Here is a 433,237-nt window from a genome sequence, read left to right as displayed (position 1 = left end):
ATCGGGAACGGAAGAGGGACGCTGCGCGCCCCTCCGGGGAGCCGCTGCGCGGCTCGTGGTGGGTCCAGTCAGGCTGCCGTCGATCGAGTCGCTGCGCGCCTCTAAATTCTTGAATTCGCGTTCTCACCAGTAGATTTGATCGTATCTGTGACTTCGGTACCCGGGACCCGAACGAGGCTGGGGAGTTGCGGGGGGCGGCACGGAACCACGCTCTCTCGCGTCTGTCAATCATCGTCGTCATGCTCTCAATCATACAGGGCGCACCCCAAAATCGCAATACAACTCGAAAATGCGAAATACCGAAAAACTAAGCACCACAACAATATTAGATCCTCAACAAAACATCCATGTGCAGAACAACCGAAACCAGCACTACACCAATCAAACACCCAAAGTTTATGCAACACAACAACATTCAAAAACACCCAAAAACCGGTCCCCAACACACCCCGCAACAACCGAGCGAACCCCGCGACACTCCCCCACCACCGAACCCGAACACACCCCGCCGGCCCCACACCTTCCACCCCGCCGGCACCTACCGCACAGCTGATCCCCCAGCGCGACACACATTGCCCTCGATCAAGTGGAACTCCGGCGAAATGGGGAATACAACCGTGCGACTGACGAACCGGGCAGAATGAATGTGTGAATCAGGTACAACTGCAGAACCTTCCACGAAGCGCCCGCACGTTAAAGCATTTCTTTCGAATCTCAGGAGCTTTGATCGGTTTGGTGACTGTTCTCACACCTGGATGGTGGCAGTTTGCTGTCGACCATCCGATGACAGCACTCGGACAGCATCCGGCCGCGCTCGTTGCGATTCTAGGGAGTTTCGCGTGGGTGAGCTGGATTTCAGGCCGGCAGTGGCTTGCTACTTACACAAGCTGGCACCGCAAGCAGGAGAGAGTGAAGAGCGAAGTGGCGATACGCCTAGCCGACGCGCAACAGGACGCTGACAGGAGAGTCACACAGGCCGAGAGCGCGGGCTGCTCCCGGGTTAAGGAAGCTGAACGAGAGGGGAACCGGCGCGTCGACTGGGTCCAGAGCGAAGGAGAGCGTCTGGTAGCGGACGTCAAGCGTGAAGCCGACATCCGGGTCTATGAGGCTTCCGCGAATGTTGAAACCGAAGCCGCAATCAAAGCGCGGGCTGCTTTAGACCAACTATGGGTAGCAACCACCAGAATTCACGAGCTCGAAGCGAAAGAGCATGAGCTGCTGGAGCAGCTTGCAAAACCTGATGCCGATGACCAACGACTCTTCGACAAGATTCTCACCGAGCTTCCGGAAGACCATGGCCGACTTGGCTGGCTTTACATCGGGAGGTTCGCGGGAAAGTCATGGAAGCAGAGTGACATGCGCAAGATCAGTGACTTCACTGATGCCTATGCCAACCAGACTTTTCGGAACCCTGTTGTGCAGGCCACGTGGACCAACCTTTGGGACGCACTCAATGCCTTTTGGCGAAAGGCACAAGGAGAGACAACCAGCGACGACATACCGATCGGCGATGGCGATTACTTCTGCGAAATCAAACAACAGCATGAGCGCGACGAGACATCACCAACATACGACCAGACTGCCGAGGAACTCGTGAACATGAAGGATGAGATCTTCAGAGCCCGTGACCAATTCATCGCCGCCGGAATAGAAAAGAGATTTAGCCGCCAAGTGCTAATCGACGCCATCGCTCCCCCACCACCAATCGTTTGAGCACTGCCCAAAAGGGCCGAACACCACCCGCCAGTGGTGCCCGGATCGAACATGGATTTGGTGTGAACGACGGTTGAACCTGGTTCTTGCCCACATTCGAGTTGAAACTTGATGTGGTGCAGCGTTTCCTTGCTGGCGAGACGAGGATCGAACTCGCCAAAGAACTCGGTTTGTCCTCGCCGAAGGCGATCGACGTGTGGTTGCGGAAGCATCGCGACGAGGGCGAGGACGGCTTACGTTCTAAACGGAGAAGTCGAACACCGGAACCCGCCGAATCCGAGACCGGTGAGCGCAGTGAGTTGAAGCAACTGCAAGCGGAGAACAAGCGATTGCGGGCGACGCGGAGGTCGCATACCTGGGGAAACTGCGCGCCTTGAGGGCACCGGAACGACGGTGAAGGTTCGTGCCGTGGTCTACCTCAAGGCTCAACACCGCCTCGACATGCTGCTCGAAGTTTCCAGGCTTGCCTGGTCAACATTCTTCTATCACCAAACCCTCCTGAGCAATCGCGATCCACATGCCGAACTAAACGCCGCAATCACAGCGGCGTTCAGAAGCAACCACGGCCGCTATAGGTATCGCCGCATCCACCTTGTGCTGGTTCACGCAGGGTGGCAGGTAACGAATGAAACCGTGCTCACACTCATCCCTGCGCTCGGGTTGATCTGTCGCGTGCGGCAGAAGAAGAAGTGCAACTCCTACCGAACCGAGGTCGGCAAGGTCGCACCGAATGTGCTCGATCGCAACTTCTCCGCCAGCGCGCCGAATCAAAAGTGGGTCAACGACGTAACCGAATTCTGTGTCGGTAATCAGAAGCTGTATCTCTCGCCCCTGATGGACCTGTTCGACCGAGAAGATCAATCTCCTACTCGGTCCGCACGTCACCGAACCTGCAGCTGACCAACAGTCACCTGCACGCCGCGATCGCATCCCTCAGTGATGGGAGAATACCAATATTACACTCGGACAGGAGATTTCAATACTATCACCTGCCCTGACGGCGTCTGATCGCCGATCCCGTTGCGACCCCGTCGATGTCGAGGGACGGCAACTGCTTCGACAACACCGTGATCGAGAATTTCTTCGACCACCTCAAATGAGAGGTCTTCACCACGTCCGATATCTCAATATCGATGCGCTGGCTACGGCGCTGGACGAGTACATCCACTAGTACGACCACGAACGCATCTCAACAAATCTCGAGGGCCTGAGCCCGGTGCAATACTGAACCCAGACCCTCGCCGCCGAGACTCCTATTTCGCCAGTCCAACTTCCGGGGACCACTTCACACGCGGTGAGGTGCTTCTTGGCCGTGTGCTCTCTGGAACGTTGCCGAACGCTATGTGTCAAGTCAAGTGAGACAGCGACGTTCAGTTGATTTGCGATTCGGCAACAGGTTCGTTGATGAAGAATACGGTCGGCATCACGGGGTGGACACGGCCGGCGTGAAACCGTGCCGGATTCGCGACGTAGGCCTCGTTCAAGGTGATCTGCCGGGCTTCGTCGACCGCGTCAGCGGCCGGCGAAGTGCACCGACGCCGGAGTGTGCCAGGCAATTCCCGAATGACGGTGAATGTGGTTGTACTCGTTGAAGAATCCCTCCAGGAATACTCGTGCATCCTCCAGTGATGCAAACGATTTCGGGAAATCGTGCAAATACTTCAGAGTCTTGAACTGAGCTTCCGAAAATGGATTATCGTTTGAGACCCGAGGTCGTGAATGTGACCGGATGATGCCGAGGTTGCTGAGAAGTTCGGACACCAGTCCGGAAGTCATCGAGGTGCCACGGTCAGCGTGGACGGTGTGTGGGGCGATGCCGTTCCGGTCGATCGCTTCCTCGATGAATTCGGCTGCCAGTTCGGCACTTTCGTGCGCAGCCACAATCCACGACGGGTTGTACCGGGAATAGATGTCGATGAGTACGTACAGGTGAAACCACACGCCCTTGGTGGGCCCGCGGAGTTTGGTGATATCCCAGGTCCAGACCTGTGAAGGTCCGTCGGCGAGGAGCTCGGGGATCGCTTTCGGTGGATGTGTCGCTGTTCGTCGGCGTTCACGGTTTTGTCCGGCCGCGGCGGCGATGCGATACATGCTCGACACCGAACACCAGTAGTTTCCCTCGTCGAGTTCCCGGGCCCATATCTGGCATATGGCCAGGTCAGCGTTCTTGTCGCTGTTGATGACGGATAGAACCTGAGCGCGCTCGGACGCGGTGAGTGCCTGGCCGTTGTCGGGGACTGTCCTCGGTTTCTTGGGGCCCAGGACGGGTGGTTGCTGCTGCCGGTAGTGGGTGGCGCGGGCTCGTCCGATCAGGATGCAGGATCGTCTGGTGGGGATTTCGGCGGCCCTGAGGTCGCTGAAGGTGCTGTTCAGGGCGTCTTCGGTAAGGGCGGTGTGTCCGTGCTCTCGGAGATGGATTCCAAGAGCACGTGAAGTTTTCCCATGATCTCGAGCGCGGCCTCCGTCTGCGTCAATTGCTTTGCCAGACGGGCATTTTCGCGCGTCAGGCGGGCCATTTCCTTACGTGTCGCGGCGTCGTTGTCGGGATTGGTCGCAGCTTTCGGTCGAGACTTCCCGGCGGCTGTAGTTCTGGCTTGCGCCCATTCTCGGAGTTGGGATTGGTACAAACCTTCGCGGCGTAGGACTGCGGATTTTTCGCCGTGTGGGGCGCTGTTGTATTCGTCGAGGATGTTGTTGCGGTATTCGGTGGTGAATGTTCGGCGGGTCGGTTTCGGTGCGGGATCTACTGGCGGATCTGGTGTTGTCGTGGGGTTTGGGCTGGTCATCGGTGGTGCTCGTTTCATGCCCTCAGTGAGTGATCTCGGTTGCCTCCGAGTGTCTCACTAAATCCTGACAGTGAGGGGAACCCGGCAAAAGTCAGGTCAGCTGTACCGCCTTCGAGGCCGCCACCTGTGAGCCTCAGTCAGTCTGGCAACCGAAGCACAACCAGCGTGGCAGCGCATTCAGTTCGACGACTGCGGCTCTCCGGTCCGCCTGACAGTTCCCTGGGCAATAGGCTTCCGAGGACGCCAGTCAACGCCAGTGCCTCGCCAGTAACCGTCGCAGTCCGCTTCGATCTCAGATTTCAGCTCTTCCAGTTGGGCGTAGATAACTTGCTCGGCCTTGGTCAGACCCGATCCCTTCATCTGTTCCCTGAAGGCGTCGATCTTCTCCTGGATACGGCGCAGAGCAATGCCGGCGGCGCTTGTGAAGCCCCGCAGGCGCTGGTCGTCGCCGTGAGCACTCCGTTCCTGTTGAAGGGACTCCCGCACGCCGTCCAGGATGGACCGGCCCGCCTGCTGACTGGGGTTATTCACGACTGCCTCTCGTCCGATGTGGCTGTGAGGTTCCAGTCTATGAGAGACATCCCTCGTGGCTCGGGCAAAGGATAGCGGACAGCCTCGCGGGGTCACGCCAGCAAATCCTTCGTGTGCGTACACACCGTCATCCGGTGTACATCGAACCTCCGCGAGATCGAGACCAAGCTCTCCCCGTTGGCCCGAACAGTTCGGATAGAGTCCACTTCACTCTGCGTCAGGGGGCGGTTGCTGAGCTGATCGACCATTGCCTCGATCGCGTCGTCGGAGACGGTGTTGAAGTTAGTGCCCTTCGGGTATGCGAACGACGGTCCATTCCTGACGGACGGAAACCAGACCACGCCGATGTACTCATTGTGTAAGGGACCGGGGACATCACTAGAACGCGAGGCTTGTTCCTGACTTTGCGTGGACGTCCCTCTCCTGCTGCAACTTTCGACAGAGCGCGAGAGGCCCGGCCGGCACCCATATACCCGAATCGAAAACCCAGGGACATGTCATCACCGCAGTTCACAAGCCCGCAACACAACAACTCCCCTACACGAACCTGTGATCTCGCCCAGTTCCCCAACAACAACGAGTGGGAATCGTAAATGAGGAAGCGAGGAACGACGACGGCTGGTGACAGCATCAGTCTCGCTCTCACGGTCCAGCCACCTGCGGCCGGACCGCTGTCGTTCGACAGGATCAACTCGCAACTGTTCAGCTGGCACGAGCTACCTGAACAGTTGCGGATTGGTCAGCTCGAGAATCTTGAAGACCACGGAAAGCACGAGAACCACAGCGATTACCCCGAGTACCCACCGAACAGCCGGAAACAAAACCAACACCCCGACCAAAGCCGCGACTGCAGCCAAAACGACGACCGCCCAGATCGCCTGCGTCTTCCACCGCTCCGACGGCTTACGCCGGTACATCGCTGCAGCCCGTTTCGAAGCCGGTGAGATCGGGCCGTCGTTCTGGAACTCGAACAAAGCAATGTTCGTGGCGTTAGCAAATGACTGGGCTTCCTTCGTGTAGCCACCCCAGGCGAAGTGAATCCATCGATCCTTAGCCTTCTTCACATACACGTCCTTGTACACGGTCTGAAGCTGCCAGCCACTGACAGGATCGGTCTGCACAGTTCCTCTACCAACGACTCCCTTACCGTCTATGTGGAAGAGGTCGTCCGTCTTTCCTCGACGAGTGCTCACTCTCTCGAAGCCCATGTCAGTCATGTGGTGAATGACCCACTCGTACATGTCGCGTCGACTGATCGCAGGCTTCATGGCAACTCCAGATATCGAGGCGGATAACCGCCGAATGTTAGCCGATCCGCGCGGACGGTCTATTCGGGACGTTAGGCGCTGCTATCGGCATCGACGATCACCACGGTCGCAGTGGCGGTGTACGCGCTGCCTGGTCGCTGCCGTCGAATACATCGAGCACCACACGACGACCCAACCCGACATCAGCGCCTACGACCTCGCTTTCCGGACCCTTGGAAAGATCGACTGGCTACGTGCCCAAAGCCGCGACAGCATCGCCGCCTGCGCGGCGTCCTGCTGGCACACAGAAGTTGCCCCGTACTCGGATTGGACGGACACCTGTCGCGGATTCGACTCTGGCGCAAATAGGCTGAAGCCCTATATCGCGCCGAAACCCGATTCGATCACTCACACCGAAAATGACAAGCCGAAGTAACAGGTTGCCCCGGCGATCGCGGCATGGCGGCAAGAATTCAGGGTTTACCGAGACCGTAGGTGAACTCTCCCGAACTCCAGTTCATTGTCGCGTGGTACTTGTACCCGCTCATGGTGCCGTCACCGTTGTCTTCGTTGGCTGCAAAGCAGTCGAACACCGTCGTGGTTTCAGTCAGATCATCCGTGGAACCGCCCCCTACCGGGGAACACGACACCGAAATAATCGGGCCGTCCATGATCCCTTTCGTAACGTGCTCTTCGGCCATCGTCTTGACATTGCTCTCGATATTTTCCACCGCTAATGTGCGCCGCGCGCGCTCGCCGGCGTCCTTGCTTTCCTTCGCTGCCCGCTCGGCTTCAAGCCGCGTGGCTTCTTCGTCGGCAGCCAGTTGGATCGCTGCAGCTGCAGCATCCTGCTCCGCTCTCACGTTCGCGTCATGCGATAGTTTCCAGGTCGTTCCACCGCCGACAGCCAGGAGAACGACCGCTGCGATGGCGATCAGAACTTTCTTCGAGGGACGTTTACGTGGAGAACTCGCCTGGTTCGCATCAGGTTCCGGCAAGGCCAACCATTTCGACCCGTCCCAATACCGTTGACCGCCAGCTGGATCTGGATACCACCCCGCAGGTATGTGATCAGGTTGTTCAGGCATCGTCGTACTCCTTCTATTCAAAGACTATTTCCGCCTAACCCCATTGACATACGCGGCAACAAAGGCGAAAACGGTGAAATAGGTGTTACCGGCAGTCCAGACCGTAACTCGATCAGCTCCGCCGCTAAAACCCACAGATAGAGACAGTTACCGACAACTGTCCCGTTTAAAATAGCAAGCCGGGATAATCTTCTCCGCTCCGCCCGAGAGGACCACCGACTGAGATCACCGCTGAAGACAGTGTCAGCTCGCCTGCGTTGCTGCCTCCGATTTAGAAAAGCACTCGAAGTGGGAGAAGTGGTGCTCGCGTTGGAGGCCGCTTGATCAGTAACCGGTTCAAGTCAACGCCGAGAAGTCGATCAGTTCCTTGTCGGTCGAGGACAGTTCCTTGTCTACAAGGGCCTTCTCCGCGGTCGCTGATTCGATGGCTCGCGGCGCCAATCCTCGATCGAGCATGAATGCCATCAGTTTCGTGATTGTCGACTTCGCCGCCTGCAACTGACTCAACTGCCCGGACTTCGGATCGCTGAACGCCGTCAGGCGGTTGATCCGTGCGGAGAGTTTCGTCTCGACATCCGCCAATTGGTACCACAGTGATTCGTCGTAGGGGAGTCCGAGCATTTTGTGTGCATGTTCGGTGGATACTCGCAGGATCAACGTGGTGGAATCTGTGATCGGCTGATCGGGGGCGCCGCCACCTGCGGCCGCTGTAGCGGCGACCGCGGCGCCAGTCGAGGCCAAACCGCCGAGCATCGCGAGACCGCCGACCATCCCGCCAGGCCCGAATGCTGCAAGGCCACCGGTGATTGCAGCAGCTCCGAATGCCGTTGCCGGCGCAGCCATTGCGAGCCCGACCGGTCCTGCCGCCACCAAGGCGAGGCCGACTGCGGCTGTGATCACCCGGCCCCAGGGGACGCCGCCGCGGCTGTCCAGGCATTTCTGGACGTCTTCGAGGGCGGTGCTCACTGTCTTTCCGAGCTGACGAACGAATCCGAGTTCGACGGCGATGTCGGCGAGTGCGTCGCGGGGGGCGTTGCCGATTTCGAGTTCATATGGATCGATGATGTTGGTCAGCGCGAGCACTACCAACTCGCCGACCACTTCGTGTATCTCCCATCGATGCGGGATCATCGGGAGGTGACCGCTGGCCAGTTGCTGTAGTTCGACGGCGACGGGTTGTCCGGCCGCTGACGCGGCCTGCTCTATTTGAGCGACGATGTTGTCCTGGACGATGTCGAGGGCATGCCCGTAGCGTTCGGCCAGCTCGTTGTCTTTGACGTTGCGGCGGACCGCGTGTGCGTAGTGCAGCATCAACAACATCGAGGCCTGGTTGTCATTGAGACGAACCGCGATATCCGATGTGCGGATTGCTACTTCCTTCGAGGGATACAGGACGTCTGCGACTAGCATGGCGAGGGCGCGATGCCCGAGATACGCCCCGGAGGCATGGGATGCCCCATTGTCGATGACAAAATCCTGGGCGCCGGGGAAGGTGGTCGCCAGCCCCCTGCCGCCGGTGACAACGTCACGGACATCGAGGAAGTTCGACCAGTCGTCGACCCGGCCATACGGAAACTTCTTGAGAAGTCGCTCACTGCCATCGTGCACGGCCTGCACGTTCGCCGGGCTACCGATGGTGATGAACCTGCGGACATGGACATTTTCAGGAAGGTGGTCGAGTAGGTCGATCGCGATGACGCTGCCCAGGCTGTGGCCGATGAGGATGATCTCGCCGGAGGTGGGCAGATGATCGAGAATGTGCCGCAGGATCGCTCCCCTGACGGGTTCCTCCCGAACGTACTTGCGCACTTGCCGCAGCTCGAAGAGTGGTAGCGCTCCAATCGCGGCCTCCTGAAGTGGAGCGAGAACCTGCCCGGGAATAATGTTGAAACCGAAGGTGCGAACCCCACCTTCGAGACCCACCTTCCGCTGGACTTTCGCCTGACGCCGCTCGAAGCTGCGGCGACTGGCCGAGTCGTCGTGTGGCTTGTACGTCACCGGCGGCAACTTCTCACCATTGCCAGCTGTTTTGAGGAACGAGCTGTAGTGAGGTGCGATGACCGTATCCCGATTGACCGCGCCGAAACCTGCCTGTTCGAGACCACGGTCGAGACCGTCGAGCCAACTCGATTTCGGATCGCCGTCACCGATTCCGTGCAGAAAAACAATCTTCACAACCAAGTCCCTCTCGAAGGTCGAAACATGACATCGCCACCACAATTACTGCTATTCGCTACAAAAATTCGATAACGATGAGCACCTCCAAAAAATCTGGAACAGGTGCTCTGCAGTTAACTTCGCAATACCGTACCGATCAGCACCGACACCGCCGCACCCAGCGGGCAGAAACGCAACCGCAACGTCGAAAACGGTGTCGACAACTCGACTGTTCACGACAGCTTGATTCGATAGCCGTACTCAAAAAAGCCGGCCCAGATCCATTGCGGATATCTACGTATTCCACGATGCCGGAGATAACTATGTCCGCCTTGTACGAAGTGATGACTCAGCCAACGGGTTACTGCGAAGCGCCTCTACACGATCAGCAAAAACTTGGAGGAGTCCGTCGCCGCGATCTCTGAAAGCCAGCGACGGAGAGGTTATCAATTGAGGTGAATGACACGTCGTCCGCCTTCATATCTGATTGGTCGAACGTTATTCCTGGCAACGATTCGGTTGTTTCTCATACTTTTCCGCACGTCGCAGTTCAGCGGAAGATTCTTCGAGGTCGGCGTGGCTGATTGCACGACCTATCCAGAATGCAGCTAACACGCCGACGATAATCCAAACGGCGACAATTCCGACAATCCACCACATAGCTGAGAGTGTGCCACATGCCATTCGGCTTTGTTGGACCACCGTTCAGATTGGTCACCAGCACCCGGGTCACTCGGCACGCACGCGGCGCCCGCCCTCCGAGAGGAAGGTGGGCGCCGTGCGTCGTTCTGGTTTGTCAGTCGTTCTGGCGTTATCAGCTGGCCGAGAGGCTGCCTAAGATGTTGCCCAGGCTGCCGAACGGGCTGGCAGGCTCGTCCTTCAGCGCGAAGTTCGTGATGCAGCCGTTGAACTTCACGGCGTCCACGTTCGTCGTGGTGCCGATGTCGCCGCGTCCGACGCTCACACCATAGTGCTCAATGGTCGCGTCGGGGTTGCCCGCGATGATGTCGTCGAGATCGGACGGAACGTTCCGGGGCGCACCTTCGATGTTGCGGGTGCTGGTCCACTTGCCGTTCTGGATGTTGGTGTGTGTTCCGCCGGCGGAGGTATCAACGGAGTCGTTTCCGTTTGCTACCCAGTACAGCGTCGCGAAGCCGTTCTCGCCCTCGGCGTCGTTGGTGGTGCCGGTCAGACGCAACTGGAACGAAGTCTGCGACGTGGCGGCCTTCTCGGCGAAACCGATCTCGTTCTTGAGGGCGTCAGCGAGCGGGATCGAACCGGCGGAGTGGTACGACACCGAACGGTTGTCGGGCGAGGCCGCGGTGATCTTCAGGTTCAGCGAACCATCCGTATCGAAAACCTTGGTGTCCGAATAGAAAGCAAGCTGATTCTTCTCGTCGTCGAACGGAATGCCCCAGCCGTTGGGGGTTGCCTCTGTCGACAATGCCGAGCAGGTGAACCCCGCAGCGGGGGCATCGGAAGATCCGAGTGAGCCGGTGGTCGCTCCGGCAAGTGCCGGTGCGGTCAGCGCTGCTGCGCCTACGAGAGCAAAAGCGAGACCGAGACGACGCGTGAAATTGCGGGACATGTAAGTACCTTTCACCAATTACGGGGGGGAATTACGACAAAAGGTAACACATGAATTTGGTGAAAATTCTGACTCGGAAAATCCTTTGTCATTCATGTGAATGACTCATGTACCTGGATACCAAGAAAATGTACATCCCCCAAAAGCATGAATTCATTCGAACAATTACGACTGCGTATAACGGCAATCTAATGTACATAAAAATATTACGTCACACTGCACTGACCAGCGAAAAGAAAGCACACCAGGATCTGGCAGGTCGAACAAATTCGGACTCTTAGGATATCCGATCTCATCATTTAGGTCGGTACCTGTTATCGAAAGTACACGACAAAGAGATTTTTATGATCATTTTCAGCTGAAGTCGCCAGCTGTTGTGGATACGGACGTTTCCAACCCTCCCGTTTCAGGAGTTTGATGCTTCACGGAAAGCGATTTTCCTGCCAGCACTTACCGCACCCGTTGCCCGGGCACCGCAGGTCCAGAACCCTGCTCACCCCCTCTCCGTGCACCACCGCCGCACCGGACCCGCAAGATCACCGTGGTAGAGCCATACGCCGTGAGCGCTGATCTCCCACGGAAACCGGAAACCCCGTGTGTATATGGACGAGACCCCCAGATCATCCAGATCAGCCATTTCCAACAATGTGACAGTGCCCCACTGAGGATTCGCCGCTGTGCGGATGTCGTTCACATCCAGGGGGTGTTTTCGTATTTGTCACTGGTGTCTGCTTATATCTGAGAAAGCAATTCGAGCATCCACCTCAAAAATGGGTCCATTTCGGAAATGGGACAGCCGCAGGGCGGATGCGCCACACACTCGGATTAGCCAAGCAACAACCCACTGTGCGCGGATGGATTCACCACCCGACAGGCACATGACTCTGATGAAGGACCTGACTATGACCATGCCGCCGCCCGGACCCCCCCTGGGTCCTCCCCCCGGTTATGCCCCTTACCCCCCGACGCCCGAGCAGCCGGTGAAACAGAAGAACACCATCGGCTTGATCGCCGTCATCACCGCGGCGGTCGGCTTCGTCTTCGCATGCATTCCCGGTGCCCTCATCGTCGGATGGATCCTGCTCCCGATCGCCTTCGTCCTCGGCATCGTGGGGCTATGCCAATCCGGCAAGGTCAAAGGCACAAGCATTGCCGCGGTCATCGTCGCGATCGTTGGCACCCTTGTCGGTTTCATCGTCTTCTTCGCCGTGGTCACAGATGCTGTTGACGAAGCGTTCAGCGAATCAGACCTATCGGCAGCCGAACCCAATTCAACCGGCGGGTCCGTTACGAGCGGCGATAGCCAAACCGCCGCTGGCAGCCGGGAGAACCCCCTTCCCATCGGCGCGATGGTCACCAACGACGATTGGGACATCGTCCTCGGCACTCCACGCGAGGCCGGCAGTGAGGTCAGCGCCGAAAACCAGTTCAACGACTCTCCGAAGCCGGGAATGGAATTCTGGATCGTGCCGGTCACAGCGACCTACACCGGTGATGACACCGGGACCGCCTGGATCGACCTGAGGATCAAGTTCGTCGGCTCGGACAACAAGGCGTACGGCGACAGATGCGGCGTCATCCCCGATGATCTCAGTGACGTGGACGAGGTCTACCCCGGAGGCATCGCGGAGGGGAACACCTGCGTTGCTGTTCCGGCCGGAGCCGACGGGCTGTGGTCGGTATCTGCAGGGTTCACGGGTAGCCCCAGCTTCTTCACCACCAACTGACCCCGCGTTCCACAATTCTCTGTGTTCGGCCCGAAGCCACGCCAGGCTTCGGGCCGAACGCATTTGGTGTGACGCCGCGGACCCAGCCACCAAACCCGGGACCCGGCGGATCACCTCTTCGCAGTTGGTGCCGGTGAGCGGCAAGCGGCGTGTGAGAAAAACCGGAAAAGAGTCGCCGCTGACTTCCCGCTCCGAAAATAGAAGATCCGGAACAACGGGCATTGACAGCCTGAATGAGGAAATCACGCAGTGCCTACGGTAACCGACCCCTGCGCTGTCCCCCACTACTCATACACGACCGCAACCTGCCACGAACATGACGGCCGCACCCGCATGTAGGCGACTGCCGGGCCAGTCTCCGTCCTGACCCTCGACGATCCTGAATTCGACGAGGGCCCCTGTCCGAAGGTCGATCCGGATGAAAACCCGACGCCTTGCTCGTACCCGACTCGAACCTCACTTCCATTGGTCATCACCGACTTCGTGTCGATGTATCCATCGACTTCACTATCGTCGGAGCACGCCACCTCGAAGTCGATGTGCCAGGAGCTTGCGGCCGTAAAGCGAAGCTCGCCATAACCGCTTCCCTGTCCTGTCAGAGGCCCTGTTGGATAATCAGCAGCAAGAACCCGCGGCGCAGTCGGCGCGGGGGTTGAGCGCATCGAAGTTGTGGACGGGACCCCAGGTCGAGGTTGAGCGGTGACACCTAGATTGGGATCCAGCATCGGCCCGCGGTATTCGAGCATCGGTTCACTCGCGATAAGTCGGTTGTTCGACGCGATACCAAGTCCGCCCGACGAGACCGTATACGTCATATCGCCGTTCCAAGCACTGAAGGCGTACCCGTCGTTGCGGGTATCGGCCACGCTGACTGTGGCCCCGTCAGCGAGTCGTACAGCGCGATACTCGTAGCCCGACCCAGATGTCTCGCAGATCACCACGAGCGACTGCGCGGTGCGGCCAACTGCAGCCGCGTGTTCTCCCTCGCCGCACCGAGCGTGAGTTCCCACGAATCCGCTGGCGTCTATCACCGCGGAACCCAGAACCACAGGAGATTGATCGCCGCTGTCTTCCGCCATCGCTGAAGTCTTTGTCGCCACAACCTCATCGGATGCCGTGGGCGCGGCCACTGTCGAAGTTCCGGCTTCGTCCACACGCAAGTACGCAATTGTCACGGCAACCAATACAATGACAAGGACGCCAATTACTCCGCCGGCTGCGTACAGAGCCATCGGCCGACGGCGACCTGTAGTTGCCCTTCCGGCGGCTTCCAGATCCACGAAAGGCGACGGTTCGGGTGAATTCGGAAGAATCAATGGAGTAGCTCCTGATCTGGCACTAGCGGGGATATCCTGTCGTATCGGGCCCTCGTTCTGGAACTCGAACAGAGCACTTCCCTTGGCGTTAGCAAATGATTGCGCGTCCTTCGCGTAGCCACCCCAGGCGAAGTGAACCCGCCGATCCTTAACCTTCTTCAAATACACATCCTTGTGCACTGCCTGAAGTTGCCCAGCCGTTCACCGGAGCAGTCTGCACAGTTCCTCTAACAACGACTCCCTTACCGTCCATGTGAAAGAGGTCGTCCGTCTTTCCTCGACGAGTACTCACTTTCTCTCGAAGCCCATGTCAGTCATGTGGTGAATGACCCACTCGTACATCTCACGTCGACTGATCGCAGACTTCATGGCAGTTCCAGACATCGAGGCGGATAACCGCCGAATGTTAGCCGATCCGCGCGGCCGGTCCCTTCGAGAAGGTAGTGCTGCTACTGGCATCGACGATCGCCACGATCGCAGTGGCGGTGTTCGCGCTGCCTGGGTTCGAGACGATCGCATACGCCGCAACACGGTGATCAGGTAACTGACACGCGTCCAAGACAACCGACGGCCGTAAAGCCAACGACCAACGCAGCTCATTGGACGCCTCGGGAACAGTTTCGGAATCGAATGCAAAGATACGTTCGTAGTCGAACGCGGAGATGCCGGCGCGTCCTGTCCCGGCGCAGGACCGGACAGGCCTTTCATGGCAAGGAAATTCACCCGTCGCTTCGACCCTGACGGCCCACGCAACTCCGAAGCCGAAATCAGCGAATACGACCAGATCACCCGATCACCGGTCGTCGACCCGAACATCGCCGACTGGTCACCCCAGTGGACGGTCGACCCGCATATCGCCGACATGAACGCCACTGAGGCAGAGCACGCGCGCGCGACACCGCGCCCTTCCACGGGGCCTGTGATGACCGTGGTGGGCGGCAGCAAGCACGAGATCTACCACATTGCGGCATCGTGCAGCGTCCTCACTAAAGACCTCGCTCTGGCACGACGCGGAGATGTGAACGCACAGGTCGCTTCCAAGAGCTTGTCCGCCGCACGCCGAACAGGCCTCGCCTGCATCGTGTGCCTGCCTGAGGTTGCACTCTCGCGTGGCGACAACGCTCAGATGAAGTCGTGCACCGTCACCACCGATACCGGTCAACGCCGCGGGACCCTCTTGCACTGGCGCCGCGATGACCGGAACCAATGGTGGGGCCTGGTTGTCTACAACGGCACCACCGGGGAATGTGACGTAGTACCTGCGGACAGGTTACGCGAGCGCATCGCGGCACCAACACCGGGCGCGCCCCAGACGCCGTCCAAAAGCACTGCTGTGCAAGCAAACCTACACACAGGCTCAGGCTGGTCGGCCCCACACGACCTCGCAACTGCTCGTCGCTACCACCAGCGGAGCGCCACCGCCGGCAACACCGACTCGATGCGCGAACTCGCGCTCCTCCTCGCCTACCGAACAAACCCGCCCGACCTCACCGGCGCTCGCCACTGGTGGGAGCTGGCCGCCGCCGACGGCGACCCGAACGCTATGTTTCACCTCGCTCGCCTCCACGCCACTCTGCTAGATCCCCCAGACCTCGCCGGTGCGCGCTACTGGTACGAACGCGCAGCCACAAATGGTGATGTCGGTGCGATGCTCGAACTCGGCAGCCTTCTCGTCGACCAGCTCGATGAATCCGATGTCGAGGCGGCGATCCACTGGTGGGAAAAGGCGTCGGCGACCGGTGACTACCCATCCATGATCGAGCTGGGACTGCTGCTCGGATTCAGACTTGTACGCCCGGACTACGACCGGGCCCGTCTCTGGTTGACCAGAGCCGCCGAAGCTGGATACCTGTTCGCGATGGTCAATCTCGGAATCCTGCTCGCCTTCTGCGCGGAGCCACCCGATATCGACAGCGGCCGCCAGTGGTTGACACGGGCCGCCACCGCAGGGATCCCCGAAGCAATGACCCGACTCGGCTTGCTCCTCGCCTACCGCATAGACCCGCCAGATCCCGAGAGTGCCCGTCGTTGGTTCGAATTAGCCTCCAAGGCCGGCGATACCAACGCCAGAAGGTACCTCCAGGAACTCACCACCCGCTCCTGACATTTCCGGCGATCGAGCTGACGCTGGGCCCCTGTCGACGGGCAGGACGAGCATTTTCAGAGAACGCCATCGCAAAGAACGATCAACACTGCTGCTGGCGCTGTCGCATTCGCAATGCGCTACTACTTCCACCTCGAGCAATCGGTTGAGGGCGCGTATGCCACATTTGTTCCATGACATGTATTGATCCACCGGGAGAATCCGACTGGGCAAGTATCGCGTCCGTTTGCATCAAATGTATGGGGAAGCCAATCATCGATTCTGCACGCGGGGTAGCGCGAGACGCTGAATACGAGGACGAAGACAACCCGATCTTCGAATCGTGCTCGTTCTGCAATAACGAAGTTGACCCCGGCGGGGATAATGTAGCGATCGCATTCGATCGCTACATGGAACTTATACTCAATAGCCTACATTGGATCTACGCTCTTGGTTCAGAGGTAGGAAACCCGCCGACCGGGGGTGGAGACGGCCTTGAGTGGTTTTCAACCACGGAAGTAGCCGAGGAACATTGCTGGGGAGCGGTCGCCCAAGGAAACGTCGACTTGTTCCGGGCGATCGAAGGGTCACTTCCCACCGACTACTGGACGTACAAAAATTTTGGATGGGATAAAGTTGAGCTTCCATTTAGTTGGAAGAGATTCAACGATCTCGCGTTGAACCCTTCCCCGCTCTCATATGACCCTGATTCGTTGATTCTCTCACCAGTTAGGCTCATGGCGAAAATCCTCAACTACATTGCCTTCGACTACGACTCCCTTCTTAGAGTCATCAAACCTGGCACAAGAATCTGGCGTGCACGAACGCACTCGGACGAGGTCCCGTACTTCGCGGCCACTGGTGCAGAACTGGGTTCCGCACCCGCCGAGCATGCCAAAGCGAACCGCATGAGCCGCGAAGGCGAATCCATGTTCTACGGGGCCGACGAACTCGCGACAGCCTTAGTTGAGATTGGATATTCCGAGGATCGCTACGCGACAGCTGGCCAGTTCACGCCCACCCGAGACTTACTCGTCTTAGATCTGACTTCAATTGACTATGCCCCCAGCATATTTTCCCTCGCCGAACGCCGTGATTTTTACCCTATCGACTTCCTGCATCGCTTCTCTTACGATCTCAGCAAGCCGATAGGGGTAAATCCTGAGATTGGATACCTTCCGACTCAACTGGTCACCAAAAGTGTCAGGGAGTACGAGGTCGAAAAGATAGACGGCATCCGCTTCAATAGCAGTAAGCCAGGTTGCACCGCAAACTATATTCTCTTTTTCACGAACAACGACTGCAGGGATTCCGGAAACTGTGTTCTTCGTCTGGATGTAGCTTCCGTTCGCAGCGGCCTCGTTCTGACTGAACCAGATCGCAGCGTCGTGCATTAGTACGATCTTCACGCGGCCGTGATCCCAGTTTGACGTTCAGGCTGCGGAGCTGGACAACCGGGCTCAATCGATCATCACGCGCTCACAGTGTGGGCTCTGATGCGTTGGTATGTGATGCACTGGGTGCCCCATCTCGTTGACGACGCTGGGGAGGTGTCCTCCACCACTCAACTGTTCCCCAACCTGAATGAACCGCCGTCGTCCGTCGATGGGCATGATCGAGAAGGAGCCAGCACACCAGAATCCAGCAGATGATCGCAGAAAGCAGAAACACGTTCGCACCAGTCGCCCGGTGATCGCCACCGATCAAGAAGGAAAGTACCGCTACTGCACCAAAAACCCCCAAGGCGATCGCAATCATCATTCGAGTGACTTTCCGGATCCCCGGATAAGGAAGTGCGTGGGCGAGTACCCGCGCCTCGATACTGCGCTGCAACGCTTCGCGGCTATTGAAGTCGTCCGGCATAGTCATGAGCAGCTCGATGTCAGCGCGGATCGACGCCCGTTCATCTCGATTGCCGAGCCGTGTCGAGACATATCCGCCGACCGCGGTCAGTATGGGCACCGCAACACCTAGTACGAGAGTTACGACTGCTGCGTTCATGCGTCCCTCGAAGGGAGAAGTGACTCAAATTCGGGCGTTCCGTAGGTGAGCAGCGTGACACCGTCCAGGCTTTCGTCGCTGACCTTACGATCGAAGGTAACCAGCACCACCTCTTTACCTGCCCGCCGATCGTCCGTGTAGGACGCCGCAGAAGCTGTGCCCGAGTTGATGTTGAACGAGCTGGACGCCACTGGTACCGGTGGCGCAAGCCGATACACCGCGTCCGGCCCTTCGACCAGGGTGAGATGCGGCCCGGTTAGCCGGTTGGTGGTAAGCACCCTCTTTAGATCTTCGAGACTTGTGTCGCCACACAACTCGGGTGGTTCTTCGATATGCCCGATGACCTCGGGCGAGGCACCGAGATCCCCTTTCTGGATCGCGTTGCTGTTGAGGTTCTCTACCTCCCCTTTGAGCGCGTCGACCTTCTGTTCGATCGTCTCGTTGCTGGCCTCTCCGAGCGCGAGTTGTTCGATGGCCTTCTCTAGGTTGGCGAGGACAGGGGCTGCGTCACCGATGATGTCGGTGAAATCTCCGTAGTCCTCGAGGATTCCCTCGTAGACGCGCTGTTCAACGGTGTCTGCGTAGAAGTAGTTCGTGACAACGATGTCCTTGAAGGACGCGCCGATACGATCAACGCGGCCGATGCGCTGCTCGACACGCATGAGATTCCAGGGCATGTCGTAGTTGATGAGCCTGCCAGACGTTTGCAGGTTAAGGCCCTCACTCATGGAATCGGTGCCGATGAGCACGGTCAGATCACCGCCGCGGAATTGGTCCTTGATGACAGCTTTGCTGACTTCCGACCAACTCTGGTCGGTGTCGTTGTATATCTGTCCACCACGGCCGGAATAACAGCCTATTTTGGTGATTCCTGCTGCGATCAGGCGTTCGCGTACGTAGTCCATCGTGTCGGTGTACTGGGTGAATACAACCAAGCTGTCGTAGGTCAGAAGTGCCTGGTTTACGTCGGTAACCAGTCGTGTCGCCTTACTGTCCTCTCCGGTGATCTTATTCAAGTCGTTGAGGAATAACCGGAGTTCGTGGATCTCATCCTGGAGGCGGCTAGCCGATCCTTCGAGGGTTTCGGGATCGAACAGGGAGTCTTCGACGTCGATGTTGTCATCGTCAGAGAGAAGGTCGACCAGGCTCTTCCCCTGCTCGAGTACGTCGAGACGCCGTGTGAGGGATTTCTTGATCGCCTCGAACGACGAGGTGAGGCGACGACGGTAGACGGTCATGATGAATCCGAGCGCTTGGCTGGACTGGTCCGTCTTGTACGAATTGTAGTGGCGCCGAATGTATTCCTCGATCCGGTCGTACAGCTTGCGTTCATCCGGTGCGAGCTGGATGAACGCGTCGTTGACGTGCCGTGTTGGGATAACGACCTCGTCACCGATGATCCCCGCAGCCTGATATTCCCTCAAGGTAGTACGGGTGTTTCTGAACACCCTGTCTCGCATCGGGTTGTGACGGCGCAGCCATTTATCCATCCATTCGGAAGCCTCGTTCGGCATCTGTAAACGTGCTTCCAAGGACGGCGGATTCGCGTCCAATCCGGACACCGCCCATGCACCGACAAAACCGAGCGCTGTGTTGACTTGTTCTTCGAGGTGCTGGTCGCGATCGGCGTTCGGGTCCGCGAAGTAGTCGGCCAGCATCTCGCACTGGAGTTTCCAGCTGCGTGATCGAGGATCATGGCGGAACCGCTCGAAGTACTCGAGGAAGTTCGATGCCGACACCGCCCACCTCCCATTCAATCCGAGCAGAGAGATCAGGTCCCACGCTTCATGCTGATTCATCTGCATCGGGGTAGCGGATGCAAGGTACAGCGCCTGCCACATTTCTTTGTCGCGCATTTCCAGCAGCAGGCCGAGCAGCGAGTTCGGGGTGTCGCTCGGCTTCGATCCCCGACGCCGGGCGTGGTGAGCCTCGTCAACGAGTACAACGTCCCACGGTCCCGCCGCCAAGATGTCCTTCCGGCGGTCTTTCCGACGCGCGAGATGACTTGAGGCGAGCACGATCGGGAATGCCGACCACAGGTTCACCCCAGCTGGTACACGGACGGGTTCGTCATTTCGGTCGAGGAACTCACCCTTCTCGAGCCGTGGCACGTCGAGATTCATCTTCTCGTGCAGCTCTTCCTGCCACTGTCGCATCACTGACGCAGGAACGAGCAAAAGTGCCTTTCGCGCCTTTCCTGCCAAGAACAGTTCCCGTAGAACGAGACCTGCTTCGACGGTCTTACCTAACCCCACCTCGTCGGCGAACAGGTAACCACGCGGATAAGTGTCCACGACTCGGTCGATCAACCTCGCTTGGTGCGGTAGCGGCTTGACCTGAGCGGTACCTACCGCTGTGTACGGCGACGCCATTGGTTGGCCTACGAGATCGACGAGCTCGGCCCACGCCTCCTTCACATCCACCGGTTGTGCTTCCGGCGCGGACGGTTCGCCATCCTCCTCGAATTCCGAATCCGGCACTCCCGGCGGCAACGGCGGCGCAGCGGGTGCGTGCTCGATGAGGTGTTCGCGCACCGCTTGGGGTAGCGGAACGATCGCCCATCCTTCGTCCGGCTGGTCGTGCCAGTGCCGGTCGAAATCTCGAACGGATTCCTGTCCGTTCCACTCCCACACTGCGGGCATCCACGACGGGAACACGTCGAAGGTTTCGTGGTTCTCGACCCACGCTCGCACGGAGGCATTGTTCGATCCGTTGAAGGCAACCTTGTTCCCGTTCCGGTCGGTAAACACTCCATATTTCGTATGGAAGTATTTGCCAGATTCCTGATAGGACAGAAGCTTTCCATCAAGTTTTGGCACTCCCACTCGGATCTCGAGTCTGTCGTGGGCAACCATCCACGCGAGTACGCCCAGGTGCTCGTTTGCGACGATCTTCGTTCCCTCAAGCGAAGGGTCCGCGAGCATCCGAGCAGCCACGACATCACTCAGCGGCTGTCCAGACAGCACCGCTTGGACGTCATTTTCGTTCAGCTGGGCACCAACGATGAGCCGCATCCGGCCACCGTTGGCCAGGAACTGCGCGGTCCCCTGGGCTGCGAATTGCAGCTCGGCGGCCGACCAGTATCCGACCGCCCGGTCATAGGAGATCGCACGAGAGAGCATCGGTATATAGAACGTTTTCAGCGGTTGATCCCTAGGCGTGTATCGCGCCTTCAGACCAACAGCTTCGAACGAATCGGCGACATCGGGGAAATCGACCAGGGTTCCCTGGTGTTCCTGCCCGCTGCCGGAAATTTCACCCAGCAACGATTCCTGCGGTTCCGGCTTCATCGGTCAGTCGTCCCCAAACAGTGAACCTTGCACCGCTGGTGCGGCCAGGTCCTCTGTCTCCGGCAGCGTGATAGTCGGGAAGTACAGCGTGCACAAGGTATCCAACAGACCTGCTTCCGGAATGATCCAAGCTCCCTTCGCTCGTGTGCGTGGGATCGCGTTGACGAGCCCCTGCACGGTAGAGATGAAGGCCGAATCGGCTGTAAATCCGTGTCTGTCGAGGAACCGTTTGGCGGCTGGCATTCCGTCGATTTCGGCTATGTAGAGGGCGGTGTCGACGGCGTCGATCGTGAATTCGAAGCTCGCAGCTTCTGGCCGTACCCCGGGAAGTTCACTGTCCGCATCGCGGCGCAGTCGTTCGCTCGGCGCGAGCAATGTAACGCTGCCAGCCTTCTTTGTTACAACCTTGGCCCGCTCCAGGTGTTCTACATCGACACCACCAACAGCGAGCGCCAACAGCCGAGCGGTGTCATACGGAAATTCCCGGGCCCCGAAGATATCCCACGAAAGGAGCACGAAGTCTGTCATATCGTCGATGTGCGCGACCTTCCCTACCAGTCGGGAGCGACGGAGCTGGACAACCTCTTCGCGGGCCAGGTTGAGAGCATCTTCTGGGCGCAATAGCTGGTCTTTACCATCTGAATCCGGGACGGACGAATACACTGGCCAGCTCTGCGAGATCACAGACAGAGTTGGCCCATAAGTGGAAAGCAGCAAATCCACACCATCGATACCGTCATACTGGAATCGACGCGCGGCAGCCCTAGCGGCGTCGCGGATATCCTGCTCGATGTCATCGAGATAGACTTTTGTCGAACCCCCTGGGACATCGCGTTTGCGACAAACCAGCATGATCGTCGACGCCGCGGAGTTCATGTTCGCCTGGTGCAACGAATTCTCGAATTCAGTATTGACTGGCCATGAGGTTTCGATAGTGAAGCCAGCCTGCAACAAACTCATACCGAGCGTGTTCCACGCCTCAGCACGCTTGTGCGTGAACATCACTGATAGGACGCCATCGACACGAAGCACTCTGTGGGCTTCAGCGAAAATAGCGGTCATCTTGGTCTCGTAGTCCAAGTCCGCCAATTCCTTCTTCCTACGTCCCATAGTCTCGAATCGGGACGGGTTTGCGACAGCTTCATTCTCCTTGTCTGTGAGTGAATCGCGGAAGAACTCCGGAATCAGTGCCCCAAGGGTCCCCTTCTCCCAGACATAGAAATAGTCGGCCAACTCTGCGTACATGACGTTGTCGTAATAGGGCGGATCCATACAGACATGTGCGATGGACCCGTCAGCCCATGGCACGCTTGCAGCATTCCCTTGGGTCACCTGAACAACGGACCTGTTCGATACAGCGTCCGCGATCAAAGTCGACGAACCCTCAGGCTCGAACATCGCAGATAGGTCCCGATAAGATTTTAGTGCCTGACTGAGAGCCCACCCATAAATGTCGTGCGCACCTTCCATCTCCGCGAAGGACCATTTCATGGCGAAGTTGTGACTGTCGAAGACGCTACGCATCCGCTGGTAGTTGACGTTCCATGACGATAGCCGAGAATTCCAGTTAAGCGCCTTTCCTTGCATTGCGGCCAACTCGAACAGGACGGCATCACCCCGCTCCACACCGAGATCTTCGTGAACCTCGGGAATCATGTTCCGAAATTCCGCGCCGAATGTTCCATGGACGAGAAGTTGACGCGATGTAAAGAAGTCTGACCACCTAGGCATTCCGTACATCACTGGCCGCATATCATTACCATGCGGGAAATCCTCGGTCGGCAGGATTCCCTGCGCTTCCCATACCGTTCGCACCTCGGACAGTCGAGCATTTGCAGCCTGCAAAGCCTCAAGGTCTTCTTCTGTCGGCGCTCGGAAGTCTGTATCCCCGTTGGGTTTCGAAACCACTACTGCATACAGAACCTGACTCATACGGCCAGCTTGCGCTTCCGTCTTGATGTACTCACTGTCTACTACGAGGTTATCGTAGGGGCTGATACCAGTACCTCGAGTTATTGTGCCGGATGCCGCATCTGTCTTGTCTATCTCAATTCCACTGACCACCTCGAATACAGGCTCACCGAGAAGGGTTCCATCTCGTTCGGTGGTCATGCGAACAGCGACTTCTTGCCCCTTGCCCTTTCGCAGCCACTTGTCACGCATCAGAGGAATAAGCCGGCCAGTGCGAGGACAGCTAACCGCGTTCGCCCAGATATATCGAGTGACCTTCTCACCCGGCTTTGCAGGGAAAAACTCCTCCAGCTCGCGCGTGACTCGCCCAACAAGAATATCGCCCCACTTTTTCAGCGGCGCATTGAGCTCGTCTCCGTGTATCGCAGGCAACGCAACGCTCGCGTGCAGGACTGATGCCGCGACACCATTGAGATCGTTCGCCAATGTCGGAAGACCAAGACGAGCAGAAGTGAAGGGAATACTTCCACCACCGGCGGTTGGGTCTGCGACGGCTGGCAATTCGCCCCAGGTCCAGATGAGAACAGCATGAAGGAGTGCGCGATCAGACTCTTCTGGCGCGTAACGGTACGCCTGCTTGTAGGTAAAAGGATTGTGCTTCAGTCGAGTACCCGCAAGAGCGGCTGCCTCCTTCTCTGCATGCGCAGCAAGTACATCTCCTCGAATACCTACCAGGTAAAGGAGCCACTGACGGTATTGCAGCTCGGACTGAACCTGATCCGATTCAGGAAAAGCTGCGGCCAAATCATCCGACCAGGAAGGCATAAGACCACCTAAAACAACAGCTGCCGACGCAACTAGGGGACGTCTCGCCCACCAGATATGTAGATAGGACAAGGGCGGCAGGGCCGAGGACGCTGCCCGTTCACGACGAGACTCAATGCCGAGTTCTGCGACGGGGAGCCAGTCTTCAATGAGGACTCGGGGCTTGGTGTTGGTCATGTCCGGCTTTCAGTTCAGTCGTCTGCGAGGAGTGTGCGAAGTGCCTTGCGTGCGCGAGAGGCTTCGGTGCCGATGCACTTGGAATACCAGTAGTAGGTTTCCTCGACGCTCATCGCGTTGATGCCAGCGACGATCGCGCGCACTCGTGCATGTTTTGCGAGGGGCTGAGTAGTGAGGAGGATCAGTGCGAGTCGCACACCGTCCACTTCGTGGATTCGGATCGGGGTCTTGCGCGTGAATGCGAGGACGCTAGGCGAGTGCCCGGAGCTGCGGGCGGCGGCGAAGACAGCGTCAGTGATCCGGCCGGTCTGCACGGGGGTGGCGGTAACGACGTGAGCTGAAAGTGCATTGCCGGCCTCACCGTAGGTTTCCTCGAGGACGAGGCCGTAGAAGTCGTTCTTACCTGGAACGACGGTAATCCGGAAGGCACGCGTGGCACCAACTGCTGCGAGGGGGCGAATTCGTGTGGCGGTATTGGTTCGGGTGCTCATCGGGTCACCTCGGCAGTCATAGTGGTCTGCTTGATCTGAAGGTTCTTGATTACGGCGTGGATCTGGCTGATGTCGGCGGTATCAACATCGACAGGCGGTTCGAAGACGACTTCGAGGGTTATGTCACCGGCGATCTTGGCCGCGCCGGATAATGCCTTCTTGACGTTGCCGTACGCGCTCTGGAAGTCAGCTCGCTCCGCTGTGCCACCGAATCGAAGTCCACCGGTGAGATTCTTGTACTCGGCAACCAGAGTGCTCGTTACAGTGATGGAGAACTTAGGCAACATGCCCAGTGCTGCGACCGCCAGGTCGATGTCCCCAGTGCCCTTCGCCTCGTCTGCGGTGGCTTTGAGAGTCAACCGAGAGACTGTGCGAATCGTGAAGTCTGAGACCTGGTCGACAATCTTCTGAAATGCGGTGCCGCCGGGACCAGACGCGGTGAACGTCTTGCTATTGACTGTCCGGGTCGGCACCTCAACACCTGCGGCGTCGGCATCCGCGCGCTGGATGATGCGCAGCGTGTCGAGTCCCTTTTCCTTCAGTGCGCTCGGGGTCAGTGCGCGTACCCCTGGTTCCGGGTCGGTGTCGAGAACGACGAACGACTTGTAGTCACTGGCCTGCACCGCGGTGGCAAGCAGTTCAAGAACCTCAGCCTTGGACGGCTCGCCGCCGCACTCGACGTCCAGCAGAGCACGGAGCGCGGCGCCGGTCGTTGCGGTTTCGGGGAGGACTGCACGCAAATCAGTTTGTGTTGGCTTGCGGACGAGCAGTCCCCGATTCTGCGCCTCGGCCGCTGTCATGATCTCGGCATCACTACTGAATCCGATGCTCATACCTGCCATTGCGTGCGCGGTATACGCCTTGCCTGAAGACCCGTCGTAGTAAACCCAGTTCTCATTCTTTATGCCGTTGGTGATGGCCTCACGCAAGAGCACAGGGTTTCGAACAATCGGCGAAGCATGGTCCATCCAGAAGTAGTCCACGATCGCAGCAGTGGTGACGGACTCGACTTTCGGCCAAGTCTTCGACCGCAGGAACGAAGCTGTGAACGATTCCCGCCGGATCTTGCCCTCATCCTCGAGGAGCGCGATCACCGCGGACGTCGCATTCTTCGTATCCCCCTGAACCTGCGGAGGAAGCTCCCTATGCCGCAAATGGCCGTTCGACTTATCACTGGTCGGGAAGTAAATGTGCTTGTAGCAGCGGTTCACCGCGATCCGCGCTTCGAGCGACGCCTGCTTCTGATAGGCCTCGATCTTCTTCCGCACCTCGGCGCTGAACTGGCTCAGCCTGGTGGTATCCGCAGCAAGGATATCCGCAGCGATCAACGCACGAGCCCGATCCTTGAGTGCGTCAATCTGATCTTCGGCGGGGACCGCGAAGACAACACCATTGCGGTATTTGCGGGGTGAACCAACGGTTCCAGTTTTGTCGAGCATCTCGACCAACAAACTGGGTGCTGTGTCTGAATCTTTGACACTCACCGTCAGGACGCGGTAGTCGAGCACCGCAACGCGCAGGCTGGCGTGGTCAGGAATGTCGACGGCACCGGATGGGAAGTGGATCGGGTTGACTCCACCATCGTTGGAGAACGCGCGGTGGATCAGGTCATCGACGATGGCTGCGACGCGAGTGTTCGCGACATTGCGTTTCTCTGCCTCGATAATCGCATTGACGTTTGGTTCGACGTTGAAACGCCACCGTGCTCCGTCGTACGCGAGGTGCCAGAACACCTTTTCCGACTCGGTCAGTGCCTTCTCGAAGATTGTGGCATCCTCGCCGGGGCGGAGAGTGCCGACCAGCCAGTCGTTACGGCCGGCGCCTGCGTTCGATTTCATCTCCAACGAGTGTGTAAATACCGTTCGTGCGACTCGGGTCGCGTACCGCGGTTTGCCGGGGAAGATGTCGGCATCGACCGATACCGCGTGGGAGTTTCGGCCGGCGAAGTCGCCGATCGCTACGGAGGAGAACTCCCCGCGTCCGAGCCCGTCGGTGAGGTGGTTGAGTACGGGTGCATCGGCGTAGTCGATGTCGCCGACATTGATGATCGCAGTGTCGTCGCCGTCGCGATAGATCCCGGCTACCACCTCCGCGAGGAGCTTAAGCGCACCGCGAGCTCGTTGGAACTGTGGGATGTCGCCGAGTCGCTGGTCGAGGACCCGGACAAGTTCGGGGTGGAACGGGTACGACTTGGCGACCTGGTCGCCGTAGGTGACCGGCTGTTCTGGTCCGCCGGCAAGAATTTCCGTCTTTCCGAGGACTTCGTAGAACTCCCGGTATGCGTCGCCAGCGGCGCGGGCTGCTTTCTGGTCGACGGTTTTGAACAGGCGGGTCTTGAGGATCTCGCCGATTTCGGTGTCGTCGGCGGGTTTGATGACGGCAGACGGCTGGACCGCGCGGGCAAGGACGTCCGCCGTCTCAGCGACGGCACCGCTCGCGGCGGAAGCGGCGTCATCGAGAAGATCCGTCATCTCCGTGGTTTCTTTGCCGAATGCGTTGGTCGAGGCAGCCAATGTGATGATGACGGAGACTCTGTTCGTCGGGTCGGATGCGACCTCGAACAGGTTGCCGAGGAACACGGCGATGGCCTTGGCCATGCGCCGGACGTCCTCATTTCCGGACGAGGTGACCTGCCGGATGTACTTGGCGATCTCGTCGATGATGACAATCGTCGGCTCACCCCCAAATGCAGCCTTGATCGTTGCGGTCCCAGGCGCAGTTCGCTCCTGGTCGCTGGCCGCCATCGCGGTGAAGGCATCATCACCGATCTGGGCCGCCATCTCACCCCAGAGCGTGAAGGTACGGTGCCCGTTGGTGTCGACTCCGGCGACCGGATCCAACGCGTCACCGACCAGTGCTGCGATCTTCACAGGCAGGTCAGGCAACAGTGAAATATCAACAAAATCACCAAGATTGACAGGACGTGCACCCTTCGCAAGGTGATAGACGGCAGTCAGTCCATGAGTCTTTCCACCACCGAACGAAGTGGTGGGACGCAGGACACCATTCTCTCCGGCTACACCTTTCGATCCCGATACCCGACCGAACGTCTTCGTAAGGAGAGTGCGCAAACCACTGGTCGCGTAAGTCTGCGCAAAAAACGCGTCTGGGTCCCCATATACCGGGTAGTGATCTGCGTCACGGACAACCTTGTCGAGCTGAGCAGCAAAGTGATTGTCGGCAAGTCCCCCACTGACGACATCATCGCGCGGCTCACACACTGCGCGCAGCGCCACCAACCCTGCACTGTCACTACTGATTGCCATCTACTGCCCCTCGTTCATTAGCTCGGTTTGATCAAGTTTTGTGGACGTCGTCTGCCGGTAAGTGCCGTTCGGCGCTTACCGGTGTTTCGGCATAACACGTTCAGCTGTCGTCCCCGAGAAGCGGTATTTCGCGTGCGATCCGCCGGATATACTCGCGCGAGTACCCCGTCCGCCGGACAAGATCCACTTGCTTCTCACCACTTCCGAGCGCAGCTCTGATGGCCTCATGAAGGGCATCGCGTGTCGCCTGTAGTCGCTGCTCCGCGCGGCGCTGTTCGGCGAGCGCCTTAACGACCTGATCCATACGAGAAGGGTACAACTGTAGGCCAACTGCTGTTTGCATTGGATACCGACATTCCGCACTGGGACCGCCATGTGAAGTGGCAGGCATAGTTGATGCATCAGGACACGGCCTCGAACAGAGAAACAGTTCTGATAATCACGACCACCCCGCCGATACCGCAGTTAGCGCCCGACATTGGACATCACCGATACGACTCGCTCCGCCAAGCGGATCGGAGTTTCATTGCGTTCGTCGAGGAGTCGATGGGCAAGTCCCGTCCCTCCAACGAATACGTGCGTATCGGCGGACATCGGACAGCGTCGCCAATTTCCTCATAATTTTCGCGAGGAGGAAAGCTCTCGTCTTTTTCAGACACATGCGCCTTGGCCGATTCTGACTCAAGTGTCGCCCTATCTTGCCTGACATTGCGAGGAATTAGATCCGCATGCGGCGGGCAGTCCAAATGGATGAACAGGGTAGTCGATTCACCTCCTAGTTGACCTGAACATCTAAGGTCTCATAAGTCCGCATTCGCCAGGGAGGAATTTAACTTGAAAACCTATCCGCGTGGGTCCGAGTGGAGGATGTGGGACCTCCACGTCCATAGTCCCGATTCGATTGTGCAGCATTATAGGATCAGGCCGACGACCGATGGCCTAGATTCATCGATGAGTTGGAGGCTCTCCCGTCGGACATTCGCGTTCTTGGGATAAACGACTACTGGTTCCTTGACGGATACCGCAAAGTACGGGCAGCGAAGCAGGAGGGTCGACTTTCCAATATTGACGAGATTTTCCCTGTCGTCGAGGTCCGGTGTGACACGTTCAGCGGCAGTGAAGGTGCACTGAAGCGACTGAACCTTCATTTGATCCTCGACCCGTCCCAGCCGGTCGACGACCTTGAGGGGCAAATTAAATCGATACTCCGCGCGCAATACCGACTCACTCCTGACGATGCCCTTGCCGAGTGGAATGAAGTTCCTACAAGAGCGTCCATGGAACGTTTGGGACGAAGAATCGTCGAATCGACCCCTGAAGAGAAGAGGGCGGAATTCGCAAACAAGACCGACTTGGAAATCGGGTTCAACAACCTCAACGTTTCTTTTGACGGTGTGGTCCAGGGGGTTCAGGGCAACACATATCTCCGTGAACATGTGATCCTTGCGCTCGGCAAGATCGAATGGGAGAACATCAAATGGAACGCAGCTTCAATTGCACACAAGAAAACCCTCGTCAACAGCGTCCACGCGGTCTTTACTGCTGCGAAGACGAGAGAGTCGTTCGATAAGTCGTTAGCCTCCCTCAAGGCTGCTAAGGTGCGGCACACCCTGTTGGATTGCAGCGATGCCCATACATGGTCGGACTCTGACTCACCCAATCGGTTGGGCCAGTGCTTTATCTGGGTGAACGCTGACCCGACGTTTAAGGGTCTCCGACAGGCGCTTCAGGAGTATGACCAGCGAATCACAGTCACTGAACGTCCCGTCGTCTTAACTCGCCTCGCGCAGTCCCCGCGATCAGTGATCACTGATGTGACCCTCCGCCCTATCGATAGTGGGCCATCCAATCCATTGTTCTCGTCGACCACTCCACTGAATCCGGGTTTCGTAGTGGTGATCGGCAACAAGGGCCAGGGGAAATCGGCCCTACTGGACAGCATTGCTCTCGCAGCAAACAGTGACCGACAGGAGGATTTCTCGTTCCTCAATGGCCAACGATTCCGAGCAATGGCAAGTACCGCGAGCCAGTATGAAGTAGAGGTCAAGTGGGTAGACTCCTCGAACAACGTCGTCGGCCTGAACGATCCCTTTTCTCACGGCTCTCCGATCCGCGTCGACTACTTGCCTCAGTCACTTATCGAGAAAGTGTGGTCAGCAGATCCAAACAGCCAGACCAGGCAAGAGTTTGAAGCCGAGATCGAGAGAGTCGTCTTCAGGCACATTGACGACGAAACTCGCGGTGCGGTAACGAACCTCAAGCAGCTACTGCAGAGCCAAGGTGTGGAACAGCAAACTACATTACAAAAAGAACGCGCCAAAATCGTAGCAGCAGCAGAGGCGCTCTCGGCGCTGAATCGGCGCCGAGCAGAACTCGAAGCACTGGATCTTCCGGCTCGCGAAAAGTCCCTAACGGAACGTCTGACCGAAATAGAGTCGAAGCTGCAATCAATCAGGGTGGAGATCGATTCCGGCGGTACGGCGGAATCGCAGACTCAGGCAGCAGAACTCCATAGCGCACAGGACAGCTCACAGGTAGCTACAGATGCCATAGATAGCATGAGGCAACGTCAAGAAGCAATAACCAGCAAAATTGATGAGGCGAATTCTCTTCGAAAACGTTTACGCGCGCTGATCAACGATGCTCAAGCAGTTGCAGAAGATCTAGCCCAAAAGGTCGGTCTCGCCCCTGACTCATTGTTGAAATACAGCTTCGAGGAACCTGCCGTCGATGCTTGGATTAGTGAATCGCTTCGCGAGCAAGCCGGCATTGAACAGTCGCGAACCGAATCCGGTGGACTCGATAACCAACTCGTTGTTGCCTCCCGCCATCTCAAAGAACAGCAAGAATTGCTCCTATCTCTAAATGAGGAGACACTGGCGATGATGACACACCAGTCTGATCTTCGGGCGCAGGCTGAGGGCCTTCGAGGTACACCTGCGGAGCGAGAGAGCCTTCGGGGAATCGAAGCACTGCTACTAGAGCTCCGCGAGATCCCGGCCGCTATCGCGGCCGAGGAGTTGGGCTTGCGCAGCTCATCCCATGAAGTACATAAGGCACTGTCCTCCATCAAGGATCTGCAGCGTGCTGCATACGAGCCAGCAACGCACTTCGTGGAATCCAATGATCTAGCAAAGAGCGTGCAGTTAGCCTTCGATGTCGAGTTCCGAGTCCGAGAATTCGCTGACAGTTGGTCCAGCATGGTCAACCGTCAAAGGCTTGGTCAATTCCATGACATGAGTCGACAAGACCGCGACGAACAGATCATGCGCGGCGTAGATCTTGACGACGCTGAGAGTTTGCTTGCTGCCCTGGACACGATGGTGGATCAGCTGGGACGGGAAGGTGGAAAGATCGACGGCGACACGCGTTCTCTTGACATCATCATGCGAAGCGGACATTCGGCAGCGGATCTTCTGTCTACGATCTATAGCCTTGACTGGCTTAACAGCCAGTACGTCATTCGTGCATCTGGCAAGGAATTGTCAGAGCTATCACCTGGCCAGCGAGGCTTGGTTTTGCTGTTGTTCTATTTGTTGGTCGATAAGTCGGAACGTCCACTCTTGCTTGACCAGCCGGAGGAAAACCTCGACAACCAGACCGTTCGAAACGTGCTCGTTCCTGCCCTTCAAGAAGCCGTACGGCGGCGGCAAGTCATTGCCGTCACTCACAACCCGAATTTTGCTGTCGTCGGTGATGCAGACCAGATTATTGTGGCCGCATTCGAAGGCAGCTTCGGCTACCGAGCTGGATCACTGGCTGAACTAAATATCGGCCAGTCAGCGATCGATGTGCTTGAGGGCACCCGCGCAGCGTTTCTCAGTAGAAATGTTAAGTACACAGACGTTGTCGGTAAGGACGTCGTGTAGTCGGGCGCCTCTTAATTCATACGGACAGCTGCGGTCATGAGCACACGGGGTGCTAATGACCTGCGGCGAACGACGCGCCCCTCCCGTTTCTGGCACAACCTCGGGAGGGGGCGGTTGGACAGCCGTGTTCGTTAGCTCAGGTGGTGCAGTAGACAACCAAAAGACTTGCCCCGCACGCCCAGGTCGTTTCCACCAATGAACGTGTATAGACGACAGGGGTTCGAATTAAATACCGCATAAGCGACGCCTTCCTCGGCCGATTGCCAACCAGCTTCTCCACCCTTCCGGGCCAGACACTGAGCAGACGCACGAGAGCAAGGACCATCAGCGCCCAAACCAGATCACACCACCGGTACAGTTCCACTGATCCCCTGAACTAACGAACTCAACCAAGTATAGCGACCAGGTCGATGTAGCCAGCGTCACCGACCGCGCAGTGCCGCCCGGCCGAAGTGGGCCGTGGTGCCAAATTCAGCTTGGCCAGCCTTCAGTCACTCACAGTCCCAATCGGGAGTGGACGGCGTCAATTCCGTCGTCGTACGAGTTGACGTAGCGACCGGACCACCCTGATGGCGCGAGTCCACCGCCGGGGTCGTGGACCATGAACACCACGTCAGGGCGACCGCAATTGAACGCCGCGCATGTGGTGTAGTCCATTGTTATCTCCATGTTCCGATGTTCTGGTTGACATGATGGGTGGGGCGATCAGGGACGATCGCCGAATCCTTCAAGTAGTCAATGCTCAGGCGCGTAAGGCACATTGTCCGGACGGGTGGCTGGTTCGGGCTGCATTGTGGGCCCAGGATGATCCTGGCGTCAACTAATATGTCCATCCGTGCAATTCGCACAGCCAAGCTGAGCTGAGGTTGGCTGGAAGCATCATCAATGCCTATTGCGATGTCATACGGAGGGTATGTCATGGTTTACCAATGGAAATCTTAGAAGAGTACTGGTCCGGCGTGCTTCGCAGGCTTCAAGCGGAGGTAGAAACGTTCAATCGGCTGATCGATCATCAGGGAGAAAAGGGCCGGGAGAATGAGCTTTCTCTCGCTCGTGTATTGGAGCGGCTAATACCTCCAAAGTATGGAGTAGGATCGGGACTACTCATCGATTCCCATGGCAATTACTCGAAACAGATGGATATCGTCGTGTATGACGCCTCCGAAGAGCCCGCTATAATGGCTCAGACAAATCAGGTTCTATTCCCGGTTGAAAATGTTCGCTTGTGTATAGAAGTGAAGACCACAGCCGATAAGGGCGAGATCGAAGATGCGGTAGCAAAAAGGAAGAGTATCCTCAGGCTTAATTCTCGTGGTGCGCATCCATCCTTCGCATTTGTCGGATATCAGGCATCTCAGACGGCCGCAACAATCGCTAAACATTTGCAATCTGGAAGTGTAGAAGATCGATTGGATTTCGCATGCATTTTGCAACTCGGCATGTTCGCATCTAAATTGGAATTCGCGCCAGGGTCCCCGGATGAATCGAAAGACTACATCGTAGGCGTGACGCCTCTACATAATCGAGAAGGTAAGGACAGGATTTCTGGTTCATACATGGAACCCCCCGAGGATGGAGATCCAGCCGCTTCCGATATTTTGCATGACGGCAACCAGTATCCAATTGTAGATATTTCGGGAACAGATTTTGTATGTGAGCCGTCCCGTGCGCTTCTTCTGTTTTGCGAGTCAATGCTAAACTTGCTGTCCGTCCGGGGCAGCCGGTCAGTATTTTCACACTATCTGACGGATGTTGGCCGGGAGATTAAAACCTTATGAGAGGTAGTCTTCAAGTCCGAGTCGATAAAATGCATCACGAGCGCTGATGAGGGTCCAAGACGCAGCATCGCATAGCTGCTCCATCGTCGGGGATAAGGGTCCCTCGCCGAGATCTTCCGAAGCAATCGCAAAATTTCGATCCTCAGCGGCATACTGACATGCCAAGCGTCCCACATTTGCGATACTGGGCTCATTGCCGGAAATGGTATCAAAACCGTCTTCGAATCCGCATGATTTGACATGCGCCATCAGTGGGCGCATGTACTTTATATCGGCTCGAAATGGTGTTAGTGCGGCTCTTCCCAAACCTGCAGCCCATCCGGCTACTTGTTCACCCCTGGCAGTAACTCCCAGATCAACGGCTACTTCGCGCGGAAAGCATAAGGCGGACGTCTCTACCTTAATGGTCATTTCCTCCAACAGACTAAATTCTTTCTCTGCCGTCGTGAGAGTTGGCATCATTTGGAGTGCGCTTGCATCTGCAATTATGAAAGTTGTCACGCGTCAACGCCTGCGGACGAAAGTTGCTGCACGTGATTTAGTTCTTTTTCGGAAACGCTAAGAAGTTCGGAAATCTGTCGGCGCCGAAGTAACCCCTTTTTTTCGGCTCCGAATAGGTTGTTAATGAACTCGTGACCGTACTGGTCGACCCTGATGACTGGCCTAGTACGTTCCTGCCCCGGCGTGTAGCGCCCGCCTGAACTTTTCTTATCTACGGTAGCTGTGTTATCCACTAGACTATATAGGCTTCTACTGGCTAATCCGAGTCCTTCAAGCCGTATAGATGCCGCCCTCATGCTTACCCGAAAATGATTCTTGATCGTAGTTACTTGCTTGATTTCGGATACTATTACGGATCCGAATTTCAAGTTTTTGTACTCGACAAAGGCACGTTTCGGCATCAAAAGTGCCGCAGCGACACGGTTGCAAAACCTCTCGATCCCTTTTTGCGATCCGTTTGTTCCGCACACGGCATCTTCACCTAGGCATAGATGAACTAGTTCATGCGCGTAGGAAAAAAGACGTGCTGGATGAGGGTCGCGCGTATTTGCAGCAACTAGGGGCGCGTAGGAGTGATGAAGACTAAATCCCCTAGTGGCATTCTCATCTAGAGTGAGGTTAAGCGCTAGAATTCCTTTGGCTTGAAGCGCGTTGCGAAATTCTTTTGCAGTCGCAGCTTCTGTGCCTCCAGTTTGGGCACTTGTAGACCAATCAAGCCATACTTGAATGATTCCGGCAGCGATTTCTACGTCCTGAGAAGCGTTAATCTCGGGAAGTGAAATAGGATCCTCGTTACCTCTTTGTCGAATCCAAGCGTGGGTTTTTTGGACGCGTCGGGCGAGTTTGATTCCCTCAAGAGTTTGAGGGCCCGGCCGACCGTTCGACCCCGCGAAGTGTCGAAATTCCGCTGGAGTGGGTTGCTTTTTTGGTGGACCTTCCAGGAAGAAGAATGATTCAGGGCGCGACAGTGCTTTGGCTAGGTTCTTGAGTTGTTTTGTCGAAGGCTGTGAATCTTCGTACATCCACCCCCGTAGCTGCGCCTCGGTGGCTTCCACTCGGTCGGCTAGCTCACCGGCAGACACCCCAGCATCGCGGATCGCCCACTCCAGAACGGAGCCTGTGATGGGCGCGTATGCCACTGCCATCGTCTGGCTCCCTCCGTGTTGTAGTTGAGGACGAATTTCTCGAACCTATATCATCGTCCTCTGAACTGCTCTATTCGATGGCGTGATTCGGTTTGTGCGTGGAGTCCAACGGTACCGAAATAGGCAAAGTATTCGCAGTGAGTTGAGATCAGAGACATGGCTGGACTCACCGCTGGAATCGCTGTTTGTGTCGAGAGACCCTGGTGGGACGGTCCTGTGAACTCGGTTTCACCCGTTCTGGCGACTGTTCACTGAGCATCCATCTGGTCAGTGTGGTCGCGGATCATTCGACGAAGGCTGGCTCGCACCGCAATGAGATCGCCTTCGGCGACACTGGTCTGCTGTTTGTACTGGTCGCGTTCAGTGGAGACAGCCGAGTTCTCTTGGCGAAGATGTTCGTTGGCGGTGGTGAGTTCGTCGATCCGAGCTCGTAAGTGCTGCACCGATGACGTCGAAGATGTCGGCGCACGCAACCTCGGCCGGGACCTTACCTGCATTCACGCTTCCGGAGGCATCCGCCGAGTGGAGGTCAAGGGTGTTTCAAGGCCGACCCCGTCTATTCTGCTGACCAGAAATGAGGTCCGTTCTGCCCATGAGGACGAGAACTGGGAGCTCGCAGTGGTGACTCGAGCTCTGACGAATCCGACGCTCGCGGTGTATCCAGCCAGCGAAGTTCTCGAGCACGCAGAGAGCTTCGTCTATCGAGTCGACTTGTAGGTGGCGCCCACCGAAAGGGCTTTCGGCAACGGACTACCGACGCAAGCAGCTCCATTACTGCGCACAGAAGCCAGTGTCTACGAAGGCATTCGAATTATCCTCCCCGAGTTCATATTTAAGGTACCCGGCGAGACAAGTCATCAGCGCCTGACAATCGACGATGGCGGTTGGTCCTCGCGGCTTACTATGAGCGAACCAACCACCAACGATCACCTACCACGACATCTGACGACGCTCTTGCCGCGGAAAGAAGCCCAACTCAACTGCCTTGGCGAGACAGAGACCTCCCACGAAGTGCACCGCGTAGGAGGACATATGTGCGAGGCGTGCAGTAAGTCATTTCGAGGACCATGCCCTCCTACTTGGATTGCAGAACGACGTCGGATCAACGCTCGAAACGACGATCACGAGACCGGACTTTTGTATTACGTACTACGGCAGGGTATGAGGCTTGATGTCTTCGCTCGAGCCGATCTGCAATTCCGTGTACTTACGGCTCGACCCTCGACTGAGGTCGACAGGGTACCGCTGCTCGTTCGCTGCGAGTTTGGTGCCGGCTGCGTCAAGAACGTCGACACCGATGACCTTGGCAAGGACTATCAATGATGTTGCAACGGCACTTAACCGGTGCGCCAACTTCACCTCGGTCATTCGCGACGGCAACGCTGTGTGTGTCGATTCTTCCCATTGGAAGACTTCGAGAATGAGGCCTGTTGATCCATTCAGTCTGCACACCGCTTGAGCAAGGGAAGCTGGAGTTCCGGAAATCGGATGTGGTTCCGAAGTCTCGGTGCGGGACAGAGCGAGGCTGAATGCTTCGGCCGGATCGAGAGACAGGACATCGTAGAGTCGCAGCAGATAGAGCGCGACGTCGCCCACTTCGTTCCGCAACCGTGTGTGGGTGGCACTCGTGAGCTCGATAACGCCGGTGCTGGTGTCGAAGAGTGGGTCGATTTCGAGACAGAGTTCCCCGACTTCCCCACCCAACGCCATCGCCAGATTCTTTGGTGAGTGAAACTGTTCCCAGTCCCGAGCGATCGCAAAGTCACGCTGCGCTGAGATCAAATCGTCGAGAGGGTTCACGACGTGCCACTGTACTTCGGTCGGTTCTCAGCGCCGCCATTGTTGTGGTGGACGCGGTGGTCGGTTCGCCGGCCGCGACGCGGAAGCGCACGTCATTCGTAGCTTCCGAGGAGCCATTGTGCTCGTTTCGGAACGGAAACACGGCACGCTAAGCCGGCCGCAGACATCGCACACCGGCTTATCTTCCATGATCGTTGCACTCGGGCAGAGACGAACTGGGAGCGATCCAGTTCAGGCGGCCGCAGTGGCGTAGGTCCTACACGAGGTGTGTACCCCGCGGGTGGCCCCGGTGACTGAAGAACGGCCAGGGCGTTCGACTAGATTGTTCGATGCGGCCCGACGGACTTCCGCTGTGATTCGCAGCTACGGACATGCCCCCACCCGCACGACTGGATTCGTGCTGCCTTGGGGACCTGACCGTGACGTTGTTTCGTACGACCGCCGACAAGGTTGTCGGCATGCCTCACCCTGAGTTGTTGGCTGAGCAACTGCAGGACGCGGTGCGTTGTCGTACCGGTCACGGTGTGAGCGAAACGGAACTGAAGTCTTGGTGTGCTGGCCTCCCTGGGTTCGCACGCGATCTGGCCGATGCCGGTCTCGGTGGGGTCGACATGCTTGTCGAGTATCAACTCCCGTTGACGTCGCAGCGTGCTGACGTCGTACTCGCAGGGACACATCCTGATACCGGAGCACCATCGTATGTCGTGTTCGAGCTCAAAGGGTGGTCGGCGGCGCATCCCTACGAGGACAGCACTGATCTCGTGGAGACTCCCGAGCTTCCCGGTCGCCCCAGATTGCACCCTCGAACTCAAGTGCAGGGGTACTGCGATTACCTTAGCGATTTCGCGACTGTTCTCGCTGATCAGCCGGACCCGGTGGCCGGCATCGCGTACCTGCACAACGTGACCGACCCCGGAGCCGTCACCGAGCTGCGTTCATCATCGACTGGGCACACCGCCCGCCTGTTCACCGCCGCAGATCGCGACGACATGCTCTCCTTCCTCCGAACACGTCTGAACCCGAACAGCGGAACCGATGCGGGCGATGCACTTCTGCATTCCCCGACCTCGCCGTCACAGCAGCTCCTCGCCGTTGCCGCTGCTGAACTACGCGAGCGATCGCAGTTCTACCTCCTCGGCGAGCAACAATTGGCAGTGGACTTGGTACTTCATGCCGTCGAACATGCCCGTGGCCTCGACACCAAGCGAATCATCGTCGTCACCGGCGGTCCTGGCAGCGGTAAGAGTGCCATCGCCCTGTCCCTCGTCGGCGAGCTCGCCCGCCGCGGCAGCACTGTCCTCCATGCCACCGGCTCACGGTCGTTCACCCAGACCCTGCGCAAGGTGGCCGGCGCCCGCGCTCCCCGCGTGCAGAAGATGTTCAAGTATTTCAACCAATTCATGACAGCTGAACGCAACGGCCTCGACGTTCTCATCCTCGACGAGGCGCATCGGATCCGCGAAACGTCCGTCGACCGCTACACCAAAGCCGAACTGAGAACCAACCGCCCTCAGATCGATGAACTGATTTCCGCCGCAAGGGTTCCCGTATTCCTGCTCGACGAACATCAAGTGGTTCGGCCAGGCGAGATGGGCTCCCTCGAACAGATTCGGCGCTATGCCAAGACTTTGGGACTTGAGACGCAGCACGTCCATCTGGGAGAACAGTTTCGCTGCGGCGGCAGTGAAGAGTACGTGCAGTGGGTCAAACGCCTCCTGCATCTCGGCGACGAGAAACCCTGCCAGTGGACTGGCGATTCACGCTTCACTGTCCGAATCGCTGACACGCCACAAGAACTCGAGAACCTCCTCTCCCTACAACGAGAGCAGGGATACTCTGCGCGCATGACAGCCGGATACTGCTGGCCGTGGAGTAACCCGCGCAAGGACGGTGCACTCGTCCCTGACATCCACATCGAAAACTGGTCCAAACCGTGGAATAGCAAAAGCGACAGGCGAATAGGTGATGCTCCCCCAGCACCGTTGTGGGCAACCGAGAACGGTGGATTCGAACAGGTCGGATGCATCTACACAGCCCAGGGATTCGAATTCGACTGGAACGGCGTCATCATCGGCCCTGACCTCGTGTGGCGCGACGGCAAGTTCACAACTGTCCGCACGGCGAACCAGGACCCCGACCTCCGTAACTCCACGAAAATCAGCGATATGCGGTTCGACAAGCTGGTCCGCAACGTCTACAAGGTGCTGCTCACCCGCGGAATGATCGGCACAGTCATCTACTCCACCGACGAAGAGACGAGGAACGCCCTGCACAACTTGGTAAACGAAAACTACTGAACCACTACACAACTGAATAATCACACGACACATACGAGCACGGCCCGACAGGCTTCCGCTGCAGGACACGCCTCCACCCGATGCGAAACGGGATAGGCGCATGAGCGTTGACTGCATGGGTACTGGTCATATCGAAGGACTACCCGGACCACTGGGACTTCGCACAACAAGACGGATTTTGGGACACCAGACCACGAACCAAAATCGAACCAGGCGATGACATCTTCTTCTGGATGTCCGAAACCGGCCTCATCGGATGGGCCCGCGCCACATCCGCAACCTTCAAACTAAACGCCACCCATCCGCCTGCACACTGGCACGACGTCGCCACCGGCAACTACCGGTGGCGATTCACACTGCAAACACAAAGCTCAACGCCGCTGCAGACCCCCCGATGGAAAGAACTGGCCGCCGCAACGGGCATCACCGTCCCGGCGAGCAACGGACGCATCGAAGTGAAAGACCCCGCCGGGCAAACGTACCTACGCGCTCTGTTCAAGCAACTCCTCGAACCCGATCAACCGCTGCCCGGTGGTCCACGCACCTACCAGCCCGGCGACGACCTCCGCACATTCGCACAACGCGACGTCGCGCAGCGACGAGGACAAGCGCAATTCCGAGACTCCTTGATCGACGCCTACAACGGCAGCTGCGCCATCACCGGATCCACAGTGCTCACCGTCCTGGAAGCCGCACACATCGACCGCTATCACGGCGACCACACCAACCACGTCAACAACGGATTGCTCCTTCGCTCCGACCTCCACACCCTGTTCGACTTTCAACGCATCACCGTCGACGAAAATCTCCATGTCCGAGTAGCGCCAGCACTACTGGAAACCGAATACGGCAGCCATAACGGTATGCCGTTGAAACTGCCTGCAGACCCGAACCATCACCCCGATCGTGACGCACTGCGCCGCCATCGCGAAAGTTGCAGTTGGGCCGTTCCCGAACCAACCAAGAACTGAACCCCAGCCCAACGCCGGCGAGTTCGGCTGAGGCAGCGATCATTGTTTGTTGTTCTCGTCGCCCGAATCCGCTCCCCCGGAGGGACTCCCAAAAGAGCGTGGGCGTCTCCTCTGAATTCCAGGGCGTTTCGTTCCCGAAACCGCCGGGGCATGCCGTCGATGTCAGACTTCACCCGTACAGTCGTCGCAGATTGAGATCGATCCAGAAAGACTAGAGGCGCAGGGATGGGCGAAGCGCGGGCGTGGGTATTGACCTCAGCAGTCGAGGGCGAGCGGAGCTGGCACGGGAACGATGGCTACGCCGACGTACTGGGGGTCCGGTATCTGTACGACAACGACGTGGCGTACTACAAGCAAGCGTCGGTCGGCGACCTAGTCATCGTTCGGGAGTCGAAAACTGTATTCGGCGTATCCAGGATTGACACAATTGAACACGCACCGGGCGAGAAGCTCCGCCGTCGCTGCCCCGTCTGTGGAAATGCCAGCGCGGAGTTACGAAAACGAACCAACGGCTATGCCTGCGGCAATCGGCGATGCAGCGCCCGTGCAATCGAGCCTGTCGAGCGATACGAACCTGTCAAGAAGTATGTCGCGAGTTACGGAATAGGCTGGCGGGCGCTGGATGGTGCAATCTCGTATGCAGATCTCGAACCTCATCTAAGCGGCGCTTCGCAACACTCGATCCGGCCGTGTGACATCAAGGAGTTAGAGAAGCTCCTTGGCGATCTGGGTGTGTCCGTTCCGCCCGCGCCGGCCGGTGAACTCGATGTCAAAATACCTGGTGGCAGGCGCGACAGTCGAACGAAAGCCCGCAACGGTCAGAATGAATTTCGGAAGGCTCTGTTGCAGAAGTATGGATTGCACTGCGCGGTCACCGGTCCCTGCCCCGCAGAGGCTCTCCAAGCAGCACACCTACGCCCGTTCGCTGAGCACGAGACACACAGTGTCGGTGAGGGAATGCTGCTGAGGTCCGATATCCACCAGCTGTTCGACGCCGGCCTGATTGCAATCAATCCGGTAACTATGACGGTCGCAGTCGCCCCTACCCTTACCCAGTACACGGATTATATGAAGCTTGAAGGTGCAAAAGTGGGATTGAACTCGATAGACGTAGAGCTCCTCCAGCAGCACCATGCCGAAGTATCTGCTCTGTGGTGAGAGAGTTCGCCTCAGTTGGGCCTAGCGCGTTGTGACAGCATGCGAAAATTGCCTTGGGCGCAAGCCGTCGGGAGTTGCTCACTACTGGAGTCGATATGGGTGCAGATCTGGTCCCACCGCGGACTACGGGCGCACGGGTCATTGACAGGCCCTGCGCCTTGGCCAGGCGCACCAACTACGCCGCGGCAGCGGCTTCAGGGGAGGGCTCGGCCCTCTTCTTCGTCACATCTTCCAGTGTCGTCATCTTGGCGCCTCCTCGTCGAGCATTCACTCAGCTTGTCGGGCCGAAACGCCGATCTAGGGACAGTCCCGTTCGGTGAGGACCAATGATTGCATGCTTTCCGCAGCGTCGCCGACAAGATTCCCGACGTCTCGCTGACGATGTACTCGGGCACCGGTGACGGCAGTTCGACGAAATCCTCAAGCTGGCCGCACCGTAGTAGTTCCTTCACCGGCGGCGGCAGCCTCAGCTGGAGAGGACCTCATGCGGCACGAACGTTGCATCGGACCTGCAGGAGCCGGAATTCCTCACTCCGAGTTGATAGTTCACCAACCAGTTGAAGCAAGTACTTGGTCGTTCGGATCGACCCTGCGCAGCCCGAAGGTGTGCGACCGCGTCGTCAATTGAGAAAGGTGCACGGAGTAGGCATACATCGAAGGCTCGACCGACTCATTAGTTGGTGTTAGTTGGTGACAGTGTCGAGCCGCCCGACAATCCCGTCGATGAGCTCATCGATCGAGGTCAGCAAATCAACTGGCGGCAGTGCGAGGTCGAGAGCATGACGGTAGATGGTGATGTCCGCCCCGATGATGTCAACGGCACGTACCTCGGCATCACCTTTCGCGTAGATCAGATGCCCTTCACGCAGCCCGAGAGCGGTGCAGTACGCGGTTAGTTGGTACATATCGGCGTTCGGGCCAGCCTTGCCGGCGGCGACCGTCTTGTACTTGGCGTCGATCACCGTCACCGGCTGGTCATCAGAGTCGTACCAGGTCAGATCAGGTTCGATCGTGACGATGCGGCCGTGATCGAGATACCGCGTCGGGCAGGATCCGGGGCGCATTCCGGTGCCGCCGTGGCGGGCGATCGCGGCAGCGGCGGTGGTCATCAAGAAGTCCTCGAACACTTTCCACATGTCGAGGACGAATCCTCGAACGACGACGTTCCCGATGCGGTGTTCGACGGAGCGGTGCGCGGTGATCAGCTCCGCCAGCTGCATCGCCCAGTGGTAGCGATCGTTCAATCTGGTTCTGGCCGGGGACGGTTCGGCGCCGGGTGTCGGAGGTGTGACGTCGGCGAGGGTGCGGCGAAGTCTGGCCAACCTCGTCTGCAGTCGCGGCGGCACCACTGCGGAATTGAGCAGGGTGAGGGTGGCTGCGAGGAGCAGCTGGTTCTCTCCGACGTCTTCGTCGTATTCGTCGTAGCGGATCTCTATGGGCAGTGCGAGTCCGAATCGTCGTGTGATCTGATCGCCCGCGCGGAGTCGCCCGCGCAGGACTGGGCCCGAGTCTTCGACTTCGCGGTATCCGGAGATTAGTCCGCGGGCGGTGGCGTGCTCGGCGGCGACGGCGAACGCTTCGGCTAGCGCGGAGACCAGGTCGGTGTCTGTGTCGGCGAGCGCGGTGTGTTGGGACCACCAGGCCGGGTCGCGGACGTAGCCCATCATCCAGATCACCCGGCTGATCGGTGTTTTGGGTTCGACCCTCACTGTGAGGGCGCCGACGGTGATGGCCCCTATTTTTCGGGTCGTGGTCAGTGCGAACACACCGGGCGTGGTGGTGGGGGTGACCGTGACGAGTCCGGTGGCCGAAAACGCGGCGGCGCTATCGGGCGTCAACGCCATCTGTGGGCGGCACTGCGGACAGCCGGGGCAGTTGTATCCGCAGGGTGGTCGCTCGAAGAGTGTTAGGACGGCAGGTTCACTCACCGGCGGTCAGGCTCTTCTCCAGAGCAGCGAGACCGTACCGAGTGTCGAGGTCGACGGTGCGGTCCCCGAAGTGGAACTCCTCGAGCAATGGAATGATCGCGGTGTCCCACACCTGCGCCAGTCCCCCTTCGCTGTGGACCGCTGGGCGCATGAAATACGAGGGTCCGATCTGGAAGTCCGGATCGTCGATTGCAGCGTTCAGTGCTCGGTGCAGGTCTGCGACGCGCTGCGGGTACTTGCGGGCGGTGAGCCAGCGTCGCAGGATCGATTTCGTCGGTTCCTGTGCTGGGTGCAATGGGACGAATCCGAAGCGCCGGCGCATGGCGGTGTCCACGAGGGCGATCGAGCGGTCGGCCGTGTTCATCGTGCCGATGATGAGCACATTCCGGGGCAGGGTGAACGGTTCGGCGTCGTCCGAGGAATACATCAGATCGATTGCCTCGTCGCGGTATTCGAGCAGGAAGTACAACTCGCCGAAGATCTTGGCGAGGTTGCCGCGGTTGATTTCGTCGACGACCAGCACGAACAACTGATCCGGGTGCTTGCGGGCACGCTCAGTCAGGCGGCGCATGGGGCCCGGTTTGAGCTCGAAACCGATCTGGCCGTTGCCGTGTGGGGTGGGACGGAACCCTTCGAAGAAGTCCTCGTAGCTGTAGGCCGGGTGGAACTGGACGATGGTGACGTTGTCCGGTCCGGCGAGGTGGCGAGCCAACGTCTTCGCGATGTAAGTTTTCCCGGTTCCGGGTGGGCCGTAGAAGATCAGTTGCGGGCGATCACGCAGCAGATCGACGCACCGGGCGAGCCAGTCGAGATCCACGTGCAGCGAGTCCGCCAACTCCTGGTCCGGATCCACGAGAGAGAATTCGGTTGCCGGAACAAGCAACTCGTCATCGACCTCGTCGATGACGTCTATGCCGTCGACATCGTCGGCGGCGGCAGCGGTTTTCTTCGGCGTCTTGACCGGCTTCCACATCGACATCCACGGCTCCTGGTAGAAGTCGATTGGGCCGTTCTGCTCGGCTTCGAACGCCCGGTTGATCTCGTCGAGATCGACATCGACATCGTCGGACACCGAGCGCGTGAGGTATGACGCGAAGGTGTCCCGGATCAGACGGCGGTGTCGTGAGCTGACGATCGGGCGGAAGAACTTCGGGAACGCGAGGTACCGCACGGCCGCACGCTGAACCGGTTCGTTCGGGGCCGGCACGGCCGTCAGTGCATCTCGGAACGCCAACGGGTCCTTCGCGAGGATCTCCCGTTCCTCTTCGCTCAACGAATGCAGGTGCAGTCCGAAGTAGATCAGGAGCCACAGCTGCGACCACCGCCGGACACCGAACGCTGTCCCACCGTTGAAAGCGCCTACCGCAGTTGCTGATACGACGTCGACGGGGACGGCGATCGGATGCTCCATCATTTCCAAGACCTGCCGAACATGGGAGATCTTGGTTTTCCCCAGGTAGTTCGACAGCGGAAGGACATTCGTCAAAAGCAGCTCTGCGAACAGTTGGATCGCACCGTCACTGGCCCCGGTGAACTGGACCGCGAGTTTCTCGAAAAAGCTCTTGTCCGGACTTTGGTCAGGACGGTCGATGTAAATTTCTTTCAGTTCAACGAAGTTTGCGAGCGACCACACCGGATCGCCGGGAGTCAGCACCGAATCACCCCGTAAGTATCCGTCGACGATCAGTCGACGTCCCACCGCTTCGAGGTCATCCAGCCCAGCGCGACCTTTAGTCGTGTACTCGCTCATGACCGCTATCTATACCCGACCGTTCTCCAGTACTCCGCCACCGCATGCAGAAAAACCACCGAGACCTCACCCGCAATTTTCGAAACCACCGCAAGTCCGTGCTTCGATGCGCGCAACCATGCATACATCTATGCGCGTAGGACTCAGTCTGCGGATGCGGAGGTCCCTGAATCCTTGAGCGCGTGTCGGTATCCGGTATTCCTCAGCGGCTTTCGATTCTTCCCTCGCCCCTTCGTGGAGTGCGGTGCCAATGCGACTGCTTCGCTGTTCATCGTGTGTCCCCCCAATTATCGATACGCTGGCTGTACGCCTGCGCACGGGCGATACCTACGTCGTAGTCGTCGGCGTACTCCCCCGCCCCTGGCGTATACATGCCTCTGCCATGGTCGGGTCATAGGCCATGAATACGACGTCGGGTCGGCCGCCGTTGAATCGGCCGCCCTGGTGGTAATCCCAGTTGTCGGGTGCGTAGTCGTCGTTCCAGGCGAGCCGTGCGACGGCGACGAATCCGGCGTACGCGTACAGAGTCGGCAGGACGGTGTCGAAGCAGTCCAGACGATGACCTCCTAGCCGCGGGGCCTGGCGGATCATCGACTGCACAGCCTATTTCCGTCCCTACGCCGATGCCGTCACCGATACTGCTGCCGACAGGCTGAACGTCATATAGGGACAGCGCCAGCCCGTCCCATCGAGGATCGTCAGGATTCTTTTCGAGGATTCAGAATCCCTTCGACCTCCACGATCGCAGCACGCAACCTCTCGACCGAATCACGCAGGGTGCCAGAAAGCTCTGCTGGTGCTGCCGTCTGATCGATTTCGTTGCGTGCTTCGGCAAGTACTTCCGCCCATGAATCAAGAGCTAGTGCACTCACTTCCTCAGCCAGTTTGTCAGTTTGACTGTTCAGTGCTCGACGTTCTTGAACTGCTACGGCTTGTTGAGCTCGCAAACCATCGATCGCCTCGACAATCTCGACAGCCAGCGGCAGCAATTCGGAAGCTAATGCTAACCCCTTGCCGAAAGTCCCGATGTTGTCGGCCGCCTTCGCAGCGACAGCTCGCGCCTGACTCTTCTTCAATGAACCGCCCGCTTGGCTCTTTTCGAACTCGCGGAGACCCTCGATGAGCAATGGACCGAACTTGCTGACATACGGGGCTAACGCTTCAATTCGTGCCTCGGGTACCTCGTTGATGTCCACAGCGACACGTGCTGTGAGTTCTTCCAACTTCTTCCACGACGGCTCATGTCGTTGCCGCTCATCGGTTCTCACCACATCCTGGAGTAGCCGATCAAGTTCTCGCTCATGCTTCCTGAACCAATCAGTGAGCGCCGACTGCAAGTCTTTGACGACATTCGCGGAGTTGTGTTCCCCACCTGCAACCGCCAAACGGACAGCCTGGCCCAGTGTCCCCCGTAAATCGGCCCTCGCGTCATGGTCTACATCGTCGAGTGAACTCTTCCACTGCTCACGGCGAGTGGCCGCGATATCAGCCTGAACGAGCAGCGGTTCACACGCTGCAAGCTGGTCTTTCAGGTCGTTCACTGTGAGTAGGACAGCCTGCCTCCAATACCGCTGCTCGGTGGAAGCCCGGAGGGCAACCACATCACCCGACGCGACATTCTTGATCGCCTCTCCGAAGCCATCCATACCGTCCCACTCACGCGAGTCGTCCCACATATCTGCCTCGACATCTCTTGCTCCCCCAGCCATCTGAGCAAAGTCCTGCGATAAGACATGTATTGGATGCGCTGACGAAAGTTTCAGCGATTTCACCAATTCCGACGTTTTTCGTGCCGCCAGTTTTCGATATCCGTCAAGGTCGTCGTCCGGGTCGATCCCGGCTTCGTCGAATCGGGAGATGACAAACCACAGGTTCTCCGGAGTCCACCCGGTTTCCATGATCTGACGTAGAAACTCGTATTCACCGGTTGCCAATTGTGGTGTGACGGTGACGATCGCGATATCAGTTGTACTGATGGCCTCACGTGCAAGTTCGGTGTTCAGTTTGCCGCGGACGTCGTCCGCCCCGACTGCCAATCCCGGGGTATCACGTAGTAGTGCGCCGGCAAATTCAACACTGTTCACGCCAAACGTTTCATGCCGAGCGCTGATTGTCAGCCAATCCGGCACCGGCACAGCATCATCGACCAGCAGTCGCCGGATCAACGAACTTTTTCCCGTGTCGTACGAGCCGAATACCGTGATGACGGGCAGCTCTGTCGCTGCAAACTGCTCCCAGCGCTTGAGGTAGTTGTCTGCGAGTGACCCTCCTGGCAAGTTCGCCAGCCATTCTTTGACCTTCAGGATGTCGATTTCGTTCACTCACGATCTCCGTTCGTGTTGGCGCAAATTTTCAGTTCGGGCAAGCAACTGTTCGATCTCCGCATGTGATGCCGCCAACGCGGATCTCTCAGCGTCCGTTACCGTCTGCTCTGCTTCGAGAATTTCGCCGTAATCAGCCAGTGAACGTGTGCACTCATGAAGGACCGGTATCAACCCGTCCTCCGCCGCCCCGTTCAATATCAACATGACGTGGCCATCTGCCGCATGTGCGATGTCTGCATCCAATTCCCGACGCTTTGACTCCCTGTTTTTCTGAGCAACTTCACCTTTGATCATCGCGGCCGCGTCCATTGCCACACCTACTGAGGCCAGGATCGGCGCAGCCTTGGCGACCTTAGCCGCGGCATTGACAGCCCCCCAGGGCTTGAAGTTGTGGCCGAGGCCCTTGCCGATCGCATAGATGGCATCACGGTTGCCCAGTGCCTTCGCTATTTTCGCGCCCCCCTTGGCTATGTTGGCCGCGAGCTCCGCTCCATCCAGTGCCGGCGGGTGCGCGCCGTCGAGGCTGTCGTCGAGACGTAACTCTGAGACAAAATCAACAGATGCCATCTCACGGCCAATAGTCGAGGCATGAATTCGGAACCAGTCTTCAATCTCTGCCTGCGCCTTGATCCAGAATCGTTCGATATCAGAGTCGAGTTCACTGCTGGACTTCCACGAATTTATCGTGGCACCAAGTGTGTCGATCTCGTCCGGTCCTGCCGCTTGTATCTTCGCCCTGGCCGCATTCGCATGCGGAATAACGATGCGACGCGCCCGCTCCCTCACCGATGCTTCCAAGAGTTCGGAATCCTGCACGCTGTTCTTGATCGACTGCTGTACCGAAGCGCGAGCCGTTGTCTCGGATTCGAGATCGATGATCTTCTCTTCAATTCGACTACGTTCGTTCAACATTGCATTCAATGCAGTATCAAGCTGAGCGCCGGCTACCCCCGCACTCCCCAACTTGGTCGAGAACGAATCGAGCATCCGAACAAGTGGAGCAACGCCATCCCAATCACGGTGGTGGGCATAGTCTGCGCGACTGACATCCATGCGCGCGCCTACTTCTCCGAACGGGTCGCCGGAGAGCGTGTGCACATGAGTCGGATCGACCTCGATGCCACGCGAGGCCAACGCCGCAATAAGTTCCGATTCCTTACGTCGTTTCAACAGCAAGAAGTCGTCGGGTGCAGCGGTGGGATCGACGCCCAACTCGTCGGACCGATTGATCAGATAGATTATTCGGCTGTTCTTGGCGATGGTATTTCGCGTCCCTTGGACGATGTCCTGAAGCAGGGCCATATCCCCGATAAGGAGGTTGACGTGCAGCACGACAAGAATCAGCGAGGCGTCGCCGGCCGACGCAAGAGCTAGTGCGTCGTGGTCATGATTACCGCTCTGGAATCCGGGGGTATCGAGTAGTTGCACATGTCCGAGGTTGTAACGCTGAACCGAACTTGTGGTCGCGCTACCTCTCACGTGTAGATTCTCAGGCACTTTACCGCTCATCTCCACCAGAAGACGTTTGATCAAGCTCGACTTGCCGGAACTGTAGTCTCCGAGCACCACAACTGTCGGTTTTGTGACCATCTGCGCCGGCGTAGGTTTGACGAACTGAGCATCAGGCCGGGCAGCGGCTTCGATCTCCCGAATCAACTCGGCAACAGAGTCATTCGACGGTATGTGCCAGGAATGCGTCAATGCCTGACCTAGATCCGCGCGATCAGTATTCTCCTGCTCGACGAACACAGGCAGACGCGAGGCTTCCGACGGAATCTCGTCGACGTTTCCGCTGTCGTATTCGAACCAATCCTCACCTAACCAGACCTTGCGACCACACGCTGATCTTTCGACGTTAGGGGCTCCAGAACCGTTGTCCTGCAGCATGAGTACCAACCGATCAGCAAGAACACGATCTTGTGCACGCGCCATCACCGTTTGAACGCCTACCGTCACGGGCAAGGACGCCGATACTTCGCGAAGATTCACAATCAACTCTCCCGTAGCGGCCTTGCCGCTACGTAAAGACAGCGATTCCGTGAGTAATTCGGTCAAAATTGGTTCAGCCACCTGCCAGGACAGGACGCGGCCATGGACCAGCAAGTTTTGCTCAATTCGATCATAAGTTTGATGAACTGCGGCCAAAGATTCACTTATTGCCTTTGATTTGGCTACTGCGCCCTGCTTTTCAGTACTGGCTGCGATACGATCTCCGGCAAAACGGCTGACAAAGGACACCGCACCGAGACTGACGGATGCGGTTATGCCCGCCCACCCCCCAGGGTTCCAAAAATTGGCCGCAGCGGGTAGGAGTAGGGCGCCCGAAGCCGCACTGGCGACGATACCGGCAGCTTGCATCGACCGCGCAAGATTCGACGTCAGCGCACCCCCTGTGCCATCCAGGTTCGCCGAGTCGGTTGAAGTCCCGGTGATATCGGGCGCCTCATCAGCACTGGCCAGCTGCAGTTCCCGCAGGAGGAACGAAGTCTTGGACTTCCACATGCTCTCCACTGCGGCCTGAATGGCAGACATCGTGAAGACTGCCTCTTGAAAGGCTTCCTGGTCGATCTGTTTGTCGTCGTCGAAAACAGCTTCCACAAGTTTTTTGGCCCTCGTGATGGAGTCCTCACGCAGCCCCGACAGATGAAAGGTGATCAGACGATTCATCTGCCGATCCAGCGAACCTTCAGTGCTTGCTGTGAACGGCCGACCCCGCGCCTCTTCCAGAACAGAAAGCAGATCCGGGCTGTCACCGCCGAGATATCGTCTGCGTTCGTCACCGTCGACGTACCCCAACACATCCAGAAGCTGCGCGATCCGACGTTCCGCAGCATCGATCCGCGGATCGATCGACTGCCCTAGTTGATCGAGTTCCGTGGCTTTTGCGTCGAGCATCCCGCGCAACCCCTCCCGCAAGGACGTTCGCCGGAGGTCGGACCCTCCTTCAACTATCGACGCAACGAGCAACTCTTCGAGCACACCGAAGTTAGACCAACGAGACAAATACTCGGTGCCAAATTTTTTGCGATCCGACAAAAAGTTGGCTTCCGCAGGGCCCTTGAACGGGGTACTCGCACGAGCAAATAAGGCGCGTCGACTCTGGATAGCAACGACCGGCGTACTTGGAAGGTCGATCTTGGACAATTCAGTCCGGATATTGTCGACATGTTCACCGACCCCGCGAGACAACGATTGTCGTGCAGCATGACTGGCCACTTTATCCGGGTGACGCCATCGCAGATTACGCACATTCAGAACGGCCACTGCCGGCTTTCCGTATGAACGCACCCACTGAGCTACTTTCATGAACTCTGATGCCTGCTGGCTTTGGCTGTCGAAGCACAGCAAAACTACATCGGCAATTTCAACAGCTCGCCGTGCAGTTTCCTCGAGGTCAACCCGCGTCTGAGTGCGACCCCAGCCGTTGATTCCCGGCGTATCCCAGAGTCGACATCCATGCCATGCGATTTCCGTGACATCTGTGGTCCAATCGCTATCACCAGGCGATACGTAACCACCGTCAAGCCCACCGAACGCAGAAAGCAACGTACTCTTGCCCGCACCGGTTCTGCCGAAGAACGCGACATTGAACGTCGACAGAGCCTTGCGCTGCTCGGTGAGGTGATTTCGAAGGCTACTTGCGAAACCGCCGGCAACTTCAGCAAGCTCAACCGTCAGCCCTGCACCAACCGAAGCGGCCATAGCAGGATCAGACGCTGCGGCAAACTGACCGATAAGCGAGTCAGCCAATAAATCGAGACTATCCAACTCTCGCTCTCCACTACACACGGCCCGCTCGACGGCACGCTGCAACGCCAGTCCAGTCTCTTCCATATTCGCCTTTCTCAGGCCGCGCTGCTGCACCACAGAAGGCGGGGATTCGAATCGCCGGTCGATTCATGACGACGTTTTCGACGATTGTTCCAACCATCGATACTTCCACTCTAATTTCGTTGAATGACTAAAGATTACATGGCCCTATTTCCCATGAAAACCGCAACCGAGGGTTCTGATCTGCACTGGTCCCGCGCGTCACCGAAAAACAACTTTCGAAAACCCTTTCGCGTTATCGACACGAGTTCTCGACCTCGACCCAAGATCAGCCTGGGGATATACAGATTCTGTCCTGGCGTCCGAAAACCGATCGTTTGAGACGCCCTCGATCGAATGCACTGTCCCGGGCGGCCCTGCGAGTCAGTCGCCATATCATCGTCGCAGCGAATCTGAGCACCCTGGACTTCGTCACGCCGAAGCACGAGTCGTCCACGTCGGGCCAATTGCGTCCATGTCACCAGCAGTGATGGGTTGACGTGTCGCAACCAGGACTGTTTTGGAATACGGCATGCCCGTCGGTAACGGACAGGCGACTGCCGGGCGACTATCCAGGTAGACACGAGCGCGGGTACTGGCTGTCGTCACCACGGTGAGCCTGGCACTACCTCCTCGGCAGCGGAACGGCGTCCGCCTCGCCGGGTGGACCTGACGTACTGGTGGATGGGTCCGCAGATCCGGCCGTGGCTTGAGCCGATCTTCGTCGGACGAGCCAACTGGTTCTACAACTTGCCGCTAGTGCCGTCCTCGGACAAGATTCCGGCGTCACATGCCCGGATAGCGCTGACCTGGTTTCAATAGAGTGGAGGTGTAGAGGGACCATCACCGCCGCCACCTCACCAACTAGCCTCGATCTGATGCACCCGACCGACATTGTGCCTCCCGGAATTACCTGGCACGTTTTCACCGAACCATTTGACACGGCGGGAGCCGTCAGATGAGTTTAGGCACCTGTAGACGGTGGACCTGCTGATACCGAACTCTTTGACAACCTCGCTCGTCGAGGCGCCGGTACTCTTCATGGTGCGAGCCTGTGCGACGGCGGTGTCGCTGAGCGCGGCAGGTCTATCCCGCGACATCCACCCGTAGTCAGAGTCATAAGCAGTGGGCGATGATCTCCTGCGGAAACCGAAAACCCCTTGTATATGACGACACCCGCAGATCATCCTAGGTCCGGCATTTTCAGCAATCTGATAGTGCGCTATCAAGGATTCTCCACTGTGTGAACGTTGCTCACATCCAGGGGGTGTTTTCGCATTTGTCACTGATGTCTGCTTATATCTGAGAAAGCAATTCGAGCATCCACCTCAAAAATGGGTCCATTTCGGAAATGGGACAGCCGCAGGGCGGATGCGCCACACACTCGGATTAGCCAAGCAACAACCCACTGTGCGCGGATGGATTCACCACCCGACAGGCACATGACTCTGATGAAGGACCTGACTATGACCATGCCGCCGCCCGGACCCCCCCTGGGTCCTCCCCCCGGTTATGCCCCTTACCCCCCGACGCCCGAGCAGCCGGTGAAACAGAAGAACACCATCGGCTTGATCGCCGTCATCACCGCGGCGGTCGGCTTCGTCTTCGCATGCATTCCCGGTGCCCTCATCGTCGGATGGATCCTGCTCCCGATCGCCTTCGTCCTCGGCATCGTGGGGCTATGCCAATCCGGCAAGGTCAAAGGCACAAGCATTGCCGCGGTCATCGTCGCGATCGTTGGCACCCTTGTCGGTTTCATCGTCTTCTTCGCCGTGGTCACAGATGCTGTTGACGAAGCGTTCAGCGAATCAGACCTATCGGCAGCCGAACCCAATTCAACCGGCGGGTCCGTTACGAGCGGCGATAGCCAAACCGCCGCTGGCAGCCGGGAGAACCCCCTTCCCATCGGCGCGATGGTCACCAACGACGATTGGGACATCGTCCTCGGCACTCCACGCGAGGCCGGCAGTGAGGTCAGCGCCGAAAACCAGTTCAACGACTCTCCGAAGCCGGGAATGGAATTCTGGATCGTGCCGGTCACAGCGACCTACACCGGTGATGACACCGGGACCGCCTGGATCGACCTGAGGATCAAGTTCGTCGGCTCGGACAACAAGGCGTACGGCGACAGATGCGGCGTCATCCCCGATGATCTCAGTGACGTGGACGAGGTCTACCCCGGAGGCATCGCGGAGGGGAACACCTGCGTTGCTGTTCCGGCCGGAGCCGACGGGCTGTGGTCGGTATCTGCAGGGTTCACGGGTAGCCCCAGCTTCTTCACCACCAACTGACCCCGCGTTCCACAATTCTCTGTGTTCGGCCCGAAGCCACGCCAGGCTTCGGGCCGAACACATTTGGTGTGACCACTGACCTAGCCCGGAAACTTCGCGTGCGACCTGCACAGCACACACCAGCAACCGCCCGGATCATCGCCGTTACCCACCGCGCATCCCGACCTGAACCCACACCTCATGGGGAAAGAACTGCACTACTCCAATCACGTTGGCCGGTGACGATATACGCCTGATCCGCGCAGGAATGGGCATCAGTGTTGGCTCGTTGCAGACGATCGCGACATTCGCTCGACGTTCTCGACGTTGCGATGCATCCACCTGTCTGGGCGGGATCTTGCCGACAAGTTCGGCCGCAGCACGGACCATATCCACGCCAAACGCATCGCGATGCTCGCGGAGGCAGGAACACCATGGTGACCACGACATTGACCTATGACGAACGTATCGCATTCACGAATTCGGCTGGCCCAGAGGAAACTCTGGCTCAGCCGCGCCACCGTCGCACGCCTTCGGTAACGACCGATGAAGACCCGAGATACGCAAAGAGGAGATTCGAACGGTTGAAGCTAGTTGCCGGTTAATTCTTCGATATCGAACCATGATGGTTGATATCCAGCTGTCGTGCACGCGGCGAGCGCCTGAGTGTAGGAGGTCATGGCATCAGTCACATCATTGTCGGGAGCAAATCTTCTATTAGCGGCGTCAGTAAAGTGCTGCGCTTTACGATCCGCGTCTTGAATCATCTTTGTAATTGCTAGACGAATTTCTGAACTGGCTTCGTTGATGATCTTCGATCCGTCTTCGTTTTCGCCGTTCGACGCTATCATTGTTAAATCAGTTAATTGGCGAGCGAGGGTAACTGCGGTTATCGAGGAATCTTTCCCTTGGAGAAGGTCTTTGTACGTCGCATAGATACCCAGCCCCCAGCGTTCCAGGCCTCGGTCACCGATGCATACGAGCCGGTCGACGTGCGATTCGGTCGAAACTTTCGCGGGAGTTGAAGTGCTTGTACTTATTGTGCTACTCAAGCTCTCTGGTATCGCATTGGAACTCTCGGCCGAGCACCCAGTCAGCAACACACCGATACAAGCGAGGGCTACTAGATGACTGGGCTTGATCACGGCCGTCCTTAGAGAATGGTGCTCACCAACGAGCATTGGTCGATTCTGATTGCAATTTCAACTGCAATCAGACTGCACGATACCGTACATTCGTGGCTTCGCTGCCAATTTCGCTGTGCGGGAGGTCCTGACCTCTATCCGTTTATGCTTCCCCGCCGCACAAGTCGCCGTCGGCGCCAAGTGCAAGTACACAACGCTCAGGATGGATTAGCTACTTCCACCGCAGTTATCGGGCTCTGTCAAAATCAGCCCTATGCCGATTTCGACGCTCAGCGCACCGGCCCAATTGCGGTCGGTTCTCGGGTCACCGTAATTCCGACACCCGGATCACCGTTCGGCAATACCAAACCGCAGGTCGTGGTCGTGGTCGACGACTACGCCGATTCGTCATCGACAGCTCCGAACTAGGGCGGGATTGGGCGCCGGCGCTGCGGTGGACGATCGCCCTCGACGACGGCCGTCCGGTTTTCGCCGCCGAGGGTGGTCTCGAACTCGCCTGAATCACTTCGTCTCACCGAAGAAAATCACGGAATGCAAGTTCATTACTCGTTGTGTGTCAGTCAGACAAGATGCTGTTCACAAGTATCAATGTGCGGCGTCGAAAGCGTCGATGACATCGGCTTTGATCCGCCCACGTGGGGAGACGTCGAAGCCGTTATTGCCGGCCCAGTCCCGAATTGCTTTCAGTTGCTCGGCTGATCGACCGGATCCAGATGCCTTGGTCGCAGTCTGCGTTTTCGAACGGGCTTTGCCGGAAGAGGAGACCTTCTCCGCCGCCTTAATGTACGGGGCGAACGCCGCTTCGATCTTGTCGGCATTAGTCGGCCTGAGATCGATGCGGTAGTCGATGCCCTGATAGGCGAAGGTGACTTCGTGTCCCAATCCGGTGTCGATCGGTTTTCCGTCGAGATCGTCGATAAGTTGGCGAATAAATATTTCGGCCACAGGAATCCTCTTCGTTGTAATGCTGAATGAATATCTTGTTCATGTTATCTGCAGTATCTGATAATTCAGGACACTCCTGTTGTCCTCGGTCATGTCGTTACCTATTGCTTGCGCCCCTCATGTTTTCGACATGCCTGGTTGGTACGCCTGGGCGCGGGCGATACCTACGTCGTAGTCGTCGACGTACTGCCCTGCTCCTGGCGTGTACATGCCTCCGACGCGGTCGGGGTCGTAGGCCATGAATACGACGTCAGGCCGTCCGCCGTTGAATCGGCTGAACTGTTGGTAGTCCCAGCCGTCGGGTGCGTAGTCGTCGTTCCAGGCGAGCCGTGCGACGGGGACGAATCCGGCATCCGAATACAGCTTGGGGAGAACGGTGTCGAAGCAGTCCAGACGGTGACCTCCGAGGGCGGTGGCCTGGCGGAGCATCGATTGCACTGACCTCGGGTGTGCGCTGTCCTTGTGCGCGAATGCGGAGACGATTTCGTCGTCTTTGAGTGCGACGCCGGCTTTTCCGTCGTCAGTGACCAGAAGTCGCATCTGCCGGTATTCGGTTTCGCCGTAGACGTGAACCGATGCGGCGTGCGAGTTTTTTCGGGTGAGCTCGAGCATCTGCTCGCGGTAGACGCCCGCGTCGGCGGGATTCAGTTCGTAAAGCGTGGGTGCGGACAGTCCGCGCGCGGCGAAGCTTTCGCGTTCGTCGGCAGGGAGGGTGTGGTCGGTGACCGGTTGGATCTGGCGGTCACCTATTAAAAGCCGAGGGCTTGGGCTTCCTCGATCTCCGGATCCGACCAGTATTTCTCGATTTCCGCCCGCTTGGCCGCCGGCAGTTCCGGACTCCAGCCGTACTGCCTCCAAAACTTTTCGCGGCGTTCCTGCGTCATCGGTTCGTCCATCATGTTCTCCTCTCTCGTTTCTCTCGTTGTCATTGTCCGCCACGCCGGTTCGTGCGCGGCGCAGTGCCTCGGTTTGTTCGGCGCGCAACTGCTCTCCGGCGGCCAGTCGCCGCGTCAGCTCGGCTCGGCGCTCCAGATCGGGTTCGGCGGAAATCGCCGTGCGGAGTTCGTTCTGGCCGCCGGGGGTGGAGTCGTAGAGATCGCGGGTGTCGCGATGGGCGGCTTCGGCGGCCGCGACGCGCTGTCGCAGGCGGGCGTGGCTGGGATTCTCCTCAAGCGCGGCGCGGGCCGAATCGATGCGGGCGGCGGCTTTGTCGAGACGCTTGCGGATGTGCGGGGTGCAGCGTGGGCCGGGTTTGGGTTTACACATCGGCGGCTCGGTCGCTGACTGCATCGATGAGGGCAGCGAGGTCGCGGCCGAGCTGCGCGATGCGTTCGGGGTGCGGTGCGACTGGATCGGTCAGGTAGGTGTCGCGGCGCAGTTCGATCATCACCGACGACACCCGGGCATCGGTGCCGTAGTGCTGCAGTGGCACATAGGTTCCGCTGTAGGGCGTGTTCTCGGAAATCTCGCCGAGGGACGTGAAAGCGCCACGGGCAGCGCCGATCAACCATGGCGGGGTGTGCTGGGGGTCGGTGCCGATGCACAACGGTGGCCGCGGCGCGGCAGGGTCTTCGAACGCGGACGGCTTCTCCGGGTACGAGTGCAGGTCGATGACGATCGCCTGCCCGCAAGCGTTCAACCTGTTCTCGACTGCGGTGGTGACGGCGTCGGCGTAGGGACGGAAATAGGCGTCGATCAGTTCCGCCCGAGATGAGTACGGGTCGGCGCGCAGCGGCGCCCCGGAGCAGGTCCGGGTGTAGACGGCGCCGCGGCCGAACGCCTCAGCCGGGTCGCCGTCGGGGAACCGTTCCGGGTCAATGACCAGGCGTGAGAGGTGGTTGATCACTATCGTGGGCCGCAGACGGACGTGGGCCAGGGCGATAAGTGCGATCTCGTCGGTGGCGGTGTCGGTGGCCTCGTCCAACTCTTCGGCAAGTTCCTCGTCGGTGAGCATCAGGTCGGCGCGGATATCGGGCGGGATCAGGCGCGAGGAATGCGGAACATGAATGACCACGGGCGATCCCTCGTCGCCCGGCAGCACGGTGAAGGCGTGGGGCACTAATCTCTCGCACGTGTTCTCGGAGTACTCGGCCTGCCCGCAGGCAGCGACACTTTTCTCGGGAAGCGAATTGTGCAGGTGGGCATGATGTTCCGTGTCATCGAAGTTCGGGGAGTTCATTCTGTCGTTTCCTTATTCTGATCGGATGCGGTCGAGGTGCAGGGACACCGAGGTGCGGTGCGCACCCGTCGGGTGCGTTCCAGTCGGCGGGCATCGGTGGTTGCGACCATGGGCTCGGCTGCGAGGGTCCGGCCGGAGTGAGATTCAGACGATGACACCGCCGATGCAGGGCATGTCGTGAACGGCGCGACTCGAAAGCTTTCTGCGGCGGTGTCCGATTTCAGGGCCTGCACTCGTAGCAGGTTGCGATCAATCTCCCCGCTGCTCAACGCGTTCGGCCGGTGTCCGACGTGAAACAAGCCCTTGGTGTGGGGGCAGGAGAACACGGCCATCCCTTTGGTGCCGTGGTGGCGTTTGCGAACTGCCTTCGCATCACCGCGTGTGTGATAGCCGCGGTGACCGCACTTCTCGCACGAGGTCCATCGGGCAGCGGGGTTGTGGGCTCGGGGACTCATACGGCACGTCCGATCTGGAGATTGAGCCAGTCCGAGAGCCACACAATGGCGCTGCGTCCGGCGTTGTCGACGACGAGTGAGTTGTAGTTGGTATGAGCACCGGAGGCGAAAAAGTCTGCAGCGCGCAGTCCTTCGCCGACCAAGGAGGCGAGGTCCTCTGCCTCTTGCGACTGCGACAACTTCACCAACGAGTCCGACAGTTGCGGCAAATCCAGGTTCTCCGCCGCGGTGGTGATGCTCGTGGAGACCGCGTTCGTCTGCTTACCCATCAGTGCCGGCGGGGTCTTGGTGGCCTTACCGGAGAGCATGTTCATCGCCACCGACGCCAAATCCAGGCCAACCGGAACGAGACCCGTCATGGCTGCGGCTGCGCCGAGCGGATCAGGCAGCTTCCCCAGTGGAGGTAGAAGCTTTTCGACAGCAGCCCAGGCGATCTCCTGGATCTGCCCGACGATGTTCGCCAACTTGATCACGTCAACGTTTGCGAGGATCGACGCGACGAGTGCCGCGATCTGAGTAGCACCGGAGGGGTCGGGGATGACCGAAAGCACCTGCGAGACCCATGTCAGATCAACAGCTGCAGCCATCGTGATCAACGGTGAGAACTGATTATTGAGCTCACCCGCGATCTCGTGAGCACCGCGCGCGTCGAGCGCGGCGACCCTCTGCGGCAGCACAGTCAGATTCTCGAGGATGCCGGGCATGTCGAGCGAGGTGATACCGGTGGCGACATTGAGAACCTGATTGACCACCACCGTCGGTTTGAGTACCGACAGCACGCTGGTGGCCGAGGTGATCGCATCGGAGGGGGTCGATGCCAGTGGTGCGACCTGCACGCCGAGAGACTCTGCGGCCCTGGTCAGGGTCTGCACCTCCGCCGAGGTCGACGGCAAGCGCAGAGAGTCACCGCCGTCACGGCCGGTGAGCCTGTTCGCGGTGTCTGCGAGTTTCGTGGCGGTATCGAGGGCTGCAGTGAGATCGGATTGCCCCGCCCTGGTGAGGACTTCGGACGCGTTGTACTCGGCCGTACCAACCGGTGCGGCCGCGAGTTGGCCGTTCGCTTGCGGGTTCGCCGCTCCCGAGTCGAGGAGGTCCGCCAATGGCGCGAGGGTCTTCGCGATCGATGATGCGGCTACCGCTACCTGTTTGATGTCGACGGCCGGCTCGGAGAGCCGCTTCCCGAGCGTGGCAACGTTCGCCGCCAGCGCAGGCAGATCTGAGCCGGAGAAATCCGACGTCATCGCGGTGGCGAGTCGACTGTTCCCGCCGGCCACCGTGTCGGTCGCGGCGCCGCTGGGGCTCTTTGTCAGGATCGAGCCGAGCGAACCGAGTATCGGGCTCGAGCCCTTCTCGATCGAGCAATACAGGTCTCCTGGATCGCAGATCGAGGCCACGCGGCCAGAGAGCGAACCCATCCCCTGTGGGCGCGGGTCGGCGATACCGTGGCCCGAAGTGCGCGGGCCGACCGTCGCAGAGCCTTTCGTTCCGGCACCAGGATCAGCGAGCAGACCGACTGCGAGAACTTGACCAGCATCGACCGCACCCTTGCCGTTCCCGATCTCGGACGCGAGGTCACCGGCAGCGTCCGCGCCCTGCGAGTAACCGATGATGGTGAATTTGGTGCTCGGGCAAGCATTCTCAATCTTTGACAAGATCTGCTTCGATTTGGTGAGAGCGTCGGCTTTGCTGTCTGCGTAGGTGTGGCCGTTATCGAATGCGCGCGCCATGTACGGCAGCGTGTAAATCTCGGCGTCGCTGCCATGCGCGCTCTTGAGGGCATCGGCAACGGGTTTGAGCATGCCGACCGGCGCTGAAGGGTCAGCATCTTCGGTCGTTTCCCAGGTGCCGGGAATGAACAGATTGAACGTCGCTGCACACGTGGTCGGCGCCGCATGGGCAATCGCAGGAGCGGTGAGTGCGACCGAACTTGTGGCGACGCTGGCAATCACCAACAGGGTGACCGCGCGGCGAGCTTTCGGACGTGGGAGCGCCATGTGCACCTCATCTACCAAAGGGACAATGCACCTTCCGGTGTGCACCGCCGATGTCCCGTCAACCGCGCCCACCTTTCAGGTGAGCGCACACAGTGACGTATCTGACGCGCCGCATCAACCCGCCTGTGGATAACTCTCCGTTGACATTGGGTCATGACGTTAGTTGTCGATTCCCACCGATCAGGTGCAGTCGACGTGCAGGGACAGATAGACACGTCCTTGCCCGTAGGACGAGTTCCAGTCGGCCGGTGCATCAGCGGTGGCCGCGATGTCGACCTGGTCAGGGTTCGACCAGTCGATCGAGTGCAGGGCTTCGAGGAATTGGTTTGTTGTGTCGATGTCTCCGGACAGGTCCTGCTCGGTGTTCTCGACGGTAAGAACTTGGGACGGGTTAAATGCCTTGATCTTCCAGCCGTTCGGTGCCGAGATGTCCACGACGAGGTTCTCGCCTGTGCCGGTGCAGCGGGCGGTGATGTCCTCGGGTTTCGGGGTGGTGATCTCGGTGTCGGAGCGCTTTTCGCCCCAGCCGATGATGATGGAACCGAGATCGTCGGTCGAGTCGGTGACGATCGTGCCACTTCTGGAGGCGGATACACCGGTAGCGGCGCGACTGTCACCGCTTCCACACGCGGTCAACGCGGCGAGTACCCCGATGGCGGCGACAGCGAATGATCGTCGGGTTCGCTTGGCTGAGTGGTTCATTGGAGTTTTCGTCTCTCTGAAAAGGAATGTCGTCGCGGTGGTGGATCAGCTGATGCTGTCGACGAACCAACGGCCGTCGATGTCCTTGGTGGTGATCGTCTGTGGGTACTGCTCGGGGGCAATTCCGGGACGCATTTCCGCGAGAACGACGGAGTAAACACCGGACGTGACCGCAGTGATGCGCACGCAATGCGTGGTTCCTACGGGAACGGAGTCGATTCCAGCTTGAATCTTGTCCGCAAGAGGTAGCGAGGTGTCGGGGGTGGCCAGCGCTCGGACCGCGTCTGCGGAGCGGGTGATGTAGTAGGCATGTTCGAAGGCTGCGATAACGCCCGCGCCGGTCTTCTGATCGCCCTGGTCAGTGCGGCAGGCACTGGGGTCGGCAACTGGTTCGGTGGCGACTGCCGGCGGGGTGACCGCCAGGGCCGGCATCGATGTGGGAGCTACCTCGTCGCTCTGAGCGATCACCGGGTTAAAGGTGTCGGATCCGGAAAACACGCGCAGCAGGAACCAGCCGAGTAGTGCCACAACCAGCAGTAATGCTGCCGCGTATCGCAGTAGGTAGGGGCGCCGCGGCGGCGCGTCCTTCGGTGAGCGTGGTGCTTTCGGTGCCCTCGGGGGCTTCGGCGCCTTGGTGGCTTTCGGGGCCTTGGAGGTTTTCGGTGAGCCGGTTGCGGGTCGAGCGGCTTTCGGTGCCCCGGCAGGTGCGCCGCCGAGCGTATCGATCACTGCCGGATGCCTTGTGGTCTTGGTGCTCAGGATCGACTTCATGTCGGCGCACTCGCCTTTCGTCGTTGTCATTGCCAGTGGCAGGTCGGGGCGGACGGCAGGTATGCCGCCCGCCCCGACCGAGCTATGCGTTGCTGTGGGTTATGCCTGTGCGCCGCCGCCGATTGCTTCGCTGATCAGCGTGGATGCCAGACCCGGTGAGGCGTTCTGGAAATAGTCCGTCAGGGCTGAGTCGACCTGCTCGATAATCTGCTGACCGCCGGGCTGCGCTCCCACGAAGTCGCGGACCTGAGCATCGATTGCAGGAGCGGCGGCAACGGTGTCGCGGACTGTGTTAGCTGCGAACTGCCCGACCGGTCCGGAGTTCTCCCACTCGGTGAGGACGTTCTGTGTCTGCGCTGTCACAGCGGGCTGGTCGACGTCCGGGATCTCGATGTCGACGGGTTCTCCGAGTTCGCCGGCACCGTATGCGGTGGCCGCGACGAATCCACCGATTCCGCCGCCGACTGCGCCCGTGAGGAAAGCCGGAACACCTAGTGCCAGTGCACCGATACCCGCACCTGCGCCTGTACCGGCCAATCCGCCTGCCACCCAACCGATACCGGGGACGAAGACGTTACCCAAGCCCATGCCGATATTGCCGCCGATGGTGCCGCCGATCAGCGCACCGCCTGTCGCGAACGGTGCTGCGAGCGCTAGCCCACCGCTCAATGCGCCGCCGGCAGCGCCGGCGACCTGCGCTGCGGACTCGCGGCTTGCCTTGTCCACGGGAACACCGGTCGAATGCCAGAACGTCGCGACCATCGACTCGACAACGGCAGTGGTGTTGTTGGTCCGTTCGAGGTCTGCATCGGAAACCCAGTTCGGCTGCGCGATATGGAATGTGCCGAAGCGGAGGGTATCGCGCGGGGCGATGATCGGCGCGATGATCGGGGCCGGGCCGGGGAGATGGAGCTGGCTGTAATCGATCGGTGTGGCGTCGTAGTTGGTGGACTGACCTGTGTAGGTGTTGGTGTTGTAGTCGAAGTTCGCCAGCCGCTGGTAGGTGATGTTCTGGTACTGCGCGGGCGGTTCGACCCAGTAGGTCGGCGCGGGCTGCGGCGGAGCCGGCGCGGGAGTTTCAGTGGTCACACCGGACTGTCCGCCGCCCTGTGAGATACCTGCCTGTCCCCCGCCGTCGGTGATGCCGGCCTGTCCCGGTGCTGCCGTTGCGGAAGGCGCGAAGGCGATGCCGGCCACGACCGCTGCGCTAGCGACAACAGCGACAGTGACCTGACGCGCGGCACTGCGGCGGCGATGCCGAACACCCTGCTGTGCACGCCGCGATGCTAGGTTGCCCGCGGTGATGTCGATACTCATAGTGATGCCTTTCGATGAGGAAACTACTGGTGGAGGCCGATACGCACGTCGAACGGCAGTGCCGCACGACAGTGGGTCAGAGCGCGGCGTGGGCGATCAGGTCGATGACGGTCGAGGCAACGACAGTCAGGGATTCGGTGGTCGTCGAGCGAAGCTGGGAGAACGCGATCCGCTCTCCCGACGCGAACAACGGCTCGAACGGCATCCGACGAACCGAATGGACACCGACGTCGAGAAACGCATCGACGGCCTCGATCTCGACCATCGGAGCATCACCTGGCCCGTCGGTAATAACGACGATCGTGCGGGCCAGGATGTGTGATCCCGCGGTAGCAGCGAGGTCGAGCAGCATCCGGTGCGCGGCAGCGGCGGCATCCCGGCGCAATGGCACTGGAACGACGAGGACGTTCGCGTTCGAGGTCGCCCACTGCCAACTCCCGGCCAACCTGTTGTTGCCGGTATCGGCGATGAGAATCTCGCGATGCTCGGACAGGACAGTGGCCAACGACTCGACGTCGTCGTATCCCAGGGCGGCACCGTCGAATCCGTAGAAAGTGCCGGCCACGACGTCTTCACCGCCTGGCTGACGTGCCAGGAACCGCGACAGCTCGGAAGGACGGATACTTCCTGGTGCTGCGGCCTGCGCGGCAACTAGTGCGAGTACATCCTGACCGGCGCGCGGTGGAACGGAGACGCGGTCAGCGAGACTGCCCCCGACCTCTGCAACATCCGCGCAGACCGTGCTTCCCGCTCCCCGATGCTGAGCGATGACAGCGTTCAATCCGACTGCGATCGGGGTCTTGCCGACACCCCCTTTCGGGTTGGCCACTGTCACGATCGAGAACCCCGGAATCGGACCGGTGATCGCAGCGATTGCGGCGCGTTGACGCATCTCGGCGGACTCTAGTTTCGGTGCCAGTCCCAGGTTCAGAACGGCATTGAGTCGACCCCGAATACCTGTGCGCGCGGGTTCGTTTGATCCGGGCGTGATCTCGGGAGCAGCGAGTACCGACATCGCGGGACGCGTGCTTGGTGTGGAGGCGTTTGCCTGTGACCGACGGGCGCTTGTATCGGGGTTGGGACGCTGCCACGGGACTGGTGGGCGCGGCCGCTGCGCGTTGCCTTCCCGCCGCACTGCGTCGGGGGCGGAAACCGGCAGGTGGCCGGTGGGGGCCACGGACATCGTGACCGGTTCCGGTGCAACATCTACCGGACCTTCTTCCGGCTCGCCCGCTAGTTCCTCGGCTACGTCCGACTGCTGCGACGTGGCGGTGACGGACATCGTGACCGGTTCCGGTGCAGCATCGACCTGCGGAACTTCCGCCTCAGCAGCCGCTGCGACGATCGGCCCTGTCGGCAACGACCGCGAGACATTCCCGTCAGGGGTGACGGTGAGGTAATTCGTGCGTCCTGCTTCGTTCACGACGACCTCTACCGGTGCACCTGCATCAGCTGAATACTTGCGGCTGTACGCAGCAATCACAGCGTGGATCGACTGTCCCTTGTCGGCGGTCAGTTCCACCTCTTCGGCCCCTGCCCCGCGCGCGACGGCGGTCCGCTCGCCGGTGATCTCGATGGCAAGGGCGGACATCAGGCGTTCGTTCCGCTGAATGCAGCGACGCCGGAGAGTTCGTTGTCCATCTCCGAGACGATGGTGACTGCTTTGTCGAGTGCCGCCAGGGCGTCCTCTCGTGCCTTGCCTTCGGGTAGAACCTCGATGATCTGGCGGCGGGTCGCGACGGCACTTTTGATCTCGTCGAGGCGCGGCTGAGTCAACTCCTGCTCTTCGCTGAGCTTGGCGAGCCACGTCGGGACGCCGTCTTTGAGGACCTTGCGCAGTGCGGTGATGACTGGATCCCCGCCGCCCTTGGTCGGTGCGAAGGGACCACGCAGTAACTTGATGTCCTCGGTGGTGGGGGTGATCGACTGGGAGATACGACGAGCCATGGCGATAGGACCTTTCTTGTGGTGTTTCGAGGGTTCGGGGGTAAAAGCGTTCAGGGGGTCACACGGACTCGAGGACCTTGTCCGGCTCAGGTAGGAACACCACTTCGTGCGGCCCGTAGGTGATGTGGTTTTTCACCCGTCCGGTGCCGCCCACGGTGATCGTGGTTTCGGTGACATCGCCGGTGTCCTTGTTGCGGATGACGGTCACGGCGAAGACGGTTGCCTCGTGTTCGGTTCCGTCCTCGCCGGTAACGAGGATCGTCATTCCTTCGGTCACCGAGTGAGCCGGAATCGCATCGACGTCGTCGTCCACGGCTGCGGCAGGAACGGCCTGATCCGTGTGGTCTTCGCCGAGTTGCGTCGGCTCCGGGGCGTAGCCGCGTTCGCGCGCTGTCGTGGCCATCGAGCGTTCGGATTCGACGAACTGGCGCAACTCTTTCGAGTAGAACGCAATCTGCGGTTCCACCTGTGGCCGGAGCCCGTTGATGATCGCCTTCTCGGAGTCCGAAAGCTGATTCCACTTGTTCGGGTGGGGGTCGACGTTCGGCGTCCACCACATCTGCGCATCCACGGGAGAGCCGTCGTTGCCCAATGCCACACCACGACCGGGAACGGAGGTGTCGATTTCGCGGCCGACTTGGGACTCTCCCCACAGCATCATCGCTCCGTCCTGCGAAAGATTACCGAGCGAAATTCGGGTGCCGAAGTTGTCGCGTGCGTTACCGGATGCGCCGCCGAACAGTGACGCGTCGGGACGCTGCACACCAAGCAACAAGCGGATACCAGCGGATCGTGCGAGCACCGCGAGATCGGCCCATGCACCGAGCGGATCGAGTTCCTTGAGCATCTCGCGGGTCTCGTCGTCGCCTGTCTTCGCCAGTCGCTGCCACTTGCCGGAGAGGATGAAGAATTCGTCGAGCACGGTGATCAGAAGCGGAAGCTCCGAGGGCTCGATCTTCTTCACGTGCACGTAGTGATTGCGGGCCATCATCTCGCAGTGCAGCGCGCGCACCAGCATTGCCGAGCGGACAGCGTCGTAGACGATTGCAGCGCAACCGGGATACCCCTCGAGTCCGTCGAGTTCGATCATTTTCGGATCGACGCCCAGGAACGGAATTCCGCGGCGCGCAGCTTCTGTGAGCAGTGTGCGGATAACCGACGTCTTGCCGCCGCCGGTCGGGCCGACGATCAGGCAATGCGGCTTGTTCGATTTCGTGGAAATGTCCCAGAACATGGTCAGATCCGATTCCGCTGTCGCATAGGGAAGGTGGCGCAGATTCTCGTCGACCAGCTCCAGCGGATGATCCACGCGAGTCGGCAGCGGAGCACGCAACGTCATCAGAAGAAAACCTTCGGACGGGAACCATTCCGTCGCCCAGGTGCGCCCTGACTCGTGGGTTCCGGCGAGGGAGGTGAGAGCCTCGTCGATTTTGCGCTGGAACCCGTGCACGCCGCTCGACATCGACTGGCTGTAGGTGATCTTGTAGCCGGTCTCGGAACCGTTGTCGTCGTACGAGTCGACAGTGACGGCCGTGTCCTTGAGCGGCCCGCCCACGAGGACCTGTTCGAGGACCCGGTGGCGATCGGAGCGGGTGTCGGGTTTCACGTGCTTACGGGTGATGACGATCTGATCTCGGTGCGCTTGATGAGTAACCGTGTGGGTCCACTTGCCTGATCGCCGGTTTACGGAAGCACGTACTGCACTGGTGAATTCGTCCATCTCTTTCGGACGGATGATCGCTCCGCGAGGAAGTTTGATCTTGGCGCTGCGCAACGCGCTGATACCGGGCGGGAATCCGACGGTGACCTTCGCTGGAAGGTGCCGGGTGGCTTGTCGTACGTGGGCATCGAGCCGAACGCGGTGACGGTGCGAGATGAACCGCACGACGTCGAGTGCGATCAGTGCGAGGGTGGCGAGCAGGAGAAGCCAGCGGTATCCGTGAATCGCCACGGCTGCGATAGCGCCCTGACTTTCGGGTGTCTGCCCGGTCAGCTCGACAATTCGTGGAGCGTAGAACGCGAAAGCTGTTGCGATGATGATGAATGGCGCGATCGCGCTGTACTTGCCGACCGCAGGTTTCTCCGATTTGCCGGGCTGTCCTGTTGTCTTCTCGGAGCTGAAGAGGTCGATGAGGAAGTCCTTGAGGGGGTCGTGCTGACCTCTGCCCATCGACTGCTCCTTTCGCTCGATTCGAATCCCGTTACAGGTCGCGCCGGGTGTGTTGTTGGAGCACTTTCGCAGAGTCGGGAAAAGTTTCTCAAGGCGCCTGTGGATAACTTTTTTCCTAGCCTGCAGCCGACGCGCTGACGCCTGTTCCCCGCATGCTGATTGACAGCACCGAACCTCTGTCGATGACAGCTCTCGTCGATACCGATTGTGGCACTGGATAAACCCGTCGCGAACCGTGGAATCCACTACTCGACAAGGGGTGAAACGGCGGCGGAGATGATCTTGATTCGAGTGCTTCGAGGGGTATTGCGAGGCACTGAAATCAAAGCGCCGAATACACCTCTGCGCACCGTCCGCGGTCGCGAGTTTCGGGCCCGAGACGCAGCTTCGTCAGTCGCCTTTCACCCCTGCCTGAATCGGTTCTCGATCACCCCGATGGCGACTGTTCGCGCCGTGATCTTGGTCCGGCGATCAACACCCGAAAGCAACCCTCTGAACAGCAGTTACCGAAAAAAGTTGGCGCGGAGCAATTTTCATGAGTACACTGCCGTTTTCCGGCCCGGAGGGCCGGAAAACGGCAGTGACCCCCGGAGGGGGGAACGGTGAATACACCCGTTTCACACACCATTTCGGCACCCCGCAAAACTACCCCGTGAAACTACCTCACTTCACACCTGCCAACGCTGGTGCGTGAATGACAGCTTCCGCGGGCGTCTGGACCGATGAGTTCCCTCTTTTCCACACCCCCACATTTCGCTCACTCATGGCGGCGTTCCACAGTCCTTCGCGACGCGCTTCATCTCACCCGCAATTGAGTGGTCGAATCCACTTCTGCGACAAAGCCCTTCCGCAGGGCTTCGATGGCACCATGCCGGAAGGCTATCGACAGCCTCATTGCCACCACTGTCGACGCAACGCTCGGGACCCGGCGCGACCACCTACGTCCACACCCTCAACTGCTCTACCCATCAGGACTTTCATCACCACGTTGACGAAACCCCTCTCGGCAACGATGGAAGGACCCGCAACCACTCGACAGAAACCGACATACGCGAGCCGAAGAACCTTGCGTTGAGCATGACTCGTCCACCACAGCGCACGGAGTAACGCCGAACCCGATGTGCACTCATGGGAATCGAAGAAGTTATCCACAGGCGCCTTGAAGTCGAAGCACCAATTCTTCTATGTTCCCGCGCAACCACATTCGTGGGATCTGGTTTTCAACCTGTTGGAGAGTGTTCATGTTTTCTATCGCTTCCACTGTGATCGACCTGTCGGTCGCGACGGCGCACCCACCTGCCGTTGCGGATGTCGTCACTCTCGCGCAATCGACGGACGTCAACACCGGCGGGTTGCGTGCGTGGATCAAGGACAACGTGGTGTTCACGATCCTGATCGCACTCGCGTGTGTGGTCCTGGTCGGCGGACTCAAAGGCAATCTCTCGAGAGTCTTCACGGTCGGCGGCCTGGGTCTGTTCGGACTGGCGTATCTCGGGATCGCGACCTCGGAATCTGCTGCCACCGGGATCGGGAACTGGATCCTCGGCCTCGTCGGCATCAGCACCTAGACCGTTGACATCAACCCCGAGACCACTCGAACGGAGCACACGGTGATCGACAACGACGACCTGATGTACCGCGTAGACCGGCACTACCTCGGTCCGACCGGTTATCCCCTGCCTGTCCGGATCCGCTACACCGCCGGCCTCGTCGGCGCTTCCGCGTTCGTCGTGGTGTTCGTGATCGCTCGGGGAATATTGCATGTACCACTCGGCTTCAAAACTCTTCTGGTGCTCGCGCTGATCACGGTCTGGATCACTACCCGCATCGCGAAGTTCGTCACCCCCGACCGGCCGCTGCGCTCGGTGCTCAAGGCCGCTCTCAACGACCTCGCCGCTCCGCGTCCACCGAAGGCAGGCAAGACCGTGTCCGTGTCACTCCCGACACGGCTGACCAAGCGCGCATCCACGTCCGAACCCTGTGCCCATTTCGACGGTGAGGACCACCGATGACCGCCTCCGACAACGACATTGCCGCACTGTTCGACCCAAAGGTCGAGGATCCGGTTCCGGTGATTCTTCCGGGCTCGCTACCGCCGTCGTGGGCAGCTGCGCAGTCGAGTGCGCGCCGTCCTGCACAAGCGTGGTCCGAAGTCGACCCGACACCGGTTCCGGCCTACGACGACAACGGCGAGGACGACTACGACGAGGACACCGAGCCGACACCGTTCACCGATCCCGAGCAGGTCGCCGAGAAGGTCATGCGGCGTCGTGGTCGCCGCGGCCGGACAACGAAGAAGGCACGCAAGTCCGCGACCGATCGCGAGAAGGATGCCGCGAGGAAGTGGGTGGAGCGCGAACGCAGGGCCGTCCATCTGAAACTGACCGGCACTTCTGCCAACATCACCCGAACCGCGACAACGTCGACGGCGTGGTTCTGGCAGCAGCAAGGACCCTGGAATTTCCGCACCACCGGTAAGCAACGCCGCTTCATCCAGGACGAAGCGATGATCCTGACCAACCTGCAGAAAGCAGGCGTACGCAAGCTGCACCGCCGCGTGGTGCGCACCCCGTTCCCGGTGACGCAGTGGGCGATCGACCACAACGTTTGGGCCACACCCATTCCTGATGTGCCCGGCGCGCTGTCGTGGGCGGATTACCTGCGCGGTCAGCAGCACGCGATGTTGTGGTCGAACGCAACTATGAAGGGCCGCTACTGGGGCATCGAACTACCTGAGCGTTCCGGACTCGGGCGGGGTTTGGATTGGACTGCTCGAACGCTGCGGTACACGGCCGACTGGCCCTTGTTGGGCGGGGTCTGCACGTGGGTGAACCGGTGGGCCGACGACGCCTTCGAGCGCGAGCAGAAGGCGCTCGCCGATCATCTCGCTTCGTTGGAGCGGATCATGTCGGGTCGCGGCGCGAAAGCTGTTCCCGCGTCTACGACTGCGATCGATTACCTGCTGCGGCGCTCCGCGACGATCGGTCTCCCTCTGGAAGCGGGTGGAGCGATCGCGGGCGGTGGCGATTGGGAGGAGACCGACGTCGCGGCCCTCGAAGATCTCACCGACCTGTCCCTGACCCCTGGCGACGGTTACACCACAGTCTCCGGTGTGGTCGACGGCCGCACCTACACCGGTGTGGTGATCGTGTTGACGGTCGGACGCATGGCACCGTTGCCGATCCCTGAACGGATGCTGCCCTGGCAGATCATCGGCGACCCTTCTGGGGAGCCGCTGGAGTGGTCGGATCGAATCGAACTGCACGACAAGGCATCGACCATCCGCAAGATGCGCTCTCTCACCGGGAAGATCGAGAGCCAGTTCGACCACTACACCGTTGAGCACGATCAGGTGCCGCCGAAAGAGTTGGCGCAGCAGCATGCTCGCGCGCAGAACGTGATCTCCGATGTCGAGGAGGACCATTCAGGACTCTCGACGCGGACCACCGGCTGGTACCGCGTCGCCGTCGTCGGCACCAGTCCTGACGATGTTCGGCAGAAGGTCTCCGCTCTGCAAGAGATGTACTCCCCGCACATCGCGCTCGAACACGAGCACGGCCAGTACCAACTGCTACGCGAGTTCATTCCCGGCGAGCCGCAAGCGAACATCGCCCATGCTCGCCGGATGGACGTCGAAGCTGTCGCCGCCGGCATGGCCACGGTCAGCGACCGCATCGGTGACCGGCGCGGTGTCGTACTCGGTGAGACATCATCGATCTCTCCGCGACCGGTGATCTGGGATCTGTTCGCCGCCCACGAACGCAAGCACAAGTCGGGGCTGACTCCGATCGTCGCTGTACCTGGATCAGGCAAGACGTTTCTCGCCGGCATGATCGTGTATCAGGCGGTGCGCGCCGGCGCTTACGGCGTCGTTCTCGACCCGTCCGGACCTCTTGCCGCGCTGGCATCTTTGCCGGAGTTCCGCGATATCGCCCGCGTCTACGCACTCACAGGTCGGGACTCACGCGCGGGAGCGCTGAACCCGTACCGTGTGATCACCAACCCCCGGCGCGAGGACCCCGAATACGACACCGCCAACACCGAATTCGCACGCGACTCCAATCCACATGCAGCGGCGCAATCGAAGTTCGACGCCGACAAGCGCGCCGCCGAAGCAGAACGCGTCGAGGTCGCCGTATCCGTTCTGAAGATGATGCTCACCGAACGCCATCTACACCAAGAGCACACCGAACCCGTTCTGCATCTGGCGGCGAACATGGTCGGCGGCGACAGCAACCACAACCTCCGCGAAGTGCTGGCCGCAATCGAGACCATCAGTGAGAACAACCCGGATCAAGCGGTCAGGACCTGCGCCAGTGGGCTGTATCAGCAGCTCGAATTGATGTCCAGGCTCACCGAAGCACGTGTGCTCTTCCCCGAAGAAGGCACGATCGGCAGCGGCGCCGATTCCTTCGACAACGACATCCGTCTCACCATCCTGACGATGCCCGGCCTGCAGTTACCGCCCGAAGGCACACCGTCCTCGCAATGGACTCCGCAACAGCGGATGACCGCACCCCTGATGCACATGGCCGCGTGGCTGGCGAACCGTCTCGTCTACGAAAAGCCGCGCCATGTACGCAAGGTGCTTTTCCTGGATGAGAACAAATACCTCGAATCCACCGGCGCCGGCCGCACCCTGAACCTGCGCATTGCACGCGACTCACGCAAGTACCTGCTCCGCGCGCTCGTCTGCTCGCAGCTCCCGGACGACTTCCTCGGACTTGACGGCAGCGACGACAAGACCGCACTGACCTACGAAGTGTTCGTCGGCGACGTCGGAGGCGACCCCCATGCGATCGCCGGCGCCCTGAAACTGCTCAAACTCCCTGCCGGGCAAGGCTTCGAGCAGTTCCTCGCCGAAATGGGCAGCGGCGGCGAAGACACCCTCGACGAAGACACCGACACCTCGTACCAGGATCAAGCGCGCCGCTGGATGATCCGGATGGCCGACGACGTCGAGTTGGTGCGCTCGAGCTGGATCCACTACGTGCACCTCGCGCACGTCTTCGAGGCGCTGAACTCCTCGTCGTCGAAAAACGCACTCGGCGGGCCAGCATGATTACCCTCGAACGCCGCCCTACGCCCACAATTGGGGCCACCCAAGCTCAACCCAGTCGGGGACGCAGCCACCGGTTGGGCGGACATGTGGGGCGCATTCTGGCGGTTCTGGCACTAGGGCTGCTGCCGCTGATCGGTGGCGGCGGGACCGCATCGGCGGGCGGATTCGACTGCAAGGACGTCCCTACCCCCGAATACCCGAACTCAGTCATGGCGTCGGAATTCGATTCCTCAAGCAAGGACCGCACACCAAAAGAGAGCGGCACCGGCTACGAGACCTACGGGTGGGCCGGCCTGTCGTGGCACACCTACGATCTCGGCTGCGGCAACGACCTGGTCAACGCGCCGCGCGCCGTTGCAGACACGTCAACAGGCAACCTTTTCCTGGCAATCGGCAAGGGATTCGCTGCCGCCGCATTCTGGCTCGACGACCAAACCAAGACCGGTCACACCGCAGAAGCCGCCGGCATCGCTCCGGCGATGGTGCAGTTCGACAAGATCGTCTCCTCCATCGCCGACGGCATGTTCGGTGTCTACGGGATGTGGCTGGGTATCGCACTGACCGCAGTTGCGGCGATGATCCTGTGGAACGCACTCAAATCCAATGCCGCCGCTGTCACTCGCACTGTCGCTATTGCCGGAGCCGCGTTGGCGATCGGGGCGTTGTTCGTCGGAGCACCGCAAAAAGCGATCCAGGTCGCAGACGAGACCTTCGGATCGATCATCACCGACACCCAAGGGCAGATGCTCTCCGCGTCCAGCGAAAGCGCCGACCCACGAAACGTGCTGATCGACAAGATTTTCCTCGACGATTGGCGCAAGGGCTGGTTCGGGACGAACTTCAACGACAAAGAACTGCAGCTCGGTCCGAAACTGCGCGACACCTTGGCATTTTCGTACGCGGAGCAGCAGGACGTCGCCGGAGACAACGCAGCTGCGAGCGAGCTGGCAGACCTCAAGGCTGACAAATTCCGAAACGACATCGTCGACAAGCTTTCCGGGCTCAACTTGTCGTACAACCAATTCCAGGGGAAAGATTCCGGGCGCACCGGAATTGGGTTCATGGCGATGCTCAAGCTCGCCATGCCTTCCGTTCTATGGATCGGTGCGTCGGTACTCAAACTGACTGCGCTACTGGCCATTCGAATAGCGATCTTGTTCGCTCCGATCTGGGTTCCGCTGGCCGCCGTACACGGTGGCACCCTCTCGCGGGTGTGCCGGATGATCGCGACGGCATACCTGTGGGGTGTGGCCGGAGCGGTCATCATCGCCCTCTACTTGATGGCGCTGGTCAAGCTCTACGACACCGACAACGGACTCGTCGACGGTACGTGGCGGCTGTGGTTCATGATCATCTTGACCGCGGTGTGCTGGATGATCATGAAGCCGTTCAAACGGATGTCGCAGACGATCACCCAAAACAAGGTCGGCCCTCTCAACCGCAAGGCACGCGGCGTTCAGTCGATGACGAAAAAGGCATTCTTCACTGCAGCGACGGGTGGGACGGGAGCCGCTCTAGGTGGTGTCGGGGCTGCGTTCGACCGCGTCTCGCACAATGTGAAAGACCGGTACAACACCAACACCGAGAGCAGCGACAACGAGGACCCTGTCTCCGCACGTCCGGAGGGCCGCGAGCTCAATCAACGCCGGCGCCAGGAAGTCGATCAGTCCCGCGTCGAAGCACGCAAGACGATGGATCGCCAACAGCGGCTGACGAATTCGCGACGGGAATCGGACCTCGACGCCGCCAAGCGTGATCTCCAGACGAGTGAGCCCTCCGAACCCGGCAAAGACAACGCTCCGGTGAAGCCTCGGATCCAAGTGCCGGCGACCAACGGGGGCAACGTGATCGCTCGCCGGATCGTCGGATCCGAAAGCGGCTCTGCGCGCAGTTCCTCGTCGGTGAGCGAGACCTGGGACGGCGGGCCGCGCTCGAACATCGCGCCGACAAAAGTGTTCACTCCATCCTCTGCCGATGCCTCCGTCGAGAGTTCGGTGCCGAAACCCACAACTCGGTCCGTCCCGTCGACTCCGTCCCGGTCGGCGCAACGGTTGTGGGCGCCGTCGTTGACTTCCGCCGGTGCCCCCGACCACGGCCGGGGGTGACGGATGCCCACCAACACAGTCAATCCCGTACTCGCGCCGATCCGGCGATGGGTCCTTTACTCACGGACCAACCTGACGATCACGATCGTCGCCGCTTTCGCTGTGCTGTTCGTCGCCGGATCACTGTTCAGTCACTCGCCCACCGCAACCAACACCGCGTCCGCAGCGGAATTCCCAACCACGCCCACTGCCTCTGCCTCTGCCGATGCCGATGCGGCGGTCGACGGAGACCTCACACATGACCTCACCGAGGTCACCGAATCGGCGATTGCAGGCAAGTCCGCCGCTGCCGTCGCCGAGAGTCCACCGGCCACAGCGATGACATACGCACACATCTACGTCGACCGGTCGCTCTCCAACAATGAATGGAAAACCAAGCTCGGCAAGCACACCGCCGACGCGCCGAGTGTGACTGTCCTCAACGCGCGCCCGCTGGTGCCGGTGGCGATCACCGGACCCACACGCAGCGAGAGCGTGGCCGGCATCGGCGGCGGCAGTGCGGTGCAGGTCGTTGTGCCGACGCAGGCCGGCGACATGCGGATCACCCTCAAAGCCACTGATTCCGGATCGGGTTCGGTGTGGCAGGTGCAGTCACCGTTGCCGACTCTCGATCGCAGTGAGGTCGACAAACTCGGTGTTCCGTCGCTGACCAGTGCACCGACGTCCAAGAGTGCACCAACGCCCGAGATGGTCACTACCACCCCGGCACCACAATCCACGACCAGCACCGATGCCACCGCCACGTCGACGTCGATGCAGGAACCGGCAGCCTCGACAACCAGCCCGTCCACAAGCCTCGAGCGCGCGCCGATCCCGGTGCCGGGGCCTATCCCGATCCCCGATCTCGACACCCCGCTGCCGGGTGCACTGTGAGGCGCCGACCGGTGGGGCTCATCCTCATCGCCGGCACCGCTGCTGTCCTGGGACTGTCCGGGTGCGCCCATGATCCGGTCATTCCCAAGCACCGCTGCGGCACCTCGTCGAGCGAGAGCGACAAGAGCGAATCCCCGAGCGGCAACACGGAACTGAAAGCCTCCGGGCCGATCACCCAGCCCACCAAGAACGGCACAACGACATTCACCTCCGGGTTCGGACCTCGCTGGGGAACTGAACACAAGGGCGCCGACTTCGCCGGGCCCGTCGGCACCCCGATCTACGCTGCCCTCGACGGCGTCGCGGTCAAGGCCGGATCTGCCTCCGGGTTCGGGAACTGGATCGTGCTCGACTCACTCGTCGACGACAAGCCCGTGAGCACCGTCTACGGCCACATGTTCGACGACGGCGTCCTCGTCAAGGAAGGACAGCAGGTCAAAGCCGGCGACCACATCGCCAACATCGGCAACGCCGGTGGATCCACCGGCCCGCACCTGCATTTCGAATACTGGGACGGCGGCCGACTACAGGGTGGATTCGCGATCGACCCGATGACCAAACTCGGCGGAGCACCCTCCCCCGCCGACGAGGCGGGCAGTGATTCGCCCGCCATTCAGCTGGCGGCATCGTCGTCGTCGATCGCCTGCGCCGGTTTCGGCATGGCCGGTGGCGGCGACCTCAACGCCGGATCCGTTCCTCCCGAGATGGAACCATGGTTCCGCAAAGCCGGGTCACTGTGCCCACAGATCAAGCCCTCTCTGTTGGCCTCGGACGCGAAAGCAGAATCCGGGTTGGTTCGTGGCCTGACCTCCGGCAGCGGGGCGCAGGGTCTCACGCAGTTCATGCCGGAAACATTCGCCTCCTACGGCCAGGACGACGACGGCAACGGCACGATCTCGATCTGGGATGACGGGGACGCGATCATGGCTCAGGGTCGATACTTTTGCGCCATCGCAGCGCAGGTCGACAGCTGGATCGCTGACGGATCGGTGAAGGGCGACCCGAAAAGTCTCTACATCGCTTCCTACAACGCAGGCGAGGGCGCGGTGAAGAATGCCGGCGGGATGCCCAGCGGCGGCGACTACACCACCCAGACGCAACCGTACGTCGCGAAAGTTCTTGCGTACGAGGCCGAATTCGCAGCACCCGGCGGTAGCGGAGAACTGGTCGTCTCTCCTGGCTCTGCTTCCGGCGGGCAGGTCGTCGAGGCTGCACGCCAGTACCTCGGCACCCCGTATGTGTGGGGCGGCGGCAACATCAACGGCACCACTGGCGGTGGCTTCGACTGCTCCGGACTGACCAGCTACGCCATCTACACAGGCAGTGGAAACCAAGTCACGTTGCCGCGCACCTCGGAGCAGCAATGGACGGTCGGCGTCGAGATCCCGATCGCCCAAGCACAACCCGGCGACCTCGTTTTCGGATCATGGTCAGGATCCGGGCCGGGTCACGTCGGAGTCGCAATCGGAGACGGTCAGATGATTCACGCGCCCACCACCGGGGACGTCGTCAAACAAGCCCCGCTGCAGAACGATATGAAAGCCCGGAGGGTCATGTGAGTAACAAACGCGAGCTCGTCCTTCTCGTCGTAGCCGCAGCGATAATTGCAGGGTTGGTGTTCCTATTCGTCGACTTCGAGAGCGAGGACACCGGCACCGCTACACCCGCCCCCACCTCTACTACGCCGCCCACGGTCACGACAACCACAGCGACATCGTCAGCAGTCATCGATGTCCCCTCGAACCCGGACACCGACGAAACGGAAGACACTGTCCGCCAAGCACTATCCGTCGCCTTCACGTGGTATCCGGCAACCGATCGCAGCCCCACCGATGCCTACGCGCGCGCACGGAACTGGTTCACCGAGCCGCTCGCCGCCTCGCTGCTCGCTGGCGTCCACACTGAACGCGGGCCCGGCGCTCAGTGGAGTCAGTGGGCATCGGACAACGCGAAAATTGTTGCCGACGTGAGCGTCGGTTGCTCGGGCTGCCCGCCTGATACCGACACCCTCATTCACCGCGCGGCCAGCATCCACCAGACGGTAATCGTCGGCGACGAGACCACCACGGTCACACCGGATACCACCGTGTGGATCACCCTCACCAAAGGTGGTGGACAGTGGCTCATCGGCAGCATCCGGTACTGATCGGCACACCCTCGACCAGAGCACCAACAGCGCGTTCTCGTCTATCAAGAGAATTTCCGGGAAGACTTTCACTGCGAACAACGCACAGGCACAAAGTGTCTCAGAGCTACCGGTCGCCCACACCAGAATCTCACCATCGGAAGGTAATCAAATGAAGCGCACCGCTCAGACCCCCACAGCCCGCATGATCGGAAACTTTGCAGCGGCCGCCGCACTCGTCGCCGGCCTAACCGCATGCGGCGACAACAATGCCGGTACCGATATCAGCCCGCGGGCCGAAACTACCTCTGCCGCAACTCAGGTGCCGGCAATCGACGTCGACGACCCAGTCGACATTCGACGCTACAACACCGTCGAATCGATCGTCAGAATCGTCACGGCACGAGATGGCGACGAAACAACAGTGCTCGGCGCACTCACCGCCGCAGAAGCCGAGAGCGGCTGGTACGCCGGCAATCGCGGCGGCAGACCCGGGAGACAGACATCCGTCGATGTATTCGGTTGGCCATCCAACTACGCCGGCGGTGCAGAAAGCACCCAGGCAACGGAAGCGGCCGTGCACCACTTCATGGATATCGCGGCGACAGTGCCACCGGAAACCCGCAACGATCCGGTCAACTTCGCGGTCGCCGTCCAATTCGCCGATCCGCGCGGATACGACCCCAGCAGCCGAGTGTTCTCACGCGCAAGTACAAACAGAAGCACCATATCCACTGAGTACACCGCAAGCCTACAAACAGCCAAAGCCGCGCTGCGGCAGGTGCAATAGAGGATATATCGTCTGCGTGACCGCACATACGACGGCCTCAGATTATGGTGTGGAGTCAGCTGTTTACGGCTTCGCAGTCAATACGGTGTCGAGATCTGGCGAAGATTTGCGAGATGCGACGCCACTTCTACTAGGCGGGACGCGAAGCGGCCACGTCCGACGCAGCGCACCGTTCGATGCCGGTTCTGGATCGGATACCGAACCACCGCTACGCGAAGCTCACCTCAACGTGTTCCGATCAAGAGACAGCTATCGGGATGCACCAGTATGGGTTACCCCATCGACGATCATGGATAGTATGGGCGTCCAAGGAGACGACATCGTTCGAGGGTCGCACTCGGGTGGATCCCAGGATTACACGGGACTCGTTGGCTCCATGAGTTCAACACACACTTCCGATCGGATCCCGGTAAGCAATTGGTCTGCCAATCTCACAGGTCACGCACGTGATACCGGGTGTGTTCCGGGACAGTGAGATTCGAAGTTGACGGATCTCGCGGAACTGTTGTCCATCCGAGGGCGGGGGTAGTCACCGCGGCCACGGCTCGGGCCAGCGTAGTGGTTTGTCGCCGCACTGTGGACGTCGCCTTTCTGAGTCGTATCCGCTCACTGCATTGACCTTCCACTCGTGTTTGGCCTCTCGCGGTCACGCCGTGACCGCGAGAGGCCACAGGATCGCCTTCGCTGCGAGCCAGGCGGGAAAGTACTTCGTGTCGGCTCGATGTCTGCCTACCAGCACTTCGCATTCTCAAGTTTTGCGTCGGCAGACCTTTCTCCAGACGACACAGAATGCCTCAACTTCCTCGATGAGGATGGGCATTCGCTTGCGCGAATTGATCACCCGCACACCTTCCGGAGGGTGGTCCGCTTGCCATCTACTGCTGATCCTTCACCGTATGTGAGGCTCGGCTGGAACAGCCATTTTGGGGACAGCTCCAGCCCAAGGCCGCTCCATTTCGAGCTGTGCCGCCACGGAAATCAAGAGATCGTCACGGGCATACCCTGCAACGAGCTGAATAGCCAAGGGAGCATCGTCTTCCGTGAACCCGAACGGAATCGAGATTGCAGGTTGGCCGGTCGAATTGAACGGTGCGGTGAACGTCAGAACATCGACCGACTTCTGAATTCCTCCAGGTTCCGTCCATGGCCAACTCAATGTCGGCGGCGGTGTCGGAAAGACTGGACACAACAACAGATCGTAACCGCTCGCCCACCACTGCCCCATGCGCGCACGCAATCCACCTATCCACGTCAGCGAATCGGCAAGATCCAATCCGGACATTGCACGGCCGCGTGACTCCCAGAATCTCGTGACCTCGTCGAGTTCGTCGTATTCCACCTGACGCCCCACCTGGGCGCCAATCGCATCAACGGCCTGCACCACCGTCACACTGAGCGAGTCGAAGAATGCTCTCAGGTTATGCGGGTCGAACAGGGGATCCGGGTGCGCTTCGACCACATCGTGCCCCAAATTCTCCAAAAGTCTCGCAGCATCGACAACAGCGGTACGCACAGCCGGATCGACCGCATCTATCTGATCCGGTGGTGCTGTCACGAATCCGATCCGGAGACGTCCTGGATCACGATGTAGAGCGCCCATCAGCTCGCCTGCCGGCAAGACCGGCCGTCCTCGATCGCCAGGTTCACCGCCAGAGACTGCATCAACGATTCCTGCTGTATCGCGGACCGTACGTGTAAGAACGCCGGGGACGCTGTGTCCCCATCTGTCGGGCGTTCCAGGGCCGGCGCTGATCAATCCATGGCTCGGCTTCAGGCCTACCAAGTGACAGAACGCAGCCGGCATGCGCAGGGATCCACCTCCGTCACCTCCATGAGCAGCTGGAACCATTCCTGAGGCCACCGCACTCGACGCCCCACCCGACGAGCCTCCAGAGGTCAGATCCAGTCGCCACGGGTTTCTCGTGATACCGTGCGCTTTGCTCTCCGTGGTGGAAACCAAACCCAGTTCCGGCGCCGCGGACCGTCCAACGACTATAAACCCGGCATCACGAAACCTCTTGGCGATCAGGGCATCCGACGACGATGTCACCCCAAGTTCTTTCAAGATCGCCGTACCGCGATCGTGGGGATCACCTGCCGTTGCGGTCAGCCCTTTGATCAGGGTCGGGACCCCGGCAAATTGCGCATCTGAGTTTACGCCATTCGCTTCAATTCGAGCCGAATCGAATCGAGTATGGTTGAGCGCATTCAGTTCCGGATCAAGTCGCTCTATCCGTTCGATGGCGTCCTCGATCAACTCCCGAGAGGATACCTCTCCCGAACGAACCAATTCCGCCTGAGCCGTTGCATCCAGCCATTGTGTATCGATGATTACCACTCCCTATATCGACATGCAAGCGATCACAGAATCTCCGGGCACGAACTCTGCAGGGGCGCAGGCAATCCGACGCCCCTGCAGTTCTCACAGACCCGCTACTGCACCCGAAGTTTCCGGGGCGGGCGGTGCAAAGTCCGCCACTGATGCGAGCGTTCGGTGCCTCGGATCAGTCGAGGGGATCGCAGCAATCAGCGCCTTCGTGTACTCGTGGGAGGGCGAGTCGAATACCTCCTCGGCAGTTCCTAGTTCCACGATTTCTCCAGAACGCATGACGACGACACGATCGCAGATTGCGCGAACGACTGCGAGATTGTGCGAAATCAGGACATAAGTAAGGCCGCGATCGCGTTGAATTCGCGCCAGGAGTTCGAGCACTTGCGCCTGCACCGTGACATCCAGCGCGGACGTCGGCTCGTCCAGGAGAACAACTTCCGGCGCACCCGCGATCGCTCTCGCAATCGCGATCCGCTGCTTCTGGCCTCCGGAGAACTGATAGGGCAACCGATCCCCGCTGTCCTGAGGGAGTCCAACTTCTTCGAGAACTGTCTTCACTCGCTCAGAATCTGACGAACCTCCACCCGCCGCCTGAAGCGGTTCGCGAACCGAGTCTTTCACTTTCAATCGAGGGTTGAGAGAGCCGGCCGGATGCTGAAACACCATCTGCACAGCTCGACGGAACTTGCCCATTTCCCGCCTCGACATGCTGGCATATTCCGCACCCTCAAAGGACAAGTATCCCGCGCTCGGCTTCTCCAGCTGTATCAACAGCTTGGCGAGAGTGCTTTTTCCCGAACCGGATTCACCTACGATACCGAGGACCTCTCCGGCATGGACATCCAATGTGATGTCCTTCAACGCGTGAACGACACCCTTGCCTGATCGGTAGGTTCGTCGAATATTCTTGGCAGAGAATATTATGCGTCCCGAATCGGCTGTCGTCCCGCGCGACGCAGCTTCGCCTGTCGTGGACTGAACCTTTTCGATGGTCGGTACGGCACGCAGAAGTGCTTGCGTATATTCCGTTCTCGGTTCCAACAGCACATCGGTCACCGAGCCTTGTTCGACTATCTCGCCATTCAGCATCACGGCGACTCGATCTGCTGTCTGCGCGATTACGCCGATATCATGCGAGATCAACAGGATGGCAACACCGAATTCATCACGCACAGAGAGGAATAGCTCAAGAATTCCGGCCTGCACAGTCACATCGAGAGCAGTAGTCGGCTCGTCGGCCAGCAGGAGGACCGGATCGCCGGCGAGGGCTAGTGCCACAGCGGCACGCTGACGCAGCCCACCGGACAGTTGGTGGGGGTACTGCTTGGCCCGCAATTCCGGATTTGGGATCCCCACTCTTTCGAGAAGCTCCAGTACAGCGGCTTTCGATTCCGACTTCCCGATCCCTCGGTGTCGCCGAACAACCTCCGCCACCTGCGCGCCGACTCGCATGCACGGGTCCAGCGCCCCCATTGCGTCTTGAAACACCATTGCCGCATGGTTGCCACGAAGCGCAACAAGATCTTTCGGTCCAGCAGCCACGATATCGGTGCCGCACACCGAAAATCTCTCAGCTTTGACGACCGCAGATTGGTCGAGGAGACCAAGACACGCCATGGCCACAGAGCTCTTTCCACTCCCACTCTCACCGATCAAGCCGACAATTTCTCCCGGCCGTACAACCAGATCAACGCCTCTCACACTTGCCTGGTTGGTTCCGTAAGCAATCGACAGGCCCTTGATCTGAACAACTGGATCAGCTGACGATGGCTGCACATCAACACTTCTGGACCGCACTTCGATCTCGGTCAATTGATCCACGCATCCTTCAGGAAGAGACGCGTTCCGGACAGGTCAGCATCAAATCCCTTCACCTTCGAGGACCAGGAGTCGACGAAGATCGGAGCTGCGTAGGGTACCAACATGTAGGAGTTTTCAGCGATGTAGACGCTGATGTCGTCGTACATCTTCTTGCGGTCTTCGTTGCCTGTAGTTACCTGTGCCGCGTCTTCCATCATCTGCCACAGAACCGGATCGTTGACCTTCGTCCCTGCTGCACCCTTGGCGAACCACAGGTCTAAATACTGGCTAGGATCTGCATTCAGAGCACTGTTGAGCTGAAGCATGTCCGCATCCCAATTTCCGTTGCCGATGCTGCTGACGATCTGGCTGAACGGAACTGTTCGAATTTCGAGATCTACGCCGATTCCGCTGAGCTGTTGCTTGATCAACTCGGCCGTCGACACAGACTTGGGGTTGTCCGAGCGAACAACCATCTTCAGCGATACGCTTGTCTTGCCTGCATCTGCGAGCAGCTTCTTTGCGGCTTCGGGATCGTACTTGTAAAAGGGTGCATCCTGTCCCGGATCTGTTCCGAACGGGTCGGCGGGAGCAATCGCGTAGCTGAGAGTTCCGACGCCCTGCGCGGCCACCTGAATCAACTGATCACGATCGATACCAAGGTTGACTGCTTGCCGAACTTTGGGGTCCGATAGGGGGCCGGACAAAGTATCCATACCGAGCCAGTACGCACCGATGTTGTATTCCGGACCGACAGTGACGCCCTTTTTTCGCAGGCTTTCCGCATTCACCGGTGAGCGTACTTCCATCATGTCGATGGAACCTGAGCTCAATGCCTGGACACGAGTCGCCTCAGCCGGAATCAATCGGTAATCCACGCCATCGAGATACGGCTTCTGCTCATCCCAGTAGTCTTCGAAGCGCACAGTTTTGATCACTGCGCCTTCCTGGAACTCGGACAATACAAACGGTCCTGTCCCATTCTCCATCGTCTTCATCTGATCGGCTGTATGACTGGTAACCCACGCCTCACTGACGATTCCACCGCTCCACGGCTGCGCCAGAAGGCTGAGCAAGGACGCCTGAGGTTTCGCCAGTTCGATCTGCACAGTCTCCGGACCCGTTTCGGTCACCGATTTCAGGCTGTACAGCCTCTTATAGGGCGAGTTCTGCGCAAGGTCGGACACTCGATTCAAACTGAAGACCACGTCGGAAGGCTTGACCAGCTCACCATCGTGAAATTTGGCTCCATTTCGGAGTGTGAACTCGTAGATTGTCTCCGAAGTCTGCTTCCACTCGGTCGCGAGACCCGGCTGTACCTCGGTGAAATCACTGTTCATGGACAGCAATCCCTCGTAGAACTGGGAAACCATGCGCTTAGAGTCGAGGGCCTGCGCCATCATCGGATCCAACCCACTTGCAGGCTGTGTATCTTCACCCACAAGCAACGTCCCGCCACGCTTGGGAGGACCCGCATTCTCTCCGGAGTTGGATACGGAGGGGGTACCGCCGGAGCAAGCGGCCAAAACCAGCGCCAGAACTGCTGCGGAAGCCACTATCGCCGGCTTCAAGTGCCAGCTCGATCGTTTCATGGAAAGCCTTTCTTCGAGAAGGCATCTGACGGCCTTCACACATGGACGGTCGCAAGTCAGTGACCAGGGCAAAGTGGGATCACACTGCGGCGTGCTTCTTGGCGGCAAATCCCTCACCGATGAGCCCCCACGCAGAGGAGGTGATCAGTAGCGCAATGAACGGAACCAGTGGCAGCCAGGGAGACTCCACCATATAGCTCTGAGATTCGGCGATCATCTTTCCCCAACTCGGCGTGGGTGGTTGCACACCCAGTCCCAAGTAACTGAGGCCAGACTCCATGAGTATCACGATGGCAGCTGTGTTCGACAGCTGAACCATGGTCACTGTCAATACATTCGGGATCAAGTGGCGAATTGCAATTCGAACCGTCGATACGCCCGAGACCCGTGCTGACATCACGAACTCACGTTCACGAAGCTCCATACACCGCGCCCGAATCACGCGGGCAAAGTGCGGAACCGAGACAATAGACAGGACGATGATCAAAGTTGTTGTCGAAGGGGAAAATACGGCAACCGCACCCAACGCCACCACTATCGAGGGCAGCGAGACCAACAGATCGACGGCACCCATCAGCACCGAATCGAGGAACCCGCCCTTCAAGCCCGCAGCCAAGCCGATGGTGGAGCCGACGAGCATGGACAACAGGGCTGCGACGACGGATATCGACAATGAAGTGCGTGCTGCTACACACACTCGAACAAAGTAGTCTCGGCCGAGTTCGTCGGTTCCGAGCCAATGCTCTGCATTAGGTGCGAGAAATGGTATCCCGCTGACCTCCGTTGCAGTGTAGGGGCGGAGTACTCCAACCAGGACGGACATCAAGAGCATGAGGAGCAGGAGGAACACACCGATGCTGAGCCCTGGTCGAGCTCGTATGATCGACCAGAGTCGACTAAGCCTGGTTGTATTTCGCTTCGATCCACGTGTGGTGAGCAAATCCTTCTGCTGCGTAACGCCATTCTTCATCAATGTCATTTGCTCGCTCCAACCTTCGGATCAATCAACGGGTAGAGAATGTCGACGATCAAGTTCATGACGACATATACGAGGCCGAGCAGAAGAATGCAGGCTTGCGTCACTGCGTAGTCATGCTGCGTGATCGCGGTGATGGTCAATTGGCCGATTCCTGGAATCGCGAACACATTCTCCACGAGGATGGACTCTCCGATAATTCCGGCCATCTGAAGCCCGGCAATCGTCACAACGGGCGCCGCAGCATTTCGTGCTCCGTGTCGAATCGTTGCCTGCCATCGGGTGCTTCCCGTAGCCAAAGCCGTTCGCATGAAGTCATGTTCGTAGACATCTAGCATCGACGTCCGCATGAACCTGCAGATAGTAGAACCAAGCGGAAGTCCGATCGCCAACGAAGGCAGCACCAGACTTGCGAGATTCTGGGACGGATTTTCGTTGAAGGGCACAAAGCCGAGTGTCGGCCATGCCGGAAACAGGATCGAAGCGAACAACACCAATGCGACGCCGAAAGCGAAGACCGGTGTGGCCATTCCGAGAAATGTTGCACCGCGGGTGAACCAATCGAACGGGCGGCCGCGCTTCATCGCTGCAACGAGCCCGAAGGTGACGCCCCACAGTACGGAAACGAGAGTTGCGCCGACAGCTAGTTGCAGCGTGTTGGGGATCCTCGCTGAGATCAGGTCTTTCACAGGAAGACCGTTGATGAACGAATTGCCGAAATCGCCATGGAGGAAGTTGGTGATCCATCGGAAGTACTGTGAGATCAACGATCCGTCAAGCCCCAGATCTTTGGTGATCTGTGCCCGCGTCTCGGCGTCGCTGTAGGGGCCCGCCAGAGTCTCAGCGGGATTGCCTGGAATCAGATGCACGACACTGAATGCCAGGATGGACAGAGTGAAGAGAACGAGCACACCGCGAAACAGCCGCTTCACAAGGAAAGTCAGCATCGGGGGTACCCGAATAGACGAACTCGCGGCGTCGCGTGGGAAGGTCGGGGGCAGGAGCGTACCGACACTTCCGGTCGAACCCTGGATAGCGCCCATGTTCAGAACCCCTTTACTGGACGTACATTTTGTGTTGAGAAGGAAGTCTGGTGGTTGACAGAAGAAGCGCCTAGCATCGCGGATCACTGAGTGAACCGGGACCGGACCGAATTACACGGTTCGTTTTCGCGGCGCGCGAATTGTCCGACTTCTTCGCGGTGATACGCCGAGCCGACAGTAGGAGTGACACAATTCAATCAGAAGTCGGCCCGGTTACCGCAATGTCTCCGGCCTTCCCTTCCCGAATTGTGCTCGACAACAAAGCCTTAGCCAAGCGATCCATGAGGTAACCAATGCGGTCCGCTCTTTGGACCGCATTGGTTGCCCTCCCCACCCGATCGGGACATCGTGTGGTCACAAAGCGTTGAAAAGGGAGAAGAATTGACAAATTCCGATACAAACGCGAACGCATACGAACTGCCCGCGAATCTCGAGGCTACGTTGCGATCGATCGCAGATCGCCATTCGACTGAACTGCTCGAAATCAGCCACAAAATTCACGCTCGTCCCGAACTTCGATTCACAGAGACCTACGCAGCAAGCCTTCTCGTCGACGTCTTGGATCGGGAAGGATTCACGACGGAAGTCGGTGTCGCCGGCCTTCCCACAGCATTCCTCGGGAGCTTCGGTTCCGCCGACGACGGACCTACGGTTGCCATTTTCTTGGAGTACGATGCGCTGGAAGAGATCGGTCACGCCTGCGGCCACAACGTAATCGCCGCTATCGGACTGGGCGCGGCACTAACCGTGAAACAATGGATGGACGAGGAAAACCTCCGCATCGGAAAACTCGTTGTCGTCGGCAGTCCAGGTGAAGAAGGCGGTGGCGGCAAGAATTACCTGATCGACAGCGGCCGACTGGACAACATCGACGTCGCCATGATGATGCATCCCGAGGGAGAAAACCTGGCGTCAATGGCAACGCTTGGCCGGGTGTCGCTCGACTTCGAGTTCACCGGGCGCGCAGCGCATGCGGCGGTATCTCCGGAACGCGGAATCAATGCTCTCGACAGTGCTGTTCTGACCCTCAATGCAATCGGTTTACTTCGCCAACAACTACCCTCCGATGTTCGCGTTCATGCGATTGTCATCGACGGCGGAGAAGCTCCCAATATCATCCCGGAGCGCAGTGTCGTTCGCGTGAGCTTCCGAGCGCCTGATTCACAGTTTCTCGTCGAACATCTGCAACCACGCATCGAGAACTGTGCCAAGGGCGCCGCGCTCGCTACCGGCGCTACGGTCTCCATCAAACAGGAGTCTCCGACATATGCGGCGATGCAGCCCAATCCAGTTCTGGGTGCGATCGTCGAAGCGAACTTCACGCGAGTCGGACGTACGTCCAATCCGCAACGTGCCGAGGCCTTTCCAGGTTCAACTGACATGGGGAACGTCAGCCAGATCATCCCGTCGATCCATCCGTGCATCGAGTTCGTACCCGGATTGGGTATGCACACCAGAGAAGCGACGTCGGTTGCGGGCGGACCGGACGCCGACAAGGCACTCCTCGATGGAACCTTAATCCTCGCAATGACCGCTGCGCAGGTGTTCGCGACTCCGGGTGTACTGGACGCCGTCAAGGACTCGTTTGTCGAGGGCGTCAGGATTGGTATTTGAAGGGAAAGAGTGTCGAAGTCGCTACGTCCCCACTGAAAGTCGACAGCTCACCCGGCGCGATGCCTGTCGCCACCGAGGCCGGCGTGTTTCTCCCGGGCAACTCAGTCCCGGATACACAACTGAGCCACTGGCAGCGGATTCGATTCGTACTTGTGCTCGGAGCGCTCACCGCCCTCGGGCCGTTTACCGTAGCGCTGTATCTACCGGCATTACCCACGATCACCGACGAGTTCGGTGTCTCAGAGACAGCGGTGCAATTCACGCTGGCCGGAACTCTCGCGGGACTGGCGTTCGGACAACTGGTCATCGGTCCACTTTCCGATATCTACGGCCGTCGTTCACCGATCATAGCGGGGACGATTCTTCATATCGGCGCGTCCTCACTGTGCTTCTTCGCGAATACGATGGCAATGCTGGGCATACTACGGCTCTTGCAAGGATTCGGCGCAGCAGCTACCGGCGTTGTGGCTCTCGCCGTAGTTCGCGACCTTTTCCGCGGACACGCTGCAGCCGTGATGATTTCGCATCTGATGCTGGTGATCGGTCTTGCTCCGATCTTGGCGCCCAGCGCAGGCGGCTTCCTCATGACATTAGTCCCCTGGCGCGGGATGTTCATCGTACTTGCCGCGTTCGGCATCGTGGCACTAGCCCTGGGTGTGTGGGCAATGCCCGAAACCCTCCCTCGAGACCTCAGACGTCCGCCGGGAATCCGAAATGTGATGCGCACGTATTCCACATTGATTCGAGATCAAGCATTCATGCTCCTAACAGTTGCGGGTGGACTTATCCGCGTTGTGCAGTGGAGTTACATCGCCGGGTCATCCTTCATCGTCCAAATCCATTTCGGCTTGGACGGTTTGGCCTACGGCCTTGCATTCGGATCCGGTGCGGTGGCACTGTTGATCGGCTCCCAGGCAAACATCGCACTACTCACTCGTTGGACACCCGGGCAGATCAGCCTGAGCGCGCTATGTGTGACAACGCTCGGCGGAATTGTCTTACTTGCGTTGGCAATCACCGAAACCGGCGGATTCCTCGGGTTTCAGATACCTGTAATAGCGATCCTCACAGCTATCGGACTTGTCAATCCCAACGTGCCGGCCATCGCGATGACCGGTCATGGCGAATCCGCTGGAGGTGCCGCTGCATTGCTCGGATTCGGACAGTTCCTGGCAGCAGCTGCGGCGGCGCCATTGGTTGCCGTTCTCGGCAACGACAGCGTTGCCGTGGCTGCAGTGATGACGCTAGCTTCAGCAGCCGCATTCGTCTCGCTGCAAACCGCAAAACGCGCATCGCAGCGCTCGATCCGCAGAGAGTGAAGGAATCGTGCATATCCATACTCCCGAGGGCATTTCAGGTGGGCTGGCGTACTTCGATACCGGAAACCGGGGAGCCCGGGCTACTCGGGTTTACATCGGTGGGCTCGGATCAGCTAGCTCCGTGACATTCGCGGAGGTCGCGGCCCATCCTCTAATCGACGGGGATGCCAGATCGATCATGATAGATCTACTGGGGAGCGGATGGAGTGATCACCCCGAAGACTTCAGCTACACAGTTGAATCGCACGCCGATTCGATAGCGTCCACCCTCGATGCCGCTGGCGTGTCGTCGGCACACGTGATCGGCCACAGTCTCGGCGGCAGCATTTCGATAATCCTCGCATCGACACGTCCCGATCTCGTTGCGCACCTGACGTTGTGCGAACCGAATCTTGAACCCGGACTCGGCATTATTTCCGGAAAGATTCTCTCCTGGAACGAAAGTGAATTCGTCACAGGCGGGTACCAATCTCTTCTCGAATCGATGCGTCGCGATGAACAGCGCAAGATACCATTTGCGGGATCCGCGCGAACGACCGCCAGATGGTCGGCACTCGCATTACACCGTACGGCTACATCACTTGTAGCAGAACGTTATCCCGCGCTTCGAGCCCAACTCGACGCCCTCGTCATTTCGCCGGTGTACGTGATCGGAGCCGATTCGAACAACACACCAGACGACGGACTGCTCGCCACCTGTCAGGTCGCTACAGTCCCCAAAGCCGGCCATTTCATGATGAATGACAACCTCGAGGCATTCTGTGCCCTCATCGCCCCCGGCCTACTCACCGCCATCCGATAGGACAAAACACTATGACTAGAGAAATCTCGACCGACTTGGATTCAGGAACTGAAGACGCTATCCGGACGCATGTCGACAATTACACCGCAACACTTCTCGACATCAGTCATCGAATCCATGCCAAGCCTGAGTTGCGGTTCGAAGAAGAGTTCGCATCTACGTTGCTTGCCGACACGCTAGCTCACGAAGGATTTCGAGTCGAGTCCGGTGTAGGTGGACTACCCACAGCATTTCTCGCCGAATACGGCTCGGCAACAGCCGGTCCCACAATCGCCATATTCTTGGAGTACGACGCACTCGAAGAAATTGGCCACGGCTGCGGCCACAACGTCATCGCTGCCATGGGACTCGGTGCAGCAGTTGCGGTGAAGCGTTGGATGAACCTCTGCGACGACACAGTCGGCAGGCTCCTGATCGTCGGCAGTCCGGCCGAAGAGGGTGGCGGAGGTAAGAACTACCTAATCAAAAGTGGATGCCTGGAAGGTATCGACGCAGCCATGATGCTGCATCCCTCGGGCGAGAACCTCTCGAGCATGCGGACTCTCGGACGCGTTGCTCTGGACTTCGAATTCTCCGGGCGCGCCGCCCATGCTGCCGTCAGCCCGCATGAAGGCATCAACGCGCTGGATGCGGCAGTTCTGACGCTCAATGCCATCGGACTACTTCGCCAGCAACTCCCTCCCGACGTGCGTGTCCACGCGGTGATCCGGGAAGGCGGCGACGCCCCCAATATCATTCCTGAGCGCACAGCCATCCGCGCATATGTACGCGCTCCAGACACTCGCCTGCTGGTTGAGGACCTTCAACCAAGAATTGAAAACTGTGCTTATGGTGCAGCGCTCGCCTGCGGAGCAACCGTCACGATCACCAAACAAGCGCCCACTTACGCCGGGATCGTACCCAACTCGGTATTGGCACAACTGATCGAAAGGAACTTCGCGCGTGTCGGCCGGAAAACCGATCCTCCACTCACCGAGGTCTTTCCAGGGTCGACTGACATGGGAAACGTCAGCCAGATCATTCCGTCGATTCACCCCAACATCGAACTGGTTCCCGGGTTGGGTATGCACACGCATGAGGCAGCCGCCCTTGCGGCCGGGCCGGCGGGCGATGCTGCGGTAGTCGACGGCGCACTCGTAATGGCATTCACGACAGTTCAGCTTCTGTCGTCACCGGGCCTGATGGACGACGTCCGTACACAATTCACCGAAGGCATTCGCGTCGACTGACCCTCCCCTTTGTCGGGCAGACCTTGTCACCACGACAGACGTATCCATCCTGTCTGTGTCGGTCACGATAGAAGTAGGAATTCAATGACAGATGACACCCGATTCGAACACGATTTCCTTGGCGATATCACGATGCCTCGGTATGCGTACTATGGTTCGCACACGGCGCGCGCCATGGAGAACTTTCAGATCACCGGCACAGCAATCTCGACGTTCCCCACTCTGATCGTATCCCTTGCGCTGGTGAAACAGGCAGCGGCCGAATCGAATTGTGCGCTTGGGCTCCTGAAACCCGACGTCGCTGACGCGATAGTCACGGCCTGCGAGAGAATTCGTTCGGGAGAGTTTCACGACCAATTTGTTGTCGATACCATCCAGGGGGGAGCCGGCACCTCGACGAATATGAATGCCAATGAGGTCATCGCAAATCTTGCCCTCGAAAGCTTGGGTTTGCCGCGGGGTGAGTACTCCACAGTTCACCCGCTCGATCATGTGAACCTCGGTCAAAGCACCAACGACGTATATCCGACGGCCATCAAGCTGGCACTCGACGACAGTATGAGTATTCTGCGGGCGGCGATCACTTCGCTACGTGAAGGTTTCGCAGAAAAGGCCGTGGAGTTCGCGGAGATTGTCAAGATCGGTCGTACCCAACTCCAGGATGCGGTGCCGATGACACTGGGGCAGGAATTCGCGGCCATTGCAGTCACTTTGGCTGAAGACGAAGAGCGCTTGGACGAGGCTCGTCTGCTGTTGCATGAATTGAACCTCGGCGGCACTGCTATCGGCACAGCTCTCAACGCACATCCCGAATATCGGCGGGTTGTGTTGGAAGGACTCCGCCGGCTCACCGGAACTTCGACCTTGGTCAGCGCAAAGGACCTGATCGAAGCCACACAAGATGTCGGTGTCTTTGTGCAACTCTCAGGCGTGCTCAAGCGAATTGCAGTCAAGCTCTCGAAGATCTGCAATGATCTTCGACTATTGTCCTCAGGACCTCAAGCAGGATTTGGTGAGATCAATCTTCCTCCTAGGCAAGCGGGTTCATCCATCATGCCGGGCAAGGTGAACCCAGTGATTCCCGAGGTCGTCAATCAGGTTGCCTACGAAGTTGTCGGCAACGACGTCACCATCACCATGGCAGCAGAAGGTGGTCAACTGCAACTCAATGCTTTCGAGCCGATCATCGCCAAGTCTCTGTTCGAAAGCGCCAGCCATCTGACTGCGGGATGCATCGCACTCGATAGACACTGCGTGCGTGGGATTACAGCGAACAAGGATCATTTGGAAAAAATCGTGGCTGCTTCCGTCGGATTGGTCACGGCCCTCAATCCAGCGATCGGCTATGCCTCGGCCGCGTCGATCGCCAAAGAGGCACTGGCTCAAGGACGCGGCATTGCGGAGTTGGTCGCCGAGAGGAACCTTCTGCCTCCCGAAGTCTTGGCACGGTTACTCTCACCCCGCCACCTCACGGGACGCCCCTTGGGCTCAACCGCATGAAATCACCTCACCACGGGGGCTCCGGTCTGACCGGGAGTGACTGTGCAGCAACCTCTTCAGTAGCCATCAGAAGAATATATGTTTGATCACACGGAGGGCTACGGCACGATAGGAGACGCAATTTCGAACGTCGAAAGTTCTGCGAAAACCAAATTTTCAAATTGCTTGACTTCTTCCGATGTCAAGCACTCCGTCCCTTCAAACACGTGCATTCGTCGTTTCGGCCAACAACGACATTCCCAGCCCGTCTGACATTCAAAGGAGTCACATGCGGAAGCACTATGCCGATACGTCGTTCGGTCAAATTCATTACGTCGAATCAGGAACCGGCGATCCCATATTCTTGCTCCACCAGACACCACGCTCCAGCGACGAGTACCGCGATGTCATTCCATTGCTGGATAACAACTTTCGAGCAATTGCCATGGATACCTTGGGTTTTGGATCATCGGCGGTACCGACGGAACCGTGGACAATTGAACTGTTCGCCGCCGGTGTTCTCGCGCTCGCAAATAGCCTCGGGATCGAGAAGTTTCATATTGTCGGACACCACACGGGAGGAGTGATCGGAATGGAAGTTGCCGCTTCCACTCCGCAGGCCGTACTGAGCCTGACGCTTTCGGGAGTGCCCTACGTCGATGCAGCACGCCGCGAGCGAATTGCGCCACGCCCGACTATCGACGGAGTGCCAACATCAATGGACGGTTCACATTTCGCGAAGCTTTGGCGCAAGCGAGCACCCTTCTACCCTTCCGATCGCACAGACTTGCTGGATCGACTCTTCGTCGATGCAGTTAAGATCGGCGATCGCGTTGAGGAAGGACATCAAGCTGTCAACAGTTACATAATGGAAGACCGGATCGGGCTGGTCACTGCACCTACCCTGGTCCTCTGCGGCGAACTCGACGAATTTTCGCTGCCTGATGTTCCGAAACTCACCGAGCATTTGATCGATTCACGCATTTCGATAATCAAGGGAACCGGCGTTCCGTCCGTAGACCACAAACCGGAGGGCTTTGCTCACGAAGTACGCGAGTTTGTCAGTTCGGTCTGCACACGAGCCTGAACAGCCACGAAGTCGAAGCTATTCGATAAGAAGGTCCGATGGTGCGCAACTTATGTGCGCCATCGGACCTCGGGTAGGTCAACGTCACAGGCGAGGCATGACTGCTCCGGCGAAAGAGTTCATCAATTCGTAGGGCAGATCATAGGAGCCGACATGCTGCAACAGAATCTTGGATGCCCCAGCGTCCTGAACACGTTCAATACCGGCAGCTATCTCTTCGGGAGTGCCGAACAGACAGAAGCTTTGGGCGAACTTGATCGCATCCTCATCTGAGATCCACTCACCGCAGAGGTCGACAGCGAGGTCCCAATCCTCAGCATGAATAACATCTGGATACAAACCCTCGATACGAGAGGGTACATGCACATCAATACCGGCCATAGACAGTGCGCTCGATCCTCCGTGCTGTGCGATGCCGGCACAAATTGGCTTGAGCCTGCGGGAGTCGCGAGCCAGATCATCGGTCACATGACAATACGCTGAAACCGTAAGAACCACCGAATCTGCTGCCCGCCCTATCGAATCCGCTCCAGATTTCACCAACTCCGCACTTCGCGTGAGCGTTTCGGGAGAAACCCCGCTCAACAGAATTGCACCGTCCGCGATGCGGCCGGCCAGCTGGAGGTTCTTCGGGCCGCTGGCTGCCAGATAGATGGGTAACGCAGGCCCTGGATCTCGCAACTTCCCTCGAACACCATTGAACTCGTACTCCCCTCCACCCAATAGCGCACGAAGAGCCGAAAAGGCCTCCTGCAGTTCAGACTGCCGGCTCGCACGTAGACCGACCGGCTGCACCGAACTATTCCCGGTACCTACTCCAAGGGTGAGACGTCCAGGCGCCAACTCTGCCACTGTGCGTGCTGCCGAAGCAAGAACACTTGTATGCCTAGTCACGATATTGGTGACGGCAGTTCCCAATTGGATGCTCGTGGTACCCACCGCGCATGCCGCCAACGTAACGAAGGGATCTCGCCATAACAGCTGAGAGTCCGGGATCCAGACTTGATCGAATCCAAGTTCTTCTGCCTCCGCTGCAGCCTCTGCGATGTTTCGCACGGAACTGCACGGCGGCAGGCGAATTCCGATCTCGATTCCCCTCATACGACACGGAAATTCTGATTGATGGACATGTCCGTCTACCTCGCTTCGTCGAACCGAATCTCGCGCTCGGACCTACTTGTCCGAGCGCGACCCACACTGCATCAGTCTCACTGCTCCGTCCATGCCGACGGTCCACTCAGCCGACCCGCTCATGAGGTCTACCGTCCGGACCCGATCCCAACTTACGGTTCTCCGCTGATACTGATTCAGGACAGTCTCTAGGCGTTCTGCACCTCAAGGGATTATCAATGCCAGACTCGCCGGATCCGGTCCGAACCCGTCTCACACCACACGTTGTCTACGGAGTCACGACCACAGTCGTTGATCGAACAGCGGCTCGGTCCGGTCAGCAGACCTGTCTCGTCGCAAACATTTCCGATGGCACCTAAGCTCATTGAACACCCCCGGACAGGCCCGAGATGACAACGAGTCAGTCGCTTGACAATTTTCAGAACGGATGGAGTGGCAGTGGTCGAACCATCGGCTCGGGTGGTCGAATTTTCAAGTCCGCTCCCACGATATGCACGGCGAATCCTCATCGGAGTCGGGTACAAGATCATCCTCGTCGAACCACAGCAAAGGGATGCGAAGAGCCACGAGGAGAACAGCCCTTCCCTAATTCACTTGCAGGCTGGAAAAAGTCGCTGACGCCCAACGTCTGCGAGGATGGTACCGCGCAGCAGTCGCGGCTCAATTCATCCGACACACCTCTCGACGGATCTCCGGTCGGAGACGAAGTTCCGATTGTCTCCCACCCAGATCTGGCTCACGCCGCGTGACTCCGCTGGGAACCAATCGATCGAAAAGTCACTGGCAAACAATTGATCTCATGACTGACACACAGGGGCCAATAATGACCTAGGTTGGCGACCGGAGATTCTTCCACCTTCCCGCCCCGAGCAGCAGGCGGAACAGCTTGCCGGAATCAACGCCACAATCCGGAGAGCTTCAGGCCCAAGGCGCGCGGAGAAACGGAACTGCGCCGATTGACACCACCGACGTATTGCGCACGATCCTCGAATACACGGACGAATCAATCGAGAGATTACGATCCGACTCAATTCTCAACTGACATTTGCTACTTTCCTTCCCGTTCTTTCACCAACAAGTCCCAAGGAGTCCTCCATGCGCGCCGCACGGCTACACGAGTTCGGACAATCGCCGACTGTCGACGACGTCGACATCCCCGTCCGGGAGACTGGCCAATCATTGTTAAAAGTCGAGGCTGCGGCACTCGGTCACCTCGACATTTCAGTGGCGAGTGGAACTTTCGATATCAAGCCCACTCTGCCTCATATTGGAGGCACCAACGCCGCAGCAATTGTTGTCGAGTCCGACAGTATCGCGGTAGGCACACGAGTACTGGTTCGCGGCGGCGGCATCGGGTTGTTCAAAAACGGATGTTGGGCAGAATTCATCGTAGTTCCAGATACGGCACTCACGCTTGTGGACCCGCGTCTCTCGCCCTCAGTGGCTGCGACGTTCGGCCTGCCTACCTCGACCGGATACGTTGCAGTCAATGATGTCGCCCAGGTGAAACCAGGCGAACGAGTCATCGTTTCGGGCGCATCCGGATCCGTGGGCTCAATGGCAGCTCAATTCGCTCTGCTAGCTGGAGCAAGCGAAGTAATCGGCGTCATTCCTCGTGCCGATCAGATCGGACTCCTCCCTACCGGCGTTCGCCCGGTCGTCGGCCGGGGCGAAGAACTCGCTGCGACGCTAGGGCAAGAACCGATCGCCAACGTCCTTGTCGACACTCTCGGCGGAGACGTTGTCTCACAACTAATTCCACGAGTTTTTCCTGGCGGCCGCGCAGCGTTGATCGGGTACACCCTAGGCGGATCTCTGACCCTCGACCTACCCAATTGGCTCCTCAGTGATGTCAAGATCCTGCCGGTAAACATGATGCGGCAGAATGCACGCACGGCGGAGCTGATTCCGGGGATCGTGGAACGACTCGTCGCCGGGGAATTGACTCTCGCGACCCAGGAGTTCCCTCTCGAGGACATCGCCACGGCTCTACGTCTCATGCAGGACGGAATGCTCACGGGTCGGGCAGTCGTCGTTCCTTGAGCCCAATCAAGCGAGCAACGCCGAGCTCGCAACGAGTACCAACTGGCATTTCAACAGACATACACTCGGCGGTCCCTGATACGTTCGCACGCCTGTAGTGCTTCAGGGGAGCGAACGTCGAAGTTACTCGAAACGCGCGACGGACAGAGACGGGGTTACGCGCCATATCCAGTGGTGCTGTGGTACGACGGATGTCGGGCTAACTCCTCGTTCCCACACATTCAAGGCTATCTGGGTGATCCGATCCACGGCCTCTGCGCATAGCGGCACCTGTGACCGTCCTATCCGGCAATCGGACGACTGGTCTCGATTTGTCGATCACCTCAACGAATGTGATCGACAATATCGCTAGAACACCGTGTTCTTGGAAACGAAACAGCCACAAGACATCTGCCCTCGCGCAGGTCTGCGTATCAACACATCTGCCAGACCTCGCCGAGGCGACATCATTACCGCGGTGGTCACATCAGACAGTGTATCTTCGTCCCGTCGAACTGTTGAACGTTGCCGCGGACCATCTGCCCTATTTCACCCTGCCACGCTACCTCGACTTCGCTAAATCGCTACCGCTCAAAGAGAACTGAGAACAGAGTGGTGCGTCAGACTGAACAGCGAATTCGGACCGTTTGACCGGACACCTGGGATGCACGAGGCGCAGGGACCGGGCAACACGACCAGCCTAGAAATCCGTCCGACTAATTTCCGCAGCTGTTGAATGAACATATCCTCGGGCTACACAAACCTTGCCGGGATTCGAGCGAATCATCCGGCGTATGGGTGCATTTCATTGCCTGCAGCGTTCGGGTAATACCCACACCGGCAGTCCGAAGGGCACCGATAGTACGGCTGACATTGAGACGGGCAGTAGGTGCGGTAACCGACAGTGCCCCCGCGAGTGTCGACGGTCCGCTGAAGACCGGAACAGCCACGCTCATGTAGCCGAGCTTGGTCTCTTCGATCTCAACGGCTAGTTGATCTTTTCGCATCCGATCGAGTTGTTGACGCAATACAGCCACAGACATCGTCGTTCGGTTTGTCTTCGCCGTGAAACCTTGCTGCACGACTTCATCGAACACCGACTGCGGTGAGAAGGCCAAAATCATTTTGCCTGTTGCTGTGCAGTACAGCGGAAGGCGCCCTGCAACGCGGGATTGTTCGTTCAGGCCGCGGTGCCCGATTATCTTCTCGATATAGAGAACATCAATGCCGTCACCTACCGCGAAATGCACAGTTTCCTGCGTGGCGAGCAGAAGGTCCTCCATATAGGGCAACGCCACATCACGAAGAATTCGCTGACGTGGAACCAGCTGACCAAGCTCGAACAATCGAAGTCCTAAACGGTATTTCGTGCCAAATTTCTCAAGCAACCCCCACTCCACAAGTTCGTTGGCAAGTCGATACACGCTCGCCTTCGCCACTCCGCTCCGCCGAGTGAGCTCCGTCAGAGAAAGGTCAGTTTGATCACTGCTGAAGGTCTCGAGGATCATTCGAGTTTTACTCAGCACGGACGGAAAGTCACCCGGCGCGGACACCACCATCGACGTCCGCTCCACTATTGGTTTCATGGGCAAAATCGAACCGAACTGAGCAGAGCGGTGTACGGCTGTCATGATGTCTCCTAGACGAGCAGGTGTACCTACGGGCTGAGTGGAGAATCCGGCGACATACCCGATGCATCGCTACCGCGCAGCCTGGTCGACGATAAGGCGCGAAGTACCTGAGAGCACCGTTAACGGTTCACTAGGTGAACCCGCATTTGGAAATTACATCACCCCTCCACCTGGGCGCGTTTCGGAGAATCGACACCGAGGCCGCGATATCCGCCATCACCACACTCGCCATCGACGCATCCGATGCTCCCCGAACACCTACCCCACTGCCGAGATCCTTTCGGAGCGGTACGCAGAACTCGCACTTCGCATCGTCGGAACGAGTTCTATCCATACGATCGAGTCATCGGAGGAGATCTCTTCTTCGTTTCCGGAACACCAAGTTGGAGGTTGAGATTGTGAATCGCCCGAAAGGTGTCGCTGCAGCAGCTGTCGCAGTTGCGGTCGTCCTCGTCGGTTCGTACTTTGCGCTGACCAATCGAGGCCAGCAGTACGACGACGGTGCAACCAGTGGTCCGTTCAGCTCCAGGACTTGGGATATCGATCCAGACGGGACCGTTCGCGAGATCACCGACCTCGACGAGACGATCCCGCCCCGGATCGGCACCCCCGCAAGCGGCGTCGTCACCGCGTGGAATGACGACGAAGGCTGGGGAGTCATCGACTCTGCGGACACCCCGGGCGGTTGTTGGACCTTCTACAGCGCTCTACACCCCGACGAAGTCATCCATGCTCAGCCGGGCGACAGTTTCAAAATCGACGGAGGAATCCATGGTCTCGAAGTCGGCGAGCAAGTCGACTTCGAATGGGAGCCGGTCATCGATCAGGACGGATACAAATTCCGTGCGATCAAGGTCAGGCCGCAGCGGGAGATTCCCCCTTGACGCGTCGAACGAATCAGTAGGTAGCGCTCGAAGTTGCCAAGGATCGGTGACCGGTCGGCGATCGCTGGCCGGTCACCGATCGTCTATTGGTGAACTCGCGCCCTCGCGGAACTACGATCGATCCAGAGCGTGTTAGTGCGGTCAGCTAGGCCCTGAAGTGTCTTCTAAGGCCCGGTGCGCAGTGACGGCCGATCCGAGACACGCTGTACGGCGAGCGCTTTCCACCGAGTCGCCCGTAACACGATGCATGTCCGGCACTTCCGAGGTGGTTGTTTCATGCTCTGCACTTCGTTCTCCCCTGGCTGAAACTCCGCGGCGTTCTCACCTCAGGCGTGCGAGCGAAACCCCGAGGCTCGCGACGATCGACCCAGTGCCATGACCGTCCACCACGCACTGTTCGCGGACACTGCCCTGCCATCTACGGGTGTCGTACAGGTGCATACTCCAGCCATGGATGTTGATTTCGACTTTTCCTGGTCACAGTTCCTCTGGAGCGTATTTATCTTCGTGGGTGTGGACATGAGGTGATTCCGGCGTCACGGCAGGATGTTCGGACGAGAAACTTTTGCCACGAGGTCAAGTGCCGTGGGTCGAGTTTGGCGGCGGCGCACACGACTGAACGATCTTCTCGTACCGCGGGCGCGGTGCGAGCGCGCGGGGTAAGCGTCACAACGGCTTCTTGTTCGCCGGTGAGCTGCTCCTAATTGCGTTGGCCTGTCATCGATCAGGATGAGGAAGAGGGACTGAGGACCGCGGGGCTCGGGTAACAGCCAAGAATTCCGACAAACGCTGCCGCATCGGTGTAGTGCCAGATCGTGCCGGAGTCGATCACCAGGCCCTCCTGACAATTGCCTAGTTTCCCAGCGAGGTCGGCCAGGGCGTCAGATAGCTGGGTCGAACCCTCCACGGGGCGACTGGGCGGTCAGCCGCTGCGATCGCTCAGCAAGGACGACCGGACGACAAATCCGATGATGAACGAACCCACATTTAGCCAGCGAGCCATGGTCTGATTTCTCACTCGGGCATATCGCCGCTACGGACGCAATGCCCCGCCCTGGTGCAGCGCGTCAACAACACTTAGGGTCGAATGCTCTGACCAACTTCTATAGTTGTACCGCAATGGTACGATTTTCGGTACAACTATGGTACATTTATTCTGCACTAAGCTACCCCCTCCCCAAAGAGGACTGGCAACGTTCGCGAACAGAAAGCAGGTGATCTTGCATGTCGGCCATCACTGCCAGCGACGCCCGGAAATCGCTGTTCCCGCTCATCGAGCAGGTCAACGAAGACCACACCACAGTCGAAATCGTATCGAAGAAGGGCAACGCAGTACTGCTCTCCAAGGACGACTACGACTCGATGGTCGAAACTGCCTACCTGCTGTCATCGCCCGCAAACGCGATGCGCCTGATCCGAAGTTTGGAGGCGACCCGACGCGGTGAATACACCGAACGGGACCTACTCGAATGAACATAGCTTTCACCGACGAGGCGTGGGACGACTACACCCACTGGTCGGTCGCCGACCGAAAGCTACTCAAAAAGATCAACGATTTGATCAAAGACATCAAGCGACACCCTTTCACCGGGATCGGCAAGCCGGAACCGCTGAGATACAGCGACTTGAACGCCTGGTCACGTCGCATCGACCGCGAACATCGCCTCGTCTATGTGATCAAAGATGATGTGATCATCATCCAACAGGCACGGTTCCATTACTGATATCGCCGTTCACCGACACCACAAGCACACGATCACACATCGAATCGAACGCCCCGGGGATGTCTTCACCACCTGGCGCGCGAGCTGTCGACCCTAATCAGTACCTTCAGACCGTTCGCGGCCGCCAACTAGTCCGGACCTGCAAGAGTGCTGGTCACCTTCCCCGCACCTTCGGCACACCGATGTTGTTGCGCCGCTCCTTGGCCCACAGCAAGCTCAGAGGTGAAACCGCCACCACTCTCCCCAACGTGGCGTGCAACTCACGCTCATACGTTGCACCGGTATTCTCTTCCACAACGATGGCACACCACCGGTTTGCTCTCTGTCCTGACCGGACTCTTCGGCGCGCGCGGCCTGTCCGCGATCGTCATCACCTGGGCTAACTGGTGGCCCGCACTCGGATCATGGTTCGTCGACGTCCCCCGAGTAATGGCAAGGGCGCTCCTACCTTTGGCATTGGCCACCGCGTGCATCGCCGGATCCTGGACGACACTGCGACGCGCGACGCCGTGACCAACCGATCAAGCGATCAAGCGATCAAGCGATCAAGCGATCAAGCGATCAAGCGATCAAGCGGACACTGATAAATGAAAAGTACTGCAGTGCAATCTTGTTAACCTGTTAGAGCACTCTGTCCCCGTCGAGATGACACTGACCGAATCCGCAAGCAGGTCGTCCGTACGCGAGTCCTGGTCGGCATCGACCAAGGTATCCACGGCGGCGGTGAGCGCGACCAGAAGCGTCCGCACCGCGGGTCAACAGGGACCACCGGAACTCCCCGGATCCCGAGCTGGCCGTACCAGTGGCTGCCCAGCATCCACACCTTAATGATGAATTAGGCGCCGCGACGACTCACGACACTGTCTCTGGGTCACAGCCACCCGAATTTCCGTTAACGAGGTATTCGCCACTGGGCGCCGAAATCAGTAGAGCCGAAACGGAAGCTAGTCCGAGCTGGTTCGTGAGAAGGCATCACTCCGCCGATACCGTTGGTGTGCTTCGGACACTCACTGCCTGCCGCGCAATGAACTCACCATCACGATCAACATCAAAAGGTCCCTGGAATGTCGAGAATCTGTATACCGGTTTCTTTTTCGAGCGCAACCCACAGGTCGTCCCGGTCCACGAGCAGATCGATGTCTGTCACCACGTAATCGCCGGGCCGTGTAGCCGAATGGGTACGATCGCCGCCATCGGCGAATAACGCGAGACATGCGTGGGTGTGCGACATTTCGTGTCGCGCCCAATATCTCATGCCATTAAATCCGGCAGTACGAAACGCCTCCGCCCACAGTTGGGTCAGGTCGTAGTCGACGGTGGTGTTGATCTCGGACGTCATTCCGAACTCGAGGGCCTTGTTCGAGGTGACATCGGCAATCTGTAGATCACGGCCAACCGCCACCGCGGACAATGCGCGGCCGTCGATCTCAGTCCGAGGGATGTACCGGATTCCGACCCAGCATCGAGCAGTGTGATCAGTTCCGATGTCGCCGCGTAGCAGGTCCCATACGGGCCAGCGAGATCGAATCGCCCCTGCAGGGCCGCACAGGTAGTCACTGCTCCCGAACCACCATGCACCCAAACCTTCCTTATGGGTCCGATACAGTACCGTCCCAGCCGATACTGTCCGCGTAGGAAACCTTCCCCGGAGTTGATCCGGGGACGGTGGCTCACTCAAATGCTGGACAGCCCGAGGAGCGCTCACGCAGACAGCCTTTCTGCCGAGTGCCGAGCCAGCGTCACGACCAACGGATAGTCGCCGTCTATCAGGGCCGCACGTGGCGTTCGTCCGCCCAACTCTGCCTGTTCCGTCGACATCCACGATGCAATGGTCCACGGCTGCGCATCGGCCGACGCCCACGCTTTGAGGACCTCCTTAACTCCTGCGATCGGAACATGCGGAGCGGAATCGGTCAGACCGCCGGACCAGTACCCGGACGTTCCGTCGGCAGCGGGGAGACGCAGTACGCGAGAGTCCTTGACCGCCTGGCTGAGGTTTTGCTTCGACCAGGTCGTTGCGTCGAGCATCTGCTTGTGGGTGAGAATCGCACCGATATGGTTCTCCCATACCCGGCGAGCACGCAAGCTCGACAAGACGTTCTTCACACCCGCAGCGACGTACTTGGCGTCGTCGGCGTCAAGCTGCTCGGCCGCCATCCCCAGGGCGTCCAGCTGATCATCCACGACCTTTTCAACGGTGTGCTCAAATACCCACCATCCTTGGTCAACCAGGTCAAGTGAATGGGCCAAGTCAATGGGTCAATCCGTTACCCGATCGCAGCACGCTACTCGAAACACGCCTGCCGAAAATGCGCGACGAAATCCTCGTCATTTTCCAGAGCCCGAAGCACGGCCTGAAAACCGGCAGAGTTCGCCGCGTAAACACTGGCCGAAGCGCGGTGACGGAGGCGGTGGAACGCTCCAGTTTCAGTCAGATGCGTGACTCGATCGGAAGGCCCCACTTTGCTACAGCTGAGATATCCGGATCGGGCCAGTATTCCGATCAGCCTGATTTCAGACATTACATTCGGACAAACCACCGCCTATCGTTTCCTTCCAGCAGGCACTCGTGTGTTTTTGATGCCTGCCGGAATTTGCGGTGACGTTACTCCGATGCGTGCTCACCAGTGCGTATCCAGCTCTCGGTCGACAACCGGACTGAGGGGGCAAGAGCTACACACTCTCGCGTGACCACCACTGTGCTCCACCTGCACATCTGGGTGGAGGACCGTCTCGTGCACCGAATACGAGCCGACGTGGACGAGAGAGGAGCAACCAGTGACTGCAGACAGCTACGCCCACGCACGTCATGTCGTGAGCATGTCCGGTGTGGAGAAGGCATTCTCCACCGGCACCATCGCACTCGAGCGCCTCGACCTCGATATTGCGGCCGGGGAATTCATCTCGTTGCTGGGCGCGTCCGGATCCGGCAAGTCCACTGTCCTGCGACTGATCGCTGCTCTCGACACCGCAACAGCTGGCGACGTCACCGTCTTCGGCGGTGCACCTGAGCAGGCTAGGCGCAGCGGCAGACTGGCCTACGTCTTTCAGGACGCGACGCTCTTGCCGTGGGCTACCGTGCGCAGGAACGTCGCCTTACCCTTGAGCCTGGCTGGTCGCCCACGTAAGGAGATAAACGCAGCCGTCGACCGCGCCCTCGACGTAGTCGGGCTCGCGGACCGCAGCCGTGACCTGCCTCGCCACCTCTCGGGCGGTATGCGGATGCGTGTGTCGATTGCCCGTGCTCTCACCCTCGACCCGAGTTTGCTGCTCATGGATGAACCTTTCGGTGCGCTTGACGAAATCACGCGTCAGGACCTGCAGGCCGAGATCAAGAAGATATGGCAGAACACGCCGGGTCTCACTGTCGTTTTCGTGACGCACAACGTGTTCGAAGCGGCGTTCCTGTCCACTCGCATCACCGTCCTCGGCTCGCGGCCGGGCCGCGTCGTCGCCGAATTCGACAATCCGGTTGGCGCGCTTCCTGCCGACCAGGTACGCAACAATTCCGAATACACCGCGAGCGTGTCCCGTATCTCTGCAGCGCTCGAGAACAATGCCGGGCGGATAGCAATATGACCACCAATATTGGGATCACCGACTCCATCAAACCCTCGCAGTCCGCACACGCACGCCCCAGTAGACGCTCCTCGCGGCGTATCAACTGGGCTCCCATAGTGTTTCCGCTTCTGCTGGCCGCTATCGTCATTACTCTCTGGCAGGTCGTATGCACGGTTCGTGACATCCCCGAGTACCTTTTTCCCGCCCCGTCGGACGTACTGAAAGCGGCGACGGAAAATTCCGGGCTGATCCTGTCCGCGTTCGTCATCACCGGAACCGAGGCGGTGATCGCGTTCGTGGTCAGTGCAGCAGTTGGGATCCTCGGCGCATTTCTGCTGTCGAGTCACCGCATCATCGAGCTCAGCGCCTACCCGTATGCGATTCTGCTGCAAACTATCCCAAGCATCGCGACGGCACCTTTGATCATCATCTGGTTCGGAGTGACCCAGACTTCGGTGGTTATCATCGCCACGATCATGGCGTTCGTGCCCGTATTGTCGAATACGCTCATCGGTTTACGTTCGGCAGACAGACGGATGGTCGAGTTGTTCACGCTGCTCAATGCGTCGAAGTGGCAAGCCCTGGTGCGGCTTCGAATCCCCGCGTCCATGCCGTACATCGTCGGTGGCCTGCGTGTATCGAGCACTATGTCGGTCATCGGCGTCATCGTCGCCGAATACATTTCCGGAATCGGAAGCGGCCGCGCAGGTCTCGGCTTTCTGATCACTAAATCGGCGAGCCGTTTCGAAACACCGCTCCTGTTCGCCGCCGGTCTCGCGTGTGCCGCACTCGGAATCGTGTTCTTCCAAATCGTTCAATGGTTCGGCCGACTTCTCCTCTCGTCCTGGCATGAATCGGAAATGTCCTCCACCTCCTGACCAGCGCTCATATTGCCGGTCGACATCCGTAACACCCCTGCCCCGAAAGAACTCTCATGAAGCGCATTCGTCTGCTCGCTCCACTCGTTCTCGCGACAGCACTGACTCTGTCCGCGTGCTCTGATGCTGGCAGTACCGCCAGCAACTCTGGAACCGACGTCACCATCGCCTTGGACTGGCTCGCCCAACCCACCAATGCAGGTGCGTACATCGCCCTCGAAAACGGCTACTACGACGACGTCGGCCTGAACGTCACAGTGCAACCTGGTGGCACCGAGGCGTCGAGCGTCAAGATCGTCGCCGGTGGCGGAGCACAGTTCGGCCTCGAGTACGGTGGCCCGCTCCTGCAGGCGAGGGAGAAGGGAATCGACGTCGTCGCTCTCGCGCCTACCTTGCAGAAGAGTCCTGCTGTGTACGTGTATCACGCCGGAGCCGACATCAAGACGCTCGCGGACCTCAACGGGCGCACCGTTTACACCCAACCGTCCTCGGGCGACTGGGAACTCACCGTCAAGGAATTCGATCTCGACAAGGCAAGCCCGGTTCAGTTCCAGGGCAGCTACGCTCCATTCGCAGCCGATAACGATGCAGTCGCGCAGGGCTACGCAACATCGACCCCGGCCACCCTTGCAGCGCAGGGTATCGAGGTCGGAACGATTCCGAGGATCTCCGAAAATGACTACGGCAGTGTTCTTTTCACCACACGTAAGTTGATCGACGACAATCCGGAACTGGTCAAGAAATTCGTCGCTGCCACAGTCAAGGGCTGGGACTTCATCCGGGACGAGCCGCAGAAGGCCGCCGACATCCTCTCCGCCTACATCGAGGACAGTTCGATCGAGGACATCGTCGCCGAATTCGCAGCGCAAGTACCGTACATCTGGAGCGGCGACGCAGACACTCACCAATTCGGCTGGCAGACACAGAAACGCTGGGACGCGATTTACGAGCTGCAGCTGAGGCAAGGAACAGTCACCGACCGTAGTGTCCTCGACGGCGCGTGGACCACCGACTTCCTTCCCACGTCATGAGTAAACGCATCCGCCTCAACGCGGTCACCGTCAACGGCCCCACTGTCTCGCCCGGACTCTGGGCACACCCGGACGATCACGCGCACGAATTCACCGGCCTCGATTACTGGGTCCGATTGGCCCGTACCCTCGAACGTGGCCGGTTCGACGCCGTGTTCTTCGCCGACATGCTAGGCCTTTACGACGTGTACCGAGGGAACCCGGCGCCGGCGCTCACCGGGGCGATTCAGGTTCCGATCCACGACCCGACCTATCTGGTGCCGGCGATGGCCGAAGTGACCGAGCATCTCGGGTTTGCAGTCACAGTGTCGACGACGTACGAAAACCCGTACACCGTTGCCCGCACCCTCTCGACACTCGATCTTCTCACCGAGGGCCGCGTCGGATGGAACATCGTGACGTCGAATCTCGACAGCGCCGCCCGGTTGCACGGCCATTCCACCCAGGTCGACGTCGAAGATCGGTATGCCCGAGGCGAGGAGTTTCTCGACGTCGCATACGGACTGTGGGAACGCAGTTGGGGCGATCACGCGGTTGTCATCGACAAAGCCGCCGGCGTGTACACCGACCCCTCCCAGGTGCAGGGAATCGGGCACCGCGGCACATGGTTTTCAGTGCCGGGAGTGCACACCGTCGATCCGACACCCCAACGCACTCCGCTTCTCTTTCAAGCCGGAAGCTCAGAGACGGGACGACAATTCGCTGCAGCGCACGCCGAAGCGGTTTTCTTGAACACCCCGACCATGCAGGCCACCAAGTTCATCATCGACGACGTCCGGCAGCGGGCCGAAAAACTGGGCCGAGATCCCGAGTCGGTGCTGTTCTTCCCGAAGATCACACCGATCGTCGGGGCCGATACAGCTGACGCGCACAAGCGATTCCAGGACTTCCTGCGTTACTCGAGCACCGATGGAATCTTCACGCTGCTCGGAGCATGGACAGGCATCGATTTCGCCGAAGCCGGCGAGGACAAACTGTTGGGCATCGCATCCAAGTCCGACACTCGCGGTCTCGTCGAATCGCTCCGGCGCCAGAAGCCCGGTGGCGATTGGTCCAGTGACGAACTCGCCCAAGTCTTCGCGTTCGGTACCAGTGCGCTGACCATCGGCGGTCCCGAAGATGTTGCCGACGAACTCGAAGAGTTCATCGATTTCACCGGTGCCGACGGATTCAATGTGGCATCGGTCGTCCAGCCCGGAACCATCGACGACTTCGTCGACCATGTCGTTCCCGAGTTGCAGAAGCGAGGCCGAGTGCAGACCGAATACGTCGCAGGAACCTTGCGTGAGAAGGTCACCGGCCGGGGTCCAGGTCTCCCCGACAACCACCCCGGGCGCGGCACGAACGCAGGAGTGAGGACATCATGACCACACCGTTTACCCTCACCTACGTCGAGCAGGCCGGCCCGGCCGCCGACAGCGGCTTGTGGAACCATCCGGACTTCGAGCCGGAACTGTTCAAGAAGCCCAGCTATTGGAACGCACTGGCTCGGCAACTCGAAGACGCCGGATTCACGGCACTGTTTATCGCCGACATGCCTTCGGTCGGCTCGGACATTCCCGCCCAACACGAACATCAGTTGCGTCAGGGATTCGGGCCACGTATCGACCCCACCTACCTGATTCCGGGGATGTCGAGGGCAGCACGACAACTCGGATTCGTCGTTACCTCGTCGATCACGTACGACCACCCTTATCGTCTGGCCCGAAAGTTTGCGACGCTCGATCACCTCACCGGCGGCCGAGTGGGCTGGAACATGGTGACCACCAACGCCCGTCAGGCAGCGCTCAACCACGGACTCGCAGACCTACTCGAGCACGACGACCGCTACGACCGGGGCGACGAGTTCCTCGCTGTTGCCTACGCATTATGGAACGACAGCTGGGATGACGACGCTATACGCCTCGATGCGGACAGTGGGGTGTACATCGATTCCGACAAGGTGCGGCCCGTCGACCATCGAGGCCCTCGATTCGCAGTTCAGGGGATTCCCGTATTCGCGCCGTCTCCGCAACGTACACCAGTCCTGTTCCAAGCCGGATCCAGTGAGAGGGGTCGTGAGTTTGCGGCCACTCACGCCGAGGTCGTATACCTCAACGCGGTCAGCGCGGAAGAGACGTCGTTCCTGGTGTCCGACATACGCAATCGTGCCGAGAAGCACGGTCGCGACCCCCAATCCCTGCGCTTCCTCCCCCGGATCATTCCGGTGGTGGGCCCCACACGGGCAGACGCGGAACGCAAGTACGAGGACTTCGTCGATCACCACGACGAGGGCAGCGCCGCGTTCGTGCTGAAGCAGTGGGCAGGCATCGACGTAGATGCGCTGCCCAATACCGGCGAGATCAACCTCGACGACCTGCCTGTCGAGGGACAGACATCCCAGCACACGGCGGACTACCTGCGCCGGCTGAGCCGGTCCGGGCGCCGCTTCACCAAACGAGACCTGCTACGTGCCTATGCATTCGGCGGAGAGGGAAACGTACAGGTAGGAACCGGCTCCGAGATCGTCGACCAGCTCGAACGGTTCCGAGACGAGACCGGCGTCGACGGGTTCAACGTCGCATACATGCTGCGCCAGCACAGCCTGAACGATTTCGTGCAGTACGTCGTGCCCGAGTTGCGCGCACGCGGACTGCTCGAAACGCCCGACGCAGACCATTCGAGTCCAAGCACGCTGCGGGAGAAATTGACCGGCACCGGCCCCCAGTTGCCAGTCGACCATCCTGGCCGGCGTGCCCACAATCTAGCGGGGCATACAGCATGAGTGTCAACGAAATACCCGCGCTCGTCGACGCCGATTGGCTTGCGACAGCACTGCAGGAAGGGGACATCATCACAGTCGACACCACAGTGCTGAGTGTCGCCCGCAACGGCGGCGGGGTCGAATGGCTCAGTGGCCGAGACGACTTCGAACGCCAGCATATCCCGGGATCAAGATTCGCAGATGTGCTCGGCGCGTTTTCCTCCCCCGACGCCCAACTGGTGTTCACCCGCCCTGATTCCGACCGATTCCAGGCGGCTGCACGCACACTCGGAATCAGCCCGAACTTCCGAGTCGTGCTGTACGACAATGCGATCAATGCGTTCTCCGCGCGCCTGTGGTGGTTGTTCCGCTCCTTCGGCCACGACCGAGTCGCGGTGCTCGACGGTGGCCTGCAGGCGTGGAAAGTGGCCGGTCACACGCTGGAGTCAGGCCCCGCAGCACCGGTCGACGCCGGAACCTTTGTCGCAGATCCACAGGACGGGTATTTCGTCGACCGATCCGCTGTACTCGCCGTCGTGAACGGGGAACTGCCCGGAACGCTCGTGTGCGCCTTACCTCCGGAAAACCCTGAAGTCGACAGCGGATTTCGTGGCCGCCCGGGTCGCATACCAGGATCCGTCTCGGTGCCCGCTGCGGACCTGCTCGCCCCTCAGACCGGCACTCTCGCACTGACAACACAATTCGACGCAATAGCACGTCAGGATGAACTTGTGATCACCTACTGCGGAGGCGGAATTTCAGCGAGCCTGGACGCCTTCGCCCTCACATTGCTCGGGTACCGCAATGTCACTGTGTACGACGGCTCGCTCAACGAATGGGTCCTCGACGCAAACGCCCCGCTAGTCGTCGGAGCCGGGTAGATACGACCGAAACTTGAGCAGAACCAACACGAAGCATACTGCCGCAACAGCTGACAGCAGACTAGAGCAGCTATATCCGTCGACGCTGGAATGCCTCCCGATAGCGTGGCCGATACCGTCAGCACTTCGTCTCCGTGCCAATCCTAAACGCAGCGCCACAGTCGTCGTGCGGCCAGCGCACAGCATTTCTCGAGGTGTCACTGAGCTTGTTCAGACCTCACACCGCCTGTAGGCGGCCTCACAGGCAACTTGACCTGACCATCCTACGAGTCAGCGAAGCGGGTACAACCTCCTGACCCCGAACGCCAATCGCGAGATTCCAGTTCAGAGCATACGAGCACGGAACTCCTTCGGTGGATGAGTCGATGGTTTCGGTTCGCGGTGAGCTAGGTTCGCAATCTCACAATTTCTCAATCCGAGCATCAGCGCTTCCCTCGATATTGTGTATGCGTGAATTACTTTGCAGGCCGGGTGGTCGTTGTGACAGGTGCTGGTGCGGGAATCGGACGACAATTATCAATCAAATTAGCCAGGCAAGGAGCCTTACTGTCTTTACTCGATCGCGACCAAGCTTCGCTGGACGAAACCATGAAAATTATTGGAGTGCAACCTGGTTCATGCCTACTCTCAGGCATTGATGTGACAGACCGGACTGCGATGCATGCGTGCGCAGTGGAAACTTCGGAAAAGTTTGGCCGCGTGGATGCAATATTCAACAACGCGGGCATCCTGTATTCCGGAGACATTCTCGACTCGGAGTTCACGGACATCGAACATGTGATGAATGTGAACTTTTGGGGTGTAGTTAACGCATCGAAAGCGTTTCTACCCTTGATCATTCGATCCGATCACGGAAAAATAGTCAATGTGTCATCGGCATTTGGTCTTATGGCAGCTCCGGGGTACGCCGCATACAACTCGGCAAAATTCGCCGTACGAGGATTCACGGAGTCACTACGCCAGGAAATGCTAATCAGCCACCCTCAAGTTCAGGTGACCTGTGTCTTCCCCGGAGGCGTCAAGACGTCGATCGCGCGCAGCGCGCGGATGGCCGCCGCACTGGACAGGGTTTCGGTAATTGAATCGTTCGAAAAGAACATCGCTAGAACCGAACCGGACGTTGCTGCCCGCATCATCCTACGCGGGGTCGAACGAGGAAGGTCTCGCATCCTGGTGGGCAACGACGCGCGCCTAATCGACATCGTGACAAGAATCTCAAGCGCAGGCTATCAACGGATCTTGCCATCGCTTAATTCTGCCCGGTCAGAGCGAATCAGACGGGACGTTCATCCCGATAGATAGCGTCCTTGTTCCTGAAATCGAAAGTGACAGTTCAATAGAACCTTGCGTAGTGTTCTTCTGTTCGCATCCGCGGGGAGAGGAACACAGACAGTGGCTGCAAAATGGTTGTTAATCGAAATATTCGGGGACGCTGCACCGTCCATCATCGGCGTGGGAAGCACACCTCGCCGGTTCATGGCACTCGACAAAGTCCTCAAAGGCAACGGCTCATTCGACACCGCGCTAAGCGCAATTGCCGAGGTCGCGGCGTCACTCAAACAAATCGATCGGACGTCGGCTGACAGCGGACGCCGAATCATCGTGAAGCCACTCGTAACATTTGGCGGACGTCTGCATGGCGTGTATTTCTGGGCTGGCAGACCGGACGAGCAGGTACCCGAACCAGATCCGGCGGGAGCATGGACGTTCAACCTCACCGAAGGTAAAGCAAGCGGAAGTGATGATCTGCTGGACCTCTACGGTGTTCCTGCTTCCGAGCGTCACACGGAGAAAGCAATGGCCGGCGCCTTTACCAGACTTCGCACGAATCATGACGAAGGCGAAGCGCTTTCGAAGATCATTCACTCGAAACCGGGAACAATTCACCAAGCAGTGTGGACGGTTGAGCGAGATGACAAAGAGCTGAGAGCAGCTCACTTCTCGTGCCGAATGCTCCAAGAGACCGATCCGAAAGATGGACGAGCGCAGGTGATTCTGCGTGGCATTACTCAGGATATCGGCCCAGCGCAGTCTGTTGTATCTGCACCTCCTCCTGTTGTCCTCGAGTATCGGGTACTAGAGGCAGCCACCAATGAGGGCGAGCATCGCGCGATTGTCAATCTGAAGACATTGCGGCTGATCCGGTGGATTGGAGAGCCTGTTTCAGGGCTGGCTTGGGAGTCTGTAGACGATCAGATCGAGCCAGGTATGCATCCGGAAGATCTCCCGATTGCACTTGCGATGTCCGAGGGGCTGGCAAGGGGAAAGACGCACGGCACATTACGTTTCCGTCAACTTAGCGGTGAGTGGCAGTCGTACGACGTGGATGCATCGCTGATGGCGCTGGATCAGCACACAACGGCGGGTCTGGTCATGATCCGAGCCGCACTTTAATAGCGCTAGGAACGACCCAGGGCGACTCGACGATACGTTCAGGTCATCACTACGTGGATTTCCCTATGTCAAACTAATTTCCTGAGAGCACACTTCAGGCCCACTCCTCAAGTATTGCTGCGTCACTTTGGATTTCGCGGAATGCCTCTTTGGCTTTGCGCTCCGTCGGGTTCCGTCAGATGGGACTTAGTGCCCAAATATGAAGCTATGCCTTGCAAGTGGATGTAACCGATCTGTAACGTGCAATCTTGCGCGCCCCATATGGGGCCTCCGGCAGTGGGTGGTTTCAAGTGACCCCGCCAGGCAACGCCGTCGCGGTACCCGTGGTATCGCACGTTCTCTTGCCTGAAATGTCACCGGAGGAATGCCGTGTTCTGCACGTTAGAGTCTTACGAAACGACGCGTAGGGGTGCACTTCTACGCAGGCACGCCAGCCGGCCGTGTGCGCGCACGCTCGTAGCTGGCCTGCAATTCACCAACGCCGATTCCCAAAGCATCGGCCAATTTCCGAGCGCTGTCATCAGTCAACAAGACCTCACCGCGCTCAATCCGAGCAATCATGGAAGTGCTGATCCCGGTCATCTTGCCGAGCTGCGGTTGAGTGAGGCCAAGAAGGATGCGCCAATCGCCCGGAAACCGTTCCGCTTCCGGAACCACGACAAGTGCACCCATTGGGACCCCAAGCGTCTGTGCCACCAAAGCGAGCGTGTCGACCTGAGGGCTTCGATTGCCAGTCTCCCACTGCTGCACCGTTGCTCCTCCAACTCCGGCGCGTCGAGCCAGGTCTGCACGGCTAAAGCCTTTGCTCTCTCGGGCATGGCTAAGCCGCGCGGGGTCAAACCCACGCATCACTCGACGGCTCATTGGGGCGTTCCATTTCTCATTGCTAGACACCATGCCGTACCTCCTCTAAGGTCTAGTCCATGCATGACTTTAAACGATGCAATTGTTGTAATAGGTACGGTGGGTCGCCACGAAAAGTAGCTGAAACCGAGAGGTAGAACACTTCACTGAGATGAAAGTCCCCCAGCCGCTACGAACGGCCGGGGGACGAGACCAAACGGGTTGCCGCCCGTCCAGTATTTCTTCCTATGCAGAAAGGATTCTGCGATGTCTATATTAGTTGACCGTCCATGTGTCAGCGACAGATCTGGTGCACTGCCTGCGCCGTCGCTTTCAACTCTTGCGTTTCGTCGGGTCGCAGCTCAGCATGTTTCCGTTGACGGGCGTTGCGATGCTTGCGGTTTCCGGGTTTCGGAGCGTGCTCCGTTGTGCCCGGATGCTGCTGTTGCGTTGCGTGAGTTGTCTCGTCGGGACGGCAGTCGTACCCCGCGATCACTGCTGTTTAATCACGCGACGATCGATCTTCTTCGGATTGCGGGTGCTCATCATCCTGATCGGGTGGGTAGGTGCGCTCGGTGTGGGTTCGTGTTCACCGCCGAGTGTGATCTGTGCCCGACATTGCGGGCTGTTCGGCGGGAGCTGGAGGTTCGTGGTGTGGTACCGATTGTCAGCACCGAGAAGGGCAAGGGTTTATGCGCAGGTAAGGCGAAGTCGTGGGAGATGGACGACCGCAGCGCGAAGGAGTGGCGCAGCGCGATCACCTCGTGTGAAGCATGCCCACTGCTGACGCAGTGCCGGGCGGAAACAGATTCTGCGGTTGCGCGTGGTGATGGTCCGCGCCGGATGATTGCGGCTGGCAACGCGTACGACAACCTTGGTGCTCTTGTCGATCAGGATCGGTTGGAGCTGTACGAGGCGTTGACGAGAGCATCTCGCGCGCGCTCGACGTCGAGGGTGGCGGCGTGAGTTCCGTTGTTCCGCCGCCGACGGTGTTGGCGTGTGCGATTGACCCGCAGTCGTGGGATCTCGATGAGGGTTCGTACCATGCCGGGTTGGATGCTCGAGCGGAGTGTTTCCGTTGCCTGCGTTTGGCGGAGTGCCGGCGGGAGTTGTCGGCCATGGTTGATGCGGGGACGCCGCCGAGGTCGATGGTGTGGGCGGGTGTTGCGTTCAGTCATCGTGGCCGTCCACTTACATCGGATGCGGCGTTGCGTTCGTATTATCGGCGTGTCGACGGTCAGCGTGGTTCCCGGCGTGGGAGTGCCGCGTGAGCAGCATTTCTGGGTTGGTCGATCGAACGATGGCTCGCCCTGTCGACAATCCAACATGTGATCGGCCAGCCATGTTGGTGCTGCACAGCTTCGAATCGGCATGGACTGTCTACGGCGTTCTCGCGGATGTGAAAGGGCACCTACCGGTTCGAGATCGCTATCACCGAACGTGGATCCTCGTCGAAGTCGCCGGACGACTCCGCAGCCGCCAGTCCTTCGCCCGCACCAGCGCCCACCCGGGCGATTCCCGAGACATCCACGGTTTGATCGACGTCGACTCAAGAGCAGTCCTTCATGCTCGCGATCTGATCGACGCTCACGGGCCTCTGACCGTCGAGCCCTCCCCCACGGCGATCCCCGCACCATTCCTGCTCCCGTGCATCGAACACAGCGGACCTTGCGCAATCACGCCGCCCGCTTCGTTGGACGCCACCCGATAGGACACTTCGACATGGGTACAGATTTACTACTCGCCGAACTTGAAGACCGAAACCGACCTCTCCCTGAAATCATCCTCGATCTGAGTACGGGCGCACTTCCCTCCTCAGCCTCGACCGGTCTACCCTCCCAGCGATGGATGTGGATGGCAGATCTCCTCACCCACCCACACTGGGGCCTCGCATCGGTCGTCGACGGACTCGGCCACACCTGTGCGCCGGTGGCCCGGTTGTGCCGCCTGACCGCCAACGCGATCCATCCCCTCAACTTGCGTGAGCTGTGGGCCGCCGAACTGCTCCCGACCACCGAGACGCGGGCCTTGCACTCCCCCAACGACACCGGCCATTGGGAAGTATCGACCTGCGTCCTCGAACTGATCACCGACGGACTCGACCACTGCGACGGACTCGACGTCTCCGGCGTCGAAACTGTCACCGCCGCGTTCACCGCCATCATCACCGCACTAGACGCTGCTGCGGCTCGCACAATCATCACCGCCGCCACAACGCACTGGGCAAACTCCGCACCCGCCGAGATACCGAAAGCACTTGTACGCCTGGGAGTTGCATCATGACAACACAGACATACGCATCCCCGTTGGTCGAATCCATGATCAGTACCGCCGCCCGCTCCATCCTCGACGAAATCGGCATCGACTCCCCCACCGAGTCCGAATCCGCAGAAGTACGCCAGCTCGCCGAAACAATCGTCCGAGAGACCGTCGACGCGCTCGCCGGACCTCGAAGACTGTCCGGCGGCATGCGCGAGAGCCTCCTCGACGTCGCAGATCTCGTGACCACCGACCCGGAGACTGCATCAGTCGATCAGATTCACGACGTTGCGAACGCGCTACGCGGTCTTCTCGATCTCCACATCCCGGCGAGGGCGGATCGACAGTGATAGCGCTGGTTCTCGCTGGAGTACTGGGACTGGCAGGCGTTGCAGGGACTGTGCTTTCGCTGCGCACCGCGCATTCCTGACACTTCACCGCCCACGCACCCCAAACACGAACTTTGAGGCGCGCCTCGTCTTCACCGCGACGCGCCGCGCCGCGTCCCGCCGCGCCCGCAACACCGAACTCGGCACTACACCTAACGAAAGACGCCACCCACCACCAAACAACAACCGTTGAAAAACCTTGACACCCAACTCAATAACCGCAGTACCTACAGAAACGACGAAACCCCCTTGCGGGGGTCCGTAACGATTCGCCGAATCAACACAGAGCCTGGCCGGGCTCTCGTCGTCACTGACCGAAGACGAAATATCCGCTCCGCCTTCGGTACTACAGATTTTCTTCACTCACATGAAGGGACTTACCTGATGACAGGTAACACGCCTCAGGGTAACGCACGCCCTGAACCAGCGCCAATACTTTCACAACACGACCCCACCGCACCGTTCCACATCATCGACGGTCAACCCGCAGCGTCCACACCTGCGCCACCGACTGATGACGAATGGGACCGCACTGTACGTCAAGCCACCGAAAACGTCGCCCGCATAGAAACACTCAACGCAACAAGCAACCAACGCGGCAACTCCTGGGCACTCCCCGTCGCAGAAGGCCAACACGCCCGAACCCCCACCTGGACAAGCCGCCCCCACTGGCAACACCAAGTCCGCACACTCCTCAACTCCCCCAACGGCACCCAACTCTGCAAAACTCACACCGTCAGCACCGAAACCGTATTCGCTGTCGCCGTAACACACGCCCACCACGCCGACAGTAAAACCGGCCGATCAATCACCGCATCACGCAACACCATCGCCACCCGCGCCGGAGTCAGCATCAGCGCAGTCAAACGCGCCAGACGAGTCCTCACAGCCCTCGGAGTCGCCATAGAACTCGTCCGCGGCCGCTACCTCCAAAAAATTGAATCCATGGCCGCAGAAGCACACCACGGACACCGACAGTTCCGGGCAGCATCCGTCTGGGCACTCATCTCACCCCGCACCGCTGTCACAACCATCACCGCACCCTTCAAGGAGCTCCGAAAACCTTCTCGCGCAACACTTCGCACCGCCGAACACCGCGCCCGCACAGCGCCGCGAACTTCTCCACAAAACAGCGGCCGTGGCCCCCTATCCCCCTCCTGGGGATTTGTTCTTCCATCTCTTGTTTTCAAGTTCTCACCAACGCACGCGCACACGCGAGCGGGCAAGCCGAAGAACACACAAAAACCCACCCCACGACCAATCGAACTGCAACGCACCGCCGCCCAACTAATCGCCCACATCCCAGCGCTGAAAACGACCCGACACGTCGGCCAGATCTGCGACGTCCTCGACCAAGCCGGCATCGACCCCGCCCGATGGACCGGTCGCGACATCGCACGTGAACTCACCGCAGACACCCAAACTCGGGGCTGGGTATGGCCCACACAACTCACACGACCGACCTCGTTCCTGCGCTGGCGATTGGCACACATCGACTGGACCGCTCAGACCCCTGCCGAACGTGCCCGTGAAAACGATCGAACCCGTCTAGCCGAACAAGCAGAGCGCTGGCGCGAGGCACGGGAGCGGGATTCACACGTCGCCGACGCTCACGCTCGTGCCCAGATCATGAAACAACTGCGGGAACAGCTCTCGACGAGAACACCCGCATGAACACCTGCATGAGTCCCAGCCATCAGTCGGCGGCCGCAAGATCCTCGTCATCGGCAAAAATCAGCCTTCCGTCATCGAGCGCGATTGCCCACCGATGTACCGGAGCCCAATTGCGCCCCACCGACTCCGAATCGATGACCATGTTCGCGTAGTCCTCGATCACCACACCGGTATATGCCATGCCGCCGCTGCCGGGACCAGGCACCATAACCGTGACCCGAGAGCCAACAGCCATCGCGCTATTGGATTTGTCGTTCTGTTCGTTCATTCTCGGATTCTCCCCCGACCACACCTACTCGCGCGCACCATCCGTCACGAACTCGCGACGGATAGGACTGGTATTGAGGGGTGCGCGTAGTGAAGTGGTTCTGTATCTGGTCTCAGTCGGGCAGCACCGCCGAAGCCAACCTTTCCGCTTTCGAGGGGCGGCACGATCAGCCTCGACCCCGAGGTCAGTCGGAGCGCGCTGCTGCAACAGTCACGGTGACGGTGTCCGAGCAAAGGCCCTACTCGAGGACTTTCAATCCGATTCCGCGGTCGCGCAGGTCAGCACCGAGGGTGATCAGGTGCAGCACCGAGCGTCCCAGCCGGTCCAGGCGGGCGATGACCAGGGTGTCACCGCTACGCAGCCACGTCAGGACCGTCTCATGTTGTGGGCGTGAGGCTTTCGCACCGCCCGCGTGGTCGGTGTGGATGTTCTCGGTGTCGTTACCTGCTCGCACCAAAGCGTCGACTTGATGGGCTGGATTCTGATCTGCGCCCGAAACCCGGCGCAACATCTGTCGAAAACAGCCTCCTTTCAAGGTTTTCGACAGATTGCGGTGCATTCACAAGGCCACCGTTCGAGACCTCACACACACCGAGCTCGGTGACATCGCAGCACAATCTTTCGGGGACCTCTCGCCCACCAACACGGAGCTGTACCGGGCTTTCAATCTCGCCGAGGATGCAGCGCCTCGTTCATACTCTCCACCCCACGCGCATGCGCCGAAAGCTCCGCCCGAGCCGACCGCATCGTGGCACCCCGGCCACGCGAACCGGGCTCCGGCACCTCGGAGTCCTCATTCGAGCTCGATACCGCGGCGCCGTGGCCCCGTTGAGCGTTGTCGGATTCCTCTCGATCCGCCCGCATGCGGAGCAAAGATTCTGATTTCGGGGTATTTCTCATCGGAACATTGTCCCAGAACGGCCGCCGCGGCCTGCAACCTGCGAGCAGCCCCGCAGACGACCAGCCGTTTCCCCCGGTCACCGATACCCCCGCCACTCACTGGAAAATATCTACAGCCGTTGGGGTAGACATCCTCGGATAGGTGTTGTATCTTTTCTCTCGTAAGCGAAGAACGAAGCAGCAAGTGCGGGAGAGATGAACTGCCCGCAAGCAGTACCGCAGGGCAGGGTCGCGCCGAGACCGAAAAGTTGATGTTTATGTGTGGTCTCGGCAGCCCCCTTTCAGAGCGGCTCCCGGACGTCACCACGAGTCCGGAAGCTCGAAAGAGTGCAGTTGTGTAATGGAAGTTCAACCCAGACCCCCGGCGGCCTTTACGGCGCCGGGGGTCCCGTCCGTTTGACCGATAGAAAGACACTCCATTCGGGCAGAAACTCCCGCCAGCACGATCGACGCACTGCCCGGAAACTCGACGACGACTACCCTGCCCCATCTGCGACTCGCCGGGCCGATAGTGATCAGGCGATGCTCGTCCAACCGCGGTTGCGCCCAAACACCTCCGCGATCACGGCTTTGAGGCCGGAGTGTAGATCGGAATTACTCCGCCGGGGCCTGGTGACAGAAGAACGTCGAGTCAGCAAATCCCGTCACCTTAACCAGCACGTCGAGGCAGTATCGAGCCTCGAGGAGGCGACGGCGCGGACCTTCACCGTCGTTCCTGCGCCCTCCAGGCTCGCAGTTTTTCCAGATACTCCGTCGCGGATCTGACCATCATGTGATTCCCTGAGATCCCTTGGCCCGGCAACAACATTGCCCGGATGGCCCTGGCACGCAGACCGGTCCCCGGCGCCACAGGGGGGTGGGGGCGCCGGGGACCGGATGGTGGAATCACTTACACAATCTGCACTCTCGCGAGCTGCCGCACTCGTGGGGACGTCCGGCAGCCGCCTATTAGGGTCTTCCGAACCGAATACGCATCGAACAACACACTTTTCGGTCTCGGCACGGCCCTGACTGCGGTACTGCGTGCGGGCAGTTCATCTCTCCCACACTTGCTGATTCGTTCCTCGCTACGACACAAAAGATACAATACCCTCTCAAGAATGTCTACCCCCATCGCTGTAGATATTTTCCAGTGAGCGCAGAGGTATATCTGACCAGGAGAAACGTGCCGACCACACGGAAGGAGGAGATGTCCCACAACCGGCGCGGGTTGTCGCGCAGCGAAAGAACCCCGAAGTTCGATCTCTGCTGTACTTTCTCCTGCTCGCAACTCCCCTGACACGAGCGCATCCCCTACACATGGTTGGATAGATCGTTCATCGCCGCCCCCGCCGGACCCGATCGCCTGCGGTTCCCCGGTTAGGGCGCGGCGACGGACCTCAAGACTCGGCCGCGTCATGCCGCAGCCGCCGACAAACAGATGAGGACGGCCATGCCCCTGAGAGGGAAATACTCGGAAAAATACAACGACGCGCTGATCGCACTGGCCGCGGCGTCCCAGCGGCCGGCGAACGTCGTCAATCTCGCCGGGGAATACGCCATTCGCGTCGATCTCGAGTACAACCGCTACGTCGTCGCCACCAATACACCCCAGGGACTCTCCGACGAACCCGATGCCAACGGCTCGTGGCTGGTTCGGATCTTTCAATCCGGCGACGACGCACCGCACGAACTCCTCACCGAAGCCACCGATCAATGGCTCATCGACGCCTTCGATTCCGCCCTCGAACATCTCGAAGCCGACGGAAACAAAATTGAAGCGGACGTAGACTTCGGCGACATCGGGCGGTCCGAGGGGTAACCCGCATCAGCCCGGCCCGTGGAAAGGATCGTTCCTCATCTACTTCCGGGAGAAGCTGCTCGCGGCGGTGCGGTGATCATCCTCGACCCTCGGCGGATTCGCTCAACTGGGCAACCCGCGCCGCCAGAATCGAGTTTTCGGCTTCGAGTGAGAGAATCAATCGAACACCGTTGAGGTTGACGCCGGCGTCGAGCAGCGCGGTGATCCGGCCCAATGTGTCCAGATCCGCTTCGCTGTATCTGCGAGTACCCCCACCTGTCCGCACCGGCGTCAACAACCCCCGCCGCTCGTACAGTCGAAGTGTCTGCGGACCAACCCCGGAGAGCTCCGCCATCACCGAAATCCCGTACACCCCGCGCCGTGAACGTGCCCCTAGCTCCTCTGTCATGGCCACTCCTTCGAGGGTCGTCATCTGGTCACGCGCCTCCAGAGCTCATATGAAGTGAAACAATCTCGTCCCCACGATACAGATTTCCTGCATCCGAGCGGCCAGGATAATTTCTCGCCGCCCGGGAAGGGTACGAGATCCGAACTCTCACACCTCGGGCGTTCCCTCCGGCCACCGCAAGCACCGCACCAGGGCAGTACAACATGCGACACGCGCGCCAAGCCCTGCGTGGCTTGCATTTTCGTAAAGCCGGGTAGCCACAGTTGAGATCGACCCAGTGCTCGTCGCCAGGTCGATTCGGATTGCAGCCTCACGAAAACTGCCACCAGCCCGGCCGGCGCGGACTCTCGCGCACCGCCCCCCTTCCGATGTCGCCCTCACGGACTACTGTCGACGCGTTTTTCCTGGTCAGATATACCTCTGCGCACTGGAAAATATCTACAGCGATGGGGGTAGACATTCTTGAGAGGGTATTGTATCTTTTGTGTCGTAGCGAGGAACGAATCAGCAAGTGTGGGAGAGATGAACTGCCCGCACGCAGTACCGCAGTCAGGGCCGTGCCGAGACCGAAAAGTGTGTTGTTCGATGCGTATTCGGTTCGGAAGACCCTAATAGGCGGCTGCCGGACGTCCCCACGAGTGCGGCAGCTCGCGAGAGTGCAGATTGTGTAAGTGATTCCACCATCCGGTCCCCGGCGCACCCACCCCCCGTTGCGCCGGGGGCCCGCTCTTTCCCGTTCTTCGCCGTTTCACGCCTCGGGGGCCAGTCCAGTAACCGAAAGAGGACACCCCATTCAGGCAGAAACACCCGACAGCGCGATCAATGCTCTGTCCGGCAAATTCGACGACGAAGACTACCCGGCGTACAGCATGGGGCAGGCCGCCGACATTCTCGGTGTGCGGCAAGCGTTCCTGCGTAGTCTCGACGCCGCGAAACTTCTCACCCCGCAACGCTCCGACGGCGGGCACCGCCGCTACTCCCGCTACCAACTCCGCCTCGCCGCCCGCGCCCACGAACTCGTAGCCAGCGGTACCCCTCTGGAGTCGGCGTGCCGGATCATCATCCTCGAAGATCAGCTCGCCGAAGCGCGCCGTATCAACGCCGAACTTCGACACACCCAACAGCAGACGAACGGACCTGGCGCCCCGCCCGAATAACCCCGATCCCTAGCGCCGGCACCTTGCGTATGCGTACTCCGCAGTAAGGGTGACTCGCACGACGTGGGAGGATAGAGGAATCGAGATCGGGACTTCGATGTGAAACCCGGATCGATTGTGTAGGGAGTTTGTATGGCGCAGGGCATCGTGAAGTGGTTCAACGGCGAAAAGGGCTTTGGTTTCATCGCTCCCGACGACGGAACACCGGATGTGTTCGTTCACTTCTCTGAGATCTCCGGCAGCGGCTACAAGTCGCTCGAGGAGAACCAGCGTGTGGAGTTCGAGGTTGGCCAGGGCCAGAAGGGCCCCCAGGCCACCGATGTGCGCACTGTCTAGTTAAAGACCATACGAAGAGGGCTGCACCCGCAAGGGTGTGGCCCTCTTCTTACGTCGTAGTGGCCCTTCGGGCCATCAACGAGCTTCGACACAGAACAACCACACCCGGCGTGGCCCGAGAACACGACAGTCGGCCCCCAATACAAGGAAACGCTACATGACAGAGCCCACCCATCAAGTACACCCGGCCACCCCGCAAGTACCTTCACAGCGCCCCCGCCAACCGCGGGCAACACTCACCAAAGCAAAAATCCTCCACGCCGCCGCGCGAGCATTCGCCTACGACGGCTATGACGCCACCTCACTGGCCGACCTCGTTGCGGCATCGTCATCGACGAAGGGCGCAATCTATTTCCACTTCGACTCGAAAGAAGCGATAGCTCGAGAACTCGTCACGCACTGGTCGAGCACGCTTCATCATGCATACTCAGCCGTACAAGCGTCACCGCAACAGTCCGTCGCCGAGATCAACTCATTCTTCCGGGACCTTGCGGCAGCTGTCGCAGTCAGTCCGCTCGCACGTGCCGGTCTACGACTCGCCGCGGAAACCGGAATCGACGGCGCCCGAGAAGCATTCACCTATTGGATCGATATCACGAACCTGCTCGTTGATGGTGCGATCGAATCAGGAGAGCTCCCCGACAACTCCCTAACCCGTCAACTCGCGTGGAACCTGTGCGCGGGATTCCTCGGAACGGTCACCATCATCCGAGTCATCGGCGACCAGCGCGATTTCACTACCCGGATGCAGAACCTGACCGATGCGCATCTTTCGGTATGCGCTGCGAGGACGAGTTAGATACTCCGAGGCTCCCATGACTGTGTGTCAGATGCACCCCGGCCGCCTCGTGAAGGATTTCAGAGCACGAGTTCTCGACAGAACGAGCCGAGCGCGCTACACGCCGCTGCTGGCCGATCAATGTGTTCACATCAACGCGAACCTCACCCGAAACCTGGTTTCACTTATAACTGCAATCATCGACGCCAGGTCACGTACAAGAGGCCTGAAGCGATGAATGCGACATCGACCGATCGCGGCGTAGGAAAACCACGTTAACCGTGACAGATACCGCAGCCGCACAAGCCGAAGCAGTCGATACCGCGGCCCTCACGTCTGCGGTCCCGCCGGAGCTCGCGAACATCCTCACCGAGGCGATACGCATCATCGCAGCCGGCGGGACCGTCACACTCGGCTCGATCCCGGACGAGCTCACCACCACGAACGCTGCGGACATGCTCGACATCTCCCGCCCCACCCTGAGGAAACTCATCCAATCGAGGCAAATACCAGCCCACAAGGTCGGCTCCCACACCCGACTCAAGACCGACGAAGGTCTGGACTACTGACCGGCGGTCACCGCCCTGGACAGTCGTGATCTCTATCCCGCAACCGAGAATCACTGCACTCCAAGAAAATGGCAACGACGACACAACAATCACGTCTACACTTCGCAAACCGACACAGACAGTGCTACCGCTCATACAACGAAGGTGTGGGGGTAGACCACTCGTCCGTTCTCCTTCACCCACGTCTCATCGTCGCCGCCCCAGTTCTCGATCAGCAACTCCACGGTCGGAATGTCCGCGGCGAGCGGATCATCGAACGCCGCGCGAGCATTGCTGGCACAGACCGTCGATACGGCGCCGCCGCTGTAGAGAGCGTCGATGACGAACGCCGGGGTGAACCGTCCCCCGAAATCGTCGCCGCCCCGCAGAGCAGTTTCACGGCCCCGCCACCACCGGCCGAGTGCACGCGCCTTCGTGATATCAACTGGCGCTTCGACATCGAGAATCGTCAACTTCTGATAGTCCGCCTCCGCCAGCTCGGCAAGCAACCGTCGACCGAGCCCCGGCCAGCTGAATGTTCCTTCCAGTACCACGTTTTCGCCGATCCCGAGGCAACGCTCGGTAATAGCGTCGACGATGACCGTCGACTCCGTATGCACCAGCGGCGAGAGTTCGCGCGGCATCAACCGGTGGCCGTCTGCCAGCACCTGGTCGAGGAGGTCGTCGTAGAACCCCTGATCGAGTGCATCACGCAGGAGATAGTCTTTGACCCGGTCCGCGTCGACGACACGCCACCCCTGCCCGGCCAACTCCCGGCGTTCGATACTCGAACTCTTTCCCGCCGCCGGCGGCCCAGCCGTCGCGAGCGCCAAAAACTGCCGCCCCACGGCGACGTCGGTTTGCTCGGATAGGTACATCTCGACGATATTCATGCGAGTTGTGCTGCGCGATACCGCATTCCGAGCGCGGGCCGATGAGCGCGGACCGTTCTTGTCCAACGGTTGCCCTGGGATACACCATGCTTCGAGTTGAGCTGCGACCGCCTCCAATAATTCAGAGTGCATTCGCCTGCGCACGCCCCTTCGCCGTGGCCTCGAACAGAACGCGGCGATCGTCGTCAGTGAGAAGCTCTCCCGAACGTTCGATCTGATCCCACGACCCACGCACATACGATTCACCGATCGGGTCATCGGAGGCGATGTGGCCGAACGTGTAATCCCAGCTGCTGAGTTCGTTCATCATCTGTTCGTGGCTGATACGGCCGGCCGCATGTTCGAGCATCACCTCACGCGGACTCCGATCACGAGCGGCAGGATTGAGGCGCAGCTTCTTCAAAATCCGGCTCACCTCGGGCTGGGCGACACCGAGCATCACCGCGATCGTGCGTTGGGGGACGTTCTCGTCAGTTGCCTTGCCCACCGCGCGCAAAAGCTTGAGTTGCAGCAGTTCCTTCTCCGCCGGGATAGCCCGCAGGTCCCGCTCGATGCCGTAATCGATGGTCATCGCCATCTCCCTCCAACTGCAGTTATACCAAATAGTATCACCTTGGCGGGTGATATTCAGCGCCCCGCACCCCACCGACTAGCGCCTCCGCCGGTTCCGCAGCTGGCATCAGTCAGCTAGCACCGCGGAGGCAAGCCGTTCGAGCTTCCGATGGGCGGCAGGATCCGGATCTACCGCGAGATCAGCCGGAGTGTGCCCCTGCGGCAGCCGCGGGGACGGAATCAGCCACCACGAAGCCACTCCCCCACTCGGTGTCAGCCGATCAACCGGGTACTGGCACCTCAACTCGTCTGAGGGGCACCGCCGTGCCAAAGGCCTTGAACAGCTATGGCCTTGAGGTCGAAGAACTTGTCAGACAGTTCCTCGAACGCTTCGGACGCTAGAGCCCAAGGCTCTTCAGAAGCTTAAGTGCCTTCCGTTCGCTGGAAGACATGATCCACACCGACATCGAATTCACAGATTCATCGGATGTTCCTATCAAAACCGGTTTGTCGTTCAATCGACAGGTTCTGGTGCATTGATCGGTAAGACAGTCCCAGATTCGGTTTTGGTCGCCGAGCTGTCCGCACTGTGACGCACTAACACGTTCTGGGTCGATCGCGGTTCCGTAAGGGCGCGAGTTCACCAATAGACGATCAGTGACCGCTATCGGGACCCCTGCAGCTCAACTCGTTCCGGACATGGGCTGGCTTTCGGGGACGCGCCTGTCGTCGTTCGGCTTTCGGGTTCCGCTCGCTAGCTACCAGTGGTCCTGGACATACTGAGGTCATGACGAGCCGAGGAGTGGTCCGCAGTTGGGACGTGCGGGGCATGCAGGGCGTGATCGACTCCGCAGACACCCCTCCGGTGATAGCTGGACTCCATGGATATCCGTAGCGGTTCCCGGGTTCCCCGGTTTGACTGAAGGTCACTTCCCCGCACGAGTTCGAAGTCTTGCCAAATACTTCAGACGGTTGGTTTACCGCGGTAAACGTTCCGATCAAGAAGTTGAACTGGAATCGGCAGGCCAATCCTGCAGCGCCGAGCATCGAGTCGTCGTCGGAAGTTTCTGGGTGACAACGAAATCCGATACCGGGTGGGCGCAGCCGTCAGCGAGAGCACGAGTGCGCGCGAGCGCAACGGAGGCACCTCGGGTGCTGATGACACCAGACATGAGCAACTTCTCCGGCAACGTCCACGGTGGTTCGTTGCCCAGACTACTGGACCAGGTCGCCTGCGCCACACAGTACGCACGCTCATACGTAGTGACCTTGTCGGTCGATGCGGAGGTGTCCTGACGGGGGGCAGCAGAACCGCTGTGGGCCAGATAGACCTGCATATCGCAGGAAAATGAAAGATGTTCTCCGCCAGACTCTTCGAGGGCGCTTTCGCCGCGTCGAAAGCACATGCAGCGACTTGGAGGCCTGTGTCCGCAATGCTGCTGCAGCCCGGTACAGCGCTCCCGTCGTAGCCGTGCATTCCCACGGTAACTCCTGCACACGCGCATCAGCTGCTTCAGCGGACCCTCTGAGGTACTTATCTCTGATGCGCTACCAACGTCACTGACAGAGGAATTGACCGCCTTCGCGCACTGTCATTTTCTCGACCAACTCAACGGTCTCACCACACTTTCGCCCGCACTCGCCGCGAAGGTGAACGTTCGGTCTGCGTCACCGTTTACAGGTAAGTCATACTTCGGTACGCTAGGAGTATGACCGCAAAGTTTACAATCAGCCTCCCCGACGAGGACACACACGTCCTCGACGAGTACGTCCGTGATCACGGGCTCCGTGGCCGGTCAGCGGGAATCCAGGCAGCACTCCGACTTCTCGCGGCGTCCGGCCTCGAACGCGACTACGCCGCAGCGTTCACCGAAAGCGACACCGACGAGGCGTGGGACGTCACCGCGGCCGACGCCGGATGATCCGCCGGGCACACATTCACTGGGTCGATCTGGACCCTACGCAAGGTAGCGAAGCGTCCAAACGTCGCCCGGCGGTGATCGTGAGCAACGACCGAGCCAACGCCACGGCAGAAAACCTCGGCAGAGGTGTGGTCACCGTTGTTCCGCTGACCACCAACACGTCACATGTCTTCCCGTTCCAGGTACTCGTCGAGCCAGACGAATCAGGGTTAGGTCAGGCATCGAAAGCTCAAGCGGAACAAGTACGTTCGGTGTCGGTGCGCCGACTCGACGCCGAACCTGTCGGAAAGCTTGGGCTCAGAACACTGGCCGCACTCGAGGAAGCACTACGACTGCATCTCGATCTGAACTAAAAGGAAAAGGTCCGAAAAATTTTCGAGATCCTCGCCGCGGTCAGGGCGGATCCCGCCGATTCCCGCACGCTGTCCGACCAGTGCCCGCGTCCTCGGGCAGGACGGGGACGCCGTGCGCGAGGCTCTCGGCGACGTGAACCGGCGTCGCGTGCCCCTTTCCGCGAGCGTAGTCGCTGGGAGTCCGGCCGCGGTGCTCGCTGAAAGAGCGAGTGAAGCCGGCGTCGCGAATCCGACTTGCCGGCCAGTCCAGCCGATCTCACGCCCGCGCCCAAGTATGCGGCCCCGGCCTCGATCCGGACGGCGGCGCGCCACAGGACGAAGGAAAGCCCGGTTTCCTCGGTAAACCACGCGCTGCAGTGTACGAACGCCTATCCGTTCCCATCGTTGGCAAGCCACTCCCGCACACCCTGCTGATCCACATCGTCGGAAGTTCGATCCCGCGCGGTGGCGCCGCGCCAAGGAACACAGAGGATGGGAGTCTCGGTGCGATCGTCGATAGCGCCGATGGTTGCTTCGACAACGGCGGTGCCGACTCCGTCGGGCAGTCTGGCCAGCCTGTGAATGTTGATCTCTGTTCGTTCGATGCACTTCAGCAGAAATGCCGGTGATCGGCGCTGTCCATGTCCTCGGCGCGGCCGACCACCCATTTCAGATGATCGTATAGCCGAGTTCATGCGCCGCGGTGTAGATGCGGTCGGCCAACGCCGGATGACTCAACGGCGCCGAGAACTCGGGAAGAGCGGGGAATGCGTCGGCGCTGCGTTCGAACAACGCCATGCACACGGTCCCGGCGTACCGGCCCCGATAGATGATTCCGTCAAGATTGTCATGGGTACGGTGAATTGTCCTGGCCCAGTGCTGGGTTCGGCGGTGCGCTGCCGAATCGAGCGCATGGTTCCCGCCGACTCGGGTTGCCCACACTCCGGTGCCGATTCCGGACACATCGAGAAGGCGCAGTGCGCGCACGAACTGCGCGCCTGTCAGGAACGGTTCGCAGTGCCGCCGGTCGATGGTGCGGGACGCTTGGAATGCTTCGGCCAGGGCGCCACGGGGATTGCTTGCGCCGTACCAAATTCCGTACCTCGTCCGATCGGCCGGAGGGAGCGGATGGTGATCGAACCGAAGGACCGGCCCGAAGGTGCGAAGTCCGTTCCAGGCGAGGACGTGGGGGCCGGTGGTGCGGTGCACCCGCCAGACCACGTCGCCGGGTTTCCACTCGATTACCTCGTCGGGCAGAATTCCCGCATCGTGCATATCCTGAATCGACGGCGGCGCAGGAAGCATCGACGCCATCTATGCGGATTCCCACTGCGCCGAAGTAATCACGTCGGCGGCCTGACTGATGTCGTCGTCGGTTCCCGCGCACCCGGTCAGCCACGCCACGATCGACACCGGCTCTCCCTCGACGATCAAAGACTGCTGCGGCGCAGTAAGGAGCGCCTGCATGGACAACGGATGCATGTCGACCTCGAGCAGAGGAACGATCCGGTCGAGGTGCGGTACCTGACCGTTGGAGGTGAACTGGGCAGGCGGAAGTAACCGGTTTCGACCAGAGGCGAACGCCCACAGCTTGTGTTCGGTGAGGAGTTGGCGGATCCGCGCCGGCGTGACGCGGAGCCGCTCTGCGGCGTCCGGGATGGAAAAGGATTCGTGCACCAGGTTCTGCATACGAATATCACGGTCCACCCGCGCCGACGCTGCTGCCACCGGATCGCCGACAAACCCGGCATCGTCGAGAATGTGGGCGTCGTGGGCAGAAAGTACCGGCGCGGCGGCCCTGCGTTCGGAGGCGAGGCCTTCGAGGATATGCCAGAGGTGACTTCGGTCGAGGTCGGTACCGGTGACCTCTTTCAGTGCGTCTTCGAAGGGAAGGTCACCGTGCAGGAAGCGCTCTCTGGTGCTGCTGGTCGCTGCGTCCGACATCTCCATATCCTTTCGTTGATTTTCGCACGTAAATCAATGATAGCGCGCGGGGAGGTCTACGGCCACCGATCGAAAACCCTACAAGGCCCCGCACCCTGCACACGTGGAACTTTCCCCGGACCCAGCACGCTCACCCCAGTGCAGCGAGCAGCGCCGTCGGACCCTTACAACCGCGGCAGGAGTCTACGGCCGCCCCGTCTGTGACCGACGTAAGTCGCAAGACCACATCCAAGATTGCGGACCGCCCACCACGTCCGCTCCCCCACCCTCCGGACCTCCGTACTCGAGTCGTGGAAGCTCCGACCATCGAGGACACGACGTGCACGCGTACCAATTCGCGAACGGGTGCCACCTCGACATCTCCACGGCCGCGATGCTGTAGTCACATCGTGACCGGACACCCCACCCCAGAATCACCCGAACTTCGACTGACACAGGCAATATCGATTCATGAACGCACCCATCGACCACCTCGAACGCCGCCGCATCCGGCACCATCCCGAGCACCCCCGCCCCACAATCGTCCACTGCTACAACGAATACACCCGCCACCTCGACGCCGGCGCCACCACACTGATCATCGACTCCGGCCCCGACCAATGGCTCGAACTCGGACACATCCCCGACAACGTCGACATCACCATCACCGGACAAACCTGCGCCGCCGTCACCGGCGGATCCATCACCGCCGCCGGCCGATGCTTCCTCCAAGCCACCCACCACGCCCGCGTGAGCGCCTACGACTTCGCCCACGTCGAAGCCTTCGACACCACCACCATCAACGCACACGGAGAAAGCCGCATCGTCGGAACCGATTACGCCGACATCCGGGCAGACGAGCACGCCGTCGTATTCGCGCACTGCCACTGCCACGTCCACGCCGCCGGACATAGCCGCATCGCGGCCACCGACGCCACCACTGTCGCCATCAACTGCGACGCCCAAGTTCGCGCCAGCGCCGGAGTGCACATCACCGGAGATCACCAGTCGACGAATCTGACTATCGACGCCCGCCCCATCAATCGCCTCGCTGACCACCTCAACCGATGAATCCCGCCAGCCCGACTCGTCCTGCTGCGCCCGATGGCATCCACCGGTTTCGCTGTCACGCACCCGATCTCTGCCGACTTTCCATCAGTGACACCGGTGCTACGCTGTGAGCGGCGGTTCGGGTAGTGGATCAAAAACTATCTCGCGCCATTTCTCGTCCAGGGGCGCGTCTGGATCTGTTGATGCACTAGCCGAAACATCACCGGTGGGTGCTCCAGACATCAACGCGCGCAATCTTTCACGTTCGGCGAGGACCGATGAGAGCATCAAGGTCCGCGGCAAGAGTCGCGCGTGGTCGATAGACGAGCGCGGAGATTGATTGAAGCGGATGTTGGCCGCTCCCTGTGTATCAGCTGGGGTTGCTATGAACAGCTGGACTCAATTCACCCTGACATACAGGGAGGCGGCACCTGCCGGCCCGTCAGGCGCATGCCTGCGGCAGAAGTTCATTATCCGGCGATAACCGCTATTGGGAGACTGTGAAGTTGAACTTCGGTGTCTGCAGGGCCATCAGAGTGGCGAAGAATAGCGGCGCTGCATGTTCGGTGGCCAAGGCAGTCTCGACGCCGCCGAGATCCAAAATGCTGCCCTCGGGCCATCCCAGGTCTTTGAGCAGACCGCGCACCAGATTTTTGCCATCACTGTCGTCTCCACTGACGAATACGGTGGCCTGAACCAACGACTTCATCGGGTCGACCATGATCGTGAAGTTCATCGTGTTGAGGGTCTTCACCACGCGTGCGCGGGGAAAGCGTGCCTGCACCTGTTGTGCGACGCTGTCGCCGGGGTAGGCCATTGTCATCTGCGGTGTGAAGGCGGCTGAAGGGTCCAGTACGACCTTGTTGTCGAGGATGTCGGCGCCGATCGTCTCGAGCGTGGTGATTACGTCGGTGCCCGGAATGGCAGTGACCACTACGTCCGCCGACTCAACGGCGTCTCGATGGGAGACTGTCTCGGTCGCGCCAGACGGTGTCCGGGAGCCGTAAATCACGTGGTGACCAGCGGACGCCAGCTTCTCACCAAGCGCTGAACCGACTTTGCCGGTGCCAAGGACTGCGATCTTCATGGGGTTCTCTTTATCTCGTGTGACGGTCTGGGTGCATTGATCTGGGGTTTGTGACGTGTCACCAGGGCACGCTGCCGGCGTCTTCGAAGAATCCGCCAGTCGGTCCATCGTCGGGAAGGGTGGCGAGCCGGATGACTGTCGTCGCGCCCTGCGCTGGGGTGCGAATCCCGCGGAAGCCATTGAGGTCGGTAGCCACGAAGCCTGGGCAAGCGGCGTTGATCAGGATGTTGGTGTCTGCCAGCTCCTGGACATACTGCAGCATCACCGCGTTGAGGAATGTCTTTGAAGGTGCGTAGGCCACGGAGACTGGGCCCGTGGTGGTTTCGCTTGCCGGGCCCGACTGCCGTGTCAACGATCCGACGCTGCTCGACACATTGACGATTCGCGGTGCAGCGGACTGTCGCAGCAGCGGCAACATGGCATTGGTGACGCGGATGACTCCGATCACGTTGGTCTCGACAACTGTGCGAATGATGTCGAGGTCGACCGTGCTCGGCTGCTGAGGCCCACCACCTGTGATGCCGGCGTTGTTAATTAAGGCGTCGAGGTGTCCGACACGCCTGACAAGCAGATCTGCGGCTGCCGCGACGCTGCTGTCGTCGGTTACGTCCAGCGGCACGGCGAAGGCGTCGACATCCGCTTCGCGTAGTCGAGCCACGGCGTCATTCCGTCGCGTCTGGTCACGCGCGCCGACTCCGACACTCCAGCCCAGTGCCCCTAGCCCCGCCGCGATCTCGTAGCCAATACCTTTGTTCGCTCCTGTGACCAGTGCGGTCTTCTTTTCACTCATGTTCTCGATGGTGTAGCCCCACGCGCAGACCTTCAACACCGTTTCAGTCAGCGGCGATACCCCACAGGTATCGCCGGACGTGTCGCTGATATTTTGACGACATGGAAACCCGAGAGCTGCGGTACTTCGTCGCCGTAGCCGAAGAGCTGCACTTCGGTCGGGCAGCGCAGCGCTTGGGCATGGCGCAGCCTCCGCTGTCACGAGCGATAAGCCAGCTGGAACGCCGTCTGGGTGCTTCCTTGTTGCATCGCGACAGCCGATCAGTCACCCTGACGAAGGCAGGTGAGGTCCTCCTGCACGAGGGACGGGCAGCCCTCGACTCCATCGAAGCCGCCGAGTACCGCACTCGGCGCGCGGCCGTCGAACCCGCCGTCGAACCCAGTGTCATTCTTGCCACCAAGGCCGGAGCTTCCAGTGAGCTGCTCGCCAAGTTGCTAGACGCTTACGCCGCCGAGCCAGATTCGATCCGCGTCGACGTCATGCTGTGTGGCCCCGGTGAGCAGGAACGAGTCTTGCGCACCGGCCGCGCCGATGTAGCAATTCTTCATCGGCCGTTCGACGAGACGTCCGGTCTCGACATCGAGGAACTCCACACCGAAGGCCAAGTCGCGGTACTTCCGGCCGGGCACCCGCTCACCACACGCAAGCATCTACGCCTCAGTGACCTCGCCGAGGTACCGAATCTTCCACTTCCTCGCTGGCCCGGGCCCGACGGGACGTACGCGATCGGTCCAGGTCCGGAGGTCCAAAGCCACACGCAACTCCTCCAGCTGATCTCCCTAGGCCGCACCCTCATGGTGGCACCGGACTCCTGTCGGTCACAGCTGCACGACGACTTGGTCGCCGTGCCCGTCGTGGACGCGCCAGTCATCACCACCGTCATTGCCTGGCCCCCGCACAGTCGATCTCGCGCAGTCGCAGGCCTCGTTCAGACCGCACTTCGTTTGTGATCGCTAAGGACGAGCCGGGAAGACCTCGTCCGCGCACCCTCAATGCCTCGGCACCGCTTTTCGGACGCGACTGTTCGCAGAATGCATCATTGACCGCGTGCATGTCGCCCTCGAGGCGTACGGAGTCGATGGTCAATCTACCGTCGGACGTTTCACCGCGTTCGCATCGAACAACAGCAATAGGGCTGAAATCAGCAGGGGGGTAACCACTTCCCTCACTACGAAGAGCACTGCTGTTGTCTCGGGCCTCGGGCGCGACCAGTGCTGTGGCGATATCGGAGTCGAGACAGTCCGCCCGATCGACTGCTGTCGCGGCCGGTGGAGTGAATGATTCGTAGTCGTCGCGGACGCCCATCCAGACCAGTGCCACCGCGACCACACTGACGACAGCGACAAAGACCCCAGGTATGAAACGTCCACTCATACAAGGACACTATGTGGTTCTGGGGTGGCCGTTACGCATTGGAGGTGCAGTCCATTTTGTCGATGGTTAAAAATCTCAGAAAGGCTCTCAGCCGGTTCTCGGGGTGAGGTGAATAGTTCTGTTTGGGCGAAGCCTGATGACTAGGGGGTAGGAGTGTAAATATGGCTGAAAACGCCTACCCCGAAACAGCCGACAGCGGTGGTCAGCACCGTTTGATCCACGTCCTTGAGGTGGGAAAACTCGCCATGGCCTGCGAGCGAAATCAGCCCCCTCTCGGTGATGGTCTTTGATATCTAGCTAGGGTGCGCGGACTACGAGAGTGGGTCGGCCTGGGCGCGTCGACGCAGTGGAGGTGCTCCAAACAGAAACCAGGCTACTGCTCCGACGAGGGGATCACGATGACAAGCGGAAACCACCAGAATTTTGATGCGGCGCGGGCGTGCGGCGTTCGAAAGATGGAAATCAACCCAGCTATGGTCAGAAGAAAGTAGCCTCGCATCATTACGATCCACGTAGTATCAAAACTATTGGGACAGTAGCGTTTTCAGTTTCGCCGGCGCCGTCATCCAAGTGCTTGTTCCTGACGGTTCATTCGCCATGTATCGAGCATATCGCTCGGGAAAAGCTCCATTTGAAGACGTGCAACCTGCATATCCGGTTGTTCGTGCTGTTCTTTCTCGGGCTCGGACCGTTGATCTGCGTGGCTGCCGTGCTCGTCGACGCCTCCGAAGCTGCGGTGCATGTCGCGTGCGTGGGTCTGGTGACCATCGGGTGGGTGGTGTGGCAGATCGTCGCATTAGATTCCACGCTCCCCGCGCTCAAGTCCCCCTCACCCTCTTGGAGGTCGCGTCGACCGTCCTTGCAATCGGCCAGTTCCGTGCACGTGCCCGCGATCGCAGCCGGCAATAGAGTCACAGGCCGACCACGCCGAGCAGGGCTTCTCCTGGATCGACGACCGAAACAACGGCCGCGACGAACAGCAGCGCCATCGCAATGGTCATCACAGCACCGAGCGATCCGAGGGCGACGAACATCCGACGGTGGGCACCATTTGTCGAGTCCGACGATCTGTAGCGTCGGAAGGCGATGACAGTTCCGGTTGCGACTACAGCGATCACCACGGCGGTAGCGACAATCGCCGCCCAGTTGTAGTGCTCGACCTGTGTGAGCAACTCCAGCAGTGGCAGCCTGAAGTCTCCGCTCTGCACACCGTTCTCGATCAGAGACTGCGCTGTCTGCCCGTCCGCGTTGTCAGCGGAGAGCATCGGAAGCAGCGCGACTACGGGTGCGACCGTCGACTGGATGTTGAGCACAGCCACAAACACCGAAAACAATGACAGCACAGTCGTAGTGGCCGCCGCGACCACGCAACCTACGCCGGCAGTCAGAGATCGCCGCCACAGAGTCGCCGCGAGCAGACCCAGAACCGCGGTCAGCAGCACCGAGATGACGATCTTGATCGCGTGCCACTCGAACCAGTAGTCCACCATCTCCGCCAAGCCTGGAGGATAGGTGCGGACTCCGTTACCCCAGTAGTCGACCAAGCCGCGGCCGAGCAGCTCACTCATGACGGATTGATCCTGGAACTGCGGATAGCGTCCGCGTAACAACGCGGCCGGGCCCAGAACGAATGCGGCCACCAATGCCGCTCCGGCGCATGACAACGCAACGATCGACCAGCGGCTTCGGTTGGCGGACCTACTCATTGACGACTCCCTTCCGGGAGAGAGTCAATCAGCAGGTACTCGACTGCACATCAATCTGTAGTACTACATCTGCAGTACTACATCTGACGAACGAGGTACCAGTTCAGTCGGCGCCTGCGCAGAGTCAGCGACAATTGCATAGAACTCGGCCTCCACCTGATCCGTAGACCACCCTCATATTTTGGTCGTGATGTACCCCGGAAACTCCGGTGCGACTCACCGTCGCTCCTGTCGTCGCGTTGTAAACGATCCCCCTCGCTTGGACATGTTCAACCTTCCTCAGGAACCAGAACGCTCTCAGCCCCTTTCCGCGGTGTGCATATTGACCATCGACAAACAGGATGATTCCCCCTCCCCGCCACTCGCGGGCGTTCAGTAGTAACGGGGTGGGGAAACATTCGGGTCAACGACTACCGCGTCGAGTCGAGGATCCGCGAGAATGAGGTCGATCGCTTCGGCAGGCCCCGCGATCACCGCGAAGTGCGGATCGACATCGCCCGTGACACACCAAGCATGATCCGCTGGCCACATAAACGCAGGATTCTGCACCGTCTCATACCTCTCCGTCTTGACGGCGCACCCCCAGTCACCCAGATCAGTGAGTGCACCACGGAACAACCAGTAGTCACGGTTAGGGATCTTCACCATCGAAAGGTCGTCACCGGTGACGTCCCAGCCCCAACCGTCCCACAAGCAGAAGAAGCAGTCCTCGGGTGTGCTGGTGTAGGGGGTCAAGATCTCTGCGACAATCTTGAACTGGTCATTCTCGGTGAGATAGCCATCGTCCGCAAGGGTGAGAGCGGCGGCTGGACTGCTAGCGTCGTTTTCTCTTTGACCCTCGTATGTCGGATCCGGTATGAAACGCAACCTCGCATACGCCGGGAACCCGATCGGACCGCTCACGGCGAGTCGGTACCACGGCAGATCCTGCCCAACCAACCAATCGGCCGCCGATACGTCGGTACACACACTCAGGCTCATTCCCTCATTCTCGGCTGCAACGCGTCATTCGCTCAGCTACAAGCACGGCGACACGCACCCCACCGACTGGTTTCTGTTTGCTCGCGAGAGCCTGGCAACCGAATCGCTCTCAGATCGTTTCTACAGGTTTGGGTGTGCGTTTCACCGACGCATGGGTCACAGCAGTACGTGTGGCCACCGAAAACGTCGCCCGCATCGAGGCGCTGAACGCCGAAAGTGGGCAGCGAGGAAACTCCTGGGCTCTGCCCGTAGCCACTGGCAAGCACGCCCGAACCCCCATCTGGTCCGGTCGCACCCAATGGCAGCACCAAGTCCGAACCCTGCTCAACTCCCCCACCGGCACCGAACGCTGTAAGAAAAACATCATCAGCACCGAAGCAGCATTCGCTGTCGCCGTCACACATGCCTTCCTGGCAGAGGGAAAGACCGGGCGCGGCGTCACCGCCTCCCGCGAGAGGATCCCCAGCCGCGCCGGAGTCAGCGTTACTGTCGTCAAACGAGCCAGACGAGTCCTGGGCGCCCTCGGCATGGCCGTCGAACAAGAGCGAGGCCGTTACCTCACCACCCTCGATCGATGGCCGCTGAAGCGCACCACGGGCACCGGCAGTTCCGTGCAGCATCCGTGTGGGCACTGATCTCACTCCGCACCGCGGTCGCTGCCATCACTGCGCCCGTCACGAAGTCCAGAAAACCTTCTCGCGCAACACTTCGCACCGCCGCACACCGCACCCGCACAGCCTCACGAACTTCTCCACAAACCACCGGCCGTGTCCCCCTATCCCCCTCCGGGGGATTTGTTCTTCAATCTCTAGTTTTCAAGTTCTCACCAACGCACGCGCACACGCGAGCGGGCAACCCGAAGAACACACAAAAATCCACACCACGCCCAATCGAATTGCAACGCACCACCGCCCAACTGATCGCCCACATCCCGGCACTGAAAACAGTCCGGCACGTCGGACACATCTGCGACGTCCTCGACCAAGCCGGCATCGACACCGCCCGATGGACCGGCCGCGATATCGCCCGCGAACTCACCACAGACACCCAAGCCCGGGACTGGGTCTGGCCCACACAACTCACACGCCCGACTGCCTTCCTGCGCTGGAGACTGACACAGATCGACTGGTCACAGCTTTCCCCGACCGAACGTGCCCGTGAGAACGATCGAACTCGTCTCGCCGAACAAGCAGCGCGTCGGCTCGAAGCGCACGAGCGGGATTCACACGTTGCTGACGCTCACACTCGTGCCCAGATCATGCGGCAGTTGCGGGAGCAGTTCTCGGCGAGAACGCCCGCATGAGTCCGAGCTATCCATCAGTCGGCGGCCGAAAGATCTTCGTCGTCGGCAAAGACCAGTCTTCCGTCATCGAGTGCGGAAGCCCACCGATGCACCGGAGCCCAATCCCGTCCCACGGACTCCGAATCGATGACCATGTCCGCGTAATCCTGGATCACCACACCGCCACCCGGCCCAGACACATTGACCTTGACCTTCGATCCAACCGTAAACGTGTCCTCGAAGCGATGGAGGCGTGGCCGGCCTCCTCGCGGGCGGGTCGATTCGGGAGATGGCGGACTTGACCGGAATATCCACCGCCACGATCCAGAAGTGGGGTCGTGACGGTGGGTGGCCGTCAGCCGAGCAGAAGGCTGAACGCGCTTCCAGGCGTGAGGCGGTTGACGAGTATCAGGTCAGACTCGACGCCGCACATGCTGCCCTGAAATACCTCGGGCTTGATGAGGGCAACCTATAACGCCGGGTTGTAAGCCGCCAAAAGGGTCATCATTTCCTCCCACGTAACGGTTTGCCCGTAAACGCGTCCCACCATCGCCGCAAAAGTCCATGCATCATCGACAACCCGCTTTTCCAGAATGCATCTGACTACCCGGAGAGGATGCAGCTCGAGCGTATCGTTTGCCCACCGGATCGCATCACGGTCGTTGTCGAACTCTCCGTTTTCGAGGACTGCATTGGCAGGTTCGTAGCGGATCCGATAATTGGGCACAAAACAAGTCCCTTACAGAGCTCTTCCAGATTGCACCTGTTTACGACGCTACAGGCTGCTCAGGCTAGGCGACTCTTGTCGTAGATCAGGCCGCAGATAACTGCAAATAGCGTGAAAATGCACAGTGCAATGACCAGCCAAGTCTTCAGTCTGTCTGCTGGATCGGCTCGCCGGACCTCGCGCTCGACTCTCGGAATTTCGTGTCTCGACATGGCTGGATCTTTCGCTGTAATTAATGTGCCGATTTGTGGTGCCCCGCCGACGATCTGGGGAACATCATCGGCGAGGCTACTCGACCACACAACTGGCTCAGCAGTCGGTGAGAGCGAAAGAAACTTATACGGCGCTGAGTGACTTATGCCAGTCTTCTTCGGGTGACTGTTACTTGAGGATTCAATTGCATGATCGATTGATACTGCACGATCCGCCCAGAATTACTCATGCGCATCGCACGGCGCTGCTTCAAAAGTTGCTCACTATACCCCGCCCTGATCCGTCAGGTGCGGGGCGTTTTGTGCGTTCTCCGACCGTCGCGCTAGTGGTTCGGCCGTTCTTTTCGTTCATTCACGGATTCTCCCCCGACCACACCCACTCGTGCGCACCATCCGTCACACACTCACGACGGAACTACTGGTAGTGAGGGCTGCGCGTAACGAAGTGGTTCTATATCTGGTCTAAGTCGGGCAGCCCTGCGAGCAAGATCATCGACGAGTTGCCATTTCCCGGGTTACCTATATCACTGCCACTCACTGGAAAATATCTACAGTGACGGGGGTAGACATTGTCGTGGATCCGTTGTATCTTTTCTATCGTAAGCATCGTAAGCAAAGTATGAAGCAACACAGTGCGGGAGAGATGAACTGCCCGCAAGCAGTACCGCAGGGCAGGGTCGCGCCGAGACCGAAAAGTTTGCGTGTGTGGTCTCGGCAGCCCCTTTCAGAGCGGCTCCCGGACGTCACCACCAGTCCGGAAGCTCGAAAGAGTGCAGTTGTGTAAAGGAAGTTCAGTCCAGACCCCCGGCGGCCTTTGCGGCGCCGGGGGTCCCGTCCGTTGAAGAAGCAATATTCGGATTGCGCGTTCGCTTTGACGGCCAGGCGCGCATGGCCCACACGACCGAGCAGAGGCGGGCGGGCCACCCAGACTGCGCACCGCCTCCCCAGGATTGGTGCGCACGACCCGCCTGACCGGTACTGACGACCGGCCAGGCGGGTCACCTACCGGGATATTCGTTCGGTAAGGTCCAGTCTGCGTCCGACCCTCCAACGTCGATGCACGCCTCACCCGCAATGCGGTCACACGTAACCCGGGTGAGGCATTAATTCCCTTCACCCCGACTACCGCGCACGTCGCCTGAACCGTTAACCCTGATCGATGGCAGTCAGTGTTGGTCAACTACGCCGTCGACGCGCACCGGAACCGGTGACCCGCCACTATCGAGGCTTGCCCGGCGGCGAAGTTCGTCAAGAATCTGATCGGTGGACAATTGACGGAGGGACATCGCCGCCGCATCCACCGGAAGGCTTTCTTCCTCGGTCATGTACCCCGACGCAATCAGCACTTCTTGTATCGGTACATCGAACAACATCGCGACCCGTCGCAACACCTCCGGGGACGACGGAGCTCGCACCATCGACGTCCACTGGCGAACCTCAGACGGATACACGCGGAGCGCTCCGCTATGTGTCAAGTCAAGTGAGACGGTGACGTTCAGTTGATTTGCGATTCGGCAACAGGTTCGTTGATGAAGAATACGGTCGGCATCTCGGGTGGACACGGCCGGCGTGAAAACCGTGCCGGATTCGCGACGTAGGCCTCGTTCAAGGTGATCTGCCGGGCTTCGTCGACCGCGTCAGCGGCCGGCGAAGTGCACCGACGCCGGAGTGTGCCAGGCAATTCCCGAATGACGGTGAATGTGGTTGTACTCGTTGAAGAATCCCTCCAGGAATACTCGTGCATCCTCCAGTGATGCAAACGATTTCGGGAAATCGTGCAAATACTTCAGAGTCTTGAACTGAGCTTCCGAAAATGGATTATCGTTTGAGACCCGAGGTCGTGAATGTGACCGGATGATGCCGAGGTTGCTGAGAAGTTCGGACACCAGTCCGGAAGTCATCGAGGTGCCACGGTCAGCGTGGACGGTGTGTGGGGCGATGCCGTTCCGGTCGATCGCTTCCTCGATGAATTCGGCTGCCAGTTCGGCACTTTCGTGCGCAGCCACAATCCACGACGGGTTGTACCGGGAATAGATGTCGATGAGTACGTACAGGTGAAACCACACGCCCTTGGTGGGCCCGCGGAGTTTGGTGATATCCCAGGTCCAGACCTGTGAAGGTCCGTCGGCGAGGAGCTCGGGGATCGCTTTCGGTGGATGTGTCGCTGTTCGTCGGCGTTCACGGTTTTGTCCGGCCGCGGCGGCGATGCGATACATGCTCGACACCGAACACCAGTAGTTTCCCTCGTCGAGTTCCCGGGCCCATATCTGGCATATGGCCAGGTCAGCGTTCTTGTCGCTGTTGATGACGGATAGAACCTGAGCGCGCTCGGACGCGGTGAGTGCCTGGCCGTTGTCGGGGACTGTCCTCGGTTTCTTGGGGCCCAGGACGGGTGGTTGCTGCTGCCGGTAGTGGGTGGCGCGGGCTCGTCCGATCAGGATGCAGGATCGTCTGGTGGGGATTTCGGCGGCCCTGAGGTCGCTGAAGGTGCTGTTCAGGGCGTCTTCGGTAAGGGCGGTGTGTCCGTGCTCTCGGAGATGGATTCCAAGAGCACGTGAAGTTTTCCCATGATCTCGAGCGCGGCCTCCGTCTGCGTCAATTGCTTTGCCAGACGGGCATTTTCGCGCGTCAGGCGGGCCATTTCCTTACGTGTCGCGGCGTCGTTGTCGGGATTGGTCGCAGCTTTCGGTCGAGACTTCCCGGCGGCTGTAGTTCTGGCTTGCGCCCATTCTCGGAGTTGGGATTGGTACAAACCTTCGCGGCGTAGGACTGCGGATTTTTCGCCGTGTGGGGCGCTGTTGTATTCGTCGAGGATGTTGTTGCGGTATTCGGTGGTGAATGTTCGGCGGGTCGGTTTCGGTGCGGGATCTACTGGCGGATCTGGTGTTGTCGTGGGGTTTGGGCTGGTCATCGGTGGTGCTCGTTTCATGCCCTCAGTGAGTGATCTCGGTTGCCTCCGAGTGTCTCACTAAATCCTGACAGTGAGGGCTCGCGCAGCTTCCTCATTGCTCGCATATCCCCGCACATCGATCTGTTCGCGAACCCACATACTGAATCCACTCTTGCTCATACACGTAATTTTTCCATGGAATATGGGATTGTTAGCACAGCGAATCACGGGCAATATCGATACACCGCGCCGCGAGTTATCTCCACCAGCTGTGGATGAATTGGCGATAGTTCAGCGTTCAAGTGTCTGTTACCTGACGAAGACTGGCATTCGGCGCCCGGTGCCGTATATCGTTTTTTCGCTCTAACGGACTGCTGGGCCAGTCGCGTGATGAGCCGCCCCGCCGGCGTGACATCCCCCAGATCGTCGGCGGGGCACAAGGCTGGCGCACCGCTTTCCGCCTCGGTTCTCGGTACGCCCAGGACTCGCCGACCTGCTGATCACACACTGGCCGGCGAGTCCCACTCGGCCGCTCATCCCCCAGCCGGACCCTGACAGGCATCACCCCCCAGGACCGTTCGCCGCATTAACCTGCCCGCACGTCGCCTCGACATAGAACGGGACCTTAAACCCAAGCAATAAATACCGACCGAATTTTTCTTTTCGAGCACGGGCTTCATGGACCGATGCGCTTCGGTCCGGGGAACGTGTAAACCTGGTCGGACCGTCTGCGAAGTCGGCCCGACAAGGCCCCGATATCCGTTCTGCCCATTCCGAGGGATGGACAGAACGGAGTTTGCCACGAAAGCAGCCATGCCCAAAGAACGTCGAAGCAAAATCGACACCGCAATCATCGCGGTCGCCGCGTGTACCGCAGGCGGATTCATTGTCGGCGCAGGCCATGATCCTGTCACTGCGCTGGCAGTGAGCGTTTTCCTCGCAGGAGGATTTACCCTCGCAAGCTACATCATCAAAGGCGGCTAACTGCCCGCACCCCAACCATATTCGGCGGGACGCCTAACATGGTTACATTCACCGATTCCCGTTTACCTTTTCTTGCGCGACGGGGATTTTCTCGGGCGTGGAGTCCCTCGCCGACGGCCCGCCTACAACGCGCTGATCGAGCGATTCCGACAAGCCGGCAGTCGCTCGCCGGGGCGCCACAGCTACGTATCGTCCGACTCGGTGCGTACGGCTCACCGGCGCAACACGTCCACCTCCCGCGTCGGTGAGCTCTTTCCCTGCGGCGACGAATACCGTCCATACCTAGACAGGCTTGGATTTTGGTCACCCACTTGAAGAAATCTCGTCAAAACCTGCATCTGCTTCTCACCGAGTCTTACCGTGAATATGCAGAGATTCGCTATGAGGGGCGTGAATCTCGGCGCGGATAGCGGGTCGCTGCGCTGTGTGCTCAGCGCAGATGCCAACGAAACCCCCAACCTCATCGCAAGGTTGGGGGATTCGTGACCTTGAAATGAAAACCTTGAGATGAAACCACGAGGCGGCCAGATCGCAACGCCTCCAGCCCGACTGCTGCCTACACCAGACGAAGGTGAGATCCCATGCTAGCCAGCTGCTTAACCAACATGTCTCGACGCTCCGAGAGTCGCCGGATTGCATCGTCGTCCTCGGCGAGCCGGGCACGGTTCAGCAGGAACTGACACGTGTCCAATTGATCTCTGACAGTAGTCACTGCCGTCACCTTCGATCACTGTATGTAGGCACGTTCTGAACCTGCCAGTGGTAAATGCGATACACATGGGCCGAAGTACCTACATAGGCACCTGTTTTCGGATCCGACATCGCAAAGCCCCAATCTCAGTGCCAAGCCAAGGGTTTCGTGACTACTGGTACGTAAATGGCGAGGCCGAGTTGCTGCCAGTACCTTCTATGCACCCCTTCAGCGGGAGTTGAGCACACAGCTCCACTGATGAGGGCGTCAGGCCTCGCCGGTTGCGACCCCCCGCTCCAGCGGGACCTGTCCCTACTCGAGGTTTGGATCTCGCATTACCGGACACGCCCTGGCCGCCGCTAACCTCACGTGCATAGGGCTTGCCGCACAAGGTCCGCTTGGAAGTCTCGCAGACGACGCCGCGAGGACGCGGTAGCCGCGGCAACCCGCTGGTCCACCCTCGCCAGTCGCGACAACGCCGAGTACCTCGCCGCCCGCATCTCTTAGCCACCAGCGTCAAACATCGACGGTCACGTCTTCGGGTTTGGGTGTGGTGGATCTCGCAGTCGGAATGCTGCTCACCCCAACCGATCGCAATACTGCTGAGGTCGGCGCTGGTGTCAGTGACGATGGTGCCGCTGGTCGACGTGCTGACCGAGGTGGCCTAGCGGGAGTCGTCGCTTCCACACCCGACCACGATCACAGCACTGGTGAGTGCAGCGACCTTGGCGGCTATCGCCGAGCATGTCAAGTCGTTCGTGGACGAACTGAACTAGGCTCACCCGAGTCAAGGTGAATTCTGGTCTTCGCTACAGGGACCGGAATCCACCACCCCCTGTGGTGATCGGAGATGTGGTGGGGCAGGTTCTCTCGCGCGAAGAGCTGGCAACGGAACTCGACTCTGCCTACTCGAAACTCGAAGCGCTACTCGACCGTGCGGCCGAAGCCGATCTGTTCGACGAGGTCGCAGTTGATGCTTGGACTGTTCACGACGTCGTCGCTGTACGCGTCTGGTGGGCCGAGGCGGTGGCTGAGTGGATCGCGGCCGGACTGCGCGACGAGAATCCGCAGACACCGGAACCCGGCTTTAACTGGACGCAAACTCCCGCACTGAATCAGTCGGTTGTCGACGCAAGTGCAGACGTTCCGATTCTGGTGCTTCGCGATCGCTTGGGAGTTGCTGTCGCATTGTTGCGCAAGTACATCGAGACCCTCGACGACGATCAACTTCTGGCGGTCGGGGACTTCTCGTGGAGCAGGACCTGGCCGGTGTCGAGGTGGATTGCCGTCAACACGATCACCCAATTCGCATCCTTGTCGAAAATGATTCGGCGACTACTGAAATCGGCGAATCAGCTCTGAGTTCGGTGTATCCGCCAGACCGTCGGTCAGTGAGATTTCACCAGCGATCGTGAACCCGAACCGTTCATACAGCGGGAGATTCCGTTCCGTCGAGGTATCGAGCAAGCACGCCTCCCCGGAGCGATCCAGTTCGCCCAATGCGTGTCGCAGTAGCGCAGAACCCAATCATGTCCCGCGCGAGCGCGGCGTCGTACCGATCGTTGCCACCGACCACGCGTGCGCAGGGATGGAAACCGCAGACAGTTGTTCGTCTGCCTGGAGAATCCGCTCTAACCGATCTCCGCGCAGTTCCACGATCTTCTCGACAGCCTTTTCATCAGGCTCCGGTACGTTCGGCGGCAGGACCGCGACGACGCCGTTGCCGGAATCATCGATGTAGCAACGCCCGAAAGGTAGTGCCAGGTGCTCGAGGTAGATTCGTTGCACCGCTGCGACGCGTTGGACGTGAGAGTCTTCGGCCACGCACCAGTCCAGAATAGTCGGCGAACGCCACGCGGAGAATCTCGGCTGGTCGGGTCAGATGTGGTTGCTTGCAGGGTCGGAATCCTTCAACGAGCTTGTCGGTAAGTGCCCTGGGCACCCAAGTCTTTTCAGCTGTGCAGTAGTCGCACGGGCAGCGGTCACGTACTTGTGAGAGTTCCAGAACAGCCACTCCAAGACTCACAATAATTGTAGTGAACATTCCGACTTACATGAGTGTTACGGCAAGTGACCGGGATTGCAGCCCATAGCGTGTCGTAGTAGGCCGGAAGGAATGACTCGTGAACATTCTGTCTCCCTCAGGTCGGGATGACTCTTGTCTGGTGTGTCACGCCCTCCGGTCTCCGCTCGCGGTGTGACTCGAGAGAGGCGTGACCCCAAGCTGCTGTGAGAGGTACTTGAAGTCGGATTGTCCGCCACGGATCCCCACTTCGCGATCGAATCGCGGTTCCACCCGGCGATCGCCCCCTGTTGATGTCGGTACTGCACGGAAGCCGCGAGATCTGCCCACGAATCGCCCGTCCTTGTAGTTCGGCTTCCGCCAACGACAACCCGCCTCCAGGTCAAGACGTGGCATATCACCAGGTGATTCAGCAGACACACGATGTACGGACCCACCCCAACACGCAATACTCGAATCCTCCTCACCTCCGCTTTGTCACATTCAATCCGTCTATCTCGTCTTCCCAATAGGTTCCGATTTCCATGCGAAAGGACTAAAACCCGATGTCGACCCCATTCGAAACACCGATCATGGCGGAGGAGCGGCTGGCAGGCGAGTTCAGTGCAGCCCGCCCACGCCTGATCCGAATCGCCTACGCGGTGGTCGGCACCCACGCCGAAGCAGAAGACGTTGTCTCCGACTGCTGGCTACGGCTAGTCAGAGCAAACGCTCAAACCCGAATCGAGGACGTTGGTGCATGGACCACCGTAGCGGTCGCTCGCCACGCGCTCGACTCTCTCCGATCCGCGCGAGTTCGCCGCGAAATGTACGTAGGTCCATGGCTTCCGGAGCCAACCGTGCACACCACCTCACAGGCACCGCAGGACCCCGCCGATCGTGTGACATTAGATGAATCCGTTAGTTTTGCATTGCTCGTTGTCATGGAAACCTTGAGTCCCGCTCAACGCACCGCGTGGGTACTTCACGATCTCTTTTCGATGCCATTTCAAGATGTCGCAACCGTTGTCGGTCGCACTCCAGCGGCCGTGCGGCAGCTCGCCGCTCGCGCCCGCAAACAGGTCGCCGCCGGCATTCCGCACATCGATATCGATGTCAGCTCACATCGAGCAGTGGTCGAGGCATTCCAAGCAGCAGCGATCAGCGGAAACGTCGACGCACTTCTGACGATTCTCGATCCCCAGGTTGTACTGACCAGCGACGGAGGGGGCGTGGTCTCGGCGGCGCGGCGCCCGGTGTCGGGGGCAGACAAAGTATCCAGATTCATTGTCGGCCTTCGCAACAAGGTCACACAACTCGACATCAGGATCATGGATATCAACGGACTACCCGGTTTGGTGATGCTTCACGCCGGCAACGTCACCGCAGTCGTCTCGCTATCCGTCAGCGCCTCGACAATTTCCCGTATCGACATTCTCGTTGCGCCGACCAAGCTGGCGAATGTTCATGTTGACGCGTGACGCGGCAGAGGTGAAGCCTCCCCGCCCAGTTCACAACACCTTTTACCGTGGGGGCCTGTCGATGTGGGCATGGGTGGCCCAGCGTGTCAGCGGGATGGTGATCTACGTCTTCCTGCTCGTTCACGTAGCAGACAACCTCACGTTGCGAGTATCACCTGCCGCGTACGACGAAGTGATTCACACCTACAAGACACTCATCATGGGAATCGGAGAGATAGGCCTCGTCGCAGCCATCCTCGGTCATGGATTCAACGGCATCCGGATTGTGATTTTGGACTTCTGGTCCAAGGGGATCGAGAAATCCAAGCTCATGCTGTGGATCGTCGTCGTGCTCTGGGTGCTGGCAATGATCCCCTTCGTCATCCGTCACCTGAGTCACTACATCTGAAAGGAGAGGGTATGTCCATCCCGACCACCACACGCGACCTACGGACCAAAGCGAACGTCGGAGGCAACTTCGAGAAACTCGCCTGGATCTTCATGCGACTGTCCGGTGTCGTACTCCTCGTCCTGGTAACCGTGCATGTGTACGTCAATCTGGTCGCCGGTGAAGGCGTCCACAAAGTCGACTTCGCATTCGTCGCTGGAAAGTGGGCAAATCCATTCTGGCAATTGTGGGACTTTGCCATCCTCTGGCTCGCTGTACTGCACGGCACCAATGGTGTTCGCGTCATCATCGCCGACTACTCGACTCGCGCCCCCGTTCGATTCTGGATGACCATGCTCATCTGTAGTGCGGCAGTCATGATGCTCATCGCCGGCACCTTCACGATCTTCACATTCGACCCATGCCCTGCCGGGATCTTGTCCGGGAATCTGCCCGACTTCTGCCCCACCCCCTGAATTGACACTCGAAAGGTATACGTACAGATGAGCGTCGGAACATTCTTCGAGATCGTCTTGGTGTTCGCCGCGCTGTTCGTGGTGTGGTTCACCGTGTTCGTCGTGAGAGCACTGTTGAAGGACAAACGATGAACAAGAAACTAGTCTCCCTGATGGCAGCCACTCTCGCCCTTCTCGGCGTGTTTGCCCTACTCGCACCAGCTACCGCACAAATACTCACAGGTACACCGGTGGGTGTCTCGCTGGGGGTCTCCCTTGTCGTCATCGGAACTGTCGCCGCAGCATTGATCGTGAACCAGATTCGATTCGGTCTATCAGCAGATCGTTTACTTAAAGTGCTCATCGAGGAAGGTGACGATCGAGGTTTCCCGGACCTCCCTCGGCGCCCGTCCGGCCGAGTTCTTCCCGAAGATGCGAAGGCGTACGTAGAGAAATGTCGTTCCGACGTCGATTCGGACTCCGCTGACTGGCGGCTGTGGTTTCTCCTCGCCGGAAGTTTCGAGATCGCTCGTGATCGCCACAGTGCGGTTCTCGCGCTCCGCAGAGCCAATGAACTCATCTCTTCGCGAGTGTAAGTCCGCACCAGCAATTGTATGAGTCACGACCACGGCGAGGGAGCGGCACGATGCCTACCCTGCTAGCCAGTTCCAGATCAGCTACTCCAAGACTCACAGTAATTGTAGTGAACGTTCCACACCTCAACGGCAGTACCCGTTGCTGCTCGCTGGTGTATTCGCGGGAGTAGAGCCTTTCTTCGGAGAGGGTGCGGTTGTAGCGTTCGGTCTTCTCGTTGTGTTTCGCGATGTACGGCTTGATGCGATAGTGTCGAGCTTCGCGGAGTGAGGATGTTAAATCTGCTGCCCGATAACATGATCCGTTGCCGGTGATCACCCGTTCGATGCAGCTGATGCCGTGTGCGGCGAAGGAAACGCGGGCGCAGCTCCTGAAATCGATTGCCGTTGCCGCAGTTTCGTTGTCTCCGGCCTCGGCGTACGCCAAACGAGTGTTGTCGTCGATCGCAGAATGCAGTCAGGTGTAGGGGATCCGGGCGTTCTTGTTCTTCGTTTTCCGGCGCTACGATCGCTGGCCTGCGCGGAACCGCGTCCGTGGGCACGCCAACTACCACCGTCCGGGATATGGCTGGCTTTCTTCACATCGACGTGGACCATCTAACCTGGCCGTTTCGCGGCGATGACTCGTGTTTTCAGGTGTTTTCGCTGTTTGGGTCTATGATCCCGCGACGATGCAATCCCAGACCTCGCCGGATTTTGCAGGCGTTTCGACGAGCGTTGACAGCGCCGTCGGTGTGTAGTTCGAACGCGATTCGTGAGGGGAGACTATTTTCGTGTTCGCCGCATGGCTTCGATCTGCACAACAATGTCGGTCACTGTGGCGCTCGGATGATGGTCTGGCGCGCTGGATCGGTCCTGCAATCCCAGGTCGCCGACCTGTTTGAATCGGTTGACCCACTTGGAGGCGCATTGACGGGAGATACCCATGTGGCGATGTGGGCGATCGGGCGGTCGTGGCAGCGCTCGATCAGGCGGCGTCTTCCTTCCACAGTCAGGAGTCCTTACGGTGCGACGCAGGGCTGGCCCTTCCTGGTCGAGAATGATTGTGTCGCAATCCCATTCTTACACCGAGTACCTGCCCGTCTACTTCAGCCCCAGGTCAGCAACGTCCGTACCCACAACAACTAGTTTTCGAAATTCAGCTCGCGACGTAACGCGCTCAACCCACTGAGAATTCGAGTATGGCTTGCCGTTACCCGACATGGGGAGCAGTGTCGGTTGGGGTGTTTCATCAGGTATTACCAGCGCGCATTCTCACCGCGAGACGTAGATCCTTCAGCGGATTCGATTGCATGTTGGAACCGGGGCCACGTTACGGAACCGATTGTGCTGCCACAGGCTCTCGATCGGCAGCACAATCGACGGATCAGGTTGGTCAAGGCGCCGGAACGGGTGGAATATATTCCGGCAGAGCACCATTCGGGCCTGCCGATGCCAAAAGCGACTCTTTGTCATCCGCTGGCGGATAGATCCATTCTGTGTTGATGGTTACCTTGAGATGTTGTCCGGCACTGCCAGTCATCACAACTGTGCGATCCCAACCTGTCGTGACCACGGCCCCTGCCGCCCCTAGCGCCAGACACGTCTGATATTCATCCGGGGAAAAGGCTACGAGGGGTTCTCCGAGCAGATCGGCTGCAGCATTGTGGCCAGCAAATTTGCCGAGGGGTACCGCGTACTGGCAGCTCTGCATCACTGTCCGGCCGTGCGTTGCAACCGCCGCCGCGGTATCGCCCGCCGCATAGACGTCGCCGACATCGCATACACGAAGGTACTCGTCGACTGACAGTCGTCCTAGCCAATCACGCTCCGCAGGAATGAACTTCGTCAGTGGACTTGCTGTCATTCCCGCTGTCCACACCACCGTGCGAGCGTCGATTTCAGTACCATCGGACAAAGTAAGCCCATGTGGGCGAACACTGTCCACACTCACGTTGAGGAGTACCTCGATTCCGAGGTCGCTCAGTGCTGCGGAGATTGCAGGGTGCGGGCCCGAGCCCAACTCGAGCCCAACCTGGCGCTCTCTCTCCACCAAGACCACCCGTACTACTGCCTGGTCATCGGCGATCTCGCGAACTCGCTGTGTCAACTCCGTAGCAATTTCGAGTCCGGTAAATCCTGCCCCCACGACCACAATCGTGTACTGCCCAGTGCTGACACTTTCATGCGGAAGTCGGTGCAGATGTGAATCGAGTCGGGCAGCACCGGCAAGTGTGTCGACGTCAAAGAGATATTCTGCCCCCGCGATGTTCGGCATCACGACCTGGCTGCCGGACGCCAGTATTAGCTGGTCGTAGGCTGTTACGGCGCTGCGCCCGTCCCTACCGACTGTTGTGACCGATCGGGCGTCGGTATCGATGTCGGTTACAGTTGCCGGCACGCGTCGGACACCTATCGGCCCCAGGATAGAGTCGAGTGGGACGCGCTTATTGTGAGGTTCCGATTCGTACAAACGCGGGCGTATCACCAGATCGTCACCGGCACTGACAACAACGATTTCCAGTTCCGAGTCAACCACACCGCACTCGCCCCGCAGTTTCGCGGCGCTGGCGGCGCTCCATACGCCGGCGAAACCTCCCCCGACAATCAAGATCTTCGACATGAATCAACCTTCCCGTTGCTTCGTCACGGCGTCGGTCGTTGACCTCACGCAAGTGCTGGTCGTAGTCGGTTGCAACTGGGTCATCGATCTGACGCAGCCGCGTAGATTTGGGCAGTCGTGTGTGCCATATCCACGTACTCCCACACTCTGACGACCCAGCCATCGATCGCCTCCAGCCAGAGACTGTATTCGTTCTCGTAGAACCCACCAGTGGAGAATTCACCACTCATCTTGAAGCGAACCGCTCCGATATTTCCGTCGGTAATCGCATGGTGCACTTCGACAGTCATCTTATTCGGGTCGTACAGGTCACCGAACACACGATGCAAATTAGCGAGCACTTCACCTCGGCCGGATGTGAAGCTTTCCATCACCTGAGCGGGGATCGACGGGGTGATCCACCATGTCACATCTGGTGCCAAATTCTCGATCATTCGCTCAGGATGTCCGGCCGCTTGCACAATCCGGGTCGCAAGCTCTGAGGGTGAGAGTGCTGCGCCCATTGACGATGTACTCATCAGATTCCTATCCATTACCTCGGCAATGCATTCTGCCGAATCGGGTTGCAGTTGGTATATGTAGAAGGTCTACACGTCGATTTTTTCCGGATGCTGTTTCTTGGGTTTGGCCCAGTGATAGGTTCCCGCTCGACGGCGCTCCCACGACAGAATCATGCGGGCGTATCGATTGTTCAAATCATTGATCAACGCACCGGTCTTACCCTTGACGGTGAAATCACGTGGCGAATCGTCGCTGTTGGTCGATTGAATCAGTCCGTCTGCAGGCCCCAAACTCAAACTCAAAACGAGGTAGCGCAAAGGGCTTGGGTTCAACACCTTTCAAGTCAGCAATGACGGTTTGGGCGGCATGCGCTCCCTGCGGTGCAGCAGTTGCACATGCCATACGTAGGGTCCTGCCTACCGATCCAGTGACGACCGCTCCATCGCCTGCACCGAGAATTCGCGGATGCGCTGTCGAGCGCATACTGGCGTCGACGAGCAATCGACCGGACTTGTCGACGGCCAGTCCGCTATCACGCGCCAAACCAGGTACAGCAAAGGACGCGGCCCACACCACAACATTGCCTACGACATGTTCGCCACTGCCGGTGATAATTCCGCCGGATATGACTTCTGCGACGGACACATTTTCGATCACGTCGACATTGCGCATCGCTCGAGCATTCCTGATGTAGGAGCGTGCCTTCTCCGACACGGTAGGTGCCAGCACCGAAGACGTGATCATTTTCAGACTCAGATCTGGGCGTGCGACAGCGAGTTCCGAGACCATTTCGATCGCCGTGGACCCGCCACCGACGACAATGACGCTGTCACCCGCAACGCACTCGGCGAGTGCGTCCCTCAGTTTGTGAGCCTGTTCAAGGCTAGACAAGTCGAGCGCAAACTCACGGGTACCCGGCACCGGATCGAGCACGGCACCGCTGCCAATCGCATAGATCATGTCGTCGTACTGCAGAGTCCACTGTTGCCCCGAAGATGAATCGACACCGTCAATTTCGCTACGGTCGTGTCGAATCGTCGTCGCCGACCCAATGACCAGTCGGACAGAAGGATTGAGCAATTCGGTCAAACTGTGACGCGTCGCAGAATCGGAGTTCGCGCGGGCGGCCACTTCGTGGAGAAGGAGTCGCTCCACAAAATCATCGATCGGGTTGACAAGTGTGACCTCGACCTCATCTCGGAGGGTTCCCGCTAGTCGGTTGGCGCACATCACGCCGGCGTATCCACCGCCCAGAATTACCACTCTACGAATCATCTTGTTATTCATACTTATAGGACGATGTGGCCGCTTCGAATGTGACTTTTCGGCGTCCGCAGGCTCGCTCAATGACAAGTACGTGCCTGCGAGATCGTTCCGGCGGTGACATCTCAGTGCGCGTGCAGTCGGTAAGGCCCGACCGTGCATGCGAATTCGCCTGGTGCGACAACGTCTTCACCCGCGCCCACCTGTTTGCCACAGCGGGGCGTCCTCGTTGACGGGCGTATGCGAACATTCTTGCGTCGGTTACCGATGTCGAAGGCCTTCGACGTGATCCATCGGAGCAAGCCGCCCGCGTTGGTGTGACGAGCCGAGCGGCACGCAGGTGTTCGACGGATACAGCCACGCGATTCGTGCGAGGGTTCTCTACTCACCCGCGATCGTCTTCGCAGCAATTCCGGGGCGAGCGGGGACCTCCGGCATTCACGTGCCACCATCTTGCGAGTTGTCGAGATACTGAAATCTTCTGCCTCACAACCCGGTTGAGTCTCCTCAGATCAACAGGATGGCCACGAAAATGGCTGCTGCGCCCAAGATGTCGGCGACCGCGCAGAACGGTACGTACCACCGTGGTACCGTCCCCCGGTAGAGATATTGTCAAGACCTGTGGATCAGTCAGGCGACCTCCGCTCCGGTTGAACCTTCTTGTTCCGGTGTTGATTCCGGCGTGATGTCGGCGGGTCGTTCGAGTAGTTTGCCTTTGTGGAAGGCCGCGCCGGCCCGCACGAGCGCAACCAGATGTGGTGCGTTGACCGCACACCAACGCGCTTGTGCGGCGTCGATCAGCTTGTAGGCCATGGCGAGTCCGGCGGCACGGGATCCGGGTCCTTTGGTTACCTTGGTTCTCAATCGCACTGTGGCGAAGGTGGATTCGACGGGGTTTCTGGTGCGCAGATGCACCCAATGTTCGGCCGGATACTTGTAGAATTCGAGCAGTACATCCATGTCGTCGGTGATCTTGGCGACTGCTTTCGGGTACTTCGCGATGTAGTCGAGTTCAAAGGCCTTGATCGCCAGTTGCGCTTTGTCGATGTCCTCCGCCATATAGATGTCTTTCATCGCCGCGAGCGCGCCTGGGTGTGCAGATTTCGGCAGCGCGGCAAGAACATTGGATTGCGTGTGGAACCAGCACCGTTGTTCACGGGTTTCGGGGAACACCTCCCGCAATGCCTTCCAGAACCCCAAGGCTCCGTCGCCGACCGCCAGGACAGGAGCGGCCATGCCGCGCCGGCGACAACTGCGCAACAGATCCGCCCAAGACTCCGTCGACTCGCGGTAGCCGTCGGCGAGGGCGACGAGTTCCTTCCGTCCGTCCGCGCGGACACCGATCATCACCAACAGACACAGCTTCTCCTGCTCGAGCCTCACCTTGAGGTGGATCCCGTCGACCCGCAGGTACACGAAGTCGGTTCCGGAGAGGTCCCGATCCTGGAAAATCTTGGCTTCGTCTTGCCACTGAGTCGTCAGCCGGGTGATCGAGGCCGGTGAGAGTCCTGCGCCGGTTCCGAGGAATTGCTCCAATGCAGGCCCGAAGTCGCTGGTCGAGAGGCCGTGGAGATAGAGCAGTGGCAGGACCTCGTTCATCTGCGGGGACTTGCGCACCCAGGCCGGCAGAATCGCCGACGAAAACCGTTGACGTTCACCTGTTTCCGGTTCGAGACGCTTGTCGTTGACCCGGGGAGCTTTCACGTTGACCGCGCCGGCGGCGGTCAGGACGTCGCGTTCTGTGTGGTATCCGTTGCGGACCACCAGGCGGCGACCGTTCTCATCGAGGTGGTCGGCGAACTGTTCGATGTAGGCGGCAACCTCCGCGTGCAGTGCTGCGGCAAGCATTTTCCGGGCGCCGTCGCGGACGATCTCGTCGAGCAGCGACCGCCCGCTGTCGTCTGTTGGACTGGCCGTTCTCGTGTACTACCGTGAGCACGGGCGTACCTTCCCGCCAGCGTTGGCGCGCTGGTCTTGATCAGAATTTTCGATTCCTTGCAGATCATCTTCCGGGAAGGTACGCTTTCACGTGATCCACAAGTTCTGATCATTTCTCTCGGGCACCGTCAGGAACGGCTTGGCGTAATTGCTCTCCGGAGCTGTCACACTCAACTTCCTGATCCACCGGCTCTAAGGGCTGGGAATAGAGAACAGACCCGCGTCTCGTCGCGAGAAGCGGGCCTGTCGTGTTGACACAAGCCTAGCCATCGGCGGAATGCCCGTCAACCAGTGAATGAGCCTCATCTACAGTGCCCGCGAACACCCTCATCGAAAGCGGCATTTTGATCACCGCTCCAGACGAGCGGCCGAACCGCCGCAGTAGCAGGCCAGGGCCATCGGCCATCCAAGTCATCAGCCCGCATCCACCTCGAAGTATTCACCGACGCCGCGCAACGCCGCCGGCCCCGCCCGCGACGTCGCTCTTACACAAATTATCTGACACCCTCCAAACGACGCCAACGAATTCGTACTCGTCATATCCTTCGAAACCCATTGAACAGAAAACGGATTCGACAATCTCCCAACCCATGAAAGCATGATGCACCAGACAAGCACGTAGAAGACCAACCGACCCACCAACACCCGAAGTTTGACCACGCCCGATCCACCCACCACACACCCCTCAAACCCCGGCACCGACCTTCGCGATCACCGTGCCCCGCATGCCACTTCCCCGACCACCATCGCCAAGGCTCAACCCACCGCCTCACGGATCACCGGAACGAGCGCAAAACCATTGATCAACACCACCGCGCCCGTAAACGTAAGTGCGCGCACCCGACCGAACAACGCCCATACTGCCGCTGCCGCCACCGCGAAAACAACAACCTTGACCACGCCTGTAACCCACGGATTATCGACTGGGTTTTCAGGCGAGGCGAAGACCGCCCACACCACCATGACTGCCACAACGACAACAGCAGTCGACACCACGCGACGACGTATGCTGCCACTCTGCGACCAGACGTAAGTGCCGATCGCCACAAGCGTTACAAGCTCGAGAAGGAAGAGAAGGACATATATGGACCATGCGAGGATCAACACATCGGCACCGTACCGCACAAAAGTGAGCAGTGCTCTCGACACTCCGGCCAGAAATCACACAGCGAGCACAAGCGATCACACCCACTGGTCCGTCGCCGAGCCAGAACGAACAAAAAGCGCGTTGAACTGGCAATAACATGAAGACGGTACGGGAATGATATTTCTCGTCGGTCACCGCACATTCAATCGCGGGGTGACACGCGTGAGCCCGCCACCGGCGACAGTAACGGGCGACCGTTGTGCCCGAACTGCCTGATCACTGATCCGGACAACCTTGAAACCTGCATTAACTGCGGGCGCCGCCGTGCTGTCTGCACCCGAACACCCCAGTGCCCGCTCTGCGGGAGCTGTCCAACACGGTTGCCGGCAATACGCAGTATTTGCAGACAGGAAACACCCTGCGGCACATCGCGAATCACGGGACTTCCGTGGTGTCACGACTGCCAGCGCAGGTTGGCCGCGTGCTCGGTCTACAGCCGTGATGATGCCATCGTTTCCGGCACCACAGAGCGTCCGCTCTGCGCCGACTGCAGCGATCCCGACCACCCACACCCGGCGAATGCGCACGGCGCCTGATCGACAAGCGCCTCGACGAGGTACCGGGTCCCACAGGCCCTCTCGTTCCGGGCCTACAAGCGCTGCGCCGCAACGTCGCCACCACCGAGCACCACATCACCGCGACGCGCTCGCTGACCAAGAAATCTGTCGCCACGGTCTTGCCGGACCTCACCGGCGGGCGAGTACCGCTCGCGCACGAGGCCCTCGACGAGCTGTCTGCCAGCCCAGCCTCGGCCCATCTACGGCACCCCCTCGTCTCGCGTCTGCCGTTATCGCCTGAAAATGAGACGAAGACCCGCGAATACACACCACTTGAGACAAGGGCGGCTTCACAAGCTGAGACAGATGAATACTCCTCAGCGGCTGACGTATTCAAAACTGATCGCTGAGTAGGCCCGGGGCGCGGTGACAGGATTGCTCCCACCCCGTTTCCCCGGACCTCTCGCCGAACCCGCCGTGCACCTATCGACGCAACGGGCTCTCCACGGTCTCTGCCGTCAGGCTGTCCGCAGGGTCGTCCATCGGTTGGGGATCGTGTTGCCGCGCCATCGATAACGGGTGACCGCCACGCTGGCCATGTCGAACAACACCGTCCCGTCCGCCGCCGTGATAGGCAACCACCGCCCATCACCGGTGGTGTATCGGCGGCGAATATCGTTTCACCCCCAGCGATGCCGGGTTTGCAGCATCCGAATCACCCGCTGCCACACAACGTGTTGCAGCGCGGTGAAGCGACCCTTCGCCACGGCATGCTTGAAGTAGTTGGACCAGCCGCGCAGAATCTGATTGAGCCACACGATCACGTACTCCAAACTCAGCTGCGACTGCCGATTGGTCAGGGCACGGACTTTCACCTTCAACGACCGGATGGGCCGGTCACCGATGAAGGTGTAGACGAACCACTTGTCCGAGCCTCGCTTGCGACGCCACCGGATGTGGAATCCCAAGAAGTCGACCCCGTCGCTGAGGTTTCGCACCTGGGTTTTCTCCGGAGAGAGCCGCAGACCCATCGGTGCGAGGACCTCGCCGACCTGTTCCCGCATCGCCTTCGTGTCGTCTTCGGTTCCGCGGACGAGGACGACAAAGTCGGCGTAGCGGACCAGCCGCCACGTCGGTGACCCTTTTCGGCGACGATATGCCCGCTTGCCCTCGGTGGACATCGTGCCGCCCGGCTTCCACGTCGCCATCACGTGCTCGTCGAGCACACGGGCGCGATGTTGGCCAACAACGGCGACAGAATGCCGCCCTGAGGCGTGCCGGTCGTGGTGTCCCGTCGATCGCCGAGTTCGGTGAGAACCCCGGCCTTCAGGAACGCTTTGACCAGCGCCAGGACCCGCTTGTCCTTGATCCGCAACCGGACACGATCCATCAAGGCGACGTGCTCGATCCGATCGAAACACGCCTCGATGTCCGCATCCAGCACCCAGCGATAACCGTGGGTGCCGTAGTAGTGAATCTCGGCTATCGCGTCCTGCGCCCGCCGGTGGGGCCGGAACCCGTAAGAGACCGGCTCGAAGTCGGCCTCGAAGATCGGTTCCAGCACCAACTTGAGCGCGGCCTGAACGACCCGGTCCGCCACCGTCGGTATCGAAGAGACGGCGCACCTTCCCCGACCCCGCCCGGCTTCGGAATCATTCTCTCCCGCACCGGTAACGGCCAAAACGAACCATCCTTCAAGCTGGCGCGTAGGTCGTTCTTCAAACCCCGGAATCCCGACGTGTTCCTCGACGTCGACGACAGTCATACCGTCGACGCCAGGAGTCATTGCTCCGCGATTGCCCGCGACCCGGTCGAACGCCACGATCAGCGTCGCCGGGTCGTGCACAAGGTTGAACAGGTCGTCGAACCGGCGGCCAGGCTCGGCCGCCGCCCAACAGTGAAGCTTGGCCTGCATCTGAAGATACCCGCCGAGAAGGTCCCGCAGGGACCGACTCGGACGTGGCGTCACCGTTCGGTGGCGCATCTTTCGGCATTACAGTCTCCGCCCTTCTCAAAACCGCTGCCGCCCTTCGCCATGTGGCCGGCTTTCCCGGCCTCGGACTACTACAGCGACTCCGCCCCACCCGACACGTTCGACGGTCGATGCGTCTATCCCGGCCCGGCGAGCTGGCTGCCCGCCAAGTCGGGAGCCGTGACAGGCGGTTCCCGTGTTCACTGTGATTCGCTCGACGAAGTAGGAGTCCAGCTGTGTCCCTGCGGCATCGCTCACGAGTACGCCGTAGACCTTCCTCGTGGCCTCCAGCTCGGCTTCCATAAACCAACCCAGAAGTTCCCCACCAATCTCGGTGGGTGCGCACCGCATCCTGCCCCGATCCGCCAGGTTCAAGCAAGCGGCCCATTGAGGGACGTAATGACGCTGGTTCCTCGCGTACTCCTCTCCATCTCGCTTGCCGGACCCGCACCATCTGGCAGTACTAGCCACGTCCCGGCGTTGTCAGGGCTGCTCCTACCCTCCCCGGCACCACCCGGATCAGGCTGCCCTCGGCTCCACCGACCTGCTACGACAGGTCAGCGGCGAAGGTCTCTCACCTCCACTCGAATCACAGCGCCTCACGGCGCAAACGGAAATTAGGCCAGAACCAGTTTTCAACCGTCGGCAACACGAAATTCCAACTACTCCAGCATAATTCGGCGATCCGTAAGCGCCTCCGACGAATACAAGCGGCGAAATAAATTTTTCGCCATGAGAATATCCAAATGTGCTTATACTCAACAACATTAATAATTGCGAGAGATGCCCTCGTACTGCACACGGGGATGCCAACAATTCCGATCCGCCGCAGGCAGACTCCGCCGAGTCCGCCTGCGGTGACCACCGCCCAAATTTCGAAGAAACAATCCTCAGCTCGATTACAAAATCGTAGAGTTGTTATACAATCTTTAAGGTTGCCACAGAAGGAGAGCTCATATGGAAAAGACCCGGATTCACCCCACACCGTCGTATGTCGCAGATGGGATCGACTCTCCGTTGACAGTCGATCCGAAGATCTACGGTCCCATAGGACTCGATCTATCGGCCAGACAGGAACGCGAAAATTTCGTGATTCCGGTGCGCAGCGGGGCGGCATTCGTAGCGCCCGCGGGATCAGTCATCCGATTCACTACACACGAAGGACCACAGGTTCTCGACGTCAACCTGTGGAGCCTCCATAATCCCCGAGAACGATTCTGGGCCGCACGGACTCGACAATTCTACGGAGCGCATGTCGGTGTCGGTGCCCGGCTTTGGTCGAACCTTCCGTATCTGCGCCCATTGGCCACAGTTGTCGCAGATACGCTGAACTACGGGCTCGACGACGATGGCGCTGGATGTCACGATCTACTCGGAACCCGGTGCGATCCGTACGTCAGCACCGTCCTCTCGGACAGCTCCTACGATTTCCACTGCCACTCCAACCTCACTCGGGCAGTGGCTCCATACGGTCTTACCGAGCTCGATGTCCACGACGTGATCAACGTCTTCCAGGTAACCGGGCTCATGCACGACGACGAGCGTTACTACATGAAGGCATGCCCGGCTCAGCCAGGAGACTACTTCGAACTCCTCGCCGAAACCGATCTGCTCGTCGCAGCTTCGACCTGCCCCGGCGGTGACCTCAGCGTGCCGTTATGGGGCCCCGACGCCGGCGCCGAACCGATCTGCAACCCCATCCGCGTTGAGGTCTTCGACCTCGCCCCTTCTCTCCTCGAACAATGGACCGCATCCACACCAGCCGCTTACCACGGAGCATCTGGTGGTCGACACGGGTTCATCGAGCCAGCGATCCGACCGGGACTGGCTCACAAGTAGCCGAACTCCCACCGATATTTGAATGCTCGCCACGTGTGATTACGACTACCAAATTTTGGAGTTTCAGCACTACAACACAGATATTGCCCGATCATGCCTCCCTAGACACGGCGCGGTCCCACCACCTATAATTGTCCCATTGTTGCGCAATTTGAGAGGATACCGATGGCTACATCACTAAGCGGTAAGGCCGCCATTGTCGGCGCCTACGAAAGCCCACGACGCAAAGCCGATGGCGTCCACCCGTTCGAAATCCAGGCCGAGGTCGTCACAGCTGCACTGCACGACGCCGGTCTCGAACTCTCCGACGTGGACGGATTCTGCACCACCGCAGGCGATGTCGCCGAAGGCGGCGCCGTCGAAAACATCATCGAGGTCGCCGAATATATCGGTATCCAGCCGACGTACTTCGACTCCACCGACATTGGTGGTTGCTCGTACATCGCGCAAGCCGGACGCGCCGCCGCAGCTATCGCCGCAGGCCTCGCCGAGGTCGTCGTCGTCTCCCACGCTGCGTGTCCGCGGTGGTGGCCACTGCCGATTCCCGACCTCAACACCCTGAGCTATCCACTCGGCCCCGGGGAATTCGAAGTTCCCTACGCTGGATCGGTGGTCAGCAACTACGCGATGATCGCCCGACGTCACATGCACGAATTCGGCACCACACCAGAACAACTCGCCCAGATTGCAGTGACGTGCCGCGAGAACGCGGCAAACAACCCAGATGCCCGCTTCCGCAGCCCCTTGAGCGTGGAGGACGTCCTGACCTCACGCTCCATCGCCGATCCGCTGCACAAGTTCGACTGCTGTGTCGTCACCGACAGCGGTGGCGCTGTGGTCATCACCAGCGCCGAGCGCGCTAAAGACCTCAAGACCAAACCGGTGCCCATCCTCGGTTTCGGATCCGCCATCTCACGGATCCACATGAACCGCATGGACCCGGTCACGCTCACTCCCGCCGCCATCTCCGGCCCACGTGCGATGAGCATGGCTGGCATCACGCCCGCCGATGTCGACGTAGCTCAGCTCTATGATGCCTTCACCATCACCGTCCTGCTGGCGTTGGAAGATCTGGGATTCTGTGCGAAGGGTGAAGGCGGCGAATTCGTTGCCTCAGGCGCCATTTCGGCCGGAGGATCGCTGCCCATCAACACCGACGGCGGCGGTTTGTCGTCGAACCACACAGGTAAGCGAGGGATTTTCGCGATGATCGAAGGAGTACGCCAAATGCGTGGCGAAGGACCCGGTGTGCAGATCGACAACCCGGAAATTTCACTCGTTCACGGCTGGGGCGGAACATTCTCGTCCGCTGCAACACTGGTATTGGGGGCCTGATGATTCACGTAGACGCCAAACGTCCTCAGCCGCACGTCATCCCCTCGACCGCACCGTACTGGGCGGCGGCAGCGGAAGACCGACTCGAACTGCCCCGCCGAGGCGGTACCGCCTGGGAGCCGTACCCGAGACCGGGCACCGGAGCGGACTATGACTGGGCTGAGACCTCGACCACCGGCACCGTGTACACCTTCTCGATCATGCAATTCTCACCCTACGACGATCTGCCAGCGCCATTCGTCGTCGGTTTGGTCCAGCTTGACGACGGCCCGCGAGTGATGACCAACATCGTTGAGATCGAACCGAACGAAGTCACCATCGGTATGAAGGTCGAATTCACGTTCATCGATCTGGGAGACAACCGCCTACCGGTCTTCAGGCCCGCGACATGAGCCGGACCATCTACTTCGACGACATAGTTGTCGGACTGGAATTCGAATCGGCTGCACGCACGATCGGTGAGGCTGACATCATCACCTTCGCCGGGCTCAGCGGAGACTTCAACGCGCTGCATACCGATGCCGAGTTCGCTGCCACAACGCACTTCGGTCAACGGGTCGCCCATGGGATGCTCATCGCGTCGATCTCCACCGGTCTGCGGTCCGACCTGGACGATTTCGCGATGCTGGCCTTCCTCAACACCAATCGTTCGTTCTCAAAGCCGGTGTTCATCGGTGACACTGTCCGAATCAGATACCGAGTCAACAGCACCGAGCCATCCACTTCAGGCGCGTCGCGCGGGGTGGTACGCCTCGGGCTCGACGTCGTCAAACAAGACGGCACCATCACTCAGACCGGTGAGGACACGATCCTCGTCGCAACACGTCCCAAGGAGAACCCGTGAGCGAGATTCAGCAAGTAGCCGTCATCACCGGAGCCGGCAGCGGAATCGGTGAAGCAACGGCCAAGCGATTCGCCAAGTCCGGACACGCAGTACTTGTAGTCGATATCAATGCCGATGCAGCATCTCGCGTCGCCACCGAAATTACTGACGCCGGCGGCACCGCCGACTTCACCGCATTCGACGTCCGTTCCGCAGCTGGCTGGAAGGAAGCAGTCGAAAAAGCAGTCTCCGCATGGGGACGCGTCGACGTGCTCTACAACAACGCCGGTATCTTCCAGGACTCTCGTGTGTCGAAGATGACCGAAGAGCAGTGGGACGCGGTCGTCGACATCTCGCTCAAGGGCGCGTTCCTGGGCGCCCGGGAGGTCTTCCCAATCATGTCCGATCAGAAGTTCGGACGCTTGATCGCCACATCGTCGACTGCACTGCAAGGAATCTTCGGACAGGCCAACTACTCCGCAGCCAAGGGCGGACTGGTCAGCATGACCAAGTCTCTCGCGCTCGAAGGCGCCCGTTACGGCATCACTGCCAACGCCGTGGCACCAGGGAGCATCAACACTCCACTGATGCTGTCGATGTCCGAAGAGCACCTCGAAAAGTACAAGGCAGAGATCCCGATGCAGCGCTTCGGTGATCCCGACGAAGTAGCGGCCGTGGTCGAGTTCCTGTCGAGCAGGGAAGCTGCCTACGTCACCGGCCAGCTCATCTACGTCTGTGGGGGGGCGAGTTTCGGTGGGTAGTGCAACGCGCGACGACGCCATCAATTGCCTGTTCCAACCGCGTTCCGTCGCAATCGTCGGTGCATCGAGTGATCCCAGTAAATGGGGATACATGCTCGCCAAAAGCGCCTTGACGGGCGTTCACCGTCGAACGGTGTCGTTCGTCAACCGCTCGGGGTCCGATATCCTCGGCCATCCCTCGGTTGCCAGAGTTACCGACATCGCTGACGTGCCAGACCTCGCAGTGGTGGCGGTTCCCGAGCGAATCTTCGAGCAGACAATCGACGATGTTCTCGCTATCGGAACGCGCGCAATTGTGGCCGTTACAGCCGGTTTCGGCGAACTCGGTGACGAAGGACGTCAACGCCAAGAGGCATTCGTCCAGAAGGTGCGCGACCACGATGGTGTGCTGCTCGGGCCGAACTGCAACGGGACATTCGACGCCGCGGCCGAATTCAGCTCGATGGCCTGGGCACAGCCGGCCGGGGGCAGCATCGGAATCATCTCCCAGAGCGGTTCGGTCATCCTCGATCTGGCAGTGCGCCTCGAGCGTGTTGGCCTCGGTATAAGCCGAGCGGCGTCACTGGGCAATCAGGCTGACGTGAACCTCGGAGACTTGGTCCGCAACTGCGCCAAGGACGAAGCCACCAGAGCGATGGTCGTCTACATCGAAGATGCCATCGACGGGCGAAGTCTGTTCCGTGAAATCGCTGCTGCGACAGCCGCAGGCACCCCGGTCATCGTCCTCACCCCCGATTCGCACGAGGCCGTAAACCGCGCCGCCATGTCTCACACCGGCGCTCTCATGAGTTCGCAAGACGTGATCGAGGAGGCAACCAGGAAAGCTGGAGCCCTTCGCGTTTCGTCGTTCGCCGAGACCGTGCACATGGTGCAAGCAGTTCTGAGCCCCGTACGCGCACCCGGGTACCGTACCGCGATTGTCGCCGACGGTGGCGGATTCGGGGTATTGGGCGCCAGCGCTGCAGCACAGGCAGGACTCGACGTGCCCTCCTTGCCGCCCTACACCCAAGATATTCTCGCCAAACAACTCATGCCCGGCGCCGGTGTGACCAATCCGGTCGATCTGGTCGGCATCATGGACGTACGCGATGTGCCGTCGATGCTGTCCAACATCCTCGACGGAGACGGAGTCGACGGGGCTTTGGTCAACATCGCTGCATTCGTGCACGACACACCAGAACTCGAGCAACAAGTCGGCAGAGAACTCGCTGACGTCGCCATTCACAGCGGCAAACCGATCGTGCTCTCGGTCACCGACTCGACACTGCCGGGCCCGAAAGCTGCTGCCGAAGCCGGCGTTCCCGTCTACCAAGACATGCAGCCCGCCGCTCTCGCGCTTGCTGCACTAGCGCAGCTGCACCGCGTCCAGCCGGCGGGCCCGCCTGAGATACCGAGCGCGTCGAACCCGTTGGCTTTGGCACCCGAGGACTATCTTGGTGCTCGCGAAGCACTGGCGGCCGCCGGAGTGCCGTTCGCCCGAGTTCTGCACGCGGCAACACCTGAGGCCGCCGTCGAAGCAGCCGAGAGCCTAGGCTTCCCTGTCGTGGTCAAGGCCCTCGGACTGCTCCACAAGAGCGACGCAGGCGGCGTTGCACTCGGACTCGACTCAACCGACACCGTCAACGCAGCCGTCACACGGATGCACGATGCGCTCCACCCGACCGGATTCGCAGTGGAACAAATGGTCTCCATCAACGACTCGGTAGAACTGATCGTCGGCGCCCACCAAGATCCGCGTTTCGGACCGGTACTGCTCATCGGCCTCGGCGGGATCTACTCGGAGATACTGCGAGACACAGCACTGCTCCTCGCACCCACCACCGAAGACGCTGTCATCGAAAAGCTCCTGGGATTGCGTGGGGCCAGCCTCCTTCTCGGCGCACGCGGCAAGCCTGCGATTGATCTGCAGGCAATTGCGCAGAACGTGGTTCGTATCGGGCAGTTCATCGCCGAGCACCCCGAGATCCACGAACTCGATGTGAACCCTTTGTTGGCCGGGCCCTCTGAACTTGTGGCCCTCGACGCGAGGATAGTGATCTAGCGATGCAACCCGCGGCATGCAATAACCTGGATGGTGTGGTTAATTCTTCCGTTGCTACGGCGACACGTAAGCCGCGGGATCTTGGACGGCAATCGGCATCCGAACTTCTGGCGACAGAACTGAAAAACGAGATCCTCGACGGCAGCCTGCGTCCAGGACAGTCACTACGCGAGGTCGACCTGTGCGAACAGTTCAGCGTCGCACGAAACACCGTCCGAGAAGCCTTGCGGCTACTCACCAGAGACGGCCTCGCCACCCACGAAGTGCACCACAGTGTGACCGTACGGGTTTTCTCACCGTCCGAGGTACGCGACATCTTCCAGATCAGAGCCCTGATCGAAGAATCGGTCGCCCGCCGCGCCGGGGCACTGACCGCCGAGCAGATCGAACGGTTGGAAGGCGTACTCAGCGACAGCGAGCACGCCTTCCAACGCGGCGACAGCAAATCAGGTACCAACGGCAACCTCGCATTCCACCGCGAACTGGTCTCGCTGATCGGAAATCGCCGAATCGACAGCACATTCATGCAATTGCTGACCGAAACCCGACTCATCCACGCCAGCATGGAAGAACGCGCCGGCGGCCACTGGATCGAACGCAACCGCGAACTGCTCGGCAATCTCGTGGCCGGCCAAGACGATGCCTTCCGCGCCAACCTCGCCGAGTACATCGACGTCGCGCTGAAGGAAGCCACCGAATCGTTACCCCTCCCGTAACAACCCCGTTGCACGACGACGGCAGTCCGAACTGACGATCAAAACCGAAGACGGCCATCTCGTATATCGATATGGTCGTCTTCGGTTTTCAGTTCGCACAGACAACCACGCATACCGCGTCACCGAGGTCCAGCCCGCATAAACCCGAAGTACGCACCGTTGGATTGATCGCTGTCCTGTACATCGCGACAGGCTGCTCGAATGCGGCACGCAGGGGTAGTGCAAAGCAACAACGAACAAGATTTCAATCTGCATTGCAGTGATCAGAACACTGAGCGCACCAGGCATTCGCACCATCGGAGGAAATCTCGATGAGCAGCGAAAATGGTTGGCGCAAAACAAGACCCAATCGACCGAAGCCGCAATCGGCAATGTGCATGCCAAAGGCGAGCTGACCGCGCCGCGCGACGGGCAACGTCGCCGAGATGGACGCACTCGCCCACCACCGCTCGGTCAACTTCGGCCTCGCCGACAACTGTCCCGCAGCTGCCGACGGACACGTCTACCCCCACTCTGTCCGACTTCGTCGAGATGCTCGACGGCACCTCCTCGACGTTCGTCGCCGGCCCCGACGGTCGTCAAGACCGTCACCGGCAAGCGTCACTACAGAAGAACTCGGCGCCAATACCCATATGGAAAAGTCCACCGTCTCGCACCGGCTATTACGGCGCAGGCACCGTCGAATACCGCGTCGGTCACGACGATCTCGTGAGCTTCTCGACGCCTGCAGGTCGAATCCCGCAGTGTGATCGATCGCTAGTTCGATTCCATGTTCACAAGCTCAGCGTCATCGGCGCCGCCCGCACAGAAGCCCTCGCTCGTTCGTCTCGCATGCTGACCGAGTTCAAGGCCGAAGGCCTGGCGACGGTCATCCCATTCCACGCCGCGGCGGCTTTCAATCCCGCGTTCGTCAGCGACGACGAGTCCTTCTAAGTGCGGTTCCGCTGGATCGAGCCCGAACGGCGCAACAGGCATACTGCCCGATAATGCTCTGTCACAAGCACTTTCGATATCGAGCGAGCATCAAAGTAACGGTTGCTGGGCGGCAGAAGTCAGACTAGATCTCCCTGTGCGCGGATCCCAGCCTTCCTCAGAGATGGCCTGTCTCGGCAACAGGCGCCGGCGAATACGCGGCAGAAAAGGCACAGCACGTCCGCGAACGCGACCGTAATTCGACTTCAGTACTTGGATGGCTAAAACTGCGCTATCGATACTGCAGAGCCTCAGGGCACGGTGGGCAGCTATAGAACCTGAGGAGGATCCATACCTGTAGCCCCTCGATCGCGCGCTTACCCTGGTTTCGTTCGATGCCCGACCGTTCGTTTCGCATGGCGCATACGAGACAGGCGGAAAGCCTCGCACTCAGACCAGCACTGGCTGGCACCGGCCTGTGCTCACATGCCATCACTCACTCATGAAAGTTACGCGGTTTTTACAATAAATTCCGTTATTTAGCACACATTTTTGCGCAGTTGTTCTACAATTTCAGAGTTAGGTAGTGCACATCCCCTCGCGGACTGGTCACTTCATCGTTCAACACCGGGAGCAGTCGTGGCACACGAGGGAACCCACCGAACCCGCAACCATCGCGCCCGTCACCATCAACGCCCGCAGCGTCACTGTCATGTACACGCCGCAATCGGAGACTGATCATGAAACATCAACTAGCCACCCTCCCGCCGGACACCTCCGGGGAGCATGATGCCCGCAGTCTGAGCGACTCGGAAGTGTCTGCGCTGACAGTCACTCCGCGACGACACTACGGACGCTGGGCAATCGGCATTCTGCTACTTGCCGTCACTGCAGCATTACTTCGCAGCCTGCTCAACAACGAGAACATCGACAAGGCAGTCATTGTCGACTACCTGTTCAGTTCGGAGATTCTCCAAGGTCTCGAAAACACGCTGATCATCACCGTGCTGGCGATGTCGATTGCGATGGTCCTCGGAACTGTTGTCGCAGCCATGCGGACTTCGAGCAATCCCCTGGCTCGATGGTTGGCTTGGGCATTCGCATTTGCTTTCCGCAGCACACCGGTTCTGGTTCAGTTGTTCTTCTGGTTCAACCTCGCTCTGATATTCCCGGAGATCACGTTGGGTATCCCGGGGACCAACTTCAATCTGGGCCAATGGGATACCAACGTGATCATGACGCCCCTCGTTGCGGCGGTGATCGGTCTCGGATTGTCCGAAAGTGCCTACTATTCGGAGGTAGTGCGAAGTGGGTTGATCAGCGTCGACCCCGGTCAGCGGGAAGCCGCTCAGGCGATCGGGATGTCCGGTTTGCAAACCTTCCGGAAAATCGTTCTACCGCAAACAATCCGAGTTATCCTGCCGCCTACCGGGAACCAACTCATTGCCATGCTCAAGTATTCGTCATTGGCATCGGTGATCGGCTTCACCGATCTCGCCGGTACCGCAGCGCAAATCTATTCCGTCAATCTCAAGAACGTCGAACTACTGATCGTCATCAGCTTCTGGTACTTCGTTGCGACGAGCATCCTGTCGATCGGTCAATACGTGCTGGAACGCCGATATGGCAAGGGATACGGAAGTTCGGTTCAAGCCCCGAGCTTCGGCTCCCGTCTATGGTCGAATCTCAAGTTCAGGAGTAGCCACTCATGAGTTCTGCAACCCCACTGATGATCGGCCGCAAGGTCGAGAAGAGTTTTGGCACAGTCAAGGTCCTGCGCAGTGTCGACATAGAGGTTCACCGCGGTGAAGTGGTCTGCTTGCTGGGTCCATCCGGATCCGGGAAGAGCACGCTACTGCGCTGCATCAATCACCTGGAGACCATAGACGGGGGGCTGCTCGAGGTAGACGGGCATTTCATCGGATACCGACGTGAGGGCTCTCATCTGCACGAATTGTCGAACAAGATGACAGCTCAACAGCGTGCTGGTATCGGCATGGTCTTCCAGCGCTTCAATCTGTTTCCCCACATGACCGCTCTGGAAAACGTTGCGTTGGGGCCCAAAGTTGTTCTGGGGCAGAAAACCTCCGAAGCGCGGCAACTCGCCGCCGAACTTCTCGACCGAGTCGGTCTAGGTCATAAGGTGGATGCATATCCCAGCCACCTCTCCGGCGGACAACAGCAGCGTGTGGCAATCGCTCGCGCTCTGGCCATGAAACCGAAGCTGATGCTCTTCGACGAGCCAACGTCCGCGCTCGATCCCGAACTCGTCGGTGAAGTCCTCGAGGTGATGAGAGATCTCGCTCGGTCCGGTATGACGATGATCGTAGTCACGCACGAGATGTCATTCGCACGCAGTGTCGCGGACCGCGTCGTCTTCATGGATGGTGGCTACATCGTCGAGGAAGGTTCTCCGGACCAGGTACTGGGTGCGCCGCAGCACGAACGCACGAAAGCTTTTCTGAATGCGGTCAATTGACCCGGATCGTCGGTACTCATTGTTCCCGATCGGTCCAATGCAGTCGACAAACCGCCAAAACCCGACGCTTGCACATCACGCCCCGGGCAGCCGTGTACGGGTGCCGAGACGAGTTCCAAACCGAAAGGTAAAGATGACCAAAACGAATTTCTACGTCACGCCAGGATTCGGCGAGACCATGCGCAAGGATATGCATTACAGCCAGGCTGTGCGTGTCGGCAATCGCGTCGAGACATCCGGCCAGCCGGGATGGGACGAAAACTGTGCATTTCCGGATTTGCTCGAAGACGAGATTCGTTTCGCATTCGACAACGTCGAACGTGCCCTCGCAGCGGCCGGAGCAACCTGGCCCGATGTGATCGCAGTGAACTCTTATCACGTACCGGAGTCACCCGACTACATCGGAGATACTCACGGACGAGTAATGGTCGAACAGTTTCGCGAACGAATGGGTGATCGTGCACCGATCTGGACTGAAATCGGAGTACCGGCCCTGGGAGAGAGACGAATGCGAGTCGAAATCCGAGTCACTGCGATAGTGGACTCGACTTCGTAGATCGTCCGATGCCGGTGCTGTGGAATCGGGCAGCGATCGACGACACACATCTCCGACATTCACGTCATGGCTAGGTATGCAGCATGAGCTTCGGTCTTCTCTGACAACAACTTTCCTTTAACCCAACGCATCGAGGACACAATGTCGAACCCCCTTAACACCGTCAATAGCCGCCGACTGGCATCTGGTCTGATGCTCGTTGCGCTTCTGGTCACGACCTCCGCCTGTAGCTCCGGATCTAACTCGGGTTCCGAGACCGCATCCTCGGCGTCGGGTGGGACCGAAACCCTCACAGTCGGAACCGATCCGACTTACCCGCCTTATCAGTACATCGAGAACAACGAATTCGTGGGACTCGAGCTCGATACCGCACGCGCCATCGGCAAAGCGATCGGCAAGGAGGTCAAGTTCGAGAACATCAAGTACACCGCTGGCATTACCGCGTTGCAGGCCAATCGATTTGACGTTTTCATGGCTGGTGGAACCGTCGACAGCCCTGGCCGCCGCGAACAGGTAACCCTCATCGACGAGTACGACACTTCACCTGGGCTGATGGTCAAAAAGGGAAACCCCGAGGGGCTCGGCACCAAGGCGAGCCTGTGCGGGCATCCGATCTCGGTATTCGCAGCATCGGAGTTCGAGAACACGTTGAAAGCCATCAGCGAGCAGTGCGGGAATAACCCCGTTAAGATTATCTCGCTCTCGGACGCCAATGGCCCCTACGATGCAGTACGTACCGGTCGCTCCGACGCGTACTTCGGAAACCTCATCCAGGCCAGCTATCAAGCACCGAAGTTTGAGTGTGACTCGGTGAAGGTGACCGACGGTGATCCCTACGTAGGCGCGTTCATGGTCAAGAAAGACAACATTGCACTCGCGCAGGAGCTCGCAGCAGGATTGCAGCAGATCATCGATTCGGGTGAATATGCGGACATTGCAGCGAAATACAATGTCCCGGAATCCGAATTGATCAAGACCGTCACCATTAACGGCGGAGACATCCCGGTGGGTAGCTGATGCTGGGTAAGAACCTGCTCATCCACACGCAACGGTCCTGCACACCAAATGTCGAACGGATCGTCGAAAGCGGAATGTGCATCGGATGCGGATTATGTGCAAGCATCGCCGGACCCGACGTGCTGCGGATGGGCCCAGGTCCTGACGGAGAATCCCGCCCCTGGGCTCTCGATGTCGTACCTCAGAACGTGGACAACACGATCAGAGCAGTATGCCCGGGCGTCCGGATGGACCTGGAAACACCCGACCCATCAGCCCCGGTCAACGACCCCATGTGGGGACCGCTCCACCGGATAGCAGCCGGGTACGCCGTAGACGCCGAGACCAGATTCGTTGCGTCGTCAGGCGGTGGTATCTCCGCGCTGACACAGCACCTGTTGGATACCAAGGCAGTCGACTTCGTCTTGCATATACGTGAGTCGATACCTGCTCCGCTGCTTTCGACTCGGCAACTCAGCTACGACTCAGTGGAGGTAATGAGAGGCGCCGGGTCGCGTTACGGGACATCAAGCCCCCTCGCCGATTTCAGTGACGTCCTCGCCTTGGGCGAACCTTTTGCGGTCGTCGGTAAACCGTGCGACATTGCCGCTGTACGAAATCTCGCCAAGATCGATCCCCGTGTCGACAACCTCGTCAAACTGACAATCAGCTTCCTCTGCGGCGGAATCGGCGCCGAGCGGCTCGAACACATGCTCGACAAGGAGAACATCGATCGCTCGCAGATCACTGGATTCCGGTGTCGTGGACATGGCTGCCCTGGGCCCACCCATATCGATCTCGCCGACGGATCCAGTCGCGAATACCCTTTCGGCGAGTTCTGGGGAGACGACGAGGAGCACTGGGGAATCCCGTTCCGGTGCAAAGTGTGTCCGGACGCGGTCGGTGAGCAGGCCGATGTCGTCGCCTTCGACGTGTGGTCGGAAAAGACTCCCGACGGCGAACTTCCAGGAGAGTCCGGATTCATTGCACGATCTAAAGCAGGACTCGATGCACTCGCCGCCGCCGAAGTCGATCGGTACGTTGCCATCGATCGGGAGCTGACGTTGGACGAGCTCAGTGCGATGCAATCGCACCATGTCCGTCGACGGCAGGGGACCGCCCCTCGGCTACTGGCCGTCGCACTCCGCAACGGCCTGCTCCCGCGCACCGCATGGCGCCGCCTGCTGCGGCTGGCAGTCGGTACCGGTGTCCGAACCTTCACCGACAATCTTCGAGGCGCATTCACACGGGCCGGCGCGAAACACGAGACGATGGCGCGCGGCGTTCCTCCTCGTGACTGGAGTGGCCTGTAAGTGCGACCGCTGGATGGTGGGTGCGGGCACACTTAACCGAACAAAAATCGCTCCTTCGTTCATCTTCGGCAAGTGCGACCGCAGTCTCGCTACCGCGATCGCCTGCCTTTGATGCTGATCGCGCTCGTCGTCGACCTCACCCCCAGCTGCCGCGGCAGAGGCCACGCAGGACGACGGCGAACGCCCACTAGGTCAGCGTTCGGACCGGTCTCGAGCGCGGTATGACCGCATCCAAAGCGAATCCGAAGCCCTTCCGACGTTTCGGTCGGGCCAGCTGTGACTCTCCAGAAAGAGACTCCTATCCCACTTCACGAACACCTTCAACACGGATGACGATACGATCTGATCGTCCGGTTCCGCCGTGGACCTTGGCCGTCGCCGCTATGATTTCAGTCCAACTCGGCGCTGCCCTCTCTGTTGGCCTCGTCGAGTCGGTCGGCCCCGGAGGGGCAGCATGGATGAGGCTCATGGCCGGCGCCGGCATGTTCATAGCGTTCTTTCGCCCAAGATTGAGTTCGGTCCGTAGACAGGATCTACCAGGTCTGATAGGTCTCGGTGTCGCAACCGGGCTCACAAGCATTGCGCTCCTTGCTGCCATCGAACGCATCCCGCTTGGCTCAGCGATAGCCATACAGTTTCTCGGGCCGCTTACCGTCGCCGCGGTTCGGGCTCATAGCAAGCGCGCGATTGCGTGGCCGTTGTTGGCGCTGATGGGTGTTGTACTGGTGACTCAACCCTGGCAGAACACCATCGACTTTGCGGGAGTAGTCTTCGCAGCCTTCGCCGGTCTAGGGTGGGGAATCTACATCGTGTTGACCCAACACGTGGGAGGCCGATTCGACGGGATTCGAGGTCTGTCGTTCACGATTCCGATTGCCGCGATCACCGCAGCCGCGTTCGGAATTCCACAGGCAGCAGGATCGATCACTCTTCCGGGAATAGCTGCAGCCCTAGGACTCGCAGCATTGGTTCCGGTGATCCCGTGCGCGCTCGATCTCATCGTCCTCCGCCGTATGAAACCGACGGCCTTCGGAACTCTGATGGCACTCGAGCCCGCCATAGCCCTCGTTCTAGGGCTGCTGATCCTCAACCAAGTTCCCAAGACCATGCAGTTAATTGGAATCTTGATAGTTGTGGTCGCGGCCGTCGGCGCGCAGGGCGAAGGCGAAAGCCACCTGGCAGCATAGATACCAGAATTCGAACACGGCTCTCCAAAGCGCACCGCAGGCCGGGCAATCGGAAACTCAACGGGATCCCTTGTGTGCGAATGAAAGGACAGGTATGAACTGCGGCCACACCGAAATATCGGAATGCTCAACAGTAAGCGCACAACCCTCGCCCATGGATCCCATCGATGCCGAGCGCTGCGCCAAACTCGACGCCCAACTGTTCGCAGGAGACAGCACGTGGAGCGCGGCGGCGTTTCACTCCGAGCTCGAGCAATCGCACACCGAGTACATCGTGATCCGGGACAACCAGCGCGCCGTGGTTGGATACGCAGGAATAGCGTTGCTAGGCAACTCATTCTGTCCCGAATCCGAAATACACAACATCGGTGTAGATCCGGCGCACCAGGGGCGTGGCCTTGGTTCACTACTGTTACGCGAGCTACTAAGTCACGCAGACAAACACGGAGGGCCGGTGTTCTTGGACGCGCGAGTCGACAACCATTCAGCTCTCGCGCTCTACCGCAGGCACGGATTCGACGTCATTGGCACCCGGACCAAGTATTACCAGCCCAGTGGAACCGATGCGTACACCATGCGCCGAGCCTCCACAACATACACAGCGCCAAAGGGCGCCGACCGCGCCGTCGTCTGAGGCGTGCCAGTTTTGGTTTTCTGCGCGCCGGAGAATCGGCCCATCTGACCAATTCAGGTGATGTCCCGAAGCGCGGGGCGGGGCGTGTTGGATTCGTGCTTCCTCCGACGCGGGCGGCGATTGAGCGATGAAGCCCGTGGTATGCAATAGCCTGGTCGGTGTGGTGAAACCTTCCGTTGCTGCGGCGACACGTAGACCGCGGGATCTTGGACGGCAAGCGGCGTCCGAGCTCTTGGTGGCTGAACTAAAGAATGAAATCCTCGATGGCAGTTTGCGTCCCGGACAGTCGTTGCGCGAGGTTGATCTGTGTGAACAGTTCGGCGTTGCGCGTAACACAGTGCGGGAAGCATTGCGACTGCTGACCAGGGACGGACTCGGTACCCACGAAGTGCATCGTGGTGTGACTGTTCGAATGGTTTCCCCGGCCGAGGTGCTAGACATTTTCGAATTCAGGGCGTTGATCGAGGAGTCGGTTGCTCGGCGGGCAGGGACTTTGACCTCTGAGGAGATCGAGCGCTTGGAGGCCGCGCTCAGTGACAGTGAGCACGCCTTCTCACAGGGGGACAGCAAGTCCGGTACCAACGGCAACCTCGCATTCCATCGCGAACTTGTGTCGTTGATCGGCAATACTCGTATCGACAACACGTTCGTGCAGTTGTTGACCGAAACTCGGCTCATCCACGCGAGCATGGAAGAGCGAGCCGGCGGTCACTGGATCAAGCGCAACCGCGAACTGCTCGGCAATCTCGTGGCTGGCCAAGGCGAGGCCTTCCGCGCCAACCTCGCCGAATACATCAACATTGCAGTCGAAGAAGCCACGGGATCCCTACCCCGCCAATAACAACTGCATCCTGTCAGAGCAGAGCTAGAGACGTGGGAGGGTTGAGTTCGAATCCTCGCCACAGCTCGGTGCCGCGCGGGGATTTTTCCCAAGACCTCCAATCTGGAGACGGTTTACCCGAAGACCGTACCCGCACCGCGAAGTTGTCCGACTGTGGCAGCTGAGTATCCCAGTTCATCAAGGATTTCATCGCTGTCAGCTCCGAGAGGGACGCCGAGCCGGCGGATGCTTCCGGGAGTGGCCGAGAGCTTCGGTCCGATGCCGACTTGACGGACGGGTCCGTGTTCGGAAGAGAGGGTTGTGACCATGTCGCGGGCCTGGATCTGGGGGTCGTCTTCGAGTTCGTCGAGAGAATTGACTGCTCCGACAGGTAGATCATGAGGATCGAGGAGATCGAGCCACTCGGTGACCGTCTTGCGTTCGAAGGTGCGTTGAAGCTCGGTACGTAGTTCGGTGCGTCTGGTGACATCACCGGCCAAAGCAACGAGTTCCGGCCGTTCGATGACCTCGCACAGCGTGGTCCAAAATCGCGGCTCCACGCAGCCGACGGTGATTAGACGTCCATCGCCACAGGTGTAAACGTCGTAGGGCGGATAGTCGGCGAGCACGGTGGGATCGCCCATCGGGTCGAAAGTGGTCGACATCCATTCCGCGAGTAGGTAAGTGGTCGCATCGAGCATCGAGATATCGACGAACTGTCCCTCACCTGTCACATGTCGAGCCTGTAGTGCCGCGAGAATCGATGTCGCAGCGAGCAGCCCGGCAGCGCCGTAGTCTGCGATCATGTTCGGCGGGGGCGGCGGGACCGCGTCTCGTCGCGCGAAGAGCGACAACGCGCCGGAATACCCGAGATAGTTCACGTCGTGTCCGGGTCTGTTGCGGTAAGGCCCGTTCTGCCCGAACCCCGTGATGGAGCAGTAGATCAGTCCGCGGTTGAGTGCACTGAGATCGGAATACCCGATACCGGCTGCCTCTGCTTTCCCTGGCCGCATCTCGATCAGAACCACGTCGGAGCGAGCTGCCAGAGATCGGATGATATCGGCGCCGCCATCTTTTTTGATATTGACCCCGATCCGTCGCTTGTTCCGAGCAAATGCATCGAAGTGAGGCCTAGCGAGCCCGTCGACCTGGGCGTTCGGGATGGACACTTGTGCGCCGAGCTCGGATGCCACTGGTGGGCGGTCGACGACGACGATGTCCGCGCCGAGATCGGCGAGCACCATTGTGCAGAATGGTCCCGGGGCGTTGCTCGACAAATCCAGCACGCGCACACCGTCCAACGGCAAGCGAGAGCCAGGTGTGGCGGCACCGCTGTGCGGATCAGAATTGGTCATCTCGGCGAAAGTCCTTCATCTCGTAGCGGCGAGGGAGCACATGACCAGGCGTCAGTGTCCTGACCAGCGAGGTTGCCGGCGCTCAGCAAAAGCCCGGGGGCCTTCACGGGAGTCGTCCGAGGACAGCATCGCGTCGTAGGTCGGAAATTTCCGGACCTCAACGCATCGTGTGCATCCGGAATGGGCATTGTTTCGGTGGAGCGAACCACCTCCTTGAACGCGGCGACCGCCAACGGTGCCGCGTTACGGCTTGTGCGGCGAGGGTGATTGCAGCAGGAAGCAATTCTGTACGCGACCAAGCCGCGGGTATATGCCTCGTTGGCTGTGATACGCCTACCGGTCAACATCAATTCCGTCGAGATCACGGGTGGAAGGTTTCTGGGTAGGCGAAATAGACCGTCAGCATCGGCGGTCAACCCGAGTGTTGCGCGGTACAGATTGCACAGCCATACAGCCGCCACATCCCGACCCGATGGGCCGACGTCGATACTGACGGCAACGTCAACGCCTCTGCCTGGTTTTCGAAAGACCCTGATCGCCAGCTTCTTTACAGTCCCAGCGATCTACCGATAATTTCCTTCATTATCTCTGTAGTACCACCGTATATCGTTGAAACCCGCCCATCGAGAAATGCCTTCGCAATGGGATATTCCGTCATATACCCGTAGCCACCGTGCAACTGAACTCCCTGGCCTGCAAGTTTATTCTGCAATTCGGTAGTCACCCACTTTGCCATGGCCGCATCCACACTGCTGAGTTCGCCATCGAGTTGCGCACGCAAGCAATTATCGAAGAATGCGCGTGCTACCCGAACTTCAGTGACCATTTCCGCGAGCAGGAACTTGTTGTGCTGAAAACTTCCGATCGGCTTACCGAATGCCTGCCGGGACTTGGCGTACTCCAGACACATCTCGACTATCGCTTCGGATGCAGCAATTCCCTGAGCAGCAACAATCAACCGTTCTCGCGGTAGGTTCTGCATCAAGTAGGTGAACCCTCGACCCGCCTCGCCTAGGAGGTTGGACTTGGGAACAACGACGTCGGTGAACGAGAGCTCGGCGGTGTCTGCAGCATGCATACCGATTTTTTCTAGGTTTCGTCCGCGCTCGAAACCCTCCATGCCGCGCTCGACGACAAGCAAGCTGATTCCTTTGTGACCGGCCTCCGGATCGGTGCGGGCGACCACAATAACGAGATCGGACAAGATTCCGTTGCTGATGAACGTCTTGGAACCATTCAACAGGTAGTGATCGCCCTTGTCGATCGCCGTGGAACGGATTCCCTGCAGGTCACTGCCTGCACCTGGTTCTGTCATGGCAACAGCGGTAATGGTCTCACCGCTGACGCAGCCCGGCAACCACCGGCGTTTCTGTTCTTCATTCCCGATTGCGCTGATATAGGGAACGATTGTGTCGGAATGGTCGGAAAATCCTGGTCCGGTCAAGCCGGTCCGTTGCTGTTCCTCAGACAGGATCACATTGAATCGGAAGTCGTCGACACCCGGGCCACCGTACTCCTCGGGCACATCGAAGCATAAAAGTCCGTACTCACCTGCTTTGGTCCACAGGTCTCGGGAGACCACGCCGTCCTTCTCCCACTGATCGTGGTGAGGCTTAACTTCGCGCTCGAAAAACGACCGGACAGTATTGCGGAAGTCCTCGTGCTCTGGCCCATAAATTGCGTTCAACTGGCTACCTCCACAAATTGTATAACAACACAGTCATACTACAATAAATGTCAAAATTGGCAACGAACCTAGCTTCCCGGGCTTGCAACGATCCGACCCGGCAAGCCCGGAGCACTATCGCATCGCTGCTGGCAAATCGTGCGTAGCCACCGCAAGCCGTCCGACTGCCTCCGAGGGAGCGTGTAAAACAGTTCGGCCAGGTTCGTTGGAGTTGATCAAGCAGGAACGCACGACCAATGCACCCGGAAAGCGGTCGGGTATTCGTCGCCTGTGCTCGGTGCGGTTCAATCCGCAATTCTCGTTCTGCACGTTCGGAAAGCTCGTCGGCGATGCCCGGTCAGGTCTTTGATCCGGCCGAAATGTGAAAGTTCCGGATGTCATACCGATAGCACCTGATCGCGTAGCGCGCGTTCAATTCGACAGACGATATGTCAGGTCGTTGTTACGTGACGCCTGTACATGGTGCTGATCTCGTGCTCTGCGTCGTCGAGGTAGCTCAGCAGTAGTCGTTCCGCCCTGTCGTCGTTGTTAACGATGAGCGCCTCGGCGATTTGTCTGTTTCGCTCCAAGTAGGGCTGGTGAAAGGACTGTGGATCCCCCATGGCCAGGAACACCAAGCGCAGTTCTGCCCAAGCGCCTTCCATCAATTCGGTCACGCGACGACTCCGAGCCAGTGCAACAACCGCGCGGTGGAAGTGAACATCTGCGGTTCCGACCCCTGCCCAGTTCTGGGCGTCGCGCATCGCTACCGCTGACTGGAGCGCTTCCACGATGGGGGTGATGTCGCGTTCGGACCGGCGAAGCGTCCGGACGGCAGCGCACTCGATTACACGCCTGCACTGGTAGAGGTCTGCGATGTCCTCGAGTGTAGGCATCCGGACGAATACTCCACGGTTGAGTTTGTGATCGACGAGTCGATCTTTTTCCAGAACTCTGAAGGATTCACGAACAGTGTTTCTCGAGGCTCCGTGCACTTTGCAGATCTCAGGTTCGGACAGCCGTGTGCCGGGAGGGAAGGTCCCATCGATGATGGTATTGCGTACTGCTGTTGCCACTCGCCCAGCCGTGCTTGTGCGTTCGAGCAACTCAGGCTGCGCAGCGAGGCTGATGCGAACGATCTCGGATACTTCGGACGTGGGAGCAACCACGGAAATTCCTTCCGTACATGTGGCCGCCCTCGGCACATCATGAGGTTCAAAGCCCGAAATGAGTAAAGGCAACACGTAGTATTGTAGAATCGTTCTACAATCCTTAGAATACATAATCGCATCATGTGCCACTGCACTGGCGCGAATCCTGTGCCTCACAGCGCCTCCCCAGTCGATCGAATCGACGGAATCGACCTCGGCGGACTGGTATCCCGCGTCCAATGATCGAGTTTCCGCTACATACCGCCCTGAAGGAGGGTCCGATGACCCATCCCCCGACCGTCTCAGCGAAGCAACCTCTGGACTGCCCACCGGCACCGTCCACCGCTCATCGCGGTTCAACACACCTGGAAGAAGATGCTGTGGCCGCGACCTTCGACCTCAATGCCGATCTCGGGGAAGGATTCGGCCCCTGGCGTTCCGGGGATGACCAGAGCCTCCTCGCCGTCATCTCCAGCGCCAACATTGCCTGCGGATTTCATGCCGGAGATCCGTCGATCATGCGGAAGGTCTGCGGTTGGGCAGCAGACCGCGGCGTTGTCATCGGCGCCCATGTCGGTTACCGCGATCTTGTCGGCTTCGGACGCCGTGCGATGACGATCGATCCCGACGATCTGTGCAACGAGACGGTGTATCAGCTCGCCGCGCTGGACGGTTTCGCCTGCGCCGCCGGGACGAACGTGCGGTACCTCAAGCCACACGGAGCCCTCTACCACGCAGCGGCAAACAATGCGGACACAGCCAGAGCATTGCTCGATGCCGTGACGCTGTACAACAAGGATCTAGCCATACTCGGCCCCTCCGACTCCTGGCTCCAGAGGGTCGCCGCTGACGAATACGACATTCGTTTCGTCGCAGAAGGTTTCGCGGACCGCGCCTATACGGAACTGGGCACACTGGTCGACCGTCGTCGACCCGGCGCGGTACTGCACGATCGTGCCGCGATCTGCACACAGGTACTGGACATGGCTCGGCATTCGACCGTCCGCAGTATCGACGGGACAGTTGTCGACGTCGACGTCGCGAGCGTGTGTGTTCATGGCGACACCGCCGATGCCACCGACATCGCCCGATCTGTGAAACATGCTCTCGAAGGCGCCGGCATCGAGATCAGGGCCTTTGCATGAGCATCGGGACGCCACGCTTGCTGACCGCCGGGAAATCCAGCATTCTCGTCGAGACCGACAGTCCCACCGAGACTCTCGGGCTCGTCGAGCAGCTTCGGCGTTGCCCGCCCTCGGGCATGATCGACTTCCTACCAGCCGAGACGACAGTGATGATATTCGCTCGGCCCGACGCCGACATGTCAGCGCTTCGCTCCGAGATCGGTCGGCTCTCCCTCACCTCGACATCGATCCTGGAGCACGCGCAGTCCGACGACGTCGTGATTGTTCCTGTGCACTACGACGGTGAAGACCTCGCAGAGCTCGCACACATCACCGGACTGTCTGTCCGTGACATCATCGCCCGCCACACCGACGAGCTGTGGCGGTGCTCCTTCATCGGTTTCGCACCGGGATTTTCGTATCTGAGCCCCACATCAGCTACCCCATGGACGATCCCCCGCCGAGAACAAGCACGACCTTCCGTTCCCCCCGGCTCCGTTGCACTGGCCAGTCGATATTGCGCGGTGTACCCACGCTCGTCCCCGGGAGGCTGGCAGCTCATCGGCCGGACGGACATGCAGATGTGGGATATCGACAACGATCCTCCCGCTCTTGTGCAGCCCGGCCGAGTTGTTCGCTTCGTCGATGCGGACAAGTCGTGAAAACGGTTGAAATCCTCGACACCGGCCCGCTCAGCATCATCGAGGACCTCGGCCGGATCGGATTCCTCCAATCCGGCGTCGGCTGCTCCGGCGCCGCTGATCGGGGCGCGCTCACACTGGCGAACAGGATGGTCGGAAATGTCGAGTCCGAGGCATGCATCGAGACTCTCCTCGGAGGGCTCGCTCTCCGAGGCACGGAGGATCTCATCGTGGCCGTGACCGGCGCTCCGGCGCCCGCCTATCTGGACGGTGTGCAGGTCGCGCACGCCAGCACAATCATGGTTCGTGCCGGTCAACACCTGGCGCTGCGCACCCCGCAAGTGGGTCTTCGAAGCTACGTCGCGATCCGCGGCGGGCTCGACATCGAGCCGGTACTCGGATCTCGTAGCACCGACACGCTCTCCGGTATCGGCCCCTCCCCCCTCCGGCAGGGCGATGTGATCCCCATCGGGCGGCCTCGTCTGCCGCTTCCTCCGATCGACGTGGCACCGATCGCGCTGCCCAGTGCCGACACCATCACTCTGCGCGCGACGCTGGGCCCGCGCGAGGACTGGTTCGTCGACCCGCAATCCTTGACAACAGTGTTGTGGACGGTCTCGAGCCAGTCGAACCGAGTAGGCGTGCGGCTCGATCGCACCTCAGAAAGGTGTGTACTCGAGCGCACGCGGCTCGATGAACTGCCCACCGAAGCAGTTCCACTCGGAGCGGTACAAGTTCCTCCTTCCAGACAGCCCGTGATCTTCCTGGCCGACCACCCCATCACCGGCGGATACCCCGTCGTCGCAGTCGTTCACAGCGCGGACATCGACCTCGCAGCCCAAGCCAGACCCGGCCAACAGCTTCGCTTCACCCTTGCCTGACCTGAAGACCGACACCCGCCACGCTCACCGAATGGAAACACTATGACAGTGATCCGCCCTCCCGGCCCCCACCGCGACGGAGAGAACATGCTGCCCCTCACCAATGCCTATCGCCCCAGCGAACCCGCCCGCGCACATTCCTACCGCGACACACGCGAGGGATTCGGCGTGCACGGCAACAGCGACGACACAGCTCGGTTCGGGGAACTATTCGGCACCACACTGAACACGGCTGCGACACCAGCGGGTCTGTCATGACCAACATCAAAGCCGATACGGTCCGGATCGAACACGATCTGCTCGGCGACCGAGACATCCCCGCCGACGCCTACTGGGGAATCCACACCCTGCGCGCGGTCGAAAACTTCCCCATCAGCGGAATACCGATCTCGACCTACCCAGATCTGGTGGTCGCCCTCGGTTGTGTGAAACAAGCTGCAGCATTGGCGAATCGAGATCTAGGTCTGCTCGACTCCGGAATCGCCGACGCCATCGTCGCGGCATGCTCGGAAATCCGCGACGGAGCCCTGCACAACCAGTTCGTCGTCGACGTCATCCAAGGCGGCGCAGGAACATCGACAAACATGAACGCCAACGAGGTCATCGCCAACCGAGCACTGGAAATCCTCGGACACCGCCGCGGCAACTACACAGCCCTACACCCACTCGATCACGTCAACATGAGCCAAAGCACCAACGACGTCTACCCGACCGCCTTGAAAGTGGCCGTAGCATTCGCGCTGGTGCGCCTGCAACAGTCGATGCGGTCACTGGCAACAGCATTCAACGGCAAGGCCGTAGAATTCGCAGATGTGGTCAAAATGGGCCGCACCCAACTGCAGGACGCCGTACCGATGACCCTCGGCCAGGAATTCGGCACCTACGAGGTCATGCTGGGTGAGGACGCGGACCGACTCCTCGAAGCGGGCGCATTGATCGGTGAAATCAACCTCGGTGGCACCGCAATCGGTACCGGGCTCAATGCCCACCCTCGCTACGCAGAACTCGTATGCCGTCATCTCAATAACGTCGTGGCCATGCCGGTCTCGACCGCCGCGAACCTCGTCGAAGCAACCCAGGACGTCGGATCCTTCGTACAACTCTCCGGAGTCCTCAAACGAACTGCAGTGAAGCTGTCGAAGATCTGCAACGACCTACGCCTGCTGTCCTCAGGGCCGCGAGCCGGCTTCTCGGAGATCAACCTCCCCGCCATGCAGGCAGGTTCGTCGATCATGCCCGGCAAGGTCAACCCCGTGATTCCCGAGGTTGTCAACCAAATCGCGTTCGAAGTCATCGGAAACGATGTCACGATCTCACTCGCTGCCGAGGCCGGTCAACTGCAACTCAACGCATTCGAACCGATCATCGCCCACAGCCTGTTCCAATCGATCACTCATCTGACCAATGCCTGCGACACTCTCGCCACTCGGTGCATCGCCGGAATCACCGCCAACGTCGAACACCTACGGCGCATGGTCGAGCATTCGATCGGCGTGGTCACTGCACTCAACCCCTACATCGGCTACGCGGCTGCAACGTCAGTGGCCGCCGATGCCCTCGCTACCGGCCGAAGCATCCCCTCGCTCGTACTCGAACGAGGACTACTCACCGAATCCGAGATCACGGAAATCCTCCGGCCCGAGAACCTCATCCGATCGGTGGAACTGAACATCAACTCCACTCAGGGTCGCCAGCAAACACTGGTGCCCTGACAAGTGCAGCGTTCGAGACGACACCCGCGCAGATCTTGGCGGGAAGGTAGCGGGCGGGACGATGCTGATGCCGCGCCTGGTCATTATTCGGTATCAAGGATCGGGTCGCGATCAGGTGACAGGAATGCCGTCTCGAAAGTTCATCGACCCTACGCAATTCGGCGTTCCCCTGGTCGCGGGCCCACCTGGGCCTGCGACCTCGGCGACGACGAAATTCCTGTCACGGTGTTCTGCCGGGTGTCCAGATTCTCTTCCCAGCGCAGTGAATTGGCACAAAAAGGGACTGATTCAACATCGAGGCGGCTATTAGACCGGGACGACTACCGAGCGTGTTCGATGAACCATGCGGCGATCTGGGTTCGCGAGCTAAATCCTAGCTTGACCAGTATGTTCTCGACATGTCCCTGCGCGGTGCGAGGTGAAATGAATAGCTTCTCCGCGATCTTTCTGTTGGTCAAACCCTCACTGATCAGTTCCGCTACCTGACGTTCGCGTTTGGTCAGAGCATTCTCTGCCTCGGTTGGCTCGACGGAGGTCTCGGGAGGCGCGTCGTCGAGCGCTACCGCGGCTATTTCGTCGAAATCGAGGGCCTGTCCGTGTCGAAACGCCGTTGCGTATGCGGCGGCGCCGAGCACTGTGCGGGTTCGGCGCACACATTGTGTGTGGTAGTCGACCATGGCCGGAATGCGCACCGACGAAGCACCCATGGTTTTACGGAGCGCTCGGGCAGCGCCCATGAGTACCGCAGCTCTTTCCTCTCGACCTTCGTCTGCCGCAATCCAACTCAGCGCTTCGACGCAGAGCGCCCCGCTGACCGGATCGTCGACACGATGAGCGGATCGTATTCCCTCTTCCAGAAGCTCGTACCCTTCCCGCGCTCGTCCTCGATTCCACGACACCAGGCCGAGTGACCAGAGTGAATGCGCGCGGTACACGGACTCCCCGTGCTCGGTGGTGAGAGCCAGCACTTCTTGATGCGACGCGACAGCGAGGGTGGCATCGCCGAGCACCCATCCGGCGACTCCGAGAGATACCAGGGCTTCGATCCGTCGAACGAGGTTCGTTTCGGGATGCAGACCCCCTAGAGCCCGCTCGAACAATGTGACCGCTCGCCCCGGGTCACCGCTGTACAACGCCGAGTTCCCTTCTATGTAGAACACTTCCGCACCGATATCGTCCTGGTCGAGACGTTGAACCAGATTTCGTGCTTGCACCACCAAAGGCGTTGCCGCAGCGTTATCTCCCTGTAGACCTGCCATCTCGGCGCTCCAGCACAGGGCGTGAATCCTCTCCGCCGTCAGTGACTCTGCGTCGAGGGTGAGTAGTCGTCCCAGCCAACGCCTGCCTTCGCTGAACATGCCGCGGGTGAACCAGAACAAGTACAGGGCGTTTGCCATTTCCAGGCCGGCAGCAGCCTCACCGGTCTCCGAGGCACAGAATTCGAGGGCGTCACGAATGTTCGGTTGTTCCTGCCTCAGCAGAGCGATCCAGTCGGTCTGTTTCGGTGAGATCCATTCGGACTCAGAATGTTTCACCATTTGAAGGTAGTAGTCCCGATGCCGACGCGCCAGAGCTGCATATTCACCGGCCTCCTCGTCGAGTCGTCGGCGGCCGTAGGCGCGGAGAGTCTCCAATAGACGGAATCGCACCCCGGCGGCAGTTTCTTCGCGAATGAGGATCGACTTACCGACCAAGGATTCGACCAGATCCACCAGCGGCACCGCGCCGAACAGTTGACCGCTTACCCCTTCGACGCCGTCGAGGTCGAAGGAGCCTGCGAAGACGGAGACCTGCGCCCACAACCGTTGCTCGTCCGGGGTGCACAGCCAGTAGCTCCAGTCGATGGACAAGCGCAGCGACTGCTGCCTACTCGGGGCTCCGCGATGCCCCCGGGTCAGTAACGCGTAGCTGTCGGTTATCCTGTCGCGGATCTGTACCGCTGACATCGATCGCAACCGCACCGCCGCCAGCTCGATCGAGAGCGGCAGTCCTTCCAACTGCCGGCAGATCTGAGTGACGATTGCTTTGTTGTCGTCGGTGAGGACGAAATCCGGGACCGCCGAGCGGGACCGCTCGACGAACAATGCGACCGCATCGGACATCGCTGCTCCACGCCGGGACGGCGCCGGCTCGGTGGTGTCCGGCACCGTGAGCGGAGGCACCCTCATCACCATTTCGCCGCCGATGCCCAAAGGCTCCCGGCTGGTAGCAAGGACCTTCACGTCCGGACACACCCGCAGCAGCGCCTCCACCAGTTTCGCGACCGCCGCGATCATGTGCTCGCAGTTGTCGACGATCAGCAGCAGCTGCCTATCGGCGAGGTACTCGGCCACCAATATCGACGGCGGGCGGGCGGAGCGTTCCTGCAAGCCGAAGGTACCGGCGAAAGTATCTGCCAGTAGCGCTGGATCGCGAAGCTGTCCCAGCTCCACCAACCACACACCGTCGGCGAAAGCGCGACGTGCATCCGAGCCGACTTTCAACGCCAGCCGCGTCTTGCCGACGCCGCCGATACCGGTGAACGTCACCAACCGCGCCCCTGACAGAAGGTGTCTGGCCTCTGCCGACTCGTGGCGGCGGCCAATGAAGCTCGTCAACTCGTACGGGAGGTTTCCGTCCTTACTACGACGTGGCAGGCCCAGTAGTGACGAACTCTCACCTACGGAATCTTGATCATGTCCCGCCGGCGCAGCGCCACGGGCCGTGCCCACCACCACATCCGCCCGATACTCGCGCTCCCTTGCCGGGAGCGCCATCTCGTCGATGTTGTGCTCGTTGTGACGAGCGGCATCGACGAGAAGGTTTCCCAGTTCTTCCGCGGAGCCCGGCCTCTCGCCCACTGTGCGCGCCATCGATCGTTCGATGATCGCGCGAAAATCCTCGGGGATATCCCACCCGGACAGTTCAGGGGTCGGTTCCGAGGTGATCCGCAGGAATTGCGCCACGACATGTTCACCGCTGAGCCGCTCGAAGGCCGCATGGCCGGTGAGCGCGCAGAACAGTGTCGCGCCCAGACCGTAGATATCGGAGAATACCGACGGAGCATCTCCCCGGAGTACTTCCGGTGCGGTGAAGGCAGGCGAACCCGTGACTGTTCCCGTGCCGGTCTCGAACGCTCCGGCGATACGGGCGATCCCGAAGTCGGTCAACTGGGGTTGGCCGTAGTCAGCAATGAGGATATTTCCGGGCTTCACGTCCCGGTGAAGCACACCCAACCTGTGCAAGGTCTCGAGCGCCCCCGCCATCTTGGCACCTATCCGAAGGACTTCAGTCCACGGAAGCGGACCGTTCCTGCGGATCTCGACCTCAAGCGACCCACGCCGATGGTACTGCATGACGATGAACGGGCGACCACTGTCGGTGGTACCGACATCGTGCACGGTCACGATATGAGGATGGCCCGAGACACGGCCCATCGCACGTTGTTCACGCAAGAAACGCGCCACGTTCTCCGAGTCGACGTCAGCAGTGAGGACCTTTACCGCGACAACACGATCCAACGACGGCTGCCGGCAACGGAACACCACACCGAACCCACCACGACCGATCTCATGGACATCGATGAATCCCGTCGCACCGAGTTCCTCGGCGATCACACGGGCGACGTCCTGCTGTGTCGAGAGTGGATCGAAATCACCCATCCACGTCAAACCTCAGTGGGTTCCGCATTGTCTCCAGCTGTCCTCAGACCACCCGATTCCGCAGTTCGTGCATCCACATCTCAGAGTAGTCCGGCCGAGCAACATGACGGTCGATCTTTACAAATGCTTCGAGCGCCAACTCGAACCGAGTCCAGACTCTGAGGACCGCATTCATGGGCTTGCCTTTGGGCAAGCCGACAACTGAAGTCCGTATCTAGCGCAAGCAGGCGTACAAGATCGTGTTGGTCTCCAGCATTGTCGAGCACCGCCGTTGCATGACTGCACCTTTCACGTCGATCGTGGCCTCTACAGATCTCGTGATCGGAGAAGGTTGAGCGCAGATCCGCGGAACCCTGAGTTCCTCGATCTCAAGCCAGACAACTGAACGGCACCAGGCTGTGACGGATTACCCTCCCGTTCATTATTGTCGATCGGTGAATGCTCCAATTCTCTTGGCAAACAAGGCCAGCAATATTCCGGCTAGAAGGGCGAGACCACCAACCAACAGAAAGTACTCCTCGGCGGATACCTTGGCAAACAACGTACCGAGCAATCCGGAAATGGATGATCCGGCAGCAAGCGCCAGGAAAAGCAATGCCACGGTTTGCGCTTGAAAATGTTCGGGTGCAATACGCGTCGCGATCGCAAGCCCTGGCGGTACAACGAAAATGTCGGACACCCCCGCGATCGCCATACACACCAACACGAGCACCGGCGGCACCGTCTTACCCGGAAACAACACCGATAGAAGAAGCAGAAGATACGCCCCTCCCACGAGCATCAATCCGATAGCCATCTTGGCAGGGGTTCCTGGCTGCCGGGCGCCGAGTCTCATCCACAGCATCGCAACGAACGGGCTCACTGCGACTGAGCAGAGGGCTCCGATTGCGGTCATCCAAGGCGCGGGAATCTGCCAACCACCGACGTCGAGACTTACCCGATCTGTAATGAACAATGGCATAGAAGTGAATTGCTGCAAGAAAATGCCGAAAAACAGGAGAGTAGCAAGCCAGATCGGGATGAAGCCCCGCATCCGGCGCTTTTCGGTGGGCGTCACATTAGGTGCGCGGAGGATCACCGTGAAGTAGACGATCGCTGCAATGACCGCGATGGCGGTAATGTAATTCACGACGTTGTTGCCGTTCGCGACGTCGAGCCACCATAGTGTCGTCGCGCAGAGTGCAAGCCCGAATACCGCCGCGAGAATGTAGACCAGCTGACCGCGTGCGATCGGATTCTTTACCAGGGCAGACGCTGGGGGAAGATCGCGCATCTTGCGGGTGAACTGGATTATTGCACCGACCATTCCGAAGGCAGCAAGGCTGAAGGCTGCGTGAAAACCCCAGAGATTTTGGGTGAATCCGGTCAGCAGCGGTCCGAGAACGGCGCCGGAATTGATGGCCATGTAAAAATACGAGAACCCTGCATCGCGTGCGGTTCGATTGTCCGCGTAGAGCATTCCCACGATGGAGGTGATATTTGTTTTGAGGGCGCCGGTACCGAACACAATCAGGATCAGGCCGAGTGCTAGACCTGAAATCCCATCGACCACCGCGAGTGCGATGTGGCCGGCCGCGATGATGACAGCGCCGTACAGGACCATCTGTCGCGGTGCGACCAGTCGATCTGCGATCCACCCTCCGAGTACTTGACACAAGTACACTGCGCCGCCGTAGGCTCCGACGATGCTGACCGCCGTAGTCGGGGCGAGTTCGAGTCCGCCGTCGCTGAGCGAATACAACAGGTAGAAGGTCAACACACCCTGCAGGCCATAGAAGCTGAAACGCTCCCACAGTTCGGTGAATGACAGATTCCACAAGGCTTTTGGTTGCCCAAGCGCTTCTGGTTGCCCAAGTGACTCACTCTTCGTCTCGCGTGCGATGGCGATGCCTCCATCTGAGAAATCGCGGTCGAGTTCGTTCATGTCTGATACCTAATGTGTTGGGAAGGAGAGCCTTCAGTTGATTTCTGGCACGGTGGCGGATAAATCGGTGTCGACTTCCCCTTCGTGGGAGTCGAAGCGTCGACGACGTTCCTGTACCCGCCCCCGGTGGGGAAACAGAGTTTGTATTGTCGGCGCGCAACCGGGCGCACGAGAATCTCTCTGGGTTGTCCTGGCGGGATCGACGAGGACAACGAACCGGTTGACGCGTCTGTCCGCGCACTACTGGTTGTCGCACGAATTGTTGACGATTGACCCCATACCGCATCACGGAACCCCTTCATTCACTCATATCCAATCCGTGGGTTTCTCGGGAGACGAGGGCCGCCGGGAGCGCGGCGGGGCTGTGCGTGGCGCGTGTCATCCGTGGCGACGCTCGGAAGGGGTCAGCTCCCATGAGGTACTGGAGTACTGGGCTCGGAGGCATTGCGTTTGAGGTCGTCTAGTTGCACGATCGGGTTGCGCGCTGCGATCTGCTGATCGGTGATGGTCAGTTGCCCACGCGATGACCCGAGAAACGTCCACGTCCAGGACAGAAGGGTGGAGATCCGACTGCGAAATCCGACAATATAAGCCACGTGCACGGCCAACCACAGGGCCCAGGCCAGCGGTCCGGACAGCTCAAAGCCACCGATCTTGGTAACAGCTTTGAATCTGGCGATGGTCGCCATCGATCCCATGTCACGGTACTCGAACGGGACCCGGGGGTGACAGGGCCGATTCTCGGTGGTTGCGGCGCTCTCGGTCTTGATCGGTTGTGCCGCGTAGCGACCGCTTTGGATGGCGACTTGAGCAACTCCGGGAAGTCGATCGCGGAACATCATGTCACCGACGACGAAGACTTTGGAGTGGCCGGGAAGTGTGAGGTCGTCCTGGACGGCGGTACGACCGGATCGGTCGAGTTCGGCCCCGGTTTGTTGTGCCAGTTGAGCGCCTAGCGGGCTCGCGGCCACACCAGCGGACCACACCTTACATACGGAGTCGATACGGGATTCGTTGCCGTCGGAGTCGCGGACGGTCAGTCCTTCGGAATCGACATCGACGACCGTGGTGCCGAGGCGGACGTCGACGCCGAGTTTCTCAAGGGTTGCTGCCGCTTTCGCACCTAATCGATCCCCGAACGGGGGCAGAACGGTAGCAGCCGCGTCGATCAGGACTATTCGGGCATCGCGCGTGTCGAAGCTACGGTATGCACCGAGGAGGGTGCGGTGAGCGAGCTCGGCTATCTGTCCTGCCATTTCGACGCCTGTCGGGCCTGCCCCGACCACCACGAAAGTCAGTAGTTTCGCCTGTTCCACGGGGTCGGCAGCGAGTTCTGCACGGTCGAACGCCCCGAGAATCCGACCTCTCAGTTCGAGGGCGTCGTCGATTGTCTTCATCCCTGGTGCGTGTTCAGAGAAGTGGTCGTTACCGAAGTAGGACTGCTGAGCGCCGGCAGACACGATGCGTTCGTCGTATTCGGTGACCGTCGTGCGCCCCTGGTGAATGGAGATCACCGTTTGCTCGGTCAGGTCGATCGTCGTGACGTCACCGAGAAGTACCGTCGCGTTAGATTGGTTCCTGAGTATTATGCGGGTCGCGGGCGCTATCTCACCTTCCGAGAGAATGCCGGTTGCAACCTGATAGAGCAACGGCTGAAACAGATGATGGGTCGTACGGTCGATGACCGTCACGTCAACATCGACGCGGCGCAGAGCTTTGGTTGCGAACAGGCCCCCGAAACCGGAACCGATCACCACCACCTTGCGACGTCCAGCGGGGGTATCTGCAAAGGTCATAATGAAAAACGCCTTTCCTGCCAAACAGCTAGGTGTGAGCTGATCGAGTGGGATTGTGCCGCGGTACGTCGGCCCGAGGCGCCACAAAGGCGGTGAACCCCCAACGTGAAAAGCCGTTCACAGGCTTTCGAGGCCGAATCACCGCTAGCCGTTGCTCGCGGTCTCTTGTCGCCCTTGACCTCATGTTGGATACGTACGATCCGCCACACGCTGAATCCGACATCCACGCGACTCCAGCTTGCGCCAGACGTCACTGACCTCAAAGCGGAGTGCACGGGCAAGGACGTCGCCTGATGATGACAATTGTCCAATTGATCATGGTAAAACGCCATGTCAGAACCCAGAAAGCTCGTCTCCTTGCCCGTCACCGCTTGGCCAGCCAACAGCAGAAAGGCCTCCAGTCGACATGCGTCCAAGCAAAATGACCCATCTCCGTCCCCTCGCGACCCATGAGTTGAAATAGCGGATCGTAGTGCGTGGACCGCCCCAACGCTCGGTGGTGATAGTTGGCTGCATGCCATTTACTTCAACTCCAGGTTCAAGTGATGTGATTGCCAACCTCTGGAATATCACTGTGCACCAGATCACTCTACAAATTGTAGAACAACTGCGCAATACAGCAGATGGTGCGCCATTGGCCACTGTGCAACAGTCCCGCCGAGTCGCCCGTCCGACGCAGGGGACTCACATCACGTGAAAGCGCTGTGATAGTCGGAACCGCGCAACACCTCGATCAGCGACGACATCGAATCATGTCCGCCCGGATGGACCGATCGAGAATCTCGCCTACAGCGACGAACAGTGAAATTTCCTCAACGAAAAGAGTTAGCACTCGATACCCATGAGTGCTAAATTCTGATGAGTCCTGCGCCACAAACCAAAGGCCCACAGACGAGTCGCGACAACCAGCCACTCAAACAGTCAGCCTCGACACCGCAGCACGAAATTCTTCAATCGAACAAACCAAAAACACCTCACACCGAAATGCCGACATACGCCCGTCGACACCACATCAACCACACGAAGGAGGAACATGACCACTGTCCACCACAACCCCCACGCCGGGAACCCGGCGTACACCTCCGTCGACGGCAACGAAACAGAAAAGCAACACCGCTCACGCTTACCCGCCGCGTCGATCGTTTTAGGGACACTGTCCATTGCGGCGTTCTGGATAGTCGAACTCGGCTTCGCACTGGGCATAACCGCAGCGATCTGCGGCACCGTCGCCACGGCACGGCCCACCGTTGCCGACGACGAAGCAGCATCGCTGCGGGCCCTACTCGGCATCGTTGCCGGCACCGCAGGAATCACCATCTCCACAGGCGCCGCCCTACTCCCCCTGCTGACACAACTGTGAACCACCCATGGCGTGAAGGGTCTATTTCTTTAACGGTGTTTCGGCTGTTTTCCATCAGTAAGTTTCCGATCCCGGCCAACGATCGGCGAACGTGATCGCAAACGCGTTCAGAGCAGGCTTCCACCGTATGCTCCATCGTGCCTGGCCCTTGCCTGTCGGGTCCACTGAACGTGTCACCAAATACTGACACTTCAGTGAGGTTCACCCCGAAAAGTGGACAGTGGTCACGCGACCATCAAGGTCGTGGTCAGTGACTTTTCGTAGTTCGTGGGGCTGAGCATCCCGATCGTGGAGTGCCTGCGGCGAGTGTTGTAGATGTGCATCCAGTTGTCAACTGCAGCAATCAATTCAGAGGCGTATGCGAAAGTGTGTCGGTAGTAGTACTCGTGCTTGAACGTGGACCACAGACTCTCCGCGCCGGCGTTGTCCCAGCATATTCCGGTAGCTCCCATCGAACGGCGCAGCCCGTACCGTTCGCACACCTGCTTCATGATCCTCAAAGGCGGCTGACAACTGCCCGCGACCCAACCTATATCCCCATACTCAGAGGGGAACTGAACATGTTTACGTTCACCGATTCCCGGTTACCTTTTCTTGCCCGACGGGAATTTTCTCGAACGCGGGTCCGTCGCCCACGGCCCGCCTACCGGCTGTCACTCGCCGGGGGTGGGCCCCACAGCTGCGCATCGGCCGACTCGGTGCGTACGGCTCACCGACGCGACACGTCCACCTCCCGCGCCGGTGAGCTCTTCCCCTGCGGCGACGAATACCGTCCATCCCCAGACAGGCTTGGATTTTGGTCACCTGCATGATGAATTCTCGTCAAAACCTGCATCTGCTTCTCGCCGAGTCTTACCGTGAACATGCAGGGATTCACTATGAGGGGAGTGGATCTCGGCGCGGATAGTGGGTCACCGTGCTGTGTGCTCAGCGCGGATGACAACGAAACCCCCAGCCTCTCGCCGAGGTTGGGGGTTTCGTGTCCCTGGAGATGAAACCACCGGGCAGCAATGACAACAGCCCCGGCTACGCCGTCTACACCAGGCGGAGGTGGGCTCCCATGCTGGCCAGCTGTCTAACCAACGTGTCTCGACGTTCCGAGAGTCGCTGAATTGCGTCGTCGTCCTCTGCGAGCTGGGCACGGTTCAAGAGAAACTGACAAGTGTCCAGTTGTTCCCTTAACGTCATCGTTGCCATCACCTTCGATCACTGTGTATCGGTACCTTCTAAATCTGTCAGTGAAAGGTGCGGTATGCGCGGGCCGAAGTACCTACAGAGGTACCTGCATTTTGGGCCTCGTAGACGACAAGAAGCCCCCAATTCTCACCGCCGTTCGGGCGTTGCGTCACTACTGGTACGTAAGTGGCGAGGCCGAGTTGCTGCCGGTAATTTTACCGTGCCCCTACTTCGAGAATTGAACAAACAGTTCCGCCGAAGGGTGCCAGGCCCCGCCGGCAGTGACTCCCATCCCAGTCGGCGGGGACCTGCCTAACTTTTATCCTATTTCTGACCTGCCTACAAGCCGCAATCTCACGATGAGCTTGAATTCTATTGATACAACTTTGAAGGAGTGCGTGCGATGCGCATGAACAATTCTGGGCGCCTCATGGACCGGACATCATCAGTGCAACCTGCGAGTGCTCCGTAAAGTTCTTGGCCCGTGCCGAGCTATCAGATCGTTTACAACCCTGACGATGCAGTCCTTGCACGTGGAGATTTCGACAACGACCGCGACGCAATCGCATGGGCACACGAGACGCTTAAACCGCATCCTCCCCGACTACTAAAGTGCATTCTGGAAAAGCAGATTGTCGATGACGCATGGACTTTTGCGGCGAGGGTAGGCCGCGTTTACGGACAAGCCGTCACGTGAGAGCAAATGATGACCCTCATAGAAGCCTATAACACGGAGTCATAAGTCGCCCTCCCCAAATCCGAGATACTTTAGCGCACCGTGCGCGGTGTCGAGCCTGACCTGACCACCGTTACGACCGCACTTCTGAATTGTGGCCGCGTCGACTTCCCGGCCAGTGCCGCCTTCTCCCGAATCGACCCACCCGCGAGAAGGCCGGCCACGACAGCGGCCCGCCGCTCGGCGTCCGCGACCTACACACTGCCGACATCGCCGTGAGGACACGAGCCCGTTCGACATCCCGGATCAGACCACGCTTCTGTGGGGTCACGATGCGCGCATAGCGCTGGTGGGATTGTCCATCAGCCCACCGTATCGGCAACGCTAGTGCGCAACTCGCAATGACAGCAGGTCATTGGCTCGACGCTCAACCAGGAGTGGAACGAAATCGCGGATGTTCTTACCCGCGAACTGAGCATGCGCCTGATTCACCGTGCCGTCGACAATCTCCTGGGTCGCGTTCGGAAATTTCACTGCCAATCGGCCTTTGATCAGACCGATCTGACGCTCTTCTTCTACGGGAGTCATATCCATAATCCTCCCCCGGATGCCTCCGCTTCTCCACTGTTAGCAACGCATCGCGGCCAGACAGAAACGCAAGGTAAATGACCGGAAAACAGCGGGCATCCTGAAGGTGCCAGGCCACGAAAAGGTATATCAGTCACTGACACATAGTGAGCAATCCCGGGCGGGTGAAATCATGGGTGAACTTATGCGGGACGACTGGCACTAGACACTCAATGCCATATATGTTTGTTCTGCTCTCACTGACTGCTGAGCCAGTTGCGTGATCGAGTGGTCCCGCCGACGTGACATCCCCAAGATCGTCGGCGGGGTAGGCCTTGTCGGACCGCCCGCAAAGTCAGCCCGACAAGGCCTCAATTTCACTGCTCCATTCATTCCGAGAGTTTCTGGGCGGGTCCAGTTTTCGGCGAGCAAACAAGCCAGTTGCATGAGAAACTTCGCTGGTGAAAATACGACGAAACGCAGGCGCAGGTATATCGACAAATCGAAGCGCTGGCAAACAGTGCTCGTCATCGGGCTATGCATCCTTGCCTCCGTAGCAGTCGCCTGCGGCCTTCTTTACGACAAGACGCGCTGGTCCTGAACAGGGTAAACGGACTGTCATCGGGACAAAAGACCCCACTGCTCAGAGTCTAAAGAATTGCCGTATGAGAAGATTTCGTAATGTCTAAACACTACCGGCCTGAGGTTGATCGCAAGGTTAGGCGTGCAGATCTAGCGAGCCGCTTGAAGACATGGCTAGTAATTGCACTGTGCATCTTCACTGTGTTTGCGGTTATCTTCGGCCTGATCTACGACAAGAGTCGCCTAACCTGAGCAATTACGGACAGGTTATACGAGCCCAAGCGCGGCCAGGTTCACAGGATGATCTGACCGAAACGGAAGTTGCCCGTCCCCGCTTCCGCCCTCCCGGATCAACGCAGGTAGACGCGGTGCTCGCCGGAACGGTGCCCCCGATGTAAAACGGGCCGTCGGTAGTCGCCTGCCCGAACTGGTTAACCGGAGTCAGCGACGAGATTATCGTTTAATCTGCGTTGCGGAAGCTCGCAGCGAGAGTCGCATATGGGCCGCCTGCCGCTGTGTCAGCTTCGCACTTGCCGAGGAACGCAATAGCCTGCTCGACCGGCTCTTTGAGCCGCGCATCGCTGATACCCGGCCGAACCGAGTCCGTCTCACGATCAATCACGTCACTCATAGTGGCGTATCTCCTTTCAGAGTACACCGTTGTTCTTACAGTCCCCGCTGCAGGACTTGCCATGCCCTACAAGCTGATTGACGCCGCACAGGCTCGTTGGCGGACGGTCAAAGTCCCACATTCGGTTGCGCTTGTGCGCGCCGGGGCCGCATTCTGCAAGGGGAAACTGCTTGAACGACCCACCGACATCACGCCGGTATCAGCACCGGGTCAAGCAGATTCAACCGGAACGGAGGTCGCCTGAAACTTATGATCCACAGGGTTTGACATATCTCTGAGTCGATACAGAGTTAGTCCAATCCAGAAGCACTGTGCACTCAGCACAGCCCAACTCAGTGGGACTCTGCTATGCCTTCGTGTGCCTGTTTCAGCGAACTGTCCGACGCGCGAGGGACTGCCCCCACTTCGGTTGACTTGTGGGGTTGATAGTTTCAGGCCGCGTATGCGGTCTGGGTGATTGTCTCAAACTCGATCGGTGTGAGCTTTCCAAAGCGTCGTTGCCGACGTTTGCGATGGTAGGTTTTCTCGATCCAGGTCACGATCGCAAGCCGCAGCTGTTCACGAGTCGACCACCGTTGACGGTCGAGGACGTTCTTCTGCAACAACGAGAAAAAAGATTCCATAGCGGCATTGTCGCCGCATGCCCCAAATCTTCCCATGGAACCCTGTAAACCGTTGTCCGACAATGCGTGCACGAACTTTCTCGACCGAAATTGGCTGCCCCTGCCGGAATGTACGATCGTCCCGGCCGGCTCCCGGAGAGCGACGGCATTGGTCAGTGCACGGACAGCTAGTGACGCTTTCATTCGCGAATCGATCGAGTAGCCGACAATCTTGTTCGAATACACGTCCTTGATCGCGCACAAGTACAGCTTTCCGGTATCGGTCCGGTGTTCGGTGATGTCCGTGAGCCACACCTGGTTCGGCTTCTGTGCCGTGAACCTGCGGGCGACGAGATCGTCATGGACCGGTGGACCCGATTTCCTGTTCAGTCCCTTCTTCTTCGAGAACACCGACCAGATCCGTTGCTGCGAACACAACCGGGCAACGCGGTTCTCACCGGCGATGATGCCTCGGCTCGGTAATTCGTCGGCGATGAATCGATATCCGAAAGCCGGGTCGTCGGCGTGAATGTCGTAGGCGGCGTTGATCAGATGTGTGTCGTCCCAATCTCTCTGTGTCACAGGATCTTGGCGCTATTTTGTAGAACGCTTGCGTCGAGAAACCGAGCACCCGGCAGCCCGCCGTGACGGGAACTCCATCTACGGCGAGGTCGCGGACCAGCGGGAACATCATTTTGGGAGAATGCCCTGACTGAGATATGCCGCGGCCCGACGCAGGACCTCGTTCTCCTGCTCGAGAAGTCGATTGCGCTTCTTGAGTTCGCGCAGTTCAGCGGACTCTTCCTTCGCCGCTCCTGGTCGGTTGCCGTTTTCGATGTCGGCTTTCTTGAGCCAGTTGTGCAGCGTTGCCTCGCTGACACCGAAGTCTTTCGCGATCTGGAAAAGTGGGGCCTCGCGTTTGCGGGCGACCGCGACTACGTCGCGGGCGGAACTCCTCGGGGAACGGCTTCGGCATGATGTACATCCTTTCACCGTGAAGACTGATCTTCACAGGTCAGATGTCAACCAAACCGGGGGCAGTCCCCGATGTTTCCTCGAAACGAGTGAACCACCGGTACGAACGAATGCTCGCCAATACTGCTATAGCTTGATGATCGAATTACGTTGCCGCGCGGGTGCGTCGATTTCTGTGCTCGAACACCAGCTGTGACCGACGCACATGTGTCCAGCAAATCGACGGACTGACCACGGCTTACACACGGACCACTTCACTGCTACGCGAAACCGAAGGAAATGATCACACTGGCACTGACCGGACAACAGAATCGAGGTTAGAGTCCACCCTGGGAGTCTCCCGCGGACACTCTGATGCACATCGACCGTCGCAGCAGATGATCACCCCGCACTTGCATCGCTTCGTACGCGGCCTCGAACATGTACGGGACGAGCCGGATTAGACCTCCCCCGAAACGAATACCTCTCAGTCACTGACACATTCAGAATCAATCACCGATAGTGGTCCATAACCAAATTTCCATTGAGCTTGACGATGGTATGCGAGATCGAGACGCATTCGAGAGAAGCCGGCCGGGCGTGGCCCGCCCCCGGACCCTCCATCGCCGAAAGGCAAGCCTCACCGCGGGCAATACCGTGCCTGCCTGGTGTCAACACAGCCAACCTCCACGCGAAGCGACGTGCACCTTCACCCGTCAAAACCGAAACGGCCTCACAGCGGCGCGGTGATCGGAGCCTCGGGCGCATGTGTGACCGTGGTACGCCCGGTCTCGAGGTAGTCGGTGACGGCCTGATCTATCACAGCGTTACCACCCTGGATACCCACACCGTGATCGCCGCCGTCCACGGTGACCAGATTCGCCCCCATGTCGCGAGCGAGCTGCACCCCACCCTGATAAGGCGTCTGCGGGTCACGCAGCCCCTGCAGAACAAGCGGCGCCGTCGCCAGTCCCCGATTAGTCAATTCGGGCAACGCGGCAACGGGAGCCGCACCGGCACAGAAGGTCCCAGCACTGTAGCCGTACCCGATGAGCTCGAAGAGATCTCCGGTGACGAACGTCGAGAACAGCCAACCCGGGATTCGATCCGGCCGATCCGCCACACTGTTCTCGTTGCACAGAATCAGTGCCTGCATCATCTGGGACTGAGCAATTCGCTCCAACTCCTGCTCCGGTATGTCGCTCATCCCGGCACCGCTGGGAATCGCCTCGACACCGTCGCGGATTATCCGAGCCATCAGTGGCCAACTGTTCCGAGCCGGAAGCACCTGCCGCGTCATCACGTAGATGCTCGACGACATCTGCGTATGCGACGGATCAGCGAGGCCCCGAATGAACGCCTCGAACTGAACGCGCGCCGGTCCGGTCAGATCGACCCCGCGGCGGTAGGCTTCCGCGAGCGCTTCGAGGCCGGGCGGTACGTCACCGACCTGGGCAAGCGTCGGGTTACCACCGGCCTCCGCCACAATCCGGTCCGACCACCGCTGGTAGACCTTCAGTTGCGTCTCGCCGAGTCCGTAGGTGTCGTTGTTGGCGGCGATCCAATCCATGAAGTCGTAGAAGCGAGCTTTGTAGCCGTCGTTCTGCTGCCACAACACCTCGTTCCACAACCAATTTTGGTCGACCGCGGAATCGAGAACCATACGGCCGGTGTGCTGAGGGAAAAGCGTCGCGTAGGTGGATCCGAGAATAGTGCCGTAGGACAGGCCGTAGATGTCGATGACATCTTCGCCGAGCGCAACCCGGACCTGTTCCCAGTCCTTTGCGGTGTTCTCGGTCGTCAGGTGCGCCGTGGCGCCCGGCGCACCAGCCTCGCATGCGTTTCGTGCCGCAGCCCCACCGAAACCGAGACTCGCCGCCGTCGCCTGCTCGGGGCCCACTACGACGCGAGCGCGCCGGCGTACGAGAGTCCGCGCGGTTGGACCCCGATCACGTCCCACTGCGCACGGACCGCACCGGGCAGGACGTCGACAAACATCCTGTTCGAGCCGATCGCATCTCCACCGGGCCCACCCGGATTGGTGAACAGCACACCCTTGCGCGAGCCCGGATCCTCGGCACGGTGCCGGGTGACGAGCACGTCGATCGTGCCGGCGTCAGGCTCTGCGTAGTTGCGGGGAACGGTGACCGAAGCACACTGATCAGATGCCGGATCGAGCTGATATTCGGCCGGGCAGGACTCCCAACGAAGATCTCCACTCGGTGCCGGCTCCGCAGCGGCGAGGGGTGCAGGACCCACCGCGAGGACCGCGGTGACGCCAACTGCAAGAGCCACGAATCGACTGCGCCGCAAAAACATCGCATCGCCGCGCCGCGCCGAAGGCAAACCGCAAAGCGGTCTCGCCCAATGGTCATCATCGATGTCGGTGGAAACCGCCACGAAGTGCAGCGAGACTGCGTCTTGTCCAAGCCTTTCGACCAGCCACGTGCGCGCGGCGGTGGCATTTGTCATTGTCTCCAGGGTGGAGAACGTCTTGGATACGACGATGAAAAGCGTAGTAACCGGAACGAGGTAGGGCAGCACAGAAAGTAGATCCGCCGGACCGAGGTTGGATCCGGCGGATCCTCTGTTCACGACGGTTCGGATGGTCTCTCCGGTTACTCCGCGCCACGATCCGGATCGTATTCGGTCGGCAAATTCACCCATCTGGTCCAAGACATGGTGGACGTCTCCGATGACATTCCGTCCGTCCACATACATAGCAGTACCACGGCGCTCTCGCAGTGCTACGTGAGAAACCGATCGGTCTTCGGACACGTTGAACCGCGACCTGCGAACATCGCGTCGCGATGTCCCTCTACCCCGGCTGTCCGGGCGAGTTCGAGGGTCTCGCGGGTCACCCGATGCTTGCTGTAGTCGATATTCAAGTCACCGGCGGCGACGGTCAGGTCGCGACCACGGTGCGGGTCAGCGTCGAACAGCTCCCGCAGATGTAGCGCAGCGACCGTCACCTTGGTGATCAACGATCTTCTCCCACAACAGAGTTTGGGTGACGTCGATATTCATAGCCGTCAGCCCAGTGTGCGCAACCGCGGCGCCAGATCGCGCTCGAACAGTTCGAGGAAACGACGCTGATCATGGCCGGGTGCGTGGAACACCAGGTGGTTCAGTCCGGCGTCGACGTAGGCCTTGACCTGCTCGACTGCGTCGTCGGGATCGGACGCGACGATCCAGCGCTTCGCGACCTGCTCGATGGGAAGGGCGTCGGCTGCTGCTTCCATTTCGATGGGATCTTCGATGCTGTGCTTCTGCTCGGGAGTGAGCGAGAGCGGCGCCCAGAAACGGGTGTTCTCGAGTGCAGCGTCCGGATCGGTGTCGTAGCTGATCTTGATCTCGATCATCTTGTCGATCTCGGCGACGTCGCGCTCTGCCTTGGCAGCGCCTTCTGCCACTGCCGGAAGCAGCTTCTCGGTGTAGAGATCCATGCCCTTGCCGGACGTGCAGATGAAACCGTCACCGGCGCGGCCGGCGTACCGTGCGACAACCGGACCACCCGCGGCGATGTACACGGGGATACCGCCCTCGGGGACGTCGTAGATCGACGCGCCACGAGTCGTGAAGTACTCGCCCTCGAAGTCGACGCGGTCACCGAGCCACAGCTCGCGCATCAACCGAACCGACTCGCGCAGCCGCGCAAAGCGTTCCTTGAACTCCGGCCATTCGCCCTGGAATCCGGTGGCGATCTCGTTGAGCGCCTCACCACTGCCCACACCGAGCATGATGCGTCCCGGGTACAGGCAACCCATGGTCGCAAAAGCCTGCGCGATGACAGCCGGGTTGTAGCGGAACGTCGGAGTCATCACCGACGTGCCGATCTGTACGCGCTCGGTCCGCTCACCCACCGCCGTCATCCAGGCAAGGGAGAAGGGTGCGTGGCCACCGTTGTGTCGCCACGGCTGGAAATGATCACTGACCGCAACGGAATCCATGCCGTGCTGTTCGGCGAGAACTGCCAGCTCCACCAGCTCCCGAGGCCCGAACTGCTCCGCCGAGGCCTTGTACCCAAACTTCAACATCACACAACTACCTTTCCTGGTTGGACGTCATGTCCACCGAATTGTCCACGAAGCGCTGATACTGCCTTCATGGCAGGAGAATCATCTTGCCGAGAGGAGAAACGAGCGAAGAGGGCCGCCGCGATAACCGGAACCGGAACTGCGTGGGAGACGGCTTCTTCCACAGTCCAACGACCCTCACCCGAATCTTCGGTGTACCCGGAAATCGAGCTCAATCCCGGGTCTTCCCGAAGCGCCGCGACCAGTAATTCCAGGAGCCAGGAGCGGACCACTGTCCCCTTTTGCCATGCACCCATGACGTTTTCAACAGCTGAGATCCGCGGTTCGGCAGCCAGGAGTTCGTATCCCTCGGCGTAGGCCTGCATCAATCCGTACTCGATACCGTTGTGCACCATCTTCGCGTAGTGTCCGGCGCCGATCGACCCGGCATGGACAAAACTGTCCTCCCGTCGTCCCCGCGGCCTGAGCGCATCGAAGATCGGCATTGCGCGAGCAACATCAGCTTCCTCACCCCCCACCATCAATCCGTAGCCTTCCTTCAAACCCCACACCCCGCCCGACACACCGCAGTCCACATAACTGATTCCGCTCTCCCCCAGCACGGCAGAGTGCGCTTCGTCGTCCGAGAAATGGGAATTACCGCCTTCGATGACAAGGTCGCCACCAGCCAACAAGTCGCTCAGTTCGCTGATCACCGCACGGGTCGGCTCGCCGGAGGGAACCATCACCCACACCACTCTTGGGCGGCTGAGCCGAGCCACCAATTCCGGTAGGGATTCCACGTCGCGAATGGACGGATCGGAGTCGAATCCGATGACTTCGTGGCCGGAGTCCCGAATACGCTCCCGCATGTTCGCGCCCATCCGGCCTAAACCTACCAAACCCATTTGCATCAGGAAACTCCTTGAGGTTCTGCTGCGATTGGCGTGAACGCAGACTCCCAAGATTCTATCTGCACGATTTCGCGCACTTAATGCATGTAATCATGCAGAACAGATGGAAATACTGTCAATATCCGCGCGATGAGCGATACGATCCGTTGACTCCCACACCGAGGTCACCGGACAATCACTAAGGAGAACTTCTTGCCTGCAAAGGAAAGGCGGGACGCGATTCTCCAACGCATCCACGCTGACGGCTACGTTGAGGCCAAGATCTTGTCGCGTGAACTCGGTGTCGATGCATCTACGATTCGTCGCGATCTCGACACCTTGGTTCGGTCCGGAAAAGCTGAACGAACACACGGAGGGGCCCGCCCAGTCACCGGTGCAGCATTCGAGATCCCCTATGCGGTAAAGGAAACCGCACGACGACAAGAAAAGGCGGCGATCGCTCAATGTGCCGCACAGAAAGTTCTGGATGGAGATACCGTCATTCTTGATAGTGGCTCAACCACATACCAGGTCGCCTTGGAGCTTCGGCACAGAACAGATCTGACGATCATCACCAACGACCTCCGCATCGGAAAATATGTGGCCACCATCCCTGCCATACGGCTGCTGGTGACCGGCGGTGAACTCCTCGGATCCGTCTACACACTCGTCGGTGAACGCGCCGTAGACTTTCTCTCCGACTATTCCGCCGACTGGGCCTTTCTCGGCGCGGACGCCATCGACCCCATAGCAGGCATCACCAATACCAACACCCTCGAGATTCCGATCAAACGCGCAATCATCGCAGCGGCAACCCGAACCGTCGTCGTCGCGGATAGTTCGAAGTTGGGACACCGCGCTCTTGCCAAGGTTGCAGCGATCTACGAGGTCGACACGATACTCACCGACTCCGGACTCCCGATTGATCAGGTCAAGCTCTACGGCGATCACGTTGTCCGTGCGCTCGTAACAACGAACTCGCATCAAAACAGCACAACAACGTGACACCCGCGATGTGCGGCGGTAGATATTGAGTCGATCGCCGACGTACCTACGAAAACCGCCAGATGAACTTTCTTAGTCACAGCTACCACCACCCACCGACGACGAGATCGCTACAGCTGCGGAAGTCACCGTCTTCACGTTGCCGGATCCGCGGGATCATTTTCAACCGAGGTATTGATCTCTCATTCCAAAGGTCGTGATGCTGCTGCAGAAACCAAGGCAAGTCTCGTGACCGCCGCGTCCTGTCGAGCCGTTCGGGGCTGTTGGATGACCTATGTCCAGTCGATGTGGACGGATTCGATCGAATCGAAGTGGAATCCGAAGGCATCACTGTATTGGTCGAAGCCCTTGTTCTCCGGATAGTCCATCGTGGCGTGGCGTTCGAGGATCGCCACGACGCGGGCATTGTCGTCGTTCGCGAGTGCTGCGGCGAGTTCACGGGTTTCCTCGACACTGAACGGGCTGTCCGAATTCGCGAAATCCAAGGTACGCACCCGATAGTCGTACCCTTCCTCGGAGCCGTTACGGACGGACACTCCCCCACGCACCCGGATGGTCGCTTTCTTCGGTTGCCCGTCCGGACGCAGCACACCAGCGCGGTCCATAATGTCGTGGGCTTTGACGTTTTTGAGTTTCTTCTTCGCATCGGCACGCAACTCGTTCGTCTCCCCCGACCGATACCGCGACACCGCAGAGCGAGAACGCCCGATCTTCTGCGCGACGGCATCGATTCCGCCGAGACGCTCGATCGCCGCCCGGCGTTGAGCACGCTCGAACACCTCCGGATGCGGGATACGTCCTTGTTGCGCCCACCGTCGCAGCGTTCGATCCGACGGCGGCGTCCGGCCGGCATCGATCGCTGCTTGGCGGAGTCCGTCGTTACCGATTTCCGTGCGGATCTGCCGGACGGACACTTTGCTGGTCAACCCCGCCAGACCACCACTTTTGACGGTTTTCGATTTTTCGATCCCACTCGTCGCCGCAGTGGACACCGACACCTTGAGCCCGTCCAATCCGACGGTTTTCTGTGCGGGTTGCTTTGATCGTGGCTTCGGAAGATGCAGTGCCACTAGTTGTTTCCTTCATCCTCGTCGACAACATTGCCGTCGGAAACGTCGCCGTCGGTAAAGACTGCCTTGATCGCGAGATTGATCTCGTGAGTATCGCGGGCGTCGGTGAGTGCGGTCGCCAGGTCTTCGGTGAGAGCGGCATGTTTTTCGAGGGTCATCTTGCCCAACGCATCACTCTCGTCCGCGAGATCGACACCATCGGGCAAGGGGTAAACCCACGAGTCCGTGACAGTACGTAGTGGCCACCGCCCGATTTCACGGGCGATGCGCATCGCGACGCGGCGGCCACGCCAGCGGCAGTGCGCGATGATCGCTGCCCGCCACAGCGGCTGGTGATGGTGTTGCATCTGTTTCGCAGTCCACATGTCCGGGGGGGTTGTGTTTGACTGGAGAGTTCCGGCGGATTCGCTCCACCCAATTACTTGCCGTTGGTGGCCATTGTCTGTGGTGCGGCCTACCGGATGCCAAGGATGGTTGGCGCGTCTTGAGAGGAGCGCGGAATTGCCCCTGACTGGGATGTGCCCACCAAGCGATCCCTGATCCCCTTAAGGACAAGGAGACGGGTTCAATGATCATTCTGGGAGTCGATGCGCACAAGCGCGCCCACACCATCGTCGCGGTCGATCCCAACGGTCGCCAGCTGGCACCAAAGACGATCACCACGACCACAAAAGAGCATCTGGGGCTGCTGAACTGGGCCGAGCAGTTAGCCAAGGGCAACAGTCTGCTCTGGGCAATCGAAGACTTCCGGCATCTGCCGCGGCGACTGGAACGCGATCCGCTCGCCGCGGGCCAGTCGATCGTGCGGGTGCCACCAAAGTTGATGCCCCAGTCCGTGACTCGGCCCGCACCTACAGCAAGTCCGATCCCATCGATACGCTGGCCGTCGCACGGGCCGCTCAGCGGGAACCCGACCTTCACACGGCCCGATTGGATGGCCCTGACCACGACGTGCGGTTACTCGGCGATCACCTGAATTTCGTCGAGCACGGTCAGGCAATTACAATCTACATTCCACGCTGTACGACAATCCGCCGCCGCGGCTGTTCTGGCGAGCATTCAGAATACGGATGTCGAAACAAGAATTTCCAGCGAAATCGCCTCCAGTGTTCTCAATCACTACGGTCGAATCCATGACCACGGCAGGGTCAGTCACAAATCTTGCGGAACTTCTCGATCAGCTGGACGCGGCCATTGCGATCGGCCGCCAAAGGCGTGACGTTGACCGTCGTGACACCGGCTTCGGCGAAGGCTGCGACGCGTTCCTTGACGTAGCTCTCGGGACCGATCAACGACACGGCGCGAACCAGATCGTCGGGTACTGCCGCAGCGGATTCGTCCTTCTTGCCTGCGAGGTAGAGGTCCTGGATCTTCTCGGCGGCTTCTTCGTAGCCGTAGCGCACCGCGAGATCGTTGTAGAAGTTCTTGCCCTTGGCGCCCATGCCGCCGATGTAGAGAGCGAGTCTCGGGCGCACTAAGTCGAGCATGTGGTCGACGTCGTCACCGATGGCGAGCGCCGGCGACGCGTACACCTGAAGTTCGCCGAGGCTCGGATCGCGCTTGGCCTTACCCTTGGCGATCGGCTCGCCCCACACGCTGGCTGCCTTCTCTGGATGGAAGAAGATCGGCTCCCAGCCTTCGGCGATCTCGGCCGTCAGCTCGACGTTCTTGGGGCCGAGCGAAGCGATCAGGATCGGGATGCGCTCACGCACAGGATGATTGATCAGCTTGAGGGGCTTGCCCAGTCCGGTGCCCTTCTCGGCGGGGAGCGGGACCTGGTAGTACCTGCCCTGGTATTCGACCTTCTCGCGGCGCCACACCTTACGGCAGATCTCGACGACCTCACGGGTGCGCCCCAATGGAGCGTCGTACTTGACGCCGTGGAATCCCTCGATCACCTGCGGCCCGGAAGCGCCCAGTCCCATCACGAAGCGGCCGTTGGAGACGAAGTCCAGGCCCGCTGCCGTCATCGCGGTCAACGAAGGCGTACGGGTGTAGATTTGAAAGATTCCCGAAGCGAGTTCGATTGTCGACGTCTTGGCCGCCAGGTAACCCAGCTGGCTGACCGCGTCGAAGGAATACGCTTCCGGGACGAAGGCGATGTCCAGGCCGGCCTTTTCCAGGTCACCGACCTCTTCGACGGTTTCGGCGAACCCGCCGCTGTAGTTCAAACCCATACCGATACGCACGTTATAACCCCAATCCTAACGATTGCTGCCATGTGCGGCGCGCACACCGCAGTGGTGCTCCATCGAAGAATTACACACATCGAACACTGCGGAACATAAGTCGGCATTCATGTGAATACCCCGTTCATATTTGATGTCCGAAATGAACAAAGTAGCTGGAGCCTGCTACAGGCAGGCGCCAGCGCATCCCGATGCTACTCAGCCCCGTTCGCCTCGTGGGCAATAAAGTCGAATGCCGCGAGATTGTCGCGATGATACCAGGCCCCTCGATGCGCCCGGATTGGGGCGGTGACGACCACCTCAGTCGCCACGCAAAGCAACCCCGAGGAAGTCATTGATAAGCAGTTCAGTCTTAGCAGTGGTCTCTGGAAGCGCGGCGCCGTGGCATTGAGGCAAGCTGCATGTGGTCACTGTTACACCGGCGTCAACGAGACGCCGAGCATACGCAAGTCCCTCGTCCCTCAGTACCTCATAGTCCCCCACGATCACGAGTGTCGGCGGTAGGTCGTCGAGTCGACAAGCATGTAATGGCGAGGCGTACGGGTTGTAGGCGTCACTCGGCAAAGACAAGTACATGTCCCACATTTCTGTTGCGTGGCGGTAGGTCATGACATACCCCTCAGCGAAGCGATGCATCGATGGGCTGTTGCAACTGCTCTCAAGAACCGGAATGTGCAGGGCCTGAGCACAAAGCTCGGGCCCTTTTCGGTCGCGGCTCATCAGCGCAACTGCAGCGGCGAGGTTGCCACCGGCACTGCTGCCGCCTACTGCGATCCGGCTTGCATCGATCCCCAGGTCTTTGGCGTTTGCGGCTACCCATCTGAGCGCCTCGTAGCCGTCTTCCGCCGGGAGCGGAAACTTGTGCTCCGGCGCCAACCGATAGTCGACGTCGATGACCACAATGCCTAGCTCCCGAGCGCGAGCTGCATGGGCCGCGCCGGTAGCGCGCAGTACGTCGACTCCTCCGTTCACCCACCAGCCGCCTCCATGAAAATGAAGGTAAGCGGGGGCTTCAGAGACGTCCAAAGGGCTATAGACGACCGCCGTGATCGATCCCGCTGCACACTGAGGACAACCCGACCAGCCACATGAATCAGTAACCGGGATGCGAACCTCGAAGATCTCGATGCCACTGATCGACTCAGTGGTCGGCAACATCTCCAACAGGCGGGTGTGCTGACTGGCCCGTAGCTGCGAAACGTCGGCAAACCATTTCTTGCGCGCTGTAAGTTCGGAAGGAGGATGCTTAATCTCGGGGGCCGGTAAAGCCTTCACCAGTGGCGTTGCTTGCGAGATGAGTTCACGCAACCGCGGGTCAGTCACTAAGTCCATAGACGCAGAACTTACTGGGTAACTTGCCATCAATCACGCGTTTCATTCCTTCAGGCGGAACGAGGTCAAGTCCAAATGCGTGGTGTGTGGGGACGGGCACTGCGTGATCTCCTCTTTCAGGCTGTCAGCGCTGCAAGGGTAGTCGAGTTGACCTCCTCGTCGATTGTGTTGTCGTCACCGGTTTCCGGGGCCACGATAGTCACCCTGGAGTGGGCAAGGACGTCCAGACCGAGGTATCGGCGGCCTTCAGTCCACTCATCGTGCTGCTCGGCAAGAACGGCTCCGACAAGCCGGATCAACGAGGTCCGGTCGGGGAAGATACCGACGACATCGGTCCGCCGACGAATTTCCTTGTTCAGTCGTTCCTGCGGATTGTTGGACCAGATCTGACGCCAAATCTCCTTCGGGAATGCGGTGAATGCGAGCAACTCGGCCCGTGCATCATCGAGGTGCGCCGCTACCTTCGGAAGCTTGTCCGACAAAGCATCGAGCATCCGATCATACTGTTCCTCAACACCTTTCCGGTCTGGTTGATCGTAGATCGAATGCAACATCGCCTTCACCCACGGCCACTGCGCTTTCGGAGTGATCGACATCAAGTTCACCGCGTAGTGCGTGCGACACCGTTGCCATGATGCACCGGGCAGGGTGGCACCGATCGACGCCACGAGACCGGCGTGGGCATCGGAGGTCACCAACTTGACGCCGCTCAGGCCGCGGGCGACCAAGCCACGGAAGAACGTCAACCAGCCGGCCTTGTCCTCACCGGAGGAGACGTCGATGCCGAGTATTTCGCGGTGCCCATCTTTGTTGATGCCGACCGCGATCAGGGCGTGCACGTTCATCACGCGCCCGTTTTCCCGAACTTTGAGTACCAGTGCATCGGAGGCGACGAACGTATACGGGCCTTGATCGAGTGGCCGGGTTCGGAACGATTCGACTTGCTCGTCGAGGTCGCGGGCCATGATCGACACCTGCGACTTCGACAAGCTGTTGATGCCCAACGACTCAACGAGCTTCTCCATCCGCCGCGTCGAAACCCCGAGCAGATAGCAGGTAGCGACCACCGACGTCAGGGCCCGCTCCGCGCGTTTACGGCGCTCGAGCAGCCAATCCGGAAAATAGGAGCCTTGCCGCAGCTTCGGAATGGAGACGTCGAGAGTTCCTGCACGGGTGTCGAGAGTTCCTGCACGGGTGTTGAAGTCGCGGTGGCGGTATCCGTTACGGGAGTTGACGCGGTCGTCGGTGCGTTCGCCGTAGCCGGCGCCGCAGAGGCTGTCCGCTTCGGCGCCCATCAGCGCGGTAATGAAGATTCCGAGCATCGAGCGCAGCAAATCGGGGCTTGCTCCAGCGAGTTGGTCGGACAGAAACTTTTCGGGGTCGATAAAGTTGTGATCGGTCATCGCGTGTTCCCTCTTCAGGTCGAGTTGGTAGCTCTCTTGAAGAATCACGCGGTGGCCGTCCTCATCCGGGTAGCGACACGCCCACGGTTTCAGGGCGACTGGTCGTACACCACTCTGCTGGACTCAACCCGGAACGATGCCGGTGGATTGTCAAACCGACGATGCGACTACTCAAACACCAACCAGTGAGTCGCACCGGAGTTTCCGGGGACTTTGATGTTCCCCGAGTTTCGTGGAGTCGTCATATTTGACTTCAGGCTACGGGTTGGCGTGTGAAGTGTACGTTCTCGAACTCGATCGGTGTCAGCATCCCGAGGGCACTGTGCCGGCGTTGGCGGTTGTGGAAGATCTCGAGGTACTCGAACATGGCGTTGGCCAGTTCGATCCTCGTTTTCCATCGTTTCCTGTTCAAGAGTTCGGTTTGCATTCTGCCCCAGAAAGATTCGATGACGGCATTGATGCTCCTATAGTTGTCAAATCGCGTTGGCACTGGTCACGGGATTGTTGACGAGGTGATAGACCTCGCGGATGACGTAGCGTTTCAGGCAGCGAATGATGTCTCTTTTGGCCTTTCCTTCGGCGGTGCGGCGTGCGACGTAAATTTTGGTGGGCTCGTGAAACCGCATGCGTACGATGACTGTTCGATAGATGGCGGCATTGAGCTGCCGATGACCGCCGTGGTTGATCCGGTATTTCCCGGTCGTCGTCCCTGAGGACGCAGGGATCGGACTGATCCCGGCAAGCTTGGCCAATGCAGCTTCGGACTTGATTCGCTCCGGGTTGTCACCGAACACGATCAAAATCTCCGCTGCCGTGTCAGTTCCGATTCCATATGATTGAACGAGTTGTGGTGCAGTAGTTTTCACTAATCGTTCGATATGTTCGTTCAACTCAGCTGCTTCATGATCGAGCATGAGCCACCGGTGGGCGAGGGTTGCCAGCGTGATCTGCATCGAGTCGTCAGGACTGTCCAGATGCTCGACGGTCAACGCTGCGCAGTGACGAGCCAAGGTGATTTGTGTTTTCCCAGCCATTTCGGCGCGTAATACTTCCGGTGCATGCACCAGCATCGCTTTCAGCGTCACCATTGTCGTGGCACGCGCCTTGACGGCAGTGTCATGTGCGACTTTGAGTTGGCGAATCATCTCGACCGTTCCGTCGGCGGTTTTCGGTTCGGCGGTAGCGAACCCGGCCATCACTGCTTTCGCCGCATTCTGGGCGTCGATCGTGTCCGATTTTCCGACCAGTCGGCGTATCCGTCGATCCGGTCGGGCAACTTCGATGACGCGGTAGCCGCGACGTCGGATGAACGAGGTCAATGCACCACCGTAGGAGCCGGTCCCTTCGATTCCGAAGGCTATCGGCTGTCCGAATGACTCGGCCCACGAGAGTAACTGGATAAATCCGTGCGAGTCGGCGGGAACGCTGATGGTCGAGAGCAAACCGGCGGTGGTGTCGAATACCGCACCGACATGCACGTATTTGTGGGTGTCGATCCCGACAACAACATCGCCTGATTTCGTAGTATCTACAGCTGTGGTGGTGGCCATGACGGTTCCTCCGGAACGTCGATCCGATCTACCATGGGTTGCACACTGGCATCAGGCCTGATCGACAGGACTGTCACGGGGACGCTCGCAAACCGACCTCCAGGCTCCTTATCAAGTCAGATCGGGCGTGATGCCAGTGCCGTGCGCCCAATTAGAGGGCTGACAGATCAACGCAAAGACACTGAAAGGGTCACTCGTAACAAGAGTCAAGCCGCTCTAACTGGGACTTTGCCGAATCTACGCGCATAGACCGGCAGGAACAGACTGACAGTCGTAGCAATCGCCGATCGATCCCATTGACGGGACCAACCCCGAGTCGTGGGCCCGGCGGGTGAATGCCCACGATGTGAATTGCACTCCGTGGTCCGAGTGAATGAGTGTGCCGGGGGTCGGGCCCCTGTTCGAAATGGCCATTCCCAGAGCGTTCGTCACCAATGTCGCTGTCTGCGAGCTGTCGATAGACCACCCGACGACTCGCCTCGAAAACGTATCCTTTGGCAACAGCGCAATATATTTTACCTTCGCGGGTGGGATGTTCGGTGATATCCGTGACCCACAGCTTGTTCGGCTCGTCGCGGGTGAACTTGCGGTCCACGAGATCGCTCGCGGTGGGGGTTTGATGCTTGGAACGTGCCCGTTTGTTTCCCGGAAGTCCTTTCACACCAGCAGCTCTCATCAACATTTCGATGCAGCCGTGCCCAACAGCAATGCCGCGGCCAAGGGTGAGTTCTTCCGTGGACCCGGCGGGCACCGTAGGTGCCATGCGAGGCGGTGTGAACCTCGGTGATCAGCTGAGTCAGCCACGCATGTCGTAGTGAGCGTTCCGAGGGTGGGCGATTGCGCCACTCGTAGAAACCGGACTCCGACACCTCCAGAATGCGGCACGAGGTCTGTACCGGTAGTCCTTCCTTGGCCATCACCTCGATCGTTTCGAACCGCCTTTTTAGGCCGCCACCGACTTCAGCAATTCCGTGGAGCGCTTGGCTATGGCGAGCTCGGTCTCCAGCTCGGCGATACGACGACGGGCGGCGGCGAGTTCTTCCGCTCTCGATCGAGCTCAGCCCCGGCCTCTGACCGGTATCGATGAGCTCCTGGATACGCCAGTTGTAGATGGTCTGTTCGGTGACATCGAGACCTGCGGCGACCTCGGCGACCGTGCGTCCTGACTTCAACAGATCAAGGACTTTCCGGCGGAACTGAAGGCGGATAACGTCTGGGCATCGTGAACCTCTCTCGGGTGCATCAATGCCTGAAGTAAAACAAACGAACTCCGGAAAACTCGGGGAACATCAAAGTCCCCGGACTCGCCGTTCCGATTCAATCGAAGGTTCAGGCTCTAACTCGGGCTCCTTCTTCAAACAATGATGATGGGCTGCAACGGTTTTCTCCACTGCTTCGGCGAGGTTGTGCCACAGGTGCCAGCGGTCTACGACTTCGATCGCCTGGCGCTCCGGCACGGGCGGCTGCGGCATAGGCGCCGGCACGGTCGCGGCAGATCACCTCTGTTCCCGGATGTGCTCGCAGCCATTCCGCGACGGTATCGGCTTTCCGATCGGCAAGAACATCCACCGGACGGTGAGTATCCATATCGATCAGAACTGTGCCGTACCGATGTCGCTTTCGCAGCGCGAAATCATCGACACCGAGCACTTCGACGGTGGTCGTGGGCGGATCAGGCAGCGCTCGGACCAGGCGCAACAGGGTAGAGCGTCCGACATATATGCCCAGCGCAGATGCCAATCTCGATCCCGCTCGTCCGGCTAACGCCAATGCGATCTTCTCGACGATTTTGCGTAGCAGCGGCGTGCGTCGCACGTATCGACTGGTCAGGCCCTCGATCTGTTCGGCGAACGTTGCCCTGCTGCAGTCGTTGTTTACGCAGATGAAACGTCGTACTTGCAGCATGAGGAGACTTGGCTGGTTTCCGATTGCCGCATCTGCGAGCGTGCGCTCGTAACGACTGTGCACGCGTTTCGAGGAAACATCGCACGCCGGGCAGCTCGCTGAAGTCGACAACGGCGACGCACGAATACGAACTCCGCCTGCGGTCGCATCGACCGAATCGATGTCGATAGCCGCCAGATGCGGGAGGAAGGACACGCAGGTCACATCAGCTCACAGAACACCAGAACGATCATCTCCCGTCTTCTTCCAGTCCTGCCGGAACGACACGCGGCGCGAGGTGAGTCATCACGGAAAGTGGGCCAGAACCAAAATTCAGATGTCGTTGACAAAGGACCAACCCTGCGAAACACAGTAATGCCCCACTCACTGTCGACGGAAGACGCCGCCTGATCGAGCGGTGCCAGATTCGTCCGATCGCCACGTCGCCGCCGAAATAGGTATCTCCCGTCAATGCGCCCCCACATGAATAGACCGGTGTCGCAAATACGGTGAACTGCGATTACAAGAAAGATCCAGCGCGCCACCATCACCCGACTGCCACGGCAACAGAGGTGGTGGCCGAGATCGAATCCATGCGACGAACCGGAAATGGTCTTCCCTCCCGGATCACGTTCGAACTGCGCACCGACGGCATTGTCGTTGCCCGCCGAACAGTCACAAAAACCCTGCGAAACTAGGCCTGCACCGGCGCCGAAAAACGAAGAAAAAGCAGGCCCGCATCGGTTACACCCATCTGCACTCCTCGGTCGACGGGACCACCCGCCTGGCGTACACCGAAGCATGAGACAACGAAACGCCGCAACAGCCATCGATTCCATGAACAACGCCCGCGTGTTCTTCGCCGCACACGGCATCACTCGTATCGAGCGTGTGATCACCGGCAACGGATCGTGCTACCGGGCAGCAGATTTCACCGCTTCACTCCGCGAAGCTCGGCACTACCGCATCAAGCCCTACACACCGAAACACAATAGGAAAGTCAAGCGCTACAACCGCATCCTCGCCGAAGAACTGCTGCACTCCCGCGAATAAACCAGTGAGGAGCAAAGGCACACCGCCGTCGAAATCTGGAATGTTCCCTACAATTACTGTAAGTCTTGGAGTGGCTGGTCTGGAACTGGCTGGCAGCGTAGGCATCGTGTAACTAACGTCCGCGCCTCATACACCAGTCCTGGCTGCCTGCATTCTCCGCCGCAGCGGCCGAGCCAGCCGATTCCCTAACGCCGCGTATGCGAACTACACTGTAACAGCACCCCTTCGACGTCGCCTAAACATCATTACTGTCGACACTCGGCGACCGTTCACTGAATTCTACCGTCCATCACCATTCACACCCTGAATAATATCATCTCTGCCGATCCTCTCCCTTTTCAGCGGAAACCGCCACAGCACTAAAAGATAAAGTCGGGGAATCTTCATTCTGGTTGCGATCCCGCCTAGCAGAAATCGCGGACACGGTAGCGCCGATGAATAGGAAGGAGGCAAGCATGAGAAATCCCGAAATGTAGTTAGATTCTTTCGGCGCCGCCCCAGGAGAAACACCTGACGAAACTACCATTACCATCGCCGCCGTCCCTAAAGCACCACCAATATTTCGAAAATTGACATTCATGCCGCTTGCCACTGATGTCTGATTACTCGGCGCGGCTGATACGACCATATTAGACATGGATGTGAAAGCTAGACTGAAACCAATTCCTACAACAGCTAGAATAAGGACAAATTTCCATATCGTGTCACCTCCCACACCAAAAAAGAGCAAGCTGACAGCACATATCAGAGATCCACCGGCCAGTGTTTTATTAGAGCCAAAATAAACTAAAACTCGGCCAGCAAATATTCCTACTATAAACATAGTCACAGTTTGAGCGAAAATCACCAACCCTGACCCGGACGGCGAGAGACCGAGCCCATAACCTTCAGAAATCGGCGTCTGGATATAGGCGGGTATAACTGCCATCAGCCCAAACAAACCGGCACCAAAAAGCGCTGAAGCCAGATTTGCAACCCATATATTCTTAATTCGCATCACACGCATATCGATTAACGGGTTCGTTGATTTCAGTTCGACCCCAATCCATAGACAGCAAGAAATCATCGAAATCGAAAAGAGAATAAGAACAGAAGGGTTTGCAAAGCCCCAACTCGATATATTTGTCGAAGCCACTAGCAATGGAATCATCCATGCAGACATCAAAAGTGCTGAAATTAGATTTATACGCCCACCCTCAGGGGTTTCCGATTTAGGTATCCACCTAAATGTTGCACCAATCGACAGAACAAGAAGAATCGCTGGTGCCCAGAATAACCAACGATAGTCGAAGTTCTCCACCAAAGGTCCGCCGATAACAACACCGAAACCCGCCCACACTGCAGAGAAAGATGCGACCAGTCCGATCGATCCAGGAACAGACTCGGGCGGAAAATGAGAGCGAATTATTCCGAACGCAATAGGTAGCATTCCTCCGCCCATACCTTGGATAGCGCGGCCCACAATCATCAAGGGCATCGTTGTAGCCAAGCTGGACAGAACCGCCCCTATTGCAATCACAGCGAGACAAGCCATCAGCATTCGCCGCCGGCCCCAAATATCTCCGGCACGCCCAATAATGGGCGTGCACACAGCCGCTGAAAGGAGATATGCGATAAAGATCCACGATGCCCCCGACTGTGTAGCGCCCAACTCCCGTTGCAGATCGGGAAGTACTGGCGTCACCATGGACTGAAGGAGCGTAAAGCTTCCAATTCCGACCGTCAGAACCGTCAAGACCACCTTTGTCTGCGAAAATCTCACCGGTTCACTCTTTCCTTCTTTGGAGCATCCGAACAACACGATCGAAAATCAAATGGTTCCAATTCCTTACAAAGCAGAAGTCGACCTTGCGGATAATTTTTAGCCATTCTAAATCTATTGATAACTTATCGCTACATCAATAAATCAGTCAAAAAACCTACGGAAACTAACGCTAGATTAGCGGGGTCCGGTACGCCTAGTTATTTAAAATTGTCCACCGGTCACCGTAGCTTTCAACAGCGGTGTCGACCACGCGTCGAACTTCATCGGGATCATGCCCAATACCGACTATGTTCCAGTCCCCATTATTCGACTCGTACGACTCAAGATCAACTTCGCTCTTCAATTCCTCCACACCTATTTGATAGCCGACTTCATCATGCCACAAGTCTCTCACTATAAAACCATTAGATATACGGACACGTCGCTCGTATATCACCCAGCGCGACCCTAGATTCTTTCGTAAAAATATTTCATGAATTCTGGAATCCGATAATCGAATAGAAAATTCTTCCGCTTCCCTTCGTTCTTCAAAAACTTCAAATATAGCAGATTTACTTCTTTCCACAAGGAACAATTTCGAAGTATCTTCCGAAGGAGTGTTCATAGCATTGATAGCACCGACCTTGATATAGTCGCAAGATAAGAGACTTCTAGGGTGAAAGATAGAGGAGATCACGGGTCTTCCGACTGGCAGCGGCCTGATCTAATTACGAGAACGTTTCAGTTCGCCACCAAAGCCCAGAAGCCGAAGTATGAAGCTTTCATTCGTCATGACTTTTGCGGGGCTGACGAAACAGGGCGCTTAGGTATTCCGACGGCACTGATGTCGAATACTGCACCTGTGATAGTTGATGACTCATTTGGAGAAGCAAGAAGAACGTAGGTGTCCACGTAGTCGTCTGGCTTCGGCGCCAAATTTAATGCCGAGTATTCCTTCATCTGATCCGAGGGTGGGAGTACATCTGTTATCGACTGGTTTGACATTCCCATCGCCTGCGGTCCACTAAGGCCTGTAGCCATCCCACCAGGAGCCACAGCATTTACCCGAATCTCCGGTGCGAGCTCATAAGCTAGCTGATTTACTATTCCAACTCCGGCATGTTTCGACGCGGTGTAGAGGACGCCTCCTCCACGAGGATAGAAAGCAGCGTTCGATAAGGTGAATATCATCGATCCATTTCGGTCGACAAGGTGCTCAGCTGCTGCTCGTGCGCCGAGCAAGTACCCTTTCACATTAACATCAAACAACTCCTTGTATCCATCTTCAAGTTGATGCACAGACATATCGAGAATCGATCTGTTAAAGTCCCATATTCCAGCGTTTCCGACAAATACATCAATTCCACCGAATGCACTCACGGCCGATTCCACCGCACGAACGTTGTCGGATGCAGATGTAACATCACCGGCGATGATTCGGAGAGATTCACTATGAGATGCATAAATGTCCGCGAGTCTTTCAGGTGCTCGATCGAGGACAGTCACTTGTGCGCCCTCCTGAATGAATCGCGTTACTAGAGATCGACCCAGTCCAGACCCCCCGCCGGTGACGAGAATCGACAACCCATCAAGTCTTGCAGTCACGTTCGAAAGACCTTGGGAAGAGATTGATCGATTACTTGCGTTCAACATCAGTGCGTCTTCAAGAAATTCGATACGAGCCCGTTGAATTCACTCGCGTGCTCGAGTTGAGCCCAATGGCCGCAACGATTAAGTAAGACGAGCCTGGAGTTCGGGATCGTTGCATTCGCTCGCATGCTCCCCTCGAAATGAACTGTGCGATCGTCGCGTCCGTGAATGACTAATGTCGGAATCTTCGATACGGACATCTTCGCCGCAGCCTCGAGAAATCCGGTTGCGCCTCCACCAGAATTCATCACGTCGAGCCAGTTAGTGAGGTGCTCTGGATTGCGAAGTGCCGCCTCCGATCTCTTTTTAGCGAGCTCAGGGGTGGCATAAGAAGGGTCAAAGCACATAATCTCGACAAGGTGTTGAAAGTTTTCCGGTGACGGATCTTTATAGGTTTCGAAAATTGACCTGAGCCCCTCGGATAGGGCCGCCGGGGTCATGACATTGACCCCGTAGATACCCGCACCCATTGTGATCAGATGGGAAACGCGGCTGGGATGCTCAGCTGCCATCACCATGCCGATCCCTCCTCCCATAGAGTTTCCTACGAATGCTGCTCTATCGATACCCATAGCATCCATGAGTTGAAGCATCGCTCGACCTTGATCACGTCCAGTCCGAACCGACTGTGGGCTTGAATCACCCCATCCAGGCATCGTCACCGCGATGCAACGAAAAGAATTTGAAAGATCGGGGATATTGGCTTCGAAATTCGACCATCCCGTGGCTCCGGGTCCTGTGCCATGGATCATAAAGATCGGATGACCTTCACCGGCCTCGTTTACCTGAATCTGATAGTCAGCGGTATCAACAATGCGGTATGTTGAATCATAGGTAATTGTCTCGCTCACGTGCTCTCTCCTTAAAAATTCGAGTTCGGCCACCAAATAGGTTTTGGCGTCGATAGCTCAATAATTAGTTAAGACATTGGTACAACACTGGATTCTCGATTGTTCTTAAGAACGCGGCGTAGATCTCCAGTTCGATCACACAATTCCTTCACAGGCACTGTCACCTTTTGCGTGATCATTCGCTTGACTGCTGCAATTTCGCGCGCCGACCTCAGACCAACAGCAGCGCCAATGCGACCATCCCTGACCCAGAACCCCAGGAACTGATCGGTGCTCGCTCCATCACGCAGAATAAATGTGTCTTTCGGGTGAGCTCTCCCTACGAGTTGAAGAGTCGACCCGTACTGGTCTGACCACGCGTAGATCGGTTCGGTGACAGTGGTGGGATGCCCAGCGATTGTCGAGCCAATCGCGCTTCCGTGGCGCACTGACGAGTCCCAATGCTCAATTCTTCCCGGAACCAACAGGTCAGGATGATCCCGCACTGCGACGTCCCCGGCTGCGAAGATCCAGGGAAGATTGGTTTCACCTAACGGACCTACTGGGATACCGCTGGCGATTGTGTCGATCCCCGCGCTTCTCGCCAATTCCAGACTGGGCTCAGCCCCCACTCCTACTACAACAGTTGCCGCATCCAACGCTCGTCCATTCTCCAACCAAATCCGCTGGATGACACCCTGCGTGCCTGTCATATGCGAGACTGTCGTGCCAAGGACAAACTGAACACCGCGTTCGCGGTGCATATCAAGTAGGAACTTGGCAATCACTGGCCCAACCGAATTCACCAAAGGATGATCTGCAGATTCGACTACAGTTACATCGATTCCGTGCTCTCGCGCCACCGCAGCGAGCTCAAGGCCAATGAACCCTGCACCAACTATGACGAGCGGTCCCCTCGCCTGCAAGTGCTCGCCGAGTGCCCGCGCGTCCGCCGCATTCCGAAGCGTCAAAACATTCGATGCTGTCGCACCCGGGACATTGAGACGCCTTGCACCTAGTCCGGTTGCAAGCACAAGGCGGTCTGCGGGAAGTACTTCCCCTCTTTCAAGCTGAACCGTGCGTTTCGACGCATCAATTTCCACTGCAAATTCTCCGAGACGGAGGCTAATGCCGAGTTCTGCGTACATCTCGGGAGCATGGAGCGGAACCAAAGGGTCATCGGCAGAACCAAACAACGCCTTCGACAACGGAGGACGCTCGTATGGCATGTGAGGATCGCTATCGACGACTACTAGCCGACCAGAATACCCTCCTCGACGCGCTTCTACGGCGGTAGCAATGCCAGCGGCACTGCCTCCGACGATGACACAGCTCGCATCACGCGCGCTCACGCCGCACCACTGCTTTTCTCTGTCCGATCGCGAACAGCCACCATTACGTCCGGACCGTCAATTCGCACCTCGTAGGTACACAAGGGAAACGATGCAGGCGGGGTTAGCGCAGCCCCCGACCTGATATCGAACTTAGCGAAATGCCAGGCACATTCCACTTGATGGCCGTCGACATACCCGTCCGCAAGCGATGACTGACCATGAGTACAGGTGTCGTCGACGGCGAAATATTCGCCGTCGACATTGAAGACGGCAATCGGAGGTACCGTCGGAAGCTGAAGCGCGTCACCGTCATCCAAATCATCAACAGAACACGCACGGATCCAATGCATTGCAATTCATCTTTCGTTCGGATCTGGTTAGAAGAAATTACTCAGGTTCGCGGACTGAAGGATCGTCTGATCGAGATAGACGAAGCGCTTAGCGATCTTGAGTTGTCCGTCGACACGCCGCAAAACGTCCTCGCGCCGTCCTACCCATTCATCGATCTCGGATTTGAGCCGAGTTCGATATAGGTGAAAGTTACTGTGTGCCAGCAGTTCAAATCCACCCGCATCTTCGACCCGGATATTCGTGATGAGATGCCGTGTTCGGGATGGTGGATCCTCTGCCCATGCTGTTCCGGTTGACAATTTATCCACTCGCGTTTGCAGCTGCTGCTTGTTCTCGTCGAAGTACGCCATCTCGCCCGGCTGGGTGAACTCACGACCAATTTGACGTCGGGTCATGGTCCTTCGTATTGGCATGAAGTAGTGCACGTCATCAGCGAAGAGTTTGATCCATTCGTCGTAACGATGGCCGTCGAGAAGAGCTGCCTCCTTGTAGTAAAATTGCTCGATTTCGTACTGCCTCAACACATCACGGACTTCAACATCCGGATCAACGGGGGTCGTTTCAAGTGTCACTTTGGTTCCTTCCTCGTCAGATATAGTCGCCTGGCGTGGTGCGCGCTCGGAGCTCTTCCCAGGTAGGGTTCCGCAGCCATTCTCGCCATGAGTGGTACGTCCAGAGCTGTGCATGCTCATTGATCGGGGCCTCGATCACGGCAAGGCCGTCCTCTTTGATGATCTTCGAGGTTTGTAGGCCCATTTTGAGCAACTGAGGTACTTCACGACTTACACCCCCACGAGTTTGGAGAGTGCTCTGTGCCCAGTTTTCTCCGTCTTCCTGCTCAAGTAGACCGGCCGGGCCGAAGTAGTGAATATGACCGCTTAGTTCTGCTGCTTGTTGCTCGCCTGAGGCATTTCGATCGCGGAAGGAGTACCACCAGATCTCAGTAACACCAGGGCTGCGCGGTATTCGCAAACTCAGCTGACCACCAGCTGTCAGCCAGGTAGTGGGAAAGATGTGCGGATGGCCGGCAACTCGGCTGCCGTACCGGCCGAGTTTCTCCTGTGTCCCTGGCGTGTAGCGCCATGCAAATGGTTCCTGGCTACCGTAATCTTTCTCCAACACAGCTTGCTCCGGGCCCGAGATCGCATGTCCATACTCGCTGATCATCACAATATTGTGCAGATCGGTTGGCAGGAAAGGGACTTCGAGTCGATTTCCTTCATCGGTGAGGGCACCGCCCTCAACAAACTCGTCTGGCGGTGAGGGAATAGCGCCAACAGCGAACGCCGACATGTGCGTGATCTGTGGGTGATAGTAGTCGAAGACATTGTCGACGGTGAACTTCCAGTTCGTATTGACGACGAACTTTTGGATTCCGGGGATGACTTCCATATCCCCGCGCTCTGCGAGAAGGTCAAGACTCAATCGTCCGGTCGGCCCGAGGAAATCTTCCAAGGAGGGAGCGGTTTCGTCGAATGTCGCGAAGACGAAGCCCCTGTAGGTTTCAAGTTGAGCAACCTTCCGCAGGGGGTGCTTGGAGAGGTCCAGCTTGTCTTTGTAGAAAATCGATTTGCCAGGTACACCAACCAACTCGCCATCCAGGCCGAACGTCCAGCCGTGGTAGGTGCACATGAAGTTTTTGACATTGCCTTCTTCCGCGCGGCATACTGCATTCCCGCGGTGTGAGCATGTGTTAAGAAACGCCCTAATGCTTCCGTCTTTTTGTCGGACGACAAGGACGTTGTCGCGTCCCATGGGGGCTTCGAAGAAGTCTCCGCGCTTGGGAATCTGGGTCTCATGGCATAGAAAGAGCCAGGCTCGACCGAAGATATACTTCATCTCAAGGTCAAATATCTCTTCATCACTGAATATTCGACGGTCAATCTCGCCTCTTTCGAGAGAGACCAGATCATCGAGCTGATCTACAAGGCTGTTTGCTGCGCTCATAATTCTCCTCACTTATCGCTCAAAAGGCATATTTTTCTCGGGATGAGAGATACACGGATGCAAGGTTAAGACTTACCCGTTAATGGGCATTACTCCGGTCATGTCCCCAGAACTCGGATGAATCCCAGTTGGAAACCGTCCATGTCGCGTCATCTATCAGCTTGCCAGCTGTGCCGTATTCGATTCCGATTCCGGAAGGAGATTGGACGTAGAAAGACAGCATTTCATCATTCGTATGGCGCCCCAGACTGGCAGTGAGTGAGAGCTCACGGGTACGAACCATGTCGAGCGCCCGGCCAACTCCGTCAAGATCGTTAACTTCAAGCATGATGTGATCAAGGTACGCACCGCGCCCTTCGGGAGCGGGTCCGAATGCCAGCGAATGATGTCGTGGGTTGACATGGGTGAAGGTAATTTTGATTCCGGGGAAGGTCATGTAGTCACTAACCTGAAATCCGAGCAGATCAATATAGAATTGGATCAATTCATCCATATTCGGAGCCACAAGTACGATGTGCCCCAGCCCCAAGTCCCTACCATCAGGACCACGAGTGACGAAACTTACACCAGTCGGTGAAATGAACTTAGCTCGTGTGGTCGCGGGACCGAAATAGATTTCGGTCTGGAAACCAGCTGGATCTTCACAACGGATGAGACGTTGCACTTGCCGAATAACAGCCAAATCTGGTTCTTCTGTGACTGTTACTCCTGCTTGCTTGAGTGCGTCCGCTTGCGAATCAAGGTCCTTCTCAGTCGCGACTTCCCAGCCCACATAGCTGAGGGAGTCGTCTCCTTCTCGAACGGCTATCCGGTGATGTCGCTGGTCCATCCGCAGAAACAGAGTGTCAACTCCGTCTGCGTCCTTTTCTCGAACTGTTTGGAGTCCGAGGACCTCAGATGAGAATTCTTGCCAATCATCGAGGCTTTTCGCGCCGATTCCGATATAACCAAGAGCGCTGATGTAACTCATTAGGTACCCTTCCCATATAACGATCGTGCATTTATTAGATTCAGCCAGCAAACCGATCAAGAAGCAATATCATTGCACTCGCAATTTCTCACCAATTTACGCGCACCGATATAAGGCTCCATTTAGGTCAATAATATCGTCACCCTCAATCCATTCTATTTATATGCACACCATGTAAGGCGTGAGATAACTGATCCGCAGTTTTAGACAAAAGAGATCTATGGCGCAACAAGGTTGTTCCAGTCGCCGGCCCGGTAATTGAAATAGCTGCCACGGCAGTTTTGAGATCTATATCCATCACCGGGGCCGCGATACACGTTACGCCGAGGAAAGACTCTTCGCGGTCGATTGCAATCCCACTGTCTCTGATTCGACAAATTGATTGCTCCATCCCGCGGGCACTAGCCACCGTATAGGCCGTGAATCTGTGAAATTTTAACCTCAACGCATTGCTTACGGCATCCGGGCTTCCAAAAGCGAGAAGCGCCTTACCGACACCCGTCGAATACGCAGGTTGCCTTCCACCGGTTCGAGTCGGGATATCTAGGCTACCCAGCCCATGCATCTTTTCAACGTACAGAACGTCTGTGCCACTCAAAACCGCCAAATGAATCGTGTGACGTGTCGCTGCAAATAGCTCCGCGATGTATGGGTTTGCGACGTCCCGCAAATCACCGATTTGACCAACTTGCGCGTGATGCCCGAGCTCGAAGATGCGCTCCGCAAGGCGATAGTGCACTCCAGCCTTCCTCACGTAGCCGTGTGCCACCATCGCGGCCAGCAGTCGATGAACAGTCGATTTAGGCATACCAGAGCGCTCCGATATTTGCGAAATACGCAGTGCTGCAGGAGTATTAGACGAAGTAAATGCATCAAAGACAGCGAGAGTCCTATCGACCGACGAGTTGGGTTGCTCGGCCGCAAGTCCTACGTTCAACGGGATCCACTCCTTCCCTTCGCTTAGCTCCCACTCCCGCTAAATGAGAGTGAGCTCTGACTTACTGTAGACTAAGGTGACTGTAGTCACAACTAGCGAAAATTTTTGGGAGATATCAGTGCCTGACAACACTGCACGAGGTGGGCGAAGACACGCGGGACTGCGCGCAGACGCTCGCCGCAGTATCGAACGCATCGTCACCGCGGCCGAGAGCCTGATTTCCTCACGCGGCCCTGAAGTCACACTTGAGGAAGTTGCGAGAGAAGCAGGAGTCGCGCCGGCGACGCTCTACCGGCACTTCCCCAGTCGAATGCATCTATTCGAAGACATGTATCGCGGTAAGACCGCGGCTTTCGCCGAGCGTGCCACGGATCTCGCCTCGAATCTCAGCCCCTTAGATGCACTAGTCCAGTGGCTGAGAGAGTTCATTGACCTGTGTATTGAGTCGGATAGTTTTCTGTCTTCACTACTGGGCCAAGGCCTCAGAGAGACCGATCCAGAAGAAAACCTCAGATGGGGATACAGCAAGATCGTCATGGCCGCCGAAGGTCTTCTCGTGGAGGCTCAACGCACGAAGGCTCTGAGGCCAAGCATCAATGCCAGCGAGTTGATCGTTCTGGTTTCAGGAGTAGCGCGAGCAATCGAATTGGCATCACCTTCTAGCCGAATAGCCCCTAGCGGGGCGATGCGTGACCGATTCTTGATGATCATCCTCGAAGGCATCCTCGAACCCTCTGAGGCAGTCTCGCTGGCACACCCGCCGCATCCGTCGTAGTCAGTATGACCGCGGCAGGACTTACTGCCCCTACATAGTTGTGACTGAATTCCTAGTACGCACGCTGGACCTGAAATTGTGACCCGCACCGCGTGTCAAGACGCGGAATCGGACGAACTGGCGCGGCGCGCACTCACATCCACCGTAAAGCCGAGCCTTCAGCTGCTCTTTGTCTGCATGCCAATCGACTTTCTTTCTGTCGACGGCAGGTGAAAACTGATCAAGGTACGGCACCTTGGGTTCTAGTCAACGTCGCAACACCGACGGATTCTGTGACTCTAGTAGAGCCGTGAACAACTCTGTCGGACAACGGTCTTGGAGGACGACCCTGGGACGGCTGTTGAGTTCGTTCTCAACGGCCAGCAGATGCTCCGGCGAGTGGATGGCGAGGTCTGTTCCCTTCGGGAAGTAGTCACGCAACAGTCCGTTGGCGTTCTCGTTCGAACCGCGCTGCCACGGGGAACGTGAATCGCAGAAGTAGACCGGTGCGCCCAGCGATCGCGCGATCGTAGTGTGACGGGCCATTTCGGAGCCCTGATCCCAGGTGATCGACCGCAGTAACGCCGCCGGCAGATCGCGCATCCGCGCGGTCAGCGCCGCATGGAGAGAATCGCCGTCGCGGAAGGGAAGATGCAGCAACCGAACCATCCGTGTCTGGCGCTCGACGAGCGTGCCGATCGCGGATTGGTTGTGGGCGCCGGTGATTAAGTCACCTTCCCAGTGCCCAGCTTGCGAACGGTCCTCGGGAGGGAATGGCCGTTGATGAATGGTGAGCATCGGCTGCTCGAATCGCGGGCGGCGTAGCTCTCCGCGCCGCTGAGCACGCCGGTGATCACGGCCGGTGCGCAGCGGTGACCGCCGCTGCGGGGCCAGCGGAGAGGGCCGCAGTAAAAGCGATCCGGGCTGGTAGATGGCCCGATAGATGCTCTCGTGGCACAACCACATCCGCGGCTCGTCCGGGAATCGCGCCCGCAGATGCCGGCTGATCTGCTGCGGACTCCACCGCTGCGACAACAGTTCCGCCACGACCCGCTGTAATTCTGGTGTGATCTCCAGACGTCGCCGATGCCGCCGGGCTCGTCGGGCCGTGGCACGTCGGTGGGCCTCGAACGGCCGATAATCGTTGCCCGTGACTGCGTTCCGGCGAAGTTCGCGCGAGATCGTCGAGGGCGACCGCCCCAACCGGCCTGCGATCGCTCGGATACTCAGTCCCGCACGGCGTAGATCGGCGATCTCGATGCGTTCGTCTTGGGACAGAAACCGGGCACTGATCTCACGTACCGCCAGCCGCTCCAAAGCAGGTACGAATCCTACGGCCGCACCGTTGCAGTAGGTCTTGTAGCCGCGCGACCAGTTGTTTCCGGTGGTTCGGGATACACCGACCTCGCGGGCAGCCGCGAGAATGCTCCACCCGCGGCCGCGGAGCTCCATGAACCGCTGACGCTTGGCCGACTGCGGACGACGCCCCGGCCCCTTCTTCACACGACGAGATGACGACAACACAAACTCCAGATTCTAGGCAGAAGTGTTGCGACGACCGATAGAAACCGCCGTCACGGGCATGGGCGCTGTGGGCCACGCTGCGGCTGGCACCTTCGTCGTACTCAATCTCCCCCACTCCGCTGCTTTCGTTGTGGCGGCCGTAATTTATGGAGTGGGAAGCGGCCTTGCCGGAGTTGGTCTGATCGGCGCAATGCAGATAGCGGTGCCCCAAGAGTTCACCGGTATGGGGGTAAGCATGGTCGGATTCATAATGATGATCTCCGGCGCATTGGGCTCAGCGATCTACGCTGGAATCCTTCAGTCCAAGAGCGTGATTGGTATGCCGGGAGTACCAACTACTGACCGATTTGTTCTATGCTTTGTCGTCGCGTGCGTCTGTGACATTCTAGTTGCTGCTCTCTGTCTATCGAGTCGCGGCAACAAGTAACAGCGAGTCGCCGATGGTCAAGTCCAAATGCGTGGTGTGTGGGGACGGGCACTGCGTGATCTCCTCTTTCAGGCTGTCAGCGCTGCAAGGGTAGTCGAGTTGACCTCCTCGTCGATTGTGTTGTCGTCACCGGTTTCCGGGGCCACGATAGTCACCCTGGAGTGGGCAAGGACGTCCAGACCGAGGTATCGGCGGCCTTCAGTCCACTCATCGTGCTGCTCGGCAAGAACGGCTCCGACAAGCCGGATCAACGAGGTCCGGTCGGGGAAGATACCGACGACATCGGTCCGCCGACGAATTTCCTTGTTCAGTCGTTCCTGCGGATTGTTGGACCAGATCTGACGCCAAATCTCCTTCGGGAATGCGGTGAATGCGAGCAACTCGGCCCGTGCATCATCGAGGTGCGCCGCTACCTTCGGAAGCTTGTCCGACAAAGCATCGAGCATCCGATCATACTGTTCCTCAACACCTTTCCGGTCTGGTTGATCGTAGATCGAATGCAACATCGCCTTCACCCACGGCCACTGCGCTTTCGGAGTGATCGACATCAAGTTCACCGCGTAGTGCGTGCGACACCGTTGCCATGATGCACCGGGCAGGGTGGCACCGATCGACGCCACGAGACCGGCGTGGGCATCGGAGGTCACCAACTTGACGCCGCTCAGGCCGCGGGCGACCAAGCCACGGAAGAACGTCAACCAGCCGGCCTTGTCCTCACCGGAGGAGACGTCGATGCCGAGTATTTCGCGGTGCCCATCTTTGTTGATGCCGACCGCGATCAGGGCGTGCACGTTCATCACGCGCCCGTTTTCCCGAACTTTGAGTACCAGTGCATCGGAGGCGACGAACGTATACGGGCCTTGATCGAGTGGCCGGGTTCGGAACGATTCGACTTGCTCGTCGAGGTCGCGGGCCATGATCGACACCTGCGACTTCGACAAGCTGTTGATGCCCAACGACTCAACGAGCTTCTCCATCCGCCGCGTCGAAACCCCGAGCAGATAGCAGGTAGCGACCACCGACGTCAGGGCCCGCTCCGCGCGTTTACGGCGCTCGAGCAGCCAATCCGGAAAATAGGAGCCTTGCCGCAGCTTCGGAATGGAGACGTCGAGAGTTCCTGCACGGGTGTCGAGAGTTCCTGCACGGGTGTTGAAGTCGCGGTGGCGGTATCCGTTACGGGAGTTGACGCGGTCGTCGGTGCGTTCGCCGTAGCCGGCGCCGCAGAGGCTGTCCGCTTCGGCGCCCATCAGCGCGGTAATGAAGATTCCGAGCATCGAGCGCAGCAAATCGGGGCTTGCTCCAGCGAGTTGGTCGGACAGAAACTTTTCGGGGTCGATAAAGTTGTGATCGGTCATCGCGTGTTCCCTCTTCAGGTCGAGTTGGTAGCTCTCTTGAAGAATCACGCGGTGGCCGTCCTCATCCGGGTAGCGACACGCCCACGGTTTCAGGGCGACTGGTCGTACACCACTCTGCTGGACTCAACCTCGCCGATTAGCTGAAGCGCTAACAACCGTGCCAGCACGGTCAGGACCAGCAGCGTATGAGAGAGTCAGATAATCTGTGTAAGAGCGATCTGGCACGAATGAGGAATCGCTCGTAGCTATGGCTGTTGGCAACAATCATGCCCCAACATTAATCTGGGGCTGCACAGCTAGCTCAGCGACTTTGAAAGGGACTGCCCCCACTTCGGTTGACTTGTGGGGTTGATAGTTTCAGGCCGCGTATGCGGTCTGGGTGATTGTCTCAAACTCGATCGGTGTGAGCTTTCCAAAGCGTCGTTGCCGACGTTTGCGATGGTAGGTTTTCTCGATCCAGGTCACGATCGCAAGCCGCAGCTGTTCACGAGTCGACCACCGTTGACGGTCGAGGACGTTCTTCTGCAACAACGAGAAAAAAGATTCCATAGCGGCATTGTCGCCGCATGCCCCAAATCTTCCCATGGAACCCTGTAAACCGTTGTCCGACAATGCGTGCACGAACTTTCTCGACCGAAATTGGCTGCCCCTGCCGGAATGTACGATCGTCCCGGCCGGCTCCCGGAGAGCGACGGCATTGGTCAGTGCACGGACAGCTAGTGACGCTTTCATTCGCGAATCGATCGAGTAGCCGACAATCTTGTTCGAATACACGTCCTTGATCGCGCACAAGTACAGCTTTCCGGTATCGGTCCGGTGTTCGGTGATGTCCGTGAGCCACACCTGGTTCGGCTTCTGTGCCGTGAACCTGCGGGCGACGAGATCGTCATGGACCGGTGGACCCGATTTCCTGTTCAGTCCCTTCTTCTTCGAGAACACCGACCAGATCCGTTGCTGCGAACACAACCGGGCAACGCGGTTCTCACCGGCGATGATGCCTCGGCTCGGTAATTCGTCGGCGATGAATCGATATCCGAAAGCCGGGTCGTCGGCGTGAATGTCGTAGGCGGCGTTGATCAGATGTGTGTCGTCCCAATCTCTCTGTGTCACAGGATCTTGGCGCTATTTTGTAGAACGCTTGCGTCGAGAAACCGAGCACCCGGCAGCCCGCCGTGACGGGAACTCCATCTACGGCGAGGTCGCGGACCAGCGGGAACATCATTTTGGGAGAATGCCCTGACTGAGATATGCCGCGGCCCGACGCAGGACCTCGTTCTCCTGCTCGAGAAGTCGATTGCGCTTCTTGAGTTCGCGCAGTTCAGCGGACTCTTCCTTCGCCGCTCCTGGTCGGTTGCCGTTTTCGATGTCGGCTTTCTTGAGCCAGTTGTGCAGCGTTGCCTCGCTGACACCGAAGTCTTTCGCGATCTGGAAAAGTGGGGCCTCGCGTTTGCGGGCGACCGCGACTACGTCGCGGGCGGAACTCCTCGGGGAACGGCTTCGGCATGATGTACATCCTTTCACCGTGAAGACTGATCTTCACAGGTCAGATGTCAACCAAACCGGGGGCAGTCCCTCGTCTGCGCCCGCCTCGGCCTGACCCACTCGGTCGTCTTCGCCGGATTCTCCGCCACCGCCCTACGCTCACGCATCGACGACGCACAAGCCAAACTCGTTGTCACCGTGGACGGTCAGTGGCGACGCGGCGCAGCAGCACCCATCAAGAGCGCGGTCGACGAATCCGTCGCCGGCGCCGACTCGGTACAGAACGTGTTGGTGGTCAACCGAACCGGCATCGACGTCGAGTGGACGCCCGGCCGCGACCTGTGGTGGCACGAGACCGTCGCACAGGCATCGCCCGAGCACGAAGCGCAACCGTTCGACGCCGAACACCCCCTCTTCATCCTCTACACCTCCGGCACCACCGGAAAGCCCAAGGGCATCATCCACACCTCCGGCGGCTACCTCACCCAAGCCTCCTACACCCACCACAACGTCTTCGATCACAAAGCCGGACAAGACGTCTACTGGTGCACCGCCGACATCGGCTGGGTCACCGGACACTCCTACATCGTCTACGGCCCCCTCTCCAACGGCGTCACCCAGGTCGTCTACGAAGGCACCCCCAACTCCCCCGACGAGCACCGCCACTTCAACATCATCGAGAAGTACGGCGTCTCCATCTACTACACCGCACCCACCCTGGTGCGGACCTTCATGAAGTGGGGCCGTGAGATCCCCGACGCCCACGACCTGTCCTCCATCCGCCTCCTCGGCTCCGTGGGCGAGCCCATCAACCCCGAAGCGTGGCGCTGGTTCCGCGACGTCATCGGCGGCAACAAGGCACCCATCGTCGACACGTGGTGGCAGACCGAAACCGGCGCCATCATGATCTCCCCGCTCCCCGGTATCACCGCCACCAAGCCCGGATCCGCCATGGCGCCGCTCCCCGGCATCTCCGCGAAGATCGTCGACGACGACGCCAAGCCGCTCGGTCCCGGCGGTAACGGCTACCTCGTCCTCGACGAGCCGTGGCCGGCGATGCTGCGCGGTATCTGGGGCGACATGGAGCGCTACCGCGACACCTACTGGTCCCGGTACGCCGAAGAAGGCTGGTACTTCGCCGGTGACGGCGCCAAATACGACGAGGACGGCGCCCTGTGGGTCCTCGGCCGCGTCGACGACGTCATGAACGTCTCCGGACACCGCATCTCCACCTCCGAAGTGGAATCGGCACTCGTCAACCACCACGGCGTCGCGGAAGCCGCCGTCGTCGGCGCCGCCGACGAAACCACCGGACAGGGCATCGTCGCGTTCGTCATCCTCCGCGAAGGCGTCGAGAACACCGGTGACGTCCTCATCGCCGAACTCAAAGCGCAGGTCTCCACCGACATCAGCCCCATCGCGAAACCGCGTCAGATCACCATCGTTCCGGAACTGCCGAAAACCCGCTCCGGCAAGATCATGCGACGCCTCCTGCGCGACGTCGCCGAAGGCCGCGACCTCGGAGACACCTCAACCCTGGTCGACCCCAAGGTATTCGACGAATTAAGGAACGCGGAGTCGTTCCGGCCGGATTCTCAAGCTGTAGCGAACCGAAAAAAGCCGCTCCACCTCCCCGGCGATTCTCGTCGACTTTCCTAAACCTAGTTCCTGATTTATGCACTCAATTCTAAGCCCTGAGGATATCTATTTCGCCGATATGGATACTAAAGATTCCCCTTACACAAAACGAAATTTAAAATAGAATCGCACCCAGCCGAATCCAAACCTCGGTCGACGATTATCCTCAACCTGGCCTCGATGAAGGACTCCGTCGATACGTCGAAGTCCTTCATCGAGGATGAGAAAAAATGGAGTCAAATAACTTATAGACTAAATAGACATAGATTACTTCGAAATCTATTCCAGTTTGACGCACCATTTCCCCTTAATGGAAAGATCCCCTGAGTGCCTTTAAATAAATACCAATTACTGAAGTGCATCAATTCGAACCTTCCGCAACGACCCAGGCCGCAATTTGGGATCGGGAAGTAAAACCCAGCTTATTCAATATATGCTCGACATGCCCTTGGGCTGTGCGTGGAGAAATAACCAATTTTTCTGCTATTGATTTGTTAGTCAAACCCTCCGACACCAAGTCAGCGACCTGACGTTCTCGCGGAGTTAACTGCAGAAATTCATTCGAGGAAGAAACATCATTTTTGCAATTATTATTTTCCCCAAGGGCAAATGAAACAGCGGCATTATATGACATTTTCAACCCAAGTCTGAATGCTCTGTCAAATTTTGAGGAACTAAGAACCTTACTGGCATGTCTACGCACTTGATCGTCGTGCTCCAGCACCATTTCCGGTAGATTTTCCACGACAAGGTCTGGCATGAATCCGCCTGAGTAACCCATCGTGTGATGTATAGATTCTCTTGCCCCTAAGAGAATGGATGCATCCCGTTCCCTGCTATCAGCAGAAGCCACCCACGCCAATGATCCGATAAAAGTAGCGGAAGTCATATGATCTCCCATCGCTTGAGATAGTCGCAATCCTTCCCTCAGTATCTCCGTAGATCTAATCAAATCACCTTTCCGAAACAGCGTATACCCAACGACCGAAAGGGAATGCGATCGGTAATGTAAATCCCTAAACCCCTCTGTCAATTTTACAATTTCCCTATTTACTTCCAGAACACTGTCCAGATTTTGGCTTTGCTGCGCAATCATGGCCATCCCCAAAAGACCGAATAGCAAGTCATTGAGGTCTCCATCGTCCCGGAACACTTCGACCGCTTCAGCTACGCTAATCTCGGACTTATCCAAAGTGTCGATTATGACTATTATTGCTGCGCGGGTTGTAGATACCCATGCACTACCTTTTTTACTATTTATAAGAAGAGCCAAATTTTGTGCGCGATCGAGATACAACTCTGCGGCTTCGATATTGTCTTTACTGGCAGCCATCAAACCCGCAAAACACAACGCTTCTATGCGCAATTCAGAAGGGATGTCGTCAGAAGCATCCAATGCTCGATCAATCCAACGCCTTGCCTCTGCAAATAGACCTTTTGCAAACCAAAATTGTTTTAATGTCGTTGCGATTCGCAACCCTACCAGGACTTCATCCGGGTTTTCAAGTGAGTACTCCATCGCATTTCGAAGGTTGGGAATCTCTCTCTCAAGTCTATCGACCCAATAGGACTGTCGCTCACTGATCCACTGAGATTTTGCTATCACCGCTAGATTTTCATACCAGTAGCAGTGCTTTTTTCGATGCTCTATGTATTCACCAGATTCCCTCAATTTCTCTTTCCCATACTGAACGAGACTTTCCATCATCCGATACCACGTCGCTCCGCCACGTTCGTTTCTAATGAGAATGGACTTATCGACCAAGGATCCAATCATGTCATCCACCTCGGCAATTCCGGTTCCCTCACCACAAATCACTTCGGCAGCATCAAGCTCGAATCCACCCGCGAAGACCGACAATCGTGCCCAAAAGCGTTGCTCATCAAAAGTACAGAGTTCATAGCTCCAATCAATACACAACCTGAGAGTCTGTTGTCGCGAGGGCGCGCCCCGGACTCCCAGCGTTAGCAGTTTGTATCTGTCGCTTAGACGGTCCCGAATCTGCGCGGTTGACATGGCCCGAAGGCGTGCCGCTGCCAACTCAATGGCAAGCGGAAGTCCATCGAGACGTTGGCAAATATAGATGACATCGACAGCATTACGAGCATTGAGAGCAAATCCAGGCAACGCTGCACTGGCACGTTCAGCGAAAAGCGCCAAACCCTCATAATGGGATAGACCTTCAACATCTGGAACTATATCTAGATCCGGCAGAGTTAGCGGCGGTATTGAAACTACTGCTTCACCTGCTACACCAAGGCGTTCGCGGCTCGTAGCTATAATATGCAACTCTGGACAATTTTTGAGCAATGAATTTACGATATTCGATACAGAGTTTAAGATATGTTCACAATTATCGAGGACAAGAAGTAGGTGTCGCGATGAAAGATATCCGGCAAGTATTTGTTCCGGACTGTATATATCCTGCTTTTTAACCCCAAAAGTTGCCATGATCGCTTCTGCAACCAATACCTCATCTTTCAATTGACCAAGGTCTGTCAGCCAGACCCCATCTGAAAATGCACGGCGAGAATCCGATGCTACACGAAGTGCGAGCCTACTTTTTCCTATACCTCCAATGCCTGTGATCGTAACCAATCGCGAAGTGGCCATTTGTTGTCGAACACTTTTTATTTCACGACGACGGCCGATAAAACTAGTCAATTCTAGACCTATGTTGTTTTCTCGAACATTTTCACTAGGGGCGAAAGAGGGCTTCACGCGCCGCGTTTTGATCTTCTCGTTTTTTGAAATATCAAACGGAATATTTTCCATCTCCACCCCATGGTCAAAATTCGACCGTTTCGAATATTCAATATACCTTGTCGATCCTCTATTTTTATTACCTAGATTCATAAATTCGGCAGGTAGATTGTTTTGATGTTGAACCTTCTGAATAAGTTCTCCCATCATTTCTGCAGTCACGGGCCGCTCTTGAGGATTCCCGGACATTGACAGTTTAATAAGCAAACCTACATCATCGGGAACATCCTTCAGATCACAAATAGGAACAGGCTGACTAGTGATTCGAAGAACCTGAGATGGCATACCTTCACCATTTCGTCGCGCGAAAGCGGAACGTCCCGAGATTAGGCAAAACATCGTCGCGCCGAGGCTGTAGACATCGGATGCAGGCGTAGGTTCTTCACCTCTAAATATTTCTGGTGCAGTGAAAGCAAGAGAGCCGGATATCATATCCTTTTCTGTTTCAAATCCACCAGAATAATGCGCAATACCGAAATCTGACAATTGCGGCTCGCCGTATTCAGTGAGAAGAACATTTGCAGGTTTTACATCTCGATGAAGAATACCTAATTGGTGAGCGGTATCGAGTGCACCCGCAAGCTTCACACCCAGACGTAAAACTTCCACCCATTCTATCGACACACCTCGCCGCAGCTGTCCGTCCAGCGAACCCAACCGATGATACGGCATCACAATGTAGGGACATCCGCTTGAAGTGGCACCTGCCTGCAGGAGGCTTATGATATTTGGATGACCGGACAAGCGCCCCATTGCATGCTGCTCTCGGACGAAGCGACGACGATCATCGTCGGAAAGGTCCGCCGTCAAAACCTTTACTGCAACATCTCGCTCAAGGTCTCGCTGTGAACAGCGATAGACGACGCCAAACCCTCCACGTCCGATCACTCGTGCATCGCAGAAGCCCGCGGCGGTCAATTCTGCAACGATTGAATCTCTCGAATCAGGCTGTGCCCCAGCCACAGAATCAGACATAATCCGACACTATCCGCAGGTCTGTGTGAACCGGTCGCTCAAATAACTTAAGGCAAACGGTACCAACAGGTTTGAATTTTTCGGCCATACTGACATATGCGATACCTTCTCAAGCCTTCGTTCCAATGCTACTACTACTCAGCGATCGCACAAATAGCCTTAGGCAAGCAATCGTTGAGAAACCTGTTCCAGACAGCTGTCCACATCACCGCAGACCACGGCATGGAACACGCACATCTCAGCCAGCCACGATGCGCGCAGCCGCGGTCGAAAGCTATTCCCATGTCGGCAGCCAACGCCCGAAAAGACCCGCCGGGTAGACGGCGTGATAAGCAGCCCTGCCGATGTGGTTTGGCCGCTCGGCGGGTGTCGATAATCCGTCTGACATCCGAGTCCTACACCCCCTCACAACTCCGTAGTGGCGTAACGCTTGCCATTGGTGCCGGCTGAGTTGTGTGATCAAATGTGCGAACCCCCTCCGCACCACGCGCCGAACTCGGGACGGGTAAGCACCCGACGCGGCTACATACACACATCCTGACCCCATGTCTTTCAGGACGATTCGCGGCCCGCGGATTTCTGGGGCTTCCTCGTCGAACACGAGTTCCGAGCTTCCCTGGATGTGGAACCATTCCTCCTTGAGATGGCTGAAGAATCCTCGTCGCGTCGTTGTCAAGACCCACGATTGCGGAACATCGGCTGGGCTGGAAAGGTTTCGCGCATCGCTCGTTGCGACAACCACGTGAGCCTGCCGTCCAATCCGATTCAGCGAATATAGGTGTCCCCAGCTTGAGATCACCGACCGCAACATCGAGCCAAGTTCGCCCACCGGTGACAACAGCCCTTTCCCGGCCGCCTACCAGGTCAATCACTCGTTGCTCGATGCGGGCGAGGCACACATTTCAAAATAACCCGCCCAGTCGTCAAATTGCCATCCAAGGGCAAAAGAATGTGTCGCATCAACTTCTCGCAACAAGCGTTGTGAATCAGCACATCGGCGTCTATACGAATCACCGCCGACATAACGAGATTGATAGCTCGCAACGTTCCGGAGAGTGGAACATGAAGCATCCGAAGATCGTCGGGTACGTGGGATAATGGGGCATCCCGCTAACGGTGGATAGCGCAAGCCCAGTAGCGCCTGGCATCTGCCACGCTGACATCGACCGACGACCTGAGGGGACTCGTATGAGATCTACCACGCTGACATCGACCGACGACCTGAGGGGAACCCTGTGAGAGTCGGAGTTGTCTATCCCCAGACCGAGATGCGCGGACATCCTGGGGCTGTTCGGGCAATCGCCAGCGCCACAGAAGAATTCGGATACAGTTCGTTCCTTATCCCCGATCATCCAATTGGTGCCGACCCGACCGATCGCACGCCACCGCTACTCGGCCCATACACCGAACACGATACGTTTCACGACCCCTTTGTCCTCTTCGGATACCTATCGGCGATCACATCGCGCATCGAATTGGTCAGCGGAGTCCTCATCTTGCCCGAACGGCAGACGGCAATCGTGGCGCGACAGGTTGCCGACGCCGATATCCTGTCCGGTGGCCGAATCAGGCTCGGGGTCGGCACCGGATGGAACCACGTCGAGTACAGCGTGCTCGCTCAAGATTTTCAGACTCGCGGCGCACGCCTTGACGAGCAACTCATCCTTCTTCGTGAACTGTGGACGTCGCCACTAGTAACCTTCGACGGGCGGTTCCACTCCCTTGATCGAGCCTGCATTAATCCGCGACCTACCCGTGAGATCCCGATCTATCTCTCGGGAAACAGCGAACCGGCATACCGGCGCGCAGCACGCGAGGCATCCGGATTCATCTTCGCTGGAAGCGTCGACCAGAGCGTGGCCGGAATAAGCCGGATCCGTGAGCATCTGGTGGCAGCCGGACGGGACGCCGACGATTTTGACTTCGAAATCATGCTCAGCGAGGGCGACACCCCCGAGACGATTGTCGAGCAAGCGGCGCGCTGGCGTGATGCCGGTGGCACCCAGGTCGACGTCATCACTGTCCGCCGAGGCTTCCAGGGATTCGGCGAGCACGTCGAGCACCTTCGGACGGTAAGCAACGTCCTGGGGCTCGACAACGGGGTGGCGACGCGGTTGTGAATCCATGTTCAGACCTTGCCGTGCTCCGCAATCGCCACCGCCTGTGGCACCCGTTCTAATCGCCGCAGTACCGAGCGACGAACGTTGGATATAATATCGCCGTCCGTCCATCGTGACCCCGTCGCCGAGGACATAGCGATGTCAGTATCTCGCCGGCTCCGCAGCGAGCATGAACCGAAGTTCATCGGCTGGACACGCCTGGATCAGCCCCGTCACCAACCGATCCAGGCAAGTTTCACGTATTGTTACAACCGCATGATCCCATCAAGGTACCCACAAGTTATGAGAATCCTTCAGCCCTGATCAAGGGCTTGAAAGGCTTCATCTCATGGCTGGACGCAAACGACACACGCCCGAACAGATCATCCGAAAACTGCGCCAAGGCGACAAACTCGCAACAACAGGCACCGACGTCGAGGAAATCGCCCGACAACTCAACGTCTCCGTGCCGACGCTGTACCCGGTCGCCACAACCATTGCATACGAAACCACATGCACCCGAAACGGACTTTGGAGTAAGTCGCGTAGAGGAGGATGTAGGGATAGGTCGTGTGGGTCAAGGTGCGTTCCCGGAACCGGGTGATCTCACCATCGAGTTGCGCACAGTCGCGCCGATTTGGCGATCTCGGAGTCGGCGGTGAGGTCGTCGATGTCGCGGGTGGAGGCGCCGTGGACGTAGACCTCCATGACCACGCATGCACCGCTTTGTCGATCCGCCTGCGCCGCCCGAGCCGCGAGGGAAAGAACGATCCGGACCGTAGCTTCGGGGATCTACAACCTCCACACCGCCGGAGGTTGTAGAGACGGTCTTGAGTCAGTGCAGGTTGCGTTGGGTGCTGCGGCCTTCGGCGCGTTGATAGCGGCTGGCGCCGATTCTCTCGGTTGCTTCTGCCTCGATCGGGGCTTGCAGGCCCGCGCGGATCGACCCGGCAAATACAGATGTCGATTCTGCACTGGTGAGTGCGTCGAGTTGGGCGAGCGAGGCAGAACGGTCTGGAGTCATCGCGTGGATTGCTTTCTCTGAGTCACTGTGAGACGTACTCATTGATCACCACGCGATGACCCGCCCATAGCGGGTCATCGACATACGTTTTCGCTGGTGCTGTCCTTATCGAAACCCCACCACTCCAAAGGAATTACCCCGTTCAACAACCGTGTCCGTGACGAATGTCTGAACATGAACGAATTCCACAGTCTCCTCGAAGCACGGGTGGTCATCGAGGATTGGAAGGAGGACTACAACAACCGACGCCGCCAATTCATCGCCGGCGTACCGAACTCCAAATGAGTTCGCTGCCATCTGCATTTACACGCATTGATTCTCCGATAGCGAGTGGCTCACCAAACGAGGGCCCTATCAACGGATTCGCGGATCTGCTCGTGAACGTGCTCGTCGGATTCGTTGATAAGCGCGAGCACAGTCAGAAGACAGCACGAGCACCGAAGTCCGCAGCGTTGAAGGAAAGACCGAGATAGACTGCCTACCTACCCTGACCTTAGGGCATCTTCCCGTCACGGATGACGCGTATCTCTGCTCACGGCTTCAAAGCCGTGCCAGAACCTCGTTAAGACTTAGCTTCGAGTTGTGTCGATAGTTGACGTGCTGCGTTGGTAATCAGCGCTCTGAACTTCAGAACCGAGAGGCCCCCGACAGTTGTCGACATCGACAGTGCAGCAACGGCTTTGTTCGTCCGCGGATCGAATATCGGGACAGCCAGACACGTCACTCCTACGTAGGATTCCTCGAAATCGGTCGCGTAGCCTTCCTGGCGGACTCGGCTCAGCGAACGAGACATACTTGACGAGTTCGTGACGGTGTAGGCGGTGTAGCGCAGATACTTAACTGCAAGATTTTGCTTGATCTGCTCCGGAGCCGCGAATGCAACAATCGCTTTTCCCAATGCTGTTGTGTACGCAGGACGCCGCTGTCCTACCCGGGACGGCAGTTTGACCGAGTCGTGACCGTAAAGCTTCTCCAAGTAGAGAATATCAGTGCCCGCTAGCACTGCGAGATGAATCGTCTGCCGCGTAGACGCGAACAACTCCGTCATATAGGGGTGCGCTCGGTCGCGCAACTCGTCTGGCCGACACAACGGTGCTCGCTGACCAAGCTCGAACGCCCGATCAGACAACCGATACTTGTCTCCCGAGCGCAACACGTAACGGCTACCCAAGAGAACAGCCAGCAATCGATGAACGGTACTCTTCGGCAAATTGGTGATCAATGCAAGTTCAGAAACTCCAAGGGAATATTGTGGGCCGGCGAAGGCATCGAGAATTGCGAACGCTTTCGCTGCCGACGTATCATATTTCGACGTCATCCCCCGTGTGTTCACTTGCGACTGCACGATTTACCTCTCAATACCGTTTCCGACGTAGTTGCAGTTCGTATCGGATCGCCAGTCTGCGTTGTCACTGATCAGAAAAAACTACTGAGATTACGCGAAAGAAGAATCGTCTGGTCGAGGTAAATGAATCGTCGCGATCTCAAAATCGCCTTTGCGTCGGAGCACATCTTCCCGCGGGCCGATCCACTGATCCTCCTCAAATTTGAGTCGGGTATGGTAGCATAGCTCCGATCATCGGCGCTGACGATGCACACGTTGGTGATACGATCTGTTGTTAGATAGGGTGAATACTCGACCCAGGCGTTTCCGGTCGCGAACTTGATTACCCTAATTTATAGAGATTTTTTGTCGTCGTCGAAGAATATGCCCTCGCCGAGTTTGGTTAATTCTTTGCTCAACTCCCGCCATGACATCGTTCGACAGATTGGCATGAAATAGTGTGTCGCCGCTAAACAACTCCCCCACTCCTCATGCTTGCGGTTATCAATCAGAGCAACCTCTTTAACCTAAATCGCGCAACCTCGAATTACGACAACATCTACTCAAACAATGGCAGAGCCAGAGCCTTAAGCTTGGCCTGCTGCCATCTGGGGTCAAGTTTTACGCCGCCGCCATGTCCCCCCACAATCTCGGCCATACTCCAAGGCTCGCGCGAAAAGCTACAAGGATCGAGCCGAACAGATTTTCTGTTCTTGTTTGATTCTGCTTTAGTTTGAAAATACCACGGGAATAAGATTTCGACAAGGGCAACTGACGACCAAACCAGAAGGAATGAACTGAACCACATAGTCGCTCTGCGACCATGTGGTTCGGTTCTTGCGAATACTCGGATCGAGTGTTAGCCCGAAATACCACCCCAGCAGATATCAAATTGAGCCTTCGCGATCTCGTCTATTGATAGATCCCCACTAGGGTCATACCAACGACCAATCGAGTTACAGATGCCGATTATCGATAGCATGACAACATTCAGGTCGAGATCACTACGAATCTCCCCGGCATCAACGCCTTCCCGCAGAATCGACAGCCAGACCTCACGCAGCCGGTGTGACAAGGCCCGGTCTTCTCTGGCGTGTTTCTTCGTCTTACGTTTATCGGCTGGAGCAATGATCCAGTGTTCAATAAGGGGAAGAACACGCTCGAGGTAACGTACGTACTGGACAATCACAAGTCGGAGCTTTTCAACTGCAGGACCATCACCCGAAGCTGTCTTCTCGATCTGCTCGGTGATTTCCTCAAACATTTGGACACGGACCTCACGAAGCAGGCTCGCCTTGCTATCGATGTGATAGTAGAGACTACCCTGCAAGATCCCAAGTTCGGCGGCGATGTCCTCGAGTTTGGTTGCCTCGTACCCCTTTTCGCGGAAGACCTTTGCAGCTACGTCGACAACCTGCTGCTTGCTGCGAACTATCGTCATTTGCGCCCCATATCTCCTCAACTCATTCGCCTTGATGCGCGCCGAGGACTTCAACAGGGATGCTATGTGACCAGTCGAGCACCGATCAAACCATAGCGAGCACGAACACGTCGTCGCCACACAACCCACGGAGCCGCTGCCAACGTGATCCAGACACGCGCCCGTCAGCCGACCGCTCGGTGCAGGACCCTGAGTGACGTGAACTCGTTGTAGCCCCACGCACCATTCTCGACGCCCAGGCCGCTCCACTTCATCCCGCCAAACGGAATACTGGGCCGAACTGCGAGATGAGTATTGACCCAGGCCGTTCCACACTCGAGTCGGGTCGCCACCTCGGCTGCCAGGTCTTCGTCTGCACCCCAGACCGATCCGGAAAGTCCGAAATGCGTTCCATTAGCTCGTTCGACGACCTCGTCGAGATCTCGATAAGAGACCACCGGAAGTACAGGACCGAACTGCTCTTGGTCTACAATCGCAGTTCCATCGGTCACGCCGGCAAGTATTGTCGGCTCGTGGAACAACCCGGGACCGTCGATCGCCCGTCCACCTGCGGCCACGAATCCACCCCTGTCCAGCGCGTCGCCGATAAGTCCAGAAACGATGTCAAACTGCTGTCTGTTATTTATCGGACCAAGCTGGGTCTTCGGATCTGTCCCATCACCGACCTGAACCGACCGAGCGATTGCTGCAAGAGCTTCGACCACCTCGTCGTGAAGCCTTTCAGGAACGTAGACGCGCTTGACAGCCATACAGACCTGCCCATTGTTATGGAATGCACTCCAGAACAACCGTTCGGCGATGAAACTCGGGTCTACGTCATCAAGCAGGATGGCCGGGTCATTGCCGCCCAACTCCAGGGTCACCCGTTTCAGATCATTCGCGGCAGAGGCAGCCACGCGCTTCCCTGTCGCGATGGATCCGGTGAAGGAAATCTTTCTTGGTATCGCATGCGAGGTCATCCTGGCGCCCAGCGGATCAGACCCGCTGACCACGTTTAATACGCCCGGCGGCAGGACCCCGGCAAGGAGTTCCCCCAACTTTAACGTCGCGAGGGGCGTGTGCGGCGAGGGTTTGAGCACCACAGTATTCCCGGCGCGAAGCGCAGGAGCCATTTTCCACGCGGCCAGTGCGAGGGGGAAGTTCCACGGTGTGATGGCTACGACGACCCCCAGCGGTTGCCTGCGAATCTCGACGATTGCCCGATCGTCGCGCAGGCCGGGCTCGGCCGGCACTTCGAAGTCCGCATAGTACCGGAACCACAAAGCAGTGGCACGAACCTCCATCCTCGAGTCCGCAAGTGGCTTACCTTGCTCCACTGTGAGCACGGCCGCCAACTCATCTTCGGAATCAACAATCACATCAGCCGCAGCCCGCAGTGCCACTCGGCGCACACCATCGTCGAGCCGCCAGTGGCGGTGCGCTTCGGCTGCAGCATCCATCGCCGCGTCGAGCTGATCCTCCGAACACTCCGGCGCCGTCGCCACAACTGAGTTGGTCGCCGGATTCAGCACAGCGAACCCATTGGCCGATGGCGCACTGACGCCATTGATGGTCATTGCGAAATCAGTCATCATCATCCGTTCGAATAAAGCAGCGACACAGCGTTTCTCAAGGACGGTACCACTCGCAGGGGTGCCCGTGCAGCTAAATTCAAATCAAGTTAGAATGATGTCGTGAAACTTGCGCGCGCACTGACTGCAGACGGACCCACTTACGGCCTGATCGAGGATGAAGCATTCGTGCCCATCACCGGCGATCCCTTCGGCCAGTGGGAGGCCAGTTCTCAGCAACTAGGTCTCCCAACTGTCAAACTGTTGAATCCCGTAGAGCCCAAACGAATTTTGGTTGTCTTGGGCGGATTCCTCAAAGAAGACGAGGACCGCGTACCCGAGGGAACCGAGATTCGGTTGTTTCCCAAGGTTGTCACGAATCATCTTGGACCCAACGCCGTCATCCCCCGCTCGCCGATACTGACCGGCCCAGTTGAAATGGAGGCCGAAATAGCCCTGGTGGTCGGGCGGCAGCTCTCGAATGCATCCGTTGAAGACGCGTGGTCGGCAATCTACGGCTACACCCCATACAACGACGTGACAGCCGGCGAGTTCGTCCCGCACGACCTGTTCCGCGCAAAGTCACTGGACGGGTACAGCATCCTAGGCCCCTGGGTGTCAACAGATCTCACTCGAGAAGACATAACTGATGGATTGTCAATCACCGGCCTCGTCAACGGGGACGTTTGCCAGTCAAACAACACCTCGCGTTTCAAATTCAGTCCTGGCGAAGTCCTCAGCCATGCAAGCAAATATGTCACGCTCATGCCAGGCGACGTCATCGCGCTGGGGACGCCACCTCCGCCCTACCCTATCGCTCCCGGCGACCGCGTCGAAGCCGTCGTCGAGGGCCTTGGGACGTTGACAAACATCGCCGGTTGACCAAACATTCACCAAAATTGGCTCCGATGTAACTAAATCGCATGTATGTGTTTGTAGTGACCGGCCGGGGCTAGCTGACAGGATAAGGCGTCGTCGCCACGACAGACGTGTGACTCATGAATCACTTTGCTCCTTTTCGGATGCACTGGCCGGAGTTTGTCCACTCTGTTGTGACGGCGACGCCGGTCCGGTTTTGCTTCGGTAGCTTGATTTTCAAGCCTGCCCGACCTCGTTGCCGCGCGGACGTGGCCCGTCACAGGCCGGCCTCGAAGTGTGCTTTCCACGGCTGACATTGACAATGACGTCACCCCATCGAAAAGGGCATCCTGCGCCCTGCCTATCGCCGGTAGATCACTACAGATCGTCATAGGGGTCGATGCCGTAAGTTTTCCGGCAAGCTCGACGGGACTCGTTCGGGCCTCGTATGAATTACCGCACCGAGCGGGGCAAGGATCCGTCCTTGTCGCATCGAAGGCATCGGCTCCTACGGAACCGGACTCTTCGACCGCGTTCTTGCGAGAGGATTCCCGATCCGCTGAACCTTCTGTGATGGGTTCAGCGGATCTGCGAGAAAGTGCACTAAATCAAGCAGGCAAGAGTTTTCGACTGGTATGCAGTTGTGGACCGAGAGGGATTTCATCACGCCAGCAGCAGCGTCAGATAATGCGGATCCAGGCGCGCGCGAAGATGGATGGCGTGAGGGTGTCGATATCCTCTGGCGATGGCCCGCTGGTACACTTGCATCGCCCACTCATCCGCGAGGCGACGGCCGTTCGCGAAATCCAAAACCTCCCTGCAGAGTTTCTTGTTGCATAACCAGCGGATCACGGATTGTTCGTGTTTGCCGGATTGCCGAGTCGCGGGTGAGGCGCCGGCGAGAACCGTGTCGCCCGGTTGTGTTCGCAGCAACGGATCTGGTCGGTGTTCTCGAAGAAGAAGGGACTGAACAGGAAATCGGGTCCACCGGTCCATGACGATCTCGTCGCCCGCAGGTTCACGGCACAGAAGCCGAACCAGGTGTGGCTCACGGACATCACCGAACACCGGACCGATACCGGAAAGCTGTACTTGTGCGCGATCAAGGACGTGTATTCGAACAAGATTGTCGGCTACTCGATCGATTCGCGAATGAAAGCGTCACTAGCTGTCCGTGCACTGACCAATGCCGTCGCTCTCCGGGAGCCGGCCGGGACGATCGTACATTCCGGCAGGGGCAGCCAATTTCGGTCGAGAAAGTTCGTGCACGCATTGTCGGACAACGGTTTACAGGGTTCCATGGGAAGATTTGGGGCATGCGGCGACAATGCCGCTATGGAATCTTTTTTCTCGTTGTTGCAGAAGAACGTCCTCGACCGTCAACGGTGGTCGACTCGTGAACAGCTGCGGCTTGCGATCGTGACCTGGATCGAGAAAACCTACCATCGCAAACGTCGGCAACGACGCTTTGGAAAGCTCACACCGATCGAGTTTGAGACAATCACCCAGACCGCATACGCGGCCTGAAACTATCAACCCCACAAGTCAACCGAAGTGGGGGCAGTCCCTACCTTTCCGACGACGCTCGCGCAGCGACCTACCAAGACTGGTTCCACGAATACAATCACCACAGACCCCACACAGGCGTCGACGGCAAGTCCCCCATCGAACGCATCGCCGTGCACAACGTCTATACCCACAACGTCTTGTATGAGGCACGGACGTTAGTTACGCGGTGCCGGCGGTAAGCGGCGGGCGGTCGTCCTCCGCGTGCTGAATGCGGTCGGTGATAATTGTAGTGAACATTCCACACTTCAACGGCAGTACGTCGTTGCTGCTCGCTGGTGTACTCGCGGGAGTAGAGCAATTCTTCGGCGAGGATGCGGTTGTAGCGTTCGACTTTCCCGTTGTGTTTCGGTGTGTACGGCTTGATGCGATAATGCCGAGATTCTCGCAATGAAGCGGTGAAATCTGTTGCCCGATAACATGATCCGTTGTCCGTGATCACCCGCTCGATGCGGTCGATACCGTGTGCGGCGAAGAAGACGCGTGCGTTGTTCATGAAATCGATGGCCGTTGCGGCGGTTTCGTTGTCGCGCGCCTCGGTGTACGCCAGCCTTATGTTGCCATCGATCGCGGAATGCAGGTAGGTGTAGCCGATGCGAGGTTGCTTGATCTTCGTTTTCCTGCGCTGGGATCGTTTGGCCTTGTCGGAACCGCGGCCATGGGCACGCCACCCGCCACCGTCCGGAATTTTTCCGACTTTCTTGATGTCGACATGCACCATCTGACCTGGCCATTTCGCGATGATGACCTGCGGTTTTCGGTTGTTCTCGCCGTTCGGGTCGATGAACCGGCGGCGGTACAATCCCAGGTTCCGCAGGATTTTCGTGACCGTCCGGCGAGCAATGACGGCTCCATCCATTCGGAGTTCGAACGTGATTCGTGAGGCCGACCATTTCCGGGTCCGTCGCATCGCTTCGATCTCGGCCACAAGCCTTGCCGCTGTGGCGGTCGGTTGATGGTGCGGCGTGCTGGATCGGTCCTGTAATCCCAGGTCACCGTACTCGCGATACCGGTTGACCCACTTGGAGGCGCATCGGCGGGAGATACTCATTTCGGCGGCTATGTGGGCGATCGGCCGGTCATGGCAGCGCTCGATCAGGCGTCGCCTTCCTTCCACTGTCAATGGGGCATTACGGTGTGTCACAGGGCTGGTCCTTTTTGGTCGAGAACGGCTATGTCGCAACTCCCATTCTCGCGCCGAGGACCAGCCCGTCTACTTCAGTCCCGCGTCAACAACGTCCATACCCACAACAGCGTCATCAACGTCCATACCCACAACAGTTAGAGCCCAGCCCACCCACAGAATCCACATTGCCAAACACCGTCCACTGTAATTCTCGTCTACCCGACTGACGTTGTCGTGACCTCTATAATCGATGTATTGGTTCGTGCACCGATGTCCTCGACGGTACCAACCGCGATCAGGATGAACAATTTCCGTCCGGTGCTCCCTCCGAGGCAACATGCAAGCGGGATCTTGTCATCCGGATAGCTGATCACGTCGGTGATCTCGCCGCCCTCAAGTACTCGCCGCACTTCCCTCGTAAACGGGGAGCAGGTCCATACCCCTCCGGATGAATCAACAGCAATCCCATCAGCTGTACCTGGAGATAGATCTGCCCAGACACGTCGGTTCAAGAGAGAGCCGTCAGGAGAACGGTCGAACGATGTGAGGCGCGACGAAGGGAACTCCGAGACGATATAAGTACTGCCGTCGGCGCTCAGACCTGGACCATTCGGCATGTCCAGCTCCTCAGCAACGACTCTCGATGAACCGTCGGGCTCAACCAAGATGATGTTTCCATCAGCTAGCACCGGACGGATAGCCGAGGCAGGATTGGTCCCCATCGCCCCAACATATGCACGCCCAGCATCATCGACAATCATGTCATTGAGTCCGCCGACTGCGAGGTGCGCGATATCGGCGTGAACTCGGATACCATCAGGCCCGTCAAGCCGAACGATTTTTGGCTCATTCATCAAAGCCACTAAAAGCCGGCCATCAGGCAAAAACCCTAAACCTGTCGGCAATTCGCCGCTCGTGAAATCGACGACAGTATCTGCATTACCGTCCTCGTCGACCGTCATAACACGGTGATTGAAGATGTCCGAAAACCAAAGCTTACCGTTGCGCCATCGAGGGCATTCGGCGAAACGCAGACCGTCCAGCAGTAGGTTCGGAACAGCAATTTCACCCATAACTGCTCTCCTTCTTCAATCAGAATCGCATTTCGACGATATATGAATGGACGGCTACTATCTCTCCGATATTTAGCCTGTTCCACCCACTCGAAGTGATCAGAATATTTCGCCCATTGTTGCCTTTTCGGTGCGGGTCAACTCCAGAATCGACGGATCCATGGTCGCTTCGAGATCATGCAATCGCGGAAGGACCTTTTCAGCGAACCTCCGCATCGATTCCTCCGCCTTCTCTGCTGGCATTGTTCCGAACTTAACATTGAGGATGAATTCCTCGGCTGCAGTCATGCTCTGAATGTGTCGGAGTTTCTCGAATACCTGGTCCGGAGTACCCCACGCCTGCGGCTCGGCGCCCACCTTGATCAGGTGTTCATCATCGTCCGGAGCTTTACCAATCGCTGCGTACTGCTCGTACCCCTTGGTGTTCTTGAATCGGTCAACATCACCAAATTGATAGTGGTGTTTGCTGCTCTTCGTCGATTCCGGCACATGACGGCGCATTAACTCCCACGCTTCCGCCTCATCTTCAAAGCACGCGACCTTAACCACAACACTCGGTTGGGTGATGCTCTGCCCATTGCCAATACGAATGTTGTTGAAATCGGCGACATCCTGTTTGTAGGCATCCCAGGACTTCTGATTGGTCATGAGCATTCCCAACCCATTGTTGGCCGTCAACGGCAACGTCTCCGGACTACTCCAGGCGACACGCATACGCTCCATAAGCCGCTCCGGATTACGGAACATCGGACGAATTGTCGTCTCGGGAATCTTATAGAACTGACCGTCGTGGGAAAACCACTCGTTGGTCATAGCCTTACGCATAATCTCAAGTGATTCGTTGAACCGATCGCGAGCCTCACCCATAGGAACTCGGAACGGATCAAACTCTCGGACACCGGCACCCCGACCAAGTCCAAGCGTCAACTGTCGGCCCTGCAGCAAATTGTCGAGAACGGCAATCTGATCGATCACCACCAGCGGGTCGTACCAAGGCAGCACCACGATCATGGTCCCAAAATCGATCTTGCTGGTCTTGCCCGCAAAGTAGGTCAAGTGCTGAAGCGCGCCGCCCGTCATCGAGTACGGAGAAAAGTGATGATCGATAGCCCAGTAAGAGTCAAACCCCAACGGCTCGACCAAGCCAGCTAGATACATCTCCTCTTCGTAGATCTCTTGATCTGAGATCTTCGGCGGAAGCGGATCTTTAGCAAGGTATCGAGGCCAGTCCGTGTAGTTCTGCCAATTGAAATGAACGCCGACCTTCATAGCCGATTCCCTTCCTGTAAGGAGAAGATTTGACGAGTGCCGACTTGTTCGCGAAGAGTTTCCGCAGTCGTTCCGCGCCGACGCCGAACCGCACTATGAGCACGAAACGTGTCTGCGGTTGAACGCTTGCGACTTGCCCTGACTACTCCCACTTTGCACAAACCGAGCATTTTTCGGCGATCCTAAGCATCGCGCCACCCAATTTTACGAACCGGTCGCCGAAATGTCAATAATGGTTTGAATTTAGCTTTGAACAGGCTCCTCAGTCGAATTTTACTTCAGGAATTCGGACGGACGACGCCCGAATCGGGGCCGGGAGCCGTTCATTTTCTCGTCGCAGGAGGTCTTCCTGTCGTCGGCCAGCTGAGGAGACAACAGCGCCCGGCTGAGTCGGGTTGCCAGAGACGAACTATCTGTCGAAGATCGACCGCAATCCGGCTTGACAACCGCGGATCTTCCAGCTGCGTTGGTCACAGATTGAATGTGGCGACCCAGCTAACAACTGGCACCGAATGTTCGAACACGTAGGCCAGGCAACAAGGCGCTGAGTGCTGTTGAACACCGATACTGTTGGTATCGCTCCCAACGCCTTTCTGTGCGCGATGGCGATTCCGGCAAGCGACAGGAATGGGGCTAGTCCATGTCTCGCTTTCGACGCGCCCACGTCTCGAATCCGATTGGTGTAAGCCCGTACGACCGCGCGATCTCAGGCACGGCTGGAACTTGGAGCACATTCACGAACATCATAGATTCGGCAATCGCGGGGTTGAGGCCGTTGGCAGCAGCCTCTTCCGGTGTTCCGGACTCGACGACGTAATCCCGCCCATCAAGACGGGACAGTATCTCGACTATCTCGCCCAAGGTGAGCATCTCGCCTGCCAGATGCAGTTTCACGCCGTTGAAGGTTGCGGGATCGTTCATCGCCGCCGCTGACGCGATGCCGATGTCGACAGGATCTATGAGCGGGAACTTGTGCTCTGGAGCAACAACGGTGACGAGCCGACGACCATCTGCGAATGTCGACGGATCGATCATCGAGTGGGTCATGAACGTTCCCGGAAGAACGATCGTGAAGCTCTCGAAACCAGCATTGCGGACGCGCTCGATCGCATACAGCTTGTTCTCATAATAATCGAACTGCGATGGGTACTTGCCCTCCTTCCATCCAGGGGCATCGCGGTGCTCGCCGACACCGGATGTCGACGAATGCACAAACGTTGGCACGCCCTCTGCCAACGCCGCAGAAACGAGGTTGTCGGCCCACCCCCGCTCCCTGCTGAAGTCAACACCTGCGGACGACATAATGGGGCTCTGCATCGAGAACACAGCACGCACACCAATGCAGGCCGCCCGCAGTGCCACCAAATCTTCGAAATCACCGACCACGAGGTGGGCGCCTGCAGCGGCAAGCTGTTTGGCCTTGGGAGTGTTCGGATCACGAACCATCGCTCGAACATTAGAGGTTCCATCGGCGAGCAGCGCCCGCACTGTGGCGCCCCCTTGACGTCCCGTCGCTGAAGTCACGAGTACGGGATCAGTGCTCTTCGGTGACAACTCTGGTCTCCTTGTCATAGTGGCGCCAGCAATTCAGCGCCGTGGTCGTTACGGACGGTCAGTGAAGAGAGGATCCGAGGTCGGCGTTGATCACTTCACCAATGATGGGGCTGGCGGCGTCAGTGGTGAGGAACGCGATCACGTTGGCGAGTTCTTCGTGGAACATGTACCGGCCGGCCTTGTTAGTCAGGCGTGAATAGAACCACTTTTCGTCGAAAGTCGTAGGAATGCGCTCGGGTGTGCGAACCATTGTCGCTGGGTTGACCTGGAGAACGTTCACGCCTTCGCTGATGACCTCGGCGGCAAGGAACCTGCTGAACTCGCCAAGCCACGCCTTGCCAGTGCCGTACAACAGCACATCCGGTGCGGACGGGGAATTCGCTGCGCCACTACCGACATTGATGATGTGGCCGCGGCCCTGCGGGCGCATATAGTCGAGCGCGACGCGACTGGTGAACATCGGGCCCATGATCGTGCCGCGCACCGAGCGGGTCATGTCCTCGACCGTGCAAGTCTTGAAAGCCCCTGTTGCGACGTCGACAGCACTGTTGACCAGCACGTCAATACCACCAAGGAGGTCGTTGCACTCGGCCATCCAGCGGTTGATATCTTCCCAATCCATCGCATCGCCAAACACGCCAAAAGCTTTGGTTCCCCACTTCTCGCTAACCGCCGCCGCAACGCCATGGGGGTCAGGCCCGGAATACGCAGCAAGGCTGCCAGTGTCACTGGGATCATCCACCTTCAAATCGACCAGGGCCACATCAGCCCCGAGACCAGCAAAGCGATTCGCACACGCCGTCCCCAACCCCCGGCCACCACCCCCGGTGATCACGACCCGCCGCCCCCGCAAATCAAGCAGATCTGTGAGGCGCTTGTCGATCATCGAAGCCGGCATCCGGTCATTGAACATCGGCTCCATACTGTCCCCGGCCTCGATCGCCCGACGCGCCACCTCTTCAAAGTAGGTACTTGACATAACTCCACATCCTCTTGATCGACCGATCGATTGGGTCAACGTCGGCAGTCATTGCTCTTGGCATCCTCGACCAGTATCCGACATCACCAGCTTAGCTGCTATATAAACCTAGTCAACACTACGTATTGGCCAGAATTTCAGTCCAGTCAATGCGTATTTCGTGCATTTAATCTGCACTTATACTCTCCACTTAGGGACTTTAGAGGCAAGGTGCAGCATGTATGACTAGCTAGTTGTCGATACGATTTCACCATGCCGCAGGGCGCCTGTCCTTCTAGAAGGAGACCTCTCGAGGTGGCCCCCGAAGGGTGCTCACTGCTAGATGACATCGCGGCGACCGCCGCAGAACTTTCCTGCGCGATCAGAACCGTCTTTGTCGCCGACACCACTATCGAAATGTTTCGATGCATTCCGCCTCGATTGCACCGAAGCGTAGCGAGTATCGCCCTCGACTCGGCGCTGGAGAGCCAGGAGCACCCGGGGGCGGCCCGCAGGTGCACATCTTGTGTGCGATCGAGGTCGCCGGTGACCAGCCGGAGTACGTGTTTGCGCTCTCACACCCCGCGATATCCAACCGCCAACGAATTGCCTCAGCATCGGCCGTGATACGACGCAACGTCGGTGACTCATGTCTACGAACGCATCTGTGGTCAGTACAGACATGAAACTGGGACATCCAACCTTGCCGGCCGAGGTGGCATGACCCCATTCAGAGGTTGTCGCACAACGCAATTGGAGGACTTCAATCGTGATACCAGCGATCGCGGTAAGCAACGAGTCCATATCCGCAAGGAATCACACACTCGCCTACGGCGGCTTGGTCTTTGCCTCGTCTCTCCCGACCGGACGGACCATTCCCGGACGGACGGTTTGACGTGTACCAAACAACCTCTTCGACGCCCCGGTGGCAGATAATCGGGCACTACTCAATGAGGTACCGCTGAGGCGGCCCGCATGCTGGACCCGCTGGTCAAGGTACCCAAATATGTTGCTCCGTTTGATCACACCGTCAAGTCAGCGCCAGCGATGCTCGTTCGGAATCCTTATGGCCACGACGCGCGTTTCACCATGGATACGGGTGATGTGGCCCTGTCCGGTGCGGTCGTCGACAAGGCAAACATCGCCCGCACGCAGCACCTCTTCCCCGCCCTGGCCACCGACCTGGAGTTCGAATCCACCAGACAACGCGACCACGATACTAACTGCTGCTTCAGTGTGCCAATCCGACACCAGGTCAGGCGAGAATGCCAGGAATGACACTGCCAGAATCGATTCGGCAGAATCGTCGGTCTCCTGGAGATCGAACAAGCCAGAGGCGTCGCGAAAGTGGGCCTTTTCATCTGCCACGTGCATCTCGACAACCTTGTTCGCGACACCGGCGTCTTTGATAACCGGCGGCACAACCCCTTCGGGTTTCCAGTCGGTAGAGACTTCAATCTCGATGATTCGAGTGTCTTCACCATAGGTCAGAACGCCGGTACCGCCGTTCAAGTCATCCAAGTACATCACGTCCCCCGGACTCAACTCGGCCACCATGTACGCGGTCGTGAGCTCTACTGAACCCGAGGCGATGATCAGGAGCCGAGGATATGCGCGCGCTGCGGTGTTCTCTACAAATCCAGCCTGCCGCTTGAGCAGTCGTAGTGCGGCATATTTCTGGGCAATCTCAGGCCCGGGTGCCCTCTCACGATCCCGATCGGTAGCCGTCGTCCCGTTGAAGATGAACGGAAGGGGGAGCGATTCGAGTTTGGTATCGCCTTGCCCGTCAAGGCCCAGGTGATAAGTTTTCATTTCACGCCTCCGAAGACAAGGCCTGGTAGGGCGCGATCTGATCGCCATTCGTCGAGCATACGGTCGAAGGCCATGATTCCTGGTGCGTACGCACCGTTACGTTGCGCAACGTGGATATTTGGTTGTCCCTCGTTGTTGTAGTAGCCCGGCGTGCAAGATTTGAGGAAGTCCTCGTTGGAACGAGCTCCCCGAATCACCTCAGCGACCCATTCGTCTTGGGCATCGACAGTCACATCGATCTCCGTTGCATTCCGCTCCAAGGTCTCTTGTACAAGAAACCTGATGTGACGGCTCTGAACATCGAGAACATGTCCCTGGTTCGAACTTATTCCCACCTGATTTGTGGCCACGATGAATAGATTTGGGAAGTTATGCGTCTGCATCCCGTAAAATGTAGAGATTCCAGTCTTCCAGGCATCACTCAGAGCCTGCCCACCCCGCCCACGGATCTCAAAACCCACGCGCTTGGTGAACGGACCGCCGATTTGGAAACCACTGGCAAAAATGATGCAATCGAGTTCGTATTCGACTCCCCCGGCGACGATCCCACGCTCGGTAACCTTCTCAAGGCCCTGCCCGTCAGTATCGACCAGCGTGACATTCGGGCGGTTGAAAGTCGCGAGATATTCATCGTGAAACGTCGGGCGTTTGCAGAGCGCGCGATAGTAGGGCTTGAGCGCCTCGGCGACCTTCACATCCGTGACGATTGAATCGACGCGCGCACGCACCTCTTCCATCTTCTGGAAGTCGGCCTTTTCGTCGAGCACTCCGCCAGTCAGTGTTCTCGCACGATAGATCGCGGTCCAACCGTCGTTCACCAGGTCTGTTTCCGCATCTCCGCCTGCGACGAATGTTGAGAAGTTCTCCATCCGATCACGTTGCCAGCCAGGCTTCAAGGAAGCGACCCACTCCGGATCGGTGAGCTTGTTTGCTCGTACATTAACAGCCGACGGTGTGCGCTGGAACACATACACCTCACCCGCGCTCGCCCCAAGATGAGGTACTGCCTGGATCGAGGTGGCCCCGGTGCCAACGATGCCGACTCGTTTGTCCGTAAGTCCTGTCATCCCGCCGGTGCTGTCCCCACCGGTATATTCGTAGTCCCACCGGGTTGTGTGAAACGAATGGCCCTTGAATTCTTCGATTCCGGGGACTCCTGGAAGCTTGGGCTTCATCATCTGGCCGGCAGTCACGGCGACGAAACGGGCGCGGAAGACGTCGCCGCGATTTGTAGTGACAATCCACCGAGAATCGGCATCACTCCACGTAAGGTCTGTTACAGCAGTCTGCAACAGTGCGTTGGTGTATAGATCGTAATGCCGGGCGACTCGCTTGGAGTGCTCAAAGATCTCGGGACCTTTGGCATACTTCTCCGACGGCATGTAGCCCGTCTCCTCGAGAAGCGGCAGATAAATGTACGCGTCGGTGTCGCACGCAGCTCCTGGATAGCGGTTCCAGTACCAGGTACCGCCGAAGTCACCACCCTGCTCTACGACGCGAATGTCCTTTAGACCTGCTTCTCGCATACGTGCAGCGGTGAGCAAGCCGCCGAAGCCACCACCGACGACAACCGCCTCCATGTCATCGGTGACAGGCTCACGCTCGATGTATGGCGTATAAGGGTCGTCAACGTAGCTGGACAGCGCACCGTCGGGCGCGCGGTATTGAGCAGATCCTTCTACTCGAAGGCGTTTTTCACGTTCGATCCGATACTTCTCACGAAGTTGGTCGGGATCGAAATCAGCGTTGACAGCTACTCCGAACATGTATGCCTCTCCCTCAGGTTCACGTCCGATCCTCGACGTGAGTTACACGTGAACGCACCGGTGGCGACGAACCGCCAAATCAATACTTGTTTGAAAATAATCAAGTTTGAATTTATCACCCGACATGACCGCGGGCAAGTGATCGCATCCTGGCAGTCGGATGCGGAATCCTATTGCGGCACCACGTCTGCGGCACCACCTCCACAGTGACGGCGCCGATAATCTCGACCAGCACCGTGGTCAGCCAGCACAACGTGTTGACGAATATGCTTTTGTTGTAGCTCGACTGGCACAGCAGGGTCGGTGACGTCTCTTTCAGATGTCTGCGCATTTACCGGTTCCAGGATGCTCACGAGCGAACCTGAGCCCGGCTAGCATCACCACCAACTCAGCCCCCAGAACCGGAGGGGCCACGGGGGTCGCAGTTCTGTAATCATTGACATCTCAGAGGAAATGAGACTGAGCGCCCCGATTATTGGAGTGCCATCCTGTTGGGTTGAGCGAATCATTAACCACTACAACCAGTTCCGTCTTGACAACGTAACTACGACATTAGAATTTTTCGTGCCTTAAAGCCGTCGGGGTGAGGTGAGGAGCGCCTGCACCACTAGGTGCTCAGCACTGGTGCTTCTATCCCGTAATCAAGCAGCGGATCGGACGGGATGCAAGTATGTCGTTCCTGTCGTGAGCATCGCGTAAAGAACGTCACAGCGACGGCGAGCCAGACACAGGATCGCCGCATTGTGACGTTTCCCCTCGGTGCGTTTCCGGTCGTAGTAGGCACGGGAAGATGGGTCGGGCAGTGAAGCGAACGCGGCTCGGAACCTTGCCTTCTTCAATCGCTTGTTGCCGGCTCGCTGTTGGTGCTCACCTCTGATCGAGGTTCCCGAACGGTGGGTGCGTGGTGCCAGGCCAGCGTAGACGGCTAGATGGCCAGGAGTCGGAAACCTATCTATGTCACCTACTTCGAGGAGGATCTTGATTCCAGTCCTGACTCCGACGCCGGGCATCGACGTCAGGATCGGCCCGAAAGGGTGCGATTGGAGCGCCTCCTCGAACTGTGTCTCCAGATCGGATCGCGCTTCCATGTTTGTTAATAGTTACGTAGCAAGTACTTTCAAGATTTGGTCGGCGGCCCGGCTGCCGGGGATGATCACGGACTGTTCGGCGAGCGAGGTGGTGATGCGGTCGAGAATCTTTTGGTGTGCACGGGGTGCATGCTTGGTGATCAATGAGTGCAGCGAGCGTCTGCTGGTCGTCGAGAGTCCTACCGGACCACCGAACTTCGCCAATACCGATGTCGACGGCCATCGTAAGCTCCCCAATGGCGGCCATTTATGGCGCATTTTGTGGCCATGGTTTCTCCCCGCGTACGGCCAGATAGTTCCCCACCTGCTGTGAGTCAGATTCGGTCCCGGCAACGCTGGGTGGATGAAATCGAGCAGGGAGATCATGGAAATTTTGGAGGCGTACGACCTCACGGGTAGTTATCGGGCGGCGGCGGAGCTGGCTGGGTGTGATCACCACACGGTGGCCCGGTATGTGCAGATGCGCGCTGCGGGGCAGCCGCCGGACCGCCGGCGGCATCGAGCGCGGGCGATCGACGACTTTCTGCCGAAGATCGAGGAGTTGGTGGTCCGCTCGCAGGGCAAGGTCCGCGCGGATGTCATCCACGAACGGATCGTCGCGCTCGGGTTCACCGGCGGTGAGCGGACCACGCGCCGGACGGTCGCGGAGGCGAAGGCCCAGTTTCGGGCTGGTCGGCGGCGAGTGTATCGGCCGTGGGTAACCGAACCTGGGCTGTGGTTACAGTACGACTTCGGTGACGGGCCAACGATTTCCGGCCGGAAGACGACGTTGTTCTGCGCATGGTTGGCGTGGTCGCGATTTCGGGTGGTGATCCCGATCTGGGACAAGACATTGCCGACGGTGGCGGCGTGTTTGGATGCGACATTCCGCCGCGTGGGCGGGGTTCCGGTCTATGTCCTCACCGACAACGAGAAGACCGCGACGATCGATCACGTGGCCGGGATCGCGGTCCGCAATCCGGAGATCGTGGAGGTGGCACGGCATTACGGCACGACGCTGCGGACGTGTTTACCTGCTGATCCGGAGTCGAAGGGAGGAAGTGAGGCGACGGTGCGGATCGCCAAAGCCGACCTGTTGCCGAAGGAGGTGAACCTGCGCGAGCAGTATCACTCTTTCGGTGAGCTCGAGTCGGCTTGCCGGCAGTTCTGCACCGACGTCAACACCCGCGTCCACAGCTCTACTCGGCGGCGGCCGGTCGAGCGGCTGGCCGAAGAGTTGCAGCGGCTGCATCCGCTGCCGAAATCTCCGTTCACCGCGGTGTTCGGCACCACCCGGCGGGTGAACTGGGAGTCGACGATCTCGGTGGAAGGGGTGCGGTATTCGGTGCCGCACACGTTGATCGACACTCGGGTCTGGGCCCGCTTCCATGGTGAGGAGCTGATCGTGACCGCCGTCGACAATGATGGCGGTGCAGTCGAAGTCGCGCGGCACCGCCGCGGCCAACCCGGTTCACCGGTCCTCGACAACGACCACTACCCACCCCGCCCAGACCGCGACGCCGCCGACCGGGTGCCCAAGCCTCGTACCGCCGCCGAGCTCGCCTTCCTACAGTTGGGCCAGGGTGCCAACAGCTGGCTGGTCGAGGCTGCCGCCGCGGGAGCGCGCCGCATCAGGGCGAAGATGGCCGAGGCCGTGGACCTTTCGAAGTTGCACTCCCCGGACGCAGTCGACAGAGCGTTGGGGACGGCGGCGATGACCGGCCGGTTCGCCGATCGGGACCTGATCTCGATCCTCGACTACCAAGTCACCCACGAACACGCTGATCCGGTCCGTCGCAGCGAGAACCACACTCTGCAACCGGGCACCGCCGCCTGGTCCACCTTCGGCCAGACACCAGCGCCGGCCAGCCCTGCCACTACTGACGATGAAAGCGATGACGCCTGATGAGCACCCCTTTGCGCACTGCTACCAGCGCTAACGGCGACCCGTTGACCGAGGCGATCGACCTGACTAAACGCCTGAAACTGCCCCATATCCGCAGGTCCTTGAGCGATATCATCCCGACCGCGAAAGCCCAACGCTGGGACCCCGCCGAAGTCGTGCGGGTTCTCCTCGCTGAGGAAGCCGCCGGCCGGGACCGGGCGAACCTGCACACTCGCCGCAAACGCGCGGGTTTCCCTACCGGCAAGACCTTCGGCGACTGGGACGAAACGAAATCGTCGATTCCCCGCGCCACCCAGGACGCGCTCCGCACCCTGGAGTGGGTCGGGCGGCGTGAATGTTTCTGCGTCTGTGGGCCTTCGGGAACTGGCAAGTCTCACTTCACCGAGGCACTCGGGCAGGCCGCAGTCGAAGCTGGGCTGGCGGTGTCTTGGTTCACCATCGAAGACCTCGGTGCCCTGGTCCGCCGGCACCGTGCCGACGACTCCATCGCCCGAGCCCTGACGAGGATCATCCGCTCCGACCTGATCATCGTCGACGACATCGGTCTGCTCCCGGTCTCTGAAGACGCCGCCGAAGGATTCTATCGCCTCGTCGACGCTGCCTACGAACGCCGAGCGATTGCCGTCTCGAGCAACCTGCACCCCTCCGGCTTCGACGAGATCATGCCCAAAACATTGGCCACCGCCACCGTTGACCGGCTCCTGCACCATGCGCACGTCGTCGTCACCGACGGCGACTCCTTCCGCCTCACCGAAGCCACCACCGGCAAAGGGGTGAAGCCCTTCAGCTAACCCAAATCAGAAAGCGGGTGGGGAAAAACAACTGGCCGCCACCGGGGAGAACCCGTGGCCACCAGCGGGGAGAACTACTGGCCGCCTACGGGGAGAACTTCGTGGCCATTGACATACCGATGGTCCGACCGTCTTGCCGGAGATACGGGCTGATGGCCTGATCGAGTGCGGGGTGGACATCGACGATAACGCCGCGGATGCGGTTGACTATTCGAGTGGCGTCGGCCGCGAGGTCGTCGTCGGAACCGGCGAGCATCTTCAGATCCGTAATCTCCTCGTCATCGGCTGCGCAGTGAACCTGGCAGGGTGCGTGCTGCGTCTGCAATGACGAACGCGTCCCGAGCATCGGTTTTCGCCTTCCCGGGGTGTATCCGCGGTGCGCCGCATCGCCAAACCAGGAAGGTAGGTGACACTGACGCCGGCGTTGCGGGCCACGATCACCGGCAGGGCGCCGATGTTACGGGGTTGATCGACGGTCACCATGACCTCGCCGTGCTGGCGGAGATCGACAAACAACTCTCGTCGTGCTGTTTCGTTCTGCGGTAGTTGTTTGTCGAATATTCGTGATCCGTCGGGTCGGAGTGCGACGGCATGGTGACTGCTCTTTCCGACATCGATTCCGCAGTAAACCGAGATGTCCGGGTGGTCCATGGCGTTCTCCCTCGCAGTGTTCTGCTCGGGTTGGTCGTGGCATCGACTCCCGTCGCCCACGTTATGTAGACCTCTGTCGAGCTAGGCCGTGCTTCTATCAGCGGTGGGTCGGTGCCATCTCGCTTCGGCGGCAACACCAGCGAAAGACATCAATGTCGGGGGTATCGAAGCCATACCGGAGGAGATAACCAACAACCCTCGTCGGAGGGCTCCCTAAACGATAACGGGGTACCGCCCTGCACGGAGTCGGCTATAGGGGTTGTCAAGGGATTCTGTGCGCGAGGTCGTGTGACACCCGTTGGTGCGGGCGTTGTGGTGGGTGTGGCCTGTCGACGATGGTCGTGCCGGTGGAAGCTGGGTGTGCGGCGCTCATTCTGACGTATTTGACCTCACTCACCGCTCCGAGTGGATCATCCTGCGATATACGGGCTGCGATGAAGGCGAAGGGTCGGATGCCAGGCTTCGTGCGGCGTGATCCACACTCACGGTTCGCCACAGTGCTCGCGGCATCGATTCTTCGTCCTTCGTCACCCCCGCGCGTCCCACCGAAGACGGTCGAGTGGAAGGTCCTCGAGTCGGTCGGCGCTCAGACCTCCTGGACCTGCCAGCGGACCAGGTCGAAGGGGCCTTGCACCGCGCCAACGCACAAGCGATGCGGTTGGCGCGGTGCGCCAATGCGCACCCGATGACCCTGTTCGGCTTGCCGCGGTCCTTTGGGCTCCGCGACATGCCGCTTCGATGCCGGTTCATTGTGCCGCAGACCGAATCCGAGTTCAATCAAGGCACGACGGCAACGGCACGCTCCCTTCGCTGCGGATGTGTCCGTCCCAGCGCTTGTAGGCGCATTCGTATTGCGCCGGCACCAGTCACGGAGCCCGATAGATCTGCGCGAACCCTACCCATCGCCCTGGGTCACCCAGTGCCCCTGCGCAATTGCCGACACGCGCCGGTCCCAGCCCTGTACCGACATCAATGCCAAAGAATAAGGCTCGACGGGATCAACTGTGCAATCCGGGAAGTCGCCTTGACGATCTGTATCTCCAAGTCAGTCAACAAGTTCCGATTCCTGGCGATGATTTTCCTGGCCAAATCCGCGTGTGGGGGTCGACAACGCCTCGTGGGCAGCGACGACGACACGCTCTGCCCGCGTTCGGCGGCGAACCTGGTCAACCCGTCCGAACCCAGGTCGGCCAGACGTAGTGGATCGGTGAACTCGGCGATGATCAAGCGGGGCGATACCGGTTCCGAACAGGTCCGAAATAACGGTGCCGATACCTGGAAACGCGCGGCCTGCGTTGGGCGGTCAGTTGGATCATCGTGGCGGTGTGTGTCAGAACACGGCGGGATCGGTGTGCGGTCCACGCCGTCAACTCTGCGCAGACATCGCTGCGACGGATCGACGGGACGCCCTGGCCAGCCAACAATATAGTTCGGTGATGGCCTCGAAATCGATCGCATCGGTCTTGATACGGCGCCTACCGAAGATCTTGCGTTGCTCCGACACTCGGGTCGGATTGACTTCCACGATCTCCCAGCCGGATGGCCAATCGTAGCCGAGTACCGGCTGATGGTAGTGACCAGCGGCTTCGACACCGATCCGGACCGGCACCGACATCCCGGCTGCGGACTGGATTCGAATGACGACAGAATCGAGACCCGAACGGGTCAACGCGGTGTCGATACCGTCCGAGCAGGCGGTGTCGGGAGGAATCGGTTGCGGAGACGGCGGCGACGTTCTTGCCGACATCGATCGCAACGACGATCGTGGATGGTGTGACTGGGGCATTGCGTACAGGCACGGCAGAACCTCCGGGGGTGTCCCGAGCATCGGATGGCGCGGCAACGTCCCCGATCCTCGAAGAAAGTGGTTGATGTTCACTTCCTTCGTGACACCTCCGGAGGTGTTTGTGAAGGGTTACTCCGATCTATATCAGTGCTCGGGGGAGCTTGTCCGCCGGTTCGGTCGATGCGCGGTACCGCCTTACTCGCCACCCATAGTTTTCCCACCACCCGAAACAGGTACCGGGCCCTGCTGACATGGATCGGCGAGAACGGCGCTCTCATCCGGATCGGCATCGAGGATACCGGCTCCTACGGAGCCGGACTGACCCGCCACCTCGCAAAAGGCGGCGTGACGGTATTCGAGGTGGACCGCCGCCACAAAGGCAAAGACGACGACCTCGATGCCATCAACGCAGTCCGCACAGCCAAGACCAACCACCCGGAAACCGAAAGACGTTGCTGTATAGTCACTTCGGGCATTGAGAGTGACCCGAGCCCAGACGGTACGAGAGAAGCGCAGTGCGTTGCAACTGCCGCGGATGACGATCATCTCCGCCCCCGACGAGCTGCGCGAGCAGGTCCGCGATCTGACACGGATGCAATTGATCCGCCTCCTGGCAGCGTGGCGGCCCGATGTCGCGAACGCGACCGATCCTGTGACCGCCTAACGGGTTTCGTTGAAGTCCTTGCCCCCACCGCTACCTCGAATTGAACGACGAGATTGTCGATCTCGACGATCTGATCAACCCGATCGTGAAAGTGCTCGCGCCTCAACTACTCGAACGAGTCGGGATCAGTATCGAGGTCGCCGGAGAAGATGCTTGTCACTGCCGACGACAATTCCGACCGGATGAAGTCTTCAAGCCGCGTTCGCGATGCTCTGTGGTGTCGCGCCACCCGCATCGTCGGGTGTAACTCAACGTCACCGGCTCAATCGTGGCGGTGAGCGACAGGCAAACCGAGCCTTACATCTGGCCGTCATCAACCGCATTCGACTCGACCCGAAAACCCAGGCCTACGTCGAGAAGAAGACCAGCGAAGGCCATTCGAAACTAGAAACTATCCGGTGACTGAAGCGCCACCTGGCTCGCGAGATCTACTACCTCCTCCACCCCGGACAGCAGAGCATCACTCCGAACACAAGGCAGCACAGAAAGCAGCTTGACTCTCAGGAGAGCATCCACGGAGTCCAATACCAGCACCGGTCCTGGCGGAAACTGATCGCCAATATCGGTGCGACCCAATCAATGTCGCGTAAAGGGAACTGCTTTGACAACGCCGTGATCGAGAACTTCTATGGTCACCTCAAAGAAGAAGACTTTCACCATGTCCAATACCTCAGTCTCGATGCGCTGGCTACGGCGCTGCGCGAGTACATCCACTGGTACAACAACGTACGTATCTCGATGGCCTGAGCCCGGTGCAATACCCGGCTCAGGCCATCGTGGCTTAGGCCCCTATTTGGCCAGTCCAACTTTCGGGGACCACTACATTGCCCCGTCAGTACTTCCCGCACGGCACCGACCTGGCAGTGCACAGCACCGACAAACTCTTGGCAGCCGCGAAGGAGCTTAACGACCGGCCCCGGAAATCGCCCGACTGGGACACCCCTGCAGAGCGCCTAAGTGCTTCACTGGAAGTCTCGTAATCACGAGTGTTGCGATGACTGCTGGAATCCAAGTAGAGAGTTGGATGCCCGGTTTCGATTACCTGGACGAAGCAACCCGGTAACGCCGAGTTCGATCATGATCGCCGACACCAGCTTGTGATTGACATTCATCTCGCCCATATCGAGCAGTTCGACCCGGATACCTCGCTACCCGTAGGTTCCACGTGACCGTTGATGGATTTTCTCAATCGTATCAGCCACGGTGATACGTCGTACTCCGCAGATGATGCGTCGTACTCCGCAATTGGAGACCAGCCGACGACGGTGCGCATGAAAGTCAATCTCCTCAAACCCATTATGCGACAAGCTGATCTACCAAAGTGACCTCGATCGATCAGTCTTTCGACGATCGCGACCTCCCTTTTGGAGGCCCCACCGACTGATCATCGAACAAAGCGAAAGCATCACGAGTCGATGCGAGTTCGAGTGCAACGACGCGTGCATGAGCCGACGCGAGATCGTCGGCTCGATGCTCGACACTCCGTCCCGCGCCCCGCATCGACCAGGGCTTGGTCTTTCCACCGGAACACCTACCCGCGATATGTCGATTTCCGTAGCAAAATCGACACCTCATCACCCGTTCGACGACGGACTAAGCGGGAACCTGAAAGACTCCGACACCCTGAACTTGCCCCATCAATCAATCCGTCGCGTCTGGGGCCGGCCGAATTTGTCAAGCACTCAGTGCCAATTAGTCCGTGAAAAACCTGCCGAATAATTCGGGAAGTCACACGCTAAGCCTCGGAACCAGAGTCCAAGAGGGTCGGGGAGAACTTCTGCGAATCTACCCGGTCAAATCTGGCCCAGACATTGTGATCTGAAGTCATGCTCACGGCCGACCATCCTGGACGGCATCGATAGTCGAGTACCAGCTGGTCCTTCACCCGACTGGGTGAAGGATTCACAACGATCCGATCGATCGGATCGCCGAGATCCAATGCGGACCTCGTCGACGAGGAATCGCGATCAGAAGCAGCGATTGCATCAATCTCACAACGCCAACCTCCCCCGAACCAGCGGCCGGAACATCGAAAACTCGATCGGATGCAAATTGACACCGATCTCGGGTCGTCCACGCCACAGGAACACGCATGGGGTTCTACCAGAATCGCCTGGCCCAGCCAGCCCAAACGTCTCCACGTGCTGCATGACATAGCCGATTGCCTCGAAGAACCGTCCGCTGAGGTGTTGCTCAGGATGAGCAAGAATCATCGCGACCAGCTCAACCATGGAGGCACCCGCTTCATCCTCTGCGAGGCTGAAGCGCGCTTCACCAGGCGCGATCGGGGAGCGATGCCGTTGGCCCCAGTCGCTCATCCACGCGCAGTACGGTGCGGTCGGCTCAGCAGACGCACTATCGGCAGGCGTATACTCGATTCTCAGCGAGGTACCTGATAGTGAGATGTCGCTCAGCTCAGCTTGCCGCTTCCACGAAATCCTGGGCTCGACGATCAATGGTACATCGAGCCTTCCGGCGAAGGCTGCGGGTTGAAGTGAGAACCGGGGTATGGACTGCCTGTATTCGCTGTCGCTGAGATTGAGCTCTGCCGGGAATCCGTTGCGGACATATATGTCCACCAGTCGATTCCACTCTGCATCCAATTCCGTCATCGATTTTGGATACCCGTAAGCCGACTTCAGCGGCGTCAGTGTGACCGCTCCCGGATCCGCTACGACGTCCGATCTCCCTTCAGTGATAGACGATGTCCGCGCGCCGAGAACGTGTCCTTTGTCCCCTGGCTCGATGTCGTAGGCGACCAGCAGCGAACCCGGCACAGGCACCTCGGCCCCGAGGTTTACCGCCATCTCATCCCCGTCGAATCGCACCGCAACCATTCGCCCATCAACCCGCGATCCCACCCGAGAAAATGTTGAGCGCTCGTCCAGATATTGCCCGCTGAAAAGTTTGTGGTCCTGACCGGCGATGATGTACTCGTTCAAGCTCAAGAGTCGACTAGCCTCCTCCTCGAGCATCGTGGCCAGCTCAGTCTCGTCGAGCTCCGTATATGGCGCGTCGACCGCAACAGTGTAGTCGAACCAGCCACCTCGGCTCTCATCATTGGCCACAACATTCTCTTTGAGGAGGCTATAACACCTCATCAACGGGAAAATCTCGCCAAGGCGCCATCGAGACTGCGAGGCAGCCAGAGCCGGCGGTAGATAGCCGACGCGCCGGCCCGACACGGTCAGCTGCTCGAGGTCATCAGCCGAGAACGGACAGTCCGACACAGTGAAGGTCGCCTTGACCAACGCCCCTCGTGCGCTCCAAAGTGTCCGGAATGCACGAGTCAGCCCCTTCGGATCATTCATCGAGATTTTGTATTGAGCCACAGCCGCATTGGCCGCGAACTCGGCCAATATAGTCGGTCGCGCAGGCACCGGGATCTCGTGGCCCAGCCCTTGCACAGGAACGAATCTAGACCCCGGTATCGCTGCTACCGTCGCTTCGCCCCCGCTAAACGCAATCAGTGGATCGCTGTCGCCGTGGATCACCACTGTCGGCATCGATAACTTACTGAGCGCTTCGGTCCGGTCACACGCCGTCCGAACCGCCAGCATGTGGCGCCTTCGACCGGCAGGATAATACGACCGGTCGTAGTTGGCAGTTGCGCGGCGCCGCGCTGCATCTTCGTCGAACTGATAACCACCACCCGAGTAGAGACGACTGGCGGCCACAGACGCCTCGATCACCTCAGTGCGCGTAGTTGCCGCTTGTGTGGCTGCTGCCGCAAGTACCTCTGGCCTCGGCCTACCGACACCGGGTGCACCTGTAGTCGACATTATCGAGCAGAGGGACAGCACCCTGTCAGGGTGCTGAATCGCGATCAATTGTGCGATCATCCCACCCATCGACACGCCCAGCACGTGAGCAGTATCGATGTGCAATTCATCGAGCAGAAGAACACCGTCATCAGACATTTCAGCTAGCGAGTATGGCGCACGCTCTTCACCGCCCTGCACCGCTTCCGGGCTCAGCGCCGGCACCTCAAACTTCGTCGACAGCCCACAGTCCCGATGGTCATAGCGGATCACGTAAAAGCCGAGTGCGGCGAAACTCTCGACGAATTCTACGTCCCAACTCGTCATTTGACTGCCGAAACCCATCACAAGCAGTAACGGGGGATCCTCCGGCCTGCCGATCGTCTCGAAACAGATCTCCACACCGTTACTCAGCCTGGCAAACGATATAGTCATGCGTCCAATCTAGGTCAACTGCACCCAGTTCTCCACCTAACACGTGACTATTCAGTGAAGTCCAAGTGGTCGATATATGTTGCTGCCCAAGCAAATACCAGCATTGACCCGCATGTGACTCCCGTACACAGGCACCCATCCAGCGGCGCAGACCCACCACCGAGTATTGAAATTGAATGGCCGACTGAACTACATCTCGACACCCCGACAAAAACTCGCACCCACAGATTGGTGACACGCTGCAGGCGCTACGGTGGATCAACCGAATGTCGTTGCTATCGCAACAGTTCGGGAACGGGCTGACCTGAGTGTCAGGATCGAACCGTCAGAGTGCCCGTGATTCAAGTTCTCGGCCCTAGGAACCCCATCCAGTGCCGAAGAACGCTGCAAGCCAAGCAGCACCGGCGATGCCGCCGAAGATCGCGGCGACGGCGCCTGCGGACGTGACAATACTGTTGATCATCTTGAGATCGTTGTCGGATGAACCCATGGCAGTCTCCTGAAAAGCGATAGGTGAATGTGCGCCGAAATGCGCAATGTTGCGCAGATCGCATTACCGACACATGAGATTCACATCAAGACCATTCGCATGAAATCTATTGCACTGCACAATAATTAGATTATTCAATGCTTTTCGGTCTGAGCGCGGCAAGGCCATAACGTCGTCCATCATCCACAACGGCTGTCCCGCTGTTTCGGTGGGGCAGCCGTTGTAGATGCGATGGGGGTTAGATCAGCCCTTTGGCTTCTGCTTCGTCGGTAGCTTTTTGTTCGCCTAGGTAGCTTGCCTCAAGGATTTCGGCGTCACGCCTGAGTTGTGCTGCAGTTCCCTCTGTGACCACGCGGCCGTGGGCCAAGACGTATCCGCGGTCGGCGACCCTCAGCGCGGCACGAACGTGTTGTTCGACGAGAAGGACCGACATGCCCCGCTCGTCGGCAATTCTCCGCACCACCGGCAGCAACTGCTCGACGATGATAGGGGCCAGTCCCAGGCTCATCTCGTCAAGCATGATGACCTTCGGATCGGCGATCAGGGCTCCGGCAAGCGCCACCATCTGTTGCTCTCCGCCCGACAGCAACGCGGCGCGTCGGTTAAGCAACTTCTCCAGAGCCGGGAAGTAGGCGAGAACGTCGCCGAGGTCGACTGCGGAGGTCCGATGGCGTCGCAGACGTAGATTTTCGGCAACGGTCAGTTTGTAGAAAAGACCACGTCCCTCAGGCACGATCGCCAGACCACGGCGCGCAACTTCGTGTGGCCGAGCAGATTTGACTTCCTTGCCCAGGACTTCGACGTACCCGGCGATCGTCGGCAGTGCACCGGCGATAGTCAACAGTGAGGTGGACTTGCCTGCCCCGTTGGCGCCCAAAAAGCAAACCACCTCACCTTCGTTCACCGAAATGTTGAGGTCTCGGACAACGGCAAGCTTTCCGTAGCCACAGTCCAGGCCAATTGTCTTGATGACTGCTGTCATTTGCCCACTCCAGCCGTGATCACGGGAAGTTCTACGCTGTCGTCGGGATCGGGTGCAGTAGCATCATGATCCGAGCCCAGATAGGCGGCGACCACCTTCGGATTGCGTCGAACCTGTTCGGGTGTCCCATCGGCGATAGGCTTACCGAACTCGATGACATACATTCGATCACATACCTCAAGCATGAGATGCATATCGTGGTCAATGAGTAGACAACCCACACCCGAGGCCGCCACCTGCTGCAGATGCTGCCCAAATATCTGACTCTCGGCGGTATCAAGGCCTGCCGCCGGCTCATCGAGAAGCAACACCTTCGGTTGCATCGCCAGAGCGCGGGCAACACCGAGTGCCTTCTGTCTACCGAGCGAGAGTTCAGAAGGCTTGCGAGAACTGAAATCTGACAGGCCCATCGTATCGACTGCATCGTGAACCGACTGCGATGTAGGCGGATTCGGCCGAACGGTGTCGGTCAAAAGCTTGAACCAGTCGCGTCCAATATCATCAGCAACTCGCACATTGCCTTCCACCGAGAGATCGTCGAACAGTTCGACCGATTGCCATGTGCGGACCAAGCCATGCCTCGCACGTCGATGGGCCGCCATCTCGGAAAGATCTTGCTCCCCCAGGTACACACTGCCGGTACTCGGGGTAAATCCGGTAATTGCATCGATGAAACTTGTCTTTCCCGCGCCGTTCGGTCCAATCAATCCGACGATTTCGCCGGCACGAACATTGATCGAGACGTTGTCGACGGCTCGAACACCTCCGTACTGGACGGTGATCTCCTCGGCCGATAGCAGAACTTCACCCGCCTCACGCACAGGCTTCCTAAAACTCGCAATCGCGTGCGCTGTTGACCTTTCGTCGTCGGCGGCTGTCTCGACGGTGGGTTCTTGCTTCCTCCGTCTCCTCTTGGAGAGAAACCGTTCATAGTCACTGCGCATCTTGCCCGCCACGCCCATAGGGTTCAGCAAAACCGTGAGAATCAAAGAAATGCCGCTGATCAGTGGGTAGTAACCACCGAGGTCCAAGTTTCTGTCGACGACCACGAACGCGATTCCGAGGGTCCCAGCAATCCCGGCCAGCACGGCACCGCCCATGCTGGTGATGCCGCTGAAGTATGCAATCGCGAAGAAGCTCAAACCCACGAACACGCCGAAGGATTCAGCAGAAATCTGCCCGCGACCGTAACCGATGAGAGTGCCACCCAGACCAGCCAGGAACGACGACAACGCAAAGGCCGCGAGCTTCACCCCGGATACACCAATACCCATCGACGCTGCAGCTCGCTCGTTGGAACGAACCGCCAACATCTTACGGCCCGTGCCCGCACGCATCAGATTGCCAACCAGTACAAACGCGATGACCACAACGACCAGAACCATCAGTCCGAACTGGATACGAGCGATATGCGAACTGTCGCGCACCGCCAGATTGATCCCAAACAGATAGGCATCGGGGATCTTGTTCCCCGCAGCGTTCTGGAGTTTGGAGTTGCCGAAGACGAACTTCTCCAATGTAAGTGCAGCGGCCAGAGTCACAACCGCAAGTTGCGCGCCGCGAATCCTGAGCGCAGGCAAACCGACGATGAGCCCGCAAAGCATCGCAATCAGAGCCGCAAGGATCATTGAAAACGGAAACGGAATGTGATTGCCGATCTTCGACAAGGCCAGACCCGCAACACCGGCGAAGGCGATCTGAGCCATCGAGATCTGCCCGACCATGCCGGTAAGCACCACCACAGACAAAGCGATCAACGCCGTCGCAAGACTGGTGATCACACCAAAACGATACGAGCCCGAAGTCAAGGCCAGAACCAGAACGCCGAGCAACGTGAACCCGACAACAAAAGCGGGACGATTTTTCGGCAGGAACACCGCGGGCAGACGAGAAGTCGTGTCATCACCACGCATCGGAATCGATCGTCCCAGCAAAAACAGCGCAACAACTATGACAACAAAAGGAACAGAATCGGTAATACCCTGCTGAGCCCAATCTGGCCACCAGCTCTTTGTTTGCGAGAAAAAGGTCAACAGCGACTGCACCGCTCCCAATACCAAGGCCGCGAACAACCCAATCCACAACGAACTCAACCTGGCGACAAGCGCGGCTGCCAAAGCGGGAACAACAAGTAACGTAAGGTTATTGGGCGTGATGACACCGCTCGCCGGCCCCGCGATGATCATCACGAAGCTGATGAATACCGATGCCAGAACCCATGTCGCCATCCCGAGGGTGGACGGTGACAACCTTGCAAAAGACGCAGCACGTTCATTCTCGGCTGCAGCCTGGATTGCCAGACCCGTCCGCGACCGCCGGAACCACAACGCAAGCACACCACCGATCACCATGACAATCACAATGAGCCACAGCCTGTCAACTGTCACAGTGGCACCACCTATTTCAACCGAACTGGTGGGCAAGATCGCGGTCCGCGGACGTGCGTCGGTCCCGTACTTGAGTGCGACAGCGGCCTGCAATGTCAACATGATGCCGATCGCCGCAGCAACTTTCGCTAACACCGGAGCCTTCCGTAACGGTCTCGACACAGCCAGCTCAATAATCGCGCCCAGTATCGCAGCAACCAGAAGAGCAATGGCCACCGCACTCCATTCCGACATCCGTCCGACGTTAAATGTCGGGAACCACGGAAGAGGGAGCGTGAACTGCCCATGTGCTAGGTCGTCGTAGATATAAAGAGGCACAGTCGCCATCGCGGCGGCAGCGAAGTTGATGATTCCAGCGCCCTGATATGTCAGGACGATCCCCATCGTCAGTGCCGCATAGACCGCACCGATGCTCAGGCCGAGAACAAGAAAGAGTAGGTATTGGCTCATGGCAATCCGTTCGCTTCTAGTGCATACCACTGTCAATGGAATTGCGTAGCCCGCGAGTCGTGCGTGCGCTGGCTACGCGATTCCCAATTGAATTGAGAGACTCAGCTTGAGGGCCGAACCACCGAGACATCCACCGGCTGGTTCGGAAGCACCTGTAATACCTTGTCGTCATTCAACTTCGAGAAGATGACCCCTGTGCCGCACGCCGACGACCCGGGCCACGTTCGACGCGAGCAATCGTACGTCCCACCTGTGAAGAAATTCTCACCCTTTGCCGTCTTGATCGACTCGTGCACAGCAGCTGCGGTGATGGTATCGCCGGGAGTCTGGCGAAGGATATCGGCCGACTGGACCGCGACAAAGAAACCTTGCTGCGCTTGAAGGTCCTTGGTGATGCCTTTGCCCTGGATGTACGTCTGAAATGCCGCGATGTCCTTCACAGCCTTCTCCGGAACGTCACTGAGTCCAGGGAAGTACACATTGCTCTGGAAGATCACGTTCTCCAGGGTGGCGCCATCTAGCTTGTCAACAATCGCCGTCGACTGCGTCGCGTTGATCGTTCCTGTGAACCCTGAACCGCGCAGCGCCTGAACACCGGCAAGTGCGTCCGCTTCAGTTGCGTAAAGACTCACCGCATCCGGACTACCAGCGAGGACTGTTGCCGCCAAAGTCGTCGAGTCCCCCCCTGGCGTGTAGTAGTACGGCGAAACTTGCATCCCGAGTTTAGCGGCCGTCGGGGCCACTACCCTCTCGAAGGACGACCGCGACGCCGGAACGTCCGGGAACACCAAAGAAAGCTTCTTGGCACCGAGTTCGTGTTCCTGAACGACATCCGCTGCGTAGGCTTCCTCCGTCGAAGCCAATCCGAACGCCGCATCGTCAATCGCCGACCCCAAACCCGGCGTTAGCGGCAGCGCCCCGAACTCAGCAATGTTCGCTGCCCGCAACGCGGGCAGAATTCCGTCACCACCAAAATCCAACCCTTGCGCCGAGAGCACTACCTTGTCTTGCACAAAGGTATTCCCACAGTTCAGAGCCGCATCAGGGGTGCCATCGGTGTTGCAGTACACAGCCTCCATAGGATGGCCATTGATACCACCCAACTCGGAGTTCACATACTCGACCCCGGCCTCGAACCCCAACCGAATATCAGGCAGTGAAATAGCTCCACCCTCATTGTTGTGGAAACCGACCTTCACCGGAGACAGACTCTTATCGACCGGATCAGCGTTCGCCCTGGGCACAACCGATGCTGAACTCCCCGGAGAGTCCGACGCTTCACTACTGCAGGCAAGTGTTGCGGCCATGATCGTGGCTACTCCGACTGCGAACAACCCGAATCGAGCCATAGAACGCATGTTGATTCCTCTACCTTGATGTGGACCTAAGATGGTGCCAATTTGGCACGACTTACCTTGCGACACAATCGCATTCGGCATGATCTTTTGACATTCGAACAGAGCTGACCAACGATTCGGCTAGTCGGACCGGATGTCCGCCAAGATCGCTTCCACGTCCTCTAAAGACGTTTGAATTTGACCGGTTCATCGTGACACCTGCCCCCAAGCCTGTCAACAGAATTTTATGTCAGATCTCACACTTAATTTGTCAAGTGTCTTAAGTAACACCATGTTCACGCAAGCGACACTGCATCGTCAGAACCGACACCGGCACCCACAAACCACTTTCATCCCACAATGACCGCCCCACACAGCCCAGCTGGACACACGGACATGGCGACCCCAGGCTCGAAACCATGGCGGCCAACTGCACCTGCTCGATCGCCTTAGGGAATTCATTGAGCCACAAAGGAACAGGAAGAATACGTCCTGATTCCACGTTGCGGATGTCTATGAGGGTGTTCATTCCGAATAATGCGCACCAGCCCATGGCGCACTGAGTCGTCACGACCGTCCCGACTCGACCCCCGCCTCCGATCGGCCACTTTGCGCGACGAACTTTGATTACGATCGCGGCGATGAAGCCGCCTCCTCGACCGGACTGTGCACGAGAGTCCCAATACTGCAACTCCTCGAACACCGTGCCGACTCTTCAGGAAGCGTCCGATCTCCGAAGAGTCAAACGCCTCGAAATTCCAGCGTCTGATGTACCGTATGTCAGATCTCATGAATGGGAGATCCGAGCCGATACGAAAGGTGTTGGAGATGGAGTGTGTCGACCAGCGCATCGGCATTGTGAAGCGACTGACATGGCCGGACGACCCGTTTCCGGTGGAGCAGATGCGGATCGGCGGGACCGATCTCTCTATCTACGTCGACATCCCTGACATTATCCCGGACAGGGTCACCACCGGCATGGAGTGGAGTGAATGGCTCGCACCGACGGGCACTTCGCCGCACACTGCCGTCAGCAAGGTTCTCAGAAAGAAACTCTGGGAGCAACTAGCGCAGCAAATTGAAGACGCCGCTCTCCTGGGCGCGAGAAAGGTGACGACGTGGACTTCGAACTGAGTTCCCGAGCAAGCGACCTGTATGACCGACTTCAGATATTCATGACTGAACATGTCTACCCCTCAGAACGCGTCTACGAGGAGGAACTAGCAACCGCTGGCCCTCACACTCAACCGCCAGTGATGGAAGAGCTCAAACGTGCGGCGCGTGAGGCAGGGCTGTGGAATCTTTTCCTGCCCCATTCAACAGAGTGGGGCGGCGGCTTAAGCAACCTCGACTACGCGCCGCTTGCCGAGCTGAGCGGTCGTAGCATGATCGGTCCTGAGGCCCTGAATTGTTCGCCGCCCGACACGGGAAACATGGAGCTGTTGACCATGTTCGGCAGCGAGGAACAACAGGCGCAGTGGCTCCGCCCGCTGCTGGAGGGCACTATTCGTTCGGCGTTCCTTATGACGGAGCCCGAAGTTGCAGGCTCCGACGCAACCAATATTCGTTGCAGCATCGCCCGCGACGGCGACGACTACGTCATCAACGGTAGAAAGTGGTGGATATCCGGAGCGGCCGACCCGCGGTGCCGCCTTGGGATTGTTATGGGGAAGACCGATGCCGAGGCACCGACGTTTCGGCAGCAAAGCATGATCTTGGTGCCGTTTGACAGTCCAGGACTTAAAGTAGTCCGGGACCAGCTCGTGCTCGGCTACAACCATAAGGCAGGGCATTGCGAGGTCACGCTCGACGACGTCCGCGTCCCCACGTCGAGCCTTCTGGGGAGCGAAGGAAGTGGGTTTGAGATCGCTCAGGCGCGGTTAGGCCCAGGACGAATTCATCACTGCATGCGCTCCATCGGGGCCGCGGAACGGGCCCTCGAGTTGATGTGCCGTCGCGCGACCAACCGCATCGCCTTCGGAGCGCCGCTGGGTGACCAAGGCCTGGTCCAGAAGTACATCGCTGACAGCCGTATCGAAATTGATCAAGCTCGCCTGTTGACGTATCACGCAGCGTGGCTAATGGATAAGGCCGGGAACAAAGTGGCGCGCTCTGCCATCTCCGCTATCAAGGTGGCAGTCCCGGCGATGGCGATCCGCGTTCTCGATCGGTCGATGCAGGTACATGGAGGAGCGGGCCTGTCGCAAGACTTCCCGATGGCCGAAGCTTTTGCCCGACAGCGGGCTCTACGCCTGTTGGACGGGCCTGACGAAGTTCACCTGCGCACTGTTGCGCGCATCGAGTTAGCGAGGCACGCCAATGCATGACGCTGAGCTGCTCCGAGCGAGCCGCTGGCTCTCGGAGCAGGAGATTCCCTTCCACGGTCCTGCCCGGGCCGCGCTAATCGGAGACGGTCGATCGAACCTAACCTACCGGGTCGAGGACACCACTGGTCGCGCGTATATTCTGCGCCGCCCTCCAGCGGGATCCGCGTTGCCTCAAGCCCATGACGTGGAGCGCGAGTTCTCAGTCCTCACCTCACTACAGGGAAGCCAAGTCCCAGTGCCAGAGCTGTTCGGGCTCTGCACAGATCCCTCAGTAATAGGCGCGCCATTTTATGTGATGGAGTACGTCGCGGGCACTGTACTCACGACCAACGATGACGGCGCTTCCTACCCAGTCTCGGCACGGGCAGCCGCTGCAGAGAGCCTCGTCGACTCGCTGGGCGCAATTCACGAGCTCGACGTCGACGCTATTGGTCTCGGCCGACTTGGGCGGCGTGAGGACTACCTGCCGCGCCAGCTCGCTCGATGGCGCCGACAGTTCCACTCGGTCAGCGACCGGCCTTTGCCGATCATCGACGAGGTGTGGTCACGACTAAGCGCGACGACACCGCCGCAGCGCTACACCGGCCTGGTTCATGGCGACTTTCGTTTTGGCAACCTGCTGCTCGGGGAGGACGGACGAACTCACGCCGTGTTGGACTGGGAGCTGTGCGCCCTCGGCGACACGCTGTCCGACCTCGGATGGCTTACCGCATTGTGGCGCGAAGCAGGCGAGCCTGAGGTCTCGACGTCCCCGACCGGTCATCCAGGCTATCCTACTCGAAACGAGGTAATCGCACTCTACGAGGCGCGCACCGGCCGGGACGTCTCGGACATCGAGTGGTATCAAGCGTTCGCGCTATGGCGTCTGGCGTGCATCGGTGAGGGAATCTATGTCCGGTACCGCGACGGCGCCATGGGGGCCAGCGAGTTCGACGTGGTAGCGCAACGAGACCACGTGGTTGACCTCGCGGAGGCGGCTGCACGCAGGTTGCCTAGAAAGGGCATAACGCCCCGCTCCTGACAGAATGCAGGCCCAGGCCTGGTCTTAAGATCCTGGATCGTCGAGCGAGGCTACCTGCACCACCTATCAAGCTATTCCTGGGAAGCCCCGGGTATGTTCACCGAGCGTACGAGCATGGGTCCATGTGCACGCACGATTTCGGTCTGGTGGCCGGTGATCCGCCTGAGCCGGTCGCGGTCGCTTACGGCGGCCGGGACCTCGCTCAATATCCTTGCGCCGCCGAACTACGGCACCCCAGAGGTGGCCGAGTCAAGACATCCAGAGGACCGCGCATCCTGGCCAGGCTACGGAGACTCGTGCCGAGCTCACCGAGCACGATCAGGATCGCTCCGTCAACCTACTATACGACCGAACAGCGCGGACGAATCTCCGAAACCGAACTAGCCGACGCCTACTCCGTCCACACGATGTTCGCGGCAATCGTCGTGTCTACGGTGTCCGCAAATGTGGCACTCGGTAAAATCCGCTGCTCGCGCCAATGGGACGCGATCAAGTGGCGCGCCTGATGGGCGGCGTCGGCATGGCAAGCACCGTCCACGGTAAACACTGCACGAACACCCGTTCGATCAGGTCGGCGCACTCCGATCTGATCGAACGGAACGCACCGCAACCGGACCATTGGTTGGGTCACCGATTTCATGTGTAAACGGGTGGTCTCGATCGATCATTGCAACAGGCCTGAGATTCTGGGGGGTATGCTGTCATCGCCTCGTCGTATCAAGAAGGGGCCGGGGCGGCGCCCACTCTCCGACAAGCGTCGCCGCTTCATGGAGTTGCGAGGCCGTGAATGGAGTATCCGCGCCGCCGCCCGCGAAGTTGGGGTATCCCGCTCATCCGGAACCAACTGGGCCCGCGACTGTTCGGTCTATCGCGCCGGACAACTGGTGCGGACCGTCGCTCCGTTGGACCGACTCGGAGTTCGCGCCGTCAGTGCGCGGTTCCTATCGGAAGACGAACGTATTCAGGTAGCCGATCTGCAACGTGAACGGCCGAGTACCCGCCAGTCGGGCTGTCGCTCGGCGGCACGCCATCGTCAGCGGCGAATCGAATCCTCTGCCGAATTGTTCGAAGCAGTGTCACAGGCACTGGGACAACGGTGAAGCCTGCAGCAAATCAGCCTCTATCTGACGATTCGACTTCCCGCCGAACCAGCAATGCGACTATGCCGCGCGCGTACCAATTAGACAAGAAGGAACTGTCCGCCAAACAGGGGTAAGGCCAACCCCCAATGGCACCGCAATGTCGATCACCGTTTTGCGTGGTTCTGGCCCACTTTCCGTGATCGATTCTGAATGTGTCAGTTGCTGACGAGTATTCGTTTGCGGAGGAGGTCGAACCCGGCGCGCCCGTAGATTTGTCGTTTGAGCATCTTGATCCGATTGACATGCCCTTCGACCGCGCCGGAACTGTAAGGCAGCGTCAGCCCGTTGCGGACCGCTGCGTGATCGGTGTCAAGGCCTCGAACAAAGCGATGCAAGTGCGGAAGACCATCCGTCGAGACGGCAGACATCCACGAGTTCAATTGTTCACCAAGGCGTTCTGTGAGCATCTCCGCAAACGACTTGCCATGTCCCGCAGTTGCCTCAAGATGCGGGCAGCTGACGAGGACCTGCCCGCCCAATCTGTTCGTCGGCAGCGAAACTGTCGGGATGTCGCAACATCCACGAGGTAACTCGCCGCACTTTCGGCACCTTCGGCGTGGACGTTGGTACCGCACCTATCCTGCGGAACGGACGAAGGTAATCGCGGAGAGAGCAGTAACTGCCGCGATACCCGAATGCTCGAAGCTTTTCGTAAAGTGCAGCAGCGGAGGTACATCCGTCATCGAAACGCTCGTGCAGATGCGTGGTGAACTCGTCCAGCATGGTGGGCTTGCCAGCCCGGGCGCGCCCAACAATTCATCGACACTGCTCGCATAGTAGAAACGATGGATGGTCTCCCGCGCCAACCCAACCTGCCGGACGATCGAGCTGATTCCTATCCCTTCGTTCTTGAAAGTTGTGACATCCTCGAATCGACGTTTCGTGCGGACGGCGAATATCGAACTCTTCTGATGGATGGCGCATACCTGTTCGGCGACCCGCTTCAGTTGCTCCGACGCGGTGCGTCCGCTCGAAGGTTCAGGTTCAGGTTCCAGCTCGGGCTCCTTTCTCAGGCAATGAGATGGGCTGCAACGGTTTTCTCCACCGACTCTGCGAGGTTGTTCCACAGGTGCCGGCGGTCGGCGACTTTGATCGCCTCCGGCGCTCCCGGTGCGGGCGGCTTCTTCCGTACGCGCCGGCACGATCACGGCAGATCACCTGCGGTGCCCGGACGAGCGGTGAGCCATTTGATGACGGTTTCGGCTTTGCGGTCCGCGAGAACATCAACATCGTCGGTGAGTATCCATATCGACCAGAACGGTCCCATACCGATGCCGTCTCCGCAGCGCGAAATCGTCGATACCGAGCACAGGGACCGCTCTTATCGGAGGGGCGGTTAGCGCTCGGACCAGGCGCAACAAGATTGAGCGTCCGACGGAAACCTCCAGCGCAGACGCCAACCTCGATCCGGCTCGCCCAGCTAACGCCAGTGCGATCTTTTCCTTCGATTCCGCACAGCAGCGGCGTGCGTCGCACGTATCGACTGGTCAGGCCCTCGATCTGTTCGGCGAACGTTGCCCTGCTGCAGTCGATGTTTGCGCAGACGAAGCGCCGTACTTGCAGGACGAGGAGACTTGGCTGGTTTCCGATTGCCGCATCTGCGAGCGTGCGCTCGTAGCGACTGTGGACTCGTTTCGACGAAACACCGCATGTCTGACAATGCGGCTCTTCCGGATCTGAAGTCCATGAGATTGATCTGACGGTGATCGAGTGAGGCACAAGATTTAGAGGGCCCTGTGCTTCGAGGGTGAAGGTTCTCTACGCCTTCCTCGACCACCGCAGGACCCATATTGCAGACTACCGATCTTGTCGCCGATACCATCTGCCGAACCGTCAAACTCGGTGTCACGATTACCGGCGCGCCCCTCGGCGAATTCACGCACATCGACTGTCTGTCTGTGCCGAAGATCCGGCGTGCCCGAAGTGCCGGGAACCCGGGCGGCTGCGTGACCACGTCACCCATGTCCTCACCGACTTGCCGATCGTTGGTTATCCCCCCTCTGCACCTGCGACTGTCGCGGTTCACCTGCAACCATCCCGGCTATGACGTGTCAGCGTTTCGCCAGCGCATCGACCGGGTTGCGCCGCCGAAGGCTGCCATCACGCGGCGGACCACCAGGTGGATCCTGCACTGCCTCGCGGTCGACAAGATGTCGGTCTCGGCGGCGGCCAAGGCGTTGGGTGTGGGTGGGACGAGGTCAATGCTATTGCCATCTCCGCCGTGAAGCATCTTGTCCACGAGCAATCCGGGCATCTCGACGGAGTGCGGATCCTCGGCGTGGACGAGCACAAGTGGAAACACATTCGAGAGCACCGGTCCCGCCCGGTCGCCGGACATGATTTCCGGCCGTTCGTCCGCTGCATTCTCCGACTGGCTCCACGAACACGATCAAGCATTTCGAGACAGTGTGAAAATCGTCTCGATGGATGGGTTCGCCGGGCTACCACTCGGCAGTGAAGGACGTATTGCCGCAGACACGGAAGGTGATGGACCCATTTCATGTCGTTCATCTCGCTGCCGAGAAACTCACCGTGTGCCGTCAACGGGTCCAACAGGAGACCCTCGGCCACCGCGCGGCCGTTCCGGCGAACCGCTCTACGGCATCAATCGAGTTCTGCTGGCCCGCAAAGTATTACGGACTGACAAACAGAAAGCGCGGTTGGCGGTAAGTGTCCGCCGACAAGCAGCACATCGACGTCACCGAACACATCTACCAAGTCCTGGTCGCTGCCTACGCCACATTGGATAGGCAAGCAGGGAAACTCACCATGTTCAAGACGTTGAAACGCATCAAATCCGGGTTTCCCGAGATAACTTGCCGAGCTGGCCCAGCTCGGTCGCAGCCTCTGGAAACGCGGGAAGAAGGTCCTGGCCTATTTCGACACCGGCGCATCCAATGGTGCTGTCGAGGCGATCAACGGACACCTCGAACACCTCCGCGGTATCGCATTGGTTTTCCGCAACCTCGACCACTACGTCTTGCGGTCACTGATCCACTCCGGCCAACTCAGGGAACGAATCAACGCACTCTAAAACCGGAAGAACCGACAATGCGCCGAAGCCGACAACGACGACGCCCGAATGCGGACTCCGCCTGCGGCCACATCGACCGAAGCGATGTCGACCACCGCCAGATGCGGAAGAAGGACACGCAGATCACAACAGTTCTCAGAACACCAGAATGATCATCTCCTACCGATTTCTACCCCTGCCTGAACGACACGCGGCGCGAGGGAAGCCATCACGGAAAGCGAGCCAGAACCGCAGGAGAGTCAGATGCCCGGAATGATTCGAGCCAATGGCTCACGCAGGGCCGGCGTGACATCGCCGGGCCCACCGTATACCCCGTAACGAAGAACGCAATCCCGCGGTTTCACAGGGTCCAGCTGCTGCATGCTGCACACCAGGACGCCACCTTCGCAAAATTCAAACCAAATCAGATTTTGGAGGGATACGTGCAACTGGACGTTCAAAAATGGTTGAATTGAGGAAAAGCACGAAAGGCGAAAATGACCAAGATCTCCAACCTCGACGAACTCCTCGACGCTGCTGCCCGAGTTTTTACCGATAAGGGGTACACCAATGCACGCCTTGAAGACATTGCCAACGAAGTAGGAATGCTCAAGGGGAGCCTGTACTACCATGTAGGTAGCAAAGCTGACCTGCTGCGATTGGTCAGGATGCGCCGCTTCGTGGAGATCGCAGAGGCGCTTGAGCACATTGCCGAGCTACCCGGCGAACCACGTGACAAACTTCGCCAAGCGATCCGTCGGCACCTCGAATTCATCACGCTTTATATCGCTGAATCACCACAGTGGTTTCGCAATCCCACATATACAGATCAAAGCACCGGAGAAGGCCCCGAAGAACACGATTTGCTCAACCGCCTAATAGGGGCATTCAAAAGAATTATCGACGAAGGCGTCGAGGACGGCACGATCTCTTCGTCAATCGACCGCACGGTCTTCGTGATGTCGACGCTGGGTATGTGTAATTGGGTTTCGCGCTGGTATGACTCGGACGGTCCAAACACAATAGATGAGATCGCCGACATCCAGTTCGATCTGCTATGGAGCGGGGTTACGACGCCAGCAGCGGCGACTGAGGCAGATTAAGCTTGAGTCCAAACCAACCAACGATAGAAGGGCGGTTTGGCTGTTATTCTAATCACACCGAAAAGGTACGGTTCAAAGTAGGGAAAGTGCGCCTGGCTTAACCGTTGATGTGAGGACAGAATAGCAGGAAAGTCGACGGCTGCCCGTGTGAAGATGCAAGAGAACCTAGCTCGTCAGCATCCGCATCGATGATTCAGCTTTGGCAACACCCATCAGGCCAAGTATGACATTGATGACGAACTCTTCGGCCGCCGTTATCTTTTGAATGTATCCAAGGTTCGCGAACACCTTATCTGGCCTGACTCAATGCTCGCAATTATCCACGACTTTTCGGGACGAGAGAAGTTTGCAGTGACAATATCCTGTTGGCGAAAGTCCCATGACCTCTGGTTCATGAGTAACACTCCCGGGACCGCTTCGCCGCGATCAGCAATTAGCTGTCATGCTGTGCATATTCGGATCCCAGACGCCGTGGGGTTACTGAATCAAAGGGTGGATGAGATCTCGGATCATCATCAATCTGTCCCGCTGCACCAGAACCGTTGCTGCCAGATGCCTTTGCGCACACCTATACCGCGCCGCAGTCGATTCTGCTGATCTTAACGAAAAACCACACCAGATGCTGCCTTCCACATCATCACATGGGATTCGAAAAGATGCATTTCTCACTGGGAATCAACTTCCAGCGACTTCACCGGCACCGCCAAAGCGAACTCCTCGTCGCAGACCTACTGGTCGCTGCTTTCCGGCGTCGAATCGCCCGGATCTGTGAAGCTGTCATCCTATTTCTCCACTTCTCACGCAGGTAGGTCGTCGTCCGTGACGACCAGAGCAGTCGCGGGTGAAACACCAATCGCACGACTGATCCGGGCGACCGCCATATCGACACCTTCGTCAACCTGACGTCGATCGCTCCCCAGCCCCACTACATTCCATCGAAACATATCCTCTTGATACGTCTCGATATCGGGGATACTGAAGTCCACGCCCGCAGAAAAAAGCGTCTCTTCCACTGCTTTGTCAGAGATCACCTGTCCTTTGAGGATCGACACTCGCCGCTCGACAACGACCTGCGCGTCACCGAGTGAGAACCTAACTGGAAGAAAGTGCACTGTCGCACCACTTCTGAGCCGTGCATATTCGCGTGCATGCTCCACGTGTGCGAATACCTCAAGCGCTGGAGGTTGCTCGGTACGGACGATGAATACTGTCGGAATCGCCTCGCCACCAGTCATCTCGACACCCACCTTCTACTTATTCCCCCTTCTCAAGCTCCTGCCACCATGAGAATTCAGAAAATTTCCAGCTGACGGACCGAGTCAGCGGAACTGTCATATCAGATCGTCTGACCGCCACTCATATCAACCATCACACCGGTCATCGCTGACGCCGCATCCGAAGCAAGGAAGGCCACCATATTCGCTACTTCCTCTGGCAGCTCGTAGCGTTGGATCGCAGTTCTGCTGCGCGGATAAAGACCCGATATCCCATCGACCGGAGGAGTCCGGTCAGGCCCCCACATGGAACCCGGAGCGACGCCGTTGACATGTACGCCCGCCCTGCCGACCTCCTTGCCCAGAAACCTGGTGAAGGTACTGAGACCTTGCTTCATTGCGCCGTACATCGTGAGTCCAGGCATTGCAGTCTCGCCGGCCGCAGAACAGATGTTGATAATCCGCCCTGAACCCTGAGGAAGCATGTATTCCAGGGCGAGCCTGGTTGCATAGATCGGACCCGCCAACGTCCCCCGGATCGCGTTGTCAAGCTGGTCGTGCGACATCGAAGCAAAGTCACCAACCGAGGTCATAGTTGCATTGTTGACCAAGATGTCAAATCCGCCGAGCCTATCATTACATTCACGCAGTATGGCGTCGATACCATCCCATTCGAGTGCATTACCCTCGACACCGATAACGTTTGTCCCCCACCGTTTCGCTGCCTTCGCAGCCACACCATGTGCATCCGGCGGGGTCGCCCAGCGTTGCTGCCCTGACGCCGCAGCCACGGCCGGTTTCAGATCTACCACCGCGACATCTGCGCCGAGACCAGCGAGCCGGTTGACGCATGCTTGCCCGAGATTGGCACCAGCGCCGCCAGTTACCACCGCCTTCTTTCCCGTCAGATCCAGGAGCTGGGAAACGGATTTGTCAATACTACTTAGCGGAATCCGGCTCTCGTCCCACCAGATCCCGGTTCTCTCGCCACCGCCTTGATCGACATACTCTTGCAGGAGCTTCAGATAGAAATCTTCGGTCATCGAGCCCTCCGTTACTGGCATCGCATGGGTCGCGTTATGCAATGCTATGAAAATTGCTTTCAAGAAGTCAATACATGTTTGAATTTCGTTCACGTTCGGGATTCATCAAGTCCACGTCATACGTGATCCAGGTCATGGTGGACCCTTGCTCCACCATGCCCCCCTCTGCGAACGTTCCGGCGAGCAAGTTCCCTTGCTGAGTCCTCGAAGCTACTTGCTGAGCAAAACGATGTCCCCGAGTGCCATGACCAGCGCCACCTCAGCGTCGTCGATCTGGTTCGCCGATGTCGTCCCGCGCAGCTGACGAACTGCCTGCACCACACGCTGATGACGTTGCGACTCTCCCGTATGCGAATGCGACATCGTTCCGCCGTCGGTCACGATCGGGTACCTGCCCCCCACTTCGATAGCCCCGTCGGCGACAAATGCCGGCCCCTCACCCACATCGCAGTATCGCAACGCCTCGAAGTAGCGGACGATCTCCCACGAGAAATTGTCGTACAGCTCAAAGACATCCACGTCTGAACGCGACAAACCTGCCCGTGCGAATGCCCTGTCCGCTGCCTTGCGTCCAAGCATCCCCGTGCGCTCGTATGTGGGCGGATGGGTATAGGAAGGACCCCAACTCTCTGATCCCCCACCGAGAACGCGAACGGGCACGCTCGGGAGGTCGCGTGCCTTCTCCGCAGTGGTTAACACCAACGCCGAACCACCCTCTCCTGTCATCGCACATTCGAGCAGATGATAGGGATCGGCGACCATCCTCGACGCGAGAATGTCATCGGGAGTGAACGGACCCCGGCCGTGGAAGATAGCTTCAGGATTGCGCGAACCGTTGTTCCGGATGACCGCAGCAATATAAGCGATGGCGGCCGGGTCGACAGAGAACTTCTGCATGTACTGCTGTGCGGACAAAGCGAATTCGGCTGGCGTCATCAGACCCCAGCACTCGATGAACTCGTTCGACGGCCTCGTCCATGGCGCTACCGTCGCACGGTCCGTGTATATGCCTGCCTCACCGGCTGCCAGTACGACCGTGTCGCACATCCCCGCCTCGATCGCAAGCGCAGCTTCAAAGACCGCAGCCGGTCCCGGAGCGGCACGACCGACCCAAAAGTAGGGAATCCCGAGAGCATACGCAAACTTGCGAGATCCATTGAGGTAGTCCAGCCCTGGCAGGATATTCACCCCGTCGACGTCTCCGATCCCGAGACCCGCATCAGCCAAGGCACCTTTGATCGCCGCCAGAGTCACCGTGTCGGAATTCTCACCTTCAAGGACTTTGGCTTGCTTTGTGTTGAAGGCCCCAACAATGACAGCACCTTGTCGTGAATCGTTCATGTTGCATTACTCCTCGAAGATGGACCTGCCCTGTCACGCCACTGTTACCGAGTCAACCGAAAACAGGGAAGCGTTGTCTGCGAATCAATGTCGACAAACTTGACCCGAACACGCGCCCCGATCGAAACCTCTGACGGATCCGCATCCACGATGTTGCTCAACATCTCATATCCCTCGTCCACACGGACAATGGCGACCACATAAGGCGCCTCGAACGCCGGCGTCTGAGCCCGCCAAATGACCGAATACGACACCACCGAACCAACTCCGCCAGATTCAACCCAGCTGAGATCGGCACCCAGACAAACTGGGCAGAAGCTCTGCGGAATGAACACATGATTTCCGCAGTCCTCACACCGCTGGACAGTCAGGACGCGGCGTTTGCAGCCCTCCCAGAAGGGCACCGTCAACGCGGTAGGATGCGGCACCGGCCGCCTGGACGTATCAATCATGAGAATCCGATCGAAGAAGGTCAAGTACGCAAACCCGCAAGCACTTTCGCTACGGGCATCACACAGAGGGATCCGCAGCGGTCCAGATCAGCAGAAAACGGTGGAACTTCACCTACATCTCGGCGTTGTCGCCGACTGCGCCGTGCGGGTGAGCCTCGAGAAGCCGGCATCTCGGCTGTCAGAACACGGACTCGCCGCCGGTCTTCTTGCCTTCCTGATGGACAGGCTATGGAGACAAGAAAGCTATAGTTCTTTAGCCTTCTCAACTGAGGGCATAATGCCAGGGGATGCTTTCAGCGAGGAATCTGGGTCCTTGAGGCCGCGGCCTAGCCATAGCGCAAGCAAAGCGATCAAGCACGATGACAAAATCCAGTAGGCTGCCGCATAACGCGTACCAGTGGCAAGTACCAGCGCAGCAACCGCGGCAGGTGCAGTGCCTCCAGCAAGAACGGTACCGACATTCTGACAGAAGTTAGACGCGGTGAATCGGACTTCGGTCGGAAAGATGGAAGCCATGTAGGTGTACGCTGCTGGGTTCATTAAACTCAAGAGTGCTAAATAGACCAATACCGCACCCATTAGTCCTATTGGCGCATCGGTGGCCCCCAGTATCCAGAGAATAGGAATACACAGAACGACAAATGCAATCAGGGGAAGCGTGATCATAATGCGCCGACCATAGGTGTCACCGAGCCAGCCGCCAATGAAGGCTACAGGCTGAATTATAAGCATGGAGATAGCCAAGACCAACATAATCTGTGATGCTGGAAGTTCTCGACTGCTGATCAGGTATGGACCGAGCCAGGCGTTTACTCCGGCTACTCCATTGATGCCGATCGCGATTCCGCAGGCGACCAGCATTCGCCGCTTATTTCCAAGAAATGCCTCGCGAATGGGGGATTTGGAAACTCTGTCATCGGCTGCCAGCTTGACGAACTCGGGAGAGTCTTCAACTCTTCGCCTGAGGATGAATGCAATTATGGTGAGCGGAATAGAGGCTAGAAATGGAATTCTCCATCCATAGTCGAGCATGGCCTCTTTTGAGACCGTCAAACTGACCACGGCTGCCATCAGGAGGGCAACACCACCGCCGAAACCCGCCCCCAGTGGCGTGAGCGACGCAAGAAGTGTTCGGCGGGAAGTCGGCGACGATTCCAGAACGAGCGTCACGGAACCTAGCATCTCAGCGCCAGCGGATAGTCCTTGCAGCAACCTGAGGATAACCAGTATCACGGATGCGGTGACACCAATCGAGGAATAGGTCGGCAAAAAGCCCATGAGGCCAGAACACAGCCCCATGAGGGCAACCGTTGCCAGCAGCGCAGTCCTTCGCCCTCGTCGATCACCTAGTCGACCGAATATCACTCCCCCGAGTGGCCGGGCGATGAATCCTGCGCCAAATACTGAGAGGGTGATGAGCATCGAAACCGCAGGATTATCTGAAGGGAAGAATAGCGGTCCGAGGTATACGGCGAGAACGCCGAAAAGTATGTAGTCATAGTACTCGATGAAGGTTCCGACAAAACCAGCAATGGCCGCTCGACGCGCTGCAGGTGGAACCGACTCCCTATTGCTCGCGCGGCTATTACCGGGGGACTCGGATGTCAATTTATGCACAGAATAAACTCCGAACGCTGGATTGGTATGTGAATCCTGGGTCACTTTTGAGATGTGATGTGATGTCAGCCATAGAGGATTCAAACAGACTTTGACTTGCATGGCAACCTCGATCTGTCGCCGTGCGCCAAGTGCCTACGCCACCTCGGGACCACGGCATTTTGTTGCGTTTGTTGCCCCTACGGATAGCTCGCCACAAGGCGGAGTGGCCCTATGGACGGTCCCGCACCACACCCAGCGGGGAGCCGACACATCCGAGCCCGCATTCAGCGATCTGAGGCAGCTCGCCAACGCGGCCTGAGAACTGTTAGGCCCTTGCTAGTCGGGCTACGTGGCCGCACCTACCGTGGCACAGCACCCTGACACAGCGCCCCCTAGCGAAGGTCGAGACGCGGACGTCATTGGATTCCCGAAGAACACATCGCAGTGGTCATCGGTGGAGGTGGAACATTCCCCTCGGGAGCGCCCTAAAGATCGCCGTTGTGGCGTTCGGCCACGATGCCGACCGCCGCCGCACGAAGATTCACCACCACAGCGCCTGCCTTCCCCAGGCTTTATCGCCATAGTTGCCAGATAGGTGCGGGCCCCAGTACCATATCGCTGTCCACGCACGTGTTGGCCAGTGATGCATCTCGCAAACGCAGACATACACGTTCGGGAACGTTTCCACTCCTAGGCAGACGTCTTGCGCACCCGCCGCACCATAGTCAGTCGCTCGAACACGCTGATCTGCGACTTCTCTTTGTGTTCGCAAGAATAGCGGACACTCCGATCACACGCCGACGCTCGGGCTCTGATCTATACACAAGGGAAAAAGCATCGCCCGCCAGGGCCTTCTCGCAACTGTTGGTCTTCCGAACTTGGAACTTGCACCATACGCAATCCTCATGCGTTCCGACATCCGGGACATGTGACGCGGTCGACGACGCGCCGCCGTGGTGCAGTGGACCGCATAAAGCATTTGGCGCAGTTTGGGCCACTCGGAGCGATTTTCGTCTGCAACGACGCAATACGGAGGAGCACAGAAGGTGAACGAAACAGCAACCCGCAAAGCGATAGTCTCAAGGCTGACCGCATTGGACGGCCCGTTCCCCATTAGTCGAACCACGGTTCGCGGTGTGGATCTCAACGTCTACGAAGGCGCACCGACAACGTTTCGAGAGATCTTGCTCTCCGGCGCGAAGTGGGGAGAGCGTCCGGCAATCACCTACGAAGATGAGACGTTAACGTGGACGCAGTACCTGAATATCGTCGCCCGGATCAGCAAGGTTCTGGTCGAACGCTACGAAGTACGTGCCGGAGACAGGGTTGCACTGGCACTGCGCAACTATCCCGAGTGGATACTCGGCTACGCCGCCGCCGTGTCCATTGGAGCAGTGTGCGTCCCACTGAATTCTTGGTGGTCTGGCGCCGAAATCGCCTACGCACTGGCAGATTGCACCCCCAAGGTGTTCATCGGAGACCGGGAGCGGGTCGCATCCATTATCGAACAACGATCCCATCTACCGTATCTGGACGTAGTCATCGAGGTGAGGCCAGGTACGACAGTTCGTGGTGACGTCGATTGGAACACGCTGCTGGCATCGGAGGCCGAGGAGTTCGACTATTCGACCCTCCCCATGGACGTCGACGACGACTGCACCATTCTCTATACGTCCGGCACTACAGGGGCACCGAAGGGTGCAGTAGCGACCCATCGTTCACACATGACAACCGTGTCAAACTTTCGCCTGCAAGTCGCCGTCGAAGCCGAGATGTCAACGCTACGTGGCGATCCAGTACCCGCGCCTCTCACACATCCGACAACGCTCATACCTGGACCACTCTTTCACGTCTCCTACCTCCCAAAGATCCATCTCGCACCGATCAGCGGGATGCAACTCGTGCTCATGTACAAATGGGATGCGCAGCGAGCGGTAGAATTGATCAACTCACTGGATGTGGATAGTTTCACCGGCGTCCCCACTGTCGCGCGACAACTCATGGACACAGCCGCTGAACTGGGGTCGACGCTGCCGTCTCTCAGATCACTAACCACCGGTGGCGCCCAAACATCGACAACCCTCGTCAGCCGAATAGCTACACAATTCGGCCCCCGGGTAGGCTCCGGAACTGGTTACGGGCTGACCGAGACCACTGGACCCATGGTCTATATCGGCTCCCGCGACCTATTCTCCCGGCCCTTATCGGTAGGGCGCCCTTTTCCTACGTCAGAGGTCCGCATCGTCGATGCCGACGGGTTTGACGTAGCGGTGGGCGAGGTGGGCGAAATCTGGTTCAAAGGGCCCAACGTCGCTCGCGGATACTGGAATCGGAATGGCGGCGCTTTCACCGACGAGGGCTGGTTCCGCTCCGGCGATCTTGTAACTCGCGACGAAGAAGGCTTCGTCGCGATTGTTGATCGTATCAAGGACATCGTAATCAGGGCCGGTGAGAACGTGTACTGCAGTGAGGTCGAAGAGGCACTGTCGACCCATCCGGCAGTCGAAGACGCCGCGGTTATCGGCGCTCCACACGAACTTTGGGGCGAGCAAGTAGTGGCGGTCGTGCACACGCGAACCGCTGTGACTGCCGACGACCTGACCGTATTTGTCTCAGACAAGCTCGCACCCTACAAGATCCCCACGACCTTCATCATCGGATCTCATCCCCTTCCCCGCAATGCGGCAGGCAAAGTCCTCAAACGCCAACTACGCGAGACACTCATCGCTGAGAACATATCGAGTCAGTCCAATCAAAACGCGTAAGCGACGGCCGAATCAAGGACTGGATCATTACCACCAGACCGACCCCGTATCTGCACCTAGCCGTAGTGATCGTCGGTTCTGCACAAGGGTGTCGGGCTTTTCATGGTGCTTACCCACTGGAGGAGCCGGTGGGTAAGCACTAGCCCTATGAATCGCACCGGAGTTTCCGGGGACTTTGATGTTCCCCGAGTTTCGTGGAGTCGTCATATTTGACTTCAGGCTACGGGTTGGCGTGTGAAGTGTACGTTCTCGAACTCGATCGGTGTCAGCATCCCGAGGGCACTGTGCCGGCGTTGGCGGTTGTGGAAGATCTCGAGGTACTCGAACATGGCGTTGGCCAGTTCGATCCTCGTTTTCCATCGTTTCCTGTTCAAGAGTTCGGTTTGCATTCTGCCCCAGAAAGATTCGATGACGGCATTGTCGTAGCAATCTCGTGGGCTCGGCGGGTGAATGCCCACGATGTGAATTGCACTCCGTGGTCCGAGTGAATGAGTGTGCCGGGGGTCGGGCCCCTGTTCGAAATGGCCATTCCCAGAGCGTTCGTCACCAATGTCGCTGTCTGCGAGCTGTCGATAGACCACCCGACGACTCGCCTCGAAAACGTATCCTTTGGCAACAGCGCAATATATTTTACCTTCGCGGGTGGGATGTTCGGTGATATCCGTGACCCACAGCTTGTTCGGCTCGTCGCGGGTGAACTTGCGGTCCACGAGATCGCTCGCGGTGGGGGTTTGATGCTTGGAACGTGCCCGTTTGTTTCCCGGAAGTCCTTTCACACCAGCAGCTCTCATCAACATTTCGATGCAGCCGTGCCCAACAGCAATGCCGCGGCCAAGGGTGAGTTCTTCCGTGGACCCGGCGGGCACCGTAGGTGCCATGCGAGGCGGTGTGAACCTCGGTGATCAGCTGAGTCAGCCACGCATGTCGTAGTGAGCGTTCCGAGGGTGGGCGATTGCGCCACTCGTAGAAACCGGACTCCGACACCTCCAGAATGCGGCACGAGGTCTGTACCGGTAGTCCTTCCTTGGCCATCACCTCGATCGTTTCGAACCGCCTTTTTAGGCCGCCACCGACTTCAGCAATTCCGTGGAGCGCTTGGCTATGGCGAGCTCGGTCTCCAGCTCGGCGATACGACGACGGGCGGCGGCGAGTTCTTCCGCTCTCGATCGAGCTCAGCCCCGGCCTCTGACCGGTATCGATGAGCTCCTGGATACGCCAGTTGTAGATGGTCTGTTCGGTGACATCGAGACCTGCGGCGACCTCGGCGACCGTGCGTCCTGACTTCAACAGATCAAGGACTTTCCGGCGGAACTGAAGGCGGATAACGTCTGGGCATCGTGAACCTCTCTCGGGTGCATCAATGCCTGAAGTAAAACAAACGAACTCCGGAAAACTCGGGGAACATCAAATCTGTGCTCACCGAATCCGTCCATAGTCACGCACCGTTGCATACGAAAGCTGCTGCGCTCCATTTTCGTCGGCCAGTCTAGCGAGGATTCAGCGCGCGGTCTGGCGTTGTTTTCGTGGTGCATCGATATCGGCGTCGACCGCGGCTTTGAACGGATCGAGTTTCGAGGGGCACGCGCCGGAACTTCTCTTGGTGGCGACTCCGCCTGCATCAACGCCATCCGCACCGTTGCCCTGCCGATATGTGGCGGCAGGCCAACTGCCAGATCAAACACCCCTTGACCCGGGCATCGCGTCGAATGCAGGCGAACAACTCTATCCGAGTCTCCATCACTGCCAACAGTACTGGCATCCGAATAAGCCAGATGCCACAACACTGAGGTGGGCTCAGCTCAAACCGTCACCATCGATCCGGCAAGTCGCAGACGGGTCTGGGTCTGGCCGTCACGGTGGTCTCGACTCAAGCCGTCATGAACAGTTGCACCGCGTATGGGCGCCCGGTTGGCCGCACACATACGTACCGGACTCGAAGCGTAGACCGTTACCGTTCCTTGAACTACGGCCATTTAGATCGTGCTCGCACAACTGCTGATTCGCTAAAGAAGATTCTCCAGCAATGCAGGTCTATCGGCGACGACGTGCAGAGGACGCCCGATGCCCACCGTCTTCCCGGGCCCTGACCTCCACGCCGAGCGTGAGCGTCAGGACAGGCGCAAGGACCCTGCTCGAAATCGGCGACGGTTCAGCATTCGCCGCCCTGCACGACCCCCGATCGCACCCATCGATCCCCACTTCCGCGACCTGAACCATCTCGCTGAGCGTCAACATTTCGAAGAACGTCACAACACCGCCATCGACCTGGCCGCTACTTCGTCAAAATCAACACACTGACCGCATGACCCCGTTCAATTAACGACCAGACCATTTGTCGCGAACGTCGATCAGCACCTTCCCAACGGAGTGCGCCTCAACTGCCGCGTGCGCATCTGCACTGTCCTCGATCCTAAAGTGATGCAGTGGCAAACCATGATCAGCGCCAACCCCGATCGCGCCTGCCGCCAGCGCCACGTTGATGTCACTGACCCCGCGCATCTTCGACGGTGCCGGGACCCCGAACGCCATGACCACCTGGATACGAGCGTTCGCCATCATGAGAGGAACGAACGACAGTTTCAAGTCGGCGCCGCCGTCAGTAGCGTATATCGCAATCGTTCCGCCGACACCCAGGACCGCTTCGTTGATAGACGAATTGGCCACCGGTGCAACCTCAGCAATCGTATCGACTCCGGCCGGGGAAACCTCACGAACTCTTTCTGCGACGTCCTCGATGGTGTAGTCGATAACAACATGCGCGCCGGCCGCCTTCGCCAGTTCTGATTTGGCTAAACCACTAACCGTGCTGATCACTGTCGCACCTGACCAACGCGCAAGCTGGATCGCAGCATTGCCAACTGCCCCCGCTCCGCCTGCAACCAAAACGGTTCTACCTGAGAGAGTTCCTGGCCCCAGGTTGCCCGGACCGTCCTCGCCAACGGTCAGACACCGATGAGCCGTCAGAAACGGGACTCCAAGGCTTGCCCCGAGATCGTATGATGCCGAATCCGGCAAAGCGGCCATCCTGTCGGATCGGACCAGACCAAACTCCTGACAGCTACCGGATCCGGTCGTCGCCGCTTCCCAGACCCACACCCGTGAACCGATCAACGATCGATCCACACCCTCACCGACTGCGTCAACGATGCCCGCGCCGTCGTTACCCGGAACACGTGCTGGAATCACGGAAGTTCCCGGTGAGGACCCACGCCGTGTGCGCCAATCGGCGGGGTTGACGCCCGAACGGCAATATGCGACTCGAACCTCACCTGTCCCTGGCTCAGTTATCGCGACGTCTGCAAACGTCAAGACGTCGGGTTCACCTGTCTGGATGTACGAAACTGCTTTCATCCTGAAATGATTTCATCACCTCAAGCCTCCTGACCACCAAAATGTTCTGACTGATGGAATGGCAGTTGCCGGCGGAAGATCTCCGAGCATGGATTTCGACGATCATCGGACCCCGTTTCCGCTCGCGAGACACAGCGGCAGCGGGCCACGTTCAAGGAAGCGCCTTATAGGTCGGATGCGTTTGCAGAACAACATCGCCGACAGGACCGCCACCGAGTTTGTCGAGTCGTTTGCCGCAAGAGTTTAGTGAAATGGCGCCTGTCTGTCCGCAGTACGATCCACCGATTACTGCATCGTAAACGAACCGACCGAAGGAATCCTCGACGTCGGCGAAGGCATTCTCATGCCGCCTCATGCCGCGCGGGATAGCCCTGCGTCGGCGGAATACTGCAAACAGGATCCTGCCAGGTCTGCCAGCCAGTCCCCGGCAGGAGGTAGGCCACGCGTCGCTTGCAGTTTCCAGCGGCCGCGGCGGACCGAGTAGCGACATGGGATCATATCGAATTGTACGCCCCGGGTCGCCGCGGACTTCCAGATGTCACCGAGGAAGGGTTTCGCGGTTCTGGCGCGAAATCATCGATCGCGCCCCATCGGATCCTCCTCAAGTTCAAGTTCTCCGCAACCTGCCCTCCCCCAGTCCATCTGGAATGAATACTTCTCTTTTCAACTCTTTTCAACGTCAGCAAATGATCGCGTGTCGAGGTCGACGCAATGACGGTGATGTCGGTTACTTGACACAGATACTTTTCAGTACTTTCCAGCCGGATCGGATCCTCCCATTGAGAATATGGCGTCTGATATATAGAGTGCCGTTACCCGTCAGGAAGACATCCGGGATACAACGTCGCCCGATTCTGGCTACCGCGAAGAAGCGCGAGACTACCCCGGTTACGCGCTCAGGCGGACGCACTCCTGCTCGACAGCGGAAACAGGTGATAACAATGAAGTACTCACTCGTCGAAGTGGCACCAGTTCAACCGGGTTTAGGCAAGCGCGAAGCGCTTTCAGCGGCGCTAAGGGCCGCGGAGGAGGCCGAGGCGTTTGAATACCATCGTATCTGGTACGCTGAACACCATCATTCGACTGGATACGCGTCACAGGACCCAGTGCCCTTGATGGCTATCGCCGCGCAACGCACGAGCCGAATCCGCGTCGGATCAGGCGCGGTCCTCCTCAACTACCACAGTCCGTTCGCAGTTGCGGAACGATTCCTTCAACTTGAGGCCTTGACACCGGGTCGAATCGATCTCGGAATAGGACACGCCTCGTCGGCTCCCCTGATCAACTACGCATTGCTCCGAGATCGCAATTCACAACCAACCGACGACTACTCCTCCCAGGTCAAAGAGGTTGCCGGTTACTATTTCAACGCATTTGAAGACTATCACCCGTTCTCGACTATTGACCTGACCAGCGGGATTGACGGCGTCCCCGAGTTGTGGTTACTTGGCTCGTCGGACCGGAGCGCAAGATTGGCTGCTGCGCTCGGACTTCGCTACACCTATGGAGGTCATATCGCACCTCAGGCATCGTCAACAGTCCTCTCGCGATATCAAGCAGAGTTCGTTGCGACACCGTTCGGGCCACCGGCACCTCAAACTATGTTGACACTCAACATCGTAGCCGCAGACGACGATGAACTCGCACACAAATTGACCTTTCCGGCGCGCGCCCTACGCTCTTTCGGCCACGAACGTCCAATCCCCACCCTGGCGCAGGCGGAAAGAGAATTGAGCGACGATGACAAGCACAGGCCGAGCACGATCCAGAACGGTCTGATCCCCGCACAGATCTCAGGAACAGTCGAATCACTGAGAGAGCAGCTACAACCGCTGATTCGTTCAACGGGGGCGACCGAGATCATGGTTCACGACATGGTGACCGACCTCGAACTCCGTAGCCGCTCACGCCAACTGGTCGCACAAGCGCTAGCCGGAATCCAAATTTGAACACCCGAGTGCATCCAGCCCTTCTGCCGCGACTTATCAACACGCCTCTTCGTCGCGTTGGCGGTACCTGTTTGGCGGGTACCTGTATCGCTCTGCGGAACGTGACTGTCTCCGTATTGGGCGGCGCCCTAGGCTTCGCTGACTGCACTCGCCGGATGGGAGGGTGCAGTCTCGATCCTGTGACGCAATTCCAAGAAGACCAGCGACGTCAGATCGTCCGGTCTTGCGTGCAGCGGTGATCAGGGCTCCGCATCCGGTTCGATCGCCCTCATCACTGGAGCCGGCACTGCCAATGAGATCGGCCGCACCGTCCCCCTTTTTCAGCTAGCCTCTACACTTCAGCGATCGACAATAGCGAGATGCGGCGCGCCATATCTCATCTGTAGCACATCGGGAAGTTCGGCAGAATTCCGCGGCCGCGCGTCGAGGCATCGGGTCAGTTGTCATATGGACTCAGCGGAAGTGGTTCCAGTCGGCCGTGAGGCCATGGTCAAGTCCAAATGCGTGGTGTGTGGGGACGGGCACTGCGTGATCTCCTCTTTCAGGCTGTCAGCGCTGCAAGGGTAGTCGAGTTGACCTCCTCGTCGATTGTGTTGTCGTCACCGGTTTCCGGGGCCACGATAGTCACCCTGGAGTGGGCAAGGACGTCCAGACCGAGGTATCGGCGGCCTTCAGTCCACTCATCGTGCTGCTCGGCAAGAACGGCTCCGACAAGCCGGATCAACGAGGTCCGGTCGGGGAAGATACCGACGACATCGGTCCGCCGACGAATTTCCTTGTTCAGTCGTTCCTGCGGATTGTTGGACCAGATCTGACGCCAAATCTCCTTCGGGAATGCGGTGAATGCGAGCAACTCGGCCCGTGCATCATCGAGGTGCGCCGCTACCTTCGGAAGCTTGTCCGACAAAGCATCGAGCATCCGATCATACTGTTCCTCAACACCTTTCCGGTCTGGTTGATCGTAGATCGAATGCAACATCGCCTTCACCCACGGCCACTGCGCTTTCGGAGTGATCGACATCAAGTTCACCGCGTAGTGCGTGCGACACCGTTGCCATGATGCACCGGGCAGGGTGGCACCGATCGACGCCACGAGACCGGCGTGGGCATCGGAGGTCACCAACTTGACGCCGCTCAGGCCGCGGGCGACCAAGCCACGGAAGAACGTCAACCAGCCGGCCTTGTCCTCACCGGAGGAGACGTCGATGCCGAGTATTTCGCGGTGCCCATCTTTGTTGATGCCGACCGCGATCAGGGCGTGCACGTTCATCACGCGCCCGTTTTCCCGAACTTTGAGTACCAGTGCATCGGAGGCGACGAACGTATACGGGCCTTGATCGAGTGGCCGGGTTCGGAACGATTCGACTTGCTCGTCGAGGTCGCGGGCCATGATCGACACCTGCGACTTCGACAAGCTGTTGATGCCCAACGACTCAACGAGCTTCTCCATCCGCCGCGTCGAAACCCCGAGCAGATAGCAGGTAGCGACCACCGACGTCAGGGCCCGCTCCGCGCGTTTACGGCGCTCGAGCAGCCAATCCGGAAAATAGGAGCCTTGCCGCAGCTTCGGAATGGAGACGTCGAGAGTTCCTGCACGGGTGTCGAGAGTTCCTGCACGGGTGTTGAAGTCGCGGTGGCGGTATCCGTTACGGGAGTTGACGCGGTCGTCGGTGCGTTCGCCGTAGCCGGCGCCGCAGAGGCTGTCCGCTTCGGCGCCCATCAGCGCGGTAATGAAGATTCCGAGCATCGAGCGCAGCAAATCGGGGCTTGCTCCAGCGAGTTGGTCGGACAGAAACTTTTCGGGGTCGATAAAGTTGTGATCGGTCATCGCGTGTTCCCTCTTCAGGTCGAGTTGGTAGCTCTCTTGAAGAATCACGCGGTGGCCGTCCTCATCCGGGTAGCGACACGCCCACGGTTTCAGGGCGACTGGTCGTACACCACTCTGCTGGACTCAACCGAGGCCATCCCATCTACAGAGAAGCGTGCGAGTTTATGACTGGACTGCCATGCAGGGACTTCGATAAACCATATTTCGGATATCGCGCCCTCGCTTGATATTGCCCACCGGCACCAGCCACAACTGATCAGTTCGTCGGCATCCTGAATCGGAACGGCGAGTCCGGGGACTTTGATGTTCCCCGAGTTTTCCGGAGTTCGTTTGTTTTACTTCAGGCATTGATGCACCCGAGAGAGGTTCACGATGCCCAGACGTTATCCGCCTTCAGTTCCGCCGGAAAGTCCTCGATCTGTTGAAGTCAGGACGCACGGTCGCCGAGGTCGCCGCAGGTCTCGATGTCACCGAACAGACCATCTACAACTGGCGTATCCAGGAGCTCATCGATACCGGTCAGAGGCCGGGGCTGAGCTCGATCGAGAGCGGAAGAACTCGCCGCCGCCCGTCGTCGTATCGCCGAGCTGGAGACCGAGCTCGCCATAGCCAAGCGCTCCACGGAATTGCTGAAGTCGGTGGCGGCCTAAAAAGGCGGTTCGAAACGATCGAGGTGATGGCCAAGGAAGGACTACCGGTACAGACCTCGTGCCGCATTCTGGAGGTGTCGGAGTCCGGTTTCTACGAGTGGCGCAATCGCCCACCCTCGGAACGCTCACTACGACATGCGTGGCTGACTCAGCTGATCACCGAGGTTCACACCGCCTCGCATGGCACCTACGGTGCCCGCCGGGTCCACGGAAGAACTCACCCTTGGCCGCGGCATTGCTGTTGGGCACGGCTGCATCGAAATGTTGATGAGAGCTGCTGGTGTGAAAGGACTTCCGGGAAACAAACGGGCACGTTCCAAGCATCAAACCCCCACCGCGAGCGATCTCGTGGACCGCAAGTTCACCCGCGACGAGCCGAACAAGCTGTGGGTCACGGATATCACCGAACATCCCACCCGCGAAGGTAAAATATATTGCGCTGTTGCCAAAGGATACGTTTTCGAGGCGAGTCGTCGGGTGGTCTATCGACAGCTCGCAGACAGCGACATTGGTGACGAACGCTCTGGGAATGGCCATTTCGAACAGGGGCCCGACCCCCGGCACACTCATTCACTCGGACCACGGAGTGCAATTCACATCGTGGGCATTCACCCGCCGGGCCCACGACTCGGGGTTGGTCCCGTCAATGGGATCGATCGGCGATTGCTACGACTGTCAGTCTGTTCCTGCCGGTCTATGCGCGTAGATTCGGCAAAGTCCCAGTTAGAGCGGCTTGACTCTTGTTACGAGTGACCCTTTCAGTGTCTTTGCGTTGATCTGTCAGCCCTCTAATTGGGCGCACGGCACTGGCATCACGCCCGATCTGACTTGATAAGGAGCCTGGAGGTCGGTTTGCGAGCGTCCCCGTGACAGTCCTGTCGATCAGGCCTGATGCCAGTGTGCAACCCATGGTAGATCGGATCGACGTTCCGGAGGAACCGTCATGGCCACCACCACAGCTGTAGATACTACGAAATCAGGCGATGTTGTTGTCGGGATCGACACCCACAAATACGTGCATGTCGGTGCGGTATTCGACACCACCGCCGGTTTGCTCTCGACCATCAGCGTTCCCGCCGACTCGCACGGATTTATCCAGTTACTCTCGTGGGCCGAGTCATTCGGACAGCCGATAGCCTTCGGAATCGAAGGGACCGGCTCCTACGGTGGTGCATTGACCTCGTTCATCCGACGTCGCGGCTACCGCGTCATCGAAGTTGCCCGACCGGATCGACGGATACGCCGACTGGTCGGAAAATCGGACACGATCGACGCCCAGAATGCGGCGAAAGCAGTGATGGCCGGGTTCGCTACCGCCGAACCGAAAACCGCCGACGGAACGGTCGAGATGATTCGCCAACTCAAAGTCGCACATGACACTGCCGTCAAGGCGCGTGCCACGACAATGGTGACGCTGAAAGCGATGCTGGTGCATGCACCGGAAGTATTACGCGCCGAAATGGCTGGGAAAACACAAATCACCTTGGCTCGTCACTGCGCAGCGTTGACCGTCGAGCATCTGGACAGTCCTGACGACTCGATGCAGATCACGCTGGCAACCCTCGCCCACCGGTGGCTCATGCTCGATCATGAAGCAGCTGAGTTGAACGAACATATCGAACGATTAGTGAAAACTACTGCACCACAACTCGTTCAATCATATGGAATCGGAACTGACACGGCAGCGGAGATTTTGATCGTGTTCGGTGACAACCCGGAGCGAATCAAGTCCGAAGCTGCATTGGCCAAGCTTGCCGGGATCAGTCCGATCCCTGCGTCCTCAGGGACGACGACCGGGAAATACCGGATCAACCACGGCGGTCATCGGCAGCTCAATGCCGCCATCTATCGAACAGTCATCGTACGCATGCGGTTTCACGAGCCCACCAAAATTTACGTCGCACGCCGCACCGCCGAAGGAAAGGCCAAAAGAGACATCATTCGCTGCCTGAAACGCTACGTCATCCGCGAGGTCTATCACCTCGTCAACAATCCCGTGACCAGTGCCAACGCGATTTGACAACTATAGGAGCATCAATGCCGTCATCGAATCTTTCTGGGGCAGAATGCAAACCGAACTCTTGAACAGGAAACGATGGAAAACGAGGATCGAACTGGCCAACGCCATGTTCGAGTACCTCGAGATCTTCCACAACCGCCAACGCCGGCACAGTGCCCTCGGGATGCTGACACCGATCGAGTTCGAGAACGTACACTTCACACGCCAACCCGTAGCCTGAAGTCAAATATGACGACTCCACGAAACTCGGGGAACATCACTCGCCAGTGCGATTCATCCTTACGCGCGGGGTTAATCATGGCGGGCGCCTTCTGACTGACTCTGCACCCGGTTTAGCCGCATTGGCACTCTCTGAGGGGAACTCAATCGCAAACTTGGGGCCCGGCCCATTAGGGAGTGAGTTCGGTGGTATCTTCTCAGCGGATGAGCAGATTTCGGGCAGACGCGACGGCGCTCACGACAATAGCTGCCGCCTGACAAATGAACACCCAATCGGTATGTATCAACGCCGCCGATACGCTGATCCAGGCTGTAGCGAACGATCCGCCGATCGCGTGGATATTGGTATCACACTGGTCGCCTCACCTATCTGAGTTGCAGGCGCGCTGGCAGCCACGTTGTTAGGCGCTCATCGAAGCCGAGAAATGATCAGAACTTGTGAATCACGTGAAAGCGTACCTTCCCGGAAGATGATCTGCACGGTATCGAAAATTCTGATCAAGACCAGCGCGCCAACGCTGGCGGGAAGGTACGCCCGTGCTCACGGTAGTACACGAGAACGGCCAGTCCAACAGACGACAGCGGGCGGTCGCTGCTCGACGAGATCGTCCGCGACGGCGCCCGGAAAATGCTTGCCGCAGCACTGCACGCGGAGGTTGCCGCCTACATCGAACAGTTCGCCGACCACCTCGATGAGAACGGTCGCCGCCTGGTGGTCCGCAACGGATACCACACAGAACGCGACGTCCTGACCGCCGCCGGCGCGGTCAACGTGAAAGCTCCCCGGGTCAACGACAAGCGTCTCGAACCGGAAACAGGTGAACGTCAACGGTTTTCGTCGGCGATTCTGCCGGCCTGGGTGCGCAAGTCCCCGCAGATGAACGAGGTCCTGCCACTGCTCTATCTCCACGGCCTCTCGACCAGCGACTTCGGGCCTGCATTGGAGCAATTCCTCGGAACCGGCGCAGGACTCTCACCGGCCTCGATCACCCGGCTGACGACTCAGTGGCAAGACGAAGCCAAGATTTTCCAGGATCGGGACCTCTCCGGAACCGACTTCGTGTACCTGCGGGTCGACGGGATCCACCTCAAGGTGAGGCTCGAGCAGGAGAAGCTGTGTCTGTTGGTGATGATCGGTGTCCGCGCGGACGGACGGAAGGAACTCGTCGCCCTCGCCGACGGCTACCGCGAGTCGACGGAGTCTTGGGCGGATCTGTTGCGCAGTTGTCGCCGGCGCGGCATGGCCGCTCCTGTCCTGGCGGTCGGCGACGGAGCCTTGGGGTTCTGGAAGGCATTGCGGGAGGTGTTCCCCGAAACCCGTGAACAACGGTGCTGGTTCCACAAGCAATCCAATGTTCTTGCCGCGCTGCCGAAATCTGCACACCCAGGCGCGCTCGCGGCGATGAAAGACATCTATATGGCGGAGGACATCGACAAAGCGCAACTGGCGATCAAGGCCTTTGAACTCGACTACATCGCGAAGTACCCGAAAGCAGTCGCCAAGATCACCGACGACATGGATGTACTGCTCGAATTCTACAAGTATCCGGCCGAGCATTGGGTGCATCTGCGCACCAGAAACCCCATCGAATCCACCTTCGCCACAGTGCGATTGAGAACCAAGGTAACCAAAGGACCCGGATCCCGTGCCGCCGGACTCGCCATGGCCTACAAGCTGATCGACGCCGCACAAGCGCGTTGGTGTGCGGTCAACGCACCACATCTGGTTGCGCTCGTGCGGGCCGGCGCGGCCTTCCACAAAGGCAAACTACTCGAACGACCCGCCGACATCACGCCGGAATCAACACCGGAACAAGAAGGTTCAACCGGAGCGGAGGTCGCCTGACTGATCCACAGGTCTTGATAATATCTCCAGCAGGCTTCGATAGGCTTTATCGAAGCCTGCATCCGGTCGCTGAACGTCGGCTCCATACTGTCGCCGGTCTCGATCGCTCGACGCGCCACTTCGTCAATGTAAGTGCTTGACTAAACTTGACATCCTCTTGATCGATCAAACGGGTCAACGTCGCGAGCTGTCAACCCTACTGCCGAGCCTAGATCGGCCTGAGTGGAGCTCGAATATCCGTCCAATGAAAACTGCGTCTCTTACAGACTGCAATTACTCGAAACTCCAAACCCGCACATACGCACTCCAAATCAGCTTGCCGACTCCGAAAATGAGTACCGCAACTAGCTAGTGATCGACACATCCTATTTCAACAATCGATCGCTTAGGCTGCGCTACGTAGGGTGTTCGCCGGCAGAGGTGTTTCACCGCGATGACACATCAATTGCCACTGCGCAAACGTACGAAAGAGCCAGCCCAGGCCCGCAACGAGAGGAGACACGCCATGAGCCGTCTCGACCGGGATGAGATCGTTCAGACTGCCGCGACACTTTTCGCGGCGCGCGGATACACAACGGTCTCGGTCGCCGACATCATCGATCAGTTGGGTTGCACTCCTCCCCGTTTGTACAGGCGTTTCCCAAGCAAACTAGCTCTGCTTCACGCAGTTCTCGCCGCCGCGATTACGCGGCAGGAGTGCACAGGCTGCGACCTGGACAAGTACATCGCTGCCGCACTCAAAGCCGCCGTTGACAGTCCAGATCTGGTGATCGTGTACGCCCGTGATCGCCGTTGGATTTCCCCCATCGAATTCGGCGACGTGGCGCGCCGCGCTACCGATCACGATACTGGTTGGCGCACCGCAATCATCGCCGTCGCGCCTAGCCTGACACCTTTCGCGGTTATGATCCGCCACCAGGCCATTAGCGCCATCATCGCAGCGTCTGCCGTGGCACCGCGCGTCGCCGGCGGCGCACGTCTTCGCGCCGCGTTCACGGTCGGAATGCACAACATGATCACTGCCCCATATACGACCGTGGACAGCGCACCCTCCCTGGCTCGCCGCTGGCATGTCCGGCCGACGCGCCGTCAGGAAATCCTCGATGCGGCAATCACTCTCTTCGGCGAACGCGGCTACGAAGATGTACGGGTTGACGACGTCGGTAAGGCAGTTGGCATCGCAGGTCCGTCTGTCTTCCAGCACTTCACAACCAAACAGCAGATCCTCGTGGCTGCATTCGACCGCGGGATCACTCAACTGATGATCGCGGCGAGTACTGCACTGGACAGCTCGAACAACGCCGAGGATGCCCTGCAGCGCCTGGTGTCGGGGCTCGCCGAGACCGCCGCGCGCAATCGGAATCTGCTCTCGGTGCTCGTTCGCGAGGCCGGAGGATTGGACGAACCAGACCGAGAACGCATCGGGCGGCTACGCCGGGACTACGACGACATCTGGGCAGCGGTCATCAGTCAGATCTGGGAAGAGCTCAACGCCGACACCGCGCAGGCCATCGCGCGAGCGGGAAGCGAGGCGGTCCTGAGCGGGCTCGGGTTTGCCGACTATCCGAGCGCTGCAGTGGATCTCGCAACCAGCACACTAACGTTCATCACCAGCACAGCAAGTACATTTGAAAACAGTTTGCAACGGCGGGTGCCGACGACCGCTCCGATCCAGACGCGTCCTATCCTGGACGTCGTCGAGTTGAATCAAAAAAAGTCGTAGTTTGCACTAGGTGAACTCAAACGAGCTTTCCTGTGCTTCGTGAGGCCGATCATCTCCGGATCCGTCGCTCCGATTCGATATTGGCCGTGAGCTCTTCTGCTGTAGCGATCGGTTGTTGCTCCGGTGCGCTGGATCTTTCTTGTAATCCCAGTTCGCCGTATTTGCGACACGGTCTATTCATGTGGAGGCGCATTGTCGAGAGATACCTATCCGGAGATGGCATGGGCGACCGCCCGCACGACTCGATCAGGCGGCAGCTTCCTTCGACCGCAAGTGGGGAATTGCGGTGTAGCTCTTTTATAGGTCACGAACAGGAGAGTAGCGACCCTTATCCCGCTGTGGAGGGCCACCTCCTCGACCAAGTCGCATGTCAGCAATGTGTACACGCCCCAGCACCTAGTTCGAGGCAATACAGCACGTGCCTGAGTGACCGATCGACTCTGAGTTAGTCGTTCCGTCGGCAAGCCCGTGTCCCTCGTGCAGTCTTACCTCGCGAAATCAATCATTACTAATGAATGACAGCAGCAATGAACTCATTCCAACAGCTGGCGAACTAGCCTGACAGGAAAAGGCTTGTAGATAGCTGCCACAGTATCTTCGGGGCTCGCAACCATTTCATCACTTAGAGAGGATCCTTCGCCAGAGTCTCGTCCCCCTTCCCGTTCATTCGGCATTCAAAGCAACCGCGGAGAGAACTGCAAATTCCGGTTGGCCGTTCCAGAATTCGGCTCACCTTTTCGAGACAGACTGGGGCCAAAGAACAAAAACGGCGTCAGTGCTGAATCACATTTGCACCGTGTCGTCCCCGGACAAATCACAAGACTCCGATCGCCCCATTCAGGCACGTCTTTGCCGCTTCACCAGGATTACCACCGGCAGGGCCCTGACTATTGCAACCAACTTCTGGAAGCGAGGGTATCAGCCAAGTCGCGAACCCACGATCGAGACGAATGACACTGCGTCACCTGGCGACCCGCCCAGATTATGCGTCAGCGCAAGGCCCCTGCCTGCGGTGTCGATCTGACGATCGCCCGCTTCACCACGGAGCTGGGTCCAACATTCGAACAACATCCGGAGTCCACTTGCACCGATCGGGTGCCCAAAACTTTTTAGCCCACCGTCCGGGTTGACCGGGAGATCACCGTGTAGGTCAAATGCGCCATCGATCGATTCCTTGCACGCCGACCCGCGCGATGTGAAGCCGAGATCTTCCATCAGTACCAGCTCCGTCGGTGTAAAGCAGTCGTGTACTTCGGCGAGCGCCAATTGAGTCCGGGGATCTGTGATCCCGGCTTGCCGATAGGCTTGCTGCGACGACTTGACGGCCTCCGGGAACGTGGTGTAGTCGTAGTCGCCGTCCACAGCCCCTGCGCCGTAACCGGAAGCCAGCGCAAGGGCTTTAACGTACAACGGTCGATCTGTGTACTTGTGCGCGTCCTCAGCCCGTACAACGATGGCCGCGGCCGCGCCGTCGGATACACCTGAACAGTCAAAAATGCCCAGTTCTCCAGCAACAATCGGTGCGTTCTCGATGACTTCCTTCGAGACTAGCTTCTGAAATTGAGCGCGCGGGTTCAGCGCCCCATTTGCATGGTTTTTCCACGCCACGTGAGTCATCGCCGCTCGGAACGTTTCGCGATCCACCTCGTACCGTTCTTGGTACGCAGGACCTAACAAGCTGAAGAGAGCAGGTGCTGATGTGGTGGGTCGTGTGCCATCATCTTGCGGTCGAGGTGACGGCAGGCCCGAAAAGCCGTTGTCTTTTAGCTTCTCGGCACCGACCGCCATCGCAACGTCGACTGCACCAGACGCTACTGCATAGCACGCGTTCCTGAAGGCATCTGATCCCGTCGCGCACATGTTTTCAACGCGGGTCACGGGCTTGCCGTCGAGTCGTAGCGGACGCGAAAGGGTAAGTCCGCTGATACCGGATACGTAGGTACCCATCCAGTATGCGTCCACGTCGTCCGCAGTGATTCCTGCCTGCGCCCAAGTATCGGTGACGACATCGACAATCAGGTCGTCGACAGACCTCCCGAAGTGTTCACCGAAAGTTGTGCATCCGACTCCGACGATTGCGACACGATCACTGATTGAATTCAGCGCCATTTCCATCTCCTTCTTGGGTTCCAGCATTGGCGTGCAACCGAATTGGGGACGCCTTCCAAAAATAGTTATGGATTCCATCGATCGTTACCAACCGACGGAATGTAAGAGCTACTTCGTCACCAACCGCGACCGTGGCGGGATCGACATCGGTAAGCTCAACCTGAACGCGACCACCGTTCTCAAGATCGAGTACCGCGCTGATCAAGGGCGGGCTTGGTGTGAACGCCAACCGATCCACTGTGTAGGTCACCACCCTCGCCCGCTGCCCGGCAGCCGATACCGCATCGAACGAATCGACGCCTCGGCATCGCAAGCATACGCGGGGAAGAGGGAACTGGACGGTGCCGCAGGTTCTGCAGCGGCCGCCACTGAACGCAAACTTGTACTCACGGTCGCGGGCCGAGAAGGGCGCTGACGGACGAACGGGATCGGGCCGACGTGGTAACTCACGCTCCACCAGGCCACGCCATAAAAGGTACGTGGGATATGTGACGGAGAGGCCGTTGCCAGCCGCAACCCGAACAGACGCTTTCCCATCGAGCAGTCGATCCGTCGTACGCAGCAGGAACGCATCTGCACCGTCGGCTAACGAAACCACCAGTAACAACTCGCCCGGCTTCGCTTGGTCCAGAGTGTCAGCGGTCACCAACCCCAACTGGGCCGCACCCGCGTTGCCAAACTTATTCACAAGATCGGTCGAGTCTGCACGACCTCCAGTGCGACGCTGCAGCGTTGCGGTGACGGACTTGACCGATCGCAAATTGTTACCAGCGACCGCGACCGCGGAAATGTCGCCCTGAGCAATACCTGAACTTTTCAGCAAGTCGTCAAACACCTTCTCGGCCAGTCCAACGTACTCACGCTCACCAAAGCGTTCCTCCCAGGTACCGGCACCCACTGTCCCGGGTGTGCGCCATCGATCAAGGAACTCTTCGCTAACAGACGATGTCGCGACAACGTGCGCCAGAATATCTTTGTCACCGAATAGGAAGGCGGCGGCGCCATCTGCACCCATACGTTCGTCACCGCTGCCAACGCGCCCTCCCCGGATATCAGAGAGCACCGCCATTCCTTGGTCGCGGCTCGCGGCCAGGAACGCGGCCGCGCCCGCCCTACTGTTTGCTCCAAGATCGAATGCCCCAATACTGCGGTCGAGACCAAGTGCAGCATGCACCGTAGTGGCGTTAGTCTTGTCCCAGTACGCTGGCTCTGACGTCGCGAACCAGATGCTCGCCGGCCTGGATCCGCCGTTCGGTAGGGCTCCCCGCGCCGCCTCGACCGCCATCGACGTAGTGTCTTCGTCATACCCAGCCACGACACGTTCACCACGCGCAACTTCGCCTACCGCGGCTGCGATCTCGTTACGACTCAGTCGGTACCGCGGAACGTAGACCGAGTACGCCGTGATGCCAACTGTCGGCGATCCGGTGGCAACGATGTCATTCATGGTGTGCCTCTCGAGGGAGTTGTCGAGTGATAGTTTGCGCATGGTTCACAGCCGGTCATCCAAAGCGTCCGCCAGATACATGGATGACCTCGCCGGTGAGGAAACCCGACGTCGGCGAAGCCAGGAAACGGACGGCCGCAGCCACATCAGCAGGCTGGCCAACACGCTTAATACTGTTGTCCCGCTTCGCCCTTTCCACGAGCGCGTCGTAGGTGTCCAATTCACGCAACGATGCGGTCTCGATCAATCCCGGGGCAATCGCATTGGCCGTGACCTCATGGCGACCGAATTCTTTGGCGACAGATCTCGTGAGGCCGATAACACCGGCTTTGGCCGCGGAATAGTTTGCCTGTCCGGGGTTTCCGTGCCATGCCCGCGATGCGACGGTGATGATTCGTCCGTAACGTCGCTTCGTCATCAATCGAGCCGCTGCGCGGATGCAATAGAATGTCCCTGTCAGACAGACATTGAGAACGTCGTCCCAGGCGTCGTCGGTCATGTCCAACAGACGGCCATCCCGTGGAAACCCGTGACTTGTCATCAAGATATCGAGGCGGCCGTGTGACCTCTCGATTTCCTCGACTGCTCTCTCCACCGATGCACTTTTCGTCACGTTAAGATCAATTGCTTGTGCCGACATCCCCTGTGCGATGGCATGATCGGCGGCAGCGGCAGCGGCCTCAAAAGACAGATCCGCGAACACAACGTGTGCACCGGATGCCGCGAGCCTTCGGCCAGCCTCACTTCCGAGCCCACCGCCACCTCCGGTCACCAACGCAACCTGACCGTCCAACTCGTTTGATGCCAAAGGGTCTCGGATACTCACTACAGGCCTTCCTATTCTTCGGGCAGCAAGCGCCTCACAGCGAGCGCGCGATGACTTCCTTCATGACTTCGTTTGCACCACCGTAGATACGTTGCACCCGAGCGTCCGCGTACATCCGCGCGATCGGATACTCACGCATATATCCGTAGCCACCAAACAGCTGAAGGCAACGGTCGATGACCTGGCATTGCATGTCCGTCAACCACAGCTTTGCCATGGCAGCGGTGGCCGAGTCGAGTTCGCCGCACAGGTGTTTCTCGATGCAAGAATCGATGAATGTCCGTGCGACCCGCGCAACCGTGGCACATTCGGCGAGCTCGAAACGTGTATTTTGCAGATCCAGCAGAGGTTTGCCGTAGAGTTCACGATCCTTTGCGTACTCGACCGTACGCTCTACCGCGAGTTCAATCGGAACCACCGCACCAACGCCGATGAACAATCGCTCCTGAGGCAGTTGTTGCATCAGCATCTTGAAGCCGGAACCTTCCTCGCCCAACCGATTCGACACCGGAACACGCACGTCCTGGAACGCGAGTTCCGCGGTATCGGCAGCATGCTGACCTATTTTGTCGAGCACACGTCCGCGTACAAATCCCGGGCAATCCCTGGTATCGACAACGATCAACGAGATACCCCTGCCGCGGGCAGTCGGATCGGTCTTCGCCGCAACTAGGATCAGATCGGCGCTGCCGCCGTTGGTGATGAAGGTCTTCGCCCCGTTGATGATGTACTCATCGCCGTCGCGCACCGCCGTTGTCTTGATTGCCTGCAGGTCCGACCCGGCGGAGGGCTCGGTCATCGCAATGGCAGCGATGGTCTCGCCGGAGACCATTCCAGGTAGCCAGCGAAGCTTCTGTTCTTCCGAGCCGTAACTCAAGAGGTAGCCGGCCACCACTCCACTGTGAACTGGGTTGCCCCAACCTTTGTCGATCGTGCGTGCCTGCTCTTCGGTGATCACGATGTGGTGAAGTATGTTTCCACCGGCGCCCCCGTAGACTTCAGGGACAGTGGGACACAGCAGCCCAAGGCTTCCCGCCTTCATCCAGAATTCTCGATCAACACCCTGTTGACGCTCCCATCGAGCGACATGCGGCATACCTTCCCGTAGAAAGAATTGGCGCGCGGTGTCGCGCAACAGCTTGAGCTCATCGGTCATCCACGGCGACACATGATCAGTCATCAAGACCCCTAAGAATTCGAAGAATCACTGCCGGGCGTAGCTCCGGACCGCCCGGAGCTCGTCTACCGACTCTCGGGAGCAGCCACCGCACTGACAGGCATGCTCTCGATAGCAGAATAGGCATTCGTAATACGGAATGTCAATATCCGTTCACGCAGTCGGGCGAATGTCGATATATTGCCAGTTGAGGCCTCAGTCGATGCGACAATCGACACATATTGTAGTTGACATGCGTTAACCCGTCAGCCTTGGCGGCCAGTCGCAGCGTTAACGACTGTTCACGTCGCGTGTGACTGCCAGCGCCAGAGTTCGCAGATCGCCCACCGTCGACGCGTGCTGTGCGAGGACATCACTCATGATGGATTCATTGATCATCGCGTACACCGCCCCCGCACGAAGTCGACCCTCTTGCGGAGACATTCCGGGACTCGCCCCCTGGATGACGTGTGCGAGCTCATCGATGTACATACGTTGCCGCTTTCGCCTCTCGGCGTGATAGACCTCCGAAAGGAAATGGACTTCGGTGGTGTGTACCGCCACCAGATCACGGCATTGTCCCGCAAGATCGGCATACATCGACACGATCTTCAGCACGGCCTGCTCTTCGTCGACCGACGACCGGAGAGCAGTGGCAATGCCGCTCGCGATCTGCTCGCCAACCCGATTGACTGCTGTTCCGAGCAGGTGTTCCTTACTATCGAAATGCCGCATGACCGCAGATGCGGTGATCCCCACCTCGGCTCCGATATCGTTGAGCGATACCGCCGTGAATCCGCGCGCCCGCATCAACTCGACCGCTGCCGCAAGTATCGCCTCCCGCCTCGTTACGTGAGTAAGGCGGCGCGGAGAATCCGAGCGTGCAGCCGACCCAGGCACCTTCCGTTGGGAGCTCAACGGAGTTGCGAGGATGACAGTGACCAGCGACGCTGCGAGCTCATCTCGAAACCGCGGCGTGGAAGACTTAGTCAGCCCGAAGTGAGTGAGAACTCCAGCGATACAACGCATTCTGAGGTGCTGCTGTGACGCTGCATCAACCGCGTTCTCGACAGCCGGCAAGAATCGATCCCAACCGGCGGAGAGCTTCGACCTCTCGGTTGCGACTTGCTCGAGGAACTGCGATTCGAGGTTGCCCACTTGCCTCAAATAGACAACGAGACCGTCAGGATCGCGCAACCCGACCGCGATGGCGCTGCTCAGGACCCTGTCCCCTTGAGGAACCGGCACCCCTCGGGCCGCCCGCTTCACACCTACAGATACAAGTCGCGTCTGCGATTCGAACTCAAGACGCAGTTGCTCCAGATACCCGATCAATACGGCTGCAAGCAGCGCCTGCTTACTCGGGAAATAGCGGTAGACCGCAGGGCCACTGACACCAACCGCAGCGCCAATGTCATCAATGCCGACCTGAGCGAAGCCGCGCTGACGGAACAGTCGACTTGCCGCGATGCGGATCTCCGCTCGCCGCGCATCGATACGTTCACCGGCGGTAGACCTGGTCACAGCAACCTTTCACCCTGAGAGCTCATCCGGCAATCGTACCGGCGCCGAGCCTTCCGGCATGCCACTACCGCCGGCGCGCAACGAATACCCATGTTAACGACTGTTGACATTGGAAGAAAGATCGACGTAATCTCCACAGCGAGCACACAACTCGACACTAGCGCCCACGCTCCCTGCATCTTTCATGTGCCGGTTGATGCGATGATCCCCTCAAATTCAGGAGATGAACGAATGGCAACTCTGGTCGGTCGCACCGCTATCGTCACGGGCGGCGGTCGCGGACTCGGACGCGAACATGCATTACTCCTGGCAAAGCTCGGTGCCAACGTGGTGGTTAACGACAACGGCGCCGCGTCCGACGGTTCCGCGGACTCGGCGACGCCCGCGGACGAGGTCGTGGCCGAGATTTCTGCACGTGGCGGCAATGCAATCGCACACGTCGGTAGCGTTTCCAACTGGGATCAGGCCGACGAAATGGTTCAGCTCGCAGTAGGCCACTTCGGAGGCCTGGACATACTCGTCAACAACGCTGGCATTCTGAGGGACCGGATGCTGGTCAATATGTCTGAGTCCGAATGGGACTCGGTCATGGATGTCCACCTCAAGGGACACTTCTGCCCGCTACGTTCAGCAGCAAATCACTGGCGGCGCGAAGCGAAGGCAGGTAACACTGTCGCCGGGTCCGTCATCAACACCTCGTCACCTTCGGGCCTTCGCGGGAACCCTGGCCAACTCAATTATGCAGCCGCGAAGGCCGGGATAGCCGCCATGACCGTCATCGCTGCGCGTGAACTCGAGCGTTACGGCGTCCGGGTCAACGCGATCGCTCCGGTGGCTCGAACGCGGCTCACTCTGAGTACGCCTGGATTCGCCGAACTAGACGCTGCTACAAGCGGATTTGATGTATTCGATCCTGGAAATATTTCCCCACTCGTCGCCTACTTGGCGACCGCCAATTGCCAGATCTCGGGTCAGGTCTTCAGCGTCAAAGGCGGGCATATCGGGTGGGAACGAGGGTGGACCGAGCAGTCTGCCTATGACAAAGATTCACGGTGGACCGTCGATGAACTGGCCACTGCGCTCAGCGAAATTCCTTCGGGTGCACCCGCATACGAGTCATCCCTACAGAACTAGTAAGCCCAGAATAAAACAAGGGGTCGCGGGTGAACTTCGTGGACGGAGGACTCACCGCGATCTGACCGGCTCGGACCGGGCAGTGACATCAGCTGTATGTAAGAACCAGCAACGCAGGAGGTCTCATCGAGATGGATAATCCGGGTGCAATTATAGTCCAGGTCTGGGCGGACCGACGGAGGACGCAGCGACCATGAGCTATCAGTTCCCTGTCGAACGTGGCAAGATCCGCGAGTTCGCCCGAGCAGCACATGCCGGCGGTAATGCTTACCAAGGTCCCGATACGGTGGTACCGCCTACGTTTTTGACGACGGCTCGTCTGGGCTGGGCGCCGGAAGGTGAGAACCCTTCGACAACGCTGGGCTTCGACGTGGCCCGGGTCCTCCATGCCGAGGAAGAGTATATCTTTCACGCTCGCCCTCCACGTGCGGGTGACCTCTTGACAGTTACCTCTCGACTGGGTCGGCAGTACGAAAAGCAGGGTAGGCGCGGTGGAACAATGCGATTTGCCGTAACCGTCACCGAGTTTCGGAATTCCGAGGGTGACCTGGTCGCAGAGCAACACACCACGATTGTCGAGACCGGCATGCCGTCTGACGGGAGTTAACATGAATGACACAACTGCGAACGTTGCCGTGCCGGAGGTTGGTTATGAACCGCCCAGTCTTTCGTTTGGGCCGGTCACCCGCACGGACATAGTCCGATACGCTGGCGCTTCCGGCGATTTCAACCCGCTACACCATGACGAGCACTTTGCGAGGAGCTCCGGATTTCCGACTGTGTTCTCGATGGGCATGTTGCAGGCTGCGATTCTGGCCGGGTACGCAACTGATTGGCTCGGGGCCGAGTTCATCCGCAGCTTCAAGGTGCGTTTCAAAGAGCAGGTATGGCCAGGTGATGTGCTGATTTGCTCCGGCGTTGTGACTGGCGTGCAACCTCGCGAGGGTGGTGTCCTCGTCGCCGTCGATCTGACGTGTAAACGGGAGTCCGCGAATATCGCCATTGCAGGTTCTGCGGAGTTCTTTCTGCCGTCCGAACAGATCGACGCAGGCACGACTTCGAATCCGTCGCTCAAGTAGCCGTTGTAACACCATCGGGACCGGCGACGCTGCGCTGAAGGTTTCTATGGCCTCGGCCAACCGCTCGACAGGAACTCCCCAAGGACGACGTGCGTTGATCCCCAGGACCTGGATGTAGACCGCCCCAACAACAAGAAACGAGATAGCAGACCGACGAGCAACAATCGCGCTGGCACTGGTATCGGCACCGACTGCGGTGAACGTACGCGGATCGATGTCAAAATCTGACGATCGCTCAGCATTGATGCTCCTATGGTGTCAAATCGGTGTTTCTGAGACATGTTTCGTAGGTGGCGAGGAAGGTAGCGTCGTGGACTCGTCCGTTTTCCGCGAGTGAAATTTTGGCGATGCTGACGCCCAGGGCTGCGGCCGCCTGGACTTGGATGAGTCCGCGTTCTTGGCGGAGCGGTCGTAGCTTTCGGTGATCGACAACGGGGATGGGGTTGGTGATGAGTGTGAAGACTTCTCGAGCGATCGCGCGTTTGAGGCAGCGGAGGATTTCTCTGGTTCCCTTGTCTTCCTGCTTCTTACGTTGAATGTGGTCGCGGGTTCGTTGGTCGTAGGTCATTCGAGTGAGGGAGATGTGATGGAGGGCGGAGTTTGCATGCCGGTAGCTGCCGCGACCCCGCCGGTGACGAGTGGTCTTGCCGCTGGAAGCCGGAATAGGGTTTGTCCCGCAGAGTGCTGCGAAAGACGCTTCCGACTTCAGTCGATCGGTGTTTCCACCGGCGGTGATCAATAGTTGTGCGGCGGTGACGGTTCCAATGCCCTTCGTCTGCGCCAGCCCCGGGTTGATCTGAAACACCAGCTGCTCGAGCTCGGCCTCCAGTATGTCGGTTTCCGCGGTGAGGTGCTGGTACCGGCGTGCCAGAGATTTCAAGGACGACATGATTGTGCGGGTGAGCATGTTCTCTTCCGGTGCCGGCCTCGTGCGGGCCAAGGCGGGGAACAATGCCGTGTCGGCGGTACTTCGGTACCGGGCCCGAATCTGCTCGGGTGCGGTGACCAGCAGACTTTTGATCTGAACGCGAGTGGCAGTGCGTGCTTTGACCGCACTGCGACGCGCTGCGTGGATGTAGCGGGCGGCCTCGACGAGACCGTCGAGTTGTTTCGGTTTCGGATGATCGTCGGTGGCCAAAGCCGCTGATGCGGCTGCGTAGGCGTCGACCTGATCGGTTTTTCCTCGCATACGCCGCACTTGCCGATTCGGACGGATCACCTCGACGACACGGACTCCGGAATCCTTCAAATGCTGGGTGATCCCAGCGCCGTACGAGTGGGTGCCTTCAACGCCGACCCGTCGGACAAGGCCGAACGCGGCGAGGTAAGCGGCGATCGCCTTGTAGCCTTTCAAGGTTGTCGGGAATCCCGCGTCTCCTAGCCTGCGACCGGTGGTATCGATCACGGCGACATGATGGGTGTCGGCATGGGTGTCGATCCCGGCGATGACTTCCAGCTCGATCATTGTCATGATGGAAAGTGCCTTCCTGTTACCAAACGAGGGCTCGCCGGTCAGGAAGGGCAGACAAGACGTTGACGGGGCTTCGACCCAAGCTCCTGACTTGTTCAATGAAAACCAGGACAACCGGGATCTGCAGTCTCGTAAAGTCCACGGTGTCGGTCGGTGCAGGCTCGCAAGCTCCTTGCCGCCACATCAGATGGTTGGCTCACTGATAGCGTGCCCGGTCGAACCACACCGGCCTACGGTATGGTTCGACAGAGGCCTGAAACGACCAACTTCAAGTCAGGATGCCCACCGCAGGTGCACATCGAAACCGCACCCGGACAACAGGAGCATCCGAAGTGATCATCATCGGAATCGACCCGCACAAGACCTCATTGACAGCCGTCGCCGTCGACTGCAACCAACGAGGTCAGTTAACGCCAGGGGCACACCCGGGAACAGGGTGACTTTATTCTTCGACGTTAACGACGGTTGAAACTAGTTGTTGTGGGTATGGACGTTGTTGACGCGGGACTGAAGTAGACGGGCTGGTCCTCGGCGCGAGAATGGGAGTTGCGACATAGCCGTTCTCGACCAAAAAGGACCAGCCCTGTGACACACCGTAATGCCCCATTGACAGTGGAAGGAAGGCGACGCCTGATCGAGCGCTGCCATGACCGGCCGATCGCCCACATAGCCGCCGAAATGAGTATCTCCCGCCGATGCGCCTCCAAGTGGGTCAACCGGTATCGCAAGTACGGTGACCTGGGATTACAGGACCGATCCAGCACGCCGCACCATCAACCGACCGCCACAGCGGCAAGGCTTGTGGCCGAGATCGAAGCGATGCGACGAACCCGGAAATGGTCGGCCTCACGAATCACGTTCGAACTCCGAATGGATGGAGCCGTCATTGCTCGCCGGACGGTCACGAAAATCCTGCGGAACCTGGGATTGCACCGCCGCCGGTTCATCGACCCGAACGGCGAGAACAACCGAAAACCACAGGTCATCATCGCGAAACGGCCAGGTCAGATGGTGCATGTCGACATCAAGAAAGTCGGAAAAATTCCGGACGGTGGCGGGTGGCGTGCCCACGGCCGCGGTTCCGACAAGGCCAAACGATCCCAGCGCAGGAAAACGAAGAACAAGCAACCTCGCATCGGCTACACCTACCTGCATTCCGCGATCGATGGCAACACAAGGCTGGCGTACACCGAGGCCCGCGACAACGAAACCGCAGCAACGGCCATCGATTTCATGAACAACGCACGCCTCTTCTTCGCCGCACACGGAATCACTCGTATCGAGCGGGTGATCACCGACAACGGATCATGTTATCGGGCATCAGATTTCACCGCTTCATTGCGAGAAGCGCGGCACTACCGCATCAAGCCGTACACACCGAAACACAACGGGAAAGTCGAACGCTACAACCGCATCCTCGCCGAAGAACTGCTCTACTCCCGCGAGTACACCAGCGAGCAGCAACGACGTACTGCCGTTGAAGTGTGGAATGTTCACTACAATTATCACCGACCGCATTCAGCACGCGGAGGACGACCGCCCGCCGCTTACCGCCGGCACCGCGTAACTAACGTCCGTGCCTGATACAACTAGTCCAGAAACGACAGGGCGGGCTCTAGTCATCGTTGCATCCTGTTGATGTGGCTTGAGGTTAGCAGTGACTCGAATAGTTATGTGGGAGTGCAGTCTTGGATAACTCGGTGGGGTAGGAAATTGAGTTCTCTCTCAACCTCGAGGAGATGCTGCGAATGCACACTCAGGTCGGCACCCTTGGAGAAGTAGTCCCGCAGCGGTGGAGTGGTCCCCGAAAGTTGGACTCTTAATGGAACCTTATGCGATGGCTGGTGTTTGGGCGCGGTACTCGTCGGGACTGAGGTAGCCGAGCCGCTGTTGAATGCGGGTGGTGTTCCACCATCGCAGGTAGTCAGTGAGTCCCGTGTGAAACTCGTCGAGAGTTCCGGGTTTCTGGATGCGTAACCATTCCTCCTTGAGGTGGTAACCATTCCTCCTTGAGGTGACTGAAGAATCCCTCCATGACAGCGTTATCGAGGCACGTGCCTTTGCGAGACATTGACTGGGTGAGCCCTGCTTCGCGCAACGTGTCCCGCCAGAGGGTATGGCGGTACTGAAATCCTTGGTCGGAGTGGACAAGTGGTTTATCGCCAGCATTGAGGGTATCGATTGCCATGCGGAGGCTGTCGGTGACCATCTTCACGCTCGGAGAGGGCCCCGCCGTCGCTGAGATGATTCGGTTGTCGTGAAGATCGAGGATGGGCGAAAGGTAGACCTTGGAACTGCCGATGTTGAACTCGGTTACGTCCGTGGCCCACTTGGTGTGCCGGAATTCGGTCGCGAACTGGCGGTTCAACACGTTGTCGGCTGCCTTGAGGTTCACCCCGAAAAGTGGACAGTGATCACGCGGCCATCGAGGTCGCGGTCAGTGACTGTTCGTAATTCGTGGGGCTGAGCATCCCGATCGTGGAGTGCCTACGGCGAGTGTTGTAGAAATTCATCCAGTTGTCAACTGCAGCAACTAATTCCGATGCATACGCAAAAGTGTGTCGATAGTAGTACTCGTGCTTAAACGTTGACCACAGACTCTCGGCACCGGCGTTATCCCAGCATATTCCGGTATCTCCCATAGAACGGCGCAGCCCGTATCGCTCGCACACCTGCTTCATGATCTCCGCGGTGTATTGAGTTCCTCTGTCCGAGTGCATGATTGTGCCGACCACGTCACCGCCGCGAGCTGCTACCGCCATGTCCAACGCTTCGATGACCAGTTCGGTCCGCATGTGATTCGCAATCGACCATCCCAGAACCTTCTTCGAGTGCTCGTCCTTGATCGCGCACAGGTACATATCGCCTTCACCGCAGGTCAGATACGTGATGTCAGATGTCCAGACGGCATCGAGTCGACCCTGATCGAACTGGCGTCGTACCAAGTCCTCCGGAAAGGAAGCAAACTGGTCGACGACGGTGGTACGGACCTTGAACGTGCGCGGGCTGATCCCGACGATGCCGAGCGATCGCATGATCTTAGCGACCGTCTTCTCGGTGATCACCTCGCCACGGTCATGGAGCTCAGCGGTGACCCTCGGCGCCCCGTAGACACCTTTCGACTCCTGGTGGATTGCGAGGATTTTCACTTCCAGATCTGCCCGTCGCTGCTGACGTTCTCCCAATAGTGTTGATACCCTGCGCCCTTGATGCTTGTAGAAGCCGGACGTCGACACCTCGAGCAGGCGCGCCATCCGGTGAATGGCGGAGTTCGCGCACTCCATGGCCATCAACGCGTAGAGCTCTACTTTTGTTGATGCGCCGCGAAGTACGCGGACGCTTTTTTCAGGAACGCGATGTCTTTCTCCTGCTCGGAGACCTGCTTGCGCAGCCTGGCCAGCTCGGTACGTTCCGCGGCACTGAGTGGCTGATCTCCGACTGTAGCGGCGGCGTCGATGCGACGTCGTTCGTCGGCAACCCACCGTCCGAGCAGGTTCTCGCTCAATCCGAGGTCGCGGGCGACCTCGGCGATGGTACGGCCGGAATCGATCACCCGGCGGGCGGCCTCGACCTTGTACTCGGTCGTAAACGACCTGCGCTTGCGGGACATGAGGACATCCTCCCAGCGGAACGATGAGTCCCGCTATCTCGGTGTCCACCATCCGGGGTGAACCTCACCTCGCCGACCTCGCCTCGGAAGGAGTTGTACCGTTTGCGTCGACGCACCAGGCACTGCAGTCCGAGGGTGCGCATCAGTGTGAGCACGGTTTTCTTCGACACCCTCCGTCCCTGCCGTCGAAGGACAGCGAGGATACGTCGGTGCCCGTAGGCTCCCTTCGCATCTTCGAAGGTCTCACGAATGGCTTCTTTGAGCTCAGCATGCCGGTCCTCGTGACGGAGTCGATTCCGATGGTCGTAGAACGTCGACCTGGGAAGGTCCGCGATCTGCAGTAAGAGGGGCAGCGGGTAGTGCGCCTTGAGGTCGTCGACAGCTCGAACTTTCGCCCGTCGTTCCTGCGACCTCAAGGCTCGCAATTTTCCCAGATACGCGACCTCCGCGCGAAGCCGTTCGTTCTCCGCGCGCAGTGTCTCGAGCTCGCTCTTCGAGGGGGAATCCCCGCGATCGGTTGGAGGTCTGCCACGCCTTTTCGGGCGTAACCCGTCTTCTCCGTCACGTCGGTAAATGACCGTCCAGTTCGCTACCGTTGTGGGCGAGGGCAAGTCGTACTCTTCGGCCAGAGCCCTTTTCGGACTCTCCGTTGACGTTGCGTCGCACGATCTCGAGTTTGGTCTCGAAATCGTACTGCCTGCGGTCTCTCGTCACCAGCGCACCTGCTCCCCGTAGTTGCCATCGTTGATACAACATGTGGACAGGGTTCGGGGCGAGGTCAAGAGCCAACGCGACGGATTTCGCAGTGAAGCCTTCCTCGAACAGTTCGAGCACCGACACGGCGTCGATGTGAGGGACTGCCCCCACTTCGGTTGACTTGTGGGGTTGATAGTTTCAGGCCGCGTATGCGGTCTGGGTGATTGTCTCAAACTCGATCGGTGTGAGCTTTCCAAAGCGTCGTTGCCGACGTTTGCGATGGTAGGTTTTCTCGATCCAGGTCACGATCGCAAGCCGCAGCTGTTCACGAGTCGACCACCGTTGACGGTCGAGGACGTTCTTCTGCAACAACGAGAAAAAAGATTCCATAGCGGCATTGTCGCCGCATGCCCCAAATCTTCCCATGGAACCCTGTAAACCGTTGTCCGACAATGCGTGCACGAACTTTCTCGACCGAAATTGGCTGCCCCTGCCGGAATGTACGATCGTCCCGGCCGGCTCCCGGAGAGCGACGGCATTGGTCAGTGCACGGACAGCTAGTGACGCTTTCATTCGCGAATCGATCGAGTAGCCGACAATCTTGTTCGAATACACGTCCTTGATCGCGCACAAGTACAGCTTTCCGGTATCGGTCCGGTGTTCGGTGATGTCCGTGAGCCACACCTGGTTCGGCTTCTGTGCCGTGAACCTGCGGGCGACGAGATCGTCATGGACCGGTGGACCCGATTTCCTGTTCAGTCCCTTCTTCTTCGAGAACACCGACCAGATCCGTTGCTGCGAACACAACCGGGCGACACGGTTCTCACCGGCGATGATGCTGCCCAGTCGCGTCACGACGGACCTGGCCGCCGGCATGTGGCAGCTACTTTCCCATGATTCTCGGTGCAATCCCGCACCGTCTGTGGTGGGACAACGAATCCGGGATCGGCCGCCGCGGCCGACTGACCGATCCGTCTCACCGCATTCGTCGGAACGGTTGCCGCGACACTGATCCAGCTCAAACCGTACGACCGAAGAATCCAAAGGAATCGTCGAGCGCGCCAACCAGTTTGAAGGTTGAAGGAAACCTCATTCATGCCCGGTCGAACATTTCGTTCACCTGAGGACTTCAACACCCAGCTGGCCGATTGGCTCCCGATCGCGAATTCTCAGGTTGTCCGCCGAATCGACGGTCGTCCAATAGATTTGATATCCGTCGATACCGCGGCAATGTTACCGTTGCCGCCGGTTCCACCGCAGACCGCCGCATGCTCGCAGATCCGACTGCCGCGGGACTACTACGTTCGAGTCCACGGAAGCGACTACTCGTTGGACCCGTCGGCGATCGAACACATGGTCGATGTCGCCGCTGACCTGCGCAGAGTCGCGGTGACCCGGGAAGGTCGAGTGCTCGCCGAACACGATCGGCGATGGTCACGTGGACTGACAGTAACCGATCCACTGCACGTGGAATCAGCCGCCCGGTTGCGAGAGCAGTTCCAGAACCCGACACCGACTGCCGACGATGCGAACCAGTTGGTCCGAGATCTAGGCGACTACGATCGCGCTTTCGGAGTCGAGTTCCGTTGCACCACAGCATGCAATAAAGAGGAGGTGCAGTATGTCTTCGTGAGGCGAGCATACTGAGGATGGGTCCAAGTGTTCATCACTGAGTCCTCGAAGCTACTTGCTGAGCAAAACGATGTCCCCGAGTGCCATGACCAGCGCCACCTCAGCGTCGTCGATCTGGTTCGCCGATGTCGTCCCGCGCAGCTGACGAACTGCCTGCACCACACGCTGATGACGTTGCGACTCTCCCGTATGCGAATGCGACATCGTTCCGCCGTCGGTCACGATCGGGTACCTGCCCCCCACTTCGATAGCCCCGTCGGCGACAAATGCCGGCCCCTCACCCACATCGCAGTATCGCAACGCCTCGAAGTAGCGGACGATCTCCCACGAGAAATTGTCGTACAGCTCAAAGACATCCACGTCTGAACGCGACAAACCTGCCCGTGCGAATGCCCTGTCCGCTGCCTTGCGTCCAAGCATCCCCGTGCGCTCGTATGTGGGCGGATGGGTATAGGAAGGACCCCAACTCTCTGATCCCCCACCGAGAACGCGAACGGGCACGCTCGGGAGGTCGCGTGCCTTCTCCGCAGTGGTTAACACCAACGCCGAACCACCCTCTCCTGTCATCGCACATTCGAGCAGATGATAGGGATCGGCGACCATCCTCGACGCGAGAATGTCATCGGGAGTGAACGGACCCCGGCCGTGGAAGATAGCTTCAGGATTGCGCGAACCGTTGTTCCGGATGACCGCAGCAATATAAGCGATGGCGGCCGGGTCGACAGAGAACTTCTGCATGTACTGCTGTGCGGACAAAGCGAATTCGGCTGGCGTCATCAGACCCCAGCACTCGATGAACTCGTTCGACGGCCTCGTCCATGGCGCTACCGTCGCACGGTCCGTGTATATGCCTGCCTCACCGGCTGCCAGTACGACCGTGTCGCACATCCCCGCCTCGATCGCAAGCGCAGCTTCAAAGACCGCAGCCGGTCCCGGAGCGGCACGACCGACCCAAAAGTAGGGAATCCCGAGAGCATACGCAAACTTGCGAGATCCATTGAGGTAGTCCAGCCCTGGCAGGATATTCACCCCGTCGACGTCTCCGATCCCGAGACCCGCATCAGCCAAGGCACCTTTGATCGCCGCCAGAGTCACCGTGTCGGAATTCTCACCTTCAAGGACTTTGGCTTGCTTTGTGTTGAAGGCCCCAACAATGACAGCACCTTGTCGTGAATCGTTCATGTTGCATTACTCCTCGAAGATGGACCTGCCCTGTCACGCCACTGTTACCGAGTCAACCGAAAACAGGGAAGCGTTGTCTGCGAATCAATGTCGACAAACTTGACCCGAACACGCGCCCCGATCGAAACCTCTGACGGATCCGCATCCACGATGTTGCTCAACATCTCATATCCCTCGTCCACACGGACAATGGCGACCACATAAGGCGCCTCGAACGCCGGCGTCTGAGCCCGCCAAATGACCGAATACGACACCACCGAACCAACTCCGCCAGATTCAACCCAGCTGAGATCGGCACCCAGACAAACTGGGCAGAAGCTCTGCGGAATGAACACATGATTTCCGCAGTCCTCACACCGCTGGACAGTCAGGACGCGGCGTTTGCAGCCCTCCCAGAAGGGCACCGTCAACGCGGTAGGATGCGGCACCGGCCGCCTGGACGTATCAATCATGAGAATCCGATCGAAGAAGGTCAAGTACGCAAACCCGCAAGCACTTTCGCTACGGGCATCACACAGAGGGATCCGCAGCGGTCCAGATCAGCAGAAAACGGTGGAACTTCACCTACATCTCGGCGTTGTCGCCGACTGCGCCGTGCGGGTGAGCCTCGAGAAGCTGGGCCATGATCCGCTGGTTGTGTCCGGCGAGTCGACTGCTCGCGAGCTCTGCGTCACCAGCCCGGATACCCTCGGCAATCTTCACGTGCTCGTGCGCATCGGGGATGAAATCACGCTCCACCTTCACATCTCGCTGCCGGAGCGCAAGAGTAAGTACGAACGAGTCCCCAACCGCTTCGATCAAACGTTCGTTGCGTGCCGCTTGGGCGATCGCGGCGTGGAACTCCCGATCACTACGATGAAAATCGGCGTCTCGACCCTCGTTAGCGGCGGCCAGAGACTCTTCGGCCAAACGGTAGATGTTCTCATATTCTTCTTCGGTGGATCGGTTGGCCGCATACCGACCTGCCATTGCTTCCAGCCCCGCACGAAATTCGAAGGCGTCACGAATCCCCTTCACCGACGGCTGGATTACCCTCAGCCCCCGGGGAGTCGGTTCGACCAACCCTACATGACGGAGCCGCAACAGCGCCTCGCGGACCGGAGTCTTACTGACCTCCAACTGCTTCGCCAAGGAAGCCTCACTGACGGAACTACCAGGCGCGAGCGTCGCATCGACAATCTTGTCGCGGATCGCAGCGAAAACCAGAGTTGTGAGATTGTCCGGCCGCACCGCCAGGGGTGCCAAACCAGCGCCGATATGTCCTGCAGAGTTCATCGTACTCATCAGAACCGTAACCTCTTCCCCTCGACCTTCCTGGCACGGCGCTCACGTGACCGATACACCGTATTCGCTTTTCCTCAAGATACCAACCCGAGATCCTCACAGACCACAGGGCTCGTCCGCGAGCGTTCGCGTCAGCGACGACCATGGAGATACTGCACATCTTGCCAAATTCAATATATCAGGTACCATATATTGATATCTCGGAGTGACAATATCGACTCGCCGACGAATCGAAAGGCTTCCACGTGACTCGAAACAATTCCGAATCACCGACCATGCCAGGAACAGTTGCCGAACCCGCACAAAACAGCGAATATTTCGAGGGCTTCCTCGGCGGCATACGAGTATTAGAGGTCGGCTCCGAACTCGGAGAATATTGCGGAAAGTTGCTCGCCGGATTGGGCGCCGACGTCGTTCGGATCGAAGCTTTCGACGGCGACGAGACCCGTTCGATCGGCCCCTTTTACCACGACGAGAAGCATCCCGATCGCAGCCTTCACTTCTGGCATTACAACTTCGCCAAGCGCAGTGCGGTGATCGATCTCAACAGCACGGAAGGTCAGCAGGATTTCGCGCGTCTGGCACGCGCTGCCGACGTCATCATCGACAGCCGCCACCGTGACTACCTGGATGAACGCAATCTCGGCATCGCAACTCTGCGAGAATCGAACGCCGGACTGATCTACGCACGGATCAGTCCGTTCGGGGATACCGGACCGTGGAGAGATTACGAATCGAGCGACCTCGTACACCTCGCACTCGGTGGGGTGGTGATGAACTGCGGATACGATCCAGATCCGACAGGCTTCTACGAGACCCCTCCCGTGGCGCCTCAGATGTGGCAGTCATACCAGATCGCAGGAGAGATGACTGCGATGTCGATCATCGGCGCCCTTAACTACAGGCTTTCGACCGGCATGGGACAGGATCTGACGACCAGCGTCCATGAGGCGGTTAGCCAGAACACCGAGACGGATATTCCCGACTGGGTTTATCTCAAGCAGACCCACCGGCGACTCACGTGCCGGCATTCGACCACCACCGCTCGAGGTCCGGCCCTCTCGATCACCAAAGATGGCCGATACATGTTGCCGTACAAGACATATCTCAGAAGCCAACTGGACGAGTGGGATGGCACAGTTGCCCTGTTGAAGAAATATCATGCTCACGACGATCTGGACGATCCGAAGTACCAGACCGATTATCGCGATACTCCGGAGGCTCGTAAGCACCTCGGAATTCTCATCGACAAACTGGTCAGTCAGTTGATGTTCGATCGCGATATCTGGCGCGATGCGCAGGCACATGGACTTCCCTGGACGCCGATCCGCCGACCCGAAGAGAACATGGTCGACGAGCACTGGATCCAGCGCGGTGCCTTCTTCGATGTCTACCATCCTGAACTCGACGAAACCTTCACCTACACCGGCGCGAAATGGCTCACCGAGGGCCAGGACTGGCGCCGTGGCCCCCGCCCCCCGCTGGTGGGCGAGCACACTAGCGAGGTTCTGTCCGAGTGGACGCGTTCGGACAACAAACACGTACGTGTCTTCGTGTCCGAACGAGCAACCACCGATCCACTGATCAGCACCCGTGGCAAACCTTTTGCACTTTCTGATGTGCGGGTGATCGACCTGAGCTGGATGCTGGCAAGTGCCGGTGCAGGCCGCTTCCTCAGTGCGATGGGCGCCGAGGTGATCAAGGTCGAGCACATCACCCGCGCGGACCGAATGCGTTTCAGCCCATTGGGCGCGTGCCCTCCCGGCGGGCGGGAACAACGCGACAACGCGACGGGTCCCCTCGAGACACCGCCGATAACAGATGATCCCAATCGCAGTGGTTCCTTCATGGAGATCAACTCCGGGAAGCTGGCCATGTCGCTGAACCTGAAGGATCCGCGTGGGCACCAGATGCTCGAGGACCTGATTCGGGAGGCCGACATGGTTGTCGAAGGCTTCTCTCCAGGCACCATGAAACGGCTGGGTCTGAGTTACGACCGGCTCAAGGAACTCAACCCGAGCATCATCTACGTCCAGCAAAGCGGTCTTGGAGAAAAGGGAATCTACGGACGAGCGCGCACATATGGACCGAGCGCTCAGGCGATCTCAGGACTGAGCGAAATGTCGGGACTACCCGAACCCTACCCACCCGCGGGCATCGGATACTCGTACCTCGACTGGTTTGGCGCCTACAACATGGCCACAGCCATGATCGCAGCGCTGTACCGCCGCAATGTCACAGGCGAGGGTTGTCATATCGACTCCTCTCAAGGCGAAACGGGCCTCTACCTCACCGGCAGCTCCATCCTTGATCATTCGGTCAACGGCCGACGCTGGTCACGCTACGGCAACCGATCGCCCTACAAACCGGCCGCACCACACGGCGTCTACCGGACTCAGGGTGAAGACCGGTGGATCGCTATTGCTGCATTCACAGAACATCAGTGGGATTGTCTAGTCGACGTTCTTGGGCGCCCGGAATCGCTGTGTGATATCCGATTTTCGTCACTCAAGCAGCGAATTGCCAATCAGGACGCCCTCGACGACGTATTGAGTACGCTCACAGCGGATCTCGACGGATTCGAACTGATGGCCGATCTGCAAGCTCGACGGGTTCCTGCCGGTGTTTGTCAGACAGCTGAAGATCGCTACGAACACGACCCTCAGCTCGAACACTTGGGTTGGATGGTCGAACTCGAACAGAAGAACATCGGCACCTGGCCCGTCAAGGAGAATCCCGTTCACTTCTCCCACACACCGACCTACATCGGTGGCCGGTTGAATCGATCCGGTCCGAGCTACGGCGAGGATACCGAGACCGTGCTCACCGAGATACTGCATCTTCGGACCGAAGACATCGCAGAGTTGCGCAAGCAGGGGGCCCTGTAGAACTTTTCGAACTCGATTGATCCAGAGAAGGGGCACACATGTACCAGACACCACGAACTCGGAGTCTGCGGTGAGCGCGCCCAGAATCCTCGAGCACCGACTGGCGCAGGCGCTCGAGGACCTTGCTGCGGGGCGTCCGGTCGTTTTCATCAGTGATGAAACGACTGGGGGTCATGTCGAATTGATCCTCTCCGCCGAGCTTGCCTCTACCTCGCAGATGAGCTTCATCATCCGGTTCTCGTCCGGCTATGTAACAGTCGCGCTACCTCCGACCGAATGCGATCGACTCGAACTTCCCGCAATGCCGACTGCCACTACAGATCGTCCGTCTTTCACCGTCAGCGTGGATACCAAGAAGGACACCGGAACCGGGATATCCGCGTCCGACCGCGCCGAGACTGCACGATACCTCGCCGATCCGGACTCAACTCCAACATCGTTTACCCGACCGGGACACGTTGTCCCACTACGGTCCTCGCCATCGGGGATGGATCTGGGTTCGATTTCTCTCACGTTAGCGAGGATGGCAGGGCTCCGTCCGGCGGTTGCGCTTGCCGAAATGGTCGGGATCGCCGATCCCACTCGCATGGCGACGGGTGCAGAAGGGGTCGACTTCGCTCGCAAGCAAGATCTTGTCTGGTTGTCGTCCCGAGACGTCGAGGACATCGACCGGTACGCAGGTGTCGAGATATTGCCTCTTGGCGTGGCATCGGAAGTCGAGTCACCGGTCGGGCCGTTAACTATCCTCACCTTCCGGGATTCGGTCTCGGGCGAAGAACACTCGGCATTACTGCGCAGTGACGCACGGCCTTCGCGCGCTCACCGGGCGCATATTATCGGGGTCCGCTACGAAGATCCCCAGTGGATCACGTTGGGGCTTCCCTGGTATGTCGGAGGACAATCACTGTTCGACATGCTCAGTGATCTGTCCAAGTCAGACGCAGGTGTGGTGCTGTTCCTCCGTGCCGACAAACCTTCGCCCGCACTTGAGCGCGCCGTCGCTCGTTGGCTGGCGGCACCGGGTACCGACAAAGTCACTACGCACACGAAGAAAGCCCGAGTGCGCTAGCCAGCCACAGGGCACCTTGGGCGGTAACTCCAGTCGTTACCAGCACGACCACGCTCGTGAGTCATGACCTATCCCGGTTCGTGTGCCGTGATCAACCCTTGGGAACAACGACCTGGTCGGTTAATTCGGAGACTATCCGAATTAGCCAAATGTCTTGTCCCAGTACGAAGACCAGTCTCAACGAAAAACCATTCGTATTGCGTCGCATTTCCGCTTGCTCCAGGTACAGTCGCACCGATCGCAGCAGTTTCAGCGATCACGACATCAATCCCAAGTACGGCAAGGATCTTCGCCAAAGGAGTCGTGTATGAAGTTCGGAATTCAATTCACGCAACAGCTTCCACGGCCGTGGACAGAAAAATCGGAACGCGATCTGTTCGCCAGCAGCCTTGATCAGGTAGCGCTGGCCGATACGCTAGGCTACGACTACGCGTGGGCCGTCGAACAGCATTTCCTCGAGGAGTATTCACACTCGTCGGCGCCCGAGATCTTTCTCGCTGCGGCGAGCCAGCGCACCAACCGCATTCGGCTGGGACATGGCATCGTGCTGATGCCGCCGGGCTACAACGAACCGGTGAGGGTGGCCGAACGGATAGCAACACTGGATCTTCTCTCCGGCGGTCGTCTCGATTTCGGTGTTGGTGACTCGAAATCGAGAATGGAGCTTGAAGGATTCGGTATCGAGCCATCAGAACGTCGGGATATGACGACCGAGGCACTCGAACAGGTCTCGAATATGTTAGCGCTAGAGCCCTTTCCAGGATTCACGGGAAAGCATTTCGCAATGCCGGCTCGCAATGTGGTGCCGAAACCAACCCAGAAGCCACACCCGCCTCTTTGGATGGCAGCTTCAGACGAAGCAACGATTCAGCGTGCCGCTCGTATCGGGGTCGGCGTCCTCGCCCATGGCTTTGCCGATGCCAGTGAAGCAAAGCGCATCGTGGACGAGTACTACGAGATCTTCAAGACTGAATGTATTCCTATCGGCCACAACGTGAATCCGAACATCGCAATGTTGAATCCATTTTATTGCAATGCAGACGAGGACGACGCCCTGCGGATCGGCATGTCGGCCCATGGTTTCGGGACTTATGCCGTTCGACACTATTACACCTTCGGCCGCCATCGCCCAGGTCACACCGACATCGCGGCCCATTGGGCTGCGGTTCGCGAAGAACTGGGTGGCGACCCGCCGATCATGGGAAGTCACGCAATTGGCACTCCACGTCAACTGGCCCAACGGATGCGGGATTTCAGCGACGCCGGTATCGATCAGGTCGTTCTGTTACATCAGGCTGGCACCATGACCCACGATCAGATCTCGGCGTCACTGTCTCTATTCGCCAGTGAAGTCATGCCAGAGTTCGCCGAGACCGCAACGGAAAGAGCACGCCGTAAGTACGCCGAGCTCGCACCATATATCCAGGACGCGCTCGAGCGACGCCGTCAGAAATATGATGCCGTCGATTTATGCGAAATTCCCTCTGTGGAAGCCTACGGCCTGACACGGGAGGCGCCAAACACCTCTGGGCTACCGCCAGGTGCTCAAGCGCAGATGGCTACCCTCAATCGTATGCGAATATTGGCGTTGCGCCTCAACGAATGAGGTTCACCCCGGTCAGCGGGTAGTGCGGCTTGAGGTCGTCGACAGCTCGACCTTTCGCCCGGCGTTCCTCTGTGACTTCAACGCCCGCAATTTTCCCAGATACGCGACCTCAGCGCGAAGTCGTTCGTTCTCCGCGCGCAGTGTCTCGAGCTCGCTTTTCGTCAGCGAAATCCCCGCGATTGGTTGGAGGCCTACCGCGCTCCTTCGGGCGCAATCCGTCTTCTCAGTCGCATCGGTGGATGATCGTCCAGTTCGCTACCGTTGTGGGCGAGGGCAAGTCCTACTCTTCGGCCAGAGCCCTTCCAGACTCTCCGTAGACGTTGCGACGCACGATCTCGAGTTTGGTCTCGAAATCGTACTGTCTTCGGTCTCTCGTCACCAGCGCACCTGCTAGTTGCCATCGTTGATACGACATTTGGACAGGGTTCGGGGCGAGGTCAAGAGTCAAGGCGACGAACTTCGCCGTGTAACCCTGCGCGAACAGTTCGACAGCCGACACGGTGTCGGAGTGGTTCAACGTGCTTTGCGCGTACATCTGACTACTCCCTGAAGAAGGGGATCTAGATTCGGGGTCCAGTCCAATTCTGCGACAGTATTTTCCGAAGGGAACTGATCTGTCTCGCTTGAGTGCGGGGGACCTCGAAGCCATCGCTTTGGCAGTCAACAACCGGCCACGAAAAGTGCTCGGATGGAAGGCCCCGGCCGAAGTGTTCGCCGCGCAGCCTCGAACAACGCGGTGTTGCATAGACCGGTTGAATCCGCCCAAGATACGGCAACGTCATGAAGCAGGCATGTGAACGGTACGGGTTGCGCCGTTCTATGGGAGATACCGGGATATACTGGGATAACGCTGGTGCCGAAAGTCTGTGGTAGACATTTAAGCATGAGTACTACTATCGACACATTTTCGGCTACGCATCGGAATTAGTTGCTGTAGTTGACAACTAGATGCACATCTACAAGACTCGCCGTAGACGCTCCACGATCGGGATGCTCAGCACCAACAACTACGAAAAGTCACTGACCGCGACCTTGATGGTCGCGTGACCACTGTCCGCTTTTCGGGGTGGACCTCAGAATGACACATGACCCATAGAGGAGATTGTGCTTGTCTGTGTCCACCTCTACGCGCACTAATTTTGAATCCTGGATTCGCCGCTCCTAGTGGTCAGGCGTTCGCCTTTTCTCGATGAAACCGGTTCTAGCCAAGCATGATTCACTGTTCTATACAGCACCTTCAATGTGAGTTCTGATCACAATTTAGCGGCGTGGATTCAGTTGAGGGCGGTCGTGCAGCGCCACTGTCGGTAAACGGTTCGAACCAAAGCCAATCGGTGAGCAGGTGCGGCGATAGGTTGAAACTGGGTCGGGCGTAGCCATGCTCGGTGTCAATAGAGTGCTGCAGCAACCTGTAGCTGCTGTCGAAGGTCCCTTCAGTTCACAGAAGGCGGGCAATGGCTGCGCAGATAATCCAATCCAAGCAGTGTTGGTCGTTGAGAACTCCGCGGAGAGTAAGCGAACCAAGGGTTGGTCACGAGGCCGACGAATTTGGTTTCAATTGTGACGCTTGCGATGTAAACCGGATGAATACCCTGTAATTGCAGAATTACCAGTTCAGGAGGTGTTTTCTCTATATGAAGCCTAAGAACTTTCTCACTCTGTGGACTAAGATTAATGCAGCAGAGGCCAGTATTGATCAATCAGTTCGCCCACAGCACCGACGAAGCCATCGAGATCGGACTGCTGCAGCGGCAGCGATAGTGACAGATAACCACGCCGGGATACATAGTATCCGTGCTCCATCATTGCGAGCTGAAACAGTGCCCGCTTCGGATCTTGGGGCACAACATCAGAAACATCGGTAATCACCCCACGCTGAAAGTGAATATTGAGCAACGACCCGATTCCCGTCGCCTGCATCGCCACATCTCGCTTGCCGAACAACGCATTCAGGTCATTTCTCAACGCATCGCCACGAAGGTTGTGCGAAACAGCCACATTCGGGGTGAATACTTCGCGAAGCCCTGCTGCGCCGGCAGCCATGGTCATCGTGTTGTTGTTGAATGTGCCAGGATGATCCAGTCGACGTCTGTTCACTGGGTCATAGCGCTCCATGAATTCCAACGAACCACCGAACGCACCGAATGCGAACCCGCCACCCAAATACTTTCCGAAGGTAGTCATGTCGGGCACGATGCCAACGATTTCCTGAATACCGCCGGGTGCCAAACGCGACGTCATGACCTCGTCAAAGATGAGCGCAATTCCATGTTTGGTGGTGACATCGCGGAGAGCACTGAGGAAGTCGGTCGATCCCGGAATCGCACCAGATCCTCCGAGCATGGGTTCGACGATTACCGCAGCGATCTTGTGCTTGTTCCTCTCGATGGCATCGTATGATCCTTCGGCATCGTTGAACGTACCAACGATATAGGGAAACGGGACATTCAGCGGACCATCGCCGCGGAAGTTCAGAACGCTTCCATGGTATCCGCCGGAGAACACAAAGATATGATCGCGCCTCGTCACCTCTCGCGCGGTGACCATCGCCATCAGATTCGCTTCCGTACCGGAGTTGGTGAAACGGAGCAGGTCCACGGAGGGAAAGCGCGCCTTCAGCAACCTGGCGAAATCCGCCTCGTGCTCATTCGGACCACCGAACACAAGACCACGATCCAACGCGTTGCGCGCAGCGGCCATGATGGTCGGGTTCGAGTGCCCGTACAAGCCCGCGGAGTAGTCGCCCAGGAAGTCCGTGTAGACGTGGCCATCGAAGTCTGTCAGGTGCTGTGCCTCCCCGCTTTCGAATGCGATGGGGAACGGACTGTAGTGGAGGCCTGTCCGCGTATTTCCTCCCGGAAGTGCCGACATCGAATCATGGTGGCGGCGTTCACTGTTCGGATTGGCCGCAGCAAAACGAAGTTCGCAGTCGGCCAGTGCATCCTCCAGATCAGCCCTTTCTATGGCTTCTGGCATGAGATCACCTCTCGGAAAATTGTTTTACAGAGTCGATTGCATCGATGTCACAGTGCGATGTCCAGCCATCCATGCGGGGTCACCGACGCTGCCTCGTTGGTATGAAGGAGGACGGTGGTGGTCGGCGACTCGATGATCGCCGGACCATCGACCTTTGCACCCGGGATCAACCCGTCGAACTTGAAGACCGGAACATCCCGCCACCCATCGAGATATATTCTCCGAGTTCCAGATTCTGAGACGCCTTCCCATGACTGCTGAGTCAGCGGTGCGGCGTGAAGTTCGGGAAGTTTGCCGACGACGGCCACGCGGGCGTTTACGATGACCACTTCCTGGTCCGGCGCGCTGTGAGCGTACAGCTCGTCGTGCCGCTTGTGGAAACGGTCGACGATCTGGTCGACTGCGTCCTCGGCATGGAGATCGACATCATCGATCGGAACGCTGATCTCGGTGATCTGTTCGCCGTACCGCATGTCCAGTGCGTAGCGGACTAGGACGTCGCCATGGAAGTCGACCAGTCGTGATCTGCCGTCTGCCTCCATCCGGCCCAAGATTTCGCGCAGGCTCTCGGTGCTCATGGCGGATGCCTCGCTGACGTGTGAGCGCACCATCTCGTAGCGCAGATCGCTGGCTAGCATGCCCCATGCGGACAGAACCGCAGCGACATTGGGCACGAACACTCGCTTGATGTCGAGCAGGCGCGCGACTTCAGTGACGTGTAGGCCTGCCGCACCACCGAATGACATCAATGCAAACTTCCGGGGATCGACGCCGCGGCGGACGGAGACCAGTCGGATACCCTCTGCCATTGTCGTGTTGACGATCTTCGAAATACCTTCGGCTGCTTCGATGACGCTGGTTCCAAGCTGGTCTGCAACCAGGCCCACGGCATCGTGTGCCGCCTTGGCGTCGAGCGTCATCCGCCCACCGAGGAAGTTACTCGGATGAAGGTACCCGAGTACAACATTCGCATCTGTGACTGTCGCGCCGGTGCCTCCGTTGCCGTAAGCCGCGGGACCGGGATACGCGCCGGCGCTCTCCGGGCCGACGTGCAGGATCTTTCCACGGACGCGCGCGACCGACCCGCCACCGGCACCCAGTGTGTGGATGTCAAGGGTAGGCAGTGCCACGTTGGCGATACCCACCTTCTTGTTCGAGGCGAGCGCCGCTTCTCCATCTTGCAGCAGCGCGATATCCGTGCTTGTGCCACCCACGTCGAAGGTGATGAGATCAGGCTGGTCGAGAAGCGTAGCGCCGAACGTAGCAGCCGCGATGCCACCGGCCGGTCCGGACAGTACGGCGCCGGCTGCGAGGCGGCTGGATTCAACGATCGGGGCGACACCACCGTGTGAGTGCATGACCATCACGTCGCCGCTGTACCCGGCCTCTATTAGTTTCTCGCTCAACCGATTTAAGTAATTCGACAACACCGGTCCGACGTAGGCGTTAACGATGGTGGTCCATACCCGCTCGAACTCTTTGATCTGCGGAAGCACCTCAGAAGACAGTGAGATATACGTGTCGGGCAGTTTCGCTGCCAACGCCTCACCTGTCTGGATCTCGTGCTCTGCGTTCTTGTATGAATGCAGGTAGCACACCGCGATCGCGTCCACTCCGAGCTCGGCGGCTGCTTCGACGGCCTTGTTCAGGTTCTCCGCGGTCAACGGTGTCGAGGCGGTTCCGTCAGCGCGGATCCGTTCTTTGACCCCGATCCGGTGGGTGCGCTCGACAAGCGGCCTAGGGGGTGCCATACGTACGCGGTAGCGATCGTCTTTGAGGCCCTCGCGCATCTCGATGATATCGCGATGACCTTCTGTGGTCAGGAGCGCAACTTTCGCCCCTTTGCTCTCGAGCAGTGCATTGGTGGCAACGGTTGTGCCGTGCACGATGCGCTCTGTCTGCTTCAGCAGGGATTCTCGATCCAATCCGAGTTCAGCAGCCAGGACATTGAGTCCCTCGAGGAGTCCCTCGGACGGATCGTGGGGGGTCGAAGACGACTTCGCGATAACTATCCGCCCACGTTCGTCAACCGCCGCGAGGTCGGTGAACGTACCTCCGATGTCGATGCCGATGCGATACATACTCAAGTCCTTTATTTCGTGTGTGGGGAGGTGTCTAGTTGCCGGTCGGGAGATCAGAGGCCATGACAAAGCCGTTCTGCAGATCCAACTCGCGTGCATGAGCTGATCGCTTCTCAGCGGGACCGTACCCGCCGCCGCCGGCAGATTCGATGTAGAAGACATCACCGGGATTGACTGCGATCCCTACCTCTTTCGTCTTCAGGACGCGTGTTGTATCACCTGACACAAGGGTGTAATGGTGAGGCTTGCCGTCCTCCCCGCCAAGTGCACCATAGGACGGATAGACTGCTCCGTCACCGGCAGTGTTGGCAATGGCTGGCTCCTCGATCTCCATCCGAAGCGTGAGCACCGATCCTGCGCCACCGCGAAACTCCCCGTCTCCGAACGAGTCCGGACGGAATTCGTGTTTCTCGAAGAAGAGAGGGAAGCGGGTTTCGGCAACCTCGATAGAGCCAAACTTCGATGCTCCGGCGGCCTGGCCCTCGCCTGCGGTCTCCCAGCCGTCGCCGACTGGTGATGCACCTCCGCCTGGACGCGCGTGGAACAGGTGCCAGATGAATTGACGCTCCGTGCGTGGGTCGATGCCCTTGATGGCGATCCGAAATCGCCTGCCCCAGCCGGCGATTACGCGTTCCGGACAAGCTCCGGCAAGCGCTTTGATGATGGCCTCGCCGATCTCCTGCGCGCAGTGGTTGGTCGCCAACGTTACGGGCGCCGGCGGGAATGCCCATACCACAGTGCCCTGTTTGGCGATGACATCTACGACGCGGAATGTACCCGAATTCTTGGGAGTCGTCGGCTCGATCATGTATGCCAGCGCCATATATACCGCCGACATCATGTTCGGATACGACGAGTTGATGAAGCCGTGGACCTGTTTGTGTGAGTCACTCAGGTCGACGGTGAAAGAATCACCGTGCACGACAACCTTTGCGCGGATATGGACGTCGGTGAAGTCTTGTCCGTCGTCGTCGAGAATGCACTCGCCATAGTAGGTTCCATCCTTCCATTCTGAGATGCAGGCGCGGGCCTCTCGCTCCGAACTGTTGAAGAGTTCTTCGACAGACTGGATCACTGTCTCCGCACCGTACTCCTCAAGTAGCTCGTGCACCCGGCGCTCGCCGACACGAGCCGATCCGATCATCGCGCGCAGGTCACCCAGGAAGTCTTCCGCATGACGAACATTGGTCGCGACCATCTTCATGACGTCTGCGCGCACCTTGCCTGCGTCATACAGTTTCAGCGGTGTGATGCGGACACCTTCTTGCCAGATCTCAGTGGCCGCCGGGTTGTATGCCCCATGTGTCGATCCGCCGATGTCACTCTGGTGAGACCGATTGATCGACCAGAACAAGAGTGTGTCGCCCGCGAAGATCGGCACAAACGCCGTCAGGTCTGGCAGGTGATTGCCGCCGTGGTAGGGATCATTGAGAAGGAAGACATCGCCTGGATGCACATCACCGGCAAAGAAGTCCGAAACCGATTGCACCGCCCAGGGGATCGAGCCGACGTGAATCGGTACATGCTCGGCTTGGGCCACCAGACGTGACTGCTGGTCGGCAATCGCAGTAGAGAAGTCTCGACTGGAGTTGAGAATCTGCGAATAGGCTGTACGCAGCATGGCCTCGCCCATCTCCTCCACGATCGCCTCGAAGCGGTGGGTGATGACGGAGACCGTAATTGGATCGACCATAAGGCTAGCTACTTCCTGCTCAGTGTGGATCTCGGCTCGCTGAATGGCATTGCTGAAAACACCGGACGACTCGCGGGCTCAGCTTCATTGAGATACGGTACTTCATATATCGTCACTTGACGAGCCAAGAAACACAAGAGCTCGAACACGCAGTGAGGACGACCTCCGACCTGCGACGACGTCCAGCAGCCGAGAAGTTAACGATTCAGATCGACAATCTGTAGTGACAACTGCTGGAAACTAACACGATTCAAGGAATATGGGCGCGCCTCGACGACCGTCCGACCATCTACCATCTGGAGCTCCTATGAGTGTCATCATCACCGTCGCACCGACCGGGCCGATTGCGTCGAAGTCCGACAATCCGACGCTGCCCACTCAACCGCAAGAGATCGCAGAGCAGGTTGCCAAGGCGTACGAACTCGGGGCTTCGGTCGCCCACATCCACCTGCGGGATGAAAATGATCAACCCACGGCCGATCTGGACGTAGCGCGCCGAACTATGGATCTGATCCGTGAACGATGCCCCATCCTCATCCAGCTCTCCACTGGGGTGGGGCTGACGGTGCCTTTCAAGGATCGGGAAGCTCTCGTCGAGCTGCGTCCGGCGATGGCCACACTGAATCCATGCAGCATGAGCTTCGGAGCAGGCGAGTTCCTCAACCCGCCGAAAGATGTTCGGCGACTTGCCACACGGATGCAAGAACTTGGCATCAAACCTGAACTCGAGATCTACGACACGGGCCATCTTGATGCCTGCCTTCGTCTACGCGACGAAGGCCTGCTTGGCGAACAGCTGCAGTTCAGCATCGTGCTCGGCGTCCGAGGTGGGATGGCGGCGACACCCGCCAACCTGACGATGATGGTCGACCGCCTCCCGAGCGGAGCAATCTGGCAGGTGATCGCGATCGGCAAGGCCAACCTCGAACTCACTGCCATCGGGCTCGCGCTCGGCGGGAACTGCCGCGCGGGTCTCGAGGACACCCTCTACCTACGGAAAGGTGAGCTCGCCGACGGTAACTCGTGCCTTGTCGAGCGAGCGGCTACCTTGGCCCGCAACCTCGATCGGAGCGTCGCCAGCATCGAGCAGGCGCGAGTCACCCTTCAGATCGTCTGATCACCCGAAGTCTCCCTTCTTCCCCAAGGAATCCGCCATGACCCCCAGCCTTACCCTTCCGGTCCGTGATCTACAGATGAGACTCTCATGAGCGGTGCACTGACCCCCCGGGTTCTTCGACATGCATTCGGAATGTTTCCGAGCGGAGTCACTGCGGTCTGCGCACTGATAGACGATGTCCCTGTCGGTATCGCAGCCAGTTCATTTGTCTCGGTGTCCATCGAGCCACCGCTGGTATCGGTCTGCGTCGCAAAAACTTCTACCACGTGGCCAGTACTGCGGCGAGCGAAACAGTTGGGAATCAGCGTCCTGTCAGCCGAACACGGTTTCGTTGCCCGGGCACTCTCATCGAAGACAGGTAACCGATTCGACTGCGTCAGTTGGGAATCGACTACAGCGGGCGCTGTTCTGGTCCATGGCTCGGCGTTGTGGCTCGAGTGCAACATCCAACAAGAAGTCGACGCAGGTGACCACGTGATCGTCGTTCTGACGATCACCTCCATCACGTCTTACCCAGACATCGCACCTATGGTGTTCCATTCGAGCAAGTTCAGAAAGCTCGAAGCATAAACTATCAATAGAGTCACCTCTCAGAGCGCAAAACGCAGGCCAACCGGAGCTTCGCTTGGCCTGCGTTTTGCGCTGTCGACCGAAAGTGCATCATGCGAAAAGCTCAATGCAGCACAAACGATTTCGGCCACATCCCCCATCGAATGCGGCCGAAATCGACATGCACAGGTCAGTTCAACCGATTGCCATTCAGATCAAGATGGCTGTCAAGCCCGAGACCAAACAGTTGATTGGCATTGCCGCGGACGATGCGATACGTCGTCGCAGCGTCGATTCCCTCAAACTGAGCACTAAGGTGCTCGAGAGTGCGCGGATACGGCCCGTCGGCGTGCGGGAAGTCGACTTCGAACATGATGTTCTTGTCACCGATGAGTGCCGCGTTCTCAATCGCGTGACGATCGGCAAAGATGCAGCCGAACATGTTGCGGCGAATGTACGTCGACGGAAGTTCCTCGATCTTGTGATCGCCATGCCCCCACGTGTGGTGCAGATACGCGTGATCCATCCGCTCGATGGCGTACGGCATCCATCCCGCCTGCCCCTCAGAGTATGCGAGTTTGAGAGCTGGGTAACGATCGAGAACGCCGGAGAAGACGAAGTCGGCCATCGAGGTGTACGAGTTCGTGAACTGCAGGGTCGGCGCGATGATGTCAGGTGCCTCAGGCGGCAACGGCATCATCTTCGATGACGAGCCTATGTGCATGCAGATGACTGTCTCCGTCTCCTCACACGCCTCAAAGAACGGATCCCAGTTCTTGTTGTGAATGCTGGGATAGCCCAGGTGTCCAACGATCTCACTGAAGGCCACCGCGCGCACTCCGCGGGCAGCGTTACGGCGGACCTCGGCTGCCGCAAGGACGGGATCCCACAGCGGCACAACCGGCAGTGGAATCATCCTGCCATCAGAATCACCGCACCACTCTTCCACCATGAAGTTGTTGTACGCCTCCACACATGCCAAACCGAACACCCGATCATCTGTGGTCTGCTCACTCAGCGCCTGGCCACAGAACCGCGGGAACGTCGGGAACGCCAAAGACGCCTCGACATGTTGCGAGGTCATCGCATCCAGTCGCGCCTTCGGGTCGTAGCATGCCGGGTCCATCTCATCGAAAGTCACCGGCTCTGACCCACGCATCGCAGCAGTGGTCTCGACATCCTTCAGAATCAGAATGGGACGGCGAAGGACGTATACCGAACTCCCGAAGAACCACACGTCGCCCGGATCACCGTCAGGATCCTCTACCAGCCCATCATAGAGACCGGAGGCCTTGCTGATCATCTTGCGCTCGACGCGTGGCGCACGGTCCTGATACTTGCGTGGAAGCCACCGCTCGAACAGCGTCGGGGGTTCGATCACATGGTCGTCGACGCTGATTATTTTCGGTAGATCGGTTGCCGCAGTCATCAATGTCCTCTTCTCTTGCGCACTCATTCGGTAGTTGGTCGCCGCAGTCGACGGCTCTGTCGGCGTGCATGTCAGCACAGCCCTTTAAGGTTGCGTGATATACCATACCTCAGATACCGATATGAAGCAGTCCGTTCATCACCTCGCACCCAGACCGCGCACATGACTAGGGCGCGAGAATGCCCATTCGCCAAACCGGATAACCCGTTTCTGCCCAGACATGGGCGTAAGAGCAACACAACACATCCTGTCGTGTTCCGGCATCCGGAACGTGTGACGCGATCGAAGTCATTCGTTGTGGTGCAATCGATGACGGACAGCATCTTTTCAAATGTCCTATGCACGAAGCGATTTAGGTTTCCAATGACGCAAGACGGAGGAACACAGCTGGTGACCGGGACCCGGGCCCGCGAGGCCATAATCGCCAAACTCGCCGCACCGGACGGCCGGTTCCCTGTCCGCCGAACAACGCCGCGCGTGTTGTCCTGGACGATGCGAATGAGGAAACCACCAGGGCCGCGGTCGAAGAACTCGGTGGCGATTCGGTTGCAGAATACGCCATCGGCGACGCGCGCATCGTCGCCGACATCGAAGCCCTGTTTGACAAGGCCGAATCGAGCTTCGATGCGCTAGATGTGATGGTGACCAATGCTGGGTTCACCCAGGACCGCACGATGCGAAAGATATCAGAACAAGACTTCGACGATGTCATCGTGATTCATCTCAAGGGAACGTGGAACGACACCCGGGCAGCTGCAGCCCGCATGCGAGAACGACAGGGCGGCGCAATCGTGAACGTGTCATCGTTCTCCGGCAAGGTCGGGATGATCGGTCAGACCAACTATTCGGCAGCATAAGCCGGAATCGTCGGGCTCACCAAGGCAGCGGCAAAGGAAGTCGCGTTTGCCGGCGTACGAATCAATGCTGTTCAGCCCGGCCTCATCCGAACCGCCATGGCTGAGGCCATGCCGAAAAGGCTTGGGATTTCAAGATGTCGGAGATTCCTATGGGACGCGCCGGCGAACCCACTGAGGTTGCCGGCGCAGTCCTGTTCCTGGCCAGCGATCTGTCGAGCTATTTGACGGGAAACGGTCCTGGAAATCACCGGGGCAGGCTGATGTGACCGGCGGGTCAGGGCGAGCTCCCAACTCGGCTGCCAGCTCGGCCGAGCGCCACGACGCTTTTCAAGTCACTGTGTAGATCGTCATCGGCTACTGACGAATATCGATCAACACCTTGCCAACAGAGGGCGGTTCAACTGCCGCGTGTGCCCCCGCACCGTCCTCGATGCTGAAAATGGCGCAATGGAAGAACGTGATCCGCGCCGATTCTGATCGCACCGGCGGCGAGCGCCGAGCTGATATCCATAACCCGCCGCTTTTTCGCCGCGGCGGGACACCGAAAGCTATGACCAGCTGGATACGGGCGTTCGCCATCATAGGAGGGACAAATGACAGTCGAAGTTCGGCGCCGCCATCGGTGGCATACATCGTGATCGTTCCACCGACACCGAGGACAGCTTCGTTGACCACCGGCGCGACTTCGACAATCATGTCAACCCCGCTCGGGCAAATCTCGCGAATCTGTTCTGCGACAGCCTCGATGGTGTAATCGATGACGAAGTGAGCACCGGCCGTCGTTGCTGGTTCCGCCTTAGCCGGACCACTGATCGTGCTGATCACCCTTGCACCAGATCACCTCGCCAGTTGGATCGCCGCGTTCCCGACCGCACCTGCCCCTCCGGCAACCAAACAGTTCTGCCCGAGAGAGCCTCCGGTCCAAGGTTACTGGGACCGTCCTCACCCACGGTCATACATCGGTGAGCCGTCAGAAACGGGACACCGAGGCATGCCCCGAGGTCAAAGGAGCCAGACCCGGCAACCGGGCCACTTTGTCCGACCGGACCACACCGAACTCCTGACAGCTGCCGGATCCGGTCATAGCCGCCTCCCCGATCCACATCCGCGAATCAAGCGGCGAGGGATTCACTCCCTCTCCGACAGCAGCGTCGACTGTACCGGCTCCGTCGTTGCTAGGAATACGCGCCGGGCTCACGGCAACACTCGCCCCGGACCCACGCCGGGTGCGCCAATCGGCGGGGTTCACGCCTGGGCGGTGATATGCGATGCGAACCTCACACCCGGTTCGGGGACTGCCACCTCGGTTAGCGTCAAGACGTCGGGCTCGCCTGCTGAGCGTATGAAATTGCCTGCATCCTGTTATTCTTCATCTCATCACGCCAGGGCGCCATCGACGCATTTTGGCTGACAGAGTAGTCGATCGGTCAGACCAAGAGGATGATTTCGATGAACCCCGATGTTCGAGCGCGAAACGCAACGGTGGCGCAACCGCTCTCATGGTCGGCGTGGTGCTGGTCCGATCGAACTACGTTGGATCAGCTCGACTGCTTCCGACAGAACGATGTCGCGGATTTCGCCGCCGGCGAGTTTGTCCAGCATCGCCTGCGACGCTGCTGATCCCAATGACTGATAATCCATGCTCATCGCGGACAATGGAACCCGCAGTAGCGAGGTCGCCTCGGAATCCATGACCGAAACCAGGGACAGTTCGTCGGGTATTACCACGTCGAGTTCATCACATACCGACAGCACTTGTAGCGCTGTCGGGTAGGGCGCGATCACCGCAGTCGGACCGAGGGGACGTCCGGCAATGGAACGCACTAATCTACGGACATCTTCTCGCTCGAATCCGATATCGAGTCGCTGATACTCGATCGACCGGGCGCGTGCCCCAACCTCATGTCCACGAGAAGATATCTCACCACTGAGATCGACGACCATTCGATGACCGAGATCGTGAAGCGTGCTGAAGAGATCGGTATACGCCTGACGGCTGTCGGCCGAGATCAACGGAAGGTCACTACATTCCGGACTCCGGAATGCGACTGCCAAGACTGGTATCCCGGCTTCTCGGTAGAGCATCAACGACTTGGCAGGCTGCGCATTCCAATAGAAGAGGCCGTCAACCCGCCGCTCGAACATCCGACGCAACAGACTGTCGACATCGGTTCCACCCGGCCGGGATGTCGCCAACAGCACGCCGTAACCACCGCGTTCCATGTCCTCGACCGTCTTGTCGATCAGAGTCATCAACTCGATACCAGGATGCACATCGAAATTGATAACCACACCGATCGACATTGTTCGTGCACCCCTGAGACCACGTGCCCCGACATTGGGGGTATATCCCAAAGACTCGGCCGCCCTGTGGACACGGGCATAGTTCACTGCCGACACGTGTAACCCGTTCAGAGCCTTGGACACCGTTGCGATCGAAACGCCGGCCTTCTGGGCGACGGCACGCAGGGTGACCGGCTTCTTCAGTGTGTGATCCTCACCATTCACGATCTGCAGCCTACTTGTCTCCCGCCCACCGGATTCACGCGCTGAGTCGTGATGACAGATAAGTCTGTGCCCCAGGTTCGTCACGGACGAAGCCGTAGGCAATATCCGCACTCGCCGAACAGTTTTCGCCTCCATTCGTAACCGAGCCACCCTTGTTTGATCATCTGGTACATCGTTGACGAATCCAACATTAAACGATTAATCTTGCGTGTCGGCGCTTCCAATAACCCCAACATCAGGAGAAACAATGACACCAACCGAGCTTCAACTGCTCGCGGAGATCAGAACCTTGTCACGAGGACCATTCACCGACCGCGCCGCAAGGCTCGACAGAGAAGGCGCCCTCTCCGCCGAGAACATGAGTGCGCTCAAGGAGCTCGGAATTCCTGGGATGGGGCTACCAGTCGAGCGCGGCGGCCTAGGAGTCAGCCCAGAGGCCCGCACTCGTATAATGGAGGAGCTCGCGTATGGGGACGGCTCGACCGCGGTAGCGATTAACATGCATGTGCTGAACACCGATGCATTGGTGTTCGCGCCGAGCTTCGCACATCGCGACACTGTGCTCGACGACATCGCCAAGAACGGCTCCCTCATGTGCTTTCCGGGCTCGGTTCCCCTCGCCGAACTCGATACACGTCCAGCCGGTTTCCGATTCGTCGACACCGGTGATCAACTCGTCGCGAACGGGAAGTCTGGCTTCGGCACCATGAGCGACGCTGCCTCGTACGTCATGGCCGTAGGCGCTCTCGAAGGCATCGATGGCGAGGATGCACAGATCGTGTTGGCTCTACCCAAGATCGACGCACCCGGCGTCAAGGTCATGGGCAACTGGGATGCCATGGGTTTGCGAGCTACCGCAAGCCACGACGTGTCATTTACCGATGTCTTGATTCCCAAAAGCCAAGCGCTGATTACCTCTCCAGCCGAATACCGGGCTGCCTCAGCACGCTCAACCGGCCCCACCAATACTCAGGATCATCGCGCCGGAGTGCTCGGACTGTTAGGGATATGGCTCGGGCTCGCCCGAGCTGCGTTCGACTTCACTGTCGAATATTCCAGCAAGCGTTACGGATTCAATGCAGTTCCCGGCGCGAAGATTACCAACGAGGGTATGCGTTCTGATCAGGCATGGGCACAGATCGAAATCGGCCACATGGACCATTGGATCGGGACCGGCGACGCATTGCTCTACGACTTCATCGCAAAACTGTCGACTCAACGGGACCGAGCGGAGGACTTCACGCAAGAACTGACGAGGCTGACCTATCACCTGCGCCGCATGAGCGAGGAAGTCGCACAGGCATCGATGCGCGTCTGCGGGGCCCACGCTTATGTTAAGGGCCGTGCACTCGAACGAATCTTCCGCGACATCGTCGGCGGTAACGTGATGGCATTAAAAACCGAACAAATGGCCCAGTCCCTCGGCAAAGGTGCACTCGGGATGGAAATTTCGTTCTCGGGTCCCGCCGGATCGTAAAACGTCAGCGCGGGAACGCATTCCCGCTCTTCCGGCCACTGAACTCCGATCGCTGACCACTGCCGGGTACGACTTCAGTACCCGCGATGCGTCCCGTATCACCGGCCGGAAGAGCGGGAATGATGTGGGATGCAAATTGGCCCCGATCTCGGCACGCCGACGCAAGCTGTAGATGCATGGTGCCGAACCACGTCCATGGCGTTGGCCAGTTGCTTCGACCTTGAAGTCTCGTCCCACATAGCGATCATGTCGAAGTATCTTCCAGATATTTTCAATCTGTTGGGGATGCAGCACTTTTGGAGCGCAATGGGCCATAACACTGAGCAGTCGTTCAGGCGGCGACGGTCATTTCGGTAACCCGATTCCATACCTGGAACCTAATGACAAGTTCGGTGCGGTAGTCGGTGGTGTTCATCCGGTGACGGGGCGGGCGGAAGTGCGGGGAGATGCGGCTAAATGAGGCCGGAATCAGTTGCGCTGAGCCGACTGAGCGGAACCCTTCCATTGCGCGTTCACGTTACCCTGTCGGTTGATGGGAGTTCTCGCACCGATTGTTCAAATATTTGTTTCCGGTGCTCAGTTGTCAACATCGTCTTCCGATGCGCAACCTGGTAGCTGCGAAGCTTGTCGGTGACCAGCACCTACAGTCGACGGCCTTGTTTCTTCAGTAGTTTCCTGAAGAACCTGGTCGCAGCCTCACTGTCTCGCTTGGACTGGATCAATATGTCGAGGACGTTGCCGTACTGATCGACTGCCCTCCACAAGTACTCCTGGACTCCACCGATCTTGACGAACACCTCATCAAGGTGCCACTTGCCCTCGGCCTGCAGCTGACTGCGACGTGGCCGGCGGGCGAATTCGGGCCTGAACCGGACGCACCAAGCGCGGATCATCGCGTACGACACCTCGACCCCGCGAGCGTCCATGAGCAACTCAATAGCTGCGGGCCGAGTCTCGGGCGTGGGCTATCAACTACAGTGGTACTCGCACCACCCGTTCTCCGGCGGCGATCAGATCTAGCAGATCTAGCTTGAGTCGTCGGCTCAGGTGCCGACAATCCTCGATCGCCCAGATGCGATCATCGTTTTCCCTTCTCGCCCATTGCAGTAGCGCGAAGTGGTCTTTACTTGTTGTGCCAACGGTTTTCGTCGATAGCTGTAGCCACGCCTGATCGGTGGCGACGGCGGTGTGGGTGCGCTTGTGCGTGTCGATTCCGATGACGATCATGATTGTTTGTGTCTCCTGCCTCGATACCGAGTTGGTGACATCGGCCAGTCGATCGGCATATCCCAGTCAGGGGCGACGCCATGTTCCTCGGGCCAGCTTGACCACAGGTGGAATGGGCTCGGCCGCTCCGCTACCGTTGTCGAGCTTGCTGTCCAGGAATTCGCCCAATTTCCGGATGTTCCGTCGTCGGGGCCCGACCATGGCGGCTGAAAGTGATTCGTGACTACGACGATGAACCATTCTGCCCAACAACGAAGTTCCCTCAACTGTGATTAGCCGGTCAAGACAGTGACAACGCGGCGATGGAATCGTTCTGGTCGCTGTTGTAGAAAGAACTTCCTCAACCAACTCACCTGACTCCAACCCGCGTGGGACCTGCGCCTGCTCATCATCGCCTGGACCAACCGGAAGAATCACAGGCAGCGATCGCAACATGCACGAGGCGGATTGACGCTCGCCGAATTCGGACCAGAAATGCCACTTGATACACATCGAGGCATCTCTGGTTGACGCCTTATCTATGTCCAGTCGATGTGGACGGATTCGATCGAATCGAAGTGGAATCCGAAGGCATCACTGTATTGGTCGAAGCCCTTGTTCTCCGGATAGTCCATCGTGGCGTGGCGTTCGAGGATCGCCACGACGCGGGCATTGTCGTCGTTCGCGAGTGCTGCGGCGAGTTCACGGGTTTCCTCGACACTGAACGGGCTGTCCGAATTCGCGAAATCCAAGGTACGCACCCGATAGTCGTACCCTTCCTCGGAGCCGTTACGGACGGACACTCCCCCACGCACCCGGATGGTCGCTTTCTTCGGTTGCCCGTCCGGACGCAGCACACCAGCGCGGTCCATAATGTCGTGGGCTTTGACGTTTTTGAGTTTCTTCTTCGCATCGGCACGCAACTCGTTCGTCTCCCCCGACCGATACCGCGACACCGCAGAGCGAGAACGCCCGATCTTCTGCGCGACGGCATCGATTCCGCCGAGACGCTCGATCGCCGCCCGGCGTTGAGCACGCTCGAACACCTCCGGATGCGGGATACGTCCTTGTTGCGCCCACCGTCGCAGCGTTCGATCCGACGGCGGCGTCCGGCCGGCATCGATCGCTGCTTGGCGGAGTCCGTCGTTACCGATTTCCGTGCGGATCTGCCGGACGGACACTTTGCTGGTCAACCCCGCCAGACCACCACTTTTGACGGTTTTCGATTTTTCGATCCCACTCGTCGCCGCAGTGGACACCGACACCTTGAGCCCGTCCAATCCGACGGTTTTCTGTGCGGGTTGCTTTGATCGTGGCTTCGGAAGATGCAGTGCCACTAGTTGTTTCCTTCATCCTCGTCGACAACATTGCCGTCGGAAACGTCGCCGTCGGTAAAGACTGCCTTGATCGCGAGATTGATCTCGTGAGTATCGCGGGCGTCGGTGAGTGCGGTCGCCAGGTCTTCGGTGAGAGCGGCATGTTTTTCGAGGGTCATCTTGCCCAACGCATCACTCTCGTCCGCGAGATCGACACCATCGGGCAAGGGGTAAACCCAGGAGTCGGTGACGGTACGCAGGGGCCAGCGGCCGGTTTCCCTAGCGATGCGCATCGCGACGCGGCGGCCCCGCCAGCGGCAGTGCGCGATGATCGCTGCCCGCCACAGCGGCTGGTGATGGTGTTGCATCTGTTTCGCAGTCCACATGTCGGGGTTGACCATGCGGCCGATGTACCCCTTGTAGCAAGCGCCGAGAAACCGCTTCATCGCCGCATCATCGGTATCGACAGCGACTTTGCGGGCTTCCCGCAGAATTCTTGCCCACTTGTCCAGCACCCGGCCTTGTTCCGGGTACACCCAGGCTTCGGTGATGTCGAGGTCGTCGAGTTCGGCACCGATACCACCGTCCGCGACAGGAGCCTGCAGTGCGTCGAGGCTGACCGACGTCACCCACGTGTGCACGGGTTGATCGCTAAGCATGTGAGGGTGCGGCAACGGCATCTTCTCCGGGAGGGCGAGCATGTTCCCCGCCGGCAGAGTGACGTGCCAGAGCCCGAACGGAGTTTTCGAAGCCGCTGCCGCGGCCCGTGCGTCATCGTCGCCGAGGTGTCGTGGTTTTCCGTAACCGAAGTCGAGCATCCCGGCAGAGGCGAGGTATGCGGCGCGTTGATCGATCGACACCAGCACAGTGGCATCGTCGAGTTCTTCCCGGTCGGGAACCCTCGTCCACCCGACTGCAGGCTCGAGATCACCGCGATGCTCACCATCGAGGGGTGGCACCGGACCGGCGGCAGTGACGACGATGCCTTTGCCGCTGCGGGTCCGTTCGCGTTTGATCTTGTCGAGCACAGCCGCGCCGGTGCGAGCGGGAGTAGGGCCGGGGAGAACACCGAGATGGGTTGCGCACCACGCCAGCCGGCGCCCGAGTTCGCGGGCTGCGGGTAGGTCGTCGTCGGGGAGATAGGTGCCGGCGGTGGGTGATCCGAGGATCCCCATGTCCCCCACTCGGTTGCCCCACCCGAAATCCTTGTTCCAGTACGTCCACACATACGGTTCGATGACGATATCGACCATCGACGTGAACTTTCCCGTCGTCCGCGAAAGATGCACGACGTGGCCGGGATCGCCGCGCAGTTCCCATCCGGCGGTCAGCATCGGATTCAGCGTGGCTTGAAGAACACCGGTCAACTCGGCAGCGGCGCGGGTGCGGAGAACTTCCATGTCGTCGACGTCGTCTTCGCTGCCCGGGTCGATGACCCAGCCGAGCATCTCACAGGCATCGATTCCGACGACCCAGATCTGTGCCGGAGCCCCGAGAGGTGTCAGCGCCGCCCAGCGGATCAGTTTGTCGAGCTTCTCGACCGAATCGACCGGCCCGGTGAGCACCTGCCCAGACGGTGTGTACGTCCCAGCGGCCGTCACGATGACAGCGTGCCCGTCAGCACTCTCCCCCGCCGGAGGCAGCGAGAAGGAAGGAGATTCATCGTGTGCAGGTACCGAGACATCAACGCCCGAACCCTCCACCGCGGCATCGTGGTTCGTGGATTCGACTACCTCGTCAGCTGATTCGGCATTCTGCTCGGGCGACGTGGCGTCGACAAGATCGAAGAGTGCAGGCTGTTGTGGTTCGGAAGCCTCCTGATTCATCGGTGCTGGCACGGGTACATCGACGTCGAACAGAGCGAACTGCTCGCCCTTCTTCATTGCCATATTCGACCCCTTGCCGTCCTCGTGGTCGTCATTCGAGATCGAATGCGGCGCGAATCGCCTCTGACAGCGATTCCTCTTGCGCCGGAAAGAAATAGCCGATTCCCAGGCCGAGCGCACTCACCGGGATGGTCGTGATGCTGTCACAATTGATCACCGAATCGCCGTCGAGTCCGTTCACTCGGCCCACCGCCACCTCGGTGGATAATCCGAGGATAGTGGTCGTTATCGGCGCAACTGTCACGCGGGTCAAGTGCGGGCGCACCAACTCTCGGGTCAGTACGAGGACGGGACGAATTTTGTCCAGCTTCGCTTCGTGGATCGGTCGCATCAGATCAGGTCCGCCGACACATCTTCGGCATACGCAGCCAGGGAATCCATATCATCCTGATCTGGCACCTGAGCGAGAATCTCAGCATCCCGAGCGGCGATCTGTCTGCGGCGTTCACGCTCCAGAGCACGCAGCACCAATGCTGCGCGCGAGGACGCACGGTGACTGCTCACTTCACCATCGAGAAAGGCCACCATCTCGTCGGGTAACCGTACCGCGATCTGCGTACTCATACCAAGATGGTACCGCAGCGGGATTCAATTCGGGTCCCACAGTTACGGGTGAGGTTCCCTGGTGCCGATTCGGAAAAGGGCATCTCACATGCGCCGGCCACTGCTTCTTCGCGGTCCGGTTCAGGTGCGGTAAACATCTGCGCGATGTGAGACCGCCGTGACAGTGACCCGGCGGGAGCGCTCGTCGATCAGATACAGCACCCGATAAGAACCACGGCGGGCCGAATAGGCCGGCGCCAGAGGCGGTACGAGCACCTTGCCGACTCTGCGTGGGTTCTCAAGTAGCGGTCCGGTAATGAATTCGTACACCGCTGCCGCAACCTTCTCCGGCAAGGTTTGCTTCAGTGAACGCGCGGCGGAGCGAGCCACAGCCAGAGTGTAGGGCTCGATCGAGGTGCTCACTCCTCGGTCTTGCCCAGGAACTCGGCAAGACCTGCAGCGTCGAGAGTCTCGCCGGCCTCGACGTCGGCGATGCCGGTCAGATGGTCCGCCAGCAGCGATTCATCGGCCAGCACAGCGATCGTCTCACGAAGCGCGTCGTAATCGTCAGCACCGAGAAGCACTGCGGCCCGGTGTCCATTGCGAGTGATCTCGAACCGTTCATGCGTGCGCTCTGCCTCGTCGACGAGACGGGACAGTTGTGCCCTGGCGTCAGCCACCGGAAGAGTTGTCATGTACATAATTCTAGCGCATATCCCACTGCGGTGCCTGCGAACCTGCTAGGAGTCGATCAGACTCACTCACACAAATAATCGACAAGGACGCGAAGTCACTACAGTTCAGAAGTTCAAACCCTCACCACACCAACATGATCTGCACCCAACCGGCCGCGCATCAGCGTCCGGTGCGTGCACCTGGCAGATGACGTTCGTTGGTATGTCAGGATGATTGCAGGTCCAGTCGACCGAAGGTTGTTCATCGCACTTTGCTGGCAAACCCACCCCAACTCGGCATTCGTATTTCGTGACATAGTTTCTCGAGCTACGTACACACCGCCATCCCTGGCCTCGAGATGCGAGTCCCTCTGCGCTTCACCCTCTATAATGAGCCACCTGCAACTCTCTCCCCACACCGGTCGACGACACGCCCGTGGTAAGAATTCGGGCTCGCACAGCGAAAACCTTACTGCGCACGAAACATCCACGCTCACAGTCAATCCGAACCCAGTAATGTCGGTTCAGGAATCCATCAACTCCCCGGGCCGGGGCGCAGGAGGAGTTGGTTCGCGTCGATATCCTCTCGAGAACTCGAAAAGCCTGCTTGACATACCGAACACATCTCGGTTCACCCCAGAATTGGTAGTTCGCAGCCTCGAAAACAACGATGCGCGCATCACTGCACGCAAACATGCGCGCGGCGAGCAGCCGGATCAGCCCCATCGAGATTCGAGACATTTAGGTGCAGGTGTGCCGCCAGTTGGGATCTCCGACCACATTCACCCCGCACGCCTCGGCGCATTCGGCCTGAAGATCTGCCCAGATCCTGGCAAGACTTTCAGGTGCAGCGACGCTCCGCGTATCGAGAAGTCTGCCGCGGATGACCTGCCCTTCCAACTGACGTCCGCCGGGGGGTGGGCCACTCCAACGGTGGCCAGGCATAAAATTGATGCCAACAACCTAGCCAAAATGAGCCGATACTCCGAGAACCTCCGAACTGCATCGTCGTCACCTGTAAGCCATGCTCGTGCCAGCAGGTACTGACAATTCTCCAATCGATCCACGAGAGTCATCATCGCCGCTATCTCCGATGTAGGTACCCCTGAACCTGTCATCGACGTGAACCTCGGCGTATCCACCGAACTACCTGGGCGCCTACCTATCTCTCACATCACCGCAAGGTCTCTACCTCGTCGCCAGGTCGGACCTTCGCAGTTTGTTTGAAAACACTCCGAGCGAACCCTGGACCGGAGTCGAACGCAGTTCTACCGTGGGTGTCCACGGGCGAGTCATGCGTGGTAGCTCGGATCGGAGAGCGGTCTCCGTATTGTGTGCTCAATTGGTTCCGGGTGCTGGTTATCGAGCGAGACTTTGGCCGACCGGCTCTGTCAACTTAACGGAACACGACTGGAGATCAACAGCATTCGGGAGAATATGGATGGATTCTGTTGGCGGGAAACCGGGTTCAGACAGCGGCTGGTCTACGGGTGACGTCGTTCCAGGTGGCGAATCGGTCGGTCATTTCGGAGCGGTAATCGCTCGCGGTGCTTGTGCCGGCCGGGCCGAAAGTGCGGCGAGATCAGGCTGAACGCCGCCAAGAACCGTTGCGCTGCACCCGGTGAGCGGAAGAATTTCATCACCCGTTCGCGCTGCCCGGTGGGTTGGTGGGAGTTCTCGGCCCGGTTGTTGAGGTACTTCGAGCGCCGGTGCTGGGCCGATGGCATCAACTCCCGATGAGCCACAACGTAACTGGCTAGCTTGTCGGTGACCAGCACCCTCGTCACCCGGCCCTGTTTGCGCATCAGCTTGTCAAAGAAACGTTTCGCCGCCGTCGCGTTACGTCGAGACTGGACAAGGATGTCGAGGACGCTCCCCTCCTATCGACCGCACGCCACAGGTAGTGTAGTGCCGTTTACGGCGGATCTTGACGAACACCTCGTCGAGATACCATTTGTCGCCGGGTTGGGGAGCGCGTCGGCGGAGGCCATGCGCGTATTCGGGCCCGAACTTGGCCCACCATGTGCGGATCGTCTCGTGCGAGACGACGATGCCGCGAGCGAGCATCAACTCCTCGACGTCGCGCAAGCTCAAGGTGAACCGGTAGTACAGCCACACGGAGTGCGCGATAATCTCAGCGGGATAGCGGTGCCATTTGCACAGCAACCGCACCGCATCCGCCAGCGTCCCGTCTCCACAACTCATCGGACGATCATCCCTTACTCACGGCGTAGTTAAGTTGACGAGGCCTTGTCATGACCCCAACTCTCGGCGAGGTCGCCTGCTTGATTGACCCCACGTGTTGCCACCGCACCGTTCCATGCCCGCCACTGGCCAGGCGAAGGGATGACCGGCAGCCGGAGCAATCCGGCTCTGCCCCAAAGTATTTGCATCACATCTAGAGACGAACTGCCCCACCAACAACCACACAGTGGAGACCGAACCCAGGGCTGTCGACCCCCGACCAGCCTGCACCGGGCCGGGCCACCGTCAAGACTGTACGTCCTCGGGTTCTGGCCCACTTTCCGTGATCGATTTTGAATGTGTCAGTTGCTGAGGAGTATTCGTTTGCGGAGTAGGTCGAAACCAGCTCGTCCGTACATTTGACGTCTGAGCATCTTGATAGTTACGTGGAATCTGAATGGGTAAGGACATTCTCGTCTGCTCTGGCTGACGGAAACGATCCGAAGCAGGGTCGCGGTCACCGGAACCTCGTCGCCGGAACCTCGATTTCGCGTGGCGTCGTGCCGGTCGGTGTCCGGACGTCGATCAGCCGGTCGAGGAGGTTGTCGAGGGCGCGCTGGCCGTCCTCGACGGCTGCGCGTTCGTCATCGTTGAGTGGGATCGCGATGAGTATGCGCTGCAGGTTGTCCTGTCTTCGAGCAGCTGCGCTTTGCCGGATGCCTTGGGGGCGTGGAAGTCACAGCGGGCGCACGCCATCCTGTGTGGGCATTGTTCGAAGAAGGTGTAGGTGCAATACCCGTGCCCGAGGTCGTAGTACTGCCACGGCTCGTCGTTGGCAGTGGTGCCGGAGGTGACGGCGCCGCGATCCTCCCAACAGGCATTTCGCTTCCGCTTTCCGAGCCTGCGGAAACCCACCGCAGTGTTTGACCTATCAAGTACGTGTTACCGGACGGAAACTGGTATATGGCGCCCGGTGCCGTATACGTTTCTCTTGGCTCTCACAGGCTTTCCAACCAACCACGTGATGGAGCGACGCCCCGCCGACGTGCCCCACCCCCCCCCCGATTCGAGGTGCCACCGGCGTAGGGCGCAGCTGATACTTGTCGCGTTTGTGGAATTTCTTCGAATGGGTGCGGCGTGTCAGCGGCGCCCGAAGCTGATTCTGGTTCAGGATGGTGCACAAGGTTCGGAACGTATTATTGCCAGACAGAAGGAGGCCGTGCCATGCCGATGCCCAGTAAGGGTGACCGGACGTCACTGACTGTCCGACTCCCGTCAGAGCTGATCGAGACACTCAAGACACAGCGGAGTTCGGCAGGCGCTACATCTCTGAGCCAGTACGTGGCTGACCTGATCGCGATCGCCAGTGATCGTGAGGATCTCGCGCTTGAACTCAATCGTGGACATGACCAGGGGGTACTTCCTCTGACTGCATAGCTGGACTGCACTTGTAACTGCTCCGCACTTGACCGTAGGAGCAGGCATTCAACTGAATTTATGCAGCACGTGAAAAAGGAAAAACCCCCGGATAACCGAGGGTTTTTCGAAAGTAACGAGTGACTAGCTCGCGACTCGTGTTGCACTTCCCCGAAGGGACTGTCTTGGCGGACATGTCTCAGGGTACATCGCGCCCTGAAATTGGTACAGGATCTACCGTTCGTGTCGGCTTGATTGAGTCGACGCCGGACCGCATATGGTCCCGTCTTGCTCCACTGCTTGCTGCTCGTCGGTCGATGCGGCTCTATGACGTGGCGCGGCAAGGCTTCGTGTCGGCACGTCCTTTGACGACGAAACTTCCCGTTGTGCCGGCGGCTGTCCCGTTGTTCTTGCGTGGTAGAGCTGCGGTCATTGCACTCGATTTCGACGCTAAACACCATGGTCACGGGGCGGTTGTTGAGGATGTCGCCCGGGTTTTGACGTGGCTTGGGGAATGTGGCGGCCGTGCGGTGGTCGATGTGTCGAGCAGTGGCGGTCGGCACGTCTTGGTCCCGTTGGCACCGGGGAGATCGATCGCTGTCAATGAGCTTCGCTCGCTGTTGGACCAGCTCGCTGTGAGGCTGCCCACGCTGGACATCACTCCCATGACGAATGCAGCGACGGGCTGCATCACTGTTCCTGGATCGGCATGCCGCGAAGGCGGTCATCGCCGGCTTGTCGAAGATCTAGCCACAGCAGTGGACTCCTTTGCCGTTAGATCCGACCCAGAAACTTTGCCCCGTCTCGCTGCCCTGCTCGGCGGTATCCCGACTCCGAATGCGCGTACAAGTGGAGTCCAGGCTGAAATCCACGCATCACACGTGAGCGACCGAATTATCGGTGCCGGCGATCATGTGCGTCTGCATCCGAGTTTCTGCCGTGCCGCGTCAACACCGCCTGATTCGGTGACTTTGTTCGCTGAGACAGGTCGGCTCGATACAACGAGATGGCCATCTCGTTCCGAGGCTCGTCAATCGGTCGTTACTCACGAGATCCTGATCGGAGCCACGCCGGCCAACGTTGTTGCTCGCTCATACACGTCAGAGTGGGCTGGTCTACGGGCTGCGTACGTTCACTATGCCAATCCGGATCAGGCCATACTCCGGGACGCTCTTCAGTCACTTAAGTGGGTCGCATCGTCCCTTCCAGAACCTGTCCGGGATACCGGGCACAAGATAAAGCACACAGGGGGGACTCACAGTCCGGCTTTACGGAAGTGGCTTACGACTGCAAGCAACTGGGTCACCCGTGAATACCAAGGTCGGAAAGACAGATGGACGACCTATGCGGTCATTCAGGCGCTTGCCTGGTCTGCCGCGGTCTCAGGACATGAGGTCGATGGTGTGCCCGTTGTCGGTGTAGGTGGGCGATCGCTCTCAATTGCAGCGGGGCTGCTTCCGGAGTCAACGGTCTGGTCGATACTGGGGCGTCTTAGGGAAACTCCAGGTTCTCCATTGCTTCTGATCGAACGAGGAATGGGCCAAAATCCGGATCGTTACGCGCTTGTCACGGCGGGGAGCGAGGGATCGAACGACGAGGTTGAGTTCTCCAGGCAGGAGTTGCAGATTGAATCAGTACATCCAGCTTGGAGCGTGATCGGATGGCGGCACAAGGCTGTCTATGACGTCGTTGCTTCATCGGCAGCACCCTTGACCATCGAAGATGTACTCGCGGCAGCTTCAATCGGTCGAACCAGTGGCTACGAAACATTGCTGGATCTTCGTGTTGCCGGTCTGATCGCTGTGGAAAACAACCAGATTGTTCTAGGTTCGGTCGATCTGGACACGATTGCGCATTTGCACGGATTGGCAACGGCAGTGCGTGAGCGGGTCGTTAGGCACCGGGCTGAGCGCATCGTCTGGCGTGAGTGGCTTGCTGCGCGGGAAGATGCCCGTACCCCACCTGATTTGCCTCTTGATCTCTATGCAGTTGTCGAGGACGCTGCGAACCCTCCGGACGAGGCCTATTACGCCGCGTTGTTGGATGCTGGGCCGTCAACCTGACTAGGTCATGGCCACTCCCCTTCCTGGTTGTCTGTGCGGTTTTGATCGCGTACTTCGCTCATGGGTGTCGGCTTCGGTGGATATCGGGTCGGAATCGTGTCGAGTTCTTCTCGAGGAGGGAGTTCTTCGGTTGGAATCGTGTCGTCGCGGTCGAACTGGGCGACTGGCTCGTTCCCCTGCCTTCGCTCCCCCACCGTGAGCTATTCGGTGATTTCCCCGTTTGCGTCGACGTCCGGGACGTTGTTTCGGTCCAGGAACTCTTGCAGTGCGACGTCGACGACCTGAGTGACCGCGTATCCGTGCTTGCTGGTGAACCAGTTGAGGCGCTTGGAGGTGTTCACCAGGATCCGGGTATTGAGTGGTTCCTTGGCGGGGCCACGCTTCGGTTCCAGGCTTGTGGTGGCCGCAGGAGCTTGGCGTGCTGCAGCCGGAGCGGGCACCTGAGTGGGTTGCTGAGCGACTTCCCGGGGCGCAGGCTCCGGAAGTACCCTGGCTGCTTCTTCTCTGCGCTGCGCGCGGGATGGTCGAGTGCTGGTAGACCCGATTCCGGGCGAATTAGACATTGATCTTCATCCTCTCAGCGATCTGTCGTGCTGTTCTCTTGTAGTCGCCGGCTGCGGTGCTGCTGGGGGCATGGAGCGAGACCGGGATCTGTTTCGCTGTTGCCTCACCCACGCGGATGGTTTGGGAGATCTCGCCGAGGTACTCGTCCGGCCAGTCGCGTCGTAGGTTCTTGCGAACGTCCTTTGCGAGCTGGGTGCGTCCGTCGAAGTTCGTCACGAGCACGAAATGGATGTCGACGTCGGCGTTCAGTCCTTCCTGAACATCGAGCACTGTGTTTCCCAGCCCGACGAGGGCTTTGAGTTCGTCTGCGCCTGGTGAGACGGTGGCGAGGACACTGTCCGCTGCTGCGATGGCTGCAGTGGTCAACTCCCCCAAAGACGGTGGGCAGTCGATGACGACGATGTCGTAACCGGTCAATGCGTCGAGTTCACGTGCCAACCGGGCTTGCCCTCCGGCACCGAGGCCGGTTCGTTCGAGCTTGCGCAGTGCAAGGTCGCCGGGGGCAACGTCCGGTCCGTGTGTGCTGGCCTTGATGACTTCGGTGAGAGCGACACGCTCCGAGCGGTCTTCGTGGAGTACCTCGTACATGGTGGCGTCGTCGCTGCCGAGTTCGATTCCGAGTCCCTGCGTTGCGTTCGCCTGTTGATCCAGATCGATCAGGAGGACTTTGAGTCCGAGGAGGGTCAACTCGACGGCGAGGTTGGTAGCTGTCGTCGTCTTTCCGACGCCGCCCTTCTGGAGTGCGATCGCAAGTACGCGTGCTTGTCTGTGCGAGGTCATGCCCGCACCTCACTTTCGGTATCGACGGCGGGTGCTGGGATCACTTGCCGATCAACGGCTGCGAACATCAGCGTGAAGTCAGAGTCATTGGGGCGGCCGGTGATTTTCTGGAAATGGATGTCTTCTCGAAATCGTCGTACCGGTTCTTGCGCGCGGTCGCGCATGCACGGCTGCGCGCTCTCATGCACGCAACCATACTCGCATGAACACTTGCTAGCAACTATGCAAGCATGCACGTATCGATGCGCGCACGCTTGCGTGTATGAGTGCAAGTATGCGCGCATTCGCACATGCAAGTAAACATGCTTTGGTGTTGGCAAGTTTGCAAGCAATTAAACATGCGTTATTGCACGCACACATGAAAGCAAATTTGCGCGCAAAGTTGCTTGTAAAATTTGAAGCAAAATTGCAAACATGAATGCGTGCAAACAAGTGAGCAAGCTTTCACGCATACATGCGAGCATCTATACATGCGTAGAAGCATGCAAACTTGCTGGTTTGTTTAATTACATGTTTGCGAGCACTTGTTCATGCTTGCATGACAGCAAATATGCAAGCATGTGTGCGTGAAACAATGCACGAACAGATGCACGTGATGATGCGCGCAAGCTTGCAAGCATTCTTGCTTGCTTGTGTTTGTTCTTGCATTTGGGAACGAAATCTTGCAGAATTGCCAGCACCGCAGAGATGCGAAAACGCTGCGATCCATCTCAGCAAGAAACGTCTTCTACCAGCGGTTACCGCGAACTGAGATGCGAAAATGATGGGATATTCTCAGCTCAACTAGCTCGTCCGAAGCCGCAAAATTTCGCAATCCGCTCACGGATAATCGCACGATCGATCGCCGAAAACCGCCACGAACCACCATTTGCGAGAGCTGCGAGTGCCGCAGTGGGACTGAGCACCGTCTGGTCTCCCCTGCCTTTTCGCTCGACTTCTCACATTTCGTATCTGCGAAACCATACGAATCGCACCACAACCGACATAAGAGAGGACGGCACAGTGCCTCCATTTCGGAACTCGCTCCACTCAGATAGCGCAGCCGGCAGCACCCAGAACGACGATCAAACCGACAATTCTGCGCGGGACGAGGCCACCACCAGTCCCAGTCGAGCGCCGTTCTGGAGCGCTGTAGTGCTCACTGGAGTCATCACGGTGGCCTCATTCGTACTCAGCTTCGCGGCCTTGTGGGACCTCTTCACGCAAGTCGGACAACCTAGAGAGCTCTCATGGTTGTTCGCAATCCTGCTCGACGGCGCCATTCTGCAAGCCACAATTTCGGTCGTCTGGCTTGCTGACGCGCCAGGGGAGAAGGGGAGAAGCGATCGTCGCTTCTTCTGGATAGTGCTGATCTTCTCCGCGACCGCCAGCATCTTCGGCAACGCACTGCACGCGTATACCAACCACGCGCCAGGATTCAATCCATGGTTGGCCGCTGTCATCGCAACCATCGCACCGGTAGCCCTGCTGTTCTCATCCCATGGACTGACGATTCTGGCTCGTCGATCACGACCACATCCCACTCCCTCCTTGATCGCCAGCAAAAATGAAACAGCAATCCCTCTGCCGGCTATCCCTGAGGCGAACGAGGAGGAAGTAACGGGGGATCCCTCGACCGATCCATCCAAAGAAGACTTCAATGCGCCAGAAGAGCTCTCAGAGTCCGAAATCAAGAAATTCGCTTCAAATGAGGACAGAAAAGAGTATGCACTTGCCCTGAACGCGAGTGGATCGTCGATGACAGACATCGCAGCAGCCGTCGACCGGTCCCCATCCACCATCTATCGGTGGATCGACGAGGCGAAAGAAAGCCGTCCGCTCGTCCCTCAAGGACGCCAGCTAACGAATGTCGGTTAAGGGACACGATGGGGGAGGGGTGGTCATGTCACCACGATGCAGCAATTCTCCTGAACCCATCGTCCAGCCGTGCCGGTCGCGACCAGCGCATTCATGCCTTTGAGTACGCACGCATACATGCCCGCATCTATGCGTGCATGTATACAAGCACCTATGCGTGCAAGTATGCGCGCATGAACGACCGCAAATATGCGTGCAGCAGCGCCTGCTTGCAGACATGCAATTGTGAGTGCCAAGGTGCAAGAAAACTTGCGCCCATCCCGCTCATCCAGCACCGAGATCGAGCGCTTCACGGATTCAGGTGAGGACAGAGCGGGCGTGCCGGGCGGAGACCAGGTGAGCCCAGTTCCGGTGAATGACGACCGACAGGCAGGCCAGACGAAGCGAAAACTCGCGTCCGATATCGCCCTCATTCATCGCGTGTAGCCAGGGACTGTTCTGCAACGCCGCGCGACCGTAGTTATCCAACCAGTGGCATCGAATTCGAAACCAGCCCCTGCATTTGTTTCCTACGCCTGTCCCGATCGTCGGGGTGGGGCTTGGTCGGCGGGACCCACCGACGCTAGACCTGTGAGCGCAGCGCCGGTGGGTACGCATCGGTCCGACGCGATGCACTTTCCCCTTCGTCCAACTCCGGCTGTGACCGCACGGGAGGTGGACCCACTGCGGCGGCCCCGCTCGAGAACTTGCCGCCGCACGAGAAGGCATAACCAGTGGAGCGAGGACTAAAACTTGAGGCCTAGACATGACGAAAGTTTCCCACCTCTTGGAGGTGGGGGATTTTCGTCGGTTAAGGAGTGCCAATGGCAAGCCACGGCTGTGGAGGTAATCCGACGAGGCATGACACCCTGCAAGGAAATTGTGTGCCTGATTCTCTGCTGTTTCGGCACATGCCAGGGTGTGCGTCCAAGAGTGTCCGTGCACCTGTTCTTGGCCGACTCGCGCATTGTGCTGCTAGAAAGTGCAGCGCTGCACTTGGGGCAGTGCAGCAGGCATCCAGGCGCGTTTGCGAAGTTGTTCGGCAACAGCCGACTTGGATTCGATAGTCGATTCGCGCGTCGTCGGTGAGATTTGCCCGAAGTGCGGTGAATCCACGGTCGTGTATCGAGAGAATCGGGTGGAACTCAGTTTCCGCTGAAGCTGCGGGCAATCTGCGAGAATTTCACGGGCGGACGGTGACGTTGTGTCGACTGGGACCCAAAACGGTGACTCCGCGCACGGCTGTGGCGACAGCATTGTCGTGGAGGAACACTTTCGTCTTGTCCGCGGCGTGGACGACCGCATTCCCGGTGGCATGAACTGTCGCCATGTCGTAGGCGTTGACCATTGTGTTCTCCATGGCGTTGACCTCGGCCTTGTCGCAGGCGTTGATGGTCGAGTTGTTGTGGCCGGTGACCCTGCAATTATCGAAAGCGTCCACTGTGGCATTTGTGTAGGCGTGGAGTTCAGTAAAGCCGGTGACCTGAACTATTGATGAGTCTGAGGCGACGATCGTGACTCGTGGGGGGAGTTTCTTCGTGAGGTTGATTTTCACCTGGGAAATGCCGGTGATGCGCATCGTCCAGGCTTGTTTCGCGGTGGTGAAGTGTGTGTCGTCGAGTTCGAACAGTTGATCGGCGTCGACGATGATGGTGCGGGCACCGGTCGCGAGTCGGGAATGGATGTCGGATGGTTTCGCGCAAGGGGTTTGTGGTCGTGGAGTCCGCCGGGCGTGTGCGTGAGTGGTCATGCGTGGCCCTTCTTTTTAACTGACTAGCGAATTCGGTGGTGAGACTGATTTCGAGACTAGGCGCTGTTGCCAGCGGTTGATGGATTTCGGCGCCGGTGTCAGGGTGTTGATCTCACTTCACATAGTGAGCACAGAATTTTGGTGTCGGCCACACGTTGGTGCGTTGGTATCGGGTCTCCATGCGATGACGATGACATAGCTGTGTAGGGATGCGTTATCCGCGTCGCGGGTACCGATTTCCTTGTGTCGTTTCTCGTCGGCTGTGGCTCGCTGTTCGTGAAGATAGGGGAGTGCGGCGCGCAGTTCTCGTCCGAAGGCCCTTCTCGGGAGCTTCTCGTGTCACATTGTTCAGCTTGATCTGCAAGTTCGCCTATAATAGGGGATTGCCGGAGGTGGGATGGATGATGGTTTCAGCAGCGGTGGAATCTCAGGTTCCGCAGCGCCAGGTGAGACCGGGTTCTGCGCGCGCTCGAGTGTTGGGCTCGGCGGAACGGTTTTGGCACCATGACGAACTCCCCGGAACGTCGAAGACAATCAGCAACGTGCTCTCCAATCTTGTCCGCGAGGGTGAATTGATTCCGGTGCGGCGCGGCGTGTACTGGCGTGGGGTGAAGACGCCGTTGGGTATGAGTCCGCCGCCGGACTCCGCGGTGGTGGCCGAGCTGGTGGGCGATATGAAGGGTGTCGGTCCTGCGGGGCTGTCGGCGGCAAGCGCGTTGCGGTTGTCGACCCAGGTTCCCAGGTTCCGGCAAATCGCGGTGCCCGGTAGGGCGCCAGCGGGAACGTCGACGGTGAAATTTTTGACGCGTTCGGCGCGGCCGGGTCGTGCCAAGGCGGATCTGACGGGTCTCGAGGTGGCTTTTTTGGAAGTGCTCGGTGATCTGTCGGTCAGTGAACTCAGTGCGCAGTTGTCGTGGAACCGGTTGCTCGAGGTGCTCGGATCCGAGTCGGTACGCCCAGAGAAGTTGGCGGTCGCTGCGGTCACGGAGCCAGGCGTCACCCGTGCTCGGTTGCGGGCGATGTTGACGAGTTGTGGGCGGGATCGGTTGTCGGCGCGGATCCCGCCGGCGGACAAACGGACTGCTGCTCGTGCCCTCGATTTCGAGCACGAGAAGTGAGTTCGCGCCCGGTCATGTTGTGGCGGAACGAGAATGAGTCGATTTTTTCTCAGACAGTAGCTGCGGCGGCATCGAAGTTGAACATTTCGGAGTTGGCGGTCGCCAAGGACTACTGGGTGTGCGAGGCACTGCGCGCTGTTGTTTCGCATGCCGCCGATGACCTCGTCTTCAAGGGCGGCACCAGCCTGGAGAAGATGCGTCTCGTGCAACGGTTTTCCGAAGATCTCGACTTGTTGGTCACCGGCCGGTACGGCAACAAGCGGGCAACCGAACGAGCATTGAAACGCATGTGTGAGGCTGCAGCGGACGCAATTCCCGGTGCGGTCGCGCTCAAACCTGAAAACGGTTCCGGCGGAGAGAAAGGGGCCGAGGGCACCGACGACAGCTTTTGGCGCAAGGTCTATATCGAAGTGCCTCTCGCTCCGGAGTTGGACACGATGGGGATCGCCGATCCGACCCGCATCATGCTCGAGTTCGGTCAGGCAGGGGGACCGACACCGACACAGGTGATGCCGGTGACCAGTCTGCTCGGACGTGAACTCGAGGCTGCGGGTGTGCCGATCGCGGCGTATCCGGATCTGGCAAGTTTTGAGGTGCGGATGTTGCATCCGGGCCGGACGTTGATCGAAAAATTGTTGCGTATGAACAATTTCGTGGCACGAACCCGCGGCGGTAGGGGACAGGCCGATGGGTGGTCGAGGATCGGACGGCAACTCTACGACGTGTGGGCGTTGCTCGGTGACCACACCGTGCTGGAGTTGTTGTCCGACAAGGAGACCGCTCGTGCGATCGTTCGTGACTGCATCGTCGTCTCGCAGGCCTATCCGCTGCCGGATGAGGAACCTCCGGTAGGGGGATTCGCGGCCTCGGAAATCTTTTCCCGCGAGTGGAGACATTCGGGGGTGCTGCGGGTGGAGCATGAGAAAGCGATGCGGGGCCTCTACTACGGCGTGGATGCGCCCTCGTTCGATGTGGTGCTCGATCGAGTAGAAGAGTATCGCAGCTTACTTGATGTGAACAGTTCCGATCGGACCTGAAAACAGCTGCAAGACCAGAAGATTGATCTGTTTCATCGGCGCAATTTGCGCGATTGAGTCGATGGGACCATGAGAGTTTCATGCCAGCATGTCACTCACGGCCGTCATCAGGTGGGCGCGAACGATACTGAATGCGACTGATCGCACTTCCCGACTCGCAGGCGAAACATGCACGCTGGCAGTCAGACTCGAAGATGAATTAGCGCAGACTATGAAAGCGCGCTACACGCAGTTCGAAGATCAAATCTTCATAGCTATGAACTGAACCGCGGGGCGGACGAAATCTCGATTAGACCGGAGCACGTGTACCGTCACGAATCCCTCAACATCACCCGCGAAAGCATCTGCTCCATCTGAGGCCACCCCAACGACAGATTTGCGGCCTGCATACTCAACCGGGTATTCCACTCCGGAGCAAACGCATCAAACATCACCCGTGCAGCAGGAGCTAAGACATCACGTTCAACCGCGAAGACGGTCTCCACATCCCAATGAGACTCCCCATCAACGGACTCGGGCTCCCCGAACATCGAAGTTAAACGCTCGCTCGCATAACCCAGCGCAACCAAATCCGATGCACTGTAAGAATCTTTGCCCACAAAAGCCCCCGCATCACACCTCGACAACAACGTCCACATCATTTTGCCGCAACTGGCCGAACACCGCCCAATACTGGCAGCCTCAATCATGTCGGAACCTTCGGATACCATCGAAATCGCGACGAGCACCAGGTCGCCACACTGACCAGACCGCAGCGAAAGCTGAAGTCCTGACCTGCACGAACGTTTGCAGGTCGGTCACACGTGGCGACCTGATTCTCATTCATCACCACAAGCCAGAGTTGACGCGACACCGAACCTGGTCGATCCGCGTAGCTCGGGACTGTTTCTAGCTCCTCTGTCAGGCAGCAGCGTCGATGACCGTCAGTGACTGGTCTACGACCATGGCACGGAAGACGACATCGGAAAGTCGACGCTTGAGAACCCGAAGTGCTTCCATACCTCCGTCACCGTTCTTTCGGCGTCGGTCGAGCAACTCGCGGGCGGGTGCGTGGCACCGTGCTTGAGTCAGAGCGATCCGGTGAATACCTGCATTGATTTGCCGGTTCCCTGTGCGCGAGAGACGATGTCGCGCATGATTCGACGACCACACTGGTAACGGCGCGGCCGGCGTTGTGGCGGGCGAACGCATCCTTGGAGTGGAATCGGCCGACCTGCGCGGTCTCACCGATGATCTTCGCCGCGGTCAACGCGCCGCAGCCCGGGATCGCCAGCAAGGACGGCGCCAGCACGGTGGTCCGGGAAGTGATCTCGGCGGCGAGTTCATCAATCTCGACCGTCAGGCGGCGAAGTCCGACACATGCGCCTCAACTTTGACAAAGGCGCTGGCCCGATCCATTTTCGCCGGCTTTATCCACGCTGCCACTGCTGGGGATCTCGAGTATGTTCTCGCGACAGTGTACGGAGACCTCCGACTTCCACTGGTAGTGGTGGTTATCGATCAGGATGCCCTCCTTGCTGCGGGGGTCTCGATCAGCTGGGACGAGCGCAGCCCATCGCCTCCTGGTACAGGCACGCGAGTTCCCCGGATCTTGGGAGAAATACCGCTGGATCCGGACATCGTCCTCGATGTTCTCCCGATCGAGGAAGTCGGCTAGGAATGGATCGTTCCCGACGTGTCCGCATATACGCTCCGAGATGCGACGCGGTAGTCAACAAAAACCAGGTAAGCCGACTTTCCGGCTAATGGTGGTGAGTAGGGTCAGGTCATCGAACAATTTTGCGCACCGGTATCTCGCCGGTGTCGCTTACAGCGTCTGATGTCACCGATGGTTGACTCCACCGATCCGCCTACACCGCCGATTACGGGCCCACAAAACCTTCGGCAGAATAACGTGGCGGACAGAACCGCGCAACATGGGGCCGATGCCCACACGTGCGATCTCAAGCGTGACCGTTGGTGAGTCGCTCGACGCAAAAAATATACGACGGACTTCGGCGGCGGACTGATTCCAGATCCAGTCCATCGTCGTTACCCCCCCGTTGACAGTTGTCGTTCAAGTGCGATGTACGGTGAGCGAACCGTCGGTAGCTTAAGGTTAACGATAATCTGAATCGTACTGTTACGGTGAGTTACTTGAATGTTGTTTCGTCTTCATTAGGTCGGGGCCGAATGGAGCTCCATCTGCAATGAAACTATGTAGCACAGTGCATTTCCGGATCGAAAGTCCCTGTACATCATTTGTTCGTGGTTGCGTTCGACGCATTGATCGGCCTCACCGAGATCCGATCGACGCTTGCGGGATCATTGCAGCACCGATCCGCGTTGCCGGTATCAGCGTCAAAGCGGTGGCACCATGACGAACACGTGTCGGCGCGAAGCCGCATTGCTCGCCGTGTTTCTGGCCCAATTCGAACCCGCAGCCGAGGGGCAGAAACCGACTGTCACTCGCCTCACGGCACGTGAGATCGTCCAGTGGCGAGAGGACTACGCGCAAGCGCTGCAATGGTCAGCTGCAACGAGTTTCAGCGCGGACGACGTCGTCGCCATCAAGGAAATGCGTCGACGGTACGGTTTTGCCTCCGCCCTCTGAGAGCGCATTACGTGGACGATGTGGCCGATTCGACCTTTCGGCAACAAACCAAATTTTGCACGATCGGTGCCGCTTCACAGCGTTTCTCGACTATGTCGACGTGGTGCGTTGGGCCTTGGTTGAGATCCCCCTCACATAAATAGTCATCTCAGATGTGAATTATGTAGGTTCAGGTCATGCAACTGACGCAGTTCACCGATCTGGGATTGCGTGTCGTCATGCGGTTGGCCGTACTCGACGCCGATGCTTCCCCCAGTACCCGGGTAATTGCGGAGCAGCTCAACGTGTCGTATTCCCATGCCACCAAGGTGGTTACACGGCTCGGCGAGTTGGGCATCGTGACAACTAGGCGCGGCCGCGGCGGTGGTCTTTCCATCACCGAACTCGGCCGCACCGCCACCATCGGCTGGCTGGCCAGACGCCTGGAAGGGTCGGGCGAGGTCGTCGACTGCGAAGGCGACAAGCCGTGCCCGCTGCGCGGGGGTTGCCTCCTTAGGAGTGCATTGCGCGACGCTCAGGAAGCGTTTTTCATTTCGCTCGACGCGGTCACGATCGAAGACGTCATCCGGCAGCCGTCCAAAACTGTTCTGCTTCGCCTCACCACTCGGAGCGACGAAGCAAGCTGATCAACGTCAATTTCGACCGAACGGAGCAGCTCATGCTTTCCCCACAGTCAACCGAGGTCATTCGCGTCACTCTTCCCGTGGTCGGCGCCGCCATCGGCGATATCACAACCCTGTTCTACCGCACGATGTTCGACGCCCATCCCGAACTAGAACGCGATCTGTTCAATCGCGGCAATCAGAAGCAGGGCGAACAGCAGAAGGCGCTGGCGGGCGCCATCGCGGCATTCGCGACATTGCAGCTCGAACCTGACAGCGCCAAGGTTGATCTCATCCTTTCGCGTATCGCGCACAAGCATGCGTCGCTGGGGATTACCCCTGACCAGTATGCGATCGTGCATGAACACCTCTTTGCGGCGATCGTCGAAATACTCGGCGATGCAGTCACTCCCGACGTCGCAGCAGCCTGGAACGAGGTCTACTGGCTGATGGCGGAAACCCTCATCGCGATGGAGCGAGGCCTCTACCAACTCGCCGGAGTCGCAGCCGGCGACGTCTGGCGGACGGTGCGAATCACCGAACGGGTATTGCAGTCCGCCGATACCGTGTCACTCACCCTCACTTCACTCGACGGCAGCGCGCTCCCCACATTCGCTCCCGGACAGTATCTTTCAGTCGGCGTCATCCTTCCCGACGGCGCTCGCCAGATCCGGCAATATAGCCTGTGTTCCGTGCCGAGCAGTGCCGACTGGCGAATCAGCGTGAAGAGAATTTCGGGCACGCCCGACGGTGAAGTGTCGAACTTCCTCTACAACAACACGTTCGAAGGTTCCGAGCTGTCGGTAACCACACCGTTCGGCGATCTGATGATGCCGGATGACAACTCACCACTGCTGCTCGCATCTGCCGGAATCGGATGCACACCGATGATCGGCATGCTCAATCATCTCGTGGACACCCGCGCTGAGCGTTCGGTCTCTGTCATTCATGCTGATCGATCCATCGCCGATCATGCTCACCGCGCAGAACTCAGCACGCTGGTCGGCAAGATCCCGGCCGCAACATTGCACCGGTGGTACGAGGATCTCGGCACGCACGTTGCGTTCGGATCGGTTCACGAAGGACGGGCGGATTTGCAAGACATTGCAGTGGAGCCCAATACCCAAGCCTTCCTTTGCGGGCCGATGCCGTTTATGTTGGCGATGCGCGCATCGCTGCTCGAAAGGGACGTCCCGGCACAGAATATCCACTACGAGGTCTTCGGGCCCGACAGCTGGGCCAACACCTGAGCGGAGCCGACATGACGGAAGAGCAACCGGTGGAGACGCTTTCGCGATGGTCCGACTCCGGAGCGACGTGGCGGGTTCTACGGCGCACCTCCACATCGATCACGATCTCACTACGACGCTGCGACGGGGGCGAGGAATTAGAGCGCCTGACGTCATCCGATCCCGACCTCCTGGAGTGGATCGGTGACCGTGTGAGCAGCGAGGACTGACTAGACCAACGCACCGCTACCCGCGGTCGACGGGCAAGTTATCCGTGAAATCGTTGTGCGATCAGCTCTCGGGGTAGTTGCTCGGGGCCCGGGTGGGCGACGATGACGCGGATGCCGTCAGGATCGCAGCCGTCGACGAAGGTCACTCCACCGACTGTCTGGGTGAAGGTGGAGGCATCGTATGCGCGTAGACGCTCACTGATCCGCGTAAGTTCCTCTTCTGTATCAGCGGACCACATGACGTAGTGGACGCCGATGTTGCTCATGTTGCGCCGGGATGCGCCCTTTTGCACATACATGTAGATCTGAAAATCATCCGGCGTCAGGAGAAGCACCGCATCGCGTTCACGCAGTGCGACACGGCAGGAAAACACGTCGCAGTAGTAACTCACCGACCGATCCAGGTGGCTACTTGCATCACCGACGAGGCAACTTTGGCGGCAGCACACATTTTTCTCTCCTAACTCCCGAACAAGCCAGAGGTCTTCACAGTACTGTCGCACTCGGTGTATTGGCTTTTTCTGTGACTCAAAGTCCGCATGCACCAGAATTCGCTGCTGACGTCGAACAGATCGTTCGCCAACTCCCGCTCCGAGGTGCAGCGTTCCTCGCCGGGTTCCAATAGGGCGTCTGATCCAGCCTGCCGGATCACACTCCAATAAGTAGATGACTACCTTCGATTCGGCCAGTTGGTTCGGGCATCGAGGTAGCGCGCCCAGTCGCGGCGAGCATAGTTGGCCCACCGACTGACGGCATGGATATGCGAACCGAGCAGCTCGGCGACCACCGGGGCAGGGAGATCTTCGGTGAGAATATGGAGAGCGGAGTTGCGACTGATCCTGACCGGGATATCGAAGTCGGACATCGCCACCCCGCCGGACGGGCGTGGCGAGCCGTCCCGGGCACGGTGGGACTGGGAAACAAGAATGGCGAACCTGTCTTTCTAGCCAAAGGATGGGTGATGGCAGTTGCTACCAGTTCATCCACCAAAGTTGCGACTGTCGGTGGCAGCTGAACCGGGTTGCGAGCAAAAATGATGCTGGTTTCGTTTCCTCGTTGCTCGACGGCGCTGGTGCTGAGTGCGAGGATTCGGGTGAGAGGGATCCCGTACAGCAGCAACAGAAGTCCGGCGACACGTAGCGGCAGTTCGAGGGTGGCGTCGGTGAAGTCGCCGGATTCTTCGTGCGTGTTCATCGCGCGTCCGCGACCTCGGTGGGAAATGCCGATGGCCTGTGCGGCACGGCGGCGTCACCGATAATTCCGCGTTGGCGTAGCCAGAGAACGAAACCGGTGATCCGGCAGGTTCGGTGCCCGTTGATGGAGGTCCAGCGGTCGAGCTGGTGCTGGTTCAGATCGACTATCGCGCGTGTTGGATTTGGAGTGCGAACCAGTCGGTGAGCCATTGGATTGCGTTGCGGCCGGTGTTGTCGACGGTGAGTTGTGTGTAGTTGGTGTGTGCGCCGGAGGCGACGAATGCGGCGGCGTCGAGTCCTTGGCCGACGAGTGCTGTTAAGTCTTCTGCGTCTTGTGTTCCGGCCATCGCGGTCAGGGAGCGGGTTAGTCCGCGCAGGTCCATGTTCTGGGTTCGGCGGCTGATCTGGGTGGACGAGACGGATGGAGAACTTTCTTTGCCCAGTAGTGATGTGTCGGTTTTGGTTGCTGTGCCGGTGAGCATTGTTGTTGCGGCAGAGGCGAGGTCGAGCCCGATCGGGAGCAGTCCGGCGAGTGCGGCCGGGTTTCCTTCGAGAACCGACCAGGCAACTTCTTGGATCTGCCCGACGTTGTTGGCGATGCGGGTGATGTCGACCCTGGAGAGGATATTGCAGACGGCGGCCGCGATCTGCGCGGTGCCGGTCGGGTCCGGGATGGCGGTGAGGATCTGCGAGATCCATGTGAGGTCGACGTCGGCGGCCATTGTCACCAGTGGTGCGAACTGGTTGTTGAGATCTCCTGCGATCTGGTGGGCTCCGGCGACGTCGAGAGCGGCCACTTTCTGCGGCAGCATCGCGAGATCATTCAGGATTGCGGGGTAGTTGATGGAGGTGATGCCGGTGGCGATGTTGAGGACTTGATCGACCACGACCCGCGGCTTGAGAACTGCCAGCACTCTAGATGCTTGGCCGAGGACGTCCGGCGGTGTGGTGACCAAAGGTGCTACCTGGTTGCCTAGTGCCGCGGCGGTGGCGGCGAGCGCGCCGGCTTCCGGTGAGCTTGTCGCCAGGGATGTGTTCCCTGTGTCGATCAATTGCGTTGCAGCGGCCGCGATCCTGTTTACGTTTGACAACGCACCGGGGAGATTCGAGGCGTGGGTGTTTACGAGTACTTGGTTGGCGGCGTTCTCCGCAGTACCTGCAGGTGCGTTGGACAGGGTGCTCGTCGATGCTGGGTTCGCAGCCTCGGACGTGAGAAGCTCCGCCAACGGGCTCAAGGTGCCCAGCAGTGCTGTCGCGCTGTGGGCGACGCTGGAGACGTTGACAGATTGCCGCGCGGGAGGGTTGAGCGCTGCTGCGAGGCCTGCAACGTCGGCGCCGATGCCGCTCAGGTTGGCGTGGGAGAAATCGGACGTCAGTGCCGTCGCGAGACGTGAGCCGCCGCCGACGACGGGGAAGTTGGTGGATGCGCCGGGCGACTTACTCAGGACGGTTCCGAGCGCACCGAGAAGACTGTTGCGGCTTTTGTCGATCGAGCAGTAAAGGTCTTGGGGGTCGCAGATGGTCGCGACTCGTCCTGCGAGCGTGCCCATTCCGTGGGGGCGGGGGTCTGCGATTCCGGTTCCGGTGGCGGATGGGCCGACGACGGATTCACCGTCTGTTCCTCGGCCGGGGTCCGCGAGTAGGCCGACGGCGAGGACCTTGTCGGAGCTGATCGGGCCTTTGCCGTTGCCGATGGCGGAGGCGATGTCTCCGGTGGCATCCGCGCCTTGGGAGTAGCCGGAGAAGATGAATGTTGTGTGGGGGCAGTTCGCGGCGACAGTGCTTACTTTGTCGTTGATGGCGTCAATTGCCGTTTCCTTGCTGTCGCCGTAGGTTTTTCCTTGATCGAACGCCGAAGCAGCGTACGGGGTGTAGAACAGCTCGACATTGTCGCCGTACGTCGTTTTCAGCGAATTGCCCACCGGTGCGAGCATCCCGACAGGAACGCTGGGATCGGCGTCGGACGTTGTCTCCCACGTCCCGGGGGTCATCACTGCAAGTACGTCGGTGCACCCCGGCGTCGTCGCGGATGCGAGTGTGGGAACCGTGAGCGCCAGGGTTCCCGCTCCGAGAGTGGATATGCCGAGCCCGAGCGCTAATATGCGGCGGCTCGAATCCGTCTTTCTGGTAGGTCGGCGGCCGAATGGTGTTGGTGCGGGGGACATGTGAGGTGGTGTCCGTTTCTGCCGGGGCGATGTTGTGCTCAGTGTCGACGGCAGTGGGTTCGGGCGACAAAGTCACTGTGGATAACTTTGCTGCTGGGGCCGGTGCATGCTCTTGCAGGTCCGGATGAGCCGGCCGCCGCGGACGTCATTGTTGAGAAGCGCTCGCCTTGGGCGATACTGACAGTGAAGACTCGGAAGGAACAGTCATGACGGACTCGACACCACAGGGCGCTGCACATGTCACTGACGCGCGGATCAATGCGGCGCGGGCCAAGTTGATCATCGACAAGAAGCTGAAGAGGGCGTCGAAGCCTCAGATCAAGAGATTGGCTCAGCTCAAAACGAGTGGTGAGCGGCGCCTCATCGCCAGGTGACCTCTCAGTTCAATGCTCGGCCGGCACTGTTCGGCCGCATCCGTGAAAATAACCAACGCCGCCCCGGATCCGGGGCGGCATTGGCGTTGTCGGTAGGGCCTATGCTCTGACGCCGTCACCGCCTGCCGGGACACACCCCGGCTGATCTCGCGGTCGATCCGGATCTGCCGCCCGTCGCAAGGGTGAACGGCGTGCCTGCGCGGTGTTGTCGCAACTGATGCCAGCTGCGGGAGCGTCGGGGTATCAGTCGGTGGGGTGCGGGGCGCTGGGCATCACCCGCTAAGGCGCCGCAAGGTGATACTATTTGGTATAACTGCAGTTGGAGGGAGATGGCGATGACCATCGATTACGGCATCGAGCGGGACCTGCGGGCTATCCCGGCGGAGAAGGAACTGCTGCAACTCAAGCTTTTGCGCGCGGTGGGCAAGGCAACCGGCGAGAACGTCCCCCAACGCACGATCGCGGTGATGCTCGGTGTCGCGCAACCCGAGGTGAGCCGGATTTTGAAGAAGCTGCGCCTCAATCCTGCCGCTCGTGATCGGAGTCCGCGTGAGGTGATGCTCGAACATGCGGCCGGCCGTATCAGCCACGAACAGATGATGAACGAACTCCGCGACTGGGATTACACGTTCGGCCATATCGCCTCCGATGACCCGATCGGTGAATCGTATGTGCGTGGGTCGTGGGATCAGATCGAACGTGCGGGTGATCTTCTCACTGACGACGATCGCCGCGTACTGTTCGAGGCCACGGCGAAGGGGCGTGCGCAGGCGAATGCACTCTGAACTTTTGGAGGCGGTCGCAGCTCAACTCGAAGCATGGTGCATCCCAGGGCAACCGTTGGACAAGAACGGTCCGCGCTCCTCGACCCGCGCCCGGGATGCATTATCGCGCAGCAGAACTCGCATGAACATCGTCGAGATGTACCTGTCCGAGCAAACCGACGTCGCCGTGGGGCGGCAGTTCTTGGCGCTCGCGACGGCTGGGCCGCCGGCGGCGGGAAAGAGTTCGAGTATCGAACGCCGGGAGTTGGCCGGGCAGGGGTGGCGTGTCGTCGACGCGGACCGAGTCAAGGACTATCTCCTGCGTGATGCACTCGATCAGGGGTTCTACGACGACCTTCTCGATCAGGTTCTGGCAGACGGTCACCGGTTGATGCCGCGCGAACTCGCGACGCTGGTGCATACGGAGTCGACGGTCATCGTCGACGCTATCACCGAGCGTTGCCTCGGGATCGGTGAAAACGTGGTGCTGGAAGGAACATTCAGCTGGCCGGGGCTCGGTCGACGGTTGCTTGCCGAGCTGGCGGAGGCGGACTATCAGAAGTTGACGATTCTCGATGTCGAAGCGCCAGTTGATATCACGAAGGCGCGTGCACTCGGTCGGTGGTGGCGGGGCCGTGAAACTGCTCTGCGGGGCGGCGATGATTTCGGAGGGAGGTTCACCCCGGCGTTCGTCATCGACGCTCTCTACAGCGGCGGCGCGGTATCGACGGTCTGTGCCAGCAATGCTCGCGCGGCGTTCGATGATCCGCTCGCCGCGGACATTCCTACCGTGGAGTTGTTGATCGAGAACTGGGGCGGCGACGATGAGACGTGGGTGAAGGAGAACGGACGAGTGGTCTACCCCCACACCTTCGTTATATGAGCGGTAGCACCGTCTATGTCGGTTCTCGAAGTGCCGACGTGATTGTTGTGTCGTCGTTGCCAATTTTCTTGGAGTGCAGTGATTCTCGGTTGCGGGATAGAGATCACGACTGTCCAGGGCGGTGACCGCCGGTCAGTAGTCCAGGCCCTCGTCGTCTTCGAATGAGCGCAGTTCCCGGAACGCAGCACGTTGTTGTTCACGCATCCCTTCGCAGTATGCCAGTACATCGTTGGCCTTGAGTCGGGTGTGGGAACCGACCTAGTGGGCTGGTGTTTCCCTCGATTGGATGTGCTTCATCAGGGTGGGACGGGAGATGTCGAGCATGCCTGCAGCGTTCGTGGTGGTGAGCCCATCCAGGATCGAGCCGAGTGTGACGGCCCCGCCAGCTGCGACGATTCCTATCACCTCGGTGAGGATGCTCGCCAACTCCGGTGGGACCGCGGACGCGAGTGCCGCAGCGTCGACTGCTCGGCTTGTGCGGCTGCGGTATCTGTCACGGTTAACGTGGTTTTTCCGTTGCCGCGATCGTCGATGGTGCATTCATCGCTTCAGGCCTCTTGCACGTGACCTGGCGTCGGTGGTTGCAGTTATAGGTGAAACCAGGTTGGGTGAGGTTCGCGCTGATGTGAACACACTGATCGGCCGACAGCGGCGTGCAGCGCGCTTGGCTCGTTCTGTCGAGAACTCGTGTCTAAAATCCTTCCCGAGGCGGCCAGGGTACATCTGACACACGGTCATGGGGGTCTCGGATTATCTAACTCATCTCTACACTCGCGCATGCCGAAAGATGCGCGTCGGTCAGGTTCTGCATCCGGGTCGTGAAATCGCGCTGGTCTCCGATGACTCGGATGATGGTGACGGTTCCGACGAATCCCGCGCACAGGTTCCATGCGAGTTGACGGGTGAGGGAGTTGTCGGGGAGCTCTCCTGATTCGATCGCAGAATCAACGAGCAGGTTCGTGATATCGATCCAATAGGTGAATGCTTCTCGGGCGCCGTCGATTCCGGTTTCCGCAGCGAGTCGGAGACCGGCACGTGCGAGCGGACTGACTGCGACAGACGCCGCAAGGTCCCGGAAGAATGAGTTGATCTCGGCGACGGACTGTTGCGGTGACGCCTGCACGGCTGAGTACGCATGATGCAGCGCGCTCGACCAGTGCGCGAGGAGTTCTCGAGCTATCGCTTCTTTCGAGTCGAAGTGGAAATAGATTGCGCCCTTCGTCGATGACGAGGCGACAACGAGAGCGTTCAGTGAGGTGGCGGCATAACCGTCGTAGGCGAATGCTCGCGCAGCGGCTTGGAGGATTTTTGCTTTGGTGATCGTTGCCCGCGGTTGGCGGGGGCGCTGTGAAGATACTTGCGTGATGGCCGGGTGTTGTTGATGGGTGGGCTCGGTCATGTCGCGATTCCTGTCTTGGACGGGTCGGCTGTCGTGCTCTCGGGCCACACCGGGTGTGGTTGCTCTGTGTCGAAGCTCGTTGATGGCCCGAAGGGCCGCCGCGACGTAAGAAGAGGGCCACACCCTTGCGGGTGCAGCCCTCTTCTTGTGGTCTTTAACTAGACAGTGCGCACATCGGTGGCCTGGGGGCCCTTCTGGCCCTGGCCAACCTCGAACTCCACACGCTGATTCTCCTCGAGCGACTTGTAGCCGCTGCCGGAGATCTCAGAGAAGTGAACGAACACATCCGGTGTTCCGTCGTCGGGAGCGATGAAACCAAAGCCCTTTTCGCCGTTGAACCACTTCACGATGCCCTGCGCCATACAAACTCCCTACACAATCGATCCGGGTTTCACATCGAAGTCCCGATCTCGATGTGCTTATCCTCCCATGCCGTGCGGGCCACCCTTACTGCGGAGTACGAATACGCAGGGTTCCGGCGCTCGGGGATCAGGGTCCGTCGGGCGGGGCGCCAGGTCCGTTCGTCTGCTGTTGGGTGTGTCGAAGTTCGGCGTTGATGCGGCGGGCTTCGGCGAGTTGATCTTCGAGGATGATGATCCGGCACGCCGACTCCAGCGGGGTACCGGCGGCGACGAGTTCGTGGGCGCGGGCGGCGATACGGAGTTGGTAGCGGGAGTATCGGCGGTGCCCGCCGTCGGAGCGTTGCGGGGTAAGGAGTTTCGCGGCGTCGAGACTACGCAGGAACGCTTGCCGCACACCGAGAATGTCGGCGGCCTGGCCCATGCTGTACGCCGGGTAGTCTTCGTCGTCGAATTTGCCGGACAGAGCATTGATCGCGCTGTCGGGTGTTTCTGCCTGAATGGGGTGTCCTCTTTCGTTTACTGGACTGGCCCCCGAGGCGTGAAAAACGGCAAGGAACGGGAAAGAGCGGGCCCCCGGCGCAACGGGGGGTGGGTGCGCCGGGGGCCAGATGATTGAACTCACTTGCACAATCTGCACTCTCGCGACCTGCTGGACTCGTGGGGACGTCCGGCCGTCGCCTATTAGGGTCTTCCGAGCCGTTTACATACTGGACAAACACACTTTTCGGTCTCGGTACGGCCCTGACTACGGTACTGCGTGCGGGCAGTTCATCTCCCCCGCACTTCTTGATTCGTTCCTCGCTACGACACAAAAGATACAACACCCTTGTGAGAATGTCTACCCTCATCGCTGTAGATATTTTCCAGTGAACACAGAGGTATATCTGACCAGGAAAAACGCGTCGATCGTAGTCCGTGAGGGCAGCATCGGAAGGAGGGCGGTGCGCGAGAGTCCGCGCCGCAGGGCCCGGTGGCAGTTTTCGTGAGGCTGCAATCCGATCGACGCGGCGACGAGCACTGGGTCGATCACTACAACGCAGACGCACGAATGGCTACCCGGCTTTACGAAAATGCAGGCCACACGCAGGGCTTGGCGCGCGTGTCGCATGTGGTACTGCCCTGGTGCGGCGCTTGCGGTGGCCGGAGGGAACGCCCGAGCGTGAGGGTTCGGATCTCGTGCCCTTCCTGGGCGGCGAGAAATTATCCTGTCCGCTTGGATGCAGGAAATCTGTATCGTAGGGAGGAGATTGTTTCATTTCACATGAGCTCTGGAGGCGCGTGACCAGATGACGACCCTCGAAGGAGTGGCCATGACAGAGAAGCTAGGGGCACGTTCACGGCGCGGGGTGTACGGGATTTCGGTGATGGCGGAGCTCTCCGGGGTGGGTCCGCAGACACTTCGGCTGTACGAGCGGCGGGGGTTGTTGACGCCGGTGCGGACAGGTGGGGGTACCCGAAGGTACAGCGAAGCGGATCTGGATACTTTGGGCCGGATCACCGCGTTGCTCGACGCCGGCGTCAACCTCAACGGTGTTCGGTTGATTCTCTCACTCGAAGCCGAAAATTCGATTCTGGCGGCGCGGGTTGCCCAGTTGAGCGAATCCGCCGAGGGGCGAGGATGATTACCGCACCGCCGCGAGCAGCTGTGTTGGGTTCTCCGGCAGTAGATGAGGAACGATCCTTTCCCCGGGCCGGGCCGGGCTGGGCCGGGCTGTTGTGGTTTATCCCTCGGACTGTCCGATGTTGCCGAAGTCTAGGTCCGCTTCGATTTTGTTTCCGTCGGTTTCGAGATGTTCGAGGGCGGAATCGAAGGCGTCGATGAGCCATTGATCGTTGGCTTCGGTGAGGAGTTCGTGGGGTGCGTCGTCGTGGCCGGATTGAAAGATGCGAACGAGCCACGAGCCGCTGGCATCGGGTTCGTCGGAGAGTCCCTGGGGTGTGTTGGTGGCGACGACGTAGCGGCTGTATTCCAGTTCGACGCGAATGGCGTATTCCCCGGCGAGATTGACGACGTTCGCCGGCCGCTGGGACGCCGCAGCCAGCGCGATCAGCGCGTCGTTGTACTTTTCCGAGTATTTCCCTCTCAGGGGCATGACAGTCCTCATCTGTGTGTCGGCCGCTGCGGCATGACGCGGGCAAGGCTCGAGGTCCGTCGCCGCGCCCTAACCGGGGAACCGCAGGCGATCGGGTCCCGGTCGGGGCGGGCGATGAACGATCTATCAAAGCATGTGTAGGGGGATGTGCTCGTGTCAGGGGAGTTGCGGGCAGGAGAAAGTGCAGCAGCGATCGAACTGTGGGGTTTTTCGCTGCGTGACACCCCGCGCCGGTTGCGGGACAGCTTCTCCTTCCGTGTGGTCGGCACGTTTTTCCTGGTCAGATATACCTCTGTGTTCACTGGAAAATATCTACAGTGATGAGGGTAGACATTCTCAAAAGTGTGTTGTATCTTTTGTGTCGTAGCGAGGAACGAATCAAGAAGTGCGGGGGAGATGAACTGCCCGCACGCAGTACCGTAGTCAGGGCCGTACCGAGACCGAAAAGTGTGTTTGTCCAGTATGTAAACGGCTCGGAAGACCCTATTATGCGACCGCCGGACGTCCCCACGAGTCCGGCAGCTCGCAAGAGTGCAGATTGTGCAAGTCAGTTCAACCATCCGGTCCCCGGCGCACCCACCCCCCCGTGGCGCCGGGGACCGGTCTGTGTGCCGGGTCTGTATCCCGGAAATGTTGTGCCGGCCACGGGGCCTCAGGGAATCACATGATGGTCAGATCGACGACGGAGTATCTGACAAAACTGCGGGCCTGGAGGGCGCAGGAACGACGGTGAAGGTCCGTGCCGAGTCTCCCTCGAAGCTCGATACTGCCTCGACGTGCTGCCCGAGGTGGCGGGATTTGCCTGACTCGACGTCTTCTGTCACCGGGCCCGACGGAGGAATTCGGATCTACACGCCGGCCTCAAAGCCGTGACGGCGGAGGCGTTTCGACTGTAATCGGCCGCTTCGAGCATCGCCGGATCGCTACCGGTCCGGCGAGTCGCAGATGGGTCTGGGTAGTCGTCGTCGAGTTTTTCGGGCAGTGCGTGATCGTGCTGGCAGAAGTTTTTGCCCGAATGGGATGCCTTCTATCGGTCAAACGGACGGGACCCCCGGCGCCGTAGAGGCCGCCGGGGGTCTGGGTTGAACTTCCTTTACACAACTGCACTCTTTCGAGCTTCCGGACTTGTGGTGACATCCAGGAGCCGCTCTGAAAGGGGCTGCCGAGACCACACACAAACATCAGCTTTTCGGTCTCGGCGCGACCCTGCCCTGCGGTACTGCTTGCGGGTGGTTCATCTTTCCCGCACTTTGTTGCTTCGTTCTTTGCTTACGAGAGAAAAGATACAACACTGATCCGAGAATGTCTACCCCAATGGCTGTAGATATTTTCCAGTGAGTGGCGGGGGTATCGGTGCCCCGGGTAAATGGCAGCTCTTCGGTGATCCTGCTTGCTGGGCTGCCCGCCTGAGACCAGATATAGAACCACTCCGCTACGCGCACAGCCCTCACTAACAGTAGTTTCGTCGTGAGTGTGCGACGAACGGTGCGCGCGAGTGGGTGTGGTCGGGGGAGAATCCGTGAATGAACGAAAAGAGCGGCCGAAGCAATAGAGCGACGGGTGTTGGATCGAGGGTCAAGGTCGCTGTGCGCGGTCCTGGCAGCGGCGGTGTGGTGATCGAGGACTATGCGGACATGGTCATCGATTTGGAGTCGGTGGGCGCGATTGGGCTCCGGTGCATCGGTGGGCGGTCGCACTCGATGACGGAAGACTGATCGTCGCCGATGGCGACGATCTTGTAGCCGCGGACTAAGCTCGAGCACGGACACCCTTGTCGCGGTTGGGTTCCGAGCATCGACGAGGGCTGGCTGCACTGGGAGTTCCCCTAGTCCTTCACCATGTCTCACCTGACGCTGTCTCGGCAACGGTCGTTACTGGGCACCGGTCCTCATGGGACATTTCAAGGCCGAGCTCACACGGAGGATGGGGGACTTCTGCTGTCAGCTTTTCTCCGGCGTTGGCGTGGAGATCGACTCGAGTTTCTTCATGAAGGTCAGTTCTGCGTCGGGTGCGTCTTTCCATCTGTACGCCCATGATCCGTCCGGGAGTAGGACGGTGCCGGGTTGACCCTCGTCGGTGCCGAGTTCGAATGCCATGCCGTCGAGTATCAGGCGCGGGTGTGTGAACTGTGCCACGAACGGTTTACGGCTCAACAGGTTCTGGCGATATACGGGTTGGCTCACCGGAATGTCCCCCCGACCTTTCCGGCGGGCCATCGGCTTGCCGGGTTGGATACACAAACCCCCAACCCGGCAAGTCACCTGACATGTTGGGGCGGGACAGAATCCGTGTTTGAGGTTCACCGTTCGGGTATGCCGGTGGTGCGGCGCTGAGATCACGGGAAAGTGGTACGCCGCAGGAGGTCCACCTTCTCGTGCGGTCACAGCCAGAAGATGGACGAAGGGGAAAGTGCATCGCATCGGAAGGCGATGTGCACCCGCCGGCGCTCGCTCACAAGTTTGGCGTCGGCGGGCCCACCCCTCACACACAAAATGCCCCGCACAAGGATCTCGGGGCGGGCATCGTGGGTCGCTCGAAGAGTCCCTGGACTGACAACCGTCCGGTCCCGGCTACCGGTACGTAAATAATGACGGTGAGACTCCACCGGTACGTTCGTCGCGCACCGCCGCAAGGAGTTGAAAACACAGCTCCTCCGGAGGGGTGTCAGGCCCCGCCGGATTACCGTTCCCCGACTCGTCCAGCGGGGCCTGTTCATGTCGAGGTTTAGATCTGACCTGACCGGATACGCCTTGCCTGTGCCGCTGACCTCGGGCGTGCGGGACGTGCTGCACAGGTCCGCTTGCTGGCCACCTCTTTCGCCAGCGGTGGACAGGAGCGCATCGTTCGGGTTCGGTGCGCATCACCCGGCGGCGTGCGGCGCTCACAGGTTTCGCGCCGCCGGGTCCCATTGAGCGCACAAAACATCCCGCACCTGACGGATCGGGGCGGGGATAACGAGCAAGAGTGGACAGAGATACCCAGTCGGGATCGTTCGGACCGATCAGGAAATCCACTCCCAGCCAGCGTCGCTCAATTCGTGGTCGTCGCACAGCCATATCTCCACCGAGGCTTCCGGCGGTTCGACTTGTCCAAGCTGGCGGACGCCTTTTGCGTCGCCTCCGAGCCTTCTTGTCGCAGTTGTGGCGCAGTTCTTGACGGCGCATTTATGGTGTTGAGTCATGCTGCACACGTTCGTCTGGGCTGGGAACGAATGCAAATCTCACAGCCCAGGCGGGCCCCGGCGATCGATAGCCGGGGGTAGGCCAGTTGTGGCGAATCCTTGCGACCGGTGGTCAACCGTTCCGCTTCTGATTCGGGAGAGTCGGTTGGTTCGGCAGGAAGGGCTGGTTGTCGGAACGGGCGTCGAATGCTGTTGTAGCGAAGTTCTTGTGTGGCATTGTATTCAGGGTTGAGTGTTCGGGGCTGCCCTGCTGGGAGTGCGGGTGAGGGCTGTCGATGTCACTGCCTCCATAGGATTGTGGAGTCCGTTGACATAGTCGGCTACAGCGTCGGGCAATTGGAATGATTTCGTCGTGGTCGAATCGGCAAACCAAGGGAGAGCGACTTTCTGGCCTTTGAGAAGTATCTCGTCGACATACTTTTGGGGGATTTCTTCGTGTGGGCTGACGAAAAGCGCGCGGCGAGCACCGCTGGCGAGGGCGCTGAACCAACTCGTAATCTACTCGATTGTGGTCGTGGTCGGGTTGGCAGAGTTCGTCATTCGTTGATTCTAGATTCAGCCGTTGTCACTTGACAGTGGCCGCTACCGCCAGCTGCATATCAGCCGGTTCGTCGATATCGGGTGCGGATGAATCATGTGGATGGGTGGGCGTCATGAGCTTCCTTGGCTACCGACAGCGATCAAGGGATGCAAGTGGCCGTTCTCGCCTACATCCATCTGCCGCGAACGCAAACATGGACCGGAGACAGCACGTGGCTCGGTGAGTTGCTTGCGGCGATCGGCGTCGGCCTGGGCGCCGCGAGAGGCTGGCCACCACACGGACAGTGGGGCAGTGGGGGCGCCGATAGCAGCTTGAAATATTAAGGGCGACAGTCTATTAAGATGATCGTGCGGAACATTCTCTTCTCGCGGAGGACAAGCGCGCCGTACACCGTTGCGTCGACTGTCGCGAACTGCAGTGCTTGATCTCGGGCCTCAGGAGAGGTAACGAGCAGCGCCGTGTAGCTAAGACCGACGCTGCGAACAGCACACACCACGCCGAGGCAGTAATCGTCACTCATCATCGGCGCGCTGCTCGATGCGCTTGGGTGTGCTGCTCGATGCGCTGGCTCAGCAGTTCGGCGCATGCTGTTGTGTTGTTCACCAGCGCGACGAGCTGGGACTGCTGGGGCGCAGGCAATGCGCGGAAGTCGGGGCCGAAGCACCTCAGCGCTTCGCTGTAACTCTGCACGAGTAGCTCGCGAAGGGAGGTGGTCCGCTGGAGGAGGTAATCAATCTGGGCGTCCATCGTATGGACGAGCGCGGTGTTGTGCTTCACCGCGGTCAGCGCCTCCTGCTTCGCCTCGCGGTTCTCGAACTTGTTCTTGGTGAACAGCGCGATGGATGCGAGGAGGGTGGCCCCCGCGACTGTCCAGCCTATGGGGCCGGCGAGAGCGAGTAGCGCAGTGCCTGCCGCAGTGCCTCCGCCTCCGGCCGCGATGGCTCCTCCTCCGAGCCAGGCCAGAGCAGCCTTGGTCGCGACGGCCCCGGAGAGAGTGGAGATCGCGGTGCCGGTCGATGCGGTGCCGAAGGTGGTGGCCACCCACAACGCAGCTGTCGGGGCAATGCTCGCGACCGCGGCGCCCGCGGTGAACCCGGCGCCTGCGCCGGCCGCCGACTTTCGCGCGGCCTCGAGGTCCTTCCGGGCGAACTCCTCCGCCTCCAGAAACTCGGTCTTGTGGACGTCAATCTCGTCGAAGTCGGTCTCGAACGACTTCGGGGTGTTGACGATGCTGTTCACCAGCAGCTCGACGAGCTCGATCAGGTCCGTCGAGCGTTCGCGGTCGCTGTTGGGGATGTCTACCGGACACGGGTTGGCCGCGGATATCCGTGGCGGCGCTGTGATCGACTCGCACCCTGCTGCCTGGAGTTTGGGGGCAGAGTGAGCGGGTACGTGAAGGCGGTGATGGCGAACGAGCATGTGCGGGGAGGGCGCTCCGGTGCCGGGGGTGAGCAGGTCTCGGTACTGCTGATCGCGGATCCGGGCGAACCAGCGGAAATTGCCGAACGCATCGCGGAGTACCTGCCGAAACGCCTGCGCAGCACTCACCGGCTCGCGCGCCGGTGGACGACGTGCGTGCGCCGCAAACCGTACCTGCCCGACGAGCAAGCTGATTTCGCCGACGTCATCGACACGGTCGATCCGTCCTCCGAAGAGGAAGACGTCGTCGTGTACCTCACCGATCTGCCGCGCCGCGAGGACACCTTGCCGGTGGTGGCCGATGTCAGCGACCAACACAAATTCGCGCTCATCTCTGTCGCCGGAGTCGGCGGCGTCCACGTCGAGCGTCGCGTCCGCACCGTCACTGAACTCGCGATCGCCCGCGTCCTCGGTGAGCCGGTCCTCAGGCCCGGCGCGGCGCGGCGGTTCCCGTCTGCGCGCACCGAGGGCGGCGTCCGGTACTTCGCGCCGTCAGGGCTGCGGCGACTGCGACTGCTGTCTGGGATGGTGCGCGCTAACCGGCCGTAGCGGCTGGTCACCGGATTGTCAAAGGTGTTCGTGGGCGCCTTCGCCTCGGGCGCGATCGCGTTGGCCACCAACACGATCTGGTTGTTCGCCGACACCATGGGCCCATGGCGTATGAGCGCTGCGACGGTCCTTGACGCGCCGCCCTTGGGCTCCGTGTCGTCGTCGCTGGTTTCCAAGCTAGTGATGGATCATCTCGGCCTTAGCCGTAGCGCGAAGTCCAGCCAGCGCGCACACCTGATCAGCGTCCAGGAGGACCCTCGGTTCGACCACCTCCTGCTCACCACCCACCATCGCACCCGGCAACAATGCTGGATGAGGGACAGTAGCGCAGGGCGTAGGAAGCCAAACCAAACCTGCAGCGGGCTACCGATCGGTCGAGCACCCGATCTGGCACTCGATCATCCGAAGACGTCCCCGGATTGGGCACCACGGCTGAATCGCGCGCGCTCGCTAGTCCCGATCACCCCGCCTCGTTCGACGGCTGCCGCGTCTCCTCGATACGTTGCCGCTGCCGAACCCCGTACGCCGCATCCTTGACGGCAGCGTCATCCTCGAGACCGGACCCGAGCGCCCCGCCGATGGTCGCGATGGACGCCAGCAACCAGGCCAGCGTGAGATAGTCGACGAAGTTCACCCCGTGCCCGAGTACGCGAGACAGCAGTTCCGGAGGAAGAGTCAGAGACGCGGTGAACAGCAGCAGACCGAACAGGGCCACGTACGACACGACGACGCCGATGACCTCGATCCGGGGGATGTCACGCCGGCGGGGCGGCTCATCACGCGACTGGCCCAGCAGTCCGTTAGAGCAAAAACACGATATACGGCACCGAGTGCCGAATGCCAATTTCGTCACGTAACGGATACTTGAGTATTGAACTATCCCCAATTCGGGTACAGCTCTTGGGGATAACTCGCGACGCGTTGTCGATATTGCCTGTGATTCGCTGTGCTGACAATCCCACATTCCGTGGGAAAATGACGTGCATGAGCAAGAGCGGCTTCAGTATGTGGGTTCGCGAACAGATCGATGTGCGGGGCTATGCGAGCAATGAGGAAGCTGCGCGAGCGCTCCGCGTGTATCCGTCTGAGGTTCGCCAGTGGACGTCGATGGTGCGAGCTCCGTCGTCCCCGGAGGTGCTGCGACGGGTCGCGAAGTTGTTCGATGTACCGATACACGAAGTGCTGATTGCGTCGGGTACATGACCGAGGAAGAAAGCCTTCCGGTGGATGCGGCGGCGATGTCCCTCCGTCAATTGTCCACCGATCAGATTCTTGACGAATTTCGGGGAGCCCGCCCGAGATCGGTCCATAGCCGAAGCCAGTCGGTCGCCTGCGCATGCCGGCCCAGCACCGGCCACTTGTTCTCCAGTGTCACCGTTCCGCTCATATCGTCTCCTCAGTTCCGTGGTCAACCCGAGGAGGACATGATCGTCCGCGTGGTCAGATTCCACAGAAGGATCAAGATGCTCAAACGGCAGATGTACGGGCGTGCTCGGTTCGACCTCCTCCGCAAACGAATACTCCTCAGCGGCTGACGTATTCAAAATTGATCACGGAAAGTGGGCCAGAACCACTTTTCAACCGTCGTTGACACCAAGATGCGGAGAAAGGAGCTCCTGGTGGCTGTTGGTTCGAGAGCGCAGGCAAGGTCCAGGCTAAGCGGGACGCGTACCGCCGATCTATCAGAAATACCTACCGGTTCGGGTTCGCGTCGATCGGCGTAGCAGTGCTGTGTGGTCTTCTGGCCACTATGAACGTCCGGTAGCAGACGATCAGACCACGGTCTATCGATTGCGCGGTGGAGCGACGGGGGTGACGAACCAGTCGGCTACCAGAGAGCGCGTTTCTGTCGAAAATAGATCGGTTTTACGGATCCCCGGACGGGCGGTGTGTATCGCCAGGTCGATTCCAGGCTGAGGTGTCGAAAACTCGTGTCGGAAATCTATGTCGAATAACTTCGGCGGCGGGTGTTTTCGACATATGTCGCCCAGATATCGGACGGAAGGGTTGACGATATAGGCGTGTGGCATGACACCCCACGTCGAGTCCACCATATTGCGATAACTGTGAGACCTTGCTGCCTCGCCCACGGTGGTCTCGACTCGAGCTGTCATAAACACTCAGTCCAGGCCCTCGGCCCAGGGGGCGATCGGGTGAGGTCCTCCTATGTCCGGATGGGTGTAGGAGGACCTCACCTGATCAGCTTCGGTGGGACCGTTTGTGAAAGTTGCCTGGCTCTGCGTCAGGGCTGGAATTCATCTGTTCGGGGGTTTTGTGGTGGGGTGGGGAAGAGGATGCGGTTCCACCAGGATTGCCGGTCCGGATCTTCTTTCCAGATGATCGGCTCGTCGGTGGGGGCGGATGGTGCCGTATCGGTGATCGTCGAAGGCATCGTTGACCTCCTGGGTAATTCGGATTCGGTGGGTGGTGTGGTTGCCGATTCGGGGGTGCGGTTCTTACAGGTGTGGCACTGCTGCCGTGAGGAACACGATCCCGAAGGTGATACCTGCTGTGCCGGTGAGGATTCCGATGGCGCCGTGTCCGTCGCCTGAATTGTGTCCAGCGGTGTCGGGGCGGCGGGCCGACAGGCCTGCGCCGAGAGCGGCGGCTCCGAGGAGGATGCCGAGTCCGAACATCCAGAACGTCAGGATCGAGAGGGCGCCGAACATCATTGACATGTCGCTGTATTCACTGCTGCTGATCGGTGTGTGTCGATTCCACCGGACAGGTGGGGTGGGCGCTTCGGTCTCGTGCAGGTTGTGTGGGTTCTCATGTGGGGGAATGGTCGACGTGGTCATGGTTGTGAGGCGGGGTTTTCGTGCAGGGGTGTGTGGTGATATCCGTTGTGGGGCTTACGGTTTGCTTCTCCGGCAGACGCAGCGGAAAGTGCAGCAGGAAAGGTGGGGTGATGCCTGAACCCTGTTGCGCTAGGGTTCTCGGGCATCACCCCACCGAAGGTGCGCGAGGGGAAGGCGATCAGGCTTCGATCGATGCCGGCTGCGCCGTCTGATCGGTGCCGGCGCGTGAGGGTGGCCCGGCGGAGATGTCGATGCGGCGTGGTTTCGCTTTTTCGGCGATCGGCAGGCTCACCGTCAGCACTCCGTTGTCGTAGGAGGCGGTGATGCGTTCGCTGTCGATGTCGTCGCTGATGGAGAGTTGGCGTCGGTAGGTGCCGGCGAATCGTTCAGCGGCCAGCCAGCTCACACCGTCCTCGGACGGGGCGCTGCGGTGCGCGGTCAACGTCAAGGTGGAGCCGTCGAGGTGCACGTCGACCGATCCGGGATCGACACCGGGAAGATCGGCGTGCAGGACGTAGTGGTCGTCGACTTTGTAGAGGTCCATCGGCATGAATCGTGGACTGCGGCTGCTGCCGGAACCTGTGGCGAGCAGAGATTTGGTGATCGAGTCGATGTCGGTGAAAGGATCGAAACGGAGCACAGCAACACACCTCCCATGTCGTGAAAAAGAATGGTCCCTGCCACCGTGGCGGGCGACCGAACTTACTGTGCGAGAACATGTTAAACAAAAATTCTGGCACTCGGCAAGTCCGAGTGCCAGAATTTTTGTGGAGGAATTCCGGAGGAAGACGGCGGTGTGAATCGGGTTATTCGGGTGCGGTGCCGGGCTCGCTACCGCGCTGTTGGGTGTGTCGAAGTTCGGCGTTGATACGGCGGGCTTCGGCGAGTTGATCTTCGAGAATGATGATCCGGCACGCCGACTCCAGCGGGGTACCGCTGGCGACGAGTTCGTGGGCGCGGGCGGCGATACGGAGTTGGTAGCGGGAGTATCGGCGGTGCCCGCCGTCGGAGCGTTGCGGGGTAAGGAGTTTCGCGGCGTCGAGACTACGCAGGAACGCTTGCCGCACACCGAGAATGTCGGCGGCCTGCCCCATGCTGTACGCCGGGTAGTCTTCGTCGTCAAATTTGCCGGACAGAGCATTGATCGCGCTGTCGGGTGTTTCTGCCTGAATGGGGTGTCCTCTTTCGTTTACTGGACTGACCCCCGAGGCGTGAAAAACGGCAAGGAACGGGAAAGAGCGGGCCCCCGGCGCAACGGGGGGTGGGTGAGCGGTCGCCCTGAACGTCGGAAGTACGAACCGTCCGGCGGTACGAACCGTCGGTGCCGAGGCGGTGAGCAGGCCGGTCGCCCACAACACCTGACCCGGCAACCATGCATGCGAGTTTATCGGCTGGATAACTGTTGAACTGGAGTCGCGTTTCGCTGGCCTTCGCTGCTGTGAGGATGCCGATCAGCGCGTCGTCGGGGGCGTCCGGCCCGCCTGACTGATGGCAGGCGATACGCCCCACCCAACCGCAGTTTCTCGACTGCCGCAGACAAGATGCCGGCCACAGTCAGTCCACGGGAGAGCGTGAGCTGTGGTCGCTCCGTCGGCGAAGCTTCCCCCTTCAGTTCGTCGAAGAAACGTGGTGCAAAGCCGCTAGTTCAAAGGGTAGGCGCTGTAACGGTTTGTCGACGTGGCATCCACTCGGCCAATTCTCGCGCTATCGTCTGAATTGTTTCGGTGAGGTAGTGCTCGGTTTCCCAGGCCGCGTACAGTGTTACGGCCAGTGGGGTTCCCTCGCTGAAGAGAAATGCGTGGCGCAGGTCGTGTTGAGCTGGTTCGATGACCAAAGCGCTGCCTCGTCCGGACGCGGCTAGGGCCTGAGCCATTGTGCCGGTGCTGGTAGTGCCGGAAAAGGTGAGATCGAGTCCGCGTGCCACGGCATGTTCGACCACTGTTCTCTCCACTGCACTTCCATAGCCGGGCATGATGATCTGCCGACCGGCGATAGTTTCCAGGTCGACGGCACCGTTTTCTGTTGCCCAGTCCGGGATCTCGGGAAACTGCACCATGATCGGTGTGTCGATGAGGCGCAACGAGGCCAGGTGTGGCGGCGGAGGCGATGTCCCGACAGCGAGGTCGATGCCGTCGCTGAGGGTGTTGTAGACGTCGGCGGGGCGTTCCGCGCGAATGTCGACGATCGGCGCCCCTGTTGCTGCAATGAACGGGGCAATGAAGAAATTGAATGTCGTCTCGGGGGAAGCGACGTGGAATGACGGTTGTCCTTCATACAACGTGCGCATCACTTCGGTTGCGCGATCGGATCGGATCAGGATATCGGAGGCGAGTTCACGCAGTCGGGCTCCGGCCGGCGTCAGTCGCATTCCGGCTGCAGTCCGCCGGAACAAGCGAATCTTCATTTTCCGCTCCATGGTCGCGATCTGACGTGAAATCGCTGGTTGCGATACGGAACAGTCTAAAGCCGCTGCGCTGACCGAGCCGTGTTTGGCCACTGCAACGAAGTAAGTGAGTGCTCGCAGATCCATTTCCATTATGAGGAAATGTTATAGCTATTGGCATAAATATGCATTTGACGTATCGATAGTCGCAGCGAAAAATAAATCACGACACAAAGCGCGTGACGCGTGTGGCGCCTCACTTCGCCGACGTGGGTGGTTGCCCGTGCATCCCTGGGTGATTTCGCCCATGAACTCTGATCCGAGGACGAACTTGAGTACCTCCAGCACTACACACAACTCTGAACAGGCCGCGCGTCAACGACGCTCGATGGCCGGCGCATTTGTCGGTACCGCTATCGAGTGGTACGACTTCTACATCTTCGGCACCGCCGCAGCCTTGGTTTTCGGTAAGGTCTTTTATCCCGGTATCGCGCCTGGGGCTGCGCTGATGGCGTCGTTCGCGACGCTGTGGGTCGGCTTTCTCGCCCGACCCATCGGCGGCATGGTTTTCGGTCACTTCGGCGACAAACTGGGTCGAAAGAACATTCTGGTCGTCACCCTGGTGATGATGGGTGTAGCGACGACGCTGATCGGACTGCTACCCACCTACGCTCAGATCGGCGTCGCTGCGCCGATTCTGCTGGTAGTTCTGCGCGCTCTGCAGGGCATCGCGGTCGGTGGTGAATGGGGCGGCGCCGTTCTGATGGCGACGGAGAACGCTACTGAAAAGAAGAAGGGTCTCGCCGGGGCATGGGTTCAGCAAGGGTCTCCAGCTGGCGCGATCATGGCGACACTCGTTTTCATGGCTGTCAGCCAGCTTCCGGATGCGCAATTCCTTGCATGGGGATGGCGAATTCCGTTCCTGCTCTCCGCATTGTTGGTCGTCGCCGGACTGGTCATCAGGTTGAAAGTCGAAGAGTCACAAGACTTCATCGAGGCGAAGAAGAAGGATGCGGTGGTCCAGGCACCGATCCTGGAAGTCTTCCGAACGGCCCCGACCATCGTGTTCCTCGGAATCGTGGCGTCGATCATGGGAATCTCGCTGGCCTACTTCACCAATACCTTCCTGCTGTCCTGGACGACCAATTCGCTCGGTATCGAACGCCAGATCATGCTCAATATTCTGCTGGGTATGGCAGTACTGCAGTTCATCTGGCAGCCACTCGCAGCCCTGATAGCCGAGAAGATCGGCGAACTTCAGGTGATGGTTCTCGGTCTCGGGGTCGCCGTCGTGATGGTCGTCCCCTTCTTCCTGGCGATCAACTCCGCGAACCCGGCCGCTATCGCGGTGACGCTGTACATCACCATTCTCGGTGGTTGTGCGTACTACGCATTGCTCGCGAACGCCCTCGCTGCTGCCTTCCCCGCGAACATTCGATTCACCGGGGTATCGCTTGCCTACCAACTGTGTTCATCGCTCATCGGTGGTTCGACACCGTTGATCGCCCAGTGGATTCTCAACAATTCCGATGGCAGTCCATGGGGCGTTGCAGCGTTCTATGCAGCAATGCTGATCGCCACGATCTTCGGTGTCTGGGGTCTGAGTCGTGCTGCCGCCCGGCGCACTCCGGCGCAGGTTCCGGCCGTGGTCTCAGCTAGCTGAGTTGCCAACCTTTCTACTCGCACATATTTCAGGAGTTACCTTGCGTATCGATGCTCTCTTCACGAATGGAAAGATCCGCACTCTCGATTCGGGCCGGCCCACTGCGCAGCGAATCGGTATCCACAACGGACGGATCGTGGGTTTCGACGAAGAACTCGACGGTGTCACTGCGGACCGCACAGTAGACCTCGCAGGAGCGCCGGTCCTGCCCGGGTTCCACGATGCGCACTATCACATGTCGCTGACCGGGGCCCGCCTCGCATCGCTGGATCTCCGTCCCGGAGTGGTCAATTCGCTCGACCAGCTATATCGGACCGTTGCCGCTCGTGCGTCGGAAATGCCGGCAGGTGCATGGGTACGTGGTTCGGGGTACGACCAGAACATCATCGGTGGACATCCGACTGCGGAGGCACTCGATGCTGTCGCAGGCGGACGGCCGGTGCTCCTCGAACACGTCTCCGGCCACATGATCACAGTCAACTCCACAGCCTTTGAACTGGCGGGCTTCTCCGGCCCCGTCGACGTTCCCGACTTCGACGGGGGAACAGTGGTGCGCACAGCAGACGGCAGGGCCGAAGGTCTGCTGATGGAGAAGGCGATGGCCTTCGTGTACGAACTGGTACGACCCGTAGATCTCGACGACGTTCAACATAATCTGGGCCTTGCCGGCGCACAGGCACTTCGATACGGCCTGACCTCCGCCACGGAACCAGGCCTCGGAGATTATCGTATGGTCGGAAACTCGCCGGTAGACTTCCATTCCTATCAGCAGGCCGTCGAAACCGGCACCCTGCGAACGCGTATGACGTTGATGCCGTACTGCACCACGCTCCACGACATCGAAGGAATCAAAGACCGGAGTTGGTTCGGCCTCGACCTGGGCATCAGGACAGGCTTCGGGGATGACCGTCTGCGCGTCGGCCCGGTAAAGATCGTTTCCGACGGATCCTTCATCGGCCGATCAGCAGCCATGCACCACTGCTACCACGGTGAGCCGAACAATCACGGAGTCATGCAGTTCGACCCGAAGGAACTGCGAGATATGATCGTCGGCGCTCACGAGAGCGGGTGGAGCGTTGCCGCTCATGCCATCGGCGACGCCGCTATCGACCACGTCATGGATGCCGTGGACAAAGCTCAACGTCGCACTCCGCGCCCGAATGTCCGGCACCGGATTGAACACTTTGCGCTCACCACCGATCACCAGATCGCTCGCGCAGCATCATTGGGTCTGATCGCCGTCCCTCAGGGAACGTTCATCTCGGACTTCGGCGACGGCATGATGGATGCCGTCGAGCCGAAGTTGGCACCATTGATCTACCGAATGAAGTCACTGCTCAATGCCGGAATGATTCTCCCGGGCTCCACGGACGCACCCGTCTCCGACGGGAATCCCCTGGTCAGCATTCACGACATGGTCAACCGAACCACGGCGTCAGGTCGCGTTCTCGGACCCGATGAGAGGCTGACCGTCGAGGAAGCGGTACGTGCCTATACCTATGGATCTGCTTATGCCGTGGATCAGGAGAACGACAAGGGCACGCTGCGTACCGGTCAGCTCGGCGACCTCGTTGTCCTCTCGGACGACTTGTTCGAGGTTCAGGTCGAGAAAATCCGTGACGTGACCGTCGGTGCCACTGTCATCGGTGGCGAGGTCGTGTACAGCGACGGAGTCGCAGCGTCCTGAAATTTCGGTACCGGTGTAGCGAAATTCTTCAGGTTTGCAGTATCCCGGCCGCGGAGCCGGTATGGACGACGGGATCGGACCTGCGCCGTTTTCGGCGCTGTCAAGTTGTTGAGATCGCCTGATCTGCGATGATGCGGTTGTGTCGACGTACAAGGGATACCGGTTTCCACGCGAGATCATCTCCCACTGCGTATGGCTGTATTACCGGTTCACGCTTCCACTCCGGGAGATCGAGTTGCTCATGGCCGCCGGCGGGGTCGAGGTGTCGTACGAGACGGTCCGCGCGTGGTGCGTCCGGTTCGGGCCCGAATTCGCCCGCCGGCTGCGCCAGGCCGAGGACAAGTGGCATCTCGACGAAGTGTTCGTCAAGATCGGCGGAGTCAGGAAGTACTTGTGGCGGGCAGTCGATCAGCACGGCAACGTCCTCGACATATTGATTCAGGACAAGCGGGACGGTAAAGCTGCGACCAGGTTCTTCAGGAAACTACTGAAGAAGCAAGGCCGTCGGCCTCGGGTACTGGTCACCGACAAGCTTCGCAGCTACCAGGTCGCGCACCGGAAGACGAGGTCGACAACTGAGCACCGGCAAAACAAGTACTTGAATAATCGATGCGAGAAATCCCATCAACCGACCCGGCAACGTGAACGCGCGATGAAAGGGTTCCGCTCCGTCGGTGCAGCGCAACTGTTTCTGTCCTCGTTCAGTCGCATCGCCCCGCACTTCCGCCCGCCCCGCCACCGGATGAACGCCACCGACTACCGCACCGAACTTGCTATCAGGTTCCAGGTATGGGATCGGGTTACCGAAATGACCGTCGCTGCCTGAACGACTGCTCAGGTGTGAAGGCCTACTGCCCTCGAAAGCTGCTGTATCCCAAACGGATTGACAATGACGGGTGAGGAAAGTCGCGATAGGGGCGAGCACTTTTGTCGCAGTCGTGATCGCGGCCTGTGCTTGCTCGCCCGGCGATGACGCCGAATCGCGGATCCTACCGTCTTCGTCCAATCCACCCAGTTCTCACCTCCGCCGGCTCCGGATCACCGATGCCGTCCCTACCGCTGAGCAATTGACCGTCCTGTACAACGCCACCACCAACTACTCGATACGTGAGGAGGACCACGCACGACTCTCAGAGGGCCCCAGCGACCCGACGAGCTTGCGAATCGCGCGGGCTTGGGGCGCTGCCCACACCTCAATACATCCAATTCACCATCGTCGAACCCATCGGCCCAGACATGGACAACGGGAGTGGTCAGGGCCGCGTCGAAGGCATGGGTCCTTACTCGGTGGGGCCAATCCGCTTCGTGCGTTCCAGCAACGAGTGGAGTGATTTTGGGGATCGGTTGTTGATCTCCTCCGCGACTGCCAAGAGTTTGTCGATGCTGTGCGCTGCCAGGTCGGTGAGGTGCGGGAAGGCATCATCATCGAGACCATTCGCACAGTAAAGATCGATAAGGGCGGCCGTGGCATCGGCGGACCGGTTTATCCGGCTTTCGCTTACCTGATGAAGTGTCTGCCGGTCCAGATGGCTGACGACAAGGCTCGCACCGAGCTCGAAAGCGTTCATCATCGGAGCCGATGAGACGTAGCTAGAGACGTCGGGCTGATCTTGCTGTGCGCCTTTGTTAACCGTCCGCGGTTAACAAAGGCGCACAGCGCTATTTGATCCAGGCCTCATCCAACAGAATGATGCTGTCCAGGCTCGGCATCAGTCCGTAGACGTTCTCACTCCACGGCACGTAGTTCGCACCAGCACCCCAAACCATGATCGGCACCTGCTCGTTGAACAACGTCTGCAGATCAGCCAAGGCAGCCTTCTTGTCCTCGGCTGTACCAGCGGCCTGAATGGCGTCCAGGGTGGCATCCATCTCCGGGTTCGCAACTCCGACGGTGTTATTCGCAGACGTGCTGTACAGCGCGGAGTACAGACGCAGGAACGGCGCGGCATCGAGTAGCCCATTGCCGCCGAGCGCCAAATCGTAGCTGTGATCCGCGTAGAGTCGCTTGACCATATCTGCGGTGCTCGCCGCATATTCGACGTTCACCGTGAACCCGACCGACTGCAGCATCGCCTGTACCGCTAGCGCAGCAGCCTGGCCGTTGGGATCCGACGTGCCTACGTAGGTGATGTTCCCGTCGTAGCCGTCCTTCTTGGCATCGTCGAGCAACTCGCGAGCCCTCGCAGGATCCAGCCTCGAAGGTTCGATATCGTTGTGCCACATGGACCACGGCTGAAACATCTCCCCACCGGGCATGCCTTTGCCGCCACGAGAACGTTGATCGAGGACATCCGGGTCGATCGCCAGGTTCATGGCCTGCCGAACTCGAAGGTCCGCACCCGGGTGCCCTGGACGATTGTTGATCTGGCCAACCATCGAGAGGCTGATGAACTCGGCGTAGCCCGGGAATTCACCCTTCGCGACTTCGACGGTCTCGGCGTTGCGGAGGTAAGCCATCTGAACACCGCCAGTGGCGAGTGAATCGATTTTCGCCTGTTCGCCCTGAATCGCGACAAACTTCACCTGGTCCAATTTCGGTGCGCCGCCCCAGTAGTCAGCCCTAGCGCCGAGAACCAATTCATCCGGAGCCGAGAACCGCTCCACTGTGAATGCACCAGCCCCGACAGGTGTGAATGTTTCTGCTGCATAGGAACTCGGCGCAACGATAACGCCGTGCCCGAAGCTCAACATAGCCGGGAACTCCGCCCACGGACGGTTCAGCGTAAAGACGACATTCGACGGACCATCAGCCACGGCGCTCTTGACACTTGACGTCCAGACTTCATTATTTGCGCCGCGTTTATCGTTGTAGCGGTTGATACTTGCCACTACTGCCGCACTGTCGAGCGGAGTACCGTCACTAAATTTGACGTTCTCCCGTAGGGTCAGCGTCCACGTGAGATTGCCGGGGTCTTCAGTGAGACTTTTCGCGAGTTGTGGATCATAGCTTCCTGTTTCGGCGTTGTACCGGATCAGCAAGTCGTAGATCGCCGCCAATTCGGTCCCACCGGTCGCTCCGGTCACCTGAGTCTTGGCCGGATCCAGGCTCGTTACCGGGGCGTACGACGCGTACGTCAGTGTTCCACCTCTGACCGGGGCACCCCCGTCACCTTGATTGCCGAGAATTCCAGCCCCGACTCTCGCCGCGGATTCCTTTGCACCACCAGCATTTTCCGCTTCCTGACTTGTTCCCTCAGCACAACCAGCCAGCAACATTCCGCTCGCGAAGGTGGCTACCACCAACTTTCCGAACCGCACACGCTTTGTTCGAGTCATATCTTCTTCCCTCACGGTGTACTTGCAGAAGTATCGGACGGCGGAAATTACATGGGGGCTGGTCGGCCTGCACCGACCGTGCAACGCCGAACCTTCCGAACCAGGCCGGTATGGTCGCTCAGAGCGCGGTGATTGGTGCACCGCTCGTCCCACAACGCAATGTCGTTATTGCTCCAACGCCAACGCAATTGGAGACTGGGCTCTTCGAGACCACGACGGAGAAGGTCCAGAATGGTATCGCTTTCGCGGGGAGTCATGCCAACAAGATTCCGTACGTTCGATCCGCACATGAACAAGGCTGGGCGCCCCGTTTCCGGATGCTTGCGAACGAGAGGGTGGTAGACGCCGGAGAAGTCCGAAGCAACCTTGTCCCACACTTCCTGCCCGAACTTCTCGATGGTGATCTGTTCCATCAATTCTCCCGGATGGACGTACTGTTCCAGCTCGAGAACAAGACGCTTCATGGGTTCCGACAGGTTCTCGTATACCTGATACAGGTTGAGCCACATAGTATCTCCGCCCGCATCGGGAGCATGACGCATCGAGAGCACACCAAAATCAGGAGGCGTCTCGAGGATTGCGACGTCGGTGTGCCAGAGATCTGCCTTGGGCGAGCTGTTCGGGCCGTCCTCGATGAATTCCATCGGTCGATCGAGTCCGCGCGCACGAGTGGTCGGGTACACGTTCGGAATGCCGAAGTTCGACGCAAATGCTAGATGCTGCTCGTCGGTCAGATCCTGGTCGCGGAAGAACACGACCAAGTGTTCGCGGATTGCTTTCGAAATATCCTCGAATTGCTGTCCCGAGAGCGGTTGAGTCAGGTCGATACCACTGATCACGGCACCCAAACTCCGGGTAACGGGCGCAACCGAAATCGTTTCGTATTCCACAGCGATCTCCTCAAAGATGGATCTGCCAAAGGCAGAGACGACAAAACAGACCGGCGCACTCGAATAGGTACGCCGAAGAGACCGATGCCTCCATGTTGGAGACACCGATAATGTTGCAAAAAAGGAAGATTCGACAGTTCGCGAATCTCGGCTGTTGGAGTTAGATACCTGGACTGTGCGGAGCAGTCAACGCAGCTACGGACATCTCGATCAGATGTGTCACCATGTCATCGAAAGAAGCGGCTCCGCCGAGCAGCCCTTCTTCCTGACGCTGTTCGTATGCCGCAAAAGCAGAAACGATCATGTTCATGGTCAGATCCACTCGAGCAGCAGCTGCTTCCTCCGAGAGATGCACCAACGCACGACGAAGCCTCACGATAACTTCACGACTCACATCACTGATATCCGCAAAATCGCGGCTCGTAAAGTCGACCCGTGGTGTCATGCGCGCCGAGAATCTCGCGTAATGCGAACCCTCCGTGGCACTCCGGAGATAATCCGCAAGGGGTAGTACCGACACTTCGATCAGTGAACGAATATCGTCACCGCGACCTTCGCGGTCGACAATTTCCATGTAGGCACTGCGTACCTCGTTCAGTTTCGCCAGACGGCGGCGAAAAACCGCAAGGAACAATCCGTCCCGGCCACCGAAGTAGTACTGCACGGCGGACGCATTCTTTTGTCCGGATTCGATCACGATTTCACGCAGAGAAACCTCGTCCACACCGCGTTCGGCGAACATCCGATCTGCTACATCGGTGATCACGTCTCGCGCCGGACTCGACTTACTCATGTAATGGACCATATGATGCAGTACATTAAAAGTCAACGGAATCGAAAAGATTCTTGTGACTTCGAAGCCACGTAACCCATTATCTGCGTGCAGTTTCGGCGTTCGCCGGTCTGGGCGAGGGGTCCAGGCCTAATTCGCCGGTCACGAATTGGACTCCGGTGGAAAACTGTTCCTGACTGAGAAGTTCATGATCATTCGGCGATCGGGAGACGATTGTGTCAGTTGAAAGCATCGCGACGGCTGACGATCCGGCACCAGAAAAATGCATCGACTATCGCCGACAAGACGGTGTCACGACATTACTGAATCGCCGACCCCAGCCGTTCTCGCCGTCGGTGCCCAGGACATACTCGGTACCCCGGATATGCCCCCAGGGCAATTGCGCAGCAACGTGTTGCGCCAACCATGATGACGGCGCAGTCGATCGTGGACCACGACTCCGGTCATCGGATAGCCGGTGATCGCGTGTTGCCGGTGCGCTGCAAGTAGGGCCCGTCGGCATTGAGATGCTTGCAGTTTTCGGTCTCACAGGCGGGGCCGGATGTCGGTAACTCGGCAGGAGCCCCGCTGTCTGGCGCCTCCACCAGCGCGCCGAACCAGAGGTGGTCATCGGCGTGACCGAATCCGTGTCGGTGACCAGAAGCTGGATCTCTAGCCCGTGATGGACCTAGTCGAGCGGGAAGATCTTCTCCTGCTCGTCGGCACGTCACCGAACCTGCAGCTGATGACTAGTTCTCTGCGGCGGAGGGCGACGCCAATAGTGCACTCGGACAATGAGACTGTTAACGCCGGCGTTTCAGATTTTGGCGGTCACCGTACTGGAGACGAGAGAACGCTGGTGGCAGGTGTTTCCGGTGTTCCTGACTCCGCTGCGATCGACGATGGTGTGTCGTGGCATCTTCGCGATACAACGGACCAGATGTCACCTATCGGAGCAGCAGACTCGGCTCGAGTTGTGTTCGATCTGGAACCAGTGTTCGGGTGGGCATTGGTGAGCGGGTGCGGAGTGGGGTCGACCCAGTAGTGGTGTTGGCCAAGGACCCTCGGATTGATGGCCTTCGACGTTTCGGATATTGGGCTGCAATTTTCGCATTTGATTTCGTCCGTGTAACGGCTCGAATTTGGGGGTTGCCAAATCCGTCGGTGTAACCCACACTACAAGTGCATCCAAAACTGTATGCACTTTGCGGAGGTTATATGTTGACCATGCAGCCCCTTACTGACGCTCGTCCACTCTCGATATCCGACCAGCGGCACGTTGAGGTCGTGGACTTCTTGCACTACGAAGCTGAGCTCCTCGACGATCTCAACGAACGTCGTTGGCTAACTGAGTTGGTCAGCCCGGATATCGAGTATCAGGTTCCTGTCCGTGAGACTGTCGAACGTGCGCGGGGCGCCGGCTTTTCGACTACCACATTCCATCTCAAGGAGAACCTCGGCTCGCTTAACTCGCGAGTGACCCGCGGCGAGACGAAGTATGCATGGGCGGAAGACCCGCCGTCTCGTGTGCGCCACTTTGTCACCAACATTCGTGTTCGTGCTCACGAGAGCAACAACGGCGATCTCTTGAGGGCAAAAAGTAATATCTTGATCTACCGCACGCGGCAGTCTCAGACGAATCCGCAGATGCTCTCGGGAGAGCGCGCAGATGTATTACGCAGGGAAGACGGCCAACTTAAGCTTCTCCGGCGAGTTGTCTACCTGGATCTCAGCGTTATCGGAACGCATAACCTCTCGCTCTTCTTCTGAACTTCCCACCACTTTCTCGAGCGGCTCACGCGCTCGCCGATTTCCAGCCAGGAGTGCATGTATGAACCCTGCAGCGAACGAGACTGTTCTTTCGCCCCGAGTCCAGGAACTGATGGACCGCATCGACACTGGACTGCTCGACGGAAAAATTCCCTCCGCGATCATGGGGAATCCGGAGGTCTACCAGGCAGAACTACGCAAAATTTTCGGGCGCGCCTGGGTGTACCTCGCCCATGAATCCGAGATCGAGGCCAACGGTGACTACGTCGTTCGCAAAATCGGTGAGGATTCGTTTGTCGTTACCCGCGACGAGATCGGCACGATCAACGTTCTGTTCGACGCTTGCCGTCATCGTGGTGTCCAAATCTGTCGTTCCGATTCGGGTAACTCATCTCATTTTCGCTGCCCGTACCACGGTTGGACATACTCCTCCGACGGGTCGCTCGTCGGTGCACCGTTGTGGAAGAACGCCTTTGGCAATATGAGCAAGGAGAAGAACGGGCTTGCACGTGCCGCGCAGGTCGAGTCATTTCACGGACTTGTCTTTGCCACCCTCGATGCGTCAGCACCGCCGCTGCGCGAATATCTCGGCGGTATGGCGTGGTACCTCGATCTGATATTCGGTCTCGACAAAGACGGCGTAGAGGTCCTCGGCAAGCCCCAGCGATTCATCGTCGACGCCAATTGGAAGTCCGGTGCCGACAATTTCTCCGGCGACGACTATCACCTCGGTACCTTGCACAAGTCGGTCTGGAGCATCGGTGCTTTCCCAGTTCCCTTCAGCGAGAACATGATGGGATATCACATCCAGGCCTCGCCGGGCCATTCGCTGTCGTTTTCGATGGCGGAATATGCAGATGAGCCGGGCCCCAACTTCTTCGGCTTCCCCGAGTCGCTCGCCGAGCACTTCGACAGCGTGAACATCTCGCCCGAACAACTCGAGGTTGCGCGCCGCTCACGGGTCTTTGTCGGCAATGTCTTCCCGAACTTTTCCATTCTTGCTTTACCGATGACCGAGGACGGCGCGAATCATGCACCCACCGGAATTCTGACGATTCGCACGTGGCAGCCCAAGGGGCCCGGACAGATCGAGATCTGGAACTGGTTCGTGGGTTACAAGAACATGACACCTGAGCAGAAGGAACGCACCTACCAAGCCGGACTCGGCACGTTCTCGCTCGGCGGGTCCTTCGAGATGGACGATACCGAGCCGTGGCTCAGCGTCACGAAGAACGGCGGATCCGTTGCCGCGGAAGTCCTCGACTTCGAGTTGAACTACGAGATGGGAATGCCTGGAATAGGCATGGCGACACCGGTTTCCGATTGGCCCGGTCCAGGCAAGGTGTTCTGGACCCGTTATGAGGAGGGTGTTCAGCGCAACATGTACCAGTTCTACGCGGACATGATGCGCAAGGGTCCTGGCGAGTGGCCGGAGTTCGAATTTTGAGCGAGGTGTCGCAGACCGAATCCGAGTTGCGTGAGCGTTATCGACTTGGCGGTCTGCTGGGCAAGTTGACGCCGGGTAGCGCACCGGCTGTCGTGGTCGTAGACCTGCAGTACGGCTTTACCGATGCTCGATACGACCCCGGATTCGACCTCGACGACGTGGTCGCGTCCACGAAAAAACTGGTGGACGCGGCGAGGGAAAGCAATGTGCCGGTCTACTTCAGTACCATCTCCTTCCCCGAGGATGACGGAATCGGTGCTACCTGGCTTCGAAAGATGCCGGCGCTCAGCGGGTTACGTAAGGGGGAACGTGCTATCGAGATTGACCAACGCCTGGCAATGCGCGAGAACGAGACATTGGTTGTCAAGCAAACCGCCTCGGCTTTTGCGCACACGAGGCTCGCCGAAACCCTTGCCTCGGCGGGTACAGATACCGTGATCGTCACCGGTGCAACAACTTCAGGTTGCATCCGTGCGACAGTAGTTGATTCCTGCGCCGCAAACCTGACGACATTTGTTGTCCGTGAATGCGTTGGCGACAGGGAAGTTGGACCGCACAACGCGTCACTCCTCGACATCGACGCCAAATACGGCGATGTCATTTCACTCGAAACAGCAACAGACATAGTCCGAAAGTCCACAGTCAGGGGGTTGTCATGACACTCGCAACGGAATCGACACTGTACCGAGCGCCATCGGTAAATGCTCCGGCACGTGTGGTAGGTGGCACTCCGGCACGGCTCATTCTGCCCGAGGTGGCCACGGGGAAGTGGGGGTTGTCGAACGAAATCCGCCACGGATTCTTCGGTCCCGCTGTTGATTCGGCCGAATTCCTAGCGGAACTCGAGAAGTCCGGTCTCCGAGGGCGCGGCGGTGCCGGGTTTCCCGCGTATCTCAAATTTGCCGCGGTAGCACAAGCTGAGGGTGAGAGCGTCGTCGTCGCCAACGGACATGAAGGTGAGCCCGCTTCAGTTAAGGATCGGTGGCTTCTCACGCACCGCCCACATCTGGTGTTGGACGGACTACTGATCGCAGCCGAGGTGACGGGGTCGTCCGAGGCGATTGTGTATGTCTCCGACCCGGATGCCATTGGTGCTGTTAATCAGGCAATACGGGACATCACTGCTGCTGGACTTCTTCCAGATGGCGTGACACTTCGGACGCACCACGGAGAGAACACGTATGTTGCCGGTGAAGAATCTGCAGTGTGCCAGTCCATCAACGGATTTGTCGCCAAGCCCACAAGTAAGCCCCCCAGGCCCTTCCAATCCGGGGTGCGAGGGCTCCCGACATTGATCAGCAACGTCGAGACACTCGCGCACGTCGCGTGGATCAAGCGCTACGGCGCGGACGAGTTCGCCGCAGTTGGGTCCGGAACATCTGGGGGTACAGCACTATTCACTCTTACCGGGGCTGTTGCCGCGCCGGGGGTGTACGAGATGTCGCTCGGGTCCCCCATGTCGGAACTTTTGAGGGCAGGCAGTGCAACCGGAGATGTCGGCGGGCTGATGATCGGTGGCTGGTTCGGGGGCATACTCTCCGGCGGCCACAGTGATCTCATCTGTTGCTACGACGCCATCCGGGCAGCGGGAAGTGGCCTCGGCTGCGCGGCGGTCACTGTCCTCGGTGACAACGACGACCTTCTCGCGATCGCCGGCGAACTCAGTGCCTGGTTCCAGTCGGAGTCAGCGATGCAGTGTGGTGTGTGTGTCAGTGGTACGACCGCGATTTCTCGCACTTTTCGGCAGGTACTCAGCGGGGATACTTCGCCTGTCCACCATGAAAACCTGCTGCGGTGGGGGACGAGCTTGAGTGGGCGCGGTGCGTGCGCATTTATTGACGGCGCCGCGACTCTGGCCCGCACTGCCGGCGCGGAGCTGCTGCGCCGCAACAGGGAAGAGGAAGGGTCTTGATCATGCGCGTAGCGGTCGATTCCACTAAATGTGACGGGTATGGCACATGCTTCGACGTGTGTCCTTCGGTCTTCCAACAGGACGACTGGGGATACGCGTCGACGGCCAATTTCGGGACGGTGCCCACGGAAGACGAACAGAAGGCTCGCCGCGCGATCTCCCTGTGCGCGGAGAGCGCAATCCGAGAGATTTCGTAGACGGCGCAATACCGCCGGATCTGCTGTAACGCAAGAAAACAATTGAAGGAGCACAAGTTGTATTTGGGTCTCGAGAAAGGCGTTGCGTTAGTCACTGCAGGGTCGCGTGGGATCGGCCGAGCGATAGCTCATCGGCTCGCGACAGAAGGCATGACTGTTGTCGCGGCATCTCGTTCGGTGAGTGAACCCGAAATTGTCGGAGATGGTCGGATTGAGTCGTGGGCCCATGATCTCGGCGACAGCGACGCCACCGGTCAGCTCGTCCAGAAAGTGGTCGACGAGTTCGGCAGGCTGGACGTCGTGGTCCTGAATACACCTGGGCCTCGCATTCTTCCAGTTCTGGACACGAACTGGTCGGATTGGCAGCTCGCGCACGATCTGCTGCTGCGCCCGGTCGTTCAACTGGGTAATGCAGCCGGGGCGGTGATGCGTGGACAGGGTGAAGGGTCGATCATTTTGCTCTCGTCTACGTGGGTACGGCAACCGGCGCCCGGTGGTGTCTTGTCCGCGTCGTATCGTTCGGCCGCGTCGGCGTATGTCAAGGCACTCGCCTCGGAGCTGGCTCCTATCGGGGTTCGCGTGAATCAGGTGATGCCGGGTGCGACGGGAACCGATCGAATGCAGGGCATCCTCGAGATGAAATCGGCGAACAACGGCACAACTATTGAGGAAGAGGTCGCGAAGGTTGTCAAGGACGTCCCCCTCGGCCGTTGGGCAGAAGCCACCGAAATCGCCGACTCTGTCGCGTTTCTCGCTTCACCGCGGGCTTCTTTCATCACTGGTACTTCGCTTGTCATCGACGGTGGAGCGGTACGAGCAGCACACTGATTCGGGTCAAATCGTCCTTTCAGTAACACCATTAGTCAGGAGCGCATGCAATGTCGAAGACGTTGACCGAGAACTTTGTCGAACAATTCAAGCTATGCAAGGTCACGGCCGATGAGACGGTGGGCATCATCGCCGAGCTAGGCCAGAAGGACGAGTATGTGGCTGCGGCAGTTGCTGCTGCCCGGCAGCTCGGCGCGAGTGCACTTGTGCTGCACGCCTCCAGTTTGTCGAGTCCTATGCTTCCGCCCTATGCAGCGGACGGGCGTGAGGTCGCACCGTTACTCGCGGCAGCGGGTGAGTGCGATTTCGTTGTTGACGTCACTGTGGGTGGCCTCATCCATTCGGACGTGCGGACTCGTATCACGGGCAATGGTAAACGGATGCTGTTCGTTGCCGAGCCCGCCGACGTGCTCGAGCGACTGATGGGGGACGGCGATCTACGAGGACAGGTCGAGATCGGCGGAAATGCGCTGCGCAACGGCAGCAAGTTACACGTGACATCTACTGCAGGAACAGAACTCACGGCAGATATCGCGGGGGAAGACCTGCCGATCACGCATCAGTGGGGCTACGTGGACGAGCCCGGGCGCTGGGACCACTGGCCATCCGGGTTCGTGGCGTGTTTCCCGAACGATCGCACCGCGGAGGGACGGATCGTCCTCCAGCCCGGTGACGCGCTCATCCCGTGGCAACGCTATGTCCAGGACACCGTGACGATCGAGGTCGAGAAGGGCTTCATCAAGAGTGTGTCGGGCAAGGGCAGCGATGCGCACCTGCTCAATGACTATTTCGAGGCGTGGGACGACAGCGAAGTGTGGGCGCTGAGTCACATGGGGTGGGGTCTACTCGAGCGCGCCCGCTGGTCCGCGTTCGACGTCTACGACCCACGGACTCTCTACGGGCAGGAATTACGTTCCACCGCAGGAAACTTCATGTGGTCCACAGGTTCCAATCGTTTGGCCGATCGTGAGACCCCAGCCCACCTCGATATCCCGATGCGTGGCTGCACCGTGGAGATCGACGGTACCGCGGTCGTCCGCGACGGAACCCTAGTTGGGGAGTAGACACAATGGTCAAGAAAGCAATCGAACAGGCCATTCTCTCGATGGCCCGTGATTCGGAGCTGCTGGCGGCAGTGAAGCTTGATCCCTCGCGGGCACCGGAATTGCTGGGTGTGGACCAGGAATGGGCCGAGACCATCATCAGTGGTAACCGTGATCGGCTGCGAGCAGTCGGGCTCAACGACGGCTTGACGATACTGGTGAGCAGATGGTTCAACGACGACCTCGGCGACTCGACCAATCGTGGTGCCTTCATCGTGGACGAGACGATCCCGGTTCCGGTTCCGAGCCTCCCGGCCAATCTGGTGTTCGCTGGCGGCTGCTCACACGTCCCGGATCTGTTGGCCCGCCCGGACATCGATCCTGCGGACGCTGTGGAGCGTCTGCTTGTGGGTTACGCCAAGCTCAAGGACGACCTTGCGGCAGCCGACCCCGATGTCATCCTCGTATCTGCGGATTGTCATTTCCAGAGCTTCGATACCGGTCACTTCGTTCTCGGCACCGGGGAGAGCCATGTGGGTTCGATGGAATTCTTCAAGCGTCCCGATCTTGAACTGGCGCTGACTGGGCAACCGGACTTCGCGAAGGTTCTGGCCGACGCGGTGCGGGCGGCAGGCCAGGAAGTCGAGGAAGCGGAACGGGTCGAGCTCGATCACGGGCTGATCGTGCCGTTGCGATTGCTGCTCCCTCGTCCGGATCTCCCCGTAATCCCAGTCATCACGCAGCCGGCTCGGACATTCTCGCCGTTCAACGCTCGGCGATTCGGTGAAGCGATGAGGACTGCGATCGAGGCGTCGGGGCTGAAGGTGGCTTTCCTCGCTACGGGTGGGTTGTCACATTGGCTCGATCCCGGTCATTTCGGGGGAGTGGACGTGGAATTCGATACATACATTTTGAAACTCCTCGAGACCGGACGAGGTCTCGATCTCTGTTCCCTGGAACCGTACCCGCTTCTAGAACACGGCCAGTACGAAATCATGAATTGGATGATCATGCTCGGTGTCCTCGGGCCTGGTGTTCGTGGCGATGTGTACACCTACGAGCCGATGGAAGCGTCCGGAGGCGGTTGGACTGTTGTAAATATGGATCTTGCGCGCGCTGCGGCAGCGAAAGAGTTTGCCGTCGAGGGGAAGTCGTCATGACGGGGACCCGGATCCTGAGGGTCGGATTGACCCAGTGGCATGCGACGACCGATGTCGAGGTCAATCTCGCAACCGCGATCCGGTTGATCCGTGAGGCAACGGACAACGGTGCAACTCTGGTGGTCCTTCCGGAGAACGGACTCATGCTCGGGTCGAACGTGCAGATGCGTGAGGCTGCGTTGAGCGAGGATGCCGAGCCGATTGCCGCATTGCGCCGTGTGGCCCACGAACAGGACGTCGTGGTGATTCTCGGTGGGATGAAGAACCGCACGGAGGAGGGAGTCTTCAACTCTGCACTCGTCATCGACCGTGACGGGACACTTGCGGGACGCTACGACAAGATGCATCTCTTCGATGCCAATATCGACGGACAGTCCTTCGAGGCGTCGACGGTCGAGCGTCCGGGTTCCGGTCCGGTCCTGCTCGACATCGATGGGGTTCGCATCGGACTGACTATCTGTTACGACGTTCGATTCCCCGAGCTGTCCCGGGAACTCGCTGCCGCTGGCGCCGAAGTACTTTTGTTTCCATCGGCTTTTGTGCAGTCCACGGGTGCGGCGCACTGGCACGCGTTACTTCGCGCACGGGCAATCGAGAACCTTGCATTTGTTGTCGCCCCCGCCACGGTGCATTCCCCGAACGCCGAGTCCACCGATGCATTCGCAACTTACGGTCACGCACTTGCCGTCTCACCCTGGGGGGAGGTGCTCGCCGATCTGGGCTGCTCGCCTGCTGCGGTCACTGTCGTCGAGCTCGACCTGAGCGCCGTAGCAACAGCGCGAACCAAACTGCCCGTGCTCAAGGGGCGCCGAGCTGCCGAAGTATACGGATCGGGTCCGAAAGTCATTACGGCCGGAGCACGAACGAAGGAGCCGATCTGATGGATAATACGGTCCCGGAACATCTTCCGGCAGGTGTAGTCAGCGCCGACGACTGGAACGGCATCGGCAACGAGTTTGCCGGCGTGCATTTTCGTAAGGTGTTCTCCCGTAATGGGGAACGGCTCGAGTTGTATGTACCCAGGACGGGTTCCCGAATACTCATTGACGCTATGGCATTAGAAGTGCTTGCTGATCAGAAGCCCGAATTCTTCACACAGCTGATCGCGGAACGACTCGGATCGGCAGGCGACTGAGCATGAGCAGTAACGGGATTCGACGGGGAAATGCCGTTGACGATACGTACGCCACTATCAGGGATCGGATTATCGCGGGAGTCTATCGTCCGGGTCTCGGTCTGTCACAGGTTCAGCTTGCCGCCGAGTTGGAGGTTTCGAGGACACCGCTTCGAGAGGCGTTTCGACGGTTGGAGGCTGAGAATTTGGTGATCAACCAGGCCAATCGTGGTGTTGTCGTTGCGCCACTTGAACTCTCAGATGTGGAGGATTCGTATGCGGTCAGGTTGCTCGTAGAGCCGGCACTTATCTCGGCGATTCTCGGCGAGGTTACCGCTTCTGATATCGACGCGATGTCGGTGGCGCTCTCGAACATGCGTCGCCCCGGCATTTCGCCACGAGAATTCCAACTGTCTCATTGGGAGTACCACCGGGTGCTTCTCGGTCGATGCCCGGCGGGAATGCGCGAGATGATCGAATCGCATCTGACCCGTATCGATCGTCATCAGCGCCTCTACTTCTCGCACCCGGCGGCTGTCGAGGATGTCACGACGACGGATGGGATGTTTCTGGAAGCGGTCCGTGAACACGACGGTGGTCTCGCGAGGTACCTCCTCGAGTTTCATCTTCTCGATACTGCGTTGGGGCTGATCATGTCCGGCGATCCGGGCCACGTGTTCGGATCGTTGCCGGTCGCCCTTGCAGGTATGGCGATCCGGCTCAACAGCGTCGAGAGGTTGAGGGGCGGAGGCTTCGCAGAGATCACGTGGGATCGCGGACATGCCGAAACTATGCCGGCACTTCGTACCACCAATCTTGCATCCAGTTCAGATCCGCTTGTCCGGGCCGTTAGCTCACCATCGGTTTGATGTGCTCCAGCTGAGTCGAGTGGACAAGTCGCACCGCAAATTTCACGAAAGGTACAAACATAATGACTGACAGTTACCGCGTCGGAATGATCGTTCCCAGCTCGAATACCACCATGGAAACCGAGATCCCGGCAATGCTTCGGGCTAGAGAGGAAGTGCGTCCGGAGAGGTTCACCTTCCACTCGTCCCGCATGCGGATGCAGCATGTGACACCTGAACAGCTTGCATCGATGGATGCCGATTCGCTGCGCTGCGCGGCCGAACTCGCTGATGCCAGAGTCGATGTCATGGCGTACGCCTGCCTCGTCGCAATCATGTCACAAGGCCTCGGCTATCACTGTGAATCCGAACCGAAATTAGCGCGAATCGCGAAAGAAGAAAGCGGAGTGGATATTCCGGTACTCTCGTCGGCCGGAGCCCTGACTGAAGGTCTTGCACACCTAGGTGTGAAGAACATTGCAGTGGTCACACCGTACATGAAGCCGCTCACAGCAACGGTGTGTGAGTACATCGAGCACCAGGGATTCACAGTTGTGGATTCACTGAGTCTCGAAGTTGCGAACAACCTCGAAGTGGGGCGCTTGGATCCTCAGAATTTGATCGAGCATGCTAAGCGGGTCGACACATCCGGTGCCGATGCTCTGGTGATCAGCGCCTGTGTACAGATGCCCTCGTTGCCGGTACTCGATATTCTGCAGCAGCAGTTCGACATACCGGTGGTGTCCGCTGCCGCAGCGACCACCTGGAGGCTTCTCAACAGTCTCGGACTTGATCCGGTAATCCCGCGCGCGGGCGCACTGCTCGCGCCCTGAGAACGCAACGATCCCGCCCGCTCTCTGTTCTAGGCGCTGACCCACTAGGAGTTCCTGTGAGTTTTGAAGCTCTGTTCAACCCTGGCCGCATTGGTACCGTTGACGTTTCGAATAGAATCGTGAAATCCCCGCAGAGTACCGCGACTGCGAATTCGGACGGCACGGTCAGTCAAAGGACCATCGATCATTACCGACGCCTTGGGGAGGGCGGCGTCGGGTTGGTGATGGTCGAATACAGCTATATCGATGACGATGCCAGCAAGGCGATTCACAATCAGGTCGGTGTGAGCAGGCGAGAACACGTATCCGGATTGGGATCGCTTGCAGACGAGGTTCATTCAACCGGAGCGAAGGTGGGCCTGCAGATCGCGCATGGCGGCCGGCAGAAGTTCCTCGGCACTGCGCCGATAAAGTCCGCATCGAATTCGTCGTGGGATGAAGTCGAGGCCCAGTACGGCGTTGTTCCGACTCCCATGACGATCGAGGAAATAGACGGCGTTGTTCTGGCTTTCGGTGAGGCGGCGGCACGCGCCTTCGCCTCTCGCTTCGATCTGGTCGAAGTGCACGCGGGTCACGGCTATCTCATTACCAATTTCCTTTCACCACATACCAACTCGAGAACTGATGAGTACGGCGGTAGCTTCGAGAACCGATCCAGGCTGCTTATTCGAGTTGTCGATTCGATCCGCGCGGCGGTGCCGCGCGAATTCCCGCTGAGCGTCCGGGTTTCGGTGACGGACTATGAGGACGATGGGTTTCCGATCGAGGAGATCGTAGCGTTGTGCAGGCTCCTGGAGGCGCACGGAGTGGATGTAATCCATGCGTCCGGGGGTCATCACGCAGGGATGGAGTGGGAGGTGAGCCCGTGGTATCAGGTTCGTGCGCCGCACCGGTGGGGATGGGAGATGATCAAAAAAGCCGTGTTCATCCCCGTCATCGCCTCGGGGTCGTTGGTGACGCCGGACATTGCCGCGGAGATTGTGCAATCGGGTTCCGCTGACTTTGTCTCGCTGGGGCGAGCCATGTTGGCGGATCCGGACTGGGCACGAAAGACGAGGGAAGGTAGAACTCTCGAGATAACCCCGTGTATCCGCTGCAATGACGGTTGCCTACACAGGGGATTGAACACTGGCCGGAGCACCGGATGCAGTGTCAACCCGAGCGTCACGCAAGAAGGGCGTTATCCGGTCACCACATCCGCAGATCCAAAGAAGGTTGCTGTCGTCGGTGGGGGCCCTGCCGGTCTGCGTAGCGCCGCACTGCTGCGGGATCGAGGCCACGAAGTAATACTTTTCGAACCGAGAGAACTAGGTGGCCTCCTGGGTCATGCTTCAGGATCATCTGTCAAACAGGATCTTTCGGCGCTTGTGAAGCACTTGGTTCACGAGGTGGTGCGACGTGACGTCACCGTGTTGCCGGTCGCGGCGGACGTGGACAAATTAACTGATGGCGGGTTCGACACCATTATTCTCGCCACGGGCGCTCCCCTTCGAGAAGCTGACTTTCCGATCGATACCGGGATCGTCGTGGTCAAGGCGAGTGATGTGCGCGCTGCAACACCCCTCGCCGGCAAAATCGTCGTGATCGGTGGCGGCTTGCAGGGATGCGAAGTGTCGCTGCGCATTGCCGAACTGCCGGGAACATCTGTGACTTTGCTCGAGCAAGGGCCATCACTGATGCGAGGAGGCGAAGTGTTCACCGATACCGAGCGTCTTCCGCTGTTTCTCGATGCAGCAGGAGTGAATACTAGACTGGGATCACGAGTGACGGCGGTAACTGCCAACGGTGTCCTGGTTGAGTGCGGCGGGGGTGACGAACTGATAGATGCCGACGTCGTAGTCCTAGCCCTCGGTCGAGTTTCCGGGGACAAAGATTTTGGGGAAACCCTTCGAGGGAGGGGGTTTGACGTTCACGTGGTTGGGTCGGCGGTGTCGCCGGGAAGGGTATTCGACGCAGTACACAGCGCATTCTTCGTTTCGCGCCTTATCTGACTTTCTTTCGACTCGGTTGTGGTGCGTAGGTGAGGATGAGGTTCGATGTCATTCGAGCCGGAAGGACTGGGTCGGAGTCGATCCAATAGATCTTCGCGGGTCGATTGATTCTTCCGAGTGCGTCGTGCTCGATGACGATCTCGCGACCGCGTAGAGCAATCAGCAGCGAATCGAACTCGTGATCGGGATCGGCATCGAGTACGAGTCCGATGGCAGCGTCAGTGAGATGGAACTCCATGATGCGCCTGGCCGACACCGCATTGCGAGCGATGATGGCCTCGAGAAGATCCTGGTCGAGGTCGATGAAATCGTCCGGAGTTCGCTGGTGTGAGAGATAAACGCTTTGGTGGCGGTAGATCATGGTGTGCAGTGATCTGGTGAGTTCACTGAACGAGGAGGGATATCTGGTGAGTGCGACGTCGTGGAATCTCTGGTGGGCCTGTTGAAAGTGGCGACTGTGCCCGCGATGGTTTCTCATTTCATCGAGTGCCGTACGCATCGTTTTGATGTCGTCGTCCGTGAGGCTCTCGATGATCGCCGCGATGGTTGGCGGTTCGACCAGAATGCGCAGGGCGTAGTTCTGCTCGGTCTCCGAATTGACGATCGGTGCCACGTGCATGCCGCGGTTGGCATGAGCCACGAGTAGTCCGTCCGCTTCGAGGCGTTGTAACGCCTCGCGGAGCGGGGTTCGGCTGACCTTGAATTCGGCTGCCAGTTGCTCCTGGGACATCCGCTGACCCGGCGTCAGTGCACCTGTAATGATGCGTTCGCGTAGCGTGCTGCACAGTTCGTCGACCGTGGTTCCGGAGCGGGTGCGCGAAGTATTGGCTGTCATCGGTAATCCCTCATGTGTTATCCGGAGTCGACCTTCTGCATACATTTTGCCTGTTGCCTGGAACAAAACGGGAAACATCAGCGGTGGGGCGCGTGTTGAGTGCATTTCGGACGACGCAGTCGAGGGTTGGTACCAGCGAATCTGACTGTTACATCCGAAATCTTCTTTTTGCATGACGCTCCTTCTACCTTGCTATACATTGTATTCACTTTTGCGCACACTTTTGCCCAGCGGCAAGACTGTCCAGCGGCGCCCGAGTGACAGGCACGCCGAATGCGGCGCTGCTTCGTGAGTTTTTCAGGTTGGTTTCGAATTCGTGAACTAGTAGCGGGCGGGATTGATGTCGTCGGATGTTCCTCGCTATTTGATTGGCGCACTGTCTATTTCGAAGAAATTTCCTGCGGTATTAGGTCTTCCATTTTCGTGAAATAACTCTAGACTTCCAGTAAATGTATCCACTTCTGTACACACTTTAGGAGGTAGTGCAATGCCCTCAATCCCGACACCACATGCCGGCAGGTCCGAAGCAGACGACGCAAACTTCAGTGCGTCGCCGGTTCCGAGCAGTGTCCGCCTGGGGCGCTGGCAGGTGACCATGTCGTATTGGTCTCTGCTGTCAGCCATGGTCTGGCTGTTCTACGGCGCGCTGGCCGCCAGTCTGTACGGAACCAGGAACGCGATTATGGCGATCATCTTGTCGGCAGTGGTCTACTCGGTGATCAATATTTTCACGACACGACTCGGTATACGACTCGGCCTCAACAGCACATTGTTGACAAAGACGATCTTCGGGAAATGGGGATCGGCGCTGACCGCGCTCCTTCTGGCAGCCACCACGTTGTACTACGCAGTCTTCGAATCGAGCACGCTCGCCACGGCATTCCATCTCTACTTCGGTGCCGGCGACATCCGTATCTGGTACGCCGTGGTCGTCTTGGCAATGATGCCGCTGATGTTGGGCAGTGTTCAGTCGTGGATGGGCAAGCTGAACGGAATTCTGTTGCCGTTCTATGTGATCGGGCTGGCGGCGGCAGTTATCGCTGCGTATGTGAAGTTCGGGGGAGACTCCGCGTGGCTGGATTCGGCCGGGATTGTGCCGGACGTGGCACGATCCCTTCCCGGATGGTTGTTGAGCATGATTCTCTACCTCGGTCTCTTCGTAAACATGCCGGCCACGATTGACTTTGCACGCTTCGCCAAGATCGAGGACGAAAAATTTCACGAGCGTGTGACATTCGGCTGGGTGTTCTACATCGGGCTCTTCGTCGTCAACGGAATTGCCGGAATCTATCTCGTTCAGTCGGTGCTCCCCAACGAGCCGGCGTCGGAAGTCGGTGTGGTTCAAGCCATTCTTGCCAGTATCGGATTCTTCGGATTGCTCTTCATCGTTGTGTCACAAACCCGCGTCAACAGCGTCAACTACTACCTGTCCACCACCAACCTCGAACGAATTCTCAGTACCTTCTCGTCGATCCGCCTCGCACGCATATTCTGGGTATCAGCGGTATCGGTGGTTGTCTTCCTGCTGATGTTGACCAACGTCTTTCACTATTTGCAGACGGCTCTGAACTGGCAGGGTGTTCTGGTCGTGGGCTGGGTGGGCGTTGTCCTCACGCATTTCGCGTTGAACGTACGCGATCGCCGTTTCGGACCTGTCATCGACGATGCGCAGCTACCTACCGTCGGCATCGGGTTGTTCGCCTGGATCGTGCCGTCACTGATCGGAATTTACCTTCTCGAAAGCGACAGCGTGCCTGCGCTGTTGAACCAGTCGGCGCAGCTGATTGTTCTGGTTCTGGCAGTGGTGTCGTATGTGGTGGCCCATTTCCTCACTCGCAGGGACCGCTCCGGCGCCGATGGTGGCCCCGTCGGGCGTGAGGTATCGGGAGACGGGTTGTCGACGGCACCGCAGATGTGATGGTGCGTCTGAGTTTGACAGGACTGCAACGTATCTGGTGACGTTGGAGGATTCCGACGTCACCACATTGCACGGATTGAACATAGGAGTTCGGAATGGGTGTTTTGGACGGGCAGGTTGTTGTCTTCACCGGAGCGGGTGCGGGTATCGGCCGATCGGTGGTGACGCGTTACCTCGCAGAAGGGGCGTGTGTCGTTGCCGTCGATATTTCCGAGTCCGTGACGGAGTTGCGCGCTGAATTCGGTGAAACGGTCATACCTGTGGTCGCCGATGTCGCGACGTGGGAGGGCAATGTCGCTGCAGCCAAGGTGGCATTCGACACGTGGGGCCGGATCGATCTCTTCGTCGGCAATGCCGGTATTACCGACAATGCCCGACCTTTGGAAGAAATTTCGGGTGCCCATTTGGCGAATGCGTTCCATGAACTGTTCGGCGTCAATGTACTGGCCCCGATGTTGGGGGTGCGGGCATGCCTGGACGCACTCATCGAATCGAAAGGTGGTGTCATCCTTACCGGTTCGTTCGCGAGTACAAACGCAGCAGGTGGCGGTGCGCTCTACACGGCATCAAAACATGCGATACACGGACTTGTCCGCCAACTTGCCTACGAACTTGCGCCGGACGTACGGGTCAACGGGGTAGCGCCCGGTGTCGCTCCAACACGTCTACGTGGAACCGAATCACTCGGTCAAGAAATGGCAGACTCAGTCCTCGAAGGCACCGTGAACATGCTGCCCACTCAGGAAATTGCCCCGGTCAGTGCGTATGACGGGTTGTTCACCATGCTTGCTTCGCGTACCGATTCGGTTGCTATGACGGGAACCATGGTGACGGCAGACAGTGGGCTGTCCATTCGTGGAATAGCTAGGCCCGGGGGGCGTGTCGGTCATCGGTAGTGCTCTGCAAGAACACTTTCGGTGATGGACGTCGTGCCTAACGTTGTCGTCGACTGCACATAGTTTCGCCAGCTGTCAAACATTCAGGAGTGCTACCCGTGTCCGTCCTACCCGATTCAATTCGAATTTCGCAGTCCACTGCGGAGCTCACGTCCGAAGAAATCTTTGCCGCTCACGTCGGTGGCAAACTGTCGGTCGAGACCACCACGCCGCTCGATACGCAGCGCGCTCTGTCGATCGCGTACACGCCGGGTGTGGCTCAGGTGAGCCGCGCCATCGCAGCTGACGAGACCCTTGCCGATCGCTACACGTGGACCAACCGACTGGTTGTCGTCGTCAGTGACGGCACGGCGGTTCTCGGTCTGGGCGATATCGGACCCCGCGCATCGTTGCCCGTCATGGAGGGCAAGTCCGCTCTGTTCAAGAGCTTTGCCGGACTGAACTCCATCCCGCTGGTGCTCGACACCACCGATCCCGACGCGATCGTCGAGACCCTGATCCGTCTGCGTCCGAGCTTCGGCGCGGTCAACCTCGAGGACATCTCGGCGCCGCGTTGCTTCGAGATCGAAAAGCGGGTCATCGAGGCACTTGACTGCCCCGTCATGCACGATGATCAGCACGGCACCGCGATTGTGGTTCTCGCTGCGCTCAAGGGCGCCGTGAAGGTGCAGAGCCGCGACATCACCACGCTCAAGGTTGTCATCTCCGGTGCGGGTGCAGCGGGTGTCGCGTGTGCGAACATTCTGCTCGCCGCCGGTATCAGCGATGTCGTCGTGCTCGACTCGAAGGGCATCATCTCCAGCGAGCGCAGCGACCTCAACGAGATCAAGGTAAAGCTGGCGTCGCGCACCAACCCGCGCAGTGTCCACGGCGGTGCCGTCGAGGCTTTGGCCGGAGCGGACGTCTTCCTCGGTGTCTCGGCGGGCAAGATCCCCGAGGAGCTCATCGCGTCGATGGCTCCCGAGTCGATCGTGTTTGCGCTCTCGAACCCGGATCCGGAGATTCACCCGGAGACGGCGTCGAAGTACGCGGCGATCGTGGCTACGGGCCGCAGTGACTTCCCGAACCAGATCAACAATGTGCTTGCCTTCCCCGGTGTGTTCAAGGGCGCGCTCGACGCCGGTGCCCGTCGCATCACCGAAGGTATGAAGCTCGCTGCCGCCGAGGCGATCCTGTCGGTGGTCGGCGACGAGTTGGCCGTGGACAAGATTGTTCCGAGCCCACTCGACCCTCGCGTGGCGACCGCAGTTGCGGAAGCAGTCGCGGCCGCAGCGCACGCTGAGGGCGTGACCGAATAAGGAGTTTCGGGACTGCATCGCCAGCTAGCATTGTTCGGGGAGAACGCCGAGGATTTGGTCGCTGATTCCTTGCCAGGAGCAGGCGCGTTACTTGGCACCGCCGCAGTGTCTGTTCGGCGGCGTTGACGTTGGTGTGATGCGCCGCGTCACGGATTGGTGCTACTACCGGTTCCTGCCCCCGAGCAGGCACGGCATCGATCAACCGGTTTGCTCTCCGACGCTGATCTAAATCAAGTCTTTGCCAACGATGAGGTCGCCGGAGAAACCGGCGGGTGCTGCCTGCCTCCGTTCGGTGGATGTCACCGACGCGGACGCTGTGGAGGACTTTCGCGTGGTCGCCAGGGTCGTTGTGGCGATCGGTTTCGGTGTTCGCCGCGTGACCTTAGTGGAATGCCGGACGTCTGGCGCACCTCGCCCGTCCGGTCGAGGCAGCAGTGGACAGCAAGGCTTTTCTCATCGAACGGTTGAACTCGTGCCATGGCGTGAGGTGTACTAGCGCGGCCCGGAGGATGTGCGTCCGTATTGGGGTGCCGCGGTGAGGGCAAAGTTCGTTGTCGCGTCAAGCACTGTTTGCCTTCGTATGTTCCCGCTGGTCCTCAGTGTGCGTGATGCGCGAGGTGATGGATGGTCTTGGCGAAGGTCAGGGCTGGCTGATGTTGACTTCATCGTCGGTGATCTGGAAGCTCATGAGGTCCTGACCGACGGTCAAGGGTCCGTCGTAGCTCTCTCGGGTCCGTTCGATCAGGGTTTCGTCCGGGATGCCGGCTACCCGTCCCGGGATGCCGTTGACGATGTGGCTGTATACCGCCATGCCTGGGCGGGTTGCGGTGAAGATTTCGCCTGCCTGTCGTGGATTGGTGTGGTGTGCGTAAACCTTAGGAAGGGCGGCGGGGTCTTGGAAGTCGGCGACCTCGTGAATCAGTACGTCGACGCCTGTGCCGTAGCGGATCACGTTCTCAACCGGCACGGTGTCGCCGCTGATGAGTACAGATTTGTCGGCGTAGTCGATGCGGTAGCCGACGGCCGGTTCGATGGCGCTGTTCGGGTCGTGTTGCACCTTGAACATGGTTACGGCGACTCCATCGCGATCGAAAATGACTCGGTTAGCTTCGAACTCGTGGGAAACGATCCCCGTCGTGGCAGGGTCCACTTCGGCGTCCGCGACCCGGACGTCGACGTCGTTGCGGAAGGTCTGCATGAGCCCGTCACCGATATTCTTCACGCCTATCGGTCCGTACAGGTCGAAGTTGCCTTCGCGTCCGCCGAGCGCCGGGATGAACCCGCTCAGCCACATGTCGGACAGGCCGTTGACGTGATCGGAATGGAAGTGGGTCAGGAAGACTCCGTCGATCTGTCCCAGGGGGACGCCAGCTTGCGTCAGCCGAGTGGTTGCGCCGCGTCCTGCATCGAAGACCAAATTCAGTCCGTTGGCCTGGACCAGTGTGGACATGCCGAAACGAGTGATGCTCGGGACTGGGCTGCCGGTTCCAAGCAAGGTCACCCGCATCTCGTTGCCGCTCGGCGTCGTTGCAGCTGGGTGCTGGCTTACCGTTTCGGTAGTTGTCGGCCCGTTGGAGCCGGAAACCGGTGCGGCCTCGGGAGATTGGGACGATGTGCAACCCGCGCTCATCACGCACACGACGCCTGCGAGGCCGAGCGCAATCCTGCGGGTGCGAAGCGGTGTGCGAAGAACCGAGTTTTTCATTGTTCGCCTTTCCAAGCGTGACATCAGGCTTACTGCACAGGCTTGTCATGTACGCAATGCGTACATATGTTTCGCTGTGCGTACACAATCATGTTGGACGGGTCACACGAAAGTCAACTTTTGAGTGCGTTCACGGATTTATGGCGCAGCGGGGGGAGAAAGAGTCGAGGATTCGATGGTGGACTTGGCCAGATCAACGCTCTGTATACCATCCGGCTTCAGCGCCAATTTTTCTGCCGACAAGCTGGTAAGTGTCACTACGCACTGAAATAGATTGTTGGACGGAACAACTCGTAGATTTCAACTCGCATTTACTGCCGGCGGCAGGAATCAACTCCGCAACCCCGGTAGCTTAGTCTGGGCACGCTCGATCACCCCGTCGTCAAAATCCTTGTCGCCCTCGCGGTCTGGCAGGTGCTGCCCTCATCGTGTTCGTACAATCCCGAGCGGACGCCTAGTTTGCGCAGGTTCCAACAGGGTGGTCACGTCGAGCTAGTTCGAAAGTCAATCGCGCTGAGCGTTCAGAACATCGAACGGTCGGCGCCACTAACTCCGAAGCCTGCCGGACCCGAAGTTCATCGGGTGCAACGAAAGTGGTCGACCTCCTGGCAGTGCGCAACTCGGTGCTCTCACTGATCCCTCGCGCAGGCGGTGCGGCGTTGCTTTGGGGCGTCGCGGCCCGCCCAGTCTCACCGTCGATCGCACCGGTTCACCTACTTTGCGATCGGAAGGGGCCGGTAAATTTGTCGTCGACCTGGTTGTGAGTACGGGGGGAACATTTGTTATCTCGACCCGGGCGGGTCGATGCCCAGCGGTCGACCGTCTCGGGTAGCCACCCGTCGATCGAACCTATTTGAAAATCGGCTGGTGGCAACATGTCTTTGGCGCGATAGCTTTTCATGGTGTTCACCGAGTAACCCGTCCGGGCGGCGAACTCGCCTATCGACAAACCCCGTATCGTCACGGGAAAAGAATACACCCGAACAGCCATTGAATAGACCCGAACAGGCGTACTGTGAGGGTGTCGGTAACTGTGCCAGTGAAGGGTGCGCCGGGCGAGAGGTAGGGGTCGAATGGTGACAGGTTCGAAAAAGGTGACTACTGCGGACAAGGTCAGCGGTGATACGGACTCGCGGACCGAGCTTGTCCGAGCAGCTCAGCGGTTGCTTGCCCAACGTCCGCCGAGCGGCATCACGGGTAAACAGGTCGCTAAGGAGTCAGGGGTCCATTACGGGTTGATCTATCACTATTTCGAGTCCAAGGATGCGCTGTTCCTCGAGGCTATGCAGCAACTGACTTCCGGCTACATCAAGCACCGTGACGACACTGTGGATCGCTCTGTTGCCTTGCCGCGGTTGACTTTCGAAGGGCACGAAATGTGGTGGCGTGCCGCAGCAAATTTCTCCGCGGATGGCGGTGCGTCCTACAACTCGCTGGGTTGGACATATCCGGTACTTAATCACGAGCTCGAAGCCATTCTTGCGCATCATCCCGAGGTGTCCGAGTTGGAAGCCAAGGCGCACATCGTGCGGGAGGTGTGCATGAATTTCGGGTGGATGTTCTTCAAGGAAACCTTGGCTCGCGGTATGGAGCTGACGGATGAGCAGATGGCGGAGCTGGGGCACTTCATTTCCGAAAGCTGAAGTGCCCCAGTATTCACCGACGGCAGGTTAGTGTCCGATAGGGTCGCTCGGTTGCAGTAATCGCCTGATTCGATCAGCTTCTCGGCCAGGATTGATCAGTAGCAGACCGGCGATTCCACCGATTAGTACGAGAACGCCGGAAACGATAAATGCTTCGGTGTAGCCCGAGCCATCGCCCGCCGCGTCGACGATCCAGCCGAACACAGTCGGGCAGATGACGCCGCTGAGGGTGATGACGGCGACGTAGATGCCCAGCGCGGCACCGCGCTGAAGGACAGGAACGAACTCCGATATCAAAGTTGCCCCGGTGGTGAACGCCACCAGGCCGAGTCCGAAACCGATACAGAGCGCGACGATCTGCCAGATGCCTGGGGCGAGTTGCGTGCTGATGACGATGAAGATGCCAGCGAGGGTTACGCTGCCGGCGGCCATGAATCCACGCGCGAAGCGACTGCTGACGCCATTTTTCATCATGGTTCGGGTGGTGAACGCCTGAGTGATGAGGAAGAAGATTGCCGTCAAGGATACCGACATGACGATGGTCGATGCTCCTTGCGCCGAGTAGCCCTGTGCCTTGCGTAGGAATGCGGGAAGCCAGGCTGAAACGATGGCGAGCGCCCAGTAGGCGGCCAGACCCACGCAGACGGTACCGATGTAGGTGCGACTCAGCAGCAGGGTCTTGTAGGGAACTCTGCCGGTTCCTTCGAAAACGGAGCCGCTCAGTTCGGCGCTCTTCGCTGATCCGGTGTACGGGCCGTCTTTGCCCACGAAGTACCAGATGCCCATCCAGACAATTCCGGCGACACCTACAGCGAAGAAAGCCCAGTGCCAATCGTGGTTGCTGATGACCCAGGTCAGTGCTGGTGCTGCGACGGCGATACCGCCGAAGGCGCCGACGTTTTGCAGCGCGATGGGAAAGGTACGTTCGTTGTCTCGAAACCATTGGGTGGCCGTGTGAAACGACAGGCCGGCTGACGGGCCTTCGCCGAGACCGAGCACGATCCGCGATATCAGAATGACTGCGAAACCCGGAGCCAACCAGATTGAGAACTGGCTGACCGACCAGATCGCGACCATGATGAACAGTAGCCACTTCATGCTGCGCTTGTTGGCAAGGAATCCGGCTCCAACCGCGGCCAGGGAGAACAGGAAATAGATCGAACTGGCCAGCAGACCGTACTGGCTGGCGTTGATGTTCAGATCTTCCATCAATGGGACGGCGACCAGACCGAGTACGGCTTTGTCGGCCCAGTTCACCAGGGCCAAGGCAACGAGCATGGCCGTGACGGCCCACGCCCGGCGGTGGGAGCGTTCCACAGTGGGTAGCGAGTCAGGAGGAATGGTTTCAGTGTCGCCGTGAAGAGTCATGGAGGTCAACCTTCGATGTCAGGGCTCCGTTACCGGGGCGGGGCGGTTTCGGAAAGGGAGGTTGTGTTGTCACTGGTGAGAGTGAAGTCGTCGAGGTTCACCTTCTGGGTCATGGCCCAGTATTCGAAGGAGGTCCACGGCATATTGGTGGTGACGCGACCGGTGCTGTTGCGGTACCAGGTACCGGCCGGGGAAACGGACCAGACCATCTCACCGAGTCGCTGGTCGAGCTGGTGATTGTAGTCGTTGGAGGCATGCTCGGTGACCTCGATGACGTCGACGTCGCGTTCGATCATGGTCTTGACCATGTCTGCGATGTATCGCGACCAGACCTCGGCTTGAAAGAAAATACTTCCGCCGGTCCCGATGTTGGTGTTGGGGCCGTACATGATGAAGAAGTTCGGGAAGCCGGGCACCGTCATTCCTAAGTAGGCACGGGGGTCGTCGTCGCCCCACACGTCGCGAATGGACTGCCCACCGCGACCGTAGATCGAGTACGAGGCCAACATCTTCGACGCTTCGAATCCGGTCGCGAATACGGCGACGTCTACAGGGTGGCGCTGTCCGTCGTCGTCGATGATTGCGTCCCCGTCGAAACGGGGGGTTCGACAGTTCACCAATTCGACATTTTCGCGTCGCAACATTCGGTACCAGCCGTTGTCGCGCAGCATTCGCTTGGTGAAGGGTGGATAGTCGGGTAGCACCTTCGGCAGAAGGTCTTGGCGGTCACCGAGTTCGTCAACGATGTACTGGGTGAGAGCTTCGCGCATCCGGGCATTCTCGGCGCTGATCGAGCCGTCGTCACTGTTCCACGTGGGGTCAACTGTCTGGGCTGGGCGCATGACATCGTTCTGCGAGAGCAGGGTGCGGGCACGGAACCAGCGCGCATAGGCGGGCACATTGGCCAATAACCATTTCTCGCCGGCGGAGACGTCATGACTGTAGTTCTGGACGCCGACGTTCCACTGGGGGCTTCGTTGAAAGACGGTGAGGTTCTCGACGACTGGGGCCACTGCCGGACCGATCTGGTTTCCGCTGGCGCCCGTGCCGATCAGCGCAACTCGTTTACCCTCTACCTTGACCGAATGGTCCCATTCGGCGGCGTGGAAGTACGGGCCCTCGAAGTCCGCCAGACCGGGGAGGTCAGGAATGCTGGGACGGTGGAGCAGTCCGGTCGCACTGACCACGATGTTGGCGCGAATCGTTCGTGCTCGTCCGTCGGCTGTGCGAGTCGTCACCAGCCACATACGGTCGTGTTCCGACCACTCCGCAGACAGGACTTCCGTGTTGTAGCTGATGGAGTCGGAGAGCTTTTCAGTTTCCACGCACCGACGAAGGTACGCGAGGATCTCAGGCTGCTTGGCGTAGTAACGCTCCCACTGGGAATTGGGGGCGAATGAGTAGGAGAAGTAGTGGCTGGCGATGTCGACGCCGCATCCGGGGTAGGTGTTGTGGTGCCAGGTTCCACCGGAGTTGTCGCTTTTCTCCACGACCTCGAATGCGATTCCCAGCCGTTTGAAGCGACGAGCCGCAACGATCCCGGATAGCCCCGCGCCGATGATCAGCACACGAAATTCATCGGCATGGTAGGGGCGATCAGCGGACCACTCCACCTCGCCGGTCTCGAAAAGCCCCATCTCTTTGTACAACATGGCATGTTCGGCAGCTGGCAGCACCGCCCCGCGGGCGTGATCGAGCAAGGTGTCTACCAGCGGCTGGGCTGGTTCAGTGGCCATGTCGCAGTCGAGAATGGCATCGGCGAGGTGGCCGTGAATCGCGTCGAGCGCGGTGTCGGTGAAAGTGTGGTCCCACGGGTTCGCGCCGGTGATGTGAGAACCCCAACGCTCAATGAAACTGAGATCTTCGGTGAGTTCGCATAGCGTGAGCAGTTGGCTGGGGGCGTCGCCGTCACGAAGCAGAGCCACGATCTCGGCATGTCGTTCGTTCCTGTGGTTGGTCATCGTTCGGATCTCCAGTCTGATGGGGTTTCACATTCGAGGTGTCGATGCGGCGAGCAATGCACGGTCGACGCGATCCCGCATCCAGGTGCGGGTGATGTGGTGTTTATCGGCGGGATAGCGGTTGATCACGTGTTCGCCGCGTTCGAACAGCGCCATCTGTTTGTCAGCGGCAGGTACTTGTTTCAACAGGCGCTCGCCGTCCGCGAGCGAAACCATGGGGTCGGAGTCTCCCTGGAGAAGCAGGTACGGACACGTGAGTTGGATCCGGTCCACCGATAGTTCCATGGATTCGAATACCGCCCGTACCTGCTTATCTGGGGGATTCGTGCCGCAGAATGTCGAGAGTTTCTTCGCGTAGCTGTGGCGTACCAATGTCGAGGCCATCGAGATGACCGGTCCATTGCTGCACACCGCGGCAAAGATCGGATATTTCGACGCGATGAGGATGACCAGCGCGCCGGCCATGCTGTTCCCCACAGCGGTGACGGGCATTCCAGCAGCGCGTATGAGGAGGTATTCGCACACTTGCTTGTAGGAGTCGAGCCAATCAGGTGTCAGGTAGTGCTCGTAGACGAAGCGTGTTTCGCCCTGGCCGGGTCCATCGAGGATTACCGTGAGAAAACCCTCCTCGACGAGTGGTAGGGCGGTGCCCTCCCAGTCCATCGACCAGCCGTCGACGCCTCCGTGAACAAGCGCTACAGGATGTGGACCCGCAGTGTTGGGCGTGATCACCCATGCGGTCACCGGACCGCCGGCCGTGTCGATGACGACATGTTCGTAGCGGGAGTCGTGTGCCCGTGCGCGTGTGAAATTGTCCGCCGCGGCGAGGTAAGTTGCTCGTCGCTCTGGTGTGTTCTCGACGTCCATGACTTGGCTGATGCGTTGCAGGGCCGAGGCCCGGGCGAATAATGCTGCTTGGCCCTGCACGGTTTTGGGTAGTTCAGGGTCTTCGGCGCGGGCGAGGATTTGATCGGCGAGAGATGTCGCTGATCGGCTCCAGGAATTGTTCTCTGCGGCTAATTCCATCAACCGCAGGCCGTCGCCGATCTCGATTCCGTAGGCGTGAAGTCGATGCAGCGTGAACTGCCGCAACGCGGCCTTAGTTGCTTTGATATCTGTGTCGGGCATTCCGATGTCTAGCGGGTAGCTGAACTTGTCGACAAGTGCAGTGCGGGTACCTGTGGTCATGGAGCTCCTTCGGAGAGATATAGAACCGTGTGCCCTTGCTCGGAGTCGAACCACGCTGGCAAACGGTAAGCCACCTGATTTCGGCAGGAGGAGCGCTGAAAGGTGGAGGCGATCGACTTTTCGGTCAGGCGCCGTTGGTGGCGGCGGTCATGGCGTCGGAGATGATCCGAAGTCCCACGTGGCCCACAGCTCCTCCGTCGACGGGGATGTCGACACCGGAGATCCACGAGGCGCCATCGGACATCAAGAACGAAACCAGTGGTGCTACGTCGGTGGGAGCACCGACACGGCCCAACGGGATCAGGCTCAGATGCGCATCGATGAAGTCTTGCGGAGTCTGTTGCTGCATGTCCGAGTGGATGTATCCCGGCAAGATGGCGTTCACCCGGATTCCCCTGGGGCCCAATTCCATGCTGGCGATACGTGATAGCCCTCGAAGGGCCCATTTACTGACCCCGTAACCGGCTGCGAGATGTGCACCGACACCGGCGATCGAGCTGATATTGACGATCGACCCCTCGCCTGTGGTCATTAATTTCGACATCGACTGAATAGCCAGAAGCGGTCCGGTCGTGTTGACCTCAATGAGCTTGTTCCAGTCCTCCAACGCAATATTCTCGAGCCTGCCGGCCTTTCCCCGTGCTCCGACGATTCCGGCATTGTTGACCAACCCGAAGATCGATCCGTAGGACTTTTCAAGTTCGTCAGCCAGGATGGCCCAGTCTTCAGGTGAGGTGACATCGAGGTGGCGGTAGATGACGCCCGCAGGTAAATCCCCTTCAGGTTCGAGCACATCGGTGACGATGACCGTGGCACCATCGCTTGCCATCAGCTCCGCTTCTTCTCGCCCTTGACCCCTAGCACCTCCGGTCACGACGATGACTCGGCCTTCAAGTGCTGCGTTCATTTTCTGGCCTGCTTTCTTGAGTATGTGGTCCACCTCAACCGTGCTGTGAGGAGTGACTGTCATTGGGCTCTGGTGTGACTCGAGCCACTAACACGATAGGGTTGACTGACAGATCAGTCAATAGGTTCGCCGGTGGGACCTGGATACGATGAGTGCCGCAGCCGCAGATGCAACAGTGCGGCTATCCGTACATCAAAAAGTGCTCACTTGTATTGTGTCCGAATGGATTACCGTCCCTTTTGGGGGGTGTCTCTATTGTTTTCGTCAAGCGGCAGTCACGGCGGGTGATCGATGGGTTCGTGGTGCTTGAGCATGGCGTAGAGAACATCGCAGCGGCGTCTGGCGAGGCAGATGAGGGCGGCGTTGTGCTTTTTCCTTCGGCTCGTTTCGGTCGTAGTAGGTGCGACTGGCGGTGTCGTGCAGCGCGGCGAACGCCGAGAGGAACAGGGCGCGTTTGAGTTTGCGATTACCTGATCGGGCGGGGTGTTCCCCGCGGATCGACGTCCCCGAGCGGTGGGTCACCGGTGCGATCCCGGCGTAGGCGGCCAGGTGAGCGGCTGAGGCGAATGCTGAACCGTCACCGACCTCGAGCAAGATTCGTGCGCCGGCCGAAGATCCCGATGCCCGGCATGGAGGTCAGGACCTGGGAAAGAGGGTGGTCATCGAGCATCCTCTCCACGTCCTCGCTGATTGATTTGCGTTGCTGAAGAATGGTTTTCAATGAGTCGGCCAATTTCGTTAATACGATCTCGGCAACTGTCGTTCCCGGAACGATGACGGTTTGTGTCTCGAGTGCGGCGCGGACGTCGGCGACCAACCGGGTACCCATGCGCGGTGCATGTTTGGTGGCAATCGTTGTGATTTTGCGGGTGCCGGCGTCCCGTATTCCGGTCGGGCCACCGCATCGAGACAAGATCTCCAGCACTGCCGGGTGGGCAATTCGAGGGCCGAGGACGCGTTCCAAGGCTGGGTGAATACTGGTCAGCAGGCCACGGATTCGGTTGCTGATGCGGGTGGCTTCGCCTGCTAGATCGTCGTCGAAACCTACGAGGACGCCGAGCTCGGTGAGCGTGTCATCGCCGGTATCGACCCGTCGCAATGTGTGTGGCATGGTCCGAGCGGCAATAGGCGATGATGAACGCATCGCGGGCGTCGGTCTTGGCTTGCCCGGGATAAAGATCAGCGATTCGGCGCATCGACAGACCCGGTAGATGTGCCACCTGGTGCCCGCATGCGCGGGCTACGGTGACTGGTAATGCGCCGATCGTGTTGGGCTGATCCACCACGATCAACACTGGTCCGTGCGTTGCGAGATGGTCGAACACCGCACGCAATCGGGTTTCATCGTTGGGCAACGCCTTGTCATACAGGCGAGTCCCGCGGTCGTCCAGGCCAACGGCATGATGTTCGGATTTGCCGACGTCAATGCCACAAAACACGGCATAGCTCGTGTCCATGAATCAGTCCTTCGTCCGGTTCCTGTCGGTCGCCGATCAGACGTCAATACCCGACACCCAGGCCTGCGAGGAGACCTACCATCAGATCCGGTGGCCGTGTCCGTAATGGCATCCGAATGGTCGCTGCGGGACGGTGTTTTCTCTGCTGTGATTGTTCGCAGTTCGCATCCTCGCGTGTTGCTTGCGCAGTCCGGCCCAGGCTGGGCTTGGGCAGGTAGTTTGCGGACTGATCGTTGGTGGTGGTCCCGCACGACCGATGGATGCCTGCCCTTGTCCCAGGGGACATGCGATCCCTCCTGATAGATCGGCGCCGGCGGCGTGTCGGGGCCACCACCTGCGTACTGGTCGAAGACAGTTGTGTTTGTGGTTCAAGCCCGTCCGCACGGTCAACACCTCGTAGTTCACGAGCTTTGGAGCTCTCAGAGGAAGACCGGAACCTGCGGATTGCTGGGATCGCGAACGGCTCATCGGAGGGAAGGCCATCGAGCCTCGCCATTAGGTGCCGCGGTTCTCTTTGGGTGCAGCCATGCGAAGGAGATCAGACGCAAAAGGAAGGTAGGGGCTGGTGAAACTATTCTGCGGGATCGACTGGGCCGAGGACCACCATGACGTCGCGGTGGTCGATGGTGACGGCCTGTTAGTGGCCAAGCGTCGAATCGACGATAGCTCTGAAGGATTCGGCGAGCTTCTCGGTTTGCTCGCCGAGGCTGGTGATACACCAGCCGATCCGATTCCCGTGGCGATCGAGACCTCACGAGGTCTGCTGGTCGCAGCATTGCGCGGATCGGGGAGAAACGTCTATGCCATCAATCCCATGGCGGTGGCCCGCTACCGCGATCGGCACTCGATGGCACGCAAGAAGTCCGACCATGTGGACGCGATGACGCTGGCGAACATTCTGCGCACCGACGCGCACGCGCACCGAACGCTGCCCGCCGACAGTGACCTCGCGCGAGCAATCACGGTCTTCGCCCGCTGCCCAGGACGCGATCTGGCGGCGCACCGAGGCAACCCAAGAACTGCGTGCACTCCTGCGCGAGTACTACCCGGATTTTCTCAACGCATTCGCCGGCACCGGTCACACGAACCTCGCCATGGCGGACGCACGCGCGATACGCGCGATCGCACCGACGCCTGCGCAGGGTGCGCGATTGACCAAGGCCCGCATCGTTACCGCATTGCGGCGTGCGGTAGGCAACGACGACTCGAGGACACCGCGACCCGAATCCAGAACGCGCTTGGCGCTCCTCAGCTGAGACAACCACCCTTGGTGGAGCAGGCGATGGGTTGTCAGGCGGGCGCCTTGTTGGCAACCTTGAACACCGAATGCGTCAACGCCGACAAGCTCAATGAGTCTGCGGCTGAGGCATTTCGGAATCATCCTGACTACGCGGTCATCACCAGCTTTCCCGGTCTGGGTGAGGCTACCGGTGCCAGGGTCTTGGCAGAGATCGGCGACGACCGTGGCCGGTTTGCCGACGCTCGCCGACTTAAATCCTTTGCAGGGGCCGCACCTGTCACCAGGGCGTCGGGTCGTACGATCTCGATCACTCATCGTCATGTGAAGAACAACAGGCTTGCGGCGGTGGGGTTTGTCTGGGCCTTCGCTGCCATCCCGAGGCCGGGCCCGATCAAGGACCATTACAATCGGCGCCGAACACACGGCGACCGGCATGCTGCGGCGCTGCGCAACGTCTTCAATCGACTTCTGGGTCAGCTCTATCACTGCCTTCACACCGGCCACACCTACGACGCGTCGAAGGCTTTCCCCGGCTCCGTTCATGATGCGGAACCGGCAGCTGCTTGACGACTTGCGTTGATCGGAGGTCTATCAGCGGTTCATCGACGCCACCACACCCGGCGACACCACCCCCCCGGATCATTGATGACAGGGGCAAGAAGTCATACCAGGTTTGGCGACCGCAGCCCTCATTTCAAGGACCTCCTAGAAGATAACGGGCTTCCCCTCGGTTCAGGAGCGTAGACCCGATAGTGCCCGCCGGAAAGAAATTTTCCTATCGTCTCATCGAGCGCCGACAACGAACACGTCGGCCGACACCTGCTATCGGACTGCATCCACCGACAAGGCCGGGTTCGTCGCAGCTTCGGCGGTGCGGGGTGTCGTTCGACTACGCCACCGAACACGCCAATCCCATCCATCAGCGATCCCTCCTCGGACTACACGCAATCGCCCTGCTGCTCACGGATTGACGAGGGTGCGCAGCACTATGAACGACATCCAGGCCGAAGGCGTCGACAAAATCCTCACCCGATCGGAGCCGCAGTGGAAATAACGAGAATTATTGCAGCGCAGGAAGAATGAGATTAGTCGACCGTGTAGCCGCGCTTGCGAAACCGCTTTCTTAGTCACCGACACGAGTTTGGATTATCTACGTATTGTGAGAGTGGGCAGTTGGGGGAGGGGTGTTCGATCGGTGGTATCAGCAGATCGTCGGCGCCGAAGGTGCAGTTGTCGACGGCAGGCGAAAATCTCTGGGAGGACGTCGAGGGCATGCAGGCTGCCGTTGATACACAAACTACCGATCTAGACTCCCCCAAACCGAAGTAACGAGCTAACCTGGCGGTGGCATAGCGAGGAGGCGACGACGTACTCTCGCTACATCGCTACCCCCGCTGCCTTGCCCAATAGAGCGGCGCTGGCGTGCCCGCAGTAGGCCGAGTGTCGGTTGTCGAGCGTAACTTCTTCCCGCGAGCGAGGCATTTGTGGGCAATCCGGTGAGGTCTCAACGAGATGCCTGTGCCTTCGTCTGCGGCTGGGCGGGCCCTTCGAAGCCTGTATTTAGCCGACTGGGCTCTCGGGCGAGGCGAGTTGACATCTAGAAAGTGGAGGTTCTCGTCCTACAAACGTGGTTTGACGGCGATATCCTGAGGACACAGTTTCCGAGGCGATTATGTGCGTGGGATCGCTCATCACACTGCCGCGGATCGGATGAATAGTTGGTGGCCGATGGCCGAAGATGATGATCGACGCGAAACGCAGCGCCATGTGGTCCGCCCGCTCACTGCGGAACTGCAAGCGGCGGGATTCGAAGACGCCGAGGAAATCGGGCGTGGTGGCTTCGGCGTCGTTTACTGTTGTGCACAGCCAGACCTGGACCGCATGGTGGCGGTTAAGGTGCTTAACACAGACTTAGACGACGTGGATACGGCGCGGTTCTTCCGGGAACAGCGGGCAATGGGCAGACTGAGCGGGCACCCGAACATTGTTAACATCCTGCAAGTCGGCGCCACCGAGAGCGGTCGACCGTACATCGCGATGCACTACTACCGACGAGGCTCCTTAGAGGCCCGAATCCGCCAGCATGGTCCGATTCCGCTCGATGAGCTGCTTCGGGTGGGAGTGAAAATAGCAGGTGCGGTGGAGACTTCACATCGACTTGGGATCTTGCACCGCGATATCAAGCCCGCGAATATTCTGCTCAACGACTACGGTGGACCGGCGTTGAGCGACTTCGGTATCGCACGCATCCCGGGCAGCTTCGAGACCGGCACGGGGATCGTCGCCGGTTCCCCGGCATTCACCGCCCCGGAAGTGCTCCGAGGAGATCCACCCAGCCCTGCCTCGGACGTCTACAGTCTGGGCGCGACGTTGTTCAGTGGCCTGACCGGGCACGCAGCCTTCGAACGACGCAGCGGTGAGCGGGTGGTGGCACAGTTTCTGAGGATTACCGCCCAACCCGTTCCGAACCTACGTGAGCAGGGCATCGATGACGACGTGTCCGCAGTCATTGAATGCGCCATGGCGGCGGATCCGCAGGACAGGCTCTCGCTCGCGGACCTGGGAGACGAACTTCGACTACTTCAGCTCCGCCGCGGTTTCATCGTTGATGAAATGGCACTGCACGCCGATCAGAGTGCACAGCAGTGGAAAGATTCCCCTGCCCCAACAGGGCCCCGTTCCACGGAGCGCGCCACCTTCGGTCAGCGCCGGTTCTCGTCGCATTCACTTCGGGGCACAAAGGGGAAACTTCCGGTCGAGCTGACCAACTTCGTCGGGCGCCGGCGTGAGTTGACAGAGACCAAAGCAATGTTGGCGTCGTCGCATCTCGTGACACTGACCGGAATCGGTGGCGTCGGTAAGACCCGTTTGGCGTTGCGGGTTGCCGAGAACATGAGACGCGAATTTGACGACGGGGTATGGCTGGTGGAGCTGGCAGAGCTGTCCGACGGGTCGTTGCTGACTGAGGTAATCGCCGGTGAGCTCGGACTGTGGGACCACTCGGCGATGTCATTGCATGACGTGCTGTTGGAGTTCTTCCGCTCCCGGGAATTGCTGCTGGTGCTGGACAACTGTGAGCAAGTCGTGGACGCAGCCGCCGAGCTTTCCGGAACCTTGTTGCGTGCGTGCTCGAGGATGCGAATCCTCGCCACCAGCCGTGAACCCTTGGGGGTCGATGGAGAAGCGGTGTTTCGAGTACCTCCGCTGATGGTGCCGGACCCCGAGCAGCAGTCTTCCTCGCAGGGCTTGAACAGTTATGACGCAGTCACGTTATTCGTCGACCGCGCCGCCGCAGCCGTCGCTGGATTCGAGCTCACCGACGACAACAAGATGGCGGTGGCTCAGATCTGCCACCGTCTCGACGGTTTGCCGCTGCCAATCGAGTTGGCGGCAGCGCGGCTACAAGCGATGTCTCCGCAGCAGATCCTGCAGCGGCTCACCGACCGATACGCACTACTGACTCGTGGAAGCCGGGTCGCTCCGTCACGGCAGCAAACCTTGCGGCTGTGTATCGACTGGAGTTATGAGCTGTGCACATCGGTGGAGCAACGGGTGTGGTCAAGATCGTCGGTATTCGCCGGTAGCTTCGAACTTGATGCCGCGGAACAGGTTTGCGGTGTCGGGCTGGATGCCGACGTACTCCTCGACGCGGTGACCACGCTGGTAGACAAGTCGATCCTGATACGCGAAGAATCTGGCAGGGTGGTCCGGTTCCGGATACTTGAAACACTGCGCGATTACGGACGCGAAAAATTGCTGCAGAGCGGTGAATATCCGCAAGTGCAACGGCGGCACCTGGATTGGTACGAACAATTGGCACTTGCTGCAGAGGCCGAGTGGATCAGCTCTCAACAGCTGCAATGGATCAGTCGGTTGGGGAGGGAGCAATCGAATCTGCGGGAAGCTCTGGAGTTCTGCGCGACGCACGCTCCCGATATCGGGCTCCACATCGCCGCTGCGCTGTTCCCGTTCTGGCTTTCCCAGAGTCTATTTGGTGAGGGTCGGCGATGGCTCGACCGTCTGCTTTCCCAGGATCCGGAGCGTCCGACCGTCGTGAGAGTCAAGGCGCTGTACGCCAACAGTATGCTGGCCGAACTACAGGGGGAGCTTCCGATAGGGGTCGCTCGGGTGCAGGAGGGACGCGCGCTCGCGGCACGGTCGGCTGACCCGGTGATTCATGCGGTGGTGGCGTACTCCGACGGTGTGCTTGCGCTCTTCAGCGGTGACCTTCGGCGTGCGTCCTCGTGCCTACACCATGCTCTCGCGACGTTCGGCTCGTGGGACGGCCACCTGCTACATATCGGAGCATTGCACATGTTGGGGATGGCACACGAACTCCTTGGCGAAATGGATCAAGCACTCCACTGCTACGAGCAGGTGCTCGCAATCACGGAAGTGCGTGGGGAGGCGATGTATCGCGCATATGCGCTGTGGGGCATGGGTATGGCGGTGTGGCGGCGGGGTGATGCGATTCAAGCAGGCCAACAGCTCGAACAGTCGCTGCGGCTGGCCCAGAAAGTGAATAATCCACGCACCGTCGCCACCTGTCTTGAGGTATTGGCCTGGATCTCCGTAGATGAGCGCGATGCGCATCGCGCCGTCGTGCTGATGTCTGCCGCCAAGGAGATGGGGAACTCCATCGGCGCCGCCGACGTGGTGTTTCCCGCCATGCTCGTCGACCACGAGCGGTGCGAGCAATCGAGTCGACGAGCGCTCGGGGCGCGAGCGTACAAGACAGCACGCAATCAGGGGCGACGACTAGGCCTCGATGCCGCCGTAGCCTATGCCCTCGGAGAACGGACTCCGGCGCCTAGTACTTTCACTGACGAAACGTCACCGAGACTGACCAAACGGGAGCGACAAGTCGCCGGACTGGTTAGCAAGGGGTTTACCAACAAGGAAATCGCGGCTCGACTCGTGATCTCGCCCCGCACGGCGCAAGGCCATGTGGAGCACCTTCTGACCAAACTCGGATTCACATCTCGTGCACAGATCGCCGCGTGGGTAGTGGAACAAGCGAGCAGCAATCGCTAACAGTTACAAAAATTGACGTAATAATGCCCTGCGGCAATCAACGAGATAGCGAATCGTCATCTGGTGGGTGACATGTCCGAGCAGTGCATCAACGCTTGCAGGCTCATGCCGGTATTGGCGATTTCGGTGGCCCGGGTATGGCGCAGCTGGTGCGGAGTGACCATGAGAACAGTTCCGTCCGGGCCGCGTAGCCCGGCGTGCTCGGCGGCGGTGATCAGCTCGATCCCGCGCAAACGAATCATCCAGACGTGCGACCTCATTCATACTCGTGGCGTCGATGAACGGAGACAATGACCGCGGGAGAGGCTGGTCGAGTTTCGGGGCGTTCGCGGCGAACACCAGTCAACGAGCAGATGCTTGATCCCAGCCCCGTTCGGTGATGTCGTCAAGCAGGTTACGCAGGCTTAGCACTGCCGACTGGACATTAAGTGAAGTCGGTGATCGTCGCACAAAGATCAGACCCGGCCAGTGTCGGGTTTCGAGGAGGTGGGTTCCACGATCCGTGCGACCACAGCGAGGCCCTGGAAACACGTTGCCGTCGACAGCATCGAATCCGAGGGGGCGGTATGCGGCCTGTACCCGACACAAACACCTTGACAAGCTCCCCATGGGGCTTGACTGGACCGCGACCTGTGGCGCAGTAATGACCCCTGAGGGCTTCTTTACTGCGCCACAAGTAGCGATTGCATCGGTGGCCTGTCCTCAATGGGGCAGCTACCGCTGTGTCTCGGGCATTCGCACTACAATTTGGTCATGCTCGTCGGTGATGACCAATCCGCAGGACAGCCGGCTGTTGTCCAGGCGGTCACACGCGGTGGCCTCGAGCATCTCGTCCTCGTCCTCGTCGACCGCCGGGAAATCGTTCAGATTCGACTCGTCGACGTAAACGTGGCATGTTGCGCACATGGTCTGACCACCGCATTCGGTGTAGATGCTTGCGACCCCGTTGCTCAGCGCTCCTCGCATAATATTCGTGCCGGGATCGAGGTCGAGGATAGTTTCCTGACCGGCGTGACTGATATAGCTGACTTGTGCCATCTTTGAGCTTCTCTCTGGGGACTGCGGGGACTGGGCCGGACGTTATTCCAAGCGAAGGGCCTGCTTCGGACATCGGTGCAATGCCATACGCACCTTGCGGTCGAGTTCCTCGGTGTACATCACCCGCCGAAGATGCCGGTTGTAGCGGTACGGGCGATGATGGCGCCCAGTGGTTTTCCCGGAATCTCGTGGCACCGGCGCTAGCCCTGCGTAGGAGGCGAGGCGGTCGGGGGAGGCGAATGCCTCGATGGTGCCGATCGCGGACAGGAACTCCGCCCCGAGGCGCGGACCCATGCCCGGCGTGCTGATCACGATCTCGGCGAGTGGGTGCTGGCGGAACCGGCTTTCGATTTTCGCGTCCAACTCGACCAGCAGCGCGTTGAGGCGCAGTACGTCCCGCGCCAGGTCCGCGACCAGTTCGGCGGCGAGTTCCTCGGCCGGCAGGTGCACCGACTGGGTCTTCGCCGCGTCGACTGCTGCGGTGGCGATCTTCGCAGCGGTGGTAGGTCGTAGACCCTGCGAGGTGAGCAGTGCGGTCAGGCGGGAAACTCCTGCCCGACGTACCGCTTTCGGTCGCTGGTAGCGGCTGAGCAGGATCACCCAACCGTGGTGTTCGGCGATCTTCGACACCCGCTCGAGGGCCGGGCAGACGGCGGTGAGTTGTTGGCGGAGTTGACTGATCGTGCGAATGCGGTCGGCGACCACGTCGTTGCGTCGGGTGATCAACATCCTCATCTCCGGCACCACTGTTTCGTCGGGTTGCAGGTGGGTGAGGTCGCGCCGCATGCGGGATTGGTCGGCTATCACCCGCGCGTCCTTGGCGTCCGTTTTTCCTTCGCCGCGGTAGCAGGCGGAGGCGCGGTTGACGGCGCTACCGGTCAGGTACTGCACACTCTGGTGATGGTCGAAGAGTATCGCCAGCAGCAACGACGCTTCGACGGCGATCAGATCCACCGTCCACGCCACGTCGGACGCCACCGCGCGAGTCAGCCGAGCAACTCACGAACGACGGAGCCGCGCCCCTTTGTGCAGGGGAGGGGCTCCGCTTTCGTATCTCTGGTCTGATGCGCGTCGAGCACGCCCTAAACCCCGAATGTCTGGTGGTGTGCGGTATTTGAAACGAGACGGGTGGCGCTCAGGCGTGGGAGCACGGCGCTGATCAGCATCGCTGCGGCGACAGTGAGGTATCGATCAATTGGTGCGTTTTCCGACGCCGATCTCCATCAGGTCTTCGCCGACGATCAGGTCGCCCGAGAAGCCGGCGGCCGCGGCCTGCCACCGTTCAGCCGGGTTATTTCCCGGCGCGAGATGCGAGAGGACCAGTGTTTTCACCCCCGCTTCCTCGGCGACCGGACCGACCTGCTCGATCGTGGTGTGCGAGTGCAGGAGGTGTTCGATGAACCCTTCTTCTTCTGGACTGTACGGCGGTTCGCCGTAGAGGGCTTTGACCCAGTCGGCGTCGATCACCTCGTGGACGAGGATGTCGGCACCGGTGGCCAGGGTGATCAGGTTGGGGTTGGGCGCGGTGTCGCCGGAGAAGACGATGGACCCGTCATCGGTGTCGAACCGGAAAGCGAAGGCGGGGTAGACGGCGCCGTGATCGACGAGGGTTGCGGTCACCCGGACGCGGTCATCCTCCATCACCAGGAACGGGTCCATGACCGGGAACTGGTTGGTATTGGCCCGGGCCCTGACTTCGGCGGGAATCTGAATGTCATGGGTGCGAATGAGCTTGTCGAGGCCGGGTTTACCGGAGTCCCGGAGCCGGTCGTTGATGTCGGTGGCGTACGCCTGGGTGAGATAGTTGGTCATGTCCACCGTGCCGGGGGTGGGGTTGTCGGGGTTGACGACCGGAATGTCGGTGGTGCCGGAGATCGGGGGTAGGGCGCCCCGGTCGCCGGGTCCGTAGACTTCGACGGGTGCCGGACCGGGCAGGCCGTGATACCAGCCGGAGAGCACGATGTTGAAGTAGTCCATGGTGTGATCGGAATGCAGGTGCGTGAGGAAGACGCTGCGCAGGCCCTCGTAACCGTGGAAGTCGCCGTCCTTGCCGAGGTTGGCCAGCCGCAGTTGGTGTGCGACACCCATTCCGCAGTCGACCAGGTAGAAGGAGCCGTCCACGACGACGGCGGAGGCGATCCCGTGGCGGGTCTGGTCGCCGCCGTTGTGGGGGGCGATCCAAGTCATCGGTCCGCCGGCGGTGCCGAGCAGGGCCAGTCGGGTGCGGTGCGAGCGGGCGTTGTCGACGTAGTTGAAGGTGTCGGTGCTCGCTGGGGAGGGGGTGTCGGCGGAGGAGCACCCGGCCAACGCGGTCGCGGTCCCGAGTGCCATGACGCCGGCGAGCAGTCCGCGGCGGGAGAGCGAATGTTGGTGAGCTTCATGGATGAGGTTGCACATCGAAATAGTCCTTCGCTGAAATTCGGCACGGGGGCATCGGCAGGTCTGTGTGAGCAGCATTGTCGGAGCGCTCCGTGAGGATTGGGTGACGACGGTGGTGCGGGCCGTCGAAGGGGCGCCAGGTGCGCCGATAGCGTGGGTGCTTCAGGAAGCGAGCGGTGCGGACTGGGCGGTGGCGGGGTTCTTCGTCCCGGCGCGTTCGCGTTCGGTCATTGCGCCCCACACCCCGTGTGGTTCGGGGGTGTCGAGGGCATGGGTGAGGCAGTGCGACCGCACCGGGCAGTCGCCGCAGATCTTCTTGGCCGCGTTCTCGCGGCGGATTCACTGTCCGGCGGTTTCGCCCTCGGGGGCGAAAAAAGTCGCCGAACAGGTGAAGCGGCATCGGGCATGGAGTTGCCAGTCCCAAAATTCGGTGACGGCGATGAGCTTGGCCTGCTGCCGCAAGTGCAGAGTTGACGGCTCTCCTCGGGCCCGGGCGACGGCCCGCCGCGGGACACACACGGATCTCGGCGGACGTGATTGTCCGCGGCCGGCCTGTGGGGTGGGTGCGCCACGCTCACGCTCCCCACCCTCACCGGCCGGTGAGGGTCAGCGAATTCCTACGCGGGGATGGGGTTGCCCCGGTGGGTTTCGCTGAGTTCGGCCGGGCGCGCCGACTGTCCGGAGCCCGGGTCTTTATGAAAGGCACCGTTTTTCATGATGCCGACGATCTTGGCCTGGTCCTGCAGGATCGTGATGTCCTCGAGGGGGTCACCGTCGATGAGGATCATGTCCGCGTAGAACCCGGCCTGGACCTGTCCGAGGTCGTCGGGCATCCGCATGATCTGCCCGCCGAGCGCGGTGGCCGCGAGCAGGGTGTCCTTCGGGGAGAACTCGAGGAGTTCGACGAAGTGCTGCAAGTCGCGGGCGTAGGTGCCGTGTGGGGTCCAGGCGAAGCCGTAATCCCCGCCGGGCAGCACCCGGATTCCGCGTTCCTTCATCCTCTTCAGCGCATCGATCGCACAGTCGAGTTCGTGCTGGTATCCGGCAGCTTCGGCGGCCTCGGGGGGATACCCGAACGCTTCGGCGTCGTGCAAAGTGGCGACCAGCCAGTTCAGCCCGGGTGCGACGAAGATGCGGTCCTTCTGCGCTTCGAGCATGTCCAGGCCTTCTTCGTCGGTGAAGGAGGCGTGGTAGATGATGTCGACACCGTTGCGCAGCGACATCTTCACGCTCTCCCCGGACCGGGCGTGGGAGCACACCCGCAGCCCGCGGCGGTGTGCTTCGGTGACCGCGGCAGCGGTCTCCTCGTCCGAGAAGTAATTGTCCTCGGCGTGTTGGTTGCCGGTGATCTCCTCGCCGGACATGCTCAGCTTCACCAGGTCCGCACCCAGGTCGACGTTGTTCCGGACCGCCTTACGCATCTCCTCGGGTCCGTCGGCGAAGGCGGTGATGCCCTTGACCAGGGCGCCGCCGGTGACCGCGATCTCCTGACAGTTCGCCAGGTAGCGGGGTCCGGGGATCTGGCCGGCGTTGATGGCGTCGCGGATCACCACATCGAGTCGCGGCTTGGCGGCGGCGGCACCGACACACATGGTGTAGCCCGAATCGATGTAGGTCTGCGCCGACCGGGCACAGAGCAGGGTGTGTTCTTCGACGCCCATCGTTCCGAGACCGGGAAGGTCGGCGGAGTTGACCCAGGAGAAGTGGGTGTGAGCATCACACAGGCCCGACATCAGGAACTGGCCCTGGCCGTCGATGACTCTCGCGCCTTCGCGAGGAAGATCTCCGGTGCCCTTGCGGACCTCGGCAATGCGTTCGCCTTCGACCAGCACTTCACCTTCGTACGGGTCGGAGCCGGTGGAGTCGAAGATCCGAACGTTGGTGAACAGGATGGACTGATCGGGGGTGTGGGCTGACGTCATTGTCGCCACTCCTTTCGTCGGAGAAGCTCAGGGCTTGTTCAAGAATTCCTGGAGCCGGTGGGTGAGAGCAGTTGGATCTTCGAGGGAATGCCAGTGGCCCACCCCGTCGAGCACGTGCTTCTGCGCGTTGGGGTAGATCGAGAGCAGTTCGTCGTTGACCGCGACCGGGCTGACCTTGTCCTCGTCGCCGGTGAGCAGCAGAACGGGGGCGTCGATCGACGCGAAGTCGGGTTCGACGGCGGCGGCGAGGGCTTCGCAGGCGCACGCGTAAGCCTCCGGGTTCTGGCCGAGGAGCAGTTCGCGGACCAGGGCCACCGATGTCGGGCGGGTGCTGTGCGTTTCCTGCGACAGCGCCGCTGCGACGATGGTGTCGGCGACGGCGGACATGCCGCCCTCGCGAACGGTGCGGGCGCGGGCGCGGGTGGCGGTCTTGGCTGCCTCCGGCTGAGCGCGAACCGCGCCGAGCAGCGCGACCTTGCTGACCCGCTGCGGGTACTTGGCGGCGAAGGTGTTCGCGACCAGGGTGCCCATCGAGTGCGCGACCAAAGCGGTCTGCTCGATGCCCTCGGAGTCGAGCAGTTCCCGCAACTCCTCGACCCAGTTGTCGATGCTCGCGGGCCCGGCGAACGGGGAGCGGCCGTGACCGGACAGGTCGTAGCGCAGCACGGTGTGGGTTTCGGCGAGCGTCGCGACCTGCGGCTCGTACACGGTGGTTGCACCGCCGAGGCCGTGGATCAGCACGACCGCCGGCCCGCTGCCGGTCTTCTCGACGAACAGCTCGCTGGTCCCGACCGAGATGAGGTGGTCCACCGTGGCCGGAATGCCGATGCTGTTGCGCAGCTCGCCCAGGCCGGGGGCGGAGACGATCACCTCGTCGCCCTCGACCAGGTACTTCGGCGGGTCGAAGCCGATACCGACGCCGACGGGAGTGCCGGTGGCGATCACGTCACCGGGCTCGAGGGTGATGCCCGCCGAGAGCGTCTCGATTATGGTGGGCACGTCGAAGATGAGCTGGGCGGTGTTGGTGTCTTGCCGCAGTTCACCATTGACGCGGGTCTGCAGCTGCAGGTCGTTGATGTCGATCTCGTCCGCGGTGACGGCCCAGGGGCCAAGCGGGCAGAACGTGTCGAGGGACTTGCCGATGAACCACTGCTTGTGGTCGCGCTGCAAGTCGCGGGCGGTGACGTCGTTAATGAGGGTGTAGCCCCACACAAAGTCCATCGCGTCGTCGCGGCTGACCTTGGAGGCACGTTTGCCGATGATGATGCCGATCTCGCCCTCGTAATCCAGGGCAGAGGTGATATCGGTGTGCGGGTCGACCGAGTCGCCGGAGGCGATGACCGTGGCGGCGGGCTTGGTGAAGACCACCGGGTACTGCGGCACGTGCTGGCCATCCGCGGATCCGGTCGCGTCGAACCCGCTCTTGGCGAACTCGGCGGCGTGCTCGGAGTAGTTCCGCCCGACGCAGAACACGCTGCGGTGCGGGGTGATGGGGGCGAGCAACTTGCCGCCCTCTGCGACGGTGCTGGTGCTCAGCCGGCCGAGTGCAGCTGCGCCGCCGGCGATGATCTCCTGCAGCTCGCGTACCGGGACACCGGTGTCACCGAACCGAACGGGCAGTGCAGCTCCGTTCGCGTCCACAGCGCAGACGGCCACGCCGTTCTTACCTTGAATCCGCGCGAAGCGCATGAAACCTCCTGTGAAACCAATGTGAACCAAACCGAGTTACGGTTCGTATT

At 59.1% G+C, this 433,237-nt stretch carries 351 protein-coding genes and 37 pseudogenes; 174 read left to right on the top strand and 214 right to left on the bottom strand.

The window, feature by feature from the left end; translation table 11 throughout:
• The first annotated feature begins 648 nt into the window (after window positions 1–648).
• The 3 genes from FFI94_RS33120 to FFI94_RS33110 all read left to right on the top strand — a co-directional run bounded on the left by FFI94_RS33120 (window position 649) and on the right by FFI94_RS33110 (window position 2,613).
• Window positions 649–1,713 (top strand): hypothetical protein, encoded by a 1,065-nt coding sequence (locus FFI94_RS33120; RefSeq protein WP_138874081.1) that lies wholly within the window; start codon window positions 649–651, stop codon window positions 1,711–1,713.
• A 116-nt stretch (window positions 1,714–1,829) separates the two neighbouring features.
• Window positions 1,830–2,090, top strand: a complete 261-nt coding sequence (locus FFI94_RS33115; protein WP_185993507.1) for a helix-turn-helix domain-containing protein — start codon at window positions 1,830–1,832, stop codon at window positions 2,088–2,090.
• A gap of 16 nt (window positions 2,091–2,106) precedes the next feature.
• The gene (locus tag FFI94_RS33110; protein WP_138874079.1) at window positions 2,107–2,613 is read left to right on the top strand and encodes an IS3 family transposase; all 507 of its coding nucleotides are present in this window, start codon (window positions 2,107–2,109) and stop codon (window positions 2,611–2,613) included.
• Between the two features lie 612 nt (window positions 2,614–3,225).
• Here FFI94_RS33110 and FFI94_RS33105 read toward each other — a convergent pair.
• The 7 genes from FFI94_RS33105 to FFI94_RS33075 all read right to left on the bottom strand — a co-directional run bounded on the left by FFI94_RS33105 (window position 3,226) and on the right by FFI94_RS33075 (window position 11,110).
• Window positions 3,226–3,804 (bottom strand): DDE-type integrase/transposase/recombinase, encoded by a 579-nt coding sequence (locus FFI94_RS33105; protein WP_138870639.1) that lies wholly within the window; start codon window positions 3,802–3,804, stop codon window positions 3,226–3,228.
• 278 nt (window positions 3,805–4,082) lie between these two features.
• Entirely contained in the window at window positions 4,083–4,499 is a 417-nt protein-coding gene (locus tag FFI94_RS33100) for a transposase (protein ID WP_185993334.1), read from the bottom strand.
• Window positions 4,500–4,676: 177 nt separating this feature from the next.
• A complete protein-coding gene (locus FFI94_RS33095; RefSeq protein ID WP_144298317.1) occupies window positions 4,677–5,030 on the bottom strand; it encodes a hypothetical protein in 354 nt (117 codons plus the stop codon).
• Between the two features lie 716 nt (window positions 5,031–5,746).
• Window positions 5,747–6,298 carry a hypothetical protein gene (locus FFI94_RS33090; protein WP_138874074.1) on the bottom strand — a complete coding sequence of 184 codons (552 nt, stop codon included), beginning with the start codon at window positions 6,296–6,298 and terminating at the stop codon, window positions 5,747–5,749.
• Window positions 6,299–6,750: 452 nt separating this feature from the next.
• On the bottom strand, window positions 6,751–7,365 hold the full coding sequence (locus tag FFI94_RS33085; protein WP_138874073.1) for a DUF2510 domain-containing protein: 615 nt from the start codon (window positions 7,363–7,365) through the stop codon (window positions 6,751–6,753).
• Window positions 7,366–7,701: 336 nt separating this feature from the next.
• The gene (locus FFI94_RS33080; protein WP_138874072.1) at window positions 7,702–9,540 is read right to left on the bottom strand and encodes an alpha/beta hydrolase; all 1,839 of its coding nucleotides are present in this window, start codon (window positions 9,538–9,540) and stop codon (window positions 7,702–7,704) included.
• A 796-nt stretch (window positions 9,541–10,336) separates the two neighbouring features.
• Window positions 10,337–11,110 carry a hypothetical protein gene (locus FFI94_RS33075; protein WP_138874071.1) on the bottom strand — a complete coding sequence of 258 codons (774 nt, stop codon included), beginning with the start codon at window positions 11,108–11,110 and terminating at the stop codon, window positions 10,337–10,339.
• 980 nt (window positions 11,111–12,090) lie between these two features.
• On the opposite strand from FFI94_RS33075, the gene FFI94_RS33070 reads away from it, so the two are divergent.
• Complete coding sequence (locus FFI94_RS33070) at window positions 12,091–12,837, top strand: MptD family putative ECF transporter S component (RefSeq protein ID WP_138874048.1); 747 nt, start codon at window positions 12,091–12,093, stop codon at window positions 12,835–12,837.
• 284 nt (window positions 12,838–13,121) lie between these two features.
• On the opposite strand, the gene FFI94_RS33065 is transcribed toward FFI94_RS33070, so the two are convergent.
• Window positions 13,122–14,069 carry a hypothetical protein gene (locus FFI94_RS33065; RefSeq protein ID WP_144298316.1) on the bottom strand — a complete coding sequence of 316 codons (948 nt, stop codon included), beginning with the start codon at window positions 14,067–14,069 and terminating at the stop codon, window positions 13,122–13,124.
• Between the two features lie 790 nt (window positions 14,070–14,859).
• Between FFI94_RS33065 and FFI94_RS33060 the strand changes: the two genes are divergently transcribed.
• From FFI94_RS33060 to FFI94_RS33050, 3 genes are all read left to right on the top strand, one after another.
• A complete protein-coding gene (locus FFI94_RS33060) occupies window positions 14,860–16,257 on the top strand; it encodes a tetratricopeptide repeat protein (protein WP_138874068.1) in 1,398 nt (465 codons plus the stop codon).
• A 239-nt stretch (window positions 16,258–16,496) separates the two neighbouring features.
• Window positions 16,497–17,633: an RES domain-containing protein gene (locus FFI94_RS33055; RefSeq protein WP_185993506.1), complete on the top strand. Its 1,137-nt coding sequence runs from the start codon at window positions 16,497–16,499 to the stop codon at window positions 17,631–17,633.
• A 208-nt stretch (window positions 17,634–17,841) separates the two neighbouring features.
• Window positions 17,842–18,210 carry a hypothetical protein gene (locus tag FFI94_RS33050; RefSeq protein ID WP_144298315.1) on the top strand — a complete coding sequence of 123 codons (369 nt, stop codon included), beginning with the start codon at window positions 17,842–17,844 and terminating at the stop codon, window positions 18,208–18,210.
• Window positions 18,211–18,233: 23 nt separating this feature from the next.
• Here FFI94_RS33050 and FFI94_RS33045 read toward each other — a convergent pair whose 3' ends face one another.
• The 5 genes from FFI94_RS33045 to FFI94_RS33025 form a co-directional block, all read right to left on the bottom strand.
• Window positions 18,234–21,527 carry an SNF2-related protein gene (locus FFI94_RS33045; RefSeq protein WP_138874065.1) on the bottom strand — a complete coding sequence of 1,098 codons (3,294 nt, stop codon included), beginning with the start codon at window positions 21,525–21,527 and terminating at the stop codon, window positions 18,234–18,236.
• Between the two features lie 3 nt (window positions 21,528–21,530).
• Complete coding sequence (locus FFI94_RS33040) at window positions 21,531–24,440, bottom strand: DUF1156 domain-containing protein (protein WP_138874064.1); 2,910 nt, start codon at window positions 24,438–24,440, stop codon at window positions 21,531–21,533.
• 14 nt (window positions 24,441–24,454) lie between these two features.
• Window positions 24,455–24,931, bottom strand: coding sequence for a hypothetical protein (locus tag FFI94_RS33035; RefSeq protein WP_138874063.1), 477 nt, complete (start codon window positions 24,929–24,931; stop codon window positions 24,455–24,457).
• The gene (locus FFI94_RS33030; RefSeq protein WP_138874062.1) at window positions 24,928–28,197 is read right to left on the bottom strand and encodes an ATP-binding protein; all 3,270 of its coding nucleotides are present in this window, start codon (window positions 28,195–28,197) and stop codon (window positions 24,928–24,930) included. Before FFI94_RS33030 ends, FFI94_RS33035 begins: the two co-directional genes overlap by 4 nt.
• A 100-nt stretch (window positions 28,198–28,297) precedes the next feature.
• Complete coding sequence (locus FFI94_RS33025; protein WP_138874061.1) at window positions 28,298–28,501, bottom strand: hypothetical protein; 204 nt, start codon at window positions 28,499–28,501, stop codon at window positions 28,298–28,300.
• 637 nt (window positions 28,502–29,138) lie between these two features.
• Between FFI94_RS33025 and FFI94_RS33020 the strand changes: the two are divergent.
• Window positions 29,139–32,066, top strand: a pseudogene (locus tag FFI94_RS33020) (TrlF family AAA-like ATPase); the annotation flags it as partial.
• A gap of 495 nt (window positions 32,067–32,561) precedes the next feature.
• Here the strand turns inward: FFI94_RS33020 and FFI94_RS33980 are convergent.
• Window positions 32,562–32,723 (bottom strand): hypothetical protein, encoded by a 162-nt coding sequence (locus tag FFI94_RS33980; protein WP_185993505.1) that lies wholly within the window; start codon window positions 32,721–32,723, stop codon window positions 32,562–32,564.
• A 272-nt stretch (window positions 32,724–32,995) separates the two neighbouring features.
• Here FFI94_RS33980 and FFI94_RS33015 point away from each other — a divergent pair, with 272 nt between their 5' ends.
• Complete coding sequence (locus FFI94_RS33015) at window positions 32,996–33,844, top strand: DUF6602 domain-containing protein (protein ID WP_221937827.1); 849 nt, start codon at window positions 32,996–32,998, stop codon at window positions 33,842–33,844.
• Here the strand turns inward: FFI94_RS33015 and FFI94_RS33010 are convergent.
• The 3 genes from FFI94_RS33010 to FFI94_RS33975 form a co-directional block, all read right to left on the bottom strand.
• Complete coding sequence (locus FFI94_RS33010; protein WP_138874059.1) at window positions 33,839–34,345, bottom strand: hypothetical protein; 507 nt, start codon at window positions 34,343–34,345, stop codon at window positions 33,839–33,841. The two genes, FFI94_RS33015 and FFI94_RS33010, sit on opposite strands and share 6 nt — an antisense overlap.
• Complete coding sequence (locus FFI94_RS33005) at window positions 34,342–35,490, bottom strand: ImmA/IrrE family metallo-endopeptidase (RefSeq protein WP_138874058.1); 1,149 nt, start codon at window positions 35,488–35,490, stop codon at window positions 34,342–34,344. Before FFI94_RS33005 ends, FFI94_RS33010 begins: the two co-directional genes overlap by 4 nt.
• A 248-nt stretch (window positions 35,491–35,738) precedes the next feature.
• Window positions 35,739–35,933 (bottom strand): hypothetical protein, encoded by a 195-nt coding sequence (locus FFI94_RS33975; protein WP_185993517.1) that lies wholly within the window; start codon window positions 35,931–35,933, stop codon window positions 35,739–35,741.
• Between FFI94_RS33975 and FFI94_RS34900 the strand changes: the two genes are divergently transcribed.
• Window positions 35,854–36,207 carry a protein NO VEIN domain-containing protein gene (locus FFI94_RS34900; protein WP_397495604.1) on the top strand — a complete coding sequence of 118 codons (354 nt, stop codon included), beginning with the start codon at window positions 35,854–35,856 and terminating at the stop codon, window positions 36,205–36,207. The two genes, FFI94_RS33975 and FFI94_RS34900, sit on opposite strands and share 80 nt — an antisense overlap.
• Window positions 36,208–36,639: 432 nt before the next feature.
• Here FFI94_RS34900 and FFI94_RS33970 read toward each other — a convergent pair whose 3' ends face one another.
• The gene (locus tag FFI94_RS33970) at window positions 36,640–37,290 is read right to left on the bottom strand and encodes a hypothetical protein (RefSeq protein ID WP_185993503.1); all 651 of its coding nucleotides are present in this window, start codon (window positions 37,288–37,290) and stop codon (window positions 36,640–36,642) included.
• 419 nt (window positions 37,291–37,709) lie between these two features.
• Here FFI94_RS33970 and FFI94_RS32990 point away from each other — a divergent pair, with 419 nt between their 5' ends.
• The 3 genes from FFI94_RS32990 to FFI94_RS32980 all read left to right on the top strand — a co-directional run bounded on the left by FFI94_RS32990 (window position 37,710) and on the right by FFI94_RS32980 (window position 41,716).
• Complete coding sequence (locus tag FFI94_RS32990; protein WP_138874056.1) at window positions 37,710–39,587, top strand: DUF2075 domain-containing protein; 1,878 nt, start codon at window positions 37,710–37,712, stop codon at window positions 39,585–39,587.
• A 107-nt stretch (window positions 39,588–39,694) separates the two neighbouring features.
• Window positions 39,695–40,558 (top strand): HNH endonuclease, encoded by an 864-nt coding sequence (locus FFI94_RS32985; protein ID WP_138874055.1) that lies wholly within the window; start codon window positions 39,695–39,697, stop codon window positions 40,556–40,558.
• A 225-nt stretch (window positions 40,559–40,783) separates the two neighbouring features.
• Window positions 40,784–41,716, top strand: coding sequence for an HNH endonuclease (locus FFI94_RS32980; RefSeq protein WP_138874054.1), 933 nt, complete (start codon window positions 40,784–40,786; stop codon window positions 41,714–41,716).
• A 683-nt stretch (window positions 41,717–42,399) separates the two neighbouring features.
• Here the strand turns inward: FFI94_RS32980 and FFI94_RS32975 are convergent.
• The 6 genes from FFI94_RS32975 to FFI94_RS34895 all read right to left on the bottom strand — a co-directional run bounded on the left by FFI94_RS32975 (window position 42,400) and on the right by FFI94_RS34895 (window position 52,628).
• Complete coding sequence (locus FFI94_RS32975; RefSeq protein ID WP_185993502.1) at window positions 42,400–43,554, bottom strand: McrC family protein; 1,155 nt, start codon at window positions 43,552–43,554, stop codon at window positions 42,400–42,402.
• 82 nt (window positions 43,555–43,636) lie between these two features.
• Window positions 43,637–45,394 carry an McrB family protein gene (locus tag FFI94_RS32970; protein ID WP_138874052.1) on the bottom strand — a complete coding sequence of 586 codons (1,758 nt, stop codon included), beginning with the start codon at window positions 45,392–45,394 and terminating at the stop codon, window positions 43,637–43,639.
• 327 nt (window positions 45,395–45,721) lie between these two features.
• Complete coding sequence (locus FFI94_RS32965; RefSeq protein WP_260684584.1) at window positions 45,722–45,985, bottom strand: hypothetical protein; 264 nt, start codon at window positions 45,983–45,985, stop codon at window positions 45,722–45,724.
• Window positions 45,986–46,092: 107 nt separating this feature from the next.
• On the bottom strand, window positions 46,093–47,715 hold the full coding sequence (locus FFI94_RS32960) for a GTPase domain-containing protein (RefSeq protein WP_138874051.1): 1,623 nt from the start codon (window positions 47,713–47,715) through the stop codon (window positions 46,093–46,095).
• The gene (locus FFI94_RS32955; RefSeq protein ID WP_138874050.1) at window positions 47,716–51,582 is read right to left on the bottom strand and encodes a GTPase; all 3,867 of its coding nucleotides are present in this window, start codon (window positions 51,580–51,582) and stop codon (window positions 47,716–47,718) included. It abuts the gene before it with no gap.
• Between the two features lie 803 nt (window positions 51,583–52,385).
• Window positions 52,386–52,628, bottom strand: a complete 243-nt coding sequence (locus FFI94_RS34895; protein WP_185993501.1) for a helix-turn-helix domain-containing protein — start codon at window positions 52,626–52,628, stop codon at window positions 52,386–52,388.
• A 444-nt stretch (window positions 52,629–53,072) separates the two neighbouring features.
• Here FFI94_RS34895 and FFI94_RS32945 point away from each other — a divergent pair, with 444 nt between their 5' ends.
• The gene (locus tag FFI94_RS32945; protein ID WP_138874048.1) at window positions 53,073–53,819 is read left to right on the top strand and encodes an MptD family putative ECF transporter S component; all 747 of its coding nucleotides are present in this window, start codon (window positions 53,073–53,075) and stop codon (window positions 53,817–53,819) included.
• Between the two features lie 569 nt (window positions 53,820–54,388).
• On the opposite strand, the gene FFI94_RS32940 is transcribed toward FFI94_RS32945, so the two are convergent.
• The 11 genes from FFI94_RS32940 to FFI94_RS32875 form a co-directional block, all read right to left on the bottom strand.
• Window positions 54,389–54,943 carry a hypothetical protein gene (locus FFI94_RS32940; protein WP_138874047.1) on the bottom strand — a complete coding sequence of 185 codons (555 nt, stop codon included), beginning with the start codon at window positions 54,941–54,943 and terminating at the stop codon, window positions 54,389–54,391.
• Between the two features lie 585 nt (window positions 54,944–55,528).
• A complete protein-coding gene (locus FFI94_RS32930; RefSeq protein ID WP_138874046.1) occupies window positions 55,529–55,888 on the bottom strand; it encodes an Lsr2 family protein in 360 nt (119 codons plus the stop codon).
• Between the two features lie 117 nt (window positions 55,889–56,005).
• Complete coding sequence (locus tag FFI94_RS34575; protein WP_260684583.1) at window positions 56,006–57,154, bottom strand: hypothetical protein; 1,149 nt, start codon at window positions 57,152–57,154, stop codon at window positions 56,006–56,008.
• Window positions 57,147–58,067, bottom strand: a complete 921-nt coding sequence (locus tag FFI94_RS32915; protein ID WP_260684582.1) for an N-formylglutamate amidohydrolase — start codon at window positions 58,065–58,067, stop codon at window positions 57,147–57,149. The genes FFI94_RS34575 and FFI94_RS32915 overlap by 8 nt, the downstream gene beginning before the upstream one ends.
• Window positions 58,068–58,518: 451 nt before the next feature.
• Window positions 58,519–60,516: a cutinase family protein gene (locus FFI94_RS32905; protein ID WP_138874043.1), complete on the bottom strand. Its 1,998-nt coding sequence runs from the start codon at window positions 60,514–60,516 to the stop codon at window positions 58,519–58,521.
• A gap of 180 nt (window positions 60,517–60,696) precedes the next feature.
• A complete protein-coding gene (locus FFI94_RS32900; protein WP_138874042.1) occupies window positions 60,697–61,218 on the bottom strand; it encodes a hypothetical protein in 522 nt (173 codons plus the stop codon).
• 45 nt (window positions 61,219–61,263) lie between these two features.
• Entirely contained in the window at window positions 61,264–62,019 is a 756-nt protein-coding gene (locus tag FFI94_RS32895; RefSeq protein ID WP_260684581.1) for a hypothetical protein, read from the bottom strand.
• Window positions 62,020–62,088: 69 nt separating this feature from the next.
• On the bottom strand, window positions 62,089–63,306 hold the full coding sequence (locus FFI94_RS32890; RefSeq protein WP_138874041.1) for an insoluble domain protein: 1,218 nt from the start codon (window positions 63,304–63,306) through the stop codon (window positions 62,089–62,091).
• 76 nt (window positions 63,307–63,382) lie between these two features.
• Window positions 63,383–64,897 carry a ParA family protein gene (locus FFI94_RS32885; protein ID WP_260684580.1) on the bottom strand — a complete coding sequence of 505 codons (1,515 nt, stop codon included), beginning with the start codon at window positions 64,895–64,897 and terminating at the stop codon, window positions 63,383–63,385.
• Entirely contained in the window at window positions 64,897–65,253 is a 357-nt protein-coding gene (locus tag FFI94_RS32880) for a hypothetical protein (RefSeq protein ID WP_138874040.1), read from the bottom strand. Before FFI94_RS32880 ends, FFI94_RS32885 begins: the two co-directional genes overlap by 1 nt.
• 58 nt (window positions 65,254–65,311) lie before the next feature.
• Window positions 65,312–67,423 (bottom strand): FtsK/SpoIIIE domain-containing protein, encoded by a 2,112-nt coding sequence (locus tag FFI94_RS32875; RefSeq protein WP_138874039.1) that lies wholly within the window; start codon window positions 67,421–67,423, stop codon window positions 65,312–65,314.
• A 1,241-nt stretch (window positions 67,424–68,664) separates the two neighbouring features.
• Here FFI94_RS32875 and FFI94_RS32870 point away from each other — a divergent pair.
• The 8 genes from FFI94_RS32870 to FFI94_RS32835 all read left to right on the top strand — a co-directional run bounded on the left by FFI94_RS32870 (window position 68,665) and on the right by FFI94_RS32835 (window position 78,378).
• Complete coding sequence (locus FFI94_RS32870; protein WP_138874037.1) at window positions 68,665–68,991, top strand: hypothetical protein; 327 nt, start codon at window positions 68,665–68,667, stop codon at window positions 68,989–68,991.
• A gap of 42 nt (window positions 68,992–69,033) precedes the next feature.
• Window positions 69,034–69,435, top strand: coding sequence for a hypothetical protein (locus tag FFI94_RS32865; protein ID WP_138874036.1), 402 nt, complete (start codon window positions 69,034–69,036; stop codon window positions 69,433–69,435).
• Window positions 69,432–72,485, top strand: a complete 3,054-nt coding sequence (locus FFI94_RS32860; RefSeq protein ID WP_138874035.1) for an ATP-binding protein — start codon at window positions 69,432–69,434, stop codon at window positions 72,483–72,485. The genes FFI94_RS32865 and FFI94_RS32860 overlap by 4 nt, the downstream gene beginning before the upstream one ends.
• Window positions 72,482–74,590: a hypothetical protein gene (locus tag FFI94_RS32855; protein ID WP_397495603.1), complete on the top strand. Its 2,109-nt coding sequence runs from the start codon at window positions 72,482–72,484 to the stop codon at window positions 74,588–74,590. The genes FFI94_RS32860 and FFI94_RS32855 overlap by 4 nt, the downstream gene beginning before the upstream one ends.
• 3 nt (window positions 74,591–74,593) lie before the next feature.
• Window positions 74,594–75,463 carry a hypothetical protein gene (locus tag FFI94_RS32850; protein ID WP_138874034.1) on the top strand — a complete coding sequence of 290 codons (870 nt, stop codon included), beginning with the start codon at window positions 74,594–74,596 and terminating at the stop codon, window positions 75,461–75,463.
• 11 nt (window positions 75,464–75,474) lie between these two features.
• On the top strand, window positions 75,475–77,022 hold the full coding sequence (locus tag FFI94_RS32845; RefSeq protein ID WP_260684578.1) for a peptidoglycan DD-metalloendopeptidase family protein: 1,548 nt from the start codon (window positions 75,475–75,477) through the stop codon (window positions 77,020–77,022).
• On the top strand, window positions 77,019–77,609 hold the full coding sequence (locus FFI94_RS32840; protein ID WP_138874032.1) for a hypothetical protein: 591 nt from the start codon (window positions 77,019–77,021) through the stop codon (window positions 77,607–77,609). Before FFI94_RS32845 ends, FFI94_RS32840 begins: the two co-directional genes overlap by 4 nt.
• A gap of 151 nt (window positions 77,610–77,760) precedes the next feature.
• Window positions 77,761–78,378 (top strand): hypothetical protein, encoded by a 618-nt coding sequence (locus FFI94_RS32835; RefSeq protein ID WP_138874031.1) that lies wholly within the window; start codon window positions 77,761–77,763, stop codon window positions 78,376–78,378.
• An 889-nt stretch (window positions 78,379–79,267) separates the two neighbouring features.
• Here FFI94_RS32835 and FFI94_RS32830 read toward each other — a convergent pair.
• From FFI94_RS32830 to FFI94_RS32810, 5 genes are all read right to left on the bottom strand, one after another.
• Window positions 79,268–80,716 carry an amidase gene (locus tag FFI94_RS32830; protein WP_221937826.1) on the bottom strand — a complete coding sequence of 483 codons (1,449 nt, stop codon included), beginning with the start codon at window positions 80,714–80,716 and terminating at the stop codon, window positions 79,268–79,270.
• A gap of 84 nt (window positions 80,717–80,800) precedes the next feature.
• A complete protein-coding gene (locus FFI94_RS32825) occupies window positions 80,801–82,531 on the bottom strand; it encodes an ABC transporter ATP-binding protein (protein ID WP_138874030.1) in 1,731 nt (576 codons plus the stop codon).
• Window positions 82,519–84,102 (bottom strand): ABC transporter substrate-binding protein, encoded by a 1,584-nt coding sequence (locus FFI94_RS32820; protein WP_138874029.1) that lies wholly within the window; start codon window positions 84,100–84,102, stop codon window positions 82,519–82,521. The genes FFI94_RS32825 and FFI94_RS32820 overlap by 13 nt, the downstream gene beginning before the upstream one ends.
• A 79-nt stretch (window positions 84,103–84,181) precedes the next feature.
• Window positions 84,182–84,925, bottom strand: coding sequence for an ABC transporter permease (locus tag FFI94_RS32815; RefSeq protein ID WP_185993500.1), 744 nt, complete (start codon window positions 84,923–84,925; stop codon window positions 84,182–84,184).
• 152 nt (window positions 84,926–85,077) lie between these two features.
• The gene (locus tag FFI94_RS32810) at window positions 85,078–86,121 is read right to left on the bottom strand and encodes an ABC transporter permease (RefSeq protein WP_138874027.1); all 1,044 of its coding nucleotides are present in this window, start codon (window positions 86,119–86,121) and stop codon (window positions 85,078–85,080) included.
• 381 nt (window positions 86,122–86,502) lie between these two features.
• On the opposite strand from FFI94_RS32810, the gene FFI94_RS32805 reads away from it, so the two are divergent.
• From FFI94_RS32805 to FFI94_RS32780, 6 genes are all read left to right on the top strand, one after another.
• A complete protein-coding gene (locus FFI94_RS32805) occupies window positions 86,503–87,735 on the top strand; it encodes a M20 family metallopeptidase (protein ID WP_138874026.1) in 1,233 nt (410 codons plus the stop codon).
• Complete coding sequence (locus FFI94_RS32800; protein WP_260684577.1) at window positions 87,732–89,054, top strand: multidrug effflux MFS transporter; 1,323 nt, start codon at window positions 87,732–87,734, stop codon at window positions 89,052–89,054. The genes FFI94_RS32805 and FFI94_RS32800 overlap by 4 nt, the downstream gene beginning before the upstream one ends.
• A gap of 7 nt (window positions 89,055–89,061) precedes the next feature.
• Entirely contained in the window at window positions 89,062–89,856 is a 795-nt protein-coding gene (locus FFI94_RS32795) for an alpha/beta fold hydrolase (RefSeq protein ID WP_185993499.1), read from the top strand.
• Window positions 89,857–89,867: 11 nt separating this feature from the next.
• A complete protein-coding gene (locus FFI94_RS32790) occupies window positions 89,868–91,085 on the top strand; it encodes a M20 family metallopeptidase (protein ID WP_138874024.1) in 1,218 nt (405 codons plus the stop codon).
• Between the two features lie 84 nt (window positions 91,086–91,169).
• Entirely contained in the window at window positions 91,170–92,585 is a 1,416-nt protein-coding gene (locus tag FFI94_RS32785; protein ID WP_138874023.1) for an aspartate ammonia-lyase, read from the top strand.
• Between the two features lie 178 nt (window positions 92,586–92,763).
• Complete coding sequence (locus FFI94_RS32780) at window positions 92,764–93,651, top strand: alpha/beta fold hydrolase (protein WP_138874022.1); 888 nt, start codon at window positions 92,764–92,766, stop codon at window positions 93,649–93,651.
• An 84-nt stretch (window positions 93,652–93,735) separates the two neighbouring features.
• On the opposite strand, the gene FFI94_RS32775 is transcribed toward FFI94_RS32780, so the two are convergent.
• Window positions 93,736–94,752, bottom strand: coding sequence for an LLM class flavin-dependent oxidoreductase (locus FFI94_RS32775; protein ID WP_138874021.1), 1,017 nt, complete (start codon window positions 94,750–94,752; stop codon window positions 93,736–93,738).
• 1,125 nt (window positions 94,753–95,877) lie between these two features.
• On the opposite strand from FFI94_RS32775, the gene FFI94_RS32770 reads away from it, so the two are divergent.
• Window positions 95,878–96,825 (top strand): alcohol dehydrogenase catalytic domain-containing protein, encoded by a 948-nt coding sequence (locus FFI94_RS32770; RefSeq protein ID WP_138874020.1) that lies wholly within the window; start codon window positions 95,878–95,880, stop codon window positions 96,823–96,825.
• A 695-nt stretch (window positions 96,826–97,520) separates the two neighbouring features.
• Here FFI94_RS32770 and FFI94_RS32765 read toward each other — a convergent pair.
• Window positions 97,521–98,390, bottom strand: coding sequence for an IclR family transcriptional regulator (locus FFI94_RS32765; RefSeq protein WP_260684595.1), 870 nt, complete (start codon window positions 98,388–98,390; stop codon window positions 97,521–97,523).
• A 443-nt stretch (window positions 98,391–98,833) separates the two neighbouring features.
• Between FFI94_RS32765 and FFI94_RS34570 the strand changes: the two genes are divergently transcribed.
• The 4 genes from FFI94_RS34570 to FFI94_RS32745 all read left to right on the top strand — a co-directional run bounded on the left by FFI94_RS34570 (window position 98,834) and on the right by FFI94_RS32745 (window position 101,556).
• Window positions 98,834–99,319 (top strand): hypothetical protein, encoded by a 486-nt coding sequence (locus FFI94_RS34570; RefSeq protein ID WP_260684576.1) that lies wholly within the window; start codon window positions 98,834–98,836, stop codon window positions 99,317–99,319.
• A gap of 1,224 nt (window positions 99,320–100,543) precedes the next feature.
• Window positions 100,544–100,792: a type II toxin-antitoxin system Phd/YefM family antitoxin gene (locus tag FFI94_RS32755; protein WP_138874018.1), complete on the top strand. Its 249-nt coding sequence runs from the start codon at window positions 100,544–100,546 to the stop codon at window positions 100,790–100,792.
• The gene (locus tag FFI94_RS32750; RefSeq protein WP_138874017.1) at window positions 100,789–101,043 is read left to right on the top strand and encodes a Txe/YoeB family addiction module toxin; all 255 of its coding nucleotides are present in this window, start codon (window positions 100,789–100,791) and stop codon (window positions 101,041–101,043) included. The genes FFI94_RS32755 and FFI94_RS32750 overlap by 4 nt, the downstream gene beginning before the upstream one ends.
• A 273-nt stretch (window positions 101,044–101,316) precedes the next feature.
• Window positions 101,317–101,556 (top strand): hypothetical protein, encoded by a 240-nt coding sequence (locus tag FFI94_RS32745; RefSeq protein ID WP_260684575.1) that lies wholly within the window; start codon window positions 101,317–101,319, stop codon window positions 101,554–101,556.
• A 535-nt stretch (window positions 101,557–102,091) separates the two neighbouring features.
• Here the strand turns inward: FFI94_RS32745 and FFI94_RS32740 are convergent.
• Both FFI94_RS32740 and FFI94_RS32735 read right to left on the bottom strand, forming a co-directional pair.
• Window positions 102,092–102,445, bottom strand: a complete 354-nt coding sequence (locus FFI94_RS32740; protein ID WP_260684594.1) for an RES family NAD+ phosphorylase — start codon at window positions 102,443–102,445, stop codon at window positions 102,092–102,094.
• A 299-nt stretch (window positions 102,446–102,744) separates the two neighbouring features.
• Complete coding sequence (locus FFI94_RS32735; RefSeq protein ID WP_260684574.1) at window positions 102,745–103,227, bottom strand: hypothetical protein; 483 nt, start codon at window positions 103,225–103,227, stop codon at window positions 102,745–102,747.
• A 594-nt stretch (window positions 103,228–103,821) separates the two neighbouring features.
• Between FFI94_RS32735 and FFI94_RS32730 the strand changes: the two genes are divergently transcribed.
• From FFI94_RS32730 to FFI94_RS32695, 8 genes are all read left to right on the top strand, one after another.
• A complete protein-coding gene (locus FFI94_RS32730; protein ID WP_221937825.1) occupies window positions 103,822–104,622 on the top strand; it encodes an ABC transporter ATP-binding protein in 801 nt (266 codons plus the stop codon).
• Window positions 104,619–105,482 (top strand): ABC transporter permease, encoded by an 864-nt coding sequence (locus FFI94_RS32725; protein ID WP_138874016.1) that lies wholly within the window; start codon window positions 104,619–104,621, stop codon window positions 105,480–105,482. Before FFI94_RS32730 ends, FFI94_RS32725 begins: the two co-directional genes overlap by 4 nt.
• A 56-nt stretch (window positions 105,483–105,538) precedes the next feature.
• Complete coding sequence (locus FFI94_RS32720; protein WP_138874015.1) at window positions 105,539–106,513, top strand: ABC transporter substrate-binding protein; 975 nt, start codon at window positions 105,539–105,541, stop codon at window positions 106,511–106,513.
• Window positions 106,510–107,880, top strand: a complete 1,371-nt coding sequence (locus tag FFI94_RS32715; RefSeq protein WP_138874014.1) for an LLM class flavin-dependent oxidoreductase — start codon at window positions 106,510–106,512, stop codon at window positions 107,878–107,880. Before FFI94_RS32720 ends, FFI94_RS32715 begins: the two co-directional genes overlap by 4 nt.
• A complete protein-coding gene (locus FFI94_RS32710; protein ID WP_138874013.1) occupies window positions 107,877–109,277 on the top strand; it encodes an NtaA/DmoA family FMN-dependent monooxygenase in 1,401 nt (466 codons plus the stop codon). Before FFI94_RS32715 ends, FFI94_RS32710 begins: the two co-directional genes overlap by 4 nt.
• Window positions 109,274–110,137 carry a sulfurtransferase gene (locus tag FFI94_RS32705; RefSeq protein WP_138874012.1) on the top strand — a complete coding sequence of 288 codons (864 nt, stop codon included), beginning with the start codon at window positions 109,274–109,276 and terminating at the stop codon, window positions 110,135–110,137. The genes FFI94_RS32710 and FFI94_RS32705 overlap by 4 nt, the downstream gene beginning before the upstream one ends.
• A 450-nt stretch (window positions 110,138–110,587) precedes the next feature.
• Entirely contained in the window at window positions 110,588–111,439 is an 852-nt protein-coding gene (locus tag FFI94_RS32700; RefSeq protein ID WP_138874011.1) for an SDR family oxidoreductase, read from the top strand.
• A gap of 90 nt (window positions 111,440–111,529) precedes the next feature.
• Window positions 111,530–112,531, top strand: coding sequence for a GAF domain-containing protein (locus FFI94_RS32695; RefSeq protein ID WP_138874010.1), 1,002 nt, complete (start codon window positions 111,530–111,532; stop codon window positions 112,529–112,531).
• A 417-nt stretch (window positions 112,532–112,948) separates the two neighbouring features.
• Here the strand turns inward: FFI94_RS32695 and FFI94_RS32690 are convergent, their stop codons facing one another.
• Window positions 112,949–113,380, bottom strand: coding sequence for a helix-turn-helix domain-containing protein (locus FFI94_RS32690; RefSeq protein ID WP_185993512.1), 432 nt, complete (start codon window positions 113,378–113,380; stop codon window positions 112,949–112,951).
• 579 nt (window positions 113,381–113,959) lie between these two features.
• Here FFI94_RS32690 and FFI94_RS32685 point away from each other — a divergent pair.
• The 6 genes from FFI94_RS32685 (at window position 113,960) to FFI94_RS32660 (ending at window position 117,696) form a co-directional block, all read left to right on the top strand.
• Window positions 113,960–114,340, top strand: coding sequence for a hypothetical protein (locus FFI94_RS32685; protein WP_144298313.1), 381 nt, complete (start codon window positions 113,960–113,962; stop codon window positions 114,338–114,340).
• On the top strand, window positions 114,337–114,645 hold the full coding sequence (locus FFI94_RS32680; RefSeq protein ID WP_138874007.1) for a hypothetical protein: 309 nt from the start codon (window positions 114,337–114,339) through the stop codon (window positions 114,643–114,645). Before FFI94_RS32685 ends, FFI94_RS32680 begins: the two co-directional genes overlap by 4 nt.
• On the top strand, window positions 114,642–115,085 hold the full coding sequence (locus tag FFI94_RS32675; protein WP_138874006.1) for a hypothetical protein: 444 nt from the start codon (window positions 114,642–114,644) through the stop codon (window positions 115,083–115,085). The genes FFI94_RS32680 and FFI94_RS32675 overlap by 4 nt, the downstream gene beginning before the upstream one ends.
• Before the next feature lie 143 nt (window positions 115,086–115,228).
• Entirely contained in the window at window positions 115,229–115,657 is a 429-nt protein-coding gene (locus FFI94_RS32670) for a hypothetical protein (RefSeq protein WP_260684571.1), read from the top strand.
• Window positions 115,654–115,983, top strand: coding sequence for a hypothetical protein (locus FFI94_RS32665; RefSeq protein ID WP_138874004.1), 330 nt, complete (start codon window positions 115,654–115,656; stop codon window positions 115,981–115,983). Before FFI94_RS32670 ends, FFI94_RS32665 begins: the two co-directional genes overlap by 4 nt.
• 423 nt (window positions 115,984–116,406) lie before the next feature.
• On the top strand, window positions 116,407–117,696 hold the full coding sequence (locus FFI94_RS32660; RefSeq protein ID WP_138874003.1) for a replication protein: 1,290 nt from the start codon (window positions 116,407–116,409) through the stop codon (window positions 117,694–117,696).
• A gap of 22 nt (window positions 117,697–117,718) precedes the next feature.
• Here the strand turns inward: FFI94_RS32660 and FFI94_RS32655 are convergent, their stop codons facing one another.
• The gene (locus FFI94_RS32655) at window positions 117,719–117,964 is read right to left on the bottom strand and encodes a hypothetical protein (protein WP_138874002.1); all 246 of its coding nucleotides are present in this window, start codon (window positions 117,962–117,964) and stop codon (window positions 117,719–117,721) included.
• 238 nt (window positions 117,965–118,202) lie between these two features.
• Window positions 118,203–118,475 carry a recombinase family protein gene (locus FFI94_RS32650; protein WP_138874001.1) on the bottom strand — a complete coding sequence of 91 codons (273 nt, stop codon included), beginning with the start codon at window positions 118,473–118,475 and terminating at the stop codon, window positions 118,203–118,205.
• A gap of 1,821 nt (window positions 118,476–120,296) precedes the next feature.
• Here FFI94_RS32650 and FFI94_RS32645 point away from each other — a divergent pair.
• Window positions 120,297–120,665: a hypothetical protein gene (locus FFI94_RS32645; RefSeq protein WP_138873999.1), complete on the top strand. Its 369-nt coding sequence runs from the start codon at window positions 120,297–120,299 to the stop codon at window positions 120,663–120,665.
• Window positions 120,666–120,741: 76 nt separating this feature from the next.
• On the opposite strand, the gene FFI94_RS32640 is transcribed toward FFI94_RS32645, so the two are convergent.
• Entirely contained in the window at window positions 120,742–121,053 is a 312-nt protein-coding gene (locus FFI94_RS32640; protein ID WP_138873998.1) for a MerR family transcriptional regulator, read from the bottom strand.
• A 671-nt stretch (window positions 121,054–121,724) separates the two neighbouring features.
• Here FFI94_RS32640 and FFI94_RS34890 point away from each other — a divergent pair.
• From FFI94_RS34890 to FFI94_RS32620, 4 genes are all read left to right on the top strand, one after another.
• The gene (locus FFI94_RS34890) at window positions 121,725–122,210 is read left to right on the top strand and encodes a MerR family transcriptional regulator (protein WP_397495602.1); all 486 of its coding nucleotides are present in this window, start codon (window positions 121,725–121,727) and stop codon (window positions 122,208–122,210) included.
• Window positions 122,211–122,342: 132 nt separating this feature from the next.
• Complete coding sequence (locus FFI94_RS32630; RefSeq protein WP_138873838.1) at window positions 122,343–122,546, top strand: cold-shock protein; 204 nt, start codon at window positions 122,343–122,345, stop codon at window positions 122,544–122,546.
• Window positions 122,547–122,703: 157 nt separating this feature from the next.
• Window positions 122,704–123,345: a TetR/AcrR family transcriptional regulator gene (locus FFI94_RS32625; RefSeq protein WP_138873997.1), complete on the top strand. Its 642-nt coding sequence runs from the start codon at window positions 122,704–122,706 to the stop codon at window positions 123,343–123,345.
• Window positions 123,346–123,605: 260 nt separating this feature from the next.
• Window positions 123,606–123,893 (top strand): helix-turn-helix domain-containing protein, encoded by a 288-nt coding sequence (locus tag FFI94_RS32620; RefSeq protein ID WP_260684570.1) that lies wholly within the window; start codon window positions 123,606–123,608, stop codon window positions 123,891–123,893.
• Between the two features lie 131 nt (window positions 123,894–124,024).
• Here the strand turns inward: FFI94_RS32620 and FFI94_RS32615 are convergent, their stop codons facing one another.
• Window positions 124,025–124,765, bottom strand: a complete 741-nt coding sequence (locus tag FFI94_RS32615; protein ID WP_260684569.1) for a zeta toxin family protein — start codon at window positions 124,763–124,765, stop codon at window positions 124,025–124,027.
• Between the two features lie 121 nt (window positions 124,766–124,886).
• Window positions 124,887–125,342, bottom strand: a complete 456-nt coding sequence (locus FFI94_RS32610) for a hypothetical protein (RefSeq protein ID WP_138873994.1) — start codon at window positions 125,340–125,342, stop codon at window positions 124,887–124,889.
• Window positions 125,343–126,475: 1,133 nt separating this feature from the next.
• Between FFI94_RS32610 and FFI94_RS34565 the strand changes: the two are divergent.
• The 3 genes and pseudogenes from FFI94_RS34565 to FFI94_RS32595 all read left to right on the top strand — a co-directional run.
• Window positions 126,476–126,598 (top strand): annotated as a pseudogene (locus tag FFI94_RS34565) (acyl-CoA thioesterase); the annotation flags it as partial.
• A gap of 428 nt (window positions 126,599–127,026) precedes the next feature.
• Window positions 127,027–127,239, top strand: a complete 213-nt coding sequence (locus tag FFI94_RS32600) for a ribbon-helix-helix domain-containing protein (RefSeq protein WP_138868725.1) — start codon at window positions 127,027–127,029, stop codon at window positions 127,237–127,239.
• Window positions 127,236–127,592 carry a type II toxin-antitoxin system PemK/MazF family toxin gene (locus FFI94_RS32595; RefSeq protein ID WP_138873219.1) on the top strand — a complete coding sequence of 119 codons (357 nt, stop codon included), beginning with the start codon at window positions 127,236–127,238 and terminating at the stop codon, window positions 127,590–127,592. Before FFI94_RS32600 ends, FFI94_RS32595 begins: the two co-directional genes overlap by 4 nt.
• A 368-nt stretch (window positions 127,593–127,960) precedes the next feature.
• Here the strand turns inward: FFI94_RS32595 and FFI94_RS32585 are convergent, their stop codons facing one another.
• From FFI94_RS32585 to FFI94_RS32575, 3 genes are read right to left on the bottom strand one after another with little or no spacing between them, the layout of a single operon-like run.
• Window positions 127,961–128,239 (bottom strand): hypothetical protein, encoded by a 279-nt coding sequence (locus FFI94_RS32585; protein WP_138873992.1) that lies wholly within the window; start codon window positions 128,237–128,239, stop codon window positions 127,961–127,963.
• Between the two features lies 1 nt (window position 128,240).
• The gene (locus FFI94_RS32580) at window positions 128,241–128,885 is read right to left on the bottom strand and encodes an RES family NAD+ phosphorylase (RefSeq protein ID WP_185993497.1); all 645 of its coding nucleotides are present in this window, start codon (window positions 128,883–128,885) and stop codon (window positions 128,241–128,243) included.
• Window positions 128,886–129,515: a hypothetical protein gene (locus FFI94_RS32575; RefSeq protein ID WP_260684568.1), complete on the bottom strand. Its 630-nt coding sequence runs from the start codon at window positions 129,513–129,515 to the stop codon at window positions 128,886–128,888.
• Between the two features lie 450 nt (window positions 129,516–129,965).
• On the opposite strand from FFI94_RS32575, the gene FFI94_RS32570 reads away from it, so the two are divergent.
• Complete coding sequence (locus FFI94_RS32570; RefSeq protein ID WP_138873989.1) at window positions 129,966–130,565, top strand: hypothetical protein; 600 nt, start codon at window positions 129,966–129,968, stop codon at window positions 130,563–130,565.
• Window positions 130,566–131,031: 466 nt separating this feature from the next.
• On the opposite strand, the gene FFI94_RS32565 is transcribed toward FFI94_RS32570, so the two are convergent.
• Window positions 131,032–131,631, bottom strand: a complete 600-nt coding sequence (locus FFI94_RS32565; protein WP_138873988.1) for an NADPH-dependent F420 reductase — start codon at window positions 131,629–131,631, stop codon at window positions 131,032–131,034.
• Window positions 131,632–131,689: 58 nt separating this feature from the next.
• Window positions 131,690–132,421, bottom strand: coding sequence for an SDR family oxidoreductase (locus FFI94_RS32560; RefSeq protein ID WP_138873987.1), 732 nt, complete (start codon window positions 132,419–132,421; stop codon window positions 131,690–131,692).
• Between the two features lie 101 nt (window positions 132,422–132,522).
• Here FFI94_RS32560 and FFI94_RS34675 point away from each other — a divergent pair, with 101 nt between their 5' ends.
• A complete protein-coding gene (locus tag FFI94_RS34675) occupies window positions 132,523–133,371 on the top strand; it encodes a LysR family transcriptional regulator (protein ID WP_138873986.1) in 849 nt (282 codons plus the stop codon).
• Here the strand turns inward: FFI94_RS34675 and FFI94_RS32550 are convergent.
• From FFI94_RS32550 to FFI94_RS32540, 3 genes are all read right to left on the bottom strand, one after another.
• Window positions 133,301–133,795, bottom strand: coding sequence for a hypothetical protein (locus FFI94_RS32550; protein ID WP_260684567.1), 495 nt, complete (start codon window positions 133,793–133,795; stop codon window positions 133,301–133,303). The genes FFI94_RS34675 and FFI94_RS32550 overlap by 71 nt on opposite strands.
• A gap of 911 nt (window positions 133,796–134,706) precedes the next feature.
• Complete coding sequence (locus FFI94_RS32545; RefSeq protein WP_138873985.1) at window positions 134,707–135,501, bottom strand: hypothetical protein; 795 nt, start codon at window positions 135,499–135,501, stop codon at window positions 134,707–134,709.
• A 372-nt stretch (window positions 135,502–135,873) separates the two neighbouring features.
• A complete protein-coding gene (locus FFI94_RS32540) occupies window positions 135,874–136,482 on the bottom strand; it encodes a hypothetical protein (RefSeq protein WP_138873984.1) in 609 nt (202 codons plus the stop codon).
• A gap of 134 nt (window positions 136,483–136,616) precedes the next feature.
• Between FFI94_RS32540 and FFI94_RS32535 the strand changes: the two genes are divergently transcribed.
• Together FFI94_RS32535 and FFI94_RS32530 are read left to right on the top strand one after the other, a co-directional pair.
• Complete coding sequence (locus tag FFI94_RS32535) at window positions 136,617–137,117, top strand: hypothetical protein (protein WP_138873983.1); 501 nt, start codon at window positions 136,617–136,619, stop codon at window positions 137,115–137,117.
• Between the two features lie 260 nt (window positions 137,118–137,377).
• A complete protein-coding gene (locus FFI94_RS32530) occupies window positions 137,378–137,785 on the top strand; it encodes a hypothetical protein (protein ID WP_138873982.1) in 408 nt (135 codons plus the stop codon).
• Window positions 137,786–137,799: 14 nt separating this feature from the next.
• On the opposite strand, the gene FFI94_RS33960 is transcribed toward FFI94_RS32530, so the two are convergent.
• Window positions 137,800–137,964, bottom strand: a complete 165-nt coding sequence (locus tag FFI94_RS33960) for a hypothetical protein (RefSeq protein ID WP_185993496.1) — start codon at window positions 137,962–137,964, stop codon at window positions 137,800–137,802.
• 53 nt (window positions 137,965–138,017) lie between these two features.
• On the opposite strand from FFI94_RS33960, the gene FFI94_RS32525 reads away from it, so the two are divergent.
• Window positions 138,018–138,239, top strand: a complete 222-nt coding sequence (locus FFI94_RS32525; RefSeq protein ID WP_138873981.1) for a hypothetical protein — start codon at window positions 138,018–138,020, stop codon at window positions 138,237–138,239.
• Window positions 138,240–139,869: 1,630 nt separating this feature from the next.
• On the opposite strand, the gene FFI94_RS32520 is transcribed toward FFI94_RS32525, so the two are convergent.
• The 3 genes from FFI94_RS32520 to FFI94_RS32510 all read right to left on the bottom strand — a co-directional run bounded on the left by FFI94_RS32520 (window position 139,870) and on the right by FFI94_RS32510 (window position 141,614).
• Window positions 139,870–140,154, bottom strand: coding sequence for an XRE family transcriptional regulator (locus FFI94_RS32520; RefSeq protein WP_138873979.1), 285 nt, complete (start codon window positions 140,152–140,154; stop codon window positions 139,870–139,872).
• 186 nt (window positions 140,155–140,340) lie between these two features.
• Window positions 140,341–140,919: a DDE-type integrase/transposase/recombinase gene (locus FFI94_RS32515; protein ID WP_138870639.1), complete on the bottom strand. Its 579-nt coding sequence runs from the start codon at window positions 140,917–140,919 to the stop codon at window positions 140,341–140,343.
• Between the two features lie 278 nt (window positions 140,920–141,197).
• A complete protein-coding gene (locus FFI94_RS32510) occupies window positions 141,198–141,614 on the bottom strand; it encodes a transposase (RefSeq protein WP_185993334.1) in 417 nt (138 codons plus the stop codon).
• 792 nt (window positions 141,615–142,406) lie between these two features.
• On the opposite strand from FFI94_RS32510, the gene FFI94_RS33955 reads away from it, so the two are divergent.
• Window positions 142,407–142,577: a hypothetical protein gene (locus FFI94_RS33955; protein ID WP_185993495.1), complete on the top strand. Its 171-nt coding sequence runs from the start codon at window positions 142,407–142,409 to the stop codon at window positions 142,575–142,577.
• A gap of 1,528 nt (window positions 142,578–144,105) precedes the next feature.
• Window positions 144,106–144,630, top strand: a complete 525-nt coding sequence (locus tag FFI94_RS32505; RefSeq protein WP_260684532.1) for a ClbS/DfsB family four-helix bundle protein — start codon at window positions 144,106–144,108, stop codon at window positions 144,628–144,630.
• Window positions 144,631–144,795: 165 nt separating this feature from the next.
• Here the strand turns inward: FFI94_RS32505 and FFI94_RS34550 are convergent, their stop codons facing one another.
• Window positions 144,796–145,092: a hypothetical protein gene (locus FFI94_RS34550; protein WP_260684533.1), complete on the bottom strand. Its 297-nt coding sequence runs from the start codon at window positions 145,090–145,092 to the stop codon at window positions 144,796–144,798.
• 744 nt (window positions 145,093–145,836) lie between these two features.
• On the opposite strand from FFI94_RS34550, the gene sigJ reads away from it, so the two are divergent.
• From sigJ to FFI94_RS34095, 5 genes are all read left to right on the top strand, one after another.
• Window positions 145,837–146,751 (top strand): RNA polymerase sigma factor SigJ, encoded by a 915-nt coding sequence (gene sigJ / locus FFI94_RS32495; RefSeq protein WP_138873752.1) that lies wholly within the window; start codon window positions 145,837–145,839, stop codon window positions 146,749–146,751.
• Window positions 146,738–147,139: a succinate dehydrogenase, cytochrome b556 subunit gene (gene sdhC / locus FFI94_RS32490; protein WP_138873753.1), complete on the top strand. Its 402-nt coding sequence runs from the start codon at window positions 146,738–146,740 to the stop codon at window positions 147,137–147,139. Before sigJ ends, sdhC begins: the two co-directional genes overlap by 14 nt.
• Before the next feature lie 11 nt (window positions 147,140–147,150).
• On the top strand, window positions 147,151–147,594 hold the full coding sequence (locus FFI94_RS32485; RefSeq protein ID WP_138873754.1) for a succinate dehydrogenase: 444 nt from the start codon (window positions 147,151–147,153) through the stop codon (window positions 147,592–147,594).
• A gap of 128 nt (window positions 147,595–147,722) precedes the next feature.
• A complete protein-coding gene (locus tag FFI94_RS32480; protein ID WP_138873978.1) occupies window positions 147,723–148,169 on the top strand; it encodes a hypothetical protein in 447 nt (148 codons plus the stop codon).
• A 302-nt stretch (window positions 148,170–148,471) separates the two neighbouring features.
• On the top strand, window positions 148,472–148,633 hold the full coding sequence (locus FFI94_RS34095; protein WP_221937824.1) for a hypothetical protein: 162 nt from the start codon (window positions 148,472–148,474) through the stop codon (window positions 148,631–148,633).
• Window positions 148,634–148,931: 298 nt separating this feature from the next.
• Here the strand turns inward: FFI94_RS34095 and FFI94_RS34885 are convergent, their stop codons facing one another.
• From FFI94_RS34885 to FFI94_RS33940, 9 genes and pseudogenes are all read right to left on the bottom strand, one after another.
• Window positions 148,932–149,093, bottom strand: coding sequence for a leucine zipper domain-containing protein (locus FFI94_RS34885; RefSeq protein ID WP_138873977.1), 162 nt, complete (start codon window positions 149,091–149,093; stop codon window positions 148,932–148,934).
• A 448-nt stretch (window positions 149,094–149,541) separates the two neighbouring features.
• Window positions 149,542–150,768 (bottom strand): NAD(P)/FAD-dependent oxidoreductase, encoded by a 1,227-nt coding sequence (locus FFI94_RS32465; protein ID WP_138873976.1) that lies wholly within the window; start codon window positions 150,766–150,768, stop codon window positions 149,542–149,544.
• Window positions 150,769–150,848: 80 nt separating this feature from the next.
• A complete protein-coding gene (locus FFI94_RS32460; protein WP_185993493.1) occupies window positions 150,849–151,286 on the bottom strand; it encodes a nuclear transport factor 2 family protein in 438 nt (145 codons plus the stop codon).
• 217 nt (window positions 151,287–151,503) lie between these two features.
• Complete coding sequence (locus FFI94_RS32455) at window positions 151,504–152,544, bottom strand: NAD(P)/FAD-dependent oxidoreductase (protein ID WP_185993492.1); 1,041 nt, start codon at window positions 152,542–152,544, stop codon at window positions 151,504–151,506.
• Window positions 152,545–153,162: 618 nt separating this feature from the next.
• Window positions 153,163–154,416: an IS256 family transposase gene (locus FFI94_RS32450; protein WP_397495607.1), complete on the bottom strand. Its 1,254-nt coding sequence runs from the start codon at window positions 154,414–154,416 to the stop codon at window positions 153,163–153,165.
• A gap of 810 nt (window positions 154,417–155,226) precedes the next feature.
• Window positions 155,227–155,577 carry a DUF2568 domain-containing protein gene (locus tag FFI94_RS32445; protein ID WP_185993491.1) on the bottom strand — a complete coding sequence of 117 codons (351 nt, stop codon included), beginning with the start codon at window positions 155,575–155,577 and terminating at the stop codon, window positions 155,227–155,229.
• A 629-nt stretch (window positions 155,578–156,206) separates the two neighbouring features.
• Window positions 156,207–156,374: a hypothetical protein gene (locus FFI94_RS33950; RefSeq protein WP_185993490.1), complete on the bottom strand. Its 168-nt coding sequence runs from the start codon at window positions 156,372–156,374 to the stop codon at window positions 156,207–156,209.
• 420 nt (window positions 156,375–156,794) lie between these two features.
• Window positions 156,795–157,322 (bottom strand): group II intron maturase-specific domain-containing protein, encoded by a 528-nt coding sequence (locus tag FFI94_RS33945; RefSeq protein WP_185993489.1) that lies wholly within the window; start codon window positions 157,320–157,322, stop codon window positions 156,795–156,797.
• Window positions 157,322–157,891: pseudogene (locus tag FFI94_RS33940) on the bottom strand (reverse transcriptase domain-containing protein); the annotation flags it as partial. The gene FFI94_RS33945 and the pseudogene FFI94_RS33940, both read right to left, overlap by 1 nt.
• Window positions 157,892–159,043: 1,152 nt before the next feature.
• Here FFI94_RS33940 and FFI94_RS32430 point away from each other — a divergent pair.
• The 16 genes from FFI94_RS32430 (at window position 159,044) to FFI94_RS32355 (ending at window position 174,519) form a co-directional block, all read left to right on the top strand.
• Window positions 159,044–159,925, top strand: coding sequence for an urea carboxylase-associated family protein (locus FFI94_RS32430; protein WP_138873971.1), 882 nt, complete (start codon window positions 159,044–159,046; stop codon window positions 159,923–159,925).
• 165 nt (window positions 159,926–160,090) lie between these two features.
• Window positions 160,091–161,260, top strand: a complete 1,170-nt coding sequence (locus tag FFI94_RS32425) for an acetyl-CoA acetyltransferase (protein WP_138873970.1) — start codon at window positions 160,091–160,093, stop codon at window positions 161,258–161,260.
• On the top strand, window positions 161,260–161,652 hold the full coding sequence (locus FFI94_RS32420) for a Zn-ribbon domain-containing OB-fold protein (protein WP_138873969.1): 393 nt from the start codon (window positions 161,260–161,262) through the stop codon (window positions 161,650–161,652). Before FFI94_RS32425 ends, FFI94_RS32420 begins: the two co-directional genes overlap by 1 nt.
• Complete coding sequence (locus tag FFI94_RS32415) at window positions 161,649–162,104, top strand: MaoC/PaaZ C-terminal domain-containing protein (RefSeq protein WP_138873968.1); 456 nt, start codon at window positions 161,649–161,651, stop codon at window positions 162,102–162,104. Before FFI94_RS32420 ends, FFI94_RS32415 begins: the two co-directional genes overlap by 4 nt.
• On the top strand, window positions 162,101–162,844 hold the full coding sequence (locus tag FFI94_RS32410) for an SDR family NAD(P)-dependent oxidoreductase (RefSeq protein WP_138873967.1): 744 nt from the start codon (window positions 162,101–162,103) through the stop codon (window positions 162,842–162,844). The genes FFI94_RS32415 and FFI94_RS32410 overlap by 4 nt, the downstream gene beginning before the upstream one ends.
• A complete protein-coding gene (locus FFI94_RS32405; protein ID WP_138873966.1) occupies window positions 162,837–164,885 on the top strand; it encodes an acetate--CoA ligase family protein in 2,049 nt (682 codons plus the stop codon). Before FFI94_RS32410 ends, FFI94_RS32405 begins: the two co-directional genes overlap by 8 nt.
• Window positions 164,886–164,920: 35 nt before the next feature.
• Window positions 164,921–165,601, top strand: a complete 681-nt coding sequence (locus tag FFI94_RS32400) for a GntR family transcriptional regulator (protein ID WP_185993488.1) — start codon at window positions 164,921–164,923, stop codon at window positions 165,599–165,601.
• Window positions 165,602–166,132: 531 nt separating this feature from the next.
• Window positions 166,133–166,534, top strand: a complete 402-nt coding sequence (locus FFI94_RS32395; RefSeq protein WP_138874110.1) for a hypothetical protein — start codon at window positions 166,133–166,135, stop codon at window positions 166,532–166,534.
• A 719-nt stretch (window positions 166,535–167,253) separates the two neighbouring features.
• Window positions 167,254–168,225 carry an amino acid ABC transporter permease gene (locus tag FFI94_RS32390; RefSeq protein WP_138873964.1) on the top strand — a complete coding sequence of 324 codons (972 nt, stop codon included), beginning with the start codon at window positions 167,254–167,256 and terminating at the stop codon, window positions 168,223–168,225.
• On the top strand, window positions 168,222–168,992 hold the full coding sequence (locus tag FFI94_RS32385) for an amino acid ABC transporter ATP-binding protein (RefSeq protein ID WP_138873963.1): 771 nt from the start codon (window positions 168,222–168,224) through the stop codon (window positions 168,990–168,992). The genes FFI94_RS32390 and FFI94_RS32385 overlap by 4 nt, the downstream gene beginning before the upstream one ends.
• 133 nt (window positions 168,993–169,125) lie before the next feature.
• Entirely contained in the window at window positions 169,126–169,548 is a 423-nt protein-coding gene (locus FFI94_RS32380) for a Rid family hydrolase (RefSeq protein WP_138873962.1), read from the top strand.
• A gap of 141 nt (window positions 169,549–169,689) precedes the next feature.
• On the top strand, window positions 169,690–170,565 hold the full coding sequence (locus tag FFI94_RS32375; protein ID WP_138873961.1) for a transporter substrate-binding domain-containing protein: 876 nt from the start codon (window positions 169,690–169,692) through the stop codon (window positions 170,563–170,565).
• Entirely contained in the window at window positions 170,565–171,857 is a 1,293-nt protein-coding gene (locus FFI94_RS32370; RefSeq protein WP_138873960.1) for a Coenzyme F420 hydrogenase/dehydrogenase, beta subunit C-terminal domain, read from the top strand. The genes FFI94_RS32375 and FFI94_RS32370 overlap by 1 nt, the downstream gene beginning before the upstream one ends.
• Before the next feature lie 329 nt (window positions 171,858–172,186).
• Window positions 172,187–173,044 (top strand): DMT family transporter, encoded by an 858-nt coding sequence (locus FFI94_RS32365; protein ID WP_221937823.1) that lies wholly within the window; start codon window positions 172,187–172,189, stop codon window positions 173,042–173,044.
• Between the two features lie 154 nt (window positions 173,045–173,198).
• Window positions 173,199–173,678, top strand: coding sequence for a ribosomal protein S18-alanine N-acetyltransferase (rimI, locus tag FFI94_RS32360; protein WP_138873959.1), 480 nt, complete (start codon window positions 173,199–173,201; stop codon window positions 173,676–173,678).
• 160 nt (window positions 173,679–173,838) lie between these two features.
• On the top strand, window positions 173,839–174,519 hold the full coding sequence (locus tag FFI94_RS32355; RefSeq protein ID WP_185993487.1) for a GntR family transcriptional regulator: 681 nt from the start codon (window positions 173,839–173,841) through the stop codon (window positions 174,517–174,519).
• A 113-nt stretch (window positions 174,520–174,632) separates the two neighbouring features.
• On the opposite strand, the gene FFI94_RS32350 is transcribed toward FFI94_RS32355, so the two are convergent.
• From FFI94_RS32350 to FFI94_RS32340, 3 genes are all read right to left on the bottom strand, one after another.
• Complete coding sequence (locus FFI94_RS32350) at window positions 174,633–175,853, bottom strand: CaiB/BaiF CoA-transferase family protein (protein WP_138873957.1); 1,221 nt, start codon at window positions 175,851–175,853, stop codon at window positions 174,633–174,635.
• Window positions 175,854–176,400: 547 nt separating this feature from the next.
• The gene (locus FFI94_RS32345) at window positions 176,401–177,540 is read right to left on the bottom strand and encodes an acyl-CoA dehydrogenase family protein (protein ID WP_138873956.1); all 1,140 of its coding nucleotides are present in this window, start codon (window positions 177,538–177,540) and stop codon (window positions 176,401–176,403) included.
• Between the two features lie 431 nt (window positions 177,541–177,971).
• Window positions 177,972–178,688 carry a GntR family transcriptional regulator gene (locus FFI94_RS32340; protein ID WP_260684566.1) on the bottom strand — a complete coding sequence of 239 codons (717 nt, stop codon included), beginning with the start codon at window positions 178,686–178,688 and terminating at the stop codon, window positions 177,972–177,974.
• A gap of 263 nt (window positions 178,689–178,951) precedes the next feature.
• Here FFI94_RS32340 and FFI94_RS32335 point away from each other — a divergent pair, with 263 nt between their 5' ends.
• Genes FFI94_RS32335 through aspA form a run of 5 tightly spaced genes read left to right on the top strand, consistent with a single transcriptional unit; the run spans window position 178,952 to window position 183,028 of the window.
• Entirely contained in the window at window positions 178,952–179,815 is an 864-nt protein-coding gene (locus FFI94_RS32335) for a LamB/YcsF family protein (protein ID WP_138873953.1), read from the top strand.
• Window positions 179,812–180,456, top strand: coding sequence for an allophanate hydrolase subunit 1 (locus FFI94_RS32330; RefSeq protein ID WP_138873952.1), 645 nt, complete (start codon window positions 179,812–179,814; stop codon window positions 180,454–180,456). The genes FFI94_RS32335 and FFI94_RS32330 overlap by 4 nt, the downstream gene beginning before the upstream one ends.
• Complete coding sequence (locus FFI94_RS32325) at window positions 180,453–181,316, top strand: biotin-dependent carboxyltransferase family protein (protein WP_138873951.1); 864 nt, start codon at window positions 180,453–180,455, stop codon at window positions 181,314–181,316. The genes FFI94_RS32330 and FFI94_RS32325 overlap by 4 nt, the downstream gene beginning before the upstream one ends.
• Before the next feature lie 42 nt (window positions 181,317–181,358).
• Window positions 181,359–181,574 carry a hypothetical protein gene (locus FFI94_RS32320; protein ID WP_138873950.1) on the top strand — a complete coding sequence of 72 codons (216 nt, stop codon included), beginning with the start codon at window positions 181,359–181,361 and terminating at the stop codon, window positions 181,572–181,574.
• On the top strand, window positions 181,571–183,028 hold the full coding sequence (aspA, locus tag FFI94_RS32315) for an aspartate ammonia-lyase (RefSeq protein WP_138873949.1): 1,458 nt from the start codon (window positions 181,571–181,573) through the stop codon (window positions 183,026–183,028). Before FFI94_RS32320 ends, aspA begins: the two co-directional genes overlap by 4 nt.
• A 320-nt stretch (window positions 183,029–183,348) precedes the next feature.
• Here the strand turns inward: aspA and FFI94_RS32310 are convergent, their stop codons facing one another.
• The 3 genes from FFI94_RS32310 to FFI94_RS32300 form a co-directional block, all read right to left on the bottom strand.
• Window positions 183,349–186,669: a protein kinase domain-containing protein gene (locus FFI94_RS32310; protein WP_138873948.1), complete on the bottom strand. Its 3,321-nt coding sequence runs from the start codon at window positions 186,667–186,669 to the stop codon at window positions 183,349–183,351.
• Between the two features lie 421 nt (window positions 186,670–187,090).
• Window positions 187,091–188,593 (bottom strand): peptide MFS transporter, encoded by a 1,503-nt coding sequence (locus FFI94_RS32305; protein ID WP_138873947.1) that lies wholly within the window; start codon window positions 188,591–188,593, stop codon window positions 187,091–187,093.
• Between the two features lie 404 nt (window positions 188,594–188,997).
• Window positions 188,998–190,389, bottom strand: coding sequence for an NAD(P)/FAD-dependent oxidoreductase (locus tag FFI94_RS32300; protein ID WP_138873946.1), 1,392 nt, complete (start codon window positions 190,387–190,389; stop codon window positions 188,998–189,000).
• Window positions 190,390–191,422: 1,033 nt separating this feature from the next.
• Here FFI94_RS32300 and FFI94_RS32295 point away from each other — a divergent pair.
• Window positions 191,423–191,749 carry a hypothetical protein gene (locus tag FFI94_RS32295; RefSeq protein ID WP_260684565.1) on the top strand — a complete coding sequence of 109 codons (327 nt, stop codon included), beginning with the start codon at window positions 191,423–191,425 and terminating at the stop codon, window positions 191,747–191,749.
• 54 nt (window positions 191,750–191,803) lie between these two features.
• On the opposite strand, the pseudogene FFI94_RS32290 reads toward FFI94_RS32295, so the two are convergent.
• The 4 genes and pseudogenes from FFI94_RS32290 to FFI94_RS33935 form a co-directional block, all read right to left on the bottom strand.
• A pseudogene (locus tag FFI94_RS32290) lies at window positions 191,804–191,947 on the bottom strand (IS256 family transposase); the annotation flags it as partial.
• Between the two features lie 26 nt (window positions 191,948–191,973).
• On the bottom strand, window positions 191,974–192,240 hold the full coding sequence (locus FFI94_RS32285; protein WP_138873945.1) for an integrase core domain-containing protein: 267 nt from the start codon (window positions 192,238–192,240) through the stop codon (window positions 191,974–191,976).
• 1,745 nt (window positions 192,241–193,985) lie between these two features.
• A complete protein-coding gene (locus FFI94_RS32280) occupies window positions 193,986–194,189 on the bottom strand; it encodes a three-helix bundle dimerization domain-containing protein (protein WP_138873944.1) in 204 nt (67 codons plus the stop codon).
• Window positions 194,190–195,210: 1,021 nt separating this feature from the next.
• On the bottom strand, window positions 195,211–195,381 hold the full coding sequence (locus tag FFI94_RS33935; protein ID WP_185993486.1) for a hypothetical protein: 171 nt from the start codon (window positions 195,379–195,381) through the stop codon (window positions 195,211–195,213).
• Window positions 195,382–195,427: 46 nt separating this feature from the next.
• Here FFI94_RS33935 and FFI94_RS32275 point away from each other — a divergent pair.
• A pseudogene (locus FFI94_RS32275) lies at window positions 195,428–195,625 on the top strand (IS256 family transposase); the annotation flags it as partial.
• Window positions 195,626–195,812: 187 nt separating this feature from the next.
• Here FFI94_RS32275 and FFI94_RS32270 read toward each other — a convergent pair.
• The 5 genes and pseudogenes from FFI94_RS32270 to gnd form a co-directional block, all read right to left on the bottom strand.
• Window positions 195,813–196,959: pseudogene (locus FFI94_RS32270) on the bottom strand (IS3 family transposase).
• A gap of 711 nt (window positions 196,960–197,670) precedes the next feature.
• Window positions 197,671–199,256 (bottom strand): annotated as a pseudogene (locus FFI94_RS32265) (alpha/beta fold hydrolase).
• Window positions 199,257–199,310: 54 nt separating this feature from the next.
• Window positions 199,311–199,964, bottom strand: a pseudogene (locus FFI94_RS32260) (glucose-6-phosphate isomerase); the annotation flags it as partial.
• Between the two features lie 5 nt (window positions 199,965–199,969).
• The gene (fgd, locus tag FFI94_RS32255; protein WP_138873943.1) at window positions 199,970–200,974 is read right to left on the bottom strand and encodes a glucose-6-phosphate dehydrogenase (coenzyme-F420); all 1,005 of its coding nucleotides are present in this window, start codon (window positions 200,972–200,974) and stop codon (window positions 199,970–199,972) included.
• The gene (gnd, locus tag FFI94_RS32250) at window positions 200,974–201,867 is read right to left on the bottom strand and encodes a phosphogluconate dehydrogenase (NAD(+)-dependent, decarboxylating) (RefSeq protein WP_138873942.1); all 894 of its coding nucleotides are present in this window, start codon (window positions 201,865–201,867) and stop codon (window positions 200,974–200,976) included. Before gnd ends, fgd begins: the two co-directional genes overlap by 1 nt.
• A 192-nt stretch (window positions 201,868–202,059) precedes the next feature.
• Between gnd and FFI94_RS32245 the strand changes: the two genes are divergently transcribed.
• On the top strand, window positions 202,060–202,851 hold the full coding sequence (locus FFI94_RS32245) for a DeoR/GlpR family DNA-binding transcription regulator (protein ID WP_138873941.1): 792 nt from the start codon (window positions 202,060–202,062) through the stop codon (window positions 202,849–202,851).
• A 272-nt stretch (window positions 202,852–203,123) separates the two neighbouring features.
• On the opposite strand, the gene FFI94_RS32240 is transcribed toward FFI94_RS32245, so the two are convergent.
• Window positions 203,124–203,921 (bottom strand): hypothetical protein, encoded by a 798-nt coding sequence (locus FFI94_RS32240; RefSeq protein WP_138873860.1) that lies wholly within the window; start codon window positions 203,919–203,921, stop codon window positions 203,124–203,126.
• Window positions 203,921–204,292: pseudogene (locus tag FFI94_RS32235) on the bottom strand (hypothetical protein); the annotation flags it as partial. The pseudogene FFI94_RS32235 and the gene FFI94_RS32240, both read right to left, overlap by 1 nt.
• Window positions 204,293–204,489: 197 nt before the next feature.
• Between FFI94_RS32235 and FFI94_RS33930 the strand changes: the two are divergent.
• The gene (locus FFI94_RS33930) at window positions 204,490–204,897 is read left to right on the top strand and encodes a transposase (protein WP_185993485.1); all 408 of its coding nucleotides are present in this window, start codon (window positions 204,490–204,492) and stop codon (window positions 204,895–204,897) included.
• Between the two features lie 172 nt (window positions 204,898–205,069).
• On the opposite strand, the gene FFI94_RS32225 is transcribed toward FFI94_RS33930, so the two are convergent.
• The 6 genes and pseudogenes from FFI94_RS32225 to FFI94_RS34880 form a co-directional block, all read right to left on the bottom strand.
• Window positions 205,070–206,110, bottom strand: a complete 1,041-nt coding sequence (locus FFI94_RS32225; RefSeq protein WP_138873940.1) for an LLM class F420-dependent oxidoreductase — start codon at window positions 206,108–206,110, stop codon at window positions 205,070–205,072.
• Window positions 206,111–206,410: 300 nt separating this feature from the next.
• Complete coding sequence (locus tag FFI94_RS33925; RefSeq protein ID WP_260684590.1) at window positions 206,411–207,268, bottom strand: alpha/beta hydrolase; 858 nt, start codon at window positions 207,266–207,268, stop codon at window positions 206,411–206,413.
• A gap of 290 nt (window positions 207,269–207,558) precedes the next feature.
• Window positions 207,559–208,845, bottom strand: coding sequence for an IS256 family transposase (locus FFI94_RS32210; protein WP_138873888.1), 1,287 nt, complete (start codon window positions 208,843–208,845; stop codon window positions 207,559–207,561).
• A 253-nt stretch (window positions 208,846–209,098) separates the two neighbouring features.
• Window positions 209,099–209,302 (bottom strand): annotated as a pseudogene (locus FFI94_RS32205) (IS3 family transposase); the annotation flags it as partial.
• Window positions 209,303–209,318: 16 nt separating this feature from the next.
• Complete coding sequence (locus FFI94_RS32200; RefSeq protein WP_138868710.1) at window positions 209,319–210,395, bottom strand: IS110 family transposase; 1,077 nt, start codon at window positions 210,393–210,395, stop codon at window positions 209,319–209,321.
• Window positions 210,396–210,632: 237 nt separating this feature from the next.
• Complete coding sequence (locus tag FFI94_RS34880) at window positions 210,633–210,896, bottom strand: DDE-type integrase/transposase/recombinase (protein ID WP_185993477.1); 264 nt, start codon at window positions 210,894–210,896, stop codon at window positions 210,633–210,635.
• 485 nt (window positions 210,897–211,381) lie between these two features.
• On the opposite strand from FFI94_RS34880, the gene FFI94_RS32190 reads away from it, so the two are divergent.
• On the top strand, window positions 211,382–211,561 hold the full coding sequence (locus tag FFI94_RS32190; protein ID WP_138873887.1) for a hypothetical protein: 180 nt from the start codon (window positions 211,382–211,384) through the stop codon (window positions 211,559–211,561).
• 163 nt (window positions 211,562–211,724) lie between these two features.
• Here FFI94_RS32190 and FFI94_RS32185 read toward each other — a convergent pair whose 3' ends face one another.
• The gene (locus FFI94_RS32185; protein ID WP_221937822.1) at window positions 211,725–212,495 is read right to left on the bottom strand and encodes an ISL3 family transposase; all 771 of its coding nucleotides are present in this window, start codon (window positions 212,493–212,495) and stop codon (window positions 211,725–211,727) included.
• A gap of 191 nt (window positions 212,496–212,686) precedes the next feature.
• On the opposite strand from FFI94_RS32185, the pseudogene FFI94_RS34875 reads away from it, so the two are divergent.
• A pseudogene (locus FFI94_RS34875) lies at window positions 212,687–213,521 on the top strand (IS481 family transposase).
• A gap of 124 nt (window positions 213,522–213,645) precedes the next feature.
• Here FFI94_RS34875 and FFI94_RS32170 read toward each other — a convergent pair.
• The 10 genes from FFI94_RS32170 to FFI94_RS32125 form a co-directional block, all read right to left on the bottom strand.
• Window positions 213,646–215,094: an MFS transporter gene (locus FFI94_RS32170; RefSeq protein WP_144298312.1), complete on the bottom strand. Its 1,449-nt coding sequence runs from the start codon at window positions 215,092–215,094 to the stop codon at window positions 213,646–213,648.
• Between the two features lie 196 nt (window positions 215,095–215,290).
• Entirely contained in the window at window positions 215,291–215,701 is a 411-nt protein-coding gene (locus tag FFI94_RS32165) for a hypothetical protein (protein WP_138873937.1), read from the bottom strand.
• Between the two features lie 164 nt (window positions 215,702–215,865).
• Complete coding sequence (hcaB, locus tag FFI94_RS32160) at window positions 215,866–216,729, bottom strand: 3-(cis-5,6-dihydroxycyclohexa-1,3-dien-1-yl)propanoate dehydrogenase (RefSeq protein WP_138873936.1); 864 nt, start codon at window positions 216,727–216,729, stop codon at window positions 215,866–215,868.
• Window positions 216,729–217,577 (bottom strand): alpha/beta fold hydrolase, encoded by an 849-nt coding sequence (locus FFI94_RS32155; RefSeq protein ID WP_260684563.1) that lies wholly within the window; start codon window positions 217,575–217,577, stop codon window positions 216,729–216,731. The genes hcaB and FFI94_RS32155 overlap by 1 nt, the downstream gene beginning before the upstream one ends.
• Window positions 217,578–217,645: 68 nt before the next feature.
• Window positions 217,646–218,908 (bottom strand): NAD(P)/FAD-dependent oxidoreductase, encoded by a 1,263-nt coding sequence (locus FFI94_RS32150; RefSeq protein WP_138873935.1) that lies wholly within the window; start codon window positions 218,906–218,908, stop codon window positions 217,646–217,648.
• Complete coding sequence (locus tag FFI94_RS32145) at window positions 218,905–219,240, bottom strand: bifunctional 3-phenylpropionate/cinnamic acid dioxygenase ferredoxin subunit (RefSeq protein WP_138873934.1); 336 nt, start codon at window positions 219,238–219,240, stop codon at window positions 218,905–218,907. The genes FFI94_RS32150 and FFI94_RS32145 overlap by 4 nt, the downstream gene beginning before the upstream one ends.
• 27 nt (window positions 219,241–219,267) lie before the next feature.
• Entirely contained in the window at window positions 219,268–219,813 is a 546-nt protein-coding gene (locus FFI94_RS32140) for a 3-phenylpropionate/cinnamic acid dioxygenase subunit beta (protein ID WP_260684562.1), read from the bottom strand.
• A 16-nt stretch (window positions 219,814–219,829) separates the two neighbouring features.
• Entirely contained in the window at window positions 219,830–221,188 is a 1,359-nt protein-coding gene (locus FFI94_RS32135) for a Rieske 2Fe-2S domain-containing protein (RefSeq protein ID WP_138873933.1), read from the bottom strand.
• Window positions 221,189–221,267: 79 nt separating this feature from the next.
• Window positions 221,268–222,158, bottom strand: coding sequence for a VOC family protein (locus FFI94_RS32130; protein WP_138873932.1), 891 nt, complete (start codon window positions 222,156–222,158; stop codon window positions 221,268–221,270).
• 145 nt (window positions 222,159–222,303) lie between these two features.
• A complete protein-coding gene (locus FFI94_RS32125) occupies window positions 222,304–223,095 on the bottom strand; it encodes an IclR family transcriptional regulator (RefSeq protein WP_138873931.1) in 792 nt (263 codons plus the stop codon).
• A gap of 118 nt (window positions 223,096–223,213) precedes the next feature.
• On the opposite strand from FFI94_RS32125, the gene FFI94_RS32120 reads away from it, so the two are divergent.
• Window positions 223,214–223,870 carry a TetR/AcrR family transcriptional regulator gene (locus FFI94_RS32120; protein ID WP_185993482.1) on the top strand — a complete coding sequence of 219 codons (657 nt, stop codon included), beginning with the start codon at window positions 223,214–223,216 and terminating at the stop codon, window positions 223,868–223,870.
• A 246-nt stretch (window positions 223,871–224,116) separates the two neighbouring features.
• Here FFI94_RS32120 and FFI94_RS32115 read toward each other — a convergent pair whose 3' ends face one another.
• The 3 genes and pseudogenes from FFI94_RS32115 to FFI94_RS32105 form a co-directional block, all read right to left on the bottom strand.
• Window positions 224,117–225,301: an IS30 family transposase gene (locus tag FFI94_RS32115; protein WP_260684589.1), complete on the bottom strand. Its 1,185-nt coding sequence runs from the start codon at window positions 225,299–225,301 to the stop codon at window positions 224,117–224,119.
• Between the two features lie 567 nt (window positions 225,302–225,868).
• Window positions 225,869–227,155 (bottom strand): IS256 family transposase, encoded by a 1,287-nt coding sequence (locus FFI94_RS32110; protein ID WP_138873888.1) that lies wholly within the window; start codon window positions 227,153–227,155, stop codon window positions 225,869–225,871.
• Between the two features lie 357 nt (window positions 227,156–227,512).
• Window positions 227,513–228,659: pseudogene (locus FFI94_RS32105) on the bottom strand (IS3 family transposase).
• 68 nt (window positions 228,660–228,727) lie between these two features.
• Here FFI94_RS32105 and acs point away from each other — a divergent pair.
• Window positions 228,728–230,206: pseudogene (gene acs, locus FFI94_RS32100) on the top strand (acetate--CoA ligase); the annotation flags it as partial.
• Between the two features lie 430 nt (window positions 230,207–230,636).
• Here acs and FFI94_RS32095 read toward each other — a convergent pair.
• Window positions 230,637–234,014, bottom strand: a complete 3,378-nt coding sequence (locus FFI94_RS32095; RefSeq protein ID WP_138873928.1) for a protein kinase domain-containing protein — start codon at window positions 234,012–234,014, stop codon at window positions 230,637–230,639.
• A gap of 1,235 nt (window positions 234,015–235,249) precedes the next feature.
• On the opposite strand from FFI94_RS32095, the gene FFI94_RS32090 reads away from it, so the two are divergent.
• The gene (locus FFI94_RS32090; RefSeq protein WP_138873927.1) at window positions 235,250–236,134 is read left to right on the top strand and encodes an LLM class F420-dependent oxidoreductase; all 885 of its coding nucleotides are present in this window, start codon (window positions 235,250–235,252) and stop codon (window positions 236,132–236,134) included.
• Between the two features lie 369 nt (window positions 236,135–236,503).
• Here FFI94_RS32090 and FFI94_RS34545 read toward each other — a convergent pair.
• Window positions 236,504–237,137: pseudogene (locus FFI94_RS34545) on the bottom strand (transposase); the annotation flags it as partial.
• A 96-nt stretch (window positions 237,138–237,233) separates the two neighbouring features.
• On the opposite strand from FFI94_RS34545, the gene FFI94_RS32080 reads away from it, so the two are divergent.
• Window positions 237,234–237,422: an integrase core domain-containing protein gene (locus FFI94_RS32080; RefSeq protein WP_185993480.1), complete on the top strand. Its 189-nt coding sequence runs from the start codon at window positions 237,234–237,236 to the stop codon at window positions 237,420–237,422.
• Window positions 237,423–237,699: 277 nt separating this feature from the next.
• On the opposite strand, the gene FFI94_RS32075 is transcribed toward FFI94_RS32080, so the two are convergent.
• From FFI94_RS32075 to FFI94_RS32060, 3 genes are all read right to left on the bottom strand, one after another.
• Complete coding sequence (locus tag FFI94_RS32075) at window positions 237,700–238,455, bottom strand: IclR family transcriptional regulator (RefSeq protein WP_138873924.1); 756 nt, start codon at window positions 238,453–238,455, stop codon at window positions 237,700–237,702.
• An 865-nt stretch (window positions 238,456–239,320) separates the two neighbouring features.
• Window positions 239,321–239,902, bottom strand: coding sequence for a TetR/AcrR family transcriptional regulator (locus FFI94_RS32065; RefSeq protein ID WP_138873923.1), 582 nt, complete (start codon window positions 239,900–239,902; stop codon window positions 239,321–239,323).
• 164 nt (window positions 239,903–240,066) lie between these two features.
• Window positions 240,067–241,473, bottom strand: a complete 1,407-nt coding sequence (locus tag FFI94_RS32060) for an aldehyde dehydrogenase family protein (protein ID WP_138873922.1) — start codon at window positions 241,471–241,473, stop codon at window positions 240,067–240,069.
• A gap of 102 nt (window positions 241,474–241,575) precedes the next feature.
• Here FFI94_RS32060 and FFI94_RS32055 point away from each other — a divergent pair, with 102 nt between their 5' ends.
• From FFI94_RS32055 to FFI94_RS32045, 3 genes and pseudogenes are all read left to right on the top strand, one after another.
• Window positions 241,576–242,334: a fumarylacetoacetate hydrolase family protein gene (locus FFI94_RS32055; protein WP_138873921.1), complete on the top strand. Its 759-nt coding sequence runs from the start codon at window positions 241,576–241,578 to the stop codon at window positions 242,332–242,334.
• Window positions 242,335–243,204: 870 nt separating this feature from the next.
• Window positions 243,205–243,837: pseudogene (locus FFI94_RS32050) on the top strand (IS3 family transposase); the annotation flags it as partial.
• Between the two features lie 38 nt (window positions 243,838–243,875).
• Window positions 243,876–244,058: pseudogene (locus FFI94_RS32045) on the top strand (integrase core domain-containing protein); the annotation flags it as partial.
• Here FFI94_RS32045 and FFI94_RS32040 read toward each other — a convergent pair.
• The 9 genes from FFI94_RS32040 to FFI94_RS34870 all read right to left on the bottom strand — a co-directional run bounded on the left by FFI94_RS32040 (window position 244,001) and on the right by FFI94_RS34870 (window position 254,444).
• Window positions 244,001–245,020 (bottom strand): IS481 family transposase, encoded by a 1,020-nt coding sequence (locus FFI94_RS32040; RefSeq protein ID WP_138873920.1) that lies wholly within the window; start codon window positions 245,018–245,020, stop codon window positions 244,001–244,003. The pseudogene FFI94_RS32045 and the gene FFI94_RS32040 sit on opposite strands and share 58 nt — an antisense overlap.
• 197 nt (window positions 245,021–245,217) lie before the next feature.
• On the bottom strand, window positions 245,218–246,075 hold the full coding sequence (locus FFI94_RS32035; protein WP_138873919.1) for an SMP-30/gluconolactonase/LRE family protein: 858 nt from the start codon (window positions 246,073–246,075) through the stop codon (window positions 245,218–245,220).
• 99 nt (window positions 246,076–246,174) lie between these two features.
• The gene (locus FFI94_RS32030) at window positions 246,175–247,344 is read right to left on the bottom strand and encodes an LLM class flavin-dependent oxidoreductase (RefSeq protein ID WP_138873918.1); all 1,170 of its coding nucleotides are present in this window, start codon (window positions 247,342–247,344) and stop codon (window positions 246,175–246,177) included.
• A gap of 633 nt (window positions 247,345–247,977) precedes the next feature.
• Window positions 247,978–248,916, bottom strand: coding sequence for an NmrA family NAD(P)-binding protein (locus tag FFI94_RS32025; RefSeq protein WP_138873917.1), 939 nt, complete (start codon window positions 248,914–248,916; stop codon window positions 247,978–247,980).
• Window positions 248,917–248,956: 40 nt separating this feature from the next.
• The gene (locus tag FFI94_RS32020) at window positions 248,957–249,877 is read right to left on the bottom strand and encodes an SDR family NAD(P)-dependent oxidoreductase (RefSeq protein WP_138873916.1); all 921 of its coding nucleotides are present in this window, start codon (window positions 249,875–249,877) and stop codon (window positions 248,957–248,959) included.
• A 1,014-nt stretch (window positions 249,878–250,891) separates the two neighbouring features.
• The gene (locus FFI94_RS32015; protein WP_138873915.1) at window positions 250,892–251,668 is read right to left on the bottom strand and encodes a hypothetical protein; all 777 of its coding nucleotides are present in this window, start codon (window positions 251,666–251,668) and stop codon (window positions 250,892–250,894) included.
• On the bottom strand, window positions 251,665–253,434 hold the full coding sequence (locus tag FFI94_RS32010) for an NAD(P)/FAD-dependent oxidoreductase (protein WP_138873914.1): 1,770 nt from the start codon (window positions 253,432–253,434) through the stop codon (window positions 251,665–251,667). Before FFI94_RS32010 ends, FFI94_RS32015 begins: the two co-directional genes overlap by 4 nt.
• 115 nt (window positions 253,435–253,549) lie before the next feature.
• Entirely contained in the window at window positions 253,550–253,765 is a 216-nt protein-coding gene (locus FFI94_RS32005; protein WP_138873913.1) for a hypothetical protein, read from the bottom strand.
• Window positions 253,766–254,075: 310 nt separating this feature from the next.
• The gene (locus tag FFI94_RS34870; protein ID WP_397495606.1) at window positions 254,076–254,444 is read right to left on the bottom strand and encodes a transposase; all 369 of its coding nucleotides are present in this window, start codon (window positions 254,442–254,444) and stop codon (window positions 254,076–254,078) included.
• Window positions 254,445–254,865: 421 nt separating this feature from the next.
• Here FFI94_RS34870 and istA point away from each other — a divergent pair, with 421 nt between their 5' ends.
• Window positions 254,866–256,407 carry an IS21-like element IS1415 family transposase gene (istA, locus tag FFI94_RS31995; protein WP_138873910.1) on the top strand — a complete coding sequence of 514 codons (1,542 nt, stop codon included), beginning with the start codon at window positions 254,866–254,868 and terminating at the stop codon, window positions 256,405–256,407.
• Window positions 256,407–257,198 carry an IS21-like element IS1415 family helper ATPase IstB gene (gene istB / locus FFI94_RS31990; RefSeq protein WP_138873909.1) on the top strand — a complete coding sequence of 264 codons (792 nt, stop codon included), beginning with the start codon at window positions 256,407–256,409 and terminating at the stop codon, window positions 257,196–257,198. Before istA ends, istB begins: the two co-directional genes overlap by 1 nt.
• Window positions 257,199–257,343: 145 nt before the next feature.
• On the opposite strand, the pseudogene FFI94_RS31980 reads toward istB, so the two are convergent.
• Window positions 257,344–257,849 (bottom strand): annotated as a pseudogene (locus FFI94_RS31980) (IS110 family transposase); the annotation flags it as partial.
• Window positions 257,850–259,215: 1,366 nt separating this feature from the next.
• Window positions 259,216–259,728 carry a transposase gene (locus FFI94_RS34670; RefSeq protein WP_313905588.1) on the bottom strand — a complete coding sequence of 171 codons (513 nt, stop codon included), beginning with the start codon at window positions 259,726–259,728 and terminating at the stop codon, window positions 259,216–259,218.
• 102 nt (window positions 259,729–259,830) lie between these two features.
• Here FFI94_RS34670 and FFI94_RS31970 point away from each other — a divergent pair.
• From FFI94_RS31970 to FFI94_RS34540, 3 pseudogenes are all read left to right on the top strand, one after another.
• Window positions 259,831–260,785: pseudogene (locus FFI94_RS31970) on the top strand (transposase); the annotation flags it as partial.
• Window positions 260,786–260,815: 30 nt separating this feature from the next.
• Window positions 260,816–261,034 (top strand): annotated as a pseudogene (locus FFI94_RS33915) (IS3 family transposase); the annotation flags it as partial.
• 80 nt (window positions 261,035–261,114) lie between these two features.
• Window positions 261,115–261,279, top strand: a pseudogene (locus FFI94_RS34540) (IS30 family transposase); the annotation flags it as partial.
• Between the two features lie 1,011 nt (window positions 261,280–262,290).
• Here FFI94_RS34540 and FFI94_RS31955 read toward each other — a convergent pair.
• The 5 genes from FFI94_RS31955 to FFI94_RS31940 all read right to left on the bottom strand — a co-directional run bounded on the left by FFI94_RS31955 (window position 262,291) and on the right by FFI94_RS31940 (window position 270,162).
• Window positions 262,291–264,495, bottom strand: a complete 2,205-nt coding sequence (locus tag FFI94_RS31955) for an alpha/beta fold hydrolase (protein WP_138873906.1) — start codon at window positions 264,493–264,495, stop codon at window positions 262,291–262,293.
• A 355-nt stretch (window positions 264,496–264,850) separates the two neighbouring features.
• A complete protein-coding gene (locus FFI94_RS34535) occupies window positions 264,851–264,985 on the bottom strand; it encodes a hypothetical protein (RefSeq protein ID WP_260684560.1) in 135 nt (44 codons plus the stop codon).
• Between the two features lie 238 nt (window positions 264,986–265,223).
• On the bottom strand, window positions 265,224–265,967 hold the full coding sequence (locus FFI94_RS31950; protein WP_138873905.1) for an ABC transporter ATP-binding protein: 744 nt from the start codon (window positions 265,965–265,967) through the stop codon (window positions 265,224–265,226).
• A complete protein-coding gene (locus tag FFI94_RS31945) occupies window positions 265,964–268,804 on the bottom strand; it encodes a branched-chain amino acid ABC transporter permease/ATP-binding protein (RefSeq protein WP_138873904.1) in 2,841 nt (946 codons plus the stop codon). Before FFI94_RS31945 ends, FFI94_RS31950 begins: the two co-directional genes overlap by 4 nt.
• 101 nt (window positions 268,805–268,905) lie before the next feature.
• Window positions 268,906–270,162: an ABC transporter substrate-binding protein gene (locus tag FFI94_RS31940; protein ID WP_185993479.1), complete on the bottom strand. Its 1,257-nt coding sequence runs from the start codon at window positions 270,160–270,162 to the stop codon at window positions 268,906–268,908.
• Between the two features lie 756 nt (window positions 270,163–270,918).
• Here FFI94_RS31940 and FFI94_RS31935 point away from each other — a divergent pair.
• From FFI94_RS31935 to FFI94_RS31915, 5 genes are all read left to right on the top strand, one after another.
• On the top strand, window positions 270,919–271,275 hold the full coding sequence (locus FFI94_RS31935; RefSeq protein WP_138873902.1) for a hypothetical protein: 357 nt from the start codon (window positions 270,919–270,921) through the stop codon (window positions 271,273–271,275).
• Entirely contained in the window at window positions 271,260–272,468 is a 1,209-nt protein-coding gene (locus FFI94_RS31930; RefSeq protein WP_138873901.1) for an acyl-CoA dehydrogenase family protein, read from the top strand. Before FFI94_RS31935 ends, FFI94_RS31930 begins: the two co-directional genes overlap by 16 nt.
• Window positions 272,461–273,489: a phosphotransferase family protein gene (locus FFI94_RS31925; RefSeq protein ID WP_138873900.1), complete on the top strand. Its 1,029-nt coding sequence runs from the start codon at window positions 272,461–272,463 to the stop codon at window positions 273,487–273,489. The genes FFI94_RS31930 and FFI94_RS31925 overlap by 8 nt, the downstream gene beginning before the upstream one ends.
• Window positions 273,490–273,611: 122 nt before the next feature.
• Complete coding sequence (locus FFI94_RS31920) at window positions 273,612–273,995, top strand: hypothetical protein (RefSeq protein ID WP_138873899.1); 384 nt, start codon at window positions 273,612–273,614, stop codon at window positions 273,993–273,995.
• A gap of 189 nt (window positions 273,996–274,184) precedes the next feature.
• Window positions 274,185–274,589, top strand: a complete 405-nt coding sequence (locus FFI94_RS31915) for a hypothetical protein (RefSeq protein WP_138873898.1) — start codon at window positions 274,185–274,187, stop codon at window positions 274,587–274,589.
• 197 nt (window positions 274,590–274,786) lie between these two features.
• Here the strand turns inward: FFI94_RS31915 and FFI94_RS34085 are convergent, their stop codons facing one another.
• The 4 genes and pseudogenes from FFI94_RS34085 to FFI94_RS34520 all read right to left on the bottom strand — a co-directional run.
• Entirely contained in the window at window positions 274,787–275,038 is a 252-nt protein-coding gene (locus tag FFI94_RS34085; protein ID WP_397495600.1) for a transposase, read from the bottom strand.
• Window positions 275,039–275,206: 168 nt separating this feature from the next.
• Window positions 275,207–275,779 carry a hypothetical protein gene (locus tag FFI94_RS34530; RefSeq protein WP_260684597.1) on the bottom strand — a complete coding sequence of 191 codons (573 nt, stop codon included), beginning with the start codon at window positions 275,777–275,779 and terminating at the stop codon, window positions 275,207–275,209.
• Entirely contained in the window at window positions 275,776–275,898 is a 123-nt protein-coding gene (locus FFI94_RS34525) for a hypothetical protein (protein ID WP_260684596.1), read from the bottom strand. The genes FFI94_RS34530 and FFI94_RS34525 overlap by 4 nt, the downstream gene beginning before the upstream one ends.
• 326 nt (window positions 275,899–276,224) lie before the next feature.
• A pseudogene (locus FFI94_RS34520) lies at window positions 276,225–276,350 on the bottom strand (hypothetical protein); the annotation flags it as partial.
• A 68-nt stretch (window positions 276,351–276,418) separates the two neighbouring features.
• Here FFI94_RS34520 and FFI94_RS34865 point away from each other — a divergent pair.
• Window positions 276,419–277,665, top strand: a pseudogene (locus tag FFI94_RS34865) (ISL3 family transposase).
• 476 nt (window positions 277,666–278,141) lie between these two features.
• A complete protein-coding gene (locus tag FFI94_RS31900) occupies window positions 278,142–278,747 on the top strand; it encodes a TetR/AcrR family transcriptional regulator (RefSeq protein WP_138873897.1) in 606 nt (201 codons plus the stop codon).
• 797 nt (window positions 278,748–279,544) lie between these two features.
• Here the strand turns inward: FFI94_RS31900 and FFI94_RS31895 are convergent.
• The 5 genes from FFI94_RS31895 to FFI94_RS31875 all read right to left on the bottom strand — a co-directional run bounded on the left by FFI94_RS31895 (window position 279,545) and on the right by FFI94_RS31875 (window position 284,459).
• On the bottom strand, window positions 279,545–279,982 hold the full coding sequence (locus tag FFI94_RS31895; protein WP_138873896.1) for a hypothetical protein: 438 nt from the start codon (window positions 279,980–279,982) through the stop codon (window positions 279,545–279,547).
• A 101-nt stretch (window positions 279,983–280,083) separates the two neighbouring features.
• Window positions 280,084–281,097: an SDR family NAD(P)-dependent oxidoreductase gene (locus tag FFI94_RS31890; protein ID WP_221937817.1), complete on the bottom strand. Its 1,014-nt coding sequence runs from the start codon at window positions 281,095–281,097 to the stop codon at window positions 280,084–280,086.
• A 117-nt stretch (window positions 281,098–281,214) separates the two neighbouring features.
• Entirely contained in the window at window positions 281,215–282,345 is a 1,131-nt protein-coding gene (locus FFI94_RS31885; protein WP_185993471.1) for a thiolase family protein, read from the bottom strand.
• A 44-nt stretch (window positions 282,346–282,389) separates the two neighbouring features.
• On the bottom strand, window positions 282,390–282,797 hold the full coding sequence (locus FFI94_RS34860; protein ID WP_138873872.1) for a Zn-ribbon domain-containing OB-fold protein: 408 nt from the start codon (window positions 282,795–282,797) through the stop codon (window positions 282,390–282,392).
• A 243-nt stretch (window positions 282,798–283,040) separates the two neighbouring features.
• Window positions 283,041–284,459, bottom strand: a complete 1,419-nt coding sequence (locus FFI94_RS31875) for an MFS transporter (RefSeq protein WP_185993478.1) — start codon at window positions 284,457–284,459, stop codon at window positions 283,041–283,043.
• A 983-nt stretch (window positions 284,460–285,442) separates the two neighbouring features.
• Between FFI94_RS31875 and FFI94_RS31870 the strand changes: the two genes are divergently transcribed.
• Window positions 285,443–287,161: a class I adenylate-forming enzyme family protein gene (locus tag FFI94_RS31870; RefSeq protein WP_138873892.1), complete on the top strand. Its 1,719-nt coding sequence runs from the start codon at window positions 285,443–285,445 to the stop codon at window positions 287,159–287,161.
• Window positions 287,162–287,376: 215 nt separating this feature from the next.
• Here the strand turns inward: FFI94_RS31870 and FFI94_RS31865 are convergent.
• A pseudogene (locus FFI94_RS31865) lies at window positions 287,377–288,497 on the bottom strand (IS3 family transposase).
• 980 nt (window positions 288,498–289,477) lie between these two features.
• Window positions 289,478–290,512: an NADPH:quinone reductase gene (locus tag FFI94_RS31855; RefSeq protein ID WP_138873890.1), complete on the bottom strand. Its 1,035-nt coding sequence runs from the start codon at window positions 290,510–290,512 to the stop codon at window positions 289,478–289,480.
• A 941-nt stretch (window positions 290,513–291,453) separates the two neighbouring features.
• Here FFI94_RS31855 and FFI94_RS31850 point away from each other — a divergent pair.
• The gene (locus FFI94_RS31850; RefSeq protein ID WP_138873889.1) at window positions 291,454–292,461 is read left to right on the top strand and encodes an MsnO8 family LLM class oxidoreductase; all 1,008 of its coding nucleotides are present in this window, start codon (window positions 291,454–291,456) and stop codon (window positions 292,459–292,461) included.
• A gap of 541 nt (window positions 292,462–293,002) precedes the next feature.
• On the opposite strand, the gene FFI94_RS31845 is transcribed toward FFI94_RS31850, so the two are convergent.
• Both FFI94_RS31845 and FFI94_RS31840 read right to left on the bottom strand, forming a co-directional pair.
• On the bottom strand, window positions 293,003–294,289 hold the full coding sequence (locus FFI94_RS31845) for an IS256 family transposase (RefSeq protein WP_138873888.1): 1,287 nt from the start codon (window positions 294,287–294,289) through the stop codon (window positions 293,003–293,005).
• Between the two features lie 427 nt (window positions 294,290–294,716).
• Entirely contained in the window at window positions 294,717–294,896 is a 180-nt protein-coding gene (locus FFI94_RS31840; RefSeq protein ID WP_138873887.1) for a hypothetical protein, read from the bottom strand.
• Between the two features lie 485 nt (window positions 294,897–295,381).
• Between FFI94_RS31840 and FFI94_RS34855 the strand changes: the two genes are divergently transcribed.
• The 5 genes and pseudogenes from FFI94_RS34855 (at window position 295,382) to FFI94_RS31815 (ending at window position 300,747) form a co-directional block, all read left to right on the top strand.
• Window positions 295,382–295,645: a DDE-type integrase/transposase/recombinase gene (locus FFI94_RS34855; protein ID WP_185993477.1), complete on the top strand. Its 264-nt coding sequence runs from the start codon at window positions 295,382–295,384 to the stop codon at window positions 295,643–295,645.
• Between the two features lie 237 nt (window positions 295,646–295,882).
• Window positions 295,883–296,959 (top strand): IS110 family transposase, encoded by a 1,077-nt coding sequence (locus FFI94_RS31830; RefSeq protein WP_138868710.1) that lies wholly within the window; start codon window positions 295,883–295,885, stop codon window positions 296,957–296,959.
• Window positions 296,960–296,975: 16 nt separating this feature from the next.
• Window positions 296,976–297,179 (top strand): annotated as a pseudogene (locus FFI94_RS31825) (IS3 family transposase); the annotation flags it as partial.
• A gap of 536 nt (window positions 297,180–297,715) precedes the next feature.
• Window positions 297,716–299,024, top strand: a pseudogene (locus FFI94_RS31820) (IS256 family transposase).
• A 505-nt stretch (window positions 299,025–299,529) separates the two neighbouring features.
• On the top strand, window positions 299,530–300,747 hold the full coding sequence (locus FFI94_RS31815; protein WP_185993475.1) for a TetR/AcrR family transcriptional regulator: 1,218 nt from the start codon (window positions 299,530–299,532) through the stop codon (window positions 300,745–300,747).
• Window positions 300,748–301,665: 918 nt separating this feature from the next.
• Here the strand turns inward: FFI94_RS31815 and FFI94_RS31810 are convergent.
• The 5 genes from FFI94_RS31810 to FFI94_RS31790 all read right to left on the bottom strand — a co-directional run bounded on the left by FFI94_RS31810 (window position 301,666) and on the right by FFI94_RS31790 (window position 307,809).
• Window positions 301,666–302,856 carry an acetyl-CoA acetyltransferase gene (locus tag FFI94_RS31810; RefSeq protein WP_138873884.1) on the bottom strand — a complete coding sequence of 397 codons (1,191 nt, stop codon included), beginning with the start codon at window positions 302,854–302,856 and terminating at the stop codon, window positions 301,666–301,668.
• Window positions 302,834–304,141, bottom strand: coding sequence for an OB-fold domain-containing protein (locus FFI94_RS31805; protein ID WP_260684558.1), 1,308 nt, complete (start codon window positions 304,139–304,141; stop codon window positions 302,834–302,836). Before FFI94_RS31805 ends, FFI94_RS31810 begins: the two co-directional genes overlap by 23 nt.
• A gap of 217 nt (window positions 304,142–304,358) precedes the next feature.
• A complete protein-coding gene (locus tag FFI94_RS31800) occupies window positions 304,359–305,129 on the bottom strand; it encodes an SDR family oxidoreductase (protein ID WP_260684557.1) in 771 nt (256 codons plus the stop codon).
• Window positions 305,130–305,163: 34 nt separating this feature from the next.
• A complete protein-coding gene (locus tag FFI94_RS31795) occupies window positions 305,164–306,309 on the bottom strand; it encodes an acyl-CoA dehydrogenase family protein (RefSeq protein ID WP_185993474.1) in 1,146 nt (381 codons plus the stop codon).
• 267 nt (window positions 306,310–306,576) lie between these two features.
• Window positions 306,577–307,809, bottom strand: coding sequence for a TetR/AcrR family transcriptional regulator (locus tag FFI94_RS31790; RefSeq protein WP_138873882.1), 1,233 nt, complete (start codon window positions 307,807–307,809; stop codon window positions 306,577–306,579).
• Between the two features lie 231 nt (window positions 307,810–308,040).
• Here FFI94_RS31790 and FFI94_RS31785 point away from each other — a divergent pair, with 231 nt between their 5' ends.
• From FFI94_RS31785 to FFI94_RS31775, 3 genes are all read left to right on the top strand, one after another.
• Window positions 308,041–308,943 carry an SDR family oxidoreductase gene (locus FFI94_RS31785; RefSeq protein ID WP_138873881.1) on the top strand — a complete coding sequence of 301 codons (903 nt, stop codon included), beginning with the start codon at window positions 308,041–308,043 and terminating at the stop codon, window positions 308,941–308,943.
• 193 nt (window positions 308,944–309,136) lie between these two features.
• Window positions 309,137–309,550 (top strand): MaoC family dehydratase N-terminal domain-containing protein, encoded by a 414-nt coding sequence (locus tag FFI94_RS31780; RefSeq protein WP_138873880.1) that lies wholly within the window; start codon window positions 309,137–309,139, stop codon window positions 309,548–309,550.
• Between the two features lies 1 nt (window position 309,551).
• Complete coding sequence (locus tag FFI94_RS31775) at window positions 309,552–310,022, top strand: MaoC/PaaZ C-terminal domain-containing protein (protein WP_138873879.1); 471 nt, start codon at window positions 309,552–309,554, stop codon at window positions 310,020–310,022.
• Between the two features lie 250 nt (window positions 310,023–310,272).
• Here FFI94_RS31775 and FFI94_RS31770 read toward each other — a convergent pair whose 3' ends face one another.
• Window positions 310,273–311,493 carry an IS110 family transposase gene (locus tag FFI94_RS31770; protein ID WP_138873878.1) on the bottom strand — a complete coding sequence of 407 codons (1,221 nt, stop codon included), beginning with the start codon at window positions 311,491–311,493 and terminating at the stop codon, window positions 310,273–310,275.
• A 585-nt stretch (window positions 311,494–312,078) separates the two neighbouring features.
• Here FFI94_RS31770 and FFI94_RS31765 point away from each other — a divergent pair.
• Window positions 312,079–313,077 carry an IS481 family transposase gene (locus FFI94_RS31765; RefSeq protein ID WP_138873877.1) on the top strand — a complete coding sequence of 333 codons (999 nt, stop codon included), beginning with the start codon at window positions 312,079–312,081 and terminating at the stop codon, window positions 313,075–313,077.
• A gap of 246 nt (window positions 313,078–313,323) precedes the next feature.
• Here FFI94_RS31765 and FFI94_RS34500 read toward each other — a convergent pair whose 3' ends face one another.
• The 7 genes and pseudogenes from FFI94_RS34500 to FFI94_RS31730 all read right to left on the bottom strand — a co-directional run.
• Complete coding sequence (locus FFI94_RS34500; protein ID WP_260684586.1) at window positions 313,324–313,464, bottom strand: IS3 family transposase; 141 nt, start codon at window positions 313,462–313,464, stop codon at window positions 313,324–313,326.
• On the bottom strand, window positions 313,418–313,888 hold the full coding sequence (locus FFI94_RS31755) for a DDE-type integrase/transposase/recombinase (RefSeq protein ID WP_138873876.1): 471 nt from the start codon (window positions 313,886–313,888) through the stop codon (window positions 313,418–313,420). Before FFI94_RS31755 ends, FFI94_RS34500 begins: the two co-directional genes overlap by 47 nt.
• Before the next feature lie 19 nt (window positions 313,889–313,907).
• A complete protein-coding gene (locus tag FFI94_RS31750) occupies window positions 313,908–314,786 on the bottom strand; it encodes an IS3 family transposase (protein ID WP_260684556.1) in 879 nt (292 codons plus the stop codon).
• Between the two features lie 11 nt (window positions 314,787–314,797).
• On the bottom strand, window positions 314,798–315,103 hold the full coding sequence (locus FFI94_RS34495; protein WP_138873874.1) for a transposase: 306 nt from the start codon (window positions 315,101–315,103) through the stop codon (window positions 314,798–314,800).
• Window positions 315,043–315,714, bottom strand: a complete 672-nt coding sequence (locus tag FFI94_RS34850; protein WP_185993473.1) for an IS3 family transposase — start codon at window positions 315,712–315,714, stop codon at window positions 315,043–315,045. The genes FFI94_RS34495 and FFI94_RS34850 overlap by 61 nt, the downstream gene beginning before the upstream one ends.
• Window positions 315,665–315,970, bottom strand: coding sequence for a hypothetical protein (locus FFI94_RS31735; protein ID WP_138873873.1), 306 nt, complete (start codon window positions 315,968–315,970; stop codon window positions 315,665–315,667). The genes FFI94_RS34850 and FFI94_RS31735 overlap by 50 nt, the downstream gene beginning before the upstream one ends.
• A 27-nt stretch (window positions 315,971–315,997) precedes the next feature.
• Window positions 315,998–316,636, bottom strand: a pseudogene (locus FFI94_RS31730) (IS3 family transposase); the annotation flags it as partial.
• A 258-nt stretch (window positions 316,637–316,894) separates the two neighbouring features.
• On the opposite strand from FFI94_RS31730, the gene FFI94_RS33910 reads away from it, so the two are divergent.
• A complete protein-coding gene (locus tag FFI94_RS33910; protein ID WP_185993472.1) occupies window positions 316,895–317,446 on the top strand; it encodes a Mu transposase domain-containing protein in 552 nt (183 codons plus the stop codon).
• Between the two features lie 36 nt (window positions 317,447–317,482).
• Here FFI94_RS33910 and FFI94_RS31720 read toward each other — a convergent pair whose 3' ends face one another.
• The 3 genes from FFI94_RS31720 to FFI94_RS31710 form a co-directional block, all read right to left on the bottom strand.
• On the bottom strand, window positions 317,483–318,613 hold the full coding sequence (locus FFI94_RS31720) for a thiolase family protein (RefSeq protein ID WP_185993471.1): 1,131 nt from the start codon (window positions 318,611–318,613) through the stop codon (window positions 317,483–317,485).
• Between the two features lie 44 nt (window positions 318,614–318,657).
• A complete protein-coding gene (locus FFI94_RS34845) occupies window positions 318,658–319,065 on the bottom strand; it encodes a Zn-ribbon domain-containing OB-fold protein (protein ID WP_138873872.1) in 408 nt (135 codons plus the stop codon).
• Between the two features lie 112 nt (window positions 319,066–319,177).
• Window positions 319,178–319,897 carry a GntR family transcriptional regulator gene (locus FFI94_RS31710; RefSeq protein WP_221937815.1) on the bottom strand — a complete coding sequence of 240 codons (720 nt, stop codon included), beginning with the start codon at window positions 319,895–319,897 and terminating at the stop codon, window positions 319,178–319,180.
• Between the two features lie 245 nt (window positions 319,898–320,142).
• Between FFI94_RS31710 and FFI94_RS31705 the strand changes: the two genes are divergently transcribed.
• From FFI94_RS31705 to FFI94_RS31695, 3 genes are all read left to right on the top strand, one after another.
• A complete protein-coding gene (locus FFI94_RS31705; protein ID WP_260684554.1) occupies window positions 320,143–322,785 on the top strand; it encodes a CoA transferase in 2,643 nt (880 codons plus the stop codon).
• 70 nt (window positions 322,786–322,855) lie between these two features.
• A complete protein-coding gene (locus FFI94_RS31700; protein ID WP_185993470.1) occupies window positions 322,856–323,854 on the top strand; it encodes a 3,4-dihydroxy-2-butanone-4-phosphate synthase in 999 nt (332 codons plus the stop codon).
• 307 nt (window positions 323,855–324,161) lie between these two features.
• The gene (locus tag FFI94_RS31695; protein ID WP_138873870.1) at window positions 324,162–325,460 is read left to right on the top strand and encodes an LLM class flavin-dependent oxidoreductase; all 1,299 of its coding nucleotides are present in this window, start codon (window positions 324,162–324,164) and stop codon (window positions 325,458–325,460) included.
• A gap of 280 nt (window positions 325,461–325,740) precedes the next feature.
• Here the strand turns inward: FFI94_RS31695 and FFI94_RS31685 are convergent, their stop codons facing one another.
• Complete coding sequence (locus FFI94_RS31685; protein ID WP_138873869.1) at window positions 325,741–325,995, bottom strand: hypothetical protein; 255 nt, start codon at window positions 325,993–325,995, stop codon at window positions 325,741–325,743.
• Between the two features lie 46 nt (window positions 325,996–326,041).
• Between FFI94_RS31685 and FFI94_RS34490 the strand changes: the two are divergent.
• Window positions 326,042–326,257: pseudogene (locus tag FFI94_RS34490) on the top strand (hypothetical protein); the annotation flags it as partial.
• Window positions 326,258–327,131: 874 nt separating this feature from the next.
• On the opposite strand, the gene FFI94_RS31670 reads toward FFI94_RS34490, so the two are convergent.
• Genes FFI94_RS31670 through FFI94_RS31660 form a run of 3 tightly spaced genes read right to left on the bottom strand, consistent with a single transcriptional unit; the run spans window position 327,132 to window position 332,210 of the window.
• Window positions 327,132–328,436: an aspartate aminotransferase family protein gene (locus tag FFI94_RS31670; protein ID WP_138873868.1), complete on the bottom strand. Its 1,305-nt coding sequence runs from the start codon at window positions 328,434–328,436 to the stop codon at window positions 327,132–327,134.
• Window positions 328,437–328,483: 47 nt separating this feature from the next.
• Window positions 328,484–330,517, bottom strand: coding sequence for a hydantoinase/oxoprolinase family protein (locus tag FFI94_RS31665; RefSeq protein WP_138873867.1), 2,034 nt, complete (start codon window positions 330,515–330,517; stop codon window positions 328,484–328,486).
• A 34-nt stretch (window positions 330,518–330,551) separates the two neighbouring features.
• Window positions 330,552–332,210 carry a hydantoinase B/oxoprolinase family protein gene (locus FFI94_RS31660; RefSeq protein WP_138873866.1) on the bottom strand — a complete coding sequence of 553 codons (1,659 nt, stop codon included), beginning with the start codon at window positions 332,208–332,210 and terminating at the stop codon, window positions 330,552–330,554.
• A gap of 307 nt (window positions 332,211–332,517) precedes the next feature.
• On the opposite strand from FFI94_RS31660, the gene FFI94_RS31655 reads away from it, so the two are divergent.
• A complete protein-coding gene (locus tag FFI94_RS31655) occupies window positions 332,518–333,327 on the top strand; it encodes a 3-keto-5-aminohexanoate cleavage protein (protein WP_138873865.1) in 810 nt (269 codons plus the stop codon).
• A gap of 87 nt (window positions 333,328–333,414) precedes the next feature.
• Entirely contained in the window at window positions 333,415–333,897 is a 483-nt protein-coding gene (locus tag FFI94_RS31650) for a flavin reductase family protein (protein ID WP_138873864.1), read from the top strand.
• 169 nt (window positions 333,898–334,066) lie between these two features.
• Here the strand turns inward: FFI94_RS31650 and FFI94_RS31645 are convergent, their stop codons facing one another.
• Window positions 334,067–335,305, bottom strand: a complete 1,239-nt coding sequence (locus tag FFI94_RS31645) for an amidohydrolase family protein (RefSeq protein ID WP_138873863.1) — start codon at window positions 335,303–335,305, stop codon at window positions 334,067–334,069.
• A gap of 473 nt (window positions 335,306–335,778) precedes the next feature.
• Between FFI94_RS31645 and FFI94_RS31640 the strand changes: the two are divergent.
• Window positions 335,779–336,423: pseudogene (locus FFI94_RS31640) on the top strand (SDR family oxidoreductase); the annotation flags it as partial.
• Window positions 336,424–336,516: 93 nt separating this feature from the next.
• Here FFI94_RS31640 and FFI94_RS34485 read toward each other — a convergent pair.
• Together FFI94_RS34485 and FFI94_RS31630 are read right to left on the bottom strand one after the other, a co-directional pair.
• The gene (locus FFI94_RS34485; RefSeq protein ID WP_260684553.1) at window positions 336,517–336,987 is read right to left on the bottom strand and encodes a hypothetical protein; all 471 of its coding nucleotides are present in this window, start codon (window positions 336,985–336,987) and stop codon (window positions 336,517–336,519) included.
• A 672-nt stretch (window positions 336,988–337,659) separates the two neighbouring features.
• Window positions 337,660–338,670 carry a LacI family DNA-binding transcriptional regulator gene (locus FFI94_RS31630; protein ID WP_185993469.1) on the bottom strand — a complete coding sequence of 337 codons (1,011 nt, stop codon included), beginning with the start codon at window positions 338,668–338,670 and terminating at the stop codon, window positions 337,660–337,662.
• Between the two features lie 247 nt (window positions 338,671–338,917).
• On the opposite strand from FFI94_RS31630, the gene FFI94_RS31625 reads away from it, so the two are divergent.
• The gene (locus FFI94_RS31625) at window positions 338,918–340,147 is read left to right on the top strand and encodes an acyl-CoA dehydrogenase family protein (protein WP_138873861.1); all 1,230 of its coding nucleotides are present in this window, start codon (window positions 338,918–338,920) and stop codon (window positions 340,145–340,147) included.
• Window positions 340,148–340,788: 641 nt separating this feature from the next.
• Here the strand turns inward: FFI94_RS31625 and FFI94_RS34075 are convergent.
• The 9 genes and pseudogenes from FFI94_RS34075 to FFI94_RS31575 form a co-directional block, all read right to left on the bottom strand.
• Window positions 340,789–341,073 carry a DDE-type integrase/transposase/recombinase gene (locus FFI94_RS34075; RefSeq protein ID WP_221937814.1) on the bottom strand — a complete coding sequence of 95 codons (285 nt, stop codon included), beginning with the start codon at window positions 341,071–341,073 and terminating at the stop codon, window positions 340,789–340,791.
• Window positions 341,074–341,119: 46 nt separating this feature from the next.
• Window positions 341,120–341,374, bottom strand: a complete 255-nt coding sequence (locus FFI94_RS31615) for a hypothetical protein (protein WP_185993468.1) — start codon at window positions 341,372–341,374, stop codon at window positions 341,120–341,122.
• Window positions 341,375–341,892: 518 nt separating this feature from the next.
• Complete coding sequence (locus FFI94_RS31610; RefSeq protein ID WP_138873860.1) at window positions 341,893–342,690, bottom strand: hypothetical protein; 798 nt, start codon at window positions 342,688–342,690, stop codon at window positions 341,893–341,895.
• Window positions 342,690–344,558 carry a hypothetical protein gene (locus FFI94_RS31605; protein WP_138873859.1) on the bottom strand — a complete coding sequence of 623 codons (1,869 nt, stop codon included), beginning with the start codon at window positions 344,556–344,558 and terminating at the stop codon, window positions 342,690–342,692. The genes FFI94_RS31610 and FFI94_RS31605 overlap by 1 nt, the downstream gene beginning before the upstream one ends.
• 28 nt (window positions 344,559–344,586) lie before the next feature.
• Window positions 344,587–344,886 (bottom strand): type II toxin-antitoxin system PemK/MazF family toxin, encoded by a 300-nt coding sequence (locus FFI94_RS31600; protein WP_138873858.1) that lies wholly within the window; start codon window positions 344,884–344,886, stop codon window positions 344,587–344,589.
• Window positions 344,886–345,119, bottom strand: coding sequence for a YlcI/YnfO family protein (locus FFI94_RS31595; RefSeq protein WP_138873857.1), 234 nt, complete (start codon window positions 345,117–345,119; stop codon window positions 344,886–344,888). Before FFI94_RS31595 ends, FFI94_RS31600 begins: the two co-directional genes overlap by 1 nt.
• Window positions 345,120–345,239: 120 nt before the next feature.
• Window positions 345,240–345,488 (bottom strand): type II toxin-antitoxin system RelE/ParE family toxin, encoded by a 249-nt coding sequence (locus FFI94_RS31590; RefSeq protein ID WP_138873856.1) that lies wholly within the window; start codon window positions 345,486–345,488, stop codon window positions 345,240–345,242.
• A gap of 29 nt (window positions 345,489–345,517) precedes the next feature.
• Window positions 345,518–345,793 (bottom strand): type II toxin-antitoxin system Phd/YefM family antitoxin, encoded by a 276-nt coding sequence (locus FFI94_RS31585; protein WP_260684552.1) that lies wholly within the window; start codon window positions 345,791–345,793, stop codon window positions 345,518–345,520.
• Between the two features lie 1,447 nt (window positions 345,794–347,240).
• Window positions 347,241–347,977, bottom strand: a pseudogene (locus FFI94_RS31575) (IS6 family transposase).
• 1,203 nt (window positions 347,978–349,180) lie between these two features.
• Between FFI94_RS31575 and FFI94_RS31565 the strand changes: the two are divergent.
• A complete protein-coding gene (locus FFI94_RS31565) occupies window positions 349,181–349,393 on the top strand; it encodes a hypothetical protein (RefSeq protein WP_138873853.1) in 213 nt (70 codons plus the stop codon).
• A gap of 1,514 nt (window positions 349,394–350,907) precedes the next feature.
• Complete coding sequence (locus tag FFI94_RS31560) at window positions 350,908–351,435, top strand: hypothetical protein (RefSeq protein WP_144298311.1); 528 nt, start codon at window positions 350,908–350,910, stop codon at window positions 351,433–351,435.
• 200 nt (window positions 351,436–351,635) lie between these two features.
• Here FFI94_RS31560 and FFI94_RS34480 read toward each other — a convergent pair whose 3' ends face one another.
• Entirely contained in the window at window positions 351,636–351,998 is a 363-nt protein-coding gene (locus FFI94_RS34480; RefSeq protein ID WP_260684551.1) for a hypothetical protein, read from the bottom strand.
• On the bottom strand, window positions 351,991–352,779 hold the full coding sequence (locus tag FFI94_RS31550) for a ParA family protein (protein ID WP_054781245.1): 789 nt from the start codon (window positions 352,777–352,779) through the stop codon (window positions 351,991–351,993). Before FFI94_RS31550 ends, FFI94_RS34480 begins: the two co-directional genes overlap by 8 nt.
• Before the next feature lie 1,134 nt (window positions 352,780–353,913).
• On the opposite strand from FFI94_RS31550, the gene FFI94_RS34475 reads away from it, so the two are divergent.
• The gene (locus FFI94_RS34475) at window positions 353,914–354,636 is read left to right on the top strand and encodes a DUF2637 domain-containing protein (protein ID WP_260684550.1); all 723 of its coding nucleotides are present in this window, start codon (window positions 353,914–353,916) and stop codon (window positions 354,634–354,636) included.
• A 1,162-nt stretch (window positions 354,637–355,798) separates the two neighbouring features.
• Here the strand turns inward: FFI94_RS34475 and FFI94_RS31540 are convergent.
• Window positions 355,799–356,365 (bottom strand): hypothetical protein, encoded by a 567-nt coding sequence (locus FFI94_RS31540; RefSeq protein ID WP_138873850.1) that lies wholly within the window; start codon window positions 356,363–356,365, stop codon window positions 355,799–355,801.
• A gap of 401 nt (window positions 356,366–356,766) precedes the next feature.
• Between FFI94_RS31540 and FFI94_RS31535 the strand changes: the two genes are divergently transcribed.
• Together FFI94_RS31535 and FFI94_RS31530 are read left to right on the top strand one after the other, a co-directional pair.
• Window positions 356,767–357,483: a hypothetical protein gene (locus tag FFI94_RS31535; protein ID WP_138873849.1), complete on the top strand. Its 717-nt coding sequence runs from the start codon at window positions 356,767–356,769 to the stop codon at window positions 357,481–357,483.
• Between the two features lie 77 nt (window positions 357,484–357,560).
• Window positions 357,561–358,520: a nucleotidyl transferase AbiEii/AbiGii toxin family protein gene (locus FFI94_RS31530; RefSeq protein WP_185993466.1), complete on the top strand. Its 960-nt coding sequence runs from the start codon at window positions 357,561–357,563 to the stop codon at window positions 358,518–358,520.
• Window positions 358,521–358,831: 311 nt separating this feature from the next.
• Here the strand turns inward: FFI94_RS31530 and FFI94_RS31525 are convergent, their stop codons facing one another.
• Both FFI94_RS31525 and FFI94_RS34840 read right to left on the bottom strand, forming a co-directional pair.
• Complete coding sequence (locus FFI94_RS31525) at window positions 358,832–359,209, bottom strand: hypothetical protein (protein WP_260684549.1); 378 nt, start codon at window positions 359,207–359,209, stop codon at window positions 358,832–358,834.
• Between the two features lie 317 nt (window positions 359,210–359,526).
• On the bottom strand, window positions 359,527–359,811 hold the full coding sequence (locus FFI94_RS34840; RefSeq protein WP_397495598.1) for a transposase: 285 nt from the start codon (window positions 359,809–359,811) through the stop codon (window positions 359,527–359,529).
• Here FFI94_RS34840 and FFI94_RS31515 point away from each other — a divergent pair.
• The 5 genes from FFI94_RS31515 to FFI94_RS31495 all read left to right on the top strand — a co-directional run bounded on the left by FFI94_RS31515 (window position 359,719) and on the right by FFI94_RS31495 (window position 363,174).
• Window positions 359,719–360,177 (top strand): DUF952 domain-containing protein, encoded by a 459-nt coding sequence (locus FFI94_RS31515; RefSeq protein WP_260684548.1) that lies wholly within the window; start codon window positions 359,719–359,721, stop codon window positions 360,175–360,177. The two genes, FFI94_RS34840 and FFI94_RS31515, sit on opposite strands and share 93 nt — an antisense overlap.
• A 699-nt stretch (window positions 360,178–360,876) precedes the next feature.
• Window positions 360,877–361,113, top strand: coding sequence for a hypothetical protein (locus FFI94_RS31510; protein WP_138873847.1), 237 nt, complete (start codon window positions 360,877–360,879; stop codon window positions 361,111–361,113).
• A 176-nt stretch (window positions 361,114–361,289) separates the two neighbouring features.
• Entirely contained in the window at window positions 361,290–361,739 is a 450-nt protein-coding gene (locus FFI94_RS31505) for an Rrf2 family transcriptional regulator (RefSeq protein ID WP_138873846.1), read from the top strand.
• Window positions 361,740–361,771: 32 nt separating this feature from the next.
• Window positions 361,772–362,965 carry a globin domain-containing protein gene (locus tag FFI94_RS31500; RefSeq protein WP_138873845.1) on the top strand — a complete coding sequence of 398 codons (1,194 nt, stop codon included), beginning with the start codon at window positions 361,772–361,774 and terminating at the stop codon, window positions 362,963–362,965.
• A gap of 11 nt (window positions 362,966–362,976) precedes the next feature.
• On the top strand, window positions 362,977–363,174 hold the full coding sequence (locus tag FFI94_RS31495) for a hypothetical protein (RefSeq protein ID WP_138873844.1): 198 nt from the start codon (window positions 362,977–362,979) through the stop codon (window positions 363,172–363,174).
• Between the two features lie 38 nt (window positions 363,175–363,212).
• Here FFI94_RS31495 and FFI94_RS31490 read toward each other — a convergent pair.
• The 3 genes and pseudogenes from FFI94_RS31490 to FFI94_RS31480 form a co-directional block, all read right to left on the bottom strand.
• A pseudogene (locus FFI94_RS31490) lies at window positions 363,213–363,625 on the bottom strand (VOC family protein).
• A gap of 219 nt (window positions 363,626–363,844) precedes the next feature.
• Window positions 363,845–364,039: a hypothetical protein gene (locus tag FFI94_RS31485; RefSeq protein WP_144298309.1), complete on the bottom strand. Its 195-nt coding sequence runs from the start codon at window positions 364,037–364,039 to the stop codon at window positions 363,845–363,847.
• 492 nt (window positions 364,040–364,531) lie between these two features.
• Window positions 364,532–366,532 carry a cutinase family protein gene (locus FFI94_RS31480; RefSeq protein ID WP_138873842.1) on the bottom strand — a complete coding sequence of 667 codons (2,001 nt, stop codon included), beginning with the start codon at window positions 366,530–366,532 and terminating at the stop codon, window positions 364,532–364,534.
• A 206-nt stretch (window positions 366,533–366,738) separates the two neighbouring features.
• Between FFI94_RS31480 and FFI94_RS33905 the strand changes: the two genes are divergently transcribed.
• The 3 genes from FFI94_RS33905 to FFI94_RS31470 all read left to right on the top strand — a co-directional run bounded on the left by FFI94_RS33905 (window position 366,739) and on the right by FFI94_RS31470 (window position 368,553).
• Window positions 366,739–366,906, top strand: a complete 168-nt coding sequence (locus FFI94_RS33905) for a hypothetical protein (protein WP_185993464.1) — start codon at window positions 366,739–366,741, stop codon at window positions 366,904–366,906.
• 329 nt (window positions 366,907–367,235) lie between these two features.
• Window positions 367,236–367,691 carry a hypothetical protein gene (locus tag FFI94_RS31475; protein WP_138873841.1) on the top strand — a complete coding sequence of 152 codons (456 nt, stop codon included), beginning with the start codon at window positions 367,236–367,238 and terminating at the stop codon, window positions 367,689–367,691.
• 121 nt (window positions 367,692–367,812) lie between these two features.
• Window positions 367,813–368,553, top strand: coding sequence for a zeta toxin family protein (locus tag FFI94_RS31470; RefSeq protein WP_260684546.1), 741 nt, complete (start codon window positions 367,813–367,815; stop codon window positions 368,551–368,553).
• Window positions 368,554–368,811: 258 nt separating this feature from the next.
• Here the strand turns inward: FFI94_RS31470 and FFI94_RS31465 are convergent, their stop codons facing one another.
• The 4 genes from FFI94_RS31465 to FFI94_RS31450 all read right to left on the bottom strand — a co-directional run bounded on the left by FFI94_RS31465 (window position 368,812) and on the right by FFI94_RS31450 (window position 370,735).
• Entirely contained in the window at window positions 368,812–369,093 is a 282-nt protein-coding gene (locus tag FFI94_RS31465) for a hypothetical protein (RefSeq protein WP_260684545.1), read from the bottom strand.
• A gap of 214 nt (window positions 369,094–369,307) precedes the next feature.
• The gene (locus tag FFI94_RS31460) at window positions 369,308–369,952 is read right to left on the bottom strand and encodes a TetR/AcrR family transcriptional regulator (RefSeq protein WP_138873839.1); all 645 of its coding nucleotides are present in this window, start codon (window positions 369,950–369,952) and stop codon (window positions 369,308–369,310) included.
• A gap of 158 nt (window positions 369,953–370,110) precedes the next feature.
• The gene (locus tag FFI94_RS31455) at window positions 370,111–370,314 is read right to left on the bottom strand and encodes a cold-shock protein (RefSeq protein ID WP_138873838.1); all 204 of its coding nucleotides are present in this window, start codon (window positions 370,312–370,314) and stop codon (window positions 370,111–370,113) included.
• A gap of 127 nt (window positions 370,315–370,441) precedes the next feature.
• Complete coding sequence (locus FFI94_RS31450) at window positions 370,442–370,735, bottom strand: MerR family transcriptional regulator (RefSeq protein WP_138874091.1); 294 nt, start codon at window positions 370,733–370,735, stop codon at window positions 370,442–370,444.
• Window positions 370,736–371,624: 889 nt separating this feature from the next.
• Between FFI94_RS31450 and FFI94_RS31445 the strand changes: the two genes are divergently transcribed.
• Window positions 371,625–371,936, top strand: coding sequence for a MerR family transcriptional regulator (locus FFI94_RS31445; RefSeq protein WP_138873837.1), 312 nt, complete (start codon window positions 371,625–371,627; stop codon window positions 371,934–371,936).
• A 99-nt stretch (window positions 371,937–372,035) separates the two neighbouring features.
• On the opposite strand, the gene FFI94_RS31440 is transcribed toward FFI94_RS31445, so the two are convergent.
• Window positions 372,036–372,407 (bottom strand): hypothetical protein, encoded by a 372-nt coding sequence (locus FFI94_RS31440; RefSeq protein WP_138873836.1) that lies wholly within the window; start codon window positions 372,405–372,407, stop codon window positions 372,036–372,038.
• Window positions 372,408–373,930: 1,523 nt separating this feature from the next.
• On the opposite strand from FFI94_RS31440, the pseudogene FFI94_RS31435 reads away from it, so the two are divergent.
• A pseudogene (locus FFI94_RS31435) lies at window positions 373,931–374,160 on the top strand (hypothetical protein).
• Window positions 374,161–374,347: 187 nt separating this feature from the next.
• Here the strand turns inward: FFI94_RS31435 and FFI94_RS31430 are convergent.
• Window positions 374,348–374,590 carry a hypothetical protein gene (locus FFI94_RS31430; protein WP_138873835.1) on the bottom strand — a complete coding sequence of 81 codons (243 nt, stop codon included), beginning with the start codon at window positions 374,588–374,590 and terminating at the stop codon, window positions 374,348–374,350.
• Between the two features lie 1,661 nt (window positions 374,591–376,251).
• Here FFI94_RS31430 and FFI94_RS31425 point away from each other — a divergent pair.
• Complete coding sequence (locus FFI94_RS31425; RefSeq protein ID WP_138873834.1) at window positions 376,252–376,452, top strand: hypothetical protein; 201 nt, start codon at window positions 376,252–376,254, stop codon at window positions 376,450–376,452.
• Between the two features lie 196 nt (window positions 376,453–376,648).
• Here the strand turns inward: FFI94_RS31425 and FFI94_RS31420 are convergent, their stop codons facing one another.
• Complete coding sequence (locus tag FFI94_RS31420; protein ID WP_260684544.1) at window positions 376,649–377,548, bottom strand: hypothetical protein; 900 nt, start codon at window positions 377,546–377,548, stop codon at window positions 376,649–376,651.
• On the opposite strand from FFI94_RS31420, the pseudogene FFI94_RS31415 reads away from it, so the two are divergent.
• Window positions 377,531–378,233: pseudogene (locus tag FFI94_RS31415) on the top strand (hypothetical protein); the annotation flags it as partial. The gene FFI94_RS31420 and the pseudogene FFI94_RS31415 overlap by 18 nt on opposite strands.
• Before the next feature lie 324 nt (window positions 378,234–378,557).
• Here FFI94_RS31415 and FFI94_RS31410 read toward each other — a convergent pair.
• Window positions 378,558–378,836: pseudogene (locus tag FFI94_RS31410) on the bottom strand (hypothetical protein); the annotation flags it as partial.
• A 245-nt stretch (window positions 378,837–379,081) separates the two neighbouring features.
• On the opposite strand from FFI94_RS31410, the gene FFI94_RS31405 reads away from it, so the two are divergent.
• Window positions 379,082–379,300, top strand: coding sequence for a helix-turn-helix transcriptional regulator (locus FFI94_RS31405; RefSeq protein ID WP_185993463.1), 219 nt, complete (start codon window positions 379,082–379,084; stop codon window positions 379,298–379,300).
• A gap of 61 nt (window positions 379,301–379,361) precedes the next feature.
• Here the strand turns inward: FFI94_RS31405 and FFI94_RS34470 are convergent, their stop codons facing one another.
• From FFI94_RS34470 to FFI94_RS31385, 6 genes are all read right to left on the bottom strand, one after another.
• Window positions 379,362–379,484 carry a hypothetical protein gene (locus FFI94_RS34470; protein WP_260684543.1) on the bottom strand — a complete coding sequence of 41 codons (123 nt, stop codon included), beginning with the start codon at window positions 379,482–379,484 and terminating at the stop codon, window positions 379,362–379,364.
• A gap of 855 nt (window positions 379,485–380,339) precedes the next feature.
• Window positions 380,340–380,489 carry a hypothetical protein gene (locus tag FFI94_RS33900; protein ID WP_185993462.1) on the bottom strand — a complete coding sequence of 50 codons (150 nt, stop codon included), beginning with the start codon at window positions 380,487–380,489 and terminating at the stop codon, window positions 380,340–380,342.
• Between the two features lie 64 nt (window positions 380,490–380,553).
• Window positions 380,554–380,895, bottom strand: a complete 342-nt coding sequence (locus tag FFI94_RS31400; RefSeq protein WP_138873833.1) for a hypothetical protein — start codon at window positions 380,893–380,895, stop codon at window positions 380,554–380,556.
• A gap of 178 nt (window positions 380,896–381,073) precedes the next feature.
• Window positions 381,074–381,535 (bottom strand): Hsp20/alpha crystallin family protein, encoded by a 462-nt coding sequence (locus tag FFI94_RS31395; RefSeq protein WP_138873832.1) that lies wholly within the window; start codon window positions 381,533–381,535, stop codon window positions 381,074–381,076.
• Window positions 381,536–381,701: 166 nt separating this feature from the next.
• Complete coding sequence (locus tag FFI94_RS31390) at window positions 381,702–381,989, bottom strand: MerR family transcriptional regulator (RefSeq protein ID WP_138874090.1); 288 nt, start codon at window positions 381,987–381,989, stop codon at window positions 381,702–381,704.
• Between the two features lie 551 nt (window positions 381,990–382,540).
• Entirely contained in the window at window positions 382,541–383,425 is an 885-nt protein-coding gene (locus tag FFI94_RS31385; RefSeq protein ID WP_185993461.1) for a LysR family transcriptional regulator, read from the bottom strand.
• 184 nt (window positions 383,426–383,609) lie between these two features.
• Here FFI94_RS31385 and FFI94_RS31380 point away from each other — a divergent pair, with 184 nt between their 5' ends.
• The 4 genes and pseudogenes from FFI94_RS31380 to FFI94_RS34665 all read left to right on the top strand — a co-directional run.
• On the top strand, window positions 383,610–384,941 hold the full coding sequence (locus FFI94_RS31380; RefSeq protein ID WP_221937813.1) for an MFS transporter: 1,332 nt from the start codon (window positions 383,610–383,612) through the stop codon (window positions 384,939–384,941).
• A 40-nt stretch (window positions 384,942–384,981) separates the two neighbouring features.
• Window positions 384,982–386,628, top strand: coding sequence for an amidohydrolase (locus FFI94_RS31375; protein ID WP_138873829.1), 1,647 nt, complete (start codon window positions 384,982–384,984; stop codon window positions 386,626–386,628).
• A 121-nt stretch (window positions 386,629–386,749) separates the two neighbouring features.
• A complete protein-coding gene (locus FFI94_RS31370) occupies window positions 386,750–387,454 on the top strand; it encodes an IS6 family transposase (protein ID WP_138873828.1) in 705 nt (234 codons plus the stop codon).
• Between the two features lie 589 nt (window positions 387,455–388,043).
• A pseudogene (locus FFI94_RS34665) lies at window positions 388,044–388,218 on the top strand (inositol-3-phosphate synthase); the annotation flags it as partial.
• 69 nt (window positions 388,219–388,287) lie between these two features.
• Here FFI94_RS34665 and FFI94_RS31355 read toward each other — a convergent pair.
• From FFI94_RS31355 to FFI94_RS31345, 3 genes are all read right to left on the bottom strand, one after another.
• Window positions 388,288–389,904 (bottom strand): ABC transporter substrate-binding protein, encoded by a 1,617-nt coding sequence (locus FFI94_RS31355; RefSeq protein ID WP_138873827.1) that lies wholly within the window; start codon window positions 389,902–389,904, stop codon window positions 388,288–388,290.
• 47 nt (window positions 389,905–389,951) lie between these two features.
• On the bottom strand, window positions 389,952–390,794 hold the full coding sequence (locus FFI94_RS31350) for a TauD/TfdA family dioxygenase (RefSeq protein WP_185993460.1): 843 nt from the start codon (window positions 390,792–390,794) through the stop codon (window positions 389,952–389,954).
• A 160-nt stretch (window positions 390,795–390,954) separates the two neighbouring features.
• Window positions 390,955–391,587: a TetR/AcrR family transcriptional regulator gene (locus FFI94_RS31345; RefSeq protein ID WP_138873825.1), complete on the bottom strand. Its 633-nt coding sequence runs from the start codon at window positions 391,585–391,587 to the stop codon at window positions 390,955–390,957.
• Window positions 391,588–392,784: 1,197 nt separating this feature from the next.
• On the opposite strand from FFI94_RS31345, the gene FFI94_RS31340 reads away from it, so the two are divergent.
• From FFI94_RS31340 to FFI94_RS31280, 13 genes are all read left to right on the top strand, one after another.
• Complete coding sequence (locus FFI94_RS31340) at window positions 392,785–393,336, top strand: aromatic-ring-hydroxylating dioxygenase subunit beta (RefSeq protein ID WP_313905585.1); 552 nt, start codon at window positions 392,785–392,787, stop codon at window positions 393,334–393,336.
• Between the two features lie 61 nt (window positions 393,337–393,397).
• Window positions 393,398–394,783 carry a Rieske 2Fe-2S domain-containing protein gene (locus FFI94_RS31335; protein ID WP_185993459.1) on the top strand — a complete coding sequence of 462 codons (1,386 nt, stop codon included), beginning with the start codon at window positions 393,398–393,400 and terminating at the stop codon, window positions 394,781–394,783.
• Window positions 394,784–394,788: 5 nt separating this feature from the next.
• Complete coding sequence (locus FFI94_RS31330; RefSeq protein WP_260684542.1) at window positions 394,789–395,442, top strand: isochorismatase family protein; 654 nt, start codon at window positions 394,789–394,791, stop codon at window positions 395,440–395,442.
• Window positions 395,439–396,695 (top strand): NADH-ubiquinone oxidoreductase-F iron-sulfur binding region domain-containing protein, encoded by a 1,257-nt coding sequence (locus FFI94_RS31325; RefSeq protein ID WP_138873820.1) that lies wholly within the window; start codon window positions 395,439–395,441, stop codon window positions 396,693–396,695. Before FFI94_RS31330 ends, FFI94_RS31325 begins: the two co-directional genes overlap by 4 nt.
• A 2-nt stretch (window positions 396,696–396,697) precedes the next feature.
• On the top strand, window positions 396,698–396,892 hold the full coding sequence (locus tag FFI94_RS31320; RefSeq protein ID WP_138873819.1) for a ferredoxin: 195 nt from the start codon (window positions 396,698–396,700) through the stop codon (window positions 396,890–396,892).
• Window positions 396,893–396,934: 42 nt separating this feature from the next.
• On the top strand, window positions 396,935–397,720 hold the full coding sequence (locus tag FFI94_RS31315) for an SDR family oxidoreductase (protein ID WP_313905584.1): 786 nt from the start codon (window positions 396,935–396,937) through the stop codon (window positions 397,718–397,720).
• Window positions 397,721–397,770: 50 nt separating this feature from the next.
• Window positions 397,771–398,784 (top strand): hypothetical protein, encoded by a 1,014-nt coding sequence (locus FFI94_RS31310; RefSeq protein ID WP_138873817.1) that lies wholly within the window; start codon window positions 397,771–397,773, stop codon window positions 398,782–398,784.
• 5 nt (window positions 398,785–398,789) lie between these two features.
• Window positions 398,790–399,923 carry a protocatechuate 3,4-dioxygenase gene (locus FFI94_RS31305; protein ID WP_138873816.1) on the top strand — a complete coding sequence of 378 codons (1,134 nt, stop codon included), beginning with the start codon at window positions 398,790–398,792 and terminating at the stop codon, window positions 399,921–399,923.
• The gene (locus FFI94_RS31300; protein WP_138873815.1) at window positions 399,920–400,804 is read left to right on the top strand and encodes a carbon-nitrogen hydrolase family protein; all 885 of its coding nucleotides are present in this window, start codon (window positions 399,920–399,922) and stop codon (window positions 400,802–400,804) included. Before FFI94_RS31305 ends, FFI94_RS31300 begins: the two co-directional genes overlap by 4 nt.
• A complete protein-coding gene (locus FFI94_RS31295) occupies window positions 400,804–401,058 on the top strand; it encodes a hypothetical protein (protein ID WP_185993458.1) in 255 nt (84 codons plus the stop codon). The genes FFI94_RS31300 and FFI94_RS31295 overlap by 1 nt, the downstream gene beginning before the upstream one ends.
• Before the next feature lie 2 nt (window positions 401,059–401,060).
• Window positions 401,061–401,906: a GntR family transcriptional regulator gene (locus tag FFI94_RS31290; RefSeq protein ID WP_138873814.1), complete on the top strand. Its 846-nt coding sequence runs from the start codon at window positions 401,061–401,063 to the stop codon at window positions 401,904–401,906.
• 62 nt (window positions 401,907–401,968) lie between these two features.
• A complete protein-coding gene (locus FFI94_RS31285; RefSeq protein ID WP_138873813.1) occupies window positions 401,969–402,718 on the top strand; it encodes an aspartate/glutamate racemase family protein in 750 nt (249 codons plus the stop codon).
• A 56-nt stretch (window positions 402,719–402,774) separates the two neighbouring features.
• Window positions 402,775–404,709, top strand: coding sequence for an NAD(P)/FAD-dependent oxidoreductase (locus tag FFI94_RS31280; RefSeq protein WP_260684541.1), 1,935 nt, complete (start codon window positions 402,775–402,777; stop codon window positions 404,707–404,709).
• Here FFI94_RS31280 and FFI94_RS31275 read toward each other — a convergent pair.
• Window positions 404,702–405,544, bottom strand: coding sequence for a GntR family transcriptional regulator (locus FFI94_RS31275; RefSeq protein ID WP_138873811.1), 843 nt, complete (start codon window positions 405,542–405,544; stop codon window positions 404,702–404,704). The genes FFI94_RS31280 and FFI94_RS31275 overlap by 8 nt on opposite strands.
• A 487-nt stretch (window positions 405,545–406,031) precedes the next feature.
• Between FFI94_RS31275 and FFI94_RS31270 the strand changes: the two genes are divergently transcribed.
• The 3 genes from FFI94_RS31270 to FFI94_RS31260 all read left to right on the top strand — a co-directional run bounded on the left by FFI94_RS31270 (window position 406,032) and on the right by FFI94_RS31260 (window position 409,656).
• The gene (locus tag FFI94_RS31270; RefSeq protein ID WP_138873810.1) at window positions 406,032–407,462 is read left to right on the top strand and encodes a cytosine permease; all 1,431 of its coding nucleotides are present in this window, start codon (window positions 406,032–406,034) and stop codon (window positions 407,460–407,462) included.
• Window positions 407,463–407,557: 95 nt separating this feature from the next.
• The gene (locus tag FFI94_RS31265; RefSeq protein WP_138873809.1) at window positions 407,558–408,358 is read left to right on the top strand and encodes an SDR family NAD(P)-dependent oxidoreductase; all 801 of its coding nucleotides are present in this window, start codon (window positions 407,558–407,560) and stop codon (window positions 408,356–408,358) included.
• Window positions 408,359–408,456: 98 nt separating this feature from the next.
• Window positions 408,457–409,656 (top strand): NADP-dependent malic enzyme, encoded by a 1,200-nt coding sequence (locus FFI94_RS31260; RefSeq protein ID WP_138873808.1) that lies wholly within the window; start codon window positions 408,457–408,459, stop codon window positions 409,654–409,656.
• A gap of 640 nt (window positions 409,657–410,296) precedes the next feature.
• On the opposite strand, the gene FFI94_RS31255 is transcribed toward FFI94_RS31260, so the two are convergent.
• Window positions 410,297–411,361, bottom strand: coding sequence for an MBL fold metallo-hydrolase (locus FFI94_RS31255; RefSeq protein WP_221937812.1), 1,065 nt, complete (start codon window positions 411,359–411,361; stop codon window positions 410,297–410,299).
• Between the two features lie 1,094 nt (window positions 411,362–412,455).
• Between FFI94_RS31255 and FFI94_RS31245 the strand changes: the two genes are divergently transcribed.
• Window positions 412,456–413,004 (top strand): TetR/AcrR family transcriptional regulator, encoded by a 549-nt coding sequence (locus tag FFI94_RS31245; protein WP_185993457.1) that lies wholly within the window; start codon window positions 412,456–412,458, stop codon window positions 413,002–413,004.
• Window positions 413,005–413,031: 27 nt separating this feature from the next.
• On the opposite strand, the gene FFI94_RS31240 is transcribed toward FFI94_RS31245, so the two are convergent.
• The 5 genes and pseudogenes from FFI94_RS31240 to FFI94_RS31220 all read right to left on the bottom strand — a co-directional run bounded on the left by FFI94_RS31240 (window position 413,032) and on the right by FFI94_RS31220 (window position 419,885).
• A complete protein-coding gene (locus tag FFI94_RS31240; RefSeq protein ID WP_138873806.1) occupies window positions 413,032–414,372 on the bottom strand; it encodes an MFS transporter in 1,341 nt (446 codons plus the stop codon).
• Between the two features lie 29 nt (window positions 414,373–414,401).
• A complete protein-coding gene (locus FFI94_RS31235; protein WP_138873805.1) occupies window positions 414,402–416,333 on the bottom strand; it encodes an NAD(P)/FAD-dependent oxidoreductase in 1,932 nt (643 codons plus the stop codon).
• 27 nt (window positions 416,334–416,360) lie between these two features.
• Complete coding sequence (locus FFI94_RS31230) at window positions 416,361–417,521, bottom strand: S9 family peptidase (protein ID WP_138873804.1); 1,161 nt, start codon at window positions 417,519–417,521, stop codon at window positions 416,361–416,363.
• 124 nt (window positions 417,522–417,645) lie between these two features.
• Complete coding sequence (locus tag FFI94_RS31225) at window positions 417,646–418,428, bottom strand: SDR family NAD(P)-dependent oxidoreductase (protein WP_138873803.1); 783 nt, start codon at window positions 418,426–418,428, stop codon at window positions 417,646–417,648.
• A gap of 264 nt (window positions 418,429–418,692) precedes the next feature.
• Window positions 418,693–419,885, bottom strand: a pseudogene (locus FFI94_RS31220) (IS110 family transposase).
• Window positions 419,886–420,450: 565 nt separating this feature from the next.
• Between FFI94_RS31220 and FFI94_RS31215 the strand changes: the two are divergent.
• Entirely contained in the window at window positions 420,451–421,692 is a 1,242-nt protein-coding gene (locus FFI94_RS31215) for an IS110 family transposase (RefSeq protein WP_260684540.1), read from the top strand.
• A gap of 1,161 nt (window positions 421,693–422,853) precedes the next feature.
• Complete coding sequence (locus FFI94_RS31210) at window positions 422,854–426,159, top strand: protein kinase domain-containing protein (RefSeq protein WP_138873802.1); 3,306 nt, start codon at window positions 422,854–422,856, stop codon at window positions 426,157–426,159.
• A gap of 45 nt (window positions 426,160–426,204) precedes the next feature.
• On the opposite strand, the pseudogene FFI94_RS34835 reads toward FFI94_RS31210, so the two are convergent.
• From FFI94_RS34835 to FFI94_RS31175, 7 genes and pseudogenes are all read right to left on the bottom strand, one after another.
• Window positions 426,205–426,636 (bottom strand): annotated as a pseudogene (locus FFI94_RS34835) (tyrosine-type recombinase/integrase); the annotation flags it as partial.
• A gap of 237 nt (window positions 426,637–426,873) precedes the next feature.
• Window positions 426,874–427,197 (bottom strand): 2Fe-2S iron-sulfur cluster-binding protein, encoded by a 324-nt coding sequence (locus tag FFI94_RS31200; protein WP_138873801.1) that lies wholly within the window; start codon window positions 427,195–427,197, stop codon window positions 426,874–426,876.
• Window positions 427,198–427,299: 102 nt separating this feature from the next.
• Window positions 427,300–428,175 (bottom strand): annotated as a pseudogene (locus FFI94_RS31195) (transposase); the annotation flags it as partial.
• A 213-nt stretch (window positions 428,176–428,388) separates the two neighbouring features.
• A complete protein-coding gene (locus FFI94_RS31190; RefSeq protein ID WP_138873799.1) occupies window positions 428,389–429,594 on the bottom strand; it encodes an MBL fold metallo-hydrolase in 1,206 nt (401 codons plus the stop codon).
• 144 nt (window positions 429,595–429,738) lie between these two features.
• The gene (locus FFI94_RS34830) at window positions 429,739–429,870 is read right to left on the bottom strand and encodes a WhiB family transcriptional regulator (protein ID WP_397495593.1); all 132 of its coding nucleotides are present in this window, start codon (window positions 429,868–429,870) and stop codon (window positions 429,739–429,741) included.
• A gap of 323 nt (window positions 429,871–430,193) precedes the next feature.
• Window positions 430,194–431,498, bottom strand: a complete 1,305-nt coding sequence (locus tag FFI94_RS31180) for an amidohydrolase family protein (protein ID WP_138873798.1) — start codon at window positions 431,496–431,498, stop codon at window positions 430,194–430,196.
• Window positions 431,499–431,525: 27 nt separating this feature from the next.
• Window positions 431,526–433,187 carry an alpha/beta fold hydrolase gene (locus FFI94_RS31175; RefSeq protein ID WP_138873797.1) on the bottom strand — a complete coding sequence of 554 codons (1,662 nt, stop codon included), beginning with the start codon at window positions 433,185–433,187 and terminating at the stop codon, window positions 431,526–431,528.
• Window positions 433,188–433,237 lie beyond the last annotated feature (50 nt).

It is taken from the genome of Rhodococcus sp. KBS0724 (assembly GCF_005938745.2).
In the GTDB taxonomy this organism is placed as follows: Bacteria; Actinomycetota; Actinomycetes; order Mycobacteriales; family Mycobacteriaceae; genus Rhodococcus_F.
This window is presented reverse-complemented; position numbering and strand designations above follow the sequence as displayed.

Coding starts and splice junctions, on each gene's coding strand:
- FFI94_RS33105 (WP_138870639.1), bottom strand. CDS start 3,804: ATGTATCGCATCGCCGCCGCGGCCGGACAAAACCGTGAACGCCGACGA.
- FFI94_RS33100 (WP_185993334.1), bottom strand. CDS start 4,499: ATGACCAGCCCAAACCCCACGACAACACCAGATCCGCCAGTAGATCCC.
- FFI94_RS33090 (WP_138874074.1), bottom strand. CDS start 6,298: ATGAAGCCTGCGATCAGTCGACGCGACATGTACGAGTGGGTCATTCAC.
- FFI94_RS33085 (WP_138874073.1), bottom strand. CDS start 7,365: ATGCCTGAACAACCTGATCACATACCTGCGGGGTGGTATCCAGATCCA.
- FFI94_RS33075 (WP_138874071.1), bottom strand. CDS start 11,110: ATGTCCCGCAATTTCACGCGTCGTCTCGGTCTCGCTTTTGCTCTCGTA.
- FFI94_RS33065 (WP_144298316.1), bottom strand. CDS start 14,069: ATGGCTCTGTACGCAGCCGGCGGAGTAATTGGCGTCCTTGTCATTGTA.
- FFI94_RS33060 (WP_138874068.1), top strand. CDS start 14,860: ATGGCAAGGAAATTCACCCGTCGCTTCGACCCTGACGGCCCACGCAAC.
- FFI94_RS33055 (WP_185993506.1), top strand. CDS start 16,497: ATGGGGAAGCCAATCATCGATTCTGCACGCGGGGTAGCGCGAGACGCT.
- FFI94_RS33050 (WP_144298315.1), top strand. CDS start 17,842: ATGGGCATGATCGAGAAGGAGCCAGCACACCAGAATCCAGCAGATGAT.
- FFI94_RS33045 (WP_138874065.1), bottom strand. CDS start 21,527: ATGAAGCCGGAACCGCAGGAATCGTTGCTGGGTGAAATTTCCGGCAGC.
- FFI94_RS33040 (WP_138874064.1), bottom strand. CDS start 24,440: ATGACCAACACCAAGCCCCGAGTCCTCATTGAAGACTGGCTCCCCGTC.
- FFI94_RS33035 (WP_138874063.1), bottom strand. CDS start 24,931: ATGAGCACCCGAACCAATACCGCCACACGAATTCGCCCCCTCGCAGCA.
- FFI94_RS33030 (WP_138874062.1), bottom strand. CDS start 28,197: ATGGCAATCAGTAGTGACAGTGCAGGGTTGGTGGCGCTGCGCGCAGTG.
- FFI94_RS33025 (WP_138874061.1), bottom strand. CDS start 28,501: ATGGATCAGGTCGTTAAGGCGCTCGCCGAACAGCGCCGCGCGGAGCAG.
- FFI94_RS33980 (WP_185993505.1), bottom strand. CDS start 32,723: ATGGACTACACCACATGCGCGGCGTTCAATTGCGGTCGCCCTGACGTG.
- FFI94_RS33015 (WP_221937827.1), top strand. CDS start 32,996: ATGGAAATCTTAGAAGAGTACTGGTCCGGCGTGCTTCGCAGGCTTCAA.
- FFI94_RS33005 (WP_138874058.1), bottom strand. CDS start 35,490: ATGGCAGTGGCATACGCGCCCATCACAGGCTCCGTTCTGGAGTGGGCG.
- FFI94_RS32980 (WP_138874054.1), top strand. CDS start 40,784: ATGGGCGAAGCGCGGGCGTGGGTATTGACCTCAGCAGTCGAGGGCGAG.
- FFI94_RS32970 (WP_138874052.1), bottom strand. CDS start 45,394: ATGAGCGAGTACACGACTAAAGGTCGCGCTGGGCTGGATGACCTCGAA.
- FFI94_RS32965 (WP_260684584.1), bottom strand. CDS start 45,985: ATGATCCGCCAGGCCCCGCGGCTAGGAGGTCATCGTCTGGACTGCTTC.
- FFI94_RS34895 (WP_185993501.1), bottom strand. CDS start 52,628: ATGTCGCGGGATAGACCTGCCGCGCTCAGCGACACCGCCGTCGCACAG.
- FFI94_RS34575 (WP_260684583.1), bottom strand. CDS start 57,154: ATGTGTAAACCCAAACCCGGCCCACGCTGCACCCCGCACATCCGCAAG.
- FFI94_RS32915 (WP_260684582.1), bottom strand. CDS start 58,067: ATGAACTCCCCGAACTTCGATGACACGGAACATCATGCCCACCTGCAC.
- FFI94_RS32905 (WP_138874043.1), bottom strand. CDS start 60,516: ATGGCGCTCCCACGTCCGAAAGCTCGCCGCGCGGTCACCCTGTTGGTG.
- FFI94_RS32900 (WP_138874042.1), bottom strand. CDS start 61,218: ATGAACCACTCAGCCAAGCGAACCCGACGATCATTCGCTGTCGCCGCC.
- FFI94_RS32895 (WP_260684581.1), bottom strand. CDS start 62,019: ATGACAACGACGAAAGGCGAGTGCGCCGACATGAAGTCGATCCTGAGC.
- FFI94_RS32890 (WP_138874041.1), bottom strand. CDS start 63,306: ATGAGTATCGACATCACCGCGGGCAACCTAGCATCGCGGCGTGCACAG.
- FFI94_RS32885 (WP_260684580.1), bottom strand. CDS start 64,897: ATGTCCGCCCTTGCCATCGAGATCACCGGCGAGCGGACCGCCGTCGCG.
- FFI94_RS32880 (WP_138874040.1), bottom strand. CDS start 65,253: ATGGCTCGTCGTATCTCCCAGTCGATCACCCCCACCACCGAGGACATC.
- FFI94_RS32875 (WP_138874039.1), bottom strand. CDS start 67,423: ATGGGCAGAGGTCAGCACGACCCCCTCAAGGACTTCCTCATCGACCTC.
- FFI94_RS32870 (WP_138874037.1), top strand. CDS start 68,665: ATGTTTTCTATCGCTTCCACTGTGATCGACCTGTCGGTCGCGACGGCG.
- FFI94_RS32860 (WP_138874035.1), top strand. CDS start 69,432: ATGACCGCCTCCGACAACGACATTGCCGCACTGTTCGACCCAAAGGTC.
- FFI94_RS32855 (WP_397495603.1), top strand. CDS start 72,482: ATGATTACCCTCGAACGCCGCCCTACGCCCACAATTGGGGCCACCCAA.
- FFI94_RS32850 (WP_138874034.1), top strand. CDS start 74,594: ATGCCCACCAACACAGTCAATCCCGTACTCGCGCCGATCCGGCGATGG.
- FFI94_RS32835 (WP_138874031.1), top strand. CDS start 77,761: ATGAAGCGCACCGCTCAGACCCCCACAGCCCGCATGATCGGAAACTTT.
- FFI94_RS32820 (WP_138874029.1), bottom strand. CDS start 84,102: ATGAAACGATCGAGCTGGCACTTGAAGCCGGCGATAGTGGCTTCCGCA.
- FFI94_RS32815 (WP_185993500.1), bottom strand. CDS start 84,925: ATGTCCGTCCTGGTTGGAGTACTCCGCCCCTACACTGCAACGGAGGTC.
- FFI94_RS32810 (WP_138874027.1), bottom strand. CDS start 86,121: ATGGGCGCTATCCAGGGTTCGACCGGAAGTGTCGGTACGCTCCTGCCC.
- FFI94_RS32790 (WP_138874024.1), top strand. CDS start 89,868: ATGACTAGAGAAATCTCGACCGACTTGGATTCAGGAACTGAAGACGCT.
- FFI94_RS32785 (WP_138874023.1), top strand. CDS start 91,170: ATGACAGATGACACCCGATTCGAACACGATTTCCTTGGCGATATCACG.
- FFI94_RS32780 (WP_138874022.1), top strand. CDS start 92,764: ATGTCAAGCACTCCGTCCCTTCAAACACGTGCATTCGTCGTTTCGGCC.
- FFI94_RS32775 (WP_138874021.1), bottom strand. CDS start 94,752: ATGAGGGGAATCGAGATCGGAATTCGCCTGCCGCCGTGCAGTTCCGTG.
- FFI94_RS32770 (WP_138874020.1), top strand. CDS start 95,878: ATGCGCGCCGCACGGCTACACGAGTTCGGACAATCGCCGACTGTCGAC.
- FFI94_RS32765 (WP_260684595.1), bottom strand. CDS start 98,390: ATGAAACCAATAGTGGAGCGGACGTCGATGGTGGTGTCCGCGCCGGGT.
- FFI94_RS32755 (WP_138874018.1), top strand. CDS start 100,544: ATGTCGGCCATCACTGCCAGCGACGCCCGGAAATCGCTGTTCCCGCTC.
- FFI94_RS32750 (WP_138874017.1), top strand. CDS start 100,789: ATGAACATAGCTTTCACCGACGAGGCGTGGGACGACTACACCCACTGG.
- FFI94_RS32725 (WP_138874016.1), top strand. CDS start 104,619: ATGACCACCAATATTGGGATCACCGACTCCATCAAACCCTCGCAGTCC.
- FFI94_RS32720 (WP_138874015.1), top strand. CDS start 105,539: ATGAAGCGCATTCGTCTGCTCGCTCCACTCGTTCTCGCGACAGCACTG.
- FFI94_RS32715 (WP_138874014.1), top strand. CDS start 106,510: ATGAGTAAACGCATCCGCCTCAACGCGGTCACCGTCAACGGCCCCACT.
- FFI94_RS32710 (WP_138874013.1), top strand. CDS start 107,877: ATGACCACACCGTTTACCCTCACCTACGTCGAGCAGGCCGGCCCGGCC.
- FFI94_RS32705 (WP_138874012.1), top strand. CDS start 109,274: ATGAGTGTCAACGAAATACCCGCGCTCGTCGACGCCGATTGGCTTGCG.
- FFI94_RS32690 (WP_185993512.1), bottom strand. CDS start 113,380: ATGCGTGGGTTTGACCCCGCGCGGCTTAGCCATGCCCGAGAGAGCAAA.
- FFI94_RS32670 (WP_260684571.1), top strand. CDS start 115,229: ATGGCAGATCTCCTCACCCACCCACACTGGGGCCTCGCATCGGTCGTC.
- FFI94_RS32665 (WP_138874004.1), top strand. CDS start 115,654: ATGACAACACAGACATACGCATCCCCGTTGGTCGAATCCATGATCAGT.
- FFI94_RS32660 (WP_138874003.1), top strand. CDS start 116,407: ATGACAGGTAACACGCCTCAGGGTAACGCACGCCCTGAACCAGCGCCA.
- FFI94_RS32655 (WP_138874002.1), bottom strand. CDS start 117,964: ATGAACGAACAGAACGACAAATCCAATAGCGCGATGGCTGTTGGCTCT.
- FFI94_RS32650 (WP_138874001.1), bottom strand. CDS start 118,475: ATGTTGCGCCGGGTTTCGGGCGCAGATCAGAATCCAGCCCATCAAGTC.
- FFI94_RS32645 (WP_138873999.1), top strand. CDS start 120,297: ATGCCCCTGAGAGGGAAATACTCGGAAAAATACAACGACGCGCTGATC.
- FFI94_RS32640 (WP_138873998.1), bottom strand. CDS start 121,053: ATGACAGAGGAGCTAGGGGCACGTTCACGGCGCGGGGTGTACGGGATT.
- FFI94_RS32630 (WP_138873838.1), top strand. CDS start 122,343: ATGGCGCAGGGCATCGTGAAGTGGTTCAACGGCGAAAAGGGCTTTGGT.
- FFI94_RS32625 (WP_138873997.1), top strand. CDS start 122,704: ATGACAGAGCCCACCCATCAAGTACACCCGGCCACCCCGCAAGTACCT.
- FFI94_RS32615 (WP_260684569.1), bottom strand. CDS start 124,765: ATGAATATCGTCGAGATGTACCTATCCGAGCAAACCGACGTCGCCGTG.
- FFI94_RS32610 (WP_138873994.1), bottom strand. CDS start 125,342: ATGGCGATGACCATCGATTACGGCATCGAGCGGGACCTGCGGGCTATC.
- FFI94_RS32600 (WP_138868725.1), top strand. CDS start 127,027: ATGACCGCAAAGTTTACAATCAGCCTCCCCGACGAGGACACACACGTC.
- FFI94_RS32595 (WP_138873219.1), top strand. CDS start 127,236: ATGATCCGCCGGGCACACATTCACTGGGTCGATCTGGACCCTACGCAA.
- FFI94_RS32585 (WP_138873992.1), bottom strand. CDS start 128,239: ATGGGTGGTCGGCCGCGCCGAGGACATGGACAGCGCCGATCACCGGCA.
- FFI94_RS32580 (WP_185993497.1), bottom strand. CDS start 128,885: ATGGCGTCGATGCTTCCTGCGCCGCCGTCGATTCAGGATATGCACGAT.
- FFI94_RS32575 (WP_260684568.1), bottom strand. CDS start 129,515: ATGTCGGACGCAGCGACCAGCAGCACCAGAGAGCGCTTCCTGCACGGT.
- FFI94_RS32570 (WP_138873989.1), top strand. CDS start 129,966: ATGAACGCACCCATCGACCACCTCGAACGCCGCCGCATCCGGCACCAT.
- FFI94_RS32565 (WP_138873988.1), bottom strand. CDS start 131,631: ATGAAGATCGCAGTCCTTGGCACCGGCAAAGTCGGTTCAGCGCTTGGT.
- FFI94_RS32560 (WP_138873987.1), bottom strand. CDS start 132,421: ATGAGTGAAAAGAAGACCGCACTGGTCACAGGAGCGAACAAAGGTATT.
- FFI94_RS34675 (WP_138873986.1), top strand. CDS start 132,523: ATGGAAACCCGAGAGCTGCGGTACTTCGTCGCCGTAGCCGAAGAGCTG.
- FFI94_RS32550 (WP_260684567.1), bottom strand. CDS start 133,795: ATGAGTGGACGTTTCATACCTGGGGTCTTTGTCGCTGTCGTCAGTGTG.
- FFI94_RS32545 (WP_138873985.1), bottom strand. CDS start 135,501: ATGAGTAGGTCCGCCAACCGAAGCCGCTGGTCGATCGTTGCGTTGTCA.
- FFI94_RS32540 (WP_138873984.1), bottom strand. CDS start 136,482: ATGAGCCTGAGTGTGTGTACCGACGTATCGGCGGCCGATTGGTTGGTT.
- FFI94_RS32515 (WP_138870639.1), bottom strand. CDS start 140,919: ATGTATCGCATCGCCGCCGCGGCCGGACAAAACCGTGAACGCCGACGA.
- FFI94_RS32510 (WP_185993334.1), bottom strand. CDS start 141,614: ATGACCAGCCCAAACCCCACGACAACACCAGATCCGCCAGTAGATCCC.
- FFI94_RS33955 (WP_185993495.1), top strand. CDS start 142,407: ATGCCCAAAGAACGTCGAAGCAAAATCGACACCGCAATCATCGCGGTC.
- sigJ (WP_138873752.1), top strand. CDS start 145,837: ATGTCGACCCCATTCGAAACACCGATCATGGCGGAGGAGCGGCTGGCA.
- sdhC (WP_138873753.1), top strand. CDS start 146,738: ATGTTGACGCGTGACGCGGCAGAGGTGAAGCCTCCCCGCCCAGTTCAC.
- FFI94_RS32485 (WP_138873754.1), top strand. CDS start 147,151: ATGTCCATCCCGACCACCACACGCGACCTACGGACCAAAGCGAACGTC.
- FFI94_RS32480 (WP_138873978.1), top strand. CDS start 147,723: ATGAACAAGAAACTAGTCTCCCTGATGGCAGCCACTCTCGCCCTTCTC.
- FFI94_RS34885 (WP_138873977.1), bottom strand. CDS start 149,093: ATGGGTATCTCCCGTCAATGCGCCTCCAAGTGGGTCAACCGATTCAAA.
- FFI94_RS32465 (WP_138873976.1), bottom strand. CDS start 150,768: ATGTCGAAGATCTTGATTGTCGGGGGAGGTTTCGCCGGCGTATGGAGC.
- FFI94_RS32460 (WP_185993493.1), bottom strand. CDS start 151,286: ATGAGTACATCGTCAATGGGCGCAGCACTCTCACCCTCAGAGCTTGCG.
- FFI94_RS32455 (WP_185993492.1), bottom strand. CDS start 152,544: ATGATTCGTAGAGTGGTAATTCTGGGCGGTGGATACGCCGGCGTGATG.
- FFI94_RS33950 (WP_185993490.1), bottom strand. CDS start 156,374: ATGGGCCGAGGCTGGGCTGGCAGACAGCTCGTCGAGGGCCTCGTGCGC.
- FFI94_RS33945 (WP_185993489.1), bottom strand. CDS start 157,322: ATGGCGACGTGGAAGCCGGGCGGCACGATGTCCACCGAGGGCAAGCGG.
- FFI94_RS32430 (WP_138873971.1), top strand. CDS start 159,044: ATGGAAAAGACCCGGATTCACCCCACACCGTCGTATGTCGCAGATGGG.
- FFI94_RS32425 (WP_138873970.1), top strand. CDS start 160,091: ATGGCTACATCACTAAGCGGTAAGGCCGCCATTGTCGGCGCCTACGAA.
- FFI94_RS32420 (WP_138873969.1), top strand. CDS start 161,260: ATGATTCACGTAGACGCCAAACGTCCTCAGCCGCACGTCATCCCCTCG.
- FFI94_RS32415 (WP_138873968.1), top strand. CDS start 161,649: ATGAGCCGGACCATCTACTTCGACGACATAGTTGTCGGACTGGAATTC.
- FFI94_RS32395 (WP_138874110.1), top strand. CDS start 166,133: ATGCTCGACGGCACCTCCTCGACGTTCGTCGCCGGCCCCGACGGTCGT.
- FFI94_RS32390 (WP_138873964.1), top strand. CDS start 167,254: ATGAAACATCAACTAGCCACCCTCCCGCCGGACACCTCCGGGGAGCAT.
- FFI94_RS32385 (WP_138873963.1), top strand. CDS start 168,222: ATGAGTTCTGCAACCCCACTGATGATCGGCCGCAAGGTCGAGAAGAGT.
- FFI94_RS32380 (WP_138873962.1), top strand. CDS start 169,126: ATGACCAAAACGAATTTCTACGTCACGCCAGGATTCGGCGAGACCATG.
- FFI94_RS32375 (WP_138873961.1), top strand. CDS start 169,690: ATGTCGAACCCCCTTAACACCGTCAATAGCCGCCGACTGGCATCTGGT.
- FFI94_RS32370 (WP_138873960.1), top strand. CDS start 170,565: ATGCTGGGTAAGAACCTGCTCATCCACACGCAACGGTCCTGCACACCA.
- FFI94_RS32365 (WP_221937823.1), top strand. CDS start 172,187: ATGACGATACGATCTGATCGTCCGGTTCCGCCGTGGACCTTGGCCGTC.
- rimI (WP_138873959.1), top strand. CDS start 173,199: ATGGATCCCATCGATGCCGAGCGCTGCGCCAAACTCGACGCCCAACTG.
- FFI94_RS32350 (WP_138873957.1), bottom strand. CDS start 175,853: ATGACCAATTCTGATCCGCACAGCGGTGCCGCCACACCTGGCTCTCGC.
- FFI94_RS32335 (WP_138873953.1), top strand. CDS start 178,952: ATGACCCATCCCCCGACCGTCTCAGCGAAGCAACCTCTGGACTGCCCA.
- FFI94_RS32330 (WP_138873952.1), top strand. CDS start 179,812: ATGAGCATCGGGACGCCACGCTTGCTGACCGCCGGGAAATCCAGCATT.
- FFI94_RS32320 (WP_138873950.1), top strand. CDS start 181,359: ATGACAGTGATCCGCCCTCCCGGCCCCCACCGCGACGGAGAGAACATG.
- aspA (WP_138873949.1), top strand. CDS start 181,571: ATGACCAACATCAAAGCCGATACGGTCCGGATCGAACACGATCTGCTC.
- FFI94_RS32310 (WP_138873948.1), bottom strand. CDS start 186,669: ATGGGTGATTTCGATCCACTCTCGACACAGCAGGACGTCGCCCGTGTG.
- FFI94_RS32305 (WP_138873947.1), bottom strand. CDS start 188,593: ATGAACGAACTCGACCGCGATTTCTCAGATGGAGGCATCGCCATCGCA.
- FFI94_RS32300 (WP_138873946.1), bottom strand. CDS start 190,389: ATGACCTTTGCAGATACCCCCGCTGGACGTCGCAAGGTGGTGGTGATC.
- FFI94_RS32295 (WP_260684565.1), top strand. CDS start 191,423: ATGACCACTGTCCACCACAACCCCCACGCCGGGAACCCGGCGTACACC.
- FFI94_RS32285 (WP_138873945.1), bottom strand. CDS start 192,240: ATGAAGCAGGTGTGCGAACGGTACGGGCTGCGCCGTTCGATGGGAGCT.
- FFI94_RS32280 (WP_138873944.1), bottom strand. CDS start 194,189: ATGACTCCCGTAGAAGAAGAGCGTCAGATCGGTCTGATCAAAGGCCGA.
- FFI94_RS33935 (WP_185993486.1), bottom strand. CDS start 195,381: ATGAGTGACGTGATTGATCGTGAGACGGACTCGGTTCGGCCGGGTATC.
- fgd (WP_138873943.1), bottom strand. CDS start 200,974: ATGTTGAAGTTTGGGTACAAGGCCTCGGCGGAGCAGTTCGGGCCTCGG.
- gnd (WP_138873942.1), bottom strand. CDS start 201,867: ATGCAAATGGGTTTGGTAGGTTTAGGCCGGATGGGCGCGAACATGCGG.
- FFI94_RS33930 (WP_185993485.1), top strand. CDS start 204,490: ATGATCATTCTGGGAGTCGATGCGCACAAGCGCGCCCACACCATCGTC.
- FFI94_RS33925 (WP_260684590.1), bottom strand. CDS start 207,268: ATGTTGCCGACCACTGAGTCGATCAGTGGCATCGAGATCTTCGAGGTT.
- FFI94_RS32210 (WP_138873888.1), bottom strand. CDS start 208,845: ATGACCGATCACAACTTTATCGACCCCGAAAAGTTTCTGTCCGACCAA.
- FFI94_RS32200 (WP_138868710.1), bottom strand. CDS start 210,395: ATGGCCACCACCACAGCTGTAGATACTACGAAATCAGGCGATGTTGTT.
- FFI94_RS32190 (WP_138873887.1), top strand. CDS start 211,382: ATGGCGAGCTCGGTCTCCAGCTCGGCGATACGACGACGGGCGGCGGCG.
- FFI94_RS32165 (WP_138873937.1), bottom strand. CDS start 215,701: ATGAACACTCCTTCGGAAGATACTTCGAAATTGTTCCTTGTGGAAAGA.
- hcaB (WP_138873936.1), bottom strand. CDS start 216,729: ATGTTGAACGCAAGTAATCGATCAATCTCTTCCCAAGGTCTTTCGAAC.
- FFI94_RS32145 (WP_138873934.1), bottom strand. CDS start 219,240: ATGCATTGGATCCGTGCGTGTTCTGTTGATGATTTGGATGACGGTGAC.
- FFI94_RS32135 (WP_138873933.1), bottom strand. CDS start 221,188: ATGAGCGCAGCAAACAGCCTTGTAGATCAGCTCGATGATCTGGTCTCT.
- FFI94_RS32130 (WP_138873932.1), bottom strand. CDS start 222,158: ATGAGTTACATCAGCGCTCTTGGTTATATCGGAATCGGCGCGAAAAGC.
- FFI94_RS32115 (WP_260684589.1), bottom strand. CDS start 225,301: ATGGAGCTCCGCGGCCGCGGGTGGAGCATTCTCGCGGCTGCCCGCGAG.
- FFI94_RS32110 (WP_138873888.1), bottom strand. CDS start 227,155: ATGACCGATCACAACTTTATCGACCCCGAAAAGTTTCTGTCCGACCAA.
- FFI94_RS32095 (WP_138873928.1), bottom strand. CDS start 234,014: ATGTCTGATTCTGTGGCTGGGGCACAGCCTGATTCGAGAGATTCAATC.
- FFI94_RS32075 (WP_138873924.1), bottom strand. CDS start 238,455: ATGACGTCGAAATATGATACGTCGGCAGCGAAAGCGTTCGCAATTCTC.
- FFI94_RS32065 (WP_138873923.1), bottom strand. CDS start 239,902: ATGACGATAGTTCGCAGCAAGCAGCAGGTTGTCGACGTAGCTGCAAAG.
- FFI94_RS32060 (WP_138873922.1), bottom strand. CDS start 241,473: ATGACTGATTTCGCAATGACCATCAATGGCGTCAGTGCGCCATCGGCC.
- FFI94_RS32035 (WP_138873919.1), bottom strand. CDS start 246,075: ATGGGTGAAATTGCTGTTCCGAACCTACTGCTGGACGGTCTGCGTTTC.
- FFI94_RS32030 (WP_138873918.1), bottom strand. CDS start 247,344: ATGAAGGTCGGCGTTCATTTCAATTGGCAGAACTACACGGACTGGCCT.
- FFI94_RS32025 (WP_138873917.1), bottom strand. CDS start 248,916: ATGACAAGGAGACCAGAGTTGTCACCGAAGAGCACTGATCCCGTACTC.
- FFI94_RS32020 (WP_138873916.1), bottom strand. CDS start 249,877: ATGTCAAGTACCTACTTTGAAGAGGTGGCGCGTCGGGCGATCGAGGCC.
- FFI94_RS32015 (WP_138873915.1), bottom strand. CDS start 251,668: ATGAAAACTTATCACCTGGGCCTTGACGGGCAAGGCGATACCAAACTC.
- FFI94_RS32010 (WP_138873914.1), bottom strand. CDS start 253,434: ATGTTCGGAGTAGCTGTCAACGCTGATTTCGATCCCGACCAACTTCGT.
- FFI94_RS32005 (WP_138873913.1), bottom strand. CDS start 253,765: ATGCGCAGACATCTGAAAGAGACGTCACCGACCCTGCTGTGCCAGTCG.
- FFI94_RS34870 (WP_397495606.1), bottom strand. CDS start 254,444: ATGCCCGGCGTCGGAGTCAGGACTGGAATCAAGATCCTCCTCGAAGTA.
- istA (WP_138873910.1), top strand. CDS start 254,866: ATGAAATCGAGCAGGGAGATCATGGAAATTTTGGAGGCGTACGACCTC.
- istB (WP_138873909.1), top strand. CDS start 256,407: ATGAGCACCCCTTTGCGCACTGCTACCAGCGCTAACGGCGACCCGTTG.
- FFI94_RS31955 (WP_138873906.1), bottom strand. CDS start 264,495: ATGACTATATCGTTTGCCAGGCTGAGTAACGGTGTGGAGATCTGTTTC.
- FFI94_RS34535 (WP_260684560.1), bottom strand. CDS start 264,985: ATGGGTTCATCCGACAACGATCTCAAGATGATCAACAGTATTGTCACG.
- FFI94_RS31950 (WP_138873905.1), bottom strand. CDS start 265,967: ATGACAGCAGTCATCAAGACAATTGGCCTGGACTGTGGCTACGGAAAG.
- FFI94_RS31945 (WP_138873904.1), bottom strand. CDS start 268,804: ATGAGCCAATACCTACTCTTTCTTGTTCTCGGCCTGAGCATCGGTGCG.
- FFI94_RS31940 (WP_185993479.1), bottom strand. CDS start 270,162: ATGCGTTCTATGGCTCGATTCGGGTTGTTCGCAGTCGGAGTAGCCACG.
- FFI94_RS31935 (WP_138873902.1), top strand. CDS start 270,919: ATGTCAGATCTCATGAATGGGAGATCCGAGCCGATACGAAAGGTGTTG.
- FFI94_RS31925 (WP_138873900.1), top strand. CDS start 272,461: ATGCATGACGCTGAGCTGCTCCGAGCGAGCCGCTGGCTCTCGGAGCAG.
- FFI94_RS31920 (WP_138873899.1), top strand. CDS start 273,612: ATGTGCACGCACGATTTCGGTCTGGTGGCCGGTGATCCGCCTGAGCCG.
- FFI94_RS31915 (WP_138873898.1), top strand. CDS start 274,185: ATGCTGTCATCGCCTCGTCGTATCAAGAAGGGGCCGGGGCGGCGCCCA.
- FFI94_RS34085 (WP_397495600.1), bottom strand. CDS start 275,038: ATGCTCACAGAACGCCTTGGTGAACAATTGAACTCGTGGATGTCTGCC.
- FFI94_RS34525 (WP_260684596.1), bottom strand. CDS start 275,898: ATGGGACCGTTCTGGTCGATATGGATACTCACCGACGATGTTGATGTT.
- FFI94_RS31900 (WP_138873897.1), top strand. CDS start 278,142: ATGACCAAGATCTCCAACCTCGACGAACTCCTCGACGCTGCTGCCCGA.
- FFI94_RS31895 (WP_138873896.1), bottom strand. CDS start 279,982: ATGACTGGTGGCGAGGCGATTCCGACAGTATTCATCGTCCGTACCGAG.
- FFI94_RS31885 (WP_185993471.1), bottom strand. CDS start 282,345: ATGAACGATTCACGACAAGGTGCTGTCATTGTTGGGGCCTTCAACACA.
- FFI94_RS34860 (WP_138873872.1), bottom strand. CDS start 282,797: ATGATTGATACGTCCAGGCGGCCGGTGCCGCATCCTACCGCGTTGACG.
- FFI94_RS31855 (WP_138873890.1), bottom strand. CDS start 290,512: ATGAAAGCAGTTTCGTACATCCAGACAGGTGAACCCGACGTCTTGACG.
- FFI94_RS31850 (WP_138873889.1), top strand. CDS start 291,454: ATGAAGTACTCACTCGTCGAAGTGGCACCAGTTCAACCGGGTTTAGGC.
- FFI94_RS31845 (WP_138873888.1), bottom strand. CDS start 294,289: ATGACCGATCACAACTTTATCGACCCCGAAAAGTTTCTGTCCGACCAA.
- FFI94_RS31840 (WP_138873887.1), bottom strand. CDS start 294,896: ATGGCGAGCTCGGTCTCCAGCTCGGCGATACGACGACGGGCGGCGGCG.
- FFI94_RS31830 (WP_138868710.1), top strand. CDS start 295,883: ATGGCCACCACCACAGCTGTAGATACTACGAAATCAGGCGATGTTGTT.
- FFI94_RS31815 (WP_185993475.1), top strand. CDS start 299,530: ATGAGCCGTCTCGACCGGGATGAGATCGTTCAGACTGCCGCGACACTT.
- FFI94_RS31810 (WP_138873884.1), bottom strand. CDS start 302,856: ATGGCGCTGAATTCAATCAGTGATCGTGTCGCAATCGTCGGAGTCGGA.
- FFI94_RS31805 (WP_260684558.1), bottom strand. CDS start 304,141: ATGGCGGTCGAGGCGGCGCGGGGAGCCCTACCGAACGGCGGATCCAGG.
- FFI94_RS31795 (WP_185993474.1), bottom strand. CDS start 306,309: ATGACTGATCATGTGTCGCCGTGGATGACCGATGAGCTCAAGCTGTTG.
- FFI94_RS31785 (WP_138873881.1), top strand. CDS start 308,041: ATGGCAACTCTGGTCGGTCGCACCGCTATCGTCACGGGCGGCGGTCGC.
- FFI94_RS31780 (WP_138873880.1), top strand. CDS start 309,137: ATGAGCTATCAGTTCCCTGTCGAACGTGGCAAGATCCGCGAGTTCGCC.
- FFI94_RS31775 (WP_138873879.1), top strand. CDS start 309,552: ATGAATGACACAACTGCGAACGTTGCCGTGCCGGAGGTTGGTTATGAA.
- FFI94_RS31770 (WP_138873878.1), bottom strand. CDS start 311,493: ATGACAATGATCGAGCTGGAAGTCATCGCCGGGATCGACACCCATGCC.
- FFI94_RS34495 (WP_138873874.1), bottom strand. CDS start 315,103: ATGTCCCGCAAGCGCAGGTCGTTTACGACCGAGTACAAGGTCGAGGCC.
- FFI94_RS33910 (WP_185993472.1), top strand. CDS start 316,895: ATGCCCGGTCGAACATTTCGTTCACCTGAGGACTTCAACACCCAGCTG.
- FFI94_RS31720 (WP_185993471.1), bottom strand. CDS start 318,613: ATGAACGATTCACGACAAGGTGCTGTCATTGTTGGGGCCTTCAACACA.
- FFI94_RS34845 (WP_138873872.1), bottom strand. CDS start 319,065: ATGATTGATACGTCCAGGCGGCCGGTGCCGCATCCTACCGCGTTGACG.
- FFI94_RS31710 (WP_221937815.1), bottom strand. CDS start 319,897: ATGAGTACGATGAACTCTGCAGGACATATCGGCGCTGGTTTGGCACCC.
- FFI94_RS31695 (WP_138873870.1), top strand. CDS start 324,162: ATGAAGTTCGGAATTCAATTCACGCAACAGCTTCCACGGCCGTGGACA.
- FFI94_RS31685 (WP_138873869.1), bottom strand. CDS start 325,995: ATGTACGCGCAAAGCACGTTGAACCACTCCGACACCGTGTCGGCTGTC.
- FFI94_RS31670 (WP_138873868.1), bottom strand. CDS start 328,436: ATGCCAGAAGCCATAGAAAGGGCTGATCTGGAGGATGCACTGGCCGAC.
- FFI94_RS31665 (WP_138873867.1), bottom strand. CDS start 330,517: ATGTATCGCATCGGCATCGACATCGGAGGTACGTTCACCGACCTCGCG.
- FFI94_RS31660 (WP_138873866.1), bottom strand. CDS start 332,210: ATGGTCGATCCAATTACGGTCTCCGTCATCACCCACCGCTTCGAGGCG.
- FFI94_RS31655 (WP_138873865.1), top strand. CDS start 332,518: ATGAGTGTCATCATCACCGTCGCACCGACCGGGCCGATTGCGTCGAAG.
- FFI94_RS31650 (WP_138873864.1), top strand. CDS start 333,415: ATGAGCGGTGCACTGACCCCCCGGGTTCTTCGACATGCATTCGGAATG.
- FFI94_RS31645 (WP_138873863.1), bottom strand. CDS start 335,305: ATGACTGCGGCAACCGATCTACCGAAAATAATCAGCGTCGACGACCAT.
- FFI94_RS31625 (WP_138873861.1), top strand. CDS start 338,918: ATGACACCAACCGAGCTTCAACTGCTCGCGGAGATCAGAACCTTGTCA.
- FFI94_RS34075 (WP_221937814.1), bottom strand. CDS start 341,073: ATGGACGCTCGCGGGGTCGAGGTGTCGTACGCGATGATCCGCGCTTGG.
- FFI94_RS31615 (WP_185993468.1), bottom strand. CDS start 341,374: ATGATCGTCATCGGAATCGACACGCACAAGCGCACCCACACCGCCGTC.
- FFI94_RS31605 (WP_138873859.1), bottom strand. CDS start 344,558: ATGGCAATGAAGAAGGGCGAGCAGTTCGCTCTGTTCGACGTCGATGTA.
- FFI94_RS31600 (WP_138873858.1), bottom strand. CDS start 344,886: ATGCGACCGATCCACGAAGCGAAGCTGGACAAAATTCGTCCCGTCCTC.
- FFI94_RS31595 (WP_138873857.1), bottom strand. CDS start 345,119: ATGAGTACGCAGATCGCGGTACGGTTACCCGACGAGATGGTGGCCTTT.
- FFI94_RS31585 (WP_260684552.1), bottom strand. CDS start 345,793: ATGACAACTCTTCCGGTGGCTGACGCCAGGGCACAACTGTCCCGTCTC.
- FFI94_RS31565 (WP_138873853.1), top strand. CDS start 349,181: ATGCCGATGCCCAGTAAGGGTGACCGGACGTCACTGACTGTCCGACTC.
- FFI94_RS31560 (WP_144298311.1), top strand. CDS start 350,908: ATGGGCCAAAATCCGGATCGTTACGCGCTTGTCACGGCGGGGAGCGAG.
- FFI94_RS34480 (WP_260684551.1), bottom strand. CDS start 351,998: ATGTCTAATTCGCCCGGAATCGGGTCTACCAGCACTCGACCATCCCGC.
- FFI94_RS31550 (WP_054781245.1), bottom strand. CDS start 352,779: ATGACCTCGCACAGACAAGCACGCGTACTTGCGATCGCACTCCAGAAG.
- FFI94_RS31540 (WP_138873850.1), bottom strand. CDS start 356,365: ATGACCACTCACGCACACGCCCGGCGGACTCCACGACCACAAACCCCT.
- FFI94_RS31535 (WP_138873849.1), top strand. CDS start 356,767: ATGATGGTTTCAGCAGCGGTGGAATCTCAGGTTCCGCAGCGCCAGGTG.
- FFI94_RS31525 (WP_260684549.1), bottom strand. CDS start 359,209: ATGATTGAGGCTGCCAGTATTGGGCGGTGTTCGGCCAGTTGCGGCAAA.
- FFI94_RS31510 (WP_138873847.1), top strand. CDS start 360,877: ATGACGAACACGTGTCGGCGCGAAGCCGCATTGCTCGCCGTGTTTCTG.
- FFI94_RS31505 (WP_138873846.1), top strand. CDS start 361,290: ATGCAACTGACGCAGTTCACCGATCTGGGATTGCGTGTCGTCATGCGG.
- FFI94_RS31500 (WP_138873845.1), top strand. CDS start 361,772: ATGCTTTCCCCACAGTCAACCGAGGTCATTCGCGTCACTCTTCCCGTG.
- FFI94_RS31495 (WP_138873844.1), top strand. CDS start 362,977: ATGACGGAAGAGCAACCGGTGGAGACGCTTTCGCGATGGTCCGACTCC.
- FFI94_RS31485 (WP_144298309.1), bottom strand. CDS start 364,039: ATGTCCGACTTCGATATCCCGGTCAGGATCAGTCGCAACTCCGCTCTC.
- FFI94_RS31480 (WP_138873842.1), bottom strand. CDS start 366,532: ATGTCCCCCGCACCAACACCATTCGGCCGCCGACCTACCAGAAAGACG.
- FFI94_RS33905 (WP_185993464.1), top strand. CDS start 366,739: ATGACGGACTCGACACCACAGGGCGCTGCACATGTCACTGACGCGCGG.
- FFI94_RS31475 (WP_138873841.1), top strand. CDS start 367,236: ATGGCGATGACCATCGATTACGGCATCGAGCGGGACCTGCGGGCTATC.
- FFI94_RS31470 (WP_260684546.1), top strand. CDS start 367,813: ATGAACATCGTCGAGATGTACCTGTCCGAGCAAACCGACGTCGCCGTG.
- FFI94_RS31465 (WP_260684545.1), bottom strand. CDS start 369,093: ATGCACCATCGACGATCGCGGCAACGGAAAAACCACGTTAACCGTGAC.
- FFI94_RS31460 (WP_138873839.1), bottom strand. CDS start 369,952: ATGACCGAGCCCACCCATCAACAACACCCGGCCATCACGCAAGTATCT.
- FFI94_RS31455 (WP_138873838.1), bottom strand. CDS start 370,314: ATGGCGCAGGGCATCGTGAAGTGGTTCAACGGCGAAAAGGGCTTTGGT.
- FFI94_RS31450 (WP_138874091.1), bottom strand. CDS start 370,735: ATGGGCCAGGCCGCCGACATTCTCGGTGTGCGGCAAGCGTTCCTGCGT.
- FFI94_RS31445 (WP_138873837.1), top strand. CDS start 371,625: ATGACAGAGAAGCTAGGGGCACGTTCACGGCGCGGGGTGTACGGGATT.
- FFI94_RS31440 (WP_138873836.1), bottom strand. CDS start 372,407: ATGCCCCTGAGAGGGAAATACTCGGAAAAGTACAACGACGCGCTGATC.
- FFI94_RS31420 (WP_260684544.1), bottom strand. CDS start 377,548: ATGCTCGTTCGCCATCACCGCCTTCACGTACCCGCTCACTCTGCCCCC.
- FFI94_RS31405 (WP_185993463.1), top strand. CDS start 379,082: ATGAGCAAGAGCGGCTTCAGTATGTGGGTTCGCGAACAGATCGATGTG.
- FFI94_RS34470 (WP_260684543.1), bottom strand. CDS start 379,484: ATGAGCGGAACGGTGACACTGGAGAACAAGTGGCCGGTGCTGGGCCGG.
- FFI94_RS33900 (WP_185993462.1), bottom strand. CDS start 380,489: ATGCCTTCGACGATCACCGATACGGCACCATCCGCCCCCACCGACGAG.
- FFI94_RS31400 (WP_138873833.1), bottom strand. CDS start 380,895: ATGACCACGTCGACCATTCCCCCACATGAGAACCCACACAACCTGCAC.
- FFI94_RS31390 (WP_138874090.1), bottom strand. CDS start 381,989: ATGGGGCAGGCCGCCGACATTCTCGGTGTGCGGCAAGCGTTCCTGCGT.
- FFI94_RS31385 (WP_185993461.1), bottom strand. CDS start 383,425: ATGGATCTGCGAGCACTCACTTACTTCGTTGCAGTGGCCAAACACGGC.
- FFI94_RS31355 (WP_138873827.1), bottom strand. CDS start 389,904: ATGACTCGAACAAAGCGTGTGCGGTTCGGAAAGTTGGTGGTAGCCACC.
- FFI94_RS31345 (WP_138873825.1), bottom strand. CDS start 391,587: ATGAGTAAGTCGAGTCCGGCGCGAGACGTGATCACCGATGTAGCAGAT.
- FFI94_RS31340 (WP_313905585.1), top strand. CDS start 392,785: ATGTTGACCATGCAGCCCCTTACTGACGCTCGTCCACTCTCGATATCC.
- FFI94_RS31335 (WP_185993459.1), top strand. CDS start 393,398: ATGAACCCTGCAGCGAACGAGACTGTTCTTTCGCCCCGAGTCCAGGAA.
- FFI94_RS31325 (WP_138873820.1), top strand. CDS start 395,439: ATGACACTCGCAACGGAATCGACACTGTACCGAGCGCCATCGGTAAAT.
- FFI94_RS31320 (WP_138873819.1), top strand. CDS start 396,698: ATGCGCGTAGCGGTCGATTCCACTAAATGTGACGGGTATGGCACATGC.
- FFI94_RS31310 (WP_138873817.1), top strand. CDS start 397,771: ATGTCGAAGACGTTGACCGAGAACTTTGTCGAACAATTCAAGCTATGC.
- FFI94_RS31305 (WP_138873816.1), top strand. CDS start 398,790: ATGGTCAAGAAAGCAATCGAACAGGCCATTCTCTCGATGGCCCGTGAT.
- FFI94_RS31300 (WP_138873815.1), top strand. CDS start 399,920: ATGACGGGGACCCGGATCCTGAGGGTCGGATTGACCCAGTGGCATGCG.
- FFI94_RS31295 (WP_185993458.1), top strand. CDS start 400,804: ATGGATAATACGGTCCCGGAACATCTTCCGGCAGGTGTAGTCAGCGCC.
- FFI94_RS31290 (WP_138873814.1), top strand. CDS start 401,061: ATGAGCAGTAACGGGATTCGACGGGGAAATGCCGTTGACGATACGTAC.
- FFI94_RS31285 (WP_138873813.1), top strand. CDS start 401,969: ATGACTGACAGTTACCGCGTCGGAATGATCGTTCCCAGCTCGAATACC.
- FFI94_RS31275 (WP_138873811.1), bottom strand. CDS start 405,544: ATGACAGCCAATACTTCGCGCACCCGCTCCGGAACCACGGTCGACGAA.
- FFI94_RS31270 (WP_138873810.1), top strand. CDS start 406,032: ATGCCCTCAATCCCGACACCACATGCCGGCAGGTCCGAAGCAGACGAC.
- FFI94_RS31265 (WP_138873809.1), top strand. CDS start 407,558: ATGGGTGTTTTGGACGGGCAGGTTGTTGTCTTCACCGGAGCGGGTGCG.
- FFI94_RS31255 (WP_221937812.1), bottom strand. CDS start 411,361: ATGAAAAACTCGGTTCTTCGCACACCGCTTCGCACCCGCAGGATTGCG.
- FFI94_RS31240 (WP_138873806.1), bottom strand. CDS start 414,372: ATGACTCTTCACGGCGACACTGAAACCATTCCTCCTGACTCGCTACCC.
- FFI94_RS31235 (WP_138873805.1), bottom strand. CDS start 416,333: ATGACCAACCACAGGAACGAACGACATGCCGAGATCGTGGCTCTGCTT.
- FFI94_RS31230 (WP_138873804.1), bottom strand. CDS start 417,521: ATGACCACAGGTACCCGCACTGCACTTGTCGACAAGTTCAGCTACCCG.
- FFI94_RS31225 (WP_138873803.1), bottom strand. CDS start 418,428: ATGAACGCAGCACTTGAAGGCCGAGTCATCGTCGTGACCGGAGGTGCT.
- FFI94_RS31210 (WP_138873802.1), top strand. CDS start 422,854: ATGGCCGAAGATGATGATCGACGCGAAACGCAGCGCCATGTGGTCCGC.
- FFI94_RS31200 (WP_138873801.1), bottom strand. CDS start 427,197: ATGGCACAAGTCAGCTATATCAGTCACGCCGGTCAGGAAACTATCCTC.
- FFI94_RS31190 (WP_138873799.1), bottom strand. CDS start 429,594: ATGTGCAACCTCATCCATGAAGCTCACCAACATTCGCTCTCCCGCCGC.
- FFI94_RS31180 (WP_138873798.1), bottom strand. CDS start 431,498: ATGACGTCAGCCCACACCCCCGATCAGTCCATCCTGTTCACCAACGTT.
- FFI94_RS31175 (WP_138873797.1), bottom strand. CDS start 433,187: ATGCGCTTCGCGCGGATTCAAGGTAAGAACGGCGTGGCCGTCTGCGCT.